417 protein-coding genes and 3 pseudogenes (2 of these 420 running past the window's edge) are annotated in these 450,321 nt (G+C 73.7%); 206 read left to right on the plus strand and 214 right to left on the minus strand.

All coding sequences use genetic code 11. The features are described 5' to 3' along the window. The 5 genes from EES41_RS32370 to EES41_RS32395 form a co-directional block, all read left to right on the plus strand. Window positions 1-50, plus strand: the end of a protein-coding gene (locus EES41_RS32370) for a hypothetical protein (RefSeq protein ID WP_123081477.1). It extends 697 nt beyond the left edge of the window; the window shows 50 of its 747 coding nt (coding positions 698-747); the start codon falls outside the window, past its left edge; it ends in the stop codon at window positions 48-50. A gap of 5 nt (window positions 51-55) precedes the next feature. Beyond that, window positions 56-571, plus strand: a complete 516-nt coding sequence (locus EES41_RS32375) for a dual specificity protein phosphatase family protein (protein WP_123082832.1) — start codon at window positions 56-58, stop codon at window positions 569-571. Window positions 572-829: 258 nt separating this feature from the next. Beyond that, the gene (locus EES41_RS32385) at window positions 830-2,080 is read left to right on the plus strand and encodes a cytochrome P450 (RefSeq protein WP_164496000.1); all 1,251 of its coding nucleotides are present in this window, start codon (window positions 830-832) and stop codon (window positions 2,078-2,080) included. 17 nt (window positions 2,081-2,097) lie between these two features. Beyond that, on the plus strand, window positions 2,098-2,814 hold the full coding sequence (locus tag EES41_RS32390; RefSeq protein WP_123081479.1) for a hypothetical protein: 717 nt from the start codon (window positions 2,098-2,100) through the stop codon (window positions 2,812-2,814). A 49-nt stretch (window positions 2,815-2,863) separates the two neighbouring features. Next, window positions 2,864-3,151 (plus strand): hypothetical protein, encoded by a 288-nt coding sequence (locus EES41_RS32395; protein WP_123081480.1) that lies wholly within the window; start codon window positions 2,864-2,866, stop codon window positions 3,149-3,151. Window positions 3,152-3,167: 16 nt separating this feature from the next. On the opposite strand, the gene EES41_RS32400 is transcribed toward EES41_RS32395, so the two are convergent. The 3 genes from EES41_RS32400 to EES41_RS32410 all read right to left on the minus strand — a co-directional run bounded on the left by EES41_RS32400 (window position 3,168) and on the right by EES41_RS32410 (window position 5,692). Then, window positions 3,168-3,671: a hypothetical protein gene (locus tag EES41_RS32400; protein ID WP_123082833.1), complete on the minus strand. Its 504-nt coding sequence runs from the start codon at window positions 3,669-3,671 to the stop codon at window positions 3,168-3,170. Window positions 3,672-3,787: 116 nt separating this feature from the next. Then, the gene (locus EES41_RS32405) at window positions 3,788-5,185 is read right to left on the minus strand and encodes a gluconate:H+ symporter (RefSeq protein WP_123081481.1); all 1,398 of its coding nucleotides are present in this window, start codon (window positions 5,183-5,185) and stop codon (window positions 3,788-3,790) included. A gap of 12 nt (window positions 5,186-5,197) precedes the next feature. Then, window positions 5,198-5,692, minus strand: coding sequence for a gluconokinase (locus tag EES41_RS32410; RefSeq protein ID WP_254211813.1), 495 nt, complete (start codon window positions 5,690-5,692; stop codon window positions 5,198-5,200). Window positions 5,693-5,865: 173 nt separating this feature from the next. Between EES41_RS32410 and EES41_RS32415 the strand changes: the two genes are divergently transcribed. The 8 genes from EES41_RS32415 to EES41_RS32450 all read left to right on the plus strand — a co-directional run bounded on the left by EES41_RS32415 (window position 5,866) and on the right by EES41_RS32450 (window position 16,952). Further along, the gene (locus EES41_RS32415) at window positions 5,866-6,612 is read left to right on the plus strand and encodes a FadR/GntR family transcriptional regulator (protein ID WP_123081483.1); all 747 of its coding nucleotides are present in this window, start codon (window positions 5,866-5,868) and stop codon (window positions 6,610-6,612) included. A gap of 59 nt (window positions 6,613-6,671) precedes the next feature. Then, window positions 6,672-7,094, plus strand: coding sequence for a helix-turn-helix transcriptional regulator (locus EES41_RS32420; protein ID WP_123081484.1), 423 nt, complete (start codon window positions 6,672-6,674; stop codon window positions 7,092-7,094). Window positions 7,095-7,104: 10 nt separating this feature from the next. Continuing rightward, window positions 7,105-7,521 (plus strand): VOC family protein, encoded by a 417-nt coding sequence (locus tag EES41_RS32425; protein ID WP_174261771.1) that lies wholly within the window; start codon window positions 7,105-7,107, stop codon window positions 7,519-7,521. 57 nt (window positions 7,522-7,578) lie between these two features. After that, on the plus strand, window positions 7,579-9,969 hold the full coding sequence (locus tag EES41_RS32430) for an excinuclease ABC subunit UvrA (RefSeq protein ID WP_123081486.1): 2,391 nt from the start codon (window positions 7,579-7,581) through the stop codon (window positions 9,967-9,969). 217 nt (window positions 9,970-10,186) lie between these two features. Beyond that, window positions 10,187-11,437 carry a hypothetical protein gene (locus tag EES41_RS32435; RefSeq protein WP_254211648.1) on the plus strand — a complete coding sequence of 417 codons (1,251 nt, stop codon included), beginning with the start codon at window positions 10,187-10,189 and terminating at the stop codon, window positions 11,435-11,437. Window positions 11,438-11,450: 13 nt separating this feature from the next. Then, window positions 11,451-12,143 (plus strand): hypothetical protein, encoded by a 693-nt coding sequence (locus EES41_RS32440; protein WP_254211649.1) that lies wholly within the window; start codon window positions 11,451-11,453, stop codon window positions 12,141-12,143. 3 nt (window positions 12,144-12,146) lie between these two features. Continuing rightward, a complete protein-coding gene (locus EES41_RS32445; RefSeq protein ID WP_123081488.1) occupies window positions 12,147-12,800 on the plus strand; it encodes an RES family NAD+ phosphorylase in 654 nt (217 codons plus the stop codon). A 12-nt stretch (window positions 12,801-12,812) separates the two neighbouring features. Continuing rightward, window positions 12,813-16,952, plus strand: coding sequence for a CHAT domain-containing protein (locus EES41_RS32450; protein ID WP_123081489.1), 4,140 nt, complete (start codon window positions 12,813-12,815; stop codon window positions 16,950-16,952). 82 nt (window positions 16,953-17,034) lie between these two features. Here the strand turns inward: EES41_RS32450 and EES41_RS32455 are convergent, their stop codons facing one another. Continuing rightward, window positions 17,035-18,927, minus strand: coding sequence for a caspase family protein (locus EES41_RS32455; protein WP_123081490.1), 1,893 nt, complete (start codon window positions 18,925-18,927; stop codon window positions 17,035-17,037). Between the two features lie 158 nt (window positions 18,928-19,085). On the opposite strand from EES41_RS32455, the gene EES41_RS32460 reads away from it, so the two are divergent. The 6 genes from EES41_RS32460 (at window position 19,086) to nadE (ending at window position 24,642) form a co-directional block, all read left to right on the plus strand. Continuing rightward, on the plus strand, window positions 19,086-19,580 hold the full coding sequence (locus EES41_RS32460; RefSeq protein WP_123081491.1) for a hypothetical protein: 495 nt from the start codon (window positions 19,086-19,088) through the stop codon (window positions 19,578-19,580). Further along, window positions 19,577-21,349 carry a hypothetical protein gene (locus tag EES41_RS32465; protein ID WP_123081492.1) on the plus strand — a complete coding sequence of 591 codons (1,773 nt, stop codon included), beginning with the start codon at window positions 19,577-19,579 and terminating at the stop codon, window positions 21,347-21,349. Before EES41_RS32460 ends, EES41_RS32465 begins: the two co-directional genes overlap by 4 nt. After that, window positions 21,346-21,531, plus strand: coding sequence for a hypothetical protein (locus tag EES41_RS32470; RefSeq protein ID WP_123081493.1), 186 nt, complete (start codon window positions 21,346-21,348; stop codon window positions 21,529-21,531). Before EES41_RS32465 ends, EES41_RS32470 begins: the two co-directional genes overlap by 4 nt. After that, complete coding sequence (locus EES41_RS32475) at window positions 21,465-22,118, plus strand: hypothetical protein (protein ID WP_254211650.1); 654 nt, start codon at window positions 21,465-21,467, stop codon at window positions 22,116-22,118. Before EES41_RS32470 ends, EES41_RS32475 begins: the two co-directional genes overlap by 67 nt. 22 nt (window positions 22,119-22,140) lie before the next feature. Beyond that, window positions 22,141-23,706, plus strand: coding sequence for an AAA family ATPase (locus EES41_RS32480; protein ID WP_123081494.1), 1,566 nt, complete (start codon window positions 22,141-22,143; stop codon window positions 23,704-23,706). A gap of 105 nt (window positions 23,707-23,811) precedes the next feature. After that, window positions 23,812-24,642, plus strand: coding sequence for an ammonia-dependent NAD(+) synthetase (nadE, locus tag EES41_RS32485; RefSeq protein WP_123081495.1), 831 nt, complete (start codon window positions 23,812-23,814; stop codon window positions 24,640-24,642). Window positions 24,643-24,664: 22 nt separating this feature from the next. On the opposite strand, the gene EES41_RS32490 is transcribed toward nadE, so the two are convergent. Together EES41_RS32490 and EES41_RS32495 are read right to left on the minus strand one after the other, a co-directional pair. Then, window positions 24,665-25,039 (minus strand): VOC family protein, encoded by a 375-nt coding sequence (locus EES41_RS32490; protein ID WP_123081496.1) that lies wholly within the window; start codon window positions 25,037-25,039, stop codon window positions 24,665-24,667. 42 nt (window positions 25,040-25,081) lie between these two features. After that, window positions 25,082-26,968: an ABC transporter ATP-binding protein gene (locus EES41_RS32495; RefSeq protein WP_123081497.1), complete on the minus strand. Its 1,887-nt coding sequence runs from the start codon at window positions 26,966-26,968 to the stop codon at window positions 25,082-25,084. A 316-nt stretch (window positions 26,969-27,284) separates the two neighbouring features. Between EES41_RS32495 and EES41_RS32500 the strand changes: the two genes are divergently transcribed. Then, window positions 27,285-27,707 carry a DUF350 domain-containing protein gene (locus EES41_RS32500; protein WP_073798602.1) on the plus strand — a complete coding sequence of 141 codons (423 nt, stop codon included), beginning with the start codon at window positions 27,285-27,287 and terminating at the stop codon, window positions 27,705-27,707. Between the two features lie 48 nt (window positions 27,708-27,755). Here EES41_RS32500 and EES41_RS32505 read toward each other — a convergent pair whose 3' ends face one another. The 4 genes from EES41_RS32505 to EES41_RS32520 all read right to left on the minus strand — a co-directional run bounded on the left by EES41_RS32505 (window position 27,756) and on the right by EES41_RS32520 (window position 31,353). After that, entirely contained in the window at window positions 27,756-28,967 is a 1,212-nt protein-coding gene (locus EES41_RS32505) for an acyltransferase (protein ID WP_123081498.1), read from the minus strand. 5 nt (window positions 28,968-28,972) lie between these two features. After that, window positions 28,973-29,155, minus strand: coding sequence for a hypothetical protein (locus tag EES41_RS32510; RefSeq protein ID WP_123081499.1), 183 nt, complete (start codon window positions 29,153-29,155; stop codon window positions 28,973-28,975). A gap of 135 nt (window positions 29,156-29,290) precedes the next feature. After that, the gene (locus EES41_RS32515) at window positions 29,291-29,971 is read right to left on the minus strand and encodes a response regulator transcription factor (RefSeq protein ID WP_123081500.1); all 681 of its coding nucleotides are present in this window, start codon (window positions 29,969-29,971) and stop codon (window positions 29,291-29,293) included. Further along, window positions 29,968-31,353 carry a sensor histidine kinase gene (locus EES41_RS32520; RefSeq protein WP_123081501.1) on the minus strand — a complete coding sequence of 462 codons (1,386 nt, stop codon included), beginning with the start codon at window positions 31,351-31,353 and terminating at the stop codon, window positions 29,968-29,970. The genes EES41_RS32515 and EES41_RS32520 overlap by 4 nt, the downstream gene beginning before the upstream one ends. A gap of 101 nt (window positions 31,354-31,454) precedes the next feature. Between EES41_RS32520 and EES41_RS32525 the strand changes: the two genes are divergently transcribed. The 3 genes from EES41_RS32525 to EES41_RS32535 all read left to right on the plus strand — a co-directional run bounded on the left by EES41_RS32525 (window position 31,455) and on the right by EES41_RS32535 (window position 33,447). Next, on the plus strand, window positions 31,455-32,402 hold the full coding sequence (locus EES41_RS32525; protein ID WP_123081502.1) for an AEC family transporter: 948 nt from the start codon (window positions 31,455-31,457) through the stop codon (window positions 32,400-32,402). Continuing rightward, the gene (locus EES41_RS32530; RefSeq protein ID WP_123081503.1) at window positions 32,399-32,992 is read left to right on the plus strand and encodes an HXXEE domain-containing protein; all 594 of its coding nucleotides are present in this window, start codon (window positions 32,399-32,401) and stop codon (window positions 32,990-32,992) included. The genes EES41_RS32525 and EES41_RS32530 overlap by 4 nt, the downstream gene beginning before the upstream one ends. 62 nt (window positions 32,993-33,054) lie before the next feature. Beyond that, on the plus strand, window positions 33,055-33,447 hold the full coding sequence (locus tag EES41_RS32535) for a hypothetical protein (RefSeq protein ID WP_164496001.1): 393 nt from the start codon (window positions 33,055-33,057) through the stop codon (window positions 33,445-33,447). On the opposite strand, the gene EES41_RS32540 is transcribed toward EES41_RS32535, so the two are convergent. The 4 genes from EES41_RS32540 to EES41_RS32555 all read right to left on the minus strand — a co-directional run bounded on the left by EES41_RS32540 (window position 33,401) and on the right by EES41_RS32555 (window position 38,356). Then, window positions 33,401-34,366 (minus strand): hypothetical protein, encoded by a 966-nt coding sequence (locus tag EES41_RS32540; protein WP_164496002.1) that lies wholly within the window; start codon window positions 34,364-34,366, stop codon window positions 33,401-33,403. The two genes, EES41_RS32535 and EES41_RS32540, sit on opposite strands and share 47 nt — an antisense overlap. Before the next feature lie 62 nt (window positions 34,367-34,428). Then, the gene (locus EES41_RS32545) at window positions 34,429-36,027 is read right to left on the minus strand and encodes an FAD-binding oxidoreductase (RefSeq protein ID WP_123081506.1); all 1,599 of its coding nucleotides are present in this window, start codon (window positions 36,025-36,027) and stop codon (window positions 34,429-34,431) included. Window positions 36,028-36,182: 155 nt separating this feature from the next. Next, window positions 36,183-36,851, minus strand: coding sequence for a class I SAM-dependent methyltransferase (locus tag EES41_RS32550; RefSeq protein WP_123081507.1), 669 nt, complete (start codon window positions 36,849-36,851; stop codon window positions 36,183-36,185). Between the two features lie 32 nt (window positions 36,852-36,883). After that, the gene (locus EES41_RS32555; RefSeq protein ID WP_254211814.1) at window positions 36,884-38,356 is read right to left on the minus strand and encodes an IucA/IucC family protein; all 1,473 of its coding nucleotides are present in this window, start codon (window positions 38,354-38,356) and stop codon (window positions 36,884-36,886) included. A gap of 145 nt (window positions 38,357-38,501) precedes the next feature. On the opposite strand from EES41_RS32555, the gene EES41_RS32560 reads away from it, so the two are divergent. From EES41_RS32560 to EES41_RS32585, 6 genes are all read left to right on the plus strand, one after another. After that, window positions 38,502-40,055, plus strand: coding sequence for an IucA/IucC family protein (locus EES41_RS32560; RefSeq protein ID WP_123081509.1), 1,554 nt, complete (start codon window positions 38,502-38,504; stop codon window positions 40,053-40,055). Window positions 40,056-40,198: 143 nt separating this feature from the next. Beyond that, the gene (locus EES41_RS42425) at window positions 40,199-40,927 is read left to right on the plus strand and encodes a GntR family transcriptional regulator (RefSeq protein WP_216827276.1); all 729 of its coding nucleotides are present in this window, start codon (window positions 40,199-40,201) and stop codon (window positions 40,925-40,927) included. Window positions 40,928-41,001: 74 nt separating this feature from the next. Continuing rightward, window positions 41,002-41,571 carry a hypothetical protein gene (locus tag EES41_RS32570; RefSeq protein ID WP_123081510.1) on the plus strand — a complete coding sequence of 190 codons (570 nt, stop codon included), beginning with the start codon at window positions 41,002-41,004 and terminating at the stop codon, window positions 41,569-41,571. 100 nt (window positions 41,572-41,671) lie between these two features. Further along, a complete protein-coding gene (locus EES41_RS32575; RefSeq protein ID WP_254211651.1) occupies window positions 41,672-42,649 on the plus strand; it encodes a SigB/SigF/SigG family RNA polymerase sigma factor in 978 nt (325 codons plus the stop codon). Between the two features lie 202 nt (window positions 42,650-42,851). Next, entirely contained in the window at window positions 42,852-43,913 is a 1,062-nt protein-coding gene (locus EES41_RS32580; RefSeq protein ID WP_123082836.1) for a glycine betaine/L-proline ABC transporter ATP-binding protein, read from the plus strand. Then, entirely contained in the window at window positions 43,913-45,712 is a 1,800-nt protein-coding gene (locus tag EES41_RS32585; protein ID WP_123081511.1) for an ABC transporter permease/substrate binding protein, read from the plus strand. Before EES41_RS32580 ends, EES41_RS32585 begins: the two co-directional genes overlap by 1 nt. A gap of 113 nt (window positions 45,713-45,825) precedes the next feature. Here the strand turns inward: EES41_RS32585 and EES41_RS32590 are convergent, their stop codons facing one another. After that, window positions 45,826-48,114, minus strand: a complete 2,289-nt coding sequence (locus EES41_RS32590; protein WP_123081512.1) for an MMPL family transporter — start codon at window positions 48,112-48,114, stop codon at window positions 45,826-45,828. 274 nt (window positions 48,115-48,388) lie between these two features. On the opposite strand from EES41_RS32590, the gene EES41_RS32595 reads away from it, so the two are divergent. The 8 genes from EES41_RS32595 (at window position 48,389) to EES41_RS32630 (ending at window position 60,968) form a co-directional block, all read left to right on the plus strand. Then, window positions 48,389-49,633, plus strand: coding sequence for a sensor histidine kinase (locus EES41_RS32595; RefSeq protein ID WP_123081513.1), 1,245 nt, complete (start codon window positions 48,389-48,391; stop codon window positions 49,631-49,633). Next, a complete protein-coding gene (locus tag EES41_RS32600; RefSeq protein WP_123081514.1) occupies window positions 49,630-50,295 on the plus strand; it encodes a response regulator transcription factor in 666 nt (221 codons plus the stop codon). The genes EES41_RS32595 and EES41_RS32600 overlap by 4 nt, the downstream gene beginning before the upstream one ends. Window positions 50,296-50,437: 142 nt before the next feature. Next, window positions 50,438-50,659, plus strand: a complete 222-nt coding sequence (locus tag EES41_RS32605) for a hypothetical protein (RefSeq protein ID WP_123081515.1) — start codon at window positions 50,438-50,440, stop codon at window positions 50,657-50,659. Between the two features lie 393 nt (window positions 50,660-51,052). After that, window positions 51,053-52,540 (plus strand): APC family permease, encoded by a 1,488-nt coding sequence (locus EES41_RS32610; RefSeq protein WP_254211652.1) that lies wholly within the window; start codon window positions 51,053-51,055, stop codon window positions 52,538-52,540. 20 nt (window positions 52,541-52,560) lie between these two features. After that, window positions 52,561-53,529: a hypothetical protein gene (locus EES41_RS32615; protein ID WP_123081516.1), complete on the plus strand. Its 969-nt coding sequence runs from the start codon at window positions 52,561-52,563 to the stop codon at window positions 53,527-53,529. A gap of 68 nt (window positions 53,530-53,597) precedes the next feature. Continuing rightward, complete coding sequence (locus EES41_RS32620; protein WP_123081517.1) at window positions 53,598-57,212, plus strand: serine/threonine-protein kinase; 3,615 nt, start codon at window positions 53,598-53,600, stop codon at window positions 57,210-57,212. A gap of 186 nt (window positions 57,213-57,398) precedes the next feature. Next, complete coding sequence (locus tag EES41_RS32625) at window positions 57,399-59,876, plus strand: TIM-barrel domain-containing protein (protein WP_123081518.1); 2,478 nt, start codon at window positions 57,399-57,401, stop codon at window positions 59,874-59,876. A gap of 186 nt (window positions 59,877-60,062) precedes the next feature. After that, window positions 60,063-60,968, plus strand: a complete 906-nt coding sequence (locus tag EES41_RS32630) for a LysR family transcriptional regulator (protein ID WP_123081519.1) — start codon at window positions 60,063-60,065, stop codon at window positions 60,966-60,968. On the opposite strand, the gene EES41_RS32635 is transcribed toward EES41_RS32630, so the two are convergent. Both EES41_RS32635 and EES41_RS32640 read right to left on the minus strand, forming a co-directional pair. Further along, window positions 60,852-62,255: an MFS transporter gene (locus EES41_RS32635; RefSeq protein ID WP_123081520.1), complete on the minus strand. Its 1,404-nt coding sequence runs from the start codon at window positions 62,253-62,255 to the stop codon at window positions 60,852-60,854. The two genes, EES41_RS32630 and EES41_RS32635, sit on opposite strands and share 117 nt — an antisense overlap. A 38-nt stretch (window positions 62,256-62,293) precedes the next feature. Next, complete coding sequence (locus EES41_RS32640) at window positions 62,294-62,914, minus strand: TetR/AcrR family transcriptional regulator (protein ID WP_123081521.1); 621 nt, start codon at window positions 62,912-62,914, stop codon at window positions 62,294-62,296. A 141-nt stretch (window positions 62,915-63,055) separates the two neighbouring features. On the opposite strand from EES41_RS32640, the gene EES41_RS32645 reads away from it, so the two are divergent. After that, window positions 63,056-63,673, plus strand: a complete 618-nt coding sequence (locus EES41_RS32645) for a TetR/AcrR family transcriptional regulator (RefSeq protein WP_123081522.1) — start codon at window positions 63,056-63,058, stop codon at window positions 63,671-63,673. Window positions 63,674-63,682: 9 nt separating this feature from the next. On the opposite strand, the gene EES41_RS32650 is transcribed toward EES41_RS32645, so the two are convergent. Further along, window positions 63,683-64,783 (minus strand): M20/M25/M40 family metallo-hydrolase, encoded by a 1,101-nt coding sequence (locus EES41_RS32650; protein ID WP_123081523.1) that lies wholly within the window; start codon window positions 64,781-64,783, stop codon window positions 63,683-63,685. A gap of 110 nt (window positions 64,784-64,893) precedes the next feature. Here EES41_RS32650 and EES41_RS32655 point away from each other — a divergent pair, with 110 nt between their 5' ends. Beyond that, entirely contained in the window at window positions 64,894-65,136 is a 243-nt protein-coding gene (locus tag EES41_RS32655; RefSeq protein WP_123081524.1) for a DUF6158 family protein, read from the plus strand. 25 nt (window positions 65,137-65,161) lie between these two features. Here the strand turns inward: EES41_RS32655 and EES41_RS32660 are convergent, their stop codons facing one another. Both EES41_RS32660 and EES41_RS32665 read right to left on the minus strand, forming a co-directional pair. After that, window positions 65,162-66,820, minus strand: a complete 1,659-nt coding sequence (locus tag EES41_RS32660) for a carboxylesterase/lipase family protein (protein WP_254211653.1) — start codon at window positions 66,818-66,820, stop codon at window positions 65,162-65,164. A 152-nt stretch (window positions 66,821-66,972) separates the two neighbouring features. Continuing rightward, window positions 66,973-67,482, minus strand: coding sequence for a DinB family protein (locus tag EES41_RS32665; RefSeq protein WP_123081525.1), 510 nt, complete (start codon window positions 67,480-67,482; stop codon window positions 66,973-66,975). Between the two features lie 78 nt (window positions 67,483-67,560). On the opposite strand from EES41_RS32665, the gene EES41_RS32670 reads away from it, so the two are divergent. Together EES41_RS32670 and EES41_RS32675 are read left to right on the plus strand one after the other, a co-directional pair. Beyond that, entirely contained in the window at window positions 67,561-68,850 is a 1,290-nt protein-coding gene (locus tag EES41_RS32670) for an AI-2E family transporter (RefSeq protein WP_123081526.1), read from the plus strand. Window positions 68,851-68,953: 103 nt separating this feature from the next. Then, window positions 68,954-69,505, plus strand: coding sequence for a hypothetical protein (locus EES41_RS32675; protein ID WP_123081527.1), 552 nt, complete (start codon window positions 68,954-68,956; stop codon window positions 69,503-69,505). Window positions 69,506-69,556: 51 nt separating this feature from the next. On the opposite strand, the gene EES41_RS32680 is transcribed toward EES41_RS32675, so the two are convergent. The 3 genes and pseudogenes from EES41_RS32680 to EES41_RS32690 form a co-directional block, all read right to left on the minus strand. Continuing rightward, window positions 69,557-70,582 (minus strand): NAD(P)/FAD-dependent oxidoreductase, encoded by a 1,026-nt coding sequence (locus EES41_RS32680; protein ID WP_123081528.1) that lies wholly within the window; start codon window positions 70,580-70,582, stop codon window positions 69,557-69,559. Between the two features lie 272 nt (window positions 70,583-70,854). After that, window positions 70,855-71,361, minus strand: a pseudogene (locus tag EES41_RS43270) (isoprenylcysteine carboxyl methyltransferase family protein); the annotation flags it as partial. 23 nt (window positions 71,362-71,384) lie between these two features. Beyond that, window positions 71,385-72,446 carry a type III polyketide synthase gene (locus EES41_RS32690; RefSeq protein WP_037798835.1) on the minus strand — a complete coding sequence of 354 codons (1,062 nt, stop codon included), beginning with the start codon at window positions 72,444-72,446 and terminating at the stop codon, window positions 71,385-71,387. A 99-nt stretch (window positions 72,447-72,545) separates the two neighbouring features. On the opposite strand from EES41_RS32690, the gene EES41_RS32695 reads away from it, so the two are divergent. After that, the gene (locus EES41_RS32695; protein WP_254211654.1) at window positions 72,546-73,409 is read left to right on the plus strand and encodes a UbiA family prenyltransferase; all 864 of its coding nucleotides are present in this window, start codon (window positions 72,546-72,548) and stop codon (window positions 73,407-73,409) included. 3 nt (window positions 73,410-73,412) lie between these two features. Here EES41_RS32695 and EES41_RS32700 read toward each other — a convergent pair whose 3' ends face one another. Further along, the gene (locus EES41_RS32700) at window positions 73,413-74,774 is read right to left on the minus strand and encodes an NAD(P)/FAD-dependent oxidoreductase (RefSeq protein ID WP_123081529.1); all 1,362 of its coding nucleotides are present in this window, start codon (window positions 74,772-74,774) and stop codon (window positions 73,413-73,415) included. A gap of 181 nt (window positions 74,775-74,955) precedes the next feature. On the opposite strand from EES41_RS32700, the gene EES41_RS32705 reads away from it, so the two are divergent. Further along, window positions 74,956-75,996: a PHP domain-containing protein gene (locus EES41_RS32705; protein WP_123081530.1), complete on the plus strand. Its 1,041-nt coding sequence runs from the start codon at window positions 74,956-74,958 to the stop codon at window positions 75,994-75,996. Window positions 75,997-76,029: 33 nt separating this feature from the next. On the opposite strand, the gene EES41_RS32710 is transcribed toward EES41_RS32705, so the two are convergent. Continuing rightward, entirely contained in the window at window positions 76,030-76,842 is an 813-nt protein-coding gene (locus EES41_RS32710; RefSeq protein ID WP_250569275.1) for a VOC family protein, read from the minus strand. A gap of 64 nt (window positions 76,843-76,906) precedes the next feature. After that, window positions 76,907-77,449, minus strand: coding sequence for an HPP family protein (locus EES41_RS32715; protein ID WP_123081531.1), 543 nt, complete (start codon window positions 77,447-77,449; stop codon window positions 76,907-76,909). A gap of 193 nt (window positions 77,450-77,642) precedes the next feature. On the opposite strand from EES41_RS32715, the gene EES41_RS32720 reads away from it, so the two are divergent. The 7 genes from EES41_RS32720 (at window position 77,643) to EES41_RS32750 (ending at window position 84,008) form a co-directional block, all read left to right on the plus strand. Continuing rightward, window positions 77,643-78,140 (plus strand): hypothetical protein, encoded by a 498-nt coding sequence (locus tag EES41_RS32720; RefSeq protein ID WP_123081532.1) that lies wholly within the window; start codon window positions 77,643-77,645, stop codon window positions 78,138-78,140. Continuing rightward, a complete protein-coding gene (locus EES41_RS32725) occupies window positions 78,137-79,243 on the plus strand; it encodes a GNAT family N-acetyltransferase (RefSeq protein ID WP_123081533.1) in 1,107 nt (368 codons plus the stop codon). Before EES41_RS32720 ends, EES41_RS32725 begins: the two co-directional genes overlap by 4 nt. 119 nt (window positions 79,244-79,362) lie before the next feature. Then, window positions 79,363-80,352: an isopenicillin N synthase family oxygenase gene (locus EES41_RS32730; RefSeq protein ID WP_123081534.1), complete on the plus strand. Its 990-nt coding sequence runs from the start codon at window positions 79,363-79,365 to the stop codon at window positions 80,350-80,352. 77 nt (window positions 80,353-80,429) lie between these two features. Next, window positions 80,430-80,963 (plus strand): GNAT family N-acetyltransferase, encoded by a 534-nt coding sequence (locus EES41_RS32735; RefSeq protein WP_123081535.1) that lies wholly within the window; start codon window positions 80,430-80,432, stop codon window positions 80,961-80,963. Between the two features lie 177 nt (window positions 80,964-81,140). Then, a complete protein-coding gene (locus tag EES41_RS32740; protein ID WP_123081536.1) occupies window positions 81,141-82,502 on the plus strand; it encodes an FAD-dependent oxidoreductase in 1,362 nt (453 codons plus the stop codon). 258 nt (window positions 82,503-82,760) lie between these two features. Continuing rightward, window positions 82,761-83,504 (plus strand): NADPH-dependent F420 reductase, encoded by a 744-nt coding sequence (locus EES41_RS32745; RefSeq protein WP_123081537.1) that lies wholly within the window; start codon window positions 82,761-82,763, stop codon window positions 83,502-83,504. Between the two features lie 300 nt (window positions 83,505-83,804). Then, entirely contained in the window at window positions 83,805-84,008 is a 204-nt protein-coding gene (locus EES41_RS32750; RefSeq protein ID WP_030228921.1) for a cold-shock protein, read from the plus strand. A 156-nt stretch (window positions 84,009-84,164) separates the two neighbouring features. On the opposite strand, the gene EES41_RS32755 is transcribed toward EES41_RS32750, so the two are convergent. After that, entirely contained in the window at window positions 84,165-85,685 is a 1,521-nt protein-coding gene (locus tag EES41_RS32755; RefSeq protein WP_123081538.1) for an MFS transporter, read from the minus strand. Between the two features lie 136 nt (window positions 85,686-85,821). Between EES41_RS32755 and EES41_RS32760 the strand changes: the two genes are divergently transcribed. After that, complete coding sequence (locus tag EES41_RS32760) at window positions 85,822-86,262, plus strand: MarR family winged helix-turn-helix transcriptional regulator (protein WP_123081539.1); 441 nt, start codon at window positions 85,822-85,824, stop codon at window positions 86,260-86,262. A gap of 76 nt (window positions 86,263-86,338) precedes the next feature. On the opposite strand, the gene EES41_RS32765 is transcribed toward EES41_RS32760, so the two are convergent. Further along, window positions 86,339-86,815 carry a MarR family winged helix-turn-helix transcriptional regulator gene (locus EES41_RS32765; RefSeq protein ID WP_123081540.1) on the minus strand — a complete coding sequence of 159 codons (477 nt, stop codon included), beginning with the start codon at window positions 86,813-86,815 and terminating at the stop codon, window positions 86,339-86,341. 123 nt (window positions 86,816-86,938) lie between these two features. Between EES41_RS32765 and EES41_RS32770 the strand changes: the two genes are divergently transcribed. Further along, window positions 86,939-87,349, plus strand: a complete 411-nt coding sequence (locus EES41_RS32770; RefSeq protein WP_073779955.1) for an organic hydroperoxide resistance protein — start codon at window positions 86,939-86,941, stop codon at window positions 87,347-87,349. Window positions 87,350-87,460: 111 nt separating this feature from the next. On the opposite strand, the gene EES41_RS32775 is transcribed toward EES41_RS32770, so the two are convergent. After that, complete coding sequence (locus EES41_RS32775) at window positions 87,461-88,519, minus strand: LacI family DNA-binding transcriptional regulator (RefSeq protein ID WP_123081541.1); 1,059 nt, start codon at window positions 88,517-88,519, stop codon at window positions 87,461-87,463. A gap of 418 nt (window positions 88,520-88,937) precedes the next feature. Between EES41_RS32775 and EES41_RS32780 the strand changes: the two genes are divergently transcribed. Continuing rightward, window positions 88,938-89,549, plus strand: a complete 612-nt coding sequence (locus EES41_RS32780; RefSeq protein WP_123081542.1) for a HutD family protein — start codon at window positions 88,938-88,940, stop codon at window positions 89,547-89,549. Between the two features lie 127 nt (window positions 89,550-89,676). Here EES41_RS32780 and EES41_RS32785 read toward each other — a convergent pair whose 3' ends face one another. Next, window positions 89,677-90,120 carry a hypothetical protein gene (locus EES41_RS32785; protein WP_254211656.1) on the minus strand — a complete coding sequence of 148 codons (444 nt, stop codon included), beginning with the start codon at window positions 90,118-90,120 and terminating at the stop codon, window positions 89,677-89,679. 177 nt (window positions 90,121-90,297) lie between these two features. On the opposite strand from EES41_RS32785, the gene EES41_RS32790 reads away from it, so the two are divergent. The 3 genes from EES41_RS32790 to EES41_RS32800 are packed head-to-tail and all read left to right on the plus strand — an operon-like array spanning window position 90,298 to window position 93,016. Continuing rightward, the gene (locus EES41_RS32790) at window positions 90,298-91,539 is read left to right on the plus strand and encodes a sensor histidine kinase (RefSeq protein ID WP_254211657.1); all 1,242 of its coding nucleotides are present in this window, start codon (window positions 90,298-90,300) and stop codon (window positions 91,537-91,539) included. Then, window positions 91,527-92,180 (plus strand): response regulator transcription factor, encoded by a 654-nt coding sequence (locus EES41_RS32795; RefSeq protein WP_123081544.1) that lies wholly within the window; start codon window positions 91,527-91,529, stop codon window positions 92,178-92,180. The genes EES41_RS32790 and EES41_RS32795 overlap by 13 nt, the downstream gene beginning before the upstream one ends. Before the next feature lie 47 nt (window positions 92,181-92,227). Further along, window positions 92,228-93,016 (plus strand): hypothetical protein, encoded by a 789-nt coding sequence (locus EES41_RS32800; protein WP_164496003.1) that lies wholly within the window; start codon window positions 92,228-92,230, stop codon window positions 93,014-93,016. On the opposite strand, the gene EES41_RS32805 is transcribed toward EES41_RS32800, so the two are convergent. The 9 genes from EES41_RS32805 to EES41_RS32845 form a co-directional block, all read right to left on the minus strand. Further along, complete coding sequence (locus EES41_RS32805) at window positions 93,013-93,690, minus strand: hypothetical protein (RefSeq protein ID WP_123081546.1); 678 nt, start codon at window positions 93,688-93,690, stop codon at window positions 93,013-93,015. The two genes, EES41_RS32800 and EES41_RS32805, sit on opposite strands and share 4 nt — an antisense overlap. A gap of 120 nt (window positions 93,691-93,810) precedes the next feature. Then, window positions 93,811-95,898, minus strand: a complete 2,088-nt coding sequence (locus tag EES41_RS32810; protein WP_250568896.1) for an RICIN domain-containing protein — start codon at window positions 95,896-95,898, stop codon at window positions 93,811-93,813. Between the two features lie 383 nt (window positions 95,899-96,281). After that, window positions 96,282-96,614, minus strand: coding sequence for a TcmI family type II polyketide cyclase (locus EES41_RS32815; RefSeq protein ID WP_008742300.1), 333 nt, complete (start codon window positions 96,612-96,614; stop codon window positions 96,282-96,284). Window positions 96,615-96,679: 65 nt separating this feature from the next. Then, entirely contained in the window at window positions 96,680-97,162 is a 483-nt protein-coding gene (locus tag EES41_RS32820; RefSeq protein WP_123081547.1) for an SRPBCC family protein, read from the minus strand. 1 nt (window position 97,163) lies between these two features. Next, the gene (locus EES41_RS32825) at window positions 97,164-97,418 is read right to left on the minus strand and encodes an acyl carrier protein (RefSeq protein WP_123081548.1); all 255 of its coding nucleotides are present in this window, start codon (window positions 97,416-97,418) and stop codon (window positions 97,164-97,166) included. Window positions 97,419-97,498: 80 nt separating this feature from the next. Beyond that, a complete protein-coding gene (locus EES41_RS32830; RefSeq protein WP_123082844.1) occupies window positions 97,499-98,710 on the minus strand; it encodes a ketosynthase chain-length factor in 1,212 nt (403 codons plus the stop codon). Window positions 98,711-98,769: 59 nt separating this feature from the next. Then, window positions 98,770-100,041 (minus strand): beta-ketoacyl synthase, encoded by a 1,272-nt coding sequence (locus EES41_RS32835; protein ID WP_008742304.1) that lies wholly within the window; start codon window positions 100,039-100,041, stop codon window positions 98,770-98,772. Continuing rightward, window positions 100,038-100,481: a cupin domain-containing protein gene (locus tag EES41_RS32840; RefSeq protein WP_123081549.1), complete on the minus strand. Its 444-nt coding sequence runs from the start codon at window positions 100,479-100,481 to the stop codon at window positions 100,038-100,040. Before EES41_RS32840 ends, EES41_RS32835 begins: the two co-directional genes overlap by 4 nt. Window positions 100,482-100,552: 71 nt before the next feature. Continuing rightward, window positions 100,553-101,650 carry a SchA/CurD-like domain-containing protein gene (locus EES41_RS32845; RefSeq protein WP_123081550.1) on the minus strand — a complete coding sequence of 366 codons (1,098 nt, stop codon included), beginning with the start codon at window positions 101,648-101,650 and terminating at the stop codon, window positions 100,553-100,555. Window positions 101,651-101,926: 276 nt separating this feature from the next. Here EES41_RS32845 and EES41_RS32850 point away from each other — a divergent pair, with 276 nt between their 5' ends. Then, window positions 101,927-103,558 (plus strand): FAD-dependent monooxygenase, encoded by a 1,632-nt coding sequence (locus tag EES41_RS32850; RefSeq protein WP_123081551.1) that lies wholly within the window; start codon window positions 101,927-101,929, stop codon window positions 103,556-103,558. Window positions 103,559-103,584: 26 nt separating this feature from the next. Here the strand turns inward: EES41_RS32850 and EES41_RS32855 are convergent, their stop codons facing one another. Both EES41_RS32855 and EES41_RS32860 read right to left on the minus strand, forming a co-directional pair. Next, window positions 103,585-103,797: an acyl-CoA carboxylase epsilon subunit gene (locus tag EES41_RS32855; RefSeq protein ID WP_123081552.1), complete on the minus strand. Its 213-nt coding sequence runs from the start codon at window positions 103,795-103,797 to the stop codon at window positions 103,585-103,587. A 145-nt stretch (window positions 103,798-103,942) separates the two neighbouring features. Beyond that, a complete protein-coding gene (locus EES41_RS32860; RefSeq protein ID WP_123081553.1) occupies window positions 103,943-105,865 on the minus strand; it encodes a glyoxal oxidase in 1,923 nt (640 codons plus the stop codon). Window positions 105,866-106,085: 220 nt separating this feature from the next. Between EES41_RS32860 and EES41_RS32865 the strand changes: the two genes are divergently transcribed. Then, on the plus strand, window positions 106,086-106,742 hold the full coding sequence (locus EES41_RS32865) for a DUF4360 domain-containing protein (RefSeq protein ID WP_123082845.1): 657 nt from the start codon (window positions 106,086-106,088) through the stop codon (window positions 106,740-106,742). 27 nt (window positions 106,743-106,769) lie between these two features. Here the strand turns inward: EES41_RS32865 and EES41_RS32870 are convergent, their stop codons facing one another. Further along, a complete protein-coding gene (locus tag EES41_RS32870) occupies window positions 106,770-107,723 on the minus strand; it encodes an AraC family transcriptional regulator (protein ID WP_123081554.1) in 954 nt (317 codons plus the stop codon). Between the two features lie 99 nt (window positions 107,724-107,822). On the opposite strand from EES41_RS32870, the gene EES41_RS32875 reads away from it, so the two are divergent. Further along, the gene (locus tag EES41_RS32875) at window positions 107,823-108,737 is read left to right on the plus strand and encodes an MBL fold metallo-hydrolase (protein ID WP_123081555.1); all 915 of its coding nucleotides are present in this window, start codon (window positions 107,823-107,825) and stop codon (window positions 108,735-108,737) included. Window positions 108,738-108,843: 106 nt separating this feature from the next. Here the strand turns inward: EES41_RS32875 and EES41_RS32880 are convergent, their stop codons facing one another. From EES41_RS32880 to EES41_RS32895, 4 genes are all read right to left on the minus strand, one after another. Then, on the minus strand, window positions 108,844-109,482 hold the full coding sequence (locus EES41_RS32880) for an RDD family protein (RefSeq protein WP_123081556.1): 639 nt from the start codon (window positions 109,480-109,482) through the stop codon (window positions 108,844-108,846). A gap of 168 nt (window positions 109,483-109,650) precedes the next feature. Further along, on the minus strand, window positions 109,651-111,321 hold the full coding sequence (locus tag EES41_RS32885; RefSeq protein ID WP_123082846.1) for an FAD-dependent monooxygenase: 1,671 nt from the start codon (window positions 111,319-111,321) through the stop codon (window positions 109,651-109,653). Window positions 111,322-111,384: 63 nt separating this feature from the next. After that, window positions 111,385-111,744 carry a DUF6204 family protein gene (locus EES41_RS32890; protein WP_123081557.1) on the minus strand — a complete coding sequence of 120 codons (360 nt, stop codon included), beginning with the start codon at window positions 111,742-111,744 and terminating at the stop codon, window positions 111,385-111,387. Window positions 111,745-111,832: 88 nt separating this feature from the next. Continuing rightward, window positions 111,833-112,219: a VOC family protein gene (locus EES41_RS32895; protein WP_123082847.1), complete on the minus strand. Its 387-nt coding sequence runs from the start codon at window positions 112,217-112,219 to the stop codon at window positions 111,833-111,835. A gap of 94 nt (window positions 112,220-112,313) precedes the next feature. On the opposite strand from EES41_RS32895, the gene EES41_RS32900 reads away from it, so the two are divergent. The 5 genes from EES41_RS32900 to EES41_RS32920 all read left to right on the plus strand — a co-directional run bounded on the left by EES41_RS32900 (window position 112,314) and on the right by EES41_RS32920 (window position 120,366). Beyond that, on the plus strand, window positions 112,314-112,820 hold the full coding sequence (locus EES41_RS32900; protein WP_123082848.1) for a GNAT family N-acetyltransferase: 507 nt from the start codon (window positions 112,314-112,316) through the stop codon (window positions 112,818-112,820). A gap of 181 nt (window positions 112,821-113,001) precedes the next feature. Further along, complete coding sequence (locus tag EES41_RS32905; RefSeq protein ID WP_123081558.1) at window positions 113,002-114,024, plus strand: hypothetical protein; 1,023 nt, start codon at window positions 113,002-113,004, stop codon at window positions 114,022-114,024. 62 nt (window positions 114,025-114,086) lie between these two features. Beyond that, window positions 114,087-118,109 carry an AAA family ATPase gene (locus EES41_RS32910; protein ID WP_254211658.1) on the plus strand — a complete coding sequence of 1,341 codons (4,023 nt, stop codon included), beginning with the start codon at window positions 114,087-114,089 and terminating at the stop codon, window positions 118,107-118,109. A gap of 6 nt (window positions 118,110-118,115) precedes the next feature. Continuing rightward, the gene (locus EES41_RS32915) at window positions 118,116-119,282 is read left to right on the plus strand and encodes a trypsin-like peptidase domain-containing protein (RefSeq protein WP_123081559.1); all 1,167 of its coding nucleotides are present in this window, start codon (window positions 118,116-118,118) and stop codon (window positions 119,280-119,282) included. Between the two features lies 1 nt (window position 119,283). After that, window positions 119,284-120,366, plus strand: a complete 1,083-nt coding sequence (locus EES41_RS32920) for a serine protease (RefSeq protein ID WP_123081560.1) — start codon at window positions 119,284-119,286, stop codon at window positions 120,364-120,366. 8 nt (window positions 120,367-120,374) lie between these two features. Here EES41_RS32920 and EES41_RS32925 read toward each other — a convergent pair whose 3' ends face one another. Together EES41_RS32925 and EES41_RS32930 are read right to left on the minus strand one after the other, a co-directional pair. Next, a complete protein-coding gene (locus EES41_RS32925) occupies window positions 120,375-120,767 on the minus strand; it encodes a hypothetical protein (protein WP_123081561.1) in 393 nt (130 codons plus the stop codon). 363 nt (window positions 120,768-121,130) lie between these two features. Next, window positions 121,131-122,048 carry a MurR/RpiR family transcriptional regulator gene (locus EES41_RS32930; protein ID WP_008742324.1) on the minus strand — a complete coding sequence of 306 codons (918 nt, stop codon included), beginning with the start codon at window positions 122,046-122,048 and terminating at the stop codon, window positions 121,131-121,133. Window positions 122,049-122,270: 222 nt separating this feature from the next. Between EES41_RS32930 and EES41_RS32935 the strand changes: the two genes are divergently transcribed. The 4 genes from EES41_RS32935 (at window position 122,271) to EES41_RS32950 (ending at window position 125,908) form a co-directional block, all read left to right on the plus strand. Then, window positions 122,271-123,098: a PP2C family protein-serine/threonine phosphatase gene (locus EES41_RS32935; RefSeq protein ID WP_123081562.1), complete on the plus strand. Its 828-nt coding sequence runs from the start codon at window positions 122,271-122,273 to the stop codon at window positions 123,096-123,098. 45 nt (window positions 123,099-123,143) lie between these two features. After that, on the plus strand, window positions 123,144-124,097 hold the full coding sequence (locus EES41_RS32940) for an MASE1 domain-containing protein (protein ID WP_123081563.1): 954 nt from the start codon (window positions 123,144-123,146) through the stop codon (window positions 124,095-124,097). 138 nt (window positions 124,098-124,235) lie between these two features. Next, window positions 124,236-125,084 carry a serine protease gene (locus tag EES41_RS32945; protein WP_123081564.1) on the plus strand — a complete coding sequence of 283 codons (849 nt, stop codon included), beginning with the start codon at window positions 124,236-124,238 and terminating at the stop codon, window positions 125,082-125,084. Window positions 125,085-125,230: 146 nt separating this feature from the next. Next, window positions 125,231-125,908, plus strand: a complete 678-nt coding sequence (locus EES41_RS32950; protein ID WP_123081565.1) for an HAD family acid phosphatase — start codon at window positions 125,231-125,233, stop codon at window positions 125,906-125,908. A gap of 75 nt (window positions 125,909-125,983) precedes the next feature. Here EES41_RS32950 and EES41_RS32955 read toward each other — a convergent pair whose 3' ends face one another. Continuing rightward, window positions 125,984-128,029 (minus strand): M36 family metallopeptidase, encoded by a 2,046-nt coding sequence (locus tag EES41_RS32955; protein WP_123081566.1) that lies wholly within the window; start codon window positions 128,027-128,029, stop codon window positions 125,984-125,986. A 29-nt stretch (window positions 128,030-128,058) separates the two neighbouring features. Further along, a complete protein-coding gene (locus EES41_RS32960) occupies window positions 128,059-129,984 on the minus strand; it encodes a M20/M25/M40 family metallo-hydrolase (protein ID WP_123081567.1) in 1,926 nt (641 codons plus the stop codon). Between the two features lie 305 nt (window positions 129,985-130,289). Here EES41_RS32960 and EES41_RS32965 point away from each other — a divergent pair, with 305 nt between their 5' ends. Next, window positions 130,290-131,168: a peptidoglycan recognition family protein gene (locus tag EES41_RS32965; RefSeq protein WP_254211659.1), complete on the plus strand. Its 879-nt coding sequence runs from the start codon at window positions 130,290-130,292 to the stop codon at window positions 131,166-131,168. A gap of 119 nt (window positions 131,169-131,287) precedes the next feature. Further along, window positions 131,288-132,928 carry an AMP-binding protein gene (locus tag EES41_RS32970; RefSeq protein WP_123081569.1) on the plus strand — a complete coding sequence of 547 codons (1,641 nt, stop codon included), beginning with the start codon at window positions 131,288-131,290 and terminating at the stop codon, window positions 132,926-132,928. 13 nt (window positions 132,929-132,941) lie between these two features. Here EES41_RS32970 and EES41_RS32975 read toward each other — a convergent pair whose 3' ends face one another. The 5 genes from EES41_RS32975 to EES41_RS32995 all read right to left on the minus strand — a co-directional run bounded on the left by EES41_RS32975 (window position 132,942) and on the right by EES41_RS32995 (window position 137,335). Continuing rightward, window positions 132,942-133,268, minus strand: a complete 327-nt coding sequence (locus EES41_RS32975) for a putative quinol monooxygenase (RefSeq protein ID WP_123081570.1) — start codon at window positions 133,266-133,268, stop codon at window positions 132,942-132,944. A gap of 216 nt (window positions 133,269-133,484) precedes the next feature. After that, complete coding sequence (locus EES41_RS32980; protein ID WP_073780012.1) at window positions 133,485-134,222, minus strand: IclR family transcriptional regulator; 738 nt, start codon at window positions 134,220-134,222, stop codon at window positions 133,485-133,487. 213 nt (window positions 134,223-134,435) lie between these two features. Then, window positions 134,436-135,395: an amidohydrolase family protein gene (locus tag EES41_RS32985; RefSeq protein ID WP_254211660.1), complete on the minus strand. Its 960-nt coding sequence runs from the start codon at window positions 135,393-135,395 to the stop codon at window positions 134,436-134,438. 70 nt (window positions 135,396-135,465) lie between these two features. After that, entirely contained in the window at window positions 135,466-136,716 is a 1,251-nt protein-coding gene (locus tag EES41_RS32990) for a collagen-like protein (protein ID WP_123081571.1), read from the minus strand. Between the two features lie 13 nt (window positions 136,717-136,729). Next, window positions 136,730-137,335, minus strand: a complete 606-nt coding sequence (locus EES41_RS32995) for a hypothetical protein (protein ID WP_123081572.1) — start codon at window positions 137,333-137,335, stop codon at window positions 136,730-136,732. A 352-nt stretch (window positions 137,336-137,687) separates the two neighbouring features. Between EES41_RS32995 and EES41_RS33000 the strand changes: the two genes are divergently transcribed. Continuing rightward, window positions 137,688-139,766: a SpoIIE family protein phosphatase gene (locus EES41_RS33000; RefSeq protein ID WP_123081573.1), complete on the plus strand. Its 2,079-nt coding sequence runs from the start codon at window positions 137,688-137,690 to the stop codon at window positions 139,764-139,766. A gap of 92 nt (window positions 139,767-139,858) precedes the next feature. Here the strand turns inward: EES41_RS33000 and EES41_RS33005 are convergent, their stop codons facing one another. The 5 genes from EES41_RS33005 to EES41_RS33025 form a co-directional block, all read right to left on the minus strand. Then, a complete protein-coding gene (locus EES41_RS33005; RefSeq protein ID WP_254211661.1) occupies window positions 139,859-140,359 on the minus strand; it encodes a hypothetical protein in 501 nt (166 codons plus the stop codon). Window positions 140,360-140,480: 121 nt separating this feature from the next. Further along, entirely contained in the window at window positions 140,481-141,590 is a 1,110-nt protein-coding gene (locus EES41_RS33010; protein ID WP_123081575.1) for an aryl-sulfate sulfotransferase, read from the minus strand. 84 nt (window positions 141,591-141,674) lie between these two features. After that, window positions 141,675-142,766 (minus strand): ABC transporter substrate-binding protein, encoded by a 1,092-nt coding sequence (locus tag EES41_RS33015; protein ID WP_254211662.1) that lies wholly within the window; start codon window positions 142,764-142,766, stop codon window positions 141,675-141,677. Then, window positions 142,763-143,512: an ABC transporter ATP-binding protein gene (locus tag EES41_RS33020; protein ID WP_123081576.1), complete on the minus strand. Its 750-nt coding sequence runs from the start codon at window positions 143,510-143,512 to the stop codon at window positions 142,763-142,765. Before EES41_RS33020 ends, EES41_RS33015 begins: the two co-directional genes overlap by 4 nt. Then, a complete protein-coding gene (locus EES41_RS33025; protein ID WP_123081577.1) occupies window positions 143,509-144,309 on the minus strand; it encodes an ABC transporter permease in 801 nt (266 codons plus the stop codon). Before EES41_RS33025 ends, EES41_RS33020 begins: the two co-directional genes overlap by 4 nt. A 127-nt stretch (window positions 144,310-144,436) precedes the next feature. On the opposite strand from EES41_RS33025, the gene EES41_RS33030 reads away from it, so the two are divergent. Further along, on the plus strand, window positions 144,437-145,012 hold the full coding sequence (locus tag EES41_RS33030) for a helix-turn-helix domain-containing protein (protein WP_050779382.1): 576 nt from the start codon (window positions 144,437-144,439) through the stop codon (window positions 145,010-145,012). Between the two features lie 16 nt (window positions 145,013-145,028). On the opposite strand, the gene EES41_RS33035 is transcribed toward EES41_RS33030, so the two are convergent. The 4 genes from EES41_RS33035 to EES41_RS33050 form a co-directional block, all read right to left on the minus strand. Continuing rightward, complete coding sequence (locus EES41_RS33035) at window positions 145,029-146,417, minus strand: hypothetical protein (RefSeq protein ID WP_174261772.1); 1,389 nt, start codon at window positions 146,415-146,417, stop codon at window positions 145,029-145,031. 29 nt (window positions 146,418-146,446) lie between these two features. Further along, window positions 146,447-149,386 (minus strand): AAA family ATPase, encoded by a 2,940-nt coding sequence (locus tag EES41_RS33040; protein ID WP_367995793.1) that lies wholly within the window; start codon window positions 149,384-149,386, stop codon window positions 146,447-146,449. A 226-nt stretch (window positions 149,387-149,612) separates the two neighbouring features. Beyond that, a complete protein-coding gene (locus tag EES41_RS33045) occupies window positions 149,613-150,962 on the minus strand; it encodes a cytochrome P450 (RefSeq protein WP_123081578.1) in 1,350 nt (449 codons plus the stop codon). 14 nt (window positions 150,963-150,976) lie between these two features. Continuing rightward, entirely contained in the window at window positions 150,977-152,014 is a 1,038-nt protein-coding gene (locus EES41_RS33050) for a terpene synthase family protein (RefSeq protein WP_123081579.1), read from the minus strand. Window positions 152,015-152,439: 425 nt separating this feature from the next. Here EES41_RS33050 and EES41_RS33055 point away from each other — a divergent pair, with 425 nt between their 5' ends. Continuing rightward, a complete protein-coding gene (locus tag EES41_RS33055) occupies window positions 152,440-152,799 on the plus strand; it encodes a hypothetical protein (protein ID WP_123081580.1) in 360 nt (119 codons plus the stop codon). On the opposite strand, the gene helR is transcribed toward EES41_RS33055, so the two are convergent. Together helR and EES41_RS33065 are read right to left on the minus strand one after the other, a co-directional pair. After that, window positions 152,786-154,984 (minus strand): RNA polymerase recycling motor ATPase HelR, encoded by a 2,199-nt coding sequence (gene helR, locus EES41_RS33060; protein ID WP_123081581.1) that lies wholly within the window; start codon window positions 154,982-154,984, stop codon window positions 152,786-152,788. The two genes, EES41_RS33055 and helR, sit on opposite strands and share 14 nt — an antisense overlap. 356 nt (window positions 154,985-155,340) lie before the next feature. Beyond that, window positions 155,341-155,577: a chaplin gene (locus tag EES41_RS33065; protein WP_164496004.1), complete on the minus strand. Its 237-nt coding sequence runs from the start codon at window positions 155,575-155,577 to the stop codon at window positions 155,341-155,343. Between the two features lie 209 nt (window positions 155,578-155,786). On the opposite strand from EES41_RS33065, the gene EES41_RS33070 reads away from it, so the two are divergent. The 4 genes from EES41_RS33070 to EES41_RS33085 all read left to right on the plus strand — a co-directional run bounded on the left by EES41_RS33070 (window position 155,787) and on the right by EES41_RS33085 (window position 159,069). Beyond that, the gene (locus tag EES41_RS33070; protein ID WP_123081582.1) at window positions 155,787-156,257 is read left to right on the plus strand and encodes a hypothetical protein; all 471 of its coding nucleotides are present in this window, start codon (window positions 155,787-155,789) and stop codon (window positions 156,255-156,257) included. 120 nt (window positions 156,258-156,377) lie between these two features. After that, window positions 156,378-156,533, plus strand: coding sequence for a DUF6131 family protein (locus EES41_RS33075; protein WP_008742351.1), 156 nt, complete (start codon window positions 156,378-156,380; stop codon window positions 156,531-156,533). 189 nt (window positions 156,534-156,722) lie between these two features. Beyond that, window positions 156,723-157,184 carry a calmodulin-binding protein gene (locus tag EES41_RS33080; protein WP_123081584.1) on the plus strand — a complete coding sequence of 154 codons (462 nt, stop codon included), beginning with the start codon at window positions 156,723-156,725 and terminating at the stop codon, window positions 157,182-157,184. A 109-nt stretch (window positions 157,185-157,293) separates the two neighbouring features. Continuing rightward, window positions 157,294-159,069 (plus strand): BTAD domain-containing putative transcriptional regulator, encoded by a 1,776-nt coding sequence (locus EES41_RS33085; RefSeq protein WP_123081585.1) that lies wholly within the window; start codon window positions 157,294-157,296, stop codon window positions 159,067-159,069. Window positions 159,070-159,350: 281 nt separating this feature from the next. On the opposite strand, the gene EES41_RS33090 is transcribed toward EES41_RS33085, so the two are convergent. Next, window positions 159,351-160,073 carry a response regulator transcription factor gene (locus EES41_RS33090; protein ID WP_123081586.1) on the minus strand — a complete coding sequence of 241 codons (723 nt, stop codon included), beginning with the start codon at window positions 160,071-160,073 and terminating at the stop codon, window positions 159,351-159,353. A gap of 180 nt (window positions 160,074-160,253) precedes the next feature. On the opposite strand from EES41_RS33090, the gene EES41_RS33095 reads away from it, so the two are divergent. Together EES41_RS33095 and EES41_RS33100 are read left to right on the plus strand one after the other, a co-directional pair. Then, window positions 160,254-163,082, plus strand: a complete 2,829-nt coding sequence (locus tag EES41_RS33095; protein ID WP_123081587.1) for a BTAD domain-containing putative transcriptional regulator — start codon at window positions 160,254-160,256, stop codon at window positions 163,080-163,082. A gap of 88 nt (window positions 163,083-163,170) precedes the next feature. Continuing rightward, window positions 163,171-164,364: a hypothetical protein gene (locus EES41_RS33100; protein ID WP_216827278.1), complete on the plus strand. Its 1,194-nt coding sequence runs from the start codon at window positions 163,171-163,173 to the stop codon at window positions 164,362-164,364. A gap of 16 nt (window positions 164,365-164,380) precedes the next feature. On the opposite strand, the gene EES41_RS42190 is transcribed toward EES41_RS33100, so the two are convergent. From EES41_RS42190 to EES41_RS33125, 5 genes are all read right to left on the minus strand, one after another. Next, on the minus strand, window positions 164,381-165,907 hold the full coding sequence (locus EES41_RS42190) for a hypothetical protein (protein WP_174261773.1): 1,527 nt from the start codon (window positions 165,905-165,907) through the stop codon (window positions 164,381-164,383). 10 nt (window positions 165,908-165,917) lie between these two features. Beyond that, window positions 165,918-167,024 carry a protein phosphatase 2C domain-containing protein gene (locus tag EES41_RS33110; RefSeq protein ID WP_123081588.1) on the minus strand — a complete coding sequence of 369 codons (1,107 nt, stop codon included), beginning with the start codon at window positions 167,022-167,024 and terminating at the stop codon, window positions 165,918-165,920. A 10-nt stretch (window positions 167,025-167,034) separates the two neighbouring features. Beyond that, window positions 167,035-167,715 carry a VWA domain-containing protein gene (locus tag EES41_RS33115; protein ID WP_073798677.1) on the minus strand — a complete coding sequence of 227 codons (681 nt, stop codon included), beginning with the start codon at window positions 167,713-167,715 and terminating at the stop codon, window positions 167,035-167,037. Window positions 167,716-167,991: 276 nt separating this feature from the next. After that, window positions 167,992-168,669, minus strand: a complete 678-nt coding sequence (locus EES41_RS33120; protein WP_123081589.1) for an RES family NAD+ phosphorylase — start codon at window positions 168,667-168,669, stop codon at window positions 167,992-167,994. A 1-nt stretch (window position 168,670) separates the two neighbouring features. Continuing rightward, entirely contained in the window at window positions 168,671-169,312 is a 642-nt protein-coding gene (locus EES41_RS33125; RefSeq protein ID WP_164496005.1) for a DUF3168 domain-containing protein, read from the minus strand. A gap of 407 nt (window positions 169,313-169,719) precedes the next feature. Between EES41_RS33125 and EES41_RS43915 the strand changes: the two genes are divergently transcribed. Beyond that, a complete protein-coding gene (locus EES41_RS43915; RefSeq protein ID WP_123081591.1) occupies window positions 169,720-175,074 on the plus strand; it encodes a CHAT domain-containing protein in 5,355 nt (1,784 codons plus the stop codon). Between the two features lie 132 nt (window positions 175,075-175,206). Beyond that, window positions 175,207-175,692 carry a hypothetical protein gene (locus tag EES41_RS33135; protein ID WP_164496006.1) on the plus strand — a complete coding sequence of 162 codons (486 nt, stop codon included), beginning with the start codon at window positions 175,207-175,209 and terminating at the stop codon, window positions 175,690-175,692. Here the strand turns inward: EES41_RS33135 and EES41_RS33140 are convergent. Beyond that, window positions 175,675-176,823, minus strand: coding sequence for an RNA polymerase sigma factor (locus EES41_RS33140; protein ID WP_123081593.1), 1,149 nt, complete (start codon window positions 176,821-176,823; stop codon window positions 175,675-175,677). The genes EES41_RS33135 and EES41_RS33140 overlap by 18 nt on opposite strands. 8 nt (window positions 176,824-176,831) lie before the next feature. Further along, window positions 176,832-177,239 carry a YciI family protein gene (locus EES41_RS33145; RefSeq protein ID WP_123081594.1) on the minus strand — a complete coding sequence of 136 codons (408 nt, stop codon included), beginning with the start codon at window positions 177,237-177,239 and terminating at the stop codon, window positions 176,832-176,834. A 174-nt stretch (window positions 177,240-177,413) separates the two neighbouring features. Here EES41_RS33145 and EES41_RS33150 point away from each other — a divergent pair, with 174 nt between their 5' ends. After that, the gene (locus EES41_RS33150; RefSeq protein WP_123081595.1) at window positions 177,414-178,538 is read left to right on the plus strand and encodes a polyprenyl synthetase family protein; all 1,125 of its coding nucleotides are present in this window, start codon (window positions 177,414-177,416) and stop codon (window positions 178,536-178,538) included. 6 nt (window positions 178,539-178,544) lie between these two features. Here EES41_RS33150 and EES41_RS33155 read toward each other — a convergent pair whose 3' ends face one another. Further along, a complete protein-coding gene (locus EES41_RS33155; protein WP_123081596.1) occupies window positions 178,545-179,270 on the minus strand; it encodes a DUF4386 domain-containing protein in 726 nt (241 codons plus the stop codon). Between the two features lie 142 nt (window positions 179,271-179,412). On the opposite strand from EES41_RS33155, the gene EES41_RS33160 reads away from it, so the two are divergent. The 3 genes from EES41_RS33160 to EES41_RS33170 are packed head-to-tail and all read left to right on the plus strand — an operon-like array spanning window position 179,413 to window position 182,082. Beyond that, window positions 179,413-180,147 carry a TetR/AcrR family transcriptional regulator C-terminal domain-containing protein gene (locus tag EES41_RS33160; RefSeq protein ID WP_123081597.1) on the plus strand — a complete coding sequence of 245 codons (735 nt, stop codon included), beginning with the start codon at window positions 179,413-179,415 and terminating at the stop codon, window positions 180,145-180,147. Between the two features lie 32 nt (window positions 180,148-180,179). Further along, window positions 180,180-180,800, plus strand: coding sequence for a nucleoside/nucleotide kinase family protein (locus EES41_RS33165; protein WP_123081598.1), 621 nt, complete (start codon window positions 180,180-180,182; stop codon window positions 180,798-180,800). A 19-nt stretch (window positions 180,801-180,819) separates the two neighbouring features. Continuing rightward, a complete protein-coding gene (locus EES41_RS33170; RefSeq protein WP_164496007.1) occupies window positions 180,820-182,082 on the plus strand; it encodes a serine/threonine-protein kinase in 1,263 nt (420 codons plus the stop codon). On the opposite strand, the gene EES41_RS33175 is transcribed toward EES41_RS33170, so the two are convergent. Further along, entirely contained in the window at window positions 182,060-182,920 is an 861-nt protein-coding gene (locus EES41_RS33175; RefSeq protein ID WP_123082854.1) for an alpha/beta fold hydrolase, read from the minus strand. The genes EES41_RS33170 and EES41_RS33175 overlap by 23 nt on opposite strands. Before the next feature lie 95 nt (window positions 182,921-183,015). Here EES41_RS33175 and EES41_RS33180 point away from each other — a divergent pair, with 95 nt between their 5' ends. The 3 genes from EES41_RS33180 to EES41_RS33190 all read left to right on the plus strand — a co-directional run bounded on the left by EES41_RS33180 (window position 183,016) and on the right by EES41_RS33190 (window position 185,618). Beyond that, window positions 183,016-183,978: a helix-turn-helix transcriptional regulator gene (locus EES41_RS33180; RefSeq protein WP_216827279.1), complete on the plus strand. Its 963-nt coding sequence runs from the start codon at window positions 183,016-183,018 to the stop codon at window positions 183,976-183,978. A gap of 144 nt (window positions 183,979-184,122) precedes the next feature. Then, window positions 184,123-184,803, plus strand: coding sequence for a phosphatase PAP2 family protein (locus EES41_RS33185; protein ID WP_123081601.1), 681 nt, complete (start codon window positions 184,123-184,125; stop codon window positions 184,801-184,803). A gap of 26 nt (window positions 184,804-184,829) precedes the next feature. Then, window positions 184,830-185,618 carry a class I SAM-dependent methyltransferase gene (locus EES41_RS33190; protein ID WP_123081602.1) on the plus strand — a complete coding sequence of 263 codons (789 nt, stop codon included), beginning with the start codon at window positions 184,830-184,832 and terminating at the stop codon, window positions 185,616-185,618. 86 nt (window positions 185,619-185,704) lie between these two features. Here EES41_RS33190 and EES41_RS33195 read toward each other — a convergent pair whose 3' ends face one another. After that, entirely contained in the window at window positions 185,705-185,920 is a 216-nt protein-coding gene (locus EES41_RS33195) for a hypothetical protein (protein ID WP_073777114.1), read from the minus strand. Between the two features lie 150 nt (window positions 185,921-186,070). Here EES41_RS33195 and EES41_RS33200 point away from each other — a divergent pair, with 150 nt between their 5' ends. Beyond that, complete coding sequence (locus EES41_RS33200; RefSeq protein WP_123081603.1) at window positions 186,071-186,364, plus strand: hypothetical protein; 294 nt, start codon at window positions 186,071-186,073, stop codon at window positions 186,362-186,364. A 276-nt stretch (window positions 186,365-186,640) separates the two neighbouring features. Here EES41_RS33200 and EES41_RS33210 read toward each other — a convergent pair whose 3' ends face one another. Further along, window positions 186,641-187,438, minus strand: coding sequence for a 3-hydroxybutyrate dehydrogenase (locus EES41_RS33210; RefSeq protein ID WP_123081605.1), 798 nt, complete (start codon window positions 187,436-187,438; stop codon window positions 186,641-186,643). Window positions 187,439-187,632: 194 nt separating this feature from the next. On the opposite strand from EES41_RS33210, the gene EES41_RS33215 reads away from it, so the two are divergent. Next, window positions 187,633-188,130: a hypothetical protein gene (locus EES41_RS33215; RefSeq protein ID WP_123081606.1), complete on the plus strand. Its 498-nt coding sequence runs from the start codon at window positions 187,633-187,635 to the stop codon at window positions 188,128-188,130. Window positions 188,131-188,140: 10 nt separating this feature from the next. On the opposite strand, the gene EES41_RS33220 is transcribed toward EES41_RS33215, so the two are convergent. The 6 genes from EES41_RS33220 to EES41_RS33245 all read right to left on the minus strand — a co-directional run bounded on the left by EES41_RS33220 (window position 188,141) and on the right by EES41_RS33245 (window position 196,515). Beyond that, window positions 188,141-188,389 carry a DUF6296 family protein gene (locus tag EES41_RS33220; protein ID WP_302186178.1) on the minus strand — a complete coding sequence of 83 codons (249 nt, stop codon included), beginning with the start codon at window positions 188,387-188,389 and terminating at the stop codon, window positions 188,141-188,143. 130 nt (window positions 188,390-188,519) lie between these two features. After that, window positions 188,520-189,773: a serine hydrolase gene (locus EES41_RS33225; protein WP_123081607.1), complete on the minus strand. Its 1,254-nt coding sequence runs from the start codon at window positions 189,771-189,773 to the stop codon at window positions 188,520-188,522. A 126-nt stretch (window positions 189,774-189,899) separates the two neighbouring features. Next, the gene (locus EES41_RS33230) at window positions 189,900-190,760 is read right to left on the minus strand and encodes an NlpC/P60 family protein (RefSeq protein WP_123081608.1); all 861 of its coding nucleotides are present in this window, start codon (window positions 190,758-190,760) and stop codon (window positions 189,900-189,902) included. A 160-nt stretch (window positions 190,761-190,920) separates the two neighbouring features. Further along, a complete protein-coding gene (locus tag EES41_RS33235; protein WP_302186179.1) occupies window positions 190,921-194,925 on the minus strand; it encodes a helix-turn-helix domain-containing protein in 4,005 nt (1,334 codons plus the stop codon). A gap of 164 nt (window positions 194,926-195,089) precedes the next feature. Further along, window positions 195,090-195,455: a hypothetical protein gene (locus EES41_RS33240; RefSeq protein WP_073777158.1), complete on the minus strand. Its 366-nt coding sequence runs from the start codon at window positions 195,453-195,455 to the stop codon at window positions 195,090-195,092. Between the two features lie 187 nt (window positions 195,456-195,642). After that, on the minus strand, window positions 195,643-196,515 hold the full coding sequence (locus EES41_RS33245) for a RimK family alpha-L-glutamate ligase (RefSeq protein ID WP_123081610.1): 873 nt from the start codon (window positions 196,513-196,515) through the stop codon (window positions 195,643-195,645). Window positions 196,516-196,627: 112 nt separating this feature from the next. Here EES41_RS33245 and EES41_RS33250 point away from each other — a divergent pair, with 112 nt between their 5' ends. The 4 genes from EES41_RS33250 (at window position 196,628) to EES41_RS33270 (ending at window position 200,585) form a co-directional block, all read left to right on the plus strand. Next, window positions 196,628-196,996 (plus strand): metalloregulator ArsR/SmtB family transcription factor, encoded by a 369-nt coding sequence (locus EES41_RS33250; protein ID WP_123081611.1) that lies wholly within the window; start codon window positions 196,628-196,630, stop codon window positions 196,994-196,996. A gap of 5 nt (window positions 196,997-197,001) precedes the next feature. Further along, window positions 197,002-197,730: a DUF2071 domain-containing protein gene (locus EES41_RS33255; RefSeq protein ID WP_123082856.1), complete on the plus strand. Its 729-nt coding sequence runs from the start codon at window positions 197,002-197,004 to the stop codon at window positions 197,728-197,730. Window positions 197,731-198,087: 357 nt separating this feature from the next. Further along, the gene (locus EES41_RS41685) at window positions 198,088-199,356 is read left to right on the plus strand and encodes a calcium-binding protein (protein ID WP_164496008.1); all 1,269 of its coding nucleotides are present in this window, start codon (window positions 198,088-198,090) and stop codon (window positions 199,354-199,356) included. Window positions 199,357-199,976: 620 nt separating this feature from the next. Next, window positions 199,977-200,585, plus strand: coding sequence for an HD domain-containing protein (locus EES41_RS33270; protein WP_123081614.1), 609 nt, complete (start codon window positions 199,977-199,979; stop codon window positions 200,583-200,585). Between the two features lie 28 nt (window positions 200,586-200,613). On the opposite strand, the gene EES41_RS33275 is transcribed toward EES41_RS33270, so the two are convergent. After that, the gene (locus EES41_RS33275; RefSeq protein WP_123081615.1) at window positions 200,614-201,408 is read right to left on the minus strand and encodes an SGNH/GDSL hydrolase family protein; all 795 of its coding nucleotides are present in this window, start codon (window positions 201,406-201,408) and stop codon (window positions 200,614-200,616) included. Further along, window positions 201,395-201,964 carry a PadR family transcriptional regulator gene (locus EES41_RS33280; protein WP_123081616.1) on the minus strand — a complete coding sequence of 190 codons (570 nt, stop codon included), beginning with the start codon at window positions 201,962-201,964 and terminating at the stop codon, window positions 201,395-201,397. Before EES41_RS33280 ends, EES41_RS33275 begins: the two co-directional genes overlap by 14 nt. Before the next feature lie 93 nt (window positions 201,965-202,057). Between EES41_RS33280 and EES41_RS33285 the strand changes: the two genes are divergently transcribed. Then, window positions 202,058-202,489, plus strand: a complete 432-nt coding sequence (locus EES41_RS33285; RefSeq protein ID WP_254211663.1) for a nuclear transport factor 2 family protein — start codon at window positions 202,058-202,060, stop codon at window positions 202,487-202,489. A 54-nt stretch (window positions 202,490-202,543) separates the two neighbouring features. On the opposite strand, the gene EES41_RS33290 is transcribed toward EES41_RS33285, so the two are convergent. Beyond that, complete coding sequence (locus EES41_RS33290) at window positions 202,544-203,125, minus strand: TIGR03086 family metal-binding protein (protein WP_123081618.1); 582 nt, start codon at window positions 203,123-203,125, stop codon at window positions 202,544-202,546. 99 nt (window positions 203,126-203,224) lie between these two features. Between EES41_RS33290 and EES41_RS33295 the strand changes: the two genes are divergently transcribed. Continuing rightward, a complete protein-coding gene (locus EES41_RS33295; RefSeq protein WP_123081619.1) occupies window positions 203,225-203,734 on the plus strand; it encodes a GNAT family N-acetyltransferase in 510 nt (169 codons plus the stop codon). 127 nt (window positions 203,735-203,861) lie between these two features. Continuing rightward, window positions 203,862-204,983, plus strand: a complete 1,122-nt coding sequence (locus EES41_RS33300; RefSeq protein WP_123081620.1) for an AI-2E family transporter — start codon at window positions 203,862-203,864, stop codon at window positions 204,981-204,983. 21 nt (window positions 204,984-205,004) lie between these two features. Here EES41_RS33300 and EES41_RS33305 read toward each other — a convergent pair whose 3' ends face one another. The 5 genes from EES41_RS33305 to EES41_RS33325 all read right to left on the minus strand — a co-directional run bounded on the left by EES41_RS33305 (window position 205,005) and on the right by EES41_RS33325 (window position 211,019). Next, window positions 205,005-207,158, minus strand: a complete 2,154-nt coding sequence (locus EES41_RS33305) for a bifunctional serine/threonine-protein kinase/ABC transporter substrate-binding protein (RefSeq protein ID WP_123081621.1) — start codon at window positions 207,156-207,158, stop codon at window positions 205,005-205,007. A 6-nt stretch (window positions 207,159-207,164) separates the two neighbouring features. Then, the gene (locus EES41_RS33310) at window positions 207,165-209,321 is read right to left on the minus strand and encodes a bifunctional serine/threonine-protein kinase/ABC transporter substrate-binding protein (protein ID WP_123081622.1); all 2,157 of its coding nucleotides are present in this window, start codon (window positions 209,319-209,321) and stop codon (window positions 207,165-207,167) included. Then, window positions 209,321-210,175, minus strand: coding sequence for a hypothetical protein (locus EES41_RS33315; RefSeq protein ID WP_123081623.1), 855 nt, complete (start codon window positions 210,173-210,175; stop codon window positions 209,321-209,323). Before EES41_RS33315 ends, EES41_RS33310 begins: the two co-directional genes overlap by 1 nt. Before the next feature lie 78 nt (window positions 210,176-210,253). Beyond that, window positions 210,254-210,622 (minus strand): DUF4180 domain-containing protein, encoded by a 369-nt coding sequence (locus EES41_RS33320; RefSeq protein WP_073798705.1) that lies wholly within the window; start codon window positions 210,620-210,622, stop codon window positions 210,254-210,256. Between the two features lie 67 nt (window positions 210,623-210,689). Then, window positions 210,690-211,019, minus strand: coding sequence for a hypothetical protein (locus EES41_RS33325; protein ID WP_123081624.1), 330 nt, complete (start codon window positions 211,017-211,019; stop codon window positions 210,690-210,692). Window positions 211,020-211,126: 107 nt separating this feature from the next. On the opposite strand from EES41_RS33325, the gene EES41_RS33330 reads away from it, so the two are divergent. The 6 genes from EES41_RS33330 to EES41_RS33355 all read left to right on the plus strand — a co-directional run bounded on the left by EES41_RS33330 (window position 211,127) and on the right by EES41_RS33355 (window position 217,039). Further along, on the plus strand, window positions 211,127-212,335 hold the full coding sequence (locus EES41_RS33330) for a sensor histidine kinase (RefSeq protein WP_123081625.1): 1,209 nt from the start codon (window positions 211,127-211,129) through the stop codon (window positions 212,333-212,335). Further along, on the plus strand, window positions 212,332-212,997 hold the full coding sequence (locus EES41_RS33335) for a response regulator transcription factor (RefSeq protein WP_037798931.1): 666 nt from the start codon (window positions 212,332-212,334) through the stop codon (window positions 212,995-212,997). The genes EES41_RS33330 and EES41_RS33335 overlap by 4 nt, the downstream gene beginning before the upstream one ends. A 157-nt stretch (window positions 212,998-213,154) precedes the next feature. Further along, complete coding sequence (locus EES41_RS33340; RefSeq protein ID WP_123082857.1) at window positions 213,155-213,472, plus strand: SHOCT domain-containing protein; 318 nt, start codon at window positions 213,155-213,157, stop codon at window positions 213,470-213,472. A 75-nt stretch (window positions 213,473-213,547) separates the two neighbouring features. Continuing rightward, window positions 213,548-214,711, plus strand: coding sequence for an aminotransferase class V-fold PLP-dependent enzyme (locus tag EES41_RS33345; protein ID WP_216827280.1), 1,164 nt, complete (start codon window positions 213,548-213,550; stop codon window positions 214,709-214,711). 95 nt (window positions 214,712-214,806) lie between these two features. Next, a complete protein-coding gene (locus EES41_RS33350) occupies window positions 214,807-215,421 on the plus strand; it encodes a TetR/AcrR family transcriptional regulator (RefSeq protein ID WP_123081626.1) in 615 nt (204 codons plus the stop codon). Then, on the plus strand, window positions 215,405-217,039 hold the full coding sequence (locus EES41_RS33355) for an isovaleryl-CoA dehydrogenase (RefSeq protein ID WP_123081627.1): 1,635 nt from the start codon (window positions 215,405-215,407) through the stop codon (window positions 217,037-217,039). The genes EES41_RS33350 and EES41_RS33355 overlap by 17 nt, the downstream gene beginning before the upstream one ends. 25 nt (window positions 217,040-217,064) lie before the next feature. Here the strand turns inward: EES41_RS33355 and EES41_RS33360 are convergent, their stop codons facing one another. The 15 genes from EES41_RS33360 to EES41_RS43295 are packed head-to-tail and all read right to left on the minus strand — an operon-like array spanning window position 217,065 to window position 233,202. After that, window positions 217,065-217,340, minus strand: coding sequence for a hypothetical protein (locus tag EES41_RS33360; protein WP_214349619.1), 276 nt, complete (start codon window positions 217,338-217,340; stop codon window positions 217,065-217,067). Next, window positions 217,333-219,609 carry a hypothetical protein gene (locus tag EES41_RS33365; RefSeq protein WP_123081628.1) on the minus strand — a complete coding sequence of 759 codons (2,277 nt, stop codon included), beginning with the start codon at window positions 219,607-219,609 and terminating at the stop codon, window positions 217,333-217,335. Before EES41_RS33365 ends, EES41_RS33360 begins: the two co-directional genes overlap by 8 nt. Before the next feature lie 22 nt (window positions 219,610-219,631). Then, entirely contained in the window at window positions 219,632-221,329 is a 1,698-nt protein-coding gene (locus EES41_RS33370; RefSeq protein ID WP_123081629.1) for a phage tail protein, read from the minus strand. Between the two features lie 20 nt (window positions 221,330-221,349). Further along, window positions 221,350-223,431 (minus strand): putative baseplate assembly protein, encoded by a 2,082-nt coding sequence (locus EES41_RS33375; protein WP_123081630.1) that lies wholly within the window; start codon window positions 223,429-223,431, stop codon window positions 221,350-221,352. Beyond that, on the minus strand, window positions 223,428-223,817 hold the full coding sequence (locus tag EES41_RS33380; protein WP_123081631.1) for a GPW/gp25 family protein: 390 nt from the start codon (window positions 223,815-223,817) through the stop codon (window positions 223,428-223,430). The genes EES41_RS33375 and EES41_RS33380 overlap by 4 nt, the downstream gene beginning before the upstream one ends. 13 nt (window positions 223,818-223,830) lie before the next feature. Further along, window positions 223,831-224,214, minus strand: coding sequence for a hypothetical protein (locus tag EES41_RS33385; RefSeq protein ID WP_123081632.1), 384 nt, complete (start codon window positions 224,212-224,214; stop codon window positions 223,831-223,833). 13 nt (window positions 224,215-224,227) lie between these two features. After that, a complete protein-coding gene (locus EES41_RS33390; protein ID WP_123081633.1) occupies window positions 224,228-225,925 on the minus strand; it encodes a phage baseplate assembly protein V in 1,698 nt (565 codons plus the stop codon). Next, window positions 225,922-226,671, minus strand: a complete 750-nt coding sequence (locus EES41_RS33395; protein WP_123081634.1) for a LysM peptidoglycan-binding domain-containing protein — start codon at window positions 226,669-226,671, stop codon at window positions 225,922-225,924. Before EES41_RS33395 ends, EES41_RS33390 begins: the two co-directional genes overlap by 4 nt. Before the next feature lies 1 nt (window position 226,672). Next, entirely contained in the window at window positions 226,673-227,722 is a 1,050-nt protein-coding gene (locus EES41_RS43920; RefSeq protein ID WP_123081635.1) for a DUF4157 domain-containing protein, read from the minus strand. Next, complete coding sequence (locus EES41_RS41690) at window positions 227,719-227,877, minus strand: hypothetical protein (protein ID WP_164496009.1); 159 nt, start codon at window positions 227,875-227,877, stop codon at window positions 227,719-227,721. Before EES41_RS41690 ends, EES41_RS43920 begins: the two co-directional genes overlap by 4 nt. Beyond that, window positions 227,874-228,236: a phage tail assembly protein gene (locus tag EES41_RS33405; RefSeq protein WP_123082859.1), complete on the minus strand. Its 363-nt coding sequence runs from the start codon at window positions 228,234-228,236 to the stop codon at window positions 227,874-227,876. The genes EES41_RS41690 and EES41_RS33405 overlap by 4 nt, the downstream gene beginning before the upstream one ends. Before the next feature lie 5 nt (window positions 228,237-228,241). Beyond that, entirely contained in the window at window positions 228,242-228,682 is a 441-nt protein-coding gene (locus EES41_RS33410) for a phage tail protein (protein ID WP_123081636.1), read from the minus strand. A 24-nt stretch (window positions 228,683-228,706) separates the two neighbouring features. Beyond that, a complete protein-coding gene (locus EES41_RS33415; RefSeq protein ID WP_123081637.1) occupies window positions 228,707-229,852 on the minus strand; it encodes a phage tail sheath subtilisin-like domain-containing protein in 1,146 nt (381 codons plus the stop codon). 29 nt (window positions 229,853-229,881) lie between these two features. Beyond that, window positions 229,882-230,721, minus strand: coding sequence for a Pvc16 family protein (locus tag EES41_RS33420; RefSeq protein WP_123081638.1), 840 nt, complete (start codon window positions 230,719-230,721; stop codon window positions 229,882-229,884). A gap of 3 nt (window positions 230,722-230,724) precedes the next feature. Then, complete coding sequence (locus tag EES41_RS43295; protein ID WP_254211664.1) at window positions 230,725-233,202, minus strand: ATP-binding protein; 2,478 nt, start codon at window positions 233,200-233,202, stop codon at window positions 230,725-230,727. A gap of 345 nt (window positions 233,203-233,547) precedes the next feature. Between EES41_RS43295 and EES41_RS33430 the strand changes: the two genes are divergently transcribed. Further along, the gene (locus EES41_RS33430) at window positions 233,548-235,161 is read left to right on the plus strand and encodes a phospholipase D-like domain-containing protein (RefSeq protein ID WP_254211665.1); all 1,614 of its coding nucleotides are present in this window, start codon (window positions 233,548-233,550) and stop codon (window positions 235,159-235,161) included. Window positions 235,162-235,371: 210 nt separating this feature from the next. Here the strand turns inward: EES41_RS33430 and EES41_RS33435 are convergent, their stop codons facing one another. Continuing rightward, entirely contained in the window at window positions 235,372-236,325 is a 954-nt protein-coding gene (locus EES41_RS33435) for a TauD/TfdA family dioxygenase (RefSeq protein ID WP_123081640.1), read from the minus strand. Between the two features lie 156 nt (window positions 236,326-236,481). On the opposite strand from EES41_RS33435, the gene EES41_RS33440 reads away from it, so the two are divergent. Beyond that, complete coding sequence (locus EES41_RS33440; RefSeq protein ID WP_123081641.1) at window positions 236,482-237,720, plus strand: hypothetical protein; 1,239 nt, start codon at window positions 236,482-236,484, stop codon at window positions 237,718-237,720. A 37-nt stretch (window positions 237,721-237,757) separates the two neighbouring features. Here EES41_RS33440 and EES41_RS43300 read toward each other — a convergent pair whose 3' ends face one another. Next, window positions 237,758-238,099: a hypothetical protein gene (locus tag EES41_RS43300; protein WP_254211666.1), complete on the minus strand. Its 342-nt coding sequence runs from the start codon at window positions 238,097-238,099 to the stop codon at window positions 237,758-237,760. Between the two features lie 4 nt (window positions 238,100-238,103). Here EES41_RS43300 and EES41_RS33445 point away from each other — a divergent pair, with 4 nt between their 5' ends. Beyond that, a complete protein-coding gene (locus EES41_RS33445) occupies window positions 238,104-239,030 on the plus strand; it encodes a S8 family peptidase (protein WP_254211667.1) in 927 nt (308 codons plus the stop codon). Between the two features lie 16 nt (window positions 239,031-239,046). On the opposite strand, the gene EES41_RS33450 is transcribed toward EES41_RS33445, so the two are convergent. Then, window positions 239,047-240,501 (minus strand): MFS transporter, encoded by a 1,455-nt coding sequence (locus EES41_RS33450; RefSeq protein WP_123081643.1) that lies wholly within the window; start codon window positions 240,499-240,501, stop codon window positions 239,047-239,049. Next, window positions 240,498-240,788, minus strand: coding sequence for a hypothetical protein (locus EES41_RS33455; protein WP_123081644.1), 291 nt, complete (start codon window positions 240,786-240,788; stop codon window positions 240,498-240,500). Before EES41_RS33455 ends, EES41_RS33450 begins: the two co-directional genes overlap by 4 nt. Before the next feature lie 77 nt (window positions 240,789-240,865). Here EES41_RS33455 and EES41_RS33460 point away from each other — a divergent pair, with 77 nt between their 5' ends. Further along, window positions 240,866-241,450, plus strand: coding sequence for a helix-turn-helix domain-containing protein (locus EES41_RS33460; RefSeq protein WP_123081645.1), 585 nt, complete (start codon window positions 240,866-240,868; stop codon window positions 241,448-241,450). A 73-nt stretch (window positions 241,451-241,523) separates the two neighbouring features. On the opposite strand, the gene EES41_RS33465 is transcribed toward EES41_RS33460, so the two are convergent. Beyond that, complete coding sequence (locus tag EES41_RS33465; RefSeq protein WP_123081646.1) at window positions 241,524-242,453, minus strand: aminoglycoside phosphotransferase family protein; 930 nt, start codon at window positions 242,451-242,453, stop codon at window positions 241,524-241,526. A gap of 58 nt (window positions 242,454-242,511) precedes the next feature. Next, on the minus strand, window positions 242,512-243,444 hold the full coding sequence (locus EES41_RS33470) for a LysR family transcriptional regulator (protein WP_250569694.1): 933 nt from the start codon (window positions 243,442-243,444) through the stop codon (window positions 242,512-242,514). Between the two features lie 136 nt (window positions 243,445-243,580). Between EES41_RS33470 and EES41_RS33475 the strand changes: the two genes are divergently transcribed. The 3 genes from EES41_RS33475 to EES41_RS33485 all read left to right on the plus strand — a co-directional run bounded on the left by EES41_RS33475 (window position 243,581) and on the right by EES41_RS33485 (window position 246,051). Beyond that, entirely contained in the window at window positions 243,581-244,324 is a 744-nt protein-coding gene (locus EES41_RS33475) for an SDR family oxidoreductase (protein WP_123081648.1), read from the plus strand. A gap of 15 nt (window positions 244,325-244,339) precedes the next feature. Next, the gene (locus tag EES41_RS33480) at window positions 244,340-244,771 is read left to right on the plus strand and encodes a hypothetical protein (protein WP_123082861.1); all 432 of its coding nucleotides are present in this window, start codon (window positions 244,340-244,342) and stop codon (window positions 244,769-244,771) included. Between the two features lie 116 nt (window positions 244,772-244,887). Beyond that, window positions 244,888-246,051 carry a GDSL-type esterase/lipase family protein gene (locus tag EES41_RS33485; protein WP_123081649.1) on the plus strand — a complete coding sequence of 388 codons (1,164 nt, stop codon included), beginning with the start codon at window positions 244,888-244,890 and terminating at the stop codon, window positions 246,049-246,051. A gap of 338 nt (window positions 246,052-246,389) precedes the next feature. Here the strand turns inward: EES41_RS33485 and EES41_RS33490 are convergent, their stop codons facing one another. Then, complete coding sequence (locus EES41_RS33490) at window positions 246,390-248,033, minus strand: carboxylesterase family protein (RefSeq protein WP_123081650.1); 1,644 nt, start codon at window positions 248,031-248,033, stop codon at window positions 246,390-246,392. A 178-nt stretch (window positions 248,034-248,211) separates the two neighbouring features. Between EES41_RS33490 and EES41_RS41695 the strand changes: the two genes are divergently transcribed. Continuing rightward, window positions 248,212-248,370: a hypothetical protein gene (locus EES41_RS41695; RefSeq protein ID WP_164496010.1), complete on the plus strand. Its 159-nt coding sequence runs from the start codon at window positions 248,212-248,214 to the stop codon at window positions 248,368-248,370. Window positions 248,371-248,611: 241 nt separating this feature from the next. Continuing rightward, window positions 248,612-250,147, plus strand: a complete 1,536-nt coding sequence (locus EES41_RS33495; protein ID WP_123081651.1) for a UDP-N-acetylmuramoyl-L-alanyl-D-glutamate--2,6-diaminopimelate ligase — start codon at window positions 248,612-248,614, stop codon at window positions 250,145-250,147. Between the two features lie 157 nt (window positions 250,148-250,304). On the opposite strand, the gene EES41_RS33500 is transcribed toward EES41_RS33495, so the two are convergent. Both EES41_RS33500 and EES41_RS33505 read right to left on the minus strand, forming a co-directional pair. Next, on the minus strand, window positions 250,305-250,973 hold the full coding sequence (locus EES41_RS33500) for a hypothetical protein (protein WP_250569695.1): 669 nt from the start codon (window positions 250,971-250,973) through the stop codon (window positions 250,305-250,307). Between the two features lie 134 nt (window positions 250,974-251,107). Then, window positions 251,108-251,692 (minus strand): TetR family transcriptional regulator, encoded by a 585-nt coding sequence (locus EES41_RS33505; protein ID WP_123081652.1) that lies wholly within the window; start codon window positions 251,690-251,692, stop codon window positions 251,108-251,110. A gap of 108 nt (window positions 251,693-251,800) precedes the next feature. Here EES41_RS33505 and EES41_RS33510 point away from each other — a divergent pair, with 108 nt between their 5' ends. The 3 genes from EES41_RS33510 to EES41_RS33520 all read left to right on the plus strand — a co-directional run bounded on the left by EES41_RS33510 (window position 251,801) and on the right by EES41_RS33520 (window position 253,887). Next, window positions 251,801-252,790 carry an aldo/keto reductase gene (locus EES41_RS33510; protein ID WP_123081653.1) on the plus strand — a complete coding sequence of 330 codons (990 nt, stop codon included), beginning with the start codon at window positions 251,801-251,803 and terminating at the stop codon, window positions 252,788-252,790. Between the two features lie 89 nt (window positions 252,791-252,879). Further along, complete coding sequence (locus EES41_RS33515) at window positions 252,880-253,176, plus strand: hypothetical protein (protein ID WP_008744088.1); 297 nt, start codon at window positions 252,880-252,882, stop codon at window positions 253,174-253,176. A 51-nt stretch (window positions 253,177-253,227) separates the two neighbouring features. Beyond that, window positions 253,228-253,887, plus strand: a complete 660-nt coding sequence (locus EES41_RS33520; protein WP_123081654.1) for a DUF2278 family protein — start codon at window positions 253,228-253,230, stop codon at window positions 253,885-253,887. A gap of 31 nt (window positions 253,888-253,918) precedes the next feature. Here the strand turns inward: EES41_RS33520 and EES41_RS33525 are convergent, their stop codons facing one another. Then, window positions 253,919-255,295: a helix-turn-helix transcriptional regulator gene (locus tag EES41_RS33525; RefSeq protein ID WP_123081655.1), complete on the minus strand. Its 1,377-nt coding sequence runs from the start codon at window positions 255,293-255,295 to the stop codon at window positions 253,919-253,921. 167 nt (window positions 255,296-255,462) lie between these two features. On the opposite strand from EES41_RS33525, the gene EES41_RS33530 reads away from it, so the two are divergent. The 4 genes from EES41_RS33530 (at window position 255,463) to EES41_RS33545 (ending at window position 259,626) form a co-directional block, all read left to right on the plus strand. Beyond that, window positions 255,463-256,827: a M64 family metallopeptidase gene (locus tag EES41_RS33530; RefSeq protein WP_123081656.1), complete on the plus strand. Its 1,365-nt coding sequence runs from the start codon at window positions 255,463-255,465 to the stop codon at window positions 256,825-256,827. 246 nt (window positions 256,828-257,073) lie between these two features. Next, window positions 257,074-257,613: a transcriptional regulator gene (locus EES41_RS33535; RefSeq protein WP_123081657.1), complete on the plus strand. Its 540-nt coding sequence runs from the start codon at window positions 257,074-257,076 to the stop codon at window positions 257,611-257,613. After that, window positions 257,610-258,893 carry an MFS transporter gene (locus tag EES41_RS33540; RefSeq protein ID WP_123081658.1) on the plus strand — a complete coding sequence of 428 codons (1,284 nt, stop codon included), beginning with the start codon at window positions 257,610-257,612 and terminating at the stop codon, window positions 258,891-258,893. The genes EES41_RS33535 and EES41_RS33540 overlap by 4 nt, the downstream gene beginning before the upstream one ends. A 289-nt stretch (window positions 258,894-259,182) precedes the next feature. After that, window positions 259,183-259,626, plus strand: a complete 444-nt coding sequence (locus EES41_RS33545; protein WP_123081659.1) for a VOC family protein — start codon at window positions 259,183-259,185, stop codon at window positions 259,624-259,626. Window positions 259,627-259,676: 50 nt separating this feature from the next. Here the strand turns inward: EES41_RS33545 and EES41_RS33550 are convergent, their stop codons facing one another. Next, on the minus strand, window positions 259,677-260,258 hold the full coding sequence (locus tag EES41_RS33550; protein ID WP_123081660.1) for a TetR/AcrR family transcriptional regulator: 582 nt from the start codon (window positions 260,256-260,258) through the stop codon (window positions 259,677-259,679). A 75-nt stretch (window positions 260,259-260,333) separates the two neighbouring features. Between EES41_RS33550 and EES41_RS33555 the strand changes: the two genes are divergently transcribed. Then, on the plus strand, window positions 260,334-261,497 hold the full coding sequence (locus EES41_RS33555; RefSeq protein ID WP_123081661.1) for an FAD-dependent monooxygenase: 1,164 nt from the start codon (window positions 260,334-260,336) through the stop codon (window positions 261,495-261,497). On the opposite strand, the gene EES41_RS33560 is transcribed toward EES41_RS33555, so the two are convergent. Beyond that, complete coding sequence (locus EES41_RS33560) at window positions 261,484-262,161, minus strand: hypothetical protein (protein WP_164496011.1); 678 nt, start codon at window positions 262,159-262,161, stop codon at window positions 261,484-261,486. The two genes, EES41_RS33555 and EES41_RS33560, sit on opposite strands and share 14 nt — an antisense overlap. A 54-nt stretch (window positions 262,162-262,215) precedes the next feature. Further along, window positions 262,216-262,812 (minus strand): hypothetical protein, encoded by a 597-nt coding sequence (locus tag EES41_RS33565; protein WP_216827281.1) that lies wholly within the window; start codon window positions 262,810-262,812, stop codon window positions 262,216-262,218. Between the two features lie 231 nt (window positions 262,813-263,043). On the opposite strand from EES41_RS33565, the gene EES41_RS33570 reads away from it, so the two are divergent. Then, window positions 263,044-263,802 carry a trypsin-like peptidase domain-containing protein gene (locus EES41_RS33570; protein ID WP_123081664.1) on the plus strand — a complete coding sequence of 253 codons (759 nt, stop codon included), beginning with the start codon at window positions 263,044-263,046 and terminating at the stop codon, window positions 263,800-263,802. 401 nt (window positions 263,803-264,203) lie between these two features. On the opposite strand, the gene EES41_RS33575 is transcribed toward EES41_RS33570, so the two are convergent. After that, window positions 264,204-264,758, minus strand: a complete 555-nt coding sequence (locus EES41_RS33575; RefSeq protein ID WP_123081665.1) for a 2'-5' RNA ligase family protein — start codon at window positions 264,756-264,758, stop codon at window positions 264,204-264,206. 184 nt (window positions 264,759-264,942) lie between these two features. Continuing rightward, window positions 264,943-265,164 carry a hypothetical protein gene (locus EES41_RS41700; protein ID WP_164496012.1) on the minus strand — a complete coding sequence of 74 codons (222 nt, stop codon included), beginning with the start codon at window positions 265,162-265,164 and terminating at the stop codon, window positions 264,943-264,945. Between EES41_RS41700 and EES41_RS33580 the strand changes: the two genes are divergently transcribed. The 3 genes from EES41_RS33580 (at window position 265,163) to EES41_RS33590 (ending at window position 267,499) form a co-directional block, all read left to right on the plus strand. Next, on the plus strand, window positions 265,163-265,861 hold the full coding sequence (locus tag EES41_RS33580) for a DUF6882 domain-containing protein (RefSeq protein WP_123082862.1): 699 nt from the start codon (window positions 265,163-265,165) through the stop codon (window positions 265,859-265,861). The two genes, EES41_RS41700 and EES41_RS33580, sit on opposite strands and share 2 nt — an antisense overlap. 84 nt (window positions 265,862-265,945) lie before the next feature. Next, window positions 265,946-266,950: an alpha/beta fold hydrolase gene (locus EES41_RS33585; protein WP_123081666.1), complete on the plus strand. Its 1,005-nt coding sequence runs from the start codon at window positions 265,946-265,948 to the stop codon at window positions 266,948-266,950. Window positions 266,951-266,959: 9 nt separating this feature from the next. Next, window positions 266,960-267,499, plus strand: a complete 540-nt coding sequence (locus EES41_RS33590) for a GNAT family N-acetyltransferase (protein WP_123081667.1) — start codon at window positions 266,960-266,962, stop codon at window positions 267,497-267,499. On the opposite strand, the gene EES41_RS33595 is transcribed toward EES41_RS33590, so the two are convergent. Continuing rightward, window positions 267,500-268,198 carry a L,D-transpeptidase gene (locus EES41_RS33595; RefSeq protein WP_123082863.1) on the minus strand — a complete coding sequence of 233 codons (699 nt, stop codon included), beginning with the start codon at window positions 268,196-268,198 and terminating at the stop codon, window positions 267,500-267,502. A gap of 253 nt (window positions 268,199-268,451) precedes the next feature. On the opposite strand from EES41_RS33595, the gene EES41_RS33600 reads away from it, so the two are divergent. Beyond that, window positions 268,452-268,961: a hypothetical protein gene (locus tag EES41_RS33600; protein WP_123081668.1), complete on the plus strand. Its 510-nt coding sequence runs from the start codon at window positions 268,452-268,454 to the stop codon at window positions 268,959-268,961. 89 nt (window positions 268,962-269,050) lie between these two features. Further along, window positions 269,051-270,574 carry a flotillin family protein gene (locus EES41_RS33605; RefSeq protein WP_123081669.1) on the plus strand — a complete coding sequence of 508 codons (1,524 nt, stop codon included), beginning with the start codon at window positions 269,051-269,053 and terminating at the stop codon, window positions 270,572-270,574. A gap of 116 nt (window positions 270,575-270,690) precedes the next feature. On the opposite strand, the gene EES41_RS33610 is transcribed toward EES41_RS33605, so the two are convergent. Next, window positions 270,691-272,037 (minus strand): glycosyltransferase 87 family protein, encoded by a 1,347-nt coding sequence (locus EES41_RS33610; protein ID WP_254211818.1) that lies wholly within the window; start codon window positions 272,035-272,037, stop codon window positions 270,691-270,693. A 238-nt stretch (window positions 272,038-272,275) separates the two neighbouring features. Between EES41_RS33610 and EES41_RS33615 the strand changes: the two genes are divergently transcribed. Continuing rightward, a complete protein-coding gene (locus EES41_RS33615) occupies window positions 272,276-273,424 on the plus strand; it encodes a molybdopterin-dependent oxidoreductase (protein ID WP_123081671.1) in 1,149 nt (382 codons plus the stop codon). Beyond that, window positions 273,424-273,819, plus strand: a complete 396-nt coding sequence (locus EES41_RS33620) for a hypothetical protein (RefSeq protein ID WP_123081672.1) — start codon at window positions 273,424-273,426, stop codon at window positions 273,817-273,819. The genes EES41_RS33615 and EES41_RS33620 overlap by 1 nt, the downstream gene beginning before the upstream one ends. A gap of 47 nt (window positions 273,820-273,866) precedes the next feature. On the opposite strand, the gene EES41_RS33625 is transcribed toward EES41_RS33620, so the two are convergent. The 3 genes from EES41_RS33625 to EES41_RS33635 are packed head-to-tail and all read right to left on the minus strand — an operon-like array spanning window position 273,867 to window position 275,853. Continuing rightward, window positions 273,867-274,523: a bifunctional 2-polyprenyl-6-hydroxyphenol methylase/3-demethylubiquinol 3-O-methyltransferase UbiG gene (locus EES41_RS33625; protein ID WP_123081673.1), complete on the minus strand. Its 657-nt coding sequence runs from the start codon at window positions 274,521-274,523 to the stop codon at window positions 273,867-273,869. After that, window positions 274,520-275,140, minus strand: coding sequence for a DUF2064 domain-containing protein (locus EES41_RS33630; protein WP_123081674.1), 621 nt, complete (start codon window positions 275,138-275,140; stop codon window positions 274,520-274,522). The genes EES41_RS33625 and EES41_RS33630 overlap by 4 nt, the downstream gene beginning before the upstream one ends. Further along, entirely contained in the window at window positions 275,137-275,853 is a 717-nt protein-coding gene (locus EES41_RS33635; RefSeq protein WP_100581057.1) for a glycosyltransferase family 2 protein, read from the minus strand. Before EES41_RS33635 ends, EES41_RS33630 begins: the two co-directional genes overlap by 4 nt. Before the next feature lie 123 nt (window positions 275,854-275,976). Here EES41_RS33635 and EES41_RS33640 point away from each other — a divergent pair, with 123 nt between their 5' ends. Both EES41_RS33640 and EES41_RS33645 read left to right on the plus strand, forming a co-directional pair. After that, on the plus strand, window positions 275,977-276,747 hold the full coding sequence (locus EES41_RS33640) for a response regulator transcription factor (RefSeq protein WP_073798760.1): 771 nt from the start codon (window positions 275,977-275,979) through the stop codon (window positions 276,745-276,747). Continuing rightward, on the plus strand, window positions 276,740-277,873 hold the full coding sequence (locus EES41_RS33645) for a sensor histidine kinase KdpD (RefSeq protein WP_123081675.1): 1,134 nt from the start codon (window positions 276,740-276,742) through the stop codon (window positions 277,871-277,873). The genes EES41_RS33640 and EES41_RS33645 overlap by 8 nt, the downstream gene beginning before the upstream one ends. Here EES41_RS33645 and EES41_RS33650 read toward each other — a convergent pair. Continuing rightward, window positions 277,803-278,903, minus strand: coding sequence for an NAD(P)-dependent oxidoreductase (locus EES41_RS33650; protein ID WP_123081676.1), 1,101 nt, complete (start codon window positions 278,901-278,903; stop codon window positions 277,803-277,805). The genes EES41_RS33645 and EES41_RS33650 overlap by 71 nt on opposite strands. A 188-nt stretch (window positions 278,904-279,091) precedes the next feature. Here EES41_RS33650 and EES41_RS43925 point away from each other — a divergent pair, with 188 nt between their 5' ends. The 4 genes from EES41_RS43925 to EES41_RS33670 all read left to right on the plus strand — a co-directional run bounded on the left by EES41_RS43925 (window position 279,092) and on the right by EES41_RS33670 (window position 284,034). Further along, a complete protein-coding gene (locus tag EES41_RS43925; protein WP_123081677.1) occupies window positions 279,092-279,382 on the plus strand; it encodes a hypothetical protein in 291 nt (96 codons plus the stop codon). Between the two features lie 139 nt (window positions 279,383-279,521). Next, window positions 279,522-280,637, plus strand: a complete 1,116-nt coding sequence (locus tag EES41_RS33660) for a cation diffusion facilitator family transporter (RefSeq protein WP_123082864.1) — start codon at window positions 279,522-279,524, stop codon at window positions 280,635-280,637. Window positions 280,638-280,742: 105 nt separating this feature from the next. After that, window positions 280,743-282,641 carry an alkyl/aryl-sulfatase gene (locus tag EES41_RS33665; RefSeq protein ID WP_254211668.1) on the plus strand — a complete coding sequence of 633 codons (1,899 nt, stop codon included), beginning with the start codon at window positions 280,743-280,745 and terminating at the stop codon, window positions 282,639-282,641. A gap of 109 nt (window positions 282,642-282,750) precedes the next feature. Beyond that, window positions 282,751-284,034 (plus strand): MFS transporter, encoded by a 1,284-nt coding sequence (locus EES41_RS33670; protein WP_123082866.1) that lies wholly within the window; start codon window positions 282,751-282,753, stop codon window positions 284,032-284,034. Between the two features lie 90 nt (window positions 284,035-284,124). On the opposite strand, the gene EES41_RS33675 is transcribed toward EES41_RS33670, so the two are convergent. After that, on the minus strand, window positions 284,125-284,661 hold the full coding sequence (locus tag EES41_RS33675) for a hypothetical protein (RefSeq protein ID WP_174261774.1): 537 nt from the start codon (window positions 284,659-284,661) through the stop codon (window positions 284,125-284,127). Window positions 284,662-284,782: 121 nt separating this feature from the next. Then, entirely contained in the window at window positions 284,783-286,621 is a 1,839-nt protein-coding gene (locus tag EES41_RS33680) for a glycoside hydrolase family 15 protein (RefSeq protein ID WP_123081678.1), read from the minus strand. 392 nt (window positions 286,622-287,013) lie between these two features. On the opposite strand from EES41_RS33680, the gene EES41_RS33685 reads away from it, so the two are divergent. The 3 genes and pseudogenes from EES41_RS33685 to EES41_RS33695 form a co-directional block, all read left to right on the plus strand. Then, on the plus strand, window positions 287,014-287,373 hold the full coding sequence (locus tag EES41_RS33685; RefSeq protein ID WP_123081679.1) for a peptidase inhibitor family I36 protein: 360 nt from the start codon (window positions 287,014-287,016) through the stop codon (window positions 287,371-287,373). 250 nt (window positions 287,374-287,623) lie between these two features. Further along, entirely contained in the window at window positions 287,624-288,058 is a 435-nt protein-coding gene (locus tag EES41_RS33690; protein ID WP_123081680.1) for an ATP-binding protein, read from the plus strand. A 50-nt stretch (window positions 288,059-288,108) separates the two neighbouring features. After that, window positions 288,109-288,630, plus strand: a pseudogene (locus EES41_RS33695) (VanZ family protein); the annotation flags it as partial. Between the two features lie 382 nt (window positions 288,631-289,012). Here EES41_RS33695 and EES41_RS33700 read toward each other — a convergent pair. Both EES41_RS33700 and EES41_RS43930 read right to left on the minus strand, forming a co-directional pair. Then, a complete protein-coding gene (locus EES41_RS33700; protein WP_123081681.1) occupies window positions 289,013-289,849 on the minus strand; it encodes a DUF1206 domain-containing protein in 837 nt (278 codons plus the stop codon). Further along, entirely contained in the window at window positions 289,846-289,971 is a 126-nt protein-coding gene (locus EES41_RS43930) for a hypothetical protein (protein ID WP_302186180.1), read from the minus strand. Before EES41_RS43930 ends, EES41_RS33700 begins: the two co-directional genes overlap by 4 nt. A 189-nt stretch (window positions 289,972-290,160) precedes the next feature. Between EES41_RS43930 and EES41_RS33710 the strand changes: the two genes are divergently transcribed. Next, the gene (locus EES41_RS33710; protein ID WP_123081682.1) at window positions 290,161-290,535 is read left to right on the plus strand and encodes a PRC-barrel domain-containing protein; all 375 of its coding nucleotides are present in this window, start codon (window positions 290,161-290,163) and stop codon (window positions 290,533-290,535) included. Window positions 290,536-290,626: 91 nt separating this feature from the next. Here the strand turns inward: EES41_RS33710 and EES41_RS33715 are convergent, their stop codons facing one another. The 5 genes from EES41_RS33715 to EES41_RS33735 form a co-directional block, all read right to left on the minus strand. Then, window positions 290,627-291,289 (minus strand): DUF4230 domain-containing protein, encoded by a 663-nt coding sequence (locus EES41_RS33715; protein ID WP_073798767.1) that lies wholly within the window; start codon window positions 291,287-291,289, stop codon window positions 290,627-290,629. 94 nt (window positions 291,290-291,383) lie between these two features. Further along, window positions 291,384-291,851, minus strand: a complete 468-nt coding sequence (locus tag EES41_RS33720; protein WP_123081683.1) for an ATP-binding protein — start codon at window positions 291,849-291,851, stop codon at window positions 291,384-291,386. A 123-nt stretch (window positions 291,852-291,974) separates the two neighbouring features. Next, complete coding sequence (locus EES41_RS33725) at window positions 291,975-292,922, minus strand: sensor histidine kinase (protein ID WP_123081684.1); 948 nt, start codon at window positions 292,920-292,922, stop codon at window positions 291,975-291,977. Continuing rightward, window positions 292,919-293,350 carry an STAS domain-containing protein gene (locus tag EES41_RS33730; RefSeq protein WP_123081685.1) on the minus strand — a complete coding sequence of 144 codons (432 nt, stop codon included), beginning with the start codon at window positions 293,348-293,350 and terminating at the stop codon, window positions 292,919-292,921. Before EES41_RS33730 ends, EES41_RS33725 begins: the two co-directional genes overlap by 4 nt. 9 nt (window positions 293,351-293,359) lie before the next feature. Beyond that, entirely contained in the window at window positions 293,360-294,271 is a 912-nt protein-coding gene (locus tag EES41_RS33735; RefSeq protein ID WP_164496015.1) for a SigB/SigF/SigG family RNA polymerase sigma factor, read from the minus strand. 219 nt (window positions 294,272-294,490) lie between these two features. On the opposite strand from EES41_RS33735, the gene EES41_RS33740 reads away from it, so the two are divergent. The 3 genes from EES41_RS33740 (at window position 294,491) to EES41_RS33750 (ending at window position 301,207) form a co-directional block, all read left to right on the plus strand. Then, window positions 294,491-294,835: an STAS domain-containing protein gene (locus EES41_RS33740; protein ID WP_123081687.1), complete on the plus strand. Its 345-nt coding sequence runs from the start codon at window positions 294,491-294,493 to the stop codon at window positions 294,833-294,835. Between the two features lie 205 nt (window positions 294,836-295,040). Then, a complete protein-coding gene (locus EES41_RS33745; RefSeq protein ID WP_123081688.1) occupies window positions 295,041-298,784 on the plus strand; it encodes a HAMP domain-containing protein in 3,744 nt (1,247 codons plus the stop codon). Continuing rightward, the gene (locus EES41_RS33750; protein ID WP_123081689.1) at window positions 298,781-301,207 is read left to right on the plus strand and encodes a SpoIIE family protein phosphatase; all 2,427 of its coding nucleotides are present in this window, start codon (window positions 298,781-298,783) and stop codon (window positions 301,205-301,207) included. Before EES41_RS33745 ends, EES41_RS33750 begins: the two co-directional genes overlap by 4 nt. A 12-nt stretch (window positions 301,208-301,219) precedes the next feature. Here EES41_RS33750 and EES41_RS33755 read toward each other — a convergent pair whose 3' ends face one another. The 7 genes from EES41_RS33755 to EES41_RS33785 form a co-directional block, all read right to left on the minus strand. Next, window positions 301,220-301,558 (minus strand): helix-turn-helix transcriptional regulator, encoded by a 339-nt coding sequence (locus tag EES41_RS33755; RefSeq protein WP_037800290.1) that lies wholly within the window; start codon window positions 301,556-301,558, stop codon window positions 301,220-301,222. 201 nt (window positions 301,559-301,759) lie between these two features. Further along, the gene (locus EES41_RS33760) at window positions 301,760-302,134 is read right to left on the minus strand and encodes a hypothetical protein (RefSeq protein ID WP_037799022.1); all 375 of its coding nucleotides are present in this window, start codon (window positions 302,132-302,134) and stop codon (window positions 301,760-301,762) included. A gap of 197 nt (window positions 302,135-302,331) precedes the next feature. Beyond that, window positions 302,332-303,573: a VWA-like domain-containing protein gene (locus EES41_RS33765; RefSeq protein WP_123081690.1), complete on the minus strand. Its 1,242-nt coding sequence runs from the start codon at window positions 303,571-303,573 to the stop codon at window positions 302,332-302,334. After that, complete coding sequence (locus EES41_RS33770; protein WP_123081691.1) at window positions 303,573-304,778, minus strand: MoxR family ATPase; 1,206 nt, start codon at window positions 304,776-304,778, stop codon at window positions 303,573-303,575. The genes EES41_RS33765 and EES41_RS33770 overlap by 1 nt, the downstream gene beginning before the upstream one ends. Before the next feature lie 41 nt (window positions 304,779-304,819). Beyond that, complete coding sequence (locus tag EES41_RS33775; RefSeq protein WP_123081692.1) at window positions 304,820-306,199, minus strand: hypothetical protein; 1,380 nt, start codon at window positions 306,197-306,199, stop codon at window positions 304,820-304,822. A gap of 169 nt (window positions 306,200-306,368) precedes the next feature. After that, window positions 306,369-306,842, minus strand: coding sequence for a DUF2269 family protein (locus EES41_RS33780; protein WP_123081693.1), 474 nt, complete (start codon window positions 306,840-306,842; stop codon window positions 306,369-306,371). Window positions 306,843-306,901: 59 nt separating this feature from the next. Continuing rightward, a complete protein-coding gene (locus EES41_RS33785; RefSeq protein ID WP_123081694.1) occupies window positions 306,902-307,579 on the minus strand; it encodes a DJ-1/PfpI family protein in 678 nt (225 codons plus the stop codon). A gap of 220 nt (window positions 307,580-307,799) precedes the next feature. On the opposite strand from EES41_RS33785, the gene EES41_RS33790 reads away from it, so the two are divergent. Beyond that, window positions 307,800-308,753, plus strand: a complete 954-nt coding sequence (locus EES41_RS33790; RefSeq protein ID WP_123081695.1) for a GlxA family transcriptional regulator — start codon at window positions 307,800-307,802, stop codon at window positions 308,751-308,753. A gap of 79 nt (window positions 308,754-308,832) precedes the next feature. On the opposite strand, the gene EES41_RS33795 is transcribed toward EES41_RS33790, so the two are convergent. The 3 genes from EES41_RS33795 to EES41_RS33805 all read right to left on the minus strand — a co-directional run bounded on the left by EES41_RS33795 (window position 308,833) and on the right by EES41_RS33805 (window position 310,925). Continuing rightward, complete coding sequence (locus EES41_RS33795) at window positions 308,833-310,041, minus strand: aromatic acid exporter family protein (RefSeq protein ID WP_123081696.1); 1,209 nt, start codon at window positions 310,039-310,041, stop codon at window positions 308,833-308,835. 70 nt (window positions 310,042-310,111) lie between these two features. After that, complete coding sequence (locus EES41_RS33800; RefSeq protein ID WP_123081697.1) at window positions 310,112-310,513, minus strand: ATP-binding protein; 402 nt, start codon at window positions 310,511-310,513, stop codon at window positions 310,112-310,114. Between the two features lie 94 nt (window positions 310,514-310,607). Next, complete coding sequence (locus tag EES41_RS33805; RefSeq protein WP_123081698.1) at window positions 310,608-310,925, minus strand: hypothetical protein; 318 nt, start codon at window positions 310,923-310,925, stop codon at window positions 310,608-310,610. A gap of 304 nt (window positions 310,926-311,229) precedes the next feature. On the opposite strand from EES41_RS33805, the gene EES41_RS33810 reads away from it, so the two are divergent. The 3 genes from EES41_RS33810 to EES41_RS33820 all read left to right on the plus strand — a co-directional run bounded on the left by EES41_RS33810 (window position 311,230) and on the right by EES41_RS33820 (window position 313,404). Continuing rightward, window positions 311,230-311,433, plus strand: a complete 204-nt coding sequence (locus EES41_RS33810; protein ID WP_008743748.1) for a cold-shock protein — start codon at window positions 311,230-311,232, stop codon at window positions 311,431-311,433. Window positions 311,434-311,615: 182 nt separating this feature from the next. Beyond that, window positions 311,616-313,013 carry a DEAD/DEAH box helicase gene (locus tag EES41_RS33815; RefSeq protein ID WP_123081699.1) on the plus strand — a complete coding sequence of 466 codons (1,398 nt, stop codon included), beginning with the start codon at window positions 311,616-311,618 and terminating at the stop codon, window positions 313,011-313,013. Window positions 313,014-313,089: 76 nt separating this feature from the next. Next, window positions 313,090-313,404: an SCO5918 family protein gene (locus EES41_RS33820; RefSeq protein ID WP_073776935.1), complete on the plus strand. Its 315-nt coding sequence runs from the start codon at window positions 313,090-313,092 to the stop codon at window positions 313,402-313,404. 115 nt (window positions 313,405-313,519) lie between these two features. On the opposite strand, the gene EES41_RS33825 is transcribed toward EES41_RS33820, so the two are convergent. Beyond that, window positions 313,520-313,879, minus strand: a complete 360-nt coding sequence (locus tag EES41_RS33825) for a hypothetical protein (protein WP_008743744.1) — start codon at window positions 313,877-313,879, stop codon at window positions 313,520-313,522. Window positions 313,880-313,956: 77 nt separating this feature from the next. Then, window positions 313,957-314,163, minus strand: a complete 207-nt coding sequence (locus tag EES41_RS41705) for a hypothetical protein (protein ID WP_164496017.1) — start codon at window positions 314,161-314,163, stop codon at window positions 313,957-313,959. A gap of 178 nt (window positions 314,164-314,341) precedes the next feature. Between EES41_RS41705 and EES41_RS33830 the strand changes: the two genes are divergently transcribed. From EES41_RS33830 to EES41_RS33840, 3 genes are all read left to right on the plus strand, one after another. Further along, window positions 314,342-314,707, plus strand: coding sequence for a MerR family transcriptional regulator (locus tag EES41_RS33830; protein WP_123081700.1), 366 nt, complete (start codon window positions 314,342-314,344; stop codon window positions 314,705-314,707). 260 nt (window positions 314,708-314,967) lie between these two features. After that, window positions 314,968-315,720, plus strand: coding sequence for a DUF4118 domain-containing protein (locus EES41_RS33835; protein WP_123081701.1), 753 nt, complete (start codon window positions 314,968-314,970; stop codon window positions 315,718-315,720). Between the two features lie 117 nt (window positions 315,721-315,837). Continuing rightward, entirely contained in the window at window positions 315,838-318,102 is a 2,265-nt protein-coding gene (locus EES41_RS33840; RefSeq protein ID WP_123081702.1) for a transglycosylase domain-containing protein, read from the plus strand. A 73-nt stretch (window positions 318,103-318,175) separates the two neighbouring features. Here the strand turns inward: EES41_RS33840 and EES41_RS33845 are convergent, their stop codons facing one another. After that, window positions 318,176-319,492, minus strand: a complete 1,317-nt coding sequence (locus tag EES41_RS33845; RefSeq protein ID WP_164496018.1) for a hypothetical protein — start codon at window positions 319,490-319,492, stop codon at window positions 318,176-318,178. Between the two features lie 295 nt (window positions 319,493-319,787). Between EES41_RS33845 and EES41_RS33850 the strand changes: the two genes are divergently transcribed. Both EES41_RS33850 and EES41_RS41710 read left to right on the plus strand, forming a co-directional pair. Continuing rightward, window positions 319,788-320,936, plus strand: a complete 1,149-nt coding sequence (locus EES41_RS33850) for an amidase domain-containing protein (RefSeq protein WP_123081703.1) — start codon at window positions 319,788-319,790, stop codon at window positions 320,934-320,936. Window positions 320,937-321,103: 167 nt separating this feature from the next. After that, window positions 321,104-321,274, plus strand: coding sequence for a hypothetical protein (locus tag EES41_RS41710; RefSeq protein ID WP_164496019.1), 171 nt, complete (start codon window positions 321,104-321,106; stop codon window positions 321,272-321,274). 32 nt (window positions 321,275-321,306) lie between these two features. On the opposite strand, the gene EES41_RS33855 is transcribed toward EES41_RS41710, so the two are convergent. Both EES41_RS33855 and EES41_RS33860 read right to left on the minus strand, forming a co-directional pair. Further along, complete coding sequence (locus EES41_RS33855) at window positions 321,307-322,614, minus strand: S28 family serine protease (RefSeq protein ID WP_250569682.1); 1,308 nt, start codon at window positions 322,612-322,614, stop codon at window positions 321,307-321,309. A 138-nt stretch (window positions 322,615-322,752) separates the two neighbouring features. Beyond that, entirely contained in the window at window positions 322,753-323,964 is a 1,212-nt protein-coding gene (locus EES41_RS33860; RefSeq protein WP_123081705.1) for a PP2C family protein-serine/threonine phosphatase, read from the minus strand. Between the two features lie 127 nt (window positions 323,965-324,091). On the opposite strand from EES41_RS33860, the gene EES41_RS33865 reads away from it, so the two are divergent. The 3 genes from EES41_RS33865 to EES41_RS33875 all read left to right on the plus strand — a co-directional run bounded on the left by EES41_RS33865 (window position 324,092) and on the right by EES41_RS33875 (window position 326,709). Next, window positions 324,092-324,742, plus strand: a complete 651-nt coding sequence (locus EES41_RS33865) for a 2'-5' RNA ligase family protein (protein WP_254211669.1) — start codon at window positions 324,092-324,094, stop codon at window positions 324,740-324,742. A 160-nt stretch (window positions 324,743-324,902) separates the two neighbouring features. After that, window positions 324,903-325,814 (plus strand): AraC family transcriptional regulator, encoded by a 912-nt coding sequence (locus EES41_RS33870; protein WP_123081707.1) that lies wholly within the window; start codon window positions 324,903-324,905, stop codon window positions 325,812-325,814. 136 nt (window positions 325,815-325,950) lie between these two features. After that, entirely contained in the window at window positions 325,951-326,709 is a 759-nt protein-coding gene (locus EES41_RS33875; RefSeq protein ID WP_123081708.1) for an SDR family NAD(P)-dependent oxidoreductase, read from the plus strand. Here the strand turns inward: EES41_RS33875 and EES41_RS33880 are convergent. Next, a complete protein-coding gene (locus EES41_RS33880) occupies window positions 326,706-327,332 on the minus strand; it encodes a TetR/AcrR family transcriptional regulator (RefSeq protein WP_123081709.1) in 627 nt (208 codons plus the stop codon). The genes EES41_RS33875 and EES41_RS33880 overlap by 4 nt on opposite strands. Before the next feature lie 90 nt (window positions 327,333-327,422). On the opposite strand from EES41_RS33880, the gene EES41_RS33885 reads away from it, so the two are divergent. The 3 genes from EES41_RS33885 (at window position 327,423) to EES41_RS33895 (ending at window position 329,528) form a co-directional block, all read left to right on the plus strand. Beyond that, the gene (locus EES41_RS33885; RefSeq protein WP_123081710.1) at window positions 327,423-327,851 is read left to right on the plus strand and encodes a nuclear transport factor 2 family protein; all 429 of its coding nucleotides are present in this window, start codon (window positions 327,423-327,425) and stop codon (window positions 327,849-327,851) included. Then, window positions 327,848-328,696, plus strand: coding sequence for an NAD(P)H-binding protein (locus tag EES41_RS33890; protein ID WP_123081711.1), 849 nt, complete (start codon window positions 327,848-327,850; stop codon window positions 328,694-328,696). Before EES41_RS33885 ends, EES41_RS33890 begins: the two co-directional genes overlap by 4 nt. Window positions 328,697-328,784: 88 nt before the next feature. Then, window positions 328,785-329,528 (plus strand): carbonic anhydrase, encoded by a 744-nt coding sequence (locus EES41_RS33895; RefSeq protein WP_123081712.1) that lies wholly within the window; start codon window positions 328,785-328,787, stop codon window positions 329,526-329,528. 19 nt (window positions 329,529-329,547) lie between these two features. Here the strand turns inward: EES41_RS33895 and EES41_RS33900 are convergent, their stop codons facing one another. After that, the gene (locus tag EES41_RS33900) at window positions 329,548-330,507 is read right to left on the minus strand and encodes a helix-turn-helix domain-containing protein (RefSeq protein WP_123081713.1); all 960 of its coding nucleotides are present in this window, start codon (window positions 330,505-330,507) and stop codon (window positions 329,548-329,550) included. Window positions 330,508-330,619: 112 nt separating this feature from the next. Here EES41_RS33900 and EES41_RS33905 point away from each other — a divergent pair, with 112 nt between their 5' ends. Further along, window positions 330,620-331,708: a trans-acting enoyl reductase family protein gene (locus EES41_RS33905; protein ID WP_123081714.1), complete on the plus strand. Its 1,089-nt coding sequence runs from the start codon at window positions 330,620-330,622 to the stop codon at window positions 331,706-331,708. Window positions 331,709-331,740: 32 nt separating this feature from the next. On the opposite strand, the gene EES41_RS33910 is transcribed toward EES41_RS33905, so the two are convergent. Together EES41_RS33910 and EES41_RS33915 are read right to left on the minus strand one after the other, a co-directional pair. Beyond that, window positions 331,741-332,181: an SRPBCC family protein gene (locus EES41_RS33910; RefSeq protein WP_254211670.1), complete on the minus strand. Its 441-nt coding sequence runs from the start codon at window positions 332,179-332,181 to the stop codon at window positions 331,741-331,743. 38 nt (window positions 332,182-332,219) lie between these two features. Further along, entirely contained in the window at window positions 332,220-333,251 is a 1,032-nt protein-coding gene (locus EES41_RS33915) for a medium chain dehydrogenase/reductase family protein (protein ID WP_123081716.1), read from the minus strand. 166 nt (window positions 333,252-333,417) lie between these two features. Between EES41_RS33915 and EES41_RS33920 the strand changes: the two genes are divergently transcribed. Further along, window positions 333,418-334,107, plus strand: a complete 690-nt coding sequence (locus EES41_RS33920; RefSeq protein ID WP_123081717.1) for a TetR/AcrR family transcriptional regulator — start codon at window positions 333,418-333,420, stop codon at window positions 334,105-334,107. 52 nt (window positions 334,108-334,159) lie between these two features. On the opposite strand, the gene EES41_RS33925 is transcribed toward EES41_RS33920, so the two are convergent. Both EES41_RS33925 and EES41_RS33930 read right to left on the minus strand, forming a co-directional pair. Next, entirely contained in the window at window positions 334,160-334,816 is a 657-nt protein-coding gene (locus EES41_RS33925) for a M23 family metallopeptidase (RefSeq protein WP_123081718.1), read from the minus strand. 40 nt (window positions 334,817-334,856) lie between these two features. Beyond that, a complete protein-coding gene (locus EES41_RS33930; protein WP_123081719.1) occupies window positions 334,857-336,152 on the minus strand; it encodes a peptidoglycan-binding protein in 1,296 nt (431 codons plus the stop codon). Window positions 336,153-336,353: 201 nt separating this feature from the next. On the opposite strand from EES41_RS33930, the gene EES41_RS33935 reads away from it, so the two are divergent. The 3 genes from EES41_RS33935 to EES41_RS33945 all read left to right on the plus strand — a co-directional run bounded on the left by EES41_RS33935 (window position 336,354) and on the right by EES41_RS33945 (window position 339,533). Further along, complete coding sequence (locus tag EES41_RS33935; protein ID WP_216827282.1) at window positions 336,354-336,962, plus strand: C39 family peptidase; 609 nt, start codon at window positions 336,354-336,356, stop codon at window positions 336,960-336,962. 159 nt (window positions 336,963-337,121) lie between these two features. Continuing rightward, on the plus strand, window positions 337,122-337,967 hold the full coding sequence (locus EES41_RS33940; protein WP_123081720.1) for a helix-turn-helix transcriptional regulator: 846 nt from the start codon (window positions 337,122-337,124) through the stop codon (window positions 337,965-337,967). 156 nt (window positions 337,968-338,123) lie between these two features. Beyond that, on the plus strand, window positions 338,124-339,533 hold the full coding sequence (locus tag EES41_RS33945) for an amidohydrolase family protein (protein ID WP_123081721.1): 1,410 nt from the start codon (window positions 338,124-338,126) through the stop codon (window positions 339,531-339,533). Window positions 339,534-339,565: 32 nt separating this feature from the next. Here the strand turns inward: EES41_RS33945 and EES41_RS33950 are convergent, their stop codons facing one another. Next, window positions 339,566-340,333 carry an NPP1 family protein gene (locus EES41_RS33950; RefSeq protein WP_123081722.1) on the minus strand — a complete coding sequence of 256 codons (768 nt, stop codon included), beginning with the start codon at window positions 340,331-340,333 and terminating at the stop codon, window positions 339,566-339,568. Window positions 340,334-340,971: 638 nt separating this feature from the next. Here EES41_RS33950 and EES41_RS33955 point away from each other — a divergent pair. Both EES41_RS33955 and EES41_RS33960 read left to right on the plus strand, forming a co-directional pair. Continuing rightward, on the plus strand, window positions 340,972-341,766 hold the full coding sequence (locus EES41_RS33955) for a CAP domain-containing protein (protein WP_123081723.1): 795 nt from the start codon (window positions 340,972-340,974) through the stop codon (window positions 341,764-341,766). A gap of 107 nt (window positions 341,767-341,873) precedes the next feature. Beyond that, the gene (locus EES41_RS33960; RefSeq protein ID WP_008742181.1) at window positions 341,874-343,226 is read left to right on the plus strand and encodes a radical SAM protein; all 1,353 of its coding nucleotides are present in this window, start codon (window positions 341,874-341,876) and stop codon (window positions 343,224-343,226) included. A gap of 12 nt (window positions 343,227-343,238) precedes the next feature. Here EES41_RS33960 and EES41_RS33965 read toward each other — a convergent pair whose 3' ends face one another. Then, window positions 343,239-343,868 carry a TetR/AcrR family transcriptional regulator gene (locus EES41_RS33965; RefSeq protein ID WP_123081724.1) on the minus strand — a complete coding sequence of 210 codons (630 nt, stop codon included), beginning with the start codon at window positions 343,866-343,868 and terminating at the stop codon, window positions 343,239-343,241. Window positions 343,869-343,972: 104 nt separating this feature from the next. Here EES41_RS33965 and EES41_RS33970 point away from each other — a divergent pair, with 104 nt between their 5' ends. Continuing rightward, window positions 343,973-345,016 (plus strand): aldo/keto reductase, encoded by a 1,044-nt coding sequence (locus tag EES41_RS33970; protein WP_123081725.1) that lies wholly within the window; start codon window positions 343,973-343,975, stop codon window positions 345,014-345,016. A 46-nt stretch (window positions 345,017-345,062) separates the two neighbouring features. On the opposite strand, the gene EES41_RS33975 is transcribed toward EES41_RS33970, so the two are convergent. From EES41_RS33975 to EES41_RS34030, 12 genes are all read right to left on the minus strand, one after another. Further along, entirely contained in the window at window positions 345,063-345,290 is a 228-nt protein-coding gene (locus tag EES41_RS33975; protein WP_008742184.1) for a hypothetical protein, read from the minus strand. An 84-nt stretch (window positions 345,291-345,374) separates the two neighbouring features. Next, complete coding sequence (locus EES41_RS33980) at window positions 345,375-346,265, minus strand: class F sortase (RefSeq protein WP_254211671.1); 891 nt, start codon at window positions 346,263-346,265, stop codon at window positions 345,375-345,377. Beyond that, the gene (locus tag EES41_RS33985; RefSeq protein WP_123081726.1) at window positions 346,262-347,086 is read right to left on the minus strand and encodes a hypothetical protein; all 825 of its coding nucleotides are present in this window, start codon (window positions 347,084-347,086) and stop codon (window positions 346,262-346,264) included. Before EES41_RS33985 ends, EES41_RS33980 begins: the two co-directional genes overlap by 4 nt. Window positions 347,087-347,249: 163 nt before the next feature. Next, a complete protein-coding gene (locus EES41_RS33990; protein ID WP_123081727.1) occupies window positions 347,250-347,864 on the minus strand; it encodes a ribosome-inactivating family protein in 615 nt (204 codons plus the stop codon). Between the two features lie 347 nt (window positions 347,865-348,211). After that, window positions 348,212-348,844 (minus strand): N-acetyltransferase, encoded by a 633-nt coding sequence (locus EES41_RS33995; RefSeq protein WP_123081728.1) that lies wholly within the window; start codon window positions 348,842-348,844, stop codon window positions 348,212-348,214. A 61-nt stretch (window positions 348,845-348,905) separates the two neighbouring features. Beyond that, window positions 348,906-349,688, minus strand: coding sequence for a crotonase/enoyl-CoA hydratase family protein (locus tag EES41_RS34000; RefSeq protein WP_174261775.1), 783 nt, complete (start codon window positions 349,686-349,688; stop codon window positions 348,906-348,908). A gap of 135 nt (window positions 349,689-349,823) precedes the next feature. Continuing rightward, on the minus strand, window positions 349,824-350,378 hold the full coding sequence (locus EES41_RS34005; RefSeq protein ID WP_164496020.1) for a hypothetical protein: 555 nt from the start codon (window positions 350,376-350,378) through the stop codon (window positions 349,824-349,826). Between the two features lie 244 nt (window positions 350,379-350,622). Further along, the gene (gene gap, locus EES41_RS34010) at window positions 350,623-351,621 is read right to left on the minus strand and encodes a type I glyceraldehyde-3-phosphate dehydrogenase (RefSeq protein WP_123081730.1); all 999 of its coding nucleotides are present in this window, start codon (window positions 351,619-351,621) and stop codon (window positions 350,623-350,625) included. 138 nt (window positions 351,622-351,759) lie between these two features. After that, complete coding sequence (locus EES41_RS34015; RefSeq protein ID WP_123081731.1) at window positions 351,760-352,716, minus strand: GlxA family transcriptional regulator; 957 nt, start codon at window positions 352,714-352,716, stop codon at window positions 351,760-351,762. A 21-nt stretch (window positions 352,717-352,737) separates the two neighbouring features. After that, window positions 352,738-352,995, minus strand: coding sequence for a DUF4404 family protein (locus tag EES41_RS34020; protein WP_123081732.1), 258 nt, complete (start codon window positions 352,993-352,995; stop codon window positions 352,738-352,740). Between the two features lie 150 nt (window positions 352,996-353,145). Further along, entirely contained in the window at window positions 353,146-353,805 is a 660-nt protein-coding gene (locus tag EES41_RS34025) for a hypothetical protein (protein ID WP_254211672.1), read from the minus strand. A gap of 176 nt (window positions 353,806-353,981) precedes the next feature. Continuing rightward, window positions 353,982-354,770: an SDR family oxidoreductase gene (locus EES41_RS34030; protein WP_123081734.1), complete on the minus strand. Its 789-nt coding sequence runs from the start codon at window positions 354,768-354,770 to the stop codon at window positions 353,982-353,984. Window positions 354,771-354,869: 99 nt separating this feature from the next. Here EES41_RS34030 and EES41_RS34035 point away from each other — a divergent pair, with 99 nt between their 5' ends. Continuing rightward, window positions 354,870-355,544, plus strand: a complete 675-nt coding sequence (locus tag EES41_RS34035; protein WP_123081735.1) for a TetR/AcrR family transcriptional regulator — start codon at window positions 354,870-354,872, stop codon at window positions 355,542-355,544. Window positions 355,545-355,586: 42 nt separating this feature from the next. Here the strand turns inward: EES41_RS34035 and EES41_RS34040 are convergent, their stop codons facing one another. Together EES41_RS34040 and EES41_RS34045 are read right to left on the minus strand one after the other, a co-directional pair. Next, window positions 355,587-356,231 carry a DUF6461 domain-containing protein gene (locus EES41_RS34040; protein WP_164496021.1) on the minus strand — a complete coding sequence of 215 codons (645 nt, stop codon included), beginning with the start codon at window positions 356,229-356,231 and terminating at the stop codon, window positions 355,587-355,589. A 60-nt stretch (window positions 356,232-356,291) separates the two neighbouring features. Next, entirely contained in the window at window positions 356,292-356,903 is a 612-nt protein-coding gene (locus EES41_RS34045; protein WP_123081737.1) for a TetR-like C-terminal domain-containing protein, read from the minus strand. A 112-nt stretch (window positions 356,904-357,015) separates the two neighbouring features. Here EES41_RS34045 and EES41_RS34050 point away from each other — a divergent pair, with 112 nt between their 5' ends. After that, window positions 357,016-358,218 (plus strand): S9 family peptidase, encoded by a 1,203-nt coding sequence (locus tag EES41_RS34050; protein ID WP_123081738.1) that lies wholly within the window; start codon window positions 357,016-357,018, stop codon window positions 358,216-358,218. Window positions 358,219-358,250: 32 nt separating this feature from the next. Next, a complete protein-coding gene (locus EES41_RS34055) occupies window positions 358,251-358,979 on the plus strand; it encodes a TMEM175 family protein (protein ID WP_123081739.1) in 729 nt (242 codons plus the stop codon). 37 nt (window positions 358,980-359,016) lie between these two features. Here the strand turns inward: EES41_RS34055 and EES41_RS34060 are convergent, their stop codons facing one another. From EES41_RS34060 to EES41_RS34110, 12 genes and pseudogenes are all read right to left on the minus strand, one after another. After that, window positions 359,017-359,253, minus strand: coding sequence for a hypothetical protein (locus EES41_RS34060; protein ID WP_124290632.1), 237 nt, complete (start codon window positions 359,251-359,253; stop codon window positions 359,017-359,019). A gap of 540 nt (window positions 359,254-359,793) precedes the next feature. Then, complete coding sequence (locus EES41_RS34065; RefSeq protein WP_123081740.1) at window positions 359,794-360,489, minus strand: Sua5/YciO/YrdC/YwlC family protein; 696 nt, start codon at window positions 360,487-360,489, stop codon at window positions 359,794-359,796. Then, window positions 360,486-361,715: a 2-isopropylmalate synthase gene (locus EES41_RS34070; RefSeq protein WP_123081741.1), complete on the minus strand. Its 1,230-nt coding sequence runs from the start codon at window positions 361,713-361,715 to the stop codon at window positions 360,486-360,488. The genes EES41_RS34065 and EES41_RS34070 overlap by 4 nt, the downstream gene beginning before the upstream one ends. Before the next feature lie 126 nt (window positions 361,716-361,841). Further along, the gene (locus EES41_RS43310; RefSeq protein WP_254211820.1) at window positions 361,842-362,381 is read right to left on the minus strand and encodes a kinase; all 540 of its coding nucleotides are present in this window, start codon (window positions 362,379-362,381) and stop codon (window positions 361,842-361,844) included. A 216-nt stretch (window positions 362,382-362,597) separates the two neighbouring features. After that, a pseudogene (locus EES41_RS43315) lies at window positions 362,598-362,981 on the minus strand (NUDIX domain-containing protein); the annotation flags it as partial. A 90-nt stretch (window positions 362,982-363,071) separates the two neighbouring features. Further along, complete coding sequence (locus EES41_RS34080) at window positions 363,072-364,523, minus strand: NUDIX domain-containing protein (protein ID WP_123081743.1); 1,452 nt, start codon at window positions 364,521-364,523, stop codon at window positions 363,072-363,074. Between the two features lie 164 nt (window positions 364,524-364,687). Beyond that, window positions 364,688-365,290: an HAD family phosphatase gene (locus EES41_RS34085; protein WP_123081744.1), complete on the minus strand. Its 603-nt coding sequence runs from the start codon at window positions 365,288-365,290 to the stop codon at window positions 364,688-364,690. Between the two features lie 40 nt (window positions 365,291-365,330). After that, window positions 365,331-366,665, minus strand: a complete 1,335-nt coding sequence (locus EES41_RS34090; protein WP_123081745.1) for a sugar porter family MFS transporter — start codon at window positions 366,663-366,665, stop codon at window positions 365,331-365,333. Next, window positions 366,662-367,705, minus strand: coding sequence for a Gfo/Idh/MocA family protein (locus EES41_RS34095; protein ID WP_254211673.1), 1,044 nt, complete (start codon window positions 367,703-367,705; stop codon window positions 366,662-366,664). The genes EES41_RS34090 and EES41_RS34095 overlap by 4 nt, the downstream gene beginning before the upstream one ends. Beyond that, window positions 367,702-369,240 carry a GMC family oxidoreductase gene (locus EES41_RS34100; protein WP_123081746.1) on the minus strand — a complete coding sequence of 513 codons (1,539 nt, stop codon included), beginning with the start codon at window positions 369,238-369,240 and terminating at the stop codon, window positions 367,702-367,704. The genes EES41_RS34095 and EES41_RS34100 overlap by 4 nt, the downstream gene beginning before the upstream one ends. A 123-nt stretch (window positions 369,241-369,363) precedes the next feature. Continuing rightward, window positions 369,364-370,140: an SDR family NAD(P)-dependent oxidoreductase gene (locus EES41_RS34105; protein WP_123081747.1), complete on the minus strand. Its 777-nt coding sequence runs from the start codon at window positions 370,138-370,140 to the stop codon at window positions 369,364-369,366. Continuing rightward, window positions 370,137-371,363: a sedoheptulose 7-phosphate cyclase gene (locus tag EES41_RS34110; protein WP_254211674.1), complete on the minus strand. Its 1,227-nt coding sequence runs from the start codon at window positions 371,361-371,363 to the stop codon at window positions 370,137-370,139. Before EES41_RS34110 ends, EES41_RS34105 begins: the two co-directional genes overlap by 4 nt. A 640-nt stretch (window positions 371,364-372,003) precedes the next feature. Here EES41_RS34110 and EES41_RS34115 point away from each other — a divergent pair. Both EES41_RS34115 and EES41_RS34120 read left to right on the plus strand, forming a co-directional pair. Continuing rightward, entirely contained in the window at window positions 372,004-372,240 is a 237-nt protein-coding gene (locus EES41_RS34115; RefSeq protein WP_123081749.1) for a hypothetical protein, read from the plus strand. 188 nt (window positions 372,241-372,428) lie between these two features. Beyond that, a complete protein-coding gene (locus EES41_RS34120; protein WP_123081750.1) occupies window positions 372,429-373,172 on the plus strand; it encodes a class I SAM-dependent methyltransferase in 744 nt (247 codons plus the stop codon). Between the two features lie 22 nt (window positions 373,173-373,194). Here the strand turns inward: EES41_RS34120 and EES41_RS34125 are convergent, their stop codons facing one another. Next, window positions 373,195-374,142 (minus strand): chlorophyllase, encoded by a 948-nt coding sequence (locus EES41_RS34125; protein ID WP_123081751.1) that lies wholly within the window; start codon window positions 374,140-374,142, stop codon window positions 373,195-373,197. Window positions 374,143-374,462: 320 nt separating this feature from the next. Between EES41_RS34125 and EES41_RS34130 the strand changes: the two genes are divergently transcribed. Then, window positions 374,463-375,683: a cytochrome P450 gene (locus EES41_RS34130; RefSeq protein ID WP_123081752.1), complete on the plus strand. Its 1,221-nt coding sequence runs from the start codon at window positions 374,463-374,465 to the stop codon at window positions 375,681-375,683. 84 nt (window positions 375,684-375,767) lie between these two features. Here the strand turns inward: EES41_RS34130 and EES41_RS34135 are convergent, their stop codons facing one another. After that, window positions 375,768-376,040 carry a hypothetical protein gene (locus EES41_RS34135; RefSeq protein ID WP_123081753.1) on the minus strand — a complete coding sequence of 91 codons (273 nt, stop codon included), beginning with the start codon at window positions 376,038-376,040 and terminating at the stop codon, window positions 375,768-375,770. A 306-nt stretch (window positions 376,041-376,346) separates the two neighbouring features. On the opposite strand from EES41_RS34135, the gene EES41_RS34140 reads away from it, so the two are divergent. Then, on the plus strand, window positions 376,347-376,550 hold the full coding sequence (locus EES41_RS34140; protein WP_037793902.1) for a hypothetical protein: 204 nt from the start codon (window positions 376,347-376,349) through the stop codon (window positions 376,548-376,550). An 81-nt stretch (window positions 376,551-376,631) separates the two neighbouring features. Here EES41_RS34140 and EES41_RS34145 read toward each other — a convergent pair whose 3' ends face one another. Further along, window positions 376,632-377,255 (minus strand): TetR family transcriptional regulator, encoded by a 624-nt coding sequence (locus tag EES41_RS34145; RefSeq protein WP_123081754.1) that lies wholly within the window; start codon window positions 377,253-377,255, stop codon window positions 376,632-376,634. A 101-nt stretch (window positions 377,256-377,356) separates the two neighbouring features. Between EES41_RS34145 and EES41_RS34150 the strand changes: the two genes are divergently transcribed. Then, window positions 377,357-377,542 (plus strand): hypothetical protein, encoded by a 186-nt coding sequence (locus EES41_RS34150; protein ID WP_123081755.1) that lies wholly within the window; start codon window positions 377,357-377,359, stop codon window positions 377,540-377,542. After that, window positions 377,539-377,889: a DUF4190 domain-containing protein gene (locus EES41_RS43320; protein ID WP_254211675.1), complete on the plus strand. Its 351-nt coding sequence runs from the start codon at window positions 377,539-377,541 to the stop codon at window positions 377,887-377,889. Before EES41_RS34150 ends, EES41_RS43320 begins: the two co-directional genes overlap by 4 nt. Window positions 377,890-377,932: 43 nt before the next feature. Here EES41_RS43320 and EES41_RS34160 read toward each other — a convergent pair whose 3' ends face one another. Further along, window positions 377,933-378,493 (minus strand): pyridoxamine 5'-phosphate oxidase family protein, encoded by a 561-nt coding sequence (locus EES41_RS34160; protein WP_123081756.1) that lies wholly within the window; start codon window positions 378,491-378,493, stop codon window positions 377,933-377,935. Window positions 378,494-378,751: 258 nt separating this feature from the next. Here EES41_RS34160 and EES41_RS34165 point away from each other — a divergent pair, with 258 nt between their 5' ends. From EES41_RS34165 to EES41_RS34175, 3 genes are read left to right on the plus strand one after another with little or no spacing between them, the layout of a single operon-like run. Then, entirely contained in the window at window positions 378,752-380,428 is a 1,677-nt protein-coding gene (locus EES41_RS34165; protein WP_123081757.1) for an FAD-dependent oxidoreductase, read from the plus strand. After that, window positions 380,425-381,882 carry an ATP-binding protein gene (locus EES41_RS34170; RefSeq protein ID WP_123081758.1) on the plus strand — a complete coding sequence of 486 codons (1,458 nt, stop codon included), beginning with the start codon at window positions 380,425-380,427 and terminating at the stop codon, window positions 381,880-381,882. Before EES41_RS34165 ends, EES41_RS34170 begins: the two co-directional genes overlap by 4 nt. After that, the gene (locus EES41_RS34175) at window positions 381,879-382,244 is read left to right on the plus strand and encodes a UBP-type zinc finger domain-containing protein (RefSeq protein ID WP_123081759.1); all 366 of its coding nucleotides are present in this window, start codon (window positions 381,879-381,881) and stop codon (window positions 382,242-382,244) included. The genes EES41_RS34170 and EES41_RS34175 overlap by 4 nt, the downstream gene beginning before the upstream one ends. 35 nt (window positions 382,245-382,279) lie before the next feature. Here the strand turns inward: EES41_RS34175 and EES41_RS34180 are convergent, their stop codons facing one another. Then, on the minus strand, window positions 382,280-382,777 hold the full coding sequence (locus tag EES41_RS34180; RefSeq protein WP_123081760.1) for an SRPBCC family protein: 498 nt from the start codon (window positions 382,775-382,777) through the stop codon (window positions 382,280-382,282). Window positions 382,778-382,840: 63 nt separating this feature from the next. Here EES41_RS34180 and EES41_RS34185 point away from each other — a divergent pair, with 63 nt between their 5' ends. Both EES41_RS34185 and EES41_RS43325 read left to right on the plus strand, forming a co-directional pair. Further along, window positions 382,841-383,422, plus strand: coding sequence for a TetR/AcrR family transcriptional regulator (locus EES41_RS34185; protein WP_123081761.1), 582 nt, complete (start codon window positions 382,841-382,843; stop codon window positions 383,420-383,422). Between the two features lie 165 nt (window positions 383,423-383,587). Then, window positions 383,588-384,136, plus strand: a complete 549-nt coding sequence (locus tag EES41_RS43325; RefSeq protein ID WP_250568862.1) for a hypothetical protein — start codon at window positions 383,588-383,590, stop codon at window positions 384,134-384,136. Between the two features lie 34 nt (window positions 384,137-384,170). Here EES41_RS43325 and EES41_RS34195 read toward each other — a convergent pair whose 3' ends face one another. The 4 genes from EES41_RS34195 to EES41_RS34210 all read right to left on the minus strand — a co-directional run bounded on the left by EES41_RS34195 (window position 384,171) and on the right by EES41_RS34210 (window position 386,339). Then, entirely contained in the window at window positions 384,171-384,554 is a 384-nt protein-coding gene (locus tag EES41_RS34195; protein WP_123082875.1) for a VOC family protein, read from the minus strand. A 17-nt stretch (window positions 384,555-384,571) separates the two neighbouring features. Next, window positions 384,572-385,312, minus strand: a complete 741-nt coding sequence (locus EES41_RS34200) for a restriction endonuclease (RefSeq protein WP_123081762.1) — start codon at window positions 385,310-385,312, stop codon at window positions 384,572-384,574. 119 nt (window positions 385,313-385,431) lie between these two features. Then, window positions 385,432-385,698 (minus strand): protealysin inhibitor emfourin, encoded by a 267-nt coding sequence (locus EES41_RS34205; RefSeq protein ID WP_123081763.1) that lies wholly within the window; start codon window positions 385,696-385,698, stop codon window positions 385,432-385,434. A gap of 209 nt (window positions 385,699-385,907) precedes the next feature. Further along, entirely contained in the window at window positions 385,908-386,339 is a 432-nt protein-coding gene (locus EES41_RS34210) for a response regulator (RefSeq protein WP_123081764.1), read from the minus strand. A gap of 156 nt (window positions 386,340-386,495) precedes the next feature. On the opposite strand from EES41_RS34210, the gene EES41_RS34215 reads away from it, so the two are divergent. The 17 genes from EES41_RS34215 to EES41_RS34295 all read left to right on the plus strand — a co-directional run bounded on the left by EES41_RS34215 (window position 386,496) and on the right by EES41_RS34295 (window position 421,244). Next, window positions 386,496-388,106 (plus strand): ATP-binding protein, encoded by a 1,611-nt coding sequence (locus tag EES41_RS34215; RefSeq protein ID WP_123081765.1) that lies wholly within the window; start codon window positions 386,496-386,498, stop codon window positions 388,104-388,106. Next, a complete protein-coding gene (locus tag EES41_RS34220) occupies window positions 388,103-389,296 on the plus strand; it encodes a PP2C family protein-serine/threonine phosphatase (protein WP_123081766.1) in 1,194 nt (397 codons plus the stop codon). Before EES41_RS34215 ends, EES41_RS34220 begins: the two co-directional genes overlap by 4 nt. A 747-nt stretch (window positions 389,297-390,043) precedes the next feature. Beyond that, window positions 390,044-391,069, plus strand: a complete 1,026-nt coding sequence (locus tag EES41_RS34225) for a 2-ketoarginine methyltransferase (RefSeq protein WP_123081767.1) — start codon at window positions 390,044-390,046, stop codon at window positions 391,067-391,069. Between the two features lie 25 nt (window positions 391,070-391,094). Further along, entirely contained in the window at window positions 391,095-392,396 is a 1,302-nt protein-coding gene (locus EES41_RS34230; RefSeq protein ID WP_302186181.1) for an MFS transporter, read from the plus strand. Continuing rightward, window positions 392,393-393,889 (plus strand): argininosuccinate lyase, encoded by a 1,497-nt coding sequence (locus tag EES41_RS34235; protein WP_250568861.1) that lies wholly within the window; start codon window positions 392,393-392,395, stop codon window positions 393,887-393,889. Before EES41_RS34230 ends, EES41_RS34235 begins: the two co-directional genes overlap by 4 nt. A gap of 4 nt (window positions 393,890-393,893) precedes the next feature. Continuing rightward, a complete protein-coding gene (locus EES41_RS34240; RefSeq protein WP_254211676.1) occupies window positions 393,894-394,886 on the plus strand; it encodes a kinase in 993 nt (330 codons plus the stop codon). Then, complete coding sequence (locus tag EES41_RS34245; protein WP_123081769.1) at window positions 394,876-397,161, plus strand: pyridoxal-phosphate dependent enzyme; 2,286 nt, start codon at window positions 394,876-394,878, stop codon at window positions 397,159-397,161. The genes EES41_RS34240 and EES41_RS34245 overlap by 11 nt, the downstream gene beginning before the upstream one ends. Window positions 397,162-397,172: 11 nt before the next feature. Continuing rightward, window positions 397,173-397,382 carry an MbtH family NRPS accessory protein gene (locus tag EES41_RS34250; protein ID WP_254211677.1) on the plus strand — a complete coding sequence of 70 codons (210 nt, stop codon included), beginning with the start codon at window positions 397,173-397,175 and terminating at the stop codon, window positions 397,380-397,382. Window positions 397,383-397,407: 25 nt separating this feature from the next. Further along, window positions 397,408-398,574: a beta-methylarginine biosynthesis bifunctional aminotransferase gene (locus EES41_RS34255; protein WP_123081770.1), complete on the plus strand. Its 1,167-nt coding sequence runs from the start codon at window positions 397,408-397,410 to the stop codon at window positions 398,572-398,574. After that, entirely contained in the window at window positions 398,558-400,834 is a 2,277-nt protein-coding gene (locus tag EES41_RS34260) for an amino acid adenylation domain-containing protein (RefSeq protein ID WP_123081771.1), read from the plus strand. Before EES41_RS34255 ends, EES41_RS34260 begins: the two co-directional genes overlap by 17 nt. A 50-nt stretch (window positions 400,835-400,884) precedes the next feature. After that, window positions 400,885-401,229 carry a hypothetical protein gene (locus EES41_RS34265; protein ID WP_073780174.1) on the plus strand — a complete coding sequence of 115 codons (345 nt, stop codon included), beginning with the start codon at window positions 400,885-400,887 and terminating at the stop codon, window positions 401,227-401,229. Between the two features lie 5 nt (window positions 401,230-401,234). Beyond that, window positions 401,235-404,726 (plus strand): amino acid adenylation domain-containing protein, encoded by a 3,492-nt coding sequence (locus EES41_RS34270; RefSeq protein WP_254211821.1) that lies wholly within the window; start codon window positions 401,235-401,237, stop codon window positions 404,724-404,726. Window positions 404,727-404,785: 59 nt separating this feature from the next. After that, the gene (locus EES41_RS34275) at window positions 404,786-405,004 is read left to right on the plus strand and encodes an MbtH family protein (protein WP_123081773.1); all 219 of its coding nucleotides are present in this window, start codon (window positions 404,786-404,788) and stop codon (window positions 405,002-405,004) included. A 79-nt stretch (window positions 405,005-405,083) separates the two neighbouring features. Next, complete coding sequence (locus tag EES41_RS34280; RefSeq protein ID WP_073780171.1) at window positions 405,084-406,154, plus strand: ornithine cyclodeaminase family protein; 1,071 nt, start codon at window positions 405,084-405,086, stop codon at window positions 406,152-406,154. A gap of 91 nt (window positions 406,155-406,245) precedes the next feature. Beyond that, a complete protein-coding gene (locus tag EES41_RS34285; RefSeq protein ID WP_123081774.1) occupies window positions 406,246-413,574 on the plus strand; it encodes a non-ribosomal peptide synthetase in 7,329 nt (2,442 codons plus the stop codon). Between the two features lie 25 nt (window positions 413,575-413,599). Next, a complete protein-coding gene (locus EES41_RS34290; protein WP_123081775.1) occupies window positions 413,600-414,646 on the plus strand; it encodes a GntG family PLP-dependent aldolase in 1,047 nt (348 codons plus the stop codon). A 1-nt stretch (window position 414,647) separates the two neighbouring features. Beyond that, entirely contained in the window at window positions 414,648-421,244 is a 6,597-nt protein-coding gene (locus EES41_RS34295) for a non-ribosomal peptide synthetase (RefSeq protein WP_123081776.1), read from the plus strand. A 44-nt stretch (window positions 421,245-421,288) separates the two neighbouring features. Here EES41_RS34295 and EES41_RS34300 read toward each other — a convergent pair whose 3' ends face one another. Beyond that, window positions 421,289-422,152, minus strand: a complete 864-nt coding sequence (locus tag EES41_RS34300; RefSeq protein ID WP_123081777.1) for an MBL fold metallo-hydrolase — start codon at window positions 422,150-422,152, stop codon at window positions 421,289-421,291. A 134-nt stretch (window positions 422,153-422,286) separates the two neighbouring features. Here EES41_RS34300 and EES41_RS34305 point away from each other — a divergent pair, with 134 nt between their 5' ends. Continuing rightward, window positions 422,287-422,715: a MarR family winged helix-turn-helix transcriptional regulator gene (locus EES41_RS34305; protein WP_123081778.1), complete on the plus strand. Its 429-nt coding sequence runs from the start codon at window positions 422,287-422,289 to the stop codon at window positions 422,713-422,715. Between the two features lie 30 nt (window positions 422,716-422,745). Here the strand turns inward: EES41_RS34305 and EES41_RS34310 are convergent, their stop codons facing one another. Then, complete coding sequence (locus EES41_RS34310; RefSeq protein WP_123081779.1) at window positions 422,746-423,183, minus strand: hypothetical protein; 438 nt, start codon at window positions 423,181-423,183, stop codon at window positions 422,746-422,748. Window positions 423,184-423,356: 173 nt separating this feature from the next. Beyond that, window positions 423,357-424,682, minus strand: coding sequence for a phytase (locus tag EES41_RS34315; protein ID WP_123081780.1), 1,326 nt, complete (start codon window positions 424,680-424,682; stop codon window positions 423,357-423,359). A gap of 297 nt (window positions 424,683-424,979) precedes the next feature. Here EES41_RS34315 and EES41_RS34320 point away from each other — a divergent pair, with 297 nt between their 5' ends. Beyond that, window positions 424,980-425,765, plus strand: a complete 786-nt coding sequence (locus EES41_RS34320; protein ID WP_254211678.1) for an AAA family ATPase — start codon at window positions 424,980-424,982, stop codon at window positions 425,763-425,765. Here the strand turns inward: EES41_RS34320 and EES41_RS34325 are convergent. Further along, window positions 425,692-426,261, minus strand: a complete 570-nt coding sequence (locus tag EES41_RS34325) for a hypothetical protein (protein ID WP_164496022.1) — start codon at window positions 426,259-426,261, stop codon at window positions 425,692-425,694. The two genes, EES41_RS34320 and EES41_RS34325, sit on opposite strands and share 74 nt — an antisense overlap. Window positions 426,262-426,457: 196 nt before the next feature. Then, the gene (locus EES41_RS34330) at window positions 426,458-426,859 is read right to left on the minus strand and encodes a cofilin family protein (RefSeq protein ID WP_123081783.1); all 402 of its coding nucleotides are present in this window, start codon (window positions 426,857-426,859) and stop codon (window positions 426,458-426,460) included. Between the two features lie 398 nt (window positions 426,860-427,257). Here EES41_RS34330 and EES41_RS34335 point away from each other — a divergent pair, with 398 nt between their 5' ends. Further along, window positions 427,258-428,856, plus strand: coding sequence for a TROVE domain-containing protein (locus EES41_RS34335; protein WP_123081784.1), 1,599 nt, complete (start codon window positions 427,258-427,260; stop codon window positions 428,854-428,856). A gap of 13 nt (window positions 428,857-428,869) precedes the next feature. On the opposite strand, the gene EES41_RS34340 is transcribed toward EES41_RS34335, so the two are convergent. Beyond that, complete coding sequence (locus EES41_RS34340) at window positions 428,870-429,082, minus strand: hypothetical protein (protein WP_123081785.1); 213 nt, start codon at window positions 429,080-429,082, stop codon at window positions 428,870-428,872. A 316-nt stretch (window positions 429,083-429,398) separates the two neighbouring features. On the opposite strand from EES41_RS34340, the gene EES41_RS34345 reads away from it, so the two are divergent. Beyond that, window positions 429,399-429,833 (plus strand): MauE/DoxX family redox-associated membrane protein, encoded by a 435-nt coding sequence (locus EES41_RS34345; protein ID WP_123081786.1) that lies wholly within the window; start codon window positions 429,399-429,401, stop codon window positions 429,831-429,833. Window positions 429,834-429,886: 53 nt separating this feature from the next. Here EES41_RS34345 and EES41_RS34350 read toward each other — a convergent pair whose 3' ends face one another. Further along, complete coding sequence (locus tag EES41_RS34350; protein WP_123081787.1) at window positions 429,887-430,342, minus strand: nuclear transport factor 2 family protein; 456 nt, start codon at window positions 430,340-430,342, stop codon at window positions 429,887-429,889. A 123-nt stretch (window positions 430,343-430,465) separates the two neighbouring features. Between EES41_RS34350 and EES41_RS34355 the strand changes: the two genes are divergently transcribed. Then, window positions 430,466-431,038, plus strand: coding sequence for a TetR/AcrR family transcriptional regulator (locus tag EES41_RS34355; protein ID WP_123081788.1), 573 nt, complete (start codon window positions 430,466-430,468; stop codon window positions 431,036-431,038). A gap of 58 nt (window positions 431,039-431,096) precedes the next feature. On the opposite strand, the gene EES41_RS34360 is transcribed toward EES41_RS34355, so the two are convergent. From EES41_RS34360 to EES41_RS34380, 5 genes are all read right to left on the minus strand, one after another. Next, on the minus strand, window positions 431,097-431,960 hold the full coding sequence (locus tag EES41_RS34360; protein ID WP_123081789.1) for a carbohydrate ABC transporter permease: 864 nt from the start codon (window positions 431,958-431,960) through the stop codon (window positions 431,097-431,099). Then, a complete protein-coding gene (locus tag EES41_RS34365) occupies window positions 431,957-433,324 on the minus strand; it encodes an ABC transporter permease subunit (protein ID WP_123081790.1) in 1,368 nt (455 codons plus the stop codon). The genes EES41_RS34360 and EES41_RS34365 overlap by 4 nt, the downstream gene beginning before the upstream one ends. Before the next feature lie 10 nt (window positions 433,325-433,334). Next, complete coding sequence (locus tag EES41_RS34370; protein WP_123081791.1) at window positions 433,335-434,666, minus strand: ABC transporter substrate-binding protein; 1,332 nt, start codon at window positions 434,664-434,666, stop codon at window positions 433,335-433,337. 53 nt (window positions 434,667-434,719) lie between these two features. Further along, the gene (locus EES41_RS34375; RefSeq protein WP_123081792.1) at window positions 434,720-436,402 is read right to left on the minus strand and encodes a glycoside hydrolase family 13 protein; all 1,683 of its coding nucleotides are present in this window, start codon (window positions 436,400-436,402) and stop codon (window positions 434,720-434,722) included. 214 nt (window positions 436,403-436,616) lie between these two features. Beyond that, the gene (locus EES41_RS34380; protein ID WP_123081793.1) at window positions 436,617-437,891 is read right to left on the minus strand and encodes an ABC transporter substrate-binding protein; all 1,275 of its coding nucleotides are present in this window, start codon (window positions 437,889-437,891) and stop codon (window positions 436,617-436,619) included. A gap of 168 nt (window positions 437,892-438,059) precedes the next feature. Between EES41_RS34380 and EES41_RS34385 the strand changes: the two genes are divergently transcribed. The 4 genes from EES41_RS34385 (at window position 438,060) to EES41_RS34400 (ending at window position 442,330) form a co-directional block, all read left to right on the plus strand. Beyond that, a complete protein-coding gene (locus EES41_RS34385) occupies window positions 438,060-438,566 on the plus strand; it encodes a PadR family transcriptional regulator (protein ID WP_123081794.1) in 507 nt (168 codons plus the stop codon). Continuing rightward, entirely contained in the window at window positions 438,563-439,384 is an 822-nt protein-coding gene (locus EES41_RS34390; protein ID WP_254211679.1) for an ABC transporter ATP-binding protein, read from the plus strand. The genes EES41_RS34385 and EES41_RS34390 overlap by 4 nt, the downstream gene beginning before the upstream one ends. Before the next feature lie 2 nt (window positions 439,385-439,386). Then, window positions 439,387-441,732: an FtsX-like permease family protein gene (locus tag EES41_RS34395; protein WP_123081795.1), complete on the plus strand. Its 2,346-nt coding sequence runs from the start codon at window positions 439,387-439,389 to the stop codon at window positions 441,730-441,732. 121 nt (window positions 441,733-441,853) lie between these two features. After that, the gene (locus tag EES41_RS34400; RefSeq protein WP_123081796.1) at window positions 441,854-442,330 is read left to right on the plus strand and encodes a hypothetical protein; all 477 of its coding nucleotides are present in this window, start codon (window positions 441,854-441,856) and stop codon (window positions 442,328-442,330) included. A 79-nt stretch (window positions 442,331-442,409) separates the two neighbouring features. Here the strand turns inward: EES41_RS34400 and EES41_RS34405 are convergent, their stop codons facing one another. After that, entirely contained in the window at window positions 442,410-442,829 is a 420-nt protein-coding gene (locus EES41_RS34405; RefSeq protein WP_250569219.1) for a hypothetical protein, read from the minus strand. Between the two features lie 91 nt (window positions 442,830-442,920). Beyond that, window positions 442,921-443,658, minus strand: a complete 738-nt coding sequence (locus EES41_RS34410) for an SDR family NAD(P)-dependent oxidoreductase (RefSeq protein ID WP_123081797.1) — start codon at window positions 443,656-443,658, stop codon at window positions 442,921-442,923. Between the two features lie 92 nt (window positions 443,659-443,750). On the opposite strand from EES41_RS34410, the gene EES41_RS34415 reads away from it, so the two are divergent. Then, complete coding sequence (locus EES41_RS34415; RefSeq protein WP_123081798.1) at window positions 443,751-444,599, plus strand: LysR family transcriptional regulator; 849 nt, start codon at window positions 443,751-443,753, stop codon at window positions 444,597-444,599. 40 nt (window positions 444,600-444,639) lie between these two features. Here the strand turns inward: EES41_RS34415 and EES41_RS34420 are convergent, their stop codons facing one another. Together EES41_RS34420 and EES41_RS34425 are read right to left on the minus strand one after the other, a co-directional pair. Continuing rightward, on the minus strand, window positions 444,640-445,620 hold the full coding sequence (locus EES41_RS34420; protein ID WP_123081799.1) for an alpha/beta fold hydrolase: 981 nt from the start codon (window positions 445,618-445,620) through the stop codon (window positions 444,640-444,642). Window positions 445,621-445,736: 116 nt separating this feature from the next. Then, complete coding sequence (locus EES41_RS34425; protein ID WP_123081800.1) at window positions 445,737-446,957, minus strand: PP2C family protein-serine/threonine phosphatase; 1,221 nt, start codon at window positions 446,955-446,957, stop codon at window positions 445,737-445,739. 376 nt (window positions 446,958-447,333) lie between these two features. Here EES41_RS34425 and EES41_RS34430 point away from each other — a divergent pair, with 376 nt between their 5' ends. Then, window positions 447,334-447,780, plus strand: coding sequence for a transglycosylase SLT domain-containing protein (locus EES41_RS34430; RefSeq protein WP_008735499.1), 447 nt, complete (start codon window positions 447,334-447,336; stop codon window positions 447,778-447,780). 112 nt (window positions 447,781-447,892) lie between these two features. Here the strand turns inward: EES41_RS34430 and EES41_RS34435 are convergent, their stop codons facing one another. From EES41_RS34435 to EES41_RS34445, 3 genes are all read right to left on the minus strand, one after another. Further along, window positions 447,893-448,510, minus strand: coding sequence for a DUF2231 domain-containing protein (locus tag EES41_RS34435; RefSeq protein WP_123081801.1), 618 nt, complete (start codon window positions 448,508-448,510; stop codon window positions 447,893-447,895). 141 nt (window positions 448,511-448,651) lie between these two features. Next, complete coding sequence (locus EES41_RS34440) at window positions 448,652-449,245, minus strand: hypothetical protein (RefSeq protein WP_123081802.1); 594 nt, start codon at window positions 449,243-449,245, stop codon at window positions 448,652-448,654. A 125-nt stretch (window positions 449,246-449,370) separates the two neighbouring features. Beyond that, on the minus strand, window positions 449,371-450,321 hold the 3' portion of the coding sequence (locus EES41_RS34445) for an NAD(P)/FAD-dependent oxidoreductase (RefSeq protein WP_123081803.1). It continues 285 nt past the right edge of the window; 951 of the gene's 1,236 nt are visible here — the last part of the coding sequence; the start codon falls outside the window, past its right edge; the stop codon is at window positions 449,371-449,373.

Consider the following 450,321-nt stretch of genomic DNA (forward strand, 5'->3'; position numbering starts at 1 on the left):
CCGTTTTCGCCGGTGACGCCGCTGAGGCGGCCGCCGTCGTGCGATCGTGACGGCCATGACGAAGATCTCGGGCAAGGAACGTGACGTACCCGAACCGCAGAGCCCGTGGGACGAGATCTCCCCGGGCCTCTGGATGGGCGGGCACGTGTGGAACGACCCCGCCGGGGAGCCGCGGCCCGTCGTGGTGGCGGACGAGTTCGACCTGGTCATCAGCCTGTTCACCCGGTCCGGCCACGGGCCGGGCCCGGGCACCGAGCACCTGGTCGCCGAGATGCCCGACGCCGTCCTGACGGCCGGCCAGCTGCACACCGTCGGGGGGCTCGCCCGCGCCGCCTCCCGCGCCCTCGACGCCGGCCGCACGATCCTGGTGCGCTGCCACTCGGGCTACAACCGCTCCGGGCTCGTCGTCGCCCAATGCCTCGTGGAGCGCGGTCTCGCACCCGCCGAGGCCATCGCGCTCATCCGGCGGCGGCGCTCCCCGTGGGCCCTGCACAACGCGGTGTTCACCGCCTATCTGGCCGCCGGTCTGGACGCGTCCGCCCAGCTCACGGAGCTCGACCCGCTCCGGTAGGGGATCCCCCGCGCCGCTCGGAGCGCGGACCCCCCAAGATCGACGTACGGTGATCCCGTTGTCACCGACCGTTGATTTCCGGCTGCGCGGAGGTACAGGGATGCGCACGGTCCAGGAGGCCGCTCCCGAGGGCGCCGACAGGGCGGTTCCGGCATGACCGGGTCAGGGGCCGGGTCGGGGGCCGGAGCTGGAGCCGGGGCCGCGGCCGGGTCAGGGGCCGCGCCGGGGGCCGGTCGTGGCGCGGCGCGGACGGCCGGCGTGCGAACGGCCGTCGCCCCGTACGCGCCGCCGGCCCGCGCCGGGCGGGCCGAGTCCGTACGGGCCCTCGCCGCCCGGGCGCTGTCCGCCCGCGCCCTCCCCGGCTTCGCCCGGCCGCGCGCGGCGCACACCTACGCGGCCGCCCTGCGCGACCTGCGGGAACGCCACGGCGGCGCGCCCGTCCTGGTACGCGGCCCCTCCGGGCCCGTCCTCGTCATCCTCGACCCGCAGGACATGCGCCGCTTCTACGCCGAACCCGTCAACGTCCTCGCCCCCGACCCGTGCGCACCCGGCGGGGAACGGCGCCGCGTGGGCGCCGAGGTGCTGGCCGCCGGGGCCCCCGTCCACCCCTCCCACGGACCGTTCCTCGCCGCCCTCGCCGAGGAGGCCCGGCTGCTCACCGCCACCGGCACCCTGCGGCTCGCCACCGCCCGCCGGGCGGTGGCCCGCGCCGGACGCCGGATCGTCCTCGGGGACGCGGCCGCCGGGGACGAGGAACTCGCCGGCTGGCTGCGCCGGCTGCGGGGCGAGGGCGACGCGATGGGGCCGCGCCCGACGCGGGCCCGGGCCGTGCGCGCCGTCCACGAGCGGGCCACCGCCCGGATCGCGCGGTACGCGGCCCACGCCGAACCGCACACCCTCGCCGGGCTCGCCCGCCGGGCGGCGGCCGGCCCCGACGACCTCGCCGGGCAGGCGTACCGCTGGCTGCGCGCCATGGACACCGTCCCCGCGACGCTGCTGCGCACCCTGCTGCTCCTCGGCGCCCACCCCGGCGAGCAGGAGGCGGCCGGCGCCGAGGCCCGGGCGGGCGGCGGCGAGCCGGGGGAACTGCCCCGGCTGCGGGCCTGCGTACGGGAGACCCTGCGGCTCTACCCGGTGGTGCCGGACCTGATCCGGGTCACCCGGGCCACGACCGAGTGGCGGGGGGTGCGCTACCCCGCCGGGACCTCGGTGCTGCTGCCCGCGCTGTTCCACCAGCGGGACCCCGAACACGTACCGGCCGCGCACGCGTTCGTGCCGTGCCGGTGGAGCGACCGCGGCGCCGACCGGGACATCCGGATGGCCCCGTTCGGCCACGGCGCCGGCCGCTGCCCCGGCGACCAGCTCGGGCTGCTGGTCACCGCCGCGCTCTGCGCCGAGGTGCTGCGCGGCCACCGCGTCACCGGGACCCGGCCGGTCCTCGACCCGCTCGGGCCCCTGCCCGCGACCCTGGACCCCCAGGGCATCCGGCTCACGCTCACCCGCCGCTGACGATCCGTGAGGAACCCATGCCCGACGCCGTGACGTCCCTCCCCGCCGAACCGGACGCCGACCAGCTCGACGCCCTGTGCCGGGAGCTCGCCGAGGCCGCCGACGCCGTCGGCGAGGCGGCCCGGTACGCCTCCGAACTGGCCCTCGGGAGCCGCCTGCCGGTCTCGGCGCTGGGGTGGGGCGGCCGGGGCCGCCGGGCCGGAGGCGGGCGGCTCGCCTGGCGGACCCTGCTGCGCACCCTCACCGATCCGGCGGGGCTGGGCTGGGCGCTGCGCGGGCGCGGGGTGGCCCGGGCCGGTCGGCTCGCCGGAGTCCTCGCGGGCCGTGAGAGCCTCGCCGTCAGCATGGCCGTCTGCGGGCTCAGGACCAGGATCCGGGCGGCGCGCGCCGGGTTCCCCGGGCCGCCGGCGGACCCGGACGCCGCCGCCATCCTCACGGCGGCCGAACAGGGCCGGCAGGGCGACGCGGTGCGGTTGTTCCGCGCGGCGATGCGCGAGAAGGGCGCCGAGCACGCCTTCGGGATCCTGACGCCGTCCTTCGCGGACATCCTGGCCTGGAACGCGCTGACCGACGGGAACCCGTTCAACGACCACGCCGGATGGCAGGTGGCCACCGGCCGGGCGATGACCGCCGAGCCGCTGCTCGGCCTCGGGGCCGCCTGCCGGGCCTTCTTCGACCGCGGTCCGGGCCCGGGCCCGGGCCGCGACCCCGGCCGGGAGGACTCCCCGCCGTGACCACCCCGCCCCGGCGCTCCCGCCGGCCCGTGCTCCCTGGAGGGGCCCCGTGACCCACCTTCCCGATGCCCCCCGGCGCCGCCCGCACCCGCGCACGGATCCGGCCGGCCCGGCCGAGGGGCTGCGCGGGCACGCCGCCGCCCTGTGCTCGCACGCCGCGCGGCTGCGGCTGGCCGCCGCCGAACTGGACTGGGAGGGCCCGGAGGCGGAGGCCCTGCGCGCGGAGGTCTCGGCCCTCGCCTCCCGGTGCGCCGCCGCGGCGAACGGCCTGCGCCTCGCGGCCGCGCGGCTCGGGCCGCCGACCCGGCCGCACCGGTCGGCGTACGAACCGTGCTGACGCCGCGCCATGCCCGTCACCTTGTCCGGTGCCGCTTTGCGTACGACCAGGTCACCGCGGTCATCAGGGCGGGAATCGCGAACAGCGGGGCGAAGGTGAGCCACCAGAGCGTCAGTGCCGTGTCGCTCGACATGTACGTCCGGCTTTCGACGGTGAAAGCGACCACGAGTTGCCACAGCGCCACCAGGACCAGGACGCCCGAGGCGGTCCAGGCCAGCGTGGCGAGGGCCCGGGGGCGCAGCGGCCGCCACCGGTCAGTGACGAGCAGCAGCGGAAACAGGGCGGCCACCTCGGAAAGGACGGAGAGGCAGACGACGTACGCGACGCCCCATCCCGGGATGTCGAAGACGTCGCGCAGCACCTGGTCGCTGTAGCCCACGTACACACCGCAGGCCATGGCGATGCGCCACAGGCCGGACGGGACCGCGCAGAGGGCCATGGCGTGGGCGGCGCGGCGAGCCCAGACGGGCACGGGTGCGAAGGCGGGGAGGGGAGCGTCGGCTGTCGTCATGCCGTACATGCTGGCTTCGGCCACGGCAGCCGCACATCGTCCGCCACGGCGGGCCGTCTCCCCCTGTTGGGGGACGGCCCGCCCTCTGAGGGAGGACCTGAAGAGGCCGGGGGCTGGACGGGGGGCTAGACGACCAGGGAGAGGAGGAGGACGAATCCCAGGCCGGCCACGGAGATGATGGTCTCCATCACCGACCAGGTCTTCAGGGTCTGACCCACGGTCATCCCGAAGTACTCCTTGACCAGCCAGAACCCGGCGTCGTTGACGTGGCTGAAGAACAGCGAGCCCGCCCCGATGGCCAGGACCAGCAGCGCGGTCTCGGTGGTCGACGTGCCCGCCGCGAGGGGGGCCACCAGGCCGGCCGCCGAGATCGTGGCCACCGTCGCCGAGCCGGTGGCCAGCCGGATGGCCACCGCGATCAGCCAGGCCAGCAGCAGGGCCGGGACGGCCCAGTTCTTCGACAGCTCCAGGATCATCTGGCCGACGCCCGCGTCGATCAGGGTCTGCTTGAAGCCGCCGCCCGCGCCCACGATCAGCAGGATCCCGGCGATCGGCGCCAGGGACTTCTCCACCGTGGCCGAGATCCGCTCCCGGGTGAACCCGGCGGCCCGGCCCAGGGTGAACATGCCCACCAGCACCGCCGCGAGGAGCGCGATCAGCGGGGAGCCCGCCACGTCCGTGACCCGCTGCACCGGATGGGCGGGGTCGTCGACAACGATGTCGACCAGGGCCTTGACCAGCATCAGCGCCACCGGCAGCAGCACGGTGAAGACGGTCGCCCCGAACCGGGGACGGTGCTCCGGCGCGGCCGGGGGACGCGGCGGGGCGAGCTGCTCCGGCGCCGGGATGTCCACCCAGCGGGCCGCGTAACGGGAGAACAGCGGCCCCGCGATGATCACCGTGGGGATCGCGACGACCACGCCGAGGGCGAGGGTGACGCCCAGGTTCGCGTGCAGCGCGTCGACGGCGACGAGCGGGCCGGGGTGCGGCGGGATCAGCCCGTGCATCACCGAGAGGCCGGCGAGGGCGGGGACGCCGATCCGCATCAGGGAGTAGTTGCCGCGCCTGGCCACCAGCAGCACCACCGGGATCAGCAGCACGATGCCGACCTCGAAGAAGAGCGGCAGCCCGATCACGGAGGCGATCAGCACCATCGCCCACGGCATGGCGCGGCCCTTGGCCCGGGCCAGGATGGTGTCCACGATCTCGTCCGCGCCGCCGGAGTCGGCGAGGAGCTTGCCGAGGATCGCACCGAGGGCGATGAGTACGCCGACGCCCGCGACGGTCGCGCCCAGGCCGGCGGTGAAGCTGGTGATGGTCTTGGCGAGCGGGGCGCCCGCGAACACGCCGAGGGCGAGCGAGCCGACGGTCAGGGCCAGGAAGGCGTGCAGCTTCAGCCGGGTGATGAGCAGGACGATGACGGCTATGCCGGCGAGCACGGCCATGCCCAGCTGCGCGTTGCCGGCCGAGGTGATCGGCTCGGCGGCGGCCGCTGCCAGAGTCTCGGCGCTGAGACTGGTCACGGTGACGGTTCCTCAGTTCTGGGGGGCGGGGAGCCGGCGGAGCGCGGCGAGCGCCCGTTCGGCTATCTCTTCGGGGGTTCCGGACACGTCGACGACCACACCGGCCTCGTCCGGCCGCAGGGGTTCGAGCGTCGCGAACTGCGAGTCGAGCAGGGCGGTGGGCATGAAGTGGCCCGTGCGCGCCGCCATCCGCTCCTCGATCAGGGCGCGCCCGCCGGTGAGGTGGACGAACACCGCCCCGGGGGCGCAGGCGCGCAACCGGTCGCGGTAGACGTACTTGAGGGAGGAGGCCGCGACCACGCCGCCCCGGTGGCCGGCCCGGTCGCGGATCCACTCGCCGATGGCGTCGAGCCAGGGCCACCGGTCGGCGTCGTCGAGCGGGGTGCCGGCCGACATCTTGGCGACGTTGGCCGCCGGGTGGAAGGCGTCGCCCTCCGCGTACGGCAGGCCGAGCGCGTCCGCGAGCAGCCGGCCCACGGTCGTCTTGCCCGTGCCGGCCACGCCCATCACCACGATGACGCGCTGGTTGACCACGGCTACCTCACTGTCCTGCTCGTCGCTGTCGTCGTTGACATCGGTTGGTGCGGGCCCACTGAAGCGCATTAAGTAGTACTTATTCAAGGGGTGGAGGCCAAACATCACATCTTTGGTGAGGCGGGGCGTCACCGTACGCTTACGCCATGACCACCGAAGGCAGTCCCGGACAGGGCCTCCACTCCCATGTGCTGGACACCCTCGGCCTCGCGATCACCGGCGGCGAGGACCCACCGGGCACGGTGCTGCGCACCGACGAGATCGCCGCACGCTTCGGCGCCTCGCGCACCGTCGTCCGGGAAGTCGTGCGGGTACTGGAGTCGATGCAACTGGTCGAGTCACGGCGCCGGGTCGGCGTCACCGTGCGCCCCGCCGAGCAGTGGAACGTCTACGACCCACAGGTCATCCGGTGGCGACTGGCCGGCCCGGACCGGCCGCGCCAGCTGCGCTCCCTCACCGTGCTGCGCTCGGCGATCGAGCCCGTCGCGGCCGGACTCGCGGCCGCCCGGGCCACCGCCGAACAGTGCGCCGAACTCACCGAGGCGGCCCTCGGCATGGTCCGCACCTCGCGCGGGCATCAGCTGGAGGCCTACCTGCGGCACGACATCGCCTTCCACCGCGTCGTGCTGAACGCCTCCGGCAACGAGATGTTCGCCCGCCTCGGCGACGTGGTCGCCGAGGTCCTCACCGGCCGCACGCAGCACGCGGTGATGTTCGACGACCCCGACCCGGCCGCCGTCACCCTCCACGTCCAGGTCGCCGAGGCGGTCCGCGAGGGCGAGGCGGCCCGCGCCGAGGCCCTGACCCGGCAGATCGCGGCGGGCGCCCTGGACGAACTGGACGTCCTGGCGCCCACCGCCCCGGCGACCCCGGCCGGACCCTCCGCCCCCTGAACCCCGGCGGCCACCCCGACCGCCGTCGCCCGCGGGCGGGGCTGTGCGAAGGTGGGCGCATGACGTCGTTGGAGGACCTCGTCCGGCTGCGCCGGGCACGTGACCGGATGGACCGCGACTACGCGGAGCCGCTGGACGTCACGGCGCTGGCGAGCGCCGCCTTCATGTCGCCGGGCCACTTCTCCCGCAGCTTCCGCGCCGCCTTCGGCGAGAGCCCGTACAGCTACCTGATGACCCGCCGGATCGAGCGCGCCAAGGCGCTGCTGCGCCGGGGCGACCTGACCGTCACCGAGGTCTGCTTCGCGGTCGGCTGTACCTCGCTGGGCTCGTTCAGCTCCCGGTTCACCGAGCTGGTCGGCGAGAGCCCGAGCGCCTACCGCGCCCGCGGCCATGACGACGGCGCCGCCATCCCGCCCTGCGTCGCCAAGATCCACACGCGACCGGTCAGGAATGGAGAAGCGAAACACCACCCCCGCCCGTAGCGTGAAACGCATGGAAATCAACCTGTCCCAGTGCTTCATCGCCGTCGACGACCACGACGCGGCGCTCGCGTTCTACCGGGACGTCCTCGGCCTGGAGGTGCGCAACGACGTCGGGTTCGAGGGGATGCGCTGGGTGACCGTCGGCTCGCCCGCGCAGCCCGACGTCTCGATCGTCCTCGAACCGCCGCTCGCGAACCCGAACGCCTCGCCCGCCGACCAGCGGGCGATGGCCGAGCTGCTGGCCAAGGGCATGCTGCGCGGAGTGATCTTCTCCACCGACGACGTCGACGCCACCTTCGAGCGCATCCGAGCCGCGGGCGGCGAGGTGCTCCAGGAGCCGACCGACCAGCCCTACGGCGTCCGCGACTGCGCCTTCCGCGACCCCGCCGGCAACATGCTGCGCTTCAACCAGCCCCGCAAGCAGTAGGCCCCGGTCCGGCCGGACCCTTCGAACGGGGCGGCACCGCCCGACAGATGGAGAGAGATGAGCAAGGCCACGAGGGCGAACACGCAGTCGCCCGCACCGCGCGGCGGCGACCGCCACGACCTGATCCGCGTGCACGGCGCGCGCGTGAACAACCTCAAGGACGTCAGCGTCGAGATCCCGAAGCGCCGGCTCACCGTCTTCACCGGCGTCTCCGGCTCGGGCAAGAGCTCGCTGGTGTTCGACACGATCGCCGCGGAGTCCCAGCGGCTGATCAACGAGACGTACAGCGCCTTCGTACAGGGCTTCATGCCGACGCTGGCGCGCCCCGAGGTCGACGTGCTCGAAGGCCTGACCACCGCGATCGTCGTCGACCAGCAGCGGATGGGCGCCGACCCCCGCTCCACGGTCGGCACCGCCACCGACGCGGGCGCGATGCTCCGCATCCTCTTCAGCCGGCTGGGCAAGCCCCACATCGGCCCGCCCGGCGCGTACGCCTTCAACGTCCCCTCGGTCCGGGCGAGCGGCGCGATCACCGTCGAGCGCGGTGCGAAGACGACCGTGAAGGCGACCTTCAACCGCACCGGCGGCATGTGCGCGCGCTGCGAGGGCCGCGGCTCGGTCACCGACATCGACCTCACCCAGCTGTACGACGACTCCAAGTCCCTCGCCGAGGGCGCTTTCACCATCCCCGGCTGGAAGTCGGACAGCCAGTGGACCGTGCAGGTCTACGCACAGTCCGGGTTCGTCGACCCGGACAAGCCGATCAGCAGGTACACGAAGAAGGAGATGCGGGACTTCCTCTACGGGGAACCAGTCAAGGTCAAGGTCAACGGCGTCAACCTCACCTACGAGGGGCTGATCCCCAAGCTGCAGAAGTCGATCCTCTCCAAGGACAAGGAGGCGATGCAGCCGCACATCAGGGCGTTCGTCGAGCGGGCGGTCACCTTCACCACCTGCCCCGAATGCGACGGCACCCGGCTCAGCGAAGGGGCCCGGTCCTCGAAGATCAAACGGATCAGCATCGCCGACGCCTGCGCCATGCAGATCAGCGACCTGGCCGCATGGGTCCGCGGCCTCGACGCCCCGTCGGTGGCGCCGCTGCTCGACGCCCTGCGGCAGACCCTCGACTCGTTCGTGGAGATCGGTCTCGGCTACCTCTCGCTCGACCGGCCCTCGGGCACCCTGTCGGGCGGAGAGGCGCAGCGCGTCAAGATGATCCGCCACCTCGGCTCCTCGCTCACCGACGTCACCTACGTCTTCGACGAGCCCACCATCGGCCTGCACCCCCATGACATCCAGCGGATGAACGCCCTGCTGCTGCGGCTGCGCGACAAGGGCAACACGGTCCTCGTCGTGGAGCACAAGCCGGAGACGATCGCGATCGCCGACCACGTCGTCGACCTCGGCCCCGGCGCCGGCACCGGGGGCGGCACCATCTGCTTCGAGGGCACCGTCGAGGGGCTGCGCGCCGGCGGCACCATCACCGGCCGCCACTTCGGCGACCGGGCCGCCGTCAAGGACACCGTCCGCGAGCCCACCGGCACACTGGAGATCCGCGGCGCGACGGCGAACAACCTGCGCGAGGTCGACGTCGACGTCCCCCTCGGGGTGCTCACCGTCGTCACCGGAGTCGCCGGCTCCGGCAAGAGCTCGCTCGTCCACGGCTCGATCCCGCCGGGCGAGGGCGTCGTCTCGATCGACCAGGGCGCCATCCGAGGCTCGCGACGGAGCAACCCGGCCACCTACACCGGGCTCCTCGACCCGATCCGCAAGGCGTTCGCGAAGGCCAACGACGTCAAGCCGGCGCTGTTCAGCGCCAACTCCGAGGGCGCCTGCCCCGGCTGCAACGGCGCCGGGGTCGTCTACACCGACCTGGCGATGATGGCCGCGGTGGCGACCACCTGCGAGGAGTGCGAGGGGAAGCGGTTCCAGGCGGCGGTGCTGGAATACCGTCTCGGCGGCCGCGACATCAGCGAGGTGCTGGCGATGTCGGTGACCGAGGCCGAGGAGTTCTTCGGCGCGGGCGAGGCGGCCACCCCGGCCGCGCACCGCATCCTGGGCCGGCTCGCCGACGTCGGGCTCGGCTACCTCAGCCTCGGCCAGCCGCTCACCACGCTCTCCGGCGGCGAGCGGCAACGGCTCAAGCTGGCCACGCACATGGCGGAGAAGGGCGGCGTCTACGTCCTCGACGAGCCGACCGCCGGCCTGCACCTCGCCGACGTCGAGCAGCTGCTCCACCTGCTCGACCGGCTCGTGGACTCCGGCAAGTCGGTCATCGTGGTCGAGCACCACCAGGCGGTCATGGCGCACGCCGACTGGATCATCGACCTCGGCCCCGGCGCCGGGCACGACGGCGGCCGGGTCGTCTTCGAGGGCACCCCCGCCGATCTCGTCGCCGGCCGGGCCACGCTCACCGGGGAGCACCTCGCGGCGTACGTCGGCGCCTGACGCGGGGTCTCGCCCTGAGGTCCGCCGGACCCCGGGTTGCCGGGCGGCCCGGCGGGCGGGCGGGGCGGGCGGGCGGACGACGCCCGGGATCCGACCGGGATCCGACCGCCTTCGACCGTCCCGCGACCGGACCGCGACCCGGCCGGGGCGGAACATGGTGGAAGAGGGGGCCGGATCCGGCTTGTAGGGGCGACGCGCGCGGTGCGATCCTTCCGCCATGTCGCCCACACAACTGCCCGATCACGGGGCGGTCCTCGCGGAGGTGAGGGAAGTGCGGCGGGCCGGGATCGTCCGACTGCGTGAACTCAGGCTTCCTGTGCTCACCGCAATGTCGGCCGGTCCGGGGGAGGGGAGCCCCGGAGAGCCGCGCTTCCCCGCCGTCGAGCGGCTGCTGCGCACCGCCGTGGCCGCCATCGGCGGCGGCACCCTCCAGGAAGCCGCCGAGTTCAGCCTCGGTCTCGCCCAGGGCACCCGGGACTGGCCGCCCGCCGACCGGCGCCGCCGCGCCGCGCAGGTCTACGGCGTCAGCGTCGAGCGGTTCCGCAAGAACCAGGAGCTGATGGTGCTCGGGCAGGTCGCCGAGCAGCTCGTACGCCTCGCCGCCGGCGCCCCCGCGCAGCCACACTCGGCCGGCGGCGCCGCCCCGGCCGCAGACGCCGGCACCGTTCCGGCCGACGCCTCCGCTCCCGCTCCCGCCTCCGCCTCCGCCACCTCCGAACCGTCCGCGCGGCCGCGTCCGCTCGCCCCCAGCCACCACCGGATACCGGTGCGCGCCGGCGGCCACGGCCGCCACGTCACCCTGCACGTCCATGCCGTGGACCTGCTGCGCGACATCGACGTGGTCGTCTCCCCGTCCAACACCCACCTCGCGCTGCCCGAGCCGTACAAGTCCTCCGTCGCCGCCTCCCTCCGCCGCGCGGGCGCCGTCCGGGACCCGGCGGGCCGGCTGGTCGAGGACAGCGTCCGCGACGAACTCCGAGCCTGGAGCGACCGGTTCGCCGCCCCCGGGCTGTCCGTCGCACCCGGCACCGTCGCCCCGACCGGCGCCGGAGCCCTGGCCTGGCAGGGCATCCGGCGGATCTTCCACGCCGCCGTCGCCGTGCCGCGCCCCGGCACCAACGACTACGACGTCCAGCCCGCCGACGTCACCCGCGCCGTCACCCGCGTCTTCGCCCTGCTCGCCGAGGAGAACGGCCGGTCCGCCGACGCCGGGCTGCCCCCGCTCAGGTCGCTGTGCCTGCCGCTGCTGGGCGCCGGCCGGGGCGGGCTCACCGCGACCGTGAGCTTCGCCGCCGTCTGGGCCGCAGTCGAGGCCGAACTGGCCCGGGGCGGCGACTGGGACCTCCACTTCCTCGTCCGGCGCCCCGAACGGGCCCTGCTGGTGGCAGAGTTACTCGCTTCCACCGAGGGCGCTCCCATCGCGGACGCCCCCACCGACGGCGCCCCCACCGAGGAGCCCGGCCCGTGAACGGATGCCCGACGTGACCAACCCCGCCCATCACGCCGACCCCGCGGGTCCGGCGAACCCCTACGCGCGGCTCGCCGCCGCGGCCGCCGAGTGGGACGAGCTGCAACCCCGGCTGACCCCCGAGGCGCTACGGCAACTCGCCTTGCTGCTGGCCGCGTTGCGGATGGCCGACGCCGAGGCGGCCGGCCGGGCCGCGCTGCTGGCCGCCCGGCTGCTGGGCGAGCAGCTGCCCGACCGGTTCCCCGGCGAGAGTCGTCTGACCGCCGCCCCCGAGCACCCCGACGCCGGGACCGCCGGCCACCTCGGCTTCAGCGCCGAGGACCTCGCCGTCCTGGTCCTCGACGGCCACCGCATGGTGGGCCCGGTGCTCGGCGAGGTGCGCGCGCGGCTGCTCGCCGCGCCCTCCCTCGGCGACGCCGAGGTCCTGGAGGGCGGCTGCGACCCGTACGGCCCCGGCCTCGTCCGGCTGCACGGCGCCGGCGGAGTCGTCCGCCTCCCCGCCTTCCAGTTCACCGCCGACGGCCGGGCCCGCGCCCTGGTCCGCGAGGTGAACGCCCTGCTCGACGCGGACCACGACCCCTGGGGCGCCGCCGACTGGTGGCTCTCGCCGAACGGCTGGCTGGACGACGTACCGCAGCGGTTGCTCGGCACCCCGCGGGAGCGACACCTCGTCACCGCCGCCGAGTTGCTGACCGAGGGGGAGTAGGACGTGCCCAACTACCGGCCGCCTGCCGAGCCGACCGGCACCCCGGTGAAGGTGACCCTCGCCGCCGGCACCCCCCTCTACCGGGTGCACTCCTCCCGCCGCGGCGCCGGCTCCTTCAACCCCGTGCCGTCCCACTGCCTTTACGGGGGCGGGCGGTTCGACTCCACCTCCTGCGACGTGTACGGGCACCTCTACGCGGGGCTGACCCCCGAGGCGGCGGTCAGCGAGACCGTGCTGCACTCGCTCCCCTTCGACCCGGCGGGCGGGGCGCGGCTGGTGCCCCGGGTGGCCGTCACGGGCCGCCGGCTGTCCGTGCTCCGGCTCACGGCCTCCGCGGACGTGGTCTCGCTCGTCACGGGGCAGGACCTGGCCGCCGTCCACCAGGACAGCTGGCTGGTCCAGGCGGAGGCCCGCGACTACCCGTACACGAGGGACTGGGCGCACTGGATCCGACGCCACACCGACCCCTGGGCGCAGGGGTTCCTCTGGTCCTCCAAACGTGAGCCCGGCGAGCGGGCGCTGGTCCTGTTCGCCGACCGCTGCCCGCCCGGCCTGCTCGCCGAAACGGCCGAGGAACCCGTCGACTTCGCCACCGCCGAGGGGCGGCGCTGGCTCGACCAGGCCCTGCTTCCGTACCACGCGCGACTCGCGCCATGAGGGGGACGACCAGTGGACCAGACCCAGACCCAGAACCCGGACCAGCAGCCCGGCCAGGACCAGGAGCCCGGCCAGGACCCGGATCAGGGGCAGGATCCGCCCGAGGACCCCGCCGCGTGGCGGGCCGCCCGTGAAGCCGTCATGGCCGAGCTCGCCGGCCTCCCGGCCGGTGACCCGTACGCCCGCGAACTGTGCGGGCGGGCCGGCGAGCTGAGCTATCTGCTGGCCTTGGAGGAGAGCGCCCCCGAGGACCTGGAGCTGGCCGCCGAGGCCTTCGCGCACGCCTTCCGGCCCCCCGGCCCCGAGGAGGGGCCCGGCTGGCCGCTCCGGCGGATCATGTACGGCCATCTGCTGGGACTGCGCCACGACGAACAGCCCGACCCCGAGCTGCTGGAGCGGTTCCACGACCTGGTGGCGGACGGGCTGGCGGAGCTGCCGGACGACCCGGGCCTCGACGAGGCGGCCTCCCTCGCCCGCCGGCTGCTCGCCTTCGCCACCAAGGCCCGCTACCAGGCGGCCGAGGACGACCGGGACCTCCTCGACCAGGCCCTCCACCGCAACCTGTGCGCCCTCGAAGCCGTCGAAGGCGGCGACACCGACCTCCAAGTGGCCCTCGGCTACCTCTGGTTCCGCCACGGCACGCTCGGCGGCGGGGCGCCCTCCTTCGTCAACTCCGTCCGGTACCTCACCCTGGCCGTCGAGGCCGGCGGCCGGGAGGGGTCGGACGACCCCGCGCTCGTCCGCCAGGCCCGGGGCATGTCCCTGACCCTGCTGGGCGCCCACACCCTGGACCGGACCGTCCTGGAGGAGGCCCGGGCGGAGACGGCCGCCGCGCTGGCCGACGTACGCGCTCGGGGAGGCACGCCGCCCGACTGGGTGCGCGACGCGGAGCTGCGGATCGCCTTCATCCGTACGGTGATCGCGGTGCACTGGGAGGACGAGGCCCAGGGCGCGCTCGCCGAGGCGGACCTCGCGGCGCTGGTCACGGGTCCCCGGGACATGGACCGCCTGGACGTGGCGCAGCTGGACGTGTTCGGCCGGCTGCTCTGCGCGCGGGGGATGGTCCAGCAGCGGGACGGCCTGCTGGACCGGGGCGTCGAGATGCTCACCCGGGCCCTGGACCGCTGGCAGCCGGAACGGGACGGCAAGCCCACCCGGGCGGCGCTGGCCCTGGGCCTGTCCCTGAACCTGCGCCACGACGCCGCCCAGGAGCCCGAGACGGACCCGGAGCGGCTGCGGGCCGTCGTGCGCGCGCTGCGCCTGGCGCTCACCGACGAGGAGCTCACGGGCGAGGAGCGCGACCACGCGCTCCTGTTCCTGCTGGACGCGCAGACCCGGCTGCCGCAGGACGGCCCCTCCGACGTGTCGTCGCAGGAGATCGACCGGATGTTCAACCAGCTGAAGGGCGCCATCGAGAGCGGCGAGCCCATCGACTTCGGGGCCGACAACCTGCTGCTCGCCGACACCCCGGAAGCCCGGCAGCGCTGGCGGCTGCGGGTCGACCCGCTGCTTCGGAACTGGGAGGCGATGGAACCGGGCAGCCGGGCGAAGGCGGAGACCGCCGCGATGATCCTGAACTCGCTCCACATGATCGACCCGCACGGCGACCGGCTCGGCGAGGAGCGCGAGGCGGAACTGACCCGGGTCGTCCTGGAGCACGCCCGGGAGCACGAGGACTGGCGGGGACGCGGGCACACCGTCCTCGCGATGCGGCGGTTCGGCCAGGGCGGCCTCGGCGACGCGGCCCGGTTCACCGAGGCGATGGAACACTTCGAGGCCGCCCGCGAGGCGGGCCGCGAGGACCCCTGGCTGGTGTTCGCCGAACAGACGGCGGCCGGCATGGGGGAGCAGTACACCGGGGTCACCGGCGGGTTCGCCGACGCCGTGGAGCGCTGGTCGGGCATGACGGACAGCCTGGACCTGTCGCCGCGGCTGCGCCTGCAGTGGACCTGCCAGCAGGGCACCGCGCAGGCCATCATCGCCGCCAAGCGCGGGGACCTCCCGGCCGCCGACCGGCACCTGGCCGATGTCGCGGCGGCGGTCGCGGAGCTGCCGCGCGAGGACACGGCCTGGATCGAGGTCTGGGCGCAGTACGAGACCGCCCGCATCGCCCGGGAGGACCTGGCCCACCGGGTCGGCGCCCCCCGGACCAGGCCGCCCGCCGGCCGCCCCTCGGCCGCCGAACTGCGGGCCAAGGCCGCCAAGTACCCGCGCCAGGGCCGGGCCAACCTGCTCGGCGACATCGCCACCGGGTGGATCCGCGACGCCCTCCAGCCCACCGACCTGCCGCGCCTGCGCGAAGCGCTGGCCCTCGTCGAGGAGGCGGCGGCGCTGAGCAAGGAAGGCGGCGAGCCCTGGGTCCGCTTCACGGCCAACGCGGGCGCCCTGTACTGCACCCTGGCCATGGCGGCCCCGCAGGTGGCCGGCCGGGTCGTCGAACGCCAGGCTCTCACGGACCTGGAACGGGCGATCGTCCTCCTGCGGGGCGCGGTCGATGCCATGGGCGGCCCCGAACACCGCCTCTGGTCGTTCACCGCCCTCCCGCTCGGCCGCGCCTACCGGGCCCGCCCGCAGGCATCCCGCGCCGACCGCGAGGCCGGGCGCCGGCTCGGAATGGACTCCCTGCGCGGGTACGTCTGGGCCGCGCTGCTCCAGTCCGGCACGCACGACGCCGCCGAAGCGGCCCGGCTGGCCAGTGAGAACTCCGAGGAAGTGGTCCGCTGGTGCCTGGCCGACAACGCCCTCGAAGAGGCCGTCCAGGCCCTCGACGCCTGCCGCGGTCTGGTCCTGCACACGGCGACGACCAGCCGCTCCGTCCCCGAACTGCTCGTCGCGGCGGGCCGGGAGGACCTCGCCGGGGCCTGGCGCCGCGGGGGCGGGGGAGCGGGGGCGGACGCCGTCCCGACGGCCCTGCGGCGCGAGGCGCTGAGCGTCCTGGCCGCCGGAACGGGATCCCTGCTCGACCCGCCCGGCGCGGCCGAGATCGGCGCGCGCCTGAGCACCCTGCGCAAGGACGCCCTCGTCTACCTCGTCCCGGCCTCCTTCCTCGGGCCCGGTACCGCCCTCGTCGTCACCGCCCGGGGCGACATCCACGCCGTACCGCTGCCCAGGCTCACCGAGGACGCCGCCCCGCTGCGCGACTACCTGCCCGGCGCCCCCGCCGGACGCGACCTGGGGCCGGTCCCGGGCTGGGCCGGGACCGCCGCCGCCCCGGGCCCCGGGCAGTCCGGCGGGCTCCCGCTGCGCGAGCAGCTCGACCGGCTCTGCTCCTGGGCCTGGTACGCCGCCGTCCGGCCGCTGTTCGACCTGTTCACGGTGCCCGACCGGCCGGGCCGGGTGGCCCGGCTGGTGCTGCTGCCCATGGGGTCGCTGGGCGTGGTCCCCTGGCACGCCGCCTGGAGCGACGACGGCGGCGGCGGCCGTCGCCACGCCATCGAGGAGGCGGAGATCTCGTACGCCCCCTCCGCGCGGCTGCTCTGCGAGGTCGCCGCGCGCCCGCCCGCCCCGCACACCGGGACCGCGCTGATCGTCGGCGACCCGACGGGCGACCTGCGGTACGCGGGCGAGGAGGCCGATGCCGTCCACCGCGCCTTCTACCCCGGCGGACGCCTCCTCGGCCTGAGCACCGGGGACGGCACCCCGCGACAGGTGGCCGACTGGCTGCGCGGGGAGGGCGACGAGGGGGCCGTACTGCACCTCGCCTGCCACGGCACGGTCGCGGAGAACCGGCCCCGCAGCTCCTACCTCTCCCTCAAGGGCGGCGAGTTGACCGCCGAGGAGGTCACCGACTCGCTCCCCGGCCGGCTCGGGCTCGTCGTCCTCGCGGCCTGCCGCAGCCAGGTCTCCGGGCGCGGGTACAACGAGGCGTACAGCCTGGCCTCGGCCTTCCTGGTGGCCGGGACCCGCTCCGTGATCGGCTCGCTGTGGCCGGTCCCGGACGAGGCGACCTCCGTGCTGATGTTCATGACCCACCACTTCCTGCGCCGCGAACAGGAGCCGGCCGCACGGGCGTTGCGGCGCGCGCAGCTGTGGGTGCTGGACCCGGACCGGACGGTGCCGCCGGAACTTCCGCCGGTCCTCGCGGACCGGCTGGCGGAGCTGGACCCCCGCGACCTGAGCGCCTGGGCCGGCTTCACGCACCTCGGCCAGTGACCCGGTGCGGCCCGGGGGCCGGGACTCGGCTTCGCGGCCCCGGCTTCGGGGCCTCCCCGCAACCGCCGCCCGGCCCCGGGCCTCAGCCGGGGAACACCGTGCGCAGCGCCACCGTGCGCGTCGCCCACTGCCCCGCCGCGCCGGGGGGCACCGGGCCCACGTCCCGGCCGGCCGCCGGCCGTCCCGGCGGCGCGGTCAGCCGGAGCAGGCCGTCCCCGGGCGGGGCGGCCGGGCGCCAGGACCCGCGCTGCCCGGGCCCGTCCGGATCCCAGGCGTCCAAGTGGAACGGCACCGTGTTCAACTCGCCCTCCGTGACGACCAGTTTGAGCCAGTCCCGGACACTGGCCCCCGGTCCGGCCGGCCGCGACGCGGGCAGGCTCAGCCGGACGGGCGCCCCGTCCAGCGCGTACCCGGTGCCGCCGGGCCCGATGAACTGGCCGGGGAACAGCGAAGACCCGGCGCCGAAACGGTCGTTGAGGTCCAGCAGCACGCACCACAGCGGCCGGTGCCCGGTGTTGCGCAGCCGTACCGACACCCAGGGCTCCTGCGGGCCCTCGTACTCCCGGACGATCTCCCCGTTCCCGTCCGGTACGAGCGGCCGCGCGTCCTCGTCGCCCCACGGCAGCACCTCCACCCGGACGTGCCCGCCCAGCGGCGAGAGCCCCGCGTCGAGATCGCGGATCCGGTACCACTGCGCCAGCCGGACCAGGCACTCCCCGAGCCGGGCCGCGTCCGCCGCGCCCGCCAGCGGGAGCGGGGCCACGTACGGCGACCCGTCGCGCCGCAGTACGTGGGCCAGCGCGCCCCGCACCTCGACGCGGAACAGCAGTGCCGCCCGGTCGGCCTCCTCGGAGCCCTCGGCCGCCCCGCGCAGCAGCGGGGAGGCCGGCAGGGCCACGCCGCCGCCGGAGAACACCACGGCCGCCGGGGGCAGGGCGAGCGCCGACAGCGCGACCTGGTGCACCGCCCCGGGGTCCGGGGTCCAGCCGTCCGGATCGACCAGGGCGCGGTCCGCCTCCACCTCCCGGGCCCGTACGAGGCCGCCCGGCGCGGTGAACTCGGTGCCGGCACCGCCGGTCAGCCCGTGCGCCCGGCCGCAGTCCACCTCCCACCCGTCCGGGCCGTGCCGCAGCAGGTGCGGACTCGGCTCCCGGACCGCGCCGCCCAGCAGCGGCCGGTCCGCGAGCCCGCCCGGCTCGGCCGGGAACAGCACAGGGTGCTGCCCCTCCACCCGCCGCCGCACCCGCGCGTGGGCCCCGGCGAGCAGCTCCCGCCCGGTCACCGCCGGCCCCGCCCGGTGCAGGGCGCCCGCCAGGGCGTGGGAGAACACCCCGTGGATGCGCGAAGCGCCGGAGCCGTCGGCGCTCGCGGCGCCGTCGGGCGCGGGGAAGGCGCACTCGTACGAGAGCTGCCCGAGCCGGCTCGCCGCCAGCAGCAGGTGCCGCGGCCGGGTGTCGGGCCCTTCGGTGTCCCGCGCCGTCGGGGGCGGCCGCCAGCCGGGGCGCGGCGGCAGGTACCGGACGCGGCCCCTCTCCTGGCGGGTGGCGCCGCCGGAGAAACAGCAGTCCAGCACCGCCACCACCGAGGCACCGTCCGCCGCCGCACCGTCGAGCAGCGGGCCGAGCCGCTTGTCCGGCAGCGGCCCGTCGGCGCACACCAGCGCCTGGCAGCGCCCGGTGGGCTCGACCGTCAACTCCTGGGCGGTGCGCACCGCGTACTCCGTACCGTGCCCGGAGAACCAGAACAGCGCGGTGTCACCGGGGCCGGCCCGCCCCAGGTGGGAGCGGATCGCCTCCTCCACCGCGGCGACCGTGGCGGCCCCGTCGAGCAGGCTCAGCGCCTCCAGCCGGCCCGCCGCCCGGCGCTCCAGTGTGGCGCGGGCGCGAGCCACGTCGTTCAGACACCCGCGCAGATCCGTCCGTCCGCCGTCGCCGTACGCGTTGATGCCCACCAGCAGGGCGTAAACCTTCGCCATGGCACCAGTCTGCGGCCGCCCACCGCGCCGCACTGGCCGAAAACCGGTCGGATCGCGGGCGCATCCGGGTCGCCCATGGCTCGAATCCGCTTTACGGTCGCATGATTGACGCAACGTCATTAGCCTGCGTGCTCCGCTCATGAAATCCGGGGGAGACCATGGGGTACATCGAGCGTCCGCGCCGCGTCGTGCGACCGGCGCAGGACCTCCACACCACAGCCGGACCCGAGCCGGGCGTCGCGGGCCCCGCCCGCGCCCCCGGCCGCCTGGCCGATCGTCTGCGCAACCGGTCTCCGGAGCTGCTGGAGGCCGTGTCCCGGCTCGACGCCGGCCTCGACGACACGGCGCGCCGGCAGCTCGCCGACTGGATCCGCGAGCACTACGAGGCCGAACACCACACCGCCCCGGTGGGGTACGTGGCCAAGTGCTGGCTCGGGCCGCCGTACGTGGACCACGTCCTCGACCTGTTCGGCACGATCCTCACCCACTACACCCCCGGCGACGTGATGCCCTCACCGTACGGCGAGGCCAGGATGCTGGCCCGCAACGCCAGTTACGCCTGCGTCGAGGTCTATTCCGACGGGCTGGTGCTGCCCGTCCTGACGAACGGGTCCGTCGTACGGCCCGGCGGACGATCGGAGAACCAGCAGTGACGGAAACGGACTACGCCCTCCACCGGAAGGTCGCCGAGGTCAGCCGCCTCGTCGTCCAGGTCGCCGAACAGGTCGGCCACGTCTCCGGACAGGTCACGGCCGTCGAGGCCGGGACCCAGCAGACCCGGACCGAACTCCAGCAACTGCGCGACGAGTTCCGCGCGTTCGTCGACCAGGCCAGGCTCACGGCCGCGCTCCAGCGGGCGGAGACCAAGGTCGGCGTCATCCAGGACCAGCTCGACCACGAGTTCGGGCACCACAAGGTGGTCCGGCGCACCGCCGTCGGCATGCTCCAGGCCTTCGACATCGGTCTGGTCTCCGAGGACACCGTCCGCATGGTCGGCGACCAGCTGATGCTCCAGACCCCGCGCTACTGGCTCGCGCCCGCGCTCGTCGCGCTCGCCGCCTGGTCCGCCGACGACCCGACGCTGTGCGAACGCGCCGTACAGGAGTCCTTCCGCCGCTCCCCGGACCGCACCTCGCTGTTCTTCGCCCTCGTCCTGCGCCGCCAGGGCCGGCACGCCGAGTCGACCCGCTGGCTGCGGCACTACCTGATGGCGCAGGACCCAGCCGCGCTCGGCCGCGAGTTCGCCGTCATCCTGGAGTCGGTGGCCCAGGGCGCGTTCGGCGCCGCCGGCCGCGGCATGCTCCGGGACACCATGGACGAGTGGCACGAACTCCTCGCGAGCGACGAGGGCGCCGAAGACGCCCAGATCGACCGGTGGCGCGCCGAGATCGGCGGCCTGTGCCCGCCGGTGGCCGCCGACGAGTTCCCCTTCCTGTCCCGGGTGTCACCGCAGTGGCCGCCGCTCGCCCAGGTGCTCTCCGCGGCCCGCAGCCAGCAGGCCGTGCTCGACAAGTACACGGCGATCATGAACGCCGAACACACCCCGTCGAACCGCATCGAGGACGCCGTCGACGACATCCTCGACCGGCTGGTCTCCGAGTACGACAACGAGGAACTCCCCCTCCGCCGCGACCTCGCCTTCCAGCAGGCGGTCGTCGCCCACGACGGGGACACCGTCCGCGCGAAGGCCGACGCCGACGCCGACTCGGCCTCCTACGACGAGACCCTCGACTACCTGACCGTACAGAGCACCGCCGCGCTCAACCCGTCCGCGATCGGCACCTCGGAAGCCACCCGCAGGCTCGCCGTGGCCGCCTGCCGGGACTGGTTCCACCACGCCCACCAGGCGGTCTCCGCGGACTACCGCAACGCCGTGCCGCAGGACGTGTGGGCCCGCTTCGACGCCACCTACCCCATCGGCTCGCAGAGCTTCACCCTGCCCCAGTGGGGCGGCTCCTTCCGCACCCCGCTGCCCGAACTCCAGCAGGACCTCGGCGCGCACTGGGACAAGCACACCGCCCCCTTCCTGGCCGCCCTCGGATACCGGTACGCGAGCAAGGTGGCGGTGGCCGCACTCGTCGCCGTGATCGGCCTGTTCATCGGCAGCGCCATCGGCGGGGCCGCCACGGTCGTCATCCCGCTGCTGATCGCCGCCGGCGCCGCGATCGTCATCAACCAGGGCGCGAGCAAGGCCCGCCAGGTGCAGGAGGGCGCCCGGGTCCTGCTCGGCGAGGCCAAGCGCGACGCCCAGCACCAACTGGCCGGAGCCTCGGCCGATCTGACCACCTGGCAGCAGGCGTACGCCGGTGCCGACGCCGTCGAAGCCGCCGTACGGGAGTTCATCGCCTCCCTGTCCACCGCGACCGAGGCCGGATCCCCGTTCGGCGGCCGCACCGTACCCCGGGAAGGAACCCAGGCATGAGCACGCACACCCCCGAACAGGGGCCGCCGTCGCGCCGGCTGTGGGCCGCCGGCACCGGCCCCGCCGAGGAGCGCACCACCGCCCGCCTGCGCCGCGTCGTCGACGGGCTGCCCGCGTGGTCCCCGCTGCCGCCCGGCGAGCAGCTCGTCCGGCGTCCCGGCGCGAGCCGGAGGGAACCCTGAACACCCTCTGGGGCCACGGCGGCGCCTACCAGACCTGGACCGAGTACCTGGCCCGCTGGGCCGAGGAAGGCGGCGCGGGCACCGCGGCGGCGGCCGCCCGGCTGCCGCGGCTGCGGCCCGAGGACTACCACCACGAGACCTGGGTCCGGCTCGTCAACCAGCTCACCGGGGCCGTCGGCCACCGCCTCCAGGCCTGGGCGGACAGCCTGACCGCGGCGCTGGCGGAGGCCGCCGCCGACGAGTTCGCCGCGGGCCGGGCCCTGGTCCAGTCCCGCACCGGCCTCGACACCGTCCGGGCACTGGCCTCGCACCCCTCCCTGCCCGAGGACCTGCGCACACAGCTGCGCACCCTGGTCGACGGCCAGATCGAGAACCTCCAGCGGCAGCTGGAGGACCAGCTGACCCGCGCCGTACGCGGCGGCGCCGACCCGACGTGGGCCGAGGAGCGCCGCCGCACCCTGCGCGACAACCCGCTGACCACGGTGGCCGGGGCCGCCGGGGCGGGCAGCGCAGCCCCGCCCGCTCCGGGCGGCGGCTGGTCGTACGACCCAGCCACCCCGGCCCGCCGCCGCGTCATCACCGACTGACTCATCGGAGACCCGTAGCCCCATGCCCAACTACGCCGAATGCCACCGCGACCTCGACAGCTACATCTCCGCCCGGGTGCCGGTCATCTGCATGCGCACCATCGAGCAGCAGCGCGCCCTGCGGCTCGTCCGCACCGCCGCCACCCACGCGCGGCGCGGCAACATGCCGTTCTGGATCTACACCCGGGCCACCGGCCTGCGGGACCTGCGCACCAACGCCCCGCTGATGGACGACCGTTCGCTCACCGGGGCGATGGAGTACGCGGCCGGCCAGTTCACCGCCCGCCCCAACGCCACCCTCGTCCTCGTCGAACCCGACGACCTCGACGCCGACACCCCGCTGACCCGGCACATCGCCGAACTGGCCCGGCTCGCCGACACCAACATGGGCAGCATCATCCTGATCACCGACAGCCCGGTGTGGAGCGGCCTCCAGCGCCTCGGGATGAGCCTCCAGCTGGAGCCGCCGGACGCCGACGAGATGTACGCGACCCTCTCCGCCTTCCTCGACGACCACCGGGGCCACATCCCGATCGCCTGGGGCGAGCAGGACATCCGGCGCGCCTCCGAGTTCCTCGTGGGCGTCACCGAGGGCGAGGCGATCAACCTGATGGCGACCGTCGCCGCCAAGGGCTCGGTGGACGAGGGCGACGTCCTCGTCCTCGCCCAGTCCAAGGACCGCATCTTCAACGACCTGACCGGACTCCAGAAGGTGCCGCTGAAGGCCGCCGACTACGCGGTCGGCGGGCTCTCCAACCTCCGCGACTGGCTCCGGCGCCGGGGCCGCCTGCTCCAGGCCGACCTGCGCGCCACCGAGCTGCGGCCGCCGCGCGGGGTACTGCTCGTCGGCGTCCCCGGCTGCGGCAAGTCGCTCTCCGCGAAGGCCATCGCCGCGCAGTGGCAACTGCCGCTGTACCGGCTCGACATGGGCTCCATCCACGGCAAGTACCTCGGCGAGTCCGAGGGCCGCTTCCGGGAGGCCCTGGAGACGGCCGACCGGGTCGCGCCCTGCGTGCTGTGGATCGACGAGATCGAGAAGGGCCTGGCCGGGGCGGGCGACGGCACGGGGGTCCCGCAGCGGATCATCGGCCAGTTCCTCTTCTGGCTCCAGGAGTCCCAGTCGCGCTCCTTCGTCGTGGCCACGGCCAACGACGTCCGCAGCCTGCCGCCGGAGCTGCTGCGCAAGGGCCGCTTCGACGAGCTGTTCTTCGTGGACCTGCCCGACGCCCAGGACCGCGAGGAGATCATCGGGATCTACTACCGGCGCTACCTGAAGACCGACCCCGATCCCGAACAGCTGGCCCGTCTCGTCGACCTGTCCGAGGGGTTCGCCGGCTCCGACATCGAGGCGGCCCTCCACGACGTCGGCGCGGAGGTCTACCTCGGAGGGGGTACGGAGAACCTCAGGCCCGCCTTCGTCCTCGACACCTTCGCCAACACGGTCCCGCTCAGCCGGAACAACCCGGAGCAGATCGAGGAGATCCGCGCCTGGGGCCGCGAGCGCGCCGTCCCGGCCGGCCGCTTCACGGCCACCACCGCCCAGGGCCCGGCGGCCCCGGCCCGCCGCATCGTCTTCCTGGACGACTGACGACCGGGGACGGGCCGACCGGGGACACGCCGGCCGGGGGGCTTCGACTAGGGTCGGTGGGAAGCACAGCACACCGTGCACCACCATCGACCACGAGGAGCAGCCGTGAGCCGGCCGGCGTCCACCGTTCTGCAGCAGGAGATCGCCCGGGAACTCCAGGTGTCGGAGACCTTCGACGCCGAGCGGGAGATCGAGCGCCGGGTGGCGTTCCTGGCGGAGCGGCTCACCTCCACCGGGCTGCGCTCCCTGGTGCTCGGGATCAGCGGGGGAGTGGACTCCACCACGGCGGGACGGCTCTGCCAGCTCGCCGTGGAGCGGGCCCGCGCGGCCGGCCACGAGGCGGTCTTCTACGCGATGCGGCTGCCCTACGGCGTCCAGGCCGACGAGCACGACGCCCAGCTCGCCCTGGGCTTCATCCGGGCGGACCGGGTACTGACCGTGGACGTCAAGCCCGCCAGTGACGCCGCGCTGGAGACCGCGCTGGCCGGCGGCACCGTCTTCCGGGACGCCGGCCACCAGGACTTCGTGCAGGGCAACATCAAGGCCCGTCAGCGCATGGTCGCCCAGTACGCGGTGGCCGGCGCGCACGACGGCCTCGTCGTCGGCACCGACCACGCGGCGGAGGCGGTCTCCGGCTTCTTCACCAAGTTCGGGGACGGCGCGGCCGACCTGGTCCCGCTGACCGGCCTGACCAAGCGGCGGGTCCGCGCCGTGGCCGACGCCCTGGGCGCCCCCGCCGCGCTGGTCTGGAAGACCCCGACGGCGGACCTGGAGACCCTGGCCCCGGGCAAGGCCGACGAGGACGCCCTCGGCGTCACCTACGACGACATCGACGACTTCCTGGAGGGCAAGCCCGTCGACGAGCGCGCCTTCGACACGATCGTCCGCCGCTACCGCCTCACGGAGCACAAGCGCCAGCTCCCGATCGCGCCGTAACGCCGCGACGCGGGCGGCGGAGCTACCGGGCGGTGCGGGGCTTGGTCTGCTGGACCGCCCAGCCGTTGCCGTCCGGGTCGGAGAAGTAGACGAACGAGCCCCACGGCATGTCCATGATCTCGGTCACCTCGATGCCCCGGGCCCGGAGGTCGGCGTGGGCCTCCTCGATGTCCCCGACGACCACCTGCATGTTGTCCAGGGACCCCGGGACCATCCGGGTGAGGCCCTTGCCCAGGGCGATGGAGCAGGCCGATCCCGGCGGGGTCAGCTGGACGAACCGGATCTCCTCGCTCACCGTCACGTCGTGGTCGGCGTGGAAGCCGACCCGTTCGTAGAAGGCCTTGGCCCGGTCGACATCAGTGACCGGGACGGCGACCAGCTCCAGCTTGATGTCCATCGCGTACTCCAGGAACGGGGGAGGGGGCAGGGCCTGGGGTCATCATGCTCCCGTCGTCCGGGCCGCGCCGCCCGGCGCGAACTGCGTCCGGTACAGCTCCTCGTACCGGCCGCCCGCCGCGAGCAGCTCCGGGTGCGTGCCCCGCTCCACGATCCGGCCGTCCTCGACCACCAAGATCAGGTCCGCCGCCTGTACGGTCGACAGCCGGTGCGCGATCACCACGGCGGTCCGCCCGGCCAGCGCCTCGCCCAGGGCCTCCTGCACCGCCGCCTCGGAGGTGGAGTCCAGGTGCGCGGTGGCCTCGTCGAGGATCACCACCCGCTGCCGGGCCAGCAGCAGCCGGGCGATCGTGAGGCGCTGGCGCTCCCCGCCCGAGAGCCGGTACCCGCGCTCGCCGACCACCGTGTCCAGGCCGTCCGGCAGCGAGGCCACGAGGCCGTCCAGCCGGGACCGGCGCAGGGCCTCCCAGATCTCGGCCTCGTCCGCCCCGGGGCGGGCCAGCAGCAGGTTCGCCCGTACCGACTCGTGGAACAGGTGCCCGTCCTGGGTGACCATGCCCAGCGTGTCCCGGATGGAGTCGGCCGTGAGGTCGCGCACGTCGATCCCGCCCAGCCGGACCGCGCCCGCGTCCGCGTCGTACAGCCGCGGCAGCAGCTGGGCGATGGTGGACTTGCCGGCCCCGGAGGAGCCGACCAGGGCGATCATCTGCCCGGGCTCGGCGCGGAACGAGACCTCGTGCAGCACCTGCGTACCGCCCCGCGCGTCGAGGGTGGCGACCTCCTCCAGCGAGGCCAGCGAGACCTTGTCGGCGGAGGGGTAGCCGAAGGAGACCCCGTCGAACTCCACGGCGACCGGCCCGTCCGGGACCCGCCGGGCGTCCGGCTTCTGGGCGATCAGCGGCTCCAGGTCGAGGATCTCGAAGACCCGCTCGAAGCTCACCATGGCGCTCATCACCTCCACCCGGGCACCCGCCAGCGCCGTCAGCGGGGCGTACAGCCGGGTCAGCAGCAGGGCGAGGGCCACGACGGCGCCGGCGTCCAGGGAGCCGCGCAGGGCGAAGTAGCCGCCGAGGCCGTAGACGAGGGCCAGGGCCAGGGCGGAGACCAGGGTGAGCGCGGTGATGAAGGCCGACTGGGCCATCGCCGTACGGATCCCGATGTCCCGCACCCGGGCGGCCCGGGCCGCGAACTCGGCGGACTCGTCGGCGGGCCGCCCGAACAGCTTGACCAGGGTCGCGCCCGGGGCGGAGAACCGCTCCGTCATCTGGGTGCCCATCGCGGCGTTCAGCGTCGAGGCCTCGCGCTGCATGGCGGCCATCCTGGCCCCCATCCGCCGGGCGGGCAGCACGAACACCGGCAGCAGGACCAGCGCCAGCAGGGTGATCTGCCAGGAGATGCCCAGCATCACGGCGAGCGTCAGCAGCAGGGTCACCGTGTTGGCGGCCACCCCGGACAGGGTGTTGCTGAAGGCCCGCTGGGCGCCGATCACATCGTTGTTGAGGCGGCTGACGAGCGCCCCGGTCCGGGTCCGGGTGAAGAAGGCCACCGGCATCCGCTGCACGTGGTCGAAGACGGCCGTCCGCAGGTCCAGGATCAGCCCCTCGCCGAGGGTGGCGGACAGCCGGCGGGCCAGCAGGCCGATCCCCGCCTCGGCGACCGCGATCACCGCGATGAGCAGCGCGAGCCGGGTGACCGTCCCGGTGCCGCGGCCGTCGACGATGGCGGTGACGACCCGGCTGGCGAGCACCGGGGTGGCCACCGCGAGCAGTGCGGTCACCACACTGAGCAGCAGGAAGAGGGTGAGGCCCCGGCGGTGCGGGCGGGCGAAGGCGGCGATCCGGCGCAGGCTCGCGCGGGAGAGCGGCCGGCGGTCCCGCTGTGCGTTGATCGTGCTGTGGAGCGAGGTCCACGCGGTGACTTCCATGTCCATGCCCGGAACACTAAGACCTCAACTAATATTGAGGTCAAGGGTTCGCCCGGCCTCACCCCGGCCCGGGGCCCAACTCCCTCTCGTACGAGCGATGTTCGAGCCGGCGTGTCCTCGACCGGTTCGAGCGGCCGGCGCCCCGGCCCCGCAACTCCCCGGAGCACGCGGCCGGGAACTCCGCGTCGTACCCCCGGTACGCCTTCGAGCTTTGCCATTCCCTGACCTCCCCATGGTCCGCGGCGAGGCCGTGCGATAGATTCGGCCGGCCCCCACAGCACCACCTCACGTACGTCCATCCCCGCGGAGACAGGCTTCCCCCATGAGCGACATCATCAACGGACTCGGCCGCACCAGCGCGTTCGGCGCCCTCGGCCTCGTCCTGCTGATCCTCGGCATCGTCCTCGTGGACGTGCTGACGCCCGGGAAGCTCCCGAAGCAGATCTGGGAGGACCGCAACCGCAACGCCGCCGTCCTGCTCAGCTCCGCGCTGCTCGGCATCGGCGGCATCGTCTTCACCTCGATCTGGACGACGTACGACGACTTCGGCAAGGGCCTGCTGTCCACGGCGGCGTTCGGGCTGCTCGGGCTGGTCCTGATGGCGGTCGCGTTCCTGGTGCTGGACTGGGTGACCCCCGGCAAGCTCGGCGCCATCGTGGTGGACCCGGAGCCGCACCCGGCGGTCTGGGTCTCCGCCTCCTGCAACCTGGCCGTCGCCGCCATCGTCGCGGCCTCGATCGCCTGATCGCCTGACGACGCCCGGCCGCCGCTGCCCGGACCGGACCGGCCGGCGCTACGCCAGACCCAGCGCGAACACCGTGAACCCGGCCGCCAGCAGCCCCGCCACGGTCCGCCGCAGGGCCGAGGCGCCGCGCCCGTCCACCGGCGCGGCCTCGAACCGGCGCGCGTAGCGAGCGATCCCCACCAGCAGCGCCGCGAACACCGGCAGCCACAGCAGACGCACCGCGATCCAGCCCGGGCCGTCCGGGGCCGCCGTCAGCCCGGCCACCTCGCCCACGAACGAGCCGGGAACCGCCGCCGCCAGCAGCGCCGTCTGGTGCCAGCACAGGATCGTCATCGCGCACAGGTTGATCACGACCACCGGCGCCCACAGCGCCGGCCGGGCCAACACCCGCGCCAGCCGGTCCCGCAGCAGGATCGCCGCCCCCGACTGCGCCGCCGCCAGCGCCAGTACCAGCAGCGACGGCGGGTGCGAGTTCGTCCGCGCCTCGCCCGGCACCCCCACCATCGACGCCGGGTAGTGGAACACCAGCAGCAGCGCCGCGAACAGCAGGGCCCCGCCCGCCAGCAGCAGCCAGGCCCCGCGCCGGCCGATCCGCCGCTCGCCCCACGCGACGCCCAGCTGGTACGCGAACAGCCACCCCGGCAGGATGTTCACCAGCGCCAGCCACGCCGGCACCGCGTCCGCGAACGGCCCGTAGCGCAGGAAGTCCACCACCGCGACCGCCCCCAGCAGCGGGGCCGCCGCCCAGCCGCCCAGCCGGCGCGCCGCCCGCACGCAGTACGGGGTCAGCGCCGTGACCACCGCGTACACCCCGACGAACCACAGCGGCTGGACCACCAGCTTCGCCCCGGTCCGCAGCGTCACCTCCGCCACCCCCGCCGCGTACAGCACCGGCGCCGCCAGCGCCCACACCACCGTGACCCCGAGCACCGGCCGGCCCAGCCGGACGATCCGGCCCTTCAGCCAGGCCCCCGCGGACCCCTGGCGGCGGTGGTACGAGAGCACCGAGGCGTAACCGCCCACCAGGAAGAAGACGCCGAGCATCTGGAGTACCCAACTGGCCGGGGCCAGGCCGCCGAACGCGGACAGCGGGCTCGCATTGTGCAGGGCCCCGTCGGAGTCCAGGGTGAACCCGCCGAGCAGCCAGTGCCCGGTCGGTACGGCCAGCAGCGCGAGGGCGCGCAGCCCGTCGAGCGCCCGGTCGCGGTGGGCGGGGGTCTGCCGCTCGATCCGGTCGGCGGTGGCCGTCAGGAGGGTCATCGTGCTCACCGGGCCGCCCCCTTCGCGAGCGCGGCGCAGGCGGCGCAGGCGGGGTCGGCGCCGTGGCCGGTCCCGGCGAACGGCACGCTCGGCACGTCCGCGATCTCCCCGGCGGCCCAGCCCGCGGTCCCCGCCACCACCGTCACCGCCGGTGCGGCCGTGACCAGTGTCCTTGCGAAGCGGCCCATGCCCCTTCTCCTCTCCCTCGTGACGAGGGAGAAGGTAGGAAGCGGGTGTCCCGCCGTACGTCGGACCGGGGAGCCAAGTCGCGGGTCATACCCCGGTAGGGGGTGGAGGAGGGCGCGGCGGGCCGGCCGCTGGGATCAGGCGCTGTCGCCCGGGCGCACCAGCCCCGCCTCGTACGCGAAGATCACCGCCTGCGCCCGGTCCCGCAGGCCGAGCTTGGCCAGCACCCGCCCGATGTGCGTCTTCACGGTCTGTTCCGCCACCACCAGGTACGCGGCGATCTCCTGGTTCGACAGCCCGCGCGCGATCAGCTCCAGCACCTCGGTCTCCCGGGGGGTCAGCCCCTTCAGGCGCAGCGCCGGGTCCTTGCGCGGCGCCGGCCGCTGCTGGACGAAGTCGGCGATCAGCCGCCGGGTCACCGAGGGCGCCAGCAGCGCCTCGCCCGAGGCCACCACCCGGACCGCCGCGATCAGGTCGGCCGGCGGGGCGTCCTTGAGCAGGAACCCGGAGGCGCCGGCGCGCAGCGCCTCGTACACGTAGTCGTCGATGTCGAAGGTGGTGAGCATCAGTACCTTCGGCAGGTGCGTCACGCCCGGCGGCGGGCCGAGGATCTCGCGGGCCGCCGCGAGCCCGTCCATCTCGGGCATCCGTACGTCCATCAGCACCACGTCGGGGTGCACCGTACGGGCGACCCGCACCCCCTCCCGCCCGTTGGGCGCCTCGCCCACCACATCGATGTCGGCCTGCGCCGAGAGCAGGGCGGCGAACCCCGCGCGCACCATGGCCTGGTCGTCGACGATGATCACGCGGATGGTCAACTGGCTTCCCTGTCTGGCTGGTCGGGCTGGGCTGGATCGCCGGGCCGGTCCGGACCGGGCTGTGCTGCCGGGCCGCCGGGCTCGCCCGGCTCCCTCAGGGGCAGCCGGGCGGCGACCCGGAAGCCGCCGTCGGGCAGCGGACCGGTGTCCAGCGTCCCGCCCGTCAACCGTACGCGCTCGCGCATTCCCACCAGACCGTGCCCCGTGCCCGAACCCTCCAGCGCCGTCACGGCGTCCCGCGCGGGGCCGTTGACCACCAGGACGAGCACCTCGTCCGCGTGCAGGGTCACCGAGACGTTCGTCCGCGCGCCGGGCGCGTGCCGCACCACATTGGCCAGGGCCTCCTGCACGATCCGGTACGCCGACAGGTCCACCGCCGGCGGCAGCGCCTCGGCGGCGCCCGCTGCCAGGGACAGCCCCACCGGCTGCCCGGCCCGTACGGTCGCCTCCACCAGCTGCTGCACCCGGCCGAGCCCCGGCTGCGGGGCCAGCTCGCCGCCCGGCCCGTCCCCGTTGCCGCGCAGCACCGTCAGCAGCCGTCGCATCTCGCCCAGCGACTCGCGGGCGCTCGCCGCGATCGCCTCGAACTCCTCGCGCACCGGATCAGGCATCCCGGGCAGCCGGTACGGCGCGGAATCCGCCTGCACGGTGATCACCGACATGTGGTGCGCCACCACGTCGTGCAACTCCCGTGCGATCCGCGCCCGTTCCTCCAGCAGCGTGCGCCGCGCCCGCTCGCCCTCGCTGATGCTCTCCTGCTCGGCGATCCGCTGCTGCGCGTCACCGAGCCCGCGCACCGCGCCCGTCAGCGCCAGCACGACCCCGCTCAGCACGAACAGCAGCGCCACGGTGGTCATCACGCCGCCGGGCTGGAAGAACCCCAGCGCCGTCCCGACCGCGCCGGTCACCAGCCACACCCCGACCAGGGTCCGGATCGACTCGCGCAGCCCCAGGCAGGCCATCAGCGCCAGGTAGCCGACGATGACCATCGGGGTCCACGGCCAGGCGTGCCCGGCCACCTGGTCGGCGCGGACCAGCACCAGCGCGCCCAGGGTGTCCGCCAGCAGGACCAGACCCCAGGCGGCCAGCGGCCGCGTCACCGCCAGCAGCAGCGGCACCGTCTGGGCCACGCCCAGCGCGCCGGCCCAGCCGCCGCCCGCCTTGTAGTCGTTGGTCAGCACCGCGATGGTCGTGGGCAGCAGCGCGGCGGTGAAGGCGCCCATCAGCAGGTACGGCAGCATCCGCTGCCACGCCCTGGGCGCCCGCGCGAACAGCGGCTCCGCCGCCCGCGCGGGCGTGCGCACCACCCCCCAGAGCCGGTTCGTCGCGCGCGGCTCCCGCGCGGGCGGGGCGGGGGCTGGGGTACGGGCTCGGTCGCTCATGATCGGTCCAGCCTATGCGGGACCGGTCCCCGGGCAAGGGCGACGGGGCGTGCGGATAGGCTGCTCGCGGTCAGGCCGATCACGGGGGAGAGCCGGTACGCATGGGCGGGGCAGCCGCACTCGAAAAGCTGGTGCCGGTGCTGCTGGCCTTCGGCGGCGGGGCGCTCCTCGCGCGCCGCAAGACCGTCCCCGCCGAAGCCTCCAAGGCCTTCGCCGACTACGCCTTCCTCTTCGCCGTCCCCTGCTACCTCTTCGGCAACATCTACACCAGCGACCTCGGTGCCCTCTTCAACTGGCGGGCGATCGGCGGGTACGCGGCCGCCGCCGCCCTCGCGGTGCTCGCCATCGCGGTGGCCGCCACCGCCCACGGGACACGGGAGCCGCGCGCCGTCGCGCTGCGCGTGATGGCCGGAGTGCAGGTGAACACCGCCTACTTCGCCGTCCCCGTGTTCATCACCGTGTTCGGGACGGCCGCCCCGATCTTCCCGGTGCTGCTCTTCCAGGTCTGCGTGCTGTCCCTGGTCGTCATCTCCATCATGGAACTCGGCCGCGCCGGTCCGGGCGCGGGCGGCCCCGGCTCCCGGCTCGGGCGGGCCGTCGGAGCCTCCCTCGCCACCCCGCTGGTGCTCGCCTGCAACGCCGGGATCCTGCTCAACCTGCTGTCGGTACGGGTTCCCGCGGTGGTGCTGGACGGGGCCGCGTTCGTCGGCGACAGCGCCTCCCCGGTCGCCCTGTTCGCCCTCGGCCTCCACCTGGGCGGGCAGGGCCTGGACATCCGGGGCACCTCGCGCGAGGAGCTGGCCCTGATCGCCTTCAAGTGCCTGGGCTTCCCGCTGCTCGCCTGGGTGGTGTGCGGGGCGCTGTTCGACGTGCCGGGGCAGTGGCTCGCGTACCTCGTGCTGATCGCGGCGATGCCGACCCCGCAGAACCTGTTCGTCTTCGCCCAGCGCTACGACGTGGGCGTGGACCTCTCCGCCTCGCTCGTGATCAAGTCCTCGGTGGTTTCCCTGCTGTTGCTGCCCCTCTGGCTGCATACGGTGGCCTCATGACCGACTCGAACACACGGGTGGCCCCTGCCGCCCCCGAGGCCTTGGCCGCTCCCGCCGCCCTGGCCGCCCTCGCCCCCGCGACGCTGGGCCTGCTGGCCGCCTGGGCCGTGCACGACCTGGAGGAGGTGGCCGCCATGACGCGCTGGTCCCGCACCCGGGTCCCCGTCCTGCGCGCGCGCCACCCGCGCGTCCCCGACCGGGTGTGGCAGCGGCTCGAAGCCGTCGACTCCCGCGAGTTCGCCGCCGCCGTCGGCGTCATGGGCGTCGTGGTCGCGGCGGCCGCCGCGGACGGGTACCGCACCGGCGGCCGCTCCGCCTTCTACCAGAGCGCCCTGGACGGCTTCGGCCTGCACGGCCTCGTCCACCTCGCGCAGGCCGCCGTCACCCGCGGCTACACCCCGGGCGTGGTGACCTCACCGCTGGTCGTCGTCCCGTTCACCCTCTGGGCCCGCGGCCGGCTGCGTCGCGCCGGGGTGCTGCGGCCGACCCGGCCCCGTGACCTGGCGCGGGGGCTGGGCCTGGCCGCCGCGGCCACCGTCGCCTCCCACGCCGTGGCCCGGCGGATCCGGCGCGCCCCGGCCGTGCCGTAGCGGCGGACGCCGAGAAGGGACCGGCCACCGTTCCCCCGGCGGGTCCCGCTCGTTGACCCGGCATGGAGCTGCCGACCACCGCGGCGCCCGGCGTCGGTGAACGGGCCGACGCCGCGGCCGATGCCGCCTGCCACCTCTACGACGCCGTCGCCCCCTGGAGCGCCCGCGAGCCCGGGGGGTGGAGCCGGACCGCCGCGGAGGACGCCGCCGAGGTGATCGAGACCACCGCGCACGCCCTCGCGCGCGTCCACCCGCGCGCGGAGGTCATCCTGGCCCCCGTCCACGTCGCCCTCGCCGACCTGCGCCGCCAGCTCGCGCTGCCGCCGCCGGACGCGCTGACCGCCGACGGGCTCCCGGCGACCCCGCGCACCGTGGGCAACCCGCGCCGGACCCGGCGGGTCCGGGCGGTCACGCTCCCCGAGCCCCGGCAACGGCGGTCTCGTACAACTTCCTGATCTCCCGCCCGAAGTAGGAGCTGTACGAGGTGTCGGGCGTGGTCCCGCCCGTCTTCCAGCCGCCGATGACCCCGACCACCTCCCCGGTCCCGGTCTGCGGGTCGTAGTGCGCGAGGAACGGGCCGCCACTGGTCCCGCCCGGGTACCCGGTGCAGTCGATCCGCAGGAACGATCCCGGGATGCCGGGGTCGGTGCTGGTGAACTTCGTCGTCCGGTTGTGGCACCGGCGCGGGCGCGCCGACGTCGCCGGATAGCCGATCAGCTCGACCCGCGCGTGCGTGTAAGTGGCGCCGGTGACCAGCCGGTTCGCGCCGACCACGTCCTGCACCCGCCAGCCCTCGGCGTCCGGCCCCACCTGCGCGAAGGCCACGTCCACGGTCGCCGCCCGGTCCGGCCCCTCGCGCGGGTAGCGCGGGTCGATCCACACCTTGGGGCGCCCGTTCGTACCCCGCAGGACCGGGAACAGGCCGTAAGGCCGCGGCTTCGCGCGCGTGTACCGCGGTACGAAGGCCACCTGGCGGGAGTCCGGGCCGAGCAGGCAGTGCGCGGCGCTCAGCACCAGGTCGTGGCCGGGGGAGGCGACCACGCTCGCGGTGCAGAAGTACGCGCCGCTGCCCTGCATGACGAACATCCGCCCGACGACCGGGACGCCGTCGAAGTTCTCGCCGATGCCGGCCTTGGCCGCGCGGGTCTCGGGCACCCCGGAGGTGACGGGCTCGGCCGACGCCATCCGCTCGGGCGTCCAGAACGCCTCGGCCTCCCGGGCGGACCAGCCGTCGGCGGCCCGGACCGGGCCGGCGGCCCGCGCGGTCCCGACGGCCCGCGCCGTCCCGGAGCCGTCGGCCCCGGCCACCGGCAGCGGCCCGCCGAGCAGCATCAGCGCGGCAGTGGCCACCGCCACCGTCAACGTGCGTCGCATTCGTGGAGCTCCCATTCCTCTTCGTCGCGGACGTGACCTGAGAAGGGCCCGAAAGACAGGCCCTAGATGGCCTGGGGGAAGCGGAAGAGCCTGCCGGGGTCGTAGGTGCGCCGGACCGCTTCGAGCCGGGGCAGGTTCGGCCCGTGGCAGGCCTCGCGCCAGCCGTCGAGCGCGGGGTCGGCGTAGTTCTGGTACGCGCTGCCGCTCGCCCAGGGGCGCAGGTCGCGCCAGAGCCCGTCGAGCCACGCCCGGTGCCGGGCGACCTCGGCGGCCGGCGCGGACGCGGGCCAGTAGACGAGGTACTGGGCCAGGAAGGCGCTGTCGCGGTGCGCGAACGCGGTGGCACCGGCCGGCACCCGGTTCAGGGCTCCGCCGCACACCCCGTCGAACTGGACCACCCCGGTCCCGCCGCGCGGGACGGCCCCCGGATAGCGCCGGACGGCGTCCAGGACGGCGTCGACCGCCGCCCGCGGCAGCCCGTCGCCGGCCCAGAAGTCGGAGCGGGCCGCGTAGGAATCCCGCCCGAGCCGCCCCCTCGGGTCGCGGCCGGGCAGCACCCCGGGCAGGCGGCACTCGGCGCCGCCGCGGTCCAGGCAGCCGGCCAGGGCCCGCAGGGTGTCCCCGTGGTCGCGCACGTCGATCCGGCTGTCCCGGGGCTCCGCGCCGACCAGGGCGGACAGCCGGGCCAACCGCGCCTCCAGTTCGCCGCGCCCGCCGTCCAGGCACACCACGCGGACGACGGGCACGGCCGGCCCGGCCGCCGGACCGCCCTCGACGACGAACTCGACCTGGCTCCAGAACGGGTCCGGCAGCCCGGCCAGCCAGCGCTGCCAGCCGGCCAGTACGACCGCGGAATCGCCGCCGGGCCAGTGCAGTTCGGCGACCGCGCAGTCCCCGACGGGGTGCGTACGGAAGCGGAATTCGGTCACCACCCCGAAGTTCCCGCCGCCCGCCCCGCGCAGCGCCCAGAACAGCTCCGGATCCCCGTCGGGGCCGACCTCGCGGACGACCCCGTCCGGGGTGACCACCCGCGCCCCCGTGAGCCGGTCGGCGGTGGTCCCGTACGCCCGCGCGGACAGTCCGAGGCCGCCGCCGAGGGTGAGCCCCGCGATGCCGACGGAGGGGCACAGCCCGGTCGGGAGGCCCAGACCGCGCCCGGCGAGCGCCGCGCCCACGTCACCGAGGCGGGCCCCCGCGCCGATCCGTACGCCGGACCCCTCGACGCTCACGCCGGCCATCGCCCCGGTGTCGAGGACCAGCCCGGCCTCCCGGGTCGACCAGCCGGCGTAGCTGTGCCCGCCGCCGCGCGGGACCACCGGTACGGCGCAGCGGCGCGCGAAGTCCAGGCAGACGGCCACGTCCCCGGCGTGCGCGGGGTAGGCCACGGCGCCGGGTGCGACGGAGTCGTAGCGGGGCTGGAACAGCTGCCGGGCCTCGGCGTAGTCGCGGTCGCCGGGGAGGACCAGCCGGCCGTCCAGCGCCGCCGCCAGCGCACCGAAGTCCGCGCCGGAACCCGGTCCCCGGCGCGGGCTCCGGCCGGTGTTCCCGGCGGCGTTGCGGCCTGCGTTCCGGCCGCCGCCCCCGCCCGGCGCGGCCGCCCCGACGGTGGCGAGGGCGGCCCCGGCGGCGCTGGCGAGGACCTGGCGGCGGTGGAGGCTCATCCCCCTTTCCTGCCACCGCCCGGCCCGATCGCCGCGAAGGCGGGCCCACAGGGGCCGGGTTGCCCCCCGAACGGCCCACCCCCGGGACGCCGCACCGGGCCCACGGCGCGGCGGCGCGGCGGCCGCCGGGTGCCGAAGGGGCCGGGGGCGCGGGTCTACCCGGTGGGTTTGCGGACCAGTAGGAAACCCTGCGGGGACTTCTCGTCGGGGCCGGGTTCCCGGACCAGCCGGGCCACCTCCGCCAGGCCCGCCGCGGCCAGCAGCCCGGCGATCAGGCCGGGCGGGGTCCAGTACACGTCGAGCTCGACCGGGTGGCCGTACGCGTGCTCCAGCCGGGTCCGCGCGTCGCCCGCCTCGAAGGCGACCAGGGCGTATCCGCCCGGCGCCAGCACCCGCGCGAACTCCTCGAACAGCGGCGGAAGTTCCCCCGGCGGGGTGTGGACGGTGGAGTACCAGGCCAGGACCCCGCCCAGCACCCCGTCCGCGATGTCCAGCGCGGCCATCGACCCCACCTCGAACCGCAGCCCCGGGTAGCTCCGCCGGGCCACCGCCACCATCGCAGGGGAGAGGTCGACGCCGAAGGCCCGTACCCCGAGCGCGTCCAGGTGGGCCGTCACCCGGCCCGGACCGCAGCCCACGTCGGCCACGGCCCTGCCCCCGGAGCCGGCCGCGGCGGCCTCGCCGCGCACGTACTCGGCGAAGGCGGCCAGCATCGCCCGGTCCAGCGGCTTGCGGGCCAGCTCGGCGCCGAGCAGGCGGGCGTAGTCCACGGCGACGGCGTCGTAGGACGCCCGTACGGCATTGAGGTACGAGGTGTCGGTCATCCCCTCGACAGTAGCCCGCCCGGCCGCCCGGCTCACCCCCCGGCCAGCGGGTTGGGCAGCTCCGCCCACTGGTCGCCCGGCACGCCGGGGCTCAGCCGCATCAGGGTCAGCGCCTTGGTGGGCAGCGGCTCCGTCAGCAGCGCCCCGGAGTCGGCGGTGGGGGCGAGACCCGCCGCCGCGGCGCCGAGGTCCTCGGCGAGCGCGGCCGCCGAGCCGGCCGTGGCCCCGAGCGCCCCGGCCACCAGCGACCCGAACAGCTTGCGCCGCAGCACGCTCACGTCGTCGGTGATCAGCCGGCCGGACACCGGCGGCACCGGCAGACCGTGCCGGGCGAGCCGGGCCGGGCTGATCCGGATGTCGGCGAGGTCGCGGTAGACCAGCCGGAGCGGGGCCCCGGCGGGGGAGAGCACCACGAGCAGGTTCTGGCCATGGGCCTCCAGGGCCACGCCGAGGTCCAGCACCCGCAGGCACACCGTCAGCGCGAGCCGGGCGAACTCGGCCCGCCAGGCGGCGGAGCGGGCGAGCCCGGTGGCGGTCAGCGCCGCCACCGGTACGACCCGCTCGCCCGCGGCGGTGTCCGCGTACCGCTCCGGTGGCTCGCGCAGTACGGCGGCCAGGTCCGGGCTGTGCGCGGTGGCTGCGCCCAGGGTGCGGGTGATGTGCAGCCGCCCGTCGAGCCGCGCGGCCAGTGCCTCCGCGAAGGCGGAGACCGCGGCCGCCGTCTCGACGGAGTAGACGGAGATGTCCCGTACGGAGGAGGTCAGCCGGGTGCTCAGGGCGGTCTTCACGTGCGCGCCGCCCGCCACCGGTGCCAGGGTCCGCAGCGACATCAGCGGATGCGCCGCGAACCCGGAGTGCTGGAGGCCCTCCCCCTTGAGCACGTGCGCGGCCTGCCACGGGTGCACCGGGATCAGGATCCGCCCGGCGCCCCGCAGCTCCTGCGGCCATCCGTCCGTGACCAGGCACTCCCCGGGACGTACGGCGACCAGCCCGAGCTCGACCACCGGCCGGTGCTCCGGCGCGTACGCGAGCTGCTCGGCCACCGAGAACCCGGGCCGGGAGCGGCAGTTGGGGTGGTACGGATGCCCGTCGACCACCCGCTGCTCCCACCCCCAGGTGTGCGGCGGGTCCGGGTCCGGCGCGGCCGGCTGGGTGGCCCGGGACAGCGCGAGCGAGGCCGTGCTGTCGTCGAGCTCGGCGGCGAACTCCTCGCCGTGCGGCACGTTCAGCGCCGCCAGCAGCCGCGCGGCCTGCCGGTACGGCCGCCCGTCGAGGCGCAGCTCCGTGATGTGGTCCCCGGTCGCGTATGGATCCGGAAGCGGCCCCTCCAGCCGTCCGCCCCCTGCCGGCCGCACCACCAGGGAGGCGGCCGAGCGTTCCCGGCCGGCCACCCACGGCAGCGGTTCGAAGGCCAGCGCCCGCCAGAGCCGGCCCAGTACGGCCGCCCGGGCCCCGGGCAGGGCCGCGCCGTACGCGGATCCGAGCCCGGGCCGTACGCCGGCCAGCGCGGCGGCGACGGCCTCCTCGGCCGGGGAGCCGGGAGGGGCCGGCGGGGCCGGGGAGCCGGGCGGGGCGGGGGCGTGCGCGCTGCGGTCCAGGGTCCTGGTCCTCTCTTCATTGCTTTACCCGATGATCGGTGATGATCACCGAATGGATCGAATGGAACCAGTGGACCTCAACGCCGCCGCCGACGCCTACGCCGCGGCCCCCCTGCTGAACTGCCTGCTCAGGGAGGCGGCCGAGCCGGCCGGCGAGCCCGGCGTCCACCGGCTGCGCGGCAGCGGGCGGTTGCTCCGGGTGAGCGGCGGGCGCCGCCCCGCGCACCCCGAACTGCTGACGGAGCAGGGCTGGCACCCGCTCGGCGGGGCCGGACTGGTCAAGGTGGTCTCGGACGAACTGCTGCGGTACACCGGGGTCTCCAACGACGAGCTGCCCTCCGAGATCGCCGACAGCCGCGACGCCGTGGCCGCGCTGCTGGCCGCCCGGGCGCACGCACGGCCCCCGGCCGACCCGTACCTGCTCTCGGAGCAGTCCCTGGTGATGGGGCACCCGCACCACCCCGCCCCCAAGGCCCGGGGAGGGGCGCCGGCCGCGAGCTGGCTCCCGTACGCCCCCGAGGCCCACGCCCGCTTCCCGCTGGTCTTCCTCGGGCTGCGCGAGGACCAGCTGGCCGAGGAGGGCGGGCCGGCCGTCGCCGGGGCGCTCGACTCCCTCGCCGACGCCCTCGACGGGCCGCGCGCGCCCGCCGGATACCGGCTGCTGCCCGCGCACCCCTGGCAGCTGGAGCTGGTCGGCGCCCGGCGCGAGGTGCGCGAGGCCTTCGCCGACGGGCGGCTGCTGCGGCTCGGTCCCTCGCGGCTCCCGGCGTGGCCCACCGCCGCGATCCGGACCCTGTACGTCCAAGACGCCGCCGCCGACCTGTTCGTGAAGTTCAGCCTCGATGTCCGGATCACCAACGACGTGCGCCGGCTGTGGCGGCACGACCTGCAAAGGCTCCGCCGCACCGACGGCGCGGTCGAGGCGGGCTTCGACGAGCTGCGCCGCTCCGGGTCGAACGCGGCCTGGCTCGCCGACCGGGGGTACCGCACCGCGGCCTTCGCCTTCGAGGAACTCGCCGTCCTGGTCCGCGACGGGCTGCGCGCCCGGGTCGAACCGGGGGCGGTGGCGCTGCTGGCCGCCGCGCTCGCGGAGGGCTTCCCGGGCAGCCCGCTGGCCCCGGCCCGCACCGTCGACCCGGCCGCCTGGTGGCGGGCGTACCTGCGCCATGTCGTGCCCCCTGTGCTGGAACTCTTCGCCCGGCACGGGATCGTGCTGGAGGCGCACCTCCAGAACACCCTGGTCGCGGTCGACGCCGAGGGCATGCCGGTGCAGGCCCTCTTCCGCGATGCGGAGGGGGTGAAACTCCCGGGGGACCTGTCGCGTGCGGCGGCCTGGCAGCGGCTGGTGTACTGCCTGGTCGTCAACCACCTGGCGGAGGTGGGGGGAGCGCTCGCCGAGCGGTATCCGGACATGATGGCGCGGGTGTGGCCGGCCGTCCGCGCGGAGTTCCGGCGCTACGACGCGGAGCGCGGCGGACTCCCCGAGATCGCGGAACTGCTCGCCGGCCCCGCCCTGCCGGCCAAGACGAACCTGCTGTTGCGGTGGACCCGGGCGGACGGCGCGGACGCGCGCTACCTGCCGCTCCCGAATCCGCTGCGGGAGTAGCCGGCGGCGAGAACGGCCCGTGGCGGGAGGGATTTTGGCCAAGGTGCGGGGGTGCCCGGCCGTTCGGTGCCAACAGGTATAGACCAATGCTAGGTTGGTCGGGCAGACCGCGCAGTCCTTGACCACCCGTCAGAGGAGAAGCCATGCCCTCCCCTTCGCGGAGCGGCGGCCCGGCCGCCACGCCCAAGTACCAGCGGATCGCCGCAGCGCTGCGGCGCGAACTGGACCGCGCCGCGCACGCCCCCGGCGGCAGACTGCCCTCCGAACGCACCCTGGCCGCCCGCTACCAGGTCAACCGGCAGACGATCCGGGCCGCCCTCCGGCAACTGCGCCAGGACGGCCTCGTCGTCACCGGCCGCCGGGGCACCCGCCCGGCCCGGGCGCCCTTCCCGTCCCCGCCCCGGAGCCGGCTCACGCTGGCCACCGCCCCGCCCTCGCTCGCCGCCCTGCTCGGCATGCGCGCCGGGGAGCGCACCCTCGTCCACCACCGCCGCGAACTCGGCCCGGCGGGGGAGACCCTGCAGCACGCGGTCACGTACCTCTGCCCGGAGCTGGTCGCCCGCACCCCCGAACTGGCGGGGTACCGCGACCGGGCGGAGGCCGGCGTCCGTGACGAGGACCTCGGGCCGCTGCACCGCTGGCTGGAGGAGAGCGCGGCGAACGCCCGGATCGCCGAGACCCTCACGATGACCCGGACCCGTCACCCGCACACCACGGCCCCCGCCGCCTGCGGACTCACCGTCCGGCGCACCCTGCACGACGATGCGGGGCGCCTGATCGCCCTCACCGATCTGGTGTTCCCCTCCTGGGACCGGCTCACCATCCACCGCGACCGGGCCGCCACCGGGTTCCGCGTCACCCAGGACCACTGACAACACCGCCCCTCCGCGGGGCCCTTGGATAGGGTGGCGCGACGGTTTTCCGGCGGTGGACGAGGGTGAAGAGCATGACGAAGACACGACGCGGCCCGATCCGGGCGGCCGTGCCGCTCATTCCGGCGGCCGCCCTGGCCGCCCTGGCCGCCCTGGTGACGGGGTGCAGCGCGGACGCGGACCGCGACGGCGACGGCAGACCGGAATCGGCGGGCCGGGCCGCCCTCGCCGCCGACGCGGGCACCGGGGCGACCCCGGACAAGGCGCGGATCGCGGAGAACGTGAAGTCCGCCCTGGAAGTGAGGATCTCCACGGGCGAGGGCCGGTTCGGCAGCGGCACCCACTCCCCGTGCGCGAGCTCCTCGCCGAAGGTGTTCACCGAGGAGTGCGGCGAGGCGGCCGACTACACCCGGGAGGCCGCCCGCTTCGCCCTCGACGAGATCGACGGCCGCTCGGGCTTCGCCACCCTCGGTACCACCGCCCGCAAACTGGACAAGGCGGCCGCCACCTACCGCGACCTCGGCTGCGCGAAGAACCCGGCCGCCGCGGACGCCCGCAAGGCCTGCCTGGATCCGGCGGCCGTCGTCGCCCAGGGCTTCTCGGACCTGCGGGACGGAGCCAACCTGGGCCTCGCGGGAAAGTAGCGTAAATCACACGATCTTTGACGTATTCGCCGGAAGGGTCCACCATCAACGGCAGTCAAGGTCCCGCGCCGCAAGCCGACCAGCCCAAGGAGCGAACCCCATGCCGGCCCCTGTCCAGTCCACCCGTACCGCCGACCCCGTCCATACCGCCGACCCCACTGACCCCACCGATACCGCCGACCCGGCGCGCACCACCCCCCTCCTGCCCCGTCCCCGCCGCCCGTACACCGAGGCCGCCGGGATCGCGGACCTGCCCCGCATCGACGAACCCCGCGAGGTGGCCCCCGCCGACGCGAGGGAGCTGTCGAGGGTCTTCTTCCTGCGGCTCCGCGAACTGACCGAGGGCACTGCGGAGCACCAGTACGTCCGCAACACCCTCATCGAGATGAACGCCTCACTCGTCCAGTACGCCGTGCGCCGCTTCCGGTCCCGGTGTGACGGAGGCGACATCGAGGACGTCGTCCAGGTCGGCACCATCGGCCTGATCAAGGCCATCGACCGGTTCGACCCGGCCCGCGAGAACGAGTTCTCCACCCTCGCCATGCCGTACATCACAGGCGAGATCAAGCGGCACTTCCGCGACACCTCCTGGGCCGTCCGCGTCCCGCGCCGCCTCCAGGAGCTCCGCATCGACATCGCGAAGGCGAAGGAGGAACTGACCGTCCGGCTCGACCGCTCGCCGACCGTCACCGACCTCGCCGGGCACCTCGGCCTCACGGACGAAGAGGTCGTCGAGGGGCTGGTCGCCGCCAACGGCCACACCAGCGGCTCCCTCGACGCCCCGCACTCCGAGCACGGCGACGGCCCCACCACGGGGCACACCCTCGCCGACGTGATGGGCGAGGAAGAGCCCGCCCTGGCGCTGGTCGAGGACGTCCAGGCCCTGGCCCCGCTGCTGGAACGGCTCAGCGAGCGCGAGCGCAGCATGCTGCGGATGCGCTTCGGCGAGGAGCTCACCCAGGCCCAGATCGGCGCCGCCCTCGGCATCTCCCAGATGCAGGTCTCGCGGCTGCTGAACCGGATCCTGGCCCACCTGCGCGCCTCCCTGCTGGCGGAGCCGGCACCCGAGACCTCGTAGCCTCCGGCCCGCGCGTCGGCGTGAGGTGGCTCACCTTGGTGTTTGCGCCGGTTAAGTGCGGGCACCCGGGTCCGTGGAGCGGACCCTCCCTCCGGCCCCACACGGCCGGCGAGAGGGACGGGCGGATCCCGTGCCGCTCCACGGGCCGCCCGGCCCCCGAGGCCGGGCGCGCGCCGTACCAGGTACGACCCGCGAGGTGTATGTGTCCACGCTCCAGGCCGAGCACGTGTACAAGGTGTTCGGCAGACACCCCGACGAGGCGGCGGCCGCCGTCCGCACGCTCCAGGGCGGCGCGGACCGCGAGGAACTGCGCGCCGAGGGAACCACGGCCGCCGTCATCGACGCCTCCTTCAGCGTCGAGCCCGGCCAGATCTTCGTCGTCATGGGTCTGTCCGGATCCGGAAAGTCCACGCTGCTGCGCATGCTCAACGGACTGCTGGAGCCCACCGCGGGGCGCATCCTCTTCGACGGCCAGGACCTCACCGCGCTCAGCCCGCGTGAGCTGCGCCACGTACGCTCCACCAAGATCAGCATGGTGTTCCAGCACTTCGCGCTGTTCCCGCACCGCGACGTCCTCGACAACGCCGCCTACGGCCTGGAGGTCCAGGGTGTCCCCCGGGCCGAGCGCGAACGGCGCGCCGCCGAGGCGCTGGAGCTGTGCGGGCTCGGCGGCTGGGAGAAGTCCTGGCCCGACGAGCTCTCCGGCGGCATGCAGCAGCGCGTCGGCCTGGCCCGCGCGCTGGCCACCGACGCCGACCTGCTCCTGATGGACGAGTCCTTCAGCGCCCTCGACCCGCTGATCCGGCGCGACATGCAGGACCAGCTGCTCGAACTCCAGCGGCGCCTGAAGAAGACCATCGTCTTCATCACCCACGACCTCAACGAGGCCATGCGCCTCGGCGACGGCATCGCCGTCATGCGCGACGGCCGCATCGTCCAGCAGGGCACCGCCGAGGACATCCTGACGCGCCCCGCCGACGACTACGTCGCCTCCTTCATCCAGGACGTCGACCGCTCCCGGGTCCTGACGGCCGACGCCGTCATGGAGGACGCGGAGCCGGCCGCGGACGCCTGTGGCTGCCCCACCGTCAGTGCCGACACCCCGCTCGCCGACCTGTGCGCGGTCAGCGCCCGCGTCCCGCACGCGGTCGCCGTCACCGCCGAGGACGGCTCCGTCATCGGCTCCGTGTCCCAGGACCGCCTCATCGCCTTCATCGGTGACGAACAACGTCCCCCGATGTACTGCGCGGAGGTGGCCGCCTGATGCCCCGCCTGCCCCTCGGCTCCTGGGTCGACACCGGAGTCGAATTCCTCCAGCGCCACCTGTCCTGGCTGTTCGACGCCATCAGCACGGTCGTCACCGGCCTCTACGACGGCATCGACGCCGTCCTCTCGGCCCCCGCCCCGCTGCTGCTCGCGGGCATCCTCGCCGTCGCCGCCTGGTGGCTGCGCGGACTGCTGGCCGCCCTGCTCGCCATCGCCGGGTTCGCCCTCGTGGATTCCATAGGCTTGTGGGACGAGGCGATGTCGACGCTGTCGCTGGTGCTCGTCGCGACCCTGATCACCCTGGTGATCTCGGTCCCGCTCGGCATCTGGGCGTCCCGCTCCGACCGGGTCAGCGCCGTACTGCGGCCCGTCCTGGACTTCATGCAGACCATGCCGGCCATGGTCTACCTGATCCCCGGCATCATCTTCTTCGGGGTCGGCGTGGTGCCCGGCATCATCGCGACCATCATCTTCTCGCTGCCGCCCGGCGTACGGATGACCGAGCTCGGCATCCGCCAGGTCGACGGCGAACTCGTCGAGGCCGCCGACGCCTTCGGCACCACCCCGCGCGACACGCTGGTCCGCGTCCAGCTCCCGCTGGCCCTGCCCACGATCATGGCGGGCGTCAACCAGGTCATCATGCTCGGCCTGTCCATGGTCGTCATCGCCGGCATGGTCGGCGGCGGCGGTCTCGGCGGCGCCGTCTACAAGGCCATCGGCAACGTGGACATCGGCCTCGGCTTCGAGGCGGGCATCTCCATCGTCATCCTGGCCATGTACCTGGACCGGATGACCGGCGCGCTCGGCCGTCAGGTCTCCCCGCTCGGCCGCCGCGCCCTCGCCAAGGTCCGGGCCGGCGCGAGCGGCGCCGCCAAGGTGTGGAACCACCGCCCCCAGCCGGCGTACGCCATCGCCGGAGCCGTCGTCCTCGCCCTCGTCGCGGGCGGCCTGAGCACCTTCGGGCCCGGCTCCGGATCCGGTGAGACCAAGGCCGGCGGCCTCGCCGACGTCGGCAAGGGCCGCAAGATCAGCCTCGGCTACATCCCCTGGGACGAGGGCGTCGCCTCCACCTTCCTGTGGAAGGAGCTCCTGGAGCGCCGCGGCTTCGAGGTCGATGCCCGCCAGCTGGAGCTCGGCGCGCTCTTCACCGGGCTCGCGGGCGGCCAGGTCGACTTCCAGACCGACTCGTGGCTGCCCGTCACCCAGGCCCAGTACTGGGAGAAGTACGGGAACAAGCTGGACGACCTCGGCTCCTGGTACGGCCCGACCTCCATCGAGCTGTCCGTGCCCTCGTACATGAAGGACGTGAAGTCCCTCGCCGACCTCAAGGGCAAGGGCTCGCAGTTCAAGGGGCGGATCATCGGCATCGAGCCCAGCGCCGGCGCGATGGGCCTCCTCAAGGACAAGGTGCTGCCCGCCTACGGGCTCGACGGCGAGTACAAGGTCGTCGACGGTTCGACCCCCGGCATGCTCGCCGAACTCAAGCGGGCGTACGACAAGCACGAGCCGGTCGCGGTCGTGCTGTGGTCCCCGCACTGGGCCTACGCCTCGTACGACCTGCACAAGCTCGAAGACCCCAAGGGCTCCTGGGGCAAGGGCGACGGCATCCACACCCTCGCCCGCAAGGGCTTCGCCAAGGACGAGCCGGAAGTGGCCAAGTGGCTGCGCTCCTTCAAGCTGAGCGAGGCCCAGCTGACCGGCCTGGAGGCGAAGATCCAGGAGAGCGGCAAGGGCAAGGAGCAGCAGGCGGTCCGCGCCTGGCTCGCCGAGCACCCCGAGGTCGCCAAGATGGCGTGAGCGTGAGCGGGACGGAGTGAGCGCCGAGGCGCGCACCCACACGCCGGCGCCGGCGCGCGGAGGGACCCTACGGTCCTCCGCGCGCCGGCGCCTTCGCGTGTCCGGCCGGTCCCTCAGCCCACCGGCAGGTGCCGCCCGGTGCCGGCGTCGTCGGAGTGCCGGGCCTTCCCGGTGTGTTCGGTGTGCCCGTCGTGCCCGGCCTCCCCGGTGTCGTCGGTGGCGGCGGTGGCGACGGTGGCGACGGGAGGCCGGTCGGTGCCCCGCGGCGGCACCGGCCACCAGATCGACCGGCCCAGCAGCGCGGCCAGCGCCGGTACCAGCACGATCGACAGGACGAACGCGGACAGCACGATCCCGAGCGCCGTCGCGAAGCCGATCTCCTGGGTGCCCGGGGCCGGGTTGACGGCCAGGCTCCCGAACGAGGCGGCGAGCACCAGACCCGCCGTCGCGATGGCCGGCGCGGTGTGCCGTACCGCGCGGGCCACGGCCGCCCGGGCCGGACCGGGCCGCTCCATCTCCTCCCGTATCCGGTCGCTGATCAGGATGTTGTAGTCGGTGCCCAGCGCGACCACGAACAGGAACAGCACCAGCGGCAGCGTGAAGTTCACCCCCGGCCGGTCCAGCAGGTTCTGGGAGACCAGCGCCGAGGCGCCGAGGGTCGCGGCGAAGCCCAGCCCGACGGAGACCATCAGGACCAGCGGCGCGAGCAGACTGCGCAGCAGCAGGAGCAGGATCAGCGAGATGAGCCCGGCGGCCACCGGGAAGACCACCTTGAGGTCGTCGGAGACGGCGGAGGAGATGTCGGCGAAGAGCGCTGCCGTGCCCCCCACATGTACCTCGGTGCCCTCGGGCCGGTGCGCGGCCACCGTGTCCCGCAGCGGCCCGGAGACCAGGTCGCGGGCCTGCTGACCCTGTGGATCGGCGGTCAGGAACAGGTCGATGCGGGCCGCCCTGCCGTCCTCGCTGGGCACGGCCGGGGCGACCTGTCCGACCCCGTCGAGCGCCGCCAGCGCCTTCGACAGCGCGCCCAGCCCCGGTGCGTCCACGCCGCCGCCGTCGGCCGCGGTGACGAACACGGTGGTCGGGTCCGACACCCCGGCGGGCAGTGCGCGCGAGATCTCGGCCGCCGTCCGAGCCGCCGCCGTCCGCTCGTCGCCCGGACCGCCCTGCCCGTAGTCCACCCGCATCCCCGCCAGGCCCGCCGCCAGCGCGCCGAGCAGTGCCAGCGAGGCGAGCACCATGGTCACCGGGCGGGTCGCCACCCGGCGGCCCGTCCGCCCGGCCATCCCCTCGCGGGGCTCGCGGCGCAGGGCGCGCGAGGGCCAGAACATCCTCCGCCCGGTAACGGCCAGCAGCGCCGGCATCAGGGTGAGACTGCCCAGCAGCATCACCAGAACGGACACCGCGATCGCCGGGCCGAGCACCCGGAACTGGCCGAACGTCGCCACCCCGAGCGTGGAGAACGCGGCGACGATCGTCAGCGCCGCGGAGGTGACCGCCGTACCCACCCGGCCGGCGATCTCGGCCGCCGCCTCGCGGCCGCTCTGCCCGGGCCGGGAGCGCAGCTGCTCACGGAAGCGGAACAGCAGGAAGAGGAAGTAGTCGATGCCGATCCCGATCAGCACCACGCCGATCAACTGCGGTGTCGAGGAGTCGAGCTGGATGCCGGTGAGCAGGGAGGCGCCGACCACCACACCGGAGGCGGCGCCGCCGATCACCGACACCACCAGCAGCGGCAGCAGCGCCGCCAGGACGCTGCGGAACACCAGGACGTGCAGCAGCACGATCACGGCGAGCATCGCCGCACCGACGATCCGGGACCGCGTCTTCTCGGCGTCGGCGGTGTCCACGGTGGCCGCGAGGCCGGAGGTGAACCCGGTCCGCAGACCGGCCTCGGCGAACTCGGCCCGGGCGTGGTCCCGGAAGGCCCGGTACAGGTCCTGCATCCCGGGGTCCTGGGGATTGCCGGTCAGTTCCACCGCCAGCAGCCTAAAGCTCCGGTCCGGGGCCGTCATCGCCGGGCTGACCCGGGGGATCTGCGTGCGGTCCTGCGTGAAGGGCGGAGTCTCCCCGGTCTTCGGCATCACCACCTCGCGGCGGGCCAGCTTCCCGGCCACGGCGTCGATCCGCCGCTCGTCGGAGGCGGACAGCTCCGCGCCGTCCGCCCGCGCCACCAGCACGGTCAGGGGATTGGCGTCGGGCCTGGCCCCGAAGTGCTCCTCGGCGACCTTCAGCGCGGCCGCGGAATCGTAGGTGGCGGGCAGGAACTCGCCCGTACTGGGCTGTGTGGCGCGGAAGACGAGCGCCTGGCCGAGGACGGTCGTGGCGATACCCAGCACCGCCCACAGGGCGATGACCTTCCACGGACTTCGGGTGGCGAAGCCGGTCAGGGCGCGGATCACAGGGTCCTCCGTAACTCGAACGACCGGGGAACTCCCGGACGTTCTCCAGCTCATCAGCGGCGGCACCCCGAAACGTCGTGGTCAGGGAGGAAGCCGCACCCGGGACCGGGGTCCGGCGCACTCCCCGGACCAGGACCTCAGTCCTGGTCCGGCCTCCGCCCCCGGGCCCTGCGCGCGCCGGGGAGCCGCTGCGAGAATGGACCCCGTACGTACGTGACCTGCGGCTGCTCCGGTTCGGATCCGGCGGGCCGGCGACGGAGGGGGACCGGCGGGCATGCCGATACGCAGCGAGGACCGGACCGGCCCGACCGGTCAGGAGGGGGCGCAGGCCCCGGGCCGCCGGACCCGCTGGGACAGGGTGCGCGAGCCGGCCTTCGCGTGGACGCGCAGTGACGCGCTCCTGGCCATCGGAACCGCCGCGAACGACCTGATCGGCTTCTCGCTCGGCGCCACGGAGGACGGCCGTCCCCTCACCGTGTCCGCCGTGGTCCTCGTGGTCCTGGGCGGGGCCTGTGTACTGGCCCGCCGGGCCAGACCGGTGACGGTGCTCTGCGCCGTCCTCGCCCTGGGCGTGGCGCTGAACCTGACCACGCCGACGGGCCCGCACTTCTCCGCCGCCTTCGCCGTCGCGCTGTACACCGTGACCCGGCTGCGCGGCCCGGCGGTCACGGCGGCGGCCGCCCTCGCGACCGTGCCACTGACGTTGATCAGCGGGGGCCACGGCGCGGTGTCCCCACTCACCGGCGTCCTCAGCAACACGGTGGCGGTCCTCCTCGTCGTCGGTACCGGACTGCTGGTGCGGCGCTGGCAGCAGGAGGCCGAGGCCCGGCGCACCCTGCTGGCCGACCGGGCCGTCGCCGAGGAACGCCGCCGGATCGCCCGGGAGCTGCACGACATCGTGGCCCACCACATCACCACCATGCAGCTGATGGCCGGCGGCGCCCGGGCCAACCTCGCGCACGACCCCGAGGCGGCCCGCGAGGCACTGGTCACCCTGGAGGGCTCCGGGCGGATGGCGCTCGGCGAGATGCGCCAGCTCCTCGACGTACTGCGGGCCGGAGAGGAACCGGAACAGGTGCCCCCGGAGCCGCAGCCCGGGGCGGGGGACCTCGGCCGGATCATCACGGAATCCCGGCTGGCCGGGACGCCGACCGAGTTCACCGTCCACGGGACGGCCCGCCCGCTGCCGCCGACCGTCGGGCTCACGGTGTTCCGGATCGTCCAGGAGGCCCTGACCAACGCCCGCAAGCACGCCGGGGGCGCGCGGGCCCACGTACGGCTGACGTACCGGCCGGAGGGCGTGGACGTGGAGGTGCGGGACGACGGCGCAGGCGCCCGGCCCGGACCCGCGCGGCCGGCCGCCGGCAGCGGGTACGGTCTGATCGGAATGCGGGAACGCGTCGCCCTGCAAGGCGGCACCCTGGAGGCCGGCGCCTGCGACGGCGGCGGGTTCAGGGTGGCGGCCGTGCTTCCGGCCGGCGCGGTCCCGGGGGGACGGGGAGGGGAACGACGCGGATGATCCGTGTGCTGATAGCCGACGACCAGCCGCTGGTACGGCGGGGCCTCGCCCTGATCCTGGCGCCCGACCCGGCGTTCGAGGTGGTCGGCGAGGCCGAGGACGGGGCCCGGGCCGTCGCCCTGGCCCACGAGCTGCGGCCCGACGTCGTCGTCATGGACATCCGGATGCCGGTCCTCGACGGGGTCAGGGCCACCGAGGAACTGGCGCGCACGCTGCCCGCCTCCCGCGTCCTGGCCCTCAGCACCTTCGACATGGACGAGTACGTGGTCGCCGCCCTGCGCGCCGGCGCCTACGGGTTCCTCCCCAAGGACGTCTCCCCGGAGGAGCTCATCGCCGGGGTCCACACCGTCCACACCGGCGAGGCCGCGGTCGCGCCCCGGTTGCTCACCCGGCTGATCTCCGCCTACGTACGGGCCCCCGCCCGGCCGCGGCCGGTGACGGCGGCCCCGGCCGGCCTCACCCCGCGCGAGCTGGAGATCTGGCGGCTGCTGGCCGCCGGGTTCGACAACGCGGAGATCGCCGCGGACCTGGACATCAGCGTCTCCACGGTCAAGAACCACATCACCGGCATCTTCTCCAAACTGGGCGTCCGCGACCGCGCCCAGGCGGTCATCGCGGCGTACGAATCGGGCCTGGTGGCGGTCGGCCACGGGAGCGGTTGATCGGCAAGTGCCCGCAGAGGACCGGAATCCCCCTGGTGACCACACCTCTGACCAGCCGGAACACTGGACGATTCGCCCGTGCGCGGCGGGGCCGGTCCATGGCACAGTCTCAGCAGCACAACCCCCGGACCAGGGAGCACTCATGCGCGATCCGCAGTCCACGCCGCGGCTGACGGCAGCCCCGGACCACGCGCCGGAGCCGAGCCCGCTGCCCCGCTGCCCGGTCTGCGCGCGCCTGCCGGAACGCATCTCCTGGCGCCAGCGCCCGGGCCGCCCCGTGCTCCTGGTCTTCGACCCCTGCGGCCACCGCCACACCTCCCCGGCCCCGCCGATCCTCGCGGTCACCCCGCCGGGCACCCCGTAGGCGGCGGGAGAACGCCCGCGAATCCTCGGCACATTGATGAAAGTTGCATTGAATCGAATATCAATGTCCGCTCTGACATCCAGGATCCGCACCAGGGCTCTTGCGCTTCCCGCGCGGCTTCGGCAGGATCTGGCACCTGCCTCTCCACCCGGACGCGTGAACCGCCGCCGGGTCGGCTCTGCAAGGGCCCGGAACGCCACAGCGATGCCGCCCAGTTGCCGATCCACCCCATCCCCGCCCCCACCAGCCGCGCCCCGCCCCACCCAGCCGTGCCACCGCCGAGCAGTGCGGCTCCGCGCCGCGCCGCGCATCGCGTGGCCTCGCCCCGCCTTGCCCGCAGGCGGCCGGCCGCACGGCACGGGGCCGCCGGCATCCCTAGGAAAGGCGTCACCGTTGAGCAAGCACGTTGGTGCCGGGGGAGGCCTACGGGCCGACGCCCTGGGCCGGTTCGACTCCGTCGTCATGGCGGTCGCGGGCTGCGGTCCCGCCTACACCATCGCCGTCACCCTCCCGGCGCTGATAGCCGCCGTCGGCGTCGCCGGCCCCGCCGTACTCCTGTACTGCGCGATCCCCATGGTGGGCATCGCCCTCGCCTTCCGCCACCTCGGCCGCCTCGACCCCAACGCCGGCGCCGCCTACGCCTGGGTCGGCAGGTCCCTGCACCCCTTCCTCGGCTTCCTCAGCGGCTGGGCGGTCGTCGTCTCCACCACCGTCTTCATGGCCTCCAGCGCCCTGCCGGCGGGCAGCGCGACGCTCGCCCTCCTCGGCCTCGACACGAGCGGCTCCACCCTGCTGCCCACCGCGATCGGAGCGCTCTGGTTCCTGCTCGTGGCCGGCGTGGTCATGTTCGGTGCCCGGATCAGCGCCCACGCCCAGACCCTCATCACCGGCGCGCAGCTGGTCCTGCTCGTGGTCTTCGCCGTCGCCGCGATGGCCAAGGACGGCAACGCGGCCGACTTCTCCCTCTCCTGGTTCGGCTTCAGCCACTTCGGCAGCGAACACACCTTCGTCGGCGGCGCCCTGATCGCCGTCTTCGCCTACTGGGGCTGGGACGTGACGAGCAACCTCGGCGAGGAGACCCGCGGCGGCCGCCGCGGCTCGGGATTCGGGGGCGTGATCGGCGTCCTCATGGTCTTCGCCCTGTTCACCGTCTTCACCATCTCCGTCAACATCCTCATCGGGACCGACGCCGTCCGCCGCGCCCCCGGCGATTTCCTGACCGTCCTCGGCGATGCCATCTGGCCCGGCTGGGGCGGCCGCCTGCTCGTTCTCGCCGTGCTGCTCTCCACCGTCGCCACCCTGAACACCTCGCTCATCCAGGCCACCCGCACCCTCTTCGCGATGGGCCGCGACCACACCCTCCCCCCGGCCTTCGGCCGGCTCCACCCCCACCGCCAGACCCCCTGGACCGCCACCGCCGTCGTTGCGACCGTCGCCCTGGTCTTCACCGCCGCCGTCACGCTCGGCTCCGGCGCGGGACTGCTCGCCGACGCCCTCAGCGGCATCGGCCTCCAGATCGCGTTCTACTACAGCCTCACCGCGTTCTCCGCCGTAGTGGTCCACCGCAAGACGCTGTTCACCTCCGCGGGCAGTTTCCTCCTCGTCGGAGCGTGGCCGCTGTGCGGAGGACTGTTCATGCTGTGGATCCTGGCCCAGTCGGTGACCGAACTGAACGCCGCCGCCCTCACCATCGGCCTCGGTACGCTCGCCCTGGGCACCGTGCCCATGCTGGTGTCCTGGTTCCGCGGCAGGTCGTACTTCCAGCCGAGCCCCCTCGACCCCCAGCGGGCCCAGGACGTCGACGAGTCCTACGGCGTGACGGGCCACGACCCCACCCGCGCCGCCGCCGGCCGACCGGACGAACTGCTCACCGACTTCTGACCGGAGGAAGGTCCCGTCCCATGGCCTGGAAGCGCCGCCGCTCCGCGGCAGCACCGCAGTACGACCCCGCGTTCACCGACGGCGCCCTCTCCGAGGCCTGCCAGGACATCGCCGCCGGGCGCTGGCAGGGCCCCCGCGACCTCCTCGCCGCCGGAGCCGCCCACGACTGGGACCGGCGCACCCACCGGATCCGGCTGCTCGCCAACGCCGCCGCCGACAAACGGGTCGTGGAGGCCTGGCAGGCCTCCGAACCCCACAGCCTCGACGCCGTCGTCCTGCGCGCCGACACCGAGGTGATGCGCATGTTCGCCGTCGCCCGCGGCGGGACCATACCCGCGCGGGAGCTCCTGGACCACACCGCCCGGATCTGCCTGCGCGCCTGCGAAGCCGCGCCCGCGGACCCCCACCCCTGGCTGTCGCTGATCACCCTGGCGCGGCTGTACGAAGGCGGGCACGCCTCCATGGGCCGCTGGTGGCAGGAACTCCGCGTCCGCGACCCGTACCACCGGGAGGGCCACCACCAGGGGCTGCGCTACATGTCCGCCCGCTGGCACGGCTCGCACGGCCAGGCGTACAACTTCGCGCGGGACTCCGCGGCCGCCGCCCCGCCCGGCTCCGCCCTCGCCGTCCTCCCACAGGTCGCCCGGGCCGAACAGTTCCGCCACCGGGTGGAGGCCGAGGGCCGGGCCGGCCTCGACCTCCTGCACCACTGGAGCGGGGACGCGGCCCGCTGGGACCTGCGGACCACCATGGAGCGGTGGCTCGCGGCCCGCACCGTCCCGGCGGCCCAGGACGTCGCCGACCTCAACTGCCTGGCCCACGGCCTCGTCCACGCGGGCATGCTCCCCGAGGCGGCCCACGTCTTCGGGCTGCTCGACGGCCGCGCCACGCGCGTGCCCTGGTCGTACACGGGCGACGCGGAGGAGCAGTACGTCCGCTGGCGCGAACGGGCCGCCGCGGCGGTGGCCAGAACCCCCGGGACCCGGTGATCACGCAGCTCAGCGCCCCTTGATAGCCTCCGCCCGCAGGGTGTGATCAGGCTGGAGCAGGGGGAGACATGCCTGAGTTGCTGACGTCCGAGGATCCCGAGCGGATCGCCGGCTACTGGCTCGCCGCCCGCCTCGGCGCGGGCGGCCAGGGCACGGTCTACGAGGCGTACGACCACGCGGGAGCGCGCGTCGCCGTCAAGGTGCTGCGGCCCGAACTCGTCAGCCGCCCCGAGATCGCGGGCCGCTTCGCCAAGGAGGTCCTCGCGGCGCAGCGCGTCGAGTCCTTCTGCACCGCGCGGGTGATCGAAGCCGGTACCGACGGCGAACGCCCCTACATCGTCAGCGAGTTCGTCGCGGGCCGGGACCTGCGCAAGGCCGTACGCGAATCCGGCCCGCTCACGGGCGACGCCCTGGTCCGGCTGGCCACCGGCGTGGCCACCGCCCTCGCGGCCATCCACCGCGCCGAGGTCGTCCACCGCGACCTCAAGCCGGACAACATCCTCCTCGGCACCGACGGCCCCCGGGTCATCGACTTCGGCATCGCCCGCACCAACGACATGTCGCTCACCGCCACCGGCCATCTCATGGGCACCCCCGGCTACATGGGCCCCGAGGTGCTGACCGGCCACCGGGCGAGCGCCGCCGCCGACGTCTTCGCCTGGGGCGCGGTGATGGTCTTCGCCGCCACCGGCCGCGACCCCTTCCACGGCGAGAACCTCGGCGAGATCGTCGTCCGCGTCACCGAACACGAGCCGGACCTCGCCCCCCTGCCCGCCGGCCTGCGCGCGCTCGTGGGCCGCGCCCTGTCCAAGACCCCGGCCGAACGACCGAGTTCCACCGAGCTGCTCCTCGCCCTGCTGGGCGGCCCCGAGCGGGCGGACGCCTCCCTCCTCGTGGACGGCCGCCAGTCCGCCGGGGCGCTGCGCGACACGGCCGAGGGCGGCGCCGAACCCGGACGGGGGGCCGCCGCCGCGCAGATGTACCAGGGGCTGCCGCTGCCGGTGCAACAGGCCGTACGGCAGATCGTGCTCCGGCTCGTCGTCCCGGGCACCGCCCCCGACGGCTCCCAGGACACCACCCGTACCGCCTCGACCTCGGAGTGGTTCGACGGCCTGCCCTACGAGGAACGCGGCGCGCTGCGCCTCGCGCTGGACTCCCTCGTCACCGCCCGGCTCCTGGTCCTGGAGGCCGACACCGTACGCCTCGCCGGCCTCGGCCTGATCCGGGCCTGGCCCCAGCTGCGCGCCTGGGTGGACCAGGACCGCGACGCGCTGGGCCTGCTGCGCTGGCTCACCCAGGCCGCCGGCTACTGGGACGGGCACGGGCGCACCCCCGACGCCCTGCCGACCGGCGGGGCCCCGCAGGCGGCCCGCGCCTGCGTGGCCGACGCCCCGCCGTGGCTGCGCGCGAGCCGGCTGGAAGCGGAACTGCTGGAAGCCCACGGGGCCGCCGCCGCGCTCGCCCGCCGGCGCACCCGGCGGCTGCGCGCGGGCGGGGCCGCCCTGCTGGCCCTGGCGCTGGTCGCGGGCCTCGTCGCCTGGCAGCAGAAGCGGATCGGCGACGAGCGCGAACGCGAGGCGTCCGCCCGTAGCATCGCCTCGATCGCCGACAGCCTGCGCACCTCGGACCCCGAGACCGCGGCCCTGCTCAGCGTGGCCGCCTGGCGGGTCGCGCCCGTGGGCGAGGCCCGCGCCGCCCTCTACGGCGCGCTCGGCCAGGACGAGCGGAAGGTCGCGACCAACCCGGCCGGGGTCTCGACCGGCGTCTACGAGGAGCACATCGACACCCTGCTCGACGGACGCACCCTGGCCGTCCTCAACGAGAAGAAGAGCATGGAGGTCTGGGACCTCGTCACCGGCAAGCGCACGGCGCGCGCCGAACTGTCCCAGGAGGACGAGCTGCCGGCCGCCCCGGACCCCACCGGAACGGTCGCGGTGCAGCCCAAGCGCAAGGGTGTCCAGCTCATCGACCTGGTGAGCGGCAAGCCCGGCCGCCTCATCCTGGAGGACCAGGGCGCGCTCCAGCTCGCGGGGGTGTCCGAGAAGGCCGGCCTCCTCCTGGTCACCTCCTACGAGGCGAGGCAGGAGACCCTCCTCATCGACGGCGCCACCGGGCGGATCGTGCTGCGGATCCCGGGGCGGGACGCGGTGGCCCTGTCGCGCGACGGCGCCACCCTCGCCTACTGCCTGCCCGGACGCCCCGTCCAGCTCTACACCGTGGCCACCGGGCAGACCGCGCAGCTGACGAACCCGGACCCGTACCCCACCACCCCCTGCGGCAAGGAGCACGGGCTGCGGTTCAGCGGGAACGGCAAGCGGCTGATCCACATGAACGGGCGCAATTCCACCCTGTGGGACCTGCCCAGCCGCAAGAGCATCTACGAGTTCAGCGCGAAGTCGGTGGGCGCCGTCAACGCGGACGCCTCCCTGATGGCCGAGGTCACGGACACCCAGGTGAAACTGTGGTCCGACCGGTCGAGCTCCTCCGCCCAGCCGCTGCTCACCTTCCCCCGGCCGGAAGCCGACGGCGCGGCGACGGGCGTGGCCCTCGCCTTCGACGCCGACGGCCGCAGGCTGCTCTCCCTCTCCAGGGACCGTCAGGTGCGCTACCTCGACCTGACCTTCGGACTGGAGGACGCCGCCTCCACGGTGAACGTCATGGACGCGGTGTTCGCCCCGGACGCGCGGACCCTCGTGACGGCGGGGGTCCTGGCCACCGGCAGGGACACGGAGGCCAAGATCTGGACCACGGCCGACGGCCGCGACCGCGCCCTGCCCGAGGTGCCGCTCAGGGGTTCCACCGGCGACGCCGACCTCACCGACGACGACGGCGGCGCGGTGTACTCGCGTGACGGGCGCCTGCTGGCGGGCGTCGTCGGGGGCAACGGGAAGCTGCGGGTCATGGTGTGGGACGTCCGGGAGGGCCGCAAGCGCGCGGAGATCTCCCTGCCGAAGTCCGTCTTCCGGGTCGACGGGGTGGAGTTCACCCCTGACGGCAAGCAGATCGTCCTCGCGCTCCCGGCGGGCGCGCTGGCGAACGAGCCCCGGACCGTGCAGGTCTGGGACGTGGCCTCGGGCAAGCAGGCGTACGAGATCAAGGACGCCGGCGCCGCCAACCTGGCCGTCAACCGCGAGGGCACCCTCCTGTTCACCTCGGCGGGCGAGCGGATCGACCTGGCCACCCGCAAGGTGGAGCGCGGCGTGTTCGGGCCCGGCGTCATCCAGGACCTGGAGTTCAGCGACGACGGCTCGGTGCTGGCGGTGAGCCTGCTCCAGGGGACCGTCACCCTGTGGGACGGCAGCGGCCGCCAGCGCCTGGGCGGACTGTCGAGCACGGCGGGCACCCGCGGCGAGGACTTCGGCGGCCGGCTGGCGGGGCTGCGGTTCTCCCACGACGGCCGGACCCTGGCCGCGATGGTGGGGGAGAGCCGGGTCCAGCTGTGGGACGTGCCGGCCCGCCGCCGGCTGGGCGACCCGATGCGCGGGTCCGCGGGCTTCCTGCGCGCCGTCGCCTTCGACTCCGAGGGCAGGCTGCACGTCTCCTCCTCGTTCCACCCGCACCGGGTCTTCGACCTCGGTCCGGCGAACGTGGCGAAGGAGCTGTGCCGGCGGGTCGGGCGCGACCTGACGCGCGCGCAATGGGAGCAGAACGTTCCGGACCTGCCCTACCGCTCGGTCTGCTGACGGGGCGCTCCGTCTCGCCGATGTGACGTCATCGAAGTGACGTCATCGAAGTGGCGCATGCTCAAAGCTGCGTGATTCCGGACGACTTCGAGCAGCTTCCTTCAAAGGATCTCGGCCGGCCGCTATGTTGCCAGGCGCATGCCAAAGCGGTGTGTCCGCGATCCGGACCGCACGAGGAGCTGCCCCATGAGACCCACCCGCGTCAGCACCGGCATCGACCCCGGCCGTGCCCGTCGCTCCGCCCGCCGCCGTACCCGCGTCGCGGCGCTGCTCGCCGCCGCCCTCACCGTGGCCGGGCTCGCCGCCGCCGGACCGGCCGCTCCCCGGGCCACCGCCGCGTCCACGGCGGCGCCGGCGGCCGCCGCCACGGCCGGCGACGTCACCGGCTTCACCCGGTCCGGGAACACCTTCACCGTCACCGCGTCCAGCGGGGCCAAGGCCCGCGTGGTCATCGCCCGCGCCGACATCTTCCGGCTCTGGCTCTCCCCCGACGGCGCCTTCACCGACGATCCGGCCGGCTCCGCCCTCGCCCCGACCACGGACTTCGGCTCCGTCGACGCCTCCTTCACCGACGACGGCCCGTACTACCGCATCACCACCGGCGCCCTGAACATCCGCGTCAACAAAGCGCCGCTCCGGTTCTCCGTCTACCGCGCCGACAACACCACCCCGGTCTGGCAGGAGTCCCGGCCCACCAGCTGGACCGGCGCCCGGACCACCCAGTACCTGGCCCGCGGCGCCGACGAGCAGTTCTACGGCACCGGGCTGCGCCTCGGGGAGTGGGCCCTGCGCGACAAGACCGTCCCCGTCGCCGTCGACAACAAGTGGCGCGAGAACGACAACGCGAGCCCCGCCCCCTTCTACATGTCCACCAACGGCTACGGCGTCATGCGCAACACCTGGGCCCCCGGCTCGTACGGATTCAACGCCCCCACCACCCTCACCCACGACGAGACCCGCTTCGACGGCTGGTACTTCACCGGGGACTCCCTCAAATCCGTCCTCGACGCCTACACCGACGTCAGCGGGAAACCCTTCATGGCCCCCGTCTGGGGTTTCGAACTCGGCAACGCGGACTGTTTCAACGCCTCCAACCCCGAGTACCAGGGCGACCACGGCCGCCCGCGCCACCAGACCACCCCCGACGTGGCCGGCTACGCCGCCGACGCCCGCGCCGCCGACATGCCCTCGGGCTGGTTCCTCCCCAACGACGGCTACGGCTGCGGCTACACCGCACCTCTGAAATCCACCGTCGACGCCCTGAAGGCCAAGGGCTTCCAGACCGGCCTGTGGACCTCCACCGGCCTCGACTCCCTCGCCGACGAGGTCGCCGCGGCCGGTGTCCGGGGCGTGAAGACCGACGTCGCCTGGATCGGGAGCGGCTACCAGTACGCCTTCAACGGGGTCCAGCAGGCCGTGGACGGCATCGAGAAGAACTCCGACGCCCGGCGCTACGTGTGGACCGTCGACGGCTGGGCCGGCACCCAGCGCAACGCCGTCGTCTGGACCGGCGACACCCACGGCACCTGGGACGACATGCGCTGGCACGTCCCCGCCATCACCGGAGCCGGCCTCTCCGCCCTCAACTACGCCTCCGGCGACGTCGACGGCATCTTCGGCGGCAGCCCCAAGACGTACACCCGCGACCTCCAGTGGAAGGCCTTCACCCCGGCCTTCATGACCATGTCCGGCTGGGGCGCGGCCAACCCGCGGGCCGGCTACCAGGACAAGCAGCCCTGGCGCTTCGCCGAGCCGTACCGGTCCGTCAACCGCGCCTACCTCCAGCTCAAGATGCGCCTGATGCCGTACCTGTACACGATGAGCCGCGTCGCCCACGAGAGCGGGGTCCCCAGCACGCGCGCGATGGTCCTCGAATACCCCGACGACCCGGTGGCCCGCGGCAACCTCACCAGCGGCCAGTTCATGGCCGGGGACTCCTTCCTCGTCGCACCCGTGGTCTCCGACACCTCCGTCCGCGACGGCATCTACCTGCCCGCCGGAACCTGGACGGACTACTGGACGGGCCGCGTCTACGCCGGTCCGGGCTGGCTGAACGGCTACCGGGCCCCCCTCGACACCCTGCCCCTGTTCGTCAAGGGCGGCGCCATCGTGCCGATGTGGCCCCGGATGAACCACTCGGGCGAGAAGCCCGTATCCACCCTCACCTACGACATCCACCCGCGGGGGAACAGCTCCTTCAGCCTCTACGAGGACGACGGCCTGACCCGCGCCCACGAGTCGGGCGCCTTCGCCCGCCAGCGGGTGGCCGTCACCGCCCCCACCACCGGCTCCGGCACGGTCACCGTCTCCGTCGGGGCGCCCACCGGCGACTACACCGGCAAACCCGCCTCCCGGGGCTACGAGCTCTCCCTCCACCTCGCCTCGCCCCCCGGCGCGGTCACCGCCGACGGCGCCGCGCTCACCCGCCTCGCCTCCAAGGGCGCGTACGAGGCCGCGGCGACCGGCTGGTTCTTCGACCCGGCCGACCGCGCCGGCGTCCTGTGGGTCAAGACCGGTAAGAAGCCGGGCGCCTTCAGCGTCTCCGCCACCGGCACCTCCGTCCCCCCGGCCGGCCCGATCCCGGCCGGCTCCGCCCCCGCACCGCTGCCGCACGAGATCCGGATCGACCCCGGCGCCCGCCACCGCGTCGACGGCCTCGGCTAGCCGAACCGGGCGGGTCGGCACCCGGCACCGCCTTCACCCGAGGTCCGGACCACGGTGAAGGCTGGGCCGGGTTGCCGCCCTGGGCCCTGTGTTGATCTTCGAGCAGCCGGAGATCCAAGTCAATCCACTGATTTCCTATCAACGCCCAAGGCAGAGCTTGGATCTGAGGGTGGCTAACGTGAGCCCATGACCCTCGACGACCTCCGCGTCTTCGTCGCCGTGTGCCGCGCCGGCAGCCTCAGCGCCGTGGCCCGTGATCTCGGCCGCACCCAGTCGGCCGTCAGCCAGCACGTCCGCCGCCTGGAGAAGGAGACCGGCACCGGCCTGCTGGAACGCCACGCCCGCGGCGTCGTCCCCACCGAGGCCGGCCGCATCCTCCAGGCGGCCGCCGCCGACGGCATCTCCGGCCTCGACGGAGCCCTGCGCCGACTGGACGACCTCGTACGCGGCGACGGCGGCTCGGTCCGCGTCACCACCGGGGCCACGACCGTCCGCCACTTCATGTCCGAAGCCGTCGTCACCTTCCGGCGCCGGCACCCCCGGGTGAGCCTGGAGTTCCAGACCGAGAACTCCAGCCGCAGCTGCTTCGACGCGCTCGCCGCCGACGACCTCGACCTCGCCTGGATCACCATCGGCCGGCCGGTGCGCGGCATCGAGCAGCGCCCCGTCATGAACCTGCCCTGGGTGCTCGCGGTCGGCGCGGACGACCCCCTCGCCACCCGCGCCCGCGTCGAGCCCGCCGACCTCACCGGCATCCGGCACATCCGGCTCCCCGAGAACTCCGCATCCCGCGCCCACCTCGACGCGGCCTTCGCCGGCCTGGGCATCCGGATCAGCTCCGACACCAGCGTGGCCGACTGGGACACCGCCCTGCTGCTCGCCGAACTGGGCCTGGGCCACGCCGTCGTACCCGCCCTGCCCGGCTGGCGGGTCCCCGGCGCGGACGGCCCGCTGCGGCTCGTCCCGATCCCCGGGCTACCGCCGCTCGCGGTCGGCTGGGCCGTGCGCCGCTGGAGCGCGCTCGCCCCGCTGGCCCGCGTCTTCGCCGACGAGGTCGCCCGCAGCTGCACCGCGCGGGCGGCCGGGCAGTAGCGACGCCGGCAGCAGTCCCAAGGCGGCCAGGGCGGCCAGGGCCAACAGCGCCGGGGTGGTCCCCCCGGCGCCCGCCGCCCCCGCGGCCCCGGCCCCGGCCCCGGCCCCGGAACCGGCACCCGCTCCCGCCGCGAGGGCGATCCCGAGGGCCGGACCCACGTTCGTGGCCGTCTGCTTGAGCCCGCCGACCACCCCCGCGTACCCGGGCGGGGCGTCTCCCACCACCGTCCCGGTCGCGGTCACCATCACCGCGGCGAACCCGGCGCCGAGCACCGCGCCCCCGGCTCCCGTCAGAGCCTCGGTGCACAGCCCGGCGATCCCGAGCGCCACCAGCCCCGTCCCGGCCAGCGCGATCCGGCGCGCCCCGAACCTGCGCTGCGCGACGCCGGCCAGGGGCGCCCCCACCACCATGACGGCGGTCAGCGGCAGCAACCGCAGCGCGCTGTCGAACGCGCCCAGCCCCCGTACGTCCTGGAGCAGGAACGTCGCCGTGAACAGCGCCCCGAACAGGGCTCCCGACGCGGTCAGCAGCAGCGCCATCGACGCCATCACCGCCGTCGACCGCGCCACGGCGGCCGGCACCAGCGGGTGCGCGGCGCGCCGCTCCCACCGTACGAGGAGCACCCCGAGCCCCGCCGCGCCCCCGAGCCCGAGGAGAGTCGGCGGCGCGGTCCATCCGTACGCCGGTACGCCGGCCAGCGCGTGCACGAGCGCCGCTACGGCGGCCACGAGCAGGGCCGTGCTGCCCAGGGGCGGCCGCCCGGCGCCGGTCCGCTCCGGCTCGGGCACCCGTACGGCCAGGATCAGCGCGGCGATCGCGAGCGCGATGGGCACGTTGACCACGAACACCGCCCGCCAGCCCAGGTGCGCCACGAGCAGCCCGCCGAGCAGCGGCCCGGCCGCCGCGGCCACCCCGATCGCGCTGGTCCGGATGGCGACGGGCGCGGCGAGCCGGTCGGGCGGATAGGCGAGCCGCAGCAGGGCGAGCGTCGCCGGCTGGAGCAGTGCGCCGAAGAACCCCTGCGCGGCCCGCAGGGCGATCACCCAGCCGACGCCGGGCGCCAGGGCGATGCCCGCCGAGGCGGCGGCGAAGCCGAGTACGCCGGTGATCGCCAGCCGGGGATGCCCGTAGCGGTCGCCGAGCCGCCCGGCGACGACCAGGAACGCGGCGACGGTGAGCAGGTACGCGGTGCTGGTCCACTGGACCTGCGCCACGCTCGCCCCGAGATCGCGCCGCAGGCCGGGCTGCGCCACCACCAGCACGGTGCCGTCCAGGGCGACGATCATGGCGCCGGAGACGGAGGCGAGGAGCGCTGTCCGGGGCCTCACCGGGCGACCGGGCCGAGGTGCGCGTCGAGTGCGGCGGTGACGAGGAGGTCGAGCCGCGCGGGCTCGTGGTGGCCGTGGACCAGGGGCAGGCTGCCCCAGCCCCACAGCTGGGCCACGCCGTGCAGGTTCGCCCACAGCGCGGCGGCGGTCACGGCCGCGGGCGGCGCGTCCTCGCCCTCGGCGCGGCAGCGGGCGACGAGGCCGACGAGCAGCTCGAACAGTGGGAGCGTGGACTCGCGCAGCCGCGGCTGCCCCGGGCCGGGCGGGCCGCCGTGCCGCTCGCTGTCCAGCAGGTCGTGGCGGAACATCAGCTCGAACATGCCGGGGTGCTCCAGCGCGTAGCCGACGTAGGTCCGCCCCAGGGCCGTGAGCTGCTCGCGCGGGGTGGCCGCGCCGGCGAGGGCGGAGGTGAACCGGGCGGCGAGGTCCGCGAATCCGCGCCGGGCGATGGCCGAGAGCAGAGCGTGGTGCGTGGGGAAGTGCCGCCGGGGCGCGCCGTGCGAGACCCCGGCCCGGCGGGCGATCTCCCGCAGCCCGAGCGAGGCGGTGCCCTCGGTCATGACGAGGTCCACGCCGACGTCGATCAGCCGCTCGCGCAGGGAGCTGTCCTGTTCCATGGGCCTTGTCTACCAGCAGCGGTAGACAGTGTCTACTCGCCGCCTGCCCGCCGTCCGCTCGCCCGGGATCCTGGTACGCCGGTACCATCAAGCTCCCGGCGGCGGACGGCCGACGGCCGATGAGCGCAGAGGAGCCGGCGCATGCCGAAACGCGTGGACCACGAGGAACGGCGCGCCCAGATCGCGGAGGCCCTCGTCCGGGTCGCCGCGCGCCGCGGACTGCACGCGGTGGGCATGCGCGACGTCGCCGCCGAGGCGGGCGTGTCCCTGCGCCTGGTCCAGTACTACTTCCAGACCAAGGAGAACCTGCTCTTCTACGGGCTCCAGCACCTGGCCGCCGGCCTCGGCGCCCGCGTCGCCGCCCGGCTCCGGGCCATCGGCGCGAACCCCGGCCCGCGCGCGACCGTCGAGGCCCTGCTGACCGAGGCGCTGCCCACGGACGGGGCGAGCCGCGATTTCCACATCGTCTTCACCGCGTACGCCGCCCTCGCCCTGACCGACGAGGCCCTCGCCGCGCAGCCCTTCATCGAGAACCCCAACGCCGCCGAGGACGCCCTGACCGGGCTGCTCCAGCAGGCGAAGGACGCCGGGCTGACCCCTCCCGGCACGGACCCGCGCACCGAGGCCATCAGCCTCCTCGCCATGTCGGCGGGGCTCGGCACCAGCGTCCTGGTCGGCCAGCGCACCCAGGAATCCGCCGCCGCGGTCCTGCGCCACCACCTCGACCGGCTCTTCCCGGAGCCCGCCGCGGCGGAGTGACGCCAGGGCTCAGGCGCGCCGGATCGCGTCCACCAGGCCCGCGACCAGCCGCGCCCGCTCGGCCATGGCGCCGATCACCAGGTACTCGTGGTCGGCGTGGGCGCCGCCCCCGACCGCTCCCAGACCGTCGAGCGTCGGCACCCCCAGCGCGGCCGTGAAGTTGCCGTCGCTGCCGCCGCCGACCGCCCTGCCCTCAAGGCCGGGGAGCAGCCTCCGCGCCACCGCGAACAGCTCGGCCGAGGCGGATTCGGGCATCGGCGGCCGGCCGACGCAGCCGTGCACCGAGAGCCGCGCCCCGTCGAGATGCGGAGCCAGCGCCGCGAACGCGGCCTCGACGCGCTCCCTCTCCTCGGCCGTCTCGACCCGGACGTCGACGACGACGGTCGCCGCCGCCGGAACCACGTTGTCCAAGGTGCCCGCCGCCGCGACGGTCGGGGTGACCGTCGTACCGATCTCGGGCCGGCCGAGCGCCGCGATGTCCAGCACCTGGTGCGCCGCCTCGATCAGGGCGTTGATCCCGGCCGCCGGTTCGAGTCCGGCGTGCGAGGCGCGGCCCGTGATCGAGACCTGGAAGGTGCCGCAGCCCTTGCGGCCGGTCTTCAGCCCCCCGCCGTCGGCGGCGCCCTCCAGCACCAGCGCGGCGCCGCAGGCGAGGGCGCGTTCCTCGATCAGGGCCCGCGAGGAGCGGGAGCCGACCTCCTCGTCGGCGGTCACCAGGATCTCCACCCCCGACCGGTCCTCCAGCGAGGCCACGCCGTGCACGGCCTGCACCAGCCCGCCCAGCATGTCGAAGACCCCCGGACCGGTCGCGTGCCCGTCCTCGACCGTGAACGGGCGGCGCTCCAGGGTGCCGAGCGGGAACACGGTGTCGTGGTGACCCAGGATCAGCACCCGGGGATCACCGCCGCCCGACCAGTGGACGTGCGGCCCGGCTTCGCTCTCCACCAGGACGGCGTGCCCGCCGAGACGGCTCTCGATGAACGCCGAGACCGTCTTGGCCGACGCCGCCAAGGCGTTGACGTCACGCGACGGGGACTCGGTCTCCACGAGTGTCCGGAGGTCCTCGATCATCGCGTCGACGCTCACGTCGGCGCCTTCGCGCATCGTCATGCGGTCAGGGTATCCGGCGGCCCGGAGCGCGCAGCCGGACCGGGTGCGCAGGATGATGGAGGGACCGGGGACGACGGCCGCTCCTCGGCACAGAAGGAGGCGCACCTGCCATGACGGAGCACGAGCGCGGGCCGTCGGCGCACAACCTTGAGGAAGGCCGGCTGCTCAAGGAGCTGGAGGCGATCCACCGCACGCGCCACGAGACCCTGCTGCACGGGTCCAACGACGCCCTGGTCACCCATACGGACCGGATGAACGAACTGGAGCGCGAGTACGTACGCCGCCACCCGCAGCGCGCCCAGACCCCGGGCCGCACCCGCGAGGGCGCCCGCGCCCGCACGACCGCCGACTGACCCCGGCCCGCGAACTCGGCGGGGCCTACGGACGGACCTCGGGCGGGCCTTCCGCCGGCGCGCCCACCGTCGCCCACAGGTCGCAGTGGTGCGCGGTCCGTACGTCCACCGGCCGGACCCCGCCGGCCCCGGGAGCCAGCGACAGCACCGCGCCCGACGGCGTCCGCAGGCGCGGCCAGTCGGGGCTGCCCGGCGCGTTCGGCGTGCCGGTACGGGCGAACCGCGTCCAGTACCCGGTCATCAGCTCGGACAGTTCGCGCTGCGGCCCGCTCAGCGCCGCGCCCGTGGTGAACAGGGAGGGCAGTTCAAGGCCGTGCGCCGCCCCGTACGGGAAGCCCGGCACCGTCGGCAGCCCGGTGAAGTCCGGTGCGTCGGGGTCGCTGAACCGGTAGCCGTACGTCGGCACGTGCCGCGCCAGCGCACTGCCGTCCCGTAGCGCCGGACAGGTGAACGAGGCATCGGACAGCGCGGTCGCCCAGGCCAGGGCGGGCGTCGGGTACCCGGCCGCCGGGTACCGCGCCTCGACGGCCGCCGCCGAATCCCCGAAGGACCGCACCAGCCGGGCCCGGTAGGCGGCCTCGTCCGGGACGGGGAAATCCGCCAGGGTCAGCCCGATGAAGAGCCGCATCTCGTCCCGGTTGGTGCCCTGCACCACCGGCACCCGGTGGAAGCGCCCGGCCTCCAGGGCCCGGCGCGGTTCCCGGGGCAGCATCCGGTTGCCGTAGGAGACCAGCGAGAAGCGCCGCATCAGCTCCGGGGTCGCCAGCCTGCGCGCGTCGAGGCCGCGCAGGCAGGTCAGGACCTCCGGGCCGGTGGGCCGGTCGCAGCCGAGCGCGGCCGCCGCGGCGACCCCCCGGGCCGTCGTGAGCTGCTCGGGCACGAACGGCTCGTACGCCTCCTGCCGCGGCAGGACGGCGCCCGCCGGCATCCCGGTCGAGCAGGATCCGCTCTGGAGGACCGCCCGGTGGAACAGGCCGGCGGAGGCGGGCGAGGCCAGGTGCGCGCAGACGCTGAGGGCGCCCGCCGACTCACCGAAGACGGTCACGTTGCCGGGGTCCCCGCCGAACCGGGCCGCGTTCGCCCGTACCCAGCGCAGCGCGGCCTGCTGGTCGGCGATGCTGAGGTTCGGGGCCCCGCCGAGCGCCGGATGGCCGAACAGGCCGAAGACGCCCAGCCGGTAGTTGACGGTGACGACCACGGTGTCCCCGCGGACGGCCAGCCCGTCGGGCAGGTAGGTGTCGCCGGAGCCGTTCAGGAAGCCGCCGCCGTGGAACCAGACCATGACCGGCCGGGGCCGCGGGTGGGGACGCAGGGCGCCCTCCCCGCCCGCCGGCGCGGTCACGTTGAGGTGGAGGCAGTCCTCCGAGCCGGTCGGCCCGCCCGGCCCGAGGGCCGGGAGCTGCACGCAGTGCGGGCCGGGCGCCCCGGCGTCGCGCACGCCGGGCCAGCGCGGTGCGGGCTCCGGGGGCCGCCAGCGCAGGGCGCCGGTCGGCGCCGCGGCGTAGGGGATGCCCTCGTAGGTGCGGTACGCCCCGTGCGCGCGGCCGCGTACCGCCCCGCCGTCGGTCTCCACGACGGGCCGCTCCGGCTCGGGGGCGGCGGCGGTGTGCCCCGCCCCGCACGCGAGGAGCACGAGCGCGCCCAGCGCGGCACTGAGGGAGCGGACGAAACCTGCGTGGGGCACGGCGGACGCCCTTTCCACCGGACCGCGCGGCGGCGCGGCCCTGTTCCTCGGTCTCCGGCGACCCTAGGCCCCCGGCCCGCACGCGCCGGGCAGGCGGCGCGGCAAACCCCCGGGAGGGCGCACCCACCCCATCCGATCGGCCCTGCGTCCCCCTAACGGCGCTCCAGCAGCCCGCGGACGTACGCGGCCTGGCCCACGTGCTGGAGGTCGTCGGAGATCACGCTGATCAGGCGCACCCCGAGGGTGACCGGGGGGTCCCAGCGGGTGTCGATCACGCGGTCCAGGTCGGCGGCGGCCAGGCCCCGCAGGAAGTGCAGGGTCCGTTCGTACACGGCGTCGTGGTACTCCAGCAGCACCTCGCCCGCCTCGATCCGGACCGCCCCCGCCTGGGTGGCGTTGTGCCCGTACCCCGTGGCCCCGGCGGGCAGCGACAGGCCCAGGCGCTCCATCCAGCCCTGGGCGTCCCACAGCTGTTCCCACCCCGCGGCGTCCGCCACGTGGTCGTCCTGGATCCGGGTCAGGTGCCAGACCAGCCAGGCGATCGAGTTGGCCGCCGGATCGACCCGCGCGCCCAGCTCCTCGGCCGTCAGGCCCCCGACTGCCTCGTGCACGGCCTCCCGGACACGTCCGTAGGCGTCGGCCAGTACCTCCGTAGCCTTCATGACACCCACTATGCGAGGGCTCGCGCCCGGCGGCATCAGCGGATGCCGGAGCGGGCGCCATGAACCAGGCTGGACCGCATGTCAGGGGTACAGGGTTGGTTCGGCCGCCTCAAGGGGCGTACGGCGGCGCTCCGCGAGCACGGCGCACGGGTCCGAGCGCGGCGGGAGGCGGAGTACGCGGCCGAGTACGCGGCCGGGTACGCGGCGGAGCATGCGGCGGAGCACGCCGCCGAGCACGCCGCCGAGCACGCGCGGGAGGCGACGGACGCCGCGCGGAACCCGGCCGGCGCCGTGCCCTGGGGCGTCCGGGTGGCCGCCGAGGCCGGCTGGCGCTTCCTGGTGCTGGCCGCGACGCTCTGGGTGCTCATGCGGGTGATCGGGGCCGTGCGCCTCGTCGTCCTCGCCTTCGTCGTCGCGCTCCTGGTCACCGCGCTGCTCCAGCCGACGGTGGCCCGCCTGCACCGGCGCGGGCTGTCCCGGGGCCTCGCCACGGCGCTGACCGCGATCTGCGGGTTCGTCGTGCTGGGGCTCGTCGGCTGGTTCGTCGTCTGGCAGGTGTCCGAGAACCTCGGCGACCTGTCCGACCGGGTCCAGGAGGGCATCGAGGAACTCAAACGGTGGCTGCTGAACAGCCCGTTCCACGTGACCGAGCAGCAGATCAACGACATCGCGAAGAAACTGAGCGACTCCGTCGGCACGAGCACCAGCGAGATCACCTCCAGCGGCCTGAAGGGCGTGACCGTGGTGGTGGAGATCATCACCGGCCTGCTGCTGGCGATGTTCTCGACGCTCTTCATGCTCTACGACGGCCGGCACATCTGGCAGTGGACCCTCAGGCTCGTCCCCGCCTCGGCCCGGCGGGGCGTGGCCGGAGCCGGGCCGCGCGCCTGGCGCACCCTGACCGCGTACGTGCGCGGCACGCTGATCGTCGCCCTGATCGACGCCGTCTTCATCGGCGTCGGCATCTACTTCCTCGGCGTGCCGCTGGCCGTCCCGATCGCCGTGGTGATCTTCCTGTCCTCCTTCGTCCCCCTGGTCGGCGCCGTGGCCTCGGGCGCGCTCGCGGTCGTCGTCGCGCTCGTCACCCAGGGGGTGTTCACCGCGCTGATGGCGCTCCTGGTGGTGCTGCTGGTGCAGCAGATCGAGGGGCACATCCTGCAGCCGTTCATCCTGGGGCGGGCCGTACGGATCCACCCGCTGGGCGTCGTGCTCGCCGTCGCCACCGGCGGCATCATCGCCGGGATCGGCGGGGCGGTGGTCGCGGTGCCGCTGGTGGCGGTCACCAACACCGTGGTCGGCTACTTCCGCACCCGCGCGGAGCCTGGCCCCGCCGCGAGTTCCGTGGCCGCCGACGAAGGCGCGCCGTAACCCCCGTTCGCCCGCCCCGAATGGCGCAGCACGCGAACGTGCCGGTGAATACAACAGAGCGTGCGCACGGTGCGGACCCGCGCGTCGGCGAACGGAGCCTTCCATGAACGACCCCAGCACCTTCGCGGCGACGGAGCCCGACGACCGCGAGGAGCCCGACGGCTCCCGGCATCCGGCCCCGGCCCCGGCGCGTCCGCAGGAGGCGGCCGAGGCCGATGTCCCCCTGCGCGCCGCGGCCGCCCACAGGCCCCGATCCGGGGCGCTGCGCCACGTACTGCGCCGGCCGGTGGCGGCCGCGCTGCTGTTCTGCGGGGCGCTGCACCTGCCCGTCGAGGCCGCCGCGCCGGCGCTGATGACCCCCGCGGACTTCCTCCCGCTGCTGGTGGCGGTGGTCTGCCTCGGGCTCGGGGTGGTCCTCGCGGTACGCGACACCCCGGTGGTGTGGCGGTCCGTGGCCGTGGCCGCGCTCGGCCTCGTCACCTTGCACGTGTGGGGCGGCGTGGCCCTCTTCGACCCCCTGGAGGGGGCGGTGGGCGGCCCGTTCCCGTGGGCGGGCATCACGGTGGTGCTGAGCGCCGCCGCGTGCGCCGTACTCGCCGGTGTGGCGCTGATGAACCGGCCGGCGCGGGCGGGCGAGCCGAGCCACCGAGCCTGACACCGAGAGGTCCGCACGCCCTTCCGGCCCCCGCCGGGTCCCCCGGGTCCGTTACGCCAGCAGGTTGACCGCCCGGGTGAACGCTCCCGGGAGCCGGGCGGCCACCGGGACGATGCGGCGGGCCAGCGGCGGCCGCCCGCGGGCCCAGAGCAGGGACCCGGTGAGCGCGCGGTAGCCGCGGGAGAGCTCCCGCCAGGCCCGCTCGTACGCCTCCGGCCGGCCCGCCCGCACACAGCGTACGAGTTCACCCGCCGCCGTCAGGGCCAGCGTGAGGCCCTCGCCGGTCAGCGCGTCGACGTAGCCGGCGGCGTCGCCCACGAACAGCACCCGCCCGGCCACCCGGGTCCGTGCCCGCTGCCGCAGCGGCCCGGCCCCGCGCACCGGCCCGCCGGACGCGCCCCGCAACCGCTCGGCCAGCAGCGGGAACCGGGCGAGCTGGGTGTCGAAGGGGGCCTGCTCGGAGGTCAGTACGGCCACACCGATCCGGCCGGCTGCCAGCGGGGTCACGTACGCCTCGCACCGCGCGGACCAGTACACCTCGACGAGGTCGCTCCACGGCTCCGCGTCGTGGTGGCGGCGCAGCCCGTAGCGCGCGGGCCGGCCCCGTACGGGCGGCGCCGACAGGCCGAGTCCGCGCCGGACGGGGGAGTGCAGGCCGTCCGCCGCGACCAGGTACCGGGCGGTCAGCCCGGCGGCGGTGACCCGGTGTTCGTCCTGGCGGACCTCCTCGACGCGGCGCGGCAGCACCCGTACGCCCAGCGCGGCGGCGCGTTCGGCCAGGGCGGCCTGGAGGTCGGTCCGCCGGGCACCGAGGCCGGGACCGGCCCGGAAGAGGCCCTCCGCCTGCCGGCCGGTGACGCCGTCGAGGTAGCGGATGCCCCGGAAGGGCCGGCCGGGAACGCTCACGCCGAGCTCGGCGAGCCTGCGCAGCCCGCCCGGCATCAGCCCCTCACCGCAGGCCTTGTCGATGGGGGTGGCCCGCGGCTCCAGGACCACGGCCTCCAGCCCGGCCAGCGCCCCGTGGATCGCGGTGGCCAGCCCGGCGGGACCACCGCCGACGATTAGCAGGTCGATCACGCCACGGGCCCTGCGGCGGGGCTTGTGGCGGGGCTTGTGGCGGCGGCTCCCGCGACAGCTCCCGCCGTGGCTCCCGCTGTGGATCCTGCGGCGGGGTCTGCGATAGCTCCTGCGGTGGGGCCTGTGGCAGCTCCCGCAGTGGACCCTGCGGTCGATCCCGCGGTGGGGCCTGCGGCTGGGCTTGTGGCGGCGGCTCCCGCGGTGGGGCCCGTGGCGGAGCCCGTGGTCCCGGCCGTGGCGGCGCGGGTGGCGGGCTCGGGCGTGGCGGTCGTCAGGGCCGTGTCCTCGCAGCGGACGCGGACGGCCAGCAGGGCGGCGTTCAGTGCGGTGAACCCGGCCGCCGTCAGCCAGGCGGAGTGCACCAGCGGCAGTGCGGCGCCCTCCACCACGACGGCCACGTAGTTGGGGTGGCGCAGCAGCCGGTACGGCCCGCCCGCGACCAGCGGGAGCCCGGGCACCACGAGCACCCGGGTGTTCCAGCGCGGCCCGAGCGTCGTGATGCACCACCAGCGCAGGCCCTGCGCGGCGACGGCCAGGGCCAGCGCGGACCAGCCGAGCGGCGGGACGAACGGGCGCCCCGCCGCCCAGGGTTCCACCGCGCAGCCCACCAGCAGCGCGGTGTGCAGGGCGACCATGGCGGGGTAGTGGCCGCTGCCGTACTCGCGGGCTCGGCGGGCCAGGCTCCACCGGGCGTTGCGGCGGGCGACGGCCAGCTCGGCGATCCGCTCGGCCGCGACGAGGCCGAGCAGCAGCAGGTAGAGGCTCAGGGACAGGGTCATCGGCAGGGTCATCGGCATCGGTGTCACCAGCGCAGCAGGACGAGTTCGGAGGCGAAGCCCGGACCGAAGGCGAGCATCAGCCCGACCGCGCCGGGAGCGGGCGGCCCGTCGGCCTGGATCCCGCCGAGGATGTGCAGGACGGAGGCGGAGGAGAGGTTCCCGGCGCTCGCCAGCGAGCGCCGGCTCGCCGCGAAGGCGCCGTCCGGCAGGGACAGGGTCTCCGCCAGGACGTCGAGGATCTTCGGCCCGCCCGGATGGCAGATCCAGGCGTCGACGTCCCCGGGTTTGAGGTCGTGCCCGGCCAGGAACGTCTCCACCTCCTCGGCCACGTGCAGCCGCACCAGCTCCGGGAGTTCACGGCCCAGCACCATCCGGAAGCCCCAGTGGCCGATGTCCCACCCGAGCAGCCCCTCGGTGCCCGGGTAGAGCCGGCTGCGCGAGGCCACCACCGTCGGCCCGCTGCCGGTGTCGTACAGGGGGTGCTCGCGCCCCACCGCCAGCAGGGCGCCGGCCCCGTCGCCGAACAGGGCCCCCGCCACCAGGTTGGCCATCGAGGTGTCGGTGGGCTGGAGGGTGAGCGAGCAGAGCTCGGTCGACAGCAGCAGCGCGGCATCGGCGGGGCGGCCGGTCAGGAGGTCGTGGAGGTGACCGAGCCCGGCGGCGCCCGCCGCGCAGCCGAGACCGAACAGCGGCATCCGCTTCACATCGGGCCGCAGCCCGGCCCGGGTGACGAGCCGCGCCTCCAGCGAGGGCGTCGCGAGCCCGGTCACGGTGGTCGACATGACGAGGTCCACGTCCTGCGGCGCGCATCCGCCCCCCGCGAGGGCCAGCGCCGTGGCCCTCGCCCCGAGCTCCAGCGCGGTGTCGACGAAGAGGGCGTTGGTGGCGCCGAAGTCGTTCGAAGGCCCGTAACGCTCCAGCGGCAGCGCGAGGTTGCGGTGGTCGACCCGGACCGACGCGTGCACCCGGCGCAGCAGACCGGCGTCGGACCCCGGCGGCAGACAGCGGGCGAGGGCCTCGGTGATCTCCGGCTGCGGGTAGCGGTGGGGCGGGAACACGCTGCTCACTGACAGGACACGTGTCATTGACCCAACATAGGGAACAAGTGACGTTTCCCCAGGAATCACGCGAGCCGGGCGTGCCGCCGCCTCCCGGCGGCAGGGGCGGGCCCCTAAAGTGACGCCGTGTCCGTCGCCACCCGAGAGAACCCGCCGCGCCGTGCCCGCCCGGGCGGCGGTGTGGCGGCAGGGCTGTCGAAGGCCTGCCACCCCCTGCCGGCCGCCGCCGTGACCGCGTTCGCCACCGCACTGGCCGTCGCCGTGGGACGGGGACCGGCCGGCGCCGCCGTCACCGGCTGCGCGGTCGCGGCCGGGCAGCTGTCGGTGGGCTGGTGCAACGACCGGGTCGACCTGCGCCGCGACCTGGCGACCGGCCGGCCGGACAAACCCCTTGCCGTGGGCGGCGTACGGCCCGCCGTCGTCACCGCCGCCGCGCTCGCGGCGCTGCTGCTGTGCGTACCGCTCTCGCTCGCCTGCGGGCCGCTCGCCGGGGCCGCGCACCTGTGCGGGGTCGGGGCCGCCTGGGCGTACAACCTGCGGCTCAAGGGCACGGCCGCCTCCTGGCTCCCGTACGCCCTGGCCTTCGGGCTGCTCCCGGCGTTCGTCACGCTCGGCCTGCCCGGGGCGCCCTGGCCGCCGCTCTGGCTGATGGCGGCCGCCGCCCTGCTCGGGGCGGGCGCGCACTTCGCCAACGTCCTCCCGGACATCGAGGACGACCTGGCCACCGGGATCCGCGGCCTGCCGCAGCGGCTCGGGGCCCGGCGCTCCGGGGCGCTGGCCGGACTCCTCGTCCTCGGCTCGGCCCTCGCCCTGGTCGCCGGCCCGCCCGGGCCCGTCACCCCGTACGGCCTCGGCCTGCTCGCGGTCACGGCCGCGACGGCGCTGCTCGCCGCCGCCCGGCCGGGAGGGCGCATCCCCTTCCACGCCACGCTGGTCGTCGCGGGCGCCGATGTGGCGCTGCTCCTGGCGCGGGGCGCGGGACTGCGCTGAGCCTCACTCCCGGGCCCGGAGCGCGGCCGTGTGCGCCCGGACCTGCTCCGGTGTCAGATAGGCGTCGGTGTACTCGAAGTCGCGCAGGGTGGCGGGCTGCTGGGCCTGGAACCCGGTCCGCACGAAATCGTCCCCGGCGACGGCGTTGAGCAGCCAGTTCGTCAGCACCCGGGTCTTGGCCACGTTGGTCCGCAGCGCCGACCAGTGGTACCCGCGGGCCACCGCCTGCGCCGGGAGGCCGCGCAGTTCGATGCCGAGCGGCTTGGACACGGCGTCCGTCCCGCCGAGGTCCACCACGAGACCGAGGTCCTTGTGCACGTAAGGCCGCGACGGCCGGCCGCGGAGCGTGGCGATCACGTTGTCGGCGACCGCGCGCCCCTGCCGCATGGCGTGCTGCGCGGTGGGCGGGCAGATCGCGCCGTCGCCCTTGGCCAGGTCCGGTACGGCCGCCGAGTCGCCGAGGGCGAAGACCCCGTCGGCGCCGGGCACGGTCATGTCGGGCCGTACCACGAGCCGGCCCGCCAGCGTCTCGGTGCCCAGCGTGCCCACCAGCGGGCTCGCGGCGACACCGGCCGTCCAGATCAGGGTGCGGCTGGGCAGGACCCGCCCGTCGGTGAGCGTCACCTTCTCGGCGGAGACCTCGGCGACCGACACCCCGAGGGAGACCTCGATCCCGCGCCGGCGCAGGATCCCGAGGGCTGCCTGGCCGAGGGCGTCACCCAGCTCGGGCATCAGCTTGGGGGCCAGGTCGACCAGGTGCCACTTGATCTGCCGGGGGTCCAGCCGCGGGTAGCGGGACGCGGCGTTGCGGGTGAGCCGCTGCAGGCAGGCCGCCGTCTCGGTGCCCGCGTAGCCGCCGCCGACCACCACGAACCGCAGCCGGGAGGCGCGTTCCTCCTCGTCCTGGCTCGCGTCCGCCAGATCCAGCTGGGCGATGACGTGGTCGCGCAGGTACGCGGCCTCCGCGAGGGTCTTCATCCCCCGCGCGTGCGTCACCAGCCCCGGGATGTCGAAGGTGCGGGTGATGCTGCCCGGAGCCAGCACGAGCACGTCGTACGGCTCGTCGACCACCTCCCCGGTGATCTTGCGGATCACGCAGACCCGCGCCTTCGGGTCCACGCCGACGGCGCCCCCGGGGATGATGCGGGTGCGGTGCTTGTGGCTGCGGCGCAGCGAGACGGCGACCGACTGCGGGGTCAGCACCCCGGCGGCCACCTGCGGCAGCAGCGGCAGATACAGCTGGTACGAAAACGGCGTGACCAGCGAGACCTCCGCCTCGGCGGGGGACAGCCGGCGCTCCAGCCGCCGTACGCACTCGACCCCGGCGAAGCCGGCGCCCACTACGAGGATCCTCGATCGCGACACGGTGTACGTCCCTTCGCGGCCTGCCCGGTTGATCTGTACTCCGGGTCGTCTGCCCCGTACGACGCGCCTTGCACGCCGATTTCACGCCGACCGGCCGGGCCGTGCGCACCGCCCCGGCGCGCCCGCCCGGGGCTCCGTGGCCAGACTGGGACCAAGGAGGCAGGACCCGAGGAGGTACGCGATGGACCCCGTGGCCGCGCTGAGCCGGATCGCCTTCCTGCTGGAGCGCGCCCAGGCGCCCACGTACCGGGTCGCGGCCTTCCGCACCGCGGCGGACGCCGTCGTACGGCTCGGCGAGCGGGAGGTGGCCGACCGGGCCGGGGCGGGCACCCTGGAGGCGGTCAAGGGCATCGGGCCCAAGACCGCCCAGGTCGTCCGGGAGGCACTCGCGGGGGAGATCCCCGCGTACCTCCAGGGGCTGGAGGACGAGGTCGCGGCGCACCCCGAGGGGCCGCCGGCCACCCCCGCGGCCCTGACGCTGCGGGCGGCCCTGCGCGGCGACTGCCACCTGCACTCCGAGTGGTCCGACGGCGGCAGCCCCATCGAGGCCATGGGCCGCACCGCCGCCGCGCTGGGGCACGACTGGGCCGTCCTCACGGACCACTCGCCGAGCCTGAAGGTCGCCCGGGGACTCACGCCGCAGCGGCTGCGCGAACAGCTGGACGCGGTGGCGGAGCTGAACGCGCGCTGGGCGCCGTTCCGGCTGCTCACCGGCATCGAGTGCGACATCCTGGCCGACGGCTCCCTCGACCAGGAGCCCGCGCTGCTCGACGAGCTCGACGTGGTCGTCGCCTCCGTGCACTCCAAGCTGAGGATGGACGCGCCCGCCATGACCCGGCGGCTGCTGACCGCCGTGCGCAATCCGCTCACGGACGTCCTCGGGCACTGCACGGGGCGCCTGGTCACCGGGAAGACCCGGCCCGAGTCCACCTTCGACGCCGAGGCCGTCTTCGCGGCCTGCGCCGAGGCCGGTACCGCCGTCGAGATCAACAGCAGACCCGAACGGCTGGACCCGCCCCGACGGCTGCTGAAGCGTGCCGTGGCGGCCGGGACCCTCTTCGCGATCGACACGGACGCGCACGCCCCGGGGCAGCTGGACTGGCAGCTCACCGGCTGCGAACGGGCCGTGGAGTGCGGGGTCGCGGCCGAGCGAGTCGTCAACACCTGGACCGAGGAGGAACTCCTCACCTGGACCCGCACCCGCCGCCCCCCGGCCGCCTGACGCCGGGGTCCGTCAGCCGTCAGCCGTCAGCCGTCAGCCGTCGTCGTCCCGTTCGCGGGCCGTGGTGAGGGTGAACAGGGCCCCGTCCGGATCGCGCAGGGTCACCCACCGCTCCGTCTCGTTCCCGGTGACCTCGGAGACGGTGCGCCCGCCCAGGTCGAGGGCCGCCGCGCGGGCGAGGCCCAGGTCCGGGACCCGGAAGTGCACGTGCCAGCGCGGCCGGGCGTGCGCGAAATAGGCCGCCGTCTCGACCGGACCGCTGTTCAGCCGGGCGACGGGCTCCCCGCCCTGCCGCAGCACGACCTGATCCTCCTCGTACGAGACCTCACAGCATCCGGCGCGCCCGCTGGCCCACTCCAGCACCTCGCCGTAGAAGATCGCCGACTCGAACGCGTTGCGCGTACGCAGCTCCAGCCACGCCGGCGCCTGCCCCGCGCCCACCCGCCAGTCGGCCGCCACCGGCCCTTCCCAGATCCCGAACACCGCGCCGTCCCGGTCGGCCACCAGCGCCCCGCGGCCCCCCGACTCGAACGAGACGGGGCCGACCGCGATCGTCCCGCTGCGCTCCCGGATCCGGTCGGCCGCCACATCGGCGTCGTCGACCGCGAAGTACGGGGTCCAGGCCACCGCCATCGCCAGATCCGCGGCCAGCGCCCCGATGCCCGCCACGGGCACCCCGTCGGCCTCGGCTACCGAGAAGGCGTCCCCGAGACGGGCCGGCCGGAACTTCCAGCCCACGACGGCGCCGTAGAACCGCTGCGCCGCGTCGAGGTCGCGGGCCATCAGGCTCACCCAGCACGGGGCCCCGAAGACGTCCTTCGTGGAGATCCGGCTTCCCTGCCTCATGCCTTCGAGCGTACGCGGGCCCGGCGGGCGACGGGCCGCGCCCGGGCCGGCCGCGCCCGGCCCGTCACCACCAGTAGGCGGGGTACCTCGGTGCCCCTCGGCGGACCCGGGAGGCGGCGAAACCGGTCAGCACCAGCAGGACCGTCGAGCCGAACAGGAGGGGGACGAACCGGTCCGGCGCGGGAGCCTGCAAGACGATGATCACGGCGGTGGCCACGGCCGGCGAGTGCGGGGTGCGGGCCACCATGTTCAGCGCGAGCGTGACACCGGCCGCGACGGCCGCCGCCCACGCGCTGCCGCCCCCCGCCGCGAGGACGGCGTACCCCACGGCAGCGCCCACCAGGTGTCCGACGATGACCCCGCGCGGCTGGGCCAGCGGCAGCGTCGGGGCGCTGTGGACCAGCGCGGCACTGGCGGCCAGCGGCGGTATCAGCACCGGCTCGTGGATCATCGCGCCGATCGCGACGAGCCCGAGCAGGACGGCGGTCACCGCGCTGATGCTGTGCAGGGCGGCCGCGGCGGTGGGCCGGGCCGGGGCCCGGGTGGGCGCGGGCGCGGGCGTGGGCAGGGGCGTGGGCTGCGGACGCAGCGCCGCGTGGGGGCTCATGTGCGGAGTTTCCGGGCAGGGGGAAGTGCGCGACGACTGTATCCGTCTGGTGTTCGACCGCCGCTTTTGGGGGTGGGTGAAACATCAATCAACGCGGAACGGCCGGTCCTGATCGTGTATGACTGCCACTGCACCGCTGAGGGCCACGCGCGATCCCCCGGAGATCGGATCAGGCCCGGGAAGGACGGGTCCGATGACACCATTCCGCCATGCCGAGGTCCTGACGGAACTCGACTCGGTGATCGCCGGAGCCCCCGCGGACGCGACCGGCGCGCTGTGGCGGCTGACCGGCAGCCCGCGCGGCCTCGACTCCAACCTGATCCGGCTGCCGCCCGGCGGCCGCATCGCGCAACACGCCGAGCCCGCCCTCGACGTGCTGCTCGTCGTCGTCGAGGGCACGGGCCGGCTGGACGGCGAGGCGGGCCCGCACCCGCTGCGGCCGCTCGCGGTCGCCTGGCTGCCGAAGGGGTCCCGCCGCTCGCTGACGGCCGGCCCGGACGGGCTGGCGTACCTCACGGTGCACGCCCGCCGCCCGGGACTCGGCATCGCGCCCGCCCCGGCCGGGGGCGGGGGCGGCGAGAGCGCCTGCCTGCTCCACCGGGTCTGCCCCGACTGCGGCCGGCTCGCCGCGGAACCCGGCGCCCGCTACTGCGCCCGCTGCGGCAGCCCGCTGCCCGAGGGCGGCGCGTGACTCCCGGCCCGGCCGCCGACGACCTCGACACCGCCGTGTCCCTCGGCGTGCGCGCGCTGCGGGAGGCGGCCGGGCTCGACTGGTCCGCCCGGGCCGCCGGCCTGGGGTGGAGCCGCCGCGACACCGCCGTCCACCTCGCGGGCGACCTCACCGGCTTCGCCGCGCAGCTCGCGGCCCGGGCGACCGGCGGGTACCCGCCGTCGCGGGTGGACGCCGCCCCCGCCGCGCCCGGCGCCCTGATCGACCGCGTCGAGGCCGCCGGCCGGCTGCTCGGCGCCGCCGTGCGCGCGGCCCGCGCGGGCGACCGGGCCTGGCACCCGGCCGGCGCGGCGGACGCCGACGGCTTCGCCGCGATGGGGGTGACCGAGGTGCTGGTGCACACCCACGACATCCTGCGCGGCGCCGGCGCCGAGGCCTGGGAAGCCCCCGCGGACCTCTGCGCCCGCGTCCTCACCCGCCTCTTCCCCCACGTCCCCGCCCGCCCGCACTCCGCCACCGGCGGCGGGCCCTGGGCCGCGCTGCTGTGGGCGACCGGGCGGGCCGACCTCCCGGGGCTGCCCCGGCCACGGGTCTGGCGCTGGTACAACGAGCCGGTCCGGGGGAGCGGGGTGACGCTCTGCGAGATCTCCCCGGCGCTCGCCGCCGACCTGTGCGCCGGGGGCACCGGTGGCTTCGCCTGGCCCGCCGACGGGCCCTCCGAAGGCACCCGGCTCGCCGCCGGGACGGTGGTGAAGGCGCACGAGGACGGCACGTACCGGCCGGGCTGGGGCGCGTACGCGATCGTCCGCGACCAGGGCCGCCGGGCGGTGGGCGGGATCGGCTTCCACGCCGCCCCCGACGGCGACGGCCGCGCCGAGATCGGTTACGACCTCGTCCCCTCGGGGCGCGGCGCGGGGCACGCCACCGAGGCGCTGCGGGCCCTGTGCGCCTGGGCCTTCGCCCAGCCGGGCGTGAGCGCGCTGTACGCCGGGGCCGACGACGGCAACGCGCCCTCCCGCGCGGTGCTGCGACGCGCCGGTTTCCGGCGGACCGGGCACCTCGCCGGCACGGGCTGGTACGCGCTGGCACCGCAGGAGCGGGGTACGGCCCCCGAGACCCTCTAGTGCTGTGGCCGGCGAGGTGCCGTGCCGGGCGTCGCGCCCCGGTGAACCTTCCCGGTCACAGCACTAGTCTCCGTAGCGGACGCCCGAAGCCCGGTACCCGCTCGGAAGGCAGGTCCCCGATGGTGAGTTCCCAGGTCCCCGTGATCGATCTCGGGCCGTGGCGGTCGGGCGGGCCCGAGCCGCGCGCCGCGATCGCGCCGCGGGTCGACGAGGCCCTCCAGGCGGCCGGTTTCCTGCTGGTCACCGGCCATGGCGTCGACCCGGCGCTGCCCGCCCGGATCCGGGAGGCGGCGCGCGCCTTCTTCCGGCTTCCGGCCGCGGTCAAGGAGCCGTACGCCGTGTCCGTCGGCGGCCGCGGCTGGCTCGGCCCGGGAGCGGAGGCCAACAGCTACGCGGAGGGTCAGGCTTCGCCGCCCGACCTCAAGGAGTCCTGGTCGTGCGCGGCGGAGGACCCCACGGGGGTCGCCCGGGTGGACGCCGAGTGGTTCCGCCCGAACGCCTGGCCCGCCGAGGTCCCCGAGCTGCGGCCGCTGGTGCACGAGTACCTCACCGCGATGCGGGCGCTCTCGGACGAGCTGCTGGAACTGCTGGCCGCCGCCCTGGGACTGGACGCGGACCATTTCACCCGGCACACCGGGCACCCCACCTGGGGGTTCAACGTCAACTGGTACCCCGGGACCGCGACCGTCGGCCCGCCGCTGCCCGGCCAGTTCCGCATCGGGGCGCACACCGACTTCGGCACCGTCACCGTCCTCGACCGCGAACCGGGGGCGGGCGGCCTCCAGATCCACACCGACCGCGACGGCTGGCAGGACGCCCCGTACGACCCGGCGGCGCTCACCGTCAACATCGGCGACCTGCTCGCCCGCTGGACCGGAGACCGCTGGCGCGCGGGACGGCACCGGGTCCTGCCGCCGCCCGCCGCCGCCCCCGCCGAGGAACTGGTCTCGCTCGTCTACTTCTACGAGTGCGATCCGCACACCCGGGTCGAATCCCTCCCGGCCCCGCTCGGCCGGGTCACCCACGAACCCGTCGACTCCCACGCGTACCTGAGGTCCAAACTCGACGCGATCACGGTCCCCCTCGCCCCCGGCGAACGACCCGGCTGACCCGGCCGCGGGGGCTCCCGGGCCCCGCGCGGGCCCCGGATTACCCCTGGTCGGCCGCGTTCGGCAGGATGTGGGGCATGACCGAGATCCGTACCCCCCGACTCCTCCTCCGCCGCTGGTCCGACGACGACCTCGTCCCCCTGTCGGAGATCAACGCCGACCCGGAGGTGATGCGCTGGATCGGAGACGGCTCCACCCTCGACCTCGACCGGACCGCCGAGGACATCGAGCGCTTCGAGGACGAGTGGGACGAGGAGGGCTTCGGCCAGTTCGCGGTCGAGCTGCTGGCCTCGGGCGAGCTGATCGGCGTGGTCGGACTCTCCGTACCGGAGTGGCTGCCCGAGGTGCTGCCCGCCGTGGAGATCACCTGGCGCCTCGGGCGTTCGTACTGGGGCCAGGGCTACGCCTCCGAAGCCGCCCAGGCCACCTTGGAGTTCGCCCTCCAGGACCGGGGCCTCGACCGGGTCATCGCCATCAACCGGGCGGGCAACGACGAATCCGAGAACGTGATCCGCAAGCTCGGCATGGAGCCGGACCGGGACACGACCGACCCCGAGCACGGCCACCTCCTCCAGGTGCACACCATCGACCTCACGGAGTACGAGGCCTGAGGGCCGCCCCCGCCCGCCTCCCGCGGGAGGCGGGCCCGAACCGCCCCCAAAGCGATGCTTGGGAGAGGCATAAGGTCGGGTTATGGGGGCATAGACGGGGGGCGGGTACCGGGTTAGGGTGGCCTTAGTTTAGGGTTCCTTTGATCAGTCTGTTGTCGGTCGAAGGGAACCCCAGTCATGTCTCGCCCCCTGCGGGTAGCAATCGTCGGTGCCGGCCCCGCCGGAATCTACGCCGCCGACGCGCTGCTGAAGTCCGAGACGGCCGCCGAACCGGGTGTCTCCATCGACCTCTTCGAGCGGATGCCCGCTCCCTTCGGCCTGATCCGGTACGGCGTCGCCCCCGACCACCCGCGGATCAAGGGCATCATCACCGCCCTCCACCAGGTGCTCGACAAGCCCCAGGTCCGGCTCTTCGGCAACGTCGACTACCCGAACGACATCAGCCTCGACGAGCTGCACTCCTTCTACGACGCCGTGATCTTCTCCACCGGCGCGACCGCCGACCGCGAGCTGCGCATCCCCGGCGTCGACCTGGACGGCTCCTACGGCGCCGCCGACTTCGTCTCCTGGTACGACGGCCACCCGGACGTCCCGCGCACCTGGCCGCTGGAGGCCGAGAAGGTCGCCGTCCTCGGCGTCGGCAACGTCGCGCTCGACGTCGCCCGCATCCTCGCCAAGACGGCCGACGAACTGCTGCCGACCGAGATACCGCCGAACGTCTACGACGGCCTCAAGGTCAACAAGGCCCTTGAGGTGCACGTCTTCGGCCGCCGCGGTCCCGCGCAGGCCAAGTTCAGCCCGATGGAGCTCCGCGAGCTGGACCACTCGCCGAACATCGAGGTCATCGTCAACCCCGAGGACATCGACTACGACGAGGGTTCCATCGCCACCCGCCGCTCCAACAAGCAGGCGGACATGGTCGCCAAGACCCTGGAGAACTGGGCGATCCGCGACACCGGCGACCGGCCCCACAAGCTGTTCCTGCACTTCTTCGAGTCGCCCTCCGAGGTGCTCGGCGAGGACGGCAAGGTCGTGGGCCTGCGCACGGAGCGCACCGAGCTCGACGGCACCGGCAACGTCAAGGGCACCGGCCAGTTCACCGACTGGGACGTCCAGTCGGTCTACCGGGCCGTCGGCTACCTCTCGGACGAGCTGCCCAAGCTCCCCTGGGACGTCGAGTCCGGCACCGTCCCGGACGAGGGCGGCCGCGTGATCGAGGCCGGCGAGCCCCTGCCCTCGACGTACGTGACCGGCTGGATCCGCCGTGGCCCGATCGGCCTGATCGGCCACACCAAGGGCGACGCGAACGAGACCGTCGCGAACCTCCTCGCCGACTTCGCCGGCGGCAACCTGCTCACCCCGCAGGCGCCGGCGCCGGAGGCCGTCGAGGCCTTCCTCTCCGAGCGTCAGGTCCGCTACACGACCTGGGACGGCTGGTACCTGCTGGACGCCGCCGAGAAGGCGCTCGGTGAGCCCGAGGGCCGCGAGCGCGTGAAGATCGTCGAGCGCGAGGGAATGCTCGGCGCGAGCGGCGCGTAGTTTCAGGTGGGGCCCGCCTTCGGCGGGCCCCACTCGTTTTCGGCCGCTGCTCGCGGCCCCGGCACTGCCCTCACCCATGCCTTCTCGGTTCGGACGGTTTTTCGGAAGCCGTGAAAATGGCCGAAACATGACGCGGCCGGCGGATCGGTGACTCCGCGCGGCCGGTACCCGCTCCCGCCCGAACAGGGCGGCGTTCACGCCGAGTTGACGGACATCACTCGTTCGGGTGGCCCGAAAAATTCTCCACCGCCGGACGGAATGCGGGGGGCCGTCACGTGGTTCGGATCAACGCGATACGCGTTACGTGACATCCGATTCCGCACGCACTGGAGCGCTCCCATGAAGATCGGCATCATCGGCGCCGGCAACATCGGCGGCAACCTGACCCGCCGGCTCACCTCCCTCGGGCACCAGGTGTCCGTCGCGAACTCGCGCGGCCCCCAGACGCTGACGTCGCTGGCGCAGGAGACGGGCGCGACCCCGGTAACCGTCGCCGAGGCCGCCCGCGGCGCCGAGGTGGTCGTGGTGACCGTCCCCCTGAAGAACGTGCCCGACCTGCCCTCCGGGCTCTTCGACGGGGCCGCCGACGGGTTCGTCGTCATCGACACCTGCAACTACTACCCCCAGCGGCGCGACGGCCGGATCGCCGGCATCGAGGACGAGGGCCTGACCGAGAGCCGCTGGACGGAGGGCCGGCTCGGCCACCCGGTCGTCAAGGCGTTCAACGGCACCTTCGCCGAAGACATCCTCAGCAAGCCCCTCCCGGCGGGTTCCCCGGACCGGATGGCCCTGCCGGTCGCGGCCGACGACGAGGCGGCGAAGAAGGTCGTCCGCGCCCTCATCGACGAGCTCGGCTTCGACACGGTCGACGCGGGCGGCCTCGACGACTCCTGGCGCCAGCAGCCGGGCACCCCGGTCTACGGGCTGCGGGCGGGCGTCGACGCCGTGGTCAAGGCGCTGGCCGAGGCCTCCCCGGAGCGCACGGCGGAGTTCCGCGGCTGACGGCAGGCGCGCCCCTGACGGCCGTTTTCCCTTCCCCATCCGCGCGGAAATATTCGTAATCCGCCGGGTGGGGTAACAAACCGCCGCCGACCGGGGGAAACGCTCCGCTCCCACCCGCATTCCCTGTGCTACGGTCGTCCCAGTTGCAGTTGTGGTTCCCAAAGACTTCAAGTGCTCTCGTCGGTCCGCCGGCGGGTGCATTTTTAATTTCCGGTGCTTTTTGCGGATGGGGCAATCATCACGGCGACTCCGGGCTCGCACAGTGCGCGTCCGGGTACTGCCCCTGAAGGAGAAATGCACATGGCATCTGGCACCGTGAAGTGGTTCAACGCGGAAAAGGGCTTCGGCTTCATCGAGCAGGACGGCGGCGGCGCTGACGTGTTCGCCCACTACTCGAACATCGCCACCCAGGGCTTCCGTGAGCTTCAGGAAGGCCAGAAGGTGAACTTCGATGTCACGCAGGGCCAGAAGGGCCCCCAGGCCGAGAACATCGTTCCCGCCTGACCTGAAAGCCTGCGCTGACGCGTAGAACGCGAGCCGGGGTCCGCACCATCTGGTGCGGACCCCGGCTTGTTTCTTTCGCGCCCGAAGCGTCACCGGCCTCCCGCCGCCGGGTCTGCTCCCTGCCCCAGCGCACCCGCGGGTCCTGGGGGAGGGGACTCAGACGGCCTTCGCCGTCTCGTCCTGCCGCGCCTGCGGGGCGGCGGCCGGCTGCGCGGCGTCGGCGGAGGAGTCCGCCGCGCGCGGACCGTGCTGGCCGCGCAGGCCGATCCAGCTGATCAGCGCCACGAGGGCGAAGGCCACGGCGCCGATCACGAAGGTGAGGGTGAAACCGGACTCGGCGGGCAGCGCCGGAACGCCCGGCGGCAGGTGCTCGATCGTCTTGGACGCCAGGATCGTGGTGACGATGGCGCTGCCGATCGCGCTGCCCGTGGAACGGGAGATCGAGTTGATGCCGTTGGCGATGCCGCTCTGGTGGTGCGGGACGCTCGACATGATCACGGCGGGCATGGCCGCGTAGCCGAAACTGACGGCCGCGCCGACGATCAGGCCGGCGCCGATCACCGAGAACGTGTGGCTGTGGTCCACGGCGAGCCAGCCGAAGCCGACGGCGCCGAGCACGGCGGCCAGGGCGAGCGCGACCCGGGGACCGCGGTGGCGGACCAGCTGGCCACCGACGGGGGAGGCGAGCAGCGAGACGATCGCGCCCGGCAGCAGGAACTGGACCGACGCGCGCAGGATCGAGGCGTCGAAGCCGTAGCCGGTGAGCTTCTGCGGCATCTGGACGAGGTAGGAGACGCCCAGGAAGTTCGCGAACATGCCGAAGCCGACGAGGATGCCGGCCAGGTTGGCCATGAGCACCGGGCGGTGGACGAACATCTTCATGTCGACGAGCGGCTCGCGCACCTTGCGCTCGACCATGACCCAGACGGCGGTCATGACGGCGGCGCCGGCGAAGCTGCCCAGCGTACGGGCGGAGGCCCAGCCCCACTCGTGGCCCTGCGAGATCGGCAGCAGGAGGAGCAGCAGGGCGATGCCGAGGGTCAGCGCGCCGAGGAAGTCCGTACGGCCGCCGGTCTTGTGGCGGGTGGCCGGGACCAGGAAGACGACGGCGAGCAGCGCGAGGACCGCGAAGCCGGTCGCCATCCAGAAGGCGTTGCGGTAGTCGGCGTCGGAGCCCGAGGTGAGCAGACCGGTGGCGACGAGCGCGAGGCCGCTGCCGAACGCGAGCGTGCCGCTGACCAGTGCCATGGCGCCGGGCAGCTTCTGGGGCCGGACCTCCTCGCGCAGCACCGAAAGGGCCAGCGGGAAGATCGCGGTGGCGGCGCCCTGGAGCACCCGTCCCAGGATCAGCAGCGGCAGCGAGCTCGCGACCGCGGCGATGACGGAGCCCGCGACCATGACGCCGAGGACGGCCACCAGGGTGGGCTTCTTGCCGTGCTGGTCGCCGAAGCGGCCGAGCAGCGGGGTGAAGACGGCTGCGGACAGCAGGGTCGCGGTGGTCACCCAGCTGACGTTGGCGGTGGAGGTGCCGAGGTCGGTGCGGATCAGGCCCAGGATCGGGACGGGCAGGGTCTGCATCATCGACACGACCATGGCGGCGAGGCTCAGGGCGAAGACGATGACCGTCTCGTTCCTGGGCCGCGCGTCGGCGTCGGGTGCGGGTGCGGTGGTGCTCATGGGAGGCAGGACCTTCTTAGTGCTTCAGATCGCAGATGTTTGATGTCATCAAGTACTTCGAAGAAGGTAGGCGGGAATACTTGAGGAGGTCAAGTAAACAATTGATAATGTCAAGCATCTTCAGTACGCTCCAGCCATGAGCGCCACCACTCCGCAGGTCCCCACCAAGCTCCAGTTGCTGGAGCTGCTCGCCGCGATCGGGACCGCCCAGTGGCGCGACTTCGCCGCCGCCGCTGCCCGGTACGGGCTGACGTCCACCCAGGCCCGCGTGCTCGCGCAACTCAACGGCCCGGTGCCGATGCGCGGTCTGGCCACCCTGCTGGTGTGTGACGCGTCCAACGTCACCGGGATCGTGGACCGGCTGGAGGGGCGCGCGCTGGTGCGCCGCGAACCGGACCCGGCCGACCGCCGCGTCAAGAACGTCGTGGCGACGGACGAGGGCCGCGAGATCATCCGGCGGGTGCGCGAGGAGATGCAGGCGACCCACGGCGCCCTCGACACCCTCGACGAGGCGGAGAGCGCGACGCTCTACGCCCTGCTGGAGCGGCTGCGCCGGCCCATGGAGAAGGACGCCTAGAGCGCTCTCGGGCCGCGGGGCCGGTCAGGCCTTTGGGTCGCCCGGCCCGGTCGGGCCCTCGGTCGGCCGCGGTTGGTCAGACTTCCAGCGCGGCCGCGTCGAGCGCGGCGGTGAGCTCGTTCAGGCGCGTCTGCAGGTCGCGGATCTCGGTCAGCTCGAACCCGGTGGCCGCGGCGATCCGCCGGGGCACCTCCACCGCGCGGGTGCGCAGCGCGACTCCCTCGTCGGTGAGGCTGACGTGGACGGACCGCTCGTCCTCGGCGCTGCGCTCGCGGCGGATCAGCCCGGTCGCCTCCAGCCGCTTGAGCAGCGGGGACAGCGTGCCCGAGTCCAGGCGCAGGTGGTGGCCGAGCTCCTTGACGGGCAGCTCGCCGTGCTCCCAGAGCACCAGCATCACCAGGTACTGCGGGTAGGTCAGGCCGAGGTCCTTGAGGACGACGCGGTAGAGGCCCCCGAAGGCGCGGCTCGCGGCGTTCAGCGCGAAGCAGATCTGGCCGTCCAGGCGGAGGAAGTCCTGCTCGCGGGGGGCGTCGGCGGTCGGCTGCTCGGTCATGGTGACCAGTGTACCCAGGCCCCCTTGCGGGCCATTGAGTTGTGTACAACTTAATCGTGTGCAATATTTATATCAGCGGCCGACACCGGCCGCGACGGTTCACCCCTGTGAGAGGACCCTCCGATGGACGCGCTGTACACCGCTGTCGCCACCGCCAACGGCCGCGAAGGCCGTGCCGTCAGCTCCGACGGCCAGATCGACCTCGCGCTGGCCATGCCGCCGGCGCTCGGCGGCAACGGCCAGGGCACCAACCCCGAGCAGCTCTTCGCCGCCGGGTACGCGGCCTGCTTCGCCAGCGCCCTCGGCCTCGTCGGCCGTCAGGCCAAGGTCGACACCGGTGACATCTCCGTCACCGCCGAGGCCTCCATCGGCAAGGACGGCAACGGCTTCGGCCTCGCCGTCACCCTGCGCGTCGAGCTCCCCGAGTCCCTCGCCGGCGAGACGGGCACCCTGCTGGTCAAGCAGGCCCACGAGGTCTGCCCCTACTCCAAGGCCACCCGCGGCAACATCCCCGTCGAGCTCGTCATCGAGTAACCACGGCCGGGTTACCGACCGTGCCGCGCCCGCCGCGGCGCCGCTCCTCGAGCGGCGCCGCGGCGGGCGTTCGCCGTCGCGGGCGTTTCGCCCTCGCGCCGAGGGCCGCGCTCAGGACGAGGCGCGGCGCACCAGCTTCGTCGGGGTGATCACCGATTCCGGCGGCGCGCCGCCGGCAGTGGTGGTCCGGCCCCCGGCCAGGGTGCGCAGCAGCAGCCCGGCCATCAGCCGGCCCATCCCCTCGATGTCCTGGCGCACCGTCGTCAGCGGCGGATCCGCGGCCTCCGCCACCTGCTCGGTGTCGTCGAAGCCGACCAGCGAGACGTCCCCGGGGACACTGAGACCGCGTTCGCGCAGCACCCGCAGCGCGCCCGTCGCCATCAGGTCGTTCGCCGCGAACACCGCGTCGAGCCCTGGGGCGCGCTCCAGCAGCTCCGCCATGGCGCGGGCTCCGCCCGCCGAGGTGAAGTCCCCCTCGGCGATCAGCGCGGGGTCGGCCTCGCGCAGCACGTCCCGGTACCCGTCCAGCCGGTCCGTCGCCGAGGTCTGGTCGAGCGGGCCGGCGATGTGCGCGATCCGGCGCCTGCCCCGCTCCAGCAGGTGCCGTACGGCCTCCCGCGCGCCACCGCGGTTGTCGGCGTCGACGTACGACACCCCGCCCGGCTCCCCGGGGCCGCCGGTCCAGCCCGGACGGCCGCCGTAGACCGTCGGCATCCCGATGCGCCGGGTGATCGCGGGCAGCGGGTCGTCGGTGTGCAGGGAGAACGCGAGCGCGCCGTCCACGTGGCCGCCCGCCAGATAGCGCTCGATGCGGTCGTAGTCCCCGCGGTCCTCCACGAGCAGCAGCACGAGCTGGGTGTCGTGCGCCGTCAGCTCCTTGCTGATGCCGCGCACCTGCCGGGAGAAGAACGGGTCGGAGAAGATCCGTACCTCCGGCTCCGCGATGATGACCGCGACGGCCCCGGTGCGCCGGGTCACGAGGGTCCGCGCCGCCTGGTTGGGTACGTAGCCGAGTTCCCGGATGGCCACCCGTACCTTGTCCACCACGTGCGCGCGTACGCCCTCGCCGCCGTTGACGACGCGGGAGGCGGTGGCCCGCGAGACCCCGGCGCGCGCCGCCACGGCCTCCAGGGTCGGACGGCTGCCGGGCGCGGACGGCTGTGCGGGCACGGGCGGCTCCTCATGCTCCTGATGCGCGGCCGGAGGCGGTGCGCGCCCCGGCGGGCAGCAGGGTAACCCGAACCGCCGGGAGCGTGAGAGCGCTCCCGGCGGATTTGGCCATTACCAGCCGATGCCGAGGGTCGGTGCGGTAGGCGGGTTGGCGTTGCCCAGGATCTGTACGGAGGACTGGCCGGTCGGCCACGTCGTCGTACGGGAAGACGTACCTCGACGAGCCCGCTGACCCCGTCGGCGGCGGCGCCCGCGGCCCGGCCGCTGCCGGTCGTCTGACGCATGAGTGCCCTCTCCGTGGCGCGGACATGGCGCCGGTGGGGAGTTCAGGTTCCGAAGGAACGGGGCGGCGAACACCCGCGATCATGGAGGAGGGAAGCCCCATCGGGTTCGCCGGGCCGACGGAAGGAACAGCGCGATGACCAGTGGCAACGAGGTAAGGGTCCTGCGGGCGGCGGACCGGGCGGCCGCCGTCTGGAAGAACGGCGGGGGAGTCACCCGGGAGATCGCGGCCTGGCCGGAGTCCGCCGGGACGGGCGATTTCGAGTGGCGGGTGAGCCTGGCCGATGTGGCCGCCGACGGCCCCTTCTCCGGCTTCCCCGGCATCGACCGTACGCTCACCCTCGCCGAGGGCGCCGGCATGGACCTCACGGTCGCGGGCGAGCACCGCCTGGTCGACGAACGCTACGCGCCCCGCCACTTCGCCGGGGACGCCCCGACCGACTGCCGGCTCCTGGACGGTCCCGTCCTGAACTTCAACGTGATGTACCGCAGGGATACGACGCGGGCCCAGACCGCCGTCGTACGGGGTGACCTGGCGCTCGCGGCGGCGGAGCCCGGCGAGACGCTGCTGGTGGTCGCGCTGGACGGCCCGGCGACCCTCGAAGGCGCCGGGGCCGGCCCGGGGGACGCCGTCGAACTCGCCCGGTACGACGCGGCCTTGGCGCCGGCCGGGCTCGCCTGCCGGGTACGGACCGAGGGCCGCGCGGCCGTGGTGCGCTTCCGGCCGCGCGGCGGGGGCCGGGTCTGAGCCCGCGCGGCATCCCGGGCCGTGCGCCCTCGTACGCGGGGCGGCGGCGCGGTACGGCGCGGTACGGCGCGGCGGGTACGGCGCCCCCCGGACGTCGGCGCCGCCGCGCCGCCCCGGCTCCGCTCCGTCAGCCGGTGCGGCGTGCCGCCACCGCCGCGCAGAGCAGCGCCAGCGGCAGTTCGGCGCCGGCCGCGAGCAGCAGCGCCATGCCCTGGCCGCCGGTGCCGGCCGAGGTCGTGACGTCGAACCAGGCGTCCACCAGGAGCAGCGCGGCCGTCGCCGCCGCCACCGGGGCCACCCGCGGGTCGCCCCTGCGCAGCAGCATCCCGGTGCCGGTCAGCCCGGCGGCGAGCATCGCGTCCAGGCCGATCCACGCGGTGGACCAGTTGGAGACCTCCGCCGTCCGCGGCAGCGTCTTCGCCAGCACCACCATCCACGGCAGCAGCGCCAGCCCGGCCCCGGTGAGCACCGTCGCCGGCCGGGGCAGCGCCGCGCGCCGGGCCGCACGGCCCGGCCGGGCGCCGCCCCGGGGGCCGCGGCGGGCCTGGAACTGAGGGGTCATCAGGGCCATGTCGGTGGGTCTCCTCCCGGCCCGGCGGGTCCGTCCTGCGGGCACCCCTCCACACTCGTCGCCGCGGCCGCCCGAATCAGTAGCCCCATGGTCCGAACCGGGGGTGGTGCTGGGTACACCCCCGGGCGGGCACCAGCAGGGTGGCATGCCCCTGACCAGTGCGATTACCGTACGGGCATGGCAACTCGCGGCGCTCTGAGGCGTACGTACACCTGGATCGCCGCGCACGGCCCCTGGTCGGCCTGGGCCTGGCGCAACACGGCCTTCGCCGTCGCGGCGATACCGGCCGCTCTGCCCGCCGGGCTCGGCCTGCTGTCCGTCCCGCTCTGGCTGGTCCTCGTACTCGCCCTCGGCCCCCTGCTCGGCCGGCTCCAGCGCAGCCGCTTCTGGTCGCTGCTGGGACTCGAAGTTCCCGAAGTGGTCCGCGCGCACCCCTGGTCGACCCCGAAGGGGGTCGCCGAGCGGCTGCGCTCCGACGCGACCTGGCGGCAGTACGCGTACCACCTCCTCGTCAGCCCCCTCATGGGCCTCGGGGGTGCGCTGCTGGTGCTCGTCTGGGCCGGCGGCGTCGCCGGCGCGAGCGTCTACGGGTGGGCCTGGGCGCTGCCTCCCGACCGTTCGAGCCTCGGCCTGGCGGGCGCCTACGACCTCGTCACCGTGACGGGGGTCCTGCTGCTGCTCGCCGCTCCCTGGCCGGCCGCACTCCTCACCCGGCTCGACTCCGCCGCGGCCGCCACCCTCCTCGGACCCAACCGGGCCCGGGAGCTGGAGCGCCGCGTCGAAGACCTCGCCGAGAGCCGGGCCGGAGTCCTCGACGCCGCCGACCTCGAACGCCGCCGGATCGAGCGGGACTTGCATGACGGGGCCCAGCAGCGCCTGGTCTCCCTCGCCATGAACCTCGGCATCGCCCGCGCCACCCTGCCCGATCTGCCGCCCGAGGCCAAGGCCGTCATCGACGAGGCCCACCGGGAGGCGAAGGAGGCCATCGAGGAACTCAACAGCCTGGTACGGGGCCTGCATCCGGCCGTCCTGGAGGACCGGGGGCTCGACGCCGCGCTCTCCGGGCTCGCGGCGCGCGCCCCGCTGCCGGTGGAACTGACCGTGGACATGGGCACCCGGCCGGGGCCCACCATCGAGGCCGTCGCCTACTTCGTGGTCTCCGAGGCCCTCGCCAACGTCGCCAAACACGCCCGCGCGAAGGCCTGTTCCGTACGCGTGGACCGGATGCCGGACCGGCGGCGCGGGGACCTGCTGCGCCTCGTCGTCACCGACGACGGGGTGGGCGGCGCGGACCCGGCCGGCGGGACCGGACTGGTCGGCCTGCGCAAACGCGTAGGGTCGGTCGATGGAACCATCATGATCAACAGCCCCCTCGGGGGCCCGACCGTCGTCACCGTGGAGCTGCCGTGCGGGCTGTGATCGCCGAGGACTCCGTCCTGCTGCGGATCGGACTCGTCAGAGTCCTCGAAATGGCCGGGTTCGAGGTGGCCGCCGAGACCGGCGACGCCGAGAGCCTGCTGGCCGCCGTCGAGACGCACCGGCCCGAACTGGCCCTCGTGGACGTCCGGATGCCGCCGGGATTCACCGACGAGGGCGTCCGGGCGGCGCTGAGGATACGAGAGGCGAGCCCCGCCACGGCCGTGCTGCTGCTCTCGCAGTACGTCGAGGAGCGCTACGCCGCCGACCTGCTGGCCACCCAGAGCCGGGCCGGGATCGGCTACCTCCTCAAACAACGGGTCGCCGACGTCGAGGAGTTCATCGACGCCCTGCGGCGCGTGGCGGGCGGCGGCACCGCCCTCGACCCACAGGTCGTCGCCCAGCTGCTGCTGCGCCGCGGCGGATCGGACCCGCTCTCGCGCCTCACCCCGCGCGAACGCGAGGTACTGGCACTGATGGCGGAAGGGCGCTCCAACGGCGGCATCGCCGCCGCGCTCGTGGTGAGCGAGAGCGCGGTGGCCAAACACATCAACAGCATCTTCGCGAAGCTCGACCTGTCGGCGGCCGACGGGGACCACCGCCGGGTGCTCGCGGTCCTGCGCTTCCTGGACGGCACACAGTGAGGCCGGCCGACGCGGCCCGGCCCGCACCGACCGCACCGCCCCGCCCGGTGCACCGACGCGCCTGGATCACCGCCGCGCTGCTCAGCGCGGTCCTCGTCGTGGCGCCCGTCGCCTGGCAGGTGCTCGCCTACGGGGTCACCCAGAGCCGCGTCCTGTACGGCGGCAGCGGTGGCCGGCCGGTGACGGCGGTGGAGATCGTCGGGGGCGACGCGAACGTGACCGTCACGCCCCGCTCCGACCGGGAGGTCGGCTACCGGGCGGAGGTCCGCTGGTCCCTCGGGGCGCCCGCCATCGAGGAGAGCTGGCTCGGGGGCTCCCTGAGGCTGACCCCGCGCTGCTCCGGCCAGGGAAGCCTGCTGAGCGCCGGCAACGGCTGCTCGGTCAGCCTGGGAGTGACCGTGCCCGACGGGATCCCCGTCAAGGTCACGGCCGGTGCGGGCCGGGTCGCCGTCAAGGGCCTGAGCGGCAGTGTGGACGCGAGCGTGGGCTCCGGCGCGCTCACGCTGACCGGGCTGCGCGGGGAGCTGCGCGCGGAGGTCGGATCCGGAAGCCTCGTGGCCGGCGACCTGACCTCCGCGCGCGCGGACGTCCGGGTGGGCTCGGGCCGGGGCGAGGCCGCCTTCCTCACCCCGCCGCAGCGGGTGACGGCGCGGGTCGGCTCGGGCCGGGTACGGCTGACCGTGCCCGACGCCGGCCGCTTCCGGGTCGGCTGCGAGGTGGGACCGGGCCGCTGCGAGGTGCCCGAGGCCCTGCGCGACCCGGCCTCCGACCGGGTTCTCGACATCGCCGTGAACTCGGGCCGGGCCCAGGTGGGTTACCCGGACCCGATGCCCTAGGAACGCAGCCTGCGGGCGCGGGCGCGGCGCAGGAGGACACCGGCGGCGGCGCCGGCCAGGGCGGTCGCGGCCACTCCGGCCGTGGTCCACCACAGGGTGCCGTCCCCGCCGTCGCCGTCGCCGTCGCCCGCGGCTTGCGGGGCGGAGCTGGAGGAGGCGGAGGGCGACGGGTCCGCCGACGTGCCGGGAGCTGCCGCCGACGGCGTCGCGGAGGCGTCGGGGGTACCGGAGGCGGCGGGCTGCGGGGCGGTGGGGCTCGTGGCCGGAGCGGGGTCCACCACCGGTACGGCGACCTCCTTGTCCCCGTGCCCGAGCGCGGGGAACCCCACGTCGACGCTGACCTTCCAGGAGCCGGGCGGCAGCGCCTCGGCAGTGGTCCAGCCCGCGGGCTTGCCGGTGTCGCGGACCAGCTTCCAGGGGCCCGCCGAGCGGGCGCCGTCGGGGCTGACGGCGTTCACGGTGGCCGCGACCGTCTCGTCGATGGCGTCCCCGTCGTTCTCCCAGGTGATGTCCGCGGTGACGTGGCCCTCCCGTTGCCCGGTGACCACCACCTTCACGGTGTCGCCGTGGGCCTGGGCGGGAGTGGAGACGGCGAGCGCCATGGCCTGGCACAGGAGCAGCAGGAACCACAGGCCGATGGATCTGAAGGTCGGGAAAGCGTGTCGTGTGCGCATCGTCGCGTTCCTTGGGACGAGTTGAGATGAGAGGGGCCGGCGGGCGGTCGCAGGGGAGGGGCGACCGCCCGCCGGGGAAAGCGGAGCCGGACCGGGCGCGTGGCCCGCGGCTCGGGCCGGTCAGCCGGCCTTCTGGACCGTCCAGACCTGGGCCGGGCGGCCGTCCGCCTTCTGGAGGTCGAGCAGCCAGTACCCGTAGTAGGGGCGGTTGCTGACGGTCAGGGCGAAGCCGCCGCTGGAGTCCGCGAGCGTCATGCCGCCACCGCTGGCCGACATCTTCCACTTCTGCGCGGCGCCGCTCCCACAGGGCTGCTGCGCGACCCACATGCCCGCGGCCGGGGCGCCGCCCATCTGCAGGCACTTGCCGGAGACGGCGGACCGGACGCGGACGAGTCCGCTGCCCGCGTCGTCGAAGTACCACTGCTGCTGGGCGTAGCCGTTGGCGCGTCCGCCGACGAGGACGGTGTTGTCGGCGGTGCGGCCGCCCCACAGCTCGGCGTTCATGCCGGTGCTGCCGTTGCCGAGCAGGTAGCGGGTGTTCGGGGTGGTGGTCCCGCCGCCCTTGCCCGTCGTACGGAAGGAGGTGGTCTTGCCGGGGCCGGTGTCACGGCCGGAGCCGTCCCGGACCGACACGGCGACCTTGTACTCGGTGCCGGGCTGGAGGTTGTAGATCCGCAGCGCGGTCGACTGGACCCACGTCAGGTGCTTGCCGCCCAGCAGGACCTGGTACCAGGCCGCGCCGTCCACCTTGGGCCAGCTCACCACGACGGAGTCCGCCTGGATCTGGCCGGCGGTCACCGTCGGCCCGCCGGTGGGCTGCTTGGTGGGCGTCGGGGTGGGCGTCGGCTTGGAGGTCGGGCTCGCCGTCGGCTTGGGCGACGGGTCGGGGTTGGTGGTGCCGCCCCCGCCGTTGCCCTTCATCAGGAACTGGTTGTCCGCGATGTTCCAGTGCGTGGCCAGGTAGCTGCCCGGCTTGGGGCTGGTGTGGAAGTAGTCGTCGTGGTTGCAGTCCAGGATGTTCTCGGACGCCTGGTTGGTGCAGACGTTGCGCATCTGCGGGTAGTACGGCGTGTCCGAGTAGCACATGACGTCCCACTCGTCCGTGCAGTGCGCGCCCCGGCTGGTGTTGGGCGCGCTGTTGTTGACCGCGCCCAGGTTGTGGCCGAGTTCGTGCGCGGCGGTGTGGCCGCCCCAGCAGCCGGAGTCGGTACGGCCGTAGGAGGGGCCGAAGTTGCTCTGGTTGGTCTGGCCGGGACGCTCGTCGCCGTTGAAGGTGCCGATGCCGCAGTAGACCTGGGTGTCGGCGAAGATCATGTACTTGCGGTCACGGCGGTCGAGGCCCTTGCCGGCGAGCGCGTTGTTCGTCGCGCTGAACTCGGAGAGCGCGGAGGCCGGGAGCTCGATGTTGAGCACCGTCGGGGTGCAGTCGGCGGCCGTGACGTAGCGGATGTGGCGGACGCCGCCCGTCTCCTTGGCGCTCGCCGAGTAGATGAGGTCGGCGTCGGCCGCCCACTTGCGGAACGAGGCCACGTACTCGGCGTACCGGTCGCGGTCGGAGCCGTGGACGTACACGACCTGGACGCGGTTGCCGGTGCTGCCGTCGCCGTCGCACTGGACGGTCTGGCCCGCGGGCCCGGCGGCGACGCCCTGGCTGCCGGAGGCCGCGGCGGGCGCCGGAGCTGCGGCGGGAGCGGCCTTGGCGGACGAGGCGTCCGCGGCGGGCGCGTCCTGAGGACGCCCGCCGCCTTCGGTGCTGGCCGGGTCGCCCGCCTGGGGCTTGGCCGGATCGGCCGCCGGAGCCTTGCTCTTGACGGCGGGCTCGATGTCCTTCTTGATGTCGACGCCCTTGGGCGGGGCATCGGGGCCGTGCGTACAGAGACCGCCTTCGGTGCGGTAGACGCCGACGCAGCGGTCGCCCTTCGGGGCGGCCTTGAGGCCGTCGAAGACCATGCCGCGCTTGGCGTCCGCGTCGGCGGGCTCGCCGACGATGGGCGCCGGCTCCTCGTCGCGTGCCGGTGCGGCGGCCGGTACGACGGTGTCCGCCAGCGAACCGCCGGCCTCCGCCGGTCCTGCCTGGGCGTCGTCACCGAGTCCGGAGTAGGCGATGCCCCCCGCGAGCACCGCCGCCGAGGCCAGGGCGGCGGTGACGAGTATGAACCGCCGGGGTCTGCGCCGGTGTTCGCGCTGCTTCCTTCTGTTTCCAGTCATGCGCACCTCAATTCCTGATTCAGGGGAGTGGGTGCGCGGAAGCCTGCCAGACGGGCGCGGTGGAGAATTCGGACAAACGGGAGCGCGGTCCGAGATACCTGTCTGTTACCTTGTTCTCTTTTCTGATGATCCGTCAATTCACATAAAAAATAAGTGAGTTACGCGCGTCATGGAGTAATGGTCCAGGCCTTTTTGGGGCATGTCGTTATCAAATCGAGATAAGCCTTGAGGCTTATTGACGGCGATTCAGTCAGGGATTCACCCAATTACTACCTGCCGAATTGCCTCGGTCACAAGCGGTGAGGAATCCTCCCCTCCGCCTGACATGCCCGCGGCCGGCATCCCGGATTTCCGGGATGCCGGCCGCGTTCGCCGCCGTGGGACTACCTGCGGGCGTCACGCTCCCAGGTGTAGAACCGGTGCGCCATCGCGTCCTTCGGGCTGCGCCAGGTCTCCGGGTCGTGCGGGCTGATGTACGCCGACAGCCGGTCGCTGAGACCCGTGAACTCCGGGTGCGACGTCGCCCGGGCGATCGCCGGGCCGGGGTCCTTGTCGGACTCGATCAGGTGGAGGTACACCTCGCCGAACTGGAAGAGGCTGCGGCGGCGCACCCCGATCAGGCCGGGCAGTTCGCCGGCGTCCGAGTCGGCGAACAGGCCCGCGATGTCCGGCGCCGAGCCGGGCGCCATTCGGGCCACGATGAGAGCTTGGTGCATCGGGAGGATTCCCCTTTCGTCGTCGTTTTCGTCTGCGGCTCGCGGCTCGCGGCTCGCGGCTCGCGTCAGAGGCGGTCGGCCACGGGCGTACGGCCCTCCCGCTCGCGCTGCTCGATCTTGTCCCGGATGAGGGCCATCTGGATCCGGGAGTTGCGGTTGATGTTGTCCGTCATCCACGCGTCGTCCACCGGGGCCTCCGGCTTCATCGCGAAGTCCTGCACCCACCGCATCCGGGTGCCGCCGCCGGGGGCCGGCGCGTACTCCCAGTGGATGTTCATGTGGGCGAACGGGCCGGTCTCGACCCGGCGCGCCTTCACGGTGAGCGCGTTCCGGTCCAGGGTGCGCTCCGAGACCCAGCTCCACACCACGCCGTTCTCGTCCGGGTGCATCGCGAGGCGGAACTTGGTGGTGTCCCCGACCTTGTCGAGGATCTCGATCGAGGCGTACTCGCTGAAGAGCTGCGGCCAGTTGGGGAGGTCGTTGGTGACGTCCCACACGACGTCGACGGGCGCGTTGACGGTGATCTCGTTGTCGGTGTGTCCAGGCATGTCAGGCTCCGGTCATGAGGCTGCTGTTGACGAGGTCGAGGAACTCGCCGGGGCTCTTGCAGCGGTCCGCGTTCGAGGGGAGTGACCGGCCGCGCCGGTTCTCCAGCTCCCCGACGATGCCGAGCAGGCCCAGTGAGTCGAGGCCGTAGTCGTCGAACCGGGAGTCCGGACGGCTCGCCAGCTCCGTGGGATCGACGGTGATGCCGGCGGTCTTCATCAGGGCCGCGAGTTCTTCCATGGTCAGTCGTTCGGACATGGGTGCCTTCTCTCTTGGCGAGTCCTACGAGTCCTGCTTCCCGCGTGGTGCGGTGGTGCTTCCTTCGAGCGGGCCCGCCCCTACGCGGGGGAATCGGACCCCTTGCGGATCACGAGCGCCGAGTTCGAGCCCATCTGGCCCCGGCTCAGCACCAGCGCCGTCCGGGGCCCGCTGGCCCGGGCGTCACCCGTGACCACATCCAGGTCGTGGCACACCTCGAACACGTTCGGGGTCGGAGGCACGACCCCGTGCTCCAGTGCCAGGACCGCGGCGGCGACATCGAGCGTCGCCGCCGCGCAGTACGCCCGCCCCGTACCGGTCTTGGGCGCCGTCACCGGCACCTTCGACCCGTGGGAGCCGAGCGCGAGGGAGATCGCCCGGGCTTCGGCCGCGTCGGCCTCCGGCGACCCGAAGGCGTCGGCGAACACGACGTCGATCTCCTCGGGAGCGCAACCGGCCTCCCGGAGCGCGCCCCGGATCGCGTGGGCCAGGCCCTCGGCCGACTCCTCCCAGCGCGCCGGTCCGGTGAAGGTCGCGGCGTGGCCGGCCAGTACGGCCCGCACCGTCGCGCCCCGCCGCCCGGCCACGGCCTCGTCCTCGACGACGAACATCGCGCCGCCCTCCGCCGGGACGAAACCGCACGCCTTGTCGGTGAACGGCCGGTACGCCCGCTCCGGGTCCTCGGCGGTGCTCAGCCCCTCGTAACCGAGCTGGCACACCACCGAGTAGGGCGCGAGCGGTGCCTCGGTCGCCCCGGCCAGCATCGCCCGGCTGCCCTGGCGGATCGCCCGGGCCGCGTGAGCGAAGGCGTCCAGGCCGCCGGCCTCGTCCCCGCACACCACACCGCACGGGCCCTTGAACCCGCGCCGGATGGAGACCTGGCCGGTGCTGGCCGCGTAGAACCAGGCGATCGACTGGTACGGGCCGACGAAGCGGGGGCCCTGCCCCCACAGCCGCTGGAGCTCGCGCTGCCCGAATTCGCCGCCGCCCGAACCGGCCGCCGTGACGACGCCCACGGAGTAGGGGTCGTCCTCGTAGTCGGCCCGTCCGAGCCGGGCGTCCTCCAGCGCCATGTCGGCCGCCGCGAGCGCGTAGTGGCTGAACCGGTCGGTCTGTACGAGGAAGCGCTCCTCGACGAGCGTGCCGGGGTCGAAGTCCCGCACCTCGCCCGCGACCCGCAGCGGGAGGTGCTCGCACCCCTGCCGGGTGACGCGGGCCAGGACGCTGTCGCCGGACTCGGTCGCCTTCCAGAAGGCCTCGGCGCCGATCCCGTTGGGAGCGACGATGCCCATCCCGGTGACGACGGTCCTGCCCGGGGTGCCGGCACCCCTGGTACGGCCGCTGCGGCTGTTCACGCGCGTACCTCCTTCGGCCGGGTCATGACGACCGCGGACTGGAACCCGCCGAACCCGCTGCCGACGGAGAGCACGCTGCGCAGCGTGTGCTCGCGGGCCGTGCGCGGGACGTAGTCCAGATCGCACTCGGGGTCGGGCGTCTCGTAGTTCGCGGTCGGCGGCACCACGTGGTGCGTCATCGCCAGCACGCAGGCCGCGAGTTCTATCGCCCCGATGGCGCCGAGCGAGTGCCCCACCATGGATTTGATGGAGGTCATCGGCGTCTTGTAGGCGTGGTCGCGCAGGACCCGCTTGACCGCCGCCGTCTCGTGGCGGTCGTTCTGCTTGGTGCCGGAGCCGTGCGCGTTGACGTAGTCGATGTCCCCGGCGTTGACCTGGGCCTGGCCGAGGGCGGTTTCGATGGCGCGGGCCATCTCCAGTCCCTCGGCGGTCAGCCCGGTCATGTGATGGGCGTTGCCGAACGTCGCGTACCCGCCGATCTCGCAGTAGACCGTCGCGCCGCGCGCCCGGGCGTGCTCCAGCTCCTCCAGGACGAGGACCGCTCCGCCCTCGCCGAGGACGAACCCGTCCCGGTTGGCGTCGAAGGGCCGCGAGGCGTGCGCCGGGTCGTCGTTGTTCGCCGAGGTCGCCTTGATCGCGTCGAAACAGGCCACCGTGATGGGGGACACGGGGGAGTCCGACGCGCCGGCTATGCACACGTCCATCCGGCCCTCCTGGATGGAGTGCACCGCGTAGCCGATGGCGTCGAGCCCGGAGGTGCAGCCCGTGGAGACGGTCTGTACCGGGCCCCGCGCGCCGGTCTGCTCCGCCACCGCCGAAGCGAGGGTGGCGGGAGTGAACGCGCGGTGCAGGTAGGGCGACGCGAGCCGGTGGTCGACGTCCCACCACGAGCCTTCCTGGCTCACGGCGGTGTAGTCGTGCTCCAGCCGGGTGGTGCCGCCGACGGCGGTGCCGAGGGAGACCCCGGTCCGCCAGGCGTCGTCGCCGCCGAGTTCGAGGCCAGCGTCGGCGACGGCCTCCCGCGCGGCGACCAGGGCGAACTGGATGTACCGGTCCGCCCGGGCCGCGCCGTCCTCGTCGAACCCGTGCGCCGCGGGGTCGAAATCGACCTCGGCGGCTATCCGGGAGCGGAACCCGGCCGGATCGAAAAGGGTGATGCCCCGTGTCGCCGTACGCCCGTTGGACAGCAGGTCCCAGAACGCGCGGGCCCCGATGCCGCCGGGCGCGACGACGCCGACTCCGGTGACGGCCACCCGCCGCCGGGTCACGACACCACTCCCGAGTGCTCCGGCGGCCGGTCCCAGCCGGCGCCCTGCGGGTGCGCGGCCTCCTCGGTGTCGACGTGGCCCAGCTCCGGCCGCGGCGCCAGCGGACCGAGGTGGAAGACCATCCGGGCCTCGACGTCCCCGACGTTGCGGAACCGGTGGCGCACGTTGATCGGCACCAGCAGCCCCTGGTCGGTGCGCAGCGGGTGGGTGTCGCCGTCGAGGTCGACCTCCAGCACGCCGCTGACCACGTACACGAACTCCTCGGAGTACGGGTGGTAGTGCTCGGCGATCGACTCCCCGGGGCCCATGATGGCCAGCCCCATGAAGCCGCTGGTCGAGCCCGCCAACGTCGGGGTGAGGACGGCCCGCACGTCGCCGCCGCGCCGGCGGTTGGGCTGTGTCTCGCTGAGGTCGACGATGCGTGGGCGGTGTTTCGTCATGGCTGACTTCCTCCTGGCAGGTGAGGGGGCTGGTGCGGGCCGGACGCGGGTGCTCCGCGGACCCGTCCGGATCACGACCGGGCCGTGGCCCGGCGGTCGGTGATCAGGTTCATGGGGTGGGGCGCGGCCGGGCCGGCACCGGGCGGGGCGGCCAGCAGCCGCTCCAGCACCGCCGCCTGGTGCGGCGATTCGATGCCGAAGTCCGCCGCGGGGCGCTCCCCCGGTGCGCCGGCCACGTCGAAGAGCCGGACGACGATGTCGTCGCGCTGGAAGACGCTGCTGCTCCGTACGGGGCTCTTCGCGTGCCGCGCCGCGGCCTCGTCCTGCCGCGACAGGAACTTCGCGAGCGCCGGACCGCAGCCCGGCTTGGCCGGGTAGAACAGTGCGTGCCGGGTCACCTCCGCCGGTTCCCGCCCGGTCGCGGAGATGTGGTGCACCGCCGGGACCGCCGCGCGCATGAAGAACATCCGCGCGGACTCGTGGTCGGACAGGTCGCGCGCCTGCTCCAGGTACGGGTTGATGGCCTCCTCGACGGCGCGCACCTCGGGCTGCTGTGACACGTGCCGCAGCGCCGCCACCAGGTCGCCCTGGACCTCCACCGTACGTACGACCCGGTTGCCGTGCATGAAGAGCGACGTCCGGCACAGCCGGGTGTGCTCGTCGACCTGGGACGCCGGGGAGGCGTACGAGGACAGCAGGTCCGCGACCTGCTTCTCGCTGCCCGGCTTGACCGTGAAGGTCAGCGCGTGCCGGACGATCCCCGCACCGAGCCGGGGAGCGGGCTGGAGCCGGCCCCGGGGCGGCAGCGCGGCCTCCTCGTAGCGCTTGCCGGTCTCCCGCAGCACGGTGAACTGCAGCGGGCGCATGGTGCGGGCGCAGGCGCCCAGCGGACGCACCTGCTCGACGTGCTGCTCGCTGTTGACCCATGCCAGGTACTGCGGCGCACTCTCCCACTCACTGGTGATGAGCCACTGCGAGGGGTTCTCGAAGGACTGGCAGAGCTGGTCCCCGAGGTGGCCCGGCACGGCGGCGATGTCGTGGCGGAGCTGTTCGTACGCCTCGAAGAACTGCTGCTGGGCCCCCTCGTGCAGGTCCATCAGCAGCACGACCCGGAGCATGGAGCCGTCGAAGGCGGACTGTGACACCCGTTCGGACAGGGTGGTTGTCATCTACTCACTCCTTCGTGAGGGCTTGGAAACCCATCGCGTACGGACTCCTCGTCCGTCATCGGCGGAATCCGCCCGGAGCCCGGCGCCGACGCCGGCCGGGAACGGCAGGCCGGCGCACCAGAGGGGAGCCGCTGTCGCTCATCGTCATCCGACCGGGGACAGAACGCTAGATCTCAGGATCAAGCGGGTGACAAGAGGCGAATCGCCTGGGCTCGAAGTCTCATCGGGGGCATAAGGAATCCATTGCCCCGCAGAGAACACAGGAGCCCGCAGCTGATGGAAGAGAATGCCGATGTCCGCGTACCGGTCCTCGTCGTGGGCGGCTCCCTCGTGGGGCTGTCCACCTCGCTGTTCCTGAGCCGTCACGGCATCAGGCATCTGCTGGTCGAGAAGCACGCCGGTACCTCCGCCCACCCCCGCGGACGCGGAATCAACAGCCGGACGATGGAGCTGTTCCGTACGGCCGGAGCGGAACCGGCGATCCGCCGGGCCGCCTCCGTGCTGGAGGGGAACCAGGGCATCCTCCAGGCCCAGTCGCTGACCGACGGAGAGCACACCTGGCTCATCAAGTCGATTGACCCGTCCGGGGCGATCGCCCGGTTCAGCCCCACCGGCTGGTGCCTGTGCAGCCAGAACAACATCGAGCCGGAACTGGCCACCCAGAGCCGCGCGCAGGGCGCCGACGTGCGCTTCTCCACCGAACTGATGAGTTTCGACCAGGACGCGACCGGAGTGACCGCCCTGGTCAAGAACCGGGAGACCGGCGAACACCTCACCGTCCGGGCGGACTACCTCATCGCGGCGGACGGCCCGCGCAGCCCCGTCCGCGAAGCCCTGGGGATCCCCCAGACGGGCAACGGCGAGCTGTTCCACAACGTGAGCGTCACCTTCCGCTCCGAACGGCTCGTCAAAGAGCTCGGTGACCTCCGCTTCATCGTCTGCTACCTGATGCGCCCGGGTGCGGACGGGGCGCTGCTGCCCGTGGACAACACCAGCCAGTGGGTCTTCCACGCCCCCTGGCACCCCGACCGGGGCGAGACGCTGGAGGACTTCACCGACGAGCGCTGCGTGGACCAGATCCGCGAGGCGATCGGCCTCCCCGACCTGGACGTCGAGATCGGCGGCAAGGCGCCCTGGCACGCGGCCGAACGGGTGGCGGTGAGCTATTCGTCCGGACGGGTGTTCCTCGTCGGCGACGCCGCGCACGAGATGTCCCCCACCGGCGCCTTCGGCTCCAACACCGGCATCCAGGACGCCCACAACCTCGCCTGGAAGATGGCGGCGGTGCTGGACGGCTCCGCCGGACGGGAACTCCTCGACACCTACGAGGCCGAACGGCTGCCCGTGGCCCAGGCCACGAGCGAGCGCGCCTCCGCCCGCTCGGCCGAACACAGCCACCCGGGATACGCCCCGCCCCCCACCATGGGCGGCGGTCCGGGCAGCGGGGTGCTCACCACCGCGATGGGGTACTGCTACCCGCGCGGGGCGGTCGTCGGCGGCGACGCGCACCGGCCCGTCATCCCGGAGAAGCTCCGGCTGAGTGGCGACGTCGGCACCCGGGCGCCGCACATGTGGCTGACCCGGGCCGGCGCGAAGATCTCCACCCTGGACCTCTACGAGCGCTCCTTCGTGCTGATCAGCGGCGTCGGCACCCCGTGGCGGGAGGCGGCCGGGAAGGTGGCCTCGAAGCTGGACGTCCGGCTGGAGGCCCACACCATCGGCTCCGCGCCGGGCGCCGACCTGATCCAGCCCAGCGGCACCGACTGGGCCGAGGTCCACGAGATGAGCCCCGAAGGAGCCGTCCTCGTACGCCCGGACGGGTTCGTCGCCTGGCGGTCCGAGGGCGCCGTGGCCGACCCGGCGGCCGCGCTGAGCGGCGTCATGTCGCAGCTGCTCCGCCGCGCCTGAGCACCGTGTGAAGGGGTCTGCCGGGGTCACCGGCAGGCCCAGCACCCCGCCCAGCACCCGTGGCCGCCGCGCCCCGGGCGCGGGCGGCGCCGGTGCGCGGTGGCGGAGGGCCCGTGGGCGGCGTGGGCGGACCGGCCGGAGAGGCAGGCGACGACCACCGCGATCGCGGCGAGCTCCTCCGGGGCGGCGGAGCCGCGGTGGATCCGCAGAAGGCTGGATATCGGGACGTCATTGAGCATCGACACGGCCTCTCGTCAGGAGAGTTCACCTTGTCGGGCCACCAGGACCCCTGACGCTGACGACGCTACGAGCCCGCCGTCCGGCTGTCGTGCCGGGGGGCTCCGTCCACACCCGTTCGGGCGACGCGCCCCGCCCGTGACCAGGTCAGCGGTGACCGAGCTTCACCCATTTCGCCGTACTGGGGACGCCCTTCGCGTCGAGCAGGAACAGCATGTAGTAACCGGGGGGCGCGTCGGCCGCGCCGGGCGGCGTCCGCAGTCCGATCGAGCCGCCGCCGCTGGTACCAGGGGTCCCGGTGAAGCGGAGGTCCAGATGCCGCTGGCTGGTGTTCACCGCGTGGGTGACCGTCGTCGGCGCGAGGAGCACGGCCCGTTTCACCCGCGAGGCGGTGGAGCTGCGCACCCGGAACTCCTCGTCGTAGCCCAGTTCGCCGCCCGGGACCCGGTCCAGGGCCGGGCGGGAACCTCCCTGGTGGAGGTACGGGGGCTCGTAGAGCTCGATGCTGCCGTCCATCCGGTCCCGGATGTCGGGGTCGTTGGCGATCTGCTGGAGTTCGTCGCCGGTGACCATCACCCGGCCGTCCGGCATCACCAGGGCGTTGGAGTGGTAGCCGCGCGGCAGCCGCTGGGCCGGCCCGAGCCGCCAGTGGCCGCGCGCGTCGCGCAGCTCGGTCCGCCGGTACTTGAGGTCCGCCTTCGGGTTGAACGGCCCGTACCCGTAGTCCCGGGTGGCGAGGGCGCCGTTGACCGTCAGCAGCGTGCCGTCCGGCAGGATCAGCGTGTCGTCCTGGGTCCGGCCGAACGCCCGCGGTTCCTCGGTCCTCCAGGCGCCGCCGGAGAGCCGGTACGTGTTCGGGTCGCGCGGGTCGCCGCCGAGGACCAGCACGGAGTCCGGGCCGCGGAAACCGGCCGGGAGGGGCACCGCCGAGCCGTAGCCGCGGAAGTCGGCGGGACGCCTGGGCAGGTCCGTACGGGTCTGCGTGGCCAGGTCGAAGAGCCACTGCTGGTCGGCGTCGCGGCCGAGGCCGTAGATCTTGCCGTCCCGCAGCGAGAACAGGTGCGGGTAGTCGTTGCGGAACGGCGCGTCCGAGCGGAACCGCTCCGAGGCGAGGCCGAGCGGGATGTCGTACGGCCGCCAGGGCACGGGATGGCGCAGCGCCGGGAACCGCTCCACGACCGGGGTGGGGGTGCCCGTACCGCGCTCGGACTGACCGGACATGATGATCTGGCGGCCGTCGGGCCCGGTGACGACCGAGGGGTACCAGCGGCCCACCGACATGTCGCGGTTGCGGTACCAGAGCTCGGTCCACGGGTCGAAGACGAAGGACAGCTTGGCGCCGCTGCCGCCCTTGCCGCCGACGTTGCCGCCGAACACCCCGACCATGCCGTTGGGCAGGAAGGCGTGTCCGGCGCAGAAGAACGGCGCGGGGCGGGGCACGTGGAGGCCGTCGGGCATCAGCACCGTCGGGGGCTCCACCTTCTTGAAGGCCCCGGCCCCCGTTCCCCGGGCGGGATCCCACAGGTAGGCGCGGCCCGCGTTGGTGCGGCCGATCCGGTCCGTGGGGCCGGTCTCCTTCGTGGGGTCGACCTCCACGCGTTCGAAGGAGAACAGCAGCACCTTTCCGGTGGGCAGCTGGGCGACGTGGACGCCGAAGTCGGGGGAGGGGAAGAACGCCGTGAACCGGCCGGAACGGGCCGCGTCGAGGCGGGCGTTGGCCTGCTGCTGGGAGGTGCGCAGGGCCTCCAGGCCGGAGGTGCGGGCCGCCTGCGGATAGACCGTGGACTCCCGGGCGGCCAGCCGTCGCTCGGCGTGCTCCCGGGCGTGTTCCGCGCCGAGCGAGGCCACCTCGTCGGGCCGGGTCTCGGCGGAGAGCCGGTCGTCGTCCGGGTGGTGGCGCCCGGGGAGCGGGCCGAACGCGGAGGCGGCGGGGACTGCGGAGACGGCGGAGGCCGCCGAGACTGCCGAGGCCGGCGGGGCCGGTGGTGCGAGGGAGCCCAGGGCGGCGAGGCCCAGGCAAACGGACACGGACAGCGCGACCGAGCGCCGCCCCCCGAACCGACCCGGCATGAGCTCTCCTCCGTCAACGGGACGCCCATACTAGGAGAAACCGCATCGAATTCCCGGGCACGCGAGCCCCGTGCGGGCCCTGCTGCGCCGTTCGGCCGCCCGGACGGCGCCGCATGATCGTTTCTGCGGTGAACGGGGCCGACCATCGGGGTGAGACGCCGTTGCCGCAGCCGGGCCGCGCCCGCCGGGGACGGCTATCCATGGCCACGTGATCAAGCCACTGCGCACCACCTTCGCCGCGGCCGCCGTATCGGCGGCCCTCCTCGCCCTCACCCCCTCGGCCGGAGCCAGTGCCTCCGCCGGGGCCGCCCCCGCGGCGCCCACGGACCGGGTGACGGTCGACGTCGCCACCGTCAACGGCTCGGGCTGCAAGCCCGGCACCGCCGCGGTCGCCGTCGCCCCGGACAACTCGGCCTTCACCGTCACCTACAGCGAGTACATGGCCCAGGCCGGCGGCAGCGCCCCCGCCACCGAGGGCCGCAAGAACTGCCAGCTCTCGCTGGTCGTACACGTCCCCCAGGGCTACACGTACGCCGTGGCCAAGGTCGACTACCGGGGCTTCGGCAGCCTCCAGCCCGGCGCGGTCGGCACCCAGAAGGCCAGCTACTACTTCCAGGGCATGAGCCAGACCGCCCAGCGCACCCCCCGGTTCGCCGGAGCGCTCGAAGACAACTGGCAGGTCACCGACACCACGGGGGTCGAGGCCCTGGCCTTCGCGCCCTGCGGGGAACTGCGCAACTTCAACATCAACACCGAGCTGCGCGCCGAGGTCGGCACCTCCGACCCGGCGCGGGCCAGCTACATGTCCGTCGACTCGACGGACGGCGCCATCGGCAGCGTCTACCACTTCTCGTGGAAGCGGTGCCCCGGCCGCTGACCCCCGCCCAGGTGGCGCGGGCGCGCGTCAGGAGGTCCTGACCGCGCCCGCACCCGCCGCGCGGTCGTCCCGGTAGCGCCCCGGCGTCGTCCCGAACTCCCGGTTGAACGCGTGCGAGAAGGCGTACGGGGTCGCGTAGCCCACCCGGCGCGCGATGGCGGCCAGCGGGTCCGCGGTGTCGCGGAGCAGGGTGGCCGCGAACGTCAGGCGCCACCAGGTGAGGTACGCCATCGGCGGCCGGCCGACCAGGGCGGTGAACCGCCTGGCCAGGGTCGGCCGGGAGACCCCCGCCTCGGCGGCCAGCCGGTCGTTGGTCCACGCGGCGGCCGGGTCCGCGTGCAGGGCGCGCAGCGCGGCGGCCGCCACCGGGTCGCCCAGGACGCCGGGCCAGACCCCGGTCGCCCCCTCGTCCAGGCAGGACCGGACCATGTAGACGAGCAGCAGGTCCAGCAGGTTCGGCACCGCGATCCAGGCGCCGGGCCGCTGCCCGCCCAGCTCCCGCCCCAGCAGGTCGATGGCCGAGCGGAGTTCGGGATGGGCGCCCACCCGGTTCGCCAGGTGGACGACCCGGGGCAGCTCCGCCATCAGCGGGTGCACCCGGCTGCGGTCGAGCCGGTACTTGCCGCACAGCATCTCCACCACCGCGCCCGCGGCCGGGGGCTGCCGCGAGGACCGCTCCGAGCGTTCCTCGGCGCGCCAGTCCTCGAAGCGCACCGCCCTTCGCACCGCCGCCTCGTCCACCGCGGAGTCGGCGATGACGTGCCCGGTCCCGTGCGGCAGCAGCACCGCGTCACCCGCGCCCAGCGCGACCGGTTCGCCGCCGCCGTCGGGGAGCAGCCAGCAGGTGCCCTCCAGGACGACGTGGAACCCGGCGCCGTCGTACGCGTCGAACCGCGCGCACCAGCTCCCGCTCACCCGCATCCGGTCGGAGGAGGGCCGGCCGATGCGTACGGCCGCGATCGCGTCACTCACCACATCCATCGGATCAGCCTAGCGCCGGCCTCGGGGGTGAGAGCCTCGCGTATCCGGATGAGCCGGGCTGGCATTGAGGGGCTCAACTGGCCCGCATAGATTGGGGCCATGAAGAACGAGAACGAGCAGAGCGTCGTCCTGGGAGACGTCGAGGTCCTGCGGGTCGTCGAGTGGCAGGGGCCGCTCGTGCCGGCGGCCGACTTCGTCCCGGAGGCCGGGGCCGAACTGTGGAAGGCCAACGAGGAGTGGCTGGCGCCCGACCACTGGGAGCCGGCGCGGGACCTGGCGGTGGTCGCGCTGCAGACCTGGGTGCTGCGCAGCGCCGGCCGCACCATCCTGGTGGACACCGGGGTGGGCAACGGACGCGAACGGCCCGGGTCGCCCCGGTTCCACCACTGGCAGGCCGACTTCCTCGGCGAACTGGAGCGGGCCGGTGTGCGGCCCGAGGACGTCGACCTCGTGGTCAACACCCACGTCCACGCCGATCACGTCGGCGGCAACACCGTCGACGAGGCGGGGGAGTGGGTGCCGGCCTTCCCCAACGCCGAATACCTCATACCGGCCGCCGACGACCACTGGTTCGGCCCCCGGGGCGGGTACGGGAAGGGCCTGCGGGAGGACGACCGGCTGCTCTACGAGGACAGCGTCGCGCCGATCCACCGGGCCGGGCAGGCCGTGCTCTGGGAGGGCGCCCACCGCATCGACGAGCACCTCACCCTGGAGTCCGCCCCCGGTCACACGCCCGGATCCGCCGTGCTCAGGCTCGCCTCCGGCGGCGACCGCGCGGTGTTCGTCGGGGACCTGCTGCACAGCCCGGTCCAGATCCTGCGGCCGTCCTGCAACAGCTGCTTCTGCATGGACGAGGCGGAGGCCGCCGCCAGCCGGCTGCGGATCCTCGAACGGGCCGCGGACACCCGGGAACTGGTCGTCCCCGCCCACTTCGGCGGCGCGGGCGCCGTCGAAGTCCGGCGCGACGGGACCGGGTTCGCCCTCGGCCCCTGGGGCGGCCACCGCTCCGAGTGAGACCCGGACAACGCGGCGGGGCCGGCCTTCGCGGTCCTCACGGACGGAAGGCCGGCCCCGGGGGGCCGTACGCGTGCGAACGGCCCCGTGGCCGGTCAGCCCCGGATCACTTCACCTTGATGACGACGGTGCTGCACACCTTGTCGGCGAAGGTCTGCTTCTTCTGGTCCCACAGCGGCCACAGCCAGCCGAGGTAGCAGGCGATGCTGTCGAGGAAGTGGGCGAGCTTGCGCACGAAGGCGAAGCCGAAGCCCAGCGTGCGGCCGTCGGCCTCGCGCAGGACGCTGATGCCGAGCGCCTTCTTGCCGATCGTCTGACCGGTCGAACCTTCCTTGTACAGCTGGAAGAAGCCCATGCCTATCGCGTACAGCATGGTGATGAGGCTCAGGATGGAGAGACCGGCCGAGGAGTCGCTGGAGCTGGAGCTGGAGGTCGCGACGCCGTTGATGAACCCGACCAGGTACATCGGGCCGACGATGATGAGGAGGTCGAGCATGTACGCGCCGAAGCGCTGACCCCAGTGGGCGAGCGGCGGCAGACCCATCCCGGGCATGCCGGGCATCCCCGGCATCGGGGGCATCGGCTGCTGCGGGTAGCCGTAGGGCTGCTGCGGGGGCTGCGGCTGCTGCGGGTAGCCGTACTGCGGCTGCGGGGGAACGCCCTGGGGCGCCTGCTGCGGGTAGCCGCCGGGCTGGCCCTGCGGGGGCTGCTGGCCGTAGGGGTTGTTCGGGTCGCCGAAGCTCATGGCGAAGTCTCTCCAGGTCTGATGCGGGGACGAGGCGGTGAGCGTGGAGGACGTCACGATGTGAGCGGTATGCCCCCCGCACTGCCGCGATACTGCGGGGCTCATCGTGGTCGTAACATCGACTGCTTGTCCAATTGGATGGCCGGGGCGGGCAGGGTACCCCGGCGCTCAGGCCTGGAAGACCAGCGCGAGGCGGGAGGCCAGCTCACCGGCGGTGGGCGGCTGGAGACGGGCGCTCAGGTAGCCGTCCGGCCGCACCAGGAAGGCCGTCCGGCCGCGCGCCGCGTACTGCCGCGCGAACTCGCCCCGGCGGTCGCGGTAGACGGGCAGGGTCATCGTGTCGCCGGCGCCGGCCGGGGCGGCATCGGGCAGCACCACGCAGGTCGCGACGCGGCCCAGCGACACGTCCCGGGCGGTCGCGGCGAGTGCGGGGAAGTCGTCGGCGCCCGCCCCGTCCGGCTCCCCGTCGCCGCCCCCGTAGAGCAGCAGCACGTGCCCGCGGTCGCGCAACAGGTCGTACAGCCGCAGCGGGTGGGCGGCGATGTGCCCGGTCAGGCCCCCGCAGTCGGGGGCGCGGTCCCCGGCCCGCGGGCCGTCGCCGTCGGCGCCGCCGGCCCCTTCCCCGGGCGGTCCGACCAGGGAGCTGCCCCGGTAGCCGAGCAGCAGCTGCGCCTCGCGGAGCATGACGGTCCCGGGGTCGTCGGGGTCGGCCTGGACCCCCTCGGCGGCGTGCCGCACCGTCCGCCCCACGACCTCCACACCGACGGGACGGCGCTCGGTGTCGTAGCTCGCGAGGAGTTCGGGGCGCGCGCCGCCCTGGATCGCGAGCGCGAGCTTCCAGGCCAGGTTGTACGCGTCCTGAATGCCGGTGTTCATCCCCTGCGCGCCGGTCGGCGGATGGATGTGCGCGGCGTCGCCGGCGACGAAGACCCGGCCGTCGGCGTACCGGTCCACGATCCGGTGGCTGATGCGGAACACCGAGGACCAGCGCAGGGCGGAGGCGGTCGCCGGCCGCGGCGCGAGCCGGTCCAGGACGTCCTGGAGGTGGGAGAGCGAGGGCGCGGAGCCGCCGTCGAGGCCGTGTGCCACGCCGTCACCGCTCTCCGCGCGGGCGGCGGTCCGCAGCTCCGGCGGCACCACGGACGAGATCCGGTACCGGCCGCGCCCGGGCAGCGGGATGCACACCAGCACGTCGTCGACGGCGCCGTCGGCGCCGAGGTGCATGGCGCGGACGCCGTACCCGTGGGGCATGTCCCAGTCGAGCTCGACGTCCCCGAGCATGTACTCCTCGGGGAAGGCGCCCCCCTCGAAGTCGAGGCCGAGCCCCTTGCGGACGGCGCTGTGCGCCCCGTCGCAGCCGACCAGGTACCGCGAGCGGACCTCCTCCTGCGCCCCGGACGCGGTGACCAGGCGGCTCGTCACCCCGTCGGCGTCCTGCGCGAACCCCACCAGCTCGGTCCCGCGCTCGATCCGGGACCCGAAGCGGGCCAGGAACTCGTCGAGGATCCGCTCGGTCTCGTACTGCGGCAGCGCGGCGAACCCGTACGGCACCTCGGGCGGCAGGGAGAGTTCGATCCGGGGCCTTTCGACGCCGTTGACGTACGTGAGCTGCCCGAGCATCGGGACGGCCGCTTCGAGGGCCGCCCGGACCAGGCCCATCCGGTCCCAGATCTCCAGGGTGCGGGGCTGGATGCCGACGGCCTTGGCGTACGGCAGCCGCTCCGGCAGCCGGTCCACGACACGGCAGCCGATCCCGCGCCGCCGCAGCTCGACGGCCGCGGTCAGCCCCACGGGACCGGCGCCGGCGATCAGTACGTCGACGGTGTCAGTGGACACGATGGGCACCTCCCGGGCGAAGGGTTCCCCCCACTCATGGTGGCGCCGCGCCGGGACCGTCGCGCGTCAGCCGTCCGCGCGGGCGGCTTCCCTGCGCCCGCGCTTGCCCAGCGGTGCCTGGGAGAGGTCCTGCGCGGTGGACCGGAGGTGCTTGAAGCCGTACCCGCGCGCGGTCAGCCACTCCTCGGCGGCGAGCTCGGCGCGGGCCGAGGCGTCGAGGAGGTCCTCCTCGGCCTCGCCGGAGTCCAGGAACCGGAACACGAAGGCGGGCCGGGCGGCGATGTCGTACGTGAGGTGGCCCTCGGGGGTGAACGCCGCGTGCAGCATGTCGTGGTGCGGTGCCTCGCCGAGCAGCTCGGCGTGCTGCTCGGCGGTGAGGGAGTCGAAGGAACCGCGGACGGTGATCCGGAAGGTACGGGTGCTCATCCGGGGAGCCTAGGCCGCCCACGGCCCGCTCCGCACCCGGATTTCCCCCGGTCCGCCTCCACCCCCGGGGGGCCGGCGGGGCCGACGCTCAGACGGCGGTCGCGGCCGCCCGCTCGGCGGCGCTGCGCTCGACGCAGAACTCGTTCCCCTCGATGTCGGCGAGGGTCGCCCATCCCGAGCCGTCGGGCCGGCGCCGGTCCGCGACCAGCGTGGCGCCGAGGGCGAGCAGGCGCTCGACCTCCTCGTCGCGGCCGCGGTCCGTCGGCCGGATGTCGAAGTGGATCCGGTTCTTCACCGCCTTGCCCTCGGGGACGGCGACGAACAGGAGCGAGACGCCGTCGCTCTCGACCAGCGCCTCGGGGTCGCCGGGCACGTCGTCGTCGCCGATCTTGCCGTCCAGTACCTCGGCCCAGAAGGTGGCGAGCCGGTAGGTGTCGGCGCAGTCGATGGTCACGTGGTGTACGGAAGAAGCCATGACCGCCACTGTGCCGTGCGGGCGGATGATCTTCCAGGGGGTTTCGACGGGAATACCCGTCGAGGCGGGCCGGGCCACCGGCGACAATGCGCGCATGCGTATTCGATCCGTACTCGTCGGCGAACTGCCGCTCCTCCAGGACATCGAGAGGGCCGCCGGTCTGTGCTTCCGTGACGTCGGCATGCCGGAGATCGCCGACGACGAACCCCTCCCGCTCGACGAACTCGCCGGCTACCAGCGGTCCGGACTTGCCTGGGTCGCGGTCGACGACGCGGACGCCCCCGTCGCGTACCTGATCGCCGACCGTGTCGACGGCAACCTGCACGTCGAGCAGGTGTCGGTCCATCCGGACAGTGCGCACCGCCGCATCGGACGGGCGCTGCTCGACCATCTCGCGGTCCTGGCCGCGGCCGAGGCGGTGCCGGCCCTGACCCTGACCACCTTCGCCGAGGTCCCGTGGAACGCCCCTTACTACGAGCGCTGCGGTTTCGAACCGCTCGACGAGGCCGCGCTCGGCCCGGGCCTGCGCGCCGTCCGCGCCCGCGAGGCCTCCCACGGCCTGAACCGCTGGGCCCGCGTCTGCATGCGCCGCACCCTCTGACACCGGCCCGAGCCCGAGCCCGAGCCCGACCCCGATTCCGGCCCCGATTCCGGCCCTGGCCCGGCGTCGAGTTGAGCGGTCAACCACCTGCCCGGCCACCCGCGATCGACTGGCGGCCGGTGCGTCGCGGACCAATACTGGCTGTGACCGGCATCCGTGCTGCTACGGCACGGGAGGTGCTATGGAAGCCAGCGACGCCAGAGTCGTCTACGTGCACGGCAACGGGAACAAGGTCCGCGAGGACCTGCTCAAGTCCCAGTGGGACACCGCCCTCTTCGGCGCCGACATGGGCGCGGCCACGCGCATGGCGTACTGGGCGCCCCTGCGGTATCCGGCCCCGCTCTCCGATGCCGGGGAGGATCCCATTGACGGAGGGTCCGGGGGCCCCGGCGGGCCCGTGGGCTTCGAGGCACCGGACGCGCACGGCGCCGGGGCGCTCGCCGCCGAACCCCCCGACGCGTTCATCGCGCGGACGCTCGCCGAGGCCCGCCTCGACGCCACGCTCGGCGGGGCGGAGGGCCTCGTCCCGTCCGCCCCCGGCACCACCGGCGACCCGGCGGAGGCCGAGGCGGCGCTCGGCGACTGGCTGCGCGACATGACCTACCTCGGGGACACCCTCGCGGAGGGCGAGTCGGCGAACACCGTCCCCGGCTCGGACGCCGGGCTGGAGGCCCTCCCGCTGCCGAGGGCCGCCCGTACCGCCGTGTTCCGCCTGCTGGTGGAGCACACCTTCAAGGACGTCCACGGGTACTTCTTCGGAGGTGCCGGTCCCGCCATGCGCGAGGTGTTCACGCGCGCGCTCGACGCGGTCGCCGTCCCGGACGGGGGCGCACTCGTCGTCCTGTCCCACAGCCTCGGCACGATCATCGCCTACGAGGCGCTGCGCGAGCGGCAGCGGGACGTCGACCTCCTCGTCACCGTAGGTTCGCCGCTCGCCATCACCGAGATCCGGGACGCCCTGACGAAGCCGCCCGCCGTCCCCGCCGGGGTGGCGGCCTGGTGCAACGCCTCCGACCCGCGCGACCTGGTCGCCCTCGACCACACCCTGCGGCCCGAGTACGCGCCGGTCGAGCTCGTCACCGACCACCTGGTCACCAACGACAGCGGGAACCACCACGGCATCCGCGAATACCTCTCGACCAAGCCGGTCCGCGATCCCGTTCTCGCGGTGTTCGACGGCCTTGCCACCGAACAGACCCAATGAAACCATGACAAGTAGCAGTCAATCCGTCTGTCACCCCACGAGGGTGGCCGGGTAGGTGCGGTATGCCGCTCACCGATACGGAATGGGGCCTCGTCACCGCCTGGGTGCGTGACTACTTCCTCGACACCCTCGACCCCCGGGAACGGCTCACCCAGTCCGATTTCTCCCCGGAGTTCATCGGTGACCTGCCCCTGACCAACAAGAGCGGCCCGAACGCCGTCACCCTCGTCCACGCCGCCCGCAGGGACATCGGGCTCCAGTGCCACCTCCTCGGCGCCCTCGTCGACCTCGACGAGCTGAGCGTCCTGGAGGCCGGAGCGGAAGCCCGGCGGTTCCTGGACCGGCTCCTCGAAGACGCCCGGGTGCACTCCTCCGCGCAGGACCACTTCCTCGCCACCGTGCTCAGGAACGGCACCGAGGTCTTCATCGACCGCGCCGAGCTGCGCAAACGGCTCCGGGAGTTCCTCGCCGACCCCGAACAGACCGTGCTCGTGGTCGACGGGGAACCCGACAGCGGCCGCTCCTACACCTACAGCCTCCTGCGCTACCTCGGCCAGCACTGCGGCTTCCGCCCGGTCCGGGTCACCCTCTCGCGCACCTCGACCGCCGACCAGGTCGTCCGGCGGCTCGCCGAGTTCGTCGGTGACCCCGGCGCGGGCAGCGGGCCGTACGACCCGAGCCAGCTGAACGACCGCCTGCCGTCGGTCGAGGACGCCGTCCACCGCATCGTCAGCCGGGCCACCACCGCGGACGAACAGTTCTGGCTCGTCCTCGACGAGTGCGACATGCTCGACGCCAACTCCGACGTATGGGACTGCATAGGGCAGCTGGCCCTGGCCATCTACGACCGCACGGCGAAACCGGGGGAGACCCTGCCCCGGCTGGTGCTGCTCGGCTATCCGACGCAGCGCCAACTGCCCTACTACGTACGCAAGAACGTCTGCCGGGACACCGCCCGCGCCGTCGGCCCGGACGACCTGCGCGGGTTCTTCCGCGCGTTCTTCCAGGAGGCCCCGGCCCCGGCCGCCGGCGCGCCCGCGCCCGACGAACTGGTCGAGGTGGCCGTCCCCGCGATCCTCGACGCGGCGCGCGGCCCCGGCGACGACAGCTACATGCGCAAGCTCTGCACGGCCTGCGAACAGACCGTCCGCCTCTACCGCGAGCTGGGCCCGGGCGAAGCCTTCGCCACCCGCCTGCGGGCCGAACTGCTCGCCGCCGCCGAAGCACCGCCCCCGGACGTACCGGACACCCGCCGGGCGTACCGCGAAGCCGCCTGCCTGCTCACCGGGTTCGACCCCACCCGGCTCCGACTGCCCGGCGAGAGCGCCGCGGCCGGCGCCGCGGCCATGGAACTCGTCCACGAATGCCGGACGCTGAGCATGAGCCCGCACACCACCTGGGCACTCAAACAGGAAGTACGGGACGCGGCGCTGCGCGGCCTCGCCGGCCCCGGAGCCGCCCGGCTCGTCCTCGAAGCCAACCTCGACCAGGTTCCCGAAGGCCCCGGACCCGAACGGACCGCCCTCGCCTACCTCTACGGCCGCCCGCCCGCCCTGGAGCGGCAGGGTGTCGACGAACTCGCCGACACCCTCCAGGCCCTGCTGTGGCTCTCGCGGATCCCGGGAACGACCGGCCTCCCCGACCCCGAACACGTCCAGCGGCTGCTGGAGCGCGCCCGGCTGCTCCAGCCGCTCCAGCGCCTGGTCCAGGGCTCCTTCTGCGGGCGCGCCGAGGAACTGGAGCAGCTGCGCCGCTACGTCGGGCCGCCCGCGGACACCGAGGAACCCCCGCTGCTGATCCACGGCATGGGCGGCATGGGCAAGAGCACCCTGCTCGCCCGGTTCCTCCTCGGCACCCTCCAGCACCCCGCCGCCACCCCCTCCGCGTTCCCCTTCCCCTTCGCCTACGTCGACTTCGAGCGGCCGACGCTCTCGGTCCACGAACCGGTCACCCTGATCGCCGAGATCGCCCGGCAGCTCGGCACCCAGTACCCCGGCCACCGGGCCGCGTTCGACGCGCTGGCCGGCGCCTGCGAGGAGACCGCCCGCGCCCAGCGCCAGGAACAGAGCCGGATCGACGAGCTGTACCAGCTCTCCACCACCCGCTCCGGGGTCGGCCGGGGCGCCGCGGAAGCCTTCCACTCGGCGGCGCGCGACCGCGAGAGCGACCTCGTGCGACGCGTCGCCGAACTCCTCGTCCAGGCGATGGCCCTGCCGCCCGGTGCCCCCGCACCGCCGCTGGTCATCGTGGTCGATTCGTTCGAGGAGGCCCAGTACCGGGCCTCACCCGCCCTCGGCCGGGTCTGGGCGATCTGGGCCGCCCTCCAGCGGGCCTACCCGCGGCTGCGGTGCGTCGTCGCCGGTCGCGCGCCCGTGAACCACCCGGCGCGGGCCGCCGAAGTGCGCACCATCGAACTCGGCGACCTCGAACCGGACGCGGCGGTCCAGCTCCTGATGTCCTGCGGGGTCGGCAGCGAGGCCGTCGCCCGGGACCTGGCCGAACGCGTCGGCGGCCACCCGCTCAGTCTGAAACTGGCCGCGCGGGCCGTCCAGGAGTCCGGCTCCCTCAGCGGACTGGTCGAGAGCCTGCCCCCCAAGCGGCACCACATCCACCACAAGGTCGACCAGATGCTCGTCCAGGGCATCCTCTACGACCGTGTGCTCAAGCACATCGCCGACGACGAGGTACGCGCCCTCGCGCACGCCGGCCTGGCCCTGCGGGTCATCACCCCCGACCTGATCCGGGAGGTGCTCGCCGGCCCCTGCGGGCTGCGGGTGGACACCCCCGACGAAGCCCGCCGCCTCTTCGGCGGGCTGGCCCGGCTCGACCTGGTGGAACCCGCCGGACCCGACGGCGTCCGGCACCGCGCCGACCTGCGCGCCATCATGCTGCGCCTGTCGGACACCGCGCGGACCGACCTCATGCGCGACGTCGGGCGGCGCGCGGTGGACCACTACGCCGCCCGCGAGGGGCTGGAGGCCCGGGCCGAGGAGATCTACCAGCGGCTGCGCCTGAACGAGGACCCGCGCGCCGTGGAGCAACGCTGGGAACCCGGCGTCGAACGCTTCCTCGACAACGCCGACCAGGACATGACCTCCCGCTCGGCGGCCTTCCTGACCGGGCACCTCGGCGGGCACACCCCGGACCAGGTGCTCATCGACGCCGACCAGGAGGACTGGGAGCGGATCGCGGCCCGCGAGGTCGAGGACCTCCTCGCCCAGGGCTTCACCGACACGGCCGCCGCCCGGCTCACCGAACGCCGGCCCTGGACGCCCGGCAGCCCCCTGCACGCGCTGCTCGTCGAGACGCTGGCCCGCTGCGGCCGGCGGGCGGAGGCCAGGGCCGCGGCGGAGGCGGCCGTCGACCGCGCCGAGGAGGCGGGCAGCACCGACGCACGGCTCGACCTGCTGCTGCTCTCCGCGCGCCTCGCCGAGGAGGACGGCGACCCGCGCGCCGCCGAACGCGACCTCGTGGAGGCGGAGGACATCGCGACCGGACTGGGCCGGGACTTCGACGCCATGGGCGCCATGCTGCACCGGGCCCGGCTGGTCGCGTCCCCGGGGGCGGGCTCCGACATCGACCGGCGGCTCGCCCTGCGGCTGCGCGGGCTCACCGACGAGGCACTGACCGAACGGCCCGTCCTGGTACGGGCCGTCGCGGCCGAGGTGTGCCGGGAGGACCCGGTCGCCCTGGACCACACCCTGGAGGTGGTGGGGCTGCCGGACACCGACGACGCGGCGCTCGAAGCGCTCGCCGTGTCGATCGACCACGTGGTGGCCCGGGAACCCAAGCTGCGCCACGCCCTCGCGAGGATCCTGGAGAACGCGGCGTCCGGCACCTCCGATGCCTCTCAGGAGGCCCTCCGGTCCACGGGCTCCACCCACGCCGGCATGAGCGGGATCCTCCGCGCGGCCCGCGACCGGGGCACCCTCGACCGGCTCGCCCGCAAACTGCTCGAACTCCGCGACCAGAGCGGCGAACTCGTCTCCGGGGTGGCGACCGCCATGGGCGCGGGCGGCTCCGGGAACGGGCTCCGGGGGGAACACCGGCCAGCCGAAAGGAACGGCCCCCGAGCGGCGGCCTGAGCGAGCATGAGCCACGCCTACCTCCCGAGCGAAGAAGTGGTCCGGCTGTCCGACGCCGCGCTGGAGGCGGGCCTGGCCGACCCCATGGTCCGCACCCTGCTCTTCGACGGCATCATGCCCAAGTACCGGGGCACGCTCCCGCTGCTGGCCGCCCCCGGCCTCCAGGTCCGCTCCGACCTGAACGCGATGAACCGCGTGGAGCGGCTCGTCGACGGCTCGGTACCGCTGGAGGTCTGGCTGCGCAACGCCGTCGCCCAGACCGTCGCGGCCGACCCGCTCGCCGTCTTCCAGCGCGCCCTGGACGAGGTGGCGCGCAACGCCGCGGGCGAACCCGACGTACCGGCCGGGCCGGCGGAGGGGGAGACCAAGGAAGAGGTCGTCCACCACGACGACACCGTGCCGTTCGAGTTCCTCCAGGGCGGCGCCCTCGCGGGGCTGTCCGTCGCCCGGATCAAGGTTTCCCCGTACCAGTCGGGCGCCCCGCTCCAGCCGAACGGCTACCCCCACTCCGGGACGGGCTGGCTGATCGCCCCCGGCCTGCTCGTCACCAACCACCACGTGGTCAACGCCCGGACCCGCAGCGCCACCGAGCTCACCGCGGTGGCCCCGGACGACCTGCGGCTCCAGGTGCGCGGCTCCCGCTCCCGTTTCGACTACGGCGCCGACGAGACGGAGACCGAGGAGGTCAGCGCGAGCGAACTGGTGGCCTGGGACGAGGGGCTCGACTACGCGATCCTGCGCCTGAGCGGCCAGCTGGCGCGGCCCGCGCTGAGGGTGGCGACGGCCGCGCTGACGGTGGACCGGGAGGAGCCGGTGGCGGTCAACATCATCCAGCACCCCGGCGGCCTGCCCAAGCGCGTCGCCCTGCGCAACAACCTGGTGTACGAGACGAACGAGGACGACGTGCGCTACTTCACCGACACCCGCGGCGGCTCCTCGGGATCGCCCGTCTTCACCGACGACTGGAAGGTGGTCGCGCTCCACCGTGGCACGCGGCGCGTCGAGGACGTCAACTTCCAGGGGAAGACGACCGCGTTCGTCAACGTGGGCACCCAGATGAGCAGCGTGCTGCGGCACCTGGAGCGCACCAGCCCCGAGGCGTACGCCGAGATCACGGCAGCCCAGACGGCGCTGGCGGCGCCGGCGGAGCGCAACCGGATGGAGGTGGCGTGAGATGAGCGGTTCTTCCCCGGTGGCGACGGGCGCGGCACAGGTCTTCGGAGACCTCCGCGAGGTCGCCGACCGTGTACGCAGGGGCCTGGACGCGGAGATCCCCGAGTCCTGCGAGGACCTTCCCCCGGACCTCGCGACGGCCGGGCAGATCGGCCGGTTCGCCGAGCGGGAGCGGGCCAGGGTGCTGGGCGCGGGGGTCAGCGGGCTGGAGAAGATGGCGGCGGGCCGCGAGGACGAGATCGACGCGGACGAGTACTTCGGCGTGGAGGCGATCGTCCTCCTCGAAGGCCGGCCCGCCATCCTCGTCCAGGGGCAGGACTTCCCCTCGCAGCAGGGCGACTGGGCGGTGCTCGACGGCCAGCGGGCCGGGATCCGTACGTCCATCGCCCGCGTCGGCCGGGTGGAGGTCCAGGGACACCCCGGCCTGGACTGGCTCGGCACCGCGTTCCTCGTCGGCCCGGACGTGGTGATGACGAACCGGCACGTCGCCGCCGAGTTCACCCGGGGCGACGGCGACGGCTGGAGCTTCCGGCAGGGCATGAGCGCCCGGCTGGACCTCGCCGAGGAGCTCGGCGCCGGGAGCGGCGCGGGCCCGGGCGGTGACACCGGCGCCGCGGAGGCGTTCACGTACGGGATCACCGAGGTGGTGGGGATCCACCCGCGGGTGGACATGGCCCTGCTGCGGATCGGGGAGAACGGGAACGGCCCGCCCGCGACCCCGCTCGCGGTGGCGGCCGAGCCGCCCGCGGACGTATCCGGCCGGCCGGTCTATGTGATCGGCTACCCGGCGGCCGACGGCCGCCGCAACGAACCCGAGGCCATGCGGCGCATCTTCATGGACGTCTACAACGTCAAGCGGCTCCAGCCCGGCATGACGACGGGACTGGTTCCGGGCGAGTTCACCGTGAAGCACGACTGCTCCACCCTGGGCGGCAACAGCGGCTCCCCGGTCTTCGACCTCGCGGACCACCGTGTCCTCGGCCTGCACTACGGCGGCCGGTACGGCCTCGGCAACTTCGCGGTCCCGCTGTGGGAACTCCAAGGCGATCCGCTGCTGAGCCGCGCGGAGGTCAACTGGGTCTGACGCGGGCGCTACTGCTGGCGGCGCCGGCCCCCGCCGCCGTTGACGAGGAGCGCGTCGCCGATGAGGCGGACCCCGCGGGCGAGGCGGCCGAGCTGTTCCAGCTCCACGGCGTACATGCGGATCGTGTTCTCGATGATGCCGTCGGTCACGCCCATCGATGGCAGTTCGGCCCTGCTGGTCTCCAGTGCCACCCGCACCGCGCGCAACTCGTGCTGGAGCTGCAGCTGTACGTGCCGGGTGAGGAGCACGGGGTGGCGGGTCAGCATCGAGTAGCCGGCGTAGCGGGCCGGGAGCAGGTCTCGGAGCCAGCGGGTCGCGGTGCGCTCCCAGTCGTGCGTCCCGGGCGCCTTGACCTGACAGGGCCAGTCCGGGCTGAGGGTGTGAAGGACCGTCGTGGGCATTCTCGTCGCTTCCGAGAGGTGTCGAACTCTGATCGAGACGTTGGTGTGGCGGCCTCGGCCCAGGGGTTGACCGAGGCCGCCAAGAGCGCTCTGGTGGATCCGGAAGCCGGGACGGAACACCCGTGCGGGACGTGAGGAGGAGCGTCACGCTGAGCGTTTGTTCAGGAGTGCGTGGGGTCGCTCTCCTTGGCATCTGCTGGATCCGGCGCGCTGCCTAGTAAACATATATACCGTCGAGTAGACAAGCGAATGAAAAATTACATACCCGCCCGAGGCGTGAAAGTGCCTGGTCAAACCGCCGGAAAACGACCTTCAGTGGCCAAAATTTTCGCCGGGAAAGGCCTGGAAAGGTCTTGAAACGTCCTAGAGGAAGAAACCGTGCTGATCGGCGACCTGCTCGTAGCCCTCCAGCCGCGCCTGCGTCCGCTCGGGATCCGCGTCGGCCATCGCCTGGAGGAGGGCCGCCGAGAGCATGCCCGGCGCCGCGTACGAGTCGAACACCAGCCGGGCCCCCGTGGCGGCGGTCAGCGCCACGTCCGCCTCGTCCACCAGAGGCCCCAGGGTGGAATCCGTGATCAGTACGATCTTCAGCCCGGCGCTGCGGGCCGCCTTCAGCGCGCTCAGCGTCTCCTTGGCGTGCCGGGGCATGGCGAACGCCAGCACCCAGGTCCCGCCCGCCTCCCGGGACTGGAGCAGCGCGTCGTACGCGACGCTGCCTCCACGTGTCACCAGGCGCACATCGGGATGGATGCGCCGGGCCGCGTAAGCGAAGTACTCCGCCAGCGACACCGAGATCCGCAGGCCCAGCACCGTCAGCGGGACCGACCGGGCCAGCTCGCGGCCGATGTCCAGCACCTGATTGGTGTCGGCCAGCAGCCTGCGGACGTTCTCCAGGTTCTCGATCTCCGCGTCCACGGCCGCCTGGAGCTCGTTGTGCCGGAACTGCTCACGCGTCTCGGGGGAGCCCGCGACCTTGCTCAGGGCGATCGGCTGGAGCGCGTCCCGCAGCGCGGGATAGCCGCTGAACCCCAGCGACGTGGCGAACCGGGTCACCGACGGCTGGCTCACACCGACCCGCTCCGCGAGCTCGGTGATCGAGAGGAAGGCGGCCTCGGTGAGGTGGTCGATCAGGTACTGGGCGATGCGACGCTGCCCGGGCGACAGCCGATGGCCGTCGAAGAGCGCGCGGACCCGGTCGCCCGGAACGGGCTCATGGTCCGGCGACTGCGCACTCGGCGTGATCGCAGCCGCCTGTGCGCGTGCCTGCTGCCCCGATGACACCGGCGGGCCTCCCTCTCATGCCACTCATCCTCAAACATAGCTCACGCGCTGTGGCCGACCGACCAAACTCCGCTGTCGTCCGCACCGGTAAGGCATGCCTCACCAGGGCGTTCTTCGACCAGCCGAGCGGGCTGAGCGGGGCACGCCGGGCGCAAATATGATGAGCGTGCGCCTTCCCGGCGGTGACGCCACAGGACGACCGGGCGCACCTGGGAGCGGTCCATGACCCCGCGTCGTCACCAGCGGTCGGCGAGCGCCGACGACCTGCTGACCACGCTTGGCCTGCTCACCGCCCAGGCGCGGGCGGGAGCGGAGGTGCAGCACGCCCGCGTGGAGCTGGCCTCGGCCCTCCAGCGCGAAATGCTCCCGGCCTCGCTGCCCGCCCTGCCGGGGCTGCGCACCGCGGCCCGGTACGCGCCCGCCCGGGACGGCCTCGACATCGGCGGCGACTGGTACGACGGCTTTCCGCTGCCTGACGGCACCGTCGCCTTCTCCATCGGCGACGTCCAGGGCCACGACGTGGAGGCGGCCGCCTTCATGGGGCAGGTCCGCATCGGGCTGCGCGCCGTGGCCGCCGCGGCCCCGGACCCGGGCGAGGTACTGAGCCGGGCCAACGACCTCCTCCTCTCGATGGACCGCGAGCTCTTCGCCACCTGCAGCTTCCTCCGCTTCGACCCCGCGACCTGGGAGCTGGAGAGCGCCCGCGCCGGCCACGTACCGGCGGTCTGGGCCACGGCCGACGGCGAGTACGGGATCACCCTGGACGACGGCGGACTGCCCCTGGGCATGCTCACCGGGTCGGGGTACCCCGTCACCCGGCGCCGGCTGACGGCGGCGGGCTCCCTGGTCCTGCTCACCGACGGCGTGGTCGAGGGCCCGTCGTTCCCGATCGAGGTGGGACTGGAGCGGGTGCTGCGGGTGGTCAGGGAGGCGGCGGGCACCGACCCCGACGAGCTCGCCGCCGAGGTCATGCGGGTCGCGGACTCCACCGGGCACTGCGACGACGCCGCCGTCCTCGTCCTGAGCCACGAGGCGGCGGCGCCCCGATAGCGCGTGTCACGCCCCGTCCGCGGGCGCGCCCTGTTGTCTGATGCTGTGGTGCGCACCGAGGGAAGGCGACGTCTCGTTGGAACTCTTCTTCGGATCCTCGCCGTCGCGGCCGCCTACTACGTGTCCGGATGGGTCGGCCTGACCCAGCGGGTGGTCATCGACGGCGCGGCCGTCACGCCCCTGTGGCTGCCCACCGGCATCGCCCTCGCCTGCCTGCTGTGGATGGGCCCGTGGGTCTGGCCGGGGATCACGCTCGGTGCGTACCTGGTCATCGAGGGGCTCGCCGGGATCGACCCCGCCGACATCGCGATCCTCGCGGGGAACACCCTGGGACCGGTGTGCGCGTACGCGATGCTGCGCCGGGCGGGGTTCCGCCTGGAGATGGACCGGCTGCGGGACGGGATGGCACTGGTCTTCCTGGGCGGCCTGCTGCCGATGCTGCTCAGCGCGACCGTCGGCACCTGGACGCTCGTGCTCACCGGGGACCTGCCGCTGGACCGGTTCTGGCCGGTGTGGGCGGCGTGGTGGGCCGGTGACGCGATGGGCGTGCTCGTGGTGACCCCGGTGCTGCTCGTGCTGCGCCGGGCCCGGCTGCCCGAGGACACCTACCGGATGGCCGAGGCGGCGGCCCTGGCGGCCACCGCGGTCGTCGTCACCCTCGTGGCCACCAGGAGCACCCTCTCGCTCCTCTTCCTCGTCTTCCCGCTGCTGATCTGGGCCGCCGTGCGCTTCCAGCTCGCCGGGAGCGCGCCGTGCGCCCTGTTCGTGTCGGTCCTGGCCATCGGGGCGGCCACCGACCGCGCCGGGCCGTTCGCCCGGCACACCCTCTTCGAGATCATGGTCAACCTCCAGGCGTTCAACGGGTGCGCGGCCCTGACGGGGCTGCTGCTGGCCGCGCTCGTCACGGAGCAGAACAACATCCGCCTGCGCATCGAGCAGGCGTGCGAGGACCTGGCCGAGGTGGTGGCCCGCCTCACGCCCGGCGCGCCGCGGGACTGACGGCCCGCTTCCCCGCTATCCGGACCGGACGGTCCGTCAATCGAGCACGCCCTCTTGCCAGTTGGGCCTGGGGTCCTAACAATGCGCATGACAACCGAAGGATCTTCGGTCGTATCCGTCATCAGAGGGGACCCCCACATGAACAAGCCTCTCGCCGGCGCCGTGCTCGGCCTGCTCTTAGCGGGAACGGCGACAGTCCCGGCGGCAGCCTCGGCGCCCGCGCCGCACGACCGGGCGCTCGCCGCCCCGGCTGTCGCGGTCAACTTCGCGGGAACGGTCGCACTCAGCAACTGCTCCGGCTCCGTCGTGCGCATGCCGAACTCCCAGGCGGGCGACCCCGCGCTCGTGCTCTCCAACGGGCACTGCCTGGAGACCGGCTTCCCGGCCGCCGGCGAGGTCGTCAAGGACCAGCCGTCCAGCCGGTCGTTCTCCCTGCTCAACTCGGCCGGCTCCAAGGTCGCGACCCTGCGGGCGAGCAAGGTCTCGTACGCGACGATGACCGACACCGACATCTCGGTCTACCAGCTCACCAAGTCGTACGCCCAGATCCAGAGCCAGTACGGGATCAGCGCCCTCACCCTCAACGACACCCGCCCCGCCCAGGGTTCCGGGATCAAGGTGGTGTCCGGGTACTGGAAGCGGATATACAGCTGCAACGTCGACGGGTTCGCCTACCGCCTCAAGGAGGGGGAGTGGACCTGGAAGGACTCGGTCCGCTACACCTCGGCCTGCAACACCATCGGCGGCACCTCAGGCTCGCCGGTGGTCGACACGACGACCGGCAAAGTCGTCGCCGTCAACAACACCGGCAACGAGGACGGCGCGCGCTGCACGGACAACAACCCGTGCGAGGTCGACGCGAACGGGAACGTGACGGTCCGCCGGGGCATCAACTACGCCCAGGAGACGTACATCATCGTCCCGTGCGTGGGCCCCGGCAGCGTGATCGACCTGAACCGGCCGGGCTGCACCCTGCCCAAGCCGTAGCGTTCGCGGCCGTCCGCCCCGCCAGGGGCGGGCGGCCTTCACCCCGTGTCCATGAAAAATTCCCTACCGACCAGTAGACATCCGGCCGCGCCCTCCCGAGTCTTAGGCGTGTTCACGCCAATCCCTCGACCGAGGAGCCACCCCCCATGAGCCGAAGCCGTACCCGGGCCACCCGTACGGCCGGTGCCGTCGCCGCGGCGACCGCCGTTCTCAGCCTCGTCCTGCCCGCGGCCACCGCCCAGGCCGCCCCCACCCCCACCCCGGCGCCCGCCGCGCGGTCCGCCGCCACCTCCTGGGCCCCCGGCGGCAACGCCGCCATCCTCGGCATCGACTACGGCACCTGGCTGCGCGACGTGGACGCCGTCGTCGACGTCGCCCGCCCCTACGTCGAGCAGCGCATCGCCAACACCCCCGCGGGCCAGAAGCCGGCGATCGTCCTCGACATCGACAACTCCTCGCTGGAGACGGACTTCCACTACTTCTGGACCTTCCCGACCCCGGCGATCGCCAAGGTCCGCGACCTGGTCCAGTACGCCCACTCCCGCGGCGTGGCCGTCTTCTTCGTCACCGCGCGCCCCGGCATCATCGCCTCGCTGACGCAGTACAACCTCACGGCCGTCGGATACCCGGTGACCGGCCTCTACGTCCGCGACCTGCCAGACCTCTTCCAGGAGGTCAGCGCCTACAAGACCGCCAAGCGCGCCGAGATCGAGGGCCGCGGCTACACGATCATCGCGAACATCGGCAACAACGCGAGCGACCTGGTCGGCGGCCACGCCGAGCGGACGTTCAAGCTCCCGGACTACGGCGGCAAGCTCTCCTGAGCCCCCGCCCCGGGCCCGCGCCCTCCTCCCCGGCCGCCGTACGGCCGTCGGGAAGGAGGGCGCGGACCGTCCCGGCTAGTCCTCGGAACCGGCCGGCGGCATCGCCGTGCCGCTGCGGCAGCCGGCGAACGACGCGTTGGGGCTGAAGGCGTCGAACCCCATCCCGAACCGGGCGAAGGCCTCCCAGGCCCCGGCCCGGACCACCTTGTACTCCTCGTCGGTCAGGGCCCGGCCCTTCATCGCCTTGAAGGCGCCCAGGACCGCGTCCCGCGCCGTGAGGAACGACGGGTTGCGCGGCGTCAGCTTCAGCCCGTCGACCACCGCCTGCCAGGTCAGCCGGTAGCCCCGCTCCTTGTTGCCCAGCGCCGCCGAGGTCGTGCGGGTCAGCTCCATCAGCGCGGCGCACCAGATCTCGCCCACGTTGTGGATCTCCGCGTAGTCCAGGTCGGCCCCGCCGTCGCCGGGCACCTCGCCCCGGCGCCTGCCGATGTCGCCGAACCTGCCCGGGTACCGGCTGTCGTACGGGCGCTGGCGGATGCCCTTCGGGCTGTCGACCACCCAGTTGCCGAGCACCACGCGCTCCTCGGGGCGCGAGAAGTTGATGATCGTCAGGGCGAAGTAGTCCCCCCAGCCCTCGCCCATCGAGGTCGACTGCTTCTCGCGCAGCCCGTTCGCGTCGGCCATCCCGCCGACCAGACGGTTCGTCACCCCGTGGCAGAACTCGTGGTAGACGACGTCCCCGTCGTTGGCGGTGTGCCGTCCGGAGCGGGCGACCAGCCCCATGTTCATCTCGGCGGCCACCCCGTCGGCCCGGGTGGCCATGTTCGCGGTCCCCGGCACCGGCCCCGGGTGCGCGAAGGCGAGGACGGGGTCCGCTCCCTTCCCGAGCCCGGTGGGGTTGACCGTCTGGAAGTTCCCGAACTCCTCCGTGAAGCCGAGCATCATGAAGAAGTCGTGCATGTAGTTGCAGAAGTAGAAGATGTTGGTGACCAGGTGCTCGGGGGTGTTCACCAGCGGGTTGAAGACGCCGTCACCGCCCGCTCCGACGCCGACCTCGAACGGCAGCGAGTCCTCGCCGGATGAGGCCCGTACGTTGTTGCCCTCGGTGGCCACCGTCCCGTTCGTGGGCCTCGTCCAGGCGTCCGGGAAGCCCGGCGGCAGGGTGTCGGGGACCAGCGTCGGATAGTCCGTCAGCGGCGGCGGGAAGGTGACCTGGGCCAGGTCCCCCTCCATCGGGTTGTGCCGGAACACGGTGCCCGCGATCGCGTGGTTCGTCGCGTCGTAGAAGTACAGGATCTCGGGCGCGGCCGGGTCCGCCGTCCGCGCGTCCGCCTCCACGAACGCGTGGTACTGGACGAGCAGGTGCTCGCGGGAGAAGGTGAAGAACCAGGCCAGACGCGTCTCGCCGCCCATGTAGAGGTACACCAGCCGGGCCGGGATCGCCTCCGCGAACGGCCCCTTGGCGAAGGTCACGGGCCGGTTGTTCTCGGGCTGGACCGACAGCCGCTCGAAGCCCCCGGACACGTCCAGGGCCGGGAGCTCGTCGCTGCCGAAGGGTCCCGTGATCGTGCTCGGCGCGGCCGCCTTCGCCGCCGCCACCCGCAGGGCCGTCTCGGCGGAGACCACGGGAGTCACCGGCAGGTCCGGCGGCACGCTCACCGTGTCGCCGACGACCCGGTCCACCGTGCCGTCCTCCAGCAGCCACACCTTCGGCGCCATGCCCCACACCTCGATGCCGCCCAGCATCTGCTGGAGGCTCACGACGCGCACACCCGCGCTCGTCGCCGTCACCGACGGGTCGGCCTCGAACTCGGCAGGCTCCTCGGCCGCGAAACCGATCGCCTCGGACACGGAACGGACGTAGTCCTTGGCCTGCGCGATGTAGAAGCTGTCCGGGAGCGGCGCCGTCGACGGCGCGCTCTCGAACGCGGGCGCGCCCTGCGCCCTGAGCTCCCGCAAGTGCCCCGTGAACCGGTTCACCTTGTCACGGTCGGCGATCAAGGTGTGCCGGACCTCCTCCGCGACCCGTTCGGTGTCGTCGAGGAAGTCGTCGGCCCCGACCACCTCCCGGAACCGGTCGTAGGTCATGTCCCGCCTGTCGACCAGGGTGCTGCCGCTCATGCTCACCACCTGCTCCGTGCGTCGAGTTGTCAGAGTCCCGCGAGCGTGAGAGCAGCCGTCGTGACGCCCCGCGCGATGTCGGTCGCGTACCCCGTGTCGTGGTCCGGGTCATCGAGCGTGTCACCGGGCCGGTGGTACTGCCGCGTACCGGACGCCGGCTCGGCGCCGTCGAAGAAGTTCTCGCAGACGGCCACGGCCGCCCAGCCGCGCTCGTGGAAGCTCGCGTGGTCGCTCCGCCCCGCGGCCGGGTCGCCGGGACCCGTGATCCGCTCCACGGTGAGGCCCGCGGAGACCGCCGAGACGGCCCGGGCCAGCACCTCGCCGAGCTCTTCCGAAGCCTGGGCCGCCGGGCCCGCGAGCGCCGCGCCCGCGTGCACCTCCACCGTGTGCCCGCCGTCGCGCCGCCCCGCGATCATGTCCATCTGGAGGACCCCGGCGATGCTGTCGCCGGCCGCCGCGGCGGCGCGCGCGTACACCTTGCTGCCGACCAGCCCCTGCTCCTCGGCGTTGAACAGGACGAAACGCACCGTCCGCGCGGGACTGCGCCCGGCGGCCAGGAGCCCCGCCAGGCACTCGGCCGCCGCCAGTACGGCGGCGACGCCGCTCCCGTCGTCGTCGGCCCCGGGCGCCGGATCGGCGGCGGGATCGTAGGGGCGCGGCACACCGGCGCCGTCCACGTACGCGCCCTGGTCGCCGGTGGAATCGAGATGGGCCGTCACCAGCACCGCGCCGTCCAAGCCCGCGACCCGGTGTTCGGCCTCCACATTGGCGATCCGGTGCCCCCGCCAGGTGAAGGGGCGCAGCCGTACGGTCAGGCCGAGCGCGGCGAACCGGTCGGCCAGCGCCTGCGCGACGAGCACGTTGTCCGCGCCCGCCGCGTGCCGGCCGCGCACCGTGTGCGCGCCGCCCTCGACCAGCGGCGCGGCGCCCGAGACACGGGCGACGTGGGCGCGCATCACCTCCGGGGTGACGGCCGCGCGCACCGCCTCGACGGTCTCCTCGGACGGCGCCCCGGGTGCGAAGCCGGCGGCCGGCTCCCGGACGGGGGCCTCACCCGGGCGGGACAGCAGTGCCGGGTCGGGGAGCAGCCGCTCGGTGTGCCCGGGCCGGGCACCCGGCAGGTGGACCCCCTCGACGGGGACGCCGGCCGCGGCGGCGAGGTAGACGCCGCCCGGGGCCGGACCGAGGGAGAGGAGCGCCGGGCCCGCCCCGGCGAGCTCACCCGCGGCGAAGGCGAACGCCGCCGAGGCGCGCAGGCCGCTCTCCACGGCCGCCAGTGCCTCGGGAGGCTCGCCCGCGAACGCCTCCGGGGCCGACACCGGGCGGTCGTCGCGCAGCAGGAAGGCCGCGGTCTCCTCCACGGAACCCCGGGGGTCGGTCGTGAACCCGGCTTGCCGCAGCGCGCTCGCGCCCCGCTCGCTCGCCATGGCGAGCACGAGCCGGTCGGAGGCGACGTGCACCGGGACGACCTCGGCCCCGTTCGCGACCGCGTCGAGCTCGGCCGGGCCGCGTCCCCCGGGCAGGCCGATCCGCGTCCACAGCACCGGGCGGCCCTCGACGGCGGCCTGCGCGAAGACGGGATGGGCCGCCGTGCGCAGCCCCGCGGTACGGGCCACCGTGCGCTCGTCGGGGTCCTCGCCCACGAAGACGCAGCTGTCGGCCGGTACGCCGGCGCTCGCGACCGCCTCGTCGAAGATCCCGCGTTCGGTCTTGGGCCCCCAGTGCAGCAGGGCCGCCTCGGTGAACTGCCCGGCGAAGGCCGCGTCGAGCGCCGCCCGCGCGCGCTCCCGTGCGGCGTCCCCGGCTCCCGGGTTGGAGATGATGCCCTTGCGGACCCCGGCGAGGGCGGTCAGCACCTCGACGACCCGGGGGCGGGGCCGGAAGGTCAGGGAGCCGTCGTCCTCGAAGCTCACGTCGGCGAGCGTCGCCCCGATGTCGAAGAAGAATACGGACATCTCGGGGCCTTCCGAGAGATCGCCGGCAGAACCGAGTCGAGCCGAGTCGAACCGAGTCCCGGGCCCGAGCGATCCGCTCAAGGGCTCCGGTACGTCCATTCTCGCGCCGGGCGGGACGGGGCGCATCCGCAGTCCCCGCCGGTACGGCGCATCGGCGTTGTTTCCGGGCGGTAGTTGATCCGGCGACGACGACCGCTGGTACGAAGCGGTTGCTCTCGCCGTCCCACCGGAGTGCCTGCGTGCCCCGGACGCGGGTCGTCCCCTTCACTGGTGACCCCTCACGCCAACGGAAGCGGGCCCCGTACATGACGTCACACGCCGAGCCGCAACCGCCCTCTCCCTCGCCCCAGTCGCGGCAGCCGCTGCCCCTGGTCACCCGGCGCACCGCCCTCGCCGGAGCGCTCGGGCTCGGAGCCGCGGCTCTGCTGCCGTCGGCCACCCCGGCGCGCGCCTCGGCCGCTCCAGCCCGCGCGTGGGCCGCGAGGGCGGGTGCCTCGGCCGCCGCGACGCCGGAGATCTTCGGCTGCGGGACCTGGGGCGCCCGGGCCGCGTCCGAGTCCGTCGTCGTCCTGGCCGCGCCGCCGCAGCGGATCGTCGTCCACCACACGGCGACGGCGAACGTGACGGACTACTCGAAGGACCGCGCGTTCGCCCTCGCCCGGGCGATCCAGAACTACCACATGGACATCCAGGGCTGGATCGACACCGGCCAGCACTTCACCGTCAGCCGCGGCGCCTACGTCACCGAAGGCCGCCACCGCAGCCTGACCGAGCTGAACGCGGGCCGGCACCAGGTCCGCGCTGCCCACTGCGTCGGCCAGAACACCGTGGCCATCGGCATCGAGAACGAGGGCACCTACACCAGCGTCGAACCACCGGCCAAGCAGTTCGCCGCCCTGGCCGCCCTCTGCGCGCACGTCTGCCAGAAGTACGGGCTGTCGCCCTCCGAGATCTACGGACACCGGGACTTCAACGACACCTCCTGCCCCGGCGACCGGCTCTACGCCATGCTGCCCCGGCTGCGTCAGGAGGTCGCGGGCCTGTTGGGCGTGCCGCTGCTCGACCAGCTGTGGGACGGCGACGAGGGGTGGGACCGCTGGCCCGGGCCCTCCGAGTTCCTCCCGGCGAGGGAACTGGACCGGGAGCTCGAACGATCGGGGCTGTGGCTCCCGTGCGGGAACTGACCGGTCCCCGATGATCCGACCGGCCCCGGGCGCACGGCCGCCCGGGGCTGGTTCGCGCGACCTCCGGCGGGGATCATGAGGGGGCGCCGGTCCGCCCGGCGCGCCCTCGCCACCGATTCCTGGAGGTACGTGTGTCTGCAGCGTCGAGCTATGCGTCCGGGGTGTTCGAAGTACCCCTGCTGGGGGACACGATCGGCGAGAACCTGGACCGTACGGTGCGCAGGTTCCCCGGGCGCGACGCGCTCGTCGACAGGGCGGCGGGCCGCCGCTGGACGTACGCGGAGTTCGCCGCCGATGTCGACGCCCTCGCGCTGGGCCTGCTGGACCTCGGCATCACCAAGGGCGACCGGGTCGGGATCTGGGCCCCGAACCGGGCCGAGTGGACGCTGGTGCAGTACGCCACCGCCAAGATCGGGGCGATCCTCGTCACCGTGAACCCCGCCTACCGCTCCCACGAGTTGGAGTACGTACTGCGGCAGTCCGGGATGCGGATGCTGGTCGCGGCGGAGCGCTTCAAGAGCTCCGACTACGCGGCCATGATCGAGGAGGTGCGGCCGGGCTGCCCGGAGCTGGAGTTCACGGTCCTGCTGGACGGGCCGCGCTGGACGGAGCTGCTGGAGCGGGGCCGGCAGGGCGACCCGGCCCGACTCGCCCGGGCCCAGGCCGAGTTGAGCGCCGACGACCCGATCAACATCCAGTACACCTCGGGGACCACCGGCTTCCCCAAGGGCGCGACGCTCTCGCACCACAACATCCTCAACAACGGCTTCTTCGTGGGCGAGTTGTGCCACTACACGGAGCTCGACCGGGTCTGCATCCCGGTGCCGTTCTACCACTGTTTCGGCATGGTGATGGGGAACCTGGCGTGCACCAGCCACGGCGCCGCCATGGTCATCCCCGCGCCGTCCTTCGAGCCGGCCGCCACCCTCGCCGCCGTCGAGGCGGAGTCCTGCACCTCGCTCTACGGGGTCCCCACCATGTTCATCTCCGCACTGGCCGACCCCGGCTTCGCCTCGTACGACCTGTCCGGCCTGCGCACCGGCATCATGGCGGGCTCGCCCTGCCCGGTCGAGGTGATGAAGGAGGTCATCGACCGGATGGGCATGACCGAGGTGTCCATCTGCTACGGGATGACGGAGACCTCCCCGGTGTCGACCCAGACCCGAGCCGACGACTCGGTCGAACGCCGCGTCTCCACGGTCGGCCGCGTCGGGCCGCACCTGGAGGTCAAGGTCGTCGATCCGGGGACCGGCCGGACCGTGCCCTGCGGCGAACCCGGTGAACTGTGCACCCGCGGCTACTCGGTCATGCTCGGCTACTGGGGCGAGCCGGAGCGCACCGCCGAGGCCGTCGACGCGGCGCGCTGGATGCACACCGGTGACCTCGCGGTCATGGACGAGGACGGCTACCTGAGCATCACCGGCCGGATCAAGGACATGGTGATCCGCGGCGGCGAGAACCTGTACCCGCGGGAGATCGAGGAGTTCCTCCACACCCACCCCGACGTCCTGGACGTCCAGGTCATCGGGGTCCCCGACCCGAAGTACGGGGAGGAGCTGATGGCGTGGGTGCGGATGCGCGAGGGAGCCGAGCCGCTGACCGCGGAGGCCGTCCGGGCGTACTGCGCGGGCCGGTTGGCCCACTTCAAGATCCCGCGCTACGTCCATGTCGTGGAGGAGTTCCCGATGACCGTCACGGGGAAGATCCGCAAGATCGAGATGCGCGAGACGGCGGCCCGGCTGCTGGATCCCCCCGCGTGACGGCGGACCCGCCCTACGGGCGGGGCGACAGCTCGGCCATGGCGTTCCAGCCCTGGCCGGGCACCTCGACGTGGATGATCTCCGGCGTCGTGGCGATGGCGCCCGCGAGGGTGTCCATACCGGCCTTGAAGTGCTCCGACGCGACGTGTGCGGCGCCCGCCTCGGCGTCGGCGAAGGCCTCCAGGAGGGTGTACTTGTTCGGGTCGTCGACGCTGCGCGACCAGTCGTAGAAGAGGTTCCCCGGCTCGTTGCGGGTGGCGCGGGTGAAGTCGTCGACGAGCGTGAGCCAGTTGTCGCTGTGCTCCGGGCGGACGTCGAACCTGACGGCGATGAAGATCATGCCCTCCAGCCTGGCAGCACCCCGGGGCCGGTGTCACCAGGAACGCCGGATTTCCGGCGGTGTCGGAATGCGCGCGGCGCACCCGGGCGGGCCGGGGCGTCGGGCCCGCCTCAGGGAACGGCGGCCGGGCGTCAGGGAACGGCGGCCGGGCGTCAGGAAACGGCTGGCCGGGGCGTCAGGGAACGGCGGCCGGGGCGTCAGGAAACGGCGGCCGCGTCAGGAAACGGCCGCCGCCGCGTCGGCCAGCGCGGCGCGGATCCCCTCCGGGCGCCGCCGGAACTCCTCGGTCGGCAGCGACACCGACAGGGCGTGCACCGCCCCGTCGTCCCCCGCCCGCGGCAGGGCGACCGCCAGACAGGTGTACGAGGGATCGGCCTCCCCGACCGAGACCGCGAAGCCCTGCCCGCGCACCCGGGACAGCTCCCTCTCCAGCCCGTCGGCGCTCGTGATGGTCGCCGGGGTCAGCCGGGCCATCCCGTGCTCGGTGAGGTAGCGCCGCAGCGCCGGCCCCGGCAGCTCCGCCAGCAGCGCCTTGCCGTGGGCGGTGGCGTGCGCCCGGGTCTCGCGCCCCGGAGCGAAGGGGTTCGCGGTGTCCGTGACCGGCGCGGTCGTGTCGACGACGGTGATCAGGCCGCCCCGGTAGGCGGTGTAGTACGCCTCGGCGCCGGTCGTCCGCCGCAGCCGGGCCAGCAGGTCCGTCATGCGCGGCGCGGGCTCCAGATGCCGCAGGAAGCTCCGGTGCAGCAGCGGAACGCGCGGCCCCGGCACGTACCCGCGCGCCGTACGGACGACGTAGCCGCGCGCGGCGAGCGGGGCCAGCAGGTGGTAGGCGGTGGACAGCGAGCACCCCACCCGGCGGGCCAGCGCCTTGGCGCTGACGGGCCCGGGCGCGTCGGCCACGGCGTCGAGGATCTCCAGCGCGCGGTCGACGGACTGCGGACCGGTGTGCGGCATCGTGGGTTCCCCGGGACGAGCGAGAGGGCGAGCGGAAGGGCGAAGCCCGAGCCTACGCCAGCGAAGGCGGTGGCCGGAGCCGCCGCCGCGCACCGCGCTCCGGCGGTCAGGGAGCCGGGCGGGCCCCCGAGAGCGGCGCCCGGCGTCCAGCCGCCCCGGGACGAGCGGCGGCTTGGGGAACCGGGGAGCCGAGTCGTGCCCGTGGGTCGCCCGTCAGCTCTCGGAGAGGCCGAGCAGCGCGGCCGCGTTGGTGTCGAGGATCCCGGTGATCTCGTCCGCCGGGAGCCCCGAGTCCTCGACGTACGAGACGGCCCGCTCGAACACCTCCCCGTCCTCGTACGGGAAGTCCGTGCCGAGGACCAGCCGGTCGGCGCCGAACGAGGCGGCCGCGGCGATCAGCGCGGGCGGATGGCAGTGGCCGACCGTGTCGTACCAGAGCCGGAGCGCCGCCAGCGAAGGCCGCTCGGGCGTCTGCGGCGACTCGAACGCCAGATGGTCGTCGAGGCGCCGCAGCAGCATCGGCAGCGCCCCGCCGAGGTGCGAGACCAGGATCCGCATCCTCGGGTAGCGCAGCGGGATCCCCGCCAGGATCAGGTGCATCGCCGCGACCGTGTCCTCGACCGGCGCCCCGACCATCCAGGTCAGGCCGTGGCCGTTGATCAGCGGGCTCGCGGCGCCCTCCCCCGACGGGTGGATGTACAGCACGGCGCCGCGCCGGTCGAGCTCCTCGTACAGGGGGTGGAAGACGGGGTCGGCGAGGCTGCGGCCCAGGACGGTCGTGGTCACCCCGACGCCGACCATGCCGAGCTCGTCGCAGGCGCGGGCCAGCTCCCGCAGGGACGCCTCCGGATGCGGCAGGGGCAGCGCCGCGAACGCCCGGAACCGGTCCGGCCAGTGCGCGACCAGCTCCGCGTACGCGTCGTTCGCCACGCGCGCGAGCAGTACGGCGTCGGACTCCCGGGCGAGGTGCGGGGACTGCGGCGGTACGGAGAGCACCTGGAGCGCGATGTCCGTCCGGTCCATCAGCGCGAACCGGTGGTCGAGCTCGGCCGGGCCCTCACCCGCGCCGATGCCGCGCTGGGTGGCGGTGTCGGACTTGCCCAGCCGCTCCAGCCGGTCGAGGTACTGCGCCGTCCACAGGTGGGCGTGCACGTCGATGCGCAGAGGGGTCACCCTTCGATGGAACGCCCGGCCGCCCGGCGGGGCCAGTCGGCGGTCCCCGGAGCCGCCCGCGGGGCGGGGGTCACCGCCGGCTGTCCTCCAGGGCGGCGGCGTCCCGGAACGACTTGACCACGTCCGACGACAGGGCGCGGGACATCCGGACCAGCCCGGCCGGATGGTCGGGCAGCGTGAGGACCGAGCGGTGGTTCTGCCGGAACGGCCCGGGCAGCCCCGCCGGCCCCGGTAGCCCCGCCAGACCCGCCGGCCCCGTGTCCTTGTCCGCCGGCCGCTCGCGGCCCCACACCACCACCGCGTGCGCGAGGGCGGCGGCGTCCGCGATGGCGACGACGTCGTCGGCGGAGCGCGAGCTGCGCCGGGCCTCCTCCAGTGCGCGTTCCCGCTGCCGGGCGTCCAGGTGCGGGCTGACCGCGAGGATGCCGTCGTGGATGTCGGACTCCAGCTGGGTCACCCGGATCTCGATCGAGGTGCACGGACCCGCCGCGAGATCGATGCTGCGGTGCATCGCCTCGCGCAGCTCACGCCACAGCGGACGCAACTGGTAGAAGCGGCGCCACATGTCCCAGTACGCCGCCAGGCGCTGGGAGAGCAGCGGCAGCACGAACCCGAGCCCCGCCACCAGCGCCGACAGCGAGGCCAGGGCCGCGGCGTAGCGCGTGCTGAGCTGGTCCCAGTCGCGGTGGGTCCACCGGGCTCCGATGGCACTGAACTTGAGCACGTCGTAGGAGAGGTTGAGCAGGTAGCCGAGGGTGATCAGGGCCAGCCCGGCCTTGAGCCCGCCGTGGACCTCCCGGGCCCACCGGGCGCACAGGAACGAACCGATGACACCGGCGGTCGTGTGGGCCAGGAGGTAGAGGAGGATCATCTCCCTGATGAACGGCGTGGACGCGTAGTAGGTGTCCAGGTCGGTGAGCCGCTCGACCGGGGTGTCGCCCAGCAGGAACAGCACGTTGACCGCGACGATCACCGCCGCGGTCACCGCCGTACAGCGCCGGGCCCAGCGCGCCGCCCGGTCCGCCTCGTCCGGGCCCCGGCTCCAGTGGATGATCAGCAGGATGTTGGCACCGGAGAACGCCGTCAGCAGCGAGTAGACGATCGGGGCGGCGGCGTTCGGGACGCCGGTCAGCCGGTTGACGGCGGCCATGGTCGGCACGGCGCAGGAGAAGAACACGCCGATCGACGTGGTGAGCAGCACGCACACGGACCGCAGCAGCCGGTCCTGGGGATGGCGCCACAGGGCCGGGATCCGCGTGCCCAGGATGAGCGCCAGGAACGTGCCGGGTACGTAGAAGGCCAGGCCGTGGGGATCGTTCATACGACGGGGCCGTTCATGAGCGCTTCCTTCGGGCGGGGCCGCCGTGGTGATCGGTGGCGATGGAGTCGATCAGCGCCTGTACGGCGGCCAGCGTCCGGGGCGACGCGTCCCGCAGCCCCCGGAAGGCGATGCCGCCCAGCTGGTTGCGGCTCTTGAACTCGGCCATCAGCCGGGACTGTTCGTCGGCCAGCCGCACGCGCAGCGCCCGGTCGAGGGCCTGGGACGGGGTCGCCGTCAGGAAGCCGCGGGGTACCCGGAAGAAGTCCTCGATGCGGGCGGCGTGCTCCAGGGAGGGCTTCTTCTCGCACTTGACGATCTGGCCCAGCCACTGGGAGGTCAGCCCGGCGCCGTCGGCGATCTCCTTGAGCGGGTACGGCCTGCCGTCCGGCCGCAGCCGGGTCGCGCGCAGGAACTCCAGCCGCTGCCCCACCTGCTCCAGGAAGCTGACGGGGGCCATCGGCCGGCGGTCCAGCCCCGCCGCCACCAGCTCCGGGGGCAGTCCGGTGCTCAGCGACAGGTGGGCGGGGTCGAGGACCCGGGACCGGTCGAGCCCGGAGTCCTCGATGAGCTCGTCCAGGCGTGCCAGCGTGGCGAGATGAGGATCGGTCTCGTCAGTCACGGGTGCTCCCGGCGGAATGGGTCGGCTGGTGCGGTGTGTGCGGTGTGTGCGGTGTGTGCGGTGTGTGCGGTGTGTGCGGTGCGCGGTGGTGCGCGGGGCGTGTGCGTGCGCGGGGTGTGCGTGCGCGGGGCGTGCGGTGGTGCGGCCGCCGGGTACCGCCGCGGCCGCCAGTCACTGAATCAGATCAACGATCGGTTCCACAACAGAAACGATCGTTTGTCCCGGCGCCGGCCACGGGGCCCGGGGAGCGGTCCCCGGCCGCCCGGGCGACCATGGACTGTGTGTGGAGCGCGCACCGGAGGTACCCGCGAGTAACCGGCGCGTTCGCCCCCGGGAAGGAGGCCGGTGCCGGATGGACGACCCGATCCCGGTCGAACAGCTGATCGCGGGCGCCGCCCAGGACGCCGGCGGCTGGCTCGGGGCGCTGGCCGTGGCCCAGGTGGCCACCAGCGCCGACGGCACCATCGTGCGCTGGAGCAACGCGGCGCAGGAACTCCTCGGCTACGCCCCGCCCCAGGTGGTGGGCCGCCACATCTCCGAACTGCTGCACCCGGGGGCCGACCGCAGCCTCGGCCGCTCACTGTGGGAGACCGCCGCCACCGGCCGCGGGGTGATGGGCACGGTGACCGCCTGGCACCGCGAGGGCCATCCCCTGGAGCTGGAAGTCTGGGCCTGCCCGGTGTCCGGCCGGCGCCACGGCGCCTCCGCCGTGCTCGTCTTCGCCGCCGACGCCCACGCGGCACGCCGGATCCGGGGTTCGTCGGCGGTCTGGGACGGACTGTTCGCCCGCTCCCCGGTCGGCATCGCCGTCCTCGACACGCAGCTGCGGTTCCTCCAGGTCAACCCGGCCCTGGAGGAGATGAACGGCCTGCCGGAGTCCGCCCACCTCGGGCGGCGCCTGGCCCAGCTGCTGCCCGAGGTGAACTCCGCCGAGATGGAGGAGGCCATGCGGGAGGTCCTGGCCACCGGTGAGCCCGTCCTGGACCGCCGCCGGGTGGGCCGTACACCGGCCGACCCCGAACACGACCGGGTGTGGTCCTGCTCCTACGTCCGGGTCGAGGACCCCGGCCACCGGCCCATCGGCGTGATCGCCTCGCTGCTGGACATCACCGAGCAGCAGCGCGACCACACCGAGGCCGAGGCCGGACGCCGCCGGCTCGCGCTGCTCAGCGAGGCCAGCGTCCGCATCGGCGCCAGCCTGGAGCTGGAGCGCACCGCCCAGGCGCTGGCCGACCTCGCCGTCCCGTACCTCGCCGACGCGGTCACCGTGGACGTCCTGGACACCCTGGCCCGGGGCGACGAGCCCGGCCTCGGCCTCTCCGCGGGCGCCGCGCTGCGCCGCCTGGGCAAGGCCCCGCTGGGCGGTTCCGCCGTCACCGACATCCTCGCGCCGCTGGGCAGGACCCTCACCTTTCCCGCCACGGCCCCGTACACCCAGGTGCTGGCCGACCGGCAGCCCTACCTGATCGGCCGGCTCGACGAGGAGTCCGTAGCCCCCGCCGCCCGGCACTCGCCGAAGCCCGCCCGGCTGCTGCCGGCCGGCGTGCACTCCTTCATGATGACCCCGCTGGTCGCCCGGGACGTGGTGCTCGGCATAGCCACGTACTACCGCACCCGCCCCATCGGCCCCTTCGGCTCCGACGACGTCACCCTCGCCGCCGAGCTCGCCGCCCGGGCCGCCATCAGCATCGACAACGCCCGCCTCTACCACCACGAGCACGAGACGGCCGTCATCCTCCAGCGCAGCATGCTGCCCCAGCACATCACCCCGCCGCCCGGCATCGAGGTGGCCCACCGCTACCTGCCCGCGAGCGACGTCAACGAGATCGGCGGCGACTGGTACGACGTGCTCGCCCTGCCCGGCGGCAAGGCGGCCCTCCTCATCGGGGACGTGATGGGCCACGGCATCCCCGCCGCCGCCGTCATGGGGCGGCTCTCGGCCACCGTCCGGGCCCTGGCCCGCCTCGACCTGTCTCCCACGGCGCTGCTGCTCCAGCTGGAGGCGGCCCTCGCCGACCTGGCCGAGCCGATGCTCGCCACCTTCCTGTACGTGGTCTGCGACCCCGCGTCCGGCCGCTGCACCCTGACCCGCGCCGGGCACCCGCCGCCCGCCGCCGTGCTGCCGGACGGCACCGTCCGGCTCCTGACCACCCCGCCCGGCGCGCCCCTGGGCGTCGGCGGCATCGCCTTCACGACCAGCGAGGTCACCCTGCCGGCGGGAAGCATCCTCATCCTCTACACCGACGGCCTGATCGAGGCCCGGGGCCGGGACATCGACGAGCGCCTCGGTGAACTCACCCGCCTGCTCACCGAGCCGCAGGGCTCGCTGGACCTCCTGTGCGACTCCCTGATCAGCCACCTGGTCCCGGCCTCGGCCGACGACGACATCGCCCTCCTCACGGCCCGCATCGGAGCCCGTACCCCCGTGTGACGGCGGATGCCGGCCGGGTCCGGGCGGGGGTGGCACGGCAGCGGCCCCGACGACCCCGACCGGGCCGTGGGGGCCGCTGCCGTGCAAAGGGGTCAGTGGAACAGCATCGAGGCGTCCCCGGCGGCCGTGGTGACCGAGCCGGGGCACAGGAAGCTCCCCGAGGTCTTCGCGGCGGTGAAGGCCTGGTTGACGTACTTCCGGGTGGCCCCGTCGCGGTTCCAGACGATGTTCGTCGCCTTGTAGCGGCAGGAGATGAAGCTCAGCTTGCCGGTGATGTCGATGAGGTCCGCCTTCGCGGTCCCGGCGGTGTCGTCGAAGGTGAAGGCGGGGTTGTTGTTGAGGGTGGCGGTGATGCCGCCGGCGCAGCTCAGGTTGCCGCCCGGCGTGTTGATGCTGGTGCGGTCGACGCTCAGCGCGTTCGGCGGGTCGGCGCTGGTACGGGCGTTGGTCCAGCCGCAGGTGTTGCCCGCGACCACGATGGTGCCGTCCAGGCGCTGCTCGGCGGTGGGGCCGAGGGCGGAGGCCGCCGTCGATCCGACGAGCACGGCGGCGGCGACCAGGGCGGTCACGGCCGGCAGTCTGGGGATTCTCATCATGGGGCTCCTCTTCGCCGCGGCCGTGTGGGGTGTGGCCGGGGAAGGGGAAGGTCCCACAAGGACCTTGAAATGTCAGGGCCACGTCAAGCATTGGCCGAATGCCACCGGCCCGGTGAGCTCAGAGCCAGGGGATCTCCTCGGCCGCGTAGCGGTAGGCGCGGAAGACGGAGTTCTGGGCGCCCCGGGAGGACTCCAGCCCCACGCCCCGCCCGAACGAGCCGAACTCGGGGACCACGTACTCCCACACCACGTCCCCGTCCGGGGTCACCTCGAAGAGCCGGCCGAAGGAGCCCTCGGCGATGAACGTGTTGCCGCCCGGGAGCCGCTGGGCGCTGGACATGTACGGGCTGTAGAAGTTCTGCGGCGGGTTGTCCTCGTACGACCACACCTCCTCGCCCGTGCGCGGGTCGATCTCCAGCACCCGCGAGTACGGGACGGACGTGGTGTCGCGATAGGTCCCGTTGTCGAAGACCAGGATGTTGCCGCCCGGCAGTTCGTGCGGGTAGTGCTGCTGGGAGTGCGTGCCGGGGCCGATCCGCCAGCGGACGGAGCCGTCGGCGCGGTCCACGGCCACCGTGGTGGAGGCGCTGCGGAACCCCACGACGACGCCGCCGTCGGAGAGTTCGCCCACGGTGTTGGCCATCGGCCAGTGCTCGCGCGCGAAGTGCCGGTCCAGCGGCACCTGTTCGGGGTCCAGATGCTCGATCGCGGCCCATCGCCAGACCACTTCGCCGTCCCAGGTCAGCTCGTACACCACGTCCCCGTGGATCACGCCGCCCACGGCCTCCGAGCCGGGGATGCCGCCCCGGACGCGGGCCGCGTCGGCGGGTGCGAGGGGCTCGACGCCGAGGACGAGCAGGTTGCCGTTGCGCAGGACCGAGGCGTCGTGGTGGTGGAAGGGGTGGCGGACCTCGCGCACCACGGCGCCGTCCGGGGCGAGTTCCTGGAGGATGCCGCCGTGGTAGACGTCCCAGATCGGGAACAGCGTGGGGCCGCCGGTGTCCTTGCCCTGGTAGAAGAGGTTCCCGTTCGGGAGCAGCCGGGCGTGCCGGCCCGGCGGGTGCGGCGGGTTCCAGGTGTGGACGGTCTTGCCCTCGATGTCGACGAGGAAGACCTCGCCGGGCCCCGCGATCGGGGTGTAGAGCGTGTACCCGCCGAAGCTCCGCTCGGGGTCGTGGGCGCGCAGGCCGACGCCGCGGCGCCGCAGGGTGTTCTGGTCGACGGTCATGGTGCTGCTCCTCGTACGGGGACGGTCGGGGTCCGGTGGGTGAAACGGGTGGTGCGTGCGTGCGTGCGCGGGCGCGGGCGGCGGTCAGCCGGCCGTGACGGCCGCCGGGTCCACGGCCCGCAGCGGTGCGGTGTGCAGCCGGCGCGCCAGCGCCGCGCGGTCCGCCGGCCCCGGCAGGCCCTGGGCGGCCTTCGCCCAGGCGGCCTCCTGCGTGAGCTGGGTCAGCAACTCGGCCGACAGCGTCGCGCCGTACCCGTAGCGCGGCTGGAACGCCTCGGCGTATCCGGGCTGGAGGGCGCCCTTGGACTGGGCGAGTACCGCGCGCCGCGCGCCGGCCGGATCGGCCGCCAGCTCCCGCTGGGCGCGCACCAGGGTCCGCAGCGCGGCGGAGGTGCTCGCGTCGCTCGCCTTCGGGCCCGCGACCAGCAGAGTCCGCGCGGTGTAGCCGCCGAACGGCAGCTCGGCGTAGCGCGCGCCGAGGGCGGTGCGCGCGGCGTCGTAGAAGCTGGGGAAGGTGACCCCGGCGTCGATGTCGCCGCGGGCGAGGGCGGTGGGGACCTGGTTCGGGGCGAGGTTGACCACGGTCACGTCCGAGGCGGTCAGCGCCGCCGCGCCCAGCATCCGCGACAGCGCGTACTCGACGTTGGTGCCCTGCGGGACGCCGACCTTGCGGCCCCTCAGCGCCGCGAAGCCGGTGATGCCGCGGTCGGTACGGGTGAGCAGGCGCCAGTCGGAGAACCGGGACAGGTCGGCGACGATCCGCAGGTCGCGGCCGCCCAGGGCGGCGGTGACGGCGGGCAGGTCGCCGACGACGCCGAGCTGGGCCTGGCCGCCGAGCACCGCGTTCAGCGCGTCGCGGCCGGTGGGCAGGGTGGTGACGGTGGCCCGGACGCCTTCGGCGGCCCACAGCCCGCGCTCCTGGGCGAGGTAGACGGGCGCGCCGCCGAGATGGTCGCTGGCGGCCAGCGTGACCTCCTGCCCGGCGTCGCGCGCGGCGGAGGCGGGCGTACCGGAGCAGCCCGTGCCCAGGGCGGCGAGCAGGACCGCCAGCACGAGGGCGGCCACCGGACGGGGTCTGCGGAGGACGGAGGCGGTGAGGGACACGGGGGACTCGCTTCCTTGGGGCTGCGGGGCGGCCAGGGCGGCCAAGGCGGTCGGGGTGGTCGGGTGGTTCACGGGGAGCCGAGTCGGCGGGCGATCAGGGTGCGCAGGTCCGGGTCGGGCGGTCCGCTGGGTACCGCGTGGTCGGCCAGGACCCGGCCGGGGGAGCCGCCCAGGACCACGACCCGGTCGGCGAGGGCGAGCGCCTCGTCGATGTCGTGCGTCACGAACAGCACGGTGGTGCCGGTGCGTTGCCACAGCTCCCGCAGCAGTTCCTGCATCCGCGTCCGGGTCAGCGCGTCCAGCGCCCCGAACGGCTCGTCCATCAGCAGCACTTCGGGCTCGGCGGCCAGCGCCCTGGCCAGCGCCACCCGCTGCCGCATGCCGCCGGACAACTGCGCGGGATGCTTCTCGGCCCCTTCCGCGAGGCCCACCTCGGCCAGCGCCGCGAGGGCCCGGCGGCGCCGCTCCGGTCGGGACAGCCCGAGCCGTTTGAGCGCGAACTCGACGTTCCCGCGCGCCGTGCGCCACGGGAACAGCGCGTAGTGCTGGAAGACCATGCCGCGGTCCGGACCGGGCCCGTCCACCGGGGTGCCCGCGACGGTGACCCGCCCGGTGGTGGGCCGGACGAAACCCGCCACCGTGTTGAGCACGGTCGATTTGCCGCACCCGCTGGGACCGAGCAGCGCCGTGAACGACCCGCTGGCGAACTCCAGTTCGATGGCGTCGAGCACCGGGACCGCGCCGCTCGCGCCCGCGTACCGCCGCCGGGTGCCTCCGTGGGAGACCGACAGCGCCTCCAGCCGTACGCTCCCGCTCATGACGCGCTCCAGTGCACGAAGCAGCGCCCGATCGCCGCGAGGGCCGCGTCGACGCCCACCCCGAGGAGCCCGAGGACCAGCAGGCCCGCGAACATCCGGTCCACCCGCAGGAACTGGCCGTCGACCTGGAGGCGGTAGGCCAATCCGGCGTCCGCACCGCCGAGTTCGGCGGCGACCAGGGCCAGCAGCGCGACCGAGGCCCCGTACCGCAGCGCCGCGAGCAGGGCGGGCGCCGCGGCGGGCAGCAGCACCTCGGTGAACCGGCGCCGCAGCGGCGCCCCCAGCGAACGGGCCGCCCGCAGATGGGTCACCGGGACCCGCGAGACGCCGTCGTGGACGTACAGCCACACCGCGAGGAGGACGGCGTACGCGATCAGCAGGCGCTTGGCGCTCTCGCCGATGCCGAACCAGGCGGTGGCCAGCGGCACCAGCGCGATCGCCGGGATGGGCCGCAGGAACGAGACGAGCGGGGTGACGGCGGCGGAGAGCCGCGGCAGGTAGCCGGTGGCGAAGCCCAGCGCGCCGCCGAGTGCCGCGCCGAGCGCGAAGCCCTGACCGGCGCGGGCCAGGCTGGCGGCGAGGTCCGTGGCCAGGGTGCCGCCGCGCGCGCCGTCGGCGAGCGCGGCGAAGGTCTGGCGGGGAGTGGGCAGCAGCCCCGGGGACACCACACCGGAGCGGGCGAGCGCGTACCAGAGCGCGAGCACGGAGCCGGCCGCGACCAGCGCCGGGCCGAGCCGGCCCGGGATCCGGCCCGGGGTCCGGCCGGCCCGGCCCGGCGGGGAGGGGGTGGCGTACACGGGCAACTCCTCGTTCGTTGATAAGTGAGGTCAATAATTGACCACGCTTATGAACGCGGTGTTGCGGCGGTGCGAAACGTTCCGGAGCCCCCGAGGGCGCCGATCGGCGATGCGGTACGTTCGGCTGGTGTCCCGACCCGAACCCACACCCGAAGCCGTCGAGGTCGGACGGGTGATCCGAGCCTGGCGCAAGCGGCGCGGCATCTCGATGGCCTCGCTCGCCGCCGGCTCCGGGCTGTCCCAGCCCTTCCTCAGCCAGCTCGAACGCGGGCTCGCCACCCCCAGCCTCAGCTCCATCTACCGGATCGCCGAGGCACTGGACGTGACCCCCGGCACCTTCCTGCGCCCCCCGGACCGCCCCGGCGCGGTCAGCCACGAGAGCGACCCCCAGGTGATCCGGGTCAGCGAGGCCGCCGGGCAGGTGGCCCGGGTGCTGATCCCCGGCGGGCGCAGCGGCCTGATGGAGGCGTACGAGCACCACTTCGAGCCCGGACGGGGCGAGCGCGGCTGGTTCGAGCACCCCGGCGAGGACTTCCTGTACGTCCTGGAGGGCGAGGTCGTGCTGGAGGTCGAGGGCGAGGAGCCCCTGACCCTGCGCGCCGGGCAGAGCGCCCACCACCGCGGCGACGTCCCGCACCGCTGCCGCCTGCCCGGCCCGTCGGCCGCCGCCGCGCGCACCCTCCTCGTCACGGCGAACGGCTGACGGGCCCGCCGCTACGTCAGAGCGCGGCCTTTCCGCTCGCGAGCGGCCACTCGCGGTGCAGGGCGCCCAGCGGAACGCGACGCTCCAGGATGGGCGTTCCGAACAGGGACAGCTGGAGGTGCAGCTGTCCGCTCAGGTCGAACCCGCCGTACACGGCCCACGCCCCGCTCACCGAGGCCTTGCCGTCGCTGGAGGCGGAGGCCTTGACGTCGGCCTCGCCGCGCAGGTACGGAGCGAAGTCCGCGGAGACGCCGACGGCCCCGTACAGGCCGACGGAGGCCTCGGCGCCGAGGGCGCCCTTGACCTGGCCGGCCGCGGTGACCTCGGCCTTCACCGGAGTGCTCTGGACGTTCGAGGTGCTGACCGGATTCCAGCCCTTGCCCGTCGCGTAGCTGCCACCGACCCGGAAGTCGCCCTTGACTTCCTGCCGGACGTCGAGGGTGACCCGCCCGTCGGCCTCGACCTGGACGTAGACGGTCAGATCGAGGTTGACGACGACCGGAACCGGGCCCACCTGGATGACCGGGGCGCTGTGCAGCTTGGCGAACGGGATCCGCTTCGGGGCGCCCGTGCTCGCGGCGGCGTGGCCCTTGAGGTTCCACTGCGAGGACCAGTCGCCGCTCATCCCGAGGAACGCGGCGCGCGGGCCGGCGCCGCCCGATCCGTCGTACGAGAACTCCACCGTCGGGGCGAGCTGGACGAAGCCGGAGACCGAGGCCCCGGCCGATACGGGGGCACCCGGGGCGGTCTCGACCGGGACGTCCACGTCGAGCCGCAGGTTGCCCAGGGGCAGCTTCGCGCCCTGCGGGCCGAACCGCACGCCCTGGCTCTTGGCCCAGGAGAAGGTGACGCCCTTCATCAGGGGCTCGACCGCGACCGAGGCCGGGTCGACGGGGACCTTGCCGTCGGCCTTGTCGTCGTTGAGGACGGAAGACAGCGTTGTCGGAGCCGTCTTGACCTCGGTGCCGCTGTCGGTCTTCTTGCCGACCTCGGTGACCTTCGCGAGGAGGCCGTTGGGGGCGCCCGGCGCCGGTGCGCTGGCGATGACGTCGCCCACGACGACGGGCTTGTCGGCCGCGGGGGAGCGGCCGGGGGAGGGGGTGGCCTTTTGCGGGGCCGAGGATATGACGGCCCGTCCGGTCGCCTGGTCGTAGGAGGCGACCTTCAGCGAGGACTTCTGGGCGGCGCCCTTCCCGGAGCCGACGCGGGCCACGGCCGTCGGCGTGGGGCTGCCCTGCGGCGCCGCGGCGACGTCGAGCTGCTGGGTGCCGTCGGCCGCGGGCGCGAGGGTGGCGGGGGCCGCGGGATCCGCCGCACCGGTGTGCGGGGAGGCGGAGCAGCCGGTGGCGGTGAGCGCCAGGGTGATGAGGCCGGGGAGCAGGAGGCGTCTGGCGAGCATGCGCACGTACGTAAGACCTTCTGGTTGGGGGGAGGTTACGCTACTGAGAAGTAACGTGAGGGCTGATCATGCCAGGCACGATCACCACACCTCTCCCCGCACCAGCGATAACCGGCCACCCCCCGAAGCCCGTTCGCCCGTTCGCCCCGGCCGGCGGTCAGCCTCCCATCGCCCGCCGCAGCCCGAGCCGGTCGGTGCCCAGCTTGGTGAAGACCGCGGACAGCAGCTCGGAGACCGCCTGCGCGTCGGTCCGCAGTTCCGCCGCGATCGCCGCGTTGTCCAGACTGACCGAGGCGCGCGTCGCCGCCGCGTGCTCGGCGAGCGTCAACGTGTCCTGTTCGGACGCGTGCAGCCGGCGCGGCCGCAGTCCCGCCGACGCCAGCTGGGACCGGGCACGGCTCGCGAGCCCGCTCGCACCGCATGCCGAGGCGGCCTCCCATGCCCCGGTAGAGCTGCTGGGCCGCCCGGTGCGGATCACCGATGGTGTGCAGGGCCGTACCGTGATCGATGAGCGCGTGGGCGAGTTCGCAGGCCGCCGGGGACTGTTCGAGGTGGTTCACCGCCTCCTGCAACAAGCCCGCCGCCCGGGACGCGTCCACGGTCGCCGCCGACACGCGCAGGGCGTGCCCGATCGCGCTCGACGTCCCGAACACCCGGGCCCTGGCCACCGCCTCGGCCGCCGTGGCACGCGCCTGCTCGGGCTCCTTCGTGATCTGGGCGAGGGCCAGATCGAGCTGCCAGGGACTCCAGGACGGATTGCGCGTACCCCGCAGATCGAGCCGCTTGCCCGCCGCGGAGAGGTGCTGCTTCGCCTCGTCGATCCGCCCCTGCGCCAGCAGGAGTTTGCCCCACACCGCCTGCGGATCGGGGTAGACGACCGCCTGCGGGAAGCCCTCCGCCAGCTTGTACGCGTGGGCGACCCGCAGCGCCTCCTCCGTACTGCCCCGGGCCAGCAGCGTCTCGATGAGCGTGCCCACCGCGTACCACTGCGCCGGGATGTCGTGTCCGACGCGCTCGGCGATCTGCAGCCCGTTGCGCACGAAGTCCTCGGCCTCGGCGAGCCGCCCGCGCCGGAAGCGGACGTAGCCGAGCAGGGTGTACACGAACGAAAGGTGCGCGCCGCGCCAGCCCTTCGCCTCGAACTCGATGATCCCCGCGTTGAAGAGTTCCTCGGCGCGCCCCGGCTGGTCGCAGTACATGAGGGTGACCGCCACGACGGCCGGCACCTCGAAACCGAAGTCCTGGTCGGTCCAGTTCATCCCGCCGTCCAGCGCCTGTTCCGCGTACTCCAGGGCGGTGGCGGCCGGTTCGCCGCGCATGGCGGCGTCCCACGCGCGCAGTCCCAGGATGTGCCGCTCGGGAACGCCGCGGCCGGTGAGCCGCTTGGCGAACTGGGCGAGGAGGCGGGAGCGGGCCGGCGAGTTCGCCTCGTCCATCCGGACCGAGTTCCACTTGAACTGCTCGGCCTGCATCCGCAGCCGGGTGCGGGAGCTGGTGGCCTGCTTGGCCTCGTCGGAGAGCAGCCCGGCGGCCTCCGCGAGCTGACCCGTGTGGGCCATCGCCTGGGCGAGCCGGTACGTGATCGCCTCCCGCAGCTCCTGATCCGCCTTGGGTTCCTCCAGCGCGGCCCTGAGCTGGTTGATGGTGGTCGCGGGATCGTGCAGCAGGTTGGCGGAGCCGAGCTCGAAGAGCACCTCGGCCCGGTACTCCGCGTCCGGCGGCTCGCGCAGCGCACGGGCCAGGTAGCGGCGCGCCGCGTCGGGAGCGCCCGCGGAGAAGCTGTCCCGCGCCGCCTGTCGCAGCTGCTGCACCACCCAGGGGTCGCCCTCGGGGTGCATCTCCAGCAGGTGGCGCGCGGCGGCCGCGGCGCCGAACCCGTCGTCGACCAGGGCCTGCGCGGCCATGCCGTGCATGGCGACGCGGACGCCCGGCGGGATCGACCGGTACACGGCCGTGGCGATGAGCGGGTGGAAGAACTCCACGACCTCCTGGCGGCGCAGGCTGGTGAGGACGGTCAGGATGCGCGCGTCACGCAACTGTGCGATCGCGTCGGCCGCCTGCGCCTCACCGAGGGCCGCGACGCCTCCGACGATGCTGATCGGGACGGCGGTGCCCAGTACCGCGGCGGCCCAGGCGAGCCGGACGGTGGAGGTCCCCAGCTGTTCGAGGCGGTCGATCAGACCGCTGCCCTTGACGGCGGAGGCCAGGTCGCGCAGCTGGGGGATGCTGTCCTGGTGCGGCTTCAGACCGCGGTCGCGGCCCTTCATGGCGAGTTCGACGACCTCGAAGGGGTTGCCGCCGGTGATCGCCCAGCACTCGCGGCAGAACACGTCGTCGGCGTCCTCGCCGAGGGCGTCGCGCACGATGCGCGCCACGGCGCTGGTGGTGAGCGGGGCCAGCTCGTGGGGGCGCGTCCCCTGGCGCTTTATCAGGGCGCGCAGTGATCCGGCGTCGGCCGGGATCTCGTCGGGCCGGCACGCCACCATGATCAGCATGGCCAGTTCCTCGGCCCGCGCCGCGAACGCGGTCAGCCAGGCCAGGGATTCCGCGTCCGCCCAGTGCGCGTCGTCCAGCACCAGGACGACGGGCGCGCTGCGGACCGTCAGATGGGTGACGACCCAGTCCAGACCGTCGCGCACGCCCTGCGGGTCGGGCGCGGTGAGGCCCTCGGGAGCCGCGGTCAGCCCCAGCGCCGGGGCGACGATGCCGTACCAGGTGCCGAGGAGGTCGCGTCGTTCGTCCTCGGTCATGGCGGCGAACGCGGGCTGGATGAGCTGGCGCATCACATGGAACGGGACTTGCCGCTCCTGCTCGCCGCCACGGGCGAACAGCACGGTGCAGTGGCGTTCCGCGGCATGCCGTCGGGCCTCGGCGAGCAGGGTGGTCTTGCCGATGCCGGCCGATCCCGCGAAGGTCAGAACGCCGCCGCGACGGGAGGGCTGGCCACTGTCCGGGGTGCCGCAGAGATCGTCCACCGCCCGGTGGATCGCCAGAACCTCGGATTCCCTTTCGAGTAAGGGCGAAGACGCCCATCCTTGTGGTTCTGTGACATGCGACATTCTCCAGCCCCCTCCAGCGCGCGTGCGGTCGAGTCTACGGGCCAGTAGGAAAGTTGGTGCTCCTTAAGCACATTATCTCCGCATCTCGCCACTCGTTCGAGGGAGACGCTGTATCGTCGGCTGACTTCGGCGCAGATCGGCGCTATCTTGCGACCGGAATCATGGGAAGTTCGCTGGGCTGGGGCATTCCGGCCGGGAGTTCCCGCACCGTCACACCCGGGGCGGGAACCAGCCGCCAGCGGGACGCCACGGTCGCCACCGCCGTCAGGATCTCCGCCACCGCGAACGTGTCGCCGATGCACTTGTGCTGGCCGGCCCCGAACGGGATGTACTGGTGAGCACGCCGGCGCTCCTGCGTCTCCTGCCGCCAGCGGTCCGGGTCGAAGACGCCGGGATCGCGGAACAGGGCCGGATCCCGGTGCAACGCGTAAGGGCTGTAGGCCAGTTCGGCGCCCGCCGGGATCGACACACCGCCGAGCGTGAGGGGCACCAGGGCCTGCCGGGTGAAGAGCAGCGGCGAGTGCAGCCGCAGCGCCTCCTGGAACACGTCGTTCGTGTAGGTGAGTCGGGGGATGTCATCGATGCGGACGGGCCGCTTGCCCACCACCGCGTCGATCTCCGCGTGCAGGCGCTTCTCCACCTCGGGGTGCCGGCCGAGCTCGTGGAATATCCAGGACAGGGTGGTCGCCGAGGTCTCCGTACCGGCGAACATGATGGCGATCACCTCGTCCCGCACCTGTGCGGCGCCCATCCGCTCGCCCGTCTCGGCGTCCACGCTCGACAGCAGCAGGGAGAGGAGGTCGCTGCCGCCCTCCTGCGCGTCCCCGTACTGGGCGATCACCTGGTCGATGATGGCGCGCAGCCGGGCGGCCGCCGCGTCGAAGCGCCGGTTGAGCGGGACGGGCAGCCGGTCCAGCGATTTGGGCATGACCGCGCGCAGCAGCATGCCCTCCAGCACGATCGGCAGCGAGCGGTGCACCTCGGCGATGGCGGGGCGGCTCAGATCCCCAGAGAAGATCATCTCGGCGACCGAGGACAGGGCGTACCGCCGGGCCTCGGTGACCATCGAGATCTCCGAACCCGCCGTCCAGGACCCGGTCATCTCCTCCGCCGCGCGGCCCATCACCTCGGCGTACTCGGCGATGTGGTTGCGGTGGAACGCCGGCTGGATCATCCGGCGCTGCTTGCGGTGGAAGTCCCCGTCGGTCGTCACGATGCCGTTGCCGAACATCGGGCGGAGCCGGTCGAAGATCCTGCCGCGCCCGAACTTCTGCGCCTGCTGCACCAGTACGGCGTGGACGTGGTCCGGGTTCGTGAGCATGTGGACGGGCCAGGTGCCGATGTCGAGCCGGACGACGTCGCCGTACTCGCGCAGGGACTCCAGGAACGCGATGGGCTCGCGCCACAAGGGGAGGGCATGGCCCAGGAGCGGTAATCGCCCCGGGGCCACCGGGGCACTCTTCGCCGGGCCGGATCGTTCTGTGCGGGCCATGGACCGACTCCCTGTCATGCCACCGAGATCAGGTCCGGGCGGGTGTACGCAGACTCCAGCCCGGCCGCGAACCGTTCGTCGCTGTACCGCGTGCACTCGTAACGCTGCCACAGATCGGCGCCGATCATCCAATCTTGATAACTGCGCACGCAGCGGGTGACCGCGGTGCGTACGGACGGATCCGTGTCCGGCCGCGCCTCCATGAGCCGCAGCAGCCGCCGCTCGGACTCCAGGTACTCCTCGATGCGGGCCTGGATGCGGCCCTCGACCGCCTGGACGGCGTCGGGCAGCGAACGTCCCTCCCAGGTGGCGACGAGGGAGACGAGGTTGTTGTTGTCCCCGCAGGAGTACTCCTTCGGCAGGGAGAACACGTCGTTGCCCCAGGAGATGACGTCCAGGGCGCTGTCGACGACCGCCCGGAACTCCGGGAGGTCGTGGATGTGCTGCGGCAGGTCGACGCCCAGTCCGGCCTCCACCATGTCCATCATGGGAAGGATCTGGGAGCTGTGCCGGCGCATCAGGACGTAGTCCTGGAGCGCGGGCCGCTCGGCCGCCCGGCGATTTCCGGCCTCCTGGTCCAACGAGCCCAGCATGAGGGGGACATGAGTGCGGTAGCGGGCCGCGGTGCCCTGCGACATCCCGGCCAGTATCCGGTCGCACAGGTCCATGAACCCGGCCACCAGGGGGTTCTGGCGCGCTGAGGCGTCACCCGTCCTCCCCGTCTCCAGGTACTCGGTGATGGCTCCGATGACGGGGCGCCAGGCGGCCAGCTGACCCGTCCTGATGAGGTGGTCGTGCTGGTCGTCGAGGACGAACGACCAGGCCATCCACTCGGCGAGCAGGACGATCCGGTCGTACGGGACGTCGCCGCTCACCCGGCCCGCGAGGTGCCCGCAGCCGATGCCGGAGAATTCCTCGGCGGCGTGGGTGACGAGCTCGTGGCGCAACACCCACGACGTGGCCTCGGTGTTGGCCCGTGCGGCCTGCGGATGCTTGGAGTTCCCGAACGGAAGGTGAAAATCGGGAACGGCGAATGAGTGGAGCTGGGCCATTGATCCCCCCACGGCAGAGTCGGATTCGTCAATACCAGCTCAATGTAAAGAGCGTGACTGCCCGCGCGCGCCAGAACGCCTCCTCTGCTGCGGAGTTGTCACGACGACACGCCGGAGCACATGGAATGAACCGGTCGCGGAGCGACCAAATCCCGCCCACGCGCGACCGTATCAGGCCACCCCTGGAGTAGTTAAGGCTTGTGACGAGGTGCACTGCCAAGCTGGAAGTGTCCTTCCGCGAATTCACCTTGGAATTGCCACTCCGATATTCCAATGGCGCATGCGGCTGGCATAGTCGGACCGCCGGGCCGCCCGGGGAGGCGCTGCCGGGGGCCGCCTCCTCGGGTGTGGCCGAACAACACCCTGTCCACGGCCGCGCTCCCTACACTTCCAGAGGACGCGGCCGTCCGGAGAAGGGCGAGAACATGACCGAGCACCATCCGGCAGGCTCGGGGGACGGCCAGGACGTCGATGTCCTGGGCCCCTACCTGGAAGTCTTACGGGCGCGCCTGACCGGTGAGCGGTTCGAGGTGCTCATCCGGGCGGTCCAGACCACCTGCGCGCTGCTGGCCGACGACCAGGAAGCCGTCCTCAAGGTGCCGGCGGCCACCGAGCTCGCCCCCGATCTCCAGCGCGAGTACCTGTCCCTCATGGCCGTGATGATCACCGGCCACCTCGACCACCGGCTGGTCGAGATCGCCGCCCCCGACGGGGGAAAGGGCTGGGCGGTCGTCGACAACACCCGCCCCTACCCCGCCCGTCCGGCGGACGTCAGGAGCTCGTGAGCACCACGAGCTGCCGGGTCGCCCGGGTCATCGCCACGTAGCGGTCGACCGCGCCCGGGGCGCCCTCCCCGAACTCCTCCGGGTCGACGAGGACGACCAGGTCGAATTCGAGACCCTTCGACAGCTCCGGGGTCAGTGACCGCACGCGCGGCCGCGCCCGGAACGCACCGGCTGCCCCGCCGGGCGTGCCGATGACGCAGGCGATCCCGGCGTCGTGCCCGGCGAGCCAGGTGTCGAGGACGTCGTCCAGGTCCGAGACGGAGCCGTGGACGACGGGGATGCCGCCGGACCGGATCGAGACCGGCACGTTGGCGTCGGGCAGCGCGGCCCGGATGACCGGCTCGGCCTCCGCCATCACCTCCCGCGGCGTGCGGTAGTTGACGCTCAGGGAGGCCAGCTCGATCCTGTCGATCCCGACCCGCTCCAGGCGCTCGGTCCACGACTCCGTGAAGCCGTGTCTCGCCTGGGCGCGGTCCCCGACGATGGTGAAGCTCCGGGAGGGGCAGCGCAGCAGCAGCATCTGCCACTCCGCGTCGGTCAGTTCCTGGGCCTCGTCCACGACGACGTGCGCGAAGGGCCCCGCGAGCCGGTCCGGGGCGGCCGTGGGCAGGGCGCCCTCGTCGAGCAGGCTGTCCTGGAGGTCCTTTCCGCGCAGCATCCGCACCGCGCCCTCGCTGTCGTCACCGGCCGAGTCGATGTCGGCGACCGAGACGATCTCCTCGATGACGCGGGCCATGCGCTCGCGCTCGGCGGCGACCGCGGCGTCGTGCCGGCGCCGCCGCCGCGCCGCCCCGGGGTCACCGAGCCGCTGCCGGGCCGCGTCCAGGAGCGGCAGGTCGGACACCGTCCAGGCCCGGGGGGCCGCCTCGCGCCGCAGTTTCGCCACCTCGTCGCGGCCGAGCCAGGGAGCGCACATCCGCAGGTAGGCGGGTACCGTCCACAAGTCCGAGACCAGATCGGCCGGTTCGAGCAGGGGCCAGGCCCGGTTGAGGGTCGTGACCAGGTCCGCGTCCTGCCGCAGCGACCGCAGGAAGGAGGCGTGCGAGATGCCGTCCTCCTCCTCGTCCATGCCCTGCTTGTCCATGAGGATCGTGGCCAGTTCCTCCCAGATCTGCTCCCGCGCCTCGTTGTGGGGGCTGCCCGGGCCCGGCGCCCCGAACGCCTCGGCCCAGTCGTCGGCGCTGACCCGGACGTCGGACCAGGCCGTACTGACCGTCATGCCCTCGGCGGGCGGCTCCTCGTAGAACGCGACGGCCTTCTCGATGGCCCGCACCATGTCCGCGGACGACTTCAGCCGGGCCACCTCCGGGTCGCTCTCGGGGGCGGCCGCGGCGCCTTCTGCGACGAGGTCGCGCAGGGTGCAGGTCTGTACGCCCTCCTCCCCGAGGCTGGGCAGCACGTCGGCGACGTACCCCAGGTAGGGCTCGTGCGGGCCGACGAACAGCACGCCGCCACGGCGGTGGCCGAGGCGCGGGTCGCGGTAGAGGAGGTAGGCGGAGCGGTGCAGGGCGACGACGGTCTTGCCCGTGCCGGGACCGCCGTCGACGACGAGGGCGCCACGGGAGCCCGCGCGGATGATCGCGTCCTGGTCGGCCTGGAGGGTGCCGAGGACGTCGCGCATCCGCGCCGACCGGCTGCCGCCCAGGGCGGCGATGAAGGCGGACTGGTCGTCGAGCGCGGCGTGTCCCTCGAACCCGTCGGCGGTGAACACCTCGTCCCAGTAGTCGTTGATCCTGCCGCCGGCCCAGCGGTACCGGCGGCGGCCGGCCAGCCCCATCGGGTTCGCATGGGTCGCCGCGAAGAACGGCTCGGCGGCGGGGGAGCGCCAGTCGATCAGCAGCCGGCGGCCCTCGCTGTCGGTGAGGCCGAGCCGGCCGACGTACAGGGGCTCGGGGTCGTCGGCGCCGACGACCCGGCCGAGGCACAGGTCGAGGCCGAAGCGGCGCAGGGTGCGCAGGCGGGCGGTCAGCCGGTGGATCTCCGCGTCCCGGTCCATGGCCTCCCGGCCCAGGCCGCCGGGCGCCGCGCGCAGCTCGACGAGGCGGTCGGACAGCTCGGCGATCGCCTGGTCGAGGCTCTCCGCGATGGCCGCGAAGTGCCGTTCGTCGCCGCCGATGAGCGAGGGGTCCGCCTTGGCGGAGAGGCGCTCGGGAAGGCCGAACGCACTGGTCGTCACGGGGTTCATGTCAGCGGCTCCGATCCGCGTCGGCCGGCCGCCGGGGGGCGAGCCCCACCGGCCCGGTGTCACCGCGAAACCCATACACAGACAGCAGCACACGCACTTCGTGAATCTCCCATTTCCGCAGGTTCTGGCCTCGGCGAGCGATTCTGCGGCACGGTGGGGGCCTTGCCGCAAGCCCCCCTGCGCGCTATAAGTTGAGAGTGGAAAGGAGTGGGTGCTCCTCCTTCCTCCCCCTTCTCCCTCCTCCTTCTCCCCGCGCGGGTGCGCCCTCGACCGGTCCGGGAGCGGCCGGAGCCCCGCCCCCCGGGTGGGGGACGGGGCTCCGGCGGCCGTACGGCCGATGCGTCGGTCGTTCGGTGTCAGTCGTTGAAGCAGACGTTGCCGGCCGTCGGGTTCAGCAGCCCGATGACGTTGACGCTGTTGCCGCAGGCGTTGATGGGGACGTGGATCGGGACCTGGATCAGGTTTCCGGAGAGGAAGCCCGGGGAGCCGGCCGCGATGCCGTGGGCCTCGCTGTCCGCCATCGCGGAGCCGGCGCCGCCGAGTACCGCGCCGACGATCAGGCAAGCCGCTGCGGCCATGGTGCGGATCTTCATGTGGGTCTCCCGTTGAGTGATGGGGTGTGCGGAGCCATCCCACAACAGGTGCGGGGGCGCGCCCCGACATTCATCCACTCGTGGGCCGGGCCGCCGCCCGAAGAAGCGGAGGGATCCGTTCTAAGGGAGTTCTCATCCCGCACCCAGCTTCCCCACAGCAACGGGGAGCAGGATCGGCCGGAGTCAGTCGTGATCACGGAAGGGCTCTCATGAACAACGTCCGCAAGCGCGCGGGTATCACCGCAGGTGTGGTTCTGGCCGGTATCGGCCTGGCTTTCCCCGCCGTCGCCTTCGCCGAGGATCACTCCAAGCCCGCCACCGCCGCCGAGGCGCGCCCGCATGCGGGCAAGGGCGCCGAGCTGCGCGAGGAGCACCGGAAGGAACTCGCCGAGGCGCTCGCGAAGGACCTCGGCGTGCCGGTGGACAAGGTGACCGGCTCCCTGGACAAGTTCCGCGCCGCGCAGGGCGAGGAGCGCCGCGAGGAGCGCAAGGACCGCAAGGACGAGCGGGCGGGCGAGCGGCCGGACGCGGCCGCGCGCCAGCAGAAGCTGGCCGACCGCCTCGACCAGGCGGTCAAGGACGGCAAGCTCACCCGGGCGCAGGCGGACGCGGTCATCGCCGCCGCCAAGGCCGGGGTGCTGCCCGGGCCGGGTGGCGGCCCCCGCCATCAGGAGCGCTGACCCGGCTCCGCAGCTTCGTGGGCGCCGGCGCGCATGAATGGCGCCAGGGATGGTAGACGCAGGGAGGCCTCTTCGCTCCCAGCGGGCGAAGCCGTGAGCCGGGAGTCTGGGAGGTTTGTCGTGATTATCCTCGGAGTCATCCTGCTGATCATCGGATTCGTCACCGGGCTGTCCATCCTGTGGACCATTGGTGCGATCCTCGTGGTGGTAGGCCTGGTCCTGTGGCTTCTCGGTGCCCTCGGGCACGCCGTGGGAGGACGCAACCACTACTGGTGAGCCTCTCCGCTCACGGCCGTAGGCCCACCGGATCCCGGATCCGGTGGGCCTACGGCGTTCTCCCGGGCACCCGGGACGGGCCTTTTGGGCATCCTTGAGCTGGAATAGACCATTCCGTTGGTTTCCGGATTACGTTCGCCGCATACGGGTCGTAGAGCGCGACCCGGCTGAAACCTGGAGGTCTCAGACATGCGACGTACCCTCACCAAGGCCGGCAGCCTCGCGGCGGTCTCCCTCTTCGCCCTGGCCCTGGCCGCGCCCGCGCAGGCGGCACAGGACAGCGCCGCGGCCGCGCATCCCGCCGCCACGAAGGCGGTCTACTTCGAGTTCACCGACGGCAAGAACACCTTCGTCATCCAGCTCACCGACCCGGCGAAGATCCGGCAGGCCCGCGACGTCATCAACGGCGTCGACACGGAGAACATCAGCGTCATGGGCAAGATCGTCAAGACCCCCGCCTCGTACAACAAGCCCTGGAAGTACTCGCTCGCCCCCAGCACCGTGAAGTTCTTCAGCATGGCCACTGAGGTGTGCGACGCGAGCATCTCCTACGTCAACGAGCACCTGGACGAGGTGGGCGGCGCGCTCCTGCCCAACTCCACCTGGTGTCCCTGGCAGTCGAAGCTGACGCGCGAAATCCCCGCTCCGTAGGCGGCGGCGAACCGGACGGCCGGCCGCCGGACCCCCGCCCGCGGCCGGCCGTCCCCGCGTCGGCGAAGTAACCTTTCCCCTCAGCGGAGTCCGGGGAGCGGGGAGGTACGTGGCGGAGACGGAGCGCGGGTGCCCGGTCGCCGAGGGCGTACGGTTCCGGCTGCTCGGGCCGATGAGCGCGCGGACGGCCGACGGCGCCGCGCTGGCCCTGGGCCCGAACCAGCAGCGCGCGCTGCTCGCCGTACTGCTGCTGCGGGCGGGGCGGCCCGTGCCCGTGCCCGAGCTCTGCGACGCGCTGTGGGGAGAGCGCCCGCCGGTGCGCGCCGTGGGGACGGTACGGACGTACGCGTCCCGGCTGCGGGCCCTCTTCGAACCGGACCGCCCGGCCCGGGCGCCCGCCCGGATCCTCGTCTTCGCCTCCGGCGGGTACGCCCTGCGGCTGTCCCGCCCGGCGGTGGACATCCACGAGTTCGAGCGCGGGCTCACCGACGCCGCCCGGCTGCGAACCGCCGGAGCCGTCCGGCAGGCGTACCGCGCCCGGGAGCGCGCCCTCGCGCTCTGGACGGGCTGCCCGCTGGCCGGCCTCCCCGGCCCCCACGCCGAGGCCCGGCGCGACGAGCTCACCGGACTGTGGCTGACCGCCCGCGAGGCCCACTTCCACGACGCGCTGGAACTCGGCCTGGACCGCGAGACCGCGGCCGTCCCGGCCCTGCGCGCCTTCGCCGCGGAACACCCACTGCGCGAGCGCGCCCAGGAACTGCTCATGCGGGCCCTGCACCGGGCGGGCCGCACCGGCGAGGCGCTCGCCGTGTACGAGGCCACCCGCGAGACGCTCGCCCTCGAACTCGGCGCCACCCCCGGCCCCGGCCTGACCGCCCTGCACCACGCCCTCCGCCCCCGCTCCCGCCCGGCCCCCCGCCCCCTCGCGGGCGCGTGCGCCGAGGGGGGTGCGGCCGGGCCCTTCGTCGGGCGGGGTGCGGAGAGCGACCTCGTGCTCGGGGTGCTCGCCGGGGCGCCGGGGGCGGTGCCCGTCGCCGTGCTCACCGGTATGCCCGGCATCGGGAAGACGGCCCTCGCCGCCCATGTGGCCGAGCGGGCCCGGGAGCTGTTCCCCGACGGGGTGCTGCGGGCCGGCCTCGGCGCGGGCGCCGCCGCCCCGCTCGGCCGGCTCGTACGCGCCCTCGGGGCACCCGAAGCGGCGGTGCCGGACGGGACCGAGGCCCGGGCGGCGCTCTACCGCTCGCTGCTCGCCGGGCGGCGCGTGCTGCTCCTCCTGGACGGCGCCCGCGACACGGCCGGGCTGCTGCCCCTGCTGCCCGGGACGCCGGGGTGCGCGGCGCTGGTGACCTCGGCCTCGCGCGGGCTCGTCGTACCGGGGGCGCGGCCGGTCGAGGTACCGGAACTGGACGACGGCGCCGCGCTGGAGCTGCTCGGCGCCGTCGCGGGCGCCCGGCGGGCCCGCCAGGACCCCGCCGGGCTGCGCGAACTCGCCGCCCGGTGCGCCGGGCTGCCGCTCGCGCTGTACCTGGCCGGGCGGCGGCTACGGCTGGAGCCCGGCCTGTCGGCGGCGGAGCTGGCGTCCCCGGGCGGTACCGGGCCACTCGCGAGGCTACGGGCGGACGGCCGGGCGGTCGAGGACGGCTTCCGCCGCCGCGCCCAGGGGCTGTCGCCGGGCGCGCTCCGGGCCCTGCGGGCGACCGCGACGGCGCCGGACCGGTTCGGCCCGGCCGAGGTGGCCGCGCTGCTCGCCGCCGGCGAGCCCGAGGCGGCCGGCGCGATCGAGGAACTCGTCGACTCCGGGCTGCTGGCGCCCGGGGTGTCGGGCCGCTACCGCTGCCACCCGCTGGTCCGGGCCTTCGCCCGCCACCGGTTCGGCCCCGCTTAGGACGCCTCGCGCGGATCCCGCCCCGCCCGCGCCGCCGAGCCCCGCGGGAGCCGGCCTCGGCCCGTCGTCACCGTGACGCCCGGCCCGCGACGCCCGGCACCGCACCACGCCGCGTTGCCCAGGCGCCCGAGTACGTCCGGTACACGGGCGTCCCTCCGCCTCGCGACGCACGGCGCCGGACGCCGCGCCCCGGCCGACCCTTCCGGTCACCGACTGGGGCCTGTCTTCCGGGTCATGCCGGGCTCGCGGGGCCTGATCCGGCCTGATCCGAAAGACAGGCCCTAGATGTAGCCCTCGCGCAGCGCGTAAGCCACCGCGTGCGCGCGGTTGTTGAGCCGCAGCCGTGTCATCAGGCCGTGCAGGATGTTCTTGACGGTCCGCTCGGAGTAGCAGAGCTTCTCCGAGATCTGGCGGGTGTCCAGCCCCTCGGAGATGAGGCGCAGCACATCCGTCTCGCGCGGCGCCATGCCGAACAGCGTCGTGCAGGCCGCGCCCGGGGGCGTCGTCGTCCGCTGTGAGCGGCGCAGCCGGTGCATCTGCCCCAGCACCCGGCCGATCACGTCCGGCGGCAGCACGCATTCCCCCTGCGCGGCCTGCCGTACGGCCGTGACCAGCCGCTCCTCGGTCGCCTGGTGCCGCCAGACGATGGCCTGCACGCCGTACTCCACGACCGAGAACAGCTCCGATTCGCGCAGTTCGCGGGCGACGAGGACCACGCGCTGCTCGCCGCCGCGCAGGACCCGGCGCAGTTCGGCCGTCGAGCGTTCGTCGACCCGGTCGATCAGCATGACGGCCACTCTGGCCGCGGCGGGTCCGGTAGCGGGCTCGGCGGCCGGTCCGGCCGGTCCGGCGGGTTCGGCCGCGGGTCCGTCCTCCGGCGGCCACGGCACGACCCGCACCGCGGGCTGGCGTTCCAGGAGGCTGAGGACCCCGGCCCGGCTGAGCGGATCGGCAGCATGGATCGTCACGGTCACGCGGTCGGTGCGGTCGGTCAGAACCGGCATCGTCTTTTCCTTCCCCGAAGTCTTGCCGGATGAAGAGTGGCAAAGTCGGATCAACAGCCGATCGACGCCCGATGAGCGTTCCGAGTGATCCGTCCCCTTCCGCATGCCTTGGTACAGTTCCAGCTCGGTGGCAGGTACACGCACATTGCGCGCGTCCGTACGGGAGTTGGAAGAGGGATCATGAGCGGAACGCGCCCCGGAACGTACTTCTCCCTGCTCGGACCGGTCCAGGCGCACCGCGGCGATTCCCCGCTCCCGCTGGGCCCGCCCCAGCAGCGCGCCCTGCTCGCCATGCTGCTGTGCCGGCGCAACGCGGTCGTGGGCGTGGACGAGCTGATCGACGGCCTGTGGGGCGGGGAGCCGCCGCGCTCGGCGGTCGGCACGGTCAGGTCGTACGCCTACCGGCTGCGCCGCACCCTCGGCGGCGGGCTCGTCACCCACGGGCGGGGCTACGCCCTCCAGGTCGGCCCGGGGGAGCTGGACCTGACCCGCTTCGACGAGCTGACCGTCCGGGCGCGCGCCCACGTCTCGGCCGGGGACCCGCAAGCGGCGCGGGACCTGCTGGCGCGGGCCCTGGAGATGTGGCGGGGGCCCGCCCTCGCCGGGCTGCCCGGCCCGCAGGCGCGCATCCAGCGCGAACGGCTCGCCGAACTGCGGCTGTCGGTACTGATGGAGCGGGTCGAGCTGGACCTGCGGCTCGGCGGCCACGGCCGGCTCGTCGCCGAGCTGACCGGCCTGTGCCTGGAGCACCCCCTCAACGACCGGCTGCGCGCGTTCCGGGACGCCGCGCTGGAAGGCGGCGGCCGGGAACGGGAGGCGCGGACGACCCCGCCCGGCGCCGCGGCCCCCACCGCCACCCCCACCGCCACCGCCCCACCGCACTTACCCGTCCCGGCCCAACTCCCCTACGTACCCGCCGATTTCACAGGGCGCGCCGAGGTGGTACGGGACCTGCTCGACGCCCTGGTCCCGAAGGCCCCCGAGACGGTGGTCGTCTGCGCCGTCGGCGGGATCGGCGGCATCGGCAAGACCACCCTCGCCGTGCACACGGCCGGGCGGCTCAGGGAACACTTCCCCGACGGCCAGCTGTACGCGAACCTGCGCGGCGTACGCGAGGACCCGGCGGACCCCGCGGCCGTCCTCGCCGGATTCCTGCGCGCCCTCGGCGTCACGGACCCCGCGCTCCCCGAAGAGCCGAGGGAACGCGCCGCGCTCTACCGGACCCGCCTCGCGGGCAAGCGGATCCTGCTCGTCCTCGACGACGCCCGGGACACCGCCCAGATCGAGCCCCTCCTGCCCGGATCGCCCACCTGCGCCGTGCTCGTCACCAGCCGCAGCACCCTGTCCGGACTCCCGGCCGCCCGGCGCCTGCGCCTCGACGTCCTGCCCGCCGCCGAGGCGCTGGCCCTGCTCGGCCGGATCGTGGGGGAGGAGCGCATCGCCGCCGAGCCCGCCGAGGCCGCGGCCCTCGTCGAACGGTGCGGCGGGCTGCCCCTGGCGGTACGCATCGCGGGATCCCGGCTCGGGACGCGGCCGGCCTGGCGGCTCGCGGACTTCCTCCGGCTCCTCGACGGCCGCCGCCCCGCCCTCGGTCCCGGATTCGGCCCCGCCTTCCCCGGCCGGGACGGGCCCGAAGGCAGCGTCGAGGCCTGCTTCCGCCTCAGTTACGACCTGCTCGACGCGGGGCAGGCCCGGCTGTTCCGGCTCATGGCCGTCCCCCGCACCGCGACGCTGGACCTCGCCTCGGCGGCGGCGCTCGCCGGGCTGGACCCCGCCGGGGCGGAGCGGCACCTGGAACGGCTGACGGCGCTCGGCCTCCTGGAATCCCCGGCCCCGCTGACCTACCGGTTCCACGACCTGCTGGGGGAGTTCGCCGCCGCCCGGTCCGAGGAAGGTGACAGCCCCGGGGAACGTACGGCGGCCCTCCTGCGGCTGGCCGACCACATGCTGGCCTGCGCCCGGGAGGCGTACGCCGCCGAGCGCCCGGGCCACCCCCTCGTGGGCCTGCTGACACCCACGACCGCGCGGGGCACGCCCTTCGAAACCGGCCCCTCGCACATCGAGGCCGTGCTGGCCGTGGCCGTGCAGACCCTGGAGGCGCGGCCGTCGGCCGTCGGGCTGATCGCCGACACGCTCCTCGCACTCGACCCGGCGCTCGACGGCTCGTTCCTGTGGGCCGCGCTCCTCGCCCCCGCCCGCCGGGTCCTGCGTACCGCCGAGGAGCGGGAGGACATCCGCGCGGCCGGCCGGACCGGCTTCCTGCTGGGCTCGGCGCTCACCCGGCTGGGCCGGTTCGACGAGGCGGAGGCCGCCCTCCACGACGCCGAGCGGGCAGCGGCGGCGGCCGCGGACGAGGTGGTGCGCACCGAGATCCTGATCTGCCGGGCCGTCGCCCGTCAGGGCCGCGCCGACTGGACGGCGGCCGACGCGCTCTACCGGGAGGCCATCGCCGCGGGCACCGCCTGCGGCAACGCGTGGGGCACCACCAACGCCCGCTCGAACAGCGTCAGCACGCTGCTCCGCCTGCGCCGCTACGAGGAGGCCGCCGAGGCCTGCCGGCTCAGCCTCACCGCCGCCCGCGAGGGCGGTGACCGCTACGGGGAAGCCCACGCCCTGTACAGCCTCGGGATCGTGGCCCGCCACGGCGGCCGCGCGGCGGAGGCGGTCGCCCGGCACCGCGAGAGCGCCGAACTGGGCGTGCGCGGGGGCTACCCGGCCCTGGAGGTGATGAACCTGATCTCCGAGACCGCGGCCCACCTCGCGGCCGGCCACCCCCGGGAGGCCGTCGAGTGCGGCGAACGCGCGCTCGTCGCGGCCCAGCGCCTCGGCTGGCGCGCCGCGCAGGCCCGGACCCTGCGCCTGCTGGGCACCGCCCTGGCCGGATCCGGCGACCACGCCCGCGCGCGGACCCGTCTGACGCAGGCCCTGGCCCACCTCGAAGCCCTCGCCCTGCCCGAGGCCGCCCAGGCCTCGGCCGTCCTGGCCTCCCTCGCCCCTCCTGGACACTGATCATCAAGTCGGCGTATTCGCAGGCCGGTTGGGGCTCTCACGGCCCAAGCGGTTGCTGGTGCGCAGGGTGCGGCAGCATGCTGCACGCATGGAATTCTCTCCCACCGCCGCCACGCTGCCCGGCATCGTCGCCGAGCTGGGCCTGGTACGGGCCCATGGACTGCTGGGCCTGCGGAGCCTCGAACTCCCGCTGCTGCACGCCGCGTCGGCCGCCCACGGCGGCGGCGCGGATGGCGACGGCGGCCAGGAGATACGGCCGGGCGCCGTCGAGACGCTGTTGCGGGATGCCGTGGACACCCTGGGCGGCGGTGACCTGCAGACCGCCGCCGCCTACACGTTCGGGCTGACCCAGGGAGCGAGGGAGTGGGCGGCCCAGGACCGCAGGCGCCGGGCGGCCGGGGTGTTCCGGGTGAGCACCGACCGGTTCCGCAAGCACCACGAGAAACTGGTGCTCGCCGAGACGGCGGAGGCCGTGCTCAGCCTGTGCGCGGCGCACGGGACCGCCGGCGGATCCGCCGCGGCGCCCGCCCGGGCGGCCGGGCCCGCACCGCTCGGCCCGCTGCCGCTGGACCTCGTCCTCGGCGGCACGAAGGCCCGTATCACCGTGCACACCGGCCCCATCGAGTTCGTCACCGGCGTCGACGTCCTGGTCTCCTCCGAGAACACCTACCTGGAGATGTCGCGGACCTTCAGGCCGACCACCTCCGGGGCGCTGCGCCGCGCCGCCGCCCGCCAGAACGCGGCCGGCGGCATCGTGGACGACGTACTGGCCCGCGAACTGCACGACTGGCTGGTGCGGTTCGCCGCCCCCGGCCTGCCCGTCGCCCCGGGCACCGTCGTGGCCACCTCGGCCGGCGAGCTCGCCTCCCAGGGCGTCCGCCGGATCTACCACGCCGCCACCGTGATGCCGAGGTCCGACGGCGGCTACGACACCACGCCCGCCGTCGTCACGAAGGCGGTCCGGCAGGTCTTCGAGGAGGCCGCGGTGGAACGGGACGGCTTCGCCCCGCCCCTGACCTCGCTGTGCCTGCCGGTGCTCGGCGCCGGGCGAGGCGGCCTGGCACCGGCGGCGAGCCTGCGCGCGATGCTTGCCGCGATCGGCCCCGCGCTCGCCGAACGGCCCTACTGGGAGGTGCACCTCGCGGTGCGGCGGCCCGAGGTGGCCCGCGTCGTACTCGACGTCCTGGCGGAGTACCGCCCGATGACGGCGGCCCGCGCCCAGGACGCGCCCGCCGGACGGCCCGAGCACGCGCGGACGGCGGACGGCCGGCCCGAGGACTGACCGGCCCGGCGCCTCCTCAGCCCGCATCGGTCACGTCCTTCAGGCGGTACGAACTCGTCGTGCCGTCGGGCACGGTGACCCGGACCCGGTCCCCGTCGATCTCGTAGAGGTAGTCGCCCCGGGGCGCCCGGTACCCGGTGTCCGTCCTGGTCGCCGGGATCGTCATGGTGGGCGCGTCCGGCTGGTCCAGCAGCCCGCCGTGGTAGTACACCCTGTCGTCGACCGTCCGGCACAGGGTGATGTCGTGCCGCTCCGTCACGTAGTGCCGGAGCAGTACCGCGTCGCTCCCCGAACCGGCGGGCAGGTCCGCCGCGATCTCCGCCGGGCACGGCCGCCCGCCGGCGGACGGGCCGTGGCCCGCGCCGTCTTCCTCCCGGCCTTGGAACACGAGGTACCCGGCCCCGCCGATCAGGACGAGGACCAGGACCGCCACGAGCGCCCACCACCCGGAGTTGTTCCCCGAAGGCGGCGGCGGCGGGGGCGGCGGGGGCGGTGCGGCCCGCCGGGCGGGCGGCTGGTGTACGGGCCGCTGCGCGGGCCGCCGGGCGGGTACGAGCGCGGGCGCGGGCGCCGGCGCGGGGATCCGGGCGGCCGCCTTCGGCTGGGCGAACGCGGCCCGGTAGCCCTGGGCGTACTTGTCCAGCACATCGAGCGCGGGCCGGCGGAAGTTCCCCTTGTCGTCGAGGTAGACCGCTTGGAGGGTGCTGCGCCACTGCGCCGCCGTGGGCCGGTCGTGCGTGGCGAGCGGCTGGTCGAGCGCCCGGGCGAACATGCTCCGCAGCTTCGGGTCGAGGTGCTGCGGGAAGCCGGAGGCCCTGCTCCAGGTCCCGCCCACGTACTGCGGGCCGCCGGGGTTGAGGAACAGGCCCTTGTACAGGGCCAGCGCCAGCGCGTACCGGTCGCTGTAGCGGTCGTGCGCCGGGACCTTCCGGGCCTGTAGCCGCGGGTCCTCCCAGCCCGGGGTGCAGACGCCGTGCGCCGGCGCGGGGGAGAAGGAGCGGATCCCGTCGCTGTCGATCAGGTACGCGTGTGACGGCGACGGCCGCCAGACCAGGTTCTTCGCGGAGACGTCCCCGTGCAGCAGCTGCGCGGATTCGAGGAACGCGAAGATGTCGCACACCCGGATCAGCACCCCCACCCGGACCGCTGCCCGCGGCGGGTTCGCGCGGGCGAGGGAGAGGAAGTCGAGCGTGCGCGGACTCTTGCCGCCGCGCATGAAGTCGCCCGGGATCAGGGGCACGACGACACCGCTGACCTGCCGGCCCGAACGCACGATGTCGATGGGCCAGTTGACCGAGGAGTCGGCGGTCTCGGCGAAGGAGCCCGCAGCTTCGGCGCGGGCCACGACGGCTTGCCCCACCTGCTGGATCCGGGTCAGCTGCGCGATGTCGGCGGGGTCCGCCAACGGTGTGCGGTACTCCTTGTAGACCCGCACGACCCCTTTGTCGTCACGGCAGCGGTACAGCTTGGCCTGGCCGCCGCTGTTCAGCTCGGCGTCGTCCACGGCGTACCGGCGGCCGGAGGAACCGCTGAGATGACGCATGACCGGTTCCTCACGGTTCCAGGCGGGGGATGTGGTCGAGGGGCGCGGACCAGGTGATCAGCGCCGTACGGTCGTCGTGGGAGCCCTGGCGGCGGTAGCGCAGGGAGTCGAGCATCCGGGCGGGGCCGCAGGGCACCGACCAGCGCGAGGCCAGCCAGGTCCGTACGGACGGCGAGTCGAACAGGTCGATCGCCAGCCCGTCGGTGGTGACGACGACCGCGTCCACCCCGGCCAGAGAGACAGGGGCGTACTCGGCCACCCGGGCCGCGTCCTCGCAGGGCAGGTACGCCGTGACGACGTTGGCCGGCCCCTCGCTCGCGGCCGGGAAGGGGGCCTCGTAACTGCCCCGGGCGAGGGTGAAGACGTTGCAGTCGCCGACCCGTACGGCATGCCCGGGGAGGGCGTGCCGTGCCTCGCCCTCACCCTCGGCGGGCAACGGCAGCCAGCACACCGCGACGGTGGCCGCGAGGTCCGAGTCCGTCAAGGGTTCCAGGACGGCCGCGCGATGACGCCGTACCGCCGCGTTCCCGATGACGAGGACCTCCCGCAGGACGTCCTGCGGGGCCTCGGCCATCCGCTGCCCCGTGATGTGGGCGGCGGCCTCGCAGAGGTACGAGGCCAGCAGTCCCGCGCCGGTCTGCGCCGTCGTGGGCCGTGAGCCGAGGCCGTCGCAGACGACCAGGACGAGCCCGGAGCCGTCGTGGGTGGCGGTATACCGGTAGACGTCCTGGCCGGACGTGCCGTGCAGCAGGTGCGAGGTGCCGGTCAGGCTGGCCGCCGCGATCCAGCGGCCCCGCAGCAGCCCGCCGTCCGCGCGCATCCCGGGCAGGCCGGTGGGCACACCGGTCAGCAGGGGCGCGGGCAGCGGGGACAGCGGCCCGGTGCGGGGAGCCTCGGTGGGCAACTCCGCGTATCCGGCGTCCTGTTCGGCCGTCACCACCTCGGCCGTCACGGCCTCGGCGGCGGGCGTGTCGTGCGTACCGTCCTGCTGGGTGTCCGGTGCGTCCGCCGGCTCCGGGGCGGTGGCCCCGGAGCCGGACGGGCCGGCGGGAGGAGCGGGGGCGGCCGTGGCCGCCGACGGCTCCTCCCGGGTGCCGCGCCACCACTTGGGACTCATCGACGGCCCGTCAGTTCGTGAAGACCGGCAGCGGCGTCAGCCCGGTGGACTCCGGAATGGTCAGCCCCGCCGCGCCCCCCGCCTGGAACGAACCGGAGGTCGTCTTGATGCTCATGAGCACGGTGTGCAGGATCTCCTTGACCGCCACCGCCGGGTCCATGTCCTCGGCGAAGAAGGCGTGCCGGGTGGACACCTGGGCGATCACGTCGCGGTTCGCCTGCCCGAATCCGAAACTCACCACCTCCGCGCCGTACTTGTCCTCCTTGCTCCGCAGCCGGTCGAAGCCGCTCTTCCAGCTCTGCGAGGAGTTGTGCTGGCCGTCGCTGAGGAAGAACACCACCGGCCGGTGGTAGCGCGCGCCCCGGCCGAGGGCGCCGATGCCGTCGACGAGCGCCTCGCGGCCGACCCTGAACCCCTCGGCGAAGTCGGTGCCGCCCTGCGGGCTGAGCGTGGGCATCCGCGCGTGGGCCATGTCGCTGAGCGGCAGGACGCAGGCGGCCGTGTCGGAGAACGTGACCACCGAGACGCGGGCGATCTCACCGGTGGTCGGGTCGTCCAGGATCGCCCGCTGCATGGCGGGGAGCGCGGTGTTCATCGCCGCCATCGGGCCGCCCGACATCGACCCGGACACGTCGATGAGAAGGCAGACGGGGAATACCGCGGGACGTTCCGATTGCGAGAACTGAGACACGGGAACTCCAATTCGTGCGGACGCGCGAGACGGGCATGGAAGTGACCGGAAGGGAAAGGGAGGGAATGCCGGGTAATCGGCATGAGGAATGGAGCGGCTCGCGGCGCATTCCGCGCCTCGCGGCTCCGCATTCCCCCTGATCGCGTCCCTCCACTATGCACGATCGGGGAGGGTGATCGAGCGCTGTTTTCCGTATCTTGAGGGAATTCCCGGAGGACGCCCGGGCTTCGCCCGGATCGCGCCCGGCCCGCACCCGGGGCCGGGCGCCCGGCGGCTTCAGTCCGCGGGTGCGCCGACCCGCGCGCAGTACGGGTCCAACGCGCTGTCGAGCCAGCGCCGGCCCGCGCTGTCGTCGAGGTCGATGCCGCCCGGGACGGGGCGCAGGACCTCGTTCCCGTCCTCGCGGACCAGCGGGCCGAAGCGGTCGCCGAAGAGCACCGCGGTGGGCTCCGGATGGTTCTGCCTGGAGGTCCAGATCAGCCCCTGCGCCCAGTCGGCCTGCCCGCGCAGCCAGTGGCCCCAGCGCCGGGTGAAGGGGTAGTCGGGGGATTCGGACTGGATCAGCCAGGTGCCCTGGTTGACCGCGCTCATCGCGCGGCGGTCGAGCAGCGAGAGCAGCGTGACGTCGGTCAGCAGCTCCAGCCGGGACAGGCGCCGGTCCTCGATGGCGCTGTACGAGACCACGCGCGGCTCCCCGTCGTCGACCGGGAGCTCCTTCAGCAGGCTCTCGACGATGGCGGTCTCGGCGCTGGGGGCCAGGTAGAGGTAGGAGTACTCGTCGTTGAGGGTGCTGTCGAACCGGGTGCCGCCGAAGTGGTGGTCGACCACGGTCGCGTTGAAGTCGGCCGCCGAGCGGCTCTTGCGGTGCACCCGGTAGAGCGTCGTCCCGGCGGGCCAGACCACCTGGTGCGGTGTGCCCGCGAGCTTGCCGGGGAGTTTCGCCGGACGTGCCACGTCAGTCCCCCTCGCCCACGGCCCGGGCCGCGGCCATCAGTTCGTCGTCCGGGACGCTGCCCAGGACCTCCGCCGGCGGGGCCGCGAGCCAGTGGTTGGGCCCCAGCCACCAGTCCGCGGCGCCCCACGGGTCCTTGGAGGCCCTGAGCACCTCGTTGATGGCCAGGACCAGCGGCACCGGGACGCAGTCCTCCTGGAACTGGAACGACGGCAGCCGCACCTCCCCGCCCTTCCGGGTCAGCCGGATCAGGTGCGGCTGCCGGGGATCCTGCCGCAGCACCTCCCTGACCTGGGCCTCGGAGAGCGAGGAGGCGGAGAGCAGCCGCTCGCGGATGCGGTCCCACGCGGACGGCGCCGCGGGGCCCGCCGGCTCGGCCCGGTGGTGCGACGGCCGGGTGCCCGAGGACCGGACGGGCACGTGATGGCCGTGCCGGGTGGCCATCCGGCGGATGAGCCCGGGCGCCGCCGACCGGTCGGGCGCCATGGTCGAGCGCCACCGGCGCAGGGCGGGGTCGTCGGCCGGGAGCCGGCCGCGCACATGGGCCGCCACCGCCTCGCCGACCGCCCTGAGCCCGTCGTCGTCCGAGACGTTCGCGAACAGCCCCAGCAAACGATCGAGCTGAATGCGATCAGCTTCGGTCAAACGTTCGCGTATATCGTCAGGATTCGATTCCAGGTCGGCCAGAATCGAAAGATCAATATCGTCCATGCATCGTTCCCCCTCGCGCGTCTGCCAGTACGCTCCGGGACGGCAAAGCGGTCGCCATGAGCGTACTGGAAAAACCGGATCGGTCCACCGAGTGCGCCATCCATATTGCCAGGCGCGCACCTCGCCGGGCAGAATCGCAGCGTCCCCGCCACGCCATCGTGAAGGCAAGGGGTAAAGAAGGGGATACGGGGACCGCGACGGCCCCCGGGGGGAGTCGGGGATCTGGGCACCGTGAACTTCCGGTGCCGCGGGAAAACAGGCTGACGGCGGACCGGCGTCCGCTCCGGATCGTAAATTCCGGCCGCCGGACCGGGCCGTCGCGGAAGAGCAACGGGGGGATCATGGACGCGTCAGGGAGCGACGACATCCGGGCGCTGGAGCGGGAGATCGCCGCGCTGCGCGAGCGGGCCCGGGTCCTGCACCCCGGTGGTCAGGAGCGCTGGAACACCGAAGCCGACCTCGCGGAACTCCTGTTCGTCCACGCCCTGGAGGTCGCCTCGGCCGGGGCGGTGACCGCCGCCGGGGCGCCCCTGCTCCCGGACGGTCTCGCCGAGGCCCGCGCCCTGCTCGACCGGCTGCTGTCCCAGCACCGCCCCGGCAGCGCCTCGTACCACTGGGCCTGCCTGCTCGCGGCCCGCGCCGCCCGGGTCGAGGCCGAGCTGACCGGCGATCCGGACGCGCGGGACGCGGCGATCGAGCAGTTCGAGACCGCGATCGCGCCGCTGCCCCCGCACGGGCCCGACGCCTTCCCGCCGCTGCCGGGCGAACCCGAGTGGTGGACGCCCGCCCTGGCCGTGGACGCCCGGTGCGAACTGGGCCTCGCCCTGTACAACCGCAGCCGCGAGCTCACCGGCGGGGGCCGGTCCCGGGACCTGGACCGCATCGTCGCCCTTCTCACCCCCGTGGTGGACGGGCCCGACGCCGGGCTCGCCCAGGACCTCCAGGTGGCACTGGCCTGTCTGGGACTCGCTCTCGCCGACCGGTCGCGCGCCCCCGACCACCGCGCCCCGGACCGGCTGGCCGACCGTACCGAGGCGATCGGCAGGCTCCGCGCCGCCCGCGAGACCCCCTCGGAGGACGAGGTGCCGGGAGCCGTCCCGTTCCAGCTGGCGCTGCTCCTCTTCTGCGAGCACGACGACGGCTGCGGCGGTTCCGAGGGCGCCGACGGCCACGGACCGTACGCCCGGCCGACCGGGGAACTCGACGAAGCGCTCGCCCTGCTGTGGCCGTTGACCCGGGATCCGTCGGCCGACGGCGGCGAGGCGACGGAACTCGCCACCATGACCGCCCGGCACCTGTACGAACACGACGGCGGCCCGGCCGCCGAGACGGCCCTGATCGAATGGCACCGCAGGGCGATCGACCACCCCGGCACCCAGCGCCGCCAAGTGCGCGCCAACCGGACGGACTTGGCACTGCTGCTCATCGACCGGGCCGAGCGCGGCGCCCCGGCGTCCGCCCCCGGGGCGCCAGGCCGCTCCGATGACCTCGGCGAAGCCGCCCGGCACCTCGAACTCGCCCTCGACGACCTCGCCTTGAAGGAGCGGGCCCCGACCGTACGGCTCCGGGCGGCGGACGAGCCGCCCGAGACCGACGCGGACCGCGCCGAGGAACGGCTCAACATCCTCCTCGGGCTCGTCACGCTGCTGAGCATGCTCCTGCCCGAGAGCTCCGACGACGCCCGGCTCGACCGCCTGATCCGCCGCGGGCAGGAGCTGATCGACGTCATCCCCGACGCCGACACCGAGCGCGGCGGCGCCTGCCTGCGGCTCGCCCTCGCCCTCTTCGAGCGGACCTCCCGGCGCACACTGCCGCAGCTGCCCGCCCTGCTGATGCGCGCGATGACCCAGGACCGGGCCGACCCGGGGATCTCCCTCGTCGCCAACGTCCCGGGGGTTCGGGAGGACAACGAGCTGGCGATCGCCCTGCTGCGGACCGGAGTCGGCCTCTACGGCTACGAGGACGAGCTCTACGAGGCCGCCGCCATCGCGCTGGCGGTGAGCCTGCTCATCGGCTACACGGTCCGGCTGCCCGAGCGGGACACCGCGCTGATCCGGGATGCGGTGCGCTGGTTCCGCATCGTCCTGGACCGCGTGCCCGAGGGCGGCGAGCTCCACAGCCCGGACCTGGAGGACCTGTTCATCGGAGCGCTGCTCAACAGCGTCTGGACCAGCGAGCCGTTCGTACGGGCGCAGGCCGCCTCGTGGCGCGACGGAGAGGGGATCCCCGACGTCTCCCGCAACCAGAGCGTCGAGGACGACCTCCAGAGCCTCAGGCACCTGCTGGAGACGGCCGCGCGCCGCCGCGAACGGCCCGTGCCCGTCTACGAGATGGTGCTCCTGCTGATCACCTTCATGCGCGGCAAGGGCGAGCTGGACGACGCGGCGGCACGGCACTGGCGCGACCGGCTCCGGCGGGCATCGGCGTACACCGACCCGGCCGAGGAATCGCTGAAGGGCTTCCTGCTGATGGCGGCCGGGGCGTTCGGGTACGAGCTGGCGCGGCGCGGCGCCGCCGGCCCGGCCGAACTCGCCGAGGCCGACGGGCTGTTGCGCGAGGGCGCGCGCCACATGCCGCCGGGCAGCGACTTCGCGGAGTGGGCCGGGGAGCTGCGGGCGACCGGGCCCGCCACGCTGATCCAGCAGCTGCTGGGCGTGTTCACGGGCGGCGCCGGGGCCCCCGGGGCGGCAGCGGCGGGAGCCCCCGGGGCGGCCCGCCGCCCGGCGGACGAGTCCGTACGCGCCCCCGGCCCCGCGCGACCGCCGGGCTCCGCCCGCCCGCCGGGGCCCGTCCGGCCCCCGACCCGGTCGGCGCCCGCCGAGGCGGAGGACATCCCGCTGTCCGCGGCGGCGGTCCTGCCCGGAGACGGCAGCCCGTACCCCTTCACCGAACCCGTGGGCCGCGTCCTCGAAATCGTCACCGGGCCGGCCGGTCCGGCCGGGCAGCGGTCCGCCCCCGTCATGGCCGCGCACGCCCTGGCGCTGCACCGGCGGTGGCTGCACGAGAGCGAGATCGCCGACCTCGCCGACGCCGTCACCCTCACCCGGCGGGCGATCGCCGCCGCGGACGGCACCGACGGCCCTCTGGCCGACCGGCTGTCGCTGCTGCTCGCGGGCATGCTGCGCGACCGGTACCTGCTGATCGGCGACCGGATGGACCTCCACGCAGCCCGAACGGCGTACGAGCGACTGCGCGACCGGTCCGACCCGCGCGCCCCGCACCCCGAACTCGCCACGCTGCTGGCGCGGCCCGGCACCGCAGGACAGCCCGACCTCGCGGCCCTGCTGCGGCCCGGCCGCCCGGCGGCCCCCGGCGGCTTCTCCGCCGAGCTCCTCGCGGCCGCCGCCCTGACCGGACTGCTCGCCGCCCGCGAGGACGGCGCCGCCGACCGGGCCGCGGCGGAACTCGCCGAGGCCGCGGCGGCGCTGCCCGCCGACCACCCCCTACTGCCCGCCGTACTCAGCGAGTCGGGCCTCTTCCGCGCCACCCGGGCGGCCCGCGCCGACGACCTCGCGGCCCTGCGCGCGGCCGTCGAGGACGTCGTACGGGCGGCCGCCCTCTGCCCGCCCGGCAGCGCGCACCGGGCGCCGCTGCTGCTCCGCGCGGCCGCCGTGCTGTGCGCGCACTCCGACGCGCTGGACGCGGCCGACCCGGCCGGCCCCGCCGCCCCCGGCTCCCGTACGAGCTCCCTCGACCGCGGCATCGACCTGCTGTCCGGCGCGGTCGACGAGGCGGGGCCGAGCTTCCACGGGGCCCGGGCCCGCTGCCGGTACGGGCTGGGGCGCCTGCTGCTCACCCGCTTCCGGCGCACCCGCGACCGAGCCGACCTCGACCGGGCCGTCGGCCTCCTCCGCGACGCCCGTACGGCCGTCCTCTCCCGCCCGGGCGACCCGTTCACGGTGCTCCTCACGCGGGCCCTGGCCGAGGCGCTGCGGGCCCACGGTCCCGAGGACCCGGACCACCGCGCGCAGTCCCGGGAGGTGGCCAAGTCCGTACTCGCGGCGCACGGCCGGGCCGTGCTGCTCCAGACCGGCACCGAGACCGCCCTCGACTCCGCCCGCGCGGCCGGCTCCGACATGATGCGCCTGGTCGAGTGGTGCCTCAGGGACGGCCGTACGGAAGAGGCGCTGGAAGCCCTGGAACTGGGGCGCGGACTGGTGCTGAACGCGGCGACCGTCGCCGCCTCCGTACCCGAACTGCTGGAGCGGGAGGGCCGGCCGGAGCTGGCGGAGGCATGGCGGCGGGCCGATCCCGGCCGGGTCCCCGGCACTCCGGCCGACGGCCCCGTGGTCATCCCCGACGGACTGCGGCTGCTCGTGCTCCAGGCGCTGGAGGGCGGCCCGGCGGAACGCCGCATCCTCTCCGCGCCCACACCGGCCGAGATCGGCCGGGCGCTGCGGACGGTCGGTCACGACGCGCTGGTCCATCTGATCCCGGGCCGGGACGGGGCCGGCGACGCCCTGATCGTGACCGCGACCGGCGTGGTGGAGCGGCTGCGGCTGCCGGGGCTGTGCGTCACCGACGACGGCCCGGCGGCCGCGTACGGCGAGGCCCTCCAGGAGTTCGCCGCGGCCACCCGGGAGCCGGTCGTGCTGCCGGGGGAGAACGACCCGGCCGTGATGTGGGAGCTCTACCGGCGCGGCCGCAAGCGCCTGGGCCGGGCCTCGGACCGGTGGCGCGGCGCCCTGGACCCGCTCTGCTCCTGGGCCGGCGAAGTGGCGATGGCCGCGGTGATCGAGCACGTCGGGGCGGGGCGGCGGCACCGGCCGGCCCGGCTGGTGCTGTCCCCGGTGGGCATGCTCGGGATGGTCCCCTGGCACGCCGCGCGACTGCCGGGCGCGCCCGGAGCGCCCGGGGCTTCCGGGGCGCCCGGCGGCGGCTACGCCTGCGGCCGGGCGGTGATCTCGTACTGCTCCACCTCCCGTCAGCTGGTGGAGGTGGCGGCCCGGGCGCGGCTGCCGTGGGACGGCGCGCAGGCGGTGGTCGCCGACCCGGGCGGCACCCCGGCCATGCACGAGGAGGCCCGGCTGATCGCGGCGCTGTACCCGGGGGCCACCGTCGTCGGGCCGGTCGACGACGTGCCCGAGCCCGGCGGCCCCGGCAGCCGCCCGCCGTCCCGGCCGGCCACGGCGGCGGCGGTGGCACCGCTGCTGCCGGGCCGCGGCGGGTCCAGCGCGGCCGTCTGCCACGTCAACTGCCACGCCACCGCCCGGGCGACGCCCTCCGCGTCCAGCCTCGACCTGCACCCCGCCGCGCCTGTGCCGCAGGTGCTGACCCTGGCGGAGATCCAGGCCCTCGCCCACGGCCGCGACCCGTCGGCGCCCGGCGGTCTGCTGGTCCTCGCCAACTGCACCAGTGACCTGACCCTGGCCGACTACGACGAGGCGCTGACCCTGTCGACGGCGTTCCTCACGTCGGGCGCCGCCTCGGTGGTCGGCTCCCTCTGGGCGATCGCCGACGACATCCGCACCTCGATGGTGATGTACGTGTTCCACCACTACCTCACCGGCCGCGGACTGCCCGGGCACCCGGAGGCGGTGGGCTCGCCCGCCGACGCGCTGCGCGCCGCGCAGCTCTGGATGCTCGACCCGCACCGGATCGTCCCGCCCGCGCTGTCCGCCGTACTGGAGGCGCGTCCCGAACTCGACCTCGACGCCCCGCACATCTGGGCCGCCTTTACCCACCACGGGCACTGACGTCACTCCATTACCGTATTTCGCCACAGCCGTCGATTTCGGCCGTGTTCTCTGTCACGATGGTACGAGGAAAGCCTCAAAAGAGATCGGGAAAACCCGGGGGGAAATGTGGCCAGGTACGATCAAGCGGCCATGGTGGCGGCACTGAAATTCGCCCACAGCAATCTCGACGGATTGAAAGTCAAGGAGCTGGTCGACAAAAAGGGAATCGACGGGTACATCAACCACTGCGCCTTGCTCGCGGCGACGACCGGTGTGGCGTCGGGGATGGGCGGCGCCGCCACGCTGGTGCTGGGCGTCCCGGCGGACATGGCCAACACCATCGCGCAGCAGTTCCGCGTCACGATGGCGGTGATCTACCACAAGACCGGGAGTTACTCGCTCTCGTTCGAGGAATTCATGAAGATCGTGGCCGTGTCGCTCGGGGTGGAGGTCGGAACTCAGGTCGTCGTGCGCGTGGCGGCGGAAATCTTCAAACGACTCACGGCGAAGATCGCGGGGAAGTTCGTCCCCATCCTCGGCGGTGTTATCGGCGGGGGACTGAATTACGGCTTCATCACGGCCCAGGGAAAGGCCCTGCTCGCGCTGGATTTCGACAAGTTATCCAGTTCTTCGTAGCTGGGTGAGGCGGGCGGCCCGGCGCGTCAGATGGTCGCGCTCGGCGAGGTTGGACGCCTTCCGGGCCGCCTCGGCGTACAGCCGTGCCGCCGTCTCCAGGTCGCCGTCCCGCTCGTGGAGGTACGCCGCCACCGCGGTGTGGCGGGGCAGCGCGTCGTCCAGCGCCGCGAGCGCCGCCAGCCCGGCGCGCGGACCGTCGGCCTCGCCGACGGCCACCGCGCGGTTGAGCCGGACGACCGGGCTGTCCGTCAGGCGTACGAGCTCGTCGTACCACTCGACGATCTGCACCCAGTCGGTCTCCCCGGCGGTGGGCGCGTCGGCATGGAGTGCCGCGATGGCGGCCTGAGCCTGGAACTCGCCCAGCCGGTCGCGGGCGAGGGCCGCCCGCAGGATCGCGACGCCCTCGGCGATCATCGCGGTGTCCCAGCGGCCGCGGTCCTGCTCGGCGAGCGGTACGAGGCTGCCGTCGGGCCCGGTCCGGGCGGAGCGCCGGGCGTGGTGGAGCAGCATGAGGGCGAGCAGCCCGGCCACCTCGGGGTGGTCGATCGCGGCCGCGAGCTGCCGGGTGAGCCGGATGGCCTCGGCGGCGAGGTCGACGTCGCCGGAGTAGCCCTCGTTGAAGACCAGGTAGAGGACGCGCAGTACGGTGGCGACGTCGCCGGGCTGGTCGAACCGCACCCCGGAGACGGTGCGCTTGGCCCGGCTGATGCGCTGCGCCATGGTCGCCTCGGGCACCAGGTAGGCCCGGGCGATCTGGCGGGTGGTCAGCCCGCCCACGGCGCGCAGCGTGAGCGCGACCGCGGACGACGGCGTCAGCGCCGGGTGGGCGCACAGGAAGTACAGCTGGAGCGTGTCGTCCACACCCGGCGCGGGTCCCGGCGCGGGCTCCTCGTCGACGAGGTCCTCGCGCCGGCGCCGGGCGGTGTCCGACCGGGCCGCGTCGAGGAACCGGCGCCAGGCCACGGTGACCAGCCAGCCCTTCGGGTCCCGCGGCATGTCCGTCGGCCAGACGCGGACCGCCTCGACCAGCGCCTCTTGCAGGGCGTCCTCGGCCGCCGCGAAGTCTGCTCCGCGGCGGACGAGGATCCCGAGCACGCTCGGGGTGAGGCTCCTGAGCAAGGCCTCGTTCATCGGCGAGGTCACTCCGTGATGGTGGGCGGCGCGGTCAGGAACGGGCGCAGTTCGAGCCACTCGTGGATCGGCTTCCCGCCCGCCCCGGGGGCGGCGGACAGCTCTCCGGCCAGCTCGACGGCGCGCTCGTAACTGTCGACGTCGATCACCATCCAGCCGGCGATGAGGTCCTTGGTCTCGGCGAACGGGCCGTCGGTGACGGGCGGGCGGCCCTCGCCGTCGTACCGGACGAAGGTCCCCCCGGGAGCGAGCGCCTGACCGTCGACGAACTCGCCGGTCCCCTCCAGCCGGTCGGCGAAGTCCTGCATGTACCGCATGTGGGCCGAGATCTCCTCCGGCGTCCACTGGTCCATGGGCACGTCGTTGACCGCCGCGGGCGCGCCCCGGTAGTGCTTGAGAAGCAGGTACTTGGCCATGGTGGTTCTCCTCGTACGGGTGCGGCCCATTCTGGCCGCGTTCACCCCGGGGACGGAGCGGGCCACGGGTTCTCGACATCGCCGTCGGATTTTTTTCGCGGCATCCTGCCCACCCGCACCCGCACCCGCACCCGCACCCCACGCCTGCCGGCCCGGTCGCCGATACTGATCTCCATGCACGCCACGGTCAACGCCGCCGCCCTGGAACGCGTCCTCGGGCACCGGACCCGCTTCGACGCCCGGTTCGGGCAGTACTTCGACAGCCTCGCCGGGCGCTTCGACCTGCCGGTGCCGAGCCGGTACGTCCCCCGGTGCCTGGACCTCCTGCGGGACCTCTCGATGCGCGGCGGCAAGCGACTGCGGGTCGTCCTGCTGTACGAGGCGGCCCGGCTGGTCACCACCGAGGAGGTGCCGGGGCTCGCGGAGGCCGCCCTGAGCATCGAACTGCTCCAGACCCACGGGCTCGTCCACGACGACATCATCGACGACGCGCCCCTGCGCCGCGGCGGCCCCTCGACGTACTACGCCTACCGCCGGGAGTTCCCCGGCAACGGGGCCACCGCCCTCGGGCTCGCGGTGCTCGCCGGTGACCTCGCCGGGTTCCTCTCCACGCAGGTCCTGCTGGAGGCCGAGGCGCCCGTCGCGCTCCGCCAGGCCCTGCTCGGCGTACAGACGCGCACCGCGGCGGAGACCGTGGCCGGGCAGATCGCCGACCTGGAGCGGGACGCCCACGCGCTGCCCGACGAGGAATTCCTGCACACCGTCACCGACTTCAAGAGCGCGCGGTACTCGGTCCTGGCGCCGCTGACGATGGGTCTGCTGGCGGCGGGCGAGGATCCGGCGCCGCACCGCGCCCGGCTGCACCGGTACGCCAGGCTGGTGGGCGTCAGCGAGCAGATGCGCGACGACTGCCTCGACCTCTTCGGCCCCTTCGGCGAGGACGCGGGCGAGGACGCGGGCGCGGGCGCGGCTCCCGCGGTCGCGGACAAGTCCACCGGGGCCGACATCCGCTCCGGCCGCCGCACCTACGCCGTCCGTGCGGTCCTGGCCGCCGCGACCGGGGCCGACGCCGCCCTCGTCGAAGCCGCGCTGGGCGATCCCCGCTGCCCGGACGCCACCCTGGAACGGATCCGGGAGATCGCCCGCGCCGCCGGAGTGGACGGCCGGCTGAAGGCGGAGATCCGGCGCCACGCGGAGGAGGCCGCCGCCGAGGCAGCGTCCTGGGAACCGTACTGGCGGGCGGAGGCCGTGGAGTTCTTCCGGAGCCTGCCGATGTGGAACGTGGACCGGATGCCTTGAGCGCCCTCACCCGGTGAGGGCGTCCACGCGGGCGCGGGCACCCTCACCGGCGCCGTCACCGGCCGCCTCGTCGAAGCCCTTGAAGAGCAGCCGGACCGCCAGGGTCACCTCCCAGGCGAAGACGGGCAGGGCCGCGAGCGAACCCGCCACGGAGACCTGCTCGTAGACCCCGAACAGCACGGCGGTCGCCGAGGCACAGATCAGCGCGCCGCCGGCCAGCCCGAGCACGGCGACGGCCCGCGGCACCAGCCGCGAGGTGTACATCAGGCAGGCCAGTACCAGGGTGTTGGCCCCGAGGGCGAAGTTGGGCCCGAGCAGGAACGTCCAGTCGTGCAGCGCCACCAGGGTCTTCCCGGCCGTGACGAGGGAGGCGGCGTCGGCGGCGCCCGACGGGCCGGCGGACCGTCTCAGCGTCACGACCGCCAGCACGCTGACGATGCCGACCACGATGACGGCGGCCTCCAGCAGGCGCCCGCAGACGTAGCCGACGGCGGCTCCTTCGCCGCGCCGCCGCAGGACCGGGTACAGCGCGGCCCCGGTGCCCATGACCGCCAGCGCGAGCACGAGTTCGCACAGCGCCCCCAGGAACACCCGGGTGTCGGCGCCGGATCCGAGGATGTAGCCGGGGCCCTCCAGAACGGGGCGGTAGAGCGCGAGTCCGCCGATCGCCGCGACCTCCGTGACGAGGAACAACGCACCCGCGACGACCGCGAGCCTCCTGGTTTCACTCATGCGGAACAGCCCCTCCCTCGATGGGTGTACGGCGTACACCCGGCATCTGGCGCTCACGGTAGGTGTACGTCGTACACTCGTCAAGGCGGGATGCCATCCACGCCCGCCCGCCCGGCGGAAATGACGACCAGGGAGAACCGACATGCCGGCCGACGTGCCAGCCGAGGAGTCACGCCGGACCCCCTTGAGCCGGGACCGGGTGCTGCGCGCCGCCGTCGCCTTCGCCGACGGCGCCGGGATCGAGGCGCTGAGCATGCGCAGGCTCGCCCAGGAACTGGGCGTCGTGCCGATGGCGCTCTACAAGCACGTGGCCAACAAGGAGGAACTCCTCGACGGGATGGTGGAGGCTGTCGTCGCCGGCCTCGACCCCCACGCGCCGGGAGCCGACTGGAAGAGCGCGGTCCGCCGCCGGATCCTCGGGGCCCGCGACGCCCTCATGCGGCACGCCTGGGCGGCCCAGGTGATCCGCTCGCGCAGCAGCCCGACCCCGGCCGTGCTCGCGTACCTGGACTCCGTGATCGGGATGTTCCGGGCCGGCGGCTTCTCGCTCGACCTCACCCACCACGCGATGCACGCCCTCGGCAGCCGGGTGCTGGGCCTCACCGAGGAACTGTTCGACGCCCCGCCGGGCCCCGAACCACGAGCGACGGCGTCGGCACCGGCACCGGACCCGGCGCAGACGGCCGCGCGCGAGGCGATGGCCCTGCGGTACCCCCATGTCACCGAGCTGGCCGGGGCGGTGGCCCATGACCGGAGCTCCGTCGTGGGGGGCCGGGGCTGCGACGACCGGTTCGAGTTCGAGTTCGCGCTGGACCTCCTCCTGGACGGATTCGAACGACTCCACGGGCAGGGCTGGACGTCGGCCCCCCGCCCGTGACGGGGATCCGCGCGGTGCCGCAGGATGGGGGCATGGAGTTCGCGGAACTGGAGGAGCGGGCGCGTACGCTCGCGGCGTCGGGCAGCAGGCGGATCCTCGGGATCGCCGGACCGCCCGGGGCGGGAAAGTCGACACTGGCCGCGCGCCTCGCCCGGGCCCTCGGGGCTGAACTGGCCGTCGCCGTACCGATGGACGGGTTCCACCTCGCGCAGGCCGAACTCGTCCGGCTCGGCCGGGCGGACCGCAAGGGCGCGCCCGACACCTTCGACGCCGCCGGATACGCGGCGCTGCTGCGGCGGCTGCGCGCCGCCCCCGGGGAGGGGGCCGGGGCGGTCTACGCCCCGGCCTTCGACCGGGCCCTGGAAGAGCCGGTCGCCGGGAGCATCCGGGTCGGCCCGGCCGTACGCCTGGTGATCACCGAGGGCAACTACCTGCTGTACGGGGCGGGGGAGTGGGCGCAGGTACGGCCGCTCCTCGACGAGGCTTGGTTCCTCGCCCCCGACGACGCGGTCCGCGTCCGGCGGCTCGTCGACCGCCACGTCCGCCACGGGCGGGACCGGCCGGCCGCCGAGGAGTGGGTGTCCCGCTCGGACGAGTCGAACGCCCGTCTGGTCGCCCCGGGCCGGGCGGGAGCGGACCTGGTGCTGGAATGAGGCCCGTTAGGGTTGCGCCGTGGCAGCAGAGAGCGGAGCATTGATCGGCGGGCGGTACCGGCTAATTGAGCTCCGGGGCCGGGGCGGCATGGGGCGGGTGTGGCGGGGCCTGGACGAGCGGCTGGGCCGTGAGGTCGCCGTCAAGGAGATCGTGTTCCCGGACGGCGTCGACGAGGAACGGCGCGAGGCCTTGCTCCACCGGTTCGTGCGCGAGGCCAGGGCGGCGGCGCGGCTCAACGACCCCGGGATCGTCACGGTGCACGATGTGGTCGAGCACGAGGGCGCGCCCGTCATCGTCATGGAGTACGTGACCGGCCCGTCCCTCGCGGCCCAAGTGGCGAGCGGCGGGCGGATGCCGGTGCGGCGCGTCGCCGAGCTGGGCGTCCTGATGGTGAAGGCGCTCCGGCGGGCGCACGCCGCGGGCATCGTCCACCGCGACCTCAAGCCGGACAACGTGTTGCTCATGGACGACCGGGCGATCATCACGGACTTCGGGATCGCCCACGTGGCGGACGCCACGATGACCCTCACCCGCACCGGAACCCTTCTCGGCACGCCCGCCTACATGGCGCCCGAGCAGTTGGAGGGCGAGCCTCCGACGCCCGCCACCGATCTCTGGTCGCTCGGCGCCACACTGTACTGCGCGGTGGAGGGGCGGCCGCCGTTCGTCGCCGAGACCTTCTCCGCTCTGTGCGTCGCCATCGTCATGCAGGACCCTCCGGTCCCCGGGCGGGCCGGCCCGCTGGCGCCCATGCTGGCCGCGCTCCTGACGAAGGACCCGGCCGGGCGGGCCACCGCGGAGCAGGCCCTGGCCGCCCTGGAGGCCGTCGCCGGGGGCGCCGCGCAGCGGGAGCCGCAACCGGAGCCGCAACCGCAGCCGGAGCAGCGGCGTCGGCTTCGGCTCCCGGGGTCGTTGCTGCGCGGCGCGGGCTGCTTCGTACTGGTCTGGCTGGGCACCCTGCTGCCGTGGAACCACATCCGCGAATGGCACGGCTTCCAGCGGGAGTTGCTGGTCGGCGCGACGGCCGCGGTGGTGGCCCTGGCGAACGCGGGCCTGCGGCCCCGGGGGCCGGCCGGACCGGGGTGGGCGCTGTTCGCCGGGCTGAACCTCGCGCTGTTCCTGGTCGCGGCCCTGATCTGGCCCGTCTGGGGGCTCCCCGCCGTCATCGCCAACGGGCTGCTCGTGGGCACCGTCTCCTGGTCGCTGTGGTGGTCGCTCTCCCGCGCCGTGGTGCCCGCCGGGGTCCGCCCCGACGGCGTCAGCGAGCGAGGAACCCGGTGACGGCGGCGGCGAAGGCCGCCGCGTCGTCCAGCCACGGATAGTGGCCCGCTCCCGGCAGTACGGTCAGCTCCGCGTCCGGGAAGACACCGGCGGCCCGCGCCGCCGCGGCCGCCGTCGGCCAGAGGTCATGCTCACCGGCCAGCAGCAGCACCGGCGCCGCGAGCCGGGCGAGCCGGGCCGCCAGAGCCTCGGTGTCGGGGGCGTACCCGGCGTAGAAGGCCTCGCTGACCGGCAGCGAACGCTGGGCCGGATCGGCGGCGGCGTGCGCCCGGGCGGCGGCGTCCCACCGCCCGTACATCAGCGGCTCGAAGGCGAGCCGGTGCGGGGCCGCCTCGCCGAAGGAGCGTGCCGCCTTCACGGCCCGGTAGGCGGGGAGGGCCCGCGCGTACCAGGGTTCGGCGGCCCGCGAACGCAGGACCTCCTCGGCGCCGGTGTCCGAGGGCAGCCCGATCGAGGCGAAGGACGGGGTGACCAGCACCAGCCGGCGCAGCCGCTCGGGATGGGCGGCGGCGTACAGCTGGGCCAGGGATCCGCCGGCCGAATGGCCCAGCAGGTCGAAGGTCTCCAGACCCAGGTGGCCGCGGAGCGCCTCGACATCGGCCACGAGCCGGTCGACCCGGCAGGTGGCGAGGTCCGCGGGCATCGCGGAGGCGCCGGAGCCCCGGGTGTCGGGGAGGATCAGGGTCCGGTGCGCGCCGAGGCCGCCGAGGTCCTCCAGGTAGGCGGCGGCGCGACCGGGGCCGCCGGGCAGGCAGACGAGCGGCGGGGCGCCGCCGTCGCCGGTCACCCGGTAGGCCAGCTCGGTTCCGTCGTACGAAGTGAGGAAGTGCAGGTCCATGCCGGGCAGCCTGCGGGCCGCCGGCACCCGCCGACTACTGTTCAGCCAGAGCTACATGGTCGGGCGCCGGACGGGCCCGCCGGACGGGGGTGGCGGTGTCCGTCGAGATCAGGCTGACGGCGGCGGAGGTGGCCCGCGTCAGATTCGCAGTGTCGCCGCTGGCCGAGACGGTGCTGGGCGTGCGTGCCGCGCTGACGACCACGGGCCATGCCGTGCACCACCGGTGGCTGGTCGAGGCCCGGGACGTACTCCGCGGCGACCCCGAACTGCCTTTGCTGAGAATCCTGTTGGGGCGCTGCCTGCCGTCGTTCCTGTTCCCGGTGCCGCGCGAACGGCTGCCCTCGCTGGACGAGGAGCTGGCCGACCTGTGCGCCACGGATCCCGCGTACTTCGCGGCCGAATGCGCCGCCGGGGCCGGCGCGCGGGCCGTGGGGCGGCTTCCGGCCGCCGAGGTCGCCCTGCCCCGGCTGGCCGGCGCCCTGCGGCGCTGTCACGACCGTCTGGTGGCCCCGCACTGGGGGCGGATGCGGGCCGTCCTCGACGCCGATGTGGGCCGGCGCGCCGTGGCCCTCGTCGAGGGCGGGGTCGAGGGGCTGTTCACGCAGCTGCACCGCGACATCGCCTGGCACGAAGGCGAGTTGGTCGTCGGCGGGCGGCGCCGGGCCGGCGCCGCGCCCTGCGCGGTCGAGGCCTCGGGGCACGGGCTGGTGCTGCTGCCCTCCGTGTTCGCCTGGCCGGACGTACTGGTAGACCAGTCGCCGGTGACAGCGGCCTCCATCCGCTATCCGGCCCTCGGGGTCGGTCTGCTCTGGGAGCCGGACCGCCCCAACCGCGAAGGCCTGGCCGCCGTCCTCGGGGCGACCCGGGCGGCGCTGCTGGCCGCGCTCGCCGAACCGCTGACCACCCCGGCGCTGGCGGCCCGCCTCGGGGTCACCCCCAGCGCGGTCTCCCAGCACCTGGGCGCCCTGCGCGGCGCGGGCCTGGTCTCCACGCGCCGGTCGGGGCGGACGGCCCTGCACCTGCGCACCGCCCGCGCGGTCGCCCTCCTGACCGGCTGAGCCCGCCGCGACCGCCCCGGGCCCCTCCGGGCCGGTGTCACCCGTACCGCTCGTGTCGGCCCGGGGAACCAGGGGAACGATCTTCCCTGCCCGTTCGTCTGGATTGCCCAGGACTGTCCGTGCGCATGAGGGGAGCACCGTCCCATGGCCCCACCCGCTCCGGCGGCCGCCCGGTCGCGGCGACGCCGTCGTATCGCGGTCGCCGGGGCCGCGCTGTGCGCGGGCCTGTTCGTGCTGCTGGCGTTCCTCGTCACCGCCCGGCACGGCGCCCCGTACCCGCTGGACAGCGCCGCGCACCGCTGGTCCGTACGGCACCGGCCCGCCGTCGCCGTCGCGTTCGCGCGGGCCGTCACCTCGACCGGCAGCGGCCCGTTCCCCTACGTGTGCGCCGCCGCGGCGGGGGTCATCGCCGGGCGCGGCACCCGCGAGCGGCTGTGGGGCGCGGCCGCCGCGCTGCTCTTCCTCGGCTTCGCCCAGGCGGCCCGCTTCGGTGTGCTCCACCTGATCGGCCGGCCCCGGCCCGCCCTCGCGGACTGGGCCACCGTGGCCCACGACCACTCCTTCCCCTCCGGCCACACCACCGCCTCCGCCCTCGCGGCCGGGCTGCTGGCCTGGGCGCTCCTGCGTCGCGCGGGTCCCGCCGCCGCCGCGATCCCCTGCGTGATCCTGGCGGGCTGGGCCGTCGCCGTCGGGCTGACCCGGATCTACCTGGGGGTGCACTGGCCCACCGATGTCCTCGCCGGATGGCTGTACGCGCTCACCTGGTTCGCCCTCGGCTACGCCGTCTTCCCGTACGTCCTTCGGACGTTCACGGACGCCGACTGACACCGCACCCGAAAGGACGTGGGCCGATGTGGGCTGCCGGGGAGGCGTACGAGCCGTACGTCGGACGCTGGAGCCGGCTGGTCGCCGCCGAGTTCGTCCGCCGGCTGGCCGTCGCGCCCGGCGGCAGCTGGCGCGACATCGGCTGCGGTACGGGCGCGGTCGCGCGGGCCGTGCTGGACGCGGCCGCCCCGCGCCGGGTGATCGGCGTCGATCCCGCGGAGAGCTACGTACGCCACGCCCGCCTGCACCTCGCCGGTCCCCGGGCCGACTTCGTCGTGGGCGACGCGCTGGCCCTGCCGTTCCCCGACGGCCGGGCGACGGCGGCCGTCAGCGGGCTCGTACTCACCTTCGTGCCGGACCCGGCGCGGGCGGCCGCCGAGATGGTGCGCGTCGTCGGGCCCGGCGGGACGGTGGCCGTCTACCTCTGGGACTACGGCGAAGGCGGAATGCGGGCCATCCGTACGTTCTGGGACGCCGCCCGCGCGCTCGACCGGCGGGCCGAGGCCCTGGACGAGGCGGTCAGGTTCCCGCTGGCCGGCCGGACGCCGCTGCGCGAGCTGCTCACCGGCGCCGGGCTGGCGGGGGTGGAGGCCGGCGAGATCACCGTACCGACCCGGTTCAGGGACTTCGACGACTACTGGGGGCCGTTCCTGGGCGGCCAGGGCCCCGCGCCCGCCTATGTGGCCTCGCTGCCCGAGGACCACCGCGCGGAGCTGCGGGAACGGCTGCGCGCCACCCTGCCCCGGGCCTCCGACGGATCGATCCGCCTGACCGCGCGGGCCTGGACGGCGTGGGGTGCGCGGCCGGCGGGCTGAACCCGGTCACTCGTCGGCCACGAGGGCCCGGCGCGAGGGCCCGGCGCGAGGGCCCGGTGGGGACGTCCCACCGGGCCCTCCCGGGGTCATTCGGACGGCGTGCCGAAGGCGTGCACCGCCCTGCTGAAGGCGGTCATGCAAGGCGCGCAGTAGCGCTCGGCGGCGGGGTCAGCCGCCGGTGGAGGGGTTTGGTCGGGGTTGAGGAGGGATCCACACAGGGTGCTGAAGGTCGTGTCCTTCGCTATGACGTGCCACAGGAGCTGGCATCGGTCGGCTATGGACTCGGCGCGCATCTCGTACATGGGCGTACCTTTCCGCGCTAGCGCGGGCAGAGGAACGGAACGGGCCTGTTGTCCATGAGAGCCCCCCGTGACGAATGCGGCCAATGTGGGTAGACCAACAGAAGGAAAACCAGTTGGAGCAGGTTTAGCCGAGCAGGGAGGAGACCGTCGATGGCATGGGCTTCGTGGACGACGACAGGGGTCTTTCCGGGGGCCGGAGGGGTCCGGACCGAGGAGGTCGGGATCATTTCGGGAGACCTGACCGTGCACACCACCTGGACGGGCGCCGAAGCCCAGGTGGCGGTGCAGTACAGCAGCTCGTCGGACTGGTTCACCCTGTCCGGCAGCCCCGTGGAGTGCGTGTCGGAACCGGAGAGCCGGGACCTGCACCAGGCCGTGGTGGAGGCGGTCCGTGGTGGAGGCGGCAGCGGCGTTCCACCCCATTGGGCCACTTTCGCGGCCTGACGGACACAGCCTGATAACGCCTCGCGACCTCCCGGAGCGGAGGATCGTTCAGCCTTGTATGAAAGCCATGAATCCCGGGGCCACGATGCCGGCCACCCTCCCCGCCCGTCCGCGGCCACCCGTAGCCACGGCGGCGGCGGGTGGCCGGCCGGACACGGTCACCGCCACGGGCACGCCGATCTACGACGCGCTCATCGCCCAGTGGTCCCGGGAGGGCCGTGAGGTCCCCCTGGGCATAGAACCGACCGGCCGCACCCCCGTGCCCTCCCCCTCGCGTCAGTTCGCGGCCCAGCCGCCGTCCAGCGGCAGGGAGATCCCGGTGATGTAGCCGGTGTGGGGCCCGCACAGCCAGAGCGCGGCCGCCGCCACCTCCTCGGGCTCGATCAGCCGTTTGATCGCGGACCGGGTCAGCAGCACGTCCGCCACCACGTCCGCGGCGCCGATGCCGTGCGCGGCGGCCTGGTCCGCGATCTGGCCCTCGACCAGGGGGGTGCGCACATAGCCGGGGCTGACGCAGTTGCTGGTCACCCCGTACGGGGCCCCCTCCAGGGCGGTGACCTTGCTCAGCCCCTCCAGCCCGTGCTTGGCCGCGACGTAGGCGGATTTGTAGGCGCTGGCCCGCAGCCCGTGCACGCTGGAGATGTTGACCACCCGGCCCCACCCCGAGGCGTACATGTGCGGCAGCACCCGGCGCAGCAGCAGGAACGGCGCGGTGACCATCACCCGCTGGATCAGGGCGAAGCGCTCGACGGGGAACTGCGTGATCGGCGCCACGTGCTGCAGCCCCGCGCTGTTGACCAGGACGTCCACACCGGCGGGCAGCCCCTCGATGGCCGCCGGGTCGGCGAGGTCGGCCACGTGCGCCCGCCCCCGGACGAGACGGGCCACGGACTCCGCCGACCGCGCGTCGACGTCCACGACGTGCACGGCGGCGCCCGCCGCCGCCAGGGCCACCGCGCAGGCCCGGCCGATTCCGCTGCCGCCACCGGTCACCAAAGCGACGCGCCCCCGCAGGTCCACCCCCGCGGGGCCGGGCGCGGGCAGGGGAAGCGCGGGAGGAAGTTTGCTCGTCATGGTTCGCAACAGTAAGGACGGCCCGCCCGCGCGCCCATGGCGTGGCGCACCACACTCCCGGCCGGGGCAGTGTCGGCGGCCGCCATACGGGGCGGGAGTCCGCCGTCCCCCGTGAGCCGGGTCCGCTCAGGCATGGTGCGCGGGCCCCGTCGTCTTCTACGGTGCCTCCAGCACTCACCACCTGGAGGCACCGGATGACCCCTGACATAGACACCGCCGAGCTCGTCGCCGCCGTCAACACCGTCGAGCGGGCCCGCCACCTGTTGGGGGAAGCCCGCGACGTGCTCGGCGGGGCGGGGGTGTCGCGGGACCAGGAGTGGACGGCCGCGGGAAGCCCGGTGCAGACGCTCCAGGGCGCCGATGACATGCACCGGGGGGCCGGTCAGTTCCTGGACGACCTCGCCCTGGCCCTGGGCTACGCCGCCGCGGGCCTGGCCGAGCAGGCCCTCCGTCAGCGCGAGCGCGCCGGCCAGGGGTTCCTCGGGCTGAGCGGTGCGGACCGGATGGCCCGGCCGCTGCCCGCCCCGACGGTCGAGGCCCTCGAACTCCTGCGCGGCCTGGACCTGCTCACCCCGGAGTTCCGCGAACGGATCACGGGGGCGCTGGAGGCAGAGGCCGCCACCTACCCGGACCCGGCGCCGCAGCGGCCCCTGCGGCTGGGAACCTCCGGGCTCACCCCGACGGCCGGCTGACCGGCCCCGCTCAGGGGGTGCCGGGGCGGCGGGCCCGGGTCGGCTGGGTGAGGGACTGCTGCCCGCCCGAGGGCAGCATCCGCACCTCGCCCTGGTCGCTGATCTCCGCCCGTACGATCCCGGTGGAGTCGGCGTAGACCGGATGGCCGCCCGGCCCCTTCTGCGCGGTGCGCGAGACGACCACGAGGTCCTCGCCCTCCCCCTCGGGCTCGCCGCCGTCGAACACCAGCTCGTAGCGGTCCTCGTGGTCCTCGCTCACCGATGTGCCTCCCGGTCCCCGCCGCCGGCCCGCGCCGACGGACTGTCACCAACCTGCACCATCGGATGCCGGGGCCGGACACACCACGCGGTACTCAGGTCCGACCAGGGGATTCAGGAGGACCCGTGCGTCAGCGCCGCTCGGGCAGGTCCGCGTCGGCGGGAGTCGCCGCGAAGCTCCGTGCGGCGGCCTTGGCCGGAGACACGGGGGCCGGCCGCTTGCCGCAGAACGCGGCGTCCAGCGTGCCGCCGAGGGCGGTGTTGGCGTCACCGCGGTTGGAGGTGTTCGCCATGGCGGCGATGCTGCGGCGGCCGTCGCGGGTGGCGAACGCGTAGGTGTAGAAGCCCTGCACCGTGCCGGTGTGCCCGTACACCGACGTACCGCACGAGAGGTCGTAGCGGCGCAGACCCAGCCCGTAGAAGCGGGTGTTCGTGGCGTCCGTGGGGGTCACGGTGGTCATGGCGTCCAGCATGCCTGCGGACAGCAGCTTGCCCCCGAGCAGGCCGGACATGAAGGTGTTCAGGTCCGCCGTGGTCGAGATCATCGCGCCCGCGGACTGCGCCCAGGACACCGTCTGCTCGGTGGAGTCGACCAGCGGGGCACCCGCCTCGTCCGGGTGCAGGTAGCCGTGCGCGTGCGCCCCCTTGATGGCGGTGGACGGGTGCACGTACGAGGTGTTCTTCAGCTTCAGCGGCTTGATGATGCGGCGCTCGTACTCCTTGGCCACCGACCGGCCGGTGGCCTTCTCGATGAGCATGCCGACGACCACGAAATTGGTGTTCGAGTAGGAGTAGGACACGCCCGGCTGGGCCGTCCTCGGCTCGCGCAGCGACAGCGCGACCAGCTCCTGGTACGTGAACACCTTGTTCCGCACGGCCTCGAAGCCGGGCACGGTGTGCTCGAACATGGCGTTCGTGTAATCGGCCAGCCCGCTGCGGTGGGTCAGCAGGTGACGCACCGTGATCCGGTCGTCGGGCAGCAGACCGGGCAGGTAGGTGTTGACCGGGTCGTCCAGCTTCAGCTTGCCCTCGTCCACCAGCTGGAGCAGGACGACGGCCGAGAAGGTCTTCGTGACGCTGCCGATCCGGAAGCGCGAGTTCGGGTCCATCGCCGCGCCCGTGGTCTTGTCCTGGACCCCCTCCGCCTGGGTCAGGGGCGCACCCGAGCCGGTCACGCGGACCATGGCGCCCGGCGCCCCGACCGCCAGGGTGTTCTTCAACGCCCGCGTCAGCGCCTCCCGGTCGGGCGCGGGCGCGGCGGTCCGCACGGTCTCGGCGGAGAACGGGGAGGGCGCGGCGTAGGCGGTGGTGGCCGGAACCACACCCCCCACCACGGCGAGCAGGGCGGCACTGAGAGCCAGGCGTCGGTCCAAAGGCAGGCGCATGGGCGCTCCTCAACTGTGGGCTAATGGGCCGGGGATGCGACGCCGCGGTCCGGCCACCCCCGGGACGATCATGACCGCGGACCTGTGATCGTAGTTGCCCCTGGCGGCCGGCCGGCCCACGGGGACTCAGAAGGTGCAGGTGGGAACGGCTTCCAGCCACGCGGCGCCCTTGATGTAAATGTTCGTCATCCACGCCTGGTAGTCGGGCAGGTACGACCAGGCGTCATTGGTGTAGCCGTCGGAGGTCACCGTCTCCGCGTGCTTCTGGCAGGCGACCCGGATCGTCGTGGGACCGGGGAAGGCGTACACCCGCGCGGCCGAGACGGACGGCGCGGCCTTCGTCCAGACGCCGGTGCCCCAGGTCTGGAAGACGTGCCCGGTGACCGGGCCGGTGTTCACGCGGAGCGCCCCGTGGTAGTCGCCGTCCAGCCGGACGTCACTGACCATCAGCTTGGTCCCGGACTGCTTCGCCTCGACCATCTTTCCCGCGCCGAGGTAGATCGCGATGTGGTGCAGGTGCGAGGAGGTGCCCCAGGCCAGCAGGTCGCCCGGCAGCAGCGGGGCGAGGCCCTGGCCGGCGGTGAGGCGTTCGGCGGCGCGGTGCGTGTAGTACTGGGTGTCGGCGGGCCCGTTCAGGATGTCCGAACCCGCTGCGCGGGCGTAGGCGTAGCGGACCAGACCCGAGCAGTCGAAACCGCGCCGTTCGGGATCGTGCTCGCTGGCCGGATCGGTGGGGTCCACCTGCCCGTACGAGGCACCGGGCTGCGGGCCGTGACCGCCGCCCCAGGAGTACCAGACGCCCGCCGCCACTTGTTCGCACGCGGCGGCCACGGCGCTCTCCGCGGCCGCGGAGGCACCCGGGGCGAGCACCCGGCAATCGGCCGCGGCGGCCGAACGCGCCGTGTGAGCGGTGGCGTTGGCGGACGCCCCGAGGAGGAGAACGAACAAGGCGACGAGTGCGCCGATGAGACCGGACCTGCGTGGCATCGCGGGACCCCCGATTCTGTCTTCCCGTGGTGGTGGAACCTCGCCACGCAGCCTGCTGGCACGGGGCCGACCCCGTCGAGGACCTCGCGTCACCCCATGCGGAGAGGCAACGGGCAACCCCGGGGAAACCCCCGCCGATCAGGCCTTCTCGGGGGCCCGCTCACGACCGGGCGCAGCCCCGCGTCCGCGCGGGCACGGGCAGGCCGGGCGCGAGCGCCGCCCGCTCCGCCGGGCCGATCGCCTCCCGCAGCCGGCAGATGTCGGCCAGCCGCGCCCCCGGGTCCGGGTTCCACAGCCGTACGGTCCCGTCGTTGCTGCTGCTCGCCACCGTCCGGCCGTCGGGGGAGAAGGCCACCCCCCACACCGCGTTCGTATGGCCCGCCAGCGCCGCCCGGAGCCGGCGCCCCGCCACGTCCCAGAGCCGTACCGTACGGTCGTTGCCGCTGCTGGCGAGCGTGCGCCCGTCGGGCGAGAAGGCGATGCCCCGGGCCGCGCCGGTGTGCCCGGCCAGCACCGCCACGACCCGTTGCCGCCGCACGTCCCACAGGCGTACGGGACCGTCGTTGCCGCTGCTCGCCAGCGTCCGGCCGTCCGGGCTGAAGGCGACCGCCCGGACCGCGCCCGCGTGGCCGGTGAGCGTGGCCAGCGGGCGCCGCCCGGCCACGTCCCACAGACGTACCGTCAGATCGTCGCCCGCGCTCGCCAGGGTCCGGCCGTCGGGGCTGAACGCCACGTCGTTCGCGAAGTCGGTGTGGCCGGTGAGGATGGCGAGCGGGGCGCGCGCGGCGACGTCCCACAGCCGGACCGTGCCGTCCGAGCCCGCCGAGGCCAGGGTGCGCCCGTCGGGGGCGAAGGCGACCGCGAACACGGTCCCGCCGTGGCCGACGAGGGCGGCGAGCGGGGCGCGCGCGGTGACGTCCCACAGCCGGACCGTGCCGTCCGAGCCCGCCGAGGCCAGGGTGCGCCCGTCGGGGGCGAAGGCGACCGAGAACACCGTCTCGGTGTGCCCCGTCAAGGTGGCCAGAACTCGACGGTGTACGACGTCCCACAACAGCACCGTGTGATCGGCGTCCGCGGTCGCCATCAGCTTCCCGTCCGGGCTGTACGCGGCGTGCCAGATCTCCGTGAACGGGCGCGAGATGAGCGCCGGACCGCGCAGGTCCCAGAGCACCACGGACTGGTCGAAGGCGGCCGTGGCCAGCGTGGTGCCGCCGGGGTCCACGGCCACCGCGAGCACGTAGTCGGTGTGCCCGGCGAACGTCGCCGTCAGCCGCGCCCCGCGCACGTCCCACAGCCGGGTGGTGCCGTCGCCGCCGCCGCTGACGACCGTCGTGCCGTCCGGCGTGTACGCGACGGCGTTGACGTCGTCGCTGTGGCCGGTCAGCGTCGCGGTGGCCCGCCCCCCGGCCACGTCCCACAGCCGTACGGTGCGGTCCACGCCGCCGGTGGCGACCGTCTTGCCGTCGGGGGCGAACGCCGCGCCCAGCACCTCGCCGGTGTGCCCTTCGAGGACGACGAGCTGGCGGGCGCCGGCCGGATCCCACAGCCGTACGGTCTGGTCGGCGCCGGCCGACACCAGCGTCCCGCCGTCCGGCGAGTACGCCAGCGCGTTGACCCGGCCGGTGTGCCCGGTGAGGGAGGCGAGGGCCGCGTGGTCGCCGCCGGCGCTCCACAGCTGGACCGGGCCGTCCACGCCCGCGACGGCGAGCGTGGAGCCGTCGGGCGCGAAGGCCAGGGCCCGGGCACCCGAGGTACGCGCGGGGAGGACCGCGGGGCTCCGCCGGCCGGCGATGTCCCAGAGGTGGACCGGACCGTCCGTCGAGGCCGCCGCGAGGGTCCGGCCGTCGGGGCTGAAGGCGACCGCCCGGACCCGTCCGGTGACGGTGAAGGTCGCGACCGTCCGCCGGTCCGCCACCCGGCGCAGCAGTACCCGCCCGTCCGAACCGCCCGTCGCCAGCAGCCCGTTCCCCGGTCCGCCGTTCCCCGGTCCGCCGTTCCCCGGTCCGCCGTTCCCCGGTCCGCCGGTCCCCGGCCCGAAGGCCACCGCGTTGACCGGCCCGCTGTGCCCGCCCAGCCGGGCCAGGAAGGGCTGCGCCTGGGTACTGAGGAGAGCGCCGCGGGCCTGGGGGGTGTCCTTCGTACGGTAGGCCTCCTCGGCGAGCAGCATCGAGGCCTCGGGCTGACCGGCGGCCAGCGAGGTCGACTGGACGGCCAGCGCCTGCGAACGCGCGACGCGTTCCTGACCGAGGGCGCCCTCCCGCTGCTGGTAGGCGAGAGCGCCGGCGGTCAGGGCCAGCACCAGCAGCGCGACGAGCGCGGCCAGCATCCGCTGCCGTACCCGGACCTGGCGCCCGGCCTGCGCCTGCCGCAGCTCCTGCGCGGCCCGGCTGGCCCGGAGGAAGGCGGCCTCCGGGGGGCCGAGCCGGCTCAGGCCGTCCAGTTCCTCGGCCCAGGAGCGGGCGGTCTCCAGCCGGGTGCCGCGGTAGAGGACCGACGGGTCGCGGCCCTCGCGCTCCCACTCGTCGGCGGCGTGCGTCAGCTGCTGGTGGATCAGCAGCCCCGCCCGGTCGGCGTGGATCCAGCCGTGCAGCCGGGGCCAGGCGTGCAACAGGGCCTCGTGGGTGATCTCGACGGTGTCGCGGTCCACGGTGACCAGCCGGGCCCCGACGAACGCGTCGAGGGCCGCCCCGGCGCGGTCGGTGTCGGCCAGCTGCTCCATCAGGGCGGCCCGGCTCAGCCGGCGCCTGGTGGCCCCCGTGCCGTCGGCGACGTGGACCAGCCGGACCAGGACCCGCCGGATCGTCCGCTGCTCGGCCGGGTACAGGCCGGCGAACACGCTTTCCGCCGTGTGCGCGATCGCCCCCCGGATGCCGCCGGAGTGCTCGTAGCCCGCGACGGTCAGCGTGGCGCCCTCGCGCCGCTGCCAGGTGGCCATCAGCGCGTGCGACACCAGGGGCAGCGCGCCGGAGGGCGCGCCGGGGCCGGAGGCGGGGTCGCCGCGGAGCGACTCGGCCGGCTCCTCGCGCAAGCCCGCGTCGCGCAGCAGCAGCGGGACCAGTCCCGGTTCGAGGGCGAGCCCGGCGAGCTCGGCCGGGAGCGTGATCGACTCCCGCAGCTCCGCGACCGACATCGGCGGCAGCACGAACAGCCCGTCCGTGAACACCTTGGCCAGCTCCGGTAAGTCCAGGCAGTTCCCCGAGAAGTCGGCCCGTACGCCGAGCACCACGACGGCCGGGTCGTGCCGGGTCCGGCCCGGCCGGTCCGCGGCCAGCGCGCAGAGCACCCGTACGAAGGCGCGGCGCTCCTCCTCGTCGGGGCACAGCGTGAACAGCTCCTCGAACTGGTCGACGAGCAGCACGGGCCGGACGCCCGGCGCGGCGCCCGCGTCCGACAGCCGCCGCACGGCGTCGAGGAGGACCTCCGGACGCTCCCGCAACTGGTGCGCGGTGATGCCCAGGTCGCCGTCCAGCACCTTCGCCGCGCTGTTCAGCAGTTCCTGGAAGGGGTGCGCGGTGGGCGTGAACCGTATGACGGGCCACCAGTCGGCGCCCGGCATGGGGAAGCCGCCGCCGCGCCGCAGCGCCGGTACGAGGCCCGCGCTGAGCAGCGAGGACTTGCCGGCACCGGACCCCGCGACGAGCATCAGCGGTCCGCTGCCGATCCGTTCGAAGACGCGCTCGACCAGGGCGGCCGTGGCGCGCTCCCGGCCGAAGAACCAGCCCGCGTCCTGTGGGGTGAACGCCGCCAGTCCCCGGTAGGGGCAGTCCCCGGCCGACTGCGGCGCGGACGGCGGCGGGGCCGGGGCGGCGGACCCGGCAGCGGGCCCGGTGGCGGGCCCCGCGGCGGACCGGGGGCCGGGTACCTCCGTGTCCCGGACCAGCCGCAGGAGTTCGCCGCCCGCGTCCAGCACCTCGTCACAGCGGCGGGCCACATCGACGGTGGGGGGCTTCGCGCCCGTCTCGATCTTGCTGAGGTAGCCCTTGCTGTAGTGCGTGCGCCGCGCCAGATCGGCCAGCGAGAGCCCGCGCCGCGCCCGCAGCCGCCTCAGCCGCGCGGGGAAGGGCAGGGCGGAGCCGTCGGCTGGTTCCGCTGATTCCGCCGGTTCGGCTGATTCCGCTGATTCTTCGTGATGACCGGTGTTCCGTCCGAGGTCCGGATCGCCCACGGCATCCCCCATGGCAAAGCGCGCCCAGGTCGTGAGATGGCAGGCGCCCAGGCTACAGCGGGGGACTGACGGCCGACCACGGACCGGATCCGGTGTGGCGGGAAACGGGAACGCCCCGGAGCCGCGCGCGGGCGGCTCCGGGGACTGTCCGAAGGGGGGGACGGCTACGGCCGGTTGAGGGTGATCGAGTTGATCGGCGTCAGGTCGGCGTAGACACCGGTGCCCTGGGCGATCGGGTTGCCGCAGCCGCGGCCGCCCGAGCCGGTGCACAGGCTGGCGCTGGCGCCGCCGTACTGGTTGTTGAGGACCCAGTGGCGCCCGAACTGGTTCGACAGGTTGTGCGCCCCGTAGGAGTAGTAGATGTTGCTCGGCTTGACGGCCGGGTTCTGGTCCTGCGGGTAGATACAGACCGCCCCGTCCGGGCAGCCGGCCCACACGTCGGCCGGCTGGGCGCCTGCCGTGCCGCTCAGTGCGAAGACGGCGGCGGTCGCTGTCACGAACGCGGCGGCGCCGCGGATCATCGTGCGCATCATGTCCCCCTTGTGGGTTTTGCAGCGGGTTGACGGCTTCAGCCTGCCCCCGCCCGATCCGGGGATCGACGGGTTTCCCGTTGCCCGTCGGCCCCCGGGCCGGGAAACCCCGTGTGACCAGGCGAGCCCCCCGGCCAAGGTCAACGGCGGGGGAGCGGCTCCGTACCTCCCGGGGCGGACGCGGCCCTCAGAGGCGGGCCACGGCCTCCACGAAGCGGTCCACCCCGCCCTCGGTCGCCGTCAGGAACAGGTTCGGCTCGATCAGTTCCAGCTCCATCACCACCGGTGACCCGGCCGTGTCCAGGGCGAGGTCCACCCGCGCGTACAGCAGGGGACCGGCCGCCAGGGCGGTGGCCAGGGCCGTCAGGGCGGCCCGGGCCACCGCCAGTTCGGCCGCGTCGGGGACGTGTCCCACCAGGTCCGGGTGCGGTACGCGCGCGTTGTCCACGCGCCCCGTGTCCGTCAGCACCGGTCCCTTGCGCATGGCGTGGCTGAACTCCCCGCCCAGGAACACGAGCGCCCGTTCGCCGTCCACGATCCGCTCCAGGTACGGCTGGACCATCGCCGTCGCCCCGCCCTCGTGCAGCATCCGTACGTGTGCCTCGGCCGCCCCGCGCTGGGCGGGCGTGTACCGGGCGCTGTCGCGCGCGCCCGCCGACACCGACGGCTTGACGACGATCTCCCCGCCCTCCGTCAGCTCCACCGGCTCGCCCGGTGCGACGAACCGGGTCGGAACCGTCGGGACGCCCGCCGCCGCGAGCTCCGTCAGGTACGTCTTGTCGCCGTTCCAGCGCACGACCTCCGCCGGGTTGTGCAGCGCGGTCACGCCGCCGACGCGGGCGGCCCACGCGAGGAACTCCGCCAGCCGCCCCGGGTAGTCCCAGGTCGAGCGGATGACCACCGCGTCCTGCGCCGCCCAGTCGAACGCCGGGTCGTCCCAGTCGGCCGCCGCCGCGTCCACGCCCCGCTCGCGCAGCGCCGCGATCAGCACCGGGAGCTCCGCGTCCCTCGCCCGCCCGAACGCGTCCGTCGCCAGTGCCACCCGTCGCGCAGCCGCCATCTCCGCCCACCTCCCCAGACACACCCATCACTGCTTGCCTCATACAACGGTCAACCCGCGTCCATGGCAAGCGGCGTTGTTAGCCATTTAGCTAATGTGCTAAACATTGCGCATGTCCGAACAGCATCCACAGGACGGCGAGGCCGGGGTCTTCCGCGCGCTCGCCGACCCGACGCGCCGCCAGATCCTTGAGGACCTCCGGTCCGGCGAGCTGGCGGCGGGCGAGATCGCGGCCCGGTTCTCGATCAGCGCCCCGTCCATCTCCCGCCACCTCGGCGTGCTGAAGGGCGCCGGTCTCGTCGCCGAGCGGCGCGAGGGCAACCGGATCCTCTACTCGCTGGTCGAGGACCGGCTCGCGACGAGCGTGGGCCGGTTCCTGAGCGCGGTCTGCCCCGAGCAGATCGTGCTCAGGCACACCGCATGGCGGCCCGGCGCCGAGCCGGCGGGCACACCCCGGGCGGACGAGGGGCGCGGAGCGTGACCGTCATGAGAGCGCCGAGGCTGGCGAGCGTCATCGAGCGGCGGCTGCTGGTGAACTACCGGGTGGATCCGGACACCGTCGCCCGCCTCCTGCCCGACGGCCTCCGCCCCCAGCTGGTCCGGGGCCACGCCGTCGCCGGCATCTGCCTGCTGCGCCTCGGCTCGGTCCGCCCCTCGTGGGCGCCGGCCGCCGCCGGGCTGCGCAGCGAGAACGCGGCCCACCGGATCTCCGTCGAGCGGGACGGCCCCGACGGGGTCGAGAGCGGCGTGTACATCCCGCGCCGCGACACCGCCTCACTGGTCAACCGCTGGGCGGGCGGCCGCGTCTTCCCCGGCGAACACGGCCGCGCCGACTTCACCGTGCGGGAGACCGAGGACACCGTGCGCGTCGCCTTCGCCACCCGCGACGGCAGCACCGAGGTCGACGTGACGGCCGAGGTCACCGACAGCCTGGAGGGGAGCCTGCTGTTCTCCGGCCTCGAAGAGGCGTCGGCGTTCTTCCGCGACGGCAGCGAGGGCTGGTCGGCGAAGCGGTCGGGCCGGGGCCTGGACGGCATGCGGCTGGAGACCGACGCCTGGCGCGTCGAGCCGGCCCGGATCACCTCGGCCCGCTCCAGCTTCTTCGACGACCCGGAGCGCTTCCCGCCCGGTACGGCCGAGCTGGACTCGGTGCTGGTGATGCGCGACGTACCGGTGCGCTGGCAGCCGCTGCCCGAGCTGCCGACGACCGACTGACCGCCGCCCTACTGCCCGGCGCCCCTGCCCGGCGCCCCCTGAGTGCCTGTTTCTGGTCCCGTGCCGTGCAGGTCAGCGGGGAAGAGTAGGAGTACAGACGAAGGCCTCCCGTTCGCGGAACGGTCACGGTGACGCTTCCGTGAACGGAACTCCTGGTCGGACTACGGATCACAGGGCCGAGTTCGGGGACGGGCAGCGGCTGGTCGGTGGATCGCGGCGCGGTATGACGGTGTGTCTGTCGGACCGCACCGGGTGGGTGTGGCTTGATCGTCGGGCGGTCCCGGCAGGGGCCTGAGTAGCAACCGACGTCGGTGGCACGCCCTGAGTGCCGCGCTCTCTGTTGAGGAGTCCCGCATCGTGAGACCGACCCTGCAGCATGCCGTTTTCCAGCGACGTGATGCCAAAGCCGCTGGTGAGCGGCCGCGACGCCCGGCCCGGCGTGCTGCCGTCCTGCTCGCCACGGTGGCGCTGCCGGCGGCCCTGGTGGTGCCCACGGCCACGCCCGCTGCTGCGGCGGTGCCCGTGACCGTCACCTTCAACGCGGGCGCCAACCAGCCCTTCACCGTCCCGGCCGGCGTCACCCAACTGACCGTCACCGCCACAGGCGCCGCGGGCCAGAACGGAACCAACGGCGGCACAGGCGGCAACGGCGCCACCGTCACCGGCACCGTCCCCGCCACCCCGGGCAACACCCTGTTCGTGAACGTCAACACCGGCGGCGGCACAGTCACCGGGATCGCCGCGGGCGGTGTCGGCGGCGGTTCCAGCGACGTCCGCACCTGCAGCTCGGCCAACGTCAGCTGTGTCCTGACCGGCAGCCCCGGCACCGACCCCCGCCTCATCGTCGCGGGCGGCGGCGGAGGCGGCGGCCACGGCGGTTTCACCATTTCCGGGCCTGAGTCCACCGGCGGAGACGCCGGAGACACCGGCCAGCCCGGCGGCGACCGACCGCAAGGCGGCGTCGGCGGCGGCGGAGGTACTCAGACCACCGGAGGCACCGGCGGAGCCACATGCCCGCCGAACCCATCCACCGCCGGCACCAACGGTGCGGCCGGCGCCGCCGGCACCGGCGGGAGCGGCTTCGGGGGAGGCGGCGGAGGCGGCGGCTGGTTCGGAGGCGGCGGAGGCGGCGGCTGCAACGCCATCGCCTCCAATGGCACGCTGGGTTCCGGTGGTGGCGGCGGTGGGTCGAACCTCGTCCCGTCGGGAGCCACCTCCGGACCCGCAGCGGGAGCGGCCCAGGTGACCATCACCTACGAGCCGGTCCCCACCTGCGCAAACGCCACGCCGACCATCACCGGCACCAACGGCCCCAACATCCTGGTCGGCACTCCCGGCGATGACGTGATCTTCGCTCTCGGCGGCAGCGATGTGGTCGACGGCCGCGGTGGCAACGACATCATCTGCGGCGGCGACGGCAGCGACTCGTTGTCCGGCGGTGACGGAAACGACCGCATCGAGGGTGGCAACGACGCCGACAGCCTGAACGGCGGCAACGGCAACGACGCCCTCTTCGGCGGTCCCGGCAACGACGCCCTCTTCGGCGGTCCCGGTACCAACACCAACGACGGCGGCACCGGCGCCAACGCCTGCTTCAACCCCTCCACCGGACCCGGCTGCTTCTGACCCACCCCACACGCCGCCGACGTGATCGACGGACATCAGAAACGGGCCCCGGCACCTCCCTCGTCGCGGCGGCGACCAACGCACGAGGCCCGTTTCAACGTTTTGTCCCTCCGAGGAGAGTAAGCCTGCTCTCACGTGGAGCCGTCTCCCGGGACAGGCGTACCGCAGTGAAGTACCGCAACACGGCAGCCGCCCCCGACCTGGGCATGTTGCGTGACATCAGTAGCTGACATCAACAGAGGCGTACAACCGCGCACCGTGGCACGTCTGTGGTCGGTGGACGAGCCGACAGATCCCAGCAGGCGAGGGGTTCGTGATGGTGCAGCACGCGCCTGGGATCAGGCGCAGGCACTCACGGCTTGACAGACCGCATTAGGAATCAGTGCGACGGGACACCTGGTCGCTCCACCCGCAGTCACTCCACGAGTTCCGTTCGCGGAAGCGTCACCGTGACCGTTCCGCGAACGGGAGGCCTTCGTCTGTACTCCCGCTCTTCCCCGCTGACCTGCACGGCACGGGATCAGAAACAGGCACTGCCCGGCGCCGCCGACCGGCGCCTCGCCGACCGGCGGCGCGCCGCCCGGCGGGACCGGCTTCGGGCGGTTGTTACCGTTGCGGCCATGGCCCCCTCCCTTCCGACCCCGGCGGAAATCCGCGCCCTGCACGAACGCCACGCGCCCTCGCCCGAGGCCCTGGAGCTCGTCCACACCCACTGCGAGATCGTCTGGCAGATCGCGCAGCAGCTCCTCGCGCGGTACTCCGGCGACGGCGGGATCGACCGCGATCTCGTACGGGCCGGATGCCTCCTGCACGACATCGGCGTGTACCGGCTCTACGACGCCAACGGGACCATGGACCACGGGAATTACATCCGGCACGGAATCCTCGGTCACGACATCCTGAAGGCCGAGGGGCTGCCCGAGGAGATCTGCCGGTTCTGCTCCTGCCACACCGGCGTGGGCCTCACCCGCCGCGATGTGGAGTTGCAGGGGCTCCCGTTGCCGCCCGCCGACTATGTCGCGATCACGCCGGAGGAGCAGATCGTGATGTACGCCGACAAGTTCCACAGCAAGTCCACGCCCCCGCGGTTCCACCTGCCGGACACCTACGCCGCCTACGTCGCCCGGTTCGGCGCCGACAAGGCGGATCTCTTCCGGCTGCTCAGGAAGACCTTCGGGGACCCGGACCTGACCGCCCTGGCGGCGCGGTACGGGCACCCGCTGCGCTGACCGGACACCGGGCGAGCAGGCGCGCTGCTCAGCCGGCCGGCCGTACGGGGAGCAGCCGCGGGCGCTTGGCGGTGCGGCCGTCGCCGGACGAACGCCCGCGCAGCCGCCTGCCGACCCAGGGGCCGGCGAAGGAGGCGGCCCACCGGAGTTCGCCCGCGGCGCCCCGCCAGCCGGTGGGAAGGGACACCGGCGGCCCGGGAAGGGGCCGGGTCCAGGAGTCGTCGCTGCCGGGCACGGCCAGCGCGTGCGCCAGGGCGGCGGCGATCCGGTCGTGGCCGAGGGGGGCGGCGTGCAGCCGGTCCGGGCTCCACAGCCGGGGGTCGGTGACCACCGGGTGGTGGGCGGTCTCGGCGACCGCCACGCCGTGCCGGCGCGCCGCCCGCAGGACGCGCTCGTTCAGCGCGGCGACCCGGGGGCTCAGCGGGCGGGCGAGCGGGGTCATCCGGGCGACGTCGGGAAAGGTGACGGTCGCGACGCGGACCCCCTGTGCCGTGAGCGCCGCGAACACCGCCTCCAGGTGACCGGCGACCTCATCGGCGTCGAACCCGGGGCGCAGCAGGTCGTTGACCCCGGCGACCACCGTCGCCAGGTCGGGGCGCAGGGCGAGGGCCGGCGCCAGCTGCTCCTCGTGGACGTGCCGCGCGAGGCGGCCCCGTACGGCCAGATTGGCGTACCGCAGGCCCGGGTTGTGCGGGGCGAGGCGCTCGGCGAGCCGGTCGGCGAACCCGCGCAGGCCGACGGCGTCGTCGCCGTCACCGACCCCTTCGGTCTGGCTGTCTCCCAGCGCCACGTACCGCAGGAACCGCTGCTCAGCGCTGCTCACGGGCTGCCTTCCGCTCGCGCAGGACGGTGATCGCGCGGGCGCACCAGTCACGGTTGCCCTCCTCGAAGGCGAGGCCGCGCAGGCAGGTCAGGTACGGGCCGACGCGCTCGCCGTGGCGCAGGAACTCCTCCTCGTCGCGTTCGCCGCGCATCGTGCGCAGCAGCCGCTCGAACAGTTCGATCTTGCCCTCGGCGAAGGCGGCGCGATCGGCGAGCTGGCCGATCAGCCCGTCGGTGTCCACGTGGTCGGCGGCCTGGACCTTGACGAACAGGTCGTCGCGTATGAAGGAGGGCTTGGCGGCGCTCGCGGTGAACCGCTCCAGCTCGGCCAGCCCGGCGGCGGTGACCTCGAACAGCCGCTTGTTGGGCCGGGTGTCCTGGACCACCTCACGGCCCACGATCAGGCCGTCGCCCTCCAGCCGGGTCAGCTCGGCGTACAGCTGCTGCGGCTGCGCGTGCCAGAAGTTGGCCACGCCGAGACCGAAGGACTTGGCCAGCTGGTAGCCGCTGAGTTCCTCGTCCAGCAGCGCCGCGAGTACCGCGTGTTTCAGGGCCACGGCGGTGGCTCCTTTCCGGCTCTGTCCACGCACATGGTCCCCATGATAGTCATGGATATGACTAGTCACCATCATGACTATGGAGGAGAAGCCGTGAGCACAGCAGACCGTTTCCGTGCCGCCGTCGACAGCCGGGACCTCGCCGCCCTGGACGGCCTGTTCACCGAGGACATCAGCTTCTACAGCCCCGTGAAGTTCACGCCCTTCGAGGGCAAGCCGATGGTGCTGGGGCTCTTCGGGGTGCTGCTGCGGGTCTTCGAGGACATCCGCTACATCGGGCAGTACGACGGCGCCGCCGAGACCAGCGCCGACGGCGCCGTGGCCCCGTCGGCGGTCCTGCCCTTCCGCGCCACCGTCAACGGCAAGCAGATCCACGGCATCGACCTGCTGCACTTCGACGACGAGGGCCGCATCAAGGAGTTCACGGTGATGGTGCGCCCCCAGTCCGCCGTCCAGGCCCTGGGGGAGGCGGTCCTCACCGGCCTGACGGCCGACGGCCTGGTCCCGGCCCCGCCCGCCGGCTGACCGCGGCCCCGCCCGCCGGCTGACCCCGGGGCCCGGGCGGGGGCTGACCGCGGCTCAGCCCGCAGGCTGCCAGTCGGGGTCGCGGCCGGTCGCCGCCAGCAGGACCTCGAAGCGCGAGGCGTCCGCCGCGGCCGGCTTCGGCTCGCCGAACAGCCCCGCCTCCCGGGCGAACGGCGCGAGCCGGTCGATGACCCCGGACAGCACCTCCACCCCCGCCGGGTCCGGCGTGAACCGCTGCCCCGAGGCCCGCGCCAGGTCCCATCCGTGCACGGTCAGGTCCAGCAGCACGATCGTCCCGACCAGGCGGGCGGGCTGGTCCATGGCGCCCGTCGTCCCCTCCTCGGCCCCGGGCTCGGCCCAGGCCGCGACCAGCCGGTCCGCCTGCCCGGCGAACCGGTCCCGCCACTCGGGGTCCCCCTTCAGGTGCTCCGGCTCCTTCTCGAAGGCGCTGGGCTCCTTCCGGGCGAGCCGCTCGAAGTTGACCATGACGTCGAAGAGGTGCTCCACCAACCCCCGGACGTCGTACCCGGAGCACGGCGTCGGATCGCCGAGCCGCTCCTCCCGTACGGTCCGTACCACGGGCACCGCCCGCGCGGCGGCCGCGCCGAGGAGGGAGCTGATGCTGCTGTCGTCCATGCCCCCACCGTAGGTCCCCGGCCCGCGCGGGCCGGGGACGCGGCGACCGCGTGTCAGACCGGGTCAGACCATGTCAGACCCGGCGACTACCGTGGCGGCATGGAGACGCGCGTACGACTCGAACCCTGGGCCGAGGACGACTTCTGGCTGCTGCCGCGCAAGAACGAGCCGGTCATGACCGAGCACCTCGGCGGCCCGGAAACCGATGCCAAACTCCACGAACGGCACCGGCGGTACCTGGCCATGAGCGCCCGGGAGCCCGCCGCCGGGCGGATGTTCCGGGTCGTCGCCGAGGGCGAGACCGTGGGCTCGATCGGCTTCTGGGAGCGGGTCTGGCAGGACGAGGAGGTCTACGAGACCGGCTGGGGCATCCTCCCCGAGTTCCAGGGCCGCGGCCTCGCCGCGCGGGCCGCCCGCGCGCTCATCACCCACGCGGGCACCCACGGCACGCGCCGCCACCTGCACGCCTTCCCCTCCGTCGAGCACGCGGCGTCAAACGGCGTCTGCCGCGCCGCCGGCTTCTTGCTCCTCGGCGAGGCCCGGTTCGAGTACCCGCCGGGCCACTGGCACACCAGCAACGACTGGCGGGCGGTCCTGGGCGGCCTCTGACGCCCGCGCCGTACGCTCCCGAAACCCGCCGCCGTGCGGCCTTCGGGGGAACATGAGCCGCGACGCGTGGGCCGGGCGGCCGCGCGTGGTACCTCCTGGGGAACACACCTCGGAGGTGCGGCCGCACATGACCCGACGCATCGTGGCGAGGCCGGTACGCCGGGCAGCGCGCCCGCGCGGACGACCGGGCCCGGGCATCCGCGCCCGGCGGGCCCCGGCGGTGTCACCACTGCTGCGCACGGCCGCCGCCCACGCCTGGCGGCTCCTGGTCGTCGGCGCGGCCGTGTACGCGGTGTTCGCCGCCCTGGGCAAGTTCCACGAGCTGGCGGTCGCCGTCTTCCTCGGCCTGGTGGTGACGGCCATGCTCCGCCCGGTGGCCGATCTGCTCAACCGGTTCATGCCCCGCCCGCCGGCCGTGGCCTGCGCGCTCGTCGGCAGCGGCGTGCTCGTCCTGGGCGCGCTGGCCCTCGTCGGGGAGGCCGTCGCGGGGGAGTGGTCCTCGCTGGTGACCGAGTTCCGCGACGGCCTCGGACGGATCCAGCGGTGGCTGGAGAAACCGCCGTTCCGCCTGGACCCCGGGCTGCTGACCGACCTGCGGGCCAAGACCGGCGGCTACCTGTCGTCCCATCGCGCGACCCTGCTGGACACCGCCCTCAGCGGGGCGGGCCAGGTGCTGGCGGTCTTCACGGTGGCCGCCCTGGCCCTGTTCTGCTCGGTCTTCTTCATCCACTCGGGCGACCGGCAGTGGAGCTGGTTCTGCGCGCAGCTGCCCCCGCGCACGGCGGAGCGGTTGACGGTCGCCGGGACGGCGGCGTGGCGCACCTTCACCGGCTACACCCACGGCATCGTGCTGGTCGCCGCCACCAACGCGATCCTGGTGGGGCTCGCGCTCTTCCTGCTCGGAGTGCCGCTCGCCGTACCGCTCGCGCTGCTGGAGTTCTTCGCCGCGTTCATCCCGCTCATCGGCTCCCCGGTCGCCCTCGCCGTGGCCACCGTGGTGGCCCTGGCCTCCCGGGGCCCGGTCGTGGCGATCCTGGTGATCGCCCTGATCGTCGTCATCGGACAGCTTGAGGGGCACCTGCTGCACCCCCTCGTGATGAGCTGGGCCGTACGGCTGCACCCGGTGGTGGTGGCGCTGTCGGTGATCGGCGGGGCCATCGCCGCCGGGGTGGTGGGCGCCCTGGTCGCGGTCCCGTTCGTGTCGGTGCTCTGGTCCGTACGCCAGGCCCTGCGCTCCCACCCGGACTGACGGCGGCCCGGCGCGGCCGGCTCATGGCGCGGACCGGACGTCCGCGTAGGGGCCCAGGTACCCGAACGCCCCCGAGACGACGCGGTACAGGTGGGCGATCCGGTCCCCGGCCAGCGTGTGCGTGGTCGAGTCGAAGCCCAGCGGCTTGGCCAGGCCCTGGTGCGCGACCCGGAAGATCCGGCGGGACAGGCCCGGCCGGTCCCGGCCCTCGCCCGCGAGGCCCGTCAGCGCGGTGGCCACCAGACCCACCACGTCGTAGGCCTCGGTGGCCCAACGGGCGGGCGGTTCCCCGTACGCGGCCCGGTGCGCGGCGACGAAAGCGGCGCAGCCGGGCACGGACAGCGGGTCGGTGAAGAAGGCGGCGAACAGCCAGCCCGCCGCGGCCGGACCGGCGGCCGTGAGGAAGGCGGGCTCCATCGCCTCCCCGATCCCGAGGCGCGGGCCCTTGAACCCGGCGTCCGCGAGGGCCCGTGCCAGCAGGGCGGCCCGCTCCGGCGAGGTCCCCGCGAACACGACGGCCCCCGCGCGCGCCCGCGTCAGGTCGCGGACGGCCCCGGCGAAGTCGGAGCCGCCCGCCGGGATCCGGTGCACGCTCGTGGTGCCCTGCGACGGCGGGCTCTGCTGGAGGGCCCGGGTGAGCCGCCAGGCGGGCTCGCCGTCCGCGCTGTCCTCCACCACGGCCGTACGGCTCACCGGCTCCACGCGGGAGAGGTAGTGCAGCACCGGGAGCGCGATCCCGTCGGCGGACGCCCGGGTGTCGACCAGCGTCCGCCACTGCGACTGGAAGGGCTGGGCGCTGTTCAACGACACCAGGACCAGGGTGAGATCCGCGGTCAGGCAGGCGCCGGCCAGCCCCGGTACGGCCCCGTCCCAGGTGGGGCCCACGATCGCGAGCACCGCGGGATCGGCGATCAGCTCCTTCGCGGCCGCCGCCGCGCGCGCCTCGTCGCCGCCGTCGTCGGCGGTGCGCAGGGCCAGCCGGAAGACGGCGTCCGCACGGGCGTTGTGCTGGTCCACGGCCAGCCGCAGGCCCCGCTCGTGGGCCCGGCCGGTCCGCGCTCCGGGCCCGGACAGGTCGGCCTGGAGGGCGAGACCGAGCGTGGGCCGCTCCCCGGCGGGCGGCGGCGGGGAGCCGCGCCGCCCGCCGCGGGTGGCGAACCAGCCGGCCGGCCCGCCGGTGGCGACGAGCATCCCGGCGCCGGCGATCAGCCTCCGGCGGGTGAGGGGCCGGGCGCCGGCCGGCTGTGCGTCCAGCCGGGTGGGCTCCGGGGCGGGCAGTTCCAGCGCGTGCGTGGACCGCTCGGCGATCAGCCGTGCCAGCGGCCCCGGCAACCACTCCCCGCCACCGCCCGGGGCGTCCGAGCCGTACGGGACGTCGCCGAGCAGGGCGCGCAGGCGCGCCGGGGCCGGGCGTCCGGCCGGGTTCCTGGCCAGGCAGGCCGTGACCGCCGGGAGCAGCTCGGGCGGGACGGCCGCGAGGTCCGGCTCGTCGTGGACGGTACGGAAGACCACCGCGGCCGCGTGTCCGCCGCCGAAGGGGCCGCGGCCGGTCGCCGCGTACACCAGGACGCAGCCGAGGGAGAACACGTCGCTCTCCGGCCCCGGCGCCGGGCCGCCCGCCCGGGCCTGCTCCGGGGCCAGGTACCCGGGGGTGCCGACGACCGCGTCCACGGCCGTCAGGGTCACCGCCCCCGCCGCCCGCGCGATCCCGAAGTCGATCAGCCGGGGCCCGTCCGGGGCGAGCAGGATGTTGCCCGGCTTGACGTCGCGGTGGACCAGCCCCGCGGCGTGCACCTCCGCCAGGGCCTCGGCGAGCCGCGCCCCCAGCGTCCGTACCGCGGCCACCGGCAGCGGACCGTACCCGGCCACCGCCTCGGACAGCGCGGGCCCCGGCACGAACGGGGTCGCGAGCCAGGGTTCGCGCGCCCGCGGGTCGGCGGCCACCACCGGGACCACCCAGCGCCCCGACAGCCGCCCGGCCGCCTCCGCCTCGCGCCGGAACCGCTCCCGGAAGGCCGGGTCCGCCGCGTGGTCGGCGCGGATCACCTTGACCGCCAGCAGGACCCCGGCCGGCGACCGGCCCAGGTACACGGTGCCCATGCCGCCCGAGCCGAGGCGCCCCAGCAGCCGGTGACCCCCGACCGCCGACGGGTCGGACGGGAGGAGGGGACGCATCCGCCGCTACCCCGCCGGGAGTTCGGCGGCCCGGCCCACGTAGCGCAGCCGGCCGCCCTCCACCCGGTGCAGGAAGAAGAGGTTGCCCTTGACCACCCGCTGGTCGTCGAAGGCGTACTCCTTCGTCAGACCGCGGAAGGTGCCCTGCCCCAGGGCCGCCAGCAGCTCGGCGCGCGACGGCCGGCCGCCCCCGCGCACGGCCGTCACCAGTCGGTCGACGACCAGGTTCGCCACGTCGTGGGCCTCCGCCGTCCAGAACCCCGGGGCCGAGCCGTACGCCGCCCGGTGCGCGCGGGCCAGCCCGGCGACCTCGGGCGCCTCCGGGCCGATGTACGGGGCGAGGAACTGCCAGCCCTCGGCCGCCGGTCCGGCGGCGGTGAGGAACTCCGGCCCGATGGCGGCGAAATCGGCGGCCCGCGCCCCCCGGAACCCGGCGGCGGCCAGCAGCCCGGCCACCTTGGCGGCGCCGGCCGGGGTGCCCGTGTAGAAGAGCCCGTCCAGGCGCTGGGCGAGCAGGTCCGCGACGACCGGATCCAGGTCCGCCTCGCCGGGGCCGCGCGGGACCACCCTCGGGTACAGCGTGGCGTCCGCCGCGAAGAGGCCGAGGGTGCGCGCCAGGTGCACGGAGGCCTGCCAGCCCTCCGCGTCCCCGTCGCGGTCGCAGAGGATGCCCAGGCGGCGCGCGCCCTGCGCCTTCGCCAGCGACATGTTGACGGCGGAGCCCTGGCCCAGCGAGAGCGGGGAAGCCTGGAAGAAGCTGCGCCGGTCGGCCACGCCGAAGCTGACGGCCAGCGCCGACACGGTCAGTAGCGCCAGCGCCGCCTCCCCGTACGGCTCCAGAGCGGGCATCACCGAGGCGTTCCCCGTCGGACCGACCACCGCGATCACGTCGGGGTCGCCGATGAGCGTGGCCGCGGCGGCCGCCGAACGGTCCGCCCTCCCGGCGTCGTCGGCGGTGGCGACGCTCAGCGTGAAGGGCTTGTCGGACCGCGCGTTGAAGGCGTCGACGGCCAGCCGGACCCCCCGCTCCTGCGCCTGCCCGGCGGCCTTCTGCGGGCCGGAGAGGTCACCGTGCACGCCGATGACCCACGACCGGGCCACAGGTCCCGCGGCGGGCGCGCGCTTCCCGTCGTCCCGCAGCGCCAGCCAGCCGGCGAGGCCGCCGCCGGCCGCGAGCACCGCGCCGCCCGAGGCGAGCGCCAGGAAACGCCTGCGCGACGGCGCCCCGGCGGCGCGTTCCGCCTCCCGATCGGCGACGGTCTCCTCGATGCCGGGCAGCGCGAGCAGCGCGGCGGCGCGTTCGGCGATCGTGGCGACGACCGGATCGGGCAGCCAGCCGGTGCCCGCGCCCGGGGCGTCCTCGGTCAGCGACTCCTCCAGCTCCCGGGTGCCGGGCCGGATGTCGGGGTGCTTGGCGAGGCAGGTCCGCAGCAGCGCGGTCAGTTCGGGGTCGGCGAGCACCTCCGGGCCGAACTCCGGCTCGTCGTGGACGGTGCGGAAGAGGATCGCGTCCACGGCACCGGTCCCGAACGGCAGCCGCCCGGAGGCCGCGTACGCCAGCAGGCAGCCCAGCGAGAACACGTCGCCCGCCGGCTCGGCGGCGCGGCCGACGGCCTGCTCGGGCGAGAGGAAACCGGGGGTGCCGAGGATGACGTCCGCGGAGGTCAGGGCGGTGTGCTCGCCGCCCCGCGCGATCCCGAAGTCGATCAGCCGGGGGCCGTCCATGCCGAGCAGCACGTTGCCCGGCTTGACGTCCCGGTGCACCAGACCCTGCTCGTGCATCACCCCGAGGGCCCTGGCCAAGGCCTTGCCGAGGAGGCGTACGGCGCGCGGCGGGAGCGGCCCGTGCGCGGCGACGGCCTCGGCGAGGGACGGGCCGGGCACGAACGAGGTCGCAAGCCACGGCGCGGGCGCGTCCGGGTCGGAGCCGGTGACCCGCACCGCCCAGGGACTGTCCACCCGGGCGGCGATCGAGGCCTCACGGCGGAACCGGGCCCGGAAGTCGTCCTCGTCGGCGTACTCCGCGCGGATCACCTTGACGGCGGCGAGCGCCCCGTCGTCCGTACGCCCGAGGTAGACGACGCCCATGCCGCCCGCCCCGAGCCGCCCCAGCAGGCGGTACCCGGCGATCCGGGACGGGTCCGAGGGCTCCAGCCGCTCCATCAGACGCCCCCCTTGGCGAGTGCCAGCTTGGCCTGGAGCATCAGCCGGCTCGTGCCCTGGACGGCCAGAGCGTCGATCTCCTGCTTGGTGAAGCCCGCCGCGCCCTTGCCGGCGACGGCGACCGTCACCGGCCCGAACTGCGCCTGGTACCAGACGTACCGGTACGGGCCGCCGTCGGCCTCGCTCAGGTACTCGCCGAACTCGTTGAAGGCGTCCTCGGTCCAGCCGTTGAGCTGCTCGCCCAGGTAGAAGGAGGCCCCCAGCAGGTTGTTGATCTCCTCGCCGTCGCTCAGAACCTGGTGGGGGCAGCGCAGGACCTCCTCCATGGCGTGCGCCGTCTCCCAGCCGGATTCCGCGCGGTCGCGGTGGACGGTCACGGTGGAGGTGAGCTTCACCCGGCCCCGGCCGCCCTCGGCCGGGAGGTGGAAGTGCCGGGTGACGGTCGCAAGGACGTCCTCGGGCAGGCCGGAGGTCTGCCAGACGCAGCCCTGGTCGAGCACCGGCCAGCGGCCGGGGGCGCTCTCGAAGGGGGAGCTGCGGACGACGCCGGGCCCGAAGGCCTCCGGCTCGACGGAGATCCGCTCCAGCAGCGCGCGGGCCCCGGCGGCGTCCTTCGGCTGCTTGGCCTCGTCCAGCTCGGGCACGAGGGGCACCCCGGAGGCGCCGGTCGTCCCGGGCACGGGAGCCGCGGCCGCACCGCTCCCGGCGGACGGGGACGCGGGCGGCGAGGCGCCCGCGCCGTCCCGTGCGTCGCCGCCCCCCGCCGAGCAGCCGGCGAGCACGAGCAACCCCGCCGCGACGCAGCCGCCGACGCGCAGCGCGAAACGGTCCGCATACCGCCCAGGTCCCCCCACGCGGGCGATCGTACTCCGCGCCCGGCGCCCGTGAAGTGCCTTACCGCAAAGGTGGGTTGGGGATTGCCCGGCGCATCGCTACGGCCGGTCCGCCAGCCGCTCGCGCAGTTCCTCCACGTCGGCCAGGAACCACGTCTGGCGCCCGCGGTTGCACTCGCGGACGAAGTCCCGCAGCGCCGAACTGGCTTCCGTGTGACGGGAGATGTCACCGATGACCGCCATCCCCAGGCGGTACTGGACGAACTTCTGGACGATGTCGCCGGCGACGCGCGTACGCAGCCGGAAGAACGCGTCGTCGAACCGTTCGGCCGGCACGACCACCCACTCGGCGCCCTGGTACCCGGCGTTCCCGATCAGGTCCAGGACCTCGCGCTCGCCACGGATGGGCTCGCCCTCGGCGGCGCACATCAGGACCGGGACGTCGTGGATCTTCTCCAGGATGCTCATGCGCGCCAGGCTAGTTCCGCTCCCCGGTGAAGTCGACGCGAATACCGGGGCCGCCCCGCCGGGTCCCTCAGTCGCGCCGGCCCCTGGCCAGGGTCAGCGCCAGACTCACGGCCGTCCCCAGGACCACGGCCCACCAGACGAATTCCAGCGGGCCCAGCCCGGCAGCCTCGGTGCCGTCCCGCCAGACGCAGGTGACGTCCGGCGGGAAGTAGTCGCGCCGCACCGTGAAGGGGCCGCCCGGTCCGACGAACCCGTGCGCGCAGCGCTCGTCCTGCTCCGAAACCGAGACGAAGCACAGGGCCCACACGAGCGCCGCCACACCGGCCCACACGGTGAACGCCGTCCAGCTCCGCTCCCTCGCGCCGCCCCGGTCCGCCGTGCTGGATTGGGTGTTCATGTCATCAGGCACAGTGAATGATCACACGGGCGTACTTCCCTGGGAGTACGCCCGATCGCCCCGCCCGGCGGACGACGCCGGCGCCCGCGCGCGTCTAGCGTGGCCGCATGGCGGAGCGGCGGCGGCACTGGGCGGAGCGGGCGGAGCGTGCGGCGCTGGCGGGGGAGCGCGGCGGGCTGCCGTGGCGGTCCTCGCTGCTGGTGGCCGTCATCGCCCAGGTCGGCAGCGGCTGGGCCGGCCAGCTCCAGCCCGGCCGGGAGCCGCTCGGAGTGGCCGGCCGGCTCCTGCTGCTCCTCGGCCCCGCCCTGCTGCTCCTGCGCCACCGCCATCCGGTGGCCGTCCTCTACGGCGTCTGCGCCGTCACCCTGGTCTACCTCGCCGGCGGCTACCCCTACGGCCCCGTCTTCCTCTGCGTGGCCCTGGCCCTGCTGAGCGCCGTCCTCGCCGGGCACCGGTACGCCGCCTGGACCGCGGCGGGCCTGCTCTGGGCCGGGCACCTGCTGATCGGCCACTGGCTGTACCGGTGGCTGCCGCCCGCCGGCGACGGCCCGGCGGCCTGGGGGACCGAGGGCGGGGTCACCGCCTGGGTGATCGCCGTACTGGCCGCCTCCGAGGTGGTCCGGGTGCGCCGGGAGCAGTGGGCCCGCGACCGGGCCGAGCGGGCGGCGGCCGAGCGCCGCCGGGTGGACGAGGAGCGGCTGCGCATCGCCCGCGAGCTGCACGACGTACTGGCCCACAGCATCTCCGTCATCAACGTCCAGGCGGGCGTGGGCCTGGCCCTCCTCGACACGGACCCCGAGCAGGCCCGTACCGCCCTCAGCACCATCAAGGAGGCCAGCAAGGAGGCCCTCGGCGAGGTCCGGCAGGTCCTCGACACCCTGCGCGCCCCGGGCGAGGCGCCCCGCACCCCCGCGCCCGGTCTCGACCGGCTCTCCGAGCTCGTCGCCCAGGCCGCCTCCGCCGGGCTCACCGTCCGCGTGGAGGGGGAATCCGGCGGCCGGGGCCTGCCCCCGGGCACCGACCTCGCCGCGTTCCGGATCGTCCAGGAGGCCCTCACCAACGTGGTGCGCCACTCCGGCTCCCGCACCGCCCGGGTCCGCGTCACCCGCTCGCCCGGCCTGCTGGAACTCCGCGTCGACGACGACGGGCCCGCCACCGCCGAGGACGCCGGGGGCACCGGCAGCGGGCTCATCGGGATGCGCGAGCGGGCCTCGGCCCTCGGTGGCACCATCGAAGCCGGCCCCCGCCCGGACGGCGGTTTCCGGGTCCTGGCCCTGCTGCCCCTCGGGGGCACCGCACCGCAGGAGGGCGCGTGATCCGCGTACTGCTCGCCGACGACCAGCAACTGGTCCGGGCCGGTTTCCGGGCGCTCCTCGACGCGCAGCCCGACATCGAGGTGGCGGGCGAGGCCGCCGACGGCGCCGAGGCCCTGCGCCTGGTCCGCGCCCTGCGCCCGGACATCGCCCTCATGGACATCCGGATGCCCGGGCTCGACGGTCTGGCCGCCACCCGCGCGATCACCGGGGACGCCGCGCTGACCTCGGTCAAGGTCGTCATGCTGACCACCTTCGACCTCGACGAGTACGTCTTCGAGGCGATCCGCTCCGGCGCCTGCGGTTTCCTCGTCAAGGACACGGAACCGGAGGAACTGCTGCGCGCGGTACGGGCGGTGGTCGCGGGAGACGCCCTGCTCTCGCCCGGGGTGACGCGCCGGCTGATCGCCGAGTTCGCGGCCCGCTCGAAGGCCCCCGCGGCCGCGGCCGGGCTGGAACGGCTGACCGACCGGGAGCGCGAGGTGATGGCCCTGGTGGGCATGGGGATGTCCAACGAGGAGATCGCCCGCCGCCTGGTGGTCAGCCCGCTGACCGCGAAGACGCACGTCAGCCGGACGATGATCAAGCTCGGCGCCCGGGACCGGGCCCAACTGGTGGTGCTGGCGTACGAGTCCGGGCTGGTGCGCCCCGGCTGGCTCGGCTGATCGCCAGGCGCCTACTCCCGCGGAAGTACGCGTGGTGCCGCCGGCCGTAGGACGACCCGGACCCCCTCCCGGAGCGAGTCTCGTGATGACGGAGCACACCGCTCCACACCACTTCGCACCGCTTCACCACTTCACCGCTTCCGAGGAGCTGACCGAGATGAACACCCTGGCGTACGACGGGCCCGGCCCGTGGATCCTCTTCCTCCCGCTGGTCTGGGCGGCGGTCGTCGTCACCGTCGTCACCGCCCTGCGCCGCACGGTGTGGCGCGGCGGCCGCGGCCCGCGCGGCCCGTGGGCCGTGCCGCGCGGCCCGCAGGGCCCGTACGGGGCGCAGGGCGAGAACGCGCCGATCGCGATCCTCGGCCGGCGCTTCGCCACCGGCGAGATCGACGAGGACGAGTACTGGCGCCGGCTGTCGGTCCTGGACGAACAGTTCGGCCGCCCCTTCCCGGGGGAGAAGGGAAGCGCCGGCTGAGCCGACCGGATCCGGGCGGCCCCCGCCGGGGCACGGCACCCCGGCGGGGGCCGCCCGCTGCCACATGATGGGCGGATGTCCGAGACCCACAGCGAGGGACGTGCCATGACCGCAGCCAGGGAGCTGTTCGACATCCCCGACGGGATCGCCTACTTCAACACGGCCAGCGTGGCGCCGACCCTGCGGGCGGGGGTGGCGGCCGGGGCCGAGGCCCTGCGGTGGCGGGCGCAGCCCTGGCGGATCGGCGGCGCCGACTGGTTCAGCGGCGCGGAGGAGCGCCGGCGGCTGTTCGCCGGGCTGATCGGTGCCACGGCCGAGGACATCGCCCTGGTGCCGGCGACCAGTTACGGCCTCGCGGTCGCGGCCGCCAACCTGTCCGCGCCGGCCGGCGGCCGGGTCCTCGTACTCGACGGGGAATACCCGTCCGGGATCTACACCTGGCGGCGCTTCGCGGAGCGCACGGGTGCCACGATCCTCACCGTCGGGCGAGCGGACGGGCAGTCCTGGACCGAGGCGGTCCTGGCGGCGCTCGACGCGGAGGTGGCGGTGGTCTCCGTGCCCCAGGTGCACTGGACCGACGGCGCGGCACTGGATCTGGACCGGATCGCCGGGGCGGCCCGGGCGGCCGGCGCCGCGCTGGTCGTCGACGCGAGCCAGTCGGCCGGGGCGATGCCGCTCGACGTCGGCGCCCTGCGGCCCGACTTCCTCGTCAGCGTCGGCTACAAGTGGCTGCTCGGCCCCTTCGGGCTCGGCTACCTGTACGTGGCCCCGGAGCACCAGGGCGGCCGGCCGCTGGAGGAGAACTGGATCGCCCGCGAGGGCTCCCAGGACTTCGCCCGGCTCGTGGAGTACCGCGACGCCTACCAGCCGGGGGCCCGCCGCTTCGACGTGGGCGCCCGCACCGCCTTCGAGCTCACGCCGATGGCCGTCGCCGCCCTGAGGCAGCTGACCGAGTGGACGGTGCCCGGGATCGCCGGGGCGCTCGCGCGGATCACGGGTCGCATCGCCGAGGAGGCCGCGCGGCGTGACCTGGCCTTCCCCGGCCCGCGCGGACCGCACATGCTCGGCGTCACCGTTCCCGAGGCCTTCCGGGACCGCGTCGTCACGGCCCTCGAAGAGGCCGGCGTGTACGTCGGGGCCCGCGGGGACGCGATCCGGATCAGCCCGCACCTCCACACCACGGACGAGGACGTCGACCGGCTGTTCGGGGCGCTGGACCGGGTGCTGGCCCGCCGCTGACCCGGCCCGGGTCGGTCCGGACCGGCCCGAGCCCGTCCGGTCCGGTCCCGTCCGGGGCTGGTGTGAAGCAGTGAATCGGTGCTTCAATTCTTCCCGTGCCCTACCGACGCCCCCCGGCCGTACAGGCCCGCCTCGACGCCCGGCGCGACCACGTGCTGGAAGCCGCCGTCCGACTGCTCTCCCGCGAGGGGTACGGCGGCTGCTCGGTCGCCGCGATCGCCGCCGAGGCCGGCATCTCCACCGGCAGCGTCTACCAGTCGTTCGCCGGCAAGTCCGAACTCGCCGCCGCCCTCTTCCGGACCCTCGTCGCCCGGGAGCTGGAGGCCGTCGCCGCCTGCGCGGACCGCCCCGGAACGGCCGCGCACCGGGTGGCCGCCGCCGTGGAGATCTTCGCCTCCCGCGCCCTCCAGGCACCGCGCCGCGCCTTCGCCCTGCTGGCTGAGCCCGCGGACCCGGCCGTCGACACCGAACGGCTCGTCTTCCGGCGGGCGTTCCGCGACGTGTACGCCGCGCAGATCGCGGCGGGCGTGGCCTCGGGCGAACTGCCCCCGCAATCCCCCGAGCTGACCGCCGCCGCGCTCGTCGGCGCCATCGCCGAAGCCCTCGTGGGGCCGCTCGCCGACGGTGACGCGGACCCCGGCGAGGTCATCCCCGGACTGATCACCTTCACCCTGCGTGCCCTTGGAGGACACGATGCCGCAGACGCATGAGGTCACCAACCAGGTGCCCCCGCACCACGGTTACGACGCCGCCGCCGACCCGGCCCTGCTGGAGGCGCTCACCCGCGAGGGCGCCGCCTGGGCCGCGCCCGAGCTCCACGACCTCGGCGTCCTCGCCGGATCCGAACGGGCCGCGGACTGGGGCCGCCTGGTCAACGAGCACCCGCCGGTGCTGCGCACCCACGACCGCTACGGCCACCGCGTCGACGAGGTCGAGTTCCACCCGTACTGGCACGAGCTGATGGGCACCGCCGTCTCCCACGGGCTGCACGCCGCGCCCTGGGCGCAGGACCGGCCCGGCGCGCACGTCGCGCGGGCGGCGAAGTTCCTCGTCTGGGGACAGGTCGAGGCCGGCCACTCCTGCCCGATATCCATGACGTACGCGGCGGTGCCCGCGCTGCGCGCCGCGCCGGAACTCGCCGGATGGCTGGAACCGCTGCTGGCCTCCCGGACGTACGACTTCGGGCTGCGCCAGCCCGACCGCAAGCGCGGTCTGATCGCCGGCATGTCGATGACCGAGAAGCAGGGCGGCTCCGACGTACGCGCCAACACCACGACCGCGACCCCGGCGGGCGACGGCACCTACCGGCTGACCGGACACAAGTGGTTCACCTCCGCGCCGATGTCGGACGTGTTCCTGACCCTCGCGCAGGCGTCGGGCGGGCTGTCCTGCTTCCTGCTGCCGCGCGTGCTCCCGGACGGCAGCCGCAACCGGCTGCTGCTCCAGCGCCTCAAGGACAAGCTGGGCAACCGCTCCAACGCCTCCGCCGAGATCGAATACGACGGGGCCTTCGGCTGGCTCGTGGGCGAGGAGGGCCGCGGGGTCGCGACCATCATCGAGATGGTCAACATGACCCGCCTCGACTGCGTCCTCGGCGGGGCCTCCGGCATGCGCCTCGGCGTCATCCGCGCCGTCCACCACGCCACTCACCGGCGCGCCTTCGGCAAGGCCCTGATCGACCAGCCCCTGATGCGCAACGTCCTCGCCGACCTCGCCCTCGAATCCGAGGCCGCGACGGCCGTCGCGCTGCGCCTCGCGGGCGCCACCGACCGGGTCGCCCAAGGGCAGCGGGACGAGGCGCCGCTGCGCCGCCTCGCACTGGCCGTCACCAAGTACTGGGTCTGCAAGCGCGCCCCCGCGCACGCCGCGGAGGCCCTCGAATGCCTGGGCGGCAACGGCTACATCGAGGACTCCGGCATGCCCCGGCTCTACCGGGAGGCCCCGCTGTCCTCGATCTGGGAGGGCTCCGGCAACGTGGCCGCCCTGGACTCGCTGCGGGCCATGGCCAGGCAGCCGGAGACCGTCGAGGCCCTGTTCGCCGAGGCGGGCCTGGCCGCCGGCGCGGACCGCCACCTGGACGCGGCGCTGGCCGCGCTGCACAAGCAGCTGGCCGACCCCGCCGAAGCCGAGTACCGGGCCCGGCAGATCACCGAGAACATGGCCCTCGTCCTCCAGGCCTCGCTCCTGGTGCGCCACGCCCCGGCGGCCGTCGCCGACGCGTTCTGCGCCTCCCGCCTCGGCGGGGAACACGGCGGCGCGTACGGCACCCTCCCGACGGGCGTGGACACCGGGGCCCTCCTCGCCCGCGCCCGGACGACCGCCGTCTGAGGGCCGCCCGCGCCGCGCCCCGCCGCTACGGAACGCGCACGGCCCGGGGCCCGGGCTTGGGCCGGGAGTTCGCCGCGTCGGGGGCGGCCGCCGCCTGCCCGGTACCCGGCGCGTCGTCCTCCGGCAGCAGTTCCTCCAGGATCCGGATCGCCCCGCTGACGCGCAGCAGCCCGTCACGCGTCGCGGCCTCCTCCTGCATCAGTCTCTGGAGCTGGGCCTGGCCCTTGTCGTGGTCCCGCCGGAGCCCGGCCAGGCGCTCCCGCATCCGGTCGGGCAGGTCAGAGGTCCGCTGATCAGTCATCGTGTGTCCCTTCGGGTGGTGCCAGGAGGGCGGCGCTCTCCGGCTGGCCGTGTTCCCCGGGGTGGAGGTAGAAGCTCCGTTCGCTCTCCGGCTTGTCCTGCTCGTTCGCGATCCGGTGGGCTTCGGCCCAGGCGTCCTGCCGGACTCCCGTCACCTGCCAGGACACCTTGACGCCGGGCCGGTCGGTCCGCAGGGTGAAGCGGTTGTCCTTGATCTCGTCGATCACGGCCGCCTGCGCCAGACCGCCCACCGGCGTGAGCTGGTAGCGGAAGTCGCGGTTCAGGGCCTCGAAGTACTCCGGCAGGGCGACGGTCGCCTTGCCCTGCCCATCGGTCTCGACCACTCCTCCGTAGAAGGTCGCCATGTCCGGGGACTCCACGAAGGAGTGCGACAGGTATTTGTTGGCCGGGTCCAGGGGATGGTCGATCATGAAGCCGCTGCTGCCCTGAATCACGCTGCCGGTGACCGTCAGGTTGCCGTTCACGTCGAGTTTGGAGCGGGGCGTGATCGTTCCGATGCCGACCAAGTCCTCGCTGCCGCTCAGGGCGATGACGTTGCCGCCGCTCTGGAGGTTCAGGATCCCGTTTCCGGTGTCCTGGACGACCGATCCGTGCAGGTGCAGCACGGCCTCGGCGCCGCGCCGTCCGAAGTGCTTGCCGAAGGTGGACTCCCCGGCCACCGTCAGACCGCCTCGGCAGGCCAGCGTTCCGGTTCCGGTGTCCATCACCACCCCGAACCCGGCGCCGGTGTTGCCCCAGAAGCCGACGGTGGTGTCGGTCTCCATGCCGACGAACGCGCGGTCCGCATCGGGACCCCGCTGGTGGAACCAGATGCCGGCCGACGTGTCGACGGGGCCCTGCCGGCACCGCATCCGGCCCCTGACGTCCAGCGCGCTTCCCTGGCCGCCCTTGCCGATCGAGAGCAGGTCCTGGCCCGACCAGAGCCGGGCGCTGCCCTGGAACGCGTACCAGACCCAGCGCTCGCCCTGTTGGGGCATCGTCACGAAGTTCCCGGACGCCCGGTCGGCGAAGGAGTAGCCTCCTCCGCCCCCGCCGGAGTGGACTCCGCCGCCGCCCACGTTCAGGGCGGCCTCCACCGACTCGGTGGTCGCGACGCGGACCTTGCCCGCGGCGGACAGGTCACCCGTCATGTCCGTACGGCCCGTGACGTCCAGGCGGTCCGTGACGCTCAGGCCGCTGGCGACGTTCAGGCCGCCCGTGACGGTGAGGCCGCTGCCGACGCTAAGGCCGTCCGTGACGGTGAGGGCGCCGCCGACGCTCAGGCCGTCCGTGACGGTGAGGGCGCCGTCCTCGCTCACCACCAGCAGCTCGGTTTCCGTGCTCTCGTTGCGCAGGTGCCAGCCCCCGTCCTCGCCGGGGAACATGGAGTACGCCGGTCCGCTGTCGTCGTTCTCCAGCTCGATCCCCGAGCCCGGCATCGGCGTCGAGACCCGCAGCCCGTGCACGTTCGGCGCCGACGGGGTGATCTCCACCGTCGCCGAGGGGGAGTCCGTGCCGATCCCCACCCGGCCCGTGGCCCCGTCCGCCGAGAGGGCGGTGTGCGCCGTGCCGTCGGCGGCGAACACCGTGAGATCCGCTCCGCCACCCGCCCTGGCCCGCAGTTCCGCCGCCGGACCCTGGCCGACGGTCGTCGCCGGCCCCGCCGAGACCTGCGCGCACCGCAGCTCCACCCGTTCCACGGGAACGCCCACCGTGCGGCGCGGCCCGGCCGTCAGCCCCGAGACGGAGCCGTCCGCGGCGAGCGTCACCTCGGCCAGCACCACCTGCGCGCCCACGTCCTCGAACCCGGCCCGGGGCACCAGCCGCAGCCAGGGGGCGTGCAGCCGGATCAGCCGGGTCTCCCCGACGACCTCACGCCAGGTCAGGGTCAGCAGGTACGTCCCTTCGGGGACCCCCGCGGTCCCCAGGGGCAGCAGGCCGTCGCCGCCGACCACCACCGGGGTGATGTTCAGCAGCTGGCCGGGGTCGAGGTTCGGGTCGACGAGGGCGAAGCCGCCGGGGTCGACGACGCTGACCCGGCCCGCGGCGTCCAGCGCGGTGCCTGCCTGGACGGTCAGCCCGGCCTGACCGGGCGTCGCGCTCACCCGCAACCCGCCGCAGACGCCCCAGGTGTGCAGGGTCGCCCCGCGCGCTTCGTCGAGCCGCCGCAGGTAGTCCTCCGTGTCCATCAGGCTCTCCGCGCGGGTGGTGGATCCGCTGCGGACGCTGACGGTGTCGAAGTTGAAGTATTCCGTGCGCTTGACTGGCATGCTGCTCACCCGCTCGTCACTGCTAGTCGGTCCTGGTCACCGCGCGGATGCGGCAGTGCGCGGGCTTGTGCCGGTCGAGAGTGGAATTGATCATTCCCATGGCCTGGTTCACCTGGCGCTTGCGTTTCACCGGATCGGCCGAGAGGTCGGCCTCGGTGAAGTGGATGACCACGTTGATGTCGAAGGGCTGGATCCGGGACCGGAAGTCGTTCAGGTCGGTGCCGGACGAGCCGCCCTGGCCGGGATCGCAGACGATCAGGTGCTCGCCCCGCGCCGTCATCCCGGTGGGACTGACGAAGTGGCCCGGACCGGTGACCGGCAGGGTGCTCGCCGCTCCGGGCCCCGTCTCCACCAGGTGGACGCGGGCCGGCACGGCCTTGAGGAGGATGAAGGGTGCGTCCGTGGCCGAGGGCCAGAAGGGTTTGAGGCCGGCGTCCAGCACGTACAGCCGGCCGGCCCCCGCCCGGGCCACCGCGGTGGGCGCGACGAGCGGGTTGTCCGGCGGCAGGAGACGGGTGTGCGTCCAGGCGGCCGCGGCCGTTCCGCCCCGGACCACCCGCACCAGGTTGCCCCCGCCCGCCCCCGGGGGCGGGGTCGTCAGCTGGTCGCCGCCGTCGCCGATGACGAGGGCGCCGTCCTCGTCGACGAACAGGGAGAGCGGCTCCTTGACCAGGCCCCCGTCCAGCTCCTTCACCGTCACCGAGAGGGGAGCGGGGCGTACGACGAAGACCCGCGGCGACGCCGCTTCACCCGGCGCCAGCCGGCGGTCCAGGACGAGCAGATCGCCCTTGCCGTCGATGGCCATCGCCAGCGGGTGCACCGGACCGGTGTCGGACAGCGCCGTCACCGCGGTCGCCGTGTCCGCGGTGTACGGGGCCGGGACAGAGAAGATCCTTCCGGCGTGGTCGAGGACGAACAGCGTCTCCGGCTGCCCGCCGCCGGCGGGCCGCACCGCGACGCCGATGACGTTGCCCAGGGCTTGCTGGGGCACCAGCGGTCGGGGCAGCGGCGAGCTGCTGTTGTCGAAGTCGGGCTGTCCCGCGGCGTTCAGGCGCCACACCCGCCGCTTGTGGGAGAACGCGACCTCCTGCGGCAGACCGCGGTCGCCGACGAAGAGCGAGCCGTCGGGCCCCCAGGTGACGCAGCACGGGCACATCAGGCCCTCGCGGATGACCTCGTCCTTCCCCTTCAGCAGCGGCCGGAACGTCGCGAGCGAGGAGACCGGGGCCGGTACACCGGACTCCAGGTGGACGAGGAGCAGGGAGGAACCGTCGTCCAGCGCCACCCGGGGCCGGACCCCGCCCACCGCGTGCAGGTCCATCAGGGCGCTCAGGCCGGAGCGCAGCCCGCGCCGCCGGTGGATGTCGCCGATCTCGGCGGTCGCCTTGCGCCGCTGGTACTCGTCCCACAGCTGCTCGCCCTGGAGTTCGGGGAAGCCCAGGGACACCCAGGAAGCGAGCCACGGCAGGAACTCCGGCGGCGTCGACCACGGGTCGAAGAGCCGGTCCAGCCGCGCGATCCGCTCCCCGATCGCCGGATGGGCGTGGCTCTCGTCGCCCGCCCGCGTGTGCTTCTCGTGCAGGATCGGCACACCGTCGGAGATGCCGCTCAGGATCTTCTCGAAGACCCGGAGCGCACTGCCGAGGGAGAACTCGCCCTCGGCCGGAGCCTCCTCCCAGAGCACGGGCGGGAGGTAGCGGAGATAGCTGCTGTCGGGCATGGCCGGCGTCCTCCGTTCCGTCACTGGGACGAGTTCCTGACCGTCACGGCCGATGTGCCGGCGCAGACGAGTTCGTAGTCGGCCACCTGCACTGAGGCGCCGGGCTCCGGGGACGGGAAGGGCCTGCCACCGGGGTAGGCGGGCGGCCCGGGCCGGACGCTGAGCTGCTCGATGTAGCCCACGTCCTCGGGGGGCATGACCGCCCGGAACAGATCCGAGCCGAAGACCTGCTGGCCCACCTCCCACCCCTGCCCGGTGGGCCCGCCGCGGGTCGGGTGCAGGAACTCGGCGGTCTTCCGCTCGACATCGGCCTTGACCTGCGCCAGGTCCACGCCGGCCAGCTCCGCCTCCCGCCACACCACCACGCTCACCGCGGCGACGACGGGCAGGTATCGGGGGCCGTGCACGAACAGCCGGACCGTCAGGTCCCGGCGCTCGTCCAGGTACGCCCGTACCGCGTCGATCAGTTCGGGCGGCGGCTCCGGCCGCGCCACCAGCGCGCCCTGGTCCGGTACGACGACCACGGTCACGTTCCCGGGCGCGCGGTCGATGCCGCCGAAGGTCCACGGAGCGCCGTCCTGCGGGTGCGGGGCCAGGCACCGGCTGATCCGGACGTCGCTGGTCGCCTCCCGCGCCAGGTAGGCGTAGTCGTCGGCCGTCACCGCGCGGTCCCGGATCCTCAGCTGCTCCGGGGCCCTGCGCAGGGTGTCCTCGATCGGTTCCTCGTCACAGCCGTCCGTGGCCGCCGCCGTGTTGGAGACGCCGCTGACGCCGGTGGGCACCGTCCCGTCCGGCCGGGTGCCCATGACGACGATCTGCCCGTGGGAGACGTTGCCGGCCGTGCCCGACGCGACGTACCGGTACGAGCTCGCCCGGATCAGACTGCCGGCCGGCGGGATGCTGCCGTGCCCCGCGCTGTCGCGCTCGCCGTGGCTGCCGAACCCGACTTCCCCGGTCACCGGGTCGAGCCGGTACGCCTTCCCCGGCCCCGGCAGCAGCTCGGGCACCTGCCGCCAGGTCTCCCACTCGGGCGGCGTGCCCTGGCCGACCTGGACTTCGAGATCGGCGTACGGGGCCTTCGGGTCCGGCCTCCGGTACAGCGGACGGTTGCGCAGCGCGAACACCTGGAAGGGTTCTCCGCTGCTCTCGCCGAGCGTCTCCGGGGCGCGCAGGGAGAGCGCGGTGTGCGCGGGAGCGGCGTTGAAGAGGACGCGGCCGAGGCCGACCTCCAGCGGCCCGGGGCCCGGGTTGGAGATCATCAGGTCGATCCAGAACCGGCTGGCGTCGAAGACCGGGGAGCCCGGCGCCGGGCTGGAGTTGCCCCACTCCTCGTTCGGGTTCTGGGAGCCCCACGACTGCGTCATGGTCAGGTGGACGGGCTTGTCGTGGAGGTCCTTCGTCGTGCCGGAGGGTCCGGTCACGGGCCAGTCCGGCGGCTGTTCGCCCCCTCCGGACCGGGACCAGGACACCGTTCCCACCGGTGCGTCAGGGACGGGCCGCAGCAGCCGGGGCCGCAGCACGACCTCCGCGGCGCGCGCCTCCTCGAAGCCGAGGCACAGGTGCGTCGTCAGACCGGGCGGTACGGAGATCGGGTCCCGCCCCGTCCCGCCGCCCACCAGGTCGGCGGACACGTCCTGGTAGAGGAAGACGGAGTCGTCACCGGGGTCGGGGGTGAGCAGCAGCGCCGTGGTGAGGCCGAAGGGCAGGACGGTGACGTCCTCGTCGGTCTCGAACACGATGGGGGCCTCGCCCTCCACGGGCAGCGTGTGGGCCTGCGTGCCCGCAGGCACCAGCACCGACTCCGCCTTGGTGGTGAACGCCAGGTGGGTCGAGGCCGGGGTGGCGGGGTCGCGGGTGATGCCCATCAGGCGGAGGAACGCGAGGTAGTTCTTCTCGGGCACCTGGTTCAGCCGGTAGATCATCCCCTCGCCGAGCCAGGCGAACAGCTCGATGAGGGTGATGCCGATGTCGCTCGGCTGGTCGTCCGTCCACTGGGGCGCGTACGTCGTGCGCAGCGCCCGCATCTCGGCCGCCAGGTCCTGCCAGGTCCGGTCGTCCAGATCCGGGGGCAGCACGCGCCCGCGCCGCGATCGCGGGGTCACGGCGACCGCTCCAGCAGGAAGGGGTGCACGACCCGGTCGATGGCGCCCGTGGCGCGGATGCGGTAGCCGATGTCGATCAGCAGGGCGGCGCGCTCGCCGTCGTTCGTGACCGTGACGTCGACGAGCTCGATGCGCGGCTCCCAGCGGCTGAGGCCTTCCTCCACGTAGTAACGGGCGAGGCCGGCCGTCGACTCGTTGTTCGGCGCGAACAGCAGGCGCTTGAGGTTGCAGCCGAAGTCGGGGCGCATCACGCGCTCGCCGTACTGGGTCCCGAGGATGATCCGAATGGACTCCTGGATCTTGCGCCGGCCCGAGGACTCGTCGAATCCCGCGGTTCCCAACCGGACCGGGAAGGCGACGCCGCGGCCGTGGACTTCGGACTCCATGATGGCCTCCGGATCACTCCGAGCTGAGCTTCGACTGGTTCGCCGCGGGCGTCAGTACGGGCAGCAGTGGTACCGAGCCGTTGGTCGTGAGGCTGATCCGGTCGAGCATGACCGGGAATCCGCCGGACCTGAGCTTGCCGGATTCGCCCAAGGACACCGTCTGCACGGTGGTGCAGGGCGTCAGCGGTGAAACGGTGTTGGGACAGTTCGCGATGGTGGCGCCCATCAGGCTCGACTTCACCAGGACCGGCTTGCCCTCGACCTTCAGCTTCTGCGTGCTGGAGGTCTTGACCAGGTCCGGAACGGGCGGCGGTTCGGGCGGGGGGTCGGGTGGAGGCGGTGGCGGGGGAACGTGCCCGCAGGTCACCGTGCTCGCCGTGGTCAGTACCTTGCCCATCCGAGGTCCCTCCTCACGTGATGTTGACGTCCGTCTCGCTGACGACGAGCTTCGTCGCGCCCTGCGCCGCGGCCAGTTCGACGGAAGAGCCCGCCGTGATCGTCGTCGTGCGCCCGGCCGCGGTCAGCGTGACGTCGCCGCCCGCCGTGAGCGACAGGTCACCGGCGGCGCTGATGGTCAGCGAGCCGTCGGCCGCGTTCAGCGTGATCGCGCTGCCCCGGCCGCCGTCCCTGATGACCACCTCCCCGCCGGCCTTCGCGTCGTCGAAGGTGATGGTGTGGCCCGACCGGCTCTTGATGACACGGGTGCTGTTCGAGCCGTCCGTGTTGGTGGCGGGGGGCGGCTGGTCCGCGTTCCACAGGCCGCCGATGACGTACGGCTTGCCCAGGTCTCCCTGGTCGAAGGCGACCAGCACCTGATCGCCCGGCTCGGGCAGCCAGTAGAAGCCCATGTCCTTGCCCGCCATCGGGCGGGCGCACGGCGCCCAGCCTCCGGTGAACCGGTCGGACAGCCCCGGGAAGGACACCTTCACCCGGCCCAGCGGCGCCTTGGGCGGCACGGCCGTGACCTCGTGATTGTCCTCCACCACGCCGAGGACCACACCGTAGAACGGCTCCGTGCGGTTGGGGGGCGGCTCCTCCACGATCTGCTTGCGCAACATGCCCAGCAGGCTGGAATGGCCGCCCTGGCTGATCGAGAAGTCGGTCATGAACCCGCCCTCGTCGATCCGGTGGGTCACCTTCCGGAGCCGGTAGGTGCCGCTGAAGCGCTTGCCGACCCCGCGGATCTCGATGAACTGGCCGGCGCTCAGCCCGGGTACGCCGACGCACGAGCCGGAACCCTCGTACATGCCGTCCAGCAGCTCCGCGAGCAGCGACTGCGCCAGGACCTTCGCGTCCAGCGGATTCTCCAGCGAGTGCCGGCGGATGCCCTTGCGCGCCATGCCGACGAGCAGGTCGGCCGCGGAACTGCCGAGCCGCTCGGTGAGCTGGTCCACGCCGAGGTCCGCGGCCAGGGCCAGGCCCTGGACGGTCTGGGCGAGCTCCTGGTTGTAGCCGCGTACGATCTGCAGCCCCGCGGCGGCCGAGGCCGAGACGCGCGGCGTGAAACTCGACAGGTTCCGGCCCCATTCGAGGACGTGGGTGGCCGCCTGCGGGCGCGGGAAGCGGAAGTACATCCGGTCCCACTCGACGTAGACGTCGAAGTGGTAGCGCCGCGCCCGGTCCTTGAGGAAGGCCATGTCGCTCTCGACCTGGATGATCTTCTCCTTCACGCCGGGAGTCGGGTCGACGACCGGGACGAGCCCGTTCTCCACCGCGATCCGCGCGGCCACCAGGCTGTCGTTCATGAACGTGTACTCGGTGGGCTCCGGCTGGCCGCGGCGCATCCGGTACGACTTGTCGTAGCCGGACACCTGCACGGTCGGCGGGCCGCTCTGCGGGAACGACGGCTCGACGGCGGCGATCTCCCCGAGGAACGCCGGCTTGAGGTCGTTGCCGTACCCGAGGTGGATCTCCACCGTCTTGCCCGGGTCCAGCAGCGGGGAATCGAGCAGTGCGTTGTCCGGGTTGCGCAGCACGAAACCGAAGGAGCCCGCCAGGTCCAGGCTGGTCTCGACCGTCATGCTCAGGACCTGCTCGGCCAGTTCGGCGGCCATCGTCAGCCCGGCGACGCGGATGTCGAAGCGCGGCGCGTACGACGAGGTGGTCATGGCGCCGCCCCTCCCGCGTGCCGGGGCGGGATCACCAGCCGGGTGTTGGGCGCGAGGTCCAGCGGGTCGACGACGCGGTTGGCGTCGGCGATCTCCCGCCACAGGGCCGGATCGCCCAGATAGGTCGCGGCGAGCCCGCTCAGGGTGTCACCCCGCACCACGACGTGGACCGACGCCGAACCCGACACCACCGCCCCGGCCGCCGCCACGGCCCGGTTCGCGATCCCCGACACCGTCGGAGACCCGAAGAACACCCCGCGGCGCACGTCGATGTCCGTCGGCACGTACTCCTGGAAGCGGACGGAGAGGCTGGAGCGCACCGGGGTGCCGTTGCGCAGGAACATCGTGAAGCGCTGACCGGCGTCGACCAGCACGCAGCGGAACTGGAAGCTGCCCAGCGAGAACAGCAGGACCGGCGGCCCCTGCGTCCGCGGCCGCTTGTCCAGCAGCCGCACGATCGGGCCGGTGTGCGCGCGGACGTCGCCGCCGCTCTCGTACGTGTCGAAGAACAGCTCCATGCTCAGGGTCCGGGCCCTGCCGCGCACGTACTGCACGGGCGGGGTGTTCAGGCCCGGGATGCCGATCTCGGCGAAGCTGTTGCCCTGGTCGAGCTTGAGTTCCTCCGGGTTGAACATCACCGGGAAGCCCTCGCCGGACGTCGTGTCGATGATCTCGGCCCTGGCCAGCGCGGCGCTGACCGGCGAGGGGCCTGGCACCTCGGGCAGGCGGAACGGAGTGGCCGGCACGTCAGCCTCCCCGCTCGGACTCGTCGCGCAACCTGCGCATCACGTCGTCGATCAGCTCCCGCCGCAGCGCCTGTACGTCGACGGGTGGCGGCGCGGGCGCCGCCCCGGCGGCCTCCCGGTCGGCCGGGGCGGCCATGGAACGCGCGGCGGCGGAAGCGGACGGCGGGGCCGGGGCCGGGGCCACAGCCGGTCCGGCCGCCGGGGCGACGGCCGCGCGCCCCGAGGGGCGCGCCGGCGCGGCTCCGCTCCGCGCCGACGGCCCCGGCAGCGGGCCACCCGTCTGCGGGAAGGCGCCGGGGGCCGCCGCCCGTTCGGCGGCGAGCGCCTCGGCCTCCTCGGCGCGGGCGCCCGCGCCGGTCGCCCGGTGCCAGGCCGCACCCGGCCGCATCAGCGCCAGCACGTGCGTCGCCTCGTGGACCAGCAGCCCGAAGCCCCGCTCCTCCTGCGGCCGCAGCCGGCCGCGCCGGAAGAACACGTCCCGCCCGACCGTGACGGCGTCCGCCCGGCGGGCCCGCGCGAGCGCGTCGGCCGGCTCGTCGTGGTGCACCCGCAGCACATCCGCCGCCGGCCCGACGGCCCCGCGCAGCCGGGCCCTGGTCGCGGCCGGCAGGACATCGCCCCGCGGCCCGTCGGGCGCGGCCGACGGCGGCCGCGGGGGCGGGGCGGGGGAGCGGTCCGGCGTCCGGCCGGCGTCCGGGCCCGCGGGCGGGGCGGCGGCCTCCCGCCCGGCGGCGCCCGGCAGCCGGGGCGCCGGGCGGGACCGGTTCGCGGACCGTTCCGCGACGAGGGGCACGGGCCGGTCCGGGGCGGACTCGACCCGGTCGAAACGGCCCGCGCACACCACCAGGCCGGCCGCGTGGTCGACGAACACCCGCAGCGGGCCCGCCCAGGGCAACGGCGTGAGCAGGCGCGCGGCGAGCCCGCGCCCCTGGGCGTCGAGGCGCTCGCCCAGGGTCGGCAGCGGCGCGACGCCGTCCCGGGGCAGGTCCCGCGCCGTGTCCCGCGCGCTGTCCTGCGCCTGCGCGCCGTCCCGTGCCGTGTCCCGCGTCATGGTCCGTCCTCTCCTTCCCCCGCGGCGACGATCTCGCGGATCCACTCCATCCGCTCCGAGTGGTCAAGGGTCAGCAATTCGGCCAGCGTCCAGTGGACACGGCGTCCGAGAAAGGCCACCTCCTGGCGGACCCGCGCCACGGGGTAGCCCCTCATCCCCCCGGCCGGGGCACCTCGGCCTCCTGCTCCTGACCGCAGTTCGGGCAGGTCACCCAGAGCGTGGCGGGAACGAGCCCGTTGATCCGGTTGTAGAGGTCCTGGAGGTGCGCCAGGTCCTCCGAGTACAGGCCCTCGATGACCCCCGGCGTGACCTCGGGCACCCCGCCCAGCCTGGTCACCACTCGGGAGAGGAGGACGACGATCAGGTACGCGGGCCAGCCCTGCACCCGCGGGTCCTTCAGCGGGTAGATCTCGTCCGCGGCCGTCGCCAGCCGCATCACACCGCTGCGGTGCAGGTTCCCGGCCTCGTCCACGTACCCCTTCGGCAGCTCGAACTCGACCTCCGTGACCAGCATCGCCGTCACACCCGGGTCAGGCCCTCGTGGGCCAGTACGAGCGTGTCCACGGCCACGTCGGTGCCCTTGCCGCTGAACGACGCGCCCTCCCACTTGGCCGGCCACGCGCTGACGAAGTTCCAGCGCGCCACCTCCGCGTGGTTGCTCAGGTCGAACACGACGATCGAGCCGTTCTTGCGGACCACGTTCCCGTCCACCACCTGCTGGCGCCAGGCCCACAGCTCCCGCGAGGGAGTGATGCCCCACTTCAGGGTGATGTCGGAGAAGCTCGTCTTGCCGGGCAGCTTGCGCACCGTGGTGTTGTCGCCGCCCTCGCGGTTCTCGATGATCTCCGTGGTCGACCCCAGGCCGCTGCACTCGCTGAAGCTGGCCTGGGCGATCCCGTCCAGCTCCACCAGGAAGTTGAAACTGCGGAACGGATCGACCCGCTGGCCTGTCTGAGGCATGTCAGGTCCCTCTCTCCGGTCTCTCTACGCTTCGCCCGCGCGGCCGCCGCCGGACCACAGGCCCAGCTGGATGACGACGTGCTCCGCCGGCCGGGTCGGCGCCAGGCCGATCTCGATGAACACCTGGCCCAGTTCCCTTACCGGGGCGGGGTTCAGCTCCTCGTCGATCTTGACGTAGAAGGCTTCCTCGGCCGACCGCCCGAACAGCGCGCCCGCCTGCCACACCCGCGTCAGGAACTCGGTGACGGTGCGCTCCAGGGCCTTCCACAACGCCGTGTTGTTCGGCTCGAACACGGCCCAGCGCAGGCCCTGCAACAGGGAGTCCGAGATGTACGCGACGAGCCGGCGCACGTTCACGTACCGCCACTCCGTCTTCCTCGCCAGCGCGCGGGCGCCCCACACCAGCGGCGGGCCGCCGGGAAAGGCCCGCAGCGCGTTGATGTTGGCGTTGTTCAGCACGCTCTGCTCGGCGTCGTTGAGGTGGTACTCCAGATCGAGGGCTCCCCGTACGACCTCGTTGGCGGGCGCCTTGTGCACCCCGCGCTGGTTGTCGCTGCGGGCCATCACACCGGCGATGTGCCCCGAAGGGGCAACCTGCACCTGCTCCGGCCGGGTGGGCGGGGCATCGGGGTCGTTGACGGAGATCCACGGCCAGTACAGCGCGCCGAACCCGCGATCGGTCAGCAGGTTCCCGCCCTGGGTGAGGAGCGGCGCGGTGTCCGAGGCCTTCTCGGCGTTGCGCGCCCCGTCCAGGACCGCGAACCGGTCGCCCATGTCCTCGCAGTGGGTGATCACTTTCTGCTGGTTCCCGAAATCGGTCTGCCCCGGCAGGCAGACGATGCTGACGTCGAGCGTGTGGGTGAGCGCTTCCAGCGCGCCGTCCAGCCCCGCCATGTCGGCGACCGGCACGACGTAGGCCATCGTCCCGCCGTTCTCGAAGAACCCGCGCACGGCGTGCGGGAGGCTCAGCGCCTCACCGAACGCGCCGAATTCCTTCACGTACGTGGTCCAGTTGGTCACGAGTTCCGGTTTGCCCAGGGCCGCCTCCGCGACCTCGCCCGCGACCGTGCCGATCAGCGCCGCCGTACTGGTGCCCGCTCCCGCGATCGGCCCGGCGGTCGGGACCTCCAAGAGGTGTACACCTGGTGCCTTCGTCTCGAAGTCGCTCATCGAAGCCTCCTGGCCTGGTCCGTGGTGCGTCAGGGTTGCGGAAGGACGACGTTGTGGACCTGGTGGTCCGACCGGTACGTCACCCGGGTCTGCAGGTCCGGCCGGCCCGGCAGCCGCACGAGCAGCGTGTACTCGCCGAAGTCGAGGCTCCCGAAGGAGAAGTCGCCCGAACGGCCCGCCACCGTGTCCCGCCCGGCCTCGACCACCGAGACCCGCGCCCCGGTCGCCGGCCGCGCCGCGCCGTCCAGTACGTCCAGCACCCGGCCCCGCAGCGCGGGACGGCCGAGGACCGACGGATCGAGCAGGACGTCCCGTACCGGAGGAAGCTGCTGCGGAGGCTCGGGGGAGGCGAGCCCCAGGGTCACGGTCAGCGCCAGCGCCGGCCGGGGAGCCACCCCGAGGGCCGTCCAGAACTGCCCCGTGCCCGCGCTGTCCCTCGGCTGGCCGACGGAGGCCGGGAGCGGGTGCAGCTGCGCGGGCCGCGCCACACCGCCCTGGAGGAACCGCTCGTCGATCACCGGGAAACGGCCCAGCCACAGCAGGAGCTGCCCCAGCAGCCGGTGTTCGTCCTCGGCCTTGACCCCGCCGGTCTTGTGCGACCAGGCGGTGGCCAGGTACGTGCAGTCCACCCTCATGGGCGGCCGCCCGCTGGTGTACCCGTCGCCCGCGGCCGCCCTGTCGAGGAGGGGCTCCTGGCTCCGCAGCGTCCTGTTCTCCTGGACGTCGTGGAGGAACAGGTTCACGGTGTCCTGGGCCGGTTTGAAGTCCTTGTCGGGCGTGACGAAGCTGACGTCGGCCGCGCGCAGTTCCTCGGGAGCCAGGCTGTCGCCCAGCAGCGCCTTGAGCGTCGCGTCGAGGTCCTGGAACACGGCTCAGCCCTCCCCGCCGGCGTCCGGCCCCGCCCCGGGCATGACCTGGTCCAGCTTCTGGAACTCGCGCCGGGTCGCCCGGATCAGCTGCGGCATGCCGATCGCGGTGCCGTCGGAGGCCGCCAGGAACGCGGCGTGCAGGACGACGTTGCGGATGCTCCCGCCGGTCAGCTGGAAGTCACGGGCCAGCCGGGCGAAGTCCAGGGCCGGATCGCGCGGGGCCCGCGGCGGGAAGCACACCCGCCAGATCCGCTCGCGGTCCGCCTCGCCGGGGAAGGGGAACTCCACGATGAACTGGAGCCGCCGGGTGAAGGCCTCGTCCAGGTTCCGGCGCAGGTTGGTCGTCAGCACGGCGAGACCCTCGTACCGCTCCATGCGCTGGAGCAGGTACGCGATCTCGATGTTGGCGTAGCGGTCGTGCGCCTCCCGCACCTCGGAGCGCTTCCCGAACAGCGCGTCCGCCTCGTCGAAGAGCAGGACGGCGTCGGTGTCGGCCGCGGCCGTGAAGACGCGCTCCAGGTTCTTCTCCGTCTCCCCGACGTACTTGCTGACCACCGTGGAGAGGTCGATCTTGACGAGGTCGAGCCCCAGTTCGCGGGCGATGACCTCGGCCGCCATGGTCTTGCCGGTGCCCGGAGGGCCCGTGAACAGGGCGCTCACGCCCCGGCCGCGGGAGAGGGTGTGCTCGAAGCCCCAGTCGTCCATGACCTGCCGGCCGTGCGCCACCCGCTCGCACACCTCCGCGAGCTGCGCAGCGCAGTCCGGCGGCAGGACGAGGTCGTCCCACCCGTAGACGGTCTCGACGCGCTGCGCCAGCGCGGCCAGCCGATGCCGACTCTGCGCCCGCGCCGAGGCGAACAACTCCTCGCGGGTCGGTGCGTTGGGCCTGCCGGGTGCGTCGGGTGCGTCGGGTGCGTCGGGTGCGTCGGGTGCGTCGGGTGCGTCGGGTGCGTCGGGTGCGTCGGGCCTGCCGGGTACGTGGGGTGCTTCCGGTGCGCCGGGCCCGCCGGGGACGTGGGGTGTGTGGGGCCTGCCGGGTACGTGGGGTGCTTCCGGTGCGCCGGGCCCGCCGGGGACGTGGGGTGCGCCGGGCCCGTCGGCTGTGCTGGGTGTGTCGGGCCCGCCGGGCCCGCCGGGTGCGCCAGCTGTGCTGGGTGTGTCGGGCCCGCCGGGGCCGCCTGGGGCGCCGGGTGTGCCTGGTGCGCCGGATGCGTGGGGTGCGTCGGGTGCTGTTCGGGTCGCGGCCTCGGCCACGGCGGTCAGCGCCGCGTCCGCGATGCGGTCGGGGCCGAGCCGGAAGCGGTCGGCCACCGCACGCACGTCGGCGGGGGCCGCGCGCACGCCCTGGGCCGCGAGCTCCCGCTCCCACAGCGCCCGCCGCGCCGCGACGCCGCACGGGGCGACCGGGACGGTGAGGAACCCGAGCGCGCGCCGGTCCAGCGGCGCCCACTCCCCGGCCCCCTCGACGACCACGGGGCCGTCGTGCCCGGCCAGCAGGCCCGCCAGCACCCGCTCGCGCACCTCGCGCTCGTCCGGCCGCAGCCGGAAGCCCTCGATGTCGTCGATCCGCAGCAACGCGCCCAGCAGCGAGGCCTCCCGGAACGCGAGGGCCAGTACGTCCGAGGCCGCGTCGGCCTCGCCCGGCAGGCCCGAGGTCTCCACCGTCAGGAGCGCGACCCCGAGCCCGGCCGCGAGATCCCGGGCCGCCCCGCCCCTGGCGGAACCGGCGGGCCCCTGGGCGTACACGCGGGGCGGGCGCCCGCCGGGGGACCGGGACGCCATGCGTACGAGGCCCTCGTGCTCCGGATCCGACCCGGCCGCGGGGGTCTCCAGCCGGCAGCAGCGGGCGAGCCTGCGGTCCAGGCCGCTCTGACCGAGCAGCACATCGGTGATCTGCTCGTCCAGCACCATGAAGTGCGCGAGCAGCGGCGGCTCGACGGCCCGCGGGTCGGGGACGAGCGCGAGCAGGCGGTGCGCGGTCAGCGGCGCCTGCGGGGCGAAGACGGCGCGCGCGGCCAGCCGGCCCTCGGCGGTCGTGGCCAGCAGGTCCAAGGCCAGCCCGACCAGGGGGCGTTTGCGGCCCACGTCGTCCTGGAGGTGGCCGTAGAGCCGCTCGTAGCGCAGGTCCGCCTCGGGAGCCAGCGCCAGCAGCGCCACGTCGAGTTCGAGATCGCTCAGGCCGTACCGGGTCCGCAGCCACCGCCACCCGATGTGCCCCGCACTGATCAGGTCCCATCCGGGGCGCGGCTCGCGGGCCGTCGGCGCCGCCAGGAGGGGCCGCCCCGGGGGCAGTTCGAGCAGCCGCCGGGCCTGGGAGGCGCTCACGTGCAACCCCGGGAACGCCTCGGCCGCCGACTCCGGCGCGCACCGGAACTCCATGGCGTCCACCGCCTGCGCCAGCAGGTCGTCCAGCCGGCAGAACGCCACGAGCAGCGGCGACTCCGCCGCCACGGGGCGTGACGGAGCCAGGAGTTCGGACACGCGCGACTCCTCGGGAGGGGATGCGGTGTCCGGGGCGCCGGATGGCGCCGCCGACCGCCGGCTGCCGCCTGAGCGGCGCGGGCGGGCCGCCCGGACACCGCTGGGTCCCGGTCTGTTGCCGGGGCCCGAGGAAGACTGATGCATCCAGCGTAGATCTGCCCTTTTCGCGCTGCAATGCGGGAGTGACCGCCCCGCCGGCCGAGCCCCGTGGCTCAATCCCGTATACACAATTTCTTCACCCCATATCCGCCTGGTAGCTTCCGTGAGTTGATCTTGGACGTCGCCCCGCGCCGCCCCTCGTCGGGCGGCCCCGCGACGGAACCCCCCCTCATGCAAGGAACCGAATTGCTCCGCCACTCACGGCCCCGCTCCGTCACCCGCGCCGCCGCGGCGTCCGTCGCGACCGCCGCCGCGCTGATCGCCCTCCTCCCCGCCACCCCGGCCCTCGCCGACTCCACGCCGCACCTCGACGTCGTCGAGCGGTCGCTGCGCCAGGTTTCCCCCGGCCTCGAAGGCCGCGTGTGGGAGCGCACCGCCGGCAACGCCCTCGACGCCTCCACGCCCGGCGGCGGCGACTGGCTGCTCCAGACCCCCGGCTGCTGGGGCGACGCCACCTGCGCCACCCGGCCGGGCTCCGAGCGGCTGCTCTCGAAGATGACCGAGAACATCTCCCACGCGACGCGCACCGTCGACATATCGACGCTCGCGCCCTTCCCGAACGGCGCGTTCCAGGACGCCATCGTCGCGGGCCTGAAGAACTCCGCCGCGGGCGGCAACAAGCTCAAGGTGCGCATCCTGGTCGGCGCCGCCCCGCTCTACCACTTCAACGTGGTGCCGTCGAAGTACCGCGACGAGCTCGTCGCCAAGCTCGGCGCCGACGCGCGGAACATCGACCTGAACGTCGCCTCGATGACGACCTCCAAGACCGCGTTCTCGTGGAACCACTCCAAGCTCCTCGTGGTCGACGGCCAGTCGGTGGTCACCGGCGGCATCAACAGCTGGAAGGACGACTACCTGGAGACCACCCACCCGGTGGCCGACGTCGACCTCGCGCTGAAGGGTCCGGCCGCCGCCTCCGCGGGCCGCTACCTCGACGAACTGTGGTCCTGGACCTGCCAGAACAAGAGCAACATCGCCAGCGTCTGGTTCGCCTCCTCCAACGGCGCGGCCTGCATGCCGTCCCTGCCGAAGGGCGCGGCGGCGCCGGCCCCCGCGGGTGACGTGCCGGCGATCGCCGTCGGCGGACTCGGCGTCGGCATCATGGGCAACGACCCCGCCTCCCAGTACCGGCCCGTCCTGCCGACGGCCCCGGACACCAAGTGCGTCGTGGGCCTCCACGACAACACCAACGCCGACCGCGACTACGACACGGTCAACCCGGAGGAGAGCGCCCTGCGCGCCCTGATCTCCAGCGCCACCGGGCACATCGAGATCTCCCAGCAGGACATGAACGCGACCTGCCCGCCGCTGCCCCGCTACGACATCCGCGTCTACGACGCCCTCGCCGCCAAGATGGCCGCCGGCGTGAAGGTCCGCATCGTCGTCAGCGACCCCGAGAACCGAGGCGCCGTCGGCAGCGGAGGCTACTCGCAGATCAAGTCCCTCTCCGAGATCAGCGACACCCTCCGCGACCGCCTCGCCCTGGTCACCGGTGACAAGAACAGCGCCCGCACCGCCATGTGCTCGAACCTCCAGCTGGCCACGTTCCGCAGCTCGGCCGCCCCGAAGTGGGCCGACGGCCACCCGTACGCGCAGCACCACAAGCTGATCTCCGTCGACGACTCCGCCTTCTACATCGGCTCGAAGAACCTCTACCCGGCCTGGCTCCAGGACTTCGGCTACGTGGTCGAGAGCCCGGCCGGAGCCCGCCAGCTCAACGCGCAGCTGCTCGCCCCCCAGTGGCAGTACTCCCAGGCCACCGCCACGGTCGACTACGAGCGCGGCCTCTGCCAGGCCTGACCCCGCCAGCCCGGCACCGCTCGGCCCGGCACCGCCCCGCCCCCGTAGCATCGGGGGCGGGGCATCCGGGGAGGGGACGGCGCCGGGCTTCGCCCTGTACCGCGGCCCGTCCGCTCTCGATGCCCGAACCGGCCGCGCGGGTCGGCCTGTCCGCCAACGCCTGCGGGGCCCTGGCCCGGCAGCGGCTGGGGATACCGTTCACCCGCCGGCTCACCAGCGCCCGGGCTGCGTCCCCGTCACCGGCTCCGACGGTTTGCCGTCCACTCCGACCGGGACCTCGCCGGCCAGCATCACTCGGTGCATCAGCCGCGGCGCGCCGAGGTGCGCCGTGTCGTTGGGGGCCAGGTGGATGGTGGCCCGGTTGTCCCAGAAGGCCACGTCGCCCGGCTCCCACCGGAACCGGACGGTGTATTCGGGCCGGACGGCCTGCTCCAGCAGCAGCTCCAGCAGCGGGGCGCTCTCCGCCCGCGACAGGCCCAGGATCTGTTCCACGTAATAGCCGTTGACGAACAGCAGCCGCTCTCCCGACTCCGGGTGGACCCGCACCAGCGGGTGGTGCGAGGCGGTCTGACGCTCCAGCAAGTGCCGTACGTACGCGTCCTCGCCCGCCCGCGGCTGATAGCCGACGCCCAGCCGGTGCTCGGCGCGCAGCCCGTCCACGAACTCCCGCAGCGGCGCCGACAGCCCCGCGTACGCCGCCGCCAGGTTCGACCAGCAGGTGTCACCGCCGTACGGGGGCACCGCCTCGGCGCGCAGGACCGTCGCGGCCGGCGGGTCGATCCGGGCGCCGTGGTCGCAGTGCCAGCCCCGCAGCAGCGTGTGCCGTCGCCGCTCCAGCCACTCCTCGCGGTCCATGCCGTACCGCCCGCCCAGCTCCAGCCGGTCGGCGGTCGTCTCGATCTCGGGGAACTCCGGCGGCGAGGCACTGCCCCGCTTGCCGAGCCCGACCGGCTCGCCGAACCGGCGGGCGAACGCCAGGTGCGCCTCGTGGTCCAGGTCCTGGCCCCGGAAGAACACCACCTTCCAGCGCAGCAACGCCGCCCTGATCGAGGCCACGGCCGCGTCGTCCAGCGGCCGCGCCAGATCGACACCGGTGATCTCCGCCCCGGTGTGACCGGCAACCGGCCTCACCTCGACGGGGCTTCGGCCCGCGCCCTTCGTCATACGCACTGCTCCCTCGCATCGGTGCGTCCACGCCCTTTTCCCGCGGCGGACGCGCCCCACCAGCATGACCGCCGCACCGCCGCCGGGACAGGGCACGTCCGCCGCGATGCCCGGGAGGGGTCGGCGGCTCCCGGGTACGGTGAGTACCTTCTCTCCATGCACATCGACGAGCCGGGTCAGCACAGCAGCCAGCAGCGGGGGCACGTACTTCTCATCGCGGGTGATGCCGCGGTGCGGCGCCGTGCCGTCCAGGTCGCGCCGAGTGCGAACCTGGCGGCCCTCGGGCTGGTGCCCGTCTCCGTACTGCTGAACAGCCACGCGCCCAGCGACACCACCTACCTCGACGGGGCGCGCGATCCCAACACCGTGCTGATGCGGCTGCGCGCGGCCGCCGCCACGCCGGGGCCGCTGCTGGTCTACCTGTCGGGCCGGCTCACCTTCGACCGGCGCGGCCGCGACCTCCACCTCGCGCTCGCGGGCAGCACCGCGTCCACGGTGCGCTACACGGCCCTGCCCTGGGAATGGCTGGTCACCGAACTGCGGCCCCGGCCCGCGGGGCTGACCACGGTGGTGCTCGACCTCGTCGCCGACAAGGCCGCCTGGCCGGTGCTGGCCGAACTCGGCGGCCTGCCGGTGCCGGCGGCCGCGGAGACGTACGGGGTGGTCATCCCGCCCGCCTTCACCGGCGGCGAGAACACCGTGAGTTCGTACACCCGGCACTGGATCGACCAGCTGCGCCGCAACCCGACCCGGCCCACCGGCGTACAGCTGCACGCCTTCGCCGTGGGGGCCGCCGCGCTGCCGCCGGGGACCCTGACCCTGCCGGCGACGCGGGCGCTGAGCGCGCCGTCCGAGCACCAGCAGCGGGGCGGGGTGGAGGAACCCGTACGGTCCGCGCATCCGGTGCAGGCGGCGGCGGTGGTGGTGCCCGCGCGGGCGCAGGCGCCCGTACCGGCCGCGCCGGGGCGGGATCCGAGGCCGCACATCCACGCCCTGGCCACCTCGGGCCGCCACCACGAGGCGGCCACGCTCGCGCAGGCCTGGGAGCAGCACGTCCTCCAGGTCCACGGCTACACCTCGCCCGAAGCAACCGAATGGGCCGAGATCCGGGCCGACCTGGCCAGGATGGCGGGCAACTACCGCTCGGCGACGCAGCTGTGGATCGGCGCCGGGCGTTCCCGGCTGGCCCGCCAGTCCCCGGACGCCCCCGAGGTCCTCGCGGCGGCGGCCGGCGCCCTGTACTGCTGGACGCAGCTCAAGGACGAGGCGGCGGCCCGCGAGGCCGGACTCGAACTCCTGCGCCTGCTGGACGCCCTGCCCTCCCTGGAACCGCGTCTGCTGCGGCTGACGCGGCAGCGGCTGGAGGTGTTGAACGGCACGCCGAGCCAGTGCTGAGCCGTCCGGGTCACGGAATCGGGCGCGGCGGAAACCGCTAGGCCGCGCGGCTCGTCTCCGTGGGCGGCGGCGGGTGGCCGCCGGGGCGACGGGAGCCGGACATGAGACGCGCGTGGGTGGCGGCAGGGGTGGCGGCGGTACTGGGCCTGGCGGCGTGCGGGCCGACGGAGCCGGCGGAGCCGACGGAGCCGACGGAGCCGACGGAGCCGGGAGGGTCGGGGGCACCGGGAGGGTCGGGGGCGTCGGCGCCGCCGTCCGCGTCGGCGCGGCCCTCCCCGTCCGGGGCGCCCTCCCCGGCCCCGTCCGGCAAGCCCGCACCGTCCTCGGCCCCGACCGGGAGCGCCGGGTCCGGTACGGCGCCGGAGCCCGTCGTCCGCACGGGAGTGCCCTGGCACCTGGACCGCCTCGATCAGCGCACCGGGCCGCCGGACGGCAAGTTCGGCGCGCGCGCCGACGGCAGCGGGGTGCACGTGTACGTCATCGACACGGGGCTCGACATCGCGCACGCGGAGTTCGGCGGCCGCGCGACGGCCGGCGCCGACTTCGTGGGGGAAGCGGACTCCCGCGACTGCCTCGACGGTCTCGGGCTGGGCCACGGCACGTTCGTGGCGGGGATCATCGCCGGCACGACGTACGGGGTCGCACCGCGGGCCGACCTCGTACGCGTCCAGGGGATCGCCTGCGAGGAGGGCAGCGGCAGTGCCGGACACCACGGGGCCGCCGGCGCCCCGGCGGCGGGCGCTCCCGACGCCGGTCCGGACGCCGGTCCGGACGCCGCCATCGTCAAGTCCGTGGACTGGGTGACCGCACACGCCCGCCGTCCGGCGGTGGTGAACATGTCCCTCAACCTCAAGAACCGCTCCGCCGCCGTCGACGCCGCCGTACGGCGCCTGATCGACGCGGGGATCCCCGTGGTCGTCGCGGCCGGGAACTTCAGCGACGACGCCTGCGGTCACTCCCCGGCCGGGGTGGGCGGCGCGATCGTCGTCGCGGCCTCCACCCGCACCGACCGCCACTGGAAGGACTCGGAGGGGTTCGGATCCGGGTACGGCACCTGCGTGGACCTGTACGCGCCCGGTGAGCGGATCACCTCCGTACTGGCGGGCGGAGGCACCGTCACCGACGAGTCGGGCGCCACCTCCTGGGCCACCCCGCACGTGACGGGCGTGGTCGCCCTCTACCTCGGCGCGCACCCCGCCGCGACACCCGCCCAGGTCCGCACCTGGCTCCTGGGCCGGGCCGTACCCGGCGCCCTGACCGGCGTCCCGGCCGGGACGCCCAACCGGCTGCTGAACACCGGAGGCCTGTGACCGGGTACGCGGCGCCTCACACGGGGAGGGGGGCGCGGCGCGCGCGGCGCCGGCCGGCCATCGTGACGGCGAGCGCGAGCACGATCAGGGCCGCCGCGACCGCGAACGTGATCCGCGTGCCGGTGGCGACGGCCCCGGGCCGTGCCGTGGTGATGTCGGCCGCCGCCGAGGCGAGCGAGAACACGGCGCCCATCGCCGACGCGCCGGTGATGAGCCCCAGGTTGCGCGACAGGTTGAGCATCCCCGATATGACGCCCCGCCGGTCCGCGGGGACGTCGGCCATCACGGAGGTGTTGTTGGCCGTCTGGAACACCGCGTAGCCGGCGGTGGTGACGGCGATGGGCGCGAGGTACCCGATGACGCCGAGGGTCGCCGGCAGGACCGCGAGGGTCAGGGTGCCGGCGAGCACCCCGCCCAGTCCGACGACGGTCATACGGCGGGCACCCCACCGGTCGGTGACCCGGCCGGCCGGCGCGCTGGTCAGCGCCGCGACGAGCGGACCGGCCGACAGGGCGAGGCCGACCCGGGCCTCGTCGAGCCCGAGCGCACGCGACAGGTGGAACGGCCCGACCACCAGCGTCGCCATCATCACCGTCGAGACGAGCGCGCTCGTCGCGAGGCCCGCGCCCAGCACCGGCTCACGGAAGGTGGCCGGGCTGATCAACGGCGAGGCCGCGCGGGCCTCGGCGCGTACGAAGAGGGCGACACCGAGCACGGCGGCCGCCAGCAGGACCGCGCCCCGGACACCGGACCCGCCGCCGCCCAGGGTCATGGCGAGCGCGTACGCCGCGAGGGTGAGCGCCAGCAGCAGCGTGCCCACGTGGTCGAAGCGGGCCCGGGTCCGGCCGGGCTCCCGCGCCCGGTCCGCCGGCAGGTGACGGTGCGCCAGCAGCAACGTCAGCACGCCCAGCGGTGCGTTGACGAGGAAGACGGCCCGCCAGTCGAGTCCGGCGATCAGCAGGCCGCCGAGCGACGGCCCGAGCGCGGTCCCGACCGCGGACATCGTGCCGAGCAGCCCCATGGCACTGCCCGTCCGCGCCTTCGGCACCGTCTCGCCGACGAACGCCATGGTCAGGGCCATCATCACGGCGGCTCCCAGACCCTGCGCCGCGCGGGCCGCGATCAGCAGCCACAGCGTGGGCGCGAGCCCGCACAGGACGGAGGCCACCGTGAACAGGAGGATTCCGGCGAGGAGCAGCCGGCGGCGCCCGATGAGGTCGCCGAGCCGTCCGACGCTGACGATCAGGGTGGTGATGGCGAGGAGATAGGCCAGGACGATCCACTGGACCTGCTGGAACGAGGCGTCGAACGCCCGCGCCAGCGTCGGCAGGGCGACATTGGCGATGCTGGTGCCGAGCGAGGACAGCAGCATCGACAGCGAGAGGCCGGCGAGCGCCCACCGTACCGAGGGCGCGGGCCGCGACCGGCCCTCGGCCACGGCCGCGTCCGGACCGGTGACGTCCCGGCTCATCCGGCACTCCGCACGCCCGCGAGGCCGGCCGGAGCGCCGGGCAGTCCGGCGCGGCGTACGGTGACCCGGCCCCCGAGGCCGAGCCGCCCGGCGAGGACGCGCCGGACCTCCTGCCCCGGGCCGATCGGCTCCCGCAGCCGGGCCGCCGCCCCGCGCGGGAACGGCGGGCGCCGCTCGCCGCCGGTCTCCAGCCGGGCGCCCGTCACCTCCCGGTCGACGTCGGTGTGATGACGGCCGGCGCCGTGGCCGTGGTCGTGGTCGTGTGCGGATTCTCCGTGTGGGTTCATGCCGCGGAGGGTGGCCCCTCGGCGCCGCTGCGGCAACTCTTGTTGCCGTTTCCGGGACGGCAGGGTGGAATGCCCGCATGGAACCCACGCCGTCGTACCGGGCCGTCCTCGACGAGGTCGGCCCCCGGCTCAAAGCGCTGCGCGCCAAGCGCGGCCTCACCCTGGCGGCGCTCTCCGAGGCGACCGGCATCTCCAAGAGCACCCTGTCCCGGCTGGAGTCCGGGCAGCGCCGCCCCAGCCTGGAACTGCTGCTGCCGCTCGCGGGCGCGTACCACGTGCCCCTGGACGACCTGGTCGGCGCTCCCGAAGTGGGCGACCCCCGGGTACGGATGACGGCCCGAGCCCTGCCGAACGGCGGCACCTTCGTCCCCCTGTCCCGCGGCCCCGGCCCCCTCCAGGCGTACAAGATGGTCATCGCGGACCGCGGCGCCGAGCCGGTGCTCCGCACGCACGAGGGCTACGAGTGGCTGTACGTACTGGAGGGCCGGCTGCGGCTCGTCCTCGCGGAACACGACCTGGTCCTCGGCCCCGGGGAGGTCGCCGAGTTCGACACCCGGCTGCCCCACTGGTTCAGCAGCGCGGACGGCCGTCCCGTCGAGGTCCTCAGCCTCTTCGGCCGCCAGGGGGAACGCATGCACGTCCGGGCGAAACCCAACGGCTGACGGGATCCGAAGGAGTGCGCCCGCGAACCCGGCCGTTCCGTTCGCGATCGATTCCACGTCCATGGACCGCGCCCTAACGGGACGACGCGGGCACGCCGTCCCGGCCCGTCTCGCCCAGCACCGCCCCGATCACGTGCCGGGCGTTGCCGGCCATCGCCGGGTTCGTCCGCCGGTAGTGCGGGAGCGCGATCAGCGCCTGCGACAGCGTCCGCGCGCGGCCCCGGATCCAGGTCGCGTCGTCGACGCCGAGCGCCTCGCGGAAGACCTCCCGCGCACCACCGGCCGGCAACAGGTTCCACGCCGGGAACAGGTCACAGGCCGGATCGCCGACGCCCGCGCACCCGAAGTCGATCACCGAGGTCAGCCGTCCGGCCTCCACCAGCAGATTGCCCGGCATCAGATCGGCGTGCAGCCACACCGGCGGGCCGTCCCAGTCCGGGGCGCGCAGCGCCTCCTCCCACACCGCGGCCGCGGCGTCGCAGTCGACGCCCTCCTCCGGGATCCCGCGCAGCCGCCCGATCGCCGCCCGGGTCCCGGCGTCGAGCGAGCTGAGCGGCCCGCCGCGATGGGCGGCCGGCGCACCCGGCAGGGTGATGCTCCGCATCGACGCCACGAACCCGGCCAGGTCCCCGGCCAGCGCCACGGGCTCGCTCAGCGCCCCCGCCTCGGGGTTCGCCCCCGCCCGCCACCGGTACACCGACCACGGCCACGGATACCCCTCGGCCGGTTCCCCGGCCCCGAGCACCTCGGGGATCGGCGTGGCCAGCATGGCCGCGAGGCGCGGCAGCCACTCCCGCTCCAGCGCCACGTCCCCGGCGCCGCCCGCCGCCAGGGGCAGCCGTACGGCCATGTCCGCGCCCAGCCGGTACATGGCGTTCACCGTGCCGCCGGACGCGAACCGCTCCACCGCCAGCCCCGCCCACCGCGGGAACTGCCCGGCGACCAGGCGCCGTACGAGGTCCTCGTCGACGGGGGACGGACCGCTCGTTCGCTCTGTGCTCATGGGGCACCATCCGAACTCCCGGCACCGGAGGGCGTCAAACCCTTTTGCGCGCCCGGCGTCAGGGCCGCGCGTGCTCCGCCAGCAGTTCCAGGAAGGCCGTGGTGACCGGATCGGGGCGCGGTCGCGCGTACGCCGCCAGCTCCCGTGACACCGGGGGCTCCGGGTCCAGCAGGTGCCCCGCGAAACCGGCCGGGACCAGATTCGCCGGCACCAGCGCCGGGCCCAGTCCGGCCGCCGCCAACAACGGTGCGGCCGCGGTCTGTTCGGTACGCACCGCCGTGCGCGGCCGGAACCCCGCCCGCTCGCAGGCCCGGTCGAGGACCTCCGCGAGGCCGTTGCCCGGGGCGAAGTGCACCCAGGCGCGCTCCGCCAGCGCCCCGAGTGCCACCCGGCCCGTGCCCTCCGCCGCCACCGGATCGTCGGCGGCGACGGCCACCACGAACCGCTCGGTGCCCAGGGTGCGCACCGGCCCGTCCCAGCCGTCCGGCACCGGTCCGACCGCGAGGTCGGCCCGGCCCGCGGCCATGGCGGCGAGCAGCGCGTCCGCGTGCGCGAACTCCACCAGCCTGACGCGGACTTCGGGATGGCGCCGGTGCCAGATCCGCAGGACGGGCGGGAGCACGCCCAGCGTGATCGAGTAGACGGTCGCGAGCTGGATCTCCCCGCCGGCGAGACCCGCGGCGCGCCGGGCGGCCGTACCGGCCCGCTCGGCGTCGGCGAGCGCGGCGCGGGCGTGCGGCAGCATGGCCCGGCCCATCGGGGTGAGCCGTACCGCGCGCGGCAGCCGCTCCAGCAGCGGGCCGCCCGCGCTCCGCTCCAGGGCCTGGACCTGCTTCGACAGGGCGGGTTGGGTGACGTGCAGCAACTCGGCGGCGCGGGTGAAGGATCCGGTGTCCACGACGGTCACCAGGTACTCGAACTGCCGCAGCGTCGCCATCGCCGCCGCTGTGCCCGTCACCGTCACCGTGTCCGTACCCGTCCCTTTGACCATTCTCCCAGGCTATCGCAGCCATGAGAACGATGCCTTGGACGCATGGGACGGCTGGCGGCAGAGTCGTCACCACGGGCCGCACCGGCCCGGCCGGCCCCGCCGGAACGGACAGTCGAAGAGCCGAAGGACACGCACCATGAGCACGCTCAGCACCACCCCCGGGGACAGCCTCGACGGACGGCGGGTCATCGTCGTCGGCGCGGGCTCGCACATCGGCCGGCACCTCGCGCGGGCCGCCTCCGCGGCCGGCGCCGAGGTGCTGCTGGCCGGCCCCTCCACCGCGAAGCTGGAGGCGACGGCGGCCACCCTGGCCGCCCCGGCGGCCGGCATCCACCGCGTCGACCTCGCCGACGAGGAGTCCATCGCGGCCCTCGCCGCCCGCGCCGGCGCGTTCGACCACCTGGTCTCGACCGCCGCGATGCCCGCCAACGGGCCGGTGTCCGGCCTCGCGCTCGACGCGGTGCGCCGGGCGTTCGACGCCAAGGTGATCGGCCCGCTGCTGCTCGCCAAGCACCTGGCCGGGCAGGTCCGCCCGGGCGGCTCCTTCACCTTCTTCTCCGGAGTCGCCGCCTGGCGCCCCGCACCCGAGCGGGTCGTCATGGCCACCACCAACGGTGCGCTGTCCTTCCTGGTCGAGGCCCTCGCGGTGGAGCTCGCCCCCGTACGCGTCAACGCGGTCTCGCCCGGCATCGTCGACTCCGGAGCCTGGGACGGGCTGGGCGAGAACAAGGAGTCCTTCCTGGAGCACGTCGCCGAGCGCAACCCCGCCCGCCGCACCGGCACCCCCGACGACCTGCTCCAGGCGGTGCTGTACGCGATGGCCGCCCCGTTCGTCACCGGGACCGTGCTGCACGTCGACGGCGGCGGCCGACTCGCCTGAGGAGGCACGGACATGATGGTGAACGATCACGGCCTGCCGCTCGCCGGGACCCTGGTGGCGCGCGACCACGAGGGCTGGTCCGCCGAACTGCGCGCGGAGTTCGAGGAGAACGCCCACAACGGCCGGGTCGGCGGCCGCCTGCTCAGCGAGACCGACCGGGTACGGGTGTGGGAGATCCGGCTCGCGCCGGGCGAGCGGCTGCCGGCGCACCGGCACGCCCTGGACTACTTCTGGACGGCCCTGACGGCCGGGCGCGGCCGCCAGCACACCGCCGACGGCACGACCCGCGAGGTCACCTACGAGGCGGGGGAGACCCGGCACTTCACGTTCGGGCCCGGCGAGTTCCTGCTGCACGACCTGGAGAACTGCGGGCACACCCCGCTGCTGTTCACCACCGTCGAGTTCAAGGACGCCGGCCGTCCGCAGGAAGGGGCCGATCCTGGGTAGGGTGCTGTGATCGCGATGATCGACTCGGGGGCGGTGCGGTCCCGGCCGCCGCACGGGTGACCCCCGTACCGCCACCGCGATCGCCACCACCACGACCCAATGGCAAAGGAGCCGACGTGACCGACTGGATCACCACCCCCGTCGACGCCCGCGTGCTGCGCGGCGCCCTCGACGTCGAAGCCACCGAGCACGGCGTGCTGCCGCACCGGCTGCCCGCCCGGGCCCGCCGGCAGTTCCCGGACGGGTACCTGGCCATGGTCGAGGCCCAGCCCTCCGGCGTACGGGTGGCGTTCCGTACCGGGGCCACCGCCGTCGAGCTGGACGTGCTCCCCACCAAGACGGTCTACCCGGGCGCCCCCGCCACGCCGGAGGGCCTCTACGACCTGGTCGTCGACGGCCGTCTGACGGGCCGGACGACGGTGACCGGCGGCAACGTCCGCACCGTCGACATGACCACCGGATCGATGGAGACGACCCCGGGCCCGCCCGGCACCGCCCGCTTCGCCGGGCTGCCCGCGGGCGCCAAGGACATCGAGATCTGGCTGCCGCACCGGGAGACCGTCGAGCTGATAGCGCTGCGCACCGACGCCCCGGTCGAGCCCCTGCCGGACCGGGGCCGCAGGGTGTGGCTGCACCACGGCAGTTCGATCAGCCACGGCTCCAACGCCGCAGGCCCGACCGAGATCTGGCCGGCGGTGGCCGCGGCCCGGGGCGGCGTGGAGCTGATCAACCTGGGGCTGGGCGGCAACGCCCTGCTCGACCCCTTCGTCGCGCGCGCCCTGCGCGACACCCCGGCGGACCTGATCAGCGTCAAGATCGGCATCAACCTCGTCAACACCGACCTGATGCGCCTGCGGGCCTTCGTCCCGGCGGTGCACGGCTTCCTCGACACCATCCGCGACGGCCGGCCCGAGGTGCCGTTGCTGGTCGTCTCCCCGATCCTCTGCCCCATCCAGGAGGACACCCCGGGCCCCCTCGCACCGGACTTCAGCGGCGGACAGCTGAGCTTCCGGGCCCTCGGCGACCCGGCGGAGCGCGCCCAGGGCAAGCTGACGCTCAACGTCATCCGGGAGGAACTCGCCCGCATCACCGCGCAGCGGGCGGCCGAGGACCCGCACCTGCACTACCTCGACGGCCGCACGCTCTACGGCGAGGCGGACTTCGCGGAACTGCCCCTGCCGGACGCGCTCCACCCGGACACCGCCGCCCACCGCCGGATCGGCGAACGCTTCGCCGAACACGCCTTCCACGCGAAGGGCGCCTTCGCCGCCGACGCCTGACCGACCGCCCCCGCCCACACGACCCGGGCGGCGGAGGCCCCCGCAGAGACCGGCAAGGCGCCGCCGAGGCGGCCGGGCCGGCGGCGGCGCCGATCGGAGCCGTGCCGCCGGGCTTCGGCTGGTTCCCGGTGCCGCTATTGCTGTCATGGTTCGTCTCGGCGGCGAAGCCGATCCGCACCTCGCGTCGCCGGCGCCCCGTACCGCTCCCTCGGCAGCACGGCAGCACGGCAGCACGGCAGCACGGCGCAGCGGCTCGCGGCGACCGCCAGGGCCGACCGGATCCGGCCGACGCCGAAGGAACTCGTCGAGGCCGCCCTCCCCGAGGAGTCCCGCCGCGCTCAGATCCGCGGACCCCAGCCCGCCTCGTCCCAGAAACGCAGCTGGCGCTGCTTGGGGAGCTCCGCGATCCGGGCCACCCCGGGACCTCCGAGGATCAGCGCGCTCGCCCGGCCCGGGGTGAACACCGGGACGGCGGGCGCGGCCGGCGCGGCGGGGACGCCGGTGCGCGCGAAGGAGGCCACCAGATCGATGAAGGTGTCCGACACCGTGCGCTCCAGCGGGCCGTCCCCGAACACCGGAGCCTGCCCGGGCAGTCGGTGCGTGCCGAAGAGGAACTTCGAGGTGGCCTCGTGCGGCGTGCCGAAGTGCGGCGCGCGCACCGGGTGGGCGAACTCGGTGACGTACACCGGGGTGCTGCCCGTCCTGGCGTGCCGCTCGGCGAACCGGATCACCGGACCCCGGAAGAGGCTGTCCCCCCAGATCTCCGTCCACAGCGTCAGCGGGTCGGCCGGCAGTCCCTCGGCCAGCGCGGCGGCCCGGTAGTGGGACACGCACCGTTCGACCAGCTCCGCCGGCACCTCGGGCGTCCCCTTCAGCAGGCAGGCACGTACGGACGCGTGCAGCTGCGCCTCGTCGGTGGGTGCCGGGGACGGGCTCGGGGAGGCGGGACCGGTGAAGAAGGAGCCCTCGGTCGCGGCGTGGACGGAAAGGACCGGCACGCGCGGGGTGGGCAGTTCGTGGTCGTACCCGCGCACCCAGCGGCCGTCGACGACGGGGCCCCGGTACTCGCGGCCGCTGCCCAGCGGGCGCAGCTCGGGGCTGCCGGTGAAGGTGGCCTCCCAGGCGGCCTTGATCCGGGCGGCGTCCGCGTCGCGGAGTCCGGAGACGCCCGTGCCGAGCGCCTCGGCCAGCCGTTCGTACGCGCGTACCGAGTCCTGCGCGTTGAGGGCGAGCGCCGGGGCCCAGGCGTGTGCCGCGCTGATCGGCACGATCCGCCGGACGGTGGAGCGCAACTCGGGCAGCAGGGACAACTGCCAGGTGCTCGCGCCGCCGGCCGAGGTGCCGGCGAGGGTGATGTTGTCCGGATCGCCGCCGAAGGCACGGGCGTTGGCCCGGACCCAGTGCAGCAGCGCCACCTGGTCCTGGAGGCCCCAGTTGGCGTGGGAGCCGGTCTCGGGGTCGGCCAGGTCCGGATGGGACCCCCAACCGAAGGCGCCGAGCCGGTAGTTGAAGGTGACGACGACGAGATCGCCCCGGTCGGCGAGGCGTTCGCCGTCGTACACGTCCTGACTGCCCGCGCCGAGGAACCAGCCGCCGCCGTGTACGTAGACCAGGACCGGCCGCCTGCCCCCGGTGTCCGGGGTCCAGACGTTCGCGTAGAGGGAGTCCTCGCTGCTTCCGGGCAGCGCCGACTGGTACGAGGGGGCGGCGAACCGGGTGGCGTCGCGGACGCCGCGCCAGGGGCGGGGCGTCCGGGGCGAGGCGAAGCGCAGGCGGCCGACCGGCGGCTCGGCGTACGGCACGCCACGGAAGACGGCGGTCCGCCCGGCGACGGCCCCGGCGACCTGGCCGGCGGTGGTGCGGACGACCGGGCCTGTGCCGGCTCCTGCCGTAGCGGCGTGGGCGCGGGCGCCGGTGGCGGTGGCGACGGCCGCGGCGGCGGCTCCGGTCAGCAGGGTACGGCGGGACGGTTCGGCGGACATCTGTTCCCTTTCGGCGGGACGGCGCGGCGGCCGGGACGGCGCGGTGGACTCCCGGGGCGCCGGCAGCCTGCACAGCCGCCGGCCGGGTAGGCAACGCACCGCCCGGCACTTGATCAGGTGCCGGGCTCCACCCGTATCGGCGGCGTCCGGGGCGCGCGACGGGACGTACACTCGGCCCATGGACCGCACACGTGTGACGGGGGAGTGCCTGCCACAGCAGGCTGCCCCTGACGTGCTCGCGGTCGCCGCGGGTCGTACGGGCGGCGTGAGCGCCCTGACCGCTGCCGATGGCCAGGCCCCCCCGGTCGGCCGCGGCGCGCTGCACGGCCACGGCTAGCGAAGCACCCCCCTCTCCCGGCGGCCTCAGGCCCGATGGCCGATGCCTGCCACCCGCCGTCCGCCGTCCGCCGTCCGCCGCCCGACGACGTACGCCCGACGACGTACGCCCGATGCCCGCGCTCAGGGGACGGGGACGGTGCGGGGACGGCCCACACGATCACCGCAGCCCGGCGACCCGTCGGCGCTGCCGCCTGGCGACGGCCGCACGACGGGCCCGAGCCACCTTCGAAGGGACCACCGTGAAGCTGAGCGGGCTGCTGACAGGCCACGAACACCACGTCCTCCAGGGCGACGCCGAGACGACGCGCATCACCGCCGGCACCACCTTCGACGTCGAGCGCGTGACACCGGGCTCCCTCTTCATCGCGGTGCCCGGCCACCGCGGCGGCGGTCCCGCGGCGGTCGGGGCGGCCTTGGCCCGCGGCGCCGCGGCGGTCATCGTCGAGGCGCACGCCGACGGCGAGGCAGCCGCGGCCGCCGACCCGGACGCAGACGCCGACACGGACCGGGCCGCGCGGACAGCGCCCCGGGACGTGTGCGTCGTACGGGTGCCCGACACCCGGAAGGCGGCCGCCGTCGCGTCCTCGCGGTACTTCGGCGAGCCGGGGCGGCAGATGGACATGGTGGCGGTCACCGGAACCAACGGCAAGACCTCCATCTCGTACATGGTCGAGTCCCTGCTGCGGATCTCCGAAGGCGCGAGCGTCGGCGTCATCGGTACGGCGGGCAGCCGGATCGGCGACGAGGTGATCCCGATGCCGCCGTCCGTCCTGACGACGCCGGAGTCACCCGACCTCCAGTACCTGCTGGGCCGGATGCGGGACGGCGGCGCCGGCAGCGTCGTGCTGGAGGCCACCTCGATGGCCCTGCTGACCCACCGGGTGGACCGCACGTTCGTCGACGTCGGCGTCTTCACCAATCTGACGCAGGACCACCTGGACGACCACGGCACGATGGAGCACTACCGGGATGCCAAACTCCGCCTGTTCCAGGGCCTGTGCCGGCACGCGGTGGTCAACGCGGACGACGCCGTGGGAGCCGGGATCGCCGCGATGATGCCGGGCGCGGTGACCACGTACGCCCTGGACACCGAGGCGGACTTCCGCGCCACCGGCCTGAGCGCGGACGCTTCGGGCACCCGGTTCACGCTGCACCACGCCGGGCGTGCGTACCCGGCGGCGATCCCCGTCCCGGGGCGGTTCTCGGTGTCGAACGCGCTGGCCGCCGTGGCGGCGTGCCGGGTGCTGGGGCACGACCTGGGCGGGCTGGTCGCCGCGCTCGCCCTCCTGCCCCCCGTCCCGGGGCGGTTCGAACGCTTCGTGACCCCGAGCGGGACGTCGGTGATCGTGGACTACGCGCACTCGCCGGACTCCCTGGACAAGGTGCTCACCGCCATCCGCGGTTTCGCGCGCGGCCGGGTCATCACGGTGTTCGGTTGCGGCGGGGACCGGGACACGACCAAGCGCGCCGACATGGGCAGGATCGCCGGGACCCACTCCGACCTGTGCGTCCTCACCTCGGACAACCCGCGGCGCGAGGACCCCGAGGCGATCCTGGACCAGATCGCCCCCGGCATCGCGTCGACGGGCACCCCCTACGAGCGCACCGCCGACCGGCGCCGCGCGATCGCCTTCGCCCTGGCCGGGGCGGGCCCGGACGACATCGTCCTGATCGCGGGCAAGGGCAGCGAGCCGCACCAGATCGTCGGCGAGGAACTGCTGCCGTTCAGCGACATGGCGACGGTGCGCGAACTGAGCCGCCCCGCCACGACCTAGTGCCGTGAGCGGAAGGGTTTGCCGGGGCGCGGGGCCCGGCACGGCACCTCGCCGCGTTGTCGGACCGCGCGAGTACGTCCGGTACGAGCCGCGGCCCTCAGCCTTGCGATGCACCGCACCGGACGCCGCGACCCGGTGAACCCTCCCGGTCACGGCACTAGCCCCGAGGGGCCCGGCGCAACCAGCGGCGGGCTGCCGGAGCGGGGGCGGGCGCGGCCGCGGGACCTCCGGCCGCCGGACCTCCGAAGGCGGGCAGCGCCTTGAACACCGGGTGCAGGGTGATGCCGGGAGTGAGACGCCGCAGCGCGGCCCGCACCAGGGTGAGCGGGTGGTCGGGGAAGCCCGCGTCCCACTGCTCGTGATCGCCGACGTGGTACGGCAGACCGCCCGCGATGCCTGGCCCGTACGGATGAGGCATGAAGTACCGCTCCGGACCGACCTGGTTGAGGATCACGGCCTCCCGCACCCCGGACATCGGGCCCTCGCCCGCCTGTACCTTGACCACGGTGCTGCATCCGGCCCTCGGCACCGTCCAGGAGCCGAGGAACACCTGCCCGTGGCCGCCGGGCCGCCGTACCTTCACCAACTGGCGTACGGCCGGGAGGGCGTCGACCTCGCCGACCGAGGCCTCGATCAGACCCGCGCCGGCCCGGGCCACCGACAGGGCCAGGCCGTGCCGGAGCCGGTCGGCCTCGGCCGGTGGCGCCGGCAGGTCGGGTACGAGATCGAAGAAGTGCACCGACAGCACGAGGCCCTGCTCGTCGGTCCACACCCCCGGCTCCTGCTCGGTGAAGCCGGTGAGGTCCATGCCGGTGATCGGTGTCATGCGCGCCATCATTGATCACCGCGCCCGCGGGGCGAGCGCCGGGGGTGGGGCCCGCCCGTCGGCCGCGGGGTGAGGGCGGTGCCCACCCCCACGGCCGGCCCGGGGAACCGGCCGCCGCTCGTGCGGGGTGCCTCTTACGCGGCAGGCGCCGGCGACGTGGCGCGGCGTACGGACTCCACCACCGCCGCCCGGTGCCGCGCCACCCGCTCCGGCTCCCAGCCGGTGCCCCCGGCACCCACGGCGGGGCCGCCCATCGCGCCGAACCAGGCCTGGGACAGACCCAGCACCAGCGTCAGGACGTCGGCGGGGTCGAGCGAGGGCTCGATGAGGCCCGCCCGCTGCGCCTGCTCCACCAGCGCGATCTTCGCGCGGTAGGACGCGGCCTCCGCGTCCGCCGAGCCGGGCCGCTCCAGCTGCTTCCACAGCATCAGCCGCATCAGCGACGGCTGTGCGACGAGGTGGTCGAAGATGGCGCCCGCGTAGCCCGGCAGGTCCTCGACGTCGAACGGCACGGACTCGGAGCCGGTCTCCAGCGCGCGCTGGAGCACGGCGTCGAAGAGCTGCTCCTTGTTGCCGAAGTAGACGTAGATGAGTCGCTTGTTCGCCTGCGCCGCCTCGGCGATCCGGTCGACCCGCGCGCCGGCGATGCCGTACGTCGCGAATTCGGAGAAGGCCGCGTCGAGCAGGCGTGCCTTCGTTGCGCTGGAGTCCCTTGCCATGACCGGCAGCCTAGCAAGTAACTATCTGGTTATTGACATCGGCCGCACCGCCCGTGCATGGTTGACCTATCCAGTTAGTTACTTACGTTCGCCTCGAAGGAGAGCATCATGGAGATCCGCGCACTGGGCGGCCAGGGCCTGCAGGTCGGCGCCGAAGGCCTCGGCCTGATGGGCATGACCGCCCACTACGGAGCCACCGACGAGACCGAGTCGCTCGCCACCATCGACCGCGCCCTGGAGCTGGGCGTCACCCTGCTCGACACCGCCGAGGGCTACGGCCCGTTCCGTAACGAGCAGCTCCTCGGCAAGGCCCTCGCCGCCAACGGCCGCCGCGAAGACGTCGTGATCGCCACGAAGACCGGCGCCGAGTTCACCGACGAGGGCGCCTTCCTCGGCCACAACGCCACCCCCGAGTACATCCGGCGCGCCGCCGACCGCTCCCTGCGCCACCTCGGCACCGACCACATCGACCTGTACTACCTGCACCGGATCGACCCGAACGTGCCCGTCGAGGAGAGCATGGGCGCCATGGCCGAGCTCGTCGCCGCCGGCAAGGTCCGCCACGTCGGGCTGTGCGAGGCCGCGCCCGCCACCATCGCCCGCGCCCACGCCGTCCACCCGCTCGCCGCCGTGCAGACCGAGTACAGCCTCTTCGAGCGCGGCATCGAGTACGAAGGCGTCCTCGACACCCTGCGCGAACTCGGCATCGGGCTCGTCGCCTACTCGCCGCTCGGCCGCGGTTTCCTGTCCGGGGCGATCACCACCCCGGAGGACTTCGCCGCCGACGACTTCCGCCGCACCGATCCCCGCTTCCAGGGCGAGAACTTCGCCCGCAACCTGGCCGTCGTCGACCAGGTCCGCCGCCTCGCCGCCGACAAGGGGGTCACCCCCTCGCAGCTCGCGCTCGCCTGGACGCTGAGCCGGGGCGCGGTCCCGATCCCGGGCACCAAGCGCCGCCGCTACCTGGAGGAGAACCTCGCCGCCACCGCCGTGACGATCACCGCGGCGGACCTGGCCGCCATCGACGCCGTGGCCCCGCACGGCGTGGTCTCGGGCGACCGCTACGCCCCCGAGCTGATGAAGTCGCTGAACGGCTGATCCGTGGCGGAGGGGGGCGGCCGCAGGCCCCCGGCCGGGGCCGGGGATCATGGGATACGACAGGTACCGGACGGAGCGGGGGAGAGGACGTGACGAGGATGCGCGGAGCATGGGCGACCCCGGGAGCGCTGGGCACGGTGGTGCGCTCCGGTGCGGTCCTGGCCGCCGTGAGCCTGGTGTGCCGGGTGCTCTACGGGGCGATCGAACTCGAACCCGCCGCCGCGGCCTACGACACGGGCCCCGGCGCCCTCGCCGTGTCGCTGCTCCGGGTCGTCTCCACCGGAGCGCTCGGCGCCGCTTCCACGCTCGCGACGGTCGCGCTGCTGATGGTGTCCTTCCAGGCCTGCCGCCTGGTGTGGCGGCGCGGCCACGGCCGCCGCGCATGAGCCGCAGCCGCGTCGGCACCCTCACCCGCGCCCGCGTGGTTGACTGACGGCATGCCGCTCGACGAATACGGCGTGCTGTCCGGAACCCTGCACCGCCACTTCCGCGATCAGCCCGATACCCAGGGCCGCTGGTTCCACGTGAACCTGGAGGTCGACGCCCCCGCCGGCCGCTACCGCTGCGCCGTCGACGTGGACAGCAAACAGTCCACCACCGGAGTGCGCTGGCAGGTCCGCACCCTCGCCGCATCCGTCCTCGAACCGGCCTCCGACCTGCCGCCGGGCTACCACCACCTCGCCCGCACCTCGGGTTCCGGCGCCATCGACTACCTGCGCCACCCGGCCCTGCGGAACCGGACCGGCTGCGGCATCGCGTGGCTGGCGGCGCTCCTGGACCGCCTGAGCCCGCCCCGCCCCTGGCTCTCGGGCTCGTACGCCGAGGCCTCGGACGCCCTGGAACTCATCCTCGTACCCGGGCGGCCGATCCTCGTCTTCGGCGAACCGTTCGACGACGGCGGCCTCGGCATGCACGACGTCCACCAGAACCAGGGCGATCCGTACGGCACCCAGTGGTGGGACGACAACGGCATCTGGCAGGACGGCGCGACGATGACCCGCAGGCCGGACGGGCAGTACGACGTGTTCCTCTCCCGCTTCTCCACGCAGGCCGACGTCACCGGCCCCGAAGGGCACCCGCTGCCCGCCACCCCCTGAGACGGGCCGCGCCTCCTAACGGCCGGGGCGCCTACCGGGGCGCCGGGCGGGGCGGGAACGCCGGAGCGGCCGGCGCCGGCCCCAGCGTGGTCGACCCGGGCGCCGCGCGGTGGCCCAGCCCCGTCCGGTACACGTCCAGCGCGGCCTCGATCCGCCCCGTACGCCGCAGCAGATCCCCCAGCAGCCGGCACAGGTCGGCGAGATCGCCCGTGGCCCCGCTGCGCTCCAGCAGCGCCAGCGCCCGTACGTAGTGCTCCTCGGCGAGCTCCGGCTCCCCGCGCTCCTCAGCGATCAGGCCGAGCAGCCGGTGCGCGCCGCCCGCGTGGACCGCGCCGTGACTGTCGCCCAGATCCAGCAGTACCGCCAGCAGCCCGGCGGCCTCCTCGTACCGCCCGAGCCGGCGCAGCACGTCGGCGAGTTCGATCTCCACCTGCGCGGTGTAGAGCGCGGCGCGCTTGGCCGCCAGCATGTCCCGGGCCGTGCGCAACTCGGCCTCCGCCGAGTCGAGATCACCGTTCTGGGCCTGGACGTAGCCGCGCATCCAGTGGCAGTGCGCCAGGTCGGTGCGCAGCCGCAACTCCCGGTAGACCGCCTGCGCCTTGGAGAGGGAGGCGTCGGCATCGGCCGCCCGGCCCTCGGCGAGGAACGTCCGCGCGACCTGCCGGTGCATCCCCGCCACCAGCGCCGGGTCACTGACCCGGGGTGCCAGCGCGAGCGCCAGCTCGGCGGCGTGCGCGGCGCGGGCGTGCGCCCCCATGTCCATGTACGGCCCGATGACCGCGGCGTAGAGCAGCACCAGCGCCTCGGGGTCGGCCAGCCCGCCCGCGTTGAGTTCGTCGATGGTGGATTCGAGGAGGTAGCAGGCGTAGCGCAGTTCCCCGGCGAGCAGGTGCGCGACGGCCCGGCCCCGGATCGGGCGGGCCCGGCGGGGCAGCGGCTCGCCCGCCAGTAGCTGTTCGGCGGCCTCGAAGTGCCGTACCGCGTCGCCGAGTTCACCGGACTCCAGGGCGCAGTCCCCGAGCCCGAGCAGGGCCTCGGCCCGCTCGGCGGTGAGGTCCAGGTGCTCGGCGTCGGTGAGCAGCCGCCGGTAGTGGACGGCGGCCTCGTCGGCGGCGCCGGTGGCGAGCGCCCGCTGGGCGTCGGTCAGGCCCAGCCGCAGTTCCGTGGCCAGGTGGGCGGGGCGTCCGGTGGCGAGTTCCTCGTACGAGGTGCCCAGGCGTCCGGCGAGGAAGCGCAGCGCGGTCTCGGAGGGGCGGACCTTGCCCGACTCCAGCGTCGAGATGTAGGCGGGGGTGTAGGCGGGGTCCGCCAACTGGCGTTGCGTCAGACCGAGTCCGGTGCGCAGGCGTTGGACGCGGCGGCCGATCTCGGCCGGTTCGTCCGTGAACGCTCCCGTGAACTCCCCCATGACATTCCCCTCGTTGCTCGCATTCCCCGTGGTGCGGGAGGGCCAACCATTGCGCACGCCCCGCGCGGCCCCTAATTTAAGCACTCGCATCAGCAGGCTTACATCCCCACTTAACCGCCGTACTTCCGTACTTCCCAACTTCCTTCTTCGGGGGAGGACTTCACTTCATGCACCCCACCATCCGCCGGACCCTGTGCGGAGCCGTCACGGCGGCCTGCGCGGCCGCGGCGCTCCTGACCGCCGGTCCCGGCGCCGCTGCCGCCACCGCTGCCGAGGGCCCGCCGCCCGCACCCGCGACGGCCCGCGTGAAGGTAGAGATACCGGGGCCGGAGCACGGCACCGACGCCGGATCCGGCTACACCCGGGTACCCCTCTCCGGGCAGGCGAAGAGCGCGGCCCGGCTCTCGGAGGCCGAGCGGGCGGCCGACGGCGACGTCACCAAGATGATCGACAACGGCTCCACCGCCGACCGTCTGGACGTCGTCGTCATCGGCGACGGCTACACCGCCGCCGAACTGGACCGCTTCCACGCCGACGCCCGGCAGAAATGGGCCGAGGTGGCGGCCGTCGAGCCGTACACCACCTACCAGAACCTCTTCAACGTATGGACGGTCGACGCCGTCTCGAACGACTCGGGCGTCACCGGGGACCCGGACCGGGGCGCCGTGCGCGACACCGCCCTCGGCTCGTACTTCTGGTGCGAGGACATCGAGCGGCTGCTCTGCGTCGACCAGCCCAAGGTGGACGCCTACGTGGCGAAGGCCCCGGCCGCCGACCTGGTGATCGTGCTCGCCAACAGCGCCAAGTACGGCGGCGCGGGCTACAACGAGCCCAGCGCCACCCTCGGCTACGAGGGCATCTCGACCGCCTCGGCCGGCAACGCGAAATCCGGCCAGGTCGCCATCCACGAGACCGGCCACTCGCTGGGCAAGCTCGCCGACGAATACTTCTACCCCGGCGTCCCGGACTACGAGAAGTACACCGGCCCCGAGCCCGCCGAATCCAACAGCTCCACCCTGACCGCCGACCGGATGGCCCGGGAGCGCACCAAGTGGTACCGCTGGCTGGGCGAGGAATCGCCCGACGGCGGTGTCGTCGGCGCGTACGAGGGCGGCGGCTACTACGTGACCGGGCTGTACCGGCCCACCGACAACTCGATCATGCGGGTGCTGGGCAAGCCCTTCAGCCTGCCCGGCACCGAGGCGATGATCGCGGGCTTCGCCCGCCACGCCACGTTCGTCACCCCGCTCACCCCGACGGACCGCACCCTGCGGCCGTGGCACACCGCGAAGGCCTCCGTACCCCGGCTGGCCGACGCCTACGGGCGGCAGCCCGAGGTCAGGTGGTACCTGGACGGCCGCGAGCTGAAGCGGTTCCGGGGCCGGACCGAGGTGCGGGTGGCGGAGCTGTGGCTCCTCGACCTGCGCACGCACAAGCTGACCGTGACGGCCGAGGACCGCACGACGGCGGTGCGCGACCCGCTGATCGCCCGCACGCTGCGCACCTCGGCGGCGTGGAGCGTCCGCCTGTAGCCCTCCCGCACACGGCCGCGGCGGCCGCAACGGCCCGAGCGCCCCAACGCCCCGAGAAGTTCCCCCCGTTCGGGTGGGAACTTCTCGGGGCGTTCTGCTGGGAGCCCTCTTTGCCCCGGGTCGTCCCCGGACCGGCGGCGGAGCGGGGGGCTTTGACGGAAGGTCTGGCGCGCCGGACAGCAGATTCCGGAGGTCCGTGCGGAATCCCTCTTGCGCAATGGTCAAGAAACGTTGACCATTGCTCGTATGCCTACCGATGATCTTCCCGAGACGTTTCACGTCACCACGGACGAGCAGCTGCGCGCCGTCTCCAACCTCACGCGTCACCGGATCATGGCCGTGCTCCGCTTCGAGCCCGCGACGATCACGCAGATCGCCGAGCGGGTGGGCCTGGCGAAGGGGAGTTCCAGCTACCACGTACGGCTGCTGGAGCGGGCCGGGCTGGTGAAGGTGGTACGGACGCGGAAGGTGCGGGGGGTCACCGAGCGGTACTACGCGATGGCCGCGCGGTCGATCGCGCTGCCGGATCCGGGCGAGGGAGGGCCGGACGTGCTGATGCGGCATGCGGTGGCGGACCTGGAGGCATCGCCCGCGGACGGCGAGCGGCACGTTCGGATGGCGCATCTGCGGCTCACCGAGGAGCAGTTCGCGGAGCTCGGGGCGCGGCTGCAGGCACTGGCGGACGAGTACCGCGAGCTGTCCGATCCCTCGCTGCCGGACGCGTCACTCGTCTTCGCACTGTTCCACCCGGCGCAGCGCGAGCAGACCGAAGGAGACACCAAGTGACCTCAGACGTACGGAAGTTGCCGACCGGCTTCGGACGGCTGTGGACCGCACAGACGGTGTCCTCGCTCGGTGACGGGGTGACGCATGCCGCACTGCCCCTGCTCGCGTTGACGCTGACCCGCGATCCGATGGCGCTCGCCGTCGTCACGGCCGCCGGAACGCTGCCGTGGCTGCTCTTCGGGGTGCTCGGCGGTGCGCTGGTGGACCGCTGGGACCGCCGGCGCACGATGTGGGTCGCGGACACGGCGCGTGCGGTGCTGCTCGCGATACCGGCGGCAGCGGCCGCGCTCGACGCGCTGAGCATTCCACTGCTCGCGGCCGTCGCCTTCCTCCTCGGCCTCGGCGGACTCTTCTTCGACACCGCCGCCACGGCCTACCTGCCGGATCTTCTCCGCCGCGACCCCGCACTCCTGGAACGCGCCAACTCCCGCCTGCGCGGCGCCCAGACCGCCATGTCCGGCTTCGCGGGGCCACCTGCGGGCAGCGCCCTGCTCGCACTCGGACGGGCGGTTCCGCTGCTCGCCGACGCGATGTCGTTCGCGCTCTCCGCACTGCTCGTACGGACACTGCCCGCCACGCCCCGGCCCGCGCCGCAGGCCCATGAATCGCTGCTGCGGCAGGCGCGGGCCGGGGCCTCGTACGTCTTCCGCGACCGGGTACTGCTCGGGCTGGCGCTGCGCCCGGCGGTCGGGAACATCGCCTTCCTCGCCGTGGAGACCGTCCTCGCCCTCTTCGCGCACGACCGCCTGGGCATCGACACCTTCGGCTTCGGCCTGCTCCTCACGGCGGAGGCCACCGGCGGCCTGCTCGGCGCGGCCATAGCCTCCTTCCTCGGCCGACGACTCGGCACCGGCACCGCGCTGACCTGCACCGCCGCAGTCGAGGGACTCGCCATCCTGGGCCTGGCCGCCGCTCCGAACCCGTACGCCGCCGGCCTCGCGCTCGCCGTCTGCGGGGCGGGCATGGGCGCCACGATGGTGCTCGCGCCCTCCCTCCGACAGGCGATCGTCCCCGCCCACCTGATGGGCCGGGTCGCCTCCACCTCCCGCATGCTCTCCATGTGCGCCGCCCCCATCGGGGCCTTCCTCGGCGGCTGGCTGGCCACCACCCACGACATCCGCACCCCGCTCTACGCCGCCGCCGGCCTCCTCCTGGCGATGACCGCCGTCACGGCATCCATGACCAGCAACCGCCGGGTCGAAGCGGCACTGCACGCCGCCGCCCCGGACCACCCGGCATCCAAGGATCCGGCCCAGGAGAGTGCACTCAACTCGTTGTGACACCTGCCGCGAAGACGCCGCGACAAGCCGGTGCCGGGGCCGCTGCGGCAGCATCGCCGGACGCTCCCGCTCCGAAGCTCGCCGTGCGGGGCTGATCAGCCGGTTCGCCATCAGCGCCGCGCACAGGTCCGGCGTACCGAGCGACGTGGACAACCGGTTCACCGGCACCGCCCGAGCGCGAACGCGGAGATCTCCTCCACCCGCTCCATCGCGCGGACCATCGCCAGTCAGCCGCATCCCGTGGGCCAGCCGACCATGTTCCGCGCGGCGGCCCTGGTAGCTTGCGGCCATGGAGCAGCGAGTCAGTCTGATCACCCTGGGCGTCGCGGACGTGACGCGTGCGCGGACGTTCTACGAGGGCCTGGGCTGGCGGGGCCAAGAGGTGTCGGGCACCGTCTTCTTCCAGGCGGGCGGCCTCGCGCTGGTGCTCTGGGGCCGCGACGAGCTCGCGCGCGACGGCGGCATCGACGACGAGCGTGCGGGCGGCTCCGGCGGCTTCGGCGGTGTCGCCCTGGCACAGAACGTGCGCTCGCCGGAGGAGGTCGACGCGGTCGTCGCTGCGGCCGAACGCGCGGGGGCCACGGTGACGCGGCTGCCCGCGACCACGTTCTACGGCGGCTACGCCGGCTACTTCACCGACCCCGACGGCCACGTCTGGGAGATCGCCCACAACCCGGGGTTCACCCTCGCGGAGGACGGCTCGCTGATCCTCCCCGACTTCGGCGCCCTGTAGCTTCCGGCCCGGCCCGGCCCGGGCCCGGCCCGGGTCGGCCGGGTGGCGGGTCAGGACAGGGCCGCGTCCACCATGCGCCGGGCAACGGACGTCAGTTCCGCCAGGTCCGGGGCCGGGCGGGAGCGGGCGAGGGCGCCCGCGAGCCGGTCGTAGAGGATCCCCTCCGTCCAGCCGACCAGGAGCTCCGCGGCCTCCTCCGGCCGCTCCGCGCCCAGCCCGGCGAGGATCGCCGTGGCCCGGGCCCGCGCGCCGAGGCCCGCCCGGTGGAGCTCCGGCGCCAGTTCCGGCGTGCGCGCCGCCTCCAGGCTCAGCTCGAAGCGGGCCAGCTGGCGCGCGCGGCCCGTGGTCAGCCAGCGGTACAGCAGCGCGGCGAGCGCCGCCGCGGCGGCGCCGCGGTCCACCTCCGCCGGCGGCGGGCCGTCCGCGTCGACGTCGCCGAGGTCCAGCTCGGCCAGCCGCTGGTAGCAGGCGCCGATCAGTGCCGTCCGCGTGCGGAAGTAGTACGAGGTGCTGCCCGCAGGCAGTCCCGCGGCGGCGTCGACCGCCCGGTGGGTCAGACCGCGCAGCCCGGCGGCGGCCACGAGATCGATCGCGGTGTCCGCGATGAGGGTTCTGCGATCAGGCGTGGACATGCCCTCACTCTACAGCTGTAGAGTGAGGGCATCGGCCTCTACGGATGTAGAGGGATGGTGGAGTGTGGAGGAGCCATGTTCAGCAATCCACGTCATGCGGTGATAGCCGGTGCGGGCATCGGGGGACTCACGGCGGCGCTCGCCCTGCACCGGCGCGGCTGGCGGGTCACCGTCTGTGAACGGGCGCCCGGGCCGCCCGCCCTCGGAGCCGGGATCGTCCTCGCCCCCAACGCCCTGCGCGCCTTCGACGCCATCGGCTTCGACGTCGCCCGGGCCGCCGGCCACGCCGTCCCCGCGGCGATGGGCGTCCGCCGCACCGGCGGCGACTGGCTGAACCGCGCCGACACCGCCGCGATGGCGGCCCGCTACGGCCGGCCCCCGCTCGCCGTGCACCGTCCGGCCCTGGCGGACGCCCTGACCGCCGCGCTCCCCGACGGCACGGTCCGGTACGGGGTCGAGGTGACCGCCGTCGAGCGCGTCGAGCGCTCCGAAGGCGGTGGCCCGGTGGTCCGTACGCCGGCCGGGGACCTCACCGCGGACGTCGCGATCGCCGCCGACGGCATCCACAGCGCCCTGCGCCGCCAGTACTTCCCCCACCACCCCGGCCTACGCCACAGCGGGGAGACCGCCTGGCGCACCGTACTGTCCTGCGAGGGGCTGCCCGGCCTGGTCGCCGCCGAGACCTGGGGCCGCGGCGAACGCTTCGGAGTGGTCCCGCTCGCGGACGGCCGTGTCTACGTCTACGCCACCGCGCGCGCCCCGCAGGGGTACGCGCCGGGTGACCTCCGAGCCGAACTGCGGCGCCGCTACGGCGCCTGGCACGACCCGATCCCGGCGCTCCTGGAACGCATCGACCCGGCGGCCGTCCTGCGGCACGACCTCTACGACCTCGCCGTGCCACTGCCCCGCTACCACTCGGGGCGGCTCGCCTGGGTCGGAGACGCCGCGCACGCCATGACCCCCAACCTCGGCCAGGGCGGCTGCCAGGCCATCGAGGACGGCGTCGTGCTCGCGCGCCTGCTCGACGGGGACGACGACGTACCGGCCGCCCTGGCCGCGTACACCCGGGCCCGGCGCGCGCGTACCGACGCCATCCGGATCCGCTCCCGCCGCGCGGGCCGGGTCGCGGCCCTCACCCACCCCCTCGCGGTGGCCGTGCGCGACCTCGCCGTCCGGGCCACTCCGGCATGGGCCGCGCAACGCGCCATGGACGGCCTCTTCGGCTTCAGCCCGGCCTGAGGCTCCCGCGCCCCCGGCAGATAGGGCACACCCGCTCGGTGAAGCACTCCGGGCACCGCCCCAGCCGGTCCGGGTCACCGGTGCCGCCGCCCCAGCCGGGACGCCCGCCCATGACCCGGCCCCGGCCCTCGCAGGTGGGGCAGTACCCGAGCCCCTCGCACTCGTAGCACAGGGCCCATCCGGGCTCCAGGGTCTCCAGGGTCACCGCCGGGTCGGGCCGGATGTGCGGCACGTGCTCGTAGAGCGGCAGGGCCCGGCTCTGGCCCCGGTACAGCACCGCGCAGTGGTCGCGCGGGAAGGACAGTGTGATCCGCCGGCCGTCGCGGACGCCGACCACGACGACCTCCCAGCCCCCGGTGCGGGGGTACTCGGCGGCCTCCACGCGGCTCTCCCAGCCGTCGTCCCGGAGCGACTCTGCGGCGCGCGAGGCCAGCGCGGGATCGTACGCCGCGCGCTCGGGCCGCGCGTCCCGGGCGCGGACATGACCGTGGAAGGAGTACTGGAACGTGGCCGGCTCCGTGCCCCAGTCCCCGAACGGCTCGTCGGGCAGCGCGAACTCCGGCACCTGCCCCGGCGTGAGCCGCGCGGCCAGCGACCGCAGGTACGCGCGCACTTCCTCCGTGTCCCGCAGCAGCCCCGCCCGCGCCCCGGGTATCTCCGCCACCGCCGCCCCCCTCCGCTCGACCGACGCCATTGTGGCTTCCGGAAGGCGCTCCCGTCACGAGGGCCGGGGGGACACCCCGGGGGCGGGGGAGCCGAGGGTGACGAGGGCGACCAGGAACAACAGGCCCCCCAGGGGCAGCAGATCGAGACTGACCATCGAGACGGCGATGCCCGCCACGATCGCGACCGTCCGCCACGCCCCGGCGCGCCGCAGTACCGCCAACTGCACCATGAGCAGCAGCAGTCCCACGTAGAACAGCATCGGGCCCACGGTGTAGAAGACGGGCCCCATCATCGGCTTGCTCTGGACGCGCTCGAAGAGCACCTGCATCGCCGCCCGGTCCTCGCTGAGGAACCCGACCACGAGATCGATCCCCGCCTGCACCGATACCGCCACCACGCCGATCAGGCCCGCCGCGAACCCGGCGTCGGCGAGCCGCCGGGCGCCCCGGCCGCGCCCTTCCGCCGCCATCCGGTTCAGTCCCCGGAACACCGGGACGAAGCACAGGACGCCTGCCAGCAGGGCCAGATGACCCGCGGACCAGGCGAGCCCTGGACCGTGTTTCTCGTCGGTCAGCCGGATGAGCCCGTAGGCCGTCATGCAGATCGGTCCCGCCGCGAGTGTGGAGCGCCGCATTGTTGCAGTTGTCATGTACCGATGATTTCGGCGCGGACCCGCCCTGCCCTCGGGGAACACCCTTGCCCGCCCCTGACCCGCCCCCGAGAAAGGGATGGGTGAGCCACCCCATACCGGCACCCCGGCTCACCGGCCCGTCTGCCCGCCCGCCGCCGGGAGAAGGCTTGTTGCAGCCTGTGGCTCGACCCCTGCGGCGTGATAGGAACTAGAAAATAGTTCTAATCACCTCACCAAGGAAGCGATCGCATGTTACGAACACTGCGCGCTCTCGGCCTCGCCGCGCTCCTGGCGGGCATGTCACTCATCGCCGCCCCTCCCGCCGGCGCGGACACCCTCACCCCCGTAGGCGGTGGCACCGGGATCATCTTCCGGCTGCAGCCGACCCCGGAGGCTCCCACGAGCTTCTACATCTGCACCCTCACCGCGGTCGGCCGCGACGCGGCCGGCAATCTGGTGGCGCTGACCAACGCCCACTGCTTCATCGACGAGCAGGGCAACAAGCTGGTCGGCGCTTCCGTCTACCGGGACACCTCCCCGGCGGGAACGGCCTTCGCCCCGGCCCCCATCCCCGACAGCCGCCCCGATCTGCAGACGGGGCCGATCGGCACGGTCACCTATGTCGGCACCCCCAACAACCTCCTCAACTCCGGCCCCAAGGGCCTGGACTACGCCGTGATCAAGCTCGACGAGAGCAGGGTCGCGGCCACCAACACCGTCGGCGGCGTCACCATCACATCCATCGGCGCCCCGCCCGCCAACGGCACCCGCATGTGCAAGCAGGGCCACCGGACGGGCCTGACCTGCGCCATCAAGCTCGGCACCAACGGGATCTGGTTCACCCACCTCATCTGGACCGACGGCGGTGATTCCGGTTCCCCCGTCGTCGTGGGTCAGACGCTGGTGGGCAACGCCTGGGGCGCCCAGCACAGTTCGCCGATCCTGAGCATCATCGACGAGCTGAACGCCAACGGCGGAGTCGGCGCCGGGTTCCATCTCGCCTCCTGACCTACCCCACCCGTGCCCGGCCGGGCCGGTCCCCTGCCCGCGCCCGCCACTCGGGCAGGGCACCGACCCCGGGCGGGGCGGCTCAGGTCCGGCTCCCGACGGCCGCCCCCGGGTTGAGGCCGGTGTCCGACTCGGCGCCGGCGCCAGTACGCCGCGGGTGGCGCCGATCGTCCCGCTTGATGTGTCGTGCCTCATCTCCGCCGTCCAAGTGTCGAGTTGCCCGATGTGACACTCACGACGTTAGGAGGAGTCGCGGGTCATAGGCATCCGTCCCAGGAGCTGTTCCCGGATCTCATACTCAAGACCTATGCGGGTGACACGAGGGGCCCAGCCTGCGGAGGACCAGGCTTGACCATGGCCTGGGCCGTGTTGTCGGGTTCGCCCGAGCCGGGTGGGGGCGGTCAGCCGGTGGTGGCCGGGGGGAGCGGGAAAGTGGTGCGGTGCTGCCAGGCCGTGCCGTCGTAAGCCATCAGCGCGACGGACGAGACGTGGGCCGAGAAGGGGAGGCGGGGCCGGAGGTCGGCCTCGACCGCCGACAGGACGTGGGGTTCCTGGTCCTGGGCGATCGTGAGGTGCGGGACGACCTCGGCGAACCGGCCGCCGTACGGCGGGTTTCGCGGCCAGCGGTCGGCGATCGCGAGAGTGAGCCGGCGCAGCGGGGCGTCCGGGACGGGGGCGAGGTAGAGGGTCCCCGGGAAGCGCCCGCACCCCTCGAACCGCAGGTCGAACGCCTCGTGCCCGGCCAGGACTTCGGCGATGGCCGCGTGCACGGACGCGTCGATGTGGCGTTCCTCCAGGAACGGGAACAACACGGTCACGTGTGCGGGAACTCCGGCCCGCGCCCCGGGGTCGAGCCGTTCGCGCCAGGCGCGGACGACGGGCTCGGCCTCGGGGATCGTGACGATCAGCCCCGTCTGCCCGGCCAGGAACGCGCCGGAGGCGCTGTCATCGGTCATGGCGCCGCATTGTGCCACCCGTCGGCAGGCCGGGGGCGGAGCATCCGTACGGGCAGTGGTGGACGGCCGCGGAACCGGGCTTCCGGCCCTCACGGACCCGAGCGCTCCTACGGGAGGTCCAGGCCCTGACCGGCACCCCCTGGGATACGGGGAACTGCTCGACGCCGGGTGCGCGCACCTGGATTCAGGCCGCCGGGGAGTCTCGTTGCGGCTGCCGGCCGGGGAGCTCGCCGAGCTGCGGGAGGTGCGGGGCGCCCCGGGCGTACGGGCGCTGCGGGTCTGCGGCGCCCGCGCGGACGGGGCCGCCGGACGGGGCCGCCGGACGGGGCCGCGGGCGCGCCCCCGCCGTGGGTCCGTCACCCCCGGAGGCGGCGGGGGCGAGGGGGTCTCGTATCGTCGTGAACATGGTGAGCGAATTCAGCCGATTCAGTGACGCGTTCCTGCTGGAGGCCGAGCGGCACGCGGCGTGGGGCGCCGAGCAGCTTGAGGCCCTGACCGCGTTCCTTCCCGAAGGCCCCTGGACGGCGGACCTGCCGACCTGCGCCTACCGGCAGGAGGGCCTGGAGCTGCGGGTCGCGGTGCTGGGCACCTACGACATGGACGAGCGGTCCTGGATGTGGGGCTGGGCCAACCCGGGACTGCGCGGCACCGAGGTGGTGGCGCTCACCGGCGCGATCGAGCGGTACGGCCGGAGCCAGGGGATCGCCGAGCTCACCGAGGAGGCCCTCGACCTGTCCGGCTTCGCCGACCCCCGGCGCGCGGCCGAGATGCTGGCCTTCGCCGGGATGGGCGTGGCCGAGGCCCCGGGCTACTTCAGCCAGCAGGCCGGGCCGGGCACACAGGTCTACTTCCTGCCCGACGACCCCCAGGTGCCCCGCGCCGCGCTCGACGCCATCGCGCTGCCGCGGACCCTCGTGACCGGGGCCGGCCTGATCGGCCGTTCGGCCCGCCGCGCCGTCACGGGCTACTTCGACCACCACGGCGTACCCCGCCGCGAGGACGGGGACCGGATCACGGCGGAACTCCCCGGCGGGAGCGCGGCCGAGGTCGACTTCGACGCCGAGGGCCGGATCGGGGCCGTCCGTCTGACCGCCGCTCCCTGACCGGCCGGCGCACGGCAACCAGCCCGCCCGGGCAGTCGGGTGGGCCGGGCTGCGGGCCGCCCGGCCCCGGGTGAGGATCGGGACGTGACCTCATCCGGGACGAAGCCTCGGGCCCTGGCGTACGCGCTCGTCGCGACGGCCGTCGCCGTGATCGCTACGGCGTCGGCCGGATGCGGTGCGGGCCCGCCCCGGCAGCACGGTGTCACCGGCCCCACGGCCACCGGGGCGGGCGATTTCGCCGGCCCCGTGGACATCGGCGGCGGCCGGAAGATCTACCTGCGGTGCCGGGGGAGCGGCGGCGGGGGCGCGGGCCCCGGCGGTCCCACCGTGATCCTGGAATCCGGACTGCACGACTCCTCGGACACCTGGAACGTCACCGACGTCAAGCCGCCCGTCCCGAAGGCCCCCGCCGTGTTCCCGGGCGTGGCCGCGTTCGCGCGGGTCTGCGTCTACGACCGCCCCGGCACCCTCCGCTACACCGACCCGCCGGCCCTGACCACCCGCAGTACGCCGGTCACCGGCACGCGCTCCCTGTCGGCGATGACCTCCGACCTGGACAAGGTGCTGACGGCGGCCCGCGTACCCGGCCCCTACCTGCTCGTCGGTCATTCCTTCGGCGCAATGATCACGCGGAACTTCGCGCAGGAACACCCCGAGAAGGTGGCCGGACTCGTCTTCGTCGACGGCTTCGGGACCAACCTCAAGGAGCTCTTCGGCGAGGACTGGCCCGCCTACCTCCGGCTGCTGAACAACCCCGGCACCGCCTTCGACTCGGCCCCGGGATTCGAGAAGGTCGACATCGACGGCGCGATCCGCGCGATCGGCGCGGCAGGGCCCCTCCCGAAGGTGCCGCTGGCCGTGCTCAGCAAGACCGAGCCCTTCGCCACCGCGCCCGGTGTCCCCAAGGAGCTCCTGGCCCGGCTTGAGGCCGCCTGGCCCGAGGTGCAGCGCTCGCTGGTCGAACTGGAGCCCCAGACCCCGCAGTTCCTGGCCACCGGAAGCGATCACTACGTACAGGTCCACGACCCCGACCTCACGATCAGCGCCATCCGTCTCGTCGCCGGCCGGTCTGTCAGACCACCGCGTTAGGCTGACGCAATGATCGAGATACGTCGCGCCGGTCCGGCTGACGGAGATGCGCTCGGCCGGATCCACGCCGCCGCGTGGGAGGCGGCCTACGGCCCGTTCTTCGAGCCGGAGTTCGCCGCCCGCGAGGTCCGGAGCAGGCGAGCGCGATGGCACGCCCGCGTTGCGGGCCCGGCGCAGGCCTCGGCGGAGGCCCCGGCGCAGGACTCGGCCGGACGGGGGACGATCCTGCTGGCCGAGGTCGACGGCCGCCCCCTGGCGCTCTCCGTCTTCCTGCCGTCCCCGACCCGGCCGGGCCTCGCGGAGATCGCGACCTTCTACGGCCACCCCGACGGCTGGGGCACCGGCGTCGCCGCCGCGCTGATGGCCGAGACGCTGCGCCGCCTGGGCGACGCGGGCTGCGCCGGAGCGCACCTGTGGACCCTGCGCGACACCCCGCGTTCCCGGCGCTTCTACGCCAAGTGCGGCTTCGCCGAGACCGGCGCCACCCGCACCCACGACTTCGGCGAGGGCAACCTCCTCGCCCAGGTCGAGTACGAGCGCACCGGCTGACTAGGTGCCCGGCTTGCGGCCGTAGACGAACACGTCGTCACCGTTCTTCAGCAGGTTCCAGTACGCCTTGGCGTCGGCGGACCGCATGTTGACGCAGCCTCCCGAACCGGGCGGGTTCCACATGCTCTTGTCCACGGAGTGGAAGGCGATGCCGCCGTCGAAGAACTGCGCGTACGGCATCGCGACGTCGTAGATCGTCGACCAGTGGTTGATGTTGCGGTAATAGATCTTCTTCAGACCGGTCCGGGTCTCGGTGCCGTCCTTCCCGGTGCGCACCGGGACCGGGCCGTAGACGAGTTTCCCGCCGTCCTGGACCCAGCTGAGCTGGCGGGTCAGGTCGACACAGGCGATCCGGCCGAGATCGGTCGGGCATGTCCCCTGCCGGTTGGGGGTGTTGCCGGCGGCCCGCTGTTCGAGCATCGTGCTCATCGTGCGCCAGGTGAGGGGGCCGGCGTACCCGGCCGTCGGGGTGATCCCGTGCGTCGCCTGGAACGCCTTTGTGGCCTTGCAGTCGGCCGCCGACTGCCGGCCGTCGACCGGCCGCTCCAGGAACTGCTCGACCTGCCGCTGGTAGGGCCCGACGGTCATGTTGCAGGAGTCGGCGTGCGCCGTCCCGCCCCCGGCGACGACCAGGGGCGCCGCCAGCGCCACCGCCCCGCCGACCACTGCCGCTGCCCGTCGCCTCGTACGTATCCGCATCGACTTCACATCCGCCTCCCCCTGGTTCCTTCCCTGTCAGGAGCCGGAACGTGCCTAAGAGCGGCCCGGGTTGGCGTTCGGGCTCCGTAATTCGCCTCGTACGAATGGCGTACGCGGCAGTGGCGGACCGTAGCGCGAGCGGGTGCGTCAAAGAAGCGTAAAGACTGCCGGAACCAGGCAATGCACGGCAGGCGCACCCGCTGACACGATGGCGTCGTACGGCGCGAACGCGGGCCAAGCGGGGGAGGTGCTCATGGGCTTGTTTCTCGGTCTCGGCATCGGGGGAACCGTCCTGCTGGCCTGCGCCCTCGTATCCGACGGGGTCCTGGAAGGCGTCTTCGACGGCGCCTTGGGCGGACTGCTGGACGGCTGGCTGTCGCTTCCGGTGATCGCGGGCTTCGTCTCCATGCTCGGCTTCACGGGGGCGATCGTGCTCGGGACCACCGGTCTCGGGCCGGGATCGGCAGCCGCCGCCGGGACCCTGGCCGGGGTGGGGGCCGGCTGGTCGACGTACCGGCTGAGCCGGGCCCTGCTCCGGGACGACAGCGGGGCCGCGCCGAGCCACCGCGACCTCGTCGGCTCCGCGGGGACGGTGGTCACCGCCGTCCCGGCCGGCGGCTACGGCGAGGTCCTGCTGCGGCTCGGCGGCCAGCCGGTCAAATGCGCCGCGACGGCCGAAGGGCCGCTGGCCCGCGGCGCGGAGGTGTGGGTGACGGCGGCGCCGTCGTCCACCTCGGTCAGCGTGCGCGCCGTCGAGCGTTGACGCGCGCGCCCCGCTCCGCTGCGCCGCCTTCTCCGTCCACCCACACCACCGATCTGTTCCCTCCACCGGGGGAGGCAGGGGGAACCATCATGAGTCCAGTCGTCACCGCGGTCGTGGGAGTGGTCGTACTCCTCGTCCTGCTCGCCCTCGTCGTCGTCACCCGCTACAAGGTCGCCGGCCCCAGCGAGGCCTTCATCATCACGGGCCGGCGCGGCAAGAAGTCCACCGATCCGGCGACCGGGCAGGTCGTCACCGACAACAGCGGGCAGAAGGTCGTGGTCGGCGGGGGAGTGTTCGTCGTCCCCTTCGTCCAGCAGCGCTACACCCTCGACCTGTCGAGCCGTCACATCCCGATCGCCGTCCGGGGCGCTGTCACGCTGCGCGGCATCAAGGCCAATCTCGAAGGCGTCGCGATCGTCAAGGTCGGCGGCAACGAGGACGCCATCCGCGCCGCCGCGCAGCGGTTCCTGCAACAACAGGACGGCATCGTCGGCTTCACCCAGGAAGTGCTGTCGGGCGCGCTGCGCGCCATCGTCGGCCGGATGTCGGTCGAGGACATCATCCGCGACCGGGCCGCGTTCGCCGGCCAGGTCGCGGAGGAGGCCGAGGCCAGCCTGTCCGGCCAGGGCCTGGTGCTGGACGCCTTCCAGATCCAGGACATCACCACGGAAGGCTCGTACCTGGAGGACCTCGGCCGTCCCGAGGCCGCCCGCGCCAAGCAGGAGGCCGACATCGCCGAGGCCAACGCCCGGCAGGCCGCCGAACAGGCCCGGCTGAAGGCCGAGGAGGAGATCGCGGTCGCGCAGCGCACCCTGTACCTGCGCCAGGCCGAGATCAAGGCCGAGACCGATGCGGCCACCGCCCAGGCGAACGCCGCCGGGCCGCTGGCCGACGCCGACCGGCAGCAGCAGATCCTGGCCGAACAGGAGAAGGTCGCCGAGCGACAGGCCGCGCTGACCGACCGCCAGCTCGACACAGAGGTCCGCAAGCCGGCCGACGCCCGCCGCTACCAGGCCGAACAGGAGGCCGAGGCCAAGCGCGTGGCCCGCGTCAAGCAGGCCGAGGCGGAGCGTCTGGCCGACATCGCCGCAGCCGAGGCGGAGGCCGCGCGGTCCCGGCTGACCGGTGAGGGCGAGAAGCAGCGCCGCTCCGCCCTCGCGGAGGCGGAGGCCGTCGAGGGCGCCAAGCGGGGCGAGGCCGAGCGGGCCCGCCGCGCGGCGATCGCGGAGGCGGTACGCCTGGAGGGTGACGCGGAGGCGGCCGCCATCGCGGCCAAGGGCGCGGCCGAGGCGGAGGCCATGCGGAAGAAGGCCGAGGCCTTCGCGGGCTACGGCGACGCGGCGATGATCCAGATGCTGGTGGAGGTGCTGCCGCAGGTGGTCGCCAAGGCGGCCGAGCCGCTGGCCGCGATCGACAAGATGACGGTGATCTCCACCGACGGCGCGAGCAAGCTGTCCCGCACCGTCGCCGACAACGTGGCCCAGGGCATGGAACTCCTCGGCTCCACCACCGGCATCGACCTGTCCCAGCTCCTGGGCGGCCGAGGCGCGGCCAAGCCGGAGGTGACCCGCGAGCCGGTGCCGGCCAACGGCAAGATCGCGATCGGCGACTGACGGCGGCCACGAGACCGGCCCGGGGCCCGCCACGGGGGGCGGACCCCGGGCCCTCCCCGTGCGCCCCGGCGCGTCGGCGTGACCCTGGGTCCTGGCCGGCGCGGCCGCCGGCGCCCCTACGCCGCCGCCGGGGTGGTGGCGGTCGGGGCGGGGGTGTGGCGGCGGCGGAGTGCCGTGACCGTGACGACGAGGAGCGCCGCGAGGCCGTAGGCCACGGCGCCCGTGGTCTCGCGCGAGCCGAACACCTGCCCCGTGACGTACACCGCCGCCCCGGCGACCGCGACGCCCAGCCACTCCCAGCGCCCGTCCAGCGCCACCAGCGCCACGAGCAGCAGCGCGTACCACGAGTAGCCCGGCGTCAGCAGGAGGAAGGCCCAGCCCGTCACCAGCAGCGCCCCGCTCCACGGGCGGCGCGGATCCCCGCGCCACAGCACGTACAGGCAGACCCCCGCCAGCACGGTGAGCAGCACCGGCAACGCCCAGTCGTCCGGCAGCACCAGACGCAGCAGCACGTACCGGGAGCCCGAGGAGGGGTCCTCGTACCCCTCCTCCTCGACGTAGCCCCCGAGGTAGCCGAAGACGGAGCCGCGCGAGAGCAGTACGTACGGGACGTACGCGAGCACGGCGAAGGCGGCGGCGGGCAGCAGCACCACGGCCGCGTCCCGCACCCGGCGCACCCCCGACAGCGCGCCCGGCAGGGCGATCGCTGGCATCAGCTTGGTGGCGACGGCCGCGCCCAGGAGCAGCCCGCCCGCCGCCCGGCGTCCCGGCCCGCGCGCGGCCACGAGCCCGAGACCGGCCACCGCCAGGAGCACGCCCAGCACGTCGACGTGCGCGTTGTTCACCGCCTCGACGGGCACGGCCGGACACCACGCCCAGTACGCGGCCCACCGCGGGTCCCCGCCCCGGCGGCGCAGGATCAGCAGCAGCGCGCCCGTCACGCCGAGCGACAGCAGCCCGGCGCCGATCTGGAGCGGCTTGTGCCGGGCGCCTTCGGGCGAGAGCAGGTCCACGACCAGGAAGTACGCCTCGGCGACGGGCGGGTAGATGGTGTGCACGGCGGGCCGGTTGATCCGCGTGCAGTGCGGCGCCGGGGTGTCCGCCGGGTGCGGGATCGCGGCCCGGTCGGGGCCGGTGCAGGCCGCGCCCGTGGGGAAGAGCCAGGGGTCGCGCAGCCGCGTCAGCCCGGCATCCTGCGGCGCGTGGTCGTACGGGGAGATCCCGGCGGCCTGCACCCTGCCGTCCCAGGCGTAGCGGTACGAGTCGGTACTGGTCCGGGGCGGCGCCACCAGCCCCGTCGCCGCCACCGCGAAGGCCCCCGCCAGCACCAGGGGTACGACCCGGCGCGCCGGGACACGGCGCAGCGCGAGCAGCGCGCCCGCGAACAGCACCCAGCAGCCCGCGTACCACCAGGACAGTGCGGCGGGATCGGTGAAGTAGCCGTCGTAGCGGATGGCGCACACGAGGGCAACGACCAAGGCGGCCAGGGCGACCGGGGCGACCGGGGCGACCAGAGCGATCAGGGTGGCCAGGGCGGCGGGGGCGGCGGCGGTGCGGGACGGGACGGTGAGGGCGGTGCGTGGGTTCACGTCCGCAGCGTTCCAGGAGCCGGGCCCGGATCGGGGCCCGGCGCCCCGCACGTCCGTGTTTCGTAAGGTGTCCAGCCGCCCGATCCGGCCCCGGCACGGGTGTGATGGGCGCATGCCCTTCACCCTCCCCCCGCCCGGCCGGCCACCCGTCACCTTCAAGGGGCGGCTGCACGACGCCCGGACCGCGACCGCGATCGGCCGCTGGCTCGGGCTGGCCATCGTCGTCTGCTTCGCGACCGGTGTGCTCAGCCACTACCTCCAGCACCCGCCGCACTGGCTCGCCGACCGGCTGCCGAGCCGCCCGTACTGGGGCTACCGGGGCACCCAGGGCCTGCACGTGGCATCCGGCATCGCCGCGATCCCGCTGCTGCTGGCCAAACTCTGGACGGTGTACCCGCGGCTCTTCGCCTGGCCGCCGGTCCGGTCGCCGCGGCACGCGCTGGAGCGGCTCTCGGTGGCGGTCCTGGTGGCGGCGGGCGTGTTCCAGCTGATCACCGGCTTCCTGAACACCTATCAGTGGTATCCGTGGCCGTTCTCCTTCGTTCCCGTGCACTTCGCGGTGGCCTGGCTGCTGCTGGGCGCGCTGCTCCTGCACCTCGCGGTCCAGTGGCCGAAGATCCACGCCCACTGGAGCCGGCGCTCCGAGGGCACCCTCGCCCTGCCCGCGGCCGACGGCCCGGACCGCAGGCAGTTGCTGACCGCCGTCGCCGCAGGGGTGGGCGCCGTCACCCTGACGACCGTCGGGCAGTCCGTCACCGCGCTCGCACCCTTCGACCTGTTCGCCCCGCGCAGCCCCGAACACGGCGTCCAGGGCCTGCCGGTGAACCGCACGGCCGCCGCCGCCCAGGTCACCGAGGCCTCGCTGACCGACTGGCGGCTCACCGTCGACGGGCCGCGCCCGTACCTGCTCACGCTGGCCGAACTGAGCGCGATGCCGCAGTACGAGGTCACCCTGCCCATCGCCTGCGTCGAGGGCTGGAGCAAGTCCGCCCACTGGTCCGGCGTCCGGGTACGGGACCTGCTGGAGCGCGCCGGAGCCGGGCCCGGCGCCGGAGCCCGGGTCGTCTCGCTGGAGGCGGCCGGCGCCTACCGGGTCATGGAGATGGGCCGCGAGTACGCCCAGGACCCGCTCACCCTGCTCGCGCTGCGGCTGGGCGGCGAGGTGCTCTCCCTGGACCACGGCTATCCGGCCCGGATCATCGCCCCGAACCGGCCCGGCGTGCTCCAGACGAAGTGGGTCGGCCGACTGGAGGTCGCGTGATGACGTACCGCCGCGCACTGGGCGGACTCGGGCTGGCTCTGATGGCGCTGGGCGGCGTCCTGCTGCTCGGGCAGCCCGAGCCCTGGCGGATCGCGCTGTGGCTCGCGGGCGCCGTCGTGCTCCACGACGGGCTGATCGCCCCGCTGGTCCTCGCCGTCGCCGCCCTCACCGCCGCGGCGGGACTGCGCCTGACCGGCGCACCCCGGGCCGCCCTCGTCGTCGCGGGCTCCCTCACCGCGATCGCGCTCCCGCCGCTCCTGCGCCCCGGAGCGCCGGCCAACCCGACGGTGCTGCCGCTGGACTATGCGCGCAACTGGCTGCTCGCGATGGCCGCGATCGCCCTCGTCACGGGCGCGTACCTGGGCATCCGCGCACTGCTGCGCCGCCGGGCCTGAACCAGGCCCGGCGGCGCGGGAACGAGGGGGCGGCGGGGCGCCGGGGATCAGCGCGTCAGCCGTACGAAGCGCCGGTCCGCCGCCTCCCAGGCCACCGCCCGGGACCAGCCCGCCTCGGCGGCGTGGACACCCAGGGCGCGGGCGCCCACCCGCGCCCACGGGAACGGCGCCCCCCAGCCGCCGTCGCCGTCGTCGAGGTGGACCTCGACCCGCTCGTCCACGTCCGGCGCGGCCACCTCCACCAGCAGCGAGCCGCGCGGATCCGTCAGCCGGGCGGCGCGCCGCAGCAGCGCGACCGGGTCCCCGCCGATGCCGATGTTGCCGTCGATGAGCAGCACCGTGCCCCAGCGGCCCTCGCTGGGCAGCGGATCGAACACCGACCGGCACAGCGCGCTGCCGCCCGCCCGCACGGTACGTTCCACCGCCGCCGGCATCACGTCCACGCCCAGCGCCGGACGCCCCAGCCGGGCCAGCGCCGCGACCATCCGGCCCGGCCCGCAGCCGATGTCCAGGACCGGGCCCCGGCAGCGCGCGAGCACCGTCGCGTCGGCCTCGTCCGGTTCGGCGCACCAGCGCGCCACGTCCAGCGGCAACAGCCAGCCGTCCGAGCGCCGCAGGTACAGGGGCCCGCGGCCGGCCCGCAGCGCGTCGGCGTACGGGTCGGCCCGCCAGGCGCGCACCGGCTCCGACAGCTGCGCCGTCATCGCGCGACCGCGCACAGCTCGCCGTGCAGCGCGGCGAACCGGGTACCGGGCGCGGCGGCCGCGACCCGCGCCGCGTCCGCCGGGGTGTCCACGTCACACAGCGCGGGCAGGTCCCGTACCGCCCGGCCGGACGCGGTCAGCCGCAGCCGCTGCTCCCGCCCCGTGTGCGGGACGGACATCGGGACGCCGAGCAGCAGCGCCGGATCGGGCCGGGCCAGGCCCAGTGCCCAGAACCCGCCGTCGTCCGCGGGACCGAACCAGGCGCCGGTGCCGGTGAAGTCGAGCCCCTGGGCCAGCAGCTCCGGGGTGACCTGCGGGGTGTCCATGCCGATCAGCAGCGTGGGCCCGCCGGACAGGGAGAACGCCGCGGCCAGCCGGACGTCCAGCCCGCCCGCGCACTGCGGGACCACCTCGATGCCCTCCGGCAGCCACGGCCCCGGCTGCCCGTCGAGGACCAGGACCCGCCGCCGGGCGTCGGTGGCGAGGACCGCCGCGAGGGTGTCCTGAAGTGCGGCCCGCGCCAGGCCGGCCGCCTGCTCCGGGGTGAAACGCGGCGTCAGCCGGGTCTTGACCCGCCCCGCGACCGGGGCCTTCGCGATGACGAGGAGGGTGCTCATGTACGTACTCCCGCGCTCGGGGCGGACCGCTTGAGCGGCGGCTCGGCCAGCACCCGGCGCATGTCCCGCACCGCGTGCCAGGTGCCCCGCCAGGTCCCGGTGACCTTCGACTTGCCCGAGCGCGGCAGGTACGGGACGTCCGTCTCGGCGACCCGCCAGCCCGCGTCGGCGGCCCGTACGACCATCTGGAGCGGGTAGCCGCTGCGCCGGTCGGTCAGCTCCAGGCCGACCAGTGCCTCACGGCGCGCGACCCGCATCGGCCCGAGGTCGTGCAGCCGCAGCCCGGTACGGCGGCGCAGCATCCGGGCCAGTGCCAGGTTCCCGGCGCGGGCGTGGGCCGGCCAGGCGCCGCGCCCCCGCGGACGGCGGCGGCCGAGCAGCAGGTCCGCCTCGCCCGCCGCGACCCGTGCCGCCATGGGGGCGAGCAGCCCGGGGTCGAGGGAGGCGTCGCAGTCGCAGAAGCAGACCAGGTCGGCGCGGGCCGCGAGCAGCCCGGCGTGGCAGGCGGCGCCGAAACCGCGGCGGCTCTCGTGCACGACCGTGGCGCCGAGACCGCGGGCGATGTCCGCGGAGCCGTCGGTCGACCCGTTGTCGACGACGATGGCCCGCCAGCCGGCCGGCACCCGGGCCAGTACCCAGGGGAGCGCCTCCGCCTCGTCGAGGCACGGCAGTACGAGGTCCGCGCGGGGCGGCGCGCAAGCTGATTCAGTCACGAGCCACACCGTAGGAAGCGGCGGCGGACGAATGGGGCTTTGAGTCCTTACGAAACGCGGACGCCCTCCCGACGGGCGCCGCCCCGGGCACGACCCGGCCCGCGCGGATGTCAGTCTTGAGCCATGGCAGCAGCGAACAACGCGGAGAGTACGGACGAGGGCGTGCGCGGCGTCCTCGTCGTGGACGACGACCCCACCGTCTCGGAGGTCGTCGCCGGATACCTCGACCGCGCCGGGTTCGCGGTGCGGCTGGCCGGCGACGGACCGGCCGCGCTGCGCGCCGCCGAGGAACACCGCCCGGACCTGGTGGTCCTCGACCTCATGCTGCCCGGCATGGACGGGCTGGAGGTCTGCCGCCGGCTGCGCGCCCGGGAGGCCGGGACCCCGCCCGTCCCGGTCATCATGCTCACCGCCCGCGGCGACGAGGACGACCGGATCCTCGGCCTGGAGGTCGGAGCGGACGACTACGTGACGAAGCCGTTCAGCCCGCGCGAGCTGGTCCTGCGCGTGCAGTCGGTGCTGCGCCGGGTCGCCGCCACCCCGGCCGCGGCCCCGGCCGCCGGTCCCCGGCTCGCCGCGGCGGGCCTGACCCTGGACCCGGCGGGCCGCCGGGCGGCCAAGGACGGTACGGAACTCGCCCTCACCCTGCGGGAGTTCGACCTCCTCGCCTACTTCCTGCGACACCCGGGGGAGGTCTGCGACCGGGAGCGGCTGATGCGCGAGGTGTGGGGCTGGGACTTCGGGGACCTGTCCACCGTCACCGTCCACGTCCGCAGGCTCCGGGGAAAGATCGAGGACGATCCGGCGAGCCCCCGACTGATCCAGACCGTCTGGGGCGCCGGTTACCGCTTCGACGCCCAGCCCTCCCCGACGGCGGTGGCCGGCCGTGCGTGACCTGCTGCTGATCGCCCTCTACGCCCTGCTCGGCGCGGGCGCCGCCGGACTCCTGGGAGCCGTGGCCCTGCGGATACTGCGCCGGCGCAGCGTCGCCGTCTCCCTTGCCGTCGTCGCGGCCGTCGCCGTGTCCGCGATGCTCGCCGGCACCCTCGCCGTGGCATGGGCGATGTTCCTGTCCTCCCACGACCTGGCCGTGGTCACGACGGTCGCTGCGGTGGCCGCCGCCGTCTCCCTGGCCACCGCGCTGCTCCTCGGGCGGCAGGTCGTGCTGCGCTGCCGGGAACTCGTCGGCGCCGCCCGCGTCTTCGGCGAGGACGGCACCTTCACGGCGCCCGCCGTCCCCGCCCCCGCCGAACTCGCCGCGCTCAGCCGCGAGCTGGCCCTCACCAGCGAGCGGCTGGCGGCCTCCCGCGAACGCGAGCGGGCCCTGGAGACCTCCCGGCGCGAGCTGGTCGCCTGGATCTCGCACGACCTGCGCACCCCGCTGGCCGGGCTGCGCGCGATGTCGGAGGCGCTGGAGGACGGCATGGCCGCCGACCCGGCCCGCTACCACCGCCAGATGCGCACCGAGGTCGACCGCCTCAACTCCATGGTCGGCGACCTCTTCGAGCTCTCCCGCATCCACGCGGGCGCGCTCAGCCTCAGCCGCACCCGGATGTCCCTCTACGACCTGGTGGGCGACGCCCTGACCGGCGTCGACGCGCTCGCCCGGGAGCACGGCGTACGGCTGGTCGGCGAGGGTGTCGCGGCGCTTCCGGTGGAGGTGGACGGCAAGGAGATGTCCCGGGTGCTGTCCAACCTCCTCGTGAACGCCATCCGCCACACCCCGGCCGACGGTACGGTCGCGATCGCCGCCGAACGCCGCGCGGGAGCGGTGGTGGTGTCCGTCACCGACGCCTGCGGGGGCATCCCGGAGGAGGACCTCCCGCGCGTCTTCGACACCGGCTGGCGGGGCACCCCGGCGCGGACCCCTCCGGCGGGCGCGGGCCTCGGCCTCGCGATCGTCCGAGGCATCGTCGAGGCCCACGCGGGCCGCGCGGACGTCAGTAACGTCACCGGTGGCTGCCGCTTCGAACTGACCCTCCCGGCCCCGGCGGCCGCTCCGGCCCCGGCTCCGGCGTAGGCCAGAGCGTCAGACGCGCCCCGGCCGCCGTCCCCGCCGCCGCGCCCGCCGCCAGTTCGGCCATCCCGGCGGCGAACGGCACCACCGGGCGCCAGTCCAGCTCCCGGCGCAGCCGCGCCGAGTCGGCGGTGATGTGCCGTACGTCGCCCAGCCGGTACTCGCCGGTGACGACCGGGTCCGGGCCCGCGTACGAGGCGGCCAGGGCCTTGGCCATGTCGCCGACCGTACGGGGATCACCGCTGCCCACGTTGTACGCCGCGAAGCCGCCCACGGGCCCCTCCGGCAGGGCCTCCAGCGCCGCCGCGTTGGCCGCCGCGACGTCCCGTACGTGGACGAAGTCCCGCCGCTGCCCGCCGTCCTCGAACACCCGCGGCGCCTCGCCCCGGGCCAGCGCGGAGCGGAACAGCGCGGCGACCCCGGCGTACGGCGTGTCGCGGGGCATCCCGGGCCCGTAGACGTTGTGGTAGCGCAGCGAGACCACGTGCCCGCCGGTGGCCCGCGCCCAGGCGGCGGCGAGGTGTTCCTGGGTCAGCTTCGTGGTGGCGTAGACGTTCCGCGGGTCCATCGGCGCGTCCTCGCCGACCAGCCCGGGCACCAGCTCGGCCCCGCAGCCGGGGCAGCGCGGCTCGAACCGGCCCGCCCGCAGATCGGCCTCGGCGCGCGGCCCGGGCCGGACCACCCCGTGCGCGGGGCACTCGTACCGGCCCTCGCCGTAGACGACCATCGACCCCGCGAGCAGCAGCCGCCGTACGCCCGCCTCCGCCATCGCGGACAGCAGGACCGCCGTACCGAGGTCGTTCGCGCTGACGTACCCGGGGGCGTCCCCGAAGTCCTTGCCGAGACCGACCTTGGCCGCCTGGTGGCAGACGGCGTCGACCCCGGCCAGGGCCTGCCGTACCTGCCCGGCATTGCGTACGTCCCGCCCGTCCGCCGCCAGGTCGAACACCACGGGCTCGTGCCCGCGTTCGGCCAGCTCGGCGACGATGTGCGAGCCGATGAAGCCCGCTCCTCCAGTCACAAGTACACGCATGCCCCGACGCTATGCCGCTCCCGCCCCGCCGAACCGGATGCGGGGCCGCCCGTCACGGATCCGTAAGAACCCCCGCCGCCGAACGGAGCCATCGGGCGCGGGCTCCTGTGTGTCGGAGGCCGGCGGGCGGCGGGCTGCCCCTACGTTCTGGGGGCGTGACCCCCGTCCTCCGTGTGAAAGGCGATGTCGTGAAGCGATCCGTCCGCAGCCGTGCCCTTGCCGCCCTGACCGTCCTGGCAGCCGCCGGCGCCCTCTCCGCCGTCGCGTCCCCGGCTCTGGCCGCGCCCGCCGATGGCGACTCCCACTACGTGTTCGTCCTGGGCAACAACAACCACGTCCAGGTCGCCGAGGACGACGTCTTCAACGCCGGCCGTGACAACACCGTCGGCTCCAACGACGGCACCGCCCCGCCGGCCATCGCCACCGCCGCCGCCCGCACCTTCGGCATGCCGGCGACGGACTGGACCCGCATGTTCTAGTCCGCCGAGGGCCCCGCCCGCAGCGGCGGGGCCCGCGCGCCGCTCGTGCTCCCCGGGCGCAGATGCGAGGGCGTCGCACCTGGTCACAGGCCGTACGACGGCTGTAGCCGCAACGGATTCCCTGTGCCACCGTGTGGTCATGGAGGGGAAACGGCACCCACGCGCCCACCCACACGCCCACCACCACGGCCACGATGCCCACGGCCCCGGCGGAACCCGCCCGGCACGGCTGCGGCACCGGCTGGCCCACCGGCTGCGCCCGCACGGCCACGAGCCGGCCGACAAGGTCGACACCGCCATGGAGACCTCGCGCGAGGGCATGCGCACACTGTGGCTCTCCCTGCTCGTCCTCGGGTTCACCACCGCCGTCCAGGCCGTCATCACCGCCCTGTCGGGGTCGGTGGCCCTGCTCGGCGACACGATCCACAACGCCACCGACGCCCTGACCGCCGTCCCGCTCGGCATCGCCTTCCTGCTCGGGCGCCGCGCGGCCAACCGCCGGTACACCTACGGCTACGGCCGCGCCGAGGACCTCGCCGGCATGCTGATCGTGGCGGCCATCGCCGCCTCCGCCGCCGTGGCCGCCTGGGCGGCCGTCGACCGGCTGCTGCACCCCCGTGACCTCACCCACCTGTGGGCCGTGGCCGGGGCCGCGCTGGCCGGGTTCGCCGGCAACGAGTGGGTGGCCCGCTACCGCATCCGTACCGGCCGCAGGATCGGCTCGGCCGCCCTGATCGCCGACGGCCTGCACGCCCGTACGGACGGCTTCGCCTCCCTCGCCGTCCTCCTCGGAGCGGGCGGCGCCGCGCTCGGCCGGCCGGCCGTGGACCCGGTCGTCGGGCTGCTCATCACCGCCGCGATCCTCTACGCCCTCGTCGGCGCCGCCCGCGCGGTCGGCCGGCGCCTGATGGACGCCGTCGACCCCGGCCTCGTCGAGACCGCGCAGGACGCGCTGCGCGCCGTGGCCGGGGTACGGGGCGCGGGGCCGGTTCGGATGCGCTGGATCGGCCACGCCCTGCGCGCGGAGGCCGACATCGTCGTCGACGCGCACCTGACCGTCGTCCAGGCCCACGCCCTGGCGGTGGCGGCCGAGCACGCGCTCATCCACGCCGTCCCCCGGCTGACCGCCGCGACCGTCCACACCGACCACACCCACCACGCCGCCGACACGGACCACACCCCCACGGGTGAGGACCCGCACGCCCTCCTCGCCCACCACACCGGGCGGCCGCCCCTGGTCCGCGGCGTGATCTGAATGGAGCAGGCGCGGTGGCCCGCGCCACCGCGCGGGCCCAGGGTGGGGACGGGGCTCCACCGACACGGGTGCCGGCCCACGGCCCGCTGAGAGGCAGGACGGTCTGTGAACGCTTCTCCCCGGGACGCCGAGCCCCCGATCGCCGAGGCCAACGCCGGCGTGCTGCGACGCTTCCCCTTCGAGGACACCCGCGACCAGGAGAACGAGCGCCGGGGCTTCATCGCCACGGTCGAGGAGCCCGCGATCCGAGCCGCCGACGGCCGCGTGGTGTGGGACCTGAACGCCTACGGGTTCCTGGCCGAGGACTGCCCGCCCACCGCCAACCCGAGCCTGTGGCGCCAGAGCCGGCTGGTCACGGGGCACGGCCTGTTCGAGGTGACCCCCGGGATCTACCAGGTGCGGGGCTTCGACCTGTCGAACATGACCCTCGTCGAGGGCGAGCGCGGCATCCTCGTCATCGACCCGCTCGTCTCGACGGAGACCGCCGCCGCCGCGCTCGCCCTCTACCGCCGCCACCGCGGCGACCGGCCCGTCACCGGGGTCCTCTACACGCACAGCCACGTCGACCACTTCGGCGGCGTCAAGGGCGTGATCGGCGTCGAGGAGGTCGCGGGAGGCGTGCCGGTGATCGCCCCGGAGGGATTCCTGGAGCACGCCGTCAGCGAGAACGTCTACGCCGGCACCGCCATGTCCCGCCGCGCCGCCTACATGTACGGCGCCGCCCTGTCCAAGGGCCCCCGCGGCCAGATCAGCTCGGGGCTGGGCGCCACGAACTCGACGGGCACGGTCACCCTCATCCCGCCGACGCTCTCCATCACCCGCACCGGGCAGAGCGAGACCGTCGACGGCATCCGCATGGTCTTCCAGATGACCCCCGGCACCGAAGCCCCGGCCGAACTGAACATCCACTTCCCCGGCCACGCCGCCCTGTGCACCGCGGAGAACGCCACCCACAACCTCCACAACCTGCTGACCCTGCGCGGCGCGCAGGTCCGCGACCCGCACGACTGGGCCCACTACCTCACCGAGGCCGTCCAGCTGTTCGGCGACGCCACCGACGTCGTCTTCGCCTCCCACCACTGGCCGGTCTGGGGCCGCGAGGACGCCCTCACCTTCCTGTCCGAGCAGCGCGACCTGTACGCGTACCTCCACGACCAGACGCTGCGCCTGCTCAACCAGGGCCGCACCGGGCCGGAGATCGCCGAGGAGCTGCGGCTGCCCCCGGCGCTGGAACGCGCCTGGCACACGCACGGCTACTACGGCTCGGTCAGCCACAACACCAAGGCCGTCTACCAGCGGTACATGGGCTGGTTCGACGGCAACCCGGCCCGCCTGTGGGCCCACCCGCCCACCGAGGCCGCCACCCGGTACGTCGACTTCATGGGCGGCGCCGACACGGTACTGAGCCGCGCCCGCGCCTCCTACGCCGAAGGCGACTTCCGCTGGGTCGTCGAGGTCGTGGGCCACGTCCTGTTCGCCGACCCGGACCACGCCGGCGCCCTCGCCCTCCAGGCGGACGCCCTGGAACAGCTCGGCTACGGCAGCGAGAACGGCACCTGGCGCAACTTCTTCCTCACCGGCGCCCTCGAACTGCGCCACGGCACCGTCGGCACCCCCGCCAGCGCCGTCTCCGAGGATATGCTGGCCGCCCTCACCCTCGACCAGCTCTTCGACTCCCTCGCGATCCGCGTCGACGGCCCGCGCAGCTGGGACGCCGACATCACCGTCCGCTGGCGGTTCCCCGACGGCCGCGAGCCCAGCACCCTGCGCCTGCGCAACGGGGTGCTCACGCACATCCGGGGCCTCGGACCGGCCGTCGGCGAACCCGACGTCGAGATCACCCTGGACGAACCCTCCCTGCGCGGCATCCTGCTCGGCCAGGCGGTCCTCCCGGACCTGGTGGCCGCTGGCCGCGCACAGGTCAGCGGCGACCCCGCCCGGCTCGCCGAGCTGATCGGGCACCTCACCGACCCCGACCCGGACTTCGCCATCGTCACGCCCTGAGGACCGCCGCGGTGGTACCGGGGCACGCGGAAAATGCGTTGCCCGGGCGCGGCGGCGTCGCTGAGGATGGACCGTTGTGAGTGCTCCAGGTTCGTCCCTCCTGTCCCGTCTGTCCCGTCTGCTTCCCGATCTCGCCCCATGGCGTTCCAGCCGGGACTTCCGACTGCTCTTCTTCCAAGGCGTGGTGACCTTCTTCGCCTCCGCCATGGCGATGATCGCGCTGCCCCTGCAGATCAAGGAGCTCACGGACTCGCCGCTCGCGGTGGGCGTGATGGGAGCGGTGGAACTCGTACCGCTGGTCGTCTTCGGCCTGTACGGCGGAGCCCTCGCCGACGCCCTGGACCGCAGACGCGTGATCCTGCTCACCGAGGCCGGGCTCGGAGTGCTCTCCGTGGTGCTGCTGGTCAACGCGCTGCTGCCGGACCCGCTGTTGTGGCCCCTGTACGTGGTCGCCGCCGGCGTCTCCGCGCTGGCCGGACTCCAGCGCCCCGCCCTGGACTCGATGATGGCGCGCATCGTGCCGCACGAGCAGCAGACCGCCGCGGCCGCCCTGAACTCGCTGCGCTACCAGATCGGCGCCATCTCGGGACCCGCCCTGGCCGGACTGGTGGTGGCGTACGCCGGATACGGGGCCGCCTACGGCGTCACCGCCGTCGGGTTCGTCGTCTCGGTCGGCCTGTGCACCCGGCTGTCCCCGGCCCCGCCGGTCGGCGGCGCCGAACGCCCCGCGCTGCGCGGCATCGCCGAGGGAGCCCGGTACGCGTGGAGCCGGCCGGTCCTGCTCGGCACGTACGCCGTTGACCTCGCCGCGATGTTCTTCGCCTTCCCCAACACCCTCTTCCCCTTCCTCGCGGACGAGCTCGACGCGGTGTGGGCACTGGGCCTGATGTACTCGGCGGGCGCGATCGGCGGGCTGGCGATCGGCCTGACCAGCGGATGGACGTCACGGGTGCGGCGGCACGGACTGCTCGTGATCTTCGGAGCCGGTGTCTGGGGCGTGGCCATCGCGGCCGCCGGCTGGTTCAGCCAGATCGGGGTGGTCCTGGTGTGCCTGGCCGTGGCCGGCGCCGGCGACATGCTCAGCGGCCTCGGGCGGGCGACGATCTGGAACCAGACCATCCCCGAGGAGCTGCGGGGCCGGCTGGCGGGCATCGAAGTGCTCTCGTACAGCGTCGGCCCACAGCTCGGCCAGGTCCGCGCGGGCACGGTGGCGGGCTGGACCGGCACCCGCTCGGCGTTCTGGAGCGGCGGCCTGATGTGCGTGGCCGCGGTGGCGATGCTGACCGCGATGCTGCCGAAGCTGGTCACCTACGACGCCGACACGGACGAGGACGCGCTGCGCCGCCGGGAGGCGAAGCGGGCCGCTGTGGAGCCGGCCCCGGCCGAGCACTGAGCGGTGTCGGCGGCGGCCGGTACGCTCCCGGCCGGGTCGCACGCGGCGGACCCGCGGGCCGCGCCGGTCCCGGCGCGCCGACACCGGATGTCAGTGGCCGGCGGCCGCCTTGACCAGCGCGACGGCGGTGCCGATGGCCGCGTCCAGGACGCCCGCCAGCAACGCGGAGACCGTGCCGCCGCCCATCCGGATCCCGCCGAAACAGCCCCAGGCGAACAGGGTCGCGACGTTCACGCCGGCCGCCGTCAGCAGCGCGGTGTCCAGCTCCATCACCCCGAGCACGGCCGCGCCGATCAGCACCAGCGGCCCGGCGGCGGACACCAGCAGCGGGCTGCTGACGGCCAGCATGGCGCGCAGCTCGTGGCCCGTCGCCAGCCGGCCGTGGACGACGCGGTGGGCCTGCTGGTCAGCGACCAGTGCGGCCAGCCACAGCCCGACCGCTGCCGTCAGTACGGTGGCGGCCGCTCCCATCGCGTCGGCGTGCTCGGAGCCGGCGAGGCCGATCACCACCGAAATCATGGTGATGGACGCGTAGAGGCGCTCCTTGAGGCGCGCGGCGGCGAACCGCGGATCGTCTTCGAAGGCCTCATCGGCGCCGCCGGCGCCGGGGGGCTCGTCGTGGGCCATGCGGCACACCGTAGGGCCGGCCGGCGGGAGGCACCCGCCGCCCGCTGCGGTCACCGTCCGCCGTCACCCGGACGGCCGACGGGGCGCCGGCCGGCGCTGGACCTCCGGTCATCGTCCGCCGTCACTCCCAGCCGCCGTCGGCCGGGGCCCGGTCGAGTTCCTCGTCCAGGGCGAGCGCGGCGGTGATCAGCGCGAGGTGTGTGAACGCCTGCGGGAAATTGCCCAGTTGCTCGCCCGTCGGCCCGATCTCCTCGGCGAAGAGGCCGACGTGGTTCGCGTACGTGAGCATCTTGTCGAAGGCGTAGCGCGCCTGCTGGAGCCGGCCCGCGCGGGCCAGGGCGTGCACGTACAGGAAGCTGCACAGCGAGAACGTGCCCTCCGAGCCGCGCAGTCCGTCGGGCGAGGCGGCCGGGTCGTAGCGGTAGACGAGGCTGTCGGAGACCAGCTCGCGGTCGATCGCGTCGAGGGTGGACAGCCAGCGGGGATCGCGCGGGCTGATGAAACCGACCACCGGCATCAGCAGCAGCGAGGCGTCCAGGACCGGGCTGCCGTAGTGCTGGACGAAGGCCCGGCGCTCCCCGTCCCAGCCCCGCTCCATGATCTGCCGCATCACGGCGTCCCGGGTCGCGGTCCAGCGGGCCACGTCGGCGGGGCGCGCGAGCAGGGTGGCCTGGCGGACGCCGCGGTCCATGGCCACCCAGCACATCAGGCGGCTGTACGTGAAGTCCTCGCGGCCGCCGCGGGTCTCCCAGATGCCCTCGTCCGGCCGGTCCCAGTGGTCGCAGAGCCAGTCCAGGATCTCCGCGGAGCGCTGCCAGCCGTCGTACCCGACCGCCTCGGTGAGGGTGGCGGCCTGGGCCAGGGCGTAGACGACCTCGCCGTAGACGTCCAGCTGCAACTGGCCGGCGGCGCCGTTGCCGGCCCGTACGGGCGCCGATCCCCGCCAGCCCTCCAGATGGCCGAGGACCTCCTCCGCCAAGTGGGGGTCGCCGTCCACGCGGTACATGATCTGCAAGGGTTCGCCGCTGGGCGCTTCGCCGGCCATGACCCGCCGGCCCAGCCAGGCGCGGAAGGCGTCGGCCTCCTCGGTGAAGCCGATCTCGCGCATGGCGCGCACCGACAGCGAGGCGTCACGGATCCAGGTGTAGCGGTAGTCCCAGTTGCGCTCACCGCCCTCCTGCTCGGGGAGGCCCATGGTGGGCGCCGCGACGGGCGCGCCGCTGGGCGCGTAGGTGAGGAGCTTGAGGGTGATCGCGGAGCGGTTGACCATCTGCTGCCAGCGGCCCCGGTAGCGGCAGCGGCTCATCCAGCCGTGCCAGAACCGGTTGACCCGCAGGTAGCTCTCCAGCACCTCGTCCACCGACGTCGCCGCGGGCGCCGGGCCGTCGGCGTCACAGACGGTGAGCACCACCGCGGCGCGTTCCCCGGTCTCCAGCACGATGGCGGCCCGCACGTCCGGGCCGTCGGCCTCCAGCGGAACGGGACCGAGGGCCTGGAGGTACGCGTGCGTGCCGGGCCCGGCGAACCGCGCGGTGGCGCCGTCCACGACCAGGTCATGGGGCCGGCGGCCGTAGTCGAAGCGGGGTCGGCACTCCAGCGTGAACCGCACCCGCCCGCGCACCACGCGCAGGATGCGCACGATCCGGTGCCGGTCGGTGGCGGTGCGGGGCTCCCGGACGGGCATGAAGTCGACCACCTCGCCGACCCCGTCGGAGGTCAGGAACCGTGTCACCAGCACGGCGGTGTCGGCGAGGTACAGCTGGCGGGTGGTGACGCGCGGCGCGTCGGCCGTGAGGGCGAAGAAGCCGCCGCGCTCGTGGTCCAGGAGGCCCGCGAAGATGCTGGGGGAGTCGAACCGGGGCGAGCAGAACCAGTCGAGCACGCCCTCGGAGGAGACGAGCGCGCAGGTCTGCAGGTCTCCGATCAGGCCGTGATCGGCGATCGGCGGATAGCGGCGCATCGGCCCTCCTCAGCGGGCAGGACCCCCGGCCGGGCGGCGGGCCCCGGCCGGGCGGCGGGCACCGGGCGAGCCCGCGCACCCCCATCCCACCAGCGCCGACGCCGCGCGGCATCCGCTCCCCGGCGCGCGTAGCCCGTTCGGAGGGTCCCGGTCCGCGAATCGCACGTCCTGTGGCCATTCGAACGTTCACGACCCCCGACCTGGGGCGTCGCGGATGTTCAGCCGGAAAAGCCTCGAATGGTGCTGAGGAGAACCGAACACGGATGAACTGGCTGAATCACCCGTAGTCGGCGGATCCATTCACCGACCAGACTTTTCCCCAGCGCCCGCCCGCACCGTGCGGGCAGGCCGTAGGAGGGGCAGTGAATCGTCGTACGAGGTTCGCACTGGCCATGACCACCGGATTCTTCGGTGCCGCACTCGCACTCGCGCCCGCGGCGCAAGCCGGGGCGGCATCGGCCACCGGCTACGACAACTGTGCGTCGGGCTGGATCTGTTTCTACTCGGAGAAGGACGGCGGCGGGCAGAAGTGCCAGTGGTCGGGGAACTCCACCGACACCCGCGCCCAGTGCTCGTGGATGCGGGCCGGTACGAACACCCGCTCCGTCTACAACCACACGGGCAGCCGGTTCCACTACTACCACGGCGTCAACTACACGAACCGGATCGGCAGCACTACGGCCGGTAACCGGGGCAACCTCGCCGGGACCTACACGATCGGCTCCCTCTGCGCCGGATCCTGCCCGGGCTGACCCGCTCGCCCCCCCCGCAAAGCAGTCGCCGCGTCCGCCGGGAAGCCCCCGGCGGACGCGGCGGTGGGTTCTGAGCCGGTCCGCGCCAGTGGGTCCGCATGTGTCCGGGCGATCAGCGCGGGCATACGCGGAACCTGGCGACGGTGACCGCGGGACGGCCGCCGCTCGCGTTCATCCAACAGAGCAGAGCAGAGGCATCGGCCGGGGTGAGGCGACAGTGAATACGAAGAGGGCAGCCGTCGGCGGGCCCATGTGTACGGAAACGCCGGTCACGTTCCAGCGGCGCAGGCTCGACCTGCGCGGCATCCGGGGCGCGGTCGGCAAGGGCAGGGACTTCACTCGGCAGGCCCTGCGGGACTGGGGATGGGACCGGCGCGAGAGCGCCGAGGACGCCCTCCTCGTCGTGTCGGAGCTGGTGACCAACGCCGCCCTGCACGCGCACGGGTGCCAGGAGCTCGTCCTCACCGCCGGTGAGGGCCTGCGCATCGAGGTGGTCGACGGCGACACGGCGCCTCCCCGCCCGCAGGCCGTGCGCCGGGTCGGCGTACCGGGCGGCCGCGGCCTGTACATCGTGCAGCGGCTCGCCGACGGCTGGGGCTCCCGTGCCCATGGCACCGGCAAGGTGGTCTGGGCGGAGTTCGACGCCTCCCGGCTGACCGGCGCTCCCGAGGGCCGCGGCCGCTGAGCGCCCCGGGCGCGCGCTTCGGGGTTCCCCCAGGGGGTAGACGCGCCCGCATGACACAGAGGCACGCGCGGTGGCGCGACGAGAAGTCCGAGGAAGAGGTCGTACCGGTCCCCGGGAGGCGACGCGGCCCCGTGTCCCCGGTCGTGCGGGCCCTGGCGATGGTGGCGGCGTTCGCCGGGACGGTGCTGTTCAGCCTGGCGCTGGCCCGGCTGACACTGGAGCCGTCGGCGGCCTCCGTGGACCTCGTCCACAGCAATGTGCGGCCCGGCCATTCGATCGACGCCTACCTGCACGGGACCTCGACGACCGAGGCCGTGCGCCAGCTGGGCGGGAACCTGCTGCTCGGCCTGCCGTTCGGCGTGCTCCTGCCCGTGCTGCTGCCCCCGGCCAGGGGGCTGGTGCGGGTCGCCGTCGTGACGCTCTGCCTGATGACCCTGGTGGAGCTGATCCAGGGCGCCCTGGTCACCGGGCGCGTCTTCGACATCGACGACGTCATCCTCAACACCGCCGGGGCGCTCCTCGGGTACCTGCTGATCGGCCGGCGGCTCGGGCGCGCCGTGCATCCCCGCCGCCACCACTGGTGGCACCGCTGGACCCGGCGCGAGGCGGCGGGCCGGCCGGCGGCCGGAGCCGTTCCGCCGCCGAGGCCGCAGCCGAAGACGGCCCCGGAGCCGCAGCGGGGGCCGGAGCCGGGCCCGGAGGCGAAGCCGAAGCCGAAGACGGCCCCGGAGTCGCAGCGGAAGCCGGAGTCGGGCCCGGAGGCGAAGCCGAAGCCGAAGTGGAAGTGGCGGCCGGGCTCGGAGCGGGCGCCGAAGCCGAGTCCGGACCGGGACGCGGGCCCGAGCCCGGCCCCCGACCCGGACCCGAGCCCGGCGCGGGCGGCGCGGGCCGGCATCCGGCTCAGGCGCCGCGACCCCCGCTGACCATCCGCGCGGAGCACCGGTGGCGCGGAGGTCAGACCTCGCGCCACCGGGCCGCCACCCAGGAGAACACCCCGAACAGCATCAGCCCGGCGGCGACCGCCACCAGCAGCCACGGGCCCGCCGCCGTGAGGGTGAACGACCGCAGGGTGTCGTCCATCCCCTTCGCCTGCGCGGGGTCGTAGCGCACCGCCGCGAAGACGAGGAAGCCACCGGCCGCGGCGAACACGGCGCCACGGGCCAGGCCGCCCGTCACACCGAGGAAGTCCACGGCCCGGCGCCAGCGGGCCGAGAGCCCGCCCAACGCGAGGTGCTTGCGGAACTTGCACCGCGCCGCCTGGACCGCGATGACCACACCCGCGACGGCGATCCCGACCCCCGCCGCCCCCACCAGCCACTGGCCGGCGGGCAGCTCCAGCGCCTTCGCCGTCGCATCGCGGGACTCCTCGTCGCCGGAGCGCCCGCCACCGCCCGCCGCGAAGGTGAACACGGAGAACGCGGCGACGGCGTAGAAGGCGGCGCGGCCTGCCGAGGCCAGCCGCTTCAGCGGCTTGTCCCCGTCCGGACCGGCCGCGCCGAAAGCCGCCTCCGACAGGCGCCACAGTGCCATGCCGACCAGCCCGATGGCCACGGCCCAGATGAGGACACCGCCGAAGGGCTTCCCCGCGAGTTCCTGGAGGGCGCCCTGCCGGTCGGCCTCCTTGCCGCCCCCGTCGCCGAAGGCGACCCGTACGGCCAGCATCCCTATCAGTACGTACAGCACACCGCGCGCCACCAGACCGCAGCGCGCGGTGACCTCCCTGACCGCGCCGCCCCGGGACGCGGACCGGGATGCGGACCGGGCCGCTGTGCGAGCTCCGCCGACTCTCATCGCGCTCGGACCTCGTCCCGCCGGGCGCCCGTGAAGGCGGGGAACGGTCCGAACCGGGTCCACTGGTTGTACGTCGTGCATATGGGGACGTTGACCTCGACGTGCTCTTCGACGTGCGACATGCGCACCCCTTCCGTGTCGTCGGCGGGGCCGCGCACCGGGGCGCGGCCCCGCCGGCAGGGACCTTGCAGGCGCGGCTACCCGCCCCCGACGGCCCCATGCCAATTCCCGCGCATGGAAGAACGGTCGCCGGGCAGGCGGATCTCCGAAGGCACCGTCCGACGAAATCAACCGGCGAGGAGAAACCTGCCATGACCGAGAACGCGTGGGGCTACCGCGAGACGTCCGGCCGCCTGGAGGGCGTGGACCTGACCGGCTACAAGGTCGAGGCCGAGGACGGCAGCATCGGCAAGGTCGACAAACATTCGGACGAGGCCGGGTCCGCGTACATCGTCGTCGACACCGGCCCGTGGATCTTCGGCAAGGAGGTCCTGCTGCCGGCCGGCACGGTCTCGCGCATCGACGCGGCCGAGGAGAAGATCTACGTCGAGCTGTCCAAGGAGCAGATCAAGTCCGCTCCGGAGTTCATCCGAGAGAACCACCTCGACGACACCGGCTACCGGGAGCAGCTGGGGTCGTACTACGGTCTCGGCCCCTTCGGCGGTCCGTTCGTCGGTCACATGTGACCCCGTCCGCGTAAGGCTGCCGGAGGCCGGCGGCCGCGCACACGGTTCCCGAAGGTCACGGGCACCTGTGCGCGGCCGCCGGCCTCACCCGTCACCCGTAGCTGACCGTCACCTCCCGGAAGCCCAGCGAGCGCAGCAGGTTCTCCAGCATCGCCGTGGTGTTCTTCTCGGTGCGCTGGACGAGGCCGCTCTCGCGAGCGGCCTCCTCTATGTGCTGCGCGGCCAGCTTCTGTACGGCCTGCTCGCCGGACGGATTGTCCGAGAACAGGTCTCCGAGCCGGTCCAGCAGTCCGCGCTGCTTCGACACGGCGTACGAGCGCTCGGGGTCGAGGGCCGCGGCGCCGAGCACCGCGTGCGGCAGCCGGATCGAGGCCTTCGTGCGGTCGGAGTCGACCGTGACGCTCTGCTCGCCCAGTCCGCCCAGCTCGACGTAGCCGCCGACGGTGCCGGCGCCGACGTACAGGGTGCGGGTGCCGCGGATCGCGTCAGGCAGGAACGCCGCGTCCTTCTCCAGGTCCACGACGACCTGGAAGTTGCCGACGGCGCCCTCGTAGCGGTCCATGTCCTGGATCGACTTGAGCAGCGCGGGACCGGAGCGGTCCCGGGTTTCCTCACCCCACAGGCCGCCGAATCCCGGAAGCAGGCTGAACCGCTCCACGAGCACGACCAGCACCACGAGCACCGCGAGGGCGATGGCGATCCGCCCCCACCACGGGCGGCGCACGCCGCCCGGCCGTTCCGAAGAGGTCTCCATGGTGCGCGGATACCCCGTGGCCCGGCCTCCACCCCACGTCCGCCCGAACTCCCTTGTCCCACAAGGGAGTTCGCGCGGTCAGGGGCTCAGGGTGCTACGAGCCCGCCGGCCTGCCGGAGGCCAGCCGCGAGGCCTCGATCTCCGCCCAGACGGCCTTGCCGTGGTCGTGGACGCGGGTTCCCCAGCGATCGGACAGCCGCTCCACGATGTACAGCCCGTGCCCGCCGGGCAGGCCCTGCCGCGGTGTCGGATTGCGCCGGGGCAGCGTCGTCGTGCCGTCGAACACCTCGATCCGCAGGACGTCGTCCCCGCCCGTGAGGACGAGTTCCAGACAACCGTCGGCGTGCAGTGACGCGTTGGTCAGCAGCTCAGACACCAGCAGCAGGGTGTCATCGGCTGTCGCGTTTCCGTCCCAGTTCCAGTCCCGCAAGGCCTGGCGCGTGAAATCGCGCCCCTTCGTCACATGGCCGCGGACACCCGCCAGAGCGAGCCGGCGGCGCTGGCCGCCGACAGGAGGTCCGATGCGCACGGGTTCACCTGTCGTCGGTCCCATGGTTTCCACTGTTGTCTTTCACCCCCGCCAGTCGATGCCGGTTCCCCGTCCATGAACCGGTGGTGTACGTCCTGCTGGTCCGGCCCCGGGGACTCCCGAGCATGCCCGTGACATTGTAGGACACCGACGGTCTCACAGGGTCGCCATGTGGAGCCTCAAAGTGAGGCCCCGGTCCGTGGCGCGGATCTCGACCAGATCGCACAGCTGGTGGATCATCCACAGGCCGCGGCCACCGTCGGTCGACGCCAGCGCGGGACGGCGCCGTCCCGCCAGCGGGTCGGCCAGACGGCCGCCGTCCTGGATCTCGGCGACGACCCCCGCCCCGGTGGCCCACAGGCGGAGCGTTCCCGCGCCGCCCCCGTGGGAAAGGGAGTTGGCCGCCGCCTCGCTGACGGCGAGCACGAGGTCGCCGCGCCGCGCCGATGTCAGGGCGGATCCGCGGGCCCAGTTCTCGGCCTGCTGCCGCACCGCTGACAGCTCTCCGTGGGCGTAGTCGAGCCGGAGCACGTCGCCTTCGGGTGCGGGCAGCGGGACGTCGCAGTCGGCGGAGACCGCCGCGACGTCGGTGTAGGCCGGGCTGGGCAGGTCCCGGCCCTTCTCGATCACCGTGGGGTGGGTGCGCCGGGCATCGGCCACCACCGCCTGCGACAGGCCCCGCACGTCGTACGGGCACAGGACGGTCGCCCGGCGCCCCTCGAAGGCGGCGTTGATGAGGGCCTCGTGACGCGTGGCCTCCCGCACCTCGGCGGGGGTGCGCCCGGGCCAGATCGGCTCGCCGACGATGCGGGCCGCCCGGTCCGGGTGACGGTCCGCGAAGTCCTGCAGCGCGGCCAGGATCCGGCCGGGGTTGCGGCCCGCCTCGGTCATGTCCGTCCAGACGACCTCGGACGCGTCCGCGCCGAGGTCCCCGCGCAGGGCGTCCAGGTGCGGGCCCGGCACGGCGACGAGGACCGGCTCGTCGGCGCTCAGGGCGGTGCGGACGAAGCCGGCCACCCCCGCGACGTACTCCGGGAGGTCCTGGTAGAAGAGGGCAGGGTGGACGAAGGCCCCCGGGCCCGCAGGCGCCGGAACAGTGATCATGCTGCGACCTCCAGCGCGGCGCATTCGTCCGGGAACATCTCCACTACCTTGCGGAGCGAGTAGGGCGGGTCGTGGATCAACAGGCGCCTGCCCTGAGCGGTAAAGGTAGTCGACGCGCGCACCAGGGCGGCCACCGCGGCCGCGTCCAGGAACACCACGGCGGACAGATCGAGATGGACGACGGGACCGGGGATCCGGGTCACGATGCCGAGCGCCGAGGCCAGGACCTGACGGCTGTCGAGGTCGCAGTCGCCGCTGAGGCGCGCGCCCGGCCGGTCCCGCAGCGGCGCGGCCGTCAGCATCGCGGCCGCGCCGCTCCCCGGGCTCACGCACCGTACGACCGCGTCCGCCCGCGCCGCACCCTCCCGGCGCGGCTGCGCGCCGAGGGGCGGGGCGGGGCGGTCGGGTCCGTGAGCCGACGAGGTCATCTCCGCTCCCTACACTCCGCTGAGCATCCCGGCGCGCAGCCGGGTGAGGGTCCGGGACAGGATGCGGGAGACCTGCATCTGGGAGATGCCGAGCTCGGCCCCGATCTCGGCCTGGGTCTTCTCCTCGCCGAAGCGCATGCGCAGGATGAGCAGATCGCGCTCGTCCAGCTTCTCCAGCAGGGGCGCGAGGGTGTGGAACTCCTCGAAGAGCTCCATGGCGGGGTCGTTGTCGCCGAGCTTCTCGGCCAGCGGACGCGTACCCCGGCTGGACGTGGACTGGGTGTCCCCGTCGGAGCCCGCGGTGTCCAGGGAACCGCTCGTGTAGCCGTTGGCGGCGACCAGCCCCTCGATGACCTCCTCCTCGGGGAGCTCCAGGTGCTGGGCGACCTCCTTGACCGTCGGCGCCCTGCCGAGCACATCGGTCAGGGACTCCTGCGCCTTGGCGAGCTCCGTACGCAGCTCCTGCAGACGGCGGGGCACGTGCACGGCCCAGGTGGTGTCGCGGAAGTGACGCTTGATCTCACCGGTGATGTAGGGGAGGGCGAGGGTGGAGAACTCCACCTCGCGCTCGGGGTCGTACCGGTCGATCGCCTTGATGAGGCCGATGGTTCCGACCTGGACGATGTCGTCCATGTCGATGCCCCCGCCGAACGCGCGGGCGCGGAACCGGCGCGCCGCGAACTGGACGAGCGAGAGATTCATCTCGATCAGCGTGTTGCGCGCGTACTGGTACTCGCGCGTCCCCTCCTCCAGGACGCGCAACCTGCCGAAGAAGAGCCTCGACAGCTCGCGTGCGTCGCCAGGTGCCATCTCCCGGGCGTTTACCACCTGGGGGAGTTCCGCCTCTTGTGTGCTTGCGGAACCCCTGACCTGCGTGTCTGTTGCACGAATGGGGCTTACGGCGGTGGCCGAGCGAGACATGGTGGCCGTTCCCTCCCGTTGACGTACGGCTGCCGGGGCGCTTCTGCCCCGACTTCTGAGTCCTACACAACAATTATCAAATCAATTTCCGCGAGGCTCCCGACGGCCGCGCGGCCGGGCGCGGAACGGGTCGGTGCCCGGCCCCTTGGCATCCTCCACGGCACGAGCAGGCATACTCCCTAGCGGAGGACGAACAGGTGACGATCCGGGGAGGCGCACATGACCGGAGCAGGGGACACGTACCAAGAAGGCGTGGTCGGGGACGGCTACTCGGCCGGGCCCGGATGGGTGGTGGCGGCGCGCGGGGAGTTGGACCAGGACACGCTCGGCCCTCTGGAGGAGGCGCTCGCCTCGGCCGCGGACCGGCACCGGCTCGTGGTGCTGGACGCGAGCTCCATCACCTTCGGTGATTCCTCCTTCCTGAACCTGCTGCTGAGGCTGCATCACGCCACCGGGCTGCGGATCGCCGCTCCCGGCGAACAGCTGAGGCGCCTGTTCGCCCTGACCGGTGCCGACACGGTCCTGTCCGTGCACCCGAGCGTGGAAGAAGCCCTCGGCGCCTGACACTTGCCCGCGCGGCCGGTCACGGGTGCCGGCCGGTGCGGCCCCGGTGTGACCGGCCGTGCCTTATCGTCGCTTTGACGGCGCTAGCCTTCAGTGACCGGTGCCGAGGCCTGGGAGGTCCGGCGGGCCGGGCGCTCAGGCATGTCCCGGTGCCGGTGGTGGTCCCGCGCACCGGGGTGACGGGTATCGAGCGTGGGGTTGGCGGATGGCCGAGCGGGCGGGTACGGATTCACTGAGCGGGGTGCCGGTGGTGCCGCGCGAGGGCGGGATCGGCGAGCCGGAACTGCGCCTGCTGCTGGCCGGGCTCACCGCCGTACGCGACGGGGACTTCCGGACCCGGCTGCCCGATGCGTCGGACGGGCTGCTCGGTGAGATCGCCACGGTCTTCAACGGGATGGTCAACCAGCTGTCGCTGTTCACCTCCGAGGTGACCCGGGTGGCCCGCGAGGTGGGCACCGAGGGAACCCTGGGCGGCCAGGCGGACGTCCCCGGGGTCGGGGGAGCCTGGCTGGACCTCACCGATTCGGTCAATTTCATGGCCGGGAACCTTACGGCCCAGGTGCGCTCCATCGCCCAGGTCGCCACCGCCGTGGCCAAGGGCGATCTCTCCCAGAAGATCAACGTCACCGCGCGCGGGGAGATCCTTGAGCTGAAGGAGACCATCAACACGATGGTCGACCAGCTCTCCGCGTTCGCCGACGAGGTCACCCGCGTCTCCCGGGAGGTCGGCACCGAGGGCAACCTGGGCGGCCAGGCCACGGTCCGGGGCGTCTCCGGCACCTGGAAGGACCTCACCGACAACGTCAACGTGATGGCCTCCAACCTGACCGGACAGGTGCGCTCGATCGCCCAGGTGGCCACCGCCGTCGCCCGCGGCGACCTGTCGCAGAAGATCGTGGTGGAGGCGAAGGGCGAGGTCGCCGCGCTCGCCGGTGTCATCAACACGATGGTCGACACGCTGTCCGCGTTCGCCGACGAGGTCACCCGCGTCGCGCGCGAGGTCGGCACCGAGGGCCGGCTCGGCGGCCAGGCTCGGGTCCCCAACGTGGCGGGCACCTGGAAGGACCTGACCGACAACGTCAACTCCATGGCCAACAACCTCACGGGCCAGGTCCGCAACATCGCCCTCGTGACGACGGCCGTCGCCAACGGCGATCTGTCCAAGAAGATCGACGTGGACGCCCGCGGCGAGATCCTGGAGCTGAAGACCACCATCAACACGATGGTCGACCAGCTCTCCTCCTTCGCCGCCGAGGTCACGAGGGTGGCCCGCGAGGTCGGCAGCGAGGGCCGGCTCGGCGGCCAGGCCGAGGTCGAGGGAGTCTCCGGCACCTGGAAGCGCCTGACCGAGAACGTCAACGAACTCGCCGGGAACCTCACCCGCCAGGTCCGGGCCATCGCCGAGGTCGCCAGCGCGGTCGCCGAGGGGGACCTGACCCTCTCCATCACCGTCGACGCCTCGGGCGAGGTCGCGGAACTCAAGGACAACATCAACTCGATGGTGGGCTCGCTGCGCGAGAGCACCCGCGCCAACCAGGAACAGGACTGGCTGAAGTCCAACCTGGCCCGGATCTCCGGCCTGATGCAGGGCCACCGCGACCTCGCCGCCGTCGCCGAACTCGTCATGGACGAACTGACGCCGCTGGTCGCCGCCCAGTACGGCGCCTTCTACCTCGCCGAGGACGGCCCCGCCGGCACCGTGCTCACCCTCGTCGGCTCCTACGGCCGGCCCGCGGGCGCCGACGAGGGCACCGGCTTCGCCCTCGGCGAGTCCCTCGTCGGGCAGGCGGCCCGCAGCCACCGGATCATCGCCACCGACCAGGTCCCCGGCGGCTACGTGATCTCCTCCGGGCTCGGTCACACCACCCCGGGCAGCCTGATCATCCTGCCGATCGTGGTGGACGACCAGGTCCTCGGCGTGATCGAGCTCGCCTCCTTCACCGCCTTCACCCCCGTGCACCGCGACTTCCTCGGCCAGCTGATGGAGACCATCGGCGTCAACGTCAACACGATCGTCGCCAACGCCCGCACCGACGAACTCCTCGGCGAGTCCCAGCGGCTCACCGGCGAACTCCAGGCCCGCTCCGAGGAACTCCAGGTCCAGCAGGAGGAACTCCAGCGCTCCAACGCCGAACTGGAGGAGAAGGCAGCCCTCCTCGCCAGCCAGAACAGCGACATCGAGGCCAAGAACCTGCAGATCGAGCAGGCCAGGCAGGAGCTGGAGGCCCGCGCGCAGCAGCTGTCGCTGGCCTCCACCTACAAGTCCGAGTTCCTGGCCAACATGAGCCACGAGCTGCGCACCCCCCTCAACAGCCTGCTCATCCTCGCCCAGCTGCTCGCCCAGAACCCCACCCGCAACCTCACCCCCAAGCAGGTCGAGTACGCGGGCATCATCCACTCCGCCGGCTCGGACCTGCTCCAGCTGATCAACGACATCCTCGACCTGTCGAAGGTCGAGGCCGGCAAGATGGACATCAACCCCGAGCGGGTGCACCTGCCGCAGCTGCTCGACTACGTCGATGCCACCTTCCGCCCGATGACCACGCAGAAGAGCCTCGACTTCACCGTCACCACCGCCCCCGACGCGCCGGCCGACCTGCTCACCGACGACTCGCGGCTGCGCCAGATCCTGCGCAACCTGCTGTCCAACGCCGTCAAGTTCACCGAGCGCGGCGGCGTCGAGCTCCGCATCGAACCGGCGGCGGGCTCCGAGATCCCCACCGGTCTGCGCCGCCGCGGAGCCATCGTCGCCTTCCGGGTGCGGGACACCGGAATCGGCATCCCCGAGCAGCAGCTGGAATCCGTCTTCGGCGCCTTCCAGCAGGCCGACGGCACCACCAGCCGCAAGTACGGCGGCACCGGCCTCGGGCTCTCCATCAGCCGTGAGATCGCCCAGCTCCTCGGCGGGGCCGTCACCGCGGAGAGCACACCGGGCCAGGGCAGCACCTTCACCCTCTACCTGCCCGTCAGCTGGGCCGACCACGAGGAGCACGCCCTCGCCGGTGTGCCCGCCCAGGCGTCCGGGCACACCGAGCCCGGAACGGCCCGCCCGGGACGCGCGGGGAGCGCGGTCCTCCCGCCGCAGCGCCAGGCCCGCCGCCTCCTGGTGATCGAGGAACGGCCCAACGGCCTGCTCTCCCTCGTCGCCGAGAGCGCCGACCGCGACTTCACCCCCCGCCACCAGCCGACGGGAGAGCACGGCGGCATCCAGATCGTCAACGCCACCAGCTCCCGGGAAGCCGCCGCGGCCCTCGCCACCGATTCCTTCCACTGCGTCGTCCTCGAACTCGACATGCCCGACGGAGAGGCCCTGCGCTTCCTCGACGCCCTCGACGGCGACCCGGCCCTGTCCTCCCTCCCGGTCCTCGCCCACAACAACCCCCGTGTGCGCACCGGCCAGGACAAGGCACTGCGGGACCGGCCCGCCGCGCGCCACCTGGAACTGCTCTCCAGCCTGGACGAGCTGCGCGAGCGCATCGTGCTGCACCTGTCCGCCGACCAGCCGGGGGACGTACTGCCCCTCGTACAGGGCGACACACAGCGCCGGCAGACCTCCCCCGTGCCCGTCGACGACCTCGCCGGACACACGGTCCTGGTCGTCGACGACGACGCCCGCAACCTCTTCGCCCTCAGTGGGGTCCTCGAACTGCACGGCGTCCGCGTCCTGCACGCCGAAGACGGCCGCAAGGGCATCGAGGCCCTCACCCGCCACGCGGGCGTCGACCTCATCCTGATGGACGTGATGATGCCGGAGCTCGACGGCTACGCCGCCACGGCGGAGATCCGCCGGATGCCGGAGTACGCGGCGCTGCCCATCATCGCGGTCACCGCCAAGGCCATGCCCGGGGACCGGGAGAAGAGCCTCGCCTCCGGAGCCAGCGACTACGTGACCAAACCCGTGGACGCCGACGACCTCATCGCCCGCGTCCGGCACTGGCTCACCCGATGACCTCCGACACGTACCGGCCGGGCGACGCGCCGGCGCCCGCGACCCCGGCCGAGCACCTGCCCGAAGCCGCGACCCCGATCCCGCACCAGGCCCCCACCCCGATGGGCCGGCTCGTCGCCACCGTCGAACGGCTGCGCCGCGAGGTGCTGCAGGCCCACGCCGCCGCCGACGGCCGGGCCCTGGTCGAACTGGCCAAGGGCATCCTGATCGGGCAGCTGAACTGCACCCCGGCCGCGGCGGCACGACAGCTCGACGTGCTGTGCCGCGACAGCGGGCTGTCCCCGCTCGAACTCGCCGCCGACATCGTCAACCAGGCCGCGCGCGACCACGTCACCGAGGTCGCCGCCGAGTTCGTCGAGCGCACCGGCGCGGCCGAGCCGGCCGAGCGGCCCACCGCCGTCGCGGTACGGCTGCGCACCGCCGAGAGCGGCGTGCTGGCCGCCGCCGACGACACCCAGGCCGTGGCCGAGTCCCTCCTGACCAACGCGCTGGAGCCGCTGGGCGCGGTCGCCGTCGCCGTGTGGACCGCGGTCCCCGACGGCTCGCTGGCCCTGGCCGGCCACGCCGGTTTCCCGCCGAGGGAGGCGGCGCGCTGGCGCCACGTACCCCCGGGCGTGTCCACCGTCGCCCGCCTCGCGCTGCGCGAACGCCGGCTGGTCACCCTCGACCGCCTGAGCGGCGAAGGGCTGCCCTCCATCGGCCACCTGCTGTGGCCCGACGGAGGCAGGATGGCCGCCCCGACCGGGACCGGCGGGCGCATCCACGGGGTCCTCGAAATCTGCTGGCCGCAGCCCCTGGCACCGCAGCCGCCGCAGATAGAGCGCCAGATCGAGGCCCTCGCCGAACTGTGCGCCCGCACCATGGACACCTCGCCCCCGCACGACCCCGCGGTGGCCGAAGCGGTGCTCCCGGACGTCTCCGAGCTGATCGACCTCGCCGAGGGACTCCAGGACCCCGCCGTGGTCCTCACCCCGGTCCTCGACCCCGAAGGCCGGCTCACCGACTTCCGCATCCGCCACGCCAGCAGCCGCTTCGTCGACCCCGTCGGCCGACCGCGCGGCGACGTCAATGGCGCGCTGCTGCTGGAGGCCTACCCGATGGCCGCCGGCGAGAGCGGGCTGTTCGACATCATCGAGCGCGTGCACGCGACGGGCGAACCCTTCCGCGCCGAACGCATGAGCCTGACCGCGCTCGTCGACCAGATCCCGCTCACCTCGGTCGCCGACATCAGCGTCAGCCGGCACGGCGCCGCCGTCCTGCTGCTCTGGCGCATCGAGGACGAGACCGCCCGGCTCGCCGACATCCTCCAGCACGCCCAGCGCCTGGGCCGGATCGGCGGCTTCGAGGAGAACCTCGCCACCGGGGAGATCACCTGGAACGCGCAGCTCTACGCGCTCCACGGGCTCCCGCCCACCGCGCCCCCCGTACGGCTGCGCGAACTGCCCGGTTACGCCCACCCCGACGACTCCGCCGCCCTCGGCCGCTTCCTGCGGGCGGTGCTCCGCCACCGCCGCCCCGCCTCCGTCAACCTCCGCCTCCAGCGGGCCGACGGGATCACCCGCCACATCCGGGTCGTCGCCGAGCCCGTACTCGACGCGCACGAGCGGCTGCACGCGGTACGGGGCGCCTACCAGGACATCTCCGCCCAGCACTGGACCGAGGTCGCGCTGGCCGCGACGCGGGACCAGCTCGCCCACACCGAGGCCGAGTCCGCCGAACGCAACCGGCTCGCCCTCCAGCTCCAGCACGCCATCATGCCGCCCACCCCGGCGGCCATCGAGGCGCCCGGCATGCGGATCGCCGTCCGCTACCGCCCCGCCGAGACCGAGTCGCTCGTCGGCGGCGACTGGTACGACACCGTGGTGCTGCCCTCCGGACTGATCCTGCTGTCCGTCGGCGACGTCGCCGGGCACGGCATCGAGGCGGCCACCGGCATGGTCGTCCTGCGCAACGCCCTGCGCGGCCTGGCCGTCACCGGCGCGGGCCCCGGACAGCTGCTGTCCTGGCTCAACACGGTCACCCACCATCTGGCCAAGCACGTGACCGCCACCGCCGTCTGCGGGATCTTCGACCCCAGCACCCGGGTGATGCGCTGGGCGCGAGCCGGGCACCTGCCGCCCGTACTCGTACGGCAGGGGGAGGCGGGGGCGTTCCCGCTCATCGAGGGCCTGCTCCTCGGCGCGCTGCCCGACGTCAGGTACGTCGAGCGGGAGGTGCGGCTCGAACCTGACGACACCCTGCTGATGTTCACGGACGGGCTGGTGGAGCGCCGGGACTCCTCGGTGCAGGACTCCCTCGGCCACCTCGTACAGGCGGCGGCCGCCGGCGCCGGGGATCTGGACGCGCGGCTGGACCGCCTCCTCGCCGAGAGCCGGTCCGACACGGACGACGACACCTGTGTGATCGGCATCCAGGTCGGCTGACCCCGCGCCCGATCAGCGCTCCACGGACGTCTGGCGCAGCTCGGCGAGGAGCTCGCTCTGGCCCGCCAGGAGTTCGGTCAGGATGCGCCGGGCGGCGCGCAGCAGATCGGCCACGTCGCCGCCGGCCAGGGCGTAGCTGACGGTCGCGCCGTCGCGGATCGAGATGACGATCCCGGAGCGCCGCAGCACCGCCAGCTGCTGCGAGAGGTTGGACGCCTCGACGTCGATTTCGGCGAGGAGGTCCCGTACCGGCACGGGGCCGTTCTGCAGGAGTTCCAGGACGCGGATGCGGACCGGGTGCCCGAGCATGCGGAAGAACTCGGCCTTCGCCTGGTACAGAGGTACCTGCATGCCCACCAACGCTCCCGCCGTCGCTTGTTGTTCCGTACGCGCCGCCGCGAAGCCGGCGCCCGGGCCGACCGTCCCGCAGTTCAGCCGCCGGTTCTCATCATCGCGTCCACCGGGCCCACGCGCGCCCCTGCTTGACCGGTTTCAGATGTGCCCGATTGAAGAAATCTTCAATTCGTGGGCATGCGTGGGCCGGAAGGAGGACTAGAGCTCCAGGGCCGCCTCGATGCGCCGGATCTGGTGACGGGCCATGGCCAGGTTCGAATTCCCCTTGTCCAGCACGACGTACAGGAACAGGCCGGTGGTTCCTCGGCCCTTGAGGAGCCTGATGAGGTGGTACTGACTGCCGAGGGTGATCAGCAGGTCCTCGATCTCGTCGTTCAGACCAAGCATCTCCATGGTGCGGACCTTGGCCCGGATCACATCGGTGTTGCCGGCGGCGGCGACCGTGAGGTCGAGGTCCTTCCCGCCGCCGAGCGTGCCCAGGGCCATACCGCTGGTGTAGTCGACCAGGGCGGCTCCCAGCGCGCCCTCGATCGAGGCCATCGTTTCCTTCAACGAGACTTCCACATTCGCCATCGTCGACCGCTCCCTCGCTGCTCCGTCCACGGCCGGCGCCCCGTTCGGCGGGACACCGCACCACTTGTGAGACACACGCTACTGAGCGTGTCCGCAGAGGTGGGCGGAACGGTGGATTTGGCGGAAAGTACTCCTGCCGACCGGGGCTCTCCCGCCACCGCCACCGCCACCGCCACCGCCTCCCGCGCCGGGCGGGCCTACCCGATGTCCACCACGCGTGCCCATGCGGGCGGTCCGTCCGGGACGTAGTCCGGGTCCCGCTCGTCCCACGAGCCGGCCGAGCGGGACCGGGGGAACAGGCCGACCACCGTCCGGCACGGTGGCCGGGAGCCCGGCCAGCGCGTCTGGCCGTCGGTCAGGACCACGATGACATCCGGCCGGGCCGCCGACCGCAGCGCCTTGGCGAAGCCCGTACGGAGATCCGTACCGCCACCTCCCAGCAGCGGGATCCCCTCGGCGCTGCACAACGGGTGCGCGATCCGCGCCGCCGCGTCGCACGGCACCACGGTGACCAGGTCCCGCCGGCCGCCCACGGCACGCGCGATCGCGGCGACTTCGAGCAGCGCGCCGCCCAGTTCGGCGTCACTGACCGACCCGGAGGTGTCGATGACCACGCAGACCCGGGGCGGCCTGCGCCGAAGGCTTGGCAGCACGGCGCCCGGTACCCCGGCCGAGCGCCGCGACGGGCGGCCGTACGAGTAGTCCTCGCCCGCGCCGGAACCCGAGACGGCCGACCGCACCGCCGCCCCCAGCAACTCCCGCCACGGCTGCGGCGGGTGGAACGCCTCCTCAGCCCACCGCTTCCACCCCTGCGGGGTGTTCCCCGGCCGGCCGGCGATGCCCTGCGCCACCCGGAAGCGGACCGCGTCCCTTTCCTGCTCGCTCAGGCCGTGCGCGCCGTCCGGACCGAGGTCCCACTCCCGTTCCCGGCCGTCGGCCCCGCTGCCGCAGTCCAGCCAGGCCATGTGCCCCGTGTGCGGCCCGAGTCCGAACTGGCGCAGGTAGTCCTCCATGAGCTGACCTTCGGGCAGCCCCACGGACGCCGGATCGACAGCGCCCTCGGGCCGCACCAGCCCGTCGCCGAACACGTCGTCGTTGATCTCGAAGTCCGCCGCGATGTTCATCCGCAGCCGTTCCCCCGGGCCGTGCAGCCCGCGCTCCCGCGTGACCCGGTCACCGCGCCCGTGGTGGTCACGCAGCAGGTGTGACACCTCGTGCACCCACACCCCGGCCAGTTCCTCCACCGGCGTCCGGTCCACGAACGCCGGCGAGACGTAGCACCGCCAGTGCCGGTCGACGGCCATCGTCGGGACCCGCCGCGACTCCACCACGTGCAGGGCGAACAGCGCCGTCGCCAGGTAGGGCCGCACCCGAGTGGCGTGCAGCCGGGCGGCGAAGAGCTTGTCGCGGTCCAGGCCGCCCACGGTCCGCCCGGTCATCACCCGGCCTCCACGGCCCGGGCGGTGGCGCGGTCCGCCCGCCGCGACAGGTCCACCGCACCGGCGAGCCGCTCGATCGCCTCCGGTACGTCCCACTCCGCGCGGCGCAGCGCGGCGAGCGCGGTCGCGGGGACCACCACCAGGTCCGGGGCCCCGGTCTCCAGCGCCCGGACCAGGAGCGTCCACGCCGCGTCCCAGCGGGACCGCTCGGGGCGGCGGCGGACCGCTTCGACCACACCGTCGAGCGCGGCCTGCCGGAGATCGCCCCGTTCGGGCAGGGCGGCGCCCGCCGGGTCCGCGAGGAGCTCCTCGGGGTCGGGCAGCTCCATGCGGTCCAGGCCGGCCAGCAGCTCCAGTCCGGGACCGTCCCCCACGGAGCCCCTGACCAGCAAGGAGAGCACTTCCCGGGAGGAGCCGGCCGCGGTCGCGAAGGCGATCAGGCGCAGGGTCATGTCCCAGCTCCGGGGCGACGGCCAGGGGCCGCCCCGGCCGGTCTCGCCGCTGGGCAGCCGGTGGACGAGCGTCGGGCGGGTGGTGAGGAGCCCGCACACCGCGCGCCGGGCGAGGTCCACGGCCCCGGTCAGCCTCTCCGGGTCGAGCCGCGGCAGTGTCGCCCGGGGCCAGGTGCCGCCGAGACCCCGTACCACCACCTCGTGGTCATGGGTCCACCGCAGATGGACGAACCGGTTGGCCAGCGGCGGGCTCAGCTCCCAGCCGTCGGCCGCTGACGACCGCGGATTCGCGGCGGCGACGATCCGGACGCCGGGCGGCAACCGCAGCGCGCCGATGCGCCGTTCGAGCACGAGGCGGAGCAGGGCGGCCTGTACGGCCGGCGGGGCGGTGGACAGCTCGTCGAGGAACAGCAGGCCGCGGCCGGCCCGCACCAGGCGAACGGCCCAGTCCGGCGGGGCCATCGGCACGCCCTGCACCGCGGGATCGTCCCCGATGACGGGCAGGCCGGAGAAGTCCGACGGCTCGTGCACACTGGCGATCACCGTGGTCAGCGGCAGGTCCAGGGACTCGGCGAGCTGCGTCAGGGCGGCGGTCTTGCCGATCCCCGGCTCACCCCAGAGCAGTACGGGCAGGTCGGCGGCCACGGCCAGGGACAGGGCCTCCAGCTGGGTGTCCGGGCGCGGTTCGGTCGTGGTGTCGCGGAGCAGGTCCAGCAGCTCGCCGGCCACGTCGAGCGGGGCATATGAGGGCATGTGTGATCACCTGAAGGAGTCGGTGGTGCAAGGAATGGGGGTCAGCGGCGGGTCGTACGACGCCGGCGCGAACGGCGCCCGCGGACGCGGCCGCGGTCGGGTCCGGGACCGGGTTCCGCCCCGGCCAGACCCGCCCTGAACAGGCCGTACGTGATCCGCCGTTGCGCGGCGGACTCCAGCTCGTCCCGCAGGGGCCCCTCGCGCAGCAGCGCCTCGGGACCCAGCAGGCCTTCTACGATGGCGAGCGCGCCGGCGGTGTCGCCGTGGTCGAGGCGTTCGCGGACGCCGGTGAGGCAGTCGGGACGGCGGTGTGCCGCGTCGATCACCTGGAGGCAGGGGAGCGGAGTGCCGGTCAGCGCGACCAGCAGTTCCTCCCGTCGGATCTCGGCGGGATCGTGGTCGAGCGGGGCCAGCACCCCGTCGACCAGGCCGATCCGGTGCCGGGCGCCCCGGCACTCCACGAGGTGCGGCCGTCCCGCCGCGTCCGGCGCCCGGGACGGGGCGGCGGCGGGCGCGTGGCCCGGTACGAGAGCCGGGGCGACCAGCGGGTGCAGCCGGTCCGCCCCGATCGCCCCGGTGCGCAGCAGCTCCAGATCGGGCAGCACCCAGGTCGCCGCGTCGGGCAGTACGGGCAGGGCGGCGCCGCCGCCCTCCGGGGACGCCGAGATCCGCAGGCGGGGCGGACCGGCGCCGCCGGGATCCGTCACCAGGCGCAGGTCCAGCCGGTGCCGGGCCGAGAGCCGCACGGTGACGGCCCCGTCGGCGGGCAGGCCCTCCGCGCGGAGCAGCATGCCCGCCTCGGCCGCCCACCGGTCGACGGCGCAGCGGTGGCCCCGCGCAAGCAGCTCGTGCGGCGCCGGGCCCGGCGGGGCGCCGGCCCCGGACCGGGGGCCCAACTCCCCGGCCCTGCGGGCGTCCCACAGGTGGCGGTGCAGGTCCAGGCGGAACCGGCGGTGCGGGTGGGGATGCGGATGCCGGCGGGCAGCGGGCTCGTCGAGGGACCCGTCCCACAGCCCGATGCTGATCCGCTGACCGGCGTCCGCCCAGGCCGGGGGAGTGCGGGCCACGAGGTGCACCGGCCGTACGCCGTGCCCCGCGACCCCGTACCGGGCCAGGGCGAGCGTCAGCCCGGGGCGCAGCAGCCCGTCGGGAGCGATCCTCGGCATGTGCCAGCGCAGCAGGTCGGGAGCGAGGTGCCGGAGGTCGTCCCGGATCCGGGCGGCGAGCTCCCGGCCGTGGGTGCGCTCCAGGTCACGAGGGTTGAAGTCGATGTCGACACGCGCGGCGGCGCACGCCCCGGCCCAGTCCCCGGCACGGCGGCGGGCGGTCGCGGTCTCGATCATGGAGGGCGGCACGGCGAACTCGCGCACGCGCAGCCAGAGGGAAAGGCGGGAATCTCCCATCGCGGTCTCAGTGAGCATCAGCACTCACCTTGCGCGGAGGGGACCCCCCATCTGAGAGCAGAAGGAGTGATCATCGGGACAGACCCTAACGCGCACCACCCCGGTCCGCCAGGAGATTTCGCCGCCCACCGCCTGATCGCCCGCACCCTGCTGCTGCCGGACCGGGCACTCGGCCGAGTGGGGCCGTTCAGGCTCCCGTGGTGGAGCCGGGGCGGATGATCATCAGGACGGTCACGGTGGCCCACAGCAGGTTGAACACGCCGGTGTAGAGGGCCAGTTGGCGGGCGGTGCGGTCCGCGCTCTCCGGTGGGCCGGCCGGGGCGTCGAGGGCGTCCAAAGTCGCCTCCTGGCGGGGCAGGACGAGCCCGCCGAGGACGACCGCGGCCAGGGCGGTCAGCGCGATCGAGGTGATCAGCCAGGCGCTGCCGAGCACGTGCAGGCTCCTCGCCGTCGCGAAGCCGGACACCGGGACGACTACGGCGATCACCGCGTAGACCCGGCAGATCCGGTGCAGCGTACGTACGGTGGCCGGCCCGGCGGGGTCGCCGGGCGCGGCCACCGCCCGCCGCACGGCGGCAGGGAACATGCTGGCGGCCACGGTGACCGGACCGATCGCGATGATCGCCGCCAGGACGTGGACGGCGAGCAGGAATTTCGTCACGGGGAAGCTTCCAGGGAGATCGAGAGGGCGGGCCGGGGAGGGCAAGGGCGGGGCGGGTGTCAGAACGCGGCCGGGACCGGCCCGGTGGCCCGCCACACCGTGCCGCGGCGTTCGTGGGCGAACAGCCGCTCCACGGCGTGCGCGATCCGAGGCCCGAGTTCGCGCTCCAGCAGGTAGAGGCCGAGGTCCAGGCCGGAGGTGACGCCCGCGCCGCTCACCAGGTCGCCGTCGTCCACGATGCGGGCGTCGACCGCGACCGCGCCGGTGGCGGCCAGCGCGTCCAGGCCCAGGTGGTTCGTCGTGACGTGACGGCCCTCGATCAGCCCGGCCATCGCCGGCACCAGCGAGCCCCCGCACACGGTGGCCACGATCGTCTCCGGCCGCTCCAGTGCCTCCTTCAGCAGGGCCGGCAGCCCGGTGGAGAGCGAGCGCGCCAACAGGGCGGGAACCGTGTCCTCGCCGCCGGGACCGCCCGGCCCGCCCGTGTCGGCACCGGTGCCGAGCGGTCCCACCGCTCCCGGTACGAGGACCAGCCCGGCCCGCCGCGGATCCAGCCGGCCGGTGGCCCGCAGTGTGAGCAGCCCCGCGCCCGAGGGCACCTCGCGCGGCCCCTCGGCCGAGACCAGCTCGACGCTGAGCTGCCCGGGAGCGGCCATCGATCCGGCGAACAGCACCTCGTAGGGGGCGATGACGTCCAGCGGGTCGAAGCCGTCGAACAGCACGATCTGGCACAGCATCAGGAGCGGTCCCTTCCGTCGGTTCCGGCGCCCGCCCGGGGCGCCGGAACCGACGGTATGCGCGGCCGCCCATGCTCGGCAGTGGCGCAATTGCCAGGCTCCAACGGATTCCCGCCAGTCGCCCGAAAGAGCCGATCAGCAGTACTTGTGGCGGTCGGCGTGATGGGAGGCCGCCCCAGCACCCCTTGGCGGGAATCCGGCGGACGCCTAGGATCGGGCCATGCACACCGTCGCCGTCCTCGCCCTGGACGGAGTCATCCCCTTCGACCTGTCCACCCCCATCGAAGTGTTCAGCCGCACCCGGCTCCCCGGCGGCCGCCCGGCCTATCGCGTCCGCGTCTGCGCGCCCACCCCCGAGGTGGACGCCGGCGCCTTCGCGCTCCGGGCGCCCTGGCCGCTGGAGACCCTGGCGGAGGCGGACACCATCGTGCTGCCCGGGGTCGCCGACCTCGACGCGCCCCTGCCGCCGGAGGTCCTCGACGCGCTGCGCCGGGCGGCCGCCCGCGGCACCCGGATCGCGTCGATCTGCGTGGGCGCCTTCGTACTCGCCGCCACCGGTCTCCTGGACGGGCTGCGCGCCACCACCCACTGGACGGCCGCCCCCGCGCTGGCCGCCAGGTACCCCCGGATCGAGGTGGACGCCGATGTCCTCTACATCGACAACGGGCAGCTGCTGACCTCGGCCGGAGCCGCCGCCGGACTCGACCTGTGCCTGCACCTGATCCGGCGCGACCACGGCTCGGCCGTCGCCGCGGACGCCGCCCGGCTGTCGGTCATGCCGCTGGAACGCGAGGGCGGGCAGGCGCAGTTCATCGTCCACGAGCAGCCCCCCACCCCGCACGGGTCGGAACTGGAGCCGCTGCTGCGCTGGATGGAGGAGAAAGTCCACCACGAGCTGACCCTCGACGAGATCGCCGGCCGGGCCGGGATGAGCACGCGCACCCTCAACCGCCGCTTCCGCGAACAGACCGGCACCTCGCCCCTGCAGTGGCTGCACCGCGCCCGGATCCGCCAGGCCCAGTACCTGCTGGAGAACACCAGCCACCCCGTGGAGCGGATCGCCTCCCAGGTCGGCTTCGGCTCCCCGACGGCGTTCCGGGACCGCTTCCGGCGGGTCACCGGCACCAGCCCGAACGCCTACCGCCGCGCCTTCCAGGGGCACGCCGAGCGGTGACCCCGGCGCCGATCGCAGCGGGCCGTTCGGGCGACCTCACCAAGGCAAGGCGACGGGCAAGCCGCGCGTACGGCTCGGCTCAGCGCTCGGCGTCCGTCCGGCGCTCCCACAGCCGCCGGAGCCTCGGAGCCCGGGTGCGCCGCGCCCGCGAGTGCCGGTCCAGCTCCTCCACGAGCCGCTGGGAGCGCTTCTCCACGCCCAGCTCGTCCAGCACCCGGTCCACCTCCGCGAGCAGCGCACCGTACAGCTGCCACTGACCGGGGCGCGAGCGCGCCTCCTCCAGCAGCAGCCGCGCGGCCCGTTCGCGGCTGACCCGGGCCGCGTCCAGTTCCTGGCTCAACCGGGTCTCCGCCTCCTCCGCGCTCGTACTGATCTGGGCGGTGATCAGCACCGCGAAGTTCTCGACCGCGACCGCCATGTGCCCGAACAGCTCCCGCAGCGCTTCCGCGACCTCGTCCGGGAAGAGCGAGCCGTCCGTACGTTCCTTGGCCAGGTCCGTCATGGTGCGGCAGCAGACCCGCAGGACGACGGCGCAGATCTCCAGCGTGTCCAGCCCCGTACGGAGCACCAGCCGGAAGAGGAGCCCTTCCTTGACCCGGGGGTTGAGGCGCAGGCTGTCCTCGGCCTGCCGCAGCGCCGAGTCCACCCGCGTGATGTCGCTGTCCAGCCGGCGCGCCTCGTGCAGGCGTGCCGCCGCCTTCTCCACGGGGGTGTGCTCCGCGAGCTCGGCGCCGAGGTGGAAGAGCAGGTCGCCCATGCGCCGGGACAGTGACCGGATCGCCTCGTTCGCCGGCGCCACCCACACGGGCGGGGCGAGGAAGAGGTTGAACATGAGCCCCACGACGGCCCCGATCAGCGTTTCCAGCACGCGGTCCCAGGCGGTCGCGGCGACCCGGGTCACCCCGAGCACCAGCATCGCGCTGATCGCGACCTCGGGGACGAACTCGTCGACGCGGACGATGTGGCCGACGACGAGCGAGGTCAGGATGACCAGGCCCAGGCTCCACCAGGTGAGCCCGACGAGGGCGCTGAACCCGATGGCCACCAGGACGCCCGCGACGACCGAGTTGACGCGTCTGATGCCCGTGGTGAGCGTGGTGTAGAGGGTCACCTGGACGACGAGCAGCGCCGTCAGCGGCGCGGTCAGGGGCGCCGGCTCACTGCTCAGCGAGAGCGCGACGACGTAGGCCACGACGGCCGCCGCGGTCGAGCGGAACGTCTGGACGACGATCGGCTCCCGACTGCGGCGGACCAGGGAACGTACTGGAACGATGGCTTCCGGCAACATACGTGCCAGCCTTCCCGATCACAGCAGCAACACGCGTCACATGGTGCGCGCGTCGCACCGGGCGCGTCCTTCACACCGTGGCGTGAATGCGGGCGTGGATGGTCTTGCCGCCGTGAGGGGAGGGCCGGACGGTGATGTGCTGGGCGAGGTGGTTCACCAGGATCCAGCCCCATCCGCCGGTGCCTTCGACGTGCGGCGGGCGCGGCTGGGGCGGAGTGGGGCTGGTGTCGGTGACGCCGATGCAGATCGCCCCGTCGCTGACCGCGAGGTCGAGTACGCAGGGGCCGCGGGTGTGCCGGACGGCGTTGGTGACGAGTTCGCTGACGACGAGCAGCGTGATGTCCGCTGCGGCCGGTGTCACCTTCTGGCCGCGGTGCACGGCCTCGCCCAGGAACCGGGAGGTCGCCTCCCGGGCCCGGACGGCCGCGCCGGGATGCCGCGGCAGCTCAAGGTGTTGGATCGGGGGAGCCATCGGCTGCCTCCCGGTTCGGGGATGGAATTCCTACGTCTGTCTCCTGTTGCCTCGCCTGCCCTGCGGCCCCGCGTCCATGCGCCCGGCCCGACCCTCAAACCCGCTGCCAGCGCGGCGGGGCGGGCGGGGCGCCGGGCTCGGGCACCGGTTCCGCACCGCGCAGGTGCAGATCGCGCACCACGGCGGCGATCTCGCGCTGGAAGTGCTCCCAGGAGACCATCTGCTGCCAGATCGGGTCCGGCAGGCCGGGCACGGTGGCGCCGCGAGCGGCCCATTCGCGGGCCAGCTCGTCGTACAGCGGCGCGGACCTCAGGGCGTGGGCCGGCTGCCGGGGTAGGCGCATGGCCCGGGCTCCGTCGTCCGTGCCCCGGTGGCGCGCCGTGGTGGTGGGCGGGGAGTGCGTCGTGGCCATACCCGCATGAACGACTCGACGGCCGGGTGGACACGCGCCGCGCGGCGGCGGTTCCCGAGAACGCTACGGCCGGGAGGAATCAATATCTGTGCCCGCTGTATGAGATTTGATTGTGCCGTCGGGGGCGGGTTTTTACCCCAAGGGCAGACCAGGATTATTCCGCGGCCGCAAACCGCCGGAGCGTGCTACTGTCGATCTCAGTTGCAGTTGTGGTTCCCAAACTTTTCCGGTGGGGCAATCATCGCAGCGACGCGGTGTTCGCACAGTGCGGATCCCGATGCACTGCCCCAGAGGAGTTTTGAAAATGGCTGCAGGTACCGTCAAGTGGTTCAACGCGGAAAAGGGCTTCGGCTTCATCGAGCAGGAGGGTGGCGGTCCTGACGTGTTCGCCCACTACTCGAACATCGCCGCCCAGGGTTTCCGCGAGCTGCTCGAAGGCCAGAAGGTCACCTTCGACATCGCGCAGGGCCAGAAGGGCCCGACGGCGGAGAACATCGTTCCCGCCTGATTTTGACGCGTCACTCGTAGCTGGGGCCCGCATCCTTCAGGGGTGCGGGCCTCAGCTGCACGCATTTCCGGCGCCTTGGCGCCGCATTGTCTTCGTATTCCATTCGGTCCATTCTCGCAATTCTCCGCGCCCTACGCTGCTGCGGGAATTCCTTGATATGTGCCGTATCAAGGAAGGTCCCTATGAACCGTACTCACACTCGTACTCACACGCGTACACACTCCAATCAGCGAGGCGGCCGTCGTCCCGTTTCGGTGGGCGGCGAGTTCGCCCTCCCCAAGACGATCACCCCCGCACTGCCCGCCGTTGAGGCGTTCGCCGACCTCGACATGCCCGAGCAGCTGCTCGCCGCGCTCGGCGCGCAGGGCGTGACCGTCCCGTTCCCGATCCAGGGTGCGACGCTGCCGAACACCCTCGCGGGACGCGACGTCCTGGGCCGCGGGCGGACCGGCTCCGGCAAGACCCTCGCCTTCGGCCTCGCCCTGCTGGCCCGGACCGCCGGACAGCGCGCCGAGCCCCGCCAGCCGCTCGCGCTGGTCCTCGTACCGACGCGGGAGCTGGCCCAGCAGGTCACCGACGCGCTCACCCCGTACGCCCGCGCCGTCAAGCTGCGGCTGGCCACCGTCGTCGGCGGGATGTCGATCGGCCGGCAGGCGAGCGCGCTGCGCGGCGGCGCCGAAGTGGTCGTGGCGACCCCCGGCCGGCTCAAGGACCTCATCGACCGCGGCGACTGCCGGCTGAACCAGGTCGCCGTCACCGTCCTGGACGAGGCCGACCAGATGGCCGACATGGGCTTCATGCCGCAGGTCACGGCCCTGCTCGACCAGGTGCGTCCCGAGGGCCAGCGGATGCTGTTCTCCGCCACCCTGGACCGCAACGTCGACCGGCTGGTACGCCGCTACCTGACCGACCCGGTCGTGCACTCCGTGGACCCGTCCGCGGGCGCCGTCACCACGATGGAGCACCACGTGCTCCACGTCCACGGAGCCGACAAGCACCGGGCGACGACCGAGATCGCGGCCCGCGACGGCCGCGTGATCATGTTCCTGGACACCAAGCACGGCGTCGACCAGCTGACGCGGGACCTGCTGAGCAGCGGCGTACGCGCGGCCGCCCTGCACGGCGGGAAGTCCCAGCCGCAGCGCACCCGTACCCTGGCGCAGTTCAAGTCCGGGCACGTGAGCGTGCTCGTCGCCACGAACGTCGCCGCCCGGGGCATCCACGTCGACAACCTCGACCTGGTCGTCAACGTCGACCCGCCCACCGACCACAAGGACTACCTGCACCGCGGCGGTCGTACCGCCCGCGCCGGGGAGTCCGGCAGTGTCGTCACCCTGGTCACCCCGGCGCAGCGGCGCGACATGACGCGCCTCATGGCCGCCGCGGGCATCGTGCCGCTGACCACCCAGGTCCGCTCGGGCGAAGAGGCCCTCGGCCGGATCACCGGGGCCCGGACCCCGTCGGGCATCCCCGTGGTCATCACCGCCCCGGTGGCCGAGCGCCCCAGGCGCTCCGCGGCCCCCTCCCGGGGCCGGCGCCGCGCCCGTCCGGCGCGACAGCCGGCCTTCGACGCGGCGTAGAACACCCGCGCCCTCGCCCGTTGAACCGCCGTACCCCGGTCGGAACGCCTTCCGGCCCCTCCCACTGTGAGGTCCCATGCGCTGTGTCATCGCCCGATTCCCGTTCGACCTCACCAAGAGCGGGGTGCTGGAGTCGATGAAGGGCGTCAAGCCCGAGCCGATCGTGGGGGAGTCCGTGATCATCGGCCGCCGCCAGTACCCGGTCAAGCAGGTCGGCCAGATCATCACCCGGCAGGACCGGCGCGATTTCAGTGCCGGTGAGGTCGTCCGGGCCATGACCCTCCTCGGTTTCACCTGCCGCGGCCTTCCCCAGGCCGCCGCCGCACCCGAGCCCGCCCTGACCCCGCTCCAGCGGGCCTCCGCGATGCTCGGCAGCCCGGTGTCCGTCTGACCGACGGAGCCGTGGGCCGCAGGACACCCGCGGAACCAGGAACAACAGTGGGGCCCGACCGGTACGTACCGGTCGGGCCCCACCGCGTGTCATCGGGTGTCCGCGGTCGCGGAGTTCAGTGGTCGGAGTAGCTAAAGTCGCCGACGGTCCAGCCGGTGACGTCCTTGATCGAGACGCGGTACATGCCGCCCGTCTCCGGGATCCCGACCGGGCCCTGGAGGATCCTGGCGACGTGGAAGTGCAGATGGGTGGGTGGCCCCTCCCGCCGGGGGGCGGCGGTGAAGACGTCGGAGAACTCGCTCAGGCGAGGCGAGTCCGTGAGGACCTCCGACACGCGCTGCCTCCAGACGGCTTCGGGAGCGAGCCGGCCGGTGATCACAGCGCCACCCGTGACCACGGTGAGGGACATCTGATTGCTTTGCTCGGACTCGACCTTGGCGGCGACGTCCACGAGCAGCTCGTCAGGCTTCGACATGAGCCGATTCTATTCACCCGGAGATCCGGACCGCTCGGGGTCCTGCTCCGACCGCGGGCGGCCGCCGTTCGCGCCGGTCAGCCGGCACTCCTGCGGTACTCGCCGGTACGCGGCTGCGGTACGGTCCGCAGGCGCCGCCGCCCGTGCCGCCCCGTCCCCGGTTCGCCGCGCCGACGGCCGCGCCCGGTCGCCCGCGTGCCCGCCCGGGGCGCCGCCACCGGTGGCGCGAGCGCGAGAGCCGCGACGACGACCGCGACGACGCTGAGGATGATTACGGTGCTCACTGACATGTGCCGTCCTTCCGCAGGCTGGTTGATGTTCTTCCTCACCCAGTGTTACCGCTTGTGGATCGGATAAACACTTTCGGTGAGGGAAGCTGGTGGGGTCGGCGCGGCACCCGGGTCTGCGGATGGTGTTGTATTTCCTTCAGGGACCCTCGACGTGTCCCAAGAAGAGGTGCAAATGACAGCGGATGATTCGCTCGGCGGTCGACTCGATGACGATGACTACCCCGCGTACACGATGGGCCGGGCCGCCGAACTGCTCGGCACCACCCCCGGCTTCCTCCGTGCCATCGGAGAGGCCCGCCTGATCACCCCGCTCCGGTCGGAGGGAGGGCACCGCCGGTACTCGCGCTACCAACTGCGGATCGCGGCGCGCGCCCGCGAACTCGTCGACCAGGGCATCCAGGTCGAAGCCGCCTGCCGCATCGTCATCCTTGAGGACCAGCTCGAAGAGGCCCAGCGCATCAACGCCGAGTTCCGCCGCGCCGCGGCCGGCCCGCGCGCCGGGGACCGGGGCGAACCCCGCGGTGAGGGAGCCGGCTGAGCGTCGAGGCCGCGCCCGTGCGGGGCGCGGCGCCGGGCGGCCGGTGAACGCCCCTCGCGGCAAAGGCTGTTGGGACTTCCGGCACTTCCTCGTCACCTCCGTGACCGGCCGGCCCGGCGGGGCGCCGCCCGGCCCAGCCCGGTCAAGAGCCCGTCAGGATCGGGTCCGGCCCCGTCAGGGAGCCGTCAAGGGGGCCGCGCCCACGGGCCCCGTGCCGGAAGATGGGGGTGTACGGAAGGGGGCGAGGACGGAGGCCGATCATGAGGATCCCGCCACGTGACGCGGCCGCTTTCGCGGCTGCCCTGCTCGCGCCGTTCGCCGTCGCGCTGGCGCTCGTACCAGTGCGAGCCGACATGTCACACACCAATGTCGCGCTGGTCCTGGTGGTGGCGGTGGTCGCCGTATCGGCGCTCGGGAGCCGCTGGGCCGGGGCCCTGGCCGCGCTCTCCGCCGCCGCCTGGTTCGACTTCTTCCACACGGCGCCGTACCAGAGCCTGCACATCACGGACCGCGCCGACATCGAGACCGCCGTCCTGCTGCTCCTCGTAGGCCTGGCCGTCTCGCAGCTGGCCGCCCGGGCCCGGCTGCTGAGGGTGGTGGCGCTCACGGACGCCGGCCACCTGGAGCGGCTGCACGAGACGGCCCGTTTCGCGCGGTTCGCCGCCTCGCCCGACGACGTGGCCGAGCAGGTACGGAGGCAGCTGGTCGAGGTGCTCGAACTGCGGGCCTGCCGCTTCGAGCGGGGTTCGCTGCTCGGGCACCCGGCCCGGCTGGAACAGGACGGGTCCGTCAACGTTCCGGACTGGGTGTGGGACCTGGAGCGGCAGGGGTGGCCGCAGGGCGAGATCGAACTCCGCGCCACCTCGGGCGTTCGCTATCAGGGCCGCTTCATGATGATGCCCGTCCCGGGGGCGGTGGCGCCGCCGCTGGAGTCCCGGCTGGTCGCGGTGACGCTGGCGGCCCAGGCCGGGGCGGCCCTGGGCGACTCGGCCCCCCTGGCGCCGCGCCGCTGAGCGACCGGCCCCGCGGCGGACGTCACCCCTGATGTGCGGACGAGGGGTGGTGGCCCCACCACTGACGGGCACCGCTCACCCGACGTTACCGAGTGGTACTCACGCAACTCGGACGCTTTGCCCGGAATCAGGCTGCTATCTGGCGCGGGGGCGTTTCACGGATTGTCCTATGACCGTTCTAGGGTGAGGGGAAGCACAGCAGAGGGGACATTTGGCGTGGGTAAGCGGGGTGGCGCCACAAGGGGACGGTCTGCCGAGAACCGGCCGGCCGGGGCGGACGAGAACGGGCCCTACGTGGGCCGCCGGCGGAAGTCCGGAGGCGGGGCCGGCGGGACCGGCTGGGCCGGCCGGGCCGGCGGGGCACTGGCGGCTCGCCGGGCCGAGCTCCTGCGTGCCCTCGCGCCCCTTTTCGCGAAGGCCGGCGTACTCGGGAAGCGCCTGCGGCCGGCCTACCCGCGGCCCGGCCGCCTCGGCTGGCGCCGCTGGATACCCTCGGGACGCCAGTGGCTGGGCGCCTGTCTCTACCTCGTCGTGGGCATGTTCGGTGTCGTCGGCGTCGCCTACGCGACCACGGACATACCCGACGACCTCAATTCCTTCGCGACACAGCAGGACAACGTCTTCTACTGGGCCGACGGATCCAAGATGGCCCGGACGGGCTGGGTCAGCCGGCAGGAGATGCCGCTCGACAAGGTGCCCAAGAAGGTCCAGGGGGCCGTGCTCTCCGCGGAGAACGCCAGCTTCTACTCGGACCCCGGTGTCTCTCCCTCCGGCGTCATGCGCGCCGTGAAGGCCGCGGCGACCGGCGGCGAGACCCAGGGCGGCTCGACCATCACCCAGCAGTACGTGAAGAACGCCTACCTCAAACAGGACCGCACCCTGTCCCGGAAGTTCACCGAGGTCCTGCTGGCGATGAAGCTGGACAGCAAGACGGGCAAGAAGCAGATCCTGCAGGACTACCTCAACACCAGCTGGTTCGGCCGGGGCACCTACGGCATCCAGCGCGCCTCCCAGGCGTACTACGGCAAGGACGTCTCCCAGCTCAACGCCAGCGAGGGCGCCTTCCTGGCCTCCCTCCTCAAGGGCGCCGGACTGTACGACCCCGCCCTCAGCGTGAAGAACCACGAGCGGGCCGTCGAGCGCTGGGGCTGGATCCTGGACCGCATGGTCGAGACCGGCAACCTCTCGGCCACCGAGCGCGCCACCTACACCAAGTTCCCCGAGCCGATCGCCCCCTCCGTCGCCAGTGACGCCGACGCGCAGACCGGCTACCTGGTCGAGCTGGCCAAGCAGTACGCGATCAAGACCGGACACATCAAGGACGCCGACTTCGACCTCGGCGGCTACCAGGTCTACACGACCTTCGAGAAGACCCGCATGGCGGCCCTCACCGCCGCCGTGCAGAACACGCAGAAGAGCTTCGACGCCGACCGTCGCCCCAACACCGACACCTTCGCCAAGATCGGCGCGGCCAGCATCGCCCCCGACGGCCGGCTGCTCGCCGTGTACGGCGGCCCCGACTACCTGAAGCAGGGCTTCAACGAGTCGAACGCGACGACGATCCCGGCCGGCACGGCGTTCACGCCGTTCGTGTACGCCGCCGCCCTCGACGAGGGAGTGCTGCGCACGCGCGACAAGCCCCGTACGCCCGTCTCCCCGACGTCCCGCTACGACGGCAACGACAAGGTGACCGTACAGACGCCGGAGGGGCCGTACTGGGACCGCAGCGGCAAGGTGGTGAAGGGGAACAACGACGGGGACCGCAACTGGGGCCAGGTCACCCTGCGCCAGGCCGTCGCCGACTCCATCAACACCCCGATGCTCCAGCTCGGCCTCGACGTCGGCCTCGACCAGGCGCAGCTCTTCGCCCAGCGCTCGGGGTTCCTGAATTCGAGCCTCGGCCCCAAGGTCCCCGGCTTCGCGCTGGGGGAGAACTCGATGCCCAGCGCGATCCGCATGGCCAGCGCGTACGGGACCTTCGCCGCCGAGGGCATGCACACCGAGCCGTACTCGGTGCGCTCCATCACCCGCAACGGCGCCACGATCCCGCTCGTCGCGCCGAAGCCGGAGCGGGCGATGTCGGCCAAGGCCGCGAGCGCGGTGACGGACGCCCTGCAGGACGCGGTCACCGCGGGGTCGGCGAAGAGCGCGAACAAGGCGCACCCGGGCGCGGCGGGGAAGACGGGGACGACCGCCGCGAACACGGCCGGCTGGTTCGTCGCCAACACGGAGAGGGAGTCCACGGCCGTCGTGGTCTACCGGATGTCGCTGACCGACCTGATCCCGCTGCCGCTGACGGGGCTGGGCGGCGACGCCGCGAGCACCCCGGGCAGCGAGCGGGCGGTGCGCCTGTGGGCCGAGTACATCAAGGCCGTGAAGTGAGCTGAGAAACGCGGAGGCCGCCCGGGCTGGTTCCCGGGCGGCCTCCGCGTTTGCGTCCGCGTCCGCGGACGGGTTACTTGACCAGCGTCTTCCACTCCGGTGCCTGCGCGGGGTCGAGCGAGCGCAGCCGGGCCAGGACCGCCGGGTCCTGGACGTCGAGCCAGTCGGCGAGCTCCCGGAACGACACGCAGCGCACTTCGTCGCGCGTGCAGACGTCCTTCATGAACTCCTCGACGGCCTTCATGTAGATGCCGCCGTTCCAGTCCTCGAAGTGGTTGCCGATGTACATCGGCGCCCGGCTCCCGCTGAAGACGCGGTTGAAGCCGTTCATGTACGACTTGCGGGTCTGTTCGAGCCAGGCCGGGTACTTCGCCGGGTCGCCCTTGGTGCTGTCACCGGACTGGTTGAAGAGAAAGTTGAAGTCCATCGAGAGGACTTGTGTCTCTTTGCCCTGCAAAGGGACGAGTTGCAGCGGAAAGTTCCAAATGCCGTTCTGCTTGGACGGCCACAGCTGGAAGTCTCCCGAGGAGCTCGCGTCGTAGCGCCATCCGTAGGGCTTGATCGCGGTGATCAGGTTCTTCTGGCCCTCAAGGCACGGGGCGCGGCCGCCGACGAACTCCCGGTCCGGGTCGAACGGCAGGGGCGCCTCGCCCGAGAAGCCGGTGTTGGTCTTCCAGTTCTTCACGAACGAGTAGGTCTGGTCTATCTCGCTCTTCCACTCCTCGGGACTCCAGTCGTCGCCGCCCTTGGGGCCGCAGAAGTGGCCGTTGAAGTGCGAGCCGATCTCGTTGCCGTCGGTCCAGGCGCCCCGCAGCTGCTCCAGTGTGGTCTTCACGTGGGGGACGGTCGGGTACGAGATGGCGGCCGAGCCCTGGCTGTGCTGCGGCGGGCTGTACAGCATCCGCTTGCTCTCGGGCAGAAGGTAGATGCCCGTGAGGAAGAAGGTCATGTGGGCCTTGTTCTCGCGGGCCACCTCGCGGAAGTGCGAGAACAGGTGGTCGTCGCCTTCGAGCGCGCCGTCCCACGAGAACACCACGAACTGCGGCGGCTTCTCGCCGGGCTTCAGCTTCTCGGGCTTGAGCTGACCCGGCTGCGGCCCGGTGTACGAGGTCGAGCCGTCGCCCAGTACGTGGGTCTTGCCGTCCCAGGGCTTCTCGTCGGCCTTCGCGCCCTTGCCGTTGGCGGCCGTGGCGCCGGAGGCTGACTTTTTGTCGCCCTTGTCCCCCGAGGAACCATCGGGCCCGAAGGCGTAGGCGGTGACGGCGGTCGCGCTCACGGCTATCAGGCCGGCGCCGATCCCGATGCGCAGGCGCTTGCGGTTCCGGGCCTCCTTGGCAGCCTTGCGGGCGGCCCGGGACTCCGTCCGAGCGTGCGGTGCCTCTTCGGCCATCACCGTTGCCTCCCCCTTCGGTCACCGCAGCACCGTCGTGCATGGATGGTTCGTACGAATATAGAACGTGTTGGCACGCTCGTCGCACCCTGGTCCCCATTGCGTTCTCAGGTCACAGCAGACTCACAGGACGAGCTGATGGGCGGGGGTGCGGCGGGGCTCGGCCGGCCCCTCTCCAGAGGGGGGACAAAACACCCCATCGGTGTCCGCTGAGAGAACGGACCCACGTAGTCCGCAACTTGTGCGAAGATTCCGTCCCCCCGGTCTGTGTGGACCGGTGACAAGGGGAACTATTGTGATACCAAGAAGGTTCATACCCGCCGCCATCGGCGTGGTGGTGGCCACCGCGGTCGCAACGGCCGTATTTCTGCCCTCCGCCACCGCGACCAGCGCCAATGCGCCGCACGCCGCGGACAAGGCGACCGTCGACGCCTTCGGGCGCATAGCCGACGACGTGCTCTCGCGGCGCACCCAGGCTCTCGTCGAGGACCGGCCCAAGCACCGCGCCCCGACCGCGGGCTCGGGCGCCGTCAAGACGCGGATGTCGAGCGAGGTGGCCCGCGGCGAGGAGACGGCGGTGTCCTCGCTCCGCTCCCGCAAGACGCGGCTCAGGGACCTCGGCGAGGCCTACAGTGACGCGGACACCCGCGTGACCGTGGACAAGGCCACGGTCACCAACGGGAAGGCCACCGTCCAGGTCACCGAGGAAACCACCCTCACCTACAAGAAGCTCCGCGGCGACGAGCCGTCGTCCACGGGCTTCCGCACGCGGTACGAGATGAACCTCGTCAGCAAGCGTGGGGGCAACTGGGAACTGACCTCGATCAAGTCCCAGGAGAACGGCCCGGTTGCGGTCAACGAGCCGACCGTGGCCAAGGCCGCGGTCGTCTCGGACGACGGCCAGACCTACCCGGACGGCACCCCCGCGTCGACCAAGTACCCCGCTCCGGCGAAGCCCAAGGCGAAGAACACGGGCTACGACTACGCCGCCATGGCGGCGTACGCGGAGAAGTACTGGAAGAACTACAACCCCGCGTACCGGACGTTCAACGGGGGTGGCGGTGACTGCACCAACTTCGTCAGCCAGTCCCTGAAGGCCGGTGGCTGGCAGAACGTCTCCGGCACCACCAGCGACTACCGCAACTGGTGGTACAGCGGTTCCCAGCAGACCGACTCCTGGGTCGGCGCGAACGAGTGGGCCTGGTTCACCAACTCGAACAAGCGGGCCGCCAACCTGGCCAACGTCTACCAGCTGGATGTCGGCGACATCCTTCAGGTGGACTTCAACCGGGACGGGTCCAAGGACCACTCGATGATCGTTACGTACCGGAGCAGCGCGGGGATCCCTTACCTCACGTACCACTCCACCAACACGTACCGTAAGTCGCTGGCGAGCATCATCGCCTCGTACCCGGACGCGGTGTACTTCGCCTACCGCACCTGACGGGTGAGCCCGGCGGACCGGCCCAGCCGGTCCGCCGGGCTTTTCGTTTCCTCCCTTCGCGAAGCTCTGGACTTCCTCAAGTCGGGTTCCGCGCCCGCGCCCGCGAGGCACACCCTTTCCACGGGCACACGAAGGTGCCACCGGGAGAGCGGAACGGGGGTGGAGGCATGCATTTCCTGATGATCGTGGGAATCATCGTCCTCATCGTGATCGGCTCGCTGCTTCGCGCCGGCGGGGGCGGGTCGTCCCGCAAGCGGCGACGCGGCGGCTCGTGGGGGAGCGGCAGCAGCGGCGGCGGCTTCGGCTGTGGCTCGTCCTGCGGCGGCGGAGGCGACTGACACCACGGGTGCCGGGAGGGGGCTCCGCTCGCTCAGCGCGCCCAGCCCCGTAGTACGGCGGTGGCTCGCTCGGCGTCTGCCGGGCGCAGGCCGGCGATGGAGATGTGGTGGTCCCCCTGGGGCGCCTCGAAGACGTACGAGTCGCGGGATCCCGCGCCCAGCCGGAACGGCTCGGCGACCGCCACGTCGTTCTCGCCGTTGACGAACATGAGCGAGCTCCCGTGCCGGCGGACCCAGCGGTCGATGTCCGCCATCGCACCGGGCTCGAAGGTCATCGGGATGTCCCGCGGCACGTACGAGCGGACCTCCTGGACACCCGGGTGGCGCAGCAGCCCCTCCAAGTGCGGGGCGGAGAACTGCGCGTACCCGAGCTGTGTGCCCAGCTGGTGGAAGTACGGGGTGAACGCTTCGAGCGACTGGTCGGTGTAGACGGGAAGCAGGGTCACCCCCGCGATCCACGCGTAGAGGGCGTCGTCCGATGCGTCGGCGGCCGGTATGGAAGCGCAGCCGCCCGCCGACTGGTGCATCCAGAACATCATCGGCAGCCGCAGCACGGCGAGTTCGAACGCGCGGTCCGTGCTCCCGATGGTCCGGAAGGTGCCCTTCTCCTGCTCCGCCCACCGCCCGTACCGCTCCGTCATCGCCTCCCGCCGCAGCAGCGCCTGCCGCTGGGCCGACTTGAGGGCGGCGCGGCACTCGGCGGTGCCCACTTCCTCAAGACGGGCGTCGTAGGCGCTGTCGTCCCGGTCGTCGACGTTGTTGGGCGCGGCGTAGGCCACCGTGCCGACCACGTCCTGCGGATGGAAACGGCGGTGGTAGACCGCCGTCATCCCGCCCTTGCTTCCCCCGGTCGATATCCACGGCCCCCGGTACAGCGTCTTGAGCGCGGTGATCAGACGGTGGTGGTCGCTCGCCGCCTGCCAGATCGTGAGCGTGGACCAGTCCGGGGTCGCCGGCCGCGACGTCCCGAAGAACCGCTGCTCGGTGGTGATCTGGTTGGAGTCGAGCAACACGGACGGTTCTGCCAGCCGCTGCGGCGACGACCCCAGGTCGTACCCACCGGAGTACAGCACCATCGGGCGGTCGAAGGACTTGTGCACCAGCGTCAGCCGCTGCTCGAACGAGCCCCGGCCGGGATGGTGGTGGTCGGCGGGCTGGCGGAAGGCGAGGTCGAGGACGGTCTGCCCCGGCGCGCCGGGCCGCTCGGCGAGCAGGCGCAGGCCCGGCACCGCCGCGATGCGGGTCCTGATGTCACCGCCCGCCGGCTGCGCCAGCACCGGAGCGGTCATTCCCGTCACCGACAGCAGCGCCACCACGACCACCGTGAGCAGCCGTCTCATCGTGTTTTCCATACCCCCAGGCAACCGCACCCGAAGGGCCGGGGGATCCCCCGAGCGAGGATCGCGTCTCCCTCCCATGGGGGAAGACATACCGCGTCCGCTGAGCAAGCGGCGCTGAGCAAGCGGCGCGGAGCCCGGTCAGGCCGGGGGCGGACGGCGCCGCGGCCGGGCGGCGAGCACAGCCACGTCGTCCTCCGCGTGGCGCGCGTCGAGGCCCGCCACCACGGCGTCCACCAGCGCCTCGACCCCCGCCCCCACCGGCAGCCGCAGCCCCGCCAGCCGGGCCAGCGACACGTCGATGTCCTCGCCCCGCCGCTCCACCAGGCCGTCGGTGAACATCAGCAGGGTCTCCTGCGGCGTGATCCCGCAGGTGACGGCCTCGTACCCGCCCACCCCGGTACCCAGAGGCGGCCCGACGGGCACGTCGATCAAAGCGGCCGAGCCGTCCACCCCGAAGACCGCCGGCGGCAGATGCCCGGCGCTGGCGAACATCGCGACCCCGCGCGCGGGGTCGATCCGTACCAGCAGGCAGGTCGCGGGGCGCCGGGCCGGGTCCTCGGCGACCAGGGCGTCCAGCTGACGCAGCACGCGGTGCGGGGCGAGGTCCGTCGAGGCGACGTCCCGGAGGGTCGAGCGGTACGCGTTCATGTCCACCGCGGCGTCGAGCCCGTGGCCCATCACGTCCCCGACCACCAGCAGGGTGCGGCCGAAGTGCAGCCGGACCGTCTCGAACCAGTCCCCGCCCACCAGCGCCCGGTGGCCGGCCGGCAGGTAGCGGCTGGCGGTCTCCAGATTGGGATGCGGCCGGACCGGCTCCGACACCAGTGCCCGCTGCAGATGGAGCATGGTGTCCTCCGAGGCCGCCAACTGCCGGGCATGGCCGAGGTGCACCGCCGCCAGCCGGGCCGCGAAATGAATCGTCGCCGCCTCGTGGTCGCTGAACCCCCCGCGGGCCCGTACGGCGACCACCGCGCCGTAGACCCGGTCCCGGGCCAGCAGCGGGACCGAGACGGCGTGCACCCGGACACCGCCGGCGAGCACCGCCCACTCGGACAGCGGATGCCCGCCGTCCACCGCCCGTACCGAGGGCGCCACACCGCTCTCCGCCGGCAGCAGTCCGGCCGCCCCGGCCACCGCCACCCGGCTCGGCCCGCCGTCGTCCGTCCACAGATCCACCCCGACGGCGTCGCACAGGGTCCGGAACAGGAATCCGGCCAGCTCATCGCAGGTGGTGGCCTCGTCGAGCGAGGTCCCTACCTGTTCGGCGGCGGCCTCCACCGCCCGGAGCCGTGCCAGCAGCGCCTCGTGACCCCCGGTCGGTCCCCTGGACCTCCCGTCATGCTCCGACAAGACACCTCCCCGGCCTCACAGCCGAAGGAGCCATTCCATCAGGAGCCCCCTCGCCCCGCACGTCCGCCGCGCGCCTCCCGGGCACGAGCCTCGCCGGGGATCCGGGGCGATGAGCCATCATGGCCGGGTGAACGAGCCCCCGCCCACCCCCGACGGTCCCGGCGTCCCCACCGGATCCATGGCGGTGGCGCCGACACCCCGGACCGCCGTCGCATGGCTCCCCCCGGCCGGGCTCTGGCCCGCCATCCAGGACATCCGCGCCGCGCACGACCCCCAGATCCGCCGCTGGCCACCCCACGTGAACCTGGTCTTCGGCTTCGTCCCGGAGGCCGACTTCCCGGCGGCCGCCCCGCTGCTCGCCGCCCGCGCCGCCGAGCGGGAGCCGTTCGAAGCCCGCCTCAGCGGAGTACGCGTCTTCCGGCACCGGGTGTCCGCCACCGTGTGGATCGATCCCGCCGCGGCCGGCCTCGCCCCCTGGACGGCGCTCCGCAGCGCCCTGATCGAGCCGTTCCCCCGCTGCGGCGGACGCTTCCCCGCCTTCACCCCGCACCTGTCGCTGGGACGCACCCGCGATCCCCGGAGCGTGGTCGCCGAGTGCACCGCGCGCCTCGACGTCATGTCGGCGAGGGTCGAAGAGATCGTGCTGCTCTCCCGTCGCGGCGAGGGCCCCATGCGGCCCCGCGCCACCATCTCCCTGGGCACGGGCGCCGTGCGCTGGCACGCCGACACCGACCCGGAGGGCGAACCCCCGCCGCCGGCCCGCCCCGTCGCCCCTTGAGCGCCCGGTCCCTGGCCGGACCCGGCACCGTACCGGGGGCGGAATTCAAGCCGGGGGAAGGAATTCAGGAGGAAATAGGGCGTGGGCAGAATGCTCCCGACGTCTTGCACGATTCTCCTTCCACAGGTGCCAAAGGGCCAGCGTGTGCTGGAATCGGAGCATGTACCTCGACGAGCTCCGCACCCTGCTGGACCGGCACGCGCGGCCCGACTGGACCACCGACATCGACGGAGTGCTCATCTCCAAGGTCGACAGCGAGGACCCGCCGGCGCCGTCCACCTCCGGCACCGTGCTCGCGGTCATCGCCCAGGGCGCCAAGCACCTCGCGCTGGGCGACCGGGTCTACGAGTACGGGGCCGGCCAGTACCTCGTCGCATCGGTCGACCTGCCCGTCACCGGCCACTTCATCGGGGCCAGTGCCCAGCACCCGGCGCTGGGCTTCGGGCTCACGCTGGAACCCTCCGCCATCGCCGAACTGCTGCTGCTGGCCGGCCCCGGTGACGTGCCGCGCGCCGGCGGACAGGGCGGCGCGCTGCCCGGCATCGCCGTCAGCGACGCACCGCGGGGCCTGCTCGACGCGGTGGTACGGCTGCTGCGCCTGCTCGACGAGCCCCGCGACCGGGCGGTGCTCGCCCCGCTCGTCACGCGCGAGATCCTCTGGCGCGTGATGACCGGCGAGCAGGGCGCCATCGTGCGCCAGCTCGGTCTCGCCGACAGCAGCCTCAGCCATGTAGCGCGGGCGGTGCGGTGGATCCGGGAGCACTACACGCAGCCGTTCCGGGTGGAGGACGTGGCGCGGCTGTCCGGCATGAGCGTCTCGGCCTTCCACCGCAACTTCCAGGCGGTGACGGCGCTGAGCCCCATCCAGTTCCAGAAGCAGATCCGGCTGCAGGAGGCCCGGCTGCTGCTGGCCGTCCACCCCCACGACATCGCGCAGGTCGGCTACCGCGTCGGATACGACAGCCCGTCCCAGTTCAGCCGCGAGTACCGGCGCCAGTTCGGCGCCCCGCCCAGCGAGGACGCGACCCGCCTGAGCCGCTCCGTACGGGCCCCGGCGACCGTACTGCCCTGATGGTCTCCAGAAGAGCAGGATCATGCAAGGGAAGAGGAGAATTCTTCTTTTATCCGTGCCGGCCGGAATGCTTCCATAAAGGGGTCACATTCCGAGGGGAATTCGAATTCCCCGCCCCTTTTCCAGGAGGTACATCATGAAGGTCGCCATCGTCACAGGAGCCAGCTCCGGCATCGGACAGGGCGCGGCGCTCGCCATCGCGAAGCGCGGGGTGGGAGTGATCCTGACCTACGGAACCAACCGGCAAGGCGCGCTGGACACGGTGGCCGCGATCGAGAAGGAGGGGGGAACCGCCGTCGCGCTGCCGCTGGACGTGGGCGAGACCGCGGGCTTCCCGGTCTTCCGAGCCTCCGTGGTCGACGCGCTGCGCGGCACCTGGGAGCGGGACACCTTCGACCACCTGGTCAACAACGCCGGGTTCGGGCAGATGTCGATGTTCGAGGACACGACGGAGGAGCTGTTCGACAAGTTCACGAGGGTCCTGCTCAAGGGGCCGTACTTCCTGACGCAGACGCTGCTGCCGCTGATGGCGGACGGCGGCGCCGTCGTCAACGTCACCAGCAACTCCGCGCTGACCACCGGCGTGGAGGCGGGCTACTCGGCCTACGCGACGATGAAGGGCGGCCTGACGGTGCTGACCCGGTACATGGCCAAGGAGTTCAGCCGGCGAGGCATCCGCGTCAACGCCGTCGCGCCGGGCTCGACCAGGACCCGGATCTCGGACGACGCCTTCGAGCGGTTCCCCGAGGTCATCGAGCCGATCGAGGCCAAGACGGCGTTCGGCCGGGTCGGTGAACCGGAGGACATCGGCATGATGATCGCCACCCTCCTGTCCGAGGAGAGCCGCTGGATCACCGCGCAGAGCATCGAGGTGTCCGGCGGCTACGGGCTCTAGGAGGCCCCGCCTCCGGCCTCGCGGTCGCGGTCCCGGTCACGGTCGCCCAGGACCCTGGCGGTGAAGGCCGCGAGCTCGGCGCGCAGCCGCTCGCGCGGGGTGTCCAGTGCGCCCGCGAGGTGTTCGACGAGGTCGGCGCGGGTGGCGGCGAGCAGGGCGTGCGCGGTGAAGTCGCTCTCGCTCTCGGGGAGGCCGGGGATCTGCTCCAGCAGCGTCCGGAGCGTGCCGTGCCAGCCGCCGTAGTGCCCCGCCCGGTAGGGGCTGCTGCCGCCGGAGCCCTCCAGGGCGAGGGCGAGGTGGCGGTTGTCGTACTTGAAGCACAGGATCGCGTCGAGCAGCGCGGGCACCCGCAGCAGCGGCGCGGTGTCGGGACCCAGGGGTGGCGGACCGGTCTCCACGGCCTCCCGCACCGGCTCCAGCCGCGCTTCGACCAGTGCCCCGATGAGGCCGCCCCGGTCGCCGAAGGCCCGGAAGAGGGTGGCCTTGCCGACCCCGGCGGCCGCGGCGATATCGGCCATGGTGACGGCTTCGGGGCTCTCGCAGTGGGCGAACAGGTCGTCGGCCGCCTCGAAGACGGCCGCCTTGTTGCGGGCGGCGTCCTTGCGGGGCTTGCGTTCGGTCATGCCACTCCTCCAGTTGAAAAGCGGACCCAGGGTCCGTATCGTCGACATCGAAGCGGACCGCTGGTCCGTATTCTATGGGACGGAGCACTCATGTCACCTCGCACGGAGCCGGCGGACCTGTACCGCCACGGCCTGCGCCTGCTGCTGGACAAGGACATCCCCGCCTGGGTCGACCTGTGGGACGAGAACGGGATCTTCGAGTTCCCCTTCGCTCCCGAGGGCTGGCCCACCCGTCTGGCGGGCAAGGCCGCGGTCGCCGACTACATGCGCGGCTATCCCGACCACATCGACCTCCACGCCTTCCCCGAGGTGGCCGTCCACCAGACCACCGCGCCGGAGACCATCGTGGTGGAGATGCGCGGAACGGGCCGCCTGGTGGCGACGGACGCCCCCTTCGACATGCGCTACATCGCCGTGGTCACCGTCAGGAACGGCCTGATCAGCCACTACCGCGACTACTGGAACCCCCTGGCCCTCCCGCAGGACGCGGCGGCCGACTTCACCGGGAGCAGCCGATGACCGAGTCCGACGCCACCCTCGTCATCGGGGCCACCGGCACCACCGGCAGCCGCCTCGTCGCCCGCCTCGCCGTAGCCGGGCACCGGGTCACGGCGGCCGGCCGCAGCGCCACCGCCATGGACGGAGCCCGGGCCGTCCGCTTCGACTGGGACGACCCCGACACGTACGGGGACGCCCTCGCCGGCGCGGACCGCGTCTACCTGATCCCGCCGCCCGGCAGCCCGGACCCGGCCGGGGTCATGCTCCCCTTCCTGCGCCGGGCGCGCGCGGCCGGAGTGCGCCGCGCGGTCCTCCTCAGCTCCTCGGCGATCCCGGCCGGCGGCCCCGCCGTGGGCCGGGTCCACCAGGCCCTGCCCGGCCTGTTCGACGAGTGGGCGGTACTGCGGCCCTCCTGGTTCATGCAGAACTTCACCGGCGACCACGCCCACGCCCAGAGCGTCCGCTCCGAGGGCGTCATCCGCACCGCCGCCGGCGAGGGCCGCGTCGGGTTCGTGGACGCCGAGGACATCGCCGCCGTGGCCTTCCGCGCCCTGACCGACACGCGGGCCCCGAACACCGACCTGATCCTCACCGGGCCCTCGGCACTGAACCACCGTGAGGTCGCCGAGGTCCTCTCCGAGGTCACCGGGCGGTCCGTCGTCCACGAAGAGCTGACTCCCGAGCAGATGCGCGACCGGCTGGCCGCCTTCATGCCCGCCGAGTTCGCGGCCCTGCTCGCCGACATGGACCGGGCCATCGCCGCCGGAGCCGAGGACCGCACCACCGACACCGTGCGGAGGGTCACCGGTCTGCCGCCGCTCGACTTCCGCGCCGTCGCCCTGAGGGAGGCCGGGCGGAACCGATGAGGCTCTTGCCCAAGATTCTCCCAAGGTCGGGGCGACCCCGGTCCCGCCGACAGCCGACCGGGGCCCGCTCCGCCTAGCTTGGTGCGGTGTGACCACCGATGCGCAGAGCCATGAGGGCGGGCGAACCCCGGCGCGGCGCCGGTTCGTCCGGGCGGCCGTGGCGGGAGCGGCGGTCGTCGGCGCCGGACTCGCGTTCAGCGCCCGCGATGCCTCGGCTCCCGCCCGCCCCGGCGCGACACGCGCCCGGCCCACCACCCCGGAGGCGGCGCTACGGGAGCTGTTCGCCGGGAACCAGCGCTGGCGGACGCTGCACGAGCGGCACCCCGACGAGACGCGGACCGTGCGCCAGGAGCTGGTGGCCGGACAGCACCCGTTCGCCGTCGTCCTGGGCTGCGTCGACTCCCGGGTCCCGCCGGAACTGGTCTTCGACCAAGGGCTCGGCGACCTGATGACGGTGCGCTCGGCGGGCGAGGTCCTCGACGTGGCGGTGCTGGGGAGCGTCGCGTACGGCGTGGTGGAACTGGGCATCCCGCTGGTCGTGGTGCTGGGGCACCAGTCGTGCGGGGCCGTCGCGGCAGCGGTCCACGCCGACGAGAACGGCATCGAGCCGGCCGGCCCCCTGCGCTACCTCGGGGACCAGATCCGCCCCGCGATCGACCGCCGGCTCCGGGGCGAGGAGCGCGTCGACGCCGCGGTCACGGCCAACGTGCGCCTGGTGCGGTCGCGGCTGGCCGGCCAGCCCGAGCTCGCCGCCAGGATCGCGGCCGGGAAACTGGCCGTCGTCGGCGCCCGGTACGAACTGACCAGCCAGCGGGTCCGGCGGATCCACTGACCGCCGGCCCTGTCGTACGTCAGGCGCCGTCGCCCCGCCGGGCGCCGCGGAAGGTGCGCCGGTAGGCGTCCGGGGGCACGCCGACCGTGCGGTTGAAGTGGCGCCGCAGCGTGGTGGCGGTGCCCATGCCGGTGGCCGCGGCGATCGCCGCGACGGTGTCCTCGGTGGTTTCGAGGAGTTCCTGGGCGCGGTGGATGCGCTGGGTCAGCAGCCAGCGCAGCGGAGTGCTGCCGGTGATGTCGAGGAACACCCGCGCCAGGTGGCGCGAGCTCATGTTCGCCCGGCGGGCCAGGTCCTCCACCGTGAGCGGCTGGTCGAGCCGTCCCATCGCCCAGGTCAGCAGCGCCCCGAGGGGATGGTCGGGGCGTTCGGGCAGCGGCGTGGCGACGAACTGGGCCTGTCCGCCGGCCCGGTGGGGCGGGACGACCAGGCGGCGCGCGACCTGGTTGGCGACGGCCGCGCCGTGGTCGAGGCGGACCAGGTGCAGGCACAGGTCCATCGCGGCGGCCTTGCCCGCGGAGGTGAGGACGCTGCCGTGGTCGACGTAGAGCACGTCCGGATCGACCTCCACCCGGGGGTACTTGGCGGCCAGCGCCGCGGCGTGCAGCCAGTGCGTGGTGGCCCGGCGCCCGTCCAGCAGGCCCGCGGCGGCCAGGACGAACGCGCCCGTGCACAGGGAGGCCACCCGGGCGCCCGCCTCGTGGGCCGCGCGTACGGCGTCGACCAGCTCGGCCGGCGGGTCCCCGTCCGGGTCGGCGCAGGCGGGAACGATCACGGTGTCCGCGCGGACCAACTGGTCCAGCCCCGCGTCGGTTCGGAGCCGGAAGCGGTCGCCGACCGCCGCGGTGTCCGGGCCGCAGACGAGGAACTCGTACCAGGGGTCGACCAGATCGGACCGGTCCACCCCGAACACATCGCAGGCCATCGCGAGTTCGAAGTGCGGTACCCCGGAGGTCACGGCCAGCGCGACAAGGCTCATGTCCGAAAGTGTATGGGCCGTGGCAGTGCTGCCACTCACGGCCGTCCGCCACCGCGGGCAGGATGGCGATCAGTGATCATCCGCGCACGAGCGCACACGACGGGGGAACCTCATGGGATCGACTCAGACCGCGCCGGTACTGGTCTACGGCGCCTACGGCCACACCGGACGCTTCGTCGTCCGCGAACTCCTGGACCGGGGGCTGACCCCGATCCTGTCCGGCCGCGACCCCGACAAGCTCCACGCCCTGGCCGCCGCGCTCCCCGGGGCCGCCGGCCTTGAGGTCCGGGCCGCGTCGGCCGACGAACCGGCCGCGCTCGACCACGCGCTGCACGGCGCGGGAGCCGTGATCAACTGCGCCGGGCCGTTCGCCGCCACGGCGGGACCGGTCATCGAGGCCGCCCTGCGGGCACGGATCCCCTACCTGGACGTGGCGGCGGAGGTGGAAGCCGTCTCCGACACGTTCACGCGGTTCGGGGACCGCGCCCGCGAAGCCGGCGTCGTGGTCCTTCCCGCGATGGCGTTCTACGGCGGACTCGGCGACCTGATGGCAACCGCCGCCCTCGGCGACGGCGCGGCGGCCGAGGAGGTCCACATCGCGTACGCCCTCAGCAGCTGGCACCCCACGGCCGGGACCCGCGGTTCCGGGCAGGTCTCCCGGAGCCGGCGCGGGGGCCGCCGGCTCGTCTACGCGAGCGGCCGTCTGGGGCACCGCGATGACGCCGCGCCCACCGGCGAGTGGTCCTTCCCCGCCCCGATCGGCGACCGGGCCGTGGTCGGCGAGTTCACCACCGCGGACAGCGTCACCATCCCGCGCCACCTGTCCGCCCCGGACATCCACACCTTCATGACGATCGACGCCGTCAAGGACGTACTCGCCCCTGACGCCGCACCGCCTGCGCCGGTCGACGAGCGGGGGCGGTCGGCGCAGACCTTCCTCGTCGACGTCACCGTCCGCGCGGGCGGCACCCGGCGCCGCGCGGTGGTCCGCGGCCAGGACATCTACGCCGTCAGCGCGCCGCTGGTCGTCGAAGCGGCCCAACGGATCCTGGGCGCGTCGGTCAGGGCGGCGGGAGTCGTCGCGCCCGGCGAGGTCTTCGACGCGCACGCCTTCCTGCGCTCCCTGGCCCCGCACCACCTCTCGTACGAGCTCGGCGAGCCCCGGACCGGGGCGGAGGGCGCCGGCACTTCCCGGAGCTGAGGCCTCCCTTCGCGGAGGGAGGAGGGGCGCGCTCAGTTCTCGGCCTTCGCCTTCAGACGGTGCAGCCAGGTGTCGAGCGAGGCGTCGAGCGCCTGCTGGAGGGCGGGGGTGTCGGCCTCGACCGGCGCACCGGCCCAGGACTCCTCGGTGTGGACGTGCACGCCGTCCGCGCGCTGGGTGAAGGTCCACACGTGGACCGCGGTGATCCCCTGCGCCGGCCCGCCCCAGGCGATGCGGCGCCGGGGTAGGACCTGCTTGACGGTGGAGTCGATGCCGGCGAGGCCGTGGACGGACCAGCGGAACACGGACCCGGCCCGCAGCGGGCCGGGCGTCAGCCTGGTCGCCTCGATCACCTCGGGCTGCCAGGTGGGCCAGGCTTCGACATCGGTCTGGATCTTCCAGATCCGGTCCAGCGGCGCGTGGATGACGATGTCGTCGCGCGTGATGACGGGGGCCGTGCGGTCGATCTCCACCGGGGGCACGGGGGAGCGGGCGGGGGTACGGCGGCCGGTCAGGGGACCAGGACGACCTTCCCGGCGACCGTGCCGGACTCGGCCAGCCGCATCGCCTCGCAGACGCGGGCCAGCGGGATCTCGGCGGCCACCTTGGCGGTGATCTCGCCGCTGCGCAGGGCGGCGAACACCTGGGTGAGGTCGGCGCGCAGCCGGGCCCGGAAGCGGTCCTTGGCGTAGGCGCGGCCGGCCCAGATGTTGAAGAAGTACGCGCTGCGGCCGTTGGGCAGCCAGTTCCACAGCCACACCCGGCCCAGCAGCTTGAGCACGGGCGACGCGCCGGAGCCCTCGTCGTCGCGGGTGGCGGCGCTGCCGTACGACACGAGGGTGCCGCCACGGGCCAGCAGTCGCCAGGAGCCGACGATGCCCTCGCCGCCGACGTGGTCGAACACGGCGTCCACCCCGCGGGGCGCCAGGGCCCGCACCCGCGCGGGGACGTCGCCGGAGCGGTAGTCGACCGGGGTCACCCCGAGCGCGCGCAGGGCGTCGTGGTGGCGGGCTGAGGCGGTGCCGATCACATGGGCGCCCGCGGCCAGCGCCAGCTGGACCAGGACCGAGCCGACCCCGCCGTTGGCGCCGTGGACCAGGACGGTCTGGCCGGCGCGCACCCGGGCCTTGCGGTGGAGCATCTGCCAGGCGGTGATCCCGTTGACGACCGCGGTCTCCGCGTCCACCGCGCTGACGCCCGCCGGCACCTCCACCACGTCGGCCGCGTCGAGCGCGACGTGGCTCGCCCAGCCGCCGGTCTTCGTCAGGGCCGCGACCCGGGTGCCCAGCAGGCCGCGGTCCACGCCCTCGCCGACGCTCAGCACGGTGCCGACCAGGTCGTATCCCGGCACGAAGGGGAACGGGGGCTGGTCGTAGTACCGGCCGCGGCGCATCTGCTGCTCGGCGAAGGAGACCCCCGTCGCCTCCATCGCGACCACGACCTGCCCGGCCGCCGGCACCGGGACCGGGCCGCGGTGCAGCTCCAGGCCCTCCGGCTCGACCTTGCCCGGCAGCACGATCTCGATGCGCTCGACGGTGTTCATGGGTGACCTCCGGGTCATTTGTGTTTGCGCTTCTCGTCTTCGTTAGAAGCTGTAACTAGAATGAACGGCTGTTGCGCCGATGTCAAGGGAGCGGCTCGTTCGATCGAAAGGGAGCTTGCCGATGGTGATAGCTTCTAACCAACTGGAGAAGTGAGAGGCGGCGACCATGACCGGAAGCACCGGAAGCACGAAGACCCCCCGCGAGACCCCGCGCGAGCGGTACCGGCAGCAGGTGCGCGAGGAGGTCAAGGAGAAGGCCTGGCAGCAGATTGCCGGCTCCGGCGCGTCCGCGCTGTCCCTCAACGCCATCGCCAAGCAGATGGGCATGAGCGGGCCGGCGCTCTACCGCTACTTCGCCAACCGCGACGACCTGATCACCGAGCTCATCCGGGACGCGTACCGCAGCCTCGCCGACGCCTTCCTCGCCGTCGCCGACGCGGGAGCGGGCCGGCCCGCCCTCCCCGAGCTGGCCCGGGTACTGCGCCGCTGGGCGCTGGCGGACCCGCACCGCTACTTCCTCGTCTACGGCACCCCGGTCCCCGGCTACCACGCGCCGCAGGACATCACCGGGATCGCCTCGGAGATGATGTCGGTCCTGCTCGACGCCTGCGCCGCCGCCGGACCGGAGCCCGCGCCGGGTGCGGACGCCCACGCCTTCGAGGAACACCTGGCGGACCACCGGGACTGGGCCGAGGGCCACCCGGACGCGACGCCCGCCGCGTTGCGGCTGGCCATGACGTTCTGGAGCCGCCTGCACGGCACGCTGTCCCTGGAACTGGCGGGCCACTTCACCGGGATGGGGCTGGACCCCGCCCTGCTCTTCGAGGCGGAGGTGGACACCCTGACCGCCCGCTGACCGCCCGCTGACCGCCCGCTGACCGGCCGCGACCGGCCCGGGGGCCCGCGCGTCACCACATCGGCTTGCGCGTACGGGCGTAGACGAACGGGCCCGCCGGGTGGTCCTCGAAGTGCAGGTGCGGGCCCGTGACGTTGCCGGTGGAGCCGACCTTCCCCAGGTGCTGGCCCGCCTTGATGCCCTGGCCCGTGACGACGCCCCGCCACGACAGGTGGCAGTAGACGTACACCCGGCCGTTCTCGGCCCGCAGGCCGACCCAGCTGCCGTACGCGCCGCCCGTGTCGTTCGACCACTGGATCGAGCCGTCGCGGACCGCGACCACCGGGGTCCCCTTCGCCGACGCGTAGTCCTCACCGGTGTGGTAGCCCGCCGCGTACCGCGCGTTCTGGATGCCGTAGCGGTAGGTGACGGTGTGCCCGGGCACCGGGGAGGCCACCTTCCCGGCCGCTGCCTCGTCCTGCATCTTGAAGCCGAACTTCGTGCCGAGTGCTCTGAGCGAGTCCGGGCCCGGCAGGCCGTCCGCCTCGGGACCGGAGAAGCCGAGGTGGTGCTGCCACTTCGCGTACGCCTGCCGGGTGCGCTCCCCGAACGTGCCCGGGCCCGAAGAGAAGTCCAGCCCCACCGCCTTGGCCAGGGCCTGCTGCACCACCAGGACGCTGTCGTTGTGCGCGCCGAGGCGCAGGTCCGACAGCTTGACGAGCTTGCTCATGATCGGTACCCCCTTCGGTACCCGTTCCGGTGAACCGAGGTCAGTACCCGGCCGGCCGGCGGCTGGGGTCGAACTGCTGCACCCGCCCTGCCAGGTTCGACCCGTCGCGGTACACGCCGTAGCGAGCCATCACGTAGTGCATGGCCGCACAGATGTTGGCGACGCCGTCGTAGATTGCCTTCGACGTACCGGGCTGGTGGTACGCGGCGAACGTCGTCGGGATGACCTGCATGACCCCGCGCGAGCAGTTGCGGGGATGCCCGTCGCTCTGCTTGGGCCCGGTCGCATTGCTGTCCCAGCTGTTCACCGCGTTGAAGCGGTACGAGGACTCGCGCTTGGCGGCCACCAGGATGCCCGGCACCCAGCGGGTCGTGGGAACACCGATGATCCGGCAGGCCTCCTTGGCCGCCGCCGTGGTGCTGCCGTCCACCACGAAGCCGAACGTCACGCTCGACGCCGGGATGGCGCTACGTCCCGTGGCCTCGGCCTCGGCCGCCTCCGGCGCCGGAGCGTCGAAGGAGTTCAGCCCGACGACGGTGAAGCCGCGCCGGCGCCCCAGTTCGGTGAGCGAGAAGCGCCCGAACGCGCCGTCCGCGTCGCCGTCAATGAGGCCCAGCTTGCGCTGGAACGCGGCCACGGCCGCCTTCGTGCGCGGCCCGAACGTGCCGGGCGCGGAGGCGTAGTCGAGCCCCACTTCCGCCGCGAGCGCCGCCTGGACGATCCGTACGGAGGTGTTCCGCGCGCCGAACACGACATCGGTGGCCGTCACCGTCACGTCACCGCTCGGCAGCACGGGCCCGGGCCAGCGCCACGATCCGACGGGCGTGCCGCCCCGGTGGTCTTCGGGGTCGGCCGTCGGCGGACACCCGTCCTCGAACGCCGGCGCGAAGTACCCGACCACCTTGGAGCTGCGCCGCTTGATCCGGTGCGAGTAGACCCCGTAGCCCTGCCCCGCGTCGGTGGCGTCCTCGGGAACGGTGTTGCCGCCCTTGGTGTAGACGTGCGTGTCGTCGAAGCCGACGACCAGTTCGGTGTGCCCGCCGCGGGACAGGTTCGTCCACGCCCCGACCGACGGATACCCGGACCACTGGCCGCGGGTCCTCGCCCAGTCGGTGAACACGGACACGTTGTTGACCTTGGGCACGATGTGCCCCAGCCCGACGTCGGCGTACATGTCCCAGTCGAACATCACGCACCAGGGCTCGCCGTCCTCCCCGAACTGGCGCCCGAACTGCGTCCGGTTGTCGTATCCGGTCCCGGGAACGTTCGTCTCGTACACGCCCTCGCGGACGCTCTGGATGTGATCGACCAGTGCTCGCCATTGGGGAGTCGCCATCGCCGGACCCGTCCTTCCGAGACGCACGCCCGTTGATCCGGGGGCCCCGAGAAGTGTGTGGCGCAGATGCGCAGTACTTCCAGCGAAACAGCCGCGCCGCGTGATCGCCACTGGAGGTGGGCGCGCCCGCACCCACCGCCCGTACGGGCCGGATCACGCACACTGGCGGAGTCATTCGCGAAGCACTCCAGGAGCGAGCCCGTGGTCGAGACCGACTTTCCCACCGTCACCCAGTACGCCAGTCCCGACCTGATCGAGGCGATCGTGTACCGGGGCCACCGGCCCGGAGACGACCCGAGGTGGAGCGAGTCCGGAGCCCCCGACCACGCCGCCTACGCCCGCTGGTGCTCCCACATCTGCGGCATGGCCTGCCTGCGCATGGCCCTGCTGCGCCGCGACGGCCACGCCCCGAGCCTGTTCGACCTCCTCGACGGCGCCCGCGCGTACGGCGCCTACACCGAGGACGCGGACACCGCCGCGATCCGCGGCCTCATCTACGCCCCGTTCGCGGCGTACGCCCGCGCCGCGCACGGCCTGACCGCCGAGGTCCACGGACGGCTCCCGGCCGACCGCCTCGCCGAACTCCTCGACGCCGGGCACGTGGTGACGGCCTCCGTCCACAAGGAGATCCGGCGGCCCGACCGCCCCGCCCCTGGCCGGGGCGGCCACCTCGTACTCGTCACCGGCCACCAGAACGGCACGGTCCGTTTCCGCAACCCCTCCGGGCACGCCCCAGGGGCCCGCGACGCGGAACTCCCGCTCGACGTCTTCGCCACCTTCTACGCCGATCGCGGGATCGCCCTCAGCTGATGCCGAGGCTCCTCGCGGGACACCGATGATCCGGGTGTGGCCCTCGGGGCCGGACGGAAGAGGCCGCATGACCACGACCGCACGCGCGCCCGGTTCCCAGGTGTACCGCACCCCCCTTCACGGGCACGACCGCCTACCGCCATCGCCTAGCCTCGGGACATGGACACAGGCAAGGACCCCGCCGACGAGAACGCGCTGGGCGTGTTCCTGCGCGCACGCCGGGCCAGGCTAGGCCCCGAGGACACCGGGCTTCCCACGACCGGCCGCCGCAGGGTGCCCGGCCTGCGCCGCGAAGAGGTCGCGACGCTCGCCGGGGTGAGCCCCGACTACTACACGCGCCTGGAGCAGGGCCGCGAACGCCACCCGTCGCAGCAGGTGCTCGAAGCCGTCGCCCGGGCGCTGCGACTGGACGGCGAAGCCGTGGCCCACCTCCACCGCGTGGCCACCCCCACCCCCCGCCGTACGCGCCCGGCGCCACGCGTCGAACGGGTCGTCCCGAACCTGAGGCGCCTCCTCGACAGCTGGTCCGACACGCCCGCCTTCGTCCTGGGCCACACCCTGGACGTCCTGGCCCGCAACCAGCTCGCGGGCGCCCTGTTCGCGGGCTTCACCCACGCGGACAACCTGCTGCGCATGACGTTCCTGGACCCGGCCGCACACCACTTCCACCGCGACTGGGACCGGGCCGCCGAAGCGTGCGTGGCGACCCTGCGGCGAGCGGCCGGCATCGACCCCGACGACCGGAGGCTCACGGAACTCGTCGGCGAGCTGTCCGTGAAGAGCGCCGGCTTCCGCACCCTGTGGGCCCGCCACGAGGTGCGCGGCAAGACCCGCGAGGCGAAGCTCTTCCACCACCCCGAGGTCGGTGACCTGGAGCTGCACTACGAGACCTTCACCGTCAACGGCGCCCCCACCCAGCAACTCGTCGTCTACCAGGCCGAGCCGGGCAGCCCCTCCGCCGACGCCCTCGCCCTCCTCGGTTCGCTCAGCGCGGCGCGGCTCTGATCCGGCTCCTCCCCGCGCCAGGACATGCGCCCCCGGCTGGGCCGGATGGTGGGTGCCCGGCACCCGGGGGCACGGCGGCCTGGTTCCGGCCGCGGCGCGCGTCGAGGCTGGTGGCCGCGGGCACCCGCCCGCGGCCACCAGGAGGAAGACCCGCTCATGAACGTCCACGACACCACCAGTGACGCCGTCCTCACCCGGATCCGCAGCCGGCCCGCCGACCGGCGGCGCATCCTCTTCACCGGCGCGACCATCGTCACGATGGACCCCCGCCTCGGCGTCATCGACCGCGGCGACCTCCTCGTCGAGGGCGACAGCATCACCGCCGTCGGCGCCGGCCTCGGCGCGGCCGACGCCGACGCCCGCGCCGACACCGTGGTCGTCGACGCGACCGGCACGATCCTCACCCCCGGCTTCGTCGACACGCACCGGCACGCCTGGCAGACCCAGCTGCGCCGGATCATGCCCGACGTAGACGACCTGGGCGCCTACGTCACGACCACCCTGGCCGGGTACGCCACCGTGTACCGGCCCGAGGACATGTACACCGGCACCCGGCTCGCCGCCCTCACGGCGATCGACAGCGGTATCACGACCATGCTCGACTTCTCCCACAATTCCCGCACCCGAGAGCACTCCGACGCCGCGATCCAGGCCCTCCTCGGCACCGGGATCCGCGGCGTGCACGCCTCCATGGGCCCGCACTTCGGCGCCTGGGACCGGCAGTGGCCCGGTGACCTGACCCGCCTCAAGGACCAGTACTTCGCCGGCGACGACCAGCTGCTGACCCTGCGCCTCGCGGCCCTGGCCACCGACGAGATCGCCGGCCCCGAGCTCGCCTACGGATCCGGGCTCGCCCGGGTCGCCCGGGACCTGGGTGTCGGGGTGAGCGTGGACGCCGTCTTCGGCGCGGCCTCCTCCGAGGCGGTGCTGCGCTGGGCCGGGGCCCGCCTGCTCGGCCCCGACGTCACCCTCATCCACGCCACCGGACTCACCACCGCGGCATGGCGGGCGATGGGGGACACCGGCACCACCGTGTCCCTCGCCCCCACCTCGGACGCCCAGATCGGCCTGGAGACCGCGATCCCCGCAGTCGACGAGGCGCTGTCCGCCGGTATCCGCCCCGGTCTGAGCATCGACGTCGAAGTCGCCCTGGCCGGCGACATGTTCACGCAGATGCGGGCCCTGCACACCATCCAGCGGATGCGCGCGGTCAACGCCGTCCACGGCACGGACCGGCAGCCCTCCCGCATCACCACCCACGACGTCCTGGACTTCGCCACCCTCCAGGGCGCCCGCACCAACGGACTCGCCGGGATCACCGGCTCGCTCACACCGGGCAAGAAGGCCGATCTGCTGGTCATCGGGGCCGAGGACCTCAACAACATGCCGCTCAACGACCCGATCGGCACCGTCGTGCTCGGCACCGACGCGCGCAACATCTGCGCCGTCCTGATCAACGGCGAACCCCGCAAATGGAACGGGCAGGTACTGGACGTCGACCTGCCCGCGCTGCGCGCGGAGGTGTGCGCCTCGCGCTCGTACGTGCTGAACGCCCCGGCCGCCTGAGGCGCGCCGCCCGTGGCCGGGGCGCGCAGCGGCTACTGGTACGGGTCGAAGGGGATGCCGGCCGGCTTCGCCTTGGCGAGGTGGGAGGCGAAGGAATCGTCCCTCAGTCCGAAGTGCGCACTGCCGAAGTCGGCCTGGCTGAGCTTGTCCCGGAGCGTCGCCGGGTAGCCCGACCAGCCGATCAGCGCGGGGAACTGCCAGGTGCCCCGGTGGTTCTCGGGCGGCTCGTCATTGGAGTTCGCCGCGCGGAAGCAGTGCGTGCCGAGGCCGTCCTTGTGGTAGACGATCTTGGGGTGGGTGCCGTCCCAGCGGATCTGGTCGCGGGCGTGGATGTTGAAATCGCCGTGGGCGGAGGTGGCGACGTACTTCGCCTCGTTGCCCTGGATCCACACCACCACGTGCTCCCAGTCGTGGCGGTGGCCGCCGAGGCTGATGCCGGGAATGGCCTGGTCCTTCTCGAAGTACAGCGCGTACACGACGGCGCACCAGCCGTTGTTGCAGGTGGCGCGGGAGTACCCGTTGGTGTTCGCGAGGTCCGAGGCGTCCCGGCAGCTGCCGTTCAGGGCGCCGGTGGGACTGAGCCCGCCGTTCAGGACCCCGGTGGGTCCTATCGCGGGTGTCGGGTAGCAGCCGTCCGTGTCGTAGTCGTACGCCGGCTGGAAGGTGAGCTCGACGGCCTCGGCGTTCGTGGGGAGCGCCGGGGGCGGAGCCGCGAAGGCCGTCGTGGCCGTGGCGAGGACCAGCGCGAGGGTGGCGCCGACGACGACGGATGATCTCCGGATGTGATGACTCGTCCGCAAAGCAGGCCTCCGGCCGGTCCGTTCGGGGGTGGAGCGCGGATCCCGGCCGGGTCGGCCGGCGCACGGGGAGCATCATTCGCGATGCCCGACGGCACAGCAAGGGGCCCGGCACCGGCTGTTCTTTTCGTGATCGAAATGAGCAACACGATTTTGTTCAAGGGGAGTTGGCGCGAACCGGGGGAGCGGGGGCGTCGGGCCGGAGGGGGTGGTCCGCGGCGGCGGCGCCGACGCGGGCGATGGCGCTCGGTTCCCGCTTGAAACAGTGACATGCGTCACGCGGCCCCGTCTGATCACGGAAGCATTACGTCCGCTCAGCCTTCGCCGACATATGGAGATTTGTCCAATTGGAATCGACATTCCCCTCTTCGCCGAGAATGGGCATCTCAAGAAGTGAGATGATCTAGGGCAACCTTCGCTTCCGCAGGCGTTTCTGATGAGAGATCAGCCATCTCACCTGACCTGCCGGAAGCGCGGTCAGCATGACTGTCCGCCCATTTCAAGCCCGTCGCACGGCACTGCCGCGCGGGCCGGTGGTGAGACTTGCCAGCCCGTTCCGGGGCTTCTAAGAATGGCGGCCCGGCCCGGCGCTCCCGCAGCTCAGGCTCAGGACGCTTCGCGGAAACCAAGTGAGGTCACGTATGCAGAAGCACCGTAAGAGGACGCACTACAAGAAAATATCGATAGCCGCCGTAACCCTGGGCATCGTGGGCATACCCACCGCTGCCATGGCATGCCTGGACACCCAGGACTCCGGCGCGACGAAGGCCGCCGGCCGGCACGGCGCGCGCCCCTCCCACAGTGCCCCCGCCCCCAGCGCCCCGGTCGGGAACCTGGCGGGCCTCGAAGGTGCCCCGGTCGAGACGCTCACCCCGGTCGAGTCGGCGAGCCCCACCGCGACGGCCACGCCGACGGAGGAGGCCGCGCCGAGCCCGCAGCGGACGACCCCGTCCACCGCGCCCGTGAAGCCCCCCGTGACGACGAGGCCGGCGAAGCCCAAGCCCCGGCCGACGACGCCCGTGACCTCGGCGAAGCCGGCCACCCCCACCGCTCCGTCCTCCGGGCCGGCCGCCGAGGTGGTCGCCCTCGTCAATCAGGAGCGCGCCAAGGCCGGGTGCTCGGCGCTCACGATCAACCCGAAGCTGACGGCCGCCGCGCTGAACCACAGCCAGGACATGGCCTCGCACAACAACATGTCGCACACCGGCTCCGACGGCTCCGACCCGGGCGAGCGCATCACCCGCGCCGGATACGGCTGGATGACCTACGGCGAGAACGTCGCCTACGGCTACAGCTCGCCCGAGCAGGTCATGGAAGGCTGGATGAACAGCCCCGGCCACCGGGAGAACATCCTCAACTGTTCGTTCAAGGAGATCGGCGTCGGCCTCGCACAGCCGAACTCCTACTGGACGCAGGACTTCGGCGCGGCCCGCTGACGCGTCCCGCGGGACGCGAGTTCCGGCCCCGCCCCGGCCGGCCGGCCCGCCGGTTCCGGTGCGGGGCCGGTCCGGGGCGCGCCCGGCGGGGCGCCTAGCATGGGGGAATGAACCAGCAAGGAGAGAGCCCCAGCCGTACCGCGCTCATCGAGGACCTCATGGGTCGCTTCCCGCACGTACCCCGGGAAGCCGTGATCAAGGAGGACCTGCTCCGGGGCGGCATGGCCTTCGACGAGTCCGCGCTCAGCGGCACCGCCGACGGGGCTTCGGGTGACGTCAAGCCGAAGTCGTACTTCATCTTCTCCTTCGACCACCGCACGCTGCCGGAACTCGGCGCCGCCGCGCTCAACCGGCCGCCCGAGGAGATCGTGCTCACCGGCGGCCCGTACGACCTGCGCCGCACCGTGGTGTCCGTACGGGTCAACCCGGACTCCCCGTACGTCGTCCGCGGCGGTGAGGACGGTGTGCTCGGCCTCTACCTGGACGGCGCGCGGATCGCGGACGTCGGCCTGCCGCCGATGCCGGAGTACTACCGCCACACGCTGTCGAACGGCAAGTCCGTCATGGAGGTCGCACCGACCATCCAGTGGGGCTACCTCGTCTACCTGACGGTCTTCCGGGTCTGCCAGTACTTCGGCGCCAAGGAGGAGTGCCAGTTCTGCGACATCAACCACAACTGGCGTCAGCACAAGGCGGCGGGCCGGCCCTACACGGGTGTGAAGCCGGTCGAGGAGGTGCTGGAGGCCCTGGAGATCATCGACCGGTACGACACCGCCGGCACCTCCCGGGCCTACACCCTCACGGGCGGCTCGATCACCTCGCAGGTCGCCGGCCGTGACGAGGCCGATTTCTACGGCCACTACGCCAAGGCCATCGAGGAGCGGTTCCCCGGCCGCTGGATCGGCAAGGTCGTCGCCCAGGCGCTGCCGCGCGACGCCGTGCAGCGGTTCCACGACTACGGCATCCGGATCTACCACCCCAACTTCGAGGTGTGGGACCGCCGGCTGTTCCAGCTCCACTGCCCGGGCAAGGAGCGCTACGTGGGGCGCGACGAATGGCACCGCCGGATCCTGGACTCCACCGAGGTGTTCGGGCCGCGCAATGTGATCCCCAACTTCGTCGCGGGCATCGAGATGGCCGAGCCCTTCGGGTTCACCAAGGTCAGCGAGGCGATCGAGTCGACCGCCGAGGGCCTGAGATTCTTCATGTCGAACGGCGTCGTGCCCCGCTTCACCACCTGGTGCCCGGAACCGACGACGCCGCTCGGCAAGGCCAATCCCCTCGGGGCTCCGCTGGAGTACCACATCCGCCTGCTGGAGACCTACCGGGCGACGCTTGAGGAGTTCGGCCTGAAGTCCCCGCCCGGCTACGGCCCGGCCGGCCCCGGCCGTGCGGTGTTCTCCGTCAGCTCCTTCATGGACAGCCTGGAAGGCCTGGAGGAGACCGAACCGGCTTCCTGACGGCCGGTTCCGCTACGCCTCCCGTACGTAGGCCCCCGCGCGTGCCGCCGCCGCCGCGGCCGTCGCCGCGCGGTCGGCGGCGGCCTCGTCGAGGGGGAGGGCGGTGGTGAGCAGGCGGTAGTAGAGGGGGGCGGACGCCGCGCGGATCACCTCGTGGGCGTCGGTGCCCCCGGGCACCTCGCCGCGGGCGGCGGCCTGCTCGACGCACGGCGCCCACTCCTCGACGCGCACGGCGTAGAAGCCGTGCAGGGCCTCCGCGGCCTTGGGGTCGCAGGTGGCGGCGGCGATCACGGCCTTGAACAGGGCGCCTTGCCGGGGATCGGCCAGGGTCCGCCGCACCAACCGGGTGTTGGCCTTCAGGTCGCCGAGCAGTGAACCGGTCTCCGTGCGCGGCACGGACTGCTGTGCCATGTCCAGCAGCAGATCGGTGACGAGGCCGGTGACCGAGCCCCAGCGGCGGTAGACGGTCGTCTTCCCGACCTCCGCGCGGCGGGCGATGTCGGCGAGGTCCAGATGGGCGAAACCCTGCTCGGCCAGGACGTCCCCGGCTGCCCGGAGCACCGCCGCCCGCACCCGCGCCGTGCGCCCCCCGGGCCGGGTGCTTCCCGGTCCGACCTCGGGCCCGGCCTCCGTCAACTCCATAACGGGACTCCTGTTCCATTAGCTGCCGCCAGTTGTTACGCTGGGGCCATCTTAACGGAACTGCGGGACCATTAGGTGGCTCCGTGGGGGAGAGGGGACTGGTCATGGAGTACAGGAGGCTGGGTGCGTCCGGGCTTCAGGTGCCGGAGCTGAGCTTCGGCGCCGGCACCTTCGGCGGACGGGGGCCGCTCTTCGGGGCCTGGGGCAACACCGGCGTGGCCGAGGCGCGCCGCCTCGTGGACATCTGCGTCGAGGCCGGGATCACGATGTTCGACACGGCCGACGTCTACTCCGGCGGCGCGTCGGAGGAAGTGCTGGGGGCCGCCCTGAAGGGCCGCCGGGACCGGGTGCTCATCTCCACCAAGGCCGGTCTGCCCATGGGTGACGGCCCCGCGGACGCGGGCACCTCCCGCTCCCGCCTGATCGCCTCCGTCAACGATGCCCTGCGCCGCCTCGACACCGACCACATCGACCTCTTCCAGCTCCACGCCTTCGACGCCGGGACCCCCGTCGAGGAGGTGCTCTCCACCCTGGACGACCTGGTCCGGGCCGGGAAGATCCGCTACCTCGGCGTCTCCAACTTCTCGGGCTGGCAGGCGATGAAATCCCTCGCCGCGGCCGAACGGCACGGCCGGCAGCGCTACGTCGCCCACCAGGTCTACTACTCCCTCCTCGGCCGCGACTACGAATGGGAGCTGATGCCGCTCGGGCTCGACCAGGGGCTGGGTGCGATCGTCTGGAGCCCGCTCGGCTGGGGCCGCCTCACCGGCAAGATCCGCCGCGGCCGGCCGCTGCCCGCCGGCAGCAGGCTGCACGACACCGCCGACTACGGCCCGCCGGTCGAGGAGGAGCACCTCTACCGCGTGGTCGACGCCCTCGATGAGATCGCCCGGGAAACGGGCAAGGCCATTCCGCAGATCGCGCTGCGCTGGCTGCTCCAGCGCCCGACCGTCTCCTCCGTCATCATCGGCGCCCGCGACGAGGAACAGCTGCGCCAGAACCTCGGCGCCGTCGGCTGGAGCCTCACCCCCGAGCAGATGGCCGCGCTCGACGCGGCCAGCCGGCGCACCGCCCCGTACCCCTACTTCCCGTACGAACGCCAGGAGGGTTTCGCCCGGATCAACCCGCCGGTGGTGGGCGCCGGTTGAGGGCGCGAGGGCGGCAGCGCGCCCGTAGGCGCGCTGCCGGCCCGGCTCAGATGATGTGGATCCGCTCCAGAGCTCCGGCGGTGTCCCGGATCATCAGGTCGTGCCCCTTGGCCCGCTCGCGCTCGATGAACCCCAGCAGCAGTACGGCCCTGTTGATGACATCGGACTTGCTGACACCGCTGGCGGCGACGAGTTCGGCGACCGCAGTCACGGCCGGCGGGCAGAGCGTCACGGAGTAGCGCTCGGTATCGGGGTGGCTGGGGACCTGGTCCACGGTGCCGCCTTCCTGTCGGTGAAGTGGGCACCAGATTTGCACAGTTGTGAGGCGAAGGTGCAGAGATTATGCACCTCGGCCTCGCTACGCGCTGCCCGTCATACGGGCGAACACGACGACGTTGCTGTCGTAGTAGTGCTTCTTCGGGTCGAAGTCGCCGCCGCAGGTGACCAGGCGGAGGCCCGCGTAGTCGAGGTTCTTGTAGACCTCAAGGGTCGGGAACTCGGCCTTCGGGTACTCGGCGACCCGGTCCACGGTGAAGGTGGCCGTCTTGTTGTCCTGCCGGGTCACCTTGATGGTGTCGCCGGCCTTCATCGTCTTCAGCTTCTGGAACACGGCCGCCGCACCGTTCCAGGTGACGTGGCCGGCGATGATGGCCGGCCCCTGGGAACCGGGCGTCGGCCCCGGCTCGTACCAGCCCGCGAGGCCGGGGTCCTTCGGGGTCTGCATGGTTCCGTCCGTGTTCTGCCGCAGCGTCTCCAGCGAGCTGGAGAGGCCGAGGGACGGAATGCTGATCTTCTGCGGCTCCGACCGGGCGAGGGCCCCCTTGGCCTGCCCCGAACCCGAACCGCTCTGCGCTCCGGCCCCCGGGGAGGCGGGGCGGCCACTGGCGGCCGCCTTGCCCGAGGGGGCGGCGCCGCCCGCGGCCGGAGCCGCTGCCTGCGGGGCCTGTCCCTGAGGGGCCGCGGGCGCCGCCGTGTCCGAGCCGCCGCACCCTGCGAGGAGCAGCGTGGCGAGGGCGGCGCCGGCCAGCGGGACCGCGACCCGGCGGCGGCGCGGCCGCGCGCCGGACCCGGCGGGTGTGGTGGGTGTGGTGGGTACGGCTCGTAGGGCGGGTGTGCCGGATCCGGCGGGTACGGCTCGTAGGGCGGGGGCGCCGGACCCGGCGGGTACGGCTCGTACGGCGGGTGTGCCCGGTACGGCGGGTACGAGACGCACGGCCGGTGCGGAGGCGGAGACGCGGCGGGGACTCACGCGGCGCCCCCCGTGGTCTCCTCGCGGACGGGGACCGCAACGGTCCGCCTCCGCGCGATGACCACCGCGCCGACCGCCGCCAGCGATGCGGCGAACGCCGCCGCGGCCGTCGCCGTCGCCGGCACCATCGCGCTCTCCTCGGAACCGCCGCCGGTCTCGATGCCGCCGACCGGAATGGAGCCCACGGACGCGCCCATGACCATCCCGCAGTTCGTCGGGGCCGTGGCCTCCTGCGGCAGCTTCGGGTCGAGCTCGCTCTTGCCGGCCCCCTCGAAGTCGTACTTCTTGTTGTTGTTGGGGTCGATGCCGTGCTGTACGACGTGCAGGTCCTTGATGTGGTCGACCACGGCCTGCGAGACGGGGATCGTCCGCTTGTAGGAGACCTTGCCCTGCTTGTCGGCGACGGGCATCCGATCCACGGCGAGGCCACTGGTCGCCAGGGTGTCCCCGGACGTGGTGAGCGAGATGTTGATGTCGCCGTAGTCCTTCGTGGCCTCGGTGTTGCTGAGGATCCCGTCACGGTTGGTGTCGTCGCTCGCGTCCGGGCAGTGGAAATCGTGCCCGTTGGTCGAGCCGTGCAGGTGCTGGGCCGAGGGCTGTCCGGGAACCATGCCCTCGGATTCGATCTGCACGGTCAGCTGGGTGCCCTTGAGGCTGAGCATGACCGTACCCCGGGAACCGGAGTTGTTGAGCTGCGCCAGGTCGATCTGGTAAGCCTTCCCGTCCTCCGCGAGGGCGGGACCGGACAGGCCCAGGCTCAGGAACACGGCGGCGGGCACGGCGGCGAGTGCCACGAGGCGACCAGTGGGCTTGGCTATCACATTCGCTCCTGTTCCGCGGGTTCCCGGGACGGGAATCGCAGATCGTACGGGGGGTGAAGCGAGCTCCCGGAGGGGGTCTCACTGTGTCTTCGGAGCGCCAACTCCTTTGGATTGGCGCTTCCTTGAGATTTTTTCGGAGAACCGGCAGCGGCGCCGTCCGCTGCTACGCGGCCGACTTCGACGGGACCGGTTCCGTCCGGGCCGGCAGCGGTCCGCCGGTCATCCAGATGCGGGACATCTCTTGTGCCAGGACGGGGGAGCTGGCAGCCTCGCAGAGCATCTCTCCGAGCACGAGCATCCCGAGCGCGGTGCACTTCGGATCGGTGTTCCGGTGCAGCCACATCACGGCCTTCATCATGGGCCGACGGCCCAGGGAAAGCCCTGTTCTTCCCACTTCGGCCGCCGCCTCAAGGGCGGGAACCTCCCCTTCGAACGAAAGGGCTTCCGCTCGAAGGACTCCCGGTGGCGCGACCGCGTCCCGCACGTGCCGGAAACGCCCCTCCGGCGGGGCCTGCCAGTTCTCGAAGGTATTGCGGAATCCAGTGATTCGGAGAACTGAATTCTGTGTGCGGAGCTCGATGAAGAGCTCGATGAACAAACCTCTCAGCTGAATGCGGACGGGCAGGTACCGAGCGCTCACCTCCTCGTTCCCCGCCCGCCCGGGCAGACACTGCGCCAACGCGGCCCGGGACCGGATGGACGAGGCGAGCAGCCGGTAATCGCCCACGGAAGCGTGTGCCACGGAAAACGACACGGGCTTCAATACGATGGCGCGCATCAGTGGGCCGAGCCGGAAATCGGACTCCCAGGAGGGAAGTCCACCGTATTCGCATTGACCTCCACCGGATCTCCCATCCTGCCGCCCGCACGCACAACTGTGGGCGGTCGGCATCATTCGGTGTTGCCGGACTTCCTTCGGTCCGGTCCTTTGTAGTCGGTCATGCGGCGGTGGAGCGGGTATTTACCCTCTGATGCTAAGAACTGATCACGCCGTCGCGTCCCGCGGCGCCGGGTATGTGATCGTGCGATGCCCGCCGCGCCCGGGGGCGGCGGGCATCGTCACGTCGGTGGAGGGGCGGGTGGGCAGGCGGGCGGTCGGGCGGCCGTTCTCGGAGCGGCGGTGCGTCAGCGCGCGGTCGCGGGCGCGGTGTCGGCGGGGCGCGGGGCTCGGCGCATCGCCCACAAGGTCGGCCCGCCACCGGGGAGTTCGACCTCGCCGGTCACCTCGAAGCCGAAGTGCTCGTAGAAGGGGAGGTTGGACGCCTTGGAGGACTCCAGGTAGGTCGCCAGCCCGTCCGCGTCGGCCTTGGCGAGGCCCGAGCGCAGGAGGGCGGCTCCGTGTCCCCGGCCCTGGGCGGCCGGGTCCGCGCCGAGCACGGCCAGGTACCAGTGCGGTTCCTGGGGCCCGTGCCCGGCTGCGGCCTCCGCGGCCTGCCGGAACAGCGCGGCCCGGTCGCCGAGGATCTCCGAGAGCTCCCGGACGGTCTCCGCGTCGGGAACGGCCTTGTCCTGCGCGCCCGGTGGCACCCAGTAGGCGGCCGCCGACCCGGTGTGCTCGCAGACGCCGTGGAGGGCGTACTGCCGGATGAAGAGGGTGCTGAAGTAGCGGGCCATCCCCGCCTCGCGCGTGGCCTCGTCGGGGAAGAACCAGCACATCATCGGGTCGTCGCCGAAAGCGCGGGCCAGGTTGTGGCCGATCGGTGCGGCGTCGTCGATCGTTGCCGGTTCCGGAGTGTTCGTTATCGACATACGGGTCATTCTGCACCTGATGATCTTGGACGCCCGAGCCGGGTGCGCCCCGCCGACGCGGACGCCCCGCTCATTCCCCGAACGCGCCGTGCCGGCCCGCGCCCGAGGCGAAACGGCCCGCCCCCGCCCGGGTTTCACCCGCGGTCAGCGGCACCAGCCCGTGCCGGTACTCTCCGGCCAGCGCCTCGGCCTCGCCCAGCCCGTGCTGCTCCAGGACGGACAGCCGGTCGTGGCGCAGGCACAGCTGGGGGAACGCGGCGATCTCGCGGGCCAGTTCCTCGGCCGCCTGCCGGGACCGCCCCGCAGGCACCACGCGGTGGGCGAGGCCGATGTCGTAGGCCTCGGCGGCGCTGACCGGACGGCCCGTCAGGATCAGGTCCATGGCCCGGCTCTCACCGATCAGGCGGGGCAGCCGCACCGTGCCGCCGTCGATCAGCGGCACACCCCAGCGGCGGCAGAACACACCGAAGACCGCGTCCTCCTCCACGACCCGAAGGTCGCACCAGAGCGCCAACTCCAGTCCCCCCGCCACCGCGTGCCCGGCCACGGCCGCGACCACCGGCTTGCTCAGCCGCATCCGGGTCGGCCCCATCGGGCCGTCTCCCGAGGCGAGCACCTGATTGCCGCGCTCGGTGCCGATGGCCTTCAGGTCCGCGCCCGCGCAGAACGTCCCGCCCTCGCCCCAGAGCACCGCGACCGCCGCGTCCTCGTCGGCCTCGAACGCGCGGAACGCGTCGGCGAGCCGTGCCGCCGTCGGACCGTCCACGGCGTTGCGGACCCCCGGCCTGCTCAGGACCACCGTGAACACCGGCCCGTCCCGCTCCACCCGCACCGAGGCCTGCTCCTCCACCATGCCGCACCCCTCCCCTTCGCGAGCCTCCATTGTGGGGGTGCCGAACGCGTCACGGCCGGCCGCACAGGGCGACCGGCCGTGACGAGTGGCGTGTACCGGCTCCGGCATGCCGACGGGCAGACCGGGGGCGGGTGGTTAGACGGGCGTGCCCGAGATGGGCGTGAAGCCGGCGCCGCACGCCGCGGGCAGGGTCGCCGGAGTGAACGGCGCACCGCTGGCCGTGGTGCACTGGGCCTGGTAGAGGGTGCCGTTGCTGCCCAGCAGGGAGATGTAGAGGTTGCCGGGGTCTTCCTCGGTGACCGAGAGGGCGGTGTCCTGGGCGCAGGTCGGCGCGCCCGGGAGGAGGGCGAGGTTGATCCAGACCCCCGGGTTGCGGCTGTCGTTGAGGAACGCGTGGCCCTGACGGTCGGTCGCCGCGCGGAACACTGTCTCGAACAGGCCGCTGCTGGAGTAGTCGACCACGGCCGAGCTGACGTCGCGCTCGGACGAACACCGGGGGGTGGTGGGCCTGGCAGGGGTGGCACTGGCGGGCCTGCCCTTCGAGGGCTTGCCCTTGGCCGGCTGGCCCTTGGCCGTGCCCTTGGGGTCCGGTCCGCCATGGGCGGCCGCCGCCGGCATGGCCAGCGCCCCCAGGAGCATGGCTCCCGATACCGCGGCGACACCCCGCGCAGCCCAAGTGAGCTTCCTCATGTGCTTCCTTCCGGTGAGTGCGAGCCCGCCTCCCGATGACGCGAAAGGCAAGCCTTCGCAGGAGGCCCGACCCTCCACGCACGGTCGGTCGCGGCCCCTGTCCGGGTGAGAACCTCGCACGCCGACCCCGAAGAGACCCGCACACCATTCCGAGCCTTCACCCGTACGGGGCGTGGTGTGGCCCCGAATGGAAGGGGGACGCCGGCGCCCGCCCGAACCGGGCGCGCGGGTGTCCCGGCGTGGTTCAGCCCGCGGCGAGGAGCGTGAGGGTGTCGATCACGCGGTTCGAGAAGCCCCACTCGTTGTCGTACCAGGCGACCACCTTGATGTGGCGGCCCTCGACGCGGGTGAGCTCCGAGTCGAAGATCGACGAGGCGGGGTTGCCCGTGATGTCGGAGGACACCAGCGGGTCGTCCGAGTATTCGAGTACGCCGGCCAGCGGGCCCGAAGCCGCGGCGCGGTAGGCCGCCAGGACGTCCTCGCGCGTCACGTCACGGGCGACCGTCGTGTTGAGTTCGACGATCGAGCCCACCGGAACCGGCACCCGGATCGAGTCGCCCGACAGCTTGCCCTCAAGGTTCGGCAGCACGAGGCCGATCGCCTTCGCGGCGCCCGTCGTGGTCGGCACGATGTTGACACCGGCGGCGCGGGCGCGGCGGGGGTCGCGGTGCGGACCGTCCTGCAGGTTCTGCTCCTGCGTGTAGGCGTGCACCGTCGTCATGAAACCGTGCTCGATGCCGGCGAGGTCGTCGAGGACGGCGGCCAGCGGCGCGAGCGCGTTGGTCGTGCACGAGGCGTTCGAGACGATCGTGTGCAGGGCCGGGTCGTACGCGTCGGTGTTGACCCCGAACGCGAGCGTGACGTCGGCGCCGTCCGAAGGAGCGCTGACGAGGACCTTCTTCGCACCCGCCTTGACGTGCCCGCGGGCGGCCTCGGCCGACGTGAAGCGGCCGGTCGCCTCCAGCACGATGTCGACGCCGAGTTCGGCCCACGGCAGCTGCTCCGGCTCCCGCTCCGCGAGGACCTTGATGCGGCGGCCGTCGACGACGAGGGTGTTCCCGTCGACCGTCACCGGGCGGCCGAGCCGGCCGGACGTGCTGTCGTACGCGAGCAGCCGCGCGAGGGTGGCGGGCTCCGTGAGGTCGTTGACGGCGACCACCTCCAGGTCGCTGTCGCGTTCGAGGAGCGCGCGGAGCACGTTGCGTCCGATGCGGCCGAATCCGTTGATGGCGATGCGAGTCATGAGCCATGTCCCTTCTGCTTCTGTTCGCCACCAGAGTCGCGCCCGGCGGCCGCGCATGACAGCGGCGTGATTGCCACGGTTCAAAAGGATCTCGCCACGCGGGGGACGACGCCCGGGGCGAGGTACGAAAGAGAGGGCTCAGGAGCCCTGGGTGAAGGTGCGCCGGTACTCGCTCGGGGTGGTGTCGAGGATCCGCTGGAAGTGCAGCCGCAGGTTCGCGCCGGTTCCGAGCCCGACGTCCCCCGCGATCTGCTCGACGCTGCGCTCCGAACGCTCCAGCAGCTCACGGGCCACGTCGATCCGGGCGCGCATCACCCACTGCATCGGCGTGTAGCCCGTGTCCTCCACGAACCGCCGCGAGAACGTACGGGGCGACACCCCCGCGTGCTGGGCCAGCGCCTCCAGGGTGAGCGGCTCGCCGAGCCGGTGCAGCGCCCACTCGCGGGTGGCGGCGAACCGCTCGCCGAGCGGCTCGGGCACGCTGCGCGGCACGTACTGCGCCTGGCCGCCGCTGCGGTAGGGGGCCGCTACCAGCCGCCGGGCCGCGTGGTTCGACGCCGCCACACCGAGGTCGCCGCGCAGGACGTGCAGGCAGAGGTCGATTCCCGAGGCGGCGCCGGCCGACGTCAGCACGCTGCCCTCGTCGACGAAGAGGACGTTCTCGTCGAGCTGGACGAGCGGGTGTTTCGCCGCGAGCGCACGTGCGTAATGCCAGTGGGTCGTGGCCCGCTTGCCGTCGAGCAGGCCGGTCGCGGCGAGCGCGAACGCGCCCGTCGAGATGGCCGCGAGCCGCGCGCCCCGGTCGTGAGCCGCGATCAGCGCGTCGATGACGGCCCCCGGCGGGTCCTCGCGGTCGGGGAAGCGGTAGCCGGGGACGAAGACGATGTCGGCCCAGGCGAGCGCGTCGAGCCCGTGGGTCACGTAGTACGACAGCCCGTCGCCGCCGGTCACGAGGCCCGGCGCCGCACCGCAGACCCGCACCTCGTACGGCATGCTCGCCCGGGTCGCGAAGACCTGCGCGGGAATCCCGACGTCGAGGGGTTTCGCACCTTCCAGTACGAGGACGGCGACGCGATGCAGACGGGAGGCGGACACGGATAGAGGGTACGCGGACGCTCAGATGCCGATGTTGGCCAGGCTGACGCCGAGATTGCGCAGGGCCGCGGCCAGGGAGGGGTGGCGCACCTCGAAGCGCTCCGCGGCGTGGTTCAGCGACGTGGCCGTCCCGGGGGCGTCGGCGGCCGCGCGGTCCGCCGCCAGGTCGTCCAGCAGGGACTCCAGGTGCGCGCGTTCCTGCGGGGTGAGGCGGGAGTCCGTCGCCCGCACCTCCTCGCGCAGGGCCTCCAGATGTGCGTTCGTCGCGTGGTTCGACACCGCGCCTCCTCGGTTGCTCGCCGCCTGTGCCGGAGATTTCTTTCCCCCGGGCGGATACCGTCCAGTTGCCCGCCGATGGTGAACGTACACCTGTCCGTCCCCGGCGGATCTTCGCGGCGCCGCCGGGGGCGCGCCACATCGGCCGGAGGGTCAGGGGCAGGACTCCTGCGTTTTGACGACGGTGAAGGAGAGCGGCTGCCCGCCCAGCGCGGCTCCCGCCTTCGGGTCCTGGGTGCACACCTTCCAGTTCGACTCCTGGAGCACCATGCGGTTCTGGAGGGCGTCCTTGACGGTGACGCCGGCATTCGAGGGCAGGCTCGCCCGGACCGCCTTCATGCCCTTGCCGGTGAAGTCCGGCATGGTCTTGCCCACCGGCTGCGGGGCGGGCGCGTCGGCGGCCGGGCAGGACTCCTCCAGCTTCACCGCGCCGAAGTCGACGGTGGTGCCGGTGTCGACCTTCGTGCCGCCGGCGGGAGTCTGGCTGCACACCTTCCAGTTGCGGTCCAGGGCCTGGAGCCGCTCCTGGCCGAGGCTGTCGTGGGACTTCAGGGAGAAGAAACCGGCGGCCTGGGCCTCGTCCTGTGCGGTCTGGAGGCCCTTGCTGACGAGTTGGGGGAGGGTGGCCGTCGTCGTCTTGCCGGGGGCCTTGCCTGGGGCTTGCCCCGAGGCCGTGGCCGAAGGGGCGGAGGTGCCGGCGCCGGGGGTGGAGGCCTTGCCGTCCGGGCCGGCGGCCTGCGGGTCGCAGGCGGTGAGGGCGAGGGCGCCGACGGCGGCGATCAGCAGGGCGGTGGTGGTGCGGTGCGTGCGCATCCGTACATGGTTGCCCACAGTGCGTAGCGGCCGGGCGGGAGTGACATTCCTGTGACGTGCGGGACGACGACACCGTCCGGGCAGGGCAGCGCGACCGTGCGCCCGCCGTCCTTGAGACGACATCCCCCTCCCGCCACGGCGCCCCGCTCGGTCGGCGGAGCCTTCCGCGGCCGGGGTCAGGCCTTCAGGGCTCGGCCGGCGACGGCCAGGGCGAGGCGGCGGGGTGCGATGCCCGAGGCCAGCGCGGAGAGGCGGTTGCCGATTCCGGCGACCACGCTCGGCGGGGTCGTGCCGCGTTCGAGGGCGCGGAGGGCGGTGGAGACGACCTGCCCGGGCGTGGACATCTTGCCGACGGCCGCGTCCTGGCTGCCGGCCACGTCGAAGAACTCGGTGCTCGTCGGCCCGGGGGAGACGGCGAGCACCCGAAGCGAGGAGGCACGGGTCTCGAAGGCGATCGCTTCGGTGAGGCTGAGCGCGAACGCCTTGGTCGCCCCGTACACCGCCATCGCGGGGGTCGGCTGGTAGGCCGCGGTGCTGGCGAGGGTGACCAGCGCGCCCCGGCCGTCGGCCACCAGGTCGGGCAGGAAGGCGCGGGTCAGGCCGGCGACCGCCGCCACGTTGAGCTGGATCATCCGGTCGATCTGCGCGGGGTCCTGCTCCAGGAACGGGCCGTGGCTGCCGAAGCCCGCGTTGTTGATCAGCGTCTGGATCCGGATCCCGCGGGCTTCGAGCTCCGCGTGCAGGGCCGCGCCCGCTCCGGGCAGGGCCAGGTCGGCCGCGATGGGCGTGGCCCGGATCCCGTGCCGCTTCTCCAGGTCCCGCGCGAGTTCCTCGAGCCGGTCCAGGCGGCGGGCCACCAGCACCACGTCCGCGCCGCGCTCGGCCCACTGACGGGCGAACTCGACGCCGAGTCCCGCGCTCGCCCCGGTGATGAGGGCCACCGTGCCCCGGTAGGTCATCGACATGTCGACTGCTCCACTTCGCTGGGTTGCCGCGTACGACATAATCAATGTAGGCACCGCCAGCATTGTAGTCAATGACAACATTCCAGAGAGGGGTCCGTCTTGACCGTCGACGGGTCGTACCACCACGGCAATCTCAGGGCCGCCCTGCTGGAGCGCGCCGAGGTCGTCCTCACCGCCTCGGGGGCGGAAGGCCTGAGCCTGCGGGGCCTCGCCCGCGACTTGGGCGTGAGCCACGCGGCGCCCTCGCGGCACTTCCGCGACCGGCAGGCCCTCCTCGACGCCCTCGCGGTCAGCGGCTTCACCACGCTGAACGCACGCCTGCGCTCGGCGGCGGCCGGTGGGACCGACGAGAGAGACGAGACCGACGAGCGGGTCGGGACCGACGAGACCGCCGGGGCCGCCGGGGCCGCCGGAGCCGCCGGGCCGGTCGGGGTGCGGCTGGCCGAGCTGGGCCGGGCCTACGTGGACTTCGCCGTCGGGCACACGGCTCTGCTGGACCTGATGTTCACCGTCAAGCACGCCGACGACTCCAGCGCCGAGCTGCGCGAACTCGGCCACGAGAGCCTGCTGATCGTCGCCCGGCTGATGGAGGCGGGGCAGCGGACGGGGGCCGTACGCCCGGGCGATCCCGTCCAGCTCGCCCAGGTCGCCTTCTCGACCGTGCACGGCCTCGCCACCCTCGCCGTCGCCTCGCTCCTCGACGACACCCCCTTGTCCGAGGCGACGGAACTGGCCCTGGAGGTCCTGCTGGCCGGCCTGCGACCCGGCCGCTGAACCCGCCCCCGGCGGTCGGCGCGGCCGGGCGCCCGGTGTGCCTTACCTCGGCTCCAGCAGGACGGACGGCAGCGCGCCCTCCACGATCGGGGTCCTCGGCAGCGAGAGCCCGAAGAACCGCTCGATGACCCCCAGCGCGATCCGGTGCGCCTCGCCCCGGTTCCGCTCGGGGTCCGGAAGACCGGCGGCGGTCAGCCGATCCTGTAGGCGGCGCGCCGTCGCGGGGTCGCCATCGACCCCCGTGTAGCCCCACGACGCGTCCAGGTGCAGGTTGCAGGCGCTCAGCAGGCGGCCGTCGTGGAAGTACGCGAACTGCGGCGGGACCGGCTTGCCGTTCTCCTCCTCGTACTCCAGGAGGCAGACGTGCGCGCCGCCTCGCGAGACCGGCTCCAGCGGGCCGAACTCGCCCGGCCAGCCGCCGTACGCGACCGCGTACGTCCAGTCCCCGGCGCGGCCGAGGCGCAGGCCGATGGCCGCGAAGGCGTCGCCGTAGGTGTCGTCGATGAGTTCGAGCAGGGTGTCCCCGGTGTGCTCCCCGACCGCCACGACGCCGCACTCCGCGCCGTCCACGGCTGCCGCGAGGCGAGCGGCGAGCTCGTCCGGGGTGAGCCCGCGGGCCAGCACCACGTGGTAGCCCCCGAAGGTTATGGACCGGGGGGCGGCGAGCCAGATCGTTCCGTCCGTCATGGCGGCCATTTTGCCCGGCCCCTCTGACAGTGCGGCCCCTCAGCATTCATGGGGCAGCCCTCAGGCGGTGATGGCGGCGACGATCTTGTCGGTCAGCCTGTCCAGGTAGTCGGGCGCGGTCGGCGCGTGCACCACCGCCAGCCGCCAGTAGAGCGGGCCGGCCAGCATGTCCAGTGCGAGGTCGCGATCGACGTCGGCCGGCAACTCGCCCCGCTCGATCGCCCGTTCCAGCATGCCGACCGCCCTGGCCCGGCGGGGATCGCGCACTGCGGCGAGGAGGGCCTGTGCCAGTTCGGGGTTACGGGTGCTCTCTGCGAGCAGGTCGGGGGCGATCCTCGTGGGGAGCCGGTGGCGCAGCGCCGCCGCGGCGTCGGTGACGAACGCGAGTACGTCCCCGCGCAGGGTGCCACTGTCGCCGATCTCGACCGCGCTCGACACGACCTGCGAGATCAGGGCGATGGTCATCGCCAGTTTGGACGGCCAGCGCCGGTAGATGGCGGCCTTGCCCGCTCCGGCGCGCTTGGCGACAGCCTCCAGGGAGAGCTTGGCGTAACCGACCTGGGCCAGTTCCTCGAAGAAGGCGGCCGCGATCGCCTCAGTCACCGAGTCCTGGAGGACCGGTCCTCCAGGGAGCCTGCGTTCGGGGGTCTGCGGTGCGGGTGGGCTCGACATGCTCCGAAACTATCACGAGACGGAACGGTTGCGTCTCGACTGAGTGCCCGTTAGTGTCTGCCTCTAGCCGAGACGCAACCGTTCCGTCTCGCCAAGGTTCCGGGAGTGCGCCATGAAGTTCCTGTTCGACGACGAGTCGTTCTCCTTCGAGACGCTGCGGGCGGCGGGGTTCGCCAACGACGGCGGCTCCGACCTGGGCGAGGTCCTGGCCACCGCCCGCAACATCGGCGAGGGCGACGAGGATGCCTGGCTGCGGGAGTGGAAGAACACCGCGCAGCGCGTCCATGCCATCGGCAGCCGCGCCCTGGCGGCCGGGCACCGGGTCAGTGCCCGCGAGGCCCTGCTGCGCGCCTCGAACTACTACCGCACCGCCGAGTTCTACCGCCGCGACGACCCCGCCAACGACCCCGAGGTCAAGCTCCTGTCCACCCTGTCCCGCGAGACCTTCGCCCAGGCCGCCGCCCTCATGGACACCCCCGTCGAGGCCGTGCGCATCCCCTACCAGGACACCAGCCTGCCCGGCTACCTCTTCCTCGTCGACGACTCGGGCACCCCCCGCCCCACCGTCATCTTCACCAGCGGCTTCGACTCCACCCTGGAGGAGGTCTACTTCGTCGTCGCCGCGGCCGCGCTGCGCCGCGGTTACAACGTGCTGGCCTACGACGGCCCCGGCCAGGGCGCGGCACTGCGCGAACAGGCACTGGTCTTCCGCCCCGACTGGGAGGCCGTGGTGACCCCGGTGGTCGACTGCGCCCTGACCCGCCCCGAGATCGCCCCCGACCGGATCGTCCTGATGGGCTACAGCCTCGGCGGCTACCTCACCGCCCGCGCCGCCGCCCACGAACACCGCCTGGCCGCCCTGGTCCTGGACGACGGCCTCTACAGCTACCACGACGCCAACACCCGGATCATGCCCCCCTTCCTGCGCGAGTGGGTCGAGACCGGGCGCGACGACCTCGCCAACCCCGTGGCCGGCCTGCTCATGACGAGCAGCACCCAGGTCCGCTGGGCGCTGCGCAACGGGGTGTGGACCTTCGGCGCCACCTCGGTGGCGGACTACATCCGCCGCACCACCGACTACACGCTCGACGGCGTCGCCCACCTCATCGACTGCCCCACCCTCATCCTGGACGCCGAGAACGACCAGTTCTTCCACGGCCAGCCCCAGCGCGTCGCGGCCGCCCTGACCTGCCCGCAGACCCTGATCACCCTCCCCGAGGCCGAAGGCGCCGGCGAGCACTGCCACATGGGAGCGATGTCCCGCTTCCAGCAGGCCACCTTCGACTGGCTCGACACCACCCTGTCCACCAACTGACCGACGGCGCCGACCACGAGGAACGCAACGACATGGACCACGCGGCACGACCAGGACAAACGCCCGAACGGCTCGGATTCTTCACCGACGCGGTCTTCGCCATCGCCATGACCCTGCTGGTCATCGAGATCCCCCGCCCCGAGGGAAAGGATTTCGACACCACCGACGGCGACTCCAAGTCCCAGGCCGCCGACCACCTGTGGCACTTCCTCATCCACGAGGCGGGCTCCTTCTACTCCTACCTGCTGGCCTTCCTCGTCCTGTGGATCATCTGGCGCCAGCACCACACCATGCTCGACCGGATCAGCCACGTCCCCGGCCCGATGATGATGCTCCACTTCCCCCTGCTGCTGCTGACCGGCTTCCTGCCGTTCGCCACCACGACCATGGGCCACTACCCGGACAACCCGCTGGCCGCCCTGCTCTTCGGCCTGGTCGTCCTCCTCCTCATGCTGTGCCGCTCGGGCATCCAGACCCAGGCGAGCCGCCACGGCGTCCTGTCCTCACCCGCCGAGGAACCGGCCCAACGGCTCGACAGCACCATCTCCTGGCTGGTCACCGCCTACTGGGGCCTGACCCTCCTCCTCGCCTGGTGGACTCCATGGGTCCAACTCCTCTGGTTCCTCTCCGGCGCCATAGCCCAGGCCCTCACTCCCTTCCTGCGCCCCCACCTCGTCAAAAACCCAGCCGCCCACCCCACCCCACCACCCCGCGTACCGGGCCTTGTCCCACACGGACGAACGCCACCCAGAACGGGCTGACGCCGCAGCGAGCCCGTTCTGAGTGGCGTGACGGGGGTCAGCAGTCGTCGCCGTAACCTCCGCCCCAGCCGCCCCAGTCGTCGTCATCGTCGTCGTACCAGCCGTGGTGGTGGTTGTATCCGTCGTCATCCCAGCCGCCACCGCTCACGTAGGTGACAGAGTGCGTCGGGGTTGCCGCGGAGGCCGAACCAGCCGCTCCGAGGGCGGCGCCGCCAGCCATCAGAACACCGATGGCGGACACGGCGAAGAGCCGCTTCACTCTCAGTGATTGCATGGTCATAACCCTTCCAGTTGTGTGCCGCTCACTGCGGCACAGAGCCGATGCCTCTCGCGCAAGGGATGTGCGCGGACCGCGCGGATGGCCCATCGGATGCGATGAGTGCGTCTCCGTGTCTACACGGCCTCGACGGCCGCGGACCCCTTCTGGGTGGGCGCGCACATGCATGGCCTCGCGCTGTGACGCATGACTGCGGGCCGAGGATGTTCCCCGCAGTTGCGGCTCTCACCTACAAAGGCTAGTCACACACGCGCGACCCGGCATCTTGGGCGGAGCTGCCCGGCCGGGTCCTGGAACGGCCACCCGGCGATCGCTCGCCAGGGACAGCGGCAGGGGCCGGTCCTCCCCGTCTCTCGATGCCGTCGCACCCCCTCTCCCCGACGAGAGGCCGAAGTGCCCTCGTTCGGCGGGCCACTTGTCCACACCCCCTTGCCAACGGCGCTGCGCCGCAGGTGATGTGCGGGCAGCCCGCGCCCGGCTTCGGCGACGCCCGCCCGCCGGAACGGGTACGCGGGCCCGCCCATCAGGGGGCCCGCTTCAGGTGGGTGACGGTGCGTACCGTGTGCGCAGGTCCGTCAGATAGGCGTCCGGGTTCGGGAAGGGCTGGTCCTGGGCGCCGTGGCGGTGCAGGCTCAGGCGGCCGTCGGCGTGCAGGGCCACGGTGGTCGTCGCCCGGCGGGCCGGGCCGTCGGCAGCGTCGTCGGCGGGGTGCGGCCAGCTCAGGACGGGGACGCTGGCGGGGAACATGGCCAGCGCTTCGGCGGAGGTGGCGGCGGGCGGGTGGCCGGTGCGGTTGGCGCTGCTCACGTACAGCACGGGGTGTTCGTCCAGGAGCGGCGCGAGCGGCTGCCAGCGGGCGCCGAAGAGTAGTACCCAGCCGTCCTTGCAGGCGGGTGCGAGCCAGTCGGGCCGCCGGGCCCCGGCGCGGAGCGGCAGCAGCAGGGTGACGTGTTCCTCGGCCAGCAGCCGGCCGGCCAGGGCGATGCCCGTGGCGTCGAGTGCGGTGCGGGCGGTGACGGCGTGGCGGGTGTCGCCGTGGTGCGCCCACAGGGCGACCGGCTGGCCGGAGGGCCTCGCCTTGGCCTCGTTCACCGCCTGCGGCCTGGTGGCGGCGACGACGTACGTGAGCGGAGCGGGGTTCGGCAGCACCACGGCCGCACCACCGCGCAGAGCCCGGCGGGCGTCGTCCAAGTCTGCCGCGTCCCGGGGCGGCAGGGCGGATCCGGTGCTCATCGCGTGTCCTCAGCGGTGCGGTGGGTGAGGCCGTCGAGGTAGTCGGCGAAGGCGTCGTCCTCGACCACGGCCCGGCCGGTGCGGTAGGCGCGCTCCTTGACCCATGCCATCGCCGTACGGGTCCGCTCGCCGTCGAGGGTGTGCCCGAGGCGGGTGGCCACCGCGGTGACGACCCGGGCGCTGGCCAGGTGCGTGAGGACCACGCGCGGGGTGATGCCCAGCAGCTCCTGGGGGTCGTAGGGCTGGAAGAGCCGTGGGTGGACGAACGGCGTGCCCGTGGAGACGGAGCCCACTCCGGTCCCGACGATGGGCGTGGTGACGCCCAGCGGGACACCGGTCTCCCCGGCCACCATCTCCGCGATGACCGGCAGCCGCGTCAGATCGGGCGGCGACCACCACGGGGCGGCGTCCGCTCCCAGGAGTTCGCCGGCGTGCCGGGCGAGCAGGAACAGCAGTTGCTCGGTGGCGACCAGGCCGGCCCGCTCGGCGATGCCCAGCCAGGAGGAGGACACCACCCGGGCCCCCGCCGCCAGCGCCTCCAAGGTGTTGGCCAGCCCCAGCCCGAGATCGTTGTGCGGGTGGGAGGCCAGCACGACCTCACTTCCGGCTTCCGCGCGCACCTGGCGGAACATCTCCCCGCAGCCGGAGGGGAGTTGGGCGCCCACCGTGTCCGCCAGGACGACCAGCCCCGCCCCCGCCCCGGTCATGGCCCGCGCGTAGTGTGCCATCAGTGCGTGGTCGGCACGGGAAGCGTCCGCCAGGCACACGTCCACCGCGACCCCCTCGTCCAGGTCGCGGGCCCGTTTCACGAGATCGACCCCGGCCTGAAGGGCTTCCCGGGCGGCGCGGTGGACCATCACCTCCGCCATCGCCTCCGACGCGGGCACCACCACCATCACCCGGGCATGACGGCTGCCCCGTACGGAAGCCACCGCCTGCTCCAGGTCCCGCCGCGCCCCGCGGCAGACCGCCGCGACGCTCACCGCGCCTTCGGCCTCCCCCGCGACCCGGCGTACGGCTTCGAACTCCTCCCCGCACACCGCGGGGAAACCGGCGGCGAACACCACGTGCCGGGGGCCGTCCGAGCCGAAGATCCGGCCCGTCTCGCGCGCCAGCCGCACCCGGAAACCCGCCGTCATCAGCGTCTTCGCCTGCGCGCCGTCCCGGGCCGACTCCTCCCACAGCACCACCCGCCCCGCACCGGCCGACTCCCGCACCACATCCACCCGCACCACTCCCCACGCGCCCGGGCGCCGGACATCGGGCTGACGCCACCACCTGGTCAACGACCCGTCAGCGCCGTGCACTCGCTCGAACTTACGTTGCCCGTAAGGGACTTGTGGCTCGTGGCCTCAGTCGGTACGCGCGGACAGCCCCGCGAGACCGGTGTCGCGCATGATGCGCCCGATCGTGTCGGCGAGGGAGCTGTCGGCTCCGATGACGGTCTCGAAGCCACCGGGGAGGAGATCGCGCTCGCGGTACCAGTCACGCAGCTCCCGCTCGGTGACCTGGAGCAGAAGGCCGGGATCGGCCTTCGAGGCGTGCCGCGTCAGCGTCTCCTCGATGGGGACGTCGAGGTAGTAGCAGCGCGAGACTCCGCGGTGGGCGTCGAGCAGGCCCGCGAGCATGTCGCCGTACCGGTCGGCGTACAGGATGCCCTCGACCACCACGTGGTAGCCGGCGTCGAGCGCGTACCGGACGGCCGTGCCGATCAGTCCGATGTTGGCGCCGCCGGGCACGTCGCGCTCCCTCAGTACGATCCGCCGCAGGTTGTCCTGGCCGACCAGAGCCAGGCCGCGGCCGAACCGGTCGCGGATCCCCGCCGCCACCGAGGACTTGCCCGAAGCCGAGTTCCCCCGGACGACCACGAGCCGGGTGTGTTCGCTTCCCACGGCCGTCCGGGGCGCCCGGCGCGGTGTCCGCCTGCTGCTTTTGCCGCCGCCACTGCCGCCCGCGCCGGGCAGGAGGCGGGTGCGGTCCGGTCCGTCGGCCCGGTACGGGACGGGGTCCCCGGGCTGGTGGAAGTGGACGGCGCCGGGCCGGCCGGCACGGTACGCGTCCAGGCCGGCGCGACAGTAGGCCACCATCGGCTCGGCCGGGGCGTCGAGGGGGTACCAGCCCATGGCGTCGCACACGGCGGGCTCCATGACGCGCGGCTCACCGCCGAACCGCCGGACCTCGAAGAACAGGCCGATGCGGGCGCCGCCGAAGGGGCTGCGGTGGTGGACGGTGACCGCGAGGGTGACGTCCGCCCGGTCGATGACGACCCCGGTCTCCTCGGCGGCCTCGCGGATCACGGCCTCGACCATGTCCTCGTGGGGGCCGTCGAGATGGCCCGAGGGAAGGTGCCACAATCCGGCGGCGTACACGTCGCCGGCGCGCCGGGAGAGCAGCACCTCGGCGCCCCTCTCGCCGTCGCGGCGCAGGATCAGGTGGACGTCCACGGTCAGCCGGTAGCGCTCGCGGCCGGCCGCCGAGTCGTACGAGGTCACATCGGCTCCGATCAGCTCAGATGCCCCGGTGCCCGGCCGGGCGGTGGGGACGGGTCGGGTCGGGTCGGTGGTTCGGTTCGCGCCGCGGGCTCAGGTCCAGCCGAGTTCGGTGTACGGGCGGCCCGCGCGGATCCCCTCGATCGCGGCCCGGGCGTACGGGACGATCGGGTCCGGCAGGGCGTCCGTCGGCCACCAGCCCCAGGACAGGCACCGGTCCGGTTCGCGCACCTCCGGTGATCCCCGCCAGCGCCGGGCCCGGAAGACCAGCTGCATCCTCGGCTGCGCCCCCGCCCCCTCCACGACGTGCACCAGGTGGGCCAGCTCCACGTCCGCCGGGTCGATGACCAGCCCGGCCTCCTCCCGCGCCTCCCGCACCAGGCAGCTCACGGCCGATTCCCGCTCGCAGTGCCCGGCCAGGAAGTGGTGCGCGGACCCCGCGTACGCGCTGTCCGGATGCCGTAGCCCGAGCAGGACCTGCCCGTCGCGCTCCAGGTAGAGGTGGACGCCGACGACATGGGGAACGCTCCGGGCCGGCGACCCGGACACCCGGCCGGAAGCGGGGGGCCGCCCGGCCGCGTGCCGGCGTACCAGCTCCAGGGTGGCCGGGCTCATCCGCAGGCGGGGCATCGTCCCCGGGTCGAACCAGGCGAGCATCACCCCTTCGGTGAGGGGCAGGGTGGCGGGGTCTCCGCTCCAGCACCCGGCGAAGACCCGCACCGGGACGGTCAGGCCGTCCGTACCGGTGGCCGACTCCACGGCGAGCGGCTCCAGTACGGCCGGTTCGAGTCCGGCCTCCTCGCGCAGCTCACGACGTACGGTCTCCTCCAGCGAGGCGTCCTGCGGCTCGCGGCCACCGCCCAGCAGGGCCCAGGCCCCCGGCTCCCAGATGCCGGGTACGTCGTCTCGGAGGTGCAGCAGGTAGCGGCCCTGACCGTCGTGGATCAGCGCCGAGGCGTTCACCGGTTCGACGCCGCCGTCGAGCCCGGAGGCCAGCAGCTTGGCCCGCAGCGTCGGCGAGCCGACCTGGTCGAAGGGGAGCCACCGCAGCCACCGCGGCCACTGCGACCCCGGCCCCGGCCCCGAATCCTCCTCGGCATCGGCCAGGCAGAAGACGAACCGGAAGTCGTAGTGCCGGTGGGCCGGTGGGCCCTCGGCGGGGCCCGCCTCGACGGCGTGGACGGCGATGTCCAGGGGGCCGCTCAGGAACTCCGCGGTGACGCACAGGGCGCCGGGCGGGATCCCGGCCTCCTCCCGGAGTCCGCGCAGCGCCGCTTCGAGGAGCGTGCGGTCCGAGGCCGCCACCCGCCCACCCGGCGCGCGGGGCGTTTCGCCCGTCGCCGGGTGGTGGATGTGCAGGACCCGCCGGTCCCGGTCGATCACGACGGCGCTGCACGTGACGCGCGCCGGCGGCGCGGCGCGGTCCGTGGCCTCGGACGCGGTCGCCGGCTCCTCCAACAGGGCCGCCAGCAGCTCCCGTTCGCCGGGGTGGCGCTCCAGGTAGGAGGTGACGAGTTCGCGGATGTCGGAGCGGGCGATCGCCAAGGCGGCCTCACAGACGGGGGAGAAGGTGAGCGGGGCGACGCAGCCTCACCGAGAGCGCACCGGCCGGGGGAGGGGCGGAACGGTGCTGTTCGGACACGACCGGAGCTCCAGAGAGGTGGGCTGTTGGTACTGGTGCTCCAAGAACGGCCGCGATCCGGTGCGGGTCACGGCCGGGCGGCGGTGTAGGGGCGGACGTCGATGACCGTCATGCCCGCCGCGCGGGCCGCCTCGATGCCCTCGTCGCTGTCCTCGTACACCGTGCAGCGCGAGGGATGCGCCGCGAGGCGCTCGGCCGCGAGCAGGAAGATGTCGGGCGCCGGCTTGCCCCGCTGGACGTCGTCACGGGTCACCAGGGTGTCGAAGTGCTCCCTGAACGGCTGGTGGCGCAGGGTCTCCTCGATGACGCGGCGCGCCCCGCCGGACGCCACCGCCATCGGGACCAGGCCGTGCATGGCTTCGACGACCCGCAGCACCTCGCGGTGCGGTCGTACGGTGTGCGCCTCCTTGAGGAACAGCTCGTCGCGGTCGGCGACGAGCAGCTCCACGGGGCGGGACGGCGTCAGGGCGCGCTCCTCCACCAGGACGCGGATCATCTCCGCCGAGGAGAGGCCCGTACGGGCGTCGAACCACTCCTGTTCCAGGACCACGCCCTCCGGGGCCAGGACGGCGGCCATGGCCCGGTAGTTGGCGTACTGGCTGTCGACCAGGGTGCCGTCCCAGTCGAAGAGGAGGCAGTCGGCGTGGCGGGGGGCGAGATCGGGATGCATGGGCAACGCACCTTCGGGGTGGGGAGGGGCGGGGGACTGGTCAGTCGGCGTGGTGGACGGGGATCACCGGCGGGGCGGTCGTTGTCAGTGGCCTACCCCGTGTCTCGGGCATCCACCGGGCCAGGGCCAGCGCCGACGCGCCCGTGACGGCCGCGTACAGGGCGAAGGTCCCGGCCAGCGACAGGTGCTGGACCAGCGGGAGGAACGTGGTGGCGACCACGAAGTCCGCCGCCCAGTGGGCCGCGGTGGCCAGGCTCATCAGCGCTCCCCGGGCCTCGGAGGGGTAGATCTCCGAGATGTACACCCAGAACACCGCGGCGGGGCCGACCGCCCCGGCCGTGATGAAGACGCACAGCAGCAGGGCGGTGACGGCGCCCTCGTGACCGAGGAGTCCGGCGGCCGTGATCCCCAGCGCGGTGAGCGCCATGACGGCGAGCCCGCCGATCATCAGCGGCCGCCGCCCCCACCGGTCCAGGCACAGTACGGTGACCACCGTCGCCGCGACGTTGCACAGCCCCACCAGGATCGAGCCGACGATGCCGCCGGCCGAGGTGAGGCCGCTGGAGGCGAGGATCGTCGGCGCGTAGTAGATGGCGGTGTTCAGGCCCGTCAGGTGGACCAGGACGGCGATCGCGAGGCCCAGCACCACCCACCGGCGGCCCGCCCGCGCGCAGGCCAGGCGCAGACCGGTGCCGCGCACCGGGTCCTGAGCCGGGACCGCGGGGCCGCCCTCCGTCCCGATGCCGAGCCGGGCCGCCGCCAGCGCCGCCCGTTCGCCGTGTCCCCGGCTGCGCAGCCAGTCCGGTGACTCGGGTACGAGGAACATCCCGCCCAGCAGCAGGAGGGCCGGGGCGATGCCCGCGGCCATCATCCAGCGCCAGGCTCCGGCCGGTTCGAGGGCGTAGGCGACGACGTAGGACAGCAGCAGCCCGATCGTGATCATGAGCTGGTTGAGCGTGACCAGGGCGCCCCGCCGGGCCGGCGGGGCGATCTCCGAGATGTACAGCGGCACCGCGAAGGACGTGGCGCCCAGGGACAGTCCGACCAGGAAGCGCCCGGCGAGGAGCGACCCGGTGCCGATGGCGGCGGCGGAGGCGAGCGTGCCGACCGCGTACACCGCGGCCGCGGCGCCGATCACCGGGAGCCGGCCGAAGCGGTCCGCGAGCCGGCCGCTGCCGGGAGCCGTCAGCGCGGCTCCCAGCAGGGCGGCGGACACCGCGGCGCCCTGGACCCAGGACGACAGGCCGTACTCCGCGGTCACCAGCGGCAGGGCCCCGGCGATGACGCCCGTGCCGTAGCCGAAGAGCAGCCCCCCGACGGAGGCGACGCAGACCGTCAGGGTGCGGGTGGCCGCCGGCGATCCCGTGGGCCTCACGGGCCCTCCGACGCTTCGTCCGACGTGTCCACGGCGGCGCCGCCGGCCGCGGCGGACGCCACCAGCGCGCTGCCCACCCGGGCGGTGCGCCGGGACGCGGCGAGCGGCATCGGCGTCGGCCCTCCCTCGCGCACCGCCCGCGCGAAGGCTTCGACCTGGAGCCGGTAGTGATTGGCCGCCGGGACGGTCTCCTCGCGGACGCCGCCGTCCTGCGTCAGTACGGTGATGACCCCGTCCTCGCCGTCCATCGCCCAGGCGTTGCGCACCATGACGGTGCCGCGGGTCCCCTGGAGTTCGTAGGCGGCGCGCGGACCGTAGTCGATGCCGTAGTCGACGACCGCGGAACGCCCCTGCCCGAAGTCCATCGTCGCGACCGCGCTGGACTCCACGGCGAGGCCCGGGCGGCTGCTGAAGCGGGCGCTCACCCGCCGGGGAGCCTGCCCGAAGAACAGCAGCGGGACGTCGACGGCGTAGCAGCCGACGTCCCAGGTGGCTCCGCCGCCCAGGGCGGGCTCCAGCCGGATGTTGCCGCTGCCGCTCTCGATGCGGAACGCGAAGGAGGCCCGTACGAGGCGCAGTTCGCCGATCGCGCCGGAGGCGAGGATCTCGGCGGCACGCGACTGCTGGGGGTGGAAGCGGTACATGAACGCCTCCATGACGGTGCGCGACGCCGCCTCGGCCGCCTTCTCGACGCGTGCGCAGCCGTCCTCGTCCATCGCCAGGGGCTTCTCGACGAGGACGTGCTTGCCGGCCGCCAGCGCCCGCAGCGTCCAGTCGACGTGCTCCGTGTTGGGCAGCGGTACGTAGACGGCGTCGACGGCGGGGTCCGCGAGCAGCGAGGCGTAGTCCGGGTGGGCGGTGGCGCCGAAGGCGCGGCCCACTTCCCGGGCGGACCCGGCCCGTTCGGGGCGGCTGGCGACGGCCGTCAGGGCGCAGCCCGGGGCCGCGGCGATGGCCGGCATCAGGTGGGTGGCGATGTAGGAGGTGGCACCCAGGACACCCCAGCGCAGGGCGCCGTCCCGCTCGTCGTGGGCCCTCATGCGTTGTCCTCCTGGATGAAGCGGGCCGCGCGTTCGGCGACGGCGGCCACGGCCGCGTGGATGTTTCCGGTGATCATGTTGGGGATGACGGAGGCGTCGGCCACGCGCAGGCCGCTCGTGCCCCGGACCCGCAGCCTCGGGTCGACGACGGCGCCGGCATCCCCGTCGAGGCCGATCCGGCAGGTGCCGACCGGGTGGAACTGGGTCTGCGCGTTGGCCCGTACGAACGCCTCCAGTTCGCGGCGGGAGGCCGTCGCAGCGAGCGGCGCGGGGCCGGCCGTCAGCCCCGCGAGCGGGTCGGTCGCGGCGATGTCGCGGGCGATGCGCACCCCCTCCACCAGGACGTCGAGGTCGGCGGGGTGGGTGAGGTAGGCGGGGTCGATCAGGGGATGCGCGCCGGGGTCGGCGGAGGCCAGCGCGAGCCGGCCGCGGCTGAGGGGGCGGGTGACGCCCGGGCCTATGGTGAAGCCGTGGCCGAGGCGCGCCGCGTTGTTGAGGTCCTTCATCGGGGCGAAGGACAGCTGGATCTCGGGCGCGCCCGACGCACCGTCGAGGCACACGAAGCCGCCGGCCTCGCCGAGGTTGGAGGAGTCGGCGACGGGGTGGCCCTCGGCGGTGTCGTAGGCGAGCGAGACCTGGACGTGGTCGTGGAGGTTGGAGCCGACGCCGGGCAGGTCCACGGCCACGGGTACGCCCAGCGCCGCCAGGTCCGCCGCCGGGCCGATGCCGCTGAGCAGCAGCAGCTGCGGGGCGGCGACGGCTCCCGCGCACACCACCACCTCGGCGGTGCAGCGGATCGAGCTCACCGGGCCCGCGCCACCGCGCCGGATGCGTACGCCCCTCACGCGGCCGCCCTCCAGCAGGAGGCCCTGTACGGCCGCGTCCGTCACGAGCGTGAGGTTGGGGCGGTCGAGGGCGGGCCGCAGGTGGGTGCGGGCGGTGTGGCCGCGGTGGGCGGGAGCGCCCGGGGCGGCGGTCGTGCGGGTGGTGCGGTAGAGGCCCACGCCCTCCTGTCGGCCGGCGTTGAAATCGGGGTTGCCGGGCAGCCCGTACTTCTGCGCGGCTTCGACGAACGCGGCGGCGAACGGATGGGGCCCGGTGTTCTCGGCCACCGGGAGGCGGCCGTACGGTTCCGCGTCGGCGGGGCCTTCGAGACGTTCCAGGTACGGCATGAGGTGGCGGGCGTTCCAGGTGTCGCCGCCCCAGCGCTGCCACGCGTCGAAGTCCGAGGCGGCGCCGCGGATGTGCACCATGGCGTTGATCGCGCCGGATCCGCCCACGACCCGGCCGCGGGGCCAGGCGAGGCGTCTGCCGTCGAGGGCGGCCTGCGGCGTGGTGCGGTAGCGCCAGTCCAGCTCGCCGCCGAGCAGCGAGGGCCAGGAGGCGGGCCGGGCGATGCGCGCGTCGGTGTCCGCGGGCCCGGCTTCCAGGAGCAGGACCCGACGGCCCGGGTCCTCGCTCAGCCGGGCGGCGACGACGCTGCCGGCCGCGCCCGCGCCGACCACGACGTAGTCGTAGGTGGTGAAGCTTTCCATGGGGGATGTCCTTCGGGTGCGTCCTTCGCTCCACTGAGCAGGGGAGTGGCGGGAGGAGGGGGGACGGGGGCGTCCCGGGCGTCCCCGGGCGGCGCGGCGCGGGGGCTTTCCGGGCGCGCCGCCTCAGGTCGCGAGGAATCCGCCGTCCACGCCGATGACCTGACCGTTCACGTACGAGGAGGCGGGGGAGAACAGCCACAGCGCCACGTCGCAGACCTGGCCCGGCGTGCCGATCTCCCCGGAGGGGATCAGCCCGCGCCAGGTCGTGGCCCCGCCGACGGCCGCCTCGGAGGCGGCCAGCATGTCGGACTCGACGGGCCCCGGGGCGACGGCGTTGACGCGGATCCCCTCATGGGCGTGTTCGACGGCCGCCATGCGGGTCAGGGCCACCGCGGCGTGTTTCGAGGCGACGTAGGCGCCGATGCCGGGGAAGACGGTGCGCAGCCCGTGCACCGAGGTGTTGTTGACGATGCTGCCGCCGCCCTGGGCGGACATGAGCCGCAGCTCCTCCCGCAGGCACAGCCACAGCCCCCGGGTGTTGACGGCGAAGGCGCGGTCGAAGTCGTCCGTCGTCAGGTCGGCGAGGCGGCCGTCGCCGGGAACACCGGCGTTGTTGAAGGCGTGGTCCACCCTTCCGTACAGCTCGACGGTCCGGGCGAACAGGTCGCGGACCTGTCCGGGGCTGGTGACGTCACAGCGGACGAAGCGCGCCTGGCCGCCCCGTGCCCGGATCTCGCGCTCGGCCTCGGCGCCGCGCTCCTCGCTCCGGGCCGCGATGACGACGCGCAGCCCGGCCGCCGCGAACGCCACGGCGGCCGCCCTGCCGATGCCCGCGCTGCCGCCGGTGACGACCACGACCCGGCCGTCGGATCCGTCGGATCCGTCGGGGGCTTCGCTCATCGGTCGGCACCCACGCACTGTCCCGTCCGGCCGGCGCCGGTGCCGAGCAGGCGGCCCATGCCCGCGCAGGCCCGTTCGATCTCGCCTTCGGTGACGTCGTTGAGGAAGCACACCTCGCCGATCGCGGTGAGGATCGGCAGGTTCTGCTTGCCGTCGCGGTGCAGGACCGTATCCGCGAGGCCCTCCAGGACGAGTTCCACGTCGCAGAACAGCGGGTGGGAGGGGGCGAGCCCCATCCGCCGGGCCACGGCGACGATGCGGGTGAACTGGTCGTCGTCGATCAGGCCCCGGCCGACGGCGAGGAGCGCGGAGAAGACGCAGTCCATGGCCACGGCCTCGCCGTGCAGCAGTTCGGGGAGGGCCCGCATCTCCACCAGCGGCGAGAACGAGTGCCCGTAGTCCACGGACCGCTGGAGGTCCTTCTCCCACAGGTTGGGCTGGAGCTCCTCGGCCATTCCCGCGATGGCCCGGCCGATGACCTCGTCGGCCACGGCTGCCGCCGGGCCGTCGCCGCGCCGGCCGGGCTCCTCACCGGGCCGCGGGTCCTGGAAGCGCGCCTCGATGAGCTCCGCGCCGTACTCCTCCAGGAGCTCGAACAGACGCAGGTCCTTGATCAGGGCCATCTTGAAGATCTCGCCCATGCCGTTGCGCAACTGGCGGCGCGGGACGGTGGCGAGGAAGGAGCGGTCGATCAGGGTCCGGGGCGGCGGGGTGTAGGCACCGAGACGGTTGCGGTAGCCGCCGTAGTTGATGCCCGACTTCGCGGCCACGCTGACGTCGACCTGGCCGAGGAGCGTGGTGGGCACCCGGACGAACGGGATGCCGCGCCGGTAGAGACTCGCGGCGAGCCCCACCACGTCGGCCACGACGCCGCCGCCGATGACGATCGGCGGGGAACTGAGGCGGTTGGTGCCGACCTCGTTCAGCTTGTTGACCACTTCCAGGACGCGCTCGATGGACTTGTTCTCCTCCGAGCCGGGAAGCGTCAAATAATCGACGGGCACGTCGTTGTCTGAGAAATAGGTGCGAATTTTCGTTCCGTACAGCTCGTCCACGGAATGGTCGAGAATGACGAGCCGGGTACCCGTACCGCGGCCGCCGCCGGGAACGGTGAGGAGGTCGGGATTCTCCGGATTCAACAGGTCATGGGTTTCGACGATCTCGTATTCGACGGGTAATTCCGTCTGAATCTTCCAGCTCTGCTGACGCGTGGTTCCGCTCATGGTGGTTCTCCCTCTCGCTGCCACAGCGTTCGGTTTGTTGCACTACGGAACATACAGCGAGGCCGGGGCGGCGCAAATGGAGATTTTCCCGCCATATGTCTTATTCGTCCTATGTCTTGACGGGTGGGATGGTCCGGTTTCTGTTGCTCTCGCCCTCTCGGATCGGCCACGCCCCGAGCCCTGTGCGGTGGCTCAAAAGCGCCCCTCCCCTCGGCTCGCCGCCCCGTCACGCGCTTGGGGTGGCGCCGGTGCCCCGTGACTGTCGAAGGCTGAAACAATTCGGTCGGATACCCTCCCGGGGGAGGGCGGAATCCGGTCAATCCGAGGGAGTTCGTATACGGCTTGACCATTGCCGTTGTGGCGTATCTCACCGTTAAATCCACCATCGGTCTCCAGAGTTTGAGACACGCCGGCGTCATCGAATCGAGCGGGCGGTACGGAATACCTTCGGTAACCCCGACTGGCCGGGGGCGGCCGTCGTCGCCCGCCCCTTCCGGCCTGCCCCTGTCCGGTCCTGCCCTGCCCTGACCGCCGTCCGCGTGGCCCGCGCCGGTGCGTACGTTCGGCCCGCGGCGGTGATTCGGCGGCTCGGAACGTGTCGCCGCGCGCGATACCGGCCCCGGCGTGGAACCGTCTCTGCATGACCGAAGGCTCGACACCTCACATCTCGCCGGCGCGGATCACCGTCCTGGGCGTTCAACCTGGAAACCCGCCCTTCCGCATCGTGGAGGTCGACGGAGAGTTCGTCGGCAGGGCGATGTCGATGACGGACGTGCTCCTGGTCGCCTCCGAGGCGGGGATTCCGATCCACGACCTCGACGACCTCGATGTGGTCCGGTGGGTCGGCGGCGGCAAGTTCACCTGGACGCCGCACTAGCCCGGTCAGGGCATCTCTTCCGGGGCGCGGTGTTGGGCGATAGGAGGATCGTCCCGGCGACTTCTTCGTGTCATCTGCCAGTACGGCGGCCGGACGGGGGCGGAGCAGACTCACTGCCACGACCGCGCGGCCACGACCGAGGACCGCCGCGGCCGCGTACAGGACGAACCGAAAGAGGGGGGCGGCACGTGAGCGTGCAGCAGTACGACGAGATCGGTGAGGCGTTCGAGGGGTTCAAGTCCCTGCCGCTGACGCGGTACGGGGAGGTACCGAGCTTCCTGGGCGTGGTCGGGGACGTGAGGGGAAAGTCCGTGCTCGATCTGGCGTGCGGCACCGGGTTCTACAGCAGGGAGTTCAAACGGCGCGGCGCGACCGACGTCCTCGGTGTCGACATCTCCGCCGAGATGATCGCCGCCGGGGAGCAGGCCGAGCGGCGCGAGCCGCTGGGTGTCCGGTACGAGGTCGGTGACGTGGCCGAACTGCGCCGCCTCGAAAGGCGCTTCGACATCGCGGTGGGCGTGCAGTGCCTCAACTACGCCGAGGACATCGCTGCGATGGAGCGCATGTGCCGCGCCGTCCACCGGAGCCTGGTGCCGGGCGGAGAGTTCTTCGTACTCGCCCAGAAGCCCGACTACCGGTTCGACTGCGCGTCCTTGGACACGTACGGGTTCCGCTGCGAGGCGACCGGCGAGGAGGCGGAGACGGGTCCGCGGGTGCGGGTCACGGCTCTCCTCGACCCCCGGCCGATCAGCATCGTCGCCACGGCTCCGCGCCGCGAGGTCTACGAGGAGTCCCTGCGGGGGGCCGGGTTCGGCGCGCTGGAGTGGCTCCCGCTCCAGGTGTCCGAAGCGGGCGTCCGTGAGTTCGGCGAGGAGTTCTGGGCGGACCTCCTCGCGAACCCGCCGCTGGAAATGCTCCGCTGCCGCACCTGACCGGCCGGTCGGCGGGGGCGCCCTACTTGGATTCGACCCGGCCGGCCGGGTCGGGGGCGGTCGTCAGTGTCTCGCGCGCCGCCCTCCACGCGGCGTGGTCGGGGTGGAACGCGGTACGGAGCCAGGCCGCGGTCAGTCGGCCTACGGCGGTGACCCGTTCGGGCTCCTCGTCCGTGGTCTCGGCGGCGTCGTATCCGGCGATCCCGCCGAGACCGTGCTCCGCGTCGAACAGGGTGAGCAGGGTCTTGGGGCCGGGGGCGAGGGTGTACGGGTCGGCGTGCCAGTCCGGCCCCATGTCCGTGAAGTGCCGGGAGTCGTCCTTGTCGCCGGCGACGACCAGTGCGGGGGTGGTCATGGTGGAGAAGTCGATGCTCTGGAGGAACGGCACCTGCGCGGCCATGGGCCCGGTGAGGACGTCGCCGCCCCGGCCGGGGGCGGCGAGCAGTACGCCCGCCTTGATCCGGGGCTCGAACAGGTTCGCTTCCTCCCCGGTGTCGGGGTCGGTGACCCGGGCGCCCAGCAGGAGGCCGGCGGTGTGACCGCCGAGCGAGTGCCCGGCCACGGCCACCTTGTCGTGATCGACCCGCCCCGCCAGCTGTGGCACGGCGGCCTCGATCAGGTCGAGCCGGTCGAGGACGTGCGTCATGTCCTCGGCTCGCGAGCGCCAGAAGTGCGGCGCTCCGGGGGTGTCGGCGTGCAGGTGGCTCAGGGTGCGGGAGCTGAGGTGGGTGGGCTGGATGACGACGAACCCGTGAGCCGCCCAGTAGTTCGCCAGTGGCGCGTAGCCGTTCAGCGAGGAGAGGTGGTTCGAGCGGCCGTGGCCGTGGGACAGGAGGATGACGGGGAGGCCGGTCCCGGTCACGGGCGCCGAGACGCGGACCTGGAGGTCCGCGGGGCGCCCGGGTACGGACAGCACCACCGGGCTGAAGGACAGCACCGGGGTCGTGTCGGCGGATGTGGCTGCGCTCATGACGAGTCGTTCCCCTCTGTGGAGCCCGCGCGCGCCGGTCGTCTCGTTCGAACGGCGACGGGCAGGGCGGTCGGGGGCGGCCCGCTTCGGTCAACCAAAACGGAACGCCGCTCCGTATTAGTATTCGGAGCGGCGTTCCGTTTTGTCAAACGATACGGGGGGGGGGGTGGCGCGAGCCCGTTCCCGGGAGGCGGAGCTGGTCCGATCGGCTCGGAGTGGGCATCCGTAAGGCGGTAGGTGGGGAGGAAACCGATGTATCCGGAGGTTCACGCATATAACCTCACCCTCGACAGCGAGGACGGCGTACTGCGGGAGGCGTCATGACCGAGGGGTCGGTTCCCCTGCCCTATGCAGATCCGGCCTTCGTGGCGGACCCGTTCCCGCTGTACCGGCAACTGCGCGAGGACGGCCCCGTGCGCCGCGTCGTCATCGCGGGCGCCCTGGACGCCTGGGTGGTCACCCGCTACGAGGACGGGCTCGCGGCCCTGTCCGACTCCCGCCTCAGCAGCGACGTACGCGACGCCTCGGACGCCCGGCTCCTGCGGCAGCTGCCCACATCGGGGGGCGAGTCGCTGATGGGCAACATGCTCCGCAGCGATCCGCCCGACCACACCCGCCTGCGACGGCTCGTCTCCAAGGCGTTCACCGCGCACCGGGTGGCCGGGATGCGGCCGCGGATCCAGGCCATCACCGACCAGCTGCTGGACGCGGTCGCCCCGGCCGGCCGTGCGGACCTCGTCGCCGACTTCGCGCTCCCGCTCCCGGTCACGGTCATCAGCGAACTGCTCGGGGTGCCGGTGGACGACCGGCACGACTTCCAGCGCTGGACCAACCGCATCGTGACCCGCGGCGCGGAGCCACCGGATCCCGCCGTGGTGAACGAGGCGTACCAGCACATGCGCGCCTACGTGACCGAGCTCGTCCACGCCAAAAGGGCGGCCCCCGGCGAAGACCTGCTCAGCGGCCTCATCGCCGCCCGGGACGAGGAACAGCGGCTGACCGAGGACGAGTTGGTCGCCATGGTGTTCCTGCTGCTGGCCGCCGGCCACATCACCACGGTCAACCTGATCAGCGGCGGCATCGCCATGCTGCTCACCCACCCCGGCCAGCTCGACCTGCTGCGCTCCGACCCCGAACTGCTGCCGGGCGCGATCGAGGAGTTCCTGCGCTACGACGGGCCGGTCAGCCCCGGCATCGCCCGGTTCGCGCGCGAGGACGTCGAGATCGCCGGCGTGACCGTTCCGCGCGGCGCGACCGTGCTGATCGGCTCGGCCATCGCCGACCGCGACCCGGCGCGCTTTCCCGACCCCGAGCGCCTGGACATCACCCGGCAGGACAACGCCCACCTCGCGTTCGGGCACGGCATCCACTACTGCCTGGGCGCGCCACTGGCCCGGCTGGAGGGGCAGATCGCCATCGCCGCCGCCCTGCGCCGGCTCCCCGGGCTCGCCCTCGCCGTGGCACCGGACGAGATCCGCTGGCGCCCCGGCGGTCTGCGCGGCCCCGAGAGCCTGCCGGTGACGTTCACCCCGGGAGGTTAGGGCCTGGGCCGTGGGCCGTGAGCCGTGGGCCGTGGATCAGCCCGGACGGTGCTGCCGTCCGGGCCGGTCCAGGGGGGCGGGCGCCTAGTTGGGGGCCACCCGGCAGGCGCTCACCGCGGTGCCGTTGGTCACGCCGCCCGCCGTCAGGCCGCTCACACACTGCGCGTGGTCGCCGGTCAGGCCGACGTAACAGGCCATTCGTATGGAGTCCGGGGCCTCTCCGCCCTGGAGTTCCCGCTCGACCTGGTTGATGCAGGCCGTGACGTCCGCGTGGGCGGCGGGGGCGATGAAGGCCACGCCACCGAGTGCGAGGGTCAGGCCGGTGAGGGCACCTGCGATACGGGTCGACGTGCGCATGGGACGCACCTGCTCTCCGGGATCGTCGTGCGGCCCGGAACCTGGAAGTGCCGGATCCGCGTGGGAACGGCGCCGAGCGCGCCCGGCCGGGGTGCGGCCAGGGGTCCGGGCCCCGCCCGGACCGGCTCGACAGGGCTTTCCTCCCTCTCTCGACGCTAGAGCAGCCCCCTGCCGTACGCACCCGCTGGGCCTTGCACCGGCCCGTACCGGGCCGGGACCGGCATCAGGGCCGTTCCCGCGCGCGCACGCGCCACGGCGCATGGTCCCGCGACCGGAGGGCAAACGGCCCGCAGGGAAGGTTCGTTGCTGACGGAGGTGGCGGCGGTGCGTGCTGCGAGGGTGCTGGAGTCCTTTCCCGCCGGTGATCCGCACGGCAGTTGGCCTGCGGAGGAGTACGCGGCGGGGTGCCGGGCGAGAGGTGAGCGGGCGACCGTCGTGATGGACCTGGAGCGGGACGCGTTCCTGGTCGTGACCCCCGACGCGGACGCGGCGGAGACCGCGACCGCTTAGGGCCTGTCTTTCGGATCAGGCCGGGCTCGCGGGCCGCGGCCCGCCCGGGAGTTGGGCGTGCGGGCGAGCCCTCCGCCCGGTTCAGCCCGGCCAGTGCACGCGTCCCAGGTGGATCAGGCGGAGCTGGCCGCGGGCCGTGCCGATGACGGCCGACCAGTCCTCGCCGCGCAGCGAAGCGGCGAGGCAGGCCGAGGCCGTCATGAACATGTGGTCCACCAAGAGCCGCGACAGCATGGTCACGTCGTCGGCGCCCCAGCCCGCGCTGACCGGATCGGCGGCGAGGGTGGCGCCGATCTCGTCCGCGAACGCGTCGAGTTGCCCGTCGATGGCCTCGCGCACCGCCGTGACCCCGCCGTGCCGCTCGCGGACGAGGAAGCGGACGTGCGCCGGACGGCTGCGGACCAGTTCGGCGACGAGACGCACCGCGGCGTCGCCGCGCCGGGCCGCGTCACCGGTCTCGGCGAGGACGTCCCGCACGGTCTCGTGCAGGCTCGCCAAGGCCTCCTCGACGAGCGCGGCCCCCAGCTCGCCCATGTCGTGGAAGTGCCGGTAGAAGGCGGTGGGGGTGACTCCGGCGGCCCTGGCCACCTCCCGGAGCCCGAGGCTCCCGAGGCTGCGCTCCTCCAGCTGCGACAGGGCCGCGTCGAGGAGGGCGCGTCGGGTACGGCGGCGTTGGGCCTCGCGGACACCGGTGTTCGGACTCATGTCGGGAAGTCAACCTCGTCACAGTCGCCAGCCGCCAGCATGTGCCAAACTATACCGGATAGTCAGTGAACAACTGTTACCTGAAGGCAGGAGGAAAACCCGTGCTCTTCCTCGTAGTCGCACTACTCGTCCTCGGCGTCGTCCTCGGCGCCGTGGCCCACGTGCCGGTACCGGTCAGCGTGGCCGCCGGACTCGCCATCGCCCTCTGGCTCGCCGTCTTCGCGGCGCGCGAACACCTCTCGGGCCACCGCTCCGGCCGGCCCGGCAACCGGGGAGGCCTGCGATGACCCCGCGCACCGAGATGACCCCGCGCACCCCCGCCAAGAACGCCCCGGCTCCGGTCCCGACTCCGGCTCCGGTCCCGACTCCGGCTCCGGCACCGACCCCGGCGCGGGCCCGAACGCGTGACGCCGACGCGATGGCCGTCACCGCGTTCGTCCTCGGCCTCGTCGGGCTCCTGGTGATGAACATCGTCCTGGGCCCCGTCGCCGTCGTCCTCGGCTCCCTCGCCCTGTGGCGGCGCACGTCCCGGCCGGGCCGCGCCCGCCTCGGGATCGCCCTGGGCGTGGCGGACCTCGTGGTCCTCGCCACCCTCGTCAGCGCCGACCACACCTGGTCGTGGAGCCTGACCTGAGCGGCCCGGCCCGGCCGGCCCGGCCCGGCCCGGGCATGACGGCTCAGAACGTCCAGCGCGTGTGGGAGTAGACCCCGTCGTCCCGGCCGAAGCCGTACGCCGTGGCCGGGGCCACCGCGAACACGACCACGTCCCCCCGGCGGAACGCGTCCCCGATCCCGTGGAAAGTGCCCTCGGGGGAGGTGATGTGCGCCCCGTACTTCTCCTCGTACGCCGCGATCACCTCCTCCAGCGCCCCGGCGTCGACGACCGGCTCGGCCGTCCCCTCGACCACGAGGTCGAGCCCCTCGGTGAGTGAGTTCCCCCCGGTCGTCACGGCGCAGTGACCGTCGTGGGCGAGGTTCCTCGCCTTCTGCTCCGTCGCGCCGGTCGAGAAGTACAGCACCCCGCCGTGCCAGGCGGCGATCACGGGCGTGACGTGCAGCCGGCCGTCGGGCCGCACCGTGGACACCCAGAAGATCTCGGCGGCCCGCAGCTGCCGCTGGGCCTCGGTCCACTCGGTGGGAGTGACGTCCTCGGCGCCGGGGCGGGGATGGAGCGCCGAGCTGTAGCGCGCGTCGAGTTCGGTCGTGGGCTGCTTCGCGGGCCCCTGTGCTGGTGGCATGGCAGACCTCCTTCCTCCCCACAACGACGGGCCGCCCGCCCGGAAACCGTCCCCCGCCAGGCCGCACCCGTTTGCCGGGCCCCCGCGCGGTACGGCCCCCTTCCGTAGACGCCCGGGTTGACCACCCGCGACCCGGGCCGTACCCACAGTGCACGGCCCGCCGTGTCCTGGGGCGAACCCGGGCGATCGAACATACGATGGGCGGGAACCGGCGCGGGCGGTTTGCCGTGCCGCCAGCTCGGGGTGGGAGACGTACGCATGACAGAGGTCGCCGAAACGACGCGGACCGTCATTCTGACCGTGGACGACGATCCGGGAGTGTCCCGCGCCGTCGCCCGTGACCTGCGGCGCCGCTACGGCGCCGGATACCGGATCGTGCGCGCCGAGTCCGGCGAATCCGCGCTGGAGGCGCTGCGCGAGCTGAAACTGCGCGGCGACCTGGTGGCCGTGATCCTGGCCGATTACCGCATGCCGCAGATGAACGGCATCGAATTCCTCGAACAGGCCCTGACCGTGTACCCGGGCGCGCGGCGCGTGCTGCTGACCGCGTACGCCGACACCAACGCGGCGATCGACGCGATCAACGTCGTCGACCTCGACCACTACCTGCTCAAGCCGTGGGACCCGCCCGAGGAGAAGCTCTATCCGGTCCTGGACGACCTCCTCGCCGCCTGGCGCGCCAACGACTACCGGCCCGTCGGCGTCACCAAGGTGATCGGGCACCGCTGGTCGGCGCCCTCCTCGAACGTCCGGGAGTTCCTGGCCCGCAACCAGGTGCCCTACCGCTGGTACTCCTCCGACGACCCGGAAGGGCGGCGACTGCTGGAGGCGGCCGGGGCCGACGGGCAACGCCTGCCCCTGGTGATCACCCCGGAAGGCACCCCGCTGATCGAGCCGGAGGTGCCCGAGCTGGCGGCCCACGTCGGGCTCGCGACGACGCCGGCCACCGACTTCTACGACCTCGTCGTGATCGGCGGCGGCCCGGCCGGCCTCGGCGCGGCCGTGTACGGGGCCTCCGAAGGGCTGCGCACCGTGTTGATCGAGCGGTCGGCGACCGGCGGACAGGCCGGCCAGAGCTCCCGCATCGAGAACTACCTCGGCTTCCCGGACGGCGTGTCCGGCGCGCAGCTCACGGACCGCGCCCGCCGCCAGGCCGGCCGGTTCGGCGCCGAGATCCTCACCGCGCGCGAGGTCACCGGGCTGGAGGCCAACGGCGCGGCGCGCGTCGTCAGCTTCTCCGACGGCTCCAGGATCGCCGCGCACAGCGTCATCCTGGCGACCGGCGTGTCGTACCGGCAGCTCCAGGCGCCGGGCTGCGACAGCCTGACCGGCTGCGGGGTGTACTACGGCTCCTCGCTCACCGAGGCCGCCTCGTGCCAGGGGCAGGACGTCTACATCGTCGGCGGCGCCAACTCCGCCGGACAGGCGGCGATGTACCTGGCGCGCAGCGCGAAGTCGGTGACGCTGCTGGTGCGGGGGGAGTCCCTGACCGCGTCGATGTCGTACTACCTGATCCAGCAGATCCAGGAGACGCCGAACATCACGGTCCGGACCCGGACCGTCGTCGAGGCCGCGCACGGCGAGGGGCACCTGGAGCAGCTGACGCTGCGCGACGTGGACAGCGGCGGCGCCGAACTCGTCGACGCGCAGTGGATGTTCGTCTTCATCGGCGCGGCCCCGCTGACCGACTGGCTCGACGGTACGGTGCTGCGCGACGGGCGCGGCTTCATCCTGGCCGGACCGGACCTCACCCCGGACGGGAGGCCGCCGGCCGGGTGGGAGCTGGACCGGCCGCCCTACCACCTGGAGACCAACATCCCCGGCGTGTTCGTGGCGGGCGACGCGCGCGCCGAGTCCGCCAAGCGCGTCGCGTCGGCCGTCGGAGAAGGAGCCATGGCAGTGATGCTCGTCCACCGGTACCTGGAGCAGTCGTGAGCGGCCGGCTCATGCCCTGCAGCCCGCAGGAGATCGCCTCGCTGTTCCTGTTCGAGAAGCTCTCCCCGCAGCAGCTCGGGCGGCTGTGCGCCGAGGGGCGGGTGGAGCGGTTCGAGGCCGGTCCCGTGTACACCGAGGGTGACCCGGCCACCTGCTTCTACGTGATGGTCGAGGGCACCGTCGTCATGTCCCGCCGGGTCGGCGGCGACGACGTGGAGGTGAGCCGGACCTCGCAGCGCGGCGTGTACGCCGGGGCCATGCAGGCCTACCTGGGGGACCAGGTGCCGCAGACGTACACCAACTCGATGCGGGTGACCGAGCCGACGCGGTTCTTCGTGCTGCCCGCGCAGTCGTTCGCGGACATCATGCAGGAATGGTTCCCGATGGCCGCGCACCTGCTGGAGGGCCTCTTCTTCGGCTCGAAGAACACCCAGCGGGCCGTCGGCCAGCGCGAACGGCTGCTGGCGCTGGGGTCGTTGTCCGCCGGCCTCACCCACGAGCTGAACAACCCGGCCGCGGCCGCCGTCCGGGCCACCGCGACGCTGCGCGAACGGGTCGGCAAGATGCGGCACAAGCTGGCCCACATCTCCCAGGGCCAGTACTCGCGCGAGACGATCGCCGAGCTCATCGAGATCCAGGAGCGCACCGTCGAACGCGTCGCGAAGGCCACGGCGCTCAGCCCGCTGGAGGCCTCCGACCGGGAGGACGAACTCGCCGACTGGCTCGACGACCACGGCATCCAGGAGGGCTGGCGGATCGCGCCGACCTTCGTACAGGCCGGACTGGACACGGACTGGCTGGAACAGGTCGCGGCGACGGTGGCCGAGGAGATCCTGCCGTCGGCCATCGGCTGGCTCAACTACACCGTCGAGACCGAGTTGTTGATGGACGAGATCGACGACTCCACCACCCGCATCTCCCACCTCGTGGACGCCGCCAAGCAGTACTCGCAGCTCGACCGCGCCCCGCACCGGGTCGTCGACGTCCACGAACTCCTCGACAGCACGCTGCTGATGCTGTCCGGCAAGACCGGCTCCCGGGTCCGCGTGGTCAAGGAGTACGACCGCTCCCTGCCCGAAGTGCCGGCCTACCCGGCGGAACTCAACCAGGTGTGGACCAACCTCATCGACAACGCCGTCTTCGCCATCACGAGCACCGGCCACGACGGCACGCTGACGGTCCGCACGGCGCGGGAGGGGGACCGGCTGCTCGTGGAGTTCCGCGACACCGGCCCCGGCATCCCGGCGGACATCCGCGGCCGCATCTTCGACCCCTTCTTCACCACCAAACCGGTCGGCCAGGGCACCGGCCTCGGCCTGGACATCTCCTGGCGGATCGTCGTCAACAAGCACCACGGCAGCCTCCAGGTCGAGTCCGAACCGGGCGACACCCGCTTCCAGGTGCTGCTGCCCCTGACCGACCCGGAATCCGACACCACAGAGGAGCCCGTATGACCGACGGCATCGACGGAATCGACGGAATCGACCCGAGCACGCCCCCCAGCGGCACCGGCTGCGCCGACTGCGACGCGCTCGGCGGCTGGTGGTTCCACCTGCGGCGCTGCGCCCAGTGCGGCCACATCGGCTGCTGCGACTCCTCGCCCGGCCAGCACGCCACCGCCCACTGGAAGTCCGCCGGCCATCCGCTGGTGCAGAGCTTCGAACCGGGCGAGGAGTGGTTCTGGAGCTATGACACCGACGCCCTCTACGAGTCCGGCCCCGCACTGACGCCGCCGGTCGCCCACCCCGATGACCAGTCGGCCCCGGGACCGGCCGACCGCGTTCCGCAGGACTGGACGCGACAGCTGCACCGCTGACCGTCGGACGGGGGCCGGGGCGGGGGAGCGCGGTGTCAGTGCCCGGCGCGGGCGGCCAGTGCGCGCAGGAAGCGCACGTACGGCGACCAGCGCGCCGGGCGGACCACCCGGCCCGTGGAGGCGAGTTCGGCGCGGTCGAGGCCGTCCTCCAGGCAGGCGTCGTGCAGTGGCCGCCAGGCGAGCGGCCAGGTGATCCGGGCCAGTCCGCTCGTGGTCATGGAGAGCGTGTGGTGCAGCCGGGTCCGGCCGGGGCCCGCGGGCAGTACGGCCAGCTCGTGGTGGCCGTGGAACCCCCGCGGCCCCGTGAACTCGAAGCGGATCCAGCTTCCCGGCGCGTACCCGGACACCGTGTAGCGCACCGGTCCGTGGCCCCCCACCGCGCCGGGCGCCAGCGGGCGGTCGAACTCCATCGGCGACCAGTCCCGGCCGGGCCACAGCAGGTCGCCGTCCCCGCTCGCGAGGGTGTCGATGAGCGCGCCCACCTCGCTCTCCTTCGCGTTCAGCAGGCGCTCGTGCACGTTGTGGACGCCCATGCGTCCTCCCCTCAACAGTATTGGAGACCGCTCTCCAATAAATTGGAGGGTACCCTCTGATTCATGGCCCGACCACCCCGCTTCGACACCGACCAGCTCCTCGACGCCGCAGTCGCCCTCGCCGCCGCCGGGGGACCGGCCGCCGTGACCATGTCGGCGGTCGCCCAGGCCGTCGGCGCGCCGAGCGGCTCGGTCTACCACCGCTTCGCCGGGCGCCCGGCGCTGCTCGCGGAGGTGTGGCTGCGGACCGTCGAACGGTTCCAGCAGGGCTACCTCGCCGTGCTCGGCGGGGAGCCCGACCCGCACCGGGCGGCGCGCGCCGGCTCCCGGTACGTGGTGGCCTGGAGCCGGGAGAACCCCCGGGAGGCCGCCCTCCTCCTCTACGGGGCCGCCGACTTCGGCCGAGCCGACTGGTCCGCGGAACACACCGCGCGCGCCGACTCCGGCAACGGCAGGGTGTTCGCCACCGTGAGCGGTCTCGCCCGGGCGCTGGGCGCCACGGACGAGCAGGCCCGGGACCGGGTCACCGTGGCCCTGGTCGATCTGCCGCTGTCCGTGGTCCGCCGCCACCTGCGCGCGGGCGCAGCCCTGCCGCCGCACGCCGAGTCCCTCGCCGAAGACTGCACGGCGGCCCTTCTGGCCTGAGCCCCGTCGGCCCGACGCCGTGGCGGCCGACGCACCGTCAACACCCCGTCGGTGAAGGCCTCCTGCGGGCGCACCTGGAACCCCGGCCGGGTGGATCGGCTCCGAGGCGGACAGGACCCTGCCAGGATGGTGGAGCCGCCTGTTCCCCGTTGCGAGGAGGACGAGTTGACCAGTCCCGAGGCCAAGGGCCCCAAGCTGCCGCCGACCTACCCGCCGAAATCCCCGCCACCGCAGAAGAAGCCCGTGGAGCCGCCCCGGCCCCAGCCGGCCACGAAACCCGGCGGCCTGCTCCCCGCTCTGCCGCGGCCCCGGATGCGGATCCGCAACCGCCGGACGGTCGCGCTGACGTTCCGCGCGGACGAATGGGCTCCGGCGAAGGCCGCCGCCCAGGCCCTGACGTCCGTACGCGGATGGGACCATCCGCGGCTGGACGAGCGGGACCTGGAAACCGCCGTGAAGCTCCTGGTCGCCGCGGCGGTACGGGAGGGCGGGCGCCGGGTCAGCCTGCACCTCGCCGACCAGTCGGACAAGATCCTGGTGGTCGCGCTCAGCCACCAGCCCGGCGCCGCGCCCGAGGGGGAGGTGTTCGCCGGTCTCCAGGTCCTCGCGAGCCTCGACAGCTGCGGAGACGACCTCGCGGAGGACGGCCGCCGGCTGTGGGCCCTCCTCGACACGGCCCCACGGCGGCCCCGCAGGGCCCCGCGAGTGGCCTAGGGCCCGATCCGAAACACAGGCCCTGGGCCTGTCGTCAAAGTGGCGGGAGCCGCCGGTGCAGGAGGCAGAATTCGTTGCCTTCCGGGTCGGCCAGGACGTGCCAGTTCTCGGTGCCGGTCTGGCCGATGTCGACGGGCGTGGCGCCGAGGGCGAGCAGTCGCTCCAGCTCGGCGTCCTGGTCGCGGTCGGTGGCGTTGACGTCGATGTGCAGCCGGAGCTTCCCGGTCCGCGGTCCGCCGCCGGGGCTGAGGATCAGGGTGGGCTGCGGACCGCCGAAGCCGGCGCCGGGCGGCCCGATCTCGATGCCCCCGTCCTCTTCCCGGCCGAGTTCGACGTAGCCGAGGACCTCGCTCCAGAACGTTGCGAGCCGCTGGGGCTCGGCGCAGTCGATGACCAGCTCACTGATGCGGCATGCCATGGCCGGCAGTGTACGCACTACACGGCCACGGGATCGGGGTCCGGATCCGGTGCTTCCCAGGGCGGCGCCACGGCCAGCTCGGTCCAGGCCGCCAGGGCGTCGCCGTCGATGCAGACGATGCCGCAGGCGGCGGCGTATTCGAGGGCCGGCTCGGTGAAGGAGCTGGTGGTGACGACGACGGCCACATCGGCGTCGTGGACCGCGAAGCACGTTCCGCCGAAACGCTGGAGGTCCTGCGAGCCGACCCGGTTGTCCTCGCAGTAGTGCTTGCACTGCAGCACGACCCGGAGCCCGCCCGGGGTCGTGGCGAGGACATCGGCGCCCAAGTCTCCCGCGCCTCCGACGACTTCCACCGGGGTGCAGCCGTCGCGCACGCAGAGCGCGGCGATGGTGTGCTCGAAGCCGTCGGCGTCCACCGCGGCATGGTCCAGCGCGGTGGCTCCCAGGTCCGGCAGGTCCGGCAGGCCCGATCCGTCCGGTGCGGCCGTCTCCGGCCACGGGGCCGGGCCGGGAGGCCCGGCGGGACGCCGCCGGGCGGGAGCCACGCTCCAGCCGGCGAGCGCCACCGCGCTCAGGAGGAACGCCGCCAGGACGACGGGCACGACCGGAAGCCGCGTCCCTGACGCTCCGACGGCCTTGACGAAGGTGACCAGGCCACCCACGACGACCCCGGCGAGCCCGATGGCGAGCACCACGTCCCGCCCGATCGGTGTGCCGCGCCGTCGAGCCCGGTTTCCGCCTGCCTTCGGTATCGCCATGGGGGAACCCTCCCGGTCGTTGCCCGCCGTACGTTCGGCAGCCGCCTTCCCCGTCCGGGACGGATCATGAGCCGCCGCCGGGCGGGAGTACGGTCGGCGTCGCCCGGGGCGGGCGGGGCTCAGGCGCCTTGCGTCAGGACGGTGTTGACCAGCCGGAGTTGGTCCTCGGTGAGGTACGGATCCTGTAACTCCACCAGCTTGCCGTCGATGTGGACGGAGTAACGGAAGCCGTCCGCGACCGGATCCTGACCGCCGGGACCCTCGCTGCTCAGCACGCGCTCGGCCAGCCGCTCCAGTTCGGTGCCGTCGGGCCGGCACAGCGTGTCGAGGGAACGGCTCCGTTCCCCGCCCGCGAACCCGCCGGTGCGTATGACGGTGATCAGCATCGTGAGACTCCTTGGGGCAGAGCGCCGCCCCTTCGGCCGTCCGGTCGGGCCGGGCCGAGGGAGCGCCGCGTGGATGGGTGCTCACCCGGACACGGGTGAGCACCCATCGTCTGCCCCCGAAAACGACGCGTGTGCCCCCTCGCGCCGGAGCCGTCCGGAGATGACCGGAAACCGCTGCCGGGCGCCGGAGCCGGCGCCCGGCGCCGGGTTCAGCCGCGGGGCAGGCGGGCGGCGGTGTCGAGGTAGAAGGAGTCGATGCTCTGGACTGCCCTCTCGAACTCTTCGAGGTTGACGGGTTTGGTGACGTAGGCGTTGGCGCGGCGGTGGTAGGCGCCCGAGATGTCCTCGGGTGCGGACGAGGTGGTGAGGACCACGACGGGGATGGTCCGCAGGGTCTCGTCGTTCTTCAGGATCTGGAGGAGATCGCGGCCGTTCATCCGGGGCATGTTGAGGTCGAGGACGATCAGGTCGGGACGGGTGCTCCCGGGGGTGCGCAAGTGCTCCAGCGCGGCGACTCCGTCGGTGACCCGGATCAGGTTGCGGGACCCGCGCTCGGAGAGCGCCTCCTCGATGAGCATGGCGTCGGCCGCGTCGTCGTCGACGAGCAGGACGTCGTAGGTGAGGGCGGGGGCGCTCGTCATCTGATGCTCCGTGGGGTGTCGGGGAGGTGGTGCCCGGCATACCTGGCACTCTGGGCTCTCGGCGGGACCGCGACAACAATCGTTGTCCGGGGGCGCTCTACAGTATGCAGGCCGCATCATGTTCGGGAGCGGCAGCGACAGCGGAGGGCGTAAGAGATGACCGGCGAAGAGGGGCTGCCGGGCCCCGGGGCCCCGTCCGGGTGGACGACCCGGCGGTGGCTCCGGGTGGGCGTGGCCGTGTCCTTGGTGGTCCTGACCCTGCTCGGTGTGACGGGAGCCTGGGTCCTGGCCCGGACGACCGCCATCAGCCGGGGCCTGGTGGACGTGAAGTCTCCCGCCCTGACCACCTCGATCCGCCTGGAATCGGCGCTGCTCAATCAGGAGACCGGAATCCGCGGCTACGGACTCACCGGCAACGCGCAGTTCCTGGTCCCCTACCAGCAGGGCCTCACCGACCAGGGGGCGTTCACCGCCCGGCTCGCCGAACTGCTCCACGACGACCCCGGCGGGCTGCGGGACGTACAGGCCGTCGAGGACACGGCGGAAGCCTGGCAGGAGCGGATCGCCCGGCCCATCGCCGCCACCACGCCCGGGGCGGCCCCGGCGCTGGCCGCCGAGCGCGCCGCGGAGGGCAAGACCGCGTTCGACGCCGTGCGCGCCGCGCTGGCCGAGCAGCAGCGGGAACTCCAGGCCGACCGCGCCGACGCCAGGGACGACCTGGCGGCCACCATGCGGCTGCGGAACTGGATCTTCGGCGTGGTCGCGCTGGTCATCCTCGCCCTCGCCGTGCTGGTCTTCGAGGGGCTGCGCCGCGGCATCACCACGCCGCTGGCACAGCTCGGCGCGGACGTCCGCAAGGTTTCCGCCGGCGACTTCGAGCACCCCGTCACCCCGGCCGGCCCCGCGGACCTGCGCCGGCTCGGCGCGGAGATCGACTCCATGCGCGAACGGCTCGTTCGCGAAGCCGCGTTCATCGAGGAGTCGCGCATGCGCCTCGACGAGCAGGCCGCCGACCTCAAGCGGTCCAACGCCGAGCTGGAGCAGTTCGCCTACGTGGCCTCCCACGACCTCCAGGAGCCGCTGCGCAAGGTCTCCAGCTTCACCCAGCTCCTTCAGCGCCGCTACGGGGGACAGCTCGATGCCCGGGCGGACCAGTACATCGAGTACGCGGTCGACGGCGCGAACCGCATGCAGACCCTCATCAACGACCTCCTCGACTTCTCCCGGGTGGGCCGCGTCCACCACACGCACGAGAAGATCGACCTCGACTCGGTGATGGAGCGGACCCTCTCCGCCCTCAGCGTCGGCATCGAGGAAGCCGGAGCGGTGATCACCCACGACGAGCTGCCGACCCTGGTCGCCGACCCCACGCAGATGGGGATGCTCTGGCAGAACCTGATCGGCAACGCCGTGAAGTTCCGCCGCCCCGACGAGAGGCCGGAGATCCACGTGTCGGCCGAACGGGAGGGCGAGCTGTGGCGGTTCGCCGTCACCGACAACGGCATCGGCATCGCCCCCGAGTACGCGGAGAAGGTGTTCGTGATCTTCCAGCGTCTGCACACCAAGGACGCCTACCACGGCAGCGGGATCGGACTGGCGATGTGCAAGAAGATCGTCGAGTTCCACGGCGGCACCATCGCGATCGACCCCGCCCACACCGACGGCACCCGCATCACCTTCACCCTCGCCGCCGCACCGCCCGAGACCGCGGGCCACCGCGCGGCACCGGCGGGGCCGGCCCTCGACGGCGGGGAGCGGGAGTCGTGAGCGAGCCGACCCCCCTGCCGGTCGAGCCGACGTACCGCGTGCTGCTGGTCGAGGACGACGCGGCCGACGCCCTCCTGGTCGAGGAGCTGCTGTACGACACCGGACTGCGGTTCGAGCTGACCTCGGCCACGACCCTGGCCCAGGCCCGACGCGAACTCGCCCACCGCCAGGTCGACTGCATCCTCCTGGACCTGCACCTGCCCGACCTCTCGGGGACCAACGGCGTCACCACCGTCCGCGACCTGGCCCCGCACACCGCGGTGATCGTCCTGACCGGCCTGTCCGAGCAGCGGGCGGGCTCCGACGCCATGGCTGCCGGAGCCCAGGACTACCTGGTCAAGGGCAAGGTCGACGCGGACCTGCTGCGCCGCACGGTGCGCTACGCCGTCTACCGCAGCCACACCGAACGCGCGAGCGCCGAAGCCCAGGCCGCCCGCCTGCGGGCCGAGGAGAACGCCCGCCTGGAACGCGGGCTGTTGCCCCAGCCGATGCTCGACACCAGCACGGTCACCGTCACCACCCGCTACCTGCCCGGGCGTGAACAGGCCCTGCTCGGAGGCGATTTCCTCGATGTCGTCGAAGGCGACGACGGGCTGCTCCACGCCGTGGTCGGCGACGTCAGCGGACACGGCCCCGACGCCGCCGCCCTCGGCGTCTGCCTGCGCATCGCCTGGCGGTCCCTGGTCCTCGGCGGACACCGCGGCCCCGACCTGCTGCACCTCCTGGAGCGCATCCTGGTCGCCGAACGCGGCCCGCAGTTCCTGTTCGCCACCTGCGCCCTGCTCACCCTCGACCAGGCGGGGGGCACCGCCACCGTGTACCTGGCCGGCCACGACACCCCCCTGATCACCACCGCGGAGGGAACCCGGGAGGCGGTCGCGGCCCATGGCATCGCGCTCGGGATCGCCCCGGAGGTGCGTTCCTGGCCGGCCACCGTGATCCCGCTGCCGCCGACCGGGGCCCTGACCCTCTACACCGACGGGCTCACCGAAGGGCACAGCGGGGCGACGGGCGGCGAACGCCTCGGCGTCGAAGGGCTGCTGGCGCTGATCGAGCGGCTGCCGCCGTCCGACCCGGGCGCCCACATCGACCTCCTCATCAAGGAGACCCGCGCCCGGAACGCCGGCCGCCACACCGACGACCTCGCCGTCCTGCGGCTGGACTGGAACGGCCGGCCGCCGACGGCCTGACCGCGCCGTCAGCAGGGCGGCGGGTGACCGGTCCGTCGTGGCACCGTCCGTCGTGGGACCGGTCCGTCGTGGGACCGGTCCGTCGTGGGACCTGAACATCTTCACAGGATCACGGACCGTCACGGCCGCCCGCTCGGGCGGCGCGGACGATCATGCCGATGCCGGACCGGCCGTGGGCGTCGGCCGCGCCGGGGCGCGGGGGCGAGCGGTTGTTTCCCGTCGCGGGAAAGGGTCTTCTCCGGCCACTGACGGCAGGCCTTCGCCGGCTCGGGCGGAACGCGGTGGCCGACGCCCGCTGTCCTGTTCCGCGCCTCCTTCACGGCGCGAACCTGCTGTTTTGGTAAATGATCAAGGCGTTCATCCGCGTCGGCGCGGCTGGTGCGGCTCCCGCGCCGCGGGGCGGGCAAGGTCAATACGGGCCAACCCGTTTTCGTTATCGCCCTCGTCGAATCCGACCGTCGAGCGGCGACGCGACCTCGTACGGCCTTCAATGTTTTCGGATGCGACCGGCCACGTGTTCGTCACCCGATGGAAGTTGTCCGCGAGACACCAGGGGTCCATGAGGCATCGGCCTTACTCACGCGGACCTCGGAAGTCAAGCCTGGTCTCGCCAAACGTGCTCAAGTTAGAGTGCGTTCACCGAGGATTCGAGGGGGGTGCTCAGTCGTGGCTGAAATCTCAGCGGGGACCGCGCCTGCCATCCGAGCGGGTTGCTTAGCTGACGGTAACGACGAGAGCAAAGAGAATATGCAACCAGACTTCGAGCAGCGCCTGATTTCTGCGATCCAGCCCATCAGGCACTTCTTTCTCGCCCAGTGCATAGAGTTCGCCATGTCGAGCGGTCTGTTAACCCGGCTGGGCGAGCCCTCGCCGACCGACGTCGACGGCCTGGCCAAGGACCTGAACCTCCACCCCGAGCGGCTCACCGGCCTGCTGCGCTACCTGGAGGGCGAGGGGATCGTCACCGACTCCGAGGGCGTGCCGGCCATCACCGCCAAGGGCCGCGAACTCCTTGAGTTCCGCCCCTGGTACGAGCTCCTCATCGGCGGGTACGGCGCCACCCTGCGGGAACTTCCCGAGGTCATGGCCGACCGGAAGCGGTTCGCCTCGCGCAACGGCACCATGGTCGGCCTCGGCAGCTGCGGCATGAGCCGCTTCGATGCCGTTCCCCTGGTCAAGCGGCTGATCACCCGCCTTCCCGAGCCGCCCAGCGCCCTGGTCGACCTCGGATGCGGGGACGGCACCTTCCTCCTCGACCTCTGCGAGGACGGCAGCCCGGGCATCGGCGTGGACCCGACCGCCGGCAGCATCGACAACGCGCGCCGCGCCGCGGCCGAGCGCGGCATGTCCGACCAGGTCCGGTTCGTGAACGCGACCGCCGAGGACTACATGGCGCAGGTCAAGGCCGAAGCGGTGGGCGCCCCCTGCTTCGTCACGGCGTTCTCGCTCCAGGAGGTCCTGGAACAGCAGGGCCGCGGCGCCACCGTCGAGGTGGTGCGCACCGCGCTGGCCAGCGCGCCCGGAGCGCACCTCGCGATCGTCGAGGTGGACCACCGCCCCCTGGACCCGGCCGTCCTGCGGCACGGCCTGGGCAACGCGTACTACAACCCCTACTACTTCCTGCACCGGATCACGGAGCAGCGCCTGGAGACGCGGGTCTTCTGGGAAGAGCTGATCGCGGAGGCCGGGGGTGATGTCGTGGCATGTCTGACGACCGCGCCCGAGGTCGACTCGACCGGCCTCGAACTGGGATTTCTGGTACGTGGCCACTAGTACCGGAAAGGAAAGGGTAGGAGACGTGCCCTCGGGGTTGTGGCGGCACCGGGATTTCCGGAACCTATGGCTCGGCCAGACGTCCTCCATGTTCGCGGCGCACATGGTGGCGGTCATTTTCCCGCTGCTCGCGTCCGTTTCCCTGGATGCCTCCCTCTTCGAGATGGGGTTGCTTTCGGCCGCTGGTTATGTGCCCTATATCGGGGTCAGTCTCTTTGCCGGAGTGTGGCTGGACCGGAAACCGAAGCGGGCCATTATCGTCCTGTGCGACATTGCCCGCGCACTTCTTCTGCTCGCCATCCCGATCGCCTGGTGGCTCGACCTTCTGAGTGTGCCCACCCTGCTCGTCGTGGCATTGCTCGTCGGCTGCTTCAGCGTCGTCGCCGATGTGGGCAGTGCCTCCATCCTTCCCGCACTCGTCGAGCGTGACGACCTCATCGAGGGCAACAGCAAACTGGAATTGAGCGCCTCCTCGGCGAGCATCGCGGGAAGCGCGCTCGGCGGCGGAATCTTCCAGCTGCTCGCCGGGCCCGTCTCGATGCTGATCAACACGGTGCTCTTCGCCCTCTCGGCCTTCTTCACCGCGCTCATCCGCGGCGAGCGCAAAGGAGCCGAGGGCAGTGACGGGACCCAGGGAACCGAGGGGAGCGAGGAAGGCGCCGAGGCGGGTCAGTCCATCTGGCGCGACATGGCCGACGGCGTCGCGTTCGTCACCGGCCACGTCACGGTGCGGACCCTGGTCCTGACCACGCTCATCATCAACTTCTTCATGGCGATCGCCGAGCCCGTGGCACTGGTCTTCGTGACCCGCACCCTCGACATCCCCCCGTACACCGTGGGCCTGATCCTGGCCGCGTCGGGCGCCGGGGCGCTCGTCGGAGCCGTCATCGCGGCGCCGATGAGCCGCCTGCTCCCGCTCGGCCGGCTGCTCGTCCTGACGGCCACCCTCACGGGTGTCGCCTCGCTGCTGACCCCGCTGGCCACGCTGGTTCCGGCACCCGCGGCGGTGGCCCTGATGGTCGCCATGTACGTCCTGGACGCGGCGATGATCGTGGTCTACAACATCAACGTCCGCAGCTACCGGTCGGCCATCACGCCGGACGAGATGCAGGGCCGGATGAACGCGACCAACCGGATGGCCGGGATGGGCGTCATGCCCATCGGCGCCGTCCTGGGCGGGCTGCTCGGCACCGCGGTGGGCACGCTGCCCGCACTGGTCCTGGCCTCCCTGGGAACGCTGCTCGCGCCCCTGGTGCTGGCGTGCTCGCACGTACGCACCGTCAAGCGCGTCCCCGTCCCGCAGCCGGAAGCGGAGCCCACGGCATGACCGGGCGACTGAGCGGACGGGTCACCGAGGACCCGAGCGCACTGGTCCGGGAACTGGTCCTCGATCCGCAGTTCCGGTACGAGGCCCGGACCCTGCTGCCCTGGTACCTGGCGATCGAGAAGTCGCTCGTGGCCGAGTACCTGCGGATGGGGCTGATCGGAGCCGGGCAGGCGCGCACGCTCGGGCGCCTCCTGGACGGCGTCACCCCCGAAGTGATCGAGCGGGGGCGGCAGCAGAGCCTCTCCGACATCGCCCTCGCGGTGGAGCGGAGCGTCACGGAACGGCTGGAGGAGCCCGTCCCCGTCTGGCACGCCGACCGCAGCAGGAACGACCTCCAGGCCTGCGCCCAGGTGATGTTCGCCAAACAGCGGCTCCAGGAGGTCGCGGCCGGTCTGCACGTCCTCGCCGGCGCCGCCCAGCGGCTCGCCGAGCGGTCCGCGGACGTGCTCATGCCGGGGTACACGCACTTCCAGTCGGCCCAGGTCATCAGCGCGGGCTTCTACTTCGCCGCCCTGAGCGACCGGCTGCTGCGCCGTTCCCGGCGCATGCTGCAGGCGCACGACCTGATCGACGCGTGCCCGCTCGGCGCCGGCGCCATGTCCGGGCAGGAGCTGCCCTGGGACCGGGACCGGCTGGCCGCCCTCCTCGGCTTCGACCGCGCGGAGCCCCTCGCGCTCAACGCCGTCGCCTCCCGGGAGTGGGCGGCCGAGGTCACCTCCGAACTCAGCCTCCTCGGCGGCACGTTGAGCCGCTTCTGCACCGACCTGCTGATGTGGGCCGGCAGCGAGCACGGGTTCATCGACCTGCCCGACGCGCTCTCCGGCATCTCCGCGGCCATGCCGCAGAAGAAGAACTTCCCGATCCTGGAACGCATCCGCGGCAAGACGGCCCATCTGGCCGCCTTCCACATCGATGTGATGCTCGGCCAGCGCAACACGCCCTACAGCAACCTCGTGGAGGTGTCCAAGGAAGCCGGCGCCCACGTGGCCGAGGCCTTCGACACCTGCCACGACGTGCTCCGGCTGCTGACGGCCGTCCTCGAAAACCTCGTCCTGCGGGAGGACCGGCTCCTCGGGGCCTGCGAGAAGGAGTACTTCGGCGGGTTCACCCTGGCCAACCAGCTCACGCTGCACCACGGCGTCGCATGGCGCACGGCCCAGGTGATCGCCGGCGGCTACGTACTGGCCGGAGTACGGGCCGGACGCACGCCCAAGGACAGCGCACCGCAGGTCCTTCGAGACCTCGCCGCGGAGCACGGACACGTCATCGAGGACGCCGAAGCCCTCCTCGCGGACGCGTTCGACGTCCGGCGCGCGCTGCCGAGGATGCGGTCCTCCGGATCCGCGAACCCCGACCACGTACGGGCCGCCCTGGCCGGACAGGAGCAGGACGAGAAGGGCCTCGCCGACGCGTGGGAGCGGCGCGCGGCGGTCGTACGGCAGGCGTTGGACGGCACGGACCGTGCACTGGGTCTCGGCGCCGATGCGGAGTGAGCGCATGCGGGGGAACACAGTGGACCAGCGGACGGCACGCCTCCCCGTGCCCACCACATGGCCGGCGGCGGCCGCCGGAGCGCCGGGCCCCTGGGCGGTCGGCAGCGGCTGGGCCGTAGGAACCTTCGGCGAACTGCTCCAGGGCGTCCTCCCGGACGACCGGCACTTCCTCGTGACGCTGCCGATCACCACCGGCTCCAAAGCGACGTTCCACTACTGCGACGGCGCCACGGGCATCACCGTGGACGCCGCGCGCAAGCGCAAATCGGCGCGGGTCGCCGCGCTGGCACTGGAGGCGCTCGGCCACCCGGGCGGCGGCGAACTCGTACTCGACAGCGAACTGCCCGAGGGCAAGGGGCTGGCGAGCTCGTCCGCGGACCTGGTGGCCTCGGTACGCGCCGTGGCGGACGCCTTCGGGACGGCCTTTCCCACCGCCACCGTCGAGTCCCTGCTGCGCGAGGTGGAACCCTCCGACGGGGTCATGCACGACGAGATCGTGGCCTTCCTGCACCGCGAGGTACGGCTGCACAGCCGCCTCGGCCACCTGCCCCGGCTGGTGGTCGTCGGCTACGACGAAGGCGGCCAGGTCGACACCGTCACCTACAACCGCAGGCCCGCCCCCGTCGACGCCGAAACCCGGGCGGAATACGCCGCGCTGCTCGACCGGCTGACCGGCGCGGTCGCCGAGGAGGACCTGCGCACGGTGGGCGGCGTGGCCACCCGCAGCGCCGAACTCCACGCCCGGCAGCGGCCGCGCGCCGCACTCGCACCCCTGCTGGAGGCCTGCGCGGAAGCGGACGGACTCGGCGTGGTCGTCGCGCACAGCGGAACCGTGCTCGGCGTCCTCTTCGCCGGTGACGACCCCGAACTGGACCGCAAGACCTCCCACGTACAAGCCCGATGCGCGCGCCTCGGCGGGCCCAGCACCATCTACCACTACGCGCCCGGCCCGTCCGCGCGGCGCGACGCCACCGAGGGGAACGGCGATGTTCTTTGATGCCATGCACGACTCCATCGGGTCGACGCCGCTGATACGGCTGCGGCTGGACGCACCCCCCGGTGTAGAGGTGTGCGCCAAGCTGGAAATGCACAACCCGTTCGCCATGAAGGACCGGGTGGCCCGGCACATGCTCCTGGAAGCCCGGCGCCTCGGCGTACTGCGGCCCGGCGCGCCGGTGATCGAGAGCTCCTCGGGCACCATGGCGCTCGGCATCGCCCTCGTCGGCCGCTCCCTCGGACACCCGGTGCACATCGTCACCGACCCCCGTATCGACCCCATCACCCTCGCCAAGCTGCGCGCGCTGGGCTGCGAGGTCCACGTCGTGGAGCGCATGTCGAGCCACGGCTGGCAGAGCGCGCGCCTCGAACGCCTGGAGCAGCTCCGCGCGGACCTGCCGGGCGCCTTCTGGCCACAGCAGTACAGCAACCCCGACAACCCCGGGGCCTACCGGGCGCTCGCCCAGGAACTGGTCACGGACCTCGGCACCGTCGACGTACTGGTCGGGGCCGTGGGCAGCGGCGGCTCGCTCTGCGGCACGGCGCGCGCCCTGCGCCGCCACAACCCGGACCTGTACGTCGTCGGCGTGGACTGCGTCGGCAGCGCGCTGTTCGCCCAGCCGGACCGGCCGGGCCGACTGCAGAGCGGGCTGGGCAACAGCCTCCAGCCGGCCAACCTCGACGCCTCGCTCCTGGACGAGGTGCACTGGCTCAACGACCACGAGGCGTTCGCGGCCACCCACGACCTCGCCCGGGAGCAGCAGATCTTCGCGGGGAACACCTCGGGCTCCGTCTACCAGGTGCTGCGGTTCCTCGCCGCGCACGGCGAGCCCGGCCGCCGCATCGTGGGGATCTTCCCGGACCGCGGCGACCGGTACGCCGACACCGTCTACAGCCAGGACCACTGGGACGAACACCGGCTGTCGGACCTGGAACTCGCGCCCCGGCCGCGCGAGGTGGTCTACGGCACCGAGGTCCATTCCTGGTCCCGGGCCTCGCTCCACGAGGTCCGCCCGGTCCGCCGGACGCTGCTCTTCGTCGAGTCGAACACGACCGGTACGGGCATGGCGGCCCTGCGGCTGGCCCGCGAGCTGGACTTCACGCCGGTGCTCCTGACCGGCGAGCCCACCCGGTACACCGGCCTCGACGACACCGGCGCCGAGGTGGTCGTCTGCGACACCAACTCCTTGCCCGCCCTGAGGGAGGCGGTCCAGGCCCGCTTCCGCGCCCAGGAGATCGCCGGGATCACGACGACCAGCGACTTCTACGTGCCCACCGTGGCCGAGCTGGCGACCTGGCTGGGCGCCCCGGGCAACCCGGCCGAGGCCATGCGGACCTGCCGCGACAAGGCGAAGCTACGGGAGACGCTGGCCCGGGCGGGAGTGCGCCAGCCCCGGTTCGTGGTCGTACGGGACGCCGCCGCCGGGGTGACCGCCGCCGCGAAGGTCGGTCTCCCGTGCGTCGTGAAGCCCGTCGACGACTCCGGCTCCACGAACGTGCTGCGCTGTACGAGCGCGGAAGAGGTCAGCGCGCACGTCGCGCACATCCTCGCCCGGACGGTCAACGCGCGCGGACTGCCCACCGCCGGCGCGGCGCTGGTCGAGGAACTCGCCGACGGTCCCGAGTACAGCGTCGAGACGTTCAGCGTCGAGGGCCGCCACCACTGCGTCGGCATCACCGCCAAATCGGTCACGGGTACGCCCTACTTCGTCGAGCACCAGCACCTCTTCCCCGCGCCGGTGTCCCAGGCCGTCGCCGAGGAACTGGCGCGCACGGCGCGGGCGGCGCTGACGGCCGCGGGAGTGCGGTCGGGCCCGACGCACACGGAACTGCGGCTCGTGGCGGACGGCCCCGTGATCATCGAGGTGAACCCCCGGCTGGCCGGCGGCATGATCCCCGAGATGATCCGGCTGGCCACGGGCACCGGGCTGCTGGAGCAGCAGGTGCGCGCCGCGACGGGCCAGGAACCCCTCCTGGAGCCGGAGTTCAGCCGGCAGGGAGGCATCCGGTTCCTCATCGCCGAACGGGCCGGACGCGTCCTCGCGATCGAGGGGGCCGACCGGGCCGCCGCGGTGGCCGGCGTGGACCGGGTGACGGTGACGGTACGGCCGGGCGCCGAGGTGCGCCCCGCCCAGGACGCCTACGGGCGACTCGGATACATCATCGCGACGTCCGAGCGGCCCGAGGAGATCGAGGACGTACTCGACGCGGCCGAGCGGGAGATCCGCTTCGTGTACGAGGACGCGCAGCAGCCCACACGGGCCGGGAACCGGTGAAGGGGACGGGTGTGAAGCGGGAGGACGAGGTGCGGGACGACCTCTACCGAGTCGTCGGCAACGACGAGGAGCAGTACTCGATCTGGCCGGCGGACCGGCCCCTGCCGGCGGGCTGGCACGCCCGCGGCAAGAGCGGCACCAAGGACGAGTGCCTGAGCCGCATCGCCGAGGTGTGGACCGACATGCGTCCGCTCAGCCTGCGCACGGGCCACGGCCAGTGAACGCCACAGCGGAAAGGAAGAACAGGTGACGGCTCCGGAGTTGTCGGCCCTGCAACGGCGCTTGAACATCGCCGAGTCCCGTCCGGGCGAGGACTGGCTGGTCCTCGTCGAAAACGTACCGGAGTGGCCCGAAGGGGCGAGGCCCCCGGCCGAGGCGCCCCACGCGGCACACGCCGGCGCGCCGTTCTCCTACGAAGCCTCCCAGGGACACCCGAGACTGACGGAAGCGCTGGTGAAGCGGGAGCACGAGGTCTCCGCGAGCCGGCTGGCCGACGAGTCCCACATCCTGGTCACCGCCGGCGGCATGCACGCCATCGGCCTGCTGCTGCGTGACCTCGCAGGCCAGGGCTACCGCAAGGCGGTGCACGCCACCCCCGTCTTCTGCGGCGTGCGCGACAGCATGCGCGCCGCCGGGATACGCGACAAGGCGCTCCCGCTGACCGGTACCTCGGACGACCTGGCGCTCCTGCGGAGCGAGTGCACCGAGCCGACCGTCGTGTACGTCAACCTGCCGCACAACCCGACCGGTGAGGTGCTGCGGCCCGAGTACCTCGACGTCCTGGCCACCCTCGCCGCGCGCCCCGACGTCCACGTCGTGTACGACGCCGTGTACGACTCCTTCGACTTCGGCCCCGACCGCTGCCCGACACCGGTGGACCTCGCCGTCGCGGAACCCGGACTGACGATCGTCAACTCCGTGTCGAAGAACTACGGGCGTCCCGGGGACCGGATCGGCTGGATCGTGGCGGCCGAGGAGAACATCCGGCGCCTGGTGCCGCGCCTCGAATGGGAAGCGGTCTCCATCAACGGACGCGCCCAGCTCGACGCCGTGGCCGCGATCAGCCGCGGCAACACCGAGCTGGTCGAGGCGGTCAGGGCGGGGCGGGCCGCCTACCTCACCCACTCCCGCGGTCTGGCGGCGGCCGGCCCCCTGCCGCTCGGCGGCACCCAGCTCTGGCTCGACCTGGGGGTCCAGGACATCGAGCGGTTCGCCGACTTCGCGCTGGAGCGCCACCACCTGGTGCTCACGACCTCGGCGAACTACGCCCCCGTGCTGCCGGGCCGGATCCGCTTCCCCACGGGCATCCCGGCGCAGCGGATGAGGCGCGGCCTGACGGCGATCCATCAGGCCCTGGAGGACTGGGAGACGTACGACGGAAAGGGAACGGGCGACCATGGCGACAGCCGTTGACGGCCTCGGCGGTACGGAGCGGCACTGGCGCGGCGTCTTCGCGGGAACGGAGACCCTGGAGCGGCTGTTCCCGGCCGCGACCGATGCCGAGCCGCGGACGTCCCACCCCCTGAGCACCGGCGCCCGGCTCGCGGCCGCCGCGCGGCGCTGGGGCGTCGGCCCCGACACGCTCGTCGGGGCCGCCTGGGCGGTGGCGCTCGCGCTCCGGTCGGGCCGCGACGACGTGGTGTACGGCCATGCCGCGGCGGGCGTGGGCCCCGCCCCCCTGCGGGTACGGCTCGACTGCGGCCGGCCGGTGTCCGACTGGCTGCGGGAACTGCGCGCCCAGTGGGAGGACGCGGCCGCGCACCTCGACGTGGAGCCCGACGAGATCCGGCGCTGGATCGTCGGCGACAGCGGAGGCGAGCTGTTCGACAGCACCGTCTCCTTCGGCCCCGGCGGCGCCGCCTCGGGGGTGGAGCTGTACGCCGACCCCGGGCCCGAACCGCGCCTCGCCCTGCGCGCCGCGCCGGAAGCGCTGTCGGCCCCGGAGGCCGCAGAACTGCTCGCCGTACTCGACCGGGCCCTGAGCCGGCTGACCGCGGAGCCCGAACCGCTGGTCGGCGATCTGGTCGCCGCCGCGAGCGGGGTCGTCCCCCTCGCGCGGACGGCCGGAACGCGCCCCGGCCCGGCGGGCGACGCGCTGATGTCCTCCGGGACGCGCGAGGCCCTGCTGGCCGGCGTGTGCCGGGGCGACGACGAGGAGGCCGAGGAGTTCGTCTCCGTACAGGAGATGTTCGAGGCCGTGGTGCGCGAGCGGCCCGACGCGGTCGCCGTAGAGGCCCCGGACGGCGAGCTGACGTTCGCCGAGCTGGACGCGGCGGCCCGCTCGCTCGCCCTGCGGCTGCGCGAGCACGGTGCGGGCCCGGAGACCACCGTGGCCGTCGTGTGCGAGCGCACCGGGGAGCTGGTGGCCGCGATGCTGGGGATCTGGGCGGCGGGCGCGGCCTTCCTCCTGATCGACCCGGCCGAACCCGAGCTGCGCACGGCCGAGAAGTACGCCCTGGCCGGGGTCCGCCTCATCGTCGCCGACGCCACGCACGCGCGCACGGCGGAGCGTACGGGCCTGCCCGTCGTCCCGGTCACCTCCGACGCGCCGACCGCGCCGGGGGAGGGCGCACCGTACGCGCGGCCGCTGCCCCGGCACCTGGCGTACGCGGTCTTCACCTCGGGCTCGACGGGCAACCCGAAGGGCGTACTGATCGACCACCTGGGCCTCGCCGAGCACATCCGCACCCAACTCGCCCCCGTGTACCGCCGGGTGAGCCCCGACGGCGCCGGCCTGCGCGTCGGCGGGGCGGCGCCGGTGACCTTCGACTCCTTCATCGACCAGGTACTGCCCATGATCGGCCTGGGACACCGGCTCGTGCTCTTCGACGAGATGCAGCGGCGGGACCCCGGCAGCTTCCTGTTCCGCACCCCCGGCAGCGAGCTCGACGTCGTGGACTGCTCGCCCTCCCAGCTGTCGCTGCTCGTCGAATTCGGGCTGCTGGGGACCCCGCTGAAACTCGTGGTCTTCGGGGGCGAGAAACCGGGCCGGGACCTCTGGCGGTCGCTGCGCGCCGCGGACGTGAGCGCCGTCAGCATCTACGGCGCCACCGAGTGCTCCATCGGCTCCGTCGAGGCCGACGTCCACCGCGACGAGCAGGTGTGCCTCGGCCGCCCGGCCGGGTCCGGCGTGGTGTACGTCCTGTCACCGGACCAGCGGCTGCTGCCCCCCGGGCTGACCGGCGAGATCTACCTGGCCGGTCCCGGCGTCGGGCGCGGCTACGCCGGCGACCCCGCGCACACGGCCCGCGCCTTCCTGCCCGACCCCTTCTCCGGCGTGCCCGGCGCCCGGATGTACCGCACGGGCGACCTCGGCAGGGTCGCGCCCGACGGGCGCCTGGTGTTCCTCGGCCGGGTGGACGACCAGCTGAAGATCAGCGGCTACCGCATCGAACCGGCCGAGATCGAAGCGGCCCTGGACGCGGTGTCCGGCGTCCGGCGCTCCGCCGTGCTGCCGGTACGGTCCGCGGGCGCGGACCAGCTCGTCGGCTTCGTCGAATGCGGGGCGGACTTCGACGCGGAGCGCGCGAAGAAGGAACTCGCGGCCCGGCTGCCCTCGTACATGGTGCCCAAGCGCCTGGTGCCCCTGGACTCACTGCCGTTGACGCACAACGGGAAAGTCGACCGCAAACGGCTCGCCGAGAGGGGAGACGCCCCCGCGGCCGGAGCGTGACCGCCGCGGCGCACGCGTTGTCCTTCGAGTTCTCCTAGGGATGGATCCACGTGAGTGAACTGGTGAAACGCCTCAGCGAGTCCGACAACCCGGTCGTGCTCGGCGACGCGGGCCTCTCCGGCGCCGAACTGTACGCCCGCATCACCCGGCTTCGGACGGTGCCGCTGACCTTCCCCGGCACCCGGGGCGGCACCACCCTCGACCTCGCGGTCGACGCCGGCCGCACCGTCCTCGACACCGCCGACTTCACGGCGGGCACGGGCCGGCTGCACATCGAGGGGACCCTGACGCTGAACCGCGTCCCCGTCCGCTGCACCGCGGACATCGACCTGGCCTCCCGCGCGGGGACCGGGCGGATGTCCGACGCCCGCCAGGCCCGACAGGAGACCGCGTGAGCAGCATGACCGCCGAAGCCGTACGGGCGCGGATGACGGCCCTCTTCCGGGACGTCCTCGAACAGCCGGAGCTGGCGGCCGACGGCGACTTCTTCGACCACGGCGACTCACTGCTCGCCGCGCGCCTCATCATGCGGGTGCGCGTCGAGTTCGGACAGGAAGTCCCGCTCGCCTGGATCTTCGAGGGCCGGACCGCGGCCGCCCTCGCCGACCGGCTGACCGGCTCCGACACGGAGCTCCCGCGGGCCGCTGCGCCCCCGCCGATCCCGCGGGCCGACGGGCAGCGCCCCCTACGGCTGTCGCACGCGCAGGAGCGGCTGTGGTTCCTGAACCAGCTCGACCCCGACGACCCCGCCTACAACGAACCGCTCGTCTACCGCGTACGGGGACCGCTGGACACGACGGCGCTGCGCACCGCGCTCCGGCGGGTGGTCGACCGGCACGAGGCGCTGCGCACCACGTTCGTCCTGGACGGCGACGCCCCCGTGCTCTCCGTGCGGGAGGACGTCGACCCCGGCCTGGACACCAGGGACCTGCGCGAGGAGTACGCCGAGGGCGGTGACGCCTGGCTGCGCGGGTTCCTGCGCGCGGAGATCCGCCGCCCCTTCGACCTCACCGCCGCACCCCTCGTGCGCGCCCACGCCTTCCGTCTCGGCGAGGACGCGTGGGCCCTGCTCTTCACGCTCCACCACATCGCCACCGACGGCTGGTCGAACTCCCTCTTCCTCGACGAGGTCAGCAGCGGCTACCGGCAGGCCACCGGATCCGGCGGCGCACCCCTGCCCGAACCCCTGCCCGTCCGCTTCTCCGACTTCGCCCAGTGGGAACGCGACACGGTGAGCGGGAACCCGGAGAGCGGGCTGCGGTTCTGGGAGGAGGAACTGCGCGGCGCGCCGCTCGCGCCGGCGCTGCGCACCGACACCCCCCGGGGCAGCGGCACCACCACGCTCGGCGACGCGCTCCTGTACGACCTCGACGCCGCCGAGGCCGGCCGGCTCGCGGAGACGGCCCGGCGGTGCGGGGTGTCCACGTACTCCCTCTCCCTGGCCGTCTTCACCCTGCTGATGCACCGCTGGACGGGCGAGGCCGACATCGTGGTGGGCACGCCCGTCGCCAATCGCCCGCACCCCGATCTGGACCGCCTGATCGGCTTCTTCGTGAACACGCTGCCGGTCAGGTCCACGTACGACGGCGGGGAGACCTTCGCCTCCTACGCGGCGCGGATCGAGGCGACCGTGCGCCGGGCCGTCGAGCACGAACGGGTTCCCTTCGACCGCATCGTGGGCCGGCTCGGCGGGGGCGGCCAGAGCGGTCACCAGCCGCTGGCGCAGGTGGTGTTCGCGTTCCAGAACGACTTCGACCGCAGGCTCGCCCTGGAAGGCCTGGACGTCGAGTTCTTCCCCGTGCCGAACGGCTCCGCGCGGTTCGAGATGACGATGTTCATGGCCCAGGTGCCGGGCGGAGTCATCGAGTGCGAACTCGAATACAACACGGACCTCTTCGCCCCGGAGACGGCCGAGCGGTTCTTCGCCGTCTACCGCACCCTGCTGGACGGCGTGCTCGACGACCCGCACCGCGCGCTCGCCGAATACGGCCTGGTGTCGCACGACGAACACCTGCGCCTGCGCGGGTGGAACGCCACCGACCGGCCGTTCCCCGCCGACCGGTGCCTGCACGAACTCATCGAGGAGCGCGCGGCGTCGGCCCCGGACGCCGTGGCCGTGGTGCACGGGCACGAGCACCTCGACTACGGGGCGCTGGACGCCTGGGCGAACCGGCTGGCCCGGCACCTGCGCGCGCGGGGCGTCGGCGCCGACACGGTCGTCGGGATCTGCATGGACCGTTCCGTCGAGATGGTCGCCGGGCTGCTCGGCATCCTCAAGGCGGGCGCCGCCTACCTGCCGCTCGACCCCGGCTCCCCGCGCAACCGGCTGGGCACCATCGCGCGGGACGCCGGCTCCCACTGGTGCCTCACGCTCGAACGGCACCGCGACAGCGTCCCCGAGGTGGCGCACACCGTGTTCCTCGACTCGGACCGGGAGGCGATCGAGGCGCACGACGCGACGTCCCCCGGAGCGGCCGTCCACCCCGACGACCTGGTGTCCGTCTACTACACGTCCGGTTCGACCGGCCGGCCCAAGGGCGTCGCCAACACCCACCGGGGCTGGGTCAACCGCATGGCGTTCATGCAGCGCCTGCACGGCCTGCGGCCGGGCGAGACCGTCCTGCACAAGACCACCCTGAGCTTCGACGACTCGGCGCTCGAACTCTTCTGGCCGCTGATGACCGGCGGCCGGATCGCCCTGATCGACCCCGGACTCCACCGCGACCCGCAGGAGATCCTCGACGCGGCCGTCCGCAGCCGCACCGTGCACCTCCAGGTCGTCCCGAGCATGCTGGCCATGATGGTCGACCACGTCGACCCCGGCCACCGCGAGCTGCTGAGCGCCCTGCGCACCACGGTGTCCAGCGGCGAGGCCCTGTCGGGAGAGCTGGTGCGCCGCCACCACGAGGTCCTGCCCGGCGCCCTGCACAACACCTGGGGCGCCACGGAGGTCTCCATCGACTCCACCACGCACACCTGCACCGCCGCGGACGTCGACACGGCCGGTGCGGTCAGCGTGGGCCTGCCCTTCGACAACAACCAGATCCACGTCCTCGACGGACTCCACCGGGAAGTGCCGGTCGGCGTCGTCGGCGACCTCTACATCAGCGGGACCGGCCTCGCCCGCGGATACCTCGGGGATCCGGCCAAGACGGCGGCGGCGTTCGTGCCGAGCCCGTACGCCCCGGGCGAGCGCATGTACCGCACGGGCGACCGGGGATACCGCCGTCCGGACGGCACGCTCATGTTCGTCGGGCGGTCCGACCACCAGGTCAAGATCCGCGGCATGCGGGTCGAACTCGGCGAGATCGACGCCGTGCTCACCCGGCACCCCGGGGTCAAGGAGGCCCTCACCGTCGTCCAGGAGACGGCGTCCGGGCTGAAGCGGCTCGTGGCCTACGTGGTGGCGGACGGCGGGACCTCCGGCCCGGCGCCCGAAACGGTCCGCGCGCACGTCGCCGCGTACCTGCCGGACTACATGGTCCCGTCGTTCGTCCTGCTGCTCGACGCCTTCCCGCTCACCCCGAACGGCAAGGTGGACCGCAAGGCGCTGCCCGAGCCGGACCGGCTGCGGGACTACTCCGAACTGGCCTTCGTACCGCCCGAGGGGCCCGTCCAGGAGAACCTCGCCGAGATCTGGGGCGACATCCTGGGCGTCGACAAGGTCGGCGTGCTCGACAACTTCTTCTCCCTGGGCGGCCATTCCCTGGTCGCCACCCGGCTGGTCTCCCGCGTCCGCCGGCGCTTCGGGGTGGACCTGCGCCTCCAGGACGTCTTCGGGATGCCCACCATCACGGCGATGGGGGACGAGGTGGAACGCCTGCTGGCCGAACGCGTCAACAGCATGACCGAGGACGAGGTCAGGGAGCTGTTCGAGCAACTGGGCGGCTGAGCCCCGAACCGCTTCCGTCCGACGCCGGACCCATCCGACAGCAGAGGGGAAAACCACCCATGTCCAATCCGTTCGAGGACACCGACGGCACCTTCTACGTCCTGGTCAACGCCGAGGGACAGCACTCCCTGTGGCCGGCCTTCGCCGAGGTCCCCGAGGGCTGGGAGACGGTCCACGGCGAAGCGGACCGGGAGTCCTGCCTGCGCTACGTCGAGGAGTCCTGGACCGACATGCGGCCGCGGACGCTCATCGAGGCCACCGACGGCCACCCGCGGTGAACGCGGCTCCGCTTCCACCTCCTTCCCTTCCTCCCTCCCTTCATCCTCCAGCGAGCACTGACACCCACGGAGTTCGGTCATGACCACCGTAGTTCTGGACGCGCGGGACATAGCCCGCATCATCGGCACCGTCGGCCGGCACGAGGTGATGGACCAGGTCACCGACCGCCTCCTCGCCGCCTTGCGCGCGCTGGCCAAGGGCGAGGCCGGCCACACCCCGGCCAGAGGCGGCTTCACCAGGGAGGCCAACGGCCTGGGCTGCCTGGAGTGGATGCCGCACCACGAACCCGGCAAGAGCGTCACGCTCAAGACCGTCGCCTACTCCCCGGGGAACCCCGAGCACTGCTCGCTGCCCACCATCCTCGGCACCGTCGCCCGCTTCGACGACGTGACCGGCCGCCTGGAGGCCCTCGCCGACGGCGTCGTGCTCACCGCGATCCGCACCGGCGCCGCCTCGGCCGTGGCCAGCCGGCTGCTCGCGCGCCCCGACAGCCGCGTCGTCGGCCTGATCGGCGCGGGCGCCCAGGCCGTGACGCAACTGCACGGCCTCAGCCGGGTCTTCGACATCGCCGAGGTCCTGGTCCACGACGTGGACCCGCGCCACGCCGCGAGCTTCCCGCAGCGGGTGGAGTTCCTCGGCCTCGACGTGCGGATCGCGCCCGCGCAGGAGGTCGTCGCCGCGGCGGACATCCTCTGCACCGCCACCTCGGTCGAGGTCGGGGCCGGCCCGGTCTTCCAGGACGTGGACGTACGGGAACACCTGCACGTCAACGCCATCGGGGCGGACCTGCCCGGCAAGACCGAGCTGCCGAAGGACCTCCTGGAGCGGTCGTTCGTCTGCACCGACCACGTCGAGCAGGCCCTGCGCGAGGGCGAGTGCCAGCAACTCGGCGCGGACGGGATCGGCGCGCACCTGGCGGACCTGTGCGCCGAGCCCGCGCTGGCGCACCCGTACCGGTCGCGCACCACGGTCTTCGACTCCACCGGCTTCGCCCTGGAGGACCACGTCGCCCTGGACGTCCTCCTGGAACTGGGCGCCGAGCTGGGCCTCGGCACCAGGATCGACATCGAGTACCACCCGGCGGACGCCCTGGAGGTCTACCCGCCGCTCCAGGCCGGTGACCGGCTCGTCGGGACCACCGCCGGCTGAGCCCCGGCCCACCGCCCGTGGTCCGCCCCGCCGGGGGCGAGCGCATCCGGGGCCGCGCCGGAGGCAGCGATCGAGAGAAGAGGAATTCCCGTTGAGTGCAAGCCAGTCGGAGGCCACGGCCACGAGCGGGCCGGACGACGAAGCCGCCGGCCAGGACTTCTACGTCTTCCCCGCCTCGCGGGCCCAGAAGCGCATGTACTTCCTCCAGGAACTCGCCGGCGACGCGTCGACCTACCACGTGCCCCTCTTCTACACGCTGACCGGCGCCGTCGACGAAGAGGCACTGCGGGAGGCCGCCCAGGGCCTCGTGGACCGGCACGAGGCCCTGCGCACCCGCTTCGCCGTGCGCGACGGGGAACTGCTGCAACTGGTCAGCCCCGAGAGCCGGGTGGAGTGGCGGGTCGAGGACATCGCCGACGACGACGCGGCCGTCGAGCGGTGGGTGCGCCGCGAGAGCGACCGGCCCTTCGACCTGCTGGCCGGGCCGCTGTTCCGGGTCGCGCTGCTGCGCAGGTCCGCCCGGAAGTCGGTGCTGCTGGTCGACACGCACCACATCGTCACCGACGGCTGGTCCACGGGAATCATCCTCGCGGAACTGTCCCGGGGGTACGCGAGCCGCGTCGCGGGCGCCCCGGACGGCCAGGAGCCCCCGGAGGTGCAGTACGCGGACTACTCCGCGTGGCAGGACGAGTGGCTGGACAGCGCGGCCGCCCACCGCCAGGAACGCTACTGGCAGGAGCGGCTCGCCGGTGAGCTGCCGGTGCTCGACCTGCCCACCCCCCGGCCGCGGCGCCAGGACGCCCCCGTGCCCGCCGCCGCGGGGATCCACGTGTTCCCGCTGCCGGGCCGGGCCGTGGACACCCTGCGCGCCCTGTGCCTGGAGTCCGGCGGCACCCTGTTCATGGGGCTCCTCGCCGCCTTCAACGTGCTGCTGAACCGCTACACGGGGCTCGACGACATCCTCGTCGGCACTCCCATCGCCAACCGCAACCGCGAGGAGTTCGAGAACACCGTCGGACTGTTCGTCAACACCACCGTCTTCCGCTCCGACCTGTCGGCCGATCCGACCTTCCGCGAGCTCCTGGGGCAGGTCCGCGACCGGGTCCTGGAGGCCCAGGACCACCAGGACCTGCCGTTCGAGCGGCTGGTGGAGATGAAGAACCCCGAGCGCGGGGCGGCCGCGTCACCGGTGTTCCAGGTGATGTTCGGGATGAACCGCGCCGGAGACCTGTCCTGGACCCTGCCGGGCGTCGAGGTGGAATGGCTCCCGACCCCCCTGTCCCGGGCCAAGTTCGACCTGCTGCTCGACGCGACCGACGGACCGGAGGGCGTCGAGTGCTCCTTCGAGTACCGCGCCGACCTGTTCGGCGAGCAGACCATCGGCCTCCTGGCCGAGCACTTCGCCGTGCTGGTCGGGAGCATCGCGCGCGGCCCCGACCTGCCCGTCTCCCGGCTGCGCCTGCTCAGCGGTCCCGAACTCGCGCGACAGGCCCCGCCCCCGCCCCCGCCGGAGGGCCGCACGGCCGCCCCGGCCCTGTGCCACGAGCGGTTCGGCCAGTGGGCGGCGCGCACCCCGGACGCGGTCGCGGTGACCGACGGCGACACGCACCTCACCTTCGGCCGGCTGGAGGCCCGCGCCAACCAGCTCGCCCACCACCTGAGGGCCGCCGGGGTCGGGCCGGGGCACCTGGTGGGCCTGAGCGTGAACCGCGGCGCCGACCTGGTCGTCGCGATCCTCGGCATCCTCAAGGCCGGCGGGTGCTACGTCCCCTTCGACCCCGCCTATCCGGCCGAGCGGCTCCGGTTCATGGCCGAGGACTCCGGCGTGAGCACCCTGCTGGCCGGCGAGGGCGTGCCGGTGTGGTGGGACGGGAGCACCGCCCGGGTCGTCGACCTGGCCGCCGAGGCCGCCGCGATCGCCGGGCAGCCGCAGACGGCCCCGGCCGTCGAAGTGACCGGGGACGACCTCGCGTACGTCATCTACACCTCCGGCTCCACCGGCCGGCCCAAGGGCACGCTGATCCCGCACCGCAACATCGCCCGGCTGTTCTCCGCCACCGACCACTGGTTCGGGTTCGGCCCGCAGGACGTGTGGACCCTGTTCCACTCCTACGCCTTCGACTTCTCGGTGTGGGAGCTGTGGGGCGCGCTGGCGCACGGCGGCCGCCTGGTCGTGGTGCCGTACGAGACGAGCCGCGACCCCGAGGCCTTCCACCGGCTGCTGCGCACCGAGCGCGTGACCGTGCTCAACCAGACCCCGTCGGCCTTCTACCAGCTGATGCGGGCCGACCAAGAGGCACAGCCCGCCCCGCCCGCACCACCCGCCCCGCTCGCGCTGCGCCTGGTCGTGTTCGGCGGCGAGGCCCTGGACCTGCCGGCCCTGCGCGACTGGTTCGAGAGGCACGGGGACACGGCCCCGCGGCTCGTCAACATGTACGGGATCACCGAGACGACGGTGCACGTGACCTACCGGCCGATCACCCTGCGCGACCTCGACGAGGGCCGCGGCAGCGTGATCGGCACGCCCATCCCGGACCTGCGGCTGTACGTCCTCGACCGGCACGGACGCGCCGTTCCCACCGGTGTCCCCGGAGAGCTGTACGTCGGCGGGGCCGGGCTCGCGGACGGCTACCTGAACCGCCCGGAGCTGACCGCGGAGCGCTTCGTACCGGCGCCCTTCGCCGACCACGAGGGCGAACGCCTCTACCGCACCGGCGACCTCGTACGCCTCCTGCACGACGGCGACCTGGAGTACTGCGGACGCATCGACCGCCAGGTCAAGCTGCGCGGCTTCCGGATCGAACTCGGCGACATCGAGGCGGCCCTCAGCTCCCACCCGGACGTCGTCGACTCCGTCGTGCTGTTGCGCACCGACGGGGCCGGCCACCCCCAGCTGGCCGCGTACGCGGCCGCGCCGACGAAGGCGAAGGCGACGGCGCCGGACGCGCCCGCCCTGCGCGCCCACCTGGCCGCGCTGCTGCCCGAGCACATGGTCCCCGCCTCGTACACCGTCCTGCCCGCCTTCCCCCTGACCGCCAACGGCAAGGTCGACCGCGCCGCCCTGCCCGAACCGCGCGGCGCCCGGGGTCCGTCCCCGGCGCAGCACGCGGCACCGCGCACCCCCGTCGAGCGCGCGCTCGCCGACATCTGGAGCCGGGTCCTCGGGCAACGGGTCGGCATCGACGACGGCTACTTCGCCCTGGGCGGCGACTCCATCCGCAGCATCCGGCTGCTGGCCCTGGCGCGCGAGGCGGGCCTGGACTTCAAACTCACCGACCTGATGACGCGCCAGACCATCCGGAGCCTGGCGGAGGCCGTCACGCCGACCGCTCCGGGCGAGGAGCCCGAGCGCCGGCGGGAGCCGTTCGCGCTGCTGTCCCCGGCGGACCGCACCCTGCTGCCGGACGGCCTGGACGACGCCTACCCGATGACGCGGACGCAGCTGGGGATGCTGTTCCACAGCGGGCTCTCCGCCGACGGCACGGCCGAGTACCACAACACCTCCACCTACCGCATCCGGGCCCGCTGGGACGTCGCCGCCTGGCGGGCCGCGGTGACCGAGACCATCGGCCGGCACGACATCCTGCGGACCTCGTTCGACCTGCACTCCCTCTCGGAACCGGCGCAGTTGGTGCACCGGGACGTCGAACCACCGATCACCTTCGAGGAGTTGGACCACCTCGGCCCCGAGGCCCGGCGCGCGGCCGTCGAGGCCCGTACCGCGCGGGAGGCCCGGCGGCCCTTCGACTGGCAGCGGGCGCCGCTGATCCGCTTCCACGTCCAGCGCCTGACGGACGACACGCTCCAGCTGTTCATCACCGAGCACCACGCCATCCTGGACGGCTGGAGCGAACGGTCCCTCTTCGCCGAACTCCTGCTGCGCCACGCCGCCGCGCTCGCGGGCACCGGGCGCCCGGACACCACCCCGCCCGCCTCGCGCTTCGCCGACTTCGTGGCGCTGGAGAGCGCCGCGCTCGCCGACCAGGACACCGCGGCGTACTGGGCGGCGGAGCTGGACGGCGCCTCGCTCACCCGGCTCCCTCGGCCGGCGCTGCCCCCGAGCCGCACCGGCCCGGCCGCCATGGGGTTCCACGAATCCCCCCTCGACCCCGAGGTGACCGCCGCCCTCCCGGGACTCGCCGCACGCCTCGGAGTACCCCTGCGCTGCGTGCTGCTCGCCGCCCACCTTCGGGTGCTCAGCCTGCTCAGCGGGACCGACGACGTGGTCACCGGCGTCGTCTACAACGGCCGCGGCGAGGAGCGCGACGCCGACCGGACCCTCGGCGTCTTCCTCAACACCCTCCCGTTCCGGGGCCGTCTCACCGGCGGCAGCTGGACCGAGCTGATCGAGCGGACGGCCCGCCAGGACATCGCCGTCCAGCCCCACCGCCGCTACCCGCTGCCGGAGATCATGCGGCGCACCGGCGGGTCGGAACTGTTCGAGAGCTTCTTCAACTACACCCGCTTCCACGTGGAGAACACCCTCGCCGGGCAGTCCGACGTCGTCGTCCTGGAAGCGGAGGGCTCCGCGCCCACGCACTTCCCCTTCGGCGCGGAATTCGCGGTCGGCAGCGCCGACGAGCACCTCACCCTCGGCCTGCGCTACGACACCGGACAGTTCCACGAGGAGCAGATCGCCGCGTTCCACGGCCACTACGCCGCCGTGCTCGCCGCCATGGCCGGTGACCCCGAGGGACGCCACGAGGACGCGGACCTGCTCCCGGCCGCCGAGCACGAGCGGATCGCCGCGTGGAACGCCACCGCCGTGACCTACGACGGGCCCCACGTCCTGCACGCCCTGATCGGGGAACAGGTGCGCCTGCGGCCCGACGCGCCCGCCGTCCGCCACGAGGGCGAGGAGCTGAGCTACCGCGCCCTCGACGAACGGGCCGGCCGGCTGGCGGGAGCCCTGCGCGCCCAGGGCGTGGCCCGGGGCCACTTCGTCGGCCTCCACATGGAGCGCTCGCTCGACCTCTCCGTCGCCCTGCTCGCCGTCCTCAAGGCCGGGGCCGCGTACGTCCCGCTGGATCCGGACCACCCCGACCTGCGCCTGCGCCAGGTCCTGGGCGCCGCCGGGATCTCCGTGGTCCTCGCGGCCGGACCGGGCGCCTCCCGGCTCGACGAGGTCCCGGGGATCACGGTCGTACGGGCGGAGGCGGGGCAGGACCCGGCCGAGGCCGCCGAGGGCACTCCCGAGCCGGTCCCCGGCGCGCCCGAGGACCCCGCCTACATGATCTTCACCTCGGGTTCGACCGGCACGCCGAAGGGCGTCGTGGTCTCCCACCGGGCCATCTGCAACCGGCTGCTCTGGATGCAGCAGGAGTACGGCCTGGAGGCGGGGGAGCGGGTCCTGCACAAGACCCCGTACACCTTCGACGTATCGGTGTGGGAACTGTTCTGGCCGCTGCTCGCCGGCGCGACGCTGGTGCACGCCCGGCCCGGCGGGCACCGGGACCCCGCCTACCTCGCGCGGCTGGTGGGCGCCGAGCGGATCACCACCGCCCACTTCGTCCCGTCCATGCTCCAGGCGTTCGTCGAGGAGCCCCTGGCCCGCGGGTGCACCGGCCTCACCCGGGTCATCTGCAGCGGTGAAGCGCTCCCGTACGACCTCCAGACCCGCTTCTTCTCGGTCCTCGGGGCCGAGCTGCACAACCTGTACGGCCCCACCGAGGCCGCCGTGGACGTCACCGCCTGGCGCTGCCGGGACGACGGGCGGACCGTGGTGCCGATCGGCCGGCCGATCGCCAACATGCAGACCCACGTCCTCGACCGGCGCGGGCACGCCGTACCGGTCGGCGTCACCGGCGAGCTGCACCTCAGCGGCGTGGGGCTGGCCGACGGCTACCACGGCCGGCCCGACCTGACGGAGCGCGGCTTCATCCGCCACACCGACCGCCGCGGCGTCCGGCGGCGCATGTACCGCACGGGGGACCTGGCCCGCTGGCTGCCGGACGGCACCCTCGAATACCGGGGCCGCACCGACTCCCAGGTCAAGCTCCGGGGATTCCGCATCGAGCTCCAGGAGATCGAGGCCGTCCTCGCCGGGCACCCGGCCGTCGCCGAGTGCGCCGTCGTCCTGCGCCAGGACCGGCTCGTCGGCTACGTCGTCCCGGCCGCCGGCGCCGACCCCGACCCGGCGGACACGGCCGGGTACCTGCGCGAGCGGCTGCCCGCCTACATGGTCCCCGCCGCCTGGACGCGGATCGACGCCATGCCGCTCACCGCCAGCGGCAAGCTCGACCGCAAGGCGCTCCCGGAACCCCCCGCGGCCGCGGCCGCCCGCGCGGACGGCCCCGCGAGCGCGCCCTCGGACGCCCACGAGGAACGGCTGCTGCGCCTGTGGCGGCGGCTGCTCGACGCCGCGGACCTCGGCGTCCACGACGACTTCTTCGCCCTCGGCGGGCACTCGCTCCTGGCCGTGCGCCTGGTCTCCCTGATCAACGCCGAGTTCGGCGGCGAGCTGGGGGTGGCCGCGGTCCTCGAACACCCCACGATCGCCGGCCAGGCGGCGCTGCTGAAGCGGGAGCCGGGCGCGGCGGGCGGCTCCCCGGACCTCGTGACGATGCGCGGCCGGGGGCGCCGGATCCCGCTGTTCCTGGTCCATCCCGTCGGCGGCGGGGTGACCTGCTACCGCGAGGTGAGCGCCGCCCTCGGCGACGAGCAGCCGGTGTACGCGCTGCCCGCACCCGCCCTCGCCGACGGCGGGGCACCGCCCGCCTCGGTCGGGGACCTGGCGGAGCACTGCCTCCGGGCCGTACGCGCGGTACGGCCCGAGGGGCCCTACGCCGTGGGAGGTTGGTCGTTCGGCGGCCTGGTCGCCCACGAGATGGCCTGCCGGCTCGCCGACGAGGGCGAGGACGTCGCACTGCTCGCCATGATCGACAGTGGTTTTCCGCAGGGCGGGCCGCCGCCCGAGGAGCCCGAGCTGCTGAGGGCCTTCGCCGTGGACGTACTGGGTTCCGCCGGCCGGGACCCCGACGCGGCGCTGCCGGCCGACGCGGCCGCGCACGCGCGGGCGGGCCGCGTCGACGAGGCCCTCGACGCGCTCGCCCGCCACCTGGACGCCGGGGCCACGCCGGCCGACGGCGACGCCGACGCCCTCCCCGGCACCCGGCTCGGCCGTCACTACGAGGTGTTCCGCACCAACCTCCGGCTGGCGGCGGCCCACCGGCCCCGCCCCTACACCGGGGCGGTCAGGTTCTACCAGGGAACGGACGGCGCCCGTACCGGTTCCGCCGCGAGCTGGGCGCCCTGGACGCCCGGCCCCGTGGTGCTGCGCGAACTGAGGGCCGATCACTACGACATCGTGCGCGCCCCGCACGTCAAGGCGGTGGCCGACGACCTCGGCGCGGCCCTCGCGGACGCCACGGAGGCCACGGACGCCGCCGACGCGGCCAGGACCTCCCCGACTTCCCACTGACGAACCAGCTGTAGGAGACACCCCCGTGATCGAGCTACGCAGCGACACCTTCACCCTGCCGTCCCCCGCCATGCTCCGCGCGATGGGACAGGCGCGGCTCGGCGACGACGTGTACGGCGAGGATCCGACCGTCAACGCCCTTGAGGCCCGGGCCGCAGACCTGCTCGGCAAGGAGGCCGCCTGCCTCATGCCGAGCGGAACGATGGCGAACCTCGCCTCGATCATGACGCACGCACCCCGCGGGTCGAAGGTCCTGGTCGGAGCCGAGAGCGACATCTACGTCTACGAGGCCGGCGGCGCCTCCGTCTGCGGCGGGGTGGTGTACGAGCCGGTCGCCAACCAGGCCGACGGCCGGCTGGCGCTGGAGGACCTGCGGGCGGGGTTCCCGGACGACCCGGAGGACCCCCAGTTCGCCCTGCCGTCCCTGATCTGCCTGGAGAACACCCAGAACCGCTGCGGCGGCGTGGTGCTGTCCATGGACTACCAGCGCGAGGTGCGCGCGTTCGCCGACGAGCGCGGGGTCGCCGTCCACATGGACGGCGCACGGATCTTCAACGCCGCCGTCGCCCTCGGCAAGCCGGCCGCGGAGATCGTGCGCTACGCGGACTCCGTCCAGTTCTGCCTGTCCAAGGGGCTGTCCGCGCCCATCGGATCGATGGTGGCGGGGGACACGGAGTTCATCCGGGGCGTCCGCCGGGTCCGCAAGATGCTCGGCGGCGGCATGCGCCAGGCGGGCCTCCTCGCGGCCGCGGGCCTCGTCGCGCTCGACGGCGCAGGCCGGCTCGCCGACGACCACGACAACGCCCTGCGGCTGGCCAAGGGGCTGGCCGACACCGTCGGCATCGAGGCCGATCCGGCCGCCGTCCAGACCAACATCGTCATGTTCCGGGTGACGGCCCCCGGGTTCACCTGGCAGACCTTCGCCGACGCCGCGGGGCGCCTCGGGCTCGCCTTGGCCGAACTGGGTCACGGCCGGCTGCGCGCCGTCACCCACTCGGGGGTGACCTCCGACGACGTCGACGCGGCGGTCGCGATCGTCCGGCGCGTCCTGTCCACCGGAGCGGAGGCCTGAGATGACGGCGCACGAAGCGGCACCCACCGCGTCCGAGATGCGCGACGCCCTGCTGCGAAAGCTCCGCGGCGGCAAGCGCGACGCCTTCGCCGCCGGCGCCATCGCGCGGGCACCGCGCACCGGCCCCGTCCCGGCGTCGAGCGCGCAGGAACGCCTGTGGTTCCTGGACGAGCTGTACGGCGCGAACGCCGCCTACAACGTGGCGTTCGCGGTCCGTCTCGACGGCCCGCTGCGACTGGACGTACTGCGGGAGAGCCTCGACCGGCTCGTCGCCCGGCACGAGGCCCTGCGCACCCGCTACACCAAGCGGGGCGAGCGGCTGTTCCAGGACATCGAGCCCGTCCTGACGCTCGACGTCCCCTGCGTCGACCTCTCCGGACTCGACGAGGCCGAGGCCGAGGCGGAGGTGCGGGGGCGGCTGGCCGCCGAGAGCCGCGTCCCTTTCCCCCTGACGACCGAGCCGCTGGTGCGCGCCCGGGTGTACCGGACCTCCGCCACCCGCCACCACCTGTTCGTCAATTTCCACCACAGCATCACCGACGGCTGGTCCGAGGGGATCTTCTTCCGGGAGCTGTGGACCCTGTACGAGGCGGGCGCCGCCGGCCGGGACGCACGCCTGCCCGACGTGCCCCTGCAGTACGCCGACTACGCGGTGTGGGAGCACGGCGCGGGCGCCACCGCCGACGTCGAACGCCAGGTCCGCTACTGGAAGGACCGGCTGGGCGGCGACCTGCCCGTCATGGACCTGCCCGCCGACCGGCCGAGGCCCGCCGTCCCCAGCTTCCGCGGCGCCTCCGTCGCCGTGGACGTGCCCCCGGACCTCTCGCGGGAACTGGACGAGCTGAGCCGCCGCGAAGGGGTCACGCCCTTCGTGGTCCTGCTGACGGCGCTCAACGCCCTGCTCCACCGCTACACGCGCGAGCGGGACGTCGTCGTCGGCACACCGGTCGCCAACCGGACCCGCCCGGAACTCGAAGACACCATCGGGTTCTTCGTGAACACCGTCGCCCTGCGCACGGACCTCTCGGGCACCCCCACCTTCGCGGAACTCCTGCGCCGCACCCGGGACGTCGCGCTGGAAGCGCAGGACCACCAGGAAGCGCCCTTCGCGCGGGTCGTGGAGGAGGTCGCGCCCGGGCGCGACCCCGGGGTCAACCCGCTGTTCCAGGTCCTGTGCAACCACCTGGACTTCCAGGGCGCCTGGCAGGTCGGGGAGGTGACCGCGGAAGTCGTCGACATCGCCGACCAGTCCACCCGGTTCGACCTCGAACTGCACACCGAGAAGCGGGAGTCCGGCTACCTCTGCCGCTTCGTCTTCGCGACCGACCTGTTCGACGAGGCACGGGTACGGCGGATGGCCGACCACTACCTCACCCTGCTGGCCGGGGCGGTGCGCACCCCCGGGCAGCGGGTCGACGAGAGCGCGCTGCTCCCGCCCGGGGAGCGGGAACTGGTCCTGGAGACCTGGAACGACACCGCACGGCCCGTACCGGACCGGACGGTCGTCGAGCTGTTCGAGGAGCAGGCTGCACGGACCCCCGGGGCCACCGCGCTGATCTTCGAGGAGGACTCCCTCTCGTACCGCGAACTCAACGAACGGGCCAACCGGCTCGCCCGCTCGCTGGTCGAACACGGCGCGGGCCCCGAACAGATCGTGGCACTGACCCTGCCGCGCTGCCTCGACACCTTCGTCGCCATGGTGGCCGTCCTCAAGGCCGGCGCCGCCTACCTGCCGGTCGACCCCGACTACCCCGACGAGCGCGTCGCCTACATGCTCACGCACACCCGGCCCGCGCTCGCCCTGACGCACACGGCGCGCCTGGGCGGCCTGCCCGCCACCACCCCGGCGATCCGCCTCGACACCGCCGCGACGGCGAAGGACCTCGCCGCGCGCCCGGCGGGGAACCTGAGCGACGAAGAGCGCGGCGGCCCGCTGCGGGACGCCCACCCCGCGTACCTGATCTACACCTCGGGCTCCACGGGACGGCCCAAGGGCGTCCTCATGCCGCACGGGGGCCTGCGCAACATGCTCGCCGCCCATCGCGCCGCGTTCCCGACCGGGGGCACCGGCACCCGCACCGCCCAGTTCTGCTCCATCGGCTTCGACTTCTCCGTCGAGGAGGTCCTGGCGACCCTGCTCCAGGGCAAGACCCTCGTGGTACCCCTGGACGAGGTCCGCCGCAGCGCGGAACAGCTCGCCCTCTGGATCGAACGCCACCGGGTGAACGAGCTGTTCGCCCCGACCGCCGTCATCGAGGCCCTCTACGAGAGCGCGCGCGAGCAGGGCCTGCCCCTCGACTCCCTCACCGACGTCGTCCAGGGCGGCGAGGGCCTCACCCTCGGCCGGCGGATCCGCGGCTTCCACCGCGCGGGGTCCGGACGGCGCCTGCACAACGTGTACGGTCCCGCCGAGACCCACGGCGTGACCATGTACACGCTCCCCGACGACAGCACGGCCTGGCCGGCGGCCGCACCGCTGGGCAGCCCCATCGGCAACACCCGCGCCTACGTCCTCGACGACCGGCTGCGCCCCGCGCCCGTCGGCGTGACCGGCGAACTGTACCTGGCGGGCCCCTGCCTCGCCCGCGGTTACGCCCACCAGCCCCGGCTGACCGCGGAGCGGTTCGTGGCCTGCCCCTTCGGCGGCCCCGGAGAGCGCATGTACCGCACCGGAGACCTCGCCCAGTGGCAGGAGGGCGGCGTCCTCCAGCTGTTCGGCCGCTCCGACGAACAGGTGAAGATCAGGGGGTTCCGGGTGGAGCCGGGCGAGGTGGAGGCGGTCCTCGCCGCCCACCCCGCCGTGGCCCAGGCGGCGGTGACCGTACGCCAGGACCGGCCCGGCGACAAGTACCTGACGGCCTACGTGACCCCGGCGGACGGGGCGGCCCTGGACCTCGGGACACTGCGCGCCCACCTCGCCGGCCTGCTGCCGGCCTTCATGGTCCCCGCCGCCCTCGTCCGGCTCGACGCCCTGCCGCTCAGCCCGAACGGCAAGCTCGACCGCAAGGCGCTCCCCGCCCCCGACCTGGGCGCGCCCGCCGGCCGAGGCCCGCGCACCGAGGCCGAACGGCTGCTGTGCGGGCTCTTCGGCGAGGTCCTGGGCCGCCCCTGGGAGAACGTCGACGACAGCTTCTTCGCCTTCGGGGGCCACTCCCTGATGGCGACGCGGCTGGTCACCCGCATCCGGACCGAGTGCGGGGTGGAACTGCCGCTGCGCGCCGTGTTCGAGAGCCCGACCGTGGCCGGACTCGCACCCCGCCTCGGCGACCGCGGCGCGGCCCGCCCCGCCCTGGAGCCCGGACCCCGGCCGGACATCGTACCGCTGTCGTACGCACAGCGCCGGCTGTGGTTCCTCAACCGGTTCGAGGACCAGCGCGCGGTCTACAACATGCCCTGGGCGCTGCGGCTCACCGGACCCGTGGACACCACGGCCCTCGAAGCGGCCCTGGCCGATCTCCTGGAGCGGCACGAAAGCCTGCGCACCGTCTACCCGGAGGTCGCGGGGGAGCCGTACCAGCGCATCCTGGCGCCGGAGGAGGCCAGGCCGCCCCTGCTGAGGCACGACGCCGCCGCGGCGGACGGGACACCGGACGGGACACCGGGCGGCCTCGCCGAGGCGGTCGCGCGGGCGGCCGCCGAGGGCTTCGACGTCACCGCGGACCTGCCGCTGCGCGCCCACCTCTTCACCGAGGGGCCGGGGGCGCACGTCCTGCTCATCGTCGTGCACCACATCGCCTGCGACGGCTGGTCGATCGGTCCGCTCTGGCGGGACCTGGGCGCCGCCTACACTGCCCGGTGCGCGGGAGCGGCCCCGAGCCGGGCCCCGCTGCCCGTCCAGTACGCCGACTACGCCCTGTGGCAGCGGCGGATCCTCGGCGCGGCGGACGACCCCCGCAGCGCCCTCGCCCGGCAGACCACGTACTGGAAGGACGCCCTCGCGGGCCTGCCCGACGAGCTGAACCTGCCCACCGACCGGCCGCGCAAGCCGGAGGGCGACCACCGGGGCGGCATGGTCCCCTTCGAGGTGCCCGCCGCGCTGCACCGGCGCCTCGCCTCGCTGGCGGAACGCACCGGCGGCAGCACCTTCATGGTCGTCCAGACCGCCCTCGCGGCCCTGCTGTCCCGGGCGGGCGGCGGCACCGACATCCCGCTCGGAACCCCCCTCGCCGGCCGCACCGACGAGGCCCTCGACGATCTCGTCGGGTTCTTCGTCAACACCCTCGTCCTGCGCACGGACACCTCCGGCGACGCCACCTTCGCGGAACTCCTGAGCCGGACCCGCTCCGGCAGCCTGGCGGCGTACGCGAACCAGGACCTGCCGTTCGACCTGCTGGTGGAGGCCCTCAACCCGGCCCGCTCGGTCAGCCGGCACCCGCTGTTCCAGGTGATGCTCGCCTTCCAGAACAACGCGGGCGGCGAGCTGGAGCTGCCGGGGCTGCGGGTCGAGGACTACCCGTTCGAGCTGCGCCACTCCATGTTCGACCTGCTGTTCAACATCACCGAGCACCGCGACGCCGATGCCGCCCCCGCCGGCCTCGGGGGCTATGTCACCTACCGTCTCGACCTGTTCGACCGCAGCACGGCCGAATGGCTCACCGCGGGCCTGATCCGCATGCTGACCGCCCTCGCGGCCGACCCGGACCAGCGCCCCGGCGACGTGGAACTCCTCGACGCCGAGCAGCGCCGTACGCTCCTGACCGACTGGAACGCCACCGACCGCCCGCTGCCCGACGCGGGCCTCGCGGAACTCGTCGAACTGCAGGCGGCGCGCACGCCCGGGGCCCCCGCCGTCAGCTTCGGCGAACAGACCCTGACCTACGAGGAACTGAGCGCCCGCGCCAACCGCCTCGCCCGCCACCTCGCGGCGACCGGGGTGGGCGCCGAGGACGTCGTCGGCCTGCTGCTGCCGCGCACCCCGGAGCTGGTGGTCGCGGTCCTCGCCGTCCTCAAGGCGGGCGCCGCCTACCTGGCACTGGATCCGGGGCAGCCCACCCCACGCATCGCGTACCTGCTCCGGGACGCCGCGCCGAGGCTGACCCTCACCACCGCACCGCTCGCCGAACGGATCCCGGACGGGTCACCGGCCCGACGGCTGTGCCTCGACGAGCCGGAGGCGGCCGCCGCCGTCGCCGGGCAGCCCGCCGCGGACCTCACCGACGCGGACCGGGCGCGCCCCCTCTCCCCGCTCGACCCGGCGTACCTCGTCTACACCTCCGGCTCGACCGGCCGCCCCAAGGGGGTGCTGATGCCCGGCAGGACCCTGGTCAACCTGCTGACCTGGGAGGGCAGGACCCGGCCGGCGCCGGCCGGCGGACGCACGGCGCAGTTCACCACGCCGAGCTTCGACGTCAGCACCCAGGAGATCCTCGCCACCCTGCTGGACGGCGACACCCTCGTCATCCCGGACATGGACATCCGCGCCGACTTCGCCGCCTTCGTGCGCTGGGTCGACCGGGAGCGGATCACCCGCCTCTACGCGCCGAACGTGGTGATCGAGACGCTCTGCCAGATCGCCGAGGAGGAGGACCTCCGGCTGGCCTCCCTGCGCCGGGTGGTCCAGGCCGGTGAGGCGCTGGTGCTGACGGAGCGCATGCGGCGCTTCTTCGCCGACCGGCCGCGATGCCGCCTGGAGAACCACTACGGACCGGCCGAGACGCACGTCACGACCGGTTTCGCACTGCCGGAGGACACCGCCGCCTGGCCGTACACGGCCCCCATCGGAGGCCCCGTGGACAACACGCGGGTCTACGTCCTCGACGACGGGCTGCGCCTGGTGCCGCCCGGTGTGCCGGGCGAGCTGTACATCGCCGGAGCGGCGCTCGCCCGCGGCTACGCCGGCCGCCCGGGACTGACGGCGGAGCGCTTCGTCGCCTGCCCGTTCGGGCCCCCCGGGGAGCGGATGTACCGCACCGGCGACGTGGTGGCGTGGACCGCGACGGGCCGGCTGGAGTACCGGGGACGCGCCGACGACCAGGTCAAGGTGCGGGGCTTCCGCATCGAACTGGGCGAGGTGGAGGCCACCTTGGCCGGTCACCCCGGGGTGGCCCGGGTCAAGGTGCTCGCCGAGGACCACCCGACGCGGGGCCGGCAGCTCGCGGCCTACGTCGTACCGGCGACGGGGGCGGAGCCGCCGACGGCGCGGGACCTGCGGGAGCACGCCGGCCGCTCGCTCCCCGGCTACATGATCCCGGCGCGCTTCGCCGCCGTGGACGGCTTCCCCTCCTCGCCGAACGGAAAGGTGGACGCCAAGGCCCTGGCGGCGCTGGGCAAGGAGCTGCCCGCGCAGGACGCGCACACGCCCCCGGCGACCGCCGCGGAACGGGCGATCGCCGGGGTGTGGCAGGAACTGCTCGGCACGGAAGGGATCGGCGCGCACGACAACTTCTTCGCGCTGGGCGGCCATTCGCTGCTGGCGACGCAGGCGGTGTCGAAGATCCGTACGGCCCTGGGGGTCCCGCTGTCCATGCGGGAGTTCTTCGCCCACCCGACCGTCGCCGCCCTCGCCCGCGAGGTCGAGGGCCGGTCCGGGGCGCCCGACGCGCCCGACGGCCCCGAGGTGCGCGTCGTACGCCGGACCAGGACCCGCACCACGCTCTGAGCGCCCGCGAGGGGAGGCCCGCCCGGCACCGGCCTCCCCTCGGCTCAGGCGTCCACGGGTCGCCAGGCCGGGCCCTGCCCGTCCTGGCGGACGTGACCGAACACCACGTCGGCGAAGTGGACGCCGAAGCCGATGGTGCCCGGCTCCGCCAGCTCGGCGACGAGGCGGCGGCGGTGTTCGGCGGTCCGGGTGAGGTCGTGGTCGAAGGCCGAGGACCAGTCGGGGTGGTCGATCTGGATCGGCGAGTGGACGGCGTCACCGAAGGTGATCAGGCGCCGTCCGCCGCCGGTGATGACGTACTCGGCGTGCCCGACGGTGTGCCCGGGGGTGATCCGCACGTGCACGCCGGGGAATACCTCCTGCCCCTCCGTGACGGTGCGCACGCGCGGCGCGAGGGCCTCGGCCTGCGCCGTCATGCCCTGGGCCTCCAGCAGGTCGCGCCGGTCCCACTCGGGCTCGGAGACCAGGTACTCGGCGTGGGCGAACACGGGCTCGCAGGCCCAGCCGAGGTGGTCGGAGTGGAGGTGGGTGAAGGCCACGGCTTCGATGTCCTCGGGGCGGCGGCCGAGAGCGGCCAGGTTCTGCGCGAAAGCACCCCCGTGGATCACACCGAGCGGGCCCTCGGGAGCTTCGAGCCGCTGCGGGCCGAAGCCCGCGTCGATCAGCAGCGCGCGGTCGCCGTGCTCCACCAGCAGGCCGCCGACGCTCCCCACGAGGTGACCGGTGGCGTCCAGGTACTCCGGGTGCGCGGCCCACACCTCGTCGGTGGTGTCCTGGAGCAGCTCCAGCGGCCGGAGCCGCACATCGCCGTCTGGCACGTACGACACCTTCGTGTCGCCCAGCCGGATCGAGCGGATACCCGCCGGCCGACGCAGCCGCTCGTCCTGCAACACCGTCAAGTCGGGCATGGGTGCTCCTTTGTGAGGCATCGTCAGATCGTCGCCGCGGGCTCTCCCGGGGCGACGGGGCCAACCATAAGCATCAAGTTCGAATCATTCAAGTTGTAAATATGTTGGCTTGACGGTTTTGCTAGAGTGGTGGCATGACGACGCCCGCGGACGCACAGGCCATCGCCGAGCGACAGCTGTGCGGTCTGGTGAACGGACTGGCCCAGCGGATCGCCGAGCACGTACGGGAGCGGGCCGCCACCCTGGGCCTCACCGCGTCCCAGGCGACCGCGCTGCGGGAGATGAGCGGGCCGATGACCATGAGGGAACTCGCCGAGCGCATGAGCTGCGAGCCCTCGAACACGACCTTCGTCGTGGACAAGCTGGAAGGGCAGGGCCTGGTCGAGCGCCACCCCCACCCCACCGACCGCCGCGCCAAGCACCTCGTCCTCACGGCCGAGGGCGCGGCCCTGCGCGAACGCCTCCTGGGCCTCCTCGTCCTGGACTCCCCGCTGTCCGGCCTCACCCCCCAGGACCAGCGCGTCCTTCACGGCCTGCTGGCTCAGGCCCTCACCGGCTCCTGACCCGATGCCGCCGCGGCGACCGGCGGCTCGCTAGCCGTTCTGGTCAGCGCCGTTGTCGTTCTGGTCGTTGTTGTTGTTGCTGTTGTTCTGGTTGTTGTTCTGGTTCTGGTCGTTCTGGGTCGTCTCGTCCTCGTTCGTCGTCATGCCCTTGAAGCCGCTGCACTCCGTGTGCTGGTTGGCCTGCGTCACGGTGTACCGGGCGTTCTCCACGTTCATCATCTGGAATCCGCCGTTCTCGGCGATGGTGAACGTCCCGCCCGCCGCCGTCGGCGACGACAGGAACGCCTGTCCGGGCGTGAAGCCGCCTCCGGACAGGTGCACCTTCCCGTTCTCGAAGACTCCGGAGATCGAACAGGTGGCCGCCGGGGCGGCGGAGGCCCCGGACCATGCCAGCGCGGCCGGGGCAACGAGGCACGAGCCGGCCATCACAGGGGTGAGCAGCAGCAGACGTATCCGTCGGTTCGACATGCTTCCTCCCGGACGGGGGTGGGGGAGGCGGCTCGGCCGCTCGGCCGTACGGAGTCTGCGCACCGGGCCGCGGAGTATCCGTCCCTCTCATCCTCCCCCGCCCGGGCCGGGGTGTCGATCGGCGTACGGGCGGGGCGGGCCCGGCCGCACGGGCCCGCCCCGCCCCGCTCCGGTCAGTCGTCCAGGGCGTCCAGTACCTCGCCCAGGTCCACGAACTTGAAGCCCGTCGCGGTGCGCGGGCCGTCCTCGGGGCCGTCGTGACCGTCCTGGACCACGAGCAGGCCGCGGGGGAAGGCGCGACCGAGGGGCCGGTTCAGGGCCGCGGCCCCGTCGCACTCCTCCGAGCCGTCGAGGTCCCGCGAGCGCGCGGCGATCCGTACGCCGCCCTCGTACGCGTGGCCGTCCGCGCGCTCGCGGTCGTAGAAGGCGAAGGTGTCGTCGCCCTGGCTCGACGCCATGAGGTAGCCGCCGCCGTGTCCCTCGTCGACGATGGTCAGCCCCTCCACGTCGGCGCTCAGGCGGCGGCCTCCGTAGCCCGGGTCGGCGCCGGCCGCGCACTCCTCGGTCTCCGCGTCGTACACGGCCGGGACACCGTACTCGCGGACCCGGTCCACCAGCACCGGCGCCGAGGTCAGATCGGCCCGCACCCGCCAGATGCCCACGTCCTCCTGGCCGGCGTAGAGGGTGCCGTCGGCGGGGTCGACCACCATGCCCTCGACCTGGGGCCGCTCGCCGGGCTCTCCGCAGGGGGTCCATGACGAGCCGTTCGGCAGCCGGAAGGAGGAGGGCAGGTCCAGGGTCCGCACCAGCCGGTAGCCGACCGTGCCACCGGGGGCGGTGGTCAGTTCGAGCAGCGCGATCCGGGTCTCGTGGCGGCGGCTGACCAGGGCGTAGGAGCGGCCGGTGGCCCGGTCCGTCCAGGTCGCCAGGCCGTACGCGGTGCGCTGGTCGTTGATCTCCTCCTGCGAGGCGGAGAAGACCGGGGGCACGGCCGGCGCGGTGACGTCCGTCAGCGGACCGCCCGGGCGGTCGCGGTCGATGCGGTAGAAGCGGAGCCGGTCGTTTCCGCGGTCGGTGACGACGGCGAGATCCGCCCGCCCGGTCGACAGGCGCGTCCTGTGGACCAGGTCGACGTTGTTGAACCGCCCCGGCGAGTCGCCCGGCCCCGGCCCGCCCGGCGCCGGCAGCGCCTGCACCTGACGCGCCCCGAGGTCGTACACCCGCAGGCCGCCCTCCTTGGCCGTGGCGACGACCAGACTGCGGCCGGGGTCGGCGTCGTTGCGCCAGATGGCGGGGTCGTCGGCGTTGGCGTTGCCGCCCCGCTCGTCGTCGAACAGCGTGGCGGTCTCCGCCACGGGGGTGACGGCGGGCAGTCGGCCGCTCTCGTGGCCGCCCAGCGCCGAAGCGGGGGCGGCCGCGGTGGGGCCGGCGAGGACGGCGAGCGCCGAGGCCAGGGCGAGGGCGGCCGCGGCGGGGCGGGCGGGACGGCGAGGGTGCACCAGGAGTCTCCGGAGGTCGGTCGGACATGTGTGCGGCAATGGCGGCTGAAGACTGGAGCCCCCGCGTTAAGGACTCGTCGTCGCCGGGCGACGGACAGTCGTGCACGACGTGAATACGACGTGCGGGCACGCCGGTTGCGGATCCGCCGGGGTTCCGCCGGGGTTCCGCTCCGGTTCCGCCGCCGGGGCGTGCTCGCGCTCTGACGACCCCGCGCGAGGGCCGCCCGCGCCCGCGGGTACCGTCACAGGTGTGAGATCCCCGTCCTCCCCGATGGACGGAGCAACGAGCGGGTGTGGATGGACGGCATAGAACAGGCGCGGCGGACGGTACTGCGCCCGCGCGGGCTGGTGGACCTGCGTGGACGTGAGGTGCGGGCGGACCGCCTGCACTATCCGCGGGGCGCGGTGGTGGTCGTGTCGGGCCTGCCGGGCAGCGGCAAGAGCACGCTGCTGCGCGCCTGGTCACCCGGTGTCCTGCTGGTCGACCCGCGCGACGTGCGCGAGGCGTACCAGGCCCGGATGCCGGCCCGGCTCCCCTACGCGGTGTACCGGCCGTGGGCCCGCCTCGCCTACGTAAGGCGGCTGCGCGAGGCGCTCGCGACGGGGCAGCCGCTGCTCGTCCACGACTGCGGGAGCCGCCCCTGGATCCGCCGCTGGCTGGCCCGGTCGGCGGCGGGGCAGGGCCGTGAGCTGCACGTGGTGATGCTCGACGTGTCGGCCGCGGACGCGCTCGCCGGCCAGGAGGCGCGCGGCCGGTGGGTACCGGCCAGGGTGTTCGCGCGGCACCACCGGCGACTGGACCGGCTCGTACGACACCTCGGCGCCTCCCCGGAGCCGGCCGAGCAGGGCATCGCACCGGTCCCGGACAGCCTGTCCGAGGCCGCCTCGGTGCTGATGCTCGACCGAGTGCTGCGCGGGCACTTCACCACCATCGGCTTCGACCGGACCCACGAGGCCCCCGCGCCCTCCCTGCCGGCCCCCCGCCCCGAGGCGGCGGGCGGGCCGGCGGCTACAGCGTTTCGCCGGCCGCCTTGTCCAGGAACGTCTGCAGCGCGGCCAGCTGCCGCTCCACCGCCTCGGTGAATTCGATGCCGGCCTTCTTCGTGTCGACGCCCGCGGGGCCCTGGTCGTACCCGTCGGTCGCCAGCTTCCCCACGCGGGAGGAGAGGGCGCCGACCTCTTCCAGGTCCCGCCTGCCGTCCGGCGTCGTCACGAGGCGCACCGTCGTGTACGCCCGCGAGAGGTCGGTGTTGGCGGGCGCGTACTTGTCCTCGAACTGGCGCCGCCGGTCCTCCGCGCTCTTGGCGGGGTCCAGGCTCACTTTCAGCATTTGCGTGGCCTGCTGCACGTACCTGTTGGTGCTGGCCGAGAGGTCGACGTAGGCCTCCCGCCGGATGTCCGCCCGCCGCGCGGCGCCTTCGGCGCGGTGCGTGTCCTTGGCCTCGAAGTAGGCGAGCGTGCTCCCCGTGAGGCCGGCCAAGGCCCCGATCAGCGCTCCCGCGAGCGCGGCGAAGGTGGCTCCCCGCCGGTTCGGCCGCTCACCGGTGGTGTTGCCCGCCCTGTCCTTCTTCTCCGCCATGACGTACTCGTACCGCGGCGGAGCGATCCCGGCACCTGCCACCACCTGTTGGCACGAACGCGCCGTGGGCGCCCGCCGCCGCGCATCGAGCCGCCGCCGCCCGTCGGCGCCGGGCCGTCGTGGTGCCGGCGCCGCCGTGGCGTACGACGGCCCGGCGGCGCGCCCGCGCCGAGGGACGGCTCCGGCTCCTCCCCTCTCACCCGGCGAGGGCGACGAGCCTGCGGTACTCCAGTTGGTCCGCCCTTCTGGCCGTCAGGTGCACCCGGACGTCCGGGAGCAGTTCCTTGAGGGAGTCGTAGCCGGCCGTGTAGGCCTCCTCGTGCGCGGTGGCCGCCGCCGGGACCCACAGGATCAGGAGCCGTTCGCTCCGGCGGGTGCCCTCGGGGCTGGCGAAGGACAGTTCGTGGACGATCAGACGCGGTTCGTCGTCGGGCAGGGCCTGGACCATCTCGTCGTGGGTCAGGTTGCCCTCGACGTCGAGTTCCAGGGCACCGGGATGGTGCGGGTAGCACAGGATCACGGTGTTGATCTCCCGTGTCTCCTTGAGGTGCTGGAGGGCATCGAGGCTCTCTACGGAAAGGGGGGTCGGCTGGTTCACGCGTACCTCGCTTCGCTCATGGCCAGGGCCCCGTGATCAACGACGGGCCCCCGGCGGCGGGCACGGTCGACCCCGCCGGCCCGCCCGCCTGCCCGGCCCCGCCCGCCCGGTCCCGCGCGAGCGGCCCGAGAACAGCCGCATCCGCGCGGGCGTCAATTCAGTGGCGCGCCGTCCGGTGGCATGCCTAAGGTGACACCGCGACCGCGCCCCCGATGCGCTCGGCTGCGGCTACTTCCTTCAGACAACCAAGTGACGCCGCCGCCCCCTTGATCTCGGGTGGCGCGGCCGTCTTCGCTCCGGGCCCGCGAACCCACCGGCCGGGGCCTTTTCCGTACCTCTGGATCCGGGGGGATTCACTGCCTCGTCACACCCCACGCGTCTCGAAGATCTGGTCCGAGATGCTCGTGGCCCCGCACGTCTCGGCGGCCGCCCGCACCCGGCCCGAAGCACGGGTGCACGACCCCACCGCACGGTCCTCCCGCACCTACGAGGGCGGCCCGGCCTTCGTCCGGGAGCCCCGGGACGAGCTGTTTCTGCTGGCCGTCGGCAACTTCGTCTCCCAGCGGACCTTCTACGAGAGCGGCCGCGAGCGCGACGACCGGTACGCCCGCCTCGTGGGCCAGCTCGCCGTCGAGGACCCCGTATGGACGGCCGGCCTGCTGCGCTGGCTGCGCGGCGAGGGCAACATGCGCACGGCGTCCCTCGTGGGCGCCGCCGCCTACGTCAGGGCCCGGCTCACCGCCGGATCGTCCGGGGGCCCGACCAACCGCTCCGTGATCGACTCGGTGCTCCAGCGCGCCGACGAGCCCGGAGAACTGCTCGCCCACTGGACCGCGTCGTACGGGCGCAACGTGCCGCAGCCGGTGAAGCGGGGCATCGCCGACGCCGTGCGCCGGCTGTACTCCTCCCGGTCGCTGCTGAAGTACGACACCCCCTCCAAGACCTTCCGCTTCGGCGACGTGCTCAACCTGGTGCACGCGTCCCCCGACCCCGGCAAGCCCTGGCAGGGCGCGCTCTTCCGGCACGCCCTGGACCGGCGCCACCACCCGGAGAAGGCGGTCGCACCGGCCGGCGACCGGCTGCTCGGCGCACACCGGGCGCTGATGGAGCTGCCGGTGGACGAGCGGCGGGCCGTGGTGACCGGGCCGGGCGGTGCCGAGCGGCTCGCCGCGGCCAGCCTGACCTGGGAGGCCCTGGCGGGCTGGCTCCAGGGGCCGATGGACGCCGCCGTCTGGGAGGCCGTGATCCCCTCGATGGGACCGATGGCACTGCTGCGGAACCTCCGGAACTTCGACGAGGCCGGGATCTCGGACGAGACGGCGGCCCGCGTCGCCGCACGCGTCTCGGACGCCTCCGAGGTCGCCCGGTCCCGGCAGTTCCCCTTCCGCTACCTGGCCGCCCACCGGCACGCGCCGTCGCCGCGCTGGGCGGTCCCGCTGGAACGGGCCCTGGGCCACGCGCTGGCCAACGTACCGGCGCTGCCCGGCCGGACGCTGATCCTGGTGGACCGGTCGGACTCCATGTTCTGGGACACCGTCTCCGAGCGGTCCACCCTGAACCGGGCGGACGCGGCGGCCGTCTTCGGCGCGGCGCTGGCGATGCGCGCCGAACAGGCGGACCTGGTGGAGTTCGGATGGTCCAGCGCGGCGGTGCCCTTCGCCGCCGGGGAACCGGTGCTGGAGGCGCTGAAACGGTTCCACAGCCTTGGCGGCACCCACACCGCGACGGCGGTCCGCGCCCACTACGCGGGGCACGACCGGGTTCTGATCGTCACCGACGAGCAGGCCGCGCACCAAGGCCGGGGCGGCCCGGCGGAACCGGTACCGGCCGAGATCCCGGTCTACACCTGGAACCTGGCGGGGTACCAGCCCGCCCACGCCCCTCAGGGCCCCCACCGGCACACCTTCGGCGGTCTCACGGACGCCGCCTTCCGGATGGTCGGGCTCATCGAGGCGGGCCGCGCCGCTGCCTGGCCGTGGACCGCCGACCCGGAGTGACGAACCCGGAGCGTCACCGGTATCCGTCGAGGGGCTCGGCCGCGTACGTACCGTCCGACAGGACCGCGTCGGTCAGCTCGAACCGCCGCCGCCCCCGGCCCTCCTGGCGGGTGATGACGGTTCCGGCGGCGCGGCCACTGGCGATCCGGACGGGCTGACCGTCCGGGCCCCGGGTCCCGACCAGCGTGTACGTGCGCGCCGGCCGCCCGCCCGGACCGGCGCCCACCCCATCGCCGCCCGGCCACGCGGTCCGACGGACTCATGGACGCCTGGCTGGCCGCGATCCACGCGGCGTCGGGCGCGCAAGCGCAGCCGCACCGACCCGAATAGCCGAGCCCCCGAAGCCCGCCGCACGTACGGCGGCCTGAACAGATCAAAGCCCCGGCCCCACCCGACCGGACCAGGCCCGCACCACCGGCCGCCGCTCTGGCGCTGCCGGGCGAGTGCAGCGTCACGGAGGCCCGTATCGGCGGCGCGCGTTTGACACGCTTCCGGCGGCTGGCAGGGTGGTGGGCGGGGGTTACCCGGTTGGGAGATCCGTCATGACCTCACGCTCGGCGTGCCGCACCACGGCACGGCAACTGCCGCTCAGGCTCACCGTCGGCGCCTTCTTCCTGAACTCCGGCCTGTCGAAACTCCACACGGACCGGGCCGGCGCCGAAGGGCTGCAGCAGTTCGCCGCCGCCACCTATCCCTTCCTCGGCAAGCTCGACGCACAGCGGTTCGCCCGGCTGCTCGCGGCCGGGGAGCTCGCCATCGCCGGGGCACTGCTCGTGCCGGTGGTCCCCGCCGTCGCGGCCGGTGCCGCGCTGACCGCCTTCTCCGCCGGCCTGCTCGGGCTCTACCTGTGCACGCCCGGGATGCGCCGCGAGGGCAGCCTGCTTCCCACGGAGCAGGGAACGGCGCTGGCCAAGGACGTCTGGCTGTTGGGCATCGGCGCCTCCCTCGTCATCGAGGGCGTGACCGAACACCGCTGAGCCCGAACACCGCTGCCGGTCCGGCCCCGCCCCGCCGGTCACCTGAACGGCCCTCAGGCGGGCCGGCCGTCCCCGTCCTCCAGCGCCGCCACCAGTTGCGGCAGGTTGCCGCCGGCCACGATGAGGGCCAGGTGGTCGTGGAAGTCCCGGCTCTCGACGATCAGGCCGTCGCGGACCCGCAGCACCTGGATGTTGGCGGTCTCGAAGTTCCGCCCGGTCGCCCGGTGGTGCACCCGGTAGTCCCACTCGGCGACGACCACCTCTGGGTCGTCGGTCTCCCGGACGAGCACGTTCGCCGGGGTCAGCCGCACGGGCCGACCCGCGGAGACTTCCGCGAACCGCGCTTCCAGCACGGCCCGGCCCTCGAAGCGGCGCGGCCCGACCGGCTCGAAGACGGTCTCCACGACGGCGTCCGGTGCGTAGAGTTCGGCCAGCTCCGAGAAGCGCTCGGCGTTGATGCGCTCCAGCAGCGTGTGGAAGACCTCTCGCGGTGACAGCGTTTTGGGCATGATCGACCTCCGGCGGGATCGGCCGCTAGAATCGGACTGGCGGCTCCGTTTTCAACGATACGGACTGGCAACTCCGGTTGTCCAGAGGGCACTTCGGCCGCTCGCGAGGGAAGGCGGAAGTGGATGAGCGGCGGTCAAGAGCGCCCGCTGCGGGCGGACGCGGCCCGCAACCGGGCCAGGGTGCTCGATGTCGCCACGGAGGTGTTCACCACCCGCGGCGTCGGCGTGTCGACCGAGGAGATCGCCAGGGCCGCCGGCGTCGGGGTCGGCACGCTCTTCCGGCACTTCCCGACCAAGGAGGCGCTGCTGGCCGCGGTGATGGTGGGCAGGCTGGAGGCGATGGCGGCCATCACCGCGCGGCTGGCGGAAGAGAACGGTCCGGCCGAGGCCTTCTTCTCCTGCTTCCGCCTCGTGGTGGAACAGTCCGCGGGCAAGAGCGAGTTCGTCCGGGCGCTCGCGGCGGCCGGCGTGGACGTGCACGCGTCGCTGCAGGAGCCGACCCGGGAGATCCAGACGCGGCTGGCCGGCCTGCTGTCCGAGGCGCAGCGGGCCGGGGCGGTGCGCCCGGAGCTGTGTATGCCGGAGCTGCTCGCCCTCCTGGTCGGAACCGGCGCGATGGTGGAGCAGCTCAGCGCGGCCCCGGAGGCCCGGGAGCGGATCTTCGACGTGGTCTTCGACGGGCTGCGGCCCCGCTGACCGGCCGGCGGTGCCGCTGACCGGCCGGCGGCCGCAACGGGCGGCCGCCGGCGGGCCGTTACTTCACCGAGCCCGCCATCACCCCCTGGACGAAGTGCCGCTGGAAGGCGAAGAAGACGACCAGCGGGACCACCAGGGACAGGAACGCACCCGGCGCGAGCACGCTGATGTTGCTTCCGAACTGCCGTATCTGGGACTGCAGCGCGACCGTCAGAGGCTGGGACTCGCTGTCCGCGAAGAGCAGCGCCACGAGCATGTCGTTCCAGACCCAGAGGAACTGGAAGATGGCCAGGCTCGCGATGGCCGGCCGGCCGAGCGGCAGCACGAGCCGGGAGAAGATCCGCCACTCGCTCCCGCCGTCCATCCGGGCGGCTTCCAGAATCTCGCGCGGTATCTCCGCGAAGTAGTTGCGCAGCAGGAAGACCGCGAACGGCAGCCCGTAGGCGACGTGGAAGAGGACGACTCCGGGGATCGTGCCGAACAGCCCGACCGCGCCGAAGAGTTTGGCCACCGGCAGCAGTCCGATCTGCACGGGCACGACCAGCAGCCCGACGACCACGAGGAAGATGCCGTCCCGCCCGGGGAACTCCAGCCAGGCGAAGGCGTATCCGGCGAGTGCCGCGATGGCGACGACCAGGGCGGTGGTGGGAACCGAGATCAGGACGGTGTTCCCGAAGGCCGCCGCGATGCCGGAGTCCTTCAGCAGGGCGCCGTAGTTGTCCAGGGACAGCTGCGACGGGTCGCTCAGCGCGGTCCACCACCCGTCGGAGGCGTTGTCCCGCTCCGAGCGCATCGAGGAGAGGAGCAGTCCCGCCAGCGGGGTGATCCATACGAGGGCGACCAGAATCAGCACGCCCTGGACGACGGAGCCGCTCAGCAGGCGTGACAACCCGCGTCGCCGGATGGTGCCGTGGCCGCTCATGCTCCGCTCCTTCGGAATCGCCGGACGTTGAAGACCATCGCGGGGACGACCAGCAGGAGCAGCACGACGCTGAGCGCGCTGCCGAGCCCCTGGTCGTTGCCGCCGCCGAAGGAGACCAGCCACATCCGGGTGGCCAGTACGTTCGCCTCCTCCTGCACCGGTCCCGGCGCGATGATGTAGACGAGGTCGAAGACCTTCATCACATTGATCACCAGGGTCACGAAGACCACGGTGAGGACCGGCGCCAGGAGCGGCACGGTGATCCTGCGGAAGATCTGGCCCTCGCTGGCACCGTCCATCCGCGCGGCCTCCAGCGCGTCGCGCGGGATCGCCGCGAGCCCGGCGCCGATCAGGACCATCGCGAAGCCGGTCCACACCCACAGGTACGCGCCGATGATGGCGGGCGTCACGAGCGCCGGGCCGAGCCAGTTCACGCCCCGGTACGGGGCCGCGAAGTTGGCCGCGGGCAGCCGTACGGCGTACTCGCCCTCGGCCAGCCCGGTGAAGCGGAACGAGCCGTCGGCGGAGGCGGTGGCGGTCGCGGCCACCCGGCCGTCCCGTACGGCCTCCACCACCATCCCGGGCAGGCCCTTCTCGCCCGGGTCGATCTTGCCGGGCGTGCCGGCGCCGCCGGGCGCGAAGTCGAGGAAGACGACGCCCGCGATGCCGTCCGGACCGGGCGCCGTCCCCGCACCGGGCGACCCGCCCCCGGCGGCGTTCGCGCCGGCCGCGGGCCTCGCGTCGGCGGGTACCCCGCCGGCTGCCACTCCGACGAAGGCGAGGCTGACCGTACCGCCGGGGCGTACGGTCGCCTCCGTGCTGTACGGGCCGCCCGCCCCTCCGGTCAGCCCCTGGCCCTCGCGGGCGCGGGCCGTCGGATAGGCCGCGGTGTCGTCGAAGGCGTCGTGGACGCCGACGACGGCCGCGTTGAGCACGCCCCGGTCCGGGTCCTGTTCGTAGGCGAGCCGGAAGACGATGCCCGCGGCGAGGAACGACACCGCCATCGGCAGGAAGAGCACCAGCTTGAACGCGGTCGCCCAGCGCACCTTCTCGGTGAGCACGGCGAGCATCAGCCCGAGTCCCGTCAGCAGGAGAGGGGCGACGACGACCCAGATGGTGCTGTTGCGCAGGGCCTTGAGGGTGGCCGGGTCGTGGACGATCGCCGCGTAGTTCCCGGCTCCGACGAACCGGTCGCCACTGGCGTCGAAGAGACTGCGGCCGAAGGAGAAGATGACCGGGTAGACGACCAGTGCGCCGAGCAGCAGCAGGGCCGGCAGTACGAAGACGATCGCGAGACGGCGTTTCTTTCGCTGAGCCCGGCGCCGCGGGTTCGCCGCGGCGCGGGCGGTCACGGTGTCAGCCATGGTGGCCGCCTCAGTTCCCGTACGCCTTGGCGGCCGCGGCTTCGAGCTCCGCGGCCGTGCCCTGCGGGTTTGACGGGTCGCGCAGGAAGTCCTGGAGCAGCTTCCACTCGCCCGCGCCCTTGGTGCCGCCGAACGCGGCCGGGGCCTGGTCGGACATGTCGAAGCGCACCGAATCGCCCGCCTCGACCAGCGACTTGGCGGTGCTGCGGGCGGTGTCGTCGCCGTACGCGGCGAGGCTGACCTTGTTGTTCGGGGACAGGAAGCCGCCCGCGCCGGCCCAGATCTCGGCCGCCTCGGAGCCGGCCAGGAATTCCAGCAGCCGCATGCCGGCCTTACCGTTCTTGCCTGCCTTGAGGACGACGGCCGCGTCGCCGCCGCTGACCACCGGCGTCGTGCCGCCGTCGACCGCGGGGAACGGGAAGAACTTGGCGTCCTCGCCGAGCTTCCTGCCGAACTGGTCCTTGGCGACCCCGCCGACGAAGTCGCCCTCGTAGACCATGCCCGCCTTGGGCTCGGGGCCGAAGACCTGCTCGACCGACGAGGGGAAGTCGGTGCCCAGGGCGCTCTGGGCGCCGCCGGCGACGAGCTGCTTGTCCTTGAAGAGGTCGCCCAGGGTGGTCAGCGCCTTGACCACGCTGTCGTCGGTCCACTTGAGCTCGTGCCGGGCGAGCTGGTCGTACTTCTGCGGCCCCGCCTGTGAGAGGTAGATGTTCTCGAACCAGTCGGTCAGGGTCCAGCCGTCCTCGCCGGCTATGGCGAAGGCGGGGCGACCGGAGTCGGCCAGGGTGCGGCCGGCCTTCAGCAGGTCGGCGTAGCTCTTGGGCTCGCTGACGCCGGCCTGGGAGAAGGCGTCGGGGGCGTACCAGACGGTCGACTTGTGGGCCGCCTTGAAGTACAGGCCGTAGTAGGTGCCGTCGACGGTGCCGTAGTCCTTCCACACCGGGGCGAGGGAGGAGCCGGCCGTGCCGGCGGCCCGGTCGGACAGGGGGAGCAGCCAGCCGGCCTTGGCGAACTGTTGGAGCACGCCCACCTGGGGAACCATCACCACGTCGGGCGCGTTGCCGCCCTCGATCTTGCTGCCGATGAAGGTGGAGACGTTGTCGCCGGAGGGTACGAAGACCGTCTTGGCGCCGGTCTTGGCGGTGAAGGCGTCCAGGACCTTCTTGAAGTTCTTCTGCTCGCCGCCGGTCCAGACGCCGGCCACGGTCACGGTCTGACCGCTCAGTTCGCCGCCGCTCGCGGGCCCGGTGGTGCCGCCGCAGGCGGTGGCACCGAGGGCGAGGGCGAGGGCCGCCGATGCGGTGGCCGCGCTCCGCCGGACCGTCTTGCCGGTTCGTCGCATGATGAGCTCCTTCTCGGTGGGTGTGGTGGGTCTGGTGGGTCTGATGGGTGAGGTCAGAGGGTCGGGCACTCGGCCGTCCACCACGCGGCGGTCGACGCGGGGAGGAGGCCGTCGGGGCAGGGCCCGCTGGCGAGCAGCGGGGGCCCGGAGACCGGGGCGGGCACCGGCTCCGCGCCGAAGTTGACCGCGCAGACGAGGCCGTCGCCGCGGGCGATGGCCAGCACCTGCGGGGGTGAGTCCAGCCAGCGCAGGCTGCCCTCGCCCAGCTGCGGGAGGCTGCGCCGCAGCTGGAGGCCCTCGCGGTAGAGGTGCCAGAACGATCGGGTGTCGGCGAGGGCGCGGTCGGTGGCGTGCTCCGCGAACCACTCGGGTTGCGGCAGCCAGGGTGTGGCGCCGGCCATGCCCTGGCTGAAGCCGAACGGGGAGGCGTGGCCCGACCAGGGCAGCGGGACCCGGCAGCCGTCCCGGACGTGCTTGCGGCTGCCGGTGCGGTGGAAGATCGGGTCGGTGAGGACCTCGTCCGGCAGGTCCATGACCTCGGGAAGACCGAGCTCCTCGCCCTGGTAGACGTACGCCGCGCCGGGCAGCGCCAGCATCAGCAGGGCGGCGGCGCGGGCGCGGGCGGTTCCCAGTCCGCTGCCCGCCACCCCCGGCTCGCCCGCGTACCGGGTGACCGTGCGGACCTGGTCGTGGTTGTTGAGCACCCAGGTGACGGTGGAGCCGGTGCCGGCGATGTCGCGTACCGCCTCGGTGATCGTCGAGCGGAAGGCGTCGGCGTCCCACGGGGCGCTGAGCAGGTCGAAGAAGAAGGCCTGGTGCAGCTCGTCCGGGCGGACGTACGTGGCGTGTTCGCGCGCCGTCGGTACGGACACCTCGCCGACCAGCAGCCGCTCGTGGCCGTCCCGGGCGGCGTACTCCTCGCACACCGAGCGCCAGCGACGCCACACGCCGTGGACCTCGGGCTGGTTCCAGGCCAGCTGGTTGACGGCGTCGCGGGCGCGCTCGTCGGCTCCGGGGTCCTGCGAGTCGGGCAGCTCGGGGTGCTTGAACAGCCCGGCGGCGACGTCGATGCGGAAGCCGTCGACACCGCGGTCCAGCCAGAAGCGCAGCACCTGCTCGAAGTCGTCGCCCACGGCCGGGTCGCGCCAGTTCAGGTCGGGCTGCTCGGGTGTGAACAGGTGCAGGTACCACTCGCCGGGGGTGCCGTCGGGCTCGGTGATCCGGCTCCAGGCGGGACCGCCGAACATGGCGCGCCAGTTGTTGGGCGGCTCCGCCCCCTGCGGTCCTCGGCCGGGCGCGAAGTGGAAACGGGAGCGGGGCGCGCTGCCCGGCTCAGCGGCGAGCGCGTCCCGGAACCACGGGTGCTCGCTCGAACAGTGGTTGGGGACGATGTCGAGCAGCAGCTTCAGCCCGAGCCTGCGGGCGTCGGCCACCAGCCGGTCGAACTCGGCGAGGTCGCCGTAGACGGGGTCGACATCGCAGTAGTCGGCGACGTCGTAGCCGTGGTCGTGCTGCGGCGACGGATAGAAGGGGCTGAGCCAGATCCCGTCGACACCGAGCTTGCGCAGGTAGGGGAGCCCGGCCCGGACGCCGGCCAGGTCGCCGATGCCGTCCCCGGTGCTGTCGAGGAAGCTCCGGACGTAGACCTGGTAGATCACCGCGTCGCGCCACCAGGGGGCAGGGGCGGTGGAGGTGCGGGAGGGGTGGCCGGTGCCGGCCGGAAGGGTGCTGAGCATCTCGCGTCGACCTGTTTCTGCTGAATGCGAGAGCGGCCCGGATCGGGCGCGCTGTTATGCATGCATGTTAAGTAGCAGCGACTGGAAGGTGTCAACGATGTGTCCAGAAACAGCGGAAAGCTGGGGTGGTTTGTGCGGAGATGCCCGCATGCATGACAAAGGGTCTCTACTTAACATGTAAGTAGAGACCCTTGGGGGAAGGAGTGGAGTGCGATCAGCCCGTGCGGGAGATGGCCCCGAGTTCGCGCGCGAGCCGCGCCGTCGCCTGCTCGGGCGTCTGGCGCAGCGCCATCACGTCCTGCGCCACGGCCTGCACGGCGAGGCTCACCTGGTCGTAGCGCGGACTCTTGGGGCGCGGCACCGCCGCCAGCACGCTCTGGCGGAGCGTGGGCAGGTACGGGTACGCGCGGACCAGCTCGGGGTCCTCGTACAGCGCGGCCCGCACCGGTGGCAGCGAGCCCTCGGTCAGGACCTTCCGCTGGACCCGTTCACTGGTCAGGTAGGAGATCAGATCGGCCGCCGAGGCCGGATGCCGCGCATGGCTGCTCACCGCGAGGTTGGAGCCGCCCAGCACGCTGGTGCCCGGCCCGTCGGGTCCGGGCAGCGGCACGGCGCCGAACTTGCCGGCGACCTTCGAGCCGTTCGCGCCGGCGTCGGCGTACACGTACGGCCAGTTCCGCAGGAAGAGCAGCCGGCCGTCCTGGAACGCCCGCCGCGACTCCTCCTCCTTGTAGCCGAGCGCCTCTCGGGAGATCCAGCCGTCCCGCACGCCGTCCGCGAGGAAGCCCAGCCCGGCGCGGGCCGCGTCGGAGTCGACGGTCACCCGCGCGCCGTCGTCGCGCAGGATCGAACCGCCCGCCGAGTGCACGGCCTCGGTGACGTTGACGGTGAGTCCTTCGTACGGCAGGAACTGTCCCGCGTAGCCGTCCAGTCCGTACTTCGGCGCGATCGTGCGCGCCTGCCGGATCAGCTCGGGCCAGGTGCGCGGCGGCTCCTCGCCCTCCCGGTCCAGGATGTCCTTGCGGTAGTAGAGCAGCCCCGCGTTGGTGACGTACGGGACCGCGTAGAGCCGTCCGTCGAAGGTCGCCGTGTCGACGACCGGGCGCAGGAAGGCGTCCAGCGGGAAGCGGCCGCGCTCCAGCGGGGCGATCCACCCGGCCGCCGCGAACTCCGAGGTCCAGGCGACGTCGATGTTCAGTACGTCGAACCGGTCGCGGCCCGACCGCAGTTCGCTGATCATCTGGGCCCGGGTCTCGTCCGCCGACTCGGGCAGCTCGACGAGCGTGACGCGCTCCGCAGGATGAGCGCCGTTCCAGTCGTCGAGGAGCGGGGAGAGGTAGTCGGTCAGATCGCCCGCCGTCACGAGCGTCAGCGGACCACGGGCCCCGGCGGCCGCGCCCGCGTCCGCGTGGACACCGAAACCGGCGTACCCCGCCAGCACCACCGCCCCGACCAGGAGGGCTCTACCCGCGGCACGCATCCACCGCATAGATTCCTCCCAGAGCACGATCCGGCAGCGCCGCCGACCATCGTGGCCTATATATACCCGTTAGGCATGGGCGATACTAGACGCCCAGGCAGACAAGACGTACGGCGGCTCGACCCGGTCCGCTGCCGAGTGAACCGTTGACTACGGAGCGGGAAGGAGGGGGAGCGAGTGCGGCTGGCGCTCCTTGCGCTCCTCACTCGTAGCCCTGCGCACGGTTACGAGCTGAAGCAGGACCTTGAGAAGCTCCTGGGCGCCGCGTACCCTCAGCCCAACGTCGGCCAGATCTACGTCACCCTCGGCCGCCTGGAGAAGAGCGGCCTGATCGAGGGCGAGGACGTCGAGCAGTCGGGACGGCCCAACAAGCGCACGTACAAGCTGACGGACGCCGGACGCGAGGCCGTGCTGGCCTGGTTCGAGGAGACGGCCGAGGAACCCCGGGTGCGGGACGAGTTCTTCATGAAACTCGCACTCGCGCCGAGGTCGGGTCTGGCGGATCCGGTCGCGCTGATCAACAGGCAGCGGCGGCAGTACCTCAACACCATGCGGGACCTGTCGAAGCTGGCCGCGGCGGAGGACCGCGACAACAAGATCTCCCACCTGCTGATCGAGGGCGCCATGCTGCACCTGCAGGCCGACCTGGACTGGCTGGAACGCTGTCAGGAGGAGCTGGAATGAGCGACCGGGCCACCACCGCTCCCGATGCGCCGACCACCGACCCCAGCGACCCCACCGCGCACCCCGGGGCCGTCGAGCCCCTCGTGCGCGCCGAGGGCCTGACCAAGACGCACCACGGCGAGGGCGTACCGGTCGACGCCGTGTGCGGGGTGGACCTGTCCATCCGGCCGGGGGAGTTCGTCGCGGTCACCGGGCCGTCGGGAGCCGGCAAATCCACCCTGCTGCACCTGATCGGCGGGCTCCAGCGGCCCGACAGCGGGAAGCTGTGGCTCGGCGGGGAACGGGTCGATCAGTACCGCGAGGCCCGCTGGGCCGTCCTGCGACGCCGCAGCATCGGCGTCGTCTTCCAGTTCTTCAACCTGGTCTCCAACCTCACCGTCGCCGACAACGTGGAACTGCCCGCCCTCCTCGCCGGCACCTCCCCGAAGGCCGCCCGCGCCTCCCGCGCCGAACTCCTCGCCGAACTCGGCCTCGAAGGCCGCGAACGATCCATGCCCGGCGAACTCTCCGGCGGCGAACAGCAGCGGGTCGCGCTCGCCCGCGCCCTGGTCAACCACCCCGCGCTGCTGCTCGCTGACGAACCGGCCGGCAGCCTCGACAGCAAGGGCACCCGCGAGGTGCTGCGGCTGCTCTCCCGGTTCCACCAACGCGGCCAGACGATCATGATGGTCACCCATGACGCCCGGATGGCCAGCGCCGCCGACCGCGTCATCAGCTTCTTCGACGGGCGCATAGCCGACGACGCCCAGCTCGGCGGCGGCCGCCCCGGGCCGGCCCGCGGCGTCACCGGCGTACTGGACCTGGACCTCAAGCAGTGACTGTGCGGGCCACCCTGCGCTGGGCGCACGCCGACTTCCGCGCACACCGCGGCGAAGCCCTCTTCGTCGTGCTGGCCAGCGCAGGGATCATCGCCTCGCTCCTGCTCGCCGGTGCGCTGTTCAGCTACGCCGCCAACCCCTGGCAGCGGATCTTCAACCAGTCCCACGGCGCGCACATCTGGCTGCACACCAGGGCCGGCGCGGCCGGCGCGGACATCGACGCCCTGTCCCGCGTGGCCGGGGTGGAAGCCCTGTCCGGCCCCTACCGCACGACGGCGACCACCGTCGAGTCGCGCGGCGCGCGGGTCGGGGTGACCCTGCGCGAGACCGCGGCGGCGGCCCCGGAAACGGGGCGCCCGCTCATCACCGCCGGCAGCTGGCTCACCCCGCCCGACGAGGGCGCCCGCGCCGGCACCGAAGCCGGCGCCGTCGTGCTGGAGACCTCGGTCGCCCGGGCGCTCTGGGCGGAGCCGGGCGATACGGTACGGGTCACCGGCCCGGACGGCGCGCCGCACGAACTCCGGGTCAGCGGGATCGCAGAGGTGGCCGAGCCCCGCTACCACCCGGGTGGCGGCCCCGGCATCGGCTGGGTGCTCTCCGGCCCCTTCGACGGGATCGCCCACGGCAGCGTCGGGCAGAGCGTGGGGCTGCGCCTGGAGGATCCGGACGACACCGACTTCATCGTCCAGCGGGCCGTGACCGCCCTCGGCGCCGACCGGGTGGCCCAGGTCACCAAGTGGCAGCAGGCCCGGGCCGAGGCGGGCGGCGACGACCGGCTCATCGGCCAGATGTTCGCCGTCTTCGGACTCGGCGCGCTGCTCGCGGCGGCCCTCGCCGCGGCCGGAGCCATCGGCGCCCGGGTCCGCGGCCAGCTGAGGGACATCGCCGTCCTCAAAGCCGTCGGCTTCACCCCCGGCCAGGTGACCCGCGGCTTCCTTGTACAGCACCTCGCCTTCGCCTGCCTCGGCGTCTCCCTGGGCACGGCGGCGATCGCCCTCCTCGGCGCCCGCATACCCGGGCGGATAGGCGGGGCCGCGGCCGTGTGGCAGGACCTGCCCGGCTACACCGCGGTCATGATCGGCATCCCCTGCGGCGCGGTGCTGCTGATCGCGGCCGCCACCGGACTCTCGGCCTGGCGGGCCGGCCGGGTGCCGCCGGTCCCGGTGGCCCGCGCGGCGCTGCCGTCCGCCGCCCCGATGACCGCCCTCGGGAGGCGGGCTCTCGGCGTACGAGTGCCTCCCGCCCTGGTCCTCGGGTGGCGCGCGGCGTTCCCCCGGCGCGGCCGGACGCTCGTCCCCGTGGCGCGGCTCGCCCTGCCGCTGGTGCTCATCACGGTCGCGCTCGTAGCCTGGTCGACGCTGGACCAGTTCCGCGGCCGGCCCGCCGGGATGGGGCTGCCCGCGGCCCTGACCGTACGGGCGGCGCAGCCCGCGGGGTCGTCCGACGCGGAACTGGAGAAGACCCTCACGGCGGTCCCGGACATCGCCTCGGTCCATCCGGGCGCGGAGATGGCGGCGCTCGTGCCGGGGCAGACCGGCACGATCACCCTCCGGGGGCTGGGCACGGCCCGGGAGCCGTACCCCTCCAAGGTGGTGGAAGGGCGGGCCGTCGGCGGCCCGGACGAGGCGGTGGCCGGGCAGGGACTGCTCGATCTCCTCGGGGTGCGGGTCGGCGCGTGGGTGCGGATGACCGTCGAGGGGCGGCCGCAGGTCCTGCACCTCGTGGGGCGCACCATCGAACCCGAATCCGGCGGACGGGTGATCACCACGACGATCGACGCACTGCGGGAGCGCGACCCGGGGCTGCGGCCCGACTACCACGCCCTGGTGCTGCGCGCGGGCGCGGACCCCCGGGCGGTGAGCGCCGAGCTCGCCGGCGCGACCGGCGGAGCCCTGGAGGTCCGCGAGACGCCCAACCCGGCCGACCGGCTGGAACCGGCGCGCGGGGTGATGGCCGCCTTGATCGCGGTGCTGGCGCTGATCGGGCTGACCGAACTGCTGACACAGATCAGTACGGGCGTGCGTGACCGGAGCCGGGACCTGCTGGCCCTGAAGGCGATCGGGCTGACGCCGCGCCAGATCGGTTCGATGATCGTGACGGCCGCCGGCCTGACCGCGCTGGCGGCCGCCGTCGTGGGAACGACGGTGGGCGCGGTGTCCGGCAGCTGGCTCGTGGACGCCCAGGGCGCGTCGAGCGGCATCGGCGCGGGAATCGCCCACCTGCCCTCGCCGACGGTGCTGGTGACGGTGGTCCTGGGAACGGTCCTCGGCGCGGTCGCGGCGGCGATGGTCCCGGCGACCCGCACGGCACGCCGACGGCTGGCGGACTCCCTGAGCGAGACGCTCTGAGTGCGAGGGGCTCTCGGAGCGAGGTGCTCGTAAGGCTTGACAGAACCCACCCAAACTAATGACACTCGAAGTGCAAGTTGTTTTGATGTGGGACGCGACCCTCGGGGGTCAGGAGGCAGTCATGCCGATCAGCCGCATCACAGGGGAGCGGGCGCGTGGGTACGTCCGCCCTGCCGTCTACGTCCTCGCGGGGATCGTCATGGGCGTAGTCTGGGCGCTGGGCTCGGACACTCCCGCCTGGGAGCACGCGCTCCGCGTCCTCGCCCTCGTCGGGTGCGCGGCCGCGGCCATGACGCTGCTGCATCGCCGCCGGGCCCGCCTCGGCCGGCCGGTCGACCACCGGCTGCACTCCAGCCTGCTGCTGGGCAAGGTCCTCCTGGTCGCGGCGGCCCTCGTCGTCGACGAGCTGCTCGGTCGGTGGGTCTCCGATCCGAGCCTGATCACCGCGACCCTGCTGGCCGTGACCATCGCGGTGGGCGGTCCGGCCCTGCATCGCCGGCTCTCGCACGGCGGGAGCGGCCCGACGGCGCAGGCCGCACCGGCGGACCCCCGCGTCCTGTGCGCGGCCGAGGTCCATGGCGGGCGCGAGCGCGAGTGACCCGGCCCCGCCCGCTTCCGCCGCGCTGACCCGTGCCGGGGGTCGCGCCGCGCGGCCCCAGGCGCGGTCGGCCGCGCCGCTACTCGGGCTGGGTCACGGTCAGCGACCAGCGGGTGGTCTGCGTCGAGGCGTCGACGACGATCGTGAAGTCGCCCGGCCGGACCACGCCCGGGGCCATGCTCGCCGTGCCGACCCCGGCGCCGCCGGAGGCCGGGCACTCCACGTCGAACGCGGCGACGATCGTCCCCTTCGAGTCCATCGTCACCCGTACGTCGCCGCCTCCGTCACACGCCACCGTGAGGACGGTCGGCAGGTCGTTCGAGGCCCCGCCCGAGGCGACGCCGCCGTCGCCCCGGAACTCATCCACCCACACCAGACCGTCGGGGCCCGGGTGCGGGAGCATCCCGCCGTCCGCCGCGGCGGCGGGCCCGGCGCCGGCCAGGCCGGCCGCCACGAGGGCCGCCAGCGTCGTCAGGGCCGCGGTCTTCTTCGTACGCATCACGTCTGCTCCTTGATGTTCCGCCATGGAGTAGACAGTGTCTACCGGCGAGGGAGCCGCGCACCTGAGTACGCGTACTCAGATGTGCGGGCTACCAGGGGATCTCGCCGTCGTCCTCGAAGAACGACCCGCTCGGGCCGCCGTCGGGCAGCGTGGCGAGACGGATCGCGACGGCCGCGCCCTGCTCCGGCGTGCGGGGGCCGTGGAAGCCGTTGAAGTCGGTGGCGACGAGACCCGGACAGGCGGCGTTGACCAGGATGTCCGTGCCGGCCAGCTGCCTGGCGTACTGCACGGTGACGGCGTTGAGGAACGACTTCGACGGCGCGTAGAGCCCCATGACCGGGCCGATCTCCACGTCGGGATCGGCCTGATGGGTCAGGGAGGCGAGCCGGCTGGAGACGTTGACGACGCGCGGCGACGCCGAACGCCGCAGCAGCGGCAGCATCGCGTTGGTGACCCGCATGACACCGATGACGTTGGTCTCCACGACCCTGCGGAGCTCGCCGAAGTCGGCCGCGGTCGGGTCCTGCGCCCACCCCGGCCCCAACTCTCCTGACATCCCTGCGTTGTTGACCAGCGCGTCCAAGCGCCCGGCCCGCCGCTCGACCAGCTCGGCGGCCTCGGTGACGCTCCCGTCGTCGGTCACGTCCAGCGGCACCCCGAAGGCGTCCGCCCCGCCCGCGCGCAGCTTCTCCACCGCGGCCTCACGGCGGGCCCGGTCGCGGGCCCCCACCCCCACGCCGTAGCCGAGGGCGCCCAGTCCGGCCGCGATCTCATATCCGATGCCCTTGTTCGCGCCGGTGACCAGCGCGATCTTCTTCTCGCTCATGGCGTCGATGCTGCCCGCGCGGCGAACGGCGCTCCAACACCGATCCGGTCTCCTGTGATACCCGGCGGGTATCACCGCAGTACGCTGGGGCGATGGACCCCCTGGAGACCCGCGAGCTGCGCTACTTCGCGGCCGTCGCCGAGGAACTGCACTTCGGCCGCGCCGCCGAGCGCCTCGGCATGGCCCAGCCGCCACTGTCCCGGGCGATCCAGCAACTGGAACGGCGCCTGGGCGTCCTGCTGCTGGAACGCACCCGGCGCGGCGTCGCCCTCACCGGCGCCGGGGAAGTCCTGCTCGACGAGGCCCGCGCCACCCTCGACGCGGCCGCCGCCGCGGCCCGCCGCACCCGCCGCGCCGCCTCACCCCGCAGCCGGTTGGTGCTGGCGGCGAAGGCCGCCGGCTCCCACGAACTCCTGCGGAAACTGCTCGACGCCTACGCCGCCGAACCCGACGCGGCCGAGGTCGAGGTGGTGCTGTGCGGAATCGGTGAGGAGACGCGGCTGTTGCGCGACGGGCGCGCCGACGCGGCCCTGCTGCACCCGCTGTTCAGCTCCCTCGCCGGCTTCGACAGCGAGGAACTGCTGACCGAGGACCAGGTCGCCGTCCTGCCCGCCGAACACCCCCTGGCCGCACGCCCGTTCCTGTCCATGGCCGAGGTCAGCGACGTTCCCGACCTGCCGCTGCCCCGCTGGCCCCACCCCGACGGCAGCTATCCGCCCGGCCCGGGCCCCGAGATCCGTGACCCGTCGCAGCTGGCCCAGCTGATCGCCCTCGGACGTACCCTGGCCGTCATCCCCGCCTCCGCCCGTGCCTGGCTGTGGACCGCGCACACCGCGGTCCCCCTCACCGACGCACCCCCCGTGACCACCCACATCGCCTGGCCCCCGCACAGCCGCTCCCGCGCCCTCGCCGGACTGATCCGCACGGCGACCCGGCTGTGAAGCGGCAACGCGCCGTACTGTGACGGCGGCGGACGAGGCGTCAGGCGGGCAGGGCGGCGAGCCAGCCGGTCAGGAGCCGGTTGACCTCGGCGGGGCGCTCCTGCTGGATCCAGTGCCCGCAGCCGTCGAGGACCTCGGAGGAGACCAGGCCGGGCAGGGTGGCGGGGTACGCCTTGATCGCCTCGGCCATCCACGTGGTGGAGGCGTCCAGGGCGCCACCGACGAACAGGGACGGCTGGGTGATGGGGGCGCCGTCGAAACCGGCGAGATCCTCCCAGTCCCGGTCCATGTTCCGGTAGCGGTGGAGCGCCCCGCTCATACCGGTCCGCTCGAACTCCCCGGCGTAGAAGTCCAGTTCGTCCTCGCTGAGCCAGCCGGGCAGCCGGCCGGCGGGGAACCGGTCGCGCAGCCTGCCGCCCCGGCTGACGAAGTGAGGGTCGGGCGCGCCGGGCCCGGTCATGGTGTCGCCGGAGAACGCGGCGTAGATGCCCGCGAGCCAGCCGCGCACATCGGGCTCGATCTCGGCCTCGGCCCGGCCGGGCTCCTGGAAGTAGGCGACGTAGAACTCCTCGTCCCCGCCCATCCGCGCGAAGACCTCGCTGGGCCGCGGCCCGCCGCGCGGGGCATAGGGAACGCTGAGCATCCCCACCGCGCGGAAGACGTCCGGCCTGACCAGGGCGGAGTTGGCGGCGATGACCGACCCCCAGTCGTGGCCGACGACCACCGCGGACCGCTCGCCCAGGGCGTCCACCACGGCGGCGTTGTCCTCCACCAGGTCCAGCATCCGGTACGCCTCCAGGTCCCCGGGCTTGGAGGAACGGCCGTAGCCGCGGACGTCGATCGCGGCCGCGCGGTACCCGGCCGAGGCCAGCGCCGGCAACTGGTGGCGCCAGGAGTACCAGGACTCCGGGAAACCGTGCACGAGCAGCACCAGCGGCCCGGAGCCCTGCTCCACCACGTGGATCCGGCCCCCGGGCGAGGGGACCATCCGGTGCGTGACGTCCATGGCCTGCTGCGACATGAATCCTCCAAGATTCCCGACCCGCCGTGTGCCAGGGTCGCCACGATCATGAGAGTGACGACGCGGGCGGGGCGAGCCTTGTTGCCGTTCCGGCAAATCCGGCGGGCCGGGTCCGGTCAGAGCTGGACGATGACGAGGGCGGTGTCGTCGGTGGTGCCCACCGTCGGGAGCAGATCGAGGAGGAGCGCGTCGGCGAGCGGTTCGGGGGCGGTGCCGCGGTGGTGGATGAGGGAGTCGGCCAGACGGTTGAGGCCGGTGTCGATGTCCTCGTGCCGGCGCTCGATGAGGCCGTCGGTGTAGAGGACGAGGGTGTCGCCCTCGGCGAAGGTGGTGGTGGCCTGGGGACGGGCGATGTGCTCGGGGCGGGCGCCGAGCGGGGGATCGGTGGCCTGGTCGAGGAATTCGACGGTGCCGTCGACGTGGAGCAGAGCGGGCGGAGGGTGGCCGGCGCTGCTGTAGGTGATGGTGTGGGTGTCCCAGTCGACGCAGGTCTCGACGGCGGTGGTGTTCTCGGCGCCTTCCACGGAGCGCGCGTACAGACCCAGCACCTCCAGGGCCTGGGCGGGGCCGTCGGCGACGCGGGAGGCGGCGCTGAGGGCACTGCGGAGCAGCCCCATGACACCGGCGGCCTGGAGGCCGTGGCCCACGACGTCCCCGACGGCCACGCCGATGCGGTCTCCGGGCAGATCGACGAGGTCGTACCAGTCGCCGCACACGTTGAGGGATCCGACGGCCGGCTGGTAGCGCACGGCGGCGCGGTGGTGGCCGATGGGGCCGAGGGCGGGCAGCATGGCGTCCTGCAGGGCGAGGGCGACCTCGCGTTCGCGGGCGTGGGCGGCGCGCAGCCGTTCGTTGCCCTCCTGCAGCTCCCTGGCCCGGGTGTAGAGCTCGGCCTCCAGCACCTGGGTGCGGCTGCCCCGCCCGCGGGCCTTGATGAGCTCGGTGACCTCCTCGACCCGGTGTACGAGCAGTACCACCTGGCCGTCCGGTCCGAGCACAGGGGCGTTGACCGGGCTCCAGTAGCGCTCCTCCCACTCGCCCGGCCGCTCCAGGGACTCCACGTCGTAGCGCTGCAGTGCCATCGCGTCCCGTTCGCCGGTGGCGAGCACCCGCTGGAGTGACGCCATCAGGTTCCGCGCGCCGCTGGCGGCGGGGTCGCCGGGGTTGTCGGGGAAGACGTCGAACAGGTACCGGCCCACCATCAGCTCGCGCGTCCGGCCGGAGATCCGCAGGAATTCCTCGTTCACGTCCGCGTAGGCCATGTCGGGAGTCAGCAGCGCGACCATGCCGGGCAGTGCCTGGAACACCGCCGCGTAGTCGATTCCTGCCTCCGCCATGGCCCTGCCTCAGCGCTCGATGCCGTGTTTGGTTCCCACGATAGAAGCCGGGCGGGAGGAGTACGGGGGTGCCGCGCGGGGATACGACCGGTTGCGGAGCGTGACAATCGGGGGCCTCGGGGGTGAGGCGTCCCATAGGAGCCACGTCACATACGAGATGGTCTAGTAGTTCCCCTCGCGCCCGCACCCGCCCCCTCGGGCGGCCCGGACGAGGGTCTTCCGGCCTCCGGGTCCGATCCCGGCTAGTAACGGGGGTCGTTGCCAGGGCCGCGGCCGGCTGGCTAACTGGTTGATGTCGCCGGGCGGTACGGGTGCTTCACCCGGAGCCCGCGGATCCCCTCTCCACCTGTGTGAGTGGTTCACGCATGTCTTCGGCATGCGGCGACGGTCCTTGTCCCCTTCGGAAGGTTCCCCCGTGTCCCACGCTGTCATCCGTCGCTTCGCCGCTTCGAAGAAGACCCTCGCCGGCAGCATCGTCGCCCTGGGCGTCGCCGGCACCATGCTCGCCACGGTTCCCGCCCAGGCGGCGGCCCCGACGAGCGCCAAGGCGATCGCGCACCAGATGATCAAGGACCCGGCCCAGTTCGCCGCCTTCGACAAGATCGTCTCGCACGAGAGCGGCTGGAACCACATGGCCACGAACTCCTCCTCCGGCGCGTACGGCCTGGTCCAGGCCCTCCCGGCGTCGAAGATGGCCTCGGCCGGCTCCGACTGGAAGACCAACCCGGCCACCCAGATCAAGTGGGGCCTGGACTACATGAACTCCCGCTACGGCAGCCCGGTCGGCGCCTGGAACTTCTGGCAGGCCAACCACTGGTACTAAGCCGGCCGCTGGTACTGAACCGCCACCGCACCCCCACGCGCGGACGCACGCACGCACGCTCGGCCGAGACTTTCCGGCCGGGCGTTTTTGCGTGGGCGCCACCGGTTCCGCCTCAAGGGCGTACGAGGACCGGACCCGGCGCCGGAGCCGGCGTGCTGTCGACGGCCTCCAGCCGGCCGCTGTAGGCGATGTGTCCGCCCAGGGCCCCGCTCACCGCGACGGCGCCCAGCCCCGCCAGCGACCACAGGCGCCCGCGCGCGGACCGGCCCCGCAACCGGTCGGCGAGCGAGACCGCGTAGCAGGCGACGGCGGCCGCATTGGCCGCGGCGTGCGCGACGCCGACCCGCGCCTGCTGCGGCGGCAGCTCCGCCCAGTCGGCCCACCCGGCGGCCGCCGCGGGCGCGACCCCGACGAGACCGGCCGCCGTCAGAACCGTGGCAGCCCGGTGCGCCCCGGGTACGGCGTCCAGCAGGGCCGCCGACATCCAGCAGCCCATCGGTACCTCCACCAGCAACGGGTGGGCGGGATGGCCCAGCGGGCCGCCCCGCAGCAGCCCGCGGACCCGTCCCAGCGGGAGCGCGCGGATGCCCCGCTGCAGCCCCCGGATCACCGGATCAGCCGCCGTCGTCTCCTCGATGCCGGCCACGGCGCCGAGCCACCGCTCCGAGGCCCGATCCAGGGCCGATGCCCGCTCGGGGCCGGGCGTGCTGTCGTCGATGTATGAGTTCATGCCCGGCGCCTACCCCGCTTCGTCCGCATTCCCCGCATCGGCCGCCCTGATCTTGCCTCGGCGGCCCTTGGGGAGCTCCGACGGCGGAAAGCGACGTACGAGGACGCCCGCGAAGGGAGAGCTGATCCTCCGCACACCGGCCTACCCGTGCGTGGCGGCCGTTCCGGTGCCCACCGTGCCCGTGCCCCTGTCCGCGCGCGCCTCGGCAGCGGGCGCGAAGGCATTCCGGGCGGCCCGCACCCGCAGCTCCTCCAGTACGTCCGCCTGCCGCCGGGCACGGTCCAGGAGCCGGTCCACGGCCGCGCCGTCGAGGCGGGGGTCGGCGTCCGCGACGGTCCTGAGCGACCGCCACAGCGAGGCCTTGCCCTCCACACCGAGCCGCATGACTTCCAGTTCCAGGACGTCGCTGAGGGGTGAGCGGCGCACCAGGCGGCCGTTCAGTTTGATCCGGCCCGTCTTCTCCGCCAGCCGGCCCACCACGACCCTGGACCACTGGGCGGGGACGTCGAGCGCCGTCATGAACTCGCGCAGGCTCTCCCGGTCCGCGGCGATCTGCCCGGCCAGCTCCGCCAGCGCCGGACCCACCGCCCGCCCCCGATGGGTCCGGGCCATGCGGCGGCTCAGGGCCACCCCGCTGCTCGCGCCCGCGAGGTGGTCGTTGAGGTAGATCGCCAGGAGCCGCCGCGGATGCGGCGCGGCGGAGCGGGACTGCGAACCACTACGGCGGGTGTTCATGCGACTCTCCGTTCCTCGCGCCTCACGCGGGCGGCCGGAAGCCGCCGCACTTGTCGTCTCTCCGACCCGCCGCCCTTCAAACCGGCGAGGCCGGCCTGCCGGGATCGCCGCTCCCGGTGCCCGGGTCAGTGGGGGAGCAGCGATTCCAGGGGGACCTCGGGGTCGGCCAGGCGTGTGGGGTCGATGGGCGCGCGGGAGCGGATGAGGGCCTGGACGGGCTCGGTGACGTCCCAGACGTTGACGTTCATGCCGGCCAGGACGCGGTCGCCGGCGAGCCAGAACGCGATGAACTCGCGGGTGGCGGTGCTGCCGCGGAAGACGACCCGGTCGTGGCCGCCGGGTTCGACGTAACCGGTGTACTCCATGCCCAGGTCGTACTGGTCGGTGAAGAAGTACGGCAGGCGGTCGTAGGCGGCGTCCTGGCCGAGCATGGCCCTGGCCGCGGTCTGGGGCTGGTTGAGGGCGTTGGCCCAGTGCTCGACGCGGATGCGGCGTCCCAGGAACGGGTGGTGGGCGTTGGCCACGTCGCCCGCGGCGTAGACGTCGGGCGCGGAGGTGCGCAGGTGGTCGTCGGTGAGGATGCCGTCCTCGACCGCCAGCCCCGCCTCCTCGGCGAGGCCGGTGTTGGGGGTGATGCCGACGCCGACGACGATCGCGTCCGCCGCGAGGCGGGTGCCGTCGGCGAGCAGGACGCCGTCGGCCGCGGCGCCGTCGCCGGTGATGGAGGCGATCCGCACCCCGAAGCGGAGGTCCACGCCGTGGTCCCGGTGCAGGTCGGCGAAGACCTGGGCGACCTCACGGCCCAGTACCCGTAGCAGCGGCAGCTCCGCGCTCTCCAGCACCACCACCCGGGCCCCGGCCGCACGGGCGGCGGCGGCGCTCTCCAGGCCGATCCAGCCCGCGCCGATGACGACGATCGTGGCTCCGGGCCGCAGCGCCGCCTTGAGCCGGTCGCTGTCCTCCAGCCGCCTCAGGTACAGCACCCCGTCCAGGTCCGCGCCCGGGACGGGCAGCCGGCGCGGTGAGGAGCCGGTGGTCAGCAGCAGCTTGGTGTAGTCGACCCGGCTGCCGTCCGC

Origin of the sequence: Streptomyces sp. ADI95-16 (genome assembly GCF_003721495.1) — a bacterium.
GTDB classification, from domain to species: domain Bacteria; phylum Actinomycetota; class Actinomycetes; order Streptomycetales; family Streptomycetaceae; genus Streptomyces; species Streptomyces goshikiensis.

Coding starts and splice junctions, on each gene's coding strand:
- EES41_RS32615 (WP_123081516.1), top strand. CDS start 52,561: ATGGCCTGGAAGCGCCGCCGCTCCGCGGCAGCACCGCAGTACGACCCC.
- EES41_RS33190 (WP_123081602.1), top strand. CDS start 184,830: ATGTGGGCTGCCGGGGAGGCGTACGAGCCGTACGTCGGACGCTGGAGC.
- EES41_RS33725 (WP_123081684.1), bottom strand. CDS start 292,922: ATGATCACTGTTCCGGCGCCTGCGGGCCCGGGGGCCTTCGTCCACCCT.
- EES41_RS32430 (WP_123081486.1), top strand. CDS start 7,579: ATGAGCAAGGCCACGAGGGCGAACACGCAGTCGCCCGCACCGCGCGGC.
- EES41_RS34085 (WP_123081744.1), bottom strand. CDS start 365,290: ATGCATCCCGATCTCGCCCCCCGCCACGCCGACTGCCTCCTCTTCGAC.
- EES41_RS34225 (WP_123081767.1), top strand. CDS start 390,044: ATGCAACCAGACTTCGAGCAGCGCCTGATTTCTGCGATCCAGCCCATC.
- EES41_RS32965 (WP_254211659.1), top strand. CDS start 130,290: ATGACGTCACACGCCGAGCCGCAACCGCCCTCTCCCTCGCCCCAGTCG.
- EES41_RS33710 (WP_123081682.1), top strand. CDS start 290,161: ATGACCGAGAACGCGTGGGGCTACCGCGAGACGTCCGGCCGCCTGGAG.
- EES41_RS32570 (WP_123081510.1), top strand. CDS start 41,002: ATGACGAAGACACGACGCGGCCCGATCCGGGCGGCCGTGCCGCTCATT.
- EES41_RS34065 (WP_123081740.1), bottom strand. CDS start 360,489: ATGAGCACCGGATCCGCCCTGCCGCCCCGGGACGCGGCAGACTTGGAC.
- EES41_RS42425 (WP_216827276.1), top strand. CDS start 40,199: ATGCCCTCCCCTTCGCGGAGCGGCGGCCCGGCCGCCACGCCCAAGTAC.
- EES41_RS33595 (WP_123082863.1), bottom strand. CDS start 268,198: ATGCGGATACGTACGAGGCGACGGGCAGCGGCAGTGGTCGGCGGGGCG.
- EES41_RS32975 (WP_123081570.1), bottom strand. CDS start 133,268: ATGATCTTCATCGCCGTCAGGTTCGACGTCCGCCCGGAGCACAGCGAC.
- EES41_RS33135 (WP_164496006.1), top strand. CDS start 175,207: ATGGTGGCGGCACTGAAATTCGCCCACAGCAATCTCGACGGATTGAAA.
- EES41_RS32755 (WP_123081538.1), bottom strand. CDS start 85,685: ATGAGCACCACCGCACCCGCACCCGACGCCGACGCGCGGCCCAGGAAC.
- EES41_RS34030 (WP_123081734.1), bottom strand. CDS start 354,770: ATGTCGATGACCTACCGGGGCACGGTGGCCCTCATCACCGGGGCGAGC.
- EES41_RS33995 (WP_123081728.1), bottom strand. CDS start 348,844: ATGACCCGTATGTCGATAACGAACACTCCGGAACCGGCAACGATCGAC.
- EES41_RS33390 (WP_123081633.1), bottom strand. CDS start 225,925: ATGACCACCTCGTCGTACGCGCCGCGCTTCGACATCCGCGTCGCCGGG.
- EES41_RS32895 (WP_123082847.1), bottom strand. CDS start 112,219: ATGGCTTCTTCCGTACACCACGTGACCATCGACTGCGCCGACACCTAC.
- EES41_RS32890 (WP_123081557.1), bottom strand. CDS start 111,744: ATGAGCACCCGTACCTTCCGGATCACCGTCCGCGGTTCCTTCGACTCC.
- EES41_RS32980 (WP_073780012.1), bottom strand. CDS start 134,222: ATGCCGCACACCGGTCCGCAGTCCGTCGACCGCGCGCTGGAGATCCTC.
- EES41_RS33310 (WP_123081622.1), bottom strand. CDS start 209,321: ATGGAGCGGCTGGAGCCCTCGGACCCGTCCCGGATCGCCGGGTACCGC.
- EES41_RS32855 (WP_123081552.1), bottom strand. CDS start 103,797: ATGCTCAATGACGTCCCGATATCCAGCCTTCTGCGGATCCACCGCGGC.
- EES41_RS32720 (WP_123081532.1), top strand. CDS start 77,643: ATGACACCATTCCGCCATGCCGAGGTCCTGACGGAACTCGACTCGGTG.
- EES41_RS32560 (WP_123081509.1), top strand. CDS start 38,502: ATGGATCGAATGGAACCAGTGGACCTCAACGCCGCCGCCGACGCCTAC.
- EES41_RS33475 (WP_123081648.1), top strand. CDS start 243,581: ATGAGCACGCTCAGCACCACCCCCGGGGACAGCCTCGACGGACGGCGG.
- EES41_RS33020 (WP_123081576.1), bottom strand. CDS start 143,512: ATGAGCGGGAGCGTACGGCTGGAGGCGCTGTCGGTCTCCCACGGAGGC.
- EES41_RS32605 (WP_123081515.1), top strand. CDS start 50,438: ATGCGCGATCCGCAGTCCACGCCGCGGCTGACGGCAGCCCCGGACCAC.
- EES41_RS33195 (WP_073777114.1), bottom strand. CDS start 185,920: ATGTACGAGATGCGCGCCGAGTCCATAGCCGACCGATGCCAGCTCCTG.
- EES41_RS32690 (WP_037798835.1), bottom strand. CDS start 72,446: ATGACACGTGTCCTGTCAGTGAGCAGCGTGTTCCCGCCCCACCGCTAC.
- EES41_RS32920 (WP_123081560.1), top strand. CDS start 119,284: ATGAGCGGTTCTTCCCCGGTGGCGACGGGCGCGGCACAGGTCTTCGGA.
- EES41_RS33700 (WP_123081681.1), bottom strand. CDS start 289,849: ATGAGAGTCGGCGGAGCTCGCACAGCGGCCCGGTCCGCATCCCGGTCC.
- EES41_RS33750 (WP_123081689.1), top strand. CDS start 298,781: ATGACCTCCGACACGTACCGGCCGGGCGACGCGCCGGCGCCCGCGACC.
- EES41_RS33810 (WP_008743748.1), top strand. CDS start 311,230: ATGGCTGCAGGTACCGTCAAGTGGTTCAACGCGGAAAAGGGCTTCGGC.
- EES41_RS33690 (WP_123081680.1), top strand. CDS start 287,624: ATGTGTACGGAAACGCCGGTCACGTTCCAGCGGCGCAGGCTCGACCTG.
- EES41_RS32460 (WP_123081491.1), top strand. CDS start 19,086: ATGGGGTACATCGAGCGTCCGCGCCGCGTCGTGCGACCGGCGCAGGAC.
- EES41_RS32765 (WP_123081540.1), bottom strand. CDS start 86,815: ATGACCGAGCAGCCGACCGCCGACGCCCCCCGCGAGCAGGACTTCCTC.
- EES41_RS33100 (WP_216827278.1), top strand. CDS start 163,171: ATGGAATTCTCTCCCACCGCCGCCACGCTGCCCGGCATCGTCGCCGAG.
- EES41_RS33835 (WP_123081701.1), top strand. CDS start 314,968: ATGAGGATCCCGCCACGTGACGCGGCCGCTTTCGCGGCTGCCCTGCTC.
- EES41_RS32620 (WP_123081517.1), top strand. CDS start 53,598: ATGCCTGAGTTGCTGACGTCCGAGGATCCCGAGCGGATCGCCGGCTAC.
- EES41_RS33530 (WP_123081656.1), top strand. CDS start 255,463: ATGCACCCCACCATCCGCCGGACCCTGTGCGGAGCCGTCACGGCGGCC.
- EES41_RS32635 (WP_123081520.1), bottom strand. CDS start 62,255: ATGATCGTCGCCCTGGACGGCACCGTGCTGGTGGTGGCGCAGCCCGGC.
- EES41_RS33800 (WP_123081697.1), bottom strand. CDS start 310,513: ATGGCTCCCCCGATCCAACACCTTGAGCTGCCGCGGCATCCCGGCGCG.
- EES41_RS32510 (WP_123081499.1), bottom strand. CDS start 29,155: ATGGGCCGCTTCGCAAGGACACTGGTCACGGCCGCACCGGCGGTGACG.
- EES41_RS33900 (WP_123081713.1), bottom strand. CDS start 330,507: ATGAGCCTTGTCGCGCTGGCCGTGACCTCCGGGGTACCGCACTTCGAA.
- EES41_RS32645 (WP_123081522.1), top strand. CDS start 63,056: ATGCCGAAACGCGTGGACCACGAGGAACGGCGCGCCCAGATCGCGGAG.
- EES41_RS34305 (WP_123081778.1), top strand. CDS start 422,287: ATGACGACGCCCGCGGACGCACAGGCCATCGCCGAGCGACAGCTGTGC.
- EES41_RS34240 (WP_254211676.1), top strand. CDS start 393,894: ATGCGGGGGAACACAGTGGACCAGCGGACGGCACGCCTCCCCGTGCCC.
- EES41_RS34365 (WP_123081790.1), bottom strand. CDS start 433,324: ATGGCTGACACCGTGACCGCCCGCGCCGCGGCGAACCCGCGGCGCCGG.
- EES41_RS42190 (WP_174261773.1), bottom strand. CDS start 165,907: ATGCGTCATCTCAGCGGTTCCTCCGGCCGCCGGTACGCCGTGGACGAC.
- EES41_RS41690 (WP_164496009.1), bottom strand. CDS start 227,877: ATGAGGGGCTACCCCGTGGCGCGGGTCCGCCAGGAGGTGGCCTTTCTC.
- EES41_RS34115 (WP_123081749.1), top strand. CDS start 372,004: ATGACCGAAGGCTCGACACCTCACATCTCGCCGGCGCGGATCACCGTC.
- EES41_RS34235 (WP_250568861.1), top strand. CDS start 392,393: ATGACCGGGCGACTGAGCGGACGGGTCACCGAGGACCCGAGCGCACTG.
- EES41_RS32845 (WP_123081550.1), bottom strand. CDS start 101,650: ATGACAACCACCCTGTCCGAACGGGTGTCACAGTCCGCCTTCGACGGC.
- EES41_RS32665 (WP_123081525.1), bottom strand. CDS start 67,482: ATGAAGGCTACGGAGGTACTGGCCGACGCCTACGGACGTGTCCGGGAG.
- EES41_RS33770 (WP_123081691.1), bottom strand. CDS start 304,778: ATGCCCTCATATGCCCCGCTCGACGTGGCCGGCGAGCTGCTGGACCTG.
- EES41_RS32600 (WP_123081514.1), top strand. CDS start 49,630: ATGATCCGTGTGCTGATAGCCGACGACCAGCCGCTGGTACGGCGGGGC.
- EES41_RS33855 (WP_250569682.1), bottom strand. CDS start 322,614: ATGAGACGGCTGCTCACGGTGGTCGTGGTGGCGCTGCTGTCGGTGACG.
- EES41_RS33715 (WP_073798767.1), bottom strand. CDS start 291,289: ATGGAGACCTCTTCGGAACGGCCGGGCGGCGTGCGCCGCCCGTGGTGG.
- EES41_RS33575 (WP_123081665.1), bottom strand. CDS start 264,758: ATGACCGATGACAGCGCCTCCGGCGCGTTCCTGGCCGGGCAGACGGGG.
- EES41_RS33460 (WP_123081645.1), top strand. CDS start 240,866: ATGGAACCCACGCCGTCGTACCGGGCCGTCCTCGACGAGGTCGGCCCC.
- EES41_RS34345 (WP_123081786.1), top strand. CDS start 429,399: ATGACCTCACGCTCGGCGTGCCGCACCACGGCACGGCAACTGCCGCTC.
- EES41_RS34370 (WP_123081791.1), bottom strand. CDS start 434,666: ATGCGACGAACCGGCAAGACGGTCCGGCGGAGCGCGGCCACCGCATCG.
- EES41_RS32740 (WP_123081536.1), top strand. CDS start 81,141: ATGTCTCGCCCCCTGCGGGTAGCAATCGTCGGTGCCGGCCCCGCCGGA.
- EES41_RS33970 (WP_123081725.1), top strand. CDS start 343,973: ATGGAGTACAGGAGGCTGGGTGCGTCCGGGCTTCAGGTGCCGGAGCTG.
- EES41_RS34210 (WP_123081764.1), bottom strand. CDS start 386,339: ATGACGAGCGCCCCCGCCCTCACCTACGACGTCCTGCTCGTCGACGAC.
- EES41_RS34045 (WP_123081737.1), bottom strand. CDS start 356,903: ATGTCGAGCCCACCCGCACCGCAGACCCCCGAACGCAGGCTCCCTGGA.
- EES41_RS34440 (WP_123081802.1), bottom strand. CDS start 449,245: ATGAACACCCGCCGTAGTGGTTCGCAGTCCCGCTCCGCCGCGCCGCAT.
- EES41_RS32375 (WP_123082832.1), top strand. CDS start 56: ATGACGAAGATCTCGGGCAAGGAACGTGACGTACCCGAACCGCAGAGC.
- EES41_RS32925 (WP_123081561.1), bottom strand. CDS start 120,767: ATGCCCACGACGGTCCTTCACACCCTCAGCCCGGACTGGCCCTGTCAG.
- EES41_RS32500 (WP_073798602.1), top strand. CDS start 27,285: ATGAGCGACATCATCAACGGACTCGGCCGCACCAGCGCGTTCGGCGCC.
- EES41_RS33745 (WP_123081688.1), top strand. CDS start 295,041: ATGGCCGAGCGGGCGGGTACGGATTCACTGAGCGGGGTGCCGGTGGTG.
- EES41_RS34355 (WP_123081788.1), top strand. CDS start 430,466: ATGAGCGGCGGTCAAGAGCGCCCGCTGCGGGCGGACGCGGCCCGCAAC.
- EES41_RS33775 (WP_123081692.1), bottom strand. CDS start 306,199: ATGCTCACTGAGACCGCGATGGGAGATTCCCGCCTTTCCCTCTGGCTG.
- EES41_RS43320 (WP_254211675.1), top strand. CDS start 377,539: ATGACCCCGCGCACCGAGATGACCCCGCGCACCCCCGCCAAGAACGCC.
- EES41_RS34280 (WP_073780171.1), top strand. CDS start 405,084: ATGACCACCGTAGTTCTGGACGCGCGGGACATAGCCCGCATCATCGGC.
- EES41_RS33450 (WP_123081643.1), bottom strand. CDS start 240,501: ATGAGCCGGGACGTCACCGGTCCGGACGCGGCCGTGGCCGAGGGCCGG.
- EES41_RS33790 (WP_123081695.1), top strand. CDS start 307,800: ATGCACACCGTCGCCGTCCTCGCCCTGGACGGAGTCATCCCCTTCGAC.
- EES41_RS33455 (WP_123081644.1), bottom strand. CDS start 240,788: ATGAACCCACACGGAGAATCCGCACACGACCACGACCACGGCCACGGC.
- EES41_RS33520 (WP_123081654.1), top strand. CDS start 253,228: ATGCCGCTCGACGAATACGGCGTGCTGTCCGGAACCCTGCACCGCCAC.
- EES41_RS33685 (WP_123081679.1), top strand. CDS start 287,014: ATGACCACCGGATTCTTCGGTGCCGCACTCGCACTCGCGCCCGCGGCG.
- EES41_RS32730 (WP_123081534.1), top strand. CDS start 79,363: ATGGTGAGTTCCCAGGTCCCCGTGATCGATCTCGGGCCGTGGCGGTCG.
- EES41_RS34300 (WP_123081777.1), bottom strand. CDS start 422,152: ATGCCCGACTTGACGGTGTTGCAGGACGAGCGGCTGCGTCGGCCGGCG.
- EES41_RS32585 (WP_123081511.1), top strand. CDS start 43,913: ATGCCCCGCCTGCCCCTCGGCTCCTGGGTCGACACCGGAGTCGAATTC.
- EES41_RS32815 (WP_008742300.1), bottom strand. CDS start 96,614: ATGCACCAAGCTCTCATCGTGGCCCGAATGGCGCCCGGCTCGGCGCCG.
- EES41_RS33925 (WP_123081718.1), bottom strand. CDS start 334,816: ATGAGCAAGCTCGTCAAGCTGTCGGACCTGCGCCTCGGCGCGCACAAC.
- EES41_RS32575 (WP_254211651.1), top strand. CDS start 41,672: ATGCCGGCCCCTGTCCAGTCCACCCGTACCGCCGACCCCGTCCATACC.
- EES41_RS32530 (WP_123081503.1), top strand. CDS start 32,399: ATGACCGACTCGAACACACGGGTGGCCCCTGCCGCCCCCGAGGCCTTG.
- EES41_RS33215 (WP_123081606.1), top strand. CDS start 187,633: ATGACCCCTGACATAGACACCGCCGAGCTCGTCGCCGCCGTCAACACC.
- EES41_RS33915 (WP_123081716.1), bottom strand. CDS start 333,251: ATGAACACCGTCGAGCGCATCGAGATCGTGCTGCCGGGCAAGGTCGAG.
- EES41_RS33405 (WP_123082859.1), bottom strand. CDS start 228,236: ATGCTGGTCACGGAGGTCGAGTTCGAGCTGCCGAAGGGGTACGTGGAC.
- EES41_RS33920 (WP_123081717.1), top strand. CDS start 333,418: ATGACCGGAAGCACCGGAAGCACGAAGACCCCCCGCGAGACCCCGCGC.
- EES41_RS34400 (WP_123081796.1), top strand. CDS start 441,854: ATGCCGATCAGCCGCATCACAGGGGAGCGGGCGCGTGGGTACGTCCGC.
- EES41_RS33830 (WP_123081700.1), top strand. CDS start 314,342: ATGACAGCGGATGATTCGCTCGGCGGTCGACTCGATGACGATGACTAC.
- EES41_RS34160 (WP_123081756.1), bottom strand. CDS start 378,493: ATGCCACCAGCACAGGGGCCCGCGAAGCAGCCCACGACCGAACTCGAC.
- EES41_RS32525 (WP_123081502.1), top strand. CDS start 31,455: ATGGGCGGGGCAGCCGCACTCGAAAAGCTGGTGCCGGTGCTGCTGGCC.
- EES41_RS33605 (WP_123081669.1), top strand. CDS start 269,051: ATGAGTCCAGTCGTCACCGCGGTCGTGGGAGTGGTCGTACTCCTCGTC.
- EES41_RS33380 (WP_123081631.1), bottom strand. CDS start 223,817: ATGGAGTCCGAAGTCCACGGCCGCGGCGTCGCCTTCCCGGTCCGGTTG.
- EES41_RS33290 (WP_123081618.1), bottom strand. CDS start 203,125: ATGGACGACAGCAGCATCAGCTCCCTCCTCGGCGCGGCCGCCGCGCGG.
- EES41_RS33490 (WP_123081650.1), bottom strand. CDS start 248,033: ATGTCCGCCGAACCGTCCCGCCGTACCCTGCTGACCGGAGCCGCCGCC.
- EES41_RS33500 (WP_250569695.1), bottom strand. CDS start 250,973: ATGACACCGATCACCGGCATGGACCTCACCGGCTTCACCGAGCAGGAG.
- EES41_RS32880 (WP_123081556.1), bottom strand. CDS start 109,482: ATGAGCTTCGGCGACCCGAACAACCCCTACGGCCAGCAGCCCCCGCAG.
- EES41_RS33270 (WP_123081614.1), top strand. CDS start 199,977: ATGGCCCCCTCCCTTCCGACCCCGGCGGAAATCCGCGCCCTGCACGAA.
- EES41_RS33550 (WP_123081660.1), bottom strand. CDS start 260,258: ATGTCCACGCCTGATCGCAGAACCCTCATCGCGGACACCGCGATCGAT.
- EES41_RS33565 (WP_216827281.1), bottom strand. CDS start 262,812: ATGACAACTGCAACAATGCGGCGCTCCACACTCGCGGCGGGACCGATC.
- EES41_RS33065 (WP_164496004.1), bottom strand. CDS start 155,577: ATGAAGATCCGCACCATGGCCGCAGCGGCTTGCCTGATCGTCGGCGCG.
- EES41_RS34110 (WP_254211674.1), bottom strand. CDS start 371,363: ATGAGCGGAACCACGCGTCAGCAGAGCTGGAAGATTCAGACGGAATTA.
- EES41_RS32745 (WP_123081537.1), top strand. CDS start 82,761: ATGCGGGGGGCCGTCACGTGGTTCGGATCAACGCGATACGCGTTACGT.
- EES41_RS33680 (WP_123081678.1), bottom strand. CDS start 286,621: ATGCGCCGCTATCCGCCGATCGCCGATCACGGCCTGATCGGAGACCTG.
- EES41_RS41695 (WP_164496010.1), top strand. CDS start 248,212: ATGGACCGCACACGTGTGACGGGGGAGTGCCTGCCACAGCAGGCTGCC.
- EES41_RS34435 (WP_123081801.1), bottom strand. CDS start 448,510: ATGAACTCATACATCGACGACAGCACGCCCGGCCCCGAGCGGGCATCG.
- EES41_RS33155 (WP_123081596.1), bottom strand. CDS start 179,270: ATGAGTGAAACCAGGAGGCTCGCGGTCGTCGCGGGTGCGTTGTTCCTC.
- EES41_RS33660 (WP_123082864.1), top strand. CDS start 279,522: ATGGAGGGGAAACGGCACCCACGCGCCCACCCACACGCCCACCACCAC.
- EES41_RS43930 (WP_302186180.1), bottom strand. CDS start 289,971: ATGTCGCACGTCGAAGAGCACGTCGAGGTCAACGTCCCCATATGCACG.
- EES41_RS33940 (WP_123081720.1), top strand. CDS start 337,122: ATGGACACAGGCAAGGACCCCGCCGACGAGAACGCGCTGGGCGTGTTC.
- EES41_RS32625 (WP_123081518.1), top strand. CDS start 57,399: ATGAGACCCACCCGCGTCAGCACCGGCATCGACCCCGGCCGTGCCCGT.
- gap (WP_123081730.1), bottom strand. CDS start 351,621: ATGACTCGCATCGCCATCAACGGATTCGGCCGCATCGGACGCAACGTG.
- EES41_RS33730 (WP_123081685.1), bottom strand. CDS start 293,350: ATGACCTCGTCGGCTCACGGACCCGACCGCCCCGCCCCGCCCCTCGGC.
- EES41_RS43920 (WP_123081635.1), bottom strand. CDS start 227,722: ATGACGCGGGACACGGCACGGGACGGCGCGCAGGCGCAGGACAGCGCG.
- EES41_RS32750 (WP_030228921.1), top strand. CDS start 83,805: ATGGCATCTGGCACCGTGAAGTGGTTCAACGCGGAAAAGGGCTTCGGC.
- EES41_RS32670 (WP_123081526.1), top strand. CDS start 67,561: ATGTCAGGGGTACAGGGTTGGTTCGGCCGCCTCAAGGGGCGTACGGCG.
- EES41_RS33330 (WP_123081625.1), top strand. CDS start 211,127: ATGGCGGAGCGGCGGCGGCACTGGGCGGAGCGGGCGGAGCGTGCGGCG.
- EES41_RS32425 (WP_174261771.1), top strand. CDS start 7,105: ATGGAAATCAACCTGTCCCAGTGCTTCATCGCCGTCGACGACCACGAC.
- EES41_RS34275 (WP_123081773.1), top strand. CDS start 404,786: ATGTCCAATCCGTTCGAGGACACCGACGGCACCTTCTACGTCCTGGTC.
- EES41_RS32960 (WP_123081567.1), bottom strand. CDS start 129,984: ATGTCCGTATTCTTCTTCGACATCGGGGCGACGCTCGCCGACGTGAGC.
- EES41_RS33005 (WP_254211661.1), bottom strand. CDS start 140,359: ATGAGAATCCCCAGACTGCCGGCCGTGACCGCCCTGGTCGCCGCCGCC.
- EES41_RS34420 (WP_123081799.1), bottom strand. CDS start 445,620: ATGTCGCAGCAGGCCATGGACGTCACGCACCGGATGGTCCCCTCGCCC.
- EES41_RS32990 (WP_123081571.1), bottom strand. CDS start 136,716: ATGAACGATCCCCACGGCCTGGCCTTCTACGTACCCGGCACGTTCCTG.
- EES41_RS33370 (WP_123081629.1), bottom strand. CDS start 221,329: ATGCCCGACAGCAGCTATCTCCGCTACCTCCCGCCCGTGCTCTGGGAG.
- EES41_RS33615 (WP_123081671.1), top strand. CDS start 272,276: ATGCCCTTCACCCTCCCCCCGCCCGGCCGGCCACCCGTCACCTTCAAG.
- EES41_RS33735 (WP_164496015.1), bottom strand. CDS start 294,271: ATGTCTCGCTCGGCCACCGCCGTAAGCCCCATTCGTGCAACAGACACG.
- EES41_RS33870 (WP_123081707.1), top strand. CDS start 324,903: ATGTACCTCGACGAGCTCCGCACCCTGCTGGACCGGCACGCGCGGCCC.
- EES41_RS34360 (WP_123081789.1), bottom strand. CDS start 431,960: ATGAGCGGCCACGGCACCATCCGGCGACGCGGGTTGTCACGCCTGCTG.
- EES41_RS33210 (WP_123081605.1), bottom strand. CDS start 187,438: ATGACGAGCAAACTTCCTCCCGCGCTTCCCCTGCCCGCGCCCGGCCCC.
- EES41_RS34270 (WP_254211821.1), top strand. CDS start 401,235: ATGACCGCCGAAGCCGTACGGGCGCGGATGACGGCCCTCTTCCGGGAC.
- EES41_RS33630 (WP_123081674.1), bottom strand. CDS start 275,140: ATGAGCACCCTCCTCGTCATCGCGAAGGCCCCGGTCGCGGGGCGGGTC.
- EES41_RS32935 (WP_123081562.1), top strand. CDS start 122,271: ATGACCCCGCGTCGTCACCAGCGGTCGGCGAGCGCCGACGACCTGCTG.
- EES41_RS32420 (WP_123081484.1), top strand. CDS start 6,672: ATGACGTCGTTGGAGGACCTCGTCCGGCTGCGCCGGGCACGTGACCGG.
- EES41_RS33385 (WP_123081632.1), bottom strand. CDS start 224,214: ATGGGCAAGGTACTGACCACGGCGAGCACGGTGACCTGCGGGCACGTT.
- EES41_RS33905 (WP_123081714.1), top strand. CDS start 330,620: ATGGGATCGACTCAGACCGCGCCGGTACTGGTCTACGGCGCCTACGGC.
- EES41_RS33640 (WP_073798760.1), top strand. CDS start 275,977: ATGGCAGCAGCGAACAACGCGGAGAGTACGGACGAGGGCGTGCGCGGC.
- EES41_RS33185 (WP_123081601.1), top strand. CDS start 184,123: ATGGCCCCACCCGCTCCGGCGGCCGCCCGGTCGCGGCGACGCCGTCGT.
- EES41_RS33340 (WP_123082857.1), top strand. CDS start 213,155: ATGAACACCCTGGCGTACGACGGGCCCGGCCCGTGGATCCTCTTCCTC.
- EES41_RS34350 (WP_123081787.1), bottom strand. CDS start 430,342: ATGCCCAAAACGCTGTCACCGCGAGAGGTCTTCCACACGCTGCTGGAG.
- EES41_RS32495 (WP_123081497.1), bottom strand. CDS start 26,968: ATGGACATGGAAGTCACCGCGTGGACCTCGCTCCACAGCACGATCAAC.
- EES41_RS34165 (WP_123081757.1), top strand. CDS start 378,752: ATGACAGAGGTCGCCGAAACGACGCGGACCGTCATTCTGACCGTGGAC.
- EES41_RS33365 (WP_123081628.1), bottom strand. CDS start 219,609: ATGCCAGTCAAGCGCACGGAATACTTCAACTTCGACACCGTCAGCGTC.
- EES41_RS32850 (WP_123081551.1), top strand. CDS start 101,927: ATGGAAGAGAATGCCGATGTCCGCGTACCGGTCCTCGTCGTGGGCGGC.
- EES41_RS33250 (WP_123081611.1), top strand. CDS start 196,628: ATGTCCGAACAGCATCCACAGGACGGCGAGGCCGGGGTCTTCCGCGCG.
- EES41_RS34095 (WP_254211673.1), bottom strand. CDS start 367,705: ATGAGGGCCCACGACGAGCGGGACGGCGCCCTGCGCTGGGGTGTCCTG.
- EES41_RS34060 (WP_124290632.1), bottom strand. CDS start 359,253: ATGCAATCACTGAGAGTGAAGCGGCTCTTCGCCGTGTCCGCCATCGGT.
- EES41_RS32770 (WP_073779955.1), top strand. CDS start 86,939: ATGGACGCGCTGTACACCGCTGTCGCCACCGCCAACGGCCGCGAAGGC.
- EES41_RS34195 (WP_123082875.1), bottom strand. CDS start 384,554: ATGGCATGCCGCATCAGTGAGCTGGTCATCGACTGCGCCGAGCCCCAG.
- EES41_RS34145 (WP_123081754.1), bottom strand. CDS start 377,255: ATGAGTCCGAACACCGGTGTCCGCGAGGCCCAACGCCGCCGTACCCGA.
- EES41_RS32830 (WP_123082844.1), bottom strand. CDS start 98,710: ATGGGCATCGTCGCTCCCAACGGGATCGGCGCCGAGGCCTTCTGGAAG.
- EES41_RS32630 (WP_123081519.1), top strand. CDS start 60,063: ATGACCCTCGACGACCTCCGCGTCTTCGTCGCCGTGTGCCGCGCCGGC.
- EES41_RS34405 (WP_250569219.1), bottom strand. CDS start 442,829: ATGCGTACGAAGAAGACCGCGGCCCTGACGACGCTGGCGGCCCTCGTG.
- EES41_RS34310 (WP_123081779.1), bottom strand. CDS start 423,183: ATGTCGAACCGACGGATACGTCTGCTGCTGCTCACCCCTGTGATGGCC.
- EES41_RS32810 (WP_250568896.1), bottom strand. CDS start 95,898: ATGACTGGAAACAGAAGGAAGCAGCGCGAACACCGGCGCAGACCCCGG.
- EES41_RS33320 (WP_073798705.1), bottom strand. CDS start 210,622: ATGAGCATCCTGGAGAAGATCCACGACGTCCCGGTCCTGATGTGCGCC.
- EES41_RS33010 (WP_123081575.1), bottom strand. CDS start 141,590: ATGACCGTCGACCAGAACACCCTGCGGCGCCGCGGCGTCGGCCTGCGC.
- EES41_RS34320 (WP_254211678.1), top strand. CDS start 424,980: ATGGACGGCATAGAACAGGCGCGGCGGACGGTACTGCGCCCGCGCGGG.
- EES41_RS33555 (WP_123081661.1), top strand. CDS start 260,334: ATGTTCAGCAATCCACGTCATGCGGTGATAGCCGGTGCGGGCATCGGG.
- EES41_RS33295 (WP_123081619.1), top strand. CDS start 203,225: ATGGAGACGCGCGTACGACTCGAACCCTGGGCCGAGGACGACTTCTGG.
- EES41_RS33965 (WP_123081724.1), bottom strand. CDS start 343,868: ATGGAGTTGACGGAGGCCGGGCCCGAGGTCGGACCGGGAAGCACCCGG.
- EES41_RS33055 (WP_123081580.1), top strand. CDS start 152,440: ATGACCGAGCACCATCCGGCAGGCTCGGGGGACGGCCAGGACGTCGAT.
- EES41_RS32945 (WP_123081564.1), top strand. CDS start 124,236: ATGAACAAGCCTCTCGCCGGCGCCGTGCTCGGCCTGCTCTTAGCGGGA.
- EES41_RS32785 (WP_254211656.1), bottom strand. CDS start 90,120: ATGGCCCTGATGACCCCTCAGTTCCAGGCCCGCCGCGGCCCCCGGGGC.
- EES41_RS33955 (WP_123081723.1), top strand. CDS start 340,972: ATGCAGAAGCACCGTAAGAGGACGCACTACAAGAAAATATCGATAGCC.
- EES41_RS33960 (WP_008742181.1), top strand. CDS start 341,874: ATGAACCAGCAAGGAGAGAGCCCCAGCCGTACCGCGCTCATCGAGGAC.
- EES41_RS33080 (WP_123081584.1), top strand. CDS start 156,723: ATGCGACGTACCCTCACCAAGGCCGGCAGCCTCGCGGCGGTCTCCCTC.
- EES41_RS32840 (WP_123081549.1), bottom strand. CDS start 100,481: ATGACGAAACACCGCCCACGCATCGTCGACCTCAGCGAGACACAGCCC.
- EES41_RS32805 (WP_123081546.1), bottom strand. CDS start 93,690: ATGCGCACACGACACGCTTTCCCGACCTTCAGATCCATCGGCCTGTGG.
- EES41_RS33820 (WP_073776935.1), top strand. CDS start 313,090: ATGCGCTGTGTCATCGCCCGATTCCCGTTCGACCTCACCAAGAGCGGG.
- EES41_RS32900 (WP_123082848.1), top strand. CDS start 112,314: ATGCGTATTCGATCCGTACTCGTCGGCGAACTGCCGCTCCTCCAGGAC.
- EES41_RS33480 (WP_123082861.1), top strand. CDS start 244,340: ATGGTGAACGATCACGGCCTGCCGCTCGCCGGGACCCTGGTGGCGCGC.
- EES41_RS34040 (WP_164496021.1), bottom strand. CDS start 356,231: ATGACGGACGGAACGATCTGGCTCGCCGCCCCCCGGTCCATAACCTTC.
- EES41_RS33740 (WP_123081687.1), top strand. CDS start 294,491: ATGACCGGAGCAGGGGACACGTACCAAGAAGGCGTGGTCGGGGACGGC.
- EES41_RS34390 (WP_254211679.1), top strand. CDS start 438,563: ATGAGCGACCGGGCCACCACCGCTCCCGATGCGCCGACCACCGACCCC.
- EES41_RS34430 (WP_008735499.1), top strand. CDS start 447,334: ATGCGGCGACGGTCCTTGTCCCCTTCGGAAGGTTCCCCCGTGTCCCAC.
- EES41_RS32950 (WP_123081565.1), top strand. CDS start 125,231: ATGAGCCGAAGCCGTACCCGGGCCACCCGTACGGCCGGTGCCGTCGCC.
- EES41_RS32550 (WP_123081507.1), bottom strand. CDS start 36,851: ATGACCGACACCTCGTACCTCAATGCCGTACGGGCGTCCTACGACGCC.
- EES41_RS41710 (WP_164496019.1), top strand. CDS start 321,104: ATGCATTTCCTGATGATCGTGGGAATCATCGTCCTCATCGTGATCGGC.
- EES41_RS33145 (WP_123081594.1), bottom strand. CDS start 177,239: ATGGCCAAGTACCTGCTTCTCAAGCACTACCGGGGCGCGCCCGCGGCG.
- EES41_RS33175 (WP_123082854.1), bottom strand. CDS start 182,920: ATGGACCTGCACTTCCTCACTTCGTACGACGGAACCGAGCTGGCCTAC.
- EES41_RS32490 (WP_123081496.1), bottom strand. CDS start 25,039: ATGGACATCAAGCTGGAGCTGGTCGCCGTCCCGGTCACTGATGTCGAC.
- EES41_RS34335 (WP_123081784.1), top strand. CDS start 427,258: ATGCTCGTGGCCCCGCACGTCTCGGCGGCCGCCCGCACCCGGCCCGAA.
- EES41_RS33305 (WP_123081621.1), bottom strand. CDS start 207,158: ATGCGTCCCCTCCTCCCGTCCGACCCGTCGGCGGTCGGGGGTCACCGG.
- EES41_RS33360 (WP_214349619.1), bottom strand. CDS start 217,340: ATGACTGATCAGCGGACCTCTGACCTGCCCGACCGGATGCGGGAGCGC.
- EES41_RS33590 (WP_123081667.1), top strand. CDS start 266,960: ATGATCGAGATACGTCGCGCCGGTCCGGCTGACGGAGATGCGCTCGGC.
- EES41_RS32400 (WP_123082833.1), bottom strand. CDS start 3,671: ATGTACGGCATGACGACAGCCGACGCTCCCCTCCCCGCCTTCGCACCC.
- EES41_RS34000 (WP_174261775.1), bottom strand. CDS start 349,688: ATGGTGGAGGAGCAGGCCTCGGTGCGGGTGGAGCGGGACGGGCCGGTG.
- EES41_RS33070 (WP_123081582.1), top strand. CDS start 155,787: ATGAACAACGTCCGCAAGCGCGCGGGTATCACCGCAGGTGTGGTTCTG.
- EES41_RS33240 (WP_073777158.1), bottom strand. CDS start 195,455: ATGCGCACGATGATCCGCGGCGCCGCCGCGTTCGTGACAGCGACCGCC.
- EES41_RS43915 (WP_123081591.1), top strand. CDS start 169,720: ATGGACGCGTCAGGGAGCGACGACATCCGGGCGCTGGAGCGGGAGATC.
- EES41_RS32710 (WP_250569275.1), bottom strand. CDS start 76,842: ATGAGGCAGGGAAGCCGGATCTCCACGAAGGACGTCTTCGGGGCCCCG.
- EES41_RS34105 (WP_123081747.1), bottom strand. CDS start 370,140: ATGAGCGAAGCCCCCGACGGATCCGACGGATCCGACGGCCGGGTCGTG.
- EES41_RS33625 (WP_123081673.1), bottom strand. CDS start 274,523: ATGACGGCGCAGCTGTCGGAGCCGGTGCGCGCCTGGCGGGCCGACCCG.
- EES41_RS33600 (WP_123081668.1), top strand. CDS start 268,452: ATGGGCTTGTTTCTCGGTCTCGGCATCGGGGGAACCGTCCTGCTGGCC.
- EES41_RS33165 (WP_123081598.1), top strand. CDS start 180,180: ATGGAGTTCGCGGAACTGGAGGAGCGGGCGCGTACGCTCGCGGCGTCG.
- EES41_RS34325 (WP_164496022.1), bottom strand. CDS start 426,261: ATGGCGGAGAAGAAGGACAGGGCGGGCAACACCACCGGTGAGCGGCCG.
- helR (WP_123081581.1), bottom strand. CDS start 154,984: ATGAACCCCGTGACGACCAGTGCGTTCGGCCTTCCCGAGCGCCTCTCC.
- EES41_RS32435 (WP_254211648.1), top strand. CDS start 10,187: ATGTCGCCCACACAACTGCCCGATCACGGGGCGGTCCTCGCGGAGGTG.
- EES41_RS32595 (WP_123081513.1), top strand. CDS start 48,389: ATGCCGATACGCAGCGAGGACCGGACCGGCCCGACCGGTCAGGAGGGG.
- EES41_RS34215 (WP_123081765.1), top strand. CDS start 386,496: ATGACCGGCGAAGAGGGGCTGCCGGGCCCCGGGGCCCCGTCCGGGTGG.
- EES41_RS33045 (WP_123081578.1), bottom strand. CDS start 150,962: ATGGCCCGCACAGAACGATCCGGCCCGGCGAAGAGTGCCCCGGTGGCC.
- EES41_RS33110 (WP_123081588.1), bottom strand. CDS start 167,024: ATGAGTCCCAAGTGGTGGCGCGGCACCCGGGAGGAGCCGTCGGCGGCC.
- EES41_RS32955 (WP_123081566.1), bottom strand. CDS start 128,029: ATGAGCGGCAGCACCCTGGTCGACAGGCGGGACATGACCTACGACCGG.
- EES41_RS32760 (WP_123081539.1), top strand. CDS start 85,822: ATGAGCGCCACCACTCCGCAGGTCCCCACCAAGCTCCAGTTGCTGGAG.
- EES41_RS33000 (WP_123081573.1), top strand. CDS start 137,688: ATGGACGACCCGATCCCGGTCGAACAGCTGATCGCGGGCGCCGCCCAG.
- EES41_RS33090 (WP_123081586.1), bottom strand. CDS start 160,073: ATGCCGGTTCTGACCGACCGCACCGACCGCGTGACCGTGACGATCCAT.
- EES41_RS33345 (WP_216827280.1), top strand. CDS start 213,548: ATGTCCGAGACCCACAGCGAGGGACGTGCCATGACCGCAGCCAGGGAG.
- EES41_RS33620 (WP_123081672.1), top strand. CDS start 273,424: ATGACGTACCGCCGCGCACTGGGCGGACTCGGGCTGGCTCTGATGGCG.
- EES41_RS33930 (WP_123081719.1), bottom strand. CDS start 336,152: ATGGCGACTCCCCAATGGCGAGCACTGGTCGATCACATCCAGAGCGTC.
- EES41_RS32415 (WP_123081483.1), top strand. CDS start 5,866: ATGACCACCGAAGGCAGTCCCGGACAGGGCCTCCACTCCCATGTGCTG.
- EES41_RS33885 (WP_123081710.1), top strand. CDS start 327,423: ATGTCACCTCGCACGGAGCCGGCGGACCTGTACCGCCACGGCCTGCGC.
- EES41_RS33765 (WP_123081690.1), bottom strand. CDS start 303,573: ATGACCGGGCGGACCGTGGGCGGCCTGGACCGCGACAAGCTCTTCGCC.
- EES41_RS32480 (WP_123081494.1), top strand. CDS start 22,141: ATGCCCAACTACGCCGAATGCCACCGCGACCTCGACAGCTACATCTCC.
- EES41_RS33675 (WP_174261774.1), bottom strand. CDS start 284,661: ATGGCCCACGACGAGCCCCCCGGCGCCGGCGGCGCCGATGAGGCCTTC.
- EES41_RS33150 (WP_123081595.1), top strand. CDS start 177,414: ATGCACGCCACGGTCAACGCCGCCGCCCTGGAACGCGTCCTCGGGCAC.
- EES41_RS33510 (WP_123081653.1), top strand. CDS start 251,801: ATGGAGATCCGCGCACTGGGCGGCCAGGGCCTGCAGGTCGGCGCCGAA.
- EES41_RS33050 (WP_123081579.1), bottom strand. CDS start 152,014: ATGGCCCAGCTCCACTCATTCGCCGTTCCCGATTTTCACCTTCCGTTC.
- EES41_RS32535 (WP_164496001.1), top strand. CDS start 33,055: ATGGAGCTGCCGACCACCGCGGCGCCCGGCGTCGGTGAACGGGCCGAC.
- EES41_RS32860 (WP_123081553.1), bottom strand. CDS start 105,865: ATGCCGGGTCGGTTCGGGGGGCGGCGCTCGGTCGCGCTGTCCGTGTCC.
- EES41_RS33815 (WP_123081699.1), top strand. CDS start 311,616: ATGAACCGTACTCACACTCGTACTCACACGCGTACACACTCCAATCAG.
- EES41_RS34260 (WP_123081771.1), top strand. CDS start 398,558: ATGGCGACAGCCGTTGACGGCCTCGGCGGTACGGAGCGGCACTGGCGC.
- EES41_RS33440 (WP_123081641.1), top strand. CDS start 236,482: ATGCACATCGACGAGCCGGGTCAGCACAGCAGCCAGCAGCGGGGGCAC.
- EES41_RS34005 (WP_164496020.1), bottom strand. CDS start 350,378: ATGAGGAAGCTCACTTGGGCTGCGCGGGGTGTCGCCGCGGTATCGGGA.
- EES41_RS33470 (WP_250569694.1), bottom strand. CDS start 243,444: ATGGTCAAAGGGACGGGTACGGACACGGTGACGGTGACGGGCACAGCG.
- EES41_RS33875 (WP_123081708.1), top strand. CDS start 325,951: ATGAAGGTCGCCATCGTCACAGGAGCCAGCTCCGGCATCGGACAGGGC.
- EES41_RS34425 (WP_123081800.1), bottom strand. CDS start 446,957: ATGGCGGAGGCAGGAATCGACTACGCGGCGGTGTTCCAGGCACTGCCC.
- EES41_RS32870 (WP_123081554.1), bottom strand. CDS start 107,723: ATGGATGTGGTGAGTGACGCGATCGCGGCCGTACGCATCGGCCGGCCC.
- EES41_RS33890 (WP_123081711.1), top strand. CDS start 327,848: ATGACCGAGTCCGACGCCACCCTCGTCATCGGGGCCACCGGCACCACC.
- EES41_RS33945 (WP_123081721.1), top strand. CDS start 338,124: ATGAACGTCCACGACACCACCAGTGACGCCGTCCTCACCCGGATCCGC.
- EES41_RS33650 (WP_123081676.1), bottom strand. CDS start 278,903: ATGCGTGTACTTGTGACTGGAGGAGCGGGCTTCATCGGCTCGCACATC.
- EES41_RS34375 (WP_123081792.1), bottom strand. CDS start 436,402: ATGCTCAGCACCCTTCCGGCCGGCACCGGCCACCCCTCCCGCACCTCC.
- EES41_RS34125 (WP_123081751.1), bottom strand. CDS start 374,142: ATGAGCGCAGCCACATCCGCCGACACGACCCCGGTGCTGTCCTTCAGC.
- EES41_RS34380 (WP_123081793.1), bottom strand. CDS start 437,891: ATGCGGTGGATGCGTGCCGCGGGTAGAGCCCTCCTGGTCGGGGCGGTG.
- EES41_RS33760 (WP_037799022.1), bottom strand. CDS start 302,134: ATGGCGAATGTGGAAGTCTCGTTGAAGGAAACGATGGCCTCGATCGAG.
- EES41_RS33465 (WP_123081646.1), bottom strand. CDS start 242,453: ATGAGCACAGAGCGAACGAGCGGTCCGTCCCCCGTCGACGAGGACCTC.
- EES41_RS33505 (WP_123081652.1), bottom strand. CDS start 251,692: ATGGCAAGGGACTCCAGCGCAACGAAGGCACGCCTGCTCGACGCGGCC.
- EES41_RS32910 (WP_254211658.1), top strand. CDS start 114,087: ATGCCGCTCACCGATACGGAATGGGGCCTCGTCACCGCCTGGGTGCGT.
- EES41_RS33140 (WP_123081593.1), bottom strand. CDS start 176,823: ATGAACGAGGCCTTGCTCAGGAGCCTCACCCCGAGCGTGCTCGGGATC.
- EES41_RS32410 (WP_254211813.1), bottom strand. CDS start 5,692: ATGGGCGTGGCCGGCACGGGCAAGACGACCGTGGGCCGGCTGCTCGCG.
- EES41_RS32825 (WP_123081548.1), bottom strand. CDS start 97,418: ATGTCCGAACGACTGACCATGGAAGAACTCGCGGCCCTGATGAAGACC.
- EES41_RS32390 (WP_123081479.1), top strand. CDS start 2,098: ATGCCCGACGCCGTGACGTCCCTCCCCGCCGAACCGGACGCCGACCAG.
- EES41_RS33845 (WP_164496018.1), bottom strand. CDS start 319,492: ATGGCCGAAGAGGCACCGCACGCTCGGACGGAGTCCCGGGCCGCCCGC.
- EES41_RS34135 (WP_123081753.1), bottom strand. CDS start 376,040: ATGCGCACGTCGACCCGTATCGCAGGTGCCCTCACCGGCCTGACCCTC.
- EES41_RS33225 (WP_123081607.1), bottom strand. CDS start 189,773: ATGCGCCTGCCTTTGGACCGACGCCTGGCTCTCAGTGCCGCCCTGCTC.
- EES41_RS32875 (WP_123081555.1), top strand. CDS start 107,823: ATGAAGAACGAGAACGAGCAGAGCGTCGTCCTGGGAGACGTCGAGGTC.
- EES41_RS32650 (WP_123081523.1), bottom strand. CDS start 64,783: ATGACGATGCGCGAAGGCGCCGACGTGAGCGTCGACGCGATGATCGAG.
- EES41_RS33230 (WP_123081608.1), bottom strand. CDS start 190,760: ATGCCACGCAGGTCCGGTCTCATCGGCGCACTCGTCGCCTTGTTCGTT.
- EES41_RS33805 (WP_123081698.1), bottom strand. CDS start 310,925: ATGGCCACGACGCACTCCCCGCCCACCACCACGGCGCGCCACCGGGGC.
- EES41_RS33755 (WP_037800290.1), bottom strand. CDS start 301,558: ATGCAGGTACCTCTGTACCAGGCGAAGGCCGAGTTCTTCCGCATGCTC.
- EES41_RS33415 (WP_123081637.1), bottom strand. CDS start 229,852: ATGAGCGACTTCGAGACGAAGGCACCAGGTGTACACCTCTTGGAGGTC.
- EES41_RS33255 (WP_123082856.1), top strand. CDS start 197,002: ATGAGAGCGCCGAGGCTGGCGAGCGTCATCGAGCGGCGGCTGCTGGTG.
- EES41_RS33200 (WP_123081603.1), top strand. CDS start 186,071: ATGGCATGGGCTTCGTGGACGACGACAGGGGTCTTTCCGGGGGCCGGA.
- EES41_RS34410 (WP_123081797.1), bottom strand. CDS start 443,658: ATGAGCGAGAAGAAGATCGCGCTGGTCACCGGCGCGAACAAGGGCATC.
- EES41_RS34180 (WP_123081760.1), bottom strand. CDS start 382,777: ATGGGCGTCCACAACGTGCACGAGCGCCTGCTGAACGCGAAGGAGAGC.
- EES41_RS32505 (WP_123081498.1), bottom strand. CDS start 28,967: ATGACCCTCCTGACGGCCACCGCCGACCGGATCGAGCGGCAGACCCCC.
- EES41_RS34100 (WP_123081746.1), bottom strand. CDS start 369,240: ATGGAAAGCTTCACCACCTACGACTACGTCGTGGTCGGCGCGGGCGCG.
- EES41_RS32790 (WP_254211657.1), top strand. CDS start 90,298: ATGGCAACTCGCGGCGCTCTGAGGCGTACGTACACCTGGATCGCCGCG.
- EES41_RS34025 (WP_254211672.1), bottom strand. CDS start 353,805: ATGCGCACGCACCGCACCACCACCGCCCTGCTGATCGCCGCCGTCGGC.
- EES41_RS34175 (WP_123081759.1), top strand. CDS start 381,879: ATGACCGACGGCATCGACGGAATCGACGGAATCGACCCGAGCACGCCC.
- EES41_RS33300 (WP_123081620.1), top strand. CDS start 203,862: ATGACCCGACGCATCGTGGCGAGGCCGGTACGCCGGGCAGCGCGCCCG.
- EES41_RS33525 (WP_123081655.1), bottom strand. CDS start 255,295: ATGGGGGAGTTCACGGGAGCGTTCACGGACGAACCGGCCGAGATCGGC.
- EES41_RS34295 (WP_123081776.1), top strand. CDS start 414,648: ATGACGGCGCACGAAGCGGCACCCACCGCGTCCGAGATGCGCGACGCC.
- EES41_RS34130 (WP_123081752.1), top strand. CDS start 374,463: ATGACCGAGGGGTCGGTTCCCCTGCCCTATGCAGATCCGGCCTTCGTG.
- EES41_RS33990 (WP_123081727.1), bottom strand. CDS start 347,864: ATGCGCGCCATCGTATTGAAGCCCGTGTCGTTTTCCGTGGCACACGCT.
- EES41_RS32905 (WP_123081558.1), top strand. CDS start 113,002: ATGGAAGCCAGCGACGCCAGAGTCGTCTACGTGCACGGCAACGGGAAC.
- EES41_RS33795 (WP_123081696.1), bottom strand. CDS start 310,041: ATGTTGCCGGAAGCCATCGTTCCAGTACGTTCCCTGGTCCGCCGCAGT.
- EES41_RS32735 (WP_123081535.1), top strand. CDS start 80,430: ATGACCGAGATCCGTACCCCCCGACTCCTCCTCCGCCGCTGGTCCGAC.
- EES41_RS33580 (WP_123082862.1), top strand. CDS start 265,163: ATGGTGAGCGAATTCAGCCGATTCAGTGACGCGTTCCTGCTGGAGGCC.
- EES41_RS33880 (WP_123081709.1), bottom strand. CDS start 327,332: ATGACCGAACGCAAGCCCCGCAAGGACGCCGCCCGCAACAAGGCGGCC.
- EES41_RS32780 (WP_123081542.1), top strand. CDS start 88,938: ATGACCAGTGGCAACGAGGTAAGGGTCCTGCGGGCGGCGGACCGGGCG.
- EES41_RS34415 (WP_123081798.1), top strand. CDS start 443,751: ATGGACCCCCTGGAGACCCGCGAGCTGCGCTACTTCGCGGCCGTCGCC.
- EES41_RS34200 (WP_123081762.1), bottom strand. CDS start 385,312: ATGGCGATACCGAAGGCAGGCGGAAACCGGGCTCGACGGCGCGGCACA.
- EES41_RS33355 (WP_123081627.1), top strand. CDS start 215,405: ATGCCGCAGACGCATGAGGTCACCAACCAGGTGCCCCCGCACCACGGT.
- EES41_RS34050 (WP_123081738.1), top strand. CDS start 357,016: ATGAAGTTCCTGTTCGACGACGAGTCGTTCTCCTTCGAGACGCTGCGG.
- EES41_RS33535 (WP_123081657.1), top strand. CDS start 257,074: ATGCCTACCGATGATCTTCCCGAGACGTTTCACGTCACCACGGACGAG.
- EES41_RS34245 (WP_123081769.1), top strand. CDS start 394,876: ATGTTCTTTGATGCCATGCACGACTCCATCGGGTCGACGCCGCTGATA.
- EES41_RS33160 (WP_123081597.1), top strand. CDS start 179,413: ATGCCGGCCGACGTGCCAGCCGAGGAGTCACGCCGGACCCCCTTGAGC.
- EES41_RS32455 (WP_123081490.1), bottom strand. CDS start 18,927: ATGGCGAAGGTTTACGCCCTGCTGGTGGGCATCAACGCGTACGGCGAC.
- EES41_RS41700 (WP_164496012.1), bottom strand. CDS start 265,164: ATGTTCACGACGATACGAGACCCCCTCGCCCCCGCCGCCTCCGGGGGT.
- EES41_RS32640 (WP_123081521.1), bottom strand. CDS start 62,914: ATGGAACAGGACAGCTCCCTGCGCGAGCGGCTGATCGACGTCGGCGTG.
- EES41_RS33095 (WP_123081587.1), top strand. CDS start 160,254: ATGAGCGGAACGCGCCCCGGAACGTACTTCTCCCTGCTCGGACCGGTC.
- EES41_RS33325 (WP_123081624.1), bottom strand. CDS start 211,019: ATGAACACCCAATCCAGCACGGCGGACCGGGGCGGCGCGAGGGAGCGG.
- EES41_RS34185 (WP_123081761.1), top strand. CDS start 382,841: ATGGCCCGACCACCCCGCTTCGACACCGACCAGCTCCTCGACGCCGCA.
- EES41_RS33825 (WP_008743744.1), bottom strand. CDS start 313,879: ATGTCGAAGCCTGACGAGCTGCTCGTGGACGTCGCCGCCAAGGTCGAG.
- EES41_RS32915 (WP_123081559.1), top strand. CDS start 118,116: ATGAGCCACGCCTACCTCCCGAGCGAAGAAGTGGTCCGGCTGTCCGAC.
- EES41_RS33245 (WP_123081610.1), bottom strand. CDS start 196,515: ATGGCGGCTGCGCGACGGGTGGCACTGGCGACGGACGCGTTCGGGCGG.
- EES41_RS32470 (WP_123081493.1), top strand. CDS start 21,346: ATGAGCACGCACACCCCCGAACAGGGGCCGCCGTCGCGCCGGCTGTGG.
- EES41_RS34205 (WP_123081763.1), bottom strand. CDS start 385,698: ATGCTGATCACCGTCATACGCACCGGCGGGTTCGCGGGCGGGGAACGG.
- EES41_RS32705 (WP_123081530.1), top strand. CDS start 74,956: ATGGACCCCGTGGCCGCGCTGAGCCGGATCGCCTTCCTGCTGGAGCGC.
- EES41_RS34055 (WP_123081739.1), top strand. CDS start 358,251: ATGGACCACGCGGCACGACCAGGACAAACGCCCGAACGGCTCGGATTC.
- EES41_RS32520 (WP_123081501.1), bottom strand. CDS start 31,353: ATGAGCGACCGAGCCCGTACCCCAGCCCCCGCCCCGCCCGCGCGGGAG.
- EES41_RS33570 (WP_123081664.1), top strand. CDS start 263,044: ATGTTACGAACACTGCGCGCTCTCGGCCTCGCCGCGCTCCTGGCGGGC.
- EES41_RS32540 (WP_164496002.1), bottom strand. CDS start 34,366: ATGCGACGCACGTTGACGGTGGCGGTGGCCACTGCCGCGCTGATGCTG.
- EES41_RS32545 (WP_123081506.1), bottom strand. CDS start 36,027: ATGAGCCTCCACCGCCGCCAGGTCCTCGCCAGCGCCGCCGGGGCCGCC.
- EES41_RS33410 (WP_123081636.1), bottom strand. CDS start 228,682: ATGCCTCAGACAGGCCAGCGGGTCGATCCGTTCCGCAGTTTCAACTTC.
- EES41_RS32715 (WP_123081531.1), bottom strand. CDS start 77,449: ATGAGCCCCCACGCGGCGCTGCGTCCGCAGCCCACGCCCCTGCCCACG.
- EES41_RS32820 (WP_123081547.1), bottom strand. CDS start 97,162: ATGCCTGGACACACCGACAACGAGATCACCGTCAACGCGCCCGTCGAC.
- EES41_RS33545 (WP_123081659.1), top strand. CDS start 259,183: ATGGAGCAGCGAGTCAGTCTGATCACCCTGGGCGTCGCGGACGTGACG.
- EES41_RS32655 (WP_123081524.1), top strand. CDS start 64,894: ATGACGGAGCACGAGCGCGGGCCGTCGGCGCACAACCTTGAGGAAGGC.
- EES41_RS33435 (WP_123081640.1), bottom strand. CDS start 236,325: ATGACGAAGGGCGCGGGCCGAAGCCCCGTCGAGGTGAGGCCGGTTGCC.
- EES41_RS32675 (WP_123081527.1), top strand. CDS start 68,954: ATGAACGACCCCAGCACCTTCGCGGCGACGGAGCCCGACGACCGCGAG.
- EES41_RS33785 (WP_123081694.1), bottom strand. CDS start 307,579: ATGCTGTGCCAGATCGTGCTGTTCGACGGCTTCGACCCGCTGGACGTC.